The organism is Noviherbaspirillum sp. L7-7A (genome assembly GCF_019052805.1).
Lineage (GTDB): Bacteria > Pseudomonadota > Gammaproteobacteria > Burkholderiales > Burkholderiaceae_D > Noviherbaspirillum_A.
Genome location: NZ_JAHQRJ010000002.1, coordinates 283,655 through 710,079, shown reverse-complemented (window position 1 = coordinate 710,079; position 426,425 = coordinate 283,655). Strand labels below are relative to the sequence as shown.

Sequence of the window (426,425 nt, the reverse complement as noted above, 5' to 3'; positions counted from 1 at the left end):
CTGCTGATGGACGAGCCGTTCGGCGCGCTCGATGCCCAAACCCGCGAAGTGATGCATGACCTGATCCTGCATGTGCACCGGATCGAGAAGACCACTATCGTCTTCGTGACCCACGATGTCGAGGAAGCGATCTACCTCGGCCAGCGGGTGGTGCTGATGGCGCCGCGCCCCGGCCGCATCGATACCATTTACGACGTGCCGCTGCCGACGCGGCGCGAGCAGGACATGAAGCATGCGCCGGAATTTTTGGGGATGAAGAAGCAGATCCTGGCGCGCATCCGCGACACCTCCGGCATGGCCACCGACGGCGACCTGCTGGAGCGTCTAAATCTGCAAGCTGCAGCCTGAACAACGAGGGAGACCCATCCTATGCAAACCACTTTCTCCACCCTGCCGGCACTGGCCCGCGCGGCCGTGCCGGCGCATTCCACGCCCTACTCGCCCGAGCTGCTGCTATGGGAAGAAATCATGCCGGGCGGCGCCCACTGGTCGGGGCTGGTCCGACGCGGCAACACCTTGCGCATCACCGACCTGCATGGCGGCGCTAACCTGTCGGCGCTGTTCTACAACTTCGAGGAACGCAGCGAGCGCTACAACATGCCCGATACCCTGAAGGCGCAGCATACCGCGATGCTGACCCGCGGCCATGTGCTCTATTCCGACATGGGCCGGGTGCTGTGCGCGATTGCCGACGATACCTGTGGCTGGCATGACACGGTCTGCGGCATGTCCGACGCGGCCCTGGTGGAACGGTGCTTTGGCGTGGCGCGTTACCAGGAGCACCGCAACGCGATGTTCCGCAATGGCGAGGACGGCTGCCTGATTGAACTGGGCAAATGGGGCATGGGCAAGCGCGACCTGGTGGCCAATGCCAACTTCTTTTCCAAGGTGGTGGCGGATGCCGATGGCGCGCTGCGCTTCGACACGGCGCACCGCCGCGAAGGCCAGTACATCGACCTGCGCTTCGAGATGAATGTGCTGGTAGTGCTGTCGGCCTGCCAGCATCCGCTGGACCCGGCGACCCGCTACGACCCCAAGCCGGTGCGGCTGTCCTGCTGGCGCTCCGGCACAGCCGGCCAGGACGATGCCTGTCGCAATGCCTGCCCGGAGAACCAGCGTGGGTACATCAACACGGAGCGGTACTTTTTGTAGGGTGCAATACCCGAAGGGCACTGCACCGTGGACCGTAGCACGGCAGGTAAAGCGGGCCAGGCCACGAGCGACGATCGAAGGCGCCAGGCCTGAACAACGATGAACGAAGGGAAAACAAGCATGCAAGCCACACTGACTGAAAGCACCCTGGACCCGGCACTGGCCGCGGCCGACATGATCCACCCGGCCGGCGAACCCTGGCTGATGGAACTCAAGGCCGGCCAGGTGCTGCGCATCGTCGACCTCGAAGGCAACCAGGCGGTCGACACCATCTTCTACAGCGCGGCAGATCCATCCGAGCGCTACAGTCTTACCCGTACCATCGCGGCAGGGGGCAGGCTGTACCTCGGCGCCGGCTCGACGCTGATGTCCTCCGCCGGCCGGTCCATGCTGACCATCACCGCTGACACCTGCGGCCGCCACGACACCCTGGGCGGCGCCTGCGCCTCCGAGAGCAATACGGTGCGCTACGCCATCGAGAAGCGCTTCATGCACAGTTGCCGCGACAATTACCTGCTGGCGCTGGGCCATGACGAGCGCGGCCTGGACAAGCGCGACGTGGTCTCCAACATCAACTTTTTCATGAACGTGCCGGTGACGCCGGAAGGCCGCCTGACCTTCGAGGACGGCATTTCCGCGCCCGGCAAGTATGTCGAGATGCGCGCCGAGATGGACCTGCTGGTGCTGGTGTCCAACTGCCCGCAGCTCAACAATCCGTGCAACGGCTACAACCCGACCGCGGTGCGCTATCTAATCTGGAACCCGCTGCCAGCCTGAACCCAAGCCCCCGCCGGCACCGGCGCGCGGGACGACCCGCGACGCCCCGTAACACCGCGGGACGACCCGCAACGATACACAGAGTCCACCATGCCAGCCAAAGTCCTGATCGCCAACCGCGGCGCCATTGCCTGCCGCATCATCCGCACCTTGAAGCGCATGGAGGTCGGCGCGGTCGCCGTCTATTCCGATGCCGACGCCGATGCCCTGCATGTGACCCAGGCCGATGAAGCCATCGCCATCGGCCCGGCGCCGGCCGCACAGAGCTACCTGCAAGCCACACGGCTGATCGACGCCGCCCTCGCCACCGGCGCCACCGCCATCCATCCGGGCTACGGCTTCCTGTCCGAGAATGCTGCCTTCGCCGAAGCCTGCGAGGCGGCCGGCATTGCCTTTCTCGGGCCGACGCCGCAGCAGATGCGGGTATTCGGACTCAAGCACACCGCGCGGGCATTGGCCGAGCAGAGCGGCCTGCCGCTGCTGCCTGGCACGGGCCTGCTGGCCAGCCTTGAGGAAGCGACGGGTGCGGCAGCGCGCATTGGCTATCCGGTGATGCTGAAGAGCAGCGCCGGCGGCGGTGGCATCGGCATGCAGATGTGCCGCTCGCAGGAAGAACTGGCACAGGCTTTCGAGTCGGTGCGGCGCATGGCCCAGGCCAATTTTTCGGATGCCGGCGTGTTCCTGGAACGCTATATCGAAGCGGCGCGCCATATTGAGGTGCAGGTCTTTGGCGACGGCCGCGGCCATGTGATCGCCCTGGGCGAACGCGACTGCTCGCTGCAGCGAAGAAACCAGAAAGTGCTGGAGGAAACACCGGCGCCGAATCTGCCCGATGCGGTAAGGCAGGAACTGCATGCGATGGCGGTGAAGCTGGCTTCGGCGGTGAGCTACCGCAGCGCCGGCACCGTGGAATTCGTGATGGATGCCCGCACCCATGAGTTCTTCTTTTTGGAAGTCAATACCCGGCTGCAAGTCGAGCATGGCGTGACCGAGGCCGTCACCGGCATCGACCTGGTGGAATGGATGGTCCGCCTGGCCGACGGCACGCTGCCGCCGCTGTCGGATATTGTGGTTCGGCCGCAGGGCTGCGCGGTGCAGGCCAGGCTGTATGCGGAAGACCCGGCCAAGCAGTTCCGGCCCGCCACTGGCCTGCTGACTGAAGTCGTGTTCCCCAACGATGTGCGGGTCGACACCTGGGTCGAGCGCGGCACCGAGGTCACGCCGCATTACGACCCGATGCTGGCCAAGGTGATCGTTGCAGCGCCCACCCGCGATGCCGCGCTGGCCGGGCTAGGCCGGGCGCTGGCGGCAAGTCGCCTGGGTGGTATCGAAAGCAACCTGGCCTATCTCGAGGCGCTGACCCGTTACCAGCCTTTCGTGGAGGCCAGCCACACCACCCGCAGCCTGGGCGACTTCATGCCGGCTGTGCGCACCATCGACGTGCTGGAAGGCGGCGTGCAGACCACGGTGCAGGACTGGCCGGGCCGGCTCGGCTACTGGGACGTGGGCATGCCGCCCTCCGGGCCAATGGATGCGCTGTCGTTCCGCATTGCCAACCGGCTGGTGGGCAATGCCGAAGGCAGCGCCGGGCTGGAAATCACCGTCGCCGGGCCAACCCTGGCCTTCAACTGCGACACCGAGATCGCGCTGACCGGCGCGCCGGTGGAAGCGCTGCTAGACAACGAGCCCGTGCCGATGTGGCAGCCGCTGGCCATCCGCAGCGGCCAGACGCTGCGCGTTCGCCGCATCAGCGGCCACGGCTGCCGGGTCTACCTGGCGCTGGCCGGCGGCCTGGATGTGCCGGACTACCTCGGCAGCAAGTCCACCTTCACGCTGGGCCAGCTCGGCGGCCATGGTGGCCGGGTGCTGCGCGGCGGCGACGTGCTGCACCTGGGCCAGCCGCAGGCGCTGCCGTGCATGGCGCCGGCGCAGGCGCAGGCACTGGCGCCGCGCCCGGCGGCGCACTGGGACATCGCAGTGCTGTACGGCCCGCACGGCGCGCCCGATTTCTTTACCGACGACGACATCGCCATGTTCTTCGGCACCGACTGGCAGGTGCACTACAACTCCAGCCGCACCGGCGTGCGCCTGATCGGCCCCAAGCCGCAATGGGCGCGGTCGGACGGCGGCGAGGCCGGCCTGCATCCGTCCAACATCCATGACAATGCCTATGCGATCGGCACCGTCGATTTCACCGGCGACATGCCGGTGATCCTGGGGCCGGACGGCCCCAGCCTGGGCGGCTTCGTCTGCCCGGCTACCATCGTCCAGGCCGAGCTGTGGAAGATGGGCCAGCTCTCGCCCGGCGACACGGTGCGCTTTCACCGCATTGCCCATGCCGAGGCGGACCGCATGCTACGCGAGCAGAATGCGGCCATCTCTGGCGAGCCCCTGGCCATGCCGTTCTGCGCCGATTGCACCGTGGACGACGACGCGGTGCTGCACCGCCTGCCGGCGAAGGGCGAGCAGCCGGACGTGGTGTACCGGCGCTCCGGCGACCATTACGTGCTGGTGGAATACGGCCCGCTGGTGCTGGACCTGAACCTGCGCTTCCGGGTGCATGCGCTAATGACCCATCTGCAAGCGCTGCGCGAGGCCGGCGCGCTGCCGGGCATCATCGACCTCACGCCCGGCATCCGCTCGCTGCAGGTCCATTACGACAGCAGCCGGCTGGCGCTGTCGGGCCTGATGGATGCGCTGCTGAAGGCCGAAGCCGCGCTGCCCGACGTGGAGGACATCGAGGTGCCGACCCGCACTGTCTGGCTGCCGCTCTCATGGGACGATGCGGCGACCCGGCTGGCAATCGAGAAATACATGCAGTCGGTGCGCGCGGATGCGCCCTGGTGCCCAAGCAATATCGAGTTCATCCGCCGCATAAACGGCCTGGCCGGCATCGAGGCCGTCAAGCGCATCGTGTTCGATGCCAGCTATCTGGTGCTGGGCCTGGGCGACGTCTACCTGGGCGCGCCGGTGGCCACGCCCATCGACCCGCGCCACCGACTCGTCACCACCAAGTACAACCCGGCCCGCACCTGGACACCGGAAAACGCGGTCGGCATCGGCGGCGCTTACATGTGCGTGTACGGCATGGAAGGCCCCGGCGGCTACCAGTTCGTCGGCCGCACCATCCAGATGTGGAACCGCTGGCGGCAGAGCGCCGACTTTACCGACGGCAAGCCGTGGCTGCTGCGCTTCTTCGACCAGATCCGCTTCTATCCGATGGAAGCCCACGCGCTGCTGCAATACCGCAAGGACTTTCTGGCGGGACGGGTATCGCTGAAGATCGAGGAAGGCCGCTTCCGGCTAGCCGACTACCAGCGTTTCCTGGCCGACCATACCACCTCCATCGCCGCCTTCAAGGAAACCCAGCAGGCCGCGTTCGATGCCGAGCGAGAGCGCTGGGCACAAGCTGGGCTGTCGGTCGCGGAGGACAGCGCCGGGCCCGCCGCTGTACCACAGGAAGAGATCCCGGCCGAGTGCGACGCGGTGACCTCGCAGGTGGCAGGCAGCATCTGGAAGGTGCAGGTGAAGACCGGCGACCGGGTGCGCGCCGGCGACACCCTGGTGATCGTGGAATCGATGAAGATGGAAATGCAGATCGCCGCGCCGCGCGACGGGGAGATCGTGCGCATCGCCGTGGCCGAGGGCCAGGGCGTGATGGCAGGCCAGACCCTGGCCGTGCTGCGCTGAAAGCAGCTATCACCTGAGACATACCGACAACAAGCAACGAGGAATGACGATGAGCCTGAACCTGGAAATGAATGCGCTGCGCCAGCGCTACCTGGAACGCAGCCTGAGCCCGCTGGACATGGTGAGGCAGCTTGACGCGATGCTGTCCAAGGAAGAAGCGGCCGGCGGCCACAACATCTGGATACGGCGCCTGACGCTTGCGGAGATGCAGGCGTATGCGCAGCCGCTGCAGGCGCGCGATGCTGCCAGCCTGCCGCTGTACGGCATTCCCTTCGTCATCAAGGACAACATCGACCTGGCCGGCGTGCCGACCACGGCCGGCTGCCCGGCCTTTGCCTATACGCCGGAAAGGCATGCGGCCGTGGTGGCGCACCTGATCGAGGCCGGCGCCATTCCGGTCGGCAAGGCTAACCTCGACCAGTTCGCCACCGGTCTGGTCGGCGCCCGCTCGCCCCATGGCGCCTGCCGCAACAGCTTCAACCCGGACTATGTGTCGGGCGGCTCGTCCTCTGGCTCGGCGGTATCGGTGGCGCTGGGCCTGGCCAGCTTTTCGCTGGGCACCGACACCGCCGGCTCGGGCAGGGTGCCGGCCGCGTTCAACAACCTCGTTGGCGTCAAGCCCACGCTGGGCACGCTGTCCGGCAGCGGCTTGGTGCCGGCCTGCCGCACGCTAGACACGATCTCGATTTTCGCGCTGACAGCCGACAATGCGGCCCAGGTGCTGGCGGTAGCGCAGGGTCATGACGCCGCCGATCCGTATTCGCGGGCACCGCAGCCGCATGGCTTCGACTTCGGCAGCGCCGCCGCCTTCCGCTTTGGCGTGCCGCGTGCCGACCAGCTCGCCTTCTTCGGCAACGAGGAAGGCCTACCGCTGTTTCGCGCCGCGGTGGCGAGGCTCGAAGCCTTGGGCGGCACCGCTGTCGAGTTCGACTTCGCGCCCTTTCTGGAAACCGCGCGCCTGCTGTATGAAGGCCCGTGGGTGGCCGAGCGCTACCAGGCAATCCGCGGCTTCTTCGATGCCCATGCCGATGCGCTGCATCCGGTCACCCGCGAGATCACCGGCAATGCCGCGAAGTACAGCGCAGCCGATGCCTTCGCCGCGCTGTATCGCCTGAAGGCACTGCAGGGCACAGCGGGTGCGGCGTGGCGCGAGATGGACTGCTTCGTCACGCCCACCGCCGGCACCCATTACCGCATCGACGACGTCGAGGCCGACCCGATCCGGCTCAATTCCAATCTCGGCTATTACACCAACTTCATGAACCTGCTGGACCTTTCTGCGGTGGCAGTGCCGGCGGGTTTCCACGCCAATTGCCTGCCATTCGGCATCACACTGGTCGCGCCGGCCTTCCAGGACACGCCGCTGCTCAGGCTCGCAGCCCGCTTCCATGCAGGCGAGGGCCTGACCATGGGCGCCACTGGCCAGCCACTGCCGCCGCCGGCAGCAATGCCAGCCTTTCCTTCCGGCCGGGTACGGGTTGCGGTCTGTGGCGCCCATCTGTCCGGCCTGCCGCTGAACTGGCAACTCACGCAGCGCGGCGCAAGGCTGGTGGGTGAAGTCAGCAGCGCGCCCGATTACAAGCTCTATGCGCTGCCCGGCGGCCCGCCGTTGCGGCCAGGCATGGTGCGGGTCGGCCCCGACGCGGGCGGCGCGGCCATTGCGATGGAAATCTGGGAAATGCCTGCGACCGCCTTTGGCAGCTTCGTGGCCGGCATCCCGGCACCGCTGGGCATCGGCAGCGTGACGCTGGCCGATGGCGGCAGCGTGCAGGGCTTTGTCTGCGAGGGATATGCGGCAGAAGGTGCGCAGGACATTACTGGCTTCGGCGGCTGGCGGGCTTACGTGGCGGCGACGCAATGAAGGCAGCGCCGGCATGACGGGCTTCAAACAATGGCCCGGCATCCTTTGTATCCAGTGAATCTTTTCGGGTCAATAATGATCCCAGTGGAGACATCCACAGCAGAGGAAGCGCATATGACCAATCGCAACCCAGGGACCATTGACCCGAAGGACATGGCTGACCCCAAGGACCTTTCCCGGAACGACAGCGACCAGCCCGCGCAAGCCGACCGGACCGAACAGCCCGATACCGATGAAGGCGCGCCGGCACGGGTCAGTACCGCCATTTCCTCCGGCAAGCCGCTGGACGACGTCGGCGGCGCAGGCCTCGGGCAAGCCCCCGGCGCCGGCGACCATGGCGGCGCCAGCGCGGCGCAGAGCCAGGAAAAGACGGCTGCCGACCCGCAGGACCAGCGCGACAAGTCCTGATCAAAACGGGGCGCAGCATGGCGGGGTTAGGGCCCGCCAGCTAGCCTGCCCCCTGCCTCAGTCATACGACGCGATCGCAGCGCGGGAGGTCCCTTGTCCTTCTGTCCTGCAGCCATCCGCGGAACGGACCGCCTTGATCGCAACGGCGGCAGCCTGGCTTTGTGACAACGCCTTCACTGCCCCGTTTCTCATTCCTTCATTCCTGCAATCTTGCGATTGCTCAAGGAAGCGCCCGGCTTGGGCGTTAACTTAACCCTTACGTTTGCCGCATTGAAGCGCCACATTGAAACGCTTCAGACCGGCATGCGATGCCACACCGGCCCACTCCCCCATTTGCACGCAGGGCATCACCATGGTCAAGAAGAATGAACCCGCAAAGCGCATCCTCGACGCCCGCCGCGACACCCTGGATTTCCGCGACCAGATGTTTGTTCCGACGCTGATCGAGGTTCCGGTCAGGATAGCTGTCGAAGACTACCTGCACTACAAGGTGCCCGTGCTCGACCAGGGCAGCGAAGGCGCCTGCACTGGCTTTGGCTTGGCCACGGTGGCCAATTACCTGCTACGTCGGCGCAGGGTGGTGCCGGAAGCCGTGCGGGCGAGTCCGCGGATGTTCTACGAACTGGCCAGGCGCTATGACGAATGGCCCGGCGAAAGCTATTCCGGTTCAAGCGCGCGCGGCGCCATGAAGGGTTGGCACAAGCATGGCATCTGCACCGAAGAAGAATGGAAATACAAGCTCGGGCCGGAAGAGCCGCAGGGCCTGAACGCGGCCCGGGCCAGCGACGCCAACCTGAGGCCACTGGGCGCCTACTTCCGCGTCAATCACAAGGACCTGATCGCGATGCACACCGCGATCGCCGAAGTCGGCGTTCTGTATGCGACGGCGACCGTGCATGCCGGCTGGGATGCGGTGAAAAAGGATGGCGTCATCGGCTATTCAAACCAAGTCACCGGCGGCCATGCCTTTGCCATCGTCGCCTATGACGATTATGGTTTCTGGATACAGAATTCCTGGGGCAAGCGTTGGGGCCGTGGCGGCCTGGGGCGCATCAGCTACGACGACTGGCTGGAAAACGCGACCGATGTCTGGGTAGCGCGCCTTGGCGCGCCGATCAGGCTGCTGCGGGAGCAGTCGGTCGCCACCAGCCATTCCGAGGCCGCGGCCAAGTCCAATACCTATTCCTATGTCGAACTACGGCCGCATATCGTCAGCATCGAGAATGACGGCAGGCTCAAGGCCGGCGGCAATTACGGCTCGACGCCGGCCGAGATCGCGCAGATCTTCCAGTCGGACTTTCCGCGCCTGATGCAGATACCCGACAGCGGCAAGCCGCCCAGACCGCTGCGCCTTTTGCTGTATGCCCACGGCGGACTGACCGATGAGGAATCGGCGGTGCAGCGAGTGGCGGAATACCGGCCCGACCTGCTGGCAGCGGGCGTGTATCCGCTGGCCTTCATCTGGAACAGCGACTACTGGACCACCATCACCAACATCCTGCAGGATGCGATCCGGCGCCGCCGCCCGGAAGGCTTTCTGGACTCTGCCAAAGACTTCATGCTGGACCGCCTGGACGATGCGCTCGAGCCGATTGCCCGCAAGCTGACTGGCAAGGCCGCATGGGACGAGATGAAGGAAAACGCCGAGCTGGCCAGCGCCCCCGATGGCGGCGCGCGCCTGATCGCCCAGCATGTGGCCGAGCTGAAGCGGGCCTACCCGGCGCTGGAGATCCATGTGGTTGGCCACAGCGCGGGCGCGATCTTCCATGCGCCGCTGATGCAGCTGTTGACCACCAAGGGCACGATCGCCAGCGGACCCTTGCAGGGCGACACCGGCTTTGGGCTGACGGTATCCTCGTGCACCCTGTGGGCGCCGGCCTGCACCATCGAGCTGTTCAAGGCGACCTATCTGCCCGCCATCCAGCACGGCAGGCTGGAGCGCTTCACGTGTTTCGTGCTGTCGGACGAGGCCGAGCAGGACGACAACTGCGCCCGCATTTACAACAAGTCCCTGCTCTACCTGGTGTCCAATGCCTTCGAGGACAAGCCGCGCATTCCGGGCTTTCGCGATGGCGTGCCGCTCTTGGGACTGCAGAAGTCAATCGCGCACGACAGCGAGACGGAGGCGCTGTTCAAGGGCACGAATGCCGAGCTGATCATTGCGCCCAATGACGAGGCCGAAGGCGATCCGGACGCATCCGGCGCCCGCCACCATGGCGACTTCGACGACGACCGGCGCACCGTGATGGCAACCTTCACCCGGATCGCGCCGCAGGCGGCGGGCCGGGCGGCCGAGGGAAAAATGAAATTCCATGCCTCAAGACGGTTCCTCAGCGAAAGGCGGGCCAATATCGACCGCCAGACTAGGCCGCTGCGCATGAACTGAAAAAGCTGCTTGCTTCGGGTAATCGCCCGCAACGATGCGTTCCGACAAGCCGGCTGCGGTTTTCCCACGCCGCGTCGGCACTTTCATGCGCCTCCCCAGTCACAACGGGATCGACAGGCAACGCCATGGAGCATCAGATGAACGACTTTGTATTGCGCATGTATGACACCCTTCCCCATGCCGAACTTGCACGTGACGCCCTGCTGGCCGCCGGTTACAGCGCCGACCAGGTGCAGCTCGAAGCCATGAACAGCGAGGCCGGACCGGTGCAGGGCAACTTCACCGTCGGCGACCGCAGTGACCGCTCCGACCACTCGGGCATTGGCGATAGTGGCGACTATGGCGAGAGCTTTCGCACCGTGCGGCAGGGCGCGATCATCAAGCTGATGGTGGCAGTCGAGAATGAAGCCAGGCATGCGCAGGCGATGGACATCCTGGATCGGGTTGACGCCTCGGCTAGCTGAACCGGAGGATATTCGGGCAGGCTGGGTTTATGGTGGGGCCGCATTGCGTGGGACGCTGGGGGGTGTCCCTGGGCCGTGTTTTCGATAGCGCAGGCGAGGGTACGGTGGCAGTTGCAGTTCGCGCAGCGACAGTTGCCGCTGCTTTTGAAGTCGCGTTGCCGTTGCAGTGAAATCCCGTTGAGCGCGCCGTGTCAGCGGTACCCGGAGCGGGAAAGGTGCGGCGTCTGTTTGAGCGCAGCGTAGCGAGTTTAGCCGCGACCCGCTCTGGGTACCGCTGACACGGGAACCCCACGCAGCGGGGCGCGAACATCGGGGCCGCCTTTTTTGGTTACTTTTTGGCGGAGCAAAAAAGTAACCCGGCCGCCGGGACGGACTCCCGGCCTGCCTCCACGGCAGTGCAACCGCCTTGCGTCACCCGGCAAGGCACGGGCAGCACTTTCGTCGTTGCAGTTGATGTTGGTCGTTACGATGCGAACTGCAAACTTCAAAGCAACTGCTGCTTCGCAGTGACGTCTTTACGCCGGGTGAAACAACGCCACTGCACTGTCGTCATGACCAGGCCGGGTGTTCGCCCCGGCAGGCACCTACTTCTTTTGCTTCGCTAAAAGAAGTAGGCAAGAAAAGGCGATCCGGTGATCTCGCCCCGCTGCGCGGGTCCCCGTGCCGTCGGCGCCTGAAGCGGAGCGCGGCTAAACTCGCTACGCTGCGCTTCGCTCAGACAGACGCCGCACCTTATCCGCTTCAGCCATCGCCGTCATGGCGCCCCCAACGGGGATTTCACGGCCACGTCAAAAGCAACGGCAACGGCAACTGTCGCTACGCGGGCTCCGAATGCAACCACAACCGCTTTCGTAGGGTGCAATACTCGAAGGGCAATGCACCGCGTTCGCAAACCGGGATGGTCTCATCGGTCGACTTCCGTGGCTCACCATCGGTGGAATGCCCCTTCGGGGATTCCACTCTACGACAAACGCCGCACCTTATCCGCTTCGGGCATTGCATCACCGGTGCTATACGATGAATCTTTGCGGTCCCGCGCCTCAATCAACGGCCCGTCGCAATGCACCTCCAGGGTATTGCGCTGTGCGAAAGCAGAAAACCGGATTTCCCCAAACCGACAAAGCTGCTTTGTGCTTTGTGCTTTGTGCTTTGTGCTTGGCACATTGCGTGAAAGCCTTGCGCCACGCACGCCGCTAGCGAAACTCCGGCAACCGGTTTTCCAGGTTGGCCCTGACCGCCTCTACCTGATTCGGGCTGCCGATCAGCTTCTGCTGCTCGACCGACTCGGCCAACAGCACCGCGGCCGGGTCATGCGTGGGCAGGCTGAGCAGGCGCTTAGCGGCGCGGATTGCGTCCGGGCTCTGGCGGGCAATCATGCGGGCCAACGCCAGCGCTTCCTCGCGCGGATCAGGGCTGAGCTGGGTCGCAAAGCCCATCTGCAGCGCTTCCTGGCCGGTGAACTGGCGGCCGGTATAGGTCAGTTCGCGCACAACGTCAGGCCGCGCCAGTTCGCGCATGAGCACGATCCCAGCCATGTCCGGCACCAAGCCCCACTTGATTTCCATCACCGACATCTTCGCATCGGGCGCGACGATGCGGATGTCCGCGCCCAGCGCCAGCTGCAGGCCGCCGCCGAAGGCCGCGCCATGCACCGCTGCGATCACCGGCACCGGCACGTCGCGCCATACGGTGGCAATCCGCTGCGGTGCATTCGAGATGCCGTGCGTGCGGGTGGTCAGCGGCTGGTCCAGCACGCCGCCTGCCTGGCTGTCCCCCATGCGCTGGAAGGACTGCATGTCCAGGCCGGCGCAAAAGGCACGGCCTTCGCCGGCGATGACCACCGCGCGCAGCGATGCGTCGCCAGCCAGGGTCTCGCCTGCTTCAAGCAGGGCGGCAAACATGGCCGGGTCCAGCGCATTGAGCTTGGCCGGGCGGTTCAGGAGCAAGGTGGCAATGCCATCCTCGATGCTCAGCGTGATTCTGTCGTTCATGGGGTGTCGGCTCCGTCAAGCATTGTTATCGTTGTCCGGCCCGCCGCCGCGACTGACGGCGGGCGGCAGGCCCAATGCGCAGTGTAACCGCCGGCGGCGCGCTCAGAAACCCGACTCGCCCAGCAGCGCCGCCATTGCCTGCCTGGCGTAGTGACCCGCCGGCGCCTCGCCGCGGGTGCGCAGCGTGAGCCGGCCGCGCCAGGAATGCGCCGACAACCCCGCCAGCGTGGTACCGGCATCCTCGGACGCGACGTCCAGCAGCACCCGGTAGACAGCCCGCTCCGGCACCAGCTGGCCGGCCTTCTCGCGGGTCAGCACATGGCCGCCCAGGTGCGCGGCCAGCTCCGGGCGGGGCAGGGTGCGCGAGGCATCGCGGTCCACCGCGGCGACCTTCAGGTGCAGCACCGGCCCCTGTCCGGCATCGTTGACGAAGGTGGCGGCGTCGCCCGGCGCCACGCGCTGGATCTGGTCTTCGCCGACCCAGGTTTCCACCTGCCAGGCACTGCCCTCCTTCACCAGCAGCGCCAGCCTTTCCTTCTGCCCGACCCAGTCGCCCGGCCGCAGGTCGGGGTCGAGATAATGCAGCCGGCCGGCATACGGCGCGCGCGGCGCATAGTGCAGCAGCTCCAGGTCGATGCCGGCCAGTTCCGCCCGGGCAGTCGACAGCGCCTCCTCGTTCGACAGCAGCTGATTGCGGGTGTCGGCCGACAGGCCCGATGCCGCCGCCTGCCAGCGCAGCCGTTCCACACGCGACAGCAGCGCCTCGCGCTTCATCAGCAGGTCGGGCACATGCAGCTGCAGCAGCGCCGTGCCCTTGTCGATCAGCGCGCCCTGCGCATGCGGCAGGCCGTCAATGCGGGCCCCGGCGGGCGCAAACACCGGCCAGGACTCGGCCGGCCGCAGCATGGCCGAGGTGCCAATCCTGCCGGGCCAGGGCATGGCCGTTGCTGCCAGCAGGGCCAGCAGCACGGCGGCGCTGGCGCGGGCGCGGCGGCTGCGCCGGATCAGCGGCCAGCGCTTGCGCCAGGCGGACAGTTCGCGCTGGATCGGCCCGAGCACGAACCACAGCATTTCAACGATGAACAGCATGATGCCTATGACCTTTACGGAAAAATGGTAGACCAGCACCGCAATGCCCAGACACAGCACCAGGCGGTAGCACCAGGTCAGCCAGGCGAACGCGATCAGCCAACACTGGCGCGCCGCGCCGAACTGCTCGGGCGCGTCCTCGCCCAGGCCGAACAGCCATTCCCGCAGCTTCCAGCGCGCCAGCGCAAAGCTGCGCTCATGCAGGTTGGGCAGGTCCAGCCCGTCGGACAGGACGAAATAACCGTCGAAGCGCATGAAGGGGCTGGCATTGATGGCCAGGGTGGCAATCCAGGACGTGGTGGCCAGCACGAAGGCGGCGGAACGGGCGGCGCCGTCGGGCAGCAGGGTCCAGGCCAGGGTGGCCCAGGCCGCCACTATCAGTTCGGTGACAATGCCGGCGCAGGCCACATGCAGCCGCTGCATGCGGTCGGTCAGGCGCCAGGTCTCGTTGGTGTCGGTATAGGCCACCGGCCACATCACCAGGAAAGCCAGGCCCATGGTGGGCACCCGGCAGCCATAGCGCTTGGCGGTAAAGGCATGGCCCAGCTCGTGCAGCAGCTTGACCGCGAACAGCGCCGCGCCATAGGCCACCAGGCCGTCCCAGTTGAAGGTGTCGACCAGTGTAGTAGCAAACATGTCCCAGCGCCGGGCCACCTGTGCCAGGCCCAGCAGCAACGCGGCCAGCGTCATCAGCAGGAAGCCGGGCGTGTAGAACAGGCCGGCCACGCCCTGCCAGCGGCTCAGCCAGGCGTCCGGCCGCAGCAGCGGAATGCGGAAGAACAAGTAATGATGCAGCAGCCATTTCAGCGGCCCGCCGGTGGTCTGCGCCAGCCGGTCGGCCAGCTGGCGGGCGCTGCCGGCGCCGCCCGGCTGGGTCAGCAGGTTGTTGCCGAAGAAGCGCACCACCGCTTCCACGTCGGCGGCATCGAGCTGCAGCGTGGTAGAAGCGCTGATGTCGTCAGCAATCAGCGCCGCATCCTGCATGTACCAGCGCTGCAGCACCTCAAAGCTCGGCCAGTCGATGCGGAAGAACAGGTTGCGCGCCGGGTCGTGCAGGGTCCAGGTCGGCTGGCCGTCGGCCAGCGCCGGACCGGGCAATAGCGCCAGTTCCTCGCGCAGATCGGGAAGGTTCATGGATCAGAAGCCGATCGCCGCGCGCAGCGCCGCCAGCGGCCGGCGCAGTACCCAGAAGGCCAGCGGCACCCGCTCGCCGTGCAGCTTGGCCGTGCCCTTCATGCCGACCCGGTGCTGCGTCGGCGCGTCCAGCGCGGCGCGGATGCGGTAGGCATAGCTGCCGTCAGGGCGCTGCACCGCATCGTGCGCGAAGTAGCGCAGCTTCGCCGCCACCGGCGCCAGCGGGCTGGCGCTCAGGTACAAATCGACCCCGGCCTGCGCCGGCAGCGCGATCGCGTCGGCCAGCGGCAGCCAGGCTTCCACCTCGCTGTCGGCCGGCGCGGCAAGGCGCATGATGCGCTCGCCCACCGTGACCGGGCGGCCTATCCATTCGGAAGGGTCATCGAACATCACCACGCCATCGCGCGGCGCCAGCACCCGGGCCCGGCCGAGCTGCTCGCGCAAGAAGGCGACTTCGGCGCGCTTTTCCTCGATCTTGCCGGCCAGGGTGGCCAGCTGCTGGCGCGACTTGCTGTCCACCAGCGCCTGCTGCGAAGCCTGCCGGTATTCTGCATCGGCGGTGGCCAGCGCCTGGGCCGCGACGTCGGCACGGCTCTGGATTAGGGCTTCGTCGAAGCCAAACAGCGGCTGGTCCTTTTTCACCAGCTGGTTGGGCTGCACATGGAACACATCCACTACGCCATCCAGCGGCGCGCGTATCGTCACCGGATTAGCTGGCGTAAGTTCGCCCGGCGCCAGCACCGTCATCCGTACCGGGAACAGCAGCACGCCCGCAGCCAGCAGGCACCAGAGCAGCGCCGGCTGGCGCCACCAGGCGCGGCCGGCGCGCGGCGCATACAGCCCATGGACGCGTTTGCGCAGCGCGCTCAGGGAGCCAGCACGGGGCTGATGCAGCGCATGCAGCGCATGGGCCGCCACGTCGCCCCATTCGCGCAGCAGCGCATGTTCGGCCGTGGTCCAGGCGTCGTCGCGCGCCAGCAGCAGGCCGGCGTCCGCGGGCGCGTCGCTGGCCGCAGGCCCGGTGCGGCCCGGCAGGGGCAGCCACAGCGCGCGGGCAGGCCACCAGTCGGACCACTGCGCAGCCAGCGCCGGCGGCAGGTCGGCCGCGGTGAATGCCTGCGCATCGGCGTGGCCATTGGCGACCAGATGCCGGCAGACCTGCTCCACCCATTGCGCATAAGGCGCATTGGCCTCGATCTGTACGATGCCGGACAGCGCGCGCAGGCCGTGCGGCGCCAGCCACAGCGCGGCTTGGCGGTAAGGCAGCAGACTGCGGCTGTCGTTGACCAGCATGAATTCCAGCTCGCGCAGGCTTTGCGCAGCGCGCAGCCGGCGCGCCATGTCCAGCAGGCCCAGCAGGGCTTCATCGATTGCCGGCATGCCGATTTCGCGGTGTGACATCAGGCCTTGCTCCCCAGTCTGCCCATTTGCTGCCGCTGGCCCTGCGGCTCCTGGCCACGCACCAGCGCGGCAAACGGCGAGCTGCGCTTGCCAGCCAGGCGTAGCTGCTCGGACAGGCTGCTGCGCGCTGGCAGCTTGCCCTTGTCCTCGCCAATGAACAGGCGGAATACGGTGGCAGCTTCCCGGCCTTCACTGTCGCGGGCGATGACCTTGACTTCCATCTCGCCGGAGAAGTCCGGCGGCGGGTTGAGGCTGAAGCTGCCGGTGCGGGCGTCGAAGCGTATCCAGGCCGGCAGCGACTGGCCGTCGGTCAGCGTCGCGGCCAGCACCACGGTGGCTTCGGCGCGGGTATGCACGAAGGCATCGTAGGGCAGCGTGAAGGTGACGCTGCGGTTGCCTTCCACGAACTGGTCGGCCACGGAACGGTAAGTGGACAGCTGCGCCGCGTCGCCCTCCACCACCGCGATCTGGAAGCCGGCGCTGCTGGTGATGAGGTCGCCAACCGGCTCGCTGCGCAGCGCATCGGGCGCGCGGGCCGCTTCCGTCAGCACGAGGGTCGAGTTGAATGGCGCAGCCTGTTGCGGAGCGGGTGCTTGCGGCGCCGGCAATGGCGCCGGCGCGGCAGGCGCTGGCGCCACCGGCTGGGCGACTGCCTGCGGCCTGGCTTGGTCATCGTCGGCTTCGCCGGTGGTAGGCCGGCCATTGGTATTGGATTCGAGGTAGACCTCACGGCTGCTGCCATCGTCCCTCAGCGTGGCGGTGCCGACGCCGGCCTCGCCATTGCGGTTTGTCGCAATCAGGCGGAACGACTCGCTGCCCTCGAACAGGCTGTCATTGACGATCGCCACGCGCACCAGCAATGTGTTGCCGCCCTGCGCAATGGCCACCAGGCTGCCCGGCGTGTAATCGCGCCAGGTGACGCCGTCGAGATACTGCAGTGCCGTGCCGGTGTCGATGCCGACAGCGGCTGTGCCGGATTCCAGCGCCAGGGCGAGCTTCTGCCCGGCCGCGCCGGTCACGGTGAACGCCGCAAAGGGCGAGGCTTCGCTGATGGCCAGGTTTGAGACGGTAAGCAGGCGGTCATCGTCAAACCCGCCTTCCTCCGGGGTGGTGTCGGTATCGCCGAAGACGATATTGCTTGCGCCGTCGTCACGGATGGTCCCGGTGCCGCCGGTGGAGGCGTTGCCGCTGCTGCTGGTGGCCAGCAGGTGGAAGGTCTCCGGACCTTCATGAACGCTGTCCTGCCTGACAGCCAGACGCACCAGCAGGCTGCTGCCCGTCATGGTGACGCTGCCGATGTAGTCGGCCCAGGTGGAACCATTGAAGTACTGCAGCGCCGTGCCGGTATCGGTGCCTGGCGTGGCAAAGCCCGTTCCGCTGCCGGTTGCCTGCAAGGACAGGTTCAGCACCTGACCTGCAGTGCCGCTGACAGTAAACACCGCATAAGGCGAGGCTTCGCTGACTGTCACATCGGAAACCGCCAGGGCCCGGTCGTCATCGGCGATACCGGTTTGCGGCGTCGTGTCGGTTTCGTTAAAGACCGTGCTGCTGCCGCCGCCATCGCGTATCGCGCCCGTGCCACCGCTGGAGGCTTTGCCGCTGCTGTTGCTTGCCATCAGGCGGAAGGTTTCAGATCCCTCATAGACGCTGTCCTGCGTGACAGCGACCCGCACCAGCAGGCTGTTGCCCGACATGGTGACGCTGCCGCTGTCGTCGGCCCAAGTGGAGCCGGTCCAGTACTGCAGTGCCGTACCGGTATCCGTGCCGATCGTCGCGAAGCCAGTGCCGCTGCCGGTCGCCTGCAAGGCCAGGTTCAGCACTTGTCCAGCCGTGCCGCTGACGGTAAACACCGCATAGGGCGATGCTTCGCTGACGGTGATATCGGAAATGGCCAGCGTGCGGTCGTCGTCGGCGATACCGCTTTTCGGCGTGGTATCGGTCTCGTTGAAGACCATGCTGCTGCCACCGTCATCGCGTATGGTGCCAGTACCGCCGAATGACACCACGCCGCTGGTATTCGTCGCCAGCAGGCGGAAGGTCTCGGCGCCTTCATACACGCCGTCCTGCTGGATGGCAGTGCGTACCAGCAGGCTGCTGCCCGACATCGTCACGCTGCTGCCATAACTCACCCAGGCGTTGCCGTTGAAATATTGCAGGGTCGAACCGGTATCGGTGCCCGGCGTGGCAAAGCCGGCGCCGGTGCCATTTGCCTGCAGTGACAGCGCCAGGGTTTGACCGGGCGTACCGCTGACGGTGAAAACGATATAAGGCGAGGCTTCGCTGACCGTCACCTCCGAAACAAGCAGCAAGCGGTCATCATCCACCGCACCAGTCTGCGGCGTGGTGTCGGTTTTGTTGAAAACGATATTGCTTGCACCGTCATCACGGATGGTGCCGGTGCCGCCAGTGGACGTCTTGCCGCTGCTATTGGTGGCGAGCAGGCGGAACGTCTCCGGACCCTCGTAGACACTGTCTTGGGTGATAGCGACCCGCACCAGCAGGCTTGTGCCTGTCATGGTGACGTTGCCACTGTAGCTGGCCCATGCGCTGCCATTGAAGTATTGCAGCGCAGTGCCGGTGTCGGTACCAAGCGTGGCGAAACCCGTGCCGCCGCCCGTTGTCTGCAATGCCAGGTTCAGCACCTGCCCCGGTGTGCCGTTGACGGTGAACATCGCATAGGACGAGGCTTCGCTAACCGTCACATCGGAAATCGCCAGCGCCCGGTCGTCGTCGGACGAGCCGGTTTGCGGCGTAGTGTCGGTTTCGTTAAATACGGTAATGCTGCCGCCATCGTCGCGGATCAAGCCTGCGCCGCCGGTGGAAGTCTTGCTGCTGCTGTTGGTGGCGAGCAAACGGAAGGATTCCGCGCCTTCATAAACGCTGTCCTGCGTCACAGCGACACGCACCAGCAGGCTGGTGCCCGACATGGTCACGCTGCCGCTGTAGCCGGCCCAGGCCGAACCATCAAAATACTGGATCACTGTGCCGGTGTCAGTCCCAAGCGTGACAAAGCCCGTACCGCTGCCGGTTGCCTGCAAAGCCAGGTCCAGCACCTGGCCAGGCGTGCCGCTGACGGTAAATACCGCATAAGGCGAGGCTTCGCTGACCGTCACATCGGCAATTGCCAATGCGCGGTCGTCGTCCAACGTACCGGTTTGCGGCGTGGTGTCGGTCTCGTTGAAGACAATATTGCTGCCACCGTCATCACGGATGGTACCGGTGCCGCCGGTGGAAGTCTTGCCGCTGCCGTTGCTTGCCAGCAGGCGGAAAGTCTCGGGACCTTCATAGATGCTGTCCTGCGTCACGGCCACCCGCACCAGAAGGCTGCTGCCCGACATGGTCACGCTGCCGCTGTAGTCAGCCCAGGCCGAGCCGGTCCAGTACTGCAGCGCCGCGCCGGTATCCGCGCCCAGCGTGGCGAAGCCATTGCCGTTGCCGCTTGCCTGCAAGGACAGGTTCAGCACCTGACCCGCCGTGCCGCTGACGGTGAACACCGCATAGGGCGATGCTTCGCTGACCGTCACATCGGAGATAGCGAGTGCGCGGTCATCATCGGCCAAGCCGATTTGCGGCGTGGTGTCACTGGGACCAAAGACCGTCGTGCTGCCGCCATCGTCACGTATCGTGCCGGTGCCGCCAGTGGTGATCTTGCCGCTGCTGTTGGTGGCTACTAGGCGGAAGGTCTCCGGTCCTTCATAGACGCTGTCCTGGTTGATCGCCACCCGCACCATCAGGCTGCCGCCTGTCATGGTCGCACTGCTGCTGTAGCTGGCCCAGCCCAAACCGGTCCAGTACTGCAGCGCCGTGCCGGTATCCGTGCCCGGCGTGGCGAAACCTGTGCCGCTGCCCGTTGCCTGCAGTGCCAGATTCAGCACCTGGTCCGGCGTGCCGCTGACGGTGAACAGCGCATAAGGCGAGGCTTCGCTGACTGTCACATCCGATATCGCGAGCGAGCGGTCATCATCCAGGCCGGTCGCGATCAGCTGCGGCACGCCGCCGGTAACACCATTACCGAAGCGCAGCCCGCTGCCATCATCGGCAATGATGCCTGTGCCTTCCACCACCGCGCTGCCGTTGGCGGAAGAGAACGTTGCCTGCAGGCGGAAGTCTTCTTCGAATTCGTAGGTCGCATCCTGCTCGGCCACGATGTCGACGCGCACCAGCAGGTGGCCGTCCGCGCTGATTTCCGGCAATACATCGCTGTTGTAATCAACCCAGGCAGCGCCGTTCCAGACCTGCAGCGTCTGGCCCTGCGCGATGCTGGCGCTGCCATCGACGACATGGAGGCTGACGAACTGACCCGCAGTACCGCTGACGGTGAAGACAGCATGGTCGGAGGCTTCATTGACCCGCACGCCCTGCACCGAAAGCACCCGGTCGTCGTCGAGCGCAGCCGGAAAGCCGGTGCCGCTGGTATCGGCCACGCCGGTGGTGTTATCGCTAAGATAAATGCTGCCGGTGCCATTGTCGTAGATCGCCGCTTCACCGCGCGCGAGGAGCCCGCCGGTATTGGCAGCCGACAGGTTGAAGGTTTCGCGGCCTTCATACACGCTGTCCTGGATGATGGCCACGCGCACTAGCATCTCCGCGCCCGGCATGGCGACCGGCCCGCTGTAGTCCAGCCAGCTCGTGCCGTCGTAGTACTGCAGGCTGGTGCCATGGTCGCTATTGGAGGCATTGCCATTGGCCAGCGACAGGGTCACGATCTGGCCGCTTGCGCCGCCAACCCGGAATATCGCATACGGCGAGGCTTCATTGATATCGCCATTGCTGACTGTCAGCGGTCTGTCGTCGTCGCCGATGGCCTGCACGTCGATGGCGCCGGTGGCGCTGTCGTGATAGACATTGCCGATGCCGTCATCAACGATGGTGGCGGTGCCGGTGACGCCAACGGCCGCAGCATTGCTGGCCGTCAGCGTGAAGGTTTCCGCGCCTTCATAGGTCGGGTCGTTCAGGATCGCAGCTCGCACCAGCAGCGTGGATGCCCCGACGCTGCCGGGAATGATAACCGCGGCGCCCGTATAGGCAGCCCAGGCCGAACCGTTGTAATACTCTAGGTTGGCCGAAAAGTCGCTGCCGCCGGTGGCGCTGCCATTGGCAATGGCAAGCCGCACCAGCTGTCCGGCCTGGCCGCCCACGGTGAACACCGCATACGGCGAGCCCTCGTTGACCAGCAGGTTATTGACCGTCAGTGCCCGGTTGTCCGGCTGCACCGTGATCGAGGTGAAGTCGGTGTCCGACAGGCCCAGGCTGTCCTGGGTCACCAACTTCAGGGTGTCCTGCCCGCTGTGGTTCGCCGCCGGCTGGTAGCGCAGCGTGGCCAGCGTGGCATTGATGTCGTTTTCGCTGCCCGACAGCACCAGCGGGCTGGCCGCGGTGCCGCTGCCGCCTGCCACGGCGCTGCCGCTGAGAACCACCGACAAGCTGCCCTGCCCCACGCTCAGGCTGACGGTATTGCTGGCAGCGAGGTTGCCGTCGACATCATGTACCGACAGGCCGCTGATCTGCGCCTGCTCGTAGTCGTATTGGACATGGCTGGCGGGCACGGTGTTAAGCGGCGCGTCGTTGGCGCCGTTGATGGTGATGGCCAGCACCGCGACATCGCTCGCGCTACCGTCGCTGACGGTGTAGTTGAATTGCTCAACCAGCGTGGCGCCGGCGGCCAGCCCATTGACCGTGGCGTTGTTGTTGTCGACCGCATAGCAGTAGCTGCCGGCGGCCTGAACCGTCAGGGTGCCGTAGCTTCCCTGCAATGCGCTCCCGACGGTGCCGGCCGTGCCGCTGCCCTCGACGCCGCCCAGCCGCACGGCGGTGATCGTGCGGCTTGACGCGATGTTGTCGACGTCCGTGTCATTGGCCAGCACATTGCCTGCCGCATCGTAGCCTGGCGTGACATTCGTGGTGCCGCCAGCCTCGGCTGCGCTGGCCACATCATCCACCGCTACCGGCGCATCGTTGCTGCCGTTGACCGTGATCTTGAGTGTGCTGACATCGGTTCCGGAACTGTTCGAGGCGCGGTAGAAGAAAAGGTCGGTCAGCGTAGCGCCGGTGTTCAGGGCCTGCACTGCGGCATTGCTGTTGTTCACCGTATAAATATAGCTGCCATCGGCGCCCAGCTTCAGGCTGCCGTAGTTGCCGGTGATCGTCAGGCCATTGGCCGACGTGGTGCCGCCAGTGACGCTGGCCGAGCCTGGATTGAGCTCCGACCAGGCGGTGCTGACCACCAGGTTGGTGCCGAGATCGTCGGTCAGCACATTGCCCGCCGGATTGACCGCGCCCGATGCATTGCTCACGCCGCCCGCTTCGGTGGCGGTGTCGGTATTGGACCGGGCATCCGGTTCGCTGTCGTTGCTGGTGCCTTCGATGCGTACCGTCAGTACCGCTGGGCTGGTCAGCCCGGCGGTGTCGCGCATCTGGTAGGTGAAGGTCTCGTCGAAGGTCTGGCCGGCCGACAGGTCGTTGTTGGTGATGGTGTAGGTGTAGACGCCGTTGGCGGTAATATTCAGTGTACCGCGCTGGCCCTGAATAGACGAACCCGGCAGCGCAACGAAGCGCAGCGCGGTACTGGCTGACAGGGTGACCGGTGCGCTCAGGGTCACGACGCTGGTGGTGTGGTTGACTGCAGTTACGGTGGGGTCGGTGGCATTGCCAGTGCCGGTGACAGTCATGCCGATCAGCACGGTGCCGTACGTGTTGGAAAGCTGCACGGTGCTGCTGGAACCGGAAACAATGGCAGTCGTGACGGCAAGGCCATTGCTGACAACGTTACCGCTATTGCCGGCGCTTTGTGAGAACTGCAACGTCTCACCGTTGGTAATGGTGTTGCTGGTATCGAGGATGATGGTGCCGCCCGAGCCGCCGCCGCTGTCAGGCGTAATGGTGGATACCTTGCCTATTGATCCCGTTGTCGTACCGCCCCGGAACACGTCGTTGCCAGTTTCGATGCCTGTGATGCTGGCCACTCTGAACGTGGTGGAAGTAACGCTGCCGCCGCCGGTGCTCACGCCAGTGGCGGTCGCAAAGATCTGCGTCAGCGTGGCGGCGTCGCCGGCATCGACATCGGTATCGTTGCCAAGCACATTGCCGGTAGCATTGGAGCCGGGATAGGCCAAGGTGGCGCCGGCTTCCTTGGCGGTGCCGAGATCATTCACTGCTACCGGCGCGTCATTGGCGCCGGTAATGGTGACCGCCAGCGTCGACGACGATGTCAGGCCGGCCGTGTCCTTCATCACGTAGGTGAAGGTGTCGGTCAGGGTATCGCTGGAAAGGCGCAGCGCCTGAACGGCGGCATTGCTGTTGTTGACCGCATAGCTGTAGGCGCCGGTGCTGCTGATGGTCAGTGTGCCGTAATGGCCGGCGAGCACGGTATTGGTCGCGACGCTGGTCAATGGGGTGGCGGCGCTGCTGGCCGACACAACGCTCTTGCTGTCGCCGGTGTCGGGGTCGGTGTCGTTGGTCAGCACATTGCCGGTCGGGTCGACGCCCGCGGTGCCGTTGGCGCTGCCGCCCGCCTCGCGAGCAGTGGCCGTATCGCTCACCGCCACCGGCGCTTCGTTGACGTTGGCAATGGCAAAGGTAATCGTATTGGCAACCGGGTCCAGATTGCTGCTGCCGTTGGCGATGCCGCCATTGTCCCTGACCTGGAAGGTGAAGCTGGCGCTGGCGGCCTGGTTGGCCAACGGGCGGAAGCTCAGCTTGCCGATGTCGGCCACCGCGACGAAATAGCCGTTGCTGACCTGTAATGCGGTGATGGCCACGTCATTGAACAGCAGCGTGCCTTGCGTGGGCAGCGAACTGATCTTCACGGCCTCCAGCGCATTGGCCGGCGTGTCGTTGCGGTCGGTGAAGCCGAAGTCGGCGGCGCTGAACACATAGGCGGTGTCTTCGCGGGTGCTGATAGTCCCGTCAGTGCCGTCCGGCGCGTAGTTGACGCCAACGATGCCGACCGACAGGCTGGCGCGGGCGCTGGCCGTGCCATCGGTGACGGTATAGGTCACCAGCGGCACCGCGCCGGCATAGTTGGCCACCGGCGTAAAGCTGTAGCTGCCGTTGCTGGCCACGGTCAGGCTGCCGATACTGGCCAGCGTGACCGTGCTGGAGCCGCCCAGTGCCAGCGTGTAGGTCTGGTTCGATACCGAAAACTGCGCAACCCGCAGGGTGTCGCCATTGGCATCGCTGTCATTGGTCAGCAGGTTGCCGCTAACGCTGCCGTCTTCCAGCACGCTGGCGCTGTCGTTGGCTGCCACTGGCGCACTGTTGGGCGGGATGAAGCTGTTCAACGCAGTGTCGACCGGGTCGCTGCTGGTGCCATAGCTGGTGCTGCCGGCAAACTTCGATGGCGTAACCGCCAGCAGGTAGGCCGAGTCGCCGACGCCATTGATCAGGCCGTCGGCGCCGGGCGCGTAGAAATAAAAGCCGTCAATCGTGCTGCCGGTCTTGAACAGGCGGCTCACCACGCCATAGATCTGCTGCCGGTTGCCCGACTGGTCCTGGTAGGACAGGTAACCGGTGACGTTGTTGCCCTGGAAGTAAAGGTCGGACGGGTTGGACGAGGTGAAGCGGTAGTTGCTGCCATTGAAGGGCGAGGCGTACAGTGCCAGGTTCTGCGCTTCCTCGCTCCAGGACGAGGGCACACCCTGGTACACCACCGAGAAGGTGATTGCGGCCTGTTCCACTTCCACCGTGCGGCCGTCGATCTGCAGCGTGTCGTGGTCGTCCTCGGCGGCGATGCGGGCAGCCTGGTCGGCATCGGGCGTGGCGCCCAGCGCGCGCTGGGCAAAGGCTTCGCCCTCGTCGCCGGCGGTGTCGACGTCGCCATTGAGCGAGGCATCGATACGATGGCCGTATTCTTCCAGCAGCGCGCGGGTCAGCGCTTCTGGCGCGGCAACCTGCCTGGCCCAGTCGCCATTGAGGTAGATCACCGGCTGGCCATCCGGGCCATGGGCGGCGAAGGCGGCCATCGCGCCCTGCATCTCGGCATGGCTGCGCAGTTCCACCTGCACCGGCGCGGCGCCGTTTTGAATCGAAGCAAGGAAGCTGTCGGCCGCCTGCAGCCATTCCGCCGACGGCTGGCCCTGGCTGCCATGGAACAGCTCGAACAGCTGGGCGCGGGCGTCGGGCTGCTGCAGGAAGCTGGCAATCAGGCGCTCGGCGTCAGCCTGCGCCTGGGCCAGGGCAGGCGGCGCTTCCTGCGCGGTGCTTACCACATGCATCAGTTCCGGTGCCGGCGCCGGCGGCGCGGCTGGCGCGGCCGGAACGACAGTGGCTGTGGCCATGGTGTCAGTCTGATGGCTGTCGGCCACTGCCACATCATGGCTTGCGGCCGCGTCGGCAGTGGCTACGGTCTGGGTGGCATACGCCAGTGCGGCGCCGTCGAACATGAAGCGCTGCTCCAGCGCCATTGGGCTGGGGCCGCGGCGCACCAGCTTTTTACCGTTGATGGCGGAAGCGCCGTTTGCCAGGTGTTGTTCTTTTGAGGGTGTCTTCGCGTTCTTCATGGTGTCTTTCTGGCGCTTCGTTCATGCCTGCCTGGAGGCGGGTCGTGGTCTTTTCCCTACGCGCCGGACGGCCGGTGCGCCGCGGCGACAAGGTTCAGGGCTGGCGTACCTGCACACGGCCGCTCATGCCGGCCATCAGGTCGAGGAAGCGGCCGTCGATGGCGGCGGCCACCTTCACCGACTGGCTGACCGGGTCGACCCGGGCGCCGATGCGGATGAATTTGGCCGGATAGGTCTTGCCGGTTTCATCGATCTGCACCTGGAAGGCGCTGCCTACCCGCAGCCAGCCCAGCCAGCGCGACGGCACCAGGAATTCCAGTTCCAGCACGCTGTCGTCGATGATGTCGAGCAGCGGCTGGCCGGCCTGCACGAACTGCTGCTCGCGTACTTTCTGTTCGGCCACGCGGCCGGCGAAGGGCGCGGCCACGCTGCACTTGGCCATTACCGCCTGGTTGGCGCCAATCTCGGCGCGCGCCTTGTTCACCGCCGAACGCGACAGGTCCAGGTCGAGCTGTCCGACCGAATTGAGCTCGGCCAGGCGCTGGTTGGACTTGAGCGTCTGCGCCGCGCCGTCCAGTTCGGCTTGGGCCTTCTGCAACTGGGCATGCTGCAGCGAGCAGTCAAAGCTGACCAGCAGCTGGCCGGCCTTGAAGGCACTGCCCTCGGCCAGCGGAATGCGGTTGATCTTGGCGCCGATCTCGGCCGCCACCGTGGTATAGCGGCGCGGCATGAGTTGCGCCCGGATCTCCTGGCGCTCGATGGCGGGCGCGGTGGCAGCGAGCGCGTATGCGGCAGGCGCCGTGGCCACGCGCAGCGGCGCGGCATTCTCGGCCTGCGCCAGGCTGTGGCAAGTGCAGAGGACCAGCATGGTTGCGAAGGAAGTCGACAGGCGTTTCATGAGGCTGCTTTCACTGGGCTTTCGGGTTGGGGGCGCCGGCGGCGCGGATCATCTGCAGCGGATCGTTACTGCGGCCAACCTGCTCGGTCAGCTGGGCCAGCGACAGTTCGCTGGTGCTGCCGATGGTGGGCTCCAGGCCCAGGCTGGCCAGCAGCTGGCTTTCGATCTTCTGCACCTGGGCCAGCGCCTGGTAGCGGCGCAGCAGGCCAAGGATGGCGGCGGTATCGTTGCTGACCCGCTCCAGCTTGCTCTGTGCCTGGGCGCTCTCGCGGTTGCGGCTCAGCGCGGCGATCTTCTGGTCGGTGCCGTAGATGGCGTCGGCCCGTTCGAACTGGTTGCGGGCATTGATCAGCTGCAGCCGGCCCAGGTGGACCTGGGTCAGCACGCTTAGCTGGGTTGCCATGCGGCGCTGGTCGGCCAGCGCCACGCCGGCTTCGGCCAGCCGGATCTGCGCGGGGCCGGTGAACAGGTTCATCAGGTTGGCCGTCAGTTGCAGGCCAGCCTCGTTCCACTGGCGGTGCACCAGGTATTTATCGGAGTCGTATTTCAGGTTATAGCCGAACGAGACATTCGGGAACAGCCGCACCATGGTGCGGCGGGTTTCCTCGCGGGCGATGCGGGCGTTGTAGTGCTGCTCGCGCAGGTCGGGATTCTCGGCCAGCGCCACTTCCTCCATGTCCTGTACCGGCAGCTTGAGCAGTTCGGCGCCGGCGCCGTCCATCTTCATTTCAGCGACCTCGATGCGGCTGCCGAAGGGCGCGTTGATCAGCGCGGCCAGTTCCACCTGGGCCGAGGTCAGCTCCTGGCTGACCGCTTCCAGCAGGCGCAAATTTTCCAGCAGCTGGCGCTGGTAGCGCAGAGTGTCCATCGGATTGCGCACCCGCTCCTCCTCGGCCCGGCGTGCATCGGCGAGCGCTTCCTCGGCGGCGGCAATGGTCTTTTCCACATCGGCCTGCAGCTTCTGGGCGCTGGCGGCGCGCCAGAACGCGGTGCGCACATCCTGCATCAGCAGGTGCATTGCGCGGCGGCGCTTCTCGGACGCGATCAGGAAGCGGTCAGCCTGCTGACGCGCGCCGTAGTAGCCCATGCCAAAGTCAAGCAAATTCCAGGTCAGGCCGAGGTCGCCCACCACGCGGTTGCGTTCCTGCGATATGAACTGCGACGGCGACAGGTCGCCGGTGGCCGCATTGCGCGACAGGCTGATGCGGTCGGTGTCGCGGGTAACATAGCCGGCCTGCGCCACGAGCTTCGGCAGCATGTCGTACTGGCTCACATCGAACTGGTTCAGCGCCAGCGCCTCTTCCATCATTCGGGAACGCCGGTCCAGGTTGTACTTCAGCGCCCGCGCGATCGCATTTTCCAGCGTCAGCGGCCCGCTGATCGGCTCGACATCCTTGCGCATCGCCTGGCGGTCGGCCTGGTTCACCGGGAGCGTGTCAGCCGCCCCGAGCGGCGCCGGCCGCAGGCCGGAACAGGCCGACAACGCGGCGGCGGCGGAGAGTATGGCCAGCGGCCTTGCGAGACGGGCGAATGAAAAGGCCGCCGACGGCGTCGAAGTGATTAACTGTTTGTTCACAATGGGAGGGGAGTAAGAAGGCGAAGGATTTCAGAAAATTGACGCGACAATTTGATTTCTTTTTTGAAATGCACAATGCAGATCGACATGCCGCAGCGTTGCCAAAGGAGGAAATTATGCCAAATGTATTTCCCAGTATCAATTTTTCTTTAAGGAAAAATCAAATCCCGGTTCAGTAAAACATCGGGCAATGACGCAAAATCTAGGAAAAATTGCCTTTTGGATCATTGACTTGCGCATTGGGCCGAATTCACGCAATCAATTAGCGTCATATTCGCAGGCGTCGGCGCGAGGAGGAATGGAAAACAGAGGGGTGAATCGTGGCTTTTCCCGCGTTTTAGTCTGAGCAGAGTAATGAATTTTTTTCTGCGCAGGCAGTTCGTGTTTTTTTTGATAAGGCGGGCTCGCATCAGGGCCGGCCTTCGTCTGTTTATGCTGCTCAGTGCGACGTTACCGAAAGTAGCGGCCGTAGCCTGGGTGAGCGCAGCGCAACCCGGGCTTGCATCAGTTGTAGAAGAGACGCTTCCAAGCTTTCCCTGGCCCATTCTCAACCCCAGCCTTTTTCGCACCGCTAGTACAGCGGCTGGCTTCAGCAATGGATGGCCCGGGTTGCGCTGCGCATCACCCAGGCTACGAACTACCTCGCTGCTGCTTGCGCCGTCCGCTCCTGGCCGCGCAGCCCGGCGATCCGGAAGAGCATCACCCCCTCCCGCTCCCCAAGCGGCTCCAGCTGCACCTCCCGGCGGATATCCTCCAGCGTATGCAGATAATCCCGCCCCTTCTCCCTGAACCAGACCAGGAACGCCGGTCTGCCCGGATTGCGCGCAATCTCTGCGTGAAAGGCCGGCATTGTGCTGGAGACCACGGTCGATGAATATCGACCCAGCATCGGTGAATACTGCACGTAGTCCACCCTCGCCTCCACCCAGGCCACTTCCGGCCGGTTCGAATACACCAGCGCGTCCGGCGGCAACGCATAGTCCTTGAATGCCTGGATCTCGCCGATGTGATAGCTCTGGTAGGTCGTCGCATGCCTGACCGTAGCCACCACTGTGCGGGTAGCCGGGATGGAAAGCGCCGCCAGAAAGGCCAAAGCCAGCGCCCGCTTCAGGTAAAGCGCCCGCGCACCCAGCAGCGCATGTGCAATAAACGCGCCCTGTATTACCAGCAGCGGTGTGTTCACGCCCAGGAAACGGTCGACGCAGCAGGTATTGGAGCGCTCGGCCACCACCATGATGAAGACGGTATAGACCAGCACGAACAGCGCCAGCACGATGGAGGAAACCAGCAGGGGCCGGTCAGTCCGGCGGCGCAGCCAGACCAGCAGCGGTGCCGCGACCACCGCCAGCAGGATCACGCCACCGGCCGCCTCGTTCAATGCCTGCAGGCGGCTGGGCAGCACCGTCTCGCCGATCGCAGACAGCGATTGCGCGATGATCTCGCGAGGGCCGAAGATGGACGGCAGGCGCTCGCCGGTCAGCGTGCCGGAAATCCGCAGGTTGCGCTCCAACCAGATCGCGGTCGGCACGGTGGCGATCAGGCCATAGACGAAGGCGGCTGGAATGCGGCGCAGGAAACCGACATCCCGGCGCAGAAACATCAGGCCGAAGGTACCGACGATGACGGCGATGCCGCCCGCATAGCGCTGCTGGGTTGCCGCGCCGGCCAGCACCGCGGCCAGGATCACATGGCTCCAGGTCGGCGCGGCCAGGCAGCGTGTCAGCGCATACAAGGCGGCTACCACCAGCGCCACGAACAGCGGCTCCGACCAGAGCATGCTGGCGTAATACAGCAGCATCGGTGACAGCGCGATCCACAGCGCGGCGAGGAGCGCCAGCACGGTCGAGCGCGTGACCGACGCGATCCACAGCGCGGCCAGCAGCGTGGTGCCGCCCCACAGCAGCGCATTGAGCAGGCGGGCGGCGCCAAGCGTGGAAAAGCCCATCTGCTGGAAGAGTGACAGCAGGGCGGGAAACAGTGGCGGCCAGGACGTCATCCGCTCGCCGGTGTAGCCGACGAAGCCGCGTCCCAGCTCGAGATTGCGAGCAGCGGCCAGGTAATCGACCGAGTCTGGCGAAATCGCCAGTCCCAGCGGCTGGGTGGCGTACAGCGCAAGGAAAACCGGAAGCAGCGCCAGGACCAGGAATCCGGGATGCCGCCGTCGGGATGGATGTTGATGCTGGATATGCATGCCGCAGTACTCCGTTGCTGATAAAACAACTTCAAGCGAACAGCGATTAGAGCATGCTCATCGCGACGCATCCTGCGTCCGATCAAGGCCGGCCGCCACGCTGCGGCAGGCCAGACGACCGTTTCCGGTCAACAGGCTGGCCGGCGAAATCCGGATAATGAACGACTTCTGTACCGTCCGGACGCCTTGAAAGCCATTGCATGTTGCCTGTCGTTCTCCATCGACGCCCGCGGCCCGCGCGGCTTGCGCCACAACGGCGGGCCGGATGATCAATACCTTCCGCTCGCTGGCCGGCTACAACTACCGGGTATGGACCGCCGGCGCGCTGGTGTCCAATGTCGGCACCTGGATGCAGCGCACCGCCCAGGACTGGCTGGTGCTGACTGAACTGACCGATAACAGCGCCACTGCGGTGGGCATCGTGATGTCGCTGCAGTTCGGGCCGTCGCTGCTGCTGTTGCCCCTGACCGGCTATGTGGCCGACCGCTACGACCGCCGCAAGGTATTGCTGGCTACCCAGTGCGCAATGGCCCTGCTGGCGCTTGGCCTGGGCCTGCTGACGCTGTCGGGCGTGGCGCAGCTGTGGCAGGTCTACCTGTTCGCCTTCCTGCTCGGCTGCGTCAGCGCCTTCGATGCGCCGGCGCGCCAGACCTTCGTCTCCGAGCTGGTGGGCGAGCAGCACCTGACCAATGCAGTCGCGCTCAACTCCACCTCCTTCAACGCCGCCCGCATGATAGGCCCGGCGGTGGCCGGCCTGCTGATCGCGTCTGTGGGCACCGGCTGGGTATTCCTGATCAATGCACTGTCCTATATCGCGGTGCTGGGTTCGCTGGCCATGCTGCGGGTGGCCGAGCTGCACCGGCGCGGCCGGGCGCCGCGCGCGGAAGGCGGGCTGCTGGCGGGCCTGCGCTATGTGTGGGACCGGCCCGACCTGAAGACCGTGCTGTTCATGCTGTTCCTGCTGGGGACCTTCGGCCTAAATTTCCCAATCTTCATCTCGACCATGGCGGTCGGCGCCTACCATGCCGGCGCCGGCCATTACGGCGTGCTCAGTTCGGCGATGGCAGTGGGATCAGTGGCCGGCGCGCTGTTTACCGCGTCGCGCGCCCAGCCGCATATTGCGCGGCTGGTCAATTCCTCGGCGCTGTTCGGCCTGGGCTGCGCGCTGGCCGCGCTGATGCCAAGCTACCAGACCTTCGGCGCGATGCTGGTGCTAGTGGGGATTTCTGCACAGACCTTCACCACCTCGACCAACAGCGTGGTGCAGCTGTCGACCGAGCCGGCCATGCGTGGCCGGGTGATGGCGATTTTGCTGGCGATCCTGATGGGTGCCACACCGCTGGGCGCGCCGGCGGTGGGCTGGGTGGCCGACACCTTCGGACCGCGCTGGGCGCTGGGCGTGGGTGCGGCATCCGGCATTGCTTCGGCCATCGTCGGCCTGCTGTACCGGCGCCGGGCACGTGCGGCCAGGGCGGCCGCGCAGTGAATGGCGGGCCCTGGCAGGGCCCGCCGCAGTGAAGGCAGCGCGGTGCTACTCGTCGCTGCCCCTGAAGCGTCGCAGGCCCTTGAACAGCAGCGGCGCCAGCAGGGCCACCACCGCAATGGCTAGCAGGCTGGCCGACACCGGGTGCTTGAAGAACACCAGGTAGTCGCCCAGGCTGACCTGCAGCGCCCGGCGGAACTGGCTTTCTGCCATCGGCCCGAGGATCAGCCCAACAATCATCGGCGCCACCGGATAGTCCCAGCAGCGCATCAGGTAGCCGGCCACGCCGAACACCACCAGCATCGTCAGTTCCACCACCGAGGGATTGGCGGCAAGCGTGCCCATCGCGGCAAACACCAGGATGCCGGCATACAACCAGGCCTGCGGAATGGCCAGCAGCTTGACCCACAGGCCTACCAGCGGCAGGTTCAGCACCAAGAGCATCAGGTTGCCCACCAGGAAGCTGGCGATCAGGCCCCAGACCATCTCGGGGTTGGTGGTGAAGAGCAGCGGTCCGGGCACCAGGCCGTACTGCTGGAAGCCGGCCAGCATCATGGCAGCGGTGGCCGATGTCGGCAGGCCCAGCGCCAGCAGCGGTACCAGGGTGCCGGTGGCCGACGCATTGTTGGCCGCTTCCGGGCCGGCCACGCCTTCGATGGCGCCGCGGCCGAACTGCTCCGGGTTTTTGGTCAGCCTGCGCTCAAGGGTATAGGACAAGAGCGTCGGCACTTCGGCGCCGCCGGCGGGCAGCGCGCCGATCGGAAAGCCCAGCGCCGTGCCGCGCAGCCAGGCTTTCCAGGAAGCATTCCAGTCTGCCTTCGTCATCCACAGCGAACCGCTGACCGGTTCCACCCGCTCAGTCACGTTCTTGAAGCGGGAAGCGACATACAACGCCTCGCCCATCGCAAATAAACCAACTGCCAACGTGGTGATCGAAATGCCGTCCATCAGCGCCGGCACGCCAAAGGCCAGGCGCGCCTGGCCGGTCAGCTTGTCGATACCAATCAGGCCCAGGAACAGGCCCAGCGCCAGGCTTGTCAGGCCGCGCAGCACCGAGCTGCCGAAGGTGGCTGACACGGTGACAAATGCCACCACCATCAGCGCGAAATAGTCCCACGGGCCGAATTGCACGGCCAGGTCGACGATGGTGGGCGCCAGAAGCGCCAGCAGGAAAGTGGCAATGGTGCCGGCGACGAAGGAGCCGATGGCCGCGGTGGCCAGCGCCGGGCCGGCGCGACCGGACAGCGCCATCTTGTAGCCTTCGATCGCAGTAGCGATCGAGGCCGCCTCGCCCGGCGTGTTGATCAGGATGGCGGTGGTGGAGCTGCCATACATGCCGCCAAAGTAAATGCCGGCGAACATGATGATCGAGCCGGTCGGGTCGAGCTTGAAGGTCACCGGTAGCAGCAGCGCCACCGTCAGCGACGGGCTGATGCCGGGCAGGATGCCGACCAGGGTGCCGAGCAAGACGCCAATGCCGGCGAAGAGCAGGTTGCCCGGCTGCAGCGCAATCCAGATGCCGTCGGCCAGGAGTGAAAGCGATTCCATGTTATCTCCCTTATCCCAGCAGCCGCTCTAGCGGGCCCATCGGCAGCGACAGCCCGAGCGCCTTGGTGAAGAACAGGTACACCACCGTGCTCAGCACCAGGCCATAGACCGGCCCGAGCGACCTGAGCGAGCGGCCGAAGCCGCAGGCGGTGAAGGCGAACAGGATGGCGGACGAGATGATGAAACCGGCGCCAAACGACAGCGTGACGATCTGCAGCACCAGCCCGGCGAACACCCACGCGAGCGAGCCCGGATTGACCTTGTCTTCCGGGTCCTGCGCCTGACGCAGTCCGGCCAGGCGCAGCGCCTGCACCAGATGCGCCACGCCCAGGCCGGCCAGCAGCAGTGCGATCAGCTTCATCGCCGCCGACGGACCGACATTCGGCCCCATGCCGGACGCCACGCCAAAGGAATCGAACAGGGTCAGCCCGGCCAGGCCGAGTAGGATCACGCCGACCACCAGGGGTGCCCGTCCGGCGGGCACTGAACCATCCTTGCCGGTGGTCATTTCACCAGGCCGATCGAGGTTAGGATGTCCTTCACGCGGGCCTGGTCGGCCTTCATGAAGGTGGCGAACTGGTCAGCCGGCAGATAGGCATCGTCCCAGCCGCGCGCCTTCAGGATCTTGGCCCACTCGGGCGACTTCGCGGTCTTCTCGACCGCGGCCGACAGCGCATTGCGCTGCTCGGGCGTGATGCCGGGCGCCGCTACGATGCCGCGCCAGTTGACCAGTTCCACATCCAGGCCCTGCTCCTTGAGCGTGGGCACTTCCACGCCGGGAATGCGCTTGCCGGAGGCAATGGCCAGCGCGCGCAGCTTGCCCGACTTGATCATGCTTTCGAATTCGCCGTAGCCGGACACGCCGGCGGCCACACGTCCGCCCAGCATCTCGGCCAGCGCCTCGCCGCCGCCCGAGAACGGCACATAGTTGAGCTTGCTGGCGTCGCCGCCGGCGGCCTTGGCCACCAGGCCGGCCAGGATATGGTCGGCGCCGCCGGCCGAACCGCCGGCCCAGACCACCTTGGAGGTGTCGGCCTTGATGGCCGCGGCCAGGTCCTTGATGCTCTTGTGCGGCGAATTCGCCGGCACCACCACCACCAGCGGGTCGGCGGTCAGGCGTGCGATTGGGGAGACGCTATCCAGGCTCACCGGCGACTTGTTGGTCAGCACCGCGCCCAACATGGTGATGCCCATCACCATCATCTGGTTGCCGTCGCCCTTGGCGCCGTTGGCGAACTGTGCCAGGCCCACGGTGCCGCCGGCGCCGGGCACATTGACCACCTGCACGCTCTTGGCGGCGCCGGCCGCGACCATGGCCTGCTGCAACGAGCGCGAGGCGCCATCCCAGCCGCCGCCCGGTGCGGCCGGCGCGATGATTTTCAGTTCCATCGGCGCCTGCGCCATCACCGGCGCGGCGGCGGCGAACGCGGCGGCGATTGCCACGGCGCGACCGGCACGGGCAAACATGTTATTGGCCTTATACATGCAACATCTCCTCTTGAAAGCACCGTGTTTTTTGCGGTGCGGATTTCTGGTTATGAACAGTCCGGGCACGGGGCGCGGACCGACAGCATTGCCTGCTGGGCTGCCCTGCATCTAGGACAAACGAAGGCAATCAGCATAGCGTATGGCTGGCTTGCCAGCCGTTAAAGGAACGTGATCCACTAAAACACTAGTGGCACCCTGTTTTATTTTTGCAACATCTCTCCGTCAGCACCGGCCGGCGCCACCGACGCGCCCTGTATACCATGCCGCTGCAGCGACGCCGCCACGAAGCCGCTGGCCTTCCTCTGCTCGACGAAGGCGCGCAGGAATTCCGCCGCCTCGGCGCCGCGGCTCTTGGGCAGGCCCATGGCTTGGCGGATCACCATGAAGCACTGGTCCAGCAGCCGCAGGCCGCTGGCTTTTTCGGCATCGGCCTGCAACTGCTGTTTAACGCCAGCGGCGACTTCGGCGCCCTCGCGCAGGAAGGTCTCGACCACGGTCGGCGAAGTAGGCGCGCGCAGGATCTGCGCATGGGCCAGGGTGCGGCTCAGGTACAGGTCATAGGCGCTGCCCTTGCCGACCACCACCCGGTGGCCGGCGCGGTCGACTTCCGCGTTGGTGCGCAGCGGGGAATCGTCCTTTACCAGGTAATAGCCCTCGATCAGCACATAGGGCGCGGTGAACGCGATCTCGGCACCGCGCAGCGGGTCGATGGCGAAGAAGCCGATGTCGGCTTCTTCCGCGGCCACCGCCTGCACTGACTTGCCGGCGGCGTCGAACACCACCAACTCCAGTTCCACGCCCAGGGTGGTGGCCAGCTCCCTGGCCAGGTCGACCGAGACGCCGCCGGGCTGGCCGCTGACATCGGTATTGGCGAGGATGGGATTGCCCAGGTTGATTGAGGCGCGCAGCTTGCCGGTGGGCGTGAAGGCGGCGAGGATGGCGGGAGTCAGGTGCATAGACAATGGCCTCTTGGTCGAAAGTTCAGGGTTGAAGGATGTTCTCGATGCGCGACAGCGACTGCATCGTATGGTCCAGGTGCTCGCGCAGGAAGGCCGCCGCCTCGGCATTGCGCTGCTGTTCCAGCAGGTCCAGCAGATGCAAGTGCTGGCGGCAATGCTCGGTATAGCGGTCGCGCTGGCGCATCGAGCGGTAGGAGAGCAGCCGGCGCACCCGGTTGACGCGCCGGATGGCATCGATGAAGAAGGCATTGCCGGAGGCTTCGACCAGGCTTTCATGAAAGCGCACGCCGCGGTCGTGCAGTGCGTCGGCGCTGGCCGTCATGATGCCGCCGTCGAGCAGCTGGTGCTCGGTGGCGCGGCATTGCGCCAGCACCGCGGCGTCCAGGCAGTAGCCGGGTTCCAGCAACGCGGCCGGTTCCAGGGCCTGCCGCAGCCGGTAAGACTGCAGCAGGCTGTCGGGCGTGGTCAGCATCGAGGAAAACGTCCAGCCATAGCCGGGCTTGCGTTCCGCCCAGCCTTCGCTGGCGATGCGGCCCAGCACCGCATTGAGCTGGACGGCGGTCAGGCCGTAGCGCTTGCGCATCATCTGCTCGGAAAATTCCTGCGGCAACGCGCCCTTGAGCAGGTCGTCGGCAATCTGGAAGTAGCTGCTGGTGACGACATCCGCTTCATCCAGGCCGAGCTTGCCGACCACCTCGGCCAGCACTTCCTCGGTCAGGGACCGGGCAAGGAAATAGCCGCGGTTGCGCTCCCGCGTCAGCACGCCCTGCTCGGCCAGCGCGGCCAGCGACGCATTGACCGGCTGGCGCGATACCCGCAGCCGGTCGGCCAACATCTGGGCCGGCAGATGGGTGCCCACCGTCCAGGCATGCTGCCGGGCCAGTTCGACGATCTGGCGCGAGATGGCGGCTTCGGCGCTCATGCGCAGAAAACCTTGGTCAGTTGCACCGGCGTCATGGCCTGGCCCCGGCGGCGATCGCCTGCCGCAGGATGGTAGGGATCACGCCGCCATTTTCCAGCAGCGCGCATTCCAGCCGGGTCTCGATGGCGGCCTGCGCCCCGAACGCCTGCACGCTGCCGTCGGCGCGGTGCAGTTTTACCGGGACCGTGCAGCGCGGCTGTAGCGTACCGGCCCGGGCATCGATTTCCAACCGGTCGCCGGGTTGCAGCTGCAGCGCGTCGGGATGCATGCCGGCCGGCAGCCGCAGCGGCAGGATGCCCATGCCGATCAGGTTGGAACGGTGGATGCGCTCGAAGCTCAGCGCCAGCACCGAGCGCACGCCGAGCAGGCGCTGGCCCTTGGCCGCCCAGTCGCGGGAAGAGCCGGTGCCGTAACGCTCGCCGGCCAGCAGCACCACCGCGTCGCCGGCATCGCGGTAACGCTGCGCCACCTCGAAAATCGGTGCGACCGCGCCGCTGGGCACATGCAGCGTATGGCCGACCGGTGCGGCCGGACATAGCAGGTTGCGCAGGCTCCTGCTGTAGAAGGCTGCGCGCAGCATCACTTCCCAGTTGCCGCGGCGCGAGGCGAACACATTGAGGTCGTCGCGGTCGTCGCCGCGCGCCACCAGGAAGTCGGCGATGAAGCTGTCCTTCGGAATCGCGCTGGCCGGCGAGATATGGTCGGTGGTCACGTCGTCGCCCAGCACCAGCAGCGGATAAGCGAGGTAATGGCCGAGCTGGCTGCCCTCGCTGGCCGCCGCGAACGGCGGACGGCGCAGCGCGGTGGAGCCGGCGTCCCAGGCAAATTGCGGCGAGCGCGGCGCTTCCAGGCCATGCCAGACCGGGTTCAGGCTGGCGTAGGCAAAGGCGCGTCGGAAGTCCTGCGGTGCCACCCCACGGCGCACATGCAGATCGATCTCCTCTGGCTTGGGCCACAGGTCGCGCAGATACACCGCCCTGCCGTCGGGCGTAACCTGCAGCGGTTCGCGGCTCAGGTCGATATCGGCGCGGCCGGCCAGCGCGAAGGCAATCACCAGCGGCGGCGACATCAGAAAGCCCAGTTCGAGATCGGGATGGATGCGGCCCGGGAAATTGCGGTTGCCCGACAGGACGGCCACCGGCCTGATCTGCCGCTGCGACAGAGCTTGCTGCACCGGCCCGGTCAGCGGGCCGGAATTGCCGATGCAAGTGGTGCAGCCATAGCCGACGATGTCAAAGCCCACCGCAGCCAAGTCGTCCAGCACGCTGGCCCGCGCCAGATAGTCAGCGGCGGCCGGCGAGCCGGGGCCGAGCGAGGTCTTGACCCATGCCGGCGTGCGCAGGCCCAAGGCGCGCGCATGCCGCGCCAGCAGGCCGGCGGCGATCAGCAGGCCGGGGTCGGAGGTGTTGGTGCAGCTGGTAATGGCTGCAATCGCCACCGGATAGGCCGGCAGGTCGTGGCCGCCGGCGGGCGCTTCCCCGCTGGCGGCCAGCGCACGGCCGGTGTCGGCATAGGCCAGCAGGTCCTGCGGGCGGCGCGGGCCGGCCACGTGCATGCCGACCGCACCGAGGTCAATCTCCAGCACCCGGGTATAACGCGGCGCGGCAGCCGGGTCGAACCAGAGGCCGTTGCGGCGGGCATAGGCCTCGACGAGCGCCACGCTGCCGGCTTCGCGGCCGGTGGCGCGCAGGTAGTCCAGGGTGTGACCGTCGATCGGGAAGTAAGCGGTGCTGGCGCCGTATTCCGGCGTCATGTTGGCCACCACGCTGCGGGCGCCGGCATCCAGCGTAGCGACGCCGGACCCGAAGAATTCGACGAATTCGCCGGACACGTTAATCCCGCGCAGCCGCTGCGTCACCGTCAGGGCGAGATCGGTGGCAAGCACGCCGGCCTGCAGCCGCCCGCTCAGACGCACGCCAATCACATCAGGAATGCGCAGCATGGTCGGCATGCCGAACATCACCGTCTGCGCCTCCAGGCCGCCGACGCCCCAGCCCAGCACGCCAATGCCGTTGATCATCGGCGTATGGCTGTCGGTGCCGATCAGGGTATCGGGCACCAGCCATTGCCGGCCATCGCGCTGCTGCACCGCGACCACGGTGGCAAGCTGCTCCAGGTTGATCGTGTGCATGATGCCGGTGCCGGGCGGATGGATGCGCACGCCCTGCATCACCGTCGAGGCCCATTTCAGGAAACGGTAGCGCTCGCCGTTGCGGCGCATTTCCAGCTGCAGGTTACGTTCGGCTGCATCACGCTGCGCAAAGAATTCCACCGCCAGCGAATGGTCGACCGAGATATCCACCGGCAGGCCGGGATTGAGCCGGGACGGGTCGCCACCGGCCTCGGCCAACGCGTCGCGCATGGCAGCGATATCGACCAGGGCCGGCGTGCTGGTGGTGTCGTGCATCAGCAGGCGCGACGGCTGAAAGGCAATCTCGGCCTCGCTGCTGCCGGTGTCCAGCCAGGCGAACATTGCCTGCACGGCGTTTTCCCGCTCAGTGCCGTCGGTATGGCGCACCAAGTTCTCCAGCAGGATCCGCAGCACGACCGGCAGGCTGGCATAGCGCTCGCCAAACAATACCGGCAGGTCCGCCATCAGATAGGAGGCGCCGTCGTGGCTGAGAGTGGCGGGCGGGAATGAGCTCAATTTTTCCATGCCACATTTTTGCATAAGTACGCATAAAAATGCAATCCAATCCGACCGATACTGCTAGATTATTCGCGAATATGGAATTCTGAATTGTCGGTAACGCTGTTTATTGCAACCAGAGGGATAAGTACACTGTGTCCATCGATGAACGCACCAGCCGGTGCGGTTCACCGAAGCAGGACCCGACGGGCAGACTTGACTCCTGAATGCCTTGACCGCCGTGCCCGCTTCCTCAACCTTCATTTGGAGAACACCATGAACGTCAAGAACCTTATCACCGCCGTTGCCGTCTTCGCCGCCGCCGGTTCGGCCTTTGCCCAGCAGACCGAATTCGTTGCCCCGGACGCCGGCTTCCAGTCCCGCGCCACCCGCGCCGAAGTGCGCCAGGACCTAGCCCAGGCCGCCTCGGAAGGCGCGATTGCCCAGCGCCAGCATGACGGCCAGGACACGGTCTACGCTTCCAGCAGCCGCAGCCGCCAGGACGTGCGCGCCGAAGCTATCCGTGCCGCGTCCATCCGCCATTACGGCGATGTGAACGACACCTACTTCGGCGGCTAAGCAGTATCGACTTCGAAGCAGCACCCGGCTGCGCCCTGCAGGGCGGCCGGCCTAGAACAGCAAAAGCCGGCGCATGCCGGCTTTTGCTTGATAAAGTCACGCGACGGTCCTTCGACTTTTTGCTGGCTTCCTTATCTTCAAGCACGGCAAGCTCCTGAAGACCTGGCGCTTCAAGGAGGAGCTAGAACTCTGTCATTCGCGTCATTGGAAGCGCCGCATCGCGGCCCTGCTGTTGTTTTGCCGCCCAGCCTCGCTTATGACCGGTCCGCCAATCCCCGGACTCCCCAGAGGCCCCTGGCAGGCTCTAACCGCCGTTTTCATCCGCCGCACCAGGTGAGTCGGGGTCGCGCAGACGGTTCAGGACATTCATTCTGGCGTGCAGGATCTGCCACACTTCAATGTAATCTTCCCACTCCACATAGAAGACCAGATCGGCATAGCGGCCCAGCTTTCGGTGGCGCAGACCAGGCAGGTCAAGCACCCTGGCGTAGCGGACGTGCCGCTGCTAGGATAGGCGCCAACGGACTTGCTCAGCCTACTTAGCGCGGCAACCATGCCGGAAGCAGTTCTTTCCTCGCCCTTGTCTACCAGGCGGTCCAATTCGCCTTCAAAAAACGCTGGGCGGCAATGCGCAGGAAGACCGGCTTCAAGCGCGGCGGGCCAGACGTTCGCGGATACGTTCCTGCAGGTGGTTGGCATAAGTGTCCGTGATGTCGCTGCCTGTCGGTGAAGCAGCACCTTCGAGCAATATGGCCCGCAACTGCGTCCTGGCCTGGTCCCTGCGGATAAGCTCGCGCAAGTATTCACTGCTACCGGTGTAATGATGATTTGCCACCTGGGCCTCGATGAAGTCTTTCAAATCGTCGGGCAGGGATATGTTCATTGTCGCCATGGTTGTGTTCGCTTACAGGGTCGGGGCATGCTACGTGCAAATAAGATGAATGGTAGGGTTTGCCATTTCTCAAACCATGAAAGGTTGCCCGTACCGACAAACGGCCAGGCTTGCATCATTGCCATGTCAGCCGCGATTTCATACAGTCAACCAACATCAGTTCCTTCGCCTCCCGGGATTTGCCAGGCTTGGTAGGCGAGATCGTCACGCCTGCGCTGATGCATCGGTCAGCACCTGTCAGGCAATGGCACTGGCGTCGTTGCCAATATTGCACTCTTCCAAACCTGCAGTGGCAGCTTGGCTAAACCCGGTTGCAGAGCCAATCACGCATTTGCCGCAGACCCGCTTTCCTCTCCCTCGAAAATTGCCTGGCAAGGAAGAATAGCCGAAGGGTGGTTTGCCCTTCAGCAGACACACCGGGCAGTCCGGCTCATCCGCGCGCAATCACCAGCAGGCCCGCCACGATGAGCCCCGCGCCCAGCAGTTTGGCCAGCGTGACGGTCTCATGCAGCACCCAGAACGACAGCAGCAGCGCGATCACCACGCTGCCCTTGTCGATCAGGGCCACGGTGGAGACGTCGCCCAGCTTGATTGCCTTGTAATAGAAGATCCAGGAACCGGCCGTGGTCACCGCCGACACCGCAAGCCAGAATACGTTTCTGGCGTTGAGCGACTGCAGCTCAGTGGCAGGCACGACGGCGCCGGCAAACAAGAGCACGAACACGAAGACAAAGCAGGTACGCACCGCCAGGCCCAGGTCGCCGGAGATGCCCGACAGCCCAAGCTTGGCGATCACGGACGTGAAGCCGGCGAAGGCCATCGAGATGAATGCATAGATGAGCCATCGATCCATTTGCTGTTTTCCTTCCGGTTGGGATTGGCGTTGAACATCCGGCGCAGCGCATTGCACTGTCGCCGCCGAACGCAGGCTAGTAAGTCAGTCCGAGCGAAAAGCGATTCTGGCTCACGCTGCCGAAGTTTGCATAAGGATCATGGGCAATCCGGACGAAGTAATGCCGGTGGGTATAGGTGATGGTCAGCCCATGGCCACGCACCAGCATGCCATCGTCCGCCAGGCCGCGCTTGTAGGTGCCGTCCAGTGAAAGCCGGTCAGTATCGGTCAGGTTCAGATGGGCATAGAGATGGGTGACGCGCTGCCCGGTGCCCAGCCGGTCGTCGCGGATCTGGTAAAGGGCCAGGTCGGTGTGAGGCAGGATGCCGGTGCCGGCGCCCAGCGTGCCGGCATCATTTGGATCGAAATTGAGGTTGTAGTAATTGTGCAGATTGGTACGGCCCAGTCCGGCGATCAGGTAGAACGGATCGCCAAGCTGCAGTGTGGCCGAGCCGCCGACAAAGCCGCCGCTGGCCGCCTGGGCCGACCACACCACATGGCCGTGCTGGAAATACTGGGTGTATTCATAGCCGGAGCGGAGCTGTCGCTGGCCTTCGCGAGCCAAGTACTGGCCCGCCCACAGCGAATGCGAGCCGCTATTGGCGCGCAGGTTCAGGTCCCAGGCATAGTTGCCGTCGGCGGACTGATACCAGGAGGGCGTGAACTTGATGGCCAGATCGTTGCCGTCGGCGCACCAGGCCGGCGTCGCAATGCAGGGCGACAGGCAGGCAGCAAGGCACAGGCTGGCCATGCGGGAAATGAGTGGTGCGGCATTCATCGATGTGGCAAAGAAAAAAGCGGCATCTTAGCCTGTATCGCCGCAGCCGGCCGAAACGCCCTGCTAGCGATCGGCCCTACTATTATTCACCGCAGTGATATTGAATATTGGAAATAGAAATTTCCGGCTTGGTTCCCTCGCCGGTATAGTTACACCTGTCTCCTCCACCCTCCCAAAGGATGGATTTACCCGCTCCTCGTGAGCGGGTTTTTTTTGCCTGCCGCATCCGCATTCCTTGTCCTGGCCAGGTGGACAAACGACGCCATTGGCTAGAATGACGGCTCCTCAAACAATTCAGGAGACGACGTGCGCATCAAGATTCTTCCCGCCCTGCTGGCAATAGCCCTGTCAGCTGCCGTTCATGCCGGCGTCCATGCTGCCGAAGCGAATCAGCCGCTACTGCAGGCAGCCCGACAGGCCGAGCCGGCAGTGATCGGGAGCCTGAAGGACATGGTCATGATCGAATCCGGCAGCAGCGACGCGGCCGGGCTGGCCAAAATGGCTGACTATACCGAAGCCAGGTTAAAGGCGCTGGGCGCGGCCACCGAGCGGCGGCGCGGCAGCACTGGGCCGGGCAGCATCGTCATCGGCACCTTCAGCGGCAGCGGCAGCAAGCGCCTGATGCTAATGGCGCACATGGATACGGTGTACCCGGCCGGCACGTTGGCGACTCAGCCGTACAAGGTGGAAGGCCGTCGCATCTATGGCCCCGGCATCGCCGACGACAAGGGCGGCATCGCCGTCATCCTGCATGCGCTGCAGCTCCTGAAGGACGCCGGCTGGCGCGACTACGGCAAGCTCACCGTGCTGTTCAATGCTGACGAAGAGATCGGCTCCATCGGCTCGGGCGAACTGATTGCCGCGCTGGGCGCGGAGCATGACTATGTGTTGTCGGCCGAGCCGACGCAGGTCGGCAAGGAAGGCATCCTGCTCGGTGCTTCCGGCACCGGCACCGTCACGCTGCAGGTGCAGGGCCGCTCCTCGCATGCGGGCGCGGCGCCGGAGGAGGGGCGCAATGCCCTGATCGAGCTGTCGCACCAACTGGTGCAGACGCGCGACGTGGCAAAGTCGGTGCCGGGCACCCAACTCAACTGGACCATGTCGCAGGCGGGCAAGGTGCGCAATCAGATTCCGGAATCGGCGATGGCCACCGGCGACATGCGGCTGACAGTGCCGGACGGCTTCGAGAAGCTGGAAGCGGCGCTGAAGGACAAGGTGCAGAACCGGCTGGTGCCGGACACCCAGACCACCGTCAGCATCGAGCGCGGCCGGCCGCCCTTCGTTGCCAGCGCTACCGCGCGCGAGGTGGCGAAGAAGGCGCAGGACATTTATGCCGAAATGGACCGCAAGCTGGTCCTGACCGACATGACCGGTGGCGCCACCGATGCCGGCTTCGCTTCCCGGTCGGGCAAGGCGGTGGTGCTGGAAAGCTTCGGCCTGGCCGGCGCCGGCTACCATGCGCGCGATGAATACATCGACGCCGACACCATCGTGCCGCGGCTGTACATGATGGCGCGCATGCTGCAGGAAGTCGGCCGCGGGCAATAAGCGGCTGGAGTACCTGCACGCCGGCTGGCTTCAGTCAGCGTGCAGGCTCCAGATCGCATGCATGTCCAGGAGCAGCCTGGCCTGCGCTTCCAGCGCATCGATCTGCGCCTGCTCAGCGGCCGACAGCGCTTCCAGCGCCTGCCGCCTTGCCAACAGGGTGTCCGACAGCGGCGACTCGCCCAGTTCATAGGCACGCGCCACCAGCGTGGCATTGCTGGCGGACTGACGGCCGATGTCGGCCAGCTGGCGCCACAGCGCCTGCGTGCCATTGGCGCGCAAGGCGGCGGCCAGCGCGTCGGCTTCCACCTTCAGCCGCACCGCGCGGGCATTCTCCAGCGCGACATCGGCCCGGCCCAGGCTGGCCAGTACCTGTTCCCGGCGCGCCTGTCCCGGAATCGGAATCGATACCGTGACCGAGAACAGCCGCTCCTGATGGTCGCGCTCCTGCGCATAACGCAGCCCCAGCGTCGGGTCCGGCGTGCGTTCCAGCGCGGCCCGCTCGGCGCTGACCCGGCCAAGCGCGGCCTCCGCATCGGCCAGCTCGATTTCATGGTTGTCTTCCAGGATCTTCTGCCGCCACAGGACCACGTCGCCGGGCGGCGGCACCGGCTCCGGCAGGCTGCCCGACAGTGCCGGCTGCAGCCCCGCATAGCTCACCGCCAGGCCAGCGGCCAACAGGTCGCGCCGCTGCGCCGCCTGCAGAAAGGCCGCCTCGACGCGGTGGCGCTCGGTATCGGCCAGCATCATTTCCATGCGCGGCGCGTCGCCCGCCGCCACCCTTCTGCGCACGATGTCGGCCTGCTGGCCCAGCAGCGCCGCCTGCTGCTGCAGCCGCTGCGCCGCCTGCGCCTCGCGCACCCATTCGAACCAGCGCCGCAGCAGGGTGCGTGCGGCCTCATGCCAGGCGTCGGCCAGCCGCGCTTCGGAGATCGACACGCCCTGGCGGCCCAGCTCGGCATCCTTGTCGGCCTTGCCCATCCAGCGCAGCGGCCGTTCCAGCGCCACCTCGTTCTCGCGATAACGCGGCCCGCTGGCTTCATTGCGCCGCTGGGCGCTGGCCCTGACCGACCATTCATAGGACCCTGCCGTAAGCCGGCGGCTGTTGGCCTGTTCCACCACGATGCCGGCCTGCGCGGCCGTCACCTGCGGCTGGCGTTCCAGCAGCCGCGTCACCAGGTCCGGCGGCGGCAACAGCGGCGGATAGGCCGCGCCAGCTAAGCCGTCGGCCAGCGCCGGCATGGCGGAACAGAGCGCAATGCAGAACAAAACCGTTTTCATCCTGACCTTCCATAAGCGGTGAGCGGCACGGTCCACCAGGACAGGGCGGGCGTCGGAAACTGATGCCGCACGCTGGCAAGCAGCACATCGACCTGCTGTGCCTGCATCGGCATGGTGACCAGCGCCATGCGGGCCCGGCCGCGCACCTTTTCCATTGCGGTGACGAGGTGTGCGCCCTTCCCCATGCCATCCTGATGCGACACCATCAGACTGTCGGCCCATTCCGGATGCGCGGCCAGGTGCTCCAGCAGCGCATCCTCGATGCTGGCCGGGACCACCAGCGTGAGCAGGCAATCGCAGGGCGCCGTCATGCTATCCTCCCGCGTCCGAAGCGCCTGAACAATAGCGGCAGCAGCACCAGGGTGAGCAGCGTTGAACTGAGCAGCCCGCCTATCACCACGATGGCCAGCGGCCGCTGGATTTCCGAGCCGGGACCGGTGGCCAGCAGCAGCGGAATCAGGCCAAAGCCGGTAATGCTGGCGGTCATCAGCACCGGCCGCAGCCGGCGCCGGGCGCCCTCGGTGATGACCGCCACCGTGTCCATGCCGCGCGCGGCGAGCTGGTTGAAATAGCTGATCATCACCAGGCCGTTGAGCACCGCGATGCCCATCAGCGCGATGAAGCCGACTGAGGCCGGCACCGACAGGTATTCGCCGGTCACGGCCAGCGCAATCACGCCGCCGATCATGGCAAACGGAATGTTGACGAACACCAGGGCGGCCTGTCGCAGCGAGCCGAAAGTGGTAAACAGCAGCAGGAAGATCAGCGCCAGCGCCACCGGCACGACCACCATCAGCCGGCCGGCGGCGCGCTGCTGGTTCTCGAACTGGCCTCCCCAGCTAACCCGGTAGCCGGTCGGCAGCTGTACCTGGCGCGCCACCGCCGCCTGCGCCTCGGTCACGAAGCCGACCAAGTCGCGCCCCTGCACATTGGCCCGCACCACCACCATGCGCGCACCGTTCTCGCGCTCCACTCGCACCGGTCCGTCCACCGTCTTCAGACGCGCCAGGTAGGGCAGCGGCACCGCCTGGCCGCCGGCCAGCGGCAGCCGCAAATTCTGGAACAGCTCGGGTGACATGCGCAGCGCCTGCTCACCGCGCACCATCAGCGGCAGCCGGCGCCCTTCCTCGACCACGATGCCGGCCTGGCGCCCTTCCACCAGCGCCCGCAAGTCGTTCTGCATCTGGTCCACGGTCAGGCCGAAACGGCCGGCCGCCATGCGGTCGATGTCCACCTGCAGGTACTGCAGGCCGGTGTTGCTGACCGTGAGCACGTCCTGGCTGCCGGGGATCGCTTCGAGCAGCGTCACCACCTGCGCCGCCAGCCGGTTCAGCTGCGCCAGGTCGGCGCCATAGATCTTCACCGCCAGGTCGCCGCGCACGCCCGACAGCATTTCCGAGGTGCGCATCTCGATCGGCTGGGTGAAGCTGAAATTGATGCCGGCAAAGCCTGCCACGGCTTCCCGCAGCTGCTCCAGCAGCACTTCCTTGTCGGGGCTGCGCCACTGGCTGCGCGGCTTGAGCACGAGGAAGGTGTCGGTCTCGTTCAGGCCCATCGGGTCCAGGCCCAGCTCGTCGGCGCCGGCTCTAGCGACGATGCTGCTGACCTCGGGCACGGTGGCCAGCACCTGGCGCTGCACCGCAAGGTCGATCTCGGCCGTCGCCGCCAGGTTGATCGACGGCGCTTTCTCCACCTGCATGATGATGTCGCCCTCGTCCAGGGTCGGCATGAAGGACTTGCCGAGCAGGCCGAACAGCAGCGCCGCGCCGGCCAGGCCGGCCAGCGCCAGGCCATAGACCAGGCGCTCGCAGCCCAGCGCCCATGCCAGTACCGGCGCATAGGCCTGTTCCAGCCAGCGCACCAGCCGCGGCTGGGCATGGCTGCCGTCGCGCAGGAAAAACGAGCTCAGTACCGGGATCACCGTCAGCGACAGCAGCAGCGAGGCCGACAGCGCGAACACGATGGTCAGCGCTACCGGCGCAAACAGCTTGCCTTCCAGGCCCTGCAGCGTCATCAGCGGCAGGAACACCATCATGATCACCAGCATGCCGGCTGCCACCGGCGCGGCCACCTCGCGGGCGGCGCGGTAGACCAGGTGCAGCCGCTCGCGCGGCGCGCCATTCGCCGGTTCCGCCATGTGCGCCTCAATGTTTTCCACCACCACCACCGCCGCGTCGACCAGCATGCCGATCGCAATGGCCAGCCCGCCCAGCGACATCAGGTTGGCCGAGAGTCTGAAATAATGCATCAGCACGAAGGTGGCCAGCGCCGACAGCGGCAGGATGGTGGCCACCACCAATGCCGCCCGCAGATTGCCCAGAAAGAGGAACAGCAGCACCATCACCAGCACCACCGCTTCGGCCAGCGCCTTGGCCACCGTATTGACCGCCCGGTCGACCAGTGCACCGCGGTCATAGAAGGGCCGGATGGTCGCGCCGGCCGGCAGGTTCCTCTCGATCTCGGCGATCTTGTTACGCACCTGCGCCACCACCTCGCGCGCGTTGGCGCCGCGCAGGCCCAGCACCAGGCCTTCCACCGCTTCCTGCTTGCCGTCGATGGTGACGACGCCGTAGCGGGTCAGGCTGCCCACGCGGACGGTCGCCACATCGGCCACCCGCACCGGCACGCCGCCGCGCTCGGCAATGGCCAGCGCCTTCACGTCCTCCGGCGTGCGTATGCTGCCTTCGGCCCGCACCACCAGCGCTTCCTCATGTTCCGACAGGCGGCCGGCGCCGTCGTTGCGGTTGTTCGACTCCAGCGTGGCCTGCAGCTGCGCCAGCGACAGGCCGCGCGCGGCCAGCGCGGCGATGTCGGGTACCACCTCGAAGCTCTTGACCATGCCGCCCAGCGCATTCATGTCGGCCACGCCGGGAATGGCGCGCAACTGCGGCCGCACCACCCAGTCGAGCAGGGTGCGCTTCTGCTCCAGCGACAGGTCGCCTTCGATGGTGAACATGAACATCTCGCCCAGCGGCGTGGTGATTGGCGCCAGGCCGCCGGCGGCGCCGGGCGGCAGGTCGCGCATTGCATTGCCCAGCCGCTCGGCCACCTGCTGGCGTGCCCAGTAGATGTCGGCGCTGTCCTCGAAGTCGAGCGTGATGTCGGCAATGGCGTACTTGGACTGCGAGCGCAGTAGCCGCTGGCCCGGTATGCCCAGCAGTTCCTGCTCGATCGGCGCGGTGATGCGGGTTTCCACTTCCTCCGGCGTCATGCCGGGCGCCTTCATGATGATCTTGACCTGGGTGGAGGAGACATCCGGATAGGCATCGATCGGCAGCACCCGCAGCGCCATCACGCCGGCGCCGACCAGCATCACGGTCAGCACCATCACCAGCAGACGCTGCGACAAGGCCAGGGCAAGCAGGCGGTCCAGCATCACTTCCCCTCGCCCTGGCCGCCCAGCCCCATCCACATGCCCTTCAGGGCCACCATGCCCTGCACCGCGACCTCGCTGCCGGGCTTGAGCCCGGCGCGCACCAAGCTGCGCTCGTCGCCGCGCGAGAGCACCATGACCCGAACCGGCCGCACGCCGTCGGCTTCGCGCAGCATCAGGTAGTCGCCGGCATCCAGGCGCAGCAGCGCCGCGCTGGGCACGGCCAGGCCGCCGCGCACGCCGCGGGTGCGCACGACGGCATCGATGTACTGGTTGGGCCGCAGGCATTGCGCGGCCTGCGGCAGTTCGGCGCGCACCAGCACTGCCTGGCTGGCCGCATTCATCTGCGGACTGAGGGCGCTGATCTTGCCGGGGCGCGGGCAGCCTTCAACCTCGACTGCGTCGCCCGGGCGGATGCGGTCGGCCTGGCCCCGCGTGGCCTGCAGTTCCAGCGCCAGCTCGCCGGCCCGGGCCAGCCTTGCCAGCGGCGCGCCGGCCTCGACCTGCTGGCCAGGCATCGCCAGCAATTCCAGCACGATGCCGGCCTGCCGGGCCGCCACCGGCATGGTGGCCGACAGCGCCTGCTTCGATGCCAGCGCCCGCAGTCCGGCCTCGTTCATGCCGGCTAGGCGCAGCAGCTGCGCCCGCTCCTGCGCCGCCACCCGCGCCTGCACCTGGGCATTGCGGGCATCCTGCAGCCGGCTCAGCGCAATGATGCCTTCGCGGTGCAGCGTCTCGTCGCGCGCCAGCTTGTCGGCGGCCAGACGCTCCTGGGTGGCCAGCTGCACGTATTCACGCTGCCATTCCAGGAACTGCGGGCTGAACAGCCGCGCCAGGACGGCGCCGGCGGCGACGGCCTGCATCGGCGCCGCCGCCACCTCCTGCACCACGCCGGCGGCCGGCGCGCTGACCACTTCCAGCGCCTGCACCGGAAACACCACACTGCCGGCCAGGCGCATCGCCTCGCCGTCGGCGCCGGCTTCTTCGACGCGGCCATAGGCAATGCCGGCGGCGCTGGCCTGCGCGGGGCTGAGCTTGATCAGCGGCGCATCCTGTGCCGGCGCGGCCGCGGTGAAGAGGCAAAGACAGAGCAGGGCCAGCGTTAGGCGTGGGGTCATGGGTAACAGCGGCGGAAAAGGCGTTGATGGTCGGGTCGGGTGGATCGCGCTAACGCGGCAGGTGTGTCTTGCCAGGTTCCGGCCGTAGCCGGGGCCAGCGTCGCGCGGTCAGGCGCACTTGACTGGATGCGCCGACAAGGGCCGTGTTCCACGGCGCCAGTGCGGCATTGTATTCGCGAATGATGACCCCCATCAATGCCAGCTCCTGACCCGGCCGGCACACTGTGAGCTTGATCAATTATTTATAGCGAATTCATCGTGTACAACGCTTCACAAAAAGACAGGTATTCCCGCTACACCCGGATCAGGCGGTCCCATACGCTGATGCGGGCAGGCATGATCGGCGCCCTGCTGGTGCCGGTGCTGCTCTACTTCACGGCAGGCTAGGCGCGGGGAACAACGGCGCCGGGATGCAGTCAGCCCGTGTTCATGCATGGCCAAGAGGCGCCAACAGGAGCAATCGATGCGACCGTCACTTAAACCCCTTTCTCAACAGGTCATGGTCATTACCGGCGCCAGCAGCGGCATCGGCCTGGCCACCGCCCGCGCCGCGGCCCGCCGTGGCGCCCGGCTGGTGCTGGTGTCGCGCGACGCCTCGGCCCTGGAGACCCTGACCGAGGAGTTCAGGCAGCAGGGGCATGACGCGATAGCTGTTGCCGCCGATGTCGGCTTGGAAGCCGAGGTCCAGCATGTGGCCGACCGCGCGCTGGCCCATTTCGGCCAGTTCGATACCTGGGTCAACAATGCCGGCGTTTCCCTGTTCGGCCTGCTCGACCAGCCGACGATGGAAGAGAACCGGCGGCTGTTCGACACCAACTTCTGGGGCGTAGTGCATGGCGCGCTCACCGCCAGGAAGCATCTGCGCGAGCACGGCGGCGCCATCGTCACCGTGGGCAGCATGCTGTCGGACCTAAGCGTGCCGCTGCAGGGGATGTACTGCGCATCCAAGCATGCGGTCAAGGGATTTATTAATGCGTTACGCATGGAAAGCCAGCATGCGGGCGAGCCAGTTTCCTTCACCCTGATCAAGCCGGCATCAGTCAACAGCATGCTGGCCCTGCATGCCCGCAACTACTTGGCCATGAAGCCCGACCTGCCGCCCCCGGTGTATGCGCCGCGGGTGGTGGCCGACGCGATCCTGCATGCGGCGCAGCATCCGGTGCGCGACATCTTCGCGGGAGAACCGGCGGTGGCTGGCTCGTCGCTAGCCCAGCTCGCGCCCGGCATTGCCGACATGGTGACCCGCAACCTTGCAGTCGGTCTGCAGCAACGCAATGAGAAGGACCTGCGCGAGCACAGCGGTAACCTGTTTGCCTCCGCCCGCGATGGCAGCCTGCAGGAAAGCGAGCCGCGCAGCGGGCCGACCTTCCGGCACAGCCCTTACACCGAGGTCGTCACCCACTGGACCGGCCCGCTGGACCTGCTGCGCATGCTCACGGGCAGGTAGGCCGGAACGGCTGCGGCGCTGGTCCTCGGGCCGCGACCGCCATGGGTCTGCGGCCGGTGCAAGCCTGCGCTGACTGGCACGTCAACATGGCGCAACAAAGCCGGTCGCTGCGCTCTACGCACCTGCCAAAGCGGCTGTTTGTCCCCCTCCTGACGAGATATCAAGCCGTCACCACAAATTTTCAAAACTTAACCGCGGTCAAGGATAGTGAAAAGTCGTTCTTCCACAATCGTCTCACCTACCGCACAGACAGATCCTTGGAGCCCGGTCGTTGCCAGGCCAAGGGTCTTGAAGAAAGGTAATCAAAATCTATAAGAAAGATGGTCGTTCACGGCGCAGTCAAAAGGCCGGGACGAGCAAGCAAACATCAACACGATTAACGGAGACAAAAATGCTTGAGGCAACATCCTTTCGAGGCGCGGGCTCGCTGCGCTGGTTTGACACCTTTGACTTCGCAGTCGCCGCATCCGGCGTGATGGGGAGCGCAAAATGAGCCAAGCTACCCTGAACGCGCAACGCCCGCTCCCCGCCACTTCCGACAAGACCCGCTGGATACAGCTCATCGTCGGCGTGGTCTGCATGATTGCCACCGCCAACATCCAGTACGCATGGACCCTGTTCGTTCCGGAGATCCAGGACAAGTTCGGCTGGGCGCGTGCCGAGATCCAGATCGCCTTTACCCTGTTCGTGCTGGTGCAGACCTGGCTGGCGCCAATTGAAGGTCACTTCATCGACAAGTTCGGCCCCCGCGTGATGGTTGCCTTCGGCGCCGTGATGATAGGCTGTGCCTGGATCGTCAATTCCCAAGCCACCAGCCTGCTGGGCTTTTATGTCGGCGCTGCCTTGGGCGGCATCGGCGTCGGCTCGATCTACTCCACCTGCATCAACAATGCGCTGAAGTGGTTCCCGGACCGCCGCGGCCTGGCCGTGGGCCTGACCGCCGGTGGTTACGGCGCCGGCTCTGCCGCCACTATCCTGCCGATCGCAGCCATGATCGAGTCCTCGGGCTTCCAGCACACCTTCCTGTTCTTCGGCATCCTGCAGGGCTCGCTGGCCTTCATCGCCGCCTGGTTCCTGCGCTCGCCGAGCAAAAGCGAAGTCAAGGCTTCGTCCAAGCTGACCCAGGCTACCCGCGACTACACTCTGAAGGAAGCGCTGTCGACCAAGCTGTTCTGGCTGATGTTCGTGATGTTCATCCTGGTCGTCACCGGCGGCATGATGGCCGTGGCCCAGCTGGGCGTGATCGCCAAGGACCTGGGCGTCAAGGAATTCCAGGTCGACCTGCACTTCTTCGTGATGGCCGCGCTGCCGCTGGCCCTGATGCTGGACCGCATCATGAATGGCGTATCCCGTCCGCTGTTTGGCTGGATCTCGGATAACATCGGCCGCGAAAAGACCATGGTGATCGCGTTCACTCTCGAAGGCCTCGGCATCATCGCGCTGGGCTACTTCGGCAGCAACCCATGGGCCTTCCTGATCCTGTCCGGCGTGGTGTTCCTGGCCTGGGGCGAAGTCTACTCGCTGTTCTCGGCCCTGGCCGGCGACGCCTTCGGCACCAAGCACATAGGCAAAATCTACGGCGTGCTCTACACCGCCAAGGGTATCGGCGCGCTGTTCGTCCCGTTGGGTAACCTGATGATGGAAGCCACCGGCACCTGGTCCACCGTGCTCTACACCGTGGCGCTGATGGACCTGACAGCCGCCTTCTTGGCTATCATGATGCTGCGCCCGGTCCTGGCCAAGCATGTCAGCTTCTCCAAGAGCCTGATGATGCGGGAGAACGCTGCGGCGGCCGCCACCTGATGTTCGATACGCCCTGACCGCGGTCAGGTTGCAGGAAAAGCGGGCTTCCTCGGAAGCCCGCTTTTTTTATTGCATCTTTTCAGCTAGTTCCCACGTCGGCTTATAACGCTTTTACATCAATGATGCGAAAAGTCTTTTTGAACGCGCTGGACGCCGTTTCCATCAGTATGGCAGTGCCATATTCCCTCAGGAACACCCACTTGCGCCGGCTTTGAAGTACGTTGTTCATAATATTCGTGCATTCCAGCTCGATTGCCATACCGACGAGCTTGGCATGCAACGCGCTTGCCTGCATGGTCTTCGTCGCCTTGCACATGCTCCGAACGGGAATAAAGTTAACGGTTTGCGCTTCGGTGCCGCTTCTATACTCGATCACCGCTTCCCTGCTGCCTGACAGCGGCAGCGGATCGAAACGACTGATGTCGTCGACCCCGGACATCATCCTGGTTGTGTGGCTGCGCAATGGCACATGCTGCCATCTGAGATCAAGGAACCCGAGGTAGGTCAGGCTATAGGTCAGCAAATAGGGAATCCCGTTGTTCGACTCCTCCTCCATTTTCTGAACAAGGCCCTGGCCCGCATTCATGGACGTGATTTCCGAAGTCCAGCTTTCCTTCTTCCCGTCGCTGCCTTCCGCGGTTGTTTCCCCACGACGACGAGCTTCGCCGCAGCAGGCTCTGACGGTGGAACGGGAAGCTTTCTCGCAAGCGAGGGCGAAAGACGCTGAGAAGAAAAATGCTTAGCCTGGTATGGGAACTTGTCGACGGTAACATCTTCCACATTATTCACGCTGGCGCAACCGGAAAACATGGCGAGCGCCGAGAACGCCAGGACAAGCCCCGGCAACCCGCGATTTCTTCTTCATTGCTTCTCCTTTGTAGAACGCGAACAGGCGTCCGGCTTCCCCAGCGCATTCTGCGACTGAAACGCTCTGCAACTTCGTGTCGGCAGCCCATGGCCCTGAAGGAAGGTGTTCGACGTTTTCGAAAGGGAGCTGCGACGTGGTGAAACTACGAACCCCGGCAAGGAACCGCACCTGATGTGCCGGCGCGCCAGGGCTTCACTCGTGCTCAGTTGGAAGTATAAGTTGCATCGAAAACCGGAAATTCACTCTGAGGATCTTCAGGACACAATAGAAGGCAACAAAACGAATGAAAAGAAATGAAATCTGGCCCCGGCAACGACGAGCCTGATGCATACATAGCGCAGGACGTCGAGTCGAGTCGAGTCGGTACCTATCCGTTGCCGATCCCTGCTTGGGACTGGTAGCGGGCTGTGTGAGCTACCTTCCCCCGATCACGACAAATCCCGTCATGAACAGCAAGGCCAACGCCAGCGCCAGCGAGACGCCTTTCCAGAACAGCACCGGATTTCGCTCCACCAGCGGCGTATGGCCGCGGTGCAGGTAGGCCTTGTTGGGATGATGCAGGTCATACAGGAATTCGGACAATTCCTGATAGCGCTTCTGCGAATCCGGCTGCAGCGCGCGGCGCAGCGTCTCGTCGATCCAGGCGGGTATATCGCGCTGGTCGTCCAGCACCGAGCGGTATTGCAGTTTGCGCTGGGCTGCGCGGGTAGTCGCCTTGGCGACCTGCGCGCCATAGGGCAGCCGCCCGGTCAGCAGCTGATAGGCAATCACCCCGAGCGAGTACAGGTCAGAGCGCGGCGTGCCGCGTTCACCAAGGAAGTATTCGGGCGCGGCATATTGCGCCGTGCCTGGCATCTCGGCGCGTTCCAGCCGCATTGCGGTTTCGGTGAGGCCGGCAACCCGGGTCGAGCCGAAGTCGATGATCTTTACCGTACCGGAGGCGTCGATCATGATGTTTTCCGGGCGCAGGTCCTGGTGCAGCATCTCCAGGCGGTGAAAGGCCAGCAGGCCGCGCGCGATCTGCCCGACCAGGCCGCGCACCGTGGCCAGGTCAGGTCGGGGATTGTCACGCATCCACTGCGCCAGCGTCTGTCCTTCGATGAACTCGGTGGCCACATACAGGTAGTTGCGCTTTCTGGTCTGGGCGCCCGCCTTGAGCACGTGAGCATTATTGATCCGGCGCGCGATCCACTCCTCCATTAGCAGGCTTTCCAGATAGGCCGGGTCGCCCTGCCGATCGACCGATGGCGTCTTCAGGATCTGCAGTTCGCCGGTTTCCTTGTCCTGCGCCAGATAGATATGGCTGCGGCTGCTGGCGCGCACCTCGCGCAGGATGGTATAGCCATCGAAGTCCATGCGGGCGGCCAGCACCGGCGCCGGCGCCAGGCCGGAGAGCTTGCGCAGCGTCTCGCCGGCATCCGGTGCCGGCAGCGCATCGATGCGCACCAGTTGCACGGTCAGGTTGTCGGCACTGCCACGGCGCAGCGCTTCGGCGACAATCAGCCGCGCCGCGTGGTCGAGGTCGTCGCCATGGCTGTCGACCGCGGCGAACACAAACTCAGCGTCGACATGCTCATACACGCCATCGGTGGCCAGCATGAACAGGTCGCCCGTTTCGAGTTGCAGCTGGTGGAAGTCGATGTCGACCTGCTGGTTCATCCCCAGCGCCCGGCTCAGGTAGCTGGTCTCGCGCGACACCCACAGTCGGTGGTCGCAGGTGAGCTGCTCTAGCCGGCGCTCGCGCAGCTGGTAGATGCGCGAGTCGCCCACATGGAACAGGTAGGCGGTGGCGGACTTGACCACCAAGGCCGACAGGGTACAGACATAGCCACGGTCAGGGTCATAGCGATGCTGGCCCTGCCGGCTCTGGGCATGCAGCCAGGAGTTGGTCGCCACCAGCACCTTCTCGACCGAAGTCTTCACCGACCAGGCTTCCGAGGTACAGTAATAATCTTCCAGCACGCTGGTCACCGCGGCCTGGCTAGCGATCTGGCTGACATCGCTGCTGCTGATGCCATCGGCCAGCGCAACCGCAATGCCCTTGGTAGCAAGCAGTGGCTCCTTGGGCATCTGCGCGCCGTGAAAGTCCTGGTTGATCTCCTTGCGTCCGCGGTCGGAATGCTGGCCGATGGAGGCTTGTAATTGTGTTGTCATGAATATTTGGGCGGAAGAGGGGCAGTAGCGGGTGCTGTTGCAATTCGTAGGGTGCAATACCCCGAAGGGGCATTGCACCATTGGCCGATCGAGGAAGTCGGCCGGCAATGCCATCCCAGTTTGCAACCGTGGTGCAATGCCCTTCGGGTATTGCACCCTACAAAAGCGGCTGAAGTTACCTCTCATGCTGCAGTTGCCGTTTTCTTTGAAGTGCGCGGGGCGACATTTGCCGTTGCCGTTGCCGTTGCCGTTGCCGTTGCCGTTGCTTTTGAAGTGGCCGTTGCCGTTAAGTCCCGTTGAGCGCGCCGTGGCGGCGATGCCTGAAGCGGATAAGGTGCGGCGTCTGTTTGAGCGAAGCGCAGCGCAGCGAGCTTAGCCGCGCCCTGCTCCGGTTACCGCTGACACGGGCACCCCGCGCAGCGGGGCGCGATCACCGGGTCGCCTTTTTTACTTTTTTTTCGAAGCTAAAAAGTGAGCCGGCCGCCGGGACGGACTCCCAGCTTGTCTCCACGGCAGTGCAATCGCCTTGCGTTACCCGGCAAGGCACGGGCAGACTGTCGTCGTTGCTGTTGACTTCCGTAAGTAAGCTATAAACGTCAAAAGCAACTGCTGCTTCGCAGTGACGTCCTTACGCCTGATAAAACAACCCCACTGCACTGTCGTCATGACCAGGCCGGGTGTTTCCCCGGCAGGCGACCCGGTGATCGCGCCGCGCTGTCGCAGGGTCCCCGTGACGGCGCTCAACGGAACTTGAACTGCAACTTCAAAAGCAACGGCAACGGCAACGGCAACGGCAACTGCAACGACATCGGCAACTGACACCGTCCGTCCAGGCCTCCCCCCAATATCGTGGCCCCTGCTTGAAAAGTCCCAGCCCCAAAGCAGGGACCCCAATCAACGAAACCACTCGATGCTCAGTTGAACGTCCGCTTGGGCGCAGTCTTGATATGCGTGGCATACAAGGTCAGACCAGTGAAGGCTAGGCCGCCGACTAGGTTGCCCAGCACGGTCGGGATCTCGTTCCAGATCAAATAATCCATCAGCGAGAAATTCCCACCCATCAGCAGGCCCGACGGAAACAGGAACATGTTGACCACCGAGTGCTCAAATGCCATGCCAAAGAACAGCATGATGGGCATCCACATTGCGATCACCTTGCCGCCAACGGTGGTGGAGATCATTGCCCCAACCACGCCAGTCGATACCATCCAGTTGCACAGCATGCCGCGCACGAACAGCGTCAACATGCCGGCTGCGCCATACTTGGCATAGCCCAGGGTGCGCGACTCGCCGATCACGCCGATCGCATGTCCCACCTTGCTCGGCTCGGTCGAAAAGCCGTTGGTGAAGACGATGGCCATCAGCACAGCTACCGTGACAGCGCCAAGGAAATTGCCGATGAAGACGATGCCCCAGTTCTTCAACACGCCGCCGATGGTCACGCCGGGTCGCTTGTCTATCAGAGCAAGCGGGGTCAGTACGAACACGCCGGTCAGCAGGTCAAAGCCCAGCAGGTAAAGCATGCAGAAGCCAACCGGGAACAGGATGGCGCCGATGATGGGATAGCCGGTCTGCACCGACACGGTAACGGCAAACACCGCGGCCAGCGCAAGGATTGCGCCGGCCATGTAGGCGCGGATCAGCGCGTCGCGGGTGGCCATGAAGATTTTCGATTCGCCGGCATCGACCATTTTGGTCACGAATTCCGAGGGCGCCAGGTAAGCCATGATGATTCCTTAAAAGACTGCAGCAGGTACAGGATGTTGATAAAACAGGTCAGGTCGGTTCTTGTGTTACAGCGCCACATGCACCACGCGGTCTTCCACCCGCACCGCATAGGCATTGACCGAGTTCTCGGGCGCCTCCAGGCATTCGCCGCTCTGCAGGTCGAAGTGATGCTTGTAGATCGGCGAGGCAACCACGATGCGCTCGCCCAGGCTGCCGATCAGGCCGCGCGACAGCACGCTGGCTTGCGCGTTGGGGTCGTAGTTGTCGATGGCGAACAGCTGGCCGGTTTCGCCGGTCACATGGAACACGGCCACATGGCGGTCGTTGACCAAGGCGCAGATGCCGGTGTTGGGCGCGATGTCGTCCAGCGTGCAGACGGGGCTCCAGCGCAATGCGTGAGGTTGGGTGGACATGCTTGCTCCTTATGCGGCTTGAATAATTGGAATGACAACCTTGCGCTCGTCAGGCCGGGCCGGGCGGATCTGGCCGCGCTCCTCGACGAACACCACGTTCGGGTCGCGCTGGTCGCTGTTGACGAACTGGCGGAAGCGCTTGCGGGTCTCGGGGTCGGTAACGGCGTTCTTCCACTCGCACTCATAGGTGTCGACGATGTGCTGCATGTCGGCTTCCAGTTCGGCGGCAATGTGCAGCTTGTCCCTGATGACCACGTCCTTTAGGTAGTCCAGCCCGCCTTCGAGGTTGTCGCGCCAGACGCTGGTACGCTGCAGGCGGTCCGCGGTGCGGATGTAAAACATCAGGAAACGGTCGATGTATTTCACCAGGTCAGCCTTCGACAGGTCGGAGGCGATCAGTTCGGCATGGCGCGGCTTCATGCCGCCGTTGCCGCAGACATACAGGTTCCAGCCCTTGTCGGTGGCGATAATGCCGACGTCCTTGCCCTGCGCCTCCGCGCATTCGCGGGTGCAGCCGGAGACACCGAACTTGACCTTGTGCGGCGCCCGCAGGCCCTTGTAGCGGTTCTCCAGTTCGATCGCCAGACCAACGCTGTCGTCGACGCCATAGCGGCACCAGGTCGAGCCGACGCAGGACTTCACGGTGCGCAGCGACTTGCCGTAGGCATGGCCAGACTCGAAGCCCGCGGCAATCAGCTCTTCCCAGATCGCCGGCAGCTGGTCCAGCCGCGCGCCGAACATGTCGACCCGCTGGCCGCCGGTGATCTTGGTATACAGGCCGTATTTCTTGGCAACCTGGCCAACCGCGATCAGGCCGTCTGGCGTGACTTCGCCGCCCGGCATGCGCGGCACCACGGAATAGGTGCCGTCCTTCTGGATATTGCCGAGGAAGTAGTCGTTCGAGTCCTGCAGGCCGGCATGCTCCTTCTTCAGCACGAAGTCGTTCCAGCAGGAAGCCAGGATATTGGCCGCCACCGGCTTGCAGATGTCGCAGCCCAGGCCCTTGCCATGGCTGGCCAGGAGCGCATCGAACGTCCTGATCCTGCCGACCCGCACCAGGTGGTACAGCTCCTGGCGCGAATAGGAAAAGTGCTCGCACAGGTGGTTGTTGACGGCCAGGCCCTGCTTCTTCATCTCGGCCTTCATCACTTGGGTGACCAGCGGCACGCAGCCGCCGCAGGCGGTGCCGGCCCTGGTGCAGGATTTCAGCTCGCCGATGCTGGTGGCGCCGGCGGCAACCGCTGCGCACAAATCGCCCTTGGAGACGTTGTTGCAGGAGCAGATCTGGGCGCTGTCGGGCAGCGCGTCCACGCCCAGGCCAGGCCTGGCCTTGCCATCGCCTTGCGGAAGGATCAGGAACTCGGGGTCTTCAGGCAATTCAATCCGGTTTAGCGCCATCTGCAGCAGCGTGCCGTATTCGGCGGCGTCGCCGACCAGCACCGCGCCCAGCAAATGCTTGCCGCATTCCGACACCACGATCTTCTTGTAGACCTGCTTGCGTTCATCGGTGAACTGGTAGGCGCGGCTGCCGGGGGTATTGCCCATGGCGTCGCCAATGCTGGCCACGTCCACGCCCATCAGCTTCAGCTTGGTGCTCATGTCAGCGCCGGCGAACTCGGCGGCTTCGCCGGCAAGCTGCCTGGCGGCAATGCGGGCCATCTCGTAGCCGGGCGCCACCAAGCCGAAGACCTGGCCGTTCCACAAGGCGCATTCGCCGATGGCATAGATGTCGGGGTCGGAAGTGCGGCAGCGGTTGTTGATCACGATGCCGCCGCGCGGGCCGACCTCCAAGCCACACTGGCGCGCTAGTTCATCGCGTGGACGGATGCCGGCGGAGAACACGATCATGTCAGTCTCCAGGTGGCTGCCATCGGCGAACACCATGCGGTGGGTGGCGCTCTCGCCATCGATGATTTCCAGCGTGTTCTTCTGCGTATGCACCGCAACGCCCAGTTCCTCGATGCGCTTCCTCAGCACACGGCCGCCGAGGTCATCGACCTGCACCGCCATCAGGCGCGGCGCAAATTCCACCACATGGGTCTGCAGCTGCATGTCGCGCAGCGCTTTGGCGCATTCCAGGCCCAGCAGGCCGCCGCCGATCACCACGCCGCTTTTGGCGCGGCTGCCGCATTCCAGCATCGCTTCCAGGTCTTCGATGGTGCGGTACACGAAGCAGTCGCTACGCTCCTTGCCCGGCACCGGCGGCACGAAAGGGTAGGAGCCGGTGGCGATGATGAGCTTGTCATAGTCCAGCACCTCGCCGCTGGCGACGGTGACGGTGCGCGCGGCGCGGTCGATTGCGGTAGCGCGGGTGTTCAGGTTCAGCAGCAGGTTGTCGCGGTCGAAGAAGCCTGGCGACACCAGCGACAGTTCGTCGGCCGATTTGCCGGCAAAGAATTCGGACAGATGCACACGGTCATAGGCCGCCCGCGGCTCCTCGCACAGCACCGTGACTTCGGCATGGCCGATGCCCGATGCATCCAGGCTCTCGAGAAACTTGTGACCCACCATGCCGTGGCCGATAACGACGATTTTCATAGGTTTTCCTTATGGTCTGGAATGAGGAGATCAACTCGGCGTCATGCCTGGTACGCCGGTGCGGGCTTGGGTCGAAACCGGAAAGAGGAGAATGGCCGTCAGGCCGTCGGGCATAGCGCAGAGCTGGACTGCCTGCGCCATGAAGAGCGTTGCGCCACGGGCGCTCACGCGATCGATTAACTTGAACATTACACACCCGAACCATTAACGCGCGTCGATTGGCAGCATGGGCTGCTGGCGACGACACGGGACACCATTGTCCAAAGAACCCGCCGTTGGGTTCACGCATTCGTAAAGCAAGACTGCTTTGGCCTTGTTTAGCAAGCGGTGTGCCAGCAGGTTTAAGCAAGCTTTGGCCAGGTAGGCTGGGTGAAATGCATTAAAACGGGGGGATGAACATTGATTTGCGGCACCGGGGCGGTGCGGGCGCACTGACGCGGTGCGCTCACCGACCGGAAGATTAGATGACGCCAGTGCCGACAGGTCGGCTTGGGCAAAGGCTGTGGGAAAACCAGTCTATCTGGTGGCACGCGATGGGATCGCCAGCGGCCCTGCGCTATTGCATCTGTGCTCGGCGTTTGAACCCGTGGCAACGCTAGAAGCAAGACAAAATCGGGCCAGCTATCAGGCGATGCGGAATCCGGCATGCCGCTGCCTGGCAAAGCGACAAAAGTTACGCACAAATTCCGTGAACAAGGCTGTGGATATCTTTACCCAGAACATCTCAAGCCATTGATTTTCATTATGATTTTTATACTGCTGAAAATCTGTCAGGCATGCCTGTCCACAGGTTCCTCCAGCGCGCCGTCCACAGGAATCGCACTGGGCTCATGCACAGGAAGTCCACAAGTCTGGCCGGCATCGCTTCCGGCGCTGGGGTCCGGCGCCGGCAGGATGAGGCGCGTCAGCAGCAGAATCACCAATGCGGCAATCCAGAGCGACCACAGCGTATGCGTCAAGAAATGGGCGCCACGCATCTGCTGCACCCAACCCAGCGCCAGACCAGGCAGCAGCCCCAACAAGAAAACTCCCAGTGCCCGCAACGGTCTTGCGGGTAGCCAGAAGGCGCAGACCGAGGCCAGCCACAGCGCGCTTGAGGCATGGCCGGCCGGAAAGCAGCGTCCGGCGGAAACGCCCGCCGGCAAGGCATCGAAAACCCGCAGATAGGGCGCGAAGCCGCCGTAGCGGGTGAGGTTCCACGGGCAATGGTGAATGGAAAGATATTTGGTGATGGTGATAGCCACCGGAATGGCGACCGAGGACAGCGCCACCAGCCACATTGCGCGTCTGGTTTCATTGGACAACAGCGTATAGCCAAGTAGCCGGTCAGCCAGCAGCGCCAGGGGCGATACCATGCCTACTGCGACCATCAGCGCCTTGGCCATGTGATGCATCACAAATTCGAAGAACCAGTCGTCGCGCCCCGGGAATGCGGCGGCAGCAGCGTCGTAGTAATGGTCGGCCAGCATCAGGTCGAGCTCGGTGTAGCGGCCGATATAGACCAGAACCACGGCAAAGCACAGCAGCAGCGCCAGACAAGCCAGGAAACGGCGTTGGCTCATGTCAGTCTCCCGCGCGGTTACGGCAGGCGCCGGACAAGTCGAGCGACTTGTCATAGACCGAAGTGGTGACCGACATCAGGCCGATCAGCGAGTGAAACAGGTTGTCATGGCTGGCGGGCTGTTGCGCCCGCTTTTCCAGGCAGGACGTGTCGACGCCGGCGGTGGCCGCGAAACCGGGCGTCATCCACATTACCAGCGGTACTTCGGTCTGCTCCCGCGGTGCGATCGAATAAGGCAGCCCATGCAGATAGATACCGTTTTCGCCCAGCGACTCGCCGTGGTCGGACAGGTAAATCAAGGCGGCGTCATGGCTGGTCTGGTCGCGCAGCCGCTGTATCGCCTGACTGAGGAAATGATCGGTGTACAGCACCGCATTGTCGTAACTGTTAACGATCTGCTCGCGGCTGCATTTACCGAGCTCCGCCTGGTCGCAGGTCGGCTCAAAGCGCCTAAAGGCAGCCGGATAACGTTGGGAATACGCCGGCCCGTGGTTGCCGAGTTGGTGCAGCACCAGCACCAGGTCGCGCGGATGGTCCTTCAGCAGGCGTTCCAGGTCATTGAGCAGTACTTCATCGTAGCAATGCTGGCCGTCGCAGAATTTCGCGCCCGGCACCTCTTCCGGCCGCTGCACCTCCAGGCCATCGCACACGCCCTTGCAGCCGGACTGGTTGTCGCGCCAGATGGTCTTGACGCCCGCGTGCTCCAGCACATGGAGCACCGACTGGTGGCTGCGTATTGCCTTTTCGTCATAGTTGTGGCGACCGTACGGCGAGAACATGCAGGGCACCGACACCTCGGTATTGGTGCCGCAGGATCTCACCTGCGCAAAGTTGATCACGCCGGCGGCGGCCAGCTCCGGCGTGGTCTGGCGGGCATAGCCGTTCAGGCCCCAGTTGGCCGCCCGTACCGTCTCGCCCACCACCAGCACCAGCAGCCGCGGCCTGGCGCCCGGCGCTGCCGCCGCTTGCACCGCATCCTGGCCCACGGGAACGCGGGCCAGCTTGGCTTCATGGCCTTCGGTCGCCGCTATTCGGACCGATGACACCAGCAGGCTGGCCGGCGTGATCAGGTAGCGCAATTCCTTCTGGTTGCGCAGGAGCGCCGATAAATCCTGAAACGACAGCAGGGTGCTGGCGCCGGCGACCAGGAGCATGGCCAGCAGGAACAATCCGCGCGAGACCAGTGCCTGGCGCAGCGGACGGCGACGCACCTTCACGCGCAGCAGCAGCAGCGCCGGCGCCAGTCCGAACACGGCCAGCGCCAACAGCATGCCGGGCGACAGCAGTTCGCGCGCTTCCCGCACATCCGTGTGGAAGATGTTGCGCATCATGCTCACGTCGAAATAGACCGTGTAGCGCTTCATATAGAAAGCCGCCAGCGCGGTGACAACAAGCAGTACGGCCAGCGCCGGCTTGACGGTGCGGCGCGTCAGTAATAGGCCGAGCAGGAAGCTGTGCAGCGCGGTCAGCAGCAGGCCCAGCGCCGCCGCCAGCAGCCAGTTGCGTGCCTGGCCCCAGTCGCGGCCTTCGGACCAGGCCAGCCAGAGCCGGTGATTGGAAAACAGCGTGAAAAAGAGGCTGGCGAGCAGAATGCACCATTCGCTGCTGAGCAACGTCCGGCGGGCGTCGGGAGAGCGAGGTGAGGGAGCGTCAGCCGGCACGGACCGGGAAGGCGCAAGGCGCCGTAGGAATGAGAGTTTGAACACCGTTGATCTGCAGCAAGAAGAAAGGCCGCAGCATAGAGGAAGCGCTGTTAAGGCAGCGTTAAGCCAGCGGCGCCTGTCCGGCTGACAATCCAATCCGACCGGCTGGTCCGGCGCCGGATCTGCGCTTGATCAGCCGTTCTGCGCCGGCGGTGGCAACGTCAGCACGAAGCGGCTGCCGCCTTGCACCGAGCGCTCGAAGCGGATTTTCCATCCCAAATGGTCGGCCACCCGCTTTACGATCGACAGTCCCATGCCGCTTCCATGAGACGATTCCGCGCCGCCATGCACAAAGCGCTCGAACAGCCTGGCCACTACCTGCTCAGGCAAGCCGGGGCCGGTGTCGCTGATGACGATGGACCCAGGCTGCAATTGCACCAGCACCTCTCCACGCTCGGTATGCTGGCAGGCATTGCGCACCAGATTGCCGATGGCGATCGCCACCAGTTCAGGACGCGCCTTCACCCTGACATGGGCCTGCTCCTCGAAACGGCAGGCCACAGGCTTGCCTCCCAGCAATGGTTGATAGCGTTCAATTTCCTGGCGGATCAGCGGCCCAAGCGTGATCGCTGGCATGGCCAGTTTTTCCGGCGCCCGTGACAGCCACAGCAGCGCGCTGACCCGTTCGGCCGTGTCGCGGGCCACCCGCTGCAGGCGACGTGCGATCTCCTGCTGCTTCGGACGGTCGTCGAGCTGTACTTCGAGCAACTCGGCCGCGCCCAGCATGATGGTCAGCGGCGTGCGCAGTTCATGGCTGACATCGCCGGTAAACAGGCGTTCCCGCTCCAGGAAACGCTGCAACTCGTCGGTGCGCCGCGTCAGTGCCCGCGCCAGCACGCCGATCTCGTCTGTCGCCGCCAGTGAGGATAGCGGCGCCGGCTGGCCGTTGCCAACCGCCTCGGCCAGCGTCGTGAGCGGGGTTACCATGCGCCGCGCAGTGCCGTAGCCCAGCACCACCGCCAGCAGAATGCTGGAAATGAAACCGATCGAGAGCGCGGAATAGATGATAAATTCGGTATGTTCGAATTCATCCAGCTCCTGCACCACCGCGAAGTGGTCGCCACCCACGACCTTGATCAACGCCTGCACCGGCTGCTTATTGATCGTCAACTCATGCAGGCCGCGCGGCTTGCCGAGCAACTCCTTTGGGATATCCTCGTTGACGTAGAAGCGCATGTCCGGCGGCGGCTCCACCCGCTCGTGCCGCAACTGGCGGCCGATCAGGGTATCGGCAATCCGGTCCATCCTGCCGCCGATGACCTGCGACTCGATCACCTCTACCGCCACGTAGGAGGCCAACAGATAAAAGCCCGCCAGCACGATCGCCAGCAATATGAAGGCCCGGGCAATCCGGTGCTTGAGCGTGTAGTCAGGCTTCATCGCGACCCACCAGTCGGTAACCCGCGCCGGGCCGCGTCAGCAGCATCGGCCGCTCGAATGGCTTGTCCAGCGCCTGCCGCAAGGCATGGATGTGGGTGCGCAGCGCATCGCTCTCAGGCGGATGGTCGCCCCAGACCTCACGCTCCAGTGCTTCGCGGCTCAACAGTTTGGGCGCATGCCGCAGCAGCGCCAGGAGGATCTTGTAGCCGGTCGGCGTCAGCGCCAGCGGCTTGCCGGAGCGGGTTGCCTGGCCAGTGCCGGTGTCGAGTTCCAGATCGTCGAAGCGCAATACATATTGCACCAGTTCGTTGCGCGCCCGGCGCAGCAGCGCCTTGAGGCGCGCATCCAGCTCGCGCAACGAATAGGGCTTGACCAGGTAATCGTCGGCGCCGGCCTGGAAACCGGCCAGCTTGTCCTGTTCCGTGTCGCGCGCGGTCAGCATCAGCACCGGGGTGGCGACCCGGTATTGCTCGCGCAGACGACGGCACAGCTCCAGTCCGTCCATGCCAGGCATGGTCAGATCGAGGATAACGGCGTCATAGCTATTGCGCGCCGCGCTCTGCAGGCCGGCGTCGCCAGTGCGTGCAGTGTCAAGCGTGTGCCCGAGAGGCTCAAAATAGGCAAACAGGTTGGCAACGATATCCGGATTGTCCTCGACGATCAGTAGATTCATGCGGCGCTTTCCCTGCCTGGCCAGCGTTGCGGTCTCGTCGGTGCGATTAATGTTGCTGCCCCTGTGGGCGTCTCTGTTACTGTCCAGATCGATTCCTGCATTTCCCTTTGTCCTACAACATCATGTCCGTTTGCCTGATTGACCCTGGCCAGTACCACGCCGATAGTGCGGCATATGTGTACTTACAAGGAGACAGCCATGTCGGACCTGAACAATTCCAATCCCACCCCGCCGCCCGAGTCCCAGGCCAAGCTGGACAAGGCAGCTGAGGAAAGCAAGAAGCTCGACTCGCCGCAGCGCACCAATGATTCCACGATCGATCCGGAGAAACCGGTTGACGATATCCTGAAGGGCTTCCACGGCGGCTGAACCAGGGCGATAGCACCGGTGGCCGACCACCGGCCGCATAGCGTAGCGTATTGCCCCGCATGGCGCCACCCGCCCGGGCGGCGGACGAGGCGACGGCGTCACTCCTGCCTGGCCACTCAATGCCGGGGCGTGATCGCCTGCGGCTCTCCCAGCGCGATATCGAGCATCATCTCGCCTGCCAGCGCGCCGAGCTCGGCTTTAAGTGCGTCCAGGGTCAGGCCCGCCGGCAACAGCAGGTGGGCGCCGACCTTGAATGTCTGCTTGCCCGATATGCCGCTGCGCAGCAGTTCCGTATGCATGCTCTCGATGCTCACGCCACGTTCGGCAAGAATGCGCGTGAGCGAGCTGACGATGCCTATCCTGTCGTCACCGACCAGTTCCAGCTCCACGCCGCGCAGCCCGGTGGCCAGTGTCGCGGCGTCGCTCCTGGCAATGACGACCTGCAGGCCGCTTGCGGCCAGTGCCCGCAATGCCTCGGCCAGCGCGTCGGCGCGTTCACGCGGCACTTCGAGATGCACCGTGCCGGCAAACTCGCCGCCGAAGCGGGTCATGCGGCTGGCTGCCCAGTTGGCTTCGAAGCGCTGCGCGCGGTCTGCTAGCAGGCTGACAATACCGTGGCGGTCCGGCCCGGTGATGGAAACGATTAAAGACGTGATGGCCGGCGAAGCTTCCTCGGTCAGTACCACCGACTTGCGCAGCATGGGCGCCCTGGTGGCGAAGCGGGTATCCTGGGGCTCGGCCGCTATGCTACCGGTCAGGCGGGCCTGCTGCACTACCCTGCTCAGCAGCGCCAGGCCCATTGGCGCCAGGCTGCGTTCCCATAGCTCGCGCGCGGTTTCCCCCTTTTCGACAAAGCACCAGTCCTGCGCCGCAATCGCGCCGGCATCCCAGCCGTCGGCTAGGTGGTAGATTGAGCCGCCTGCAATCGGATCCCCTTCCAGGATGGTCCACTCCACGGCGGCAATGCCGCGGTGGCGCGGCAACAGCGACGGATGGTAGCCGATGCCGCCCAGACGGGAACGGGCCAGCGCATCGTCGCTGACGCGAGCATGGGTGTGAGCAGCGATGATCAGGTCAGTGCCTTCTGCGATTGCATGGCCGGGCACGATCTTCGGATTTTCCAGCACATGCACCTCCAGTCCGGCAGCCCGCGCCGCGAGCGCCAGCCTGTCGTCGGCGGCCGGTGCGACCACGCTGGTAAAGGTAATGCCTTCGTCCTTGCGCAGCGCCTCGAATACCGAGGCGCCGAAGAACCGCGATCCAACCAAAGCGCATTTCATTGTCTGAGTCCTCTCCCGATGGCTGCGCGGCCAGGGCCGCCGCCGCGCCCGCAGCGTCATTTATACAATGCATCGCAAAGCGCAATGACGATCCCATCAAGGAATCGCACCGAGGCCGGCGCCGTATCAGCGCTATGCCGGCTTTTCCTTTTCCATCTGATCGCGCATGCTGCCGAAGGGATCGTCGATCACATAGCGCCAGGAACCATCGGGCTGCCTGCGCAGCACCTCCAGCGTGTGCAACGTGCTCTTGACCAGCCGCCCATCGGGCCGGGTGCCTTCCAGCGTGGCCTTCATGCGGGTAGTGGCGATGCTGCCGTCGCCGCTGACCGTCGTGACGATGCGCTCGATATGGAAGGCGGGCTTGAGCGCGATCAGCGCGGCATTGCTGGCCCGAATCGCCTCATGCCCGATCACCGCCTCGCCGGATTTCGCAAACAGCGCCGCGCCGGGTTCATACAGCGCCACGCTGGCGTCGATGTCGCCCGCCTGCAGTGCGGCAAGCAGCATGCGGTCGCAGTCTTCCGGTTCTCGCGCCGTCGGCTGGTGGCCGGCGTCGCTGGCCTTGTTTTCGCTCATGGGTATCTCCGTTCTAGCAATCGCAATGGCGGTTTGACTGCGGCTTTTGCCTATAATTTCCGGCGGCGCGGTTGAAGAGAGACAAATGACGGCAATGACAGGAATCGAAGCAAGGGAGGGCGAACAGAATGCGGCGCAACGACTGACGCTGGAGTCGGCTGGCAGCACCGTTGCCTATGTCGAATACTATCTGTTCGGCCGGGTAGTCATCGTGACCCATACCGAAGTCGACCCCGCCTATGAAGGCAAAGGCAATGGATCGGAAATGGCGCGCCAGGCGCTGGCCCATTTCCGCAGGCAGCAATGGCATGTCGTCCCGGTATGCGGATTCTTTGCCGAGCAGATCCGGCGCCAGCCTGAATACCTGGATCTGGTCACGCCGCACTCTAGGTGCATCTTCGACTTGTAAACAACACCGGCAAGGCCTGTGAAGCATGGCGCTGGCATTCAGGACGCAGCGTGCCGCCTGGCACCGCATTGGCCTGCCGGGCCATTGCTGCAAACGCCTCGTCAGATAGCGCTACCTGCCCTGCTGCTGCAACTGGATGGCGACGGGGCATGGCGATGTTCACATAAGTTCTCACCACTGCACAGCGAGCCGCAAGATGCTCAGGCTGAAATATTCAGTCGACTGTCTGCCTGATAAAGCGCATGCAGCGCATGCAGAGCCTGACGATGAAACTGCGACACCCGTCCCGGGCTGACTTCCATCATCTGCGCGATTTCACAAAGTTCAATATCGCAGAGATAGTGATAGCGCAGCACGTTTGAAGGCCCGTGACGCGTACGTTTCCGGGCGGGCGCTACCTGATGGAATTCATTGGCCAGGAGCGGGTTGTCGACAGTGCGGTACCTCTTCAACAAGGCGACGTACTGCGCGGTCGGGTGGTGGCGCTCGGAGAACAGGTCGTTCTCGAAAAAATGATTGCCGGGGTCGTAAAGTCCGTTGCAACAGGAAACGGCTGAGGCAACCGTGCCGGCTTGGCGCACGCGGGCAAATGACCCCGAAGCATTGCGGCTTTATTATCAGCATGCAGATGCCATGGACCCGGCGCCATGGCGCTCTCTTGCAGAATTTTCCAGCACTCATGGCGCGCTGCAAACCATTCTTAGCGCACTCATGGCGCATCACATCGGCCCCCGAGAACATCCGGCTGCAATACAGGCGCTGGCCAACGCCTTGACGGGGCGCCGTTGCTAGACCGTGGTTAGCAAACGCTCATGGCAGGCGTGGCATTTGCCTGTGGCGGCTTCGCCTCTTTTGGCGCAGCGTGTCGATACTGTACTGATGCTTCACTGCTGGCTCAGGCCGTGGAACATGAACTTGTTGCTAACAAGGAGACGCTACTTGGCGAGCCAGCCAGCGATGCGACGCAGGATCAGAACGACGGATCTGGTCGACGGCCTGCGTCGTGGTAGGCGGCGCTACCCAAACATTTGCTGAACGTCCAACCTTCGGGCGCAATGACACAGAGAATGATGAGCATTCCGCTGTGTATCGACGGGAGGCTGGTTGAATTCAAGATGGCACTTTTCGACGAATCCGACCAGGCGGAATTGGAGCCTGAGCTGAAACAGCGCACGTTTCGAATTGCTCTCGACCTCGACAGCCTGGGTGAGATCGATCTGACTGCGCGGGTGGTTAATCGCCATATCAACATTGATCTGTTGGCGGCATCGGCTGGGGTTGTTGAAACTTTGGCAGCCGTCATGGTCTGCTCGGAGGAGCCTAGACAGCATTGGGCTGGGTGGTGGAGAGCGTGCGCTACGGCATTGCGCCTGGTTCTGGCGATGATCCGGTAGTGCGCAGTGCCATGGAACGCGTGGTGGCAGGTGGCAACTTCAGGCTGGTGGCCTAAGATGTCGAATCCTTCCTTGCCGCGCGTGGTTGGCCTGTCTTATGAGGAATCAACCGAGCAGTTATCCACAGTGGTGTTAAAGGCGGTGGGGCCAGCGACTGAGGCTCTGCTATCTGAGACGCTGCATGCCGGCGGTCCACGCCTCGTGCGGGATGCAGCCTTGCTGGCGCAATTGTACCGGGTGCCAGTGGACGCCGCAATTGATCCTGCCCTGTTTCTGTTGGTCGCGGTGCTGCTATCCCATGTTCTGGCTATGAATGAGCAGATTCGGCTTGCTGCCGGCCAAGCCAGCCCGTGGCCGGACTGAAGCAAGGTTACACCGCAGTGTGCTTGCCTGATCACGGAGTCCTAGGATTGGCACCAGCCCTGGCAAGTATCTATTCGCAGCGGCTTATACAAGGCAGATGCAAACCTGAGCCGCAGACATGTGGGCCGTTCCTACAAGTTTGGTTAAATGGCAAAAACGACAATGCATGCCCCGCCTGGCGACGTACAATTGCGAGGCGCACCGCTGATAACAGGCCGACGATACGGCCAAGGCGGCCTGGCGCTTACAACCATTACGGAGACAATCATGAAACTTGCCAAATTTGCTGGCGCAGGACTGACCGCGCTGCTCATGAGCTTTAATGCCCATGCTGCCTATCCCGAGAAACAGGTCCAGTACATCATTCCGTTCACTGCGGGTGGTGAGTCCGATTACGTGGCGCGGCTGCAATCTGAGGTATTTAGAAGCAAGTACAAGCAGTCCATGGTCGTGGTGAATCGCCCCGGCGCAGGCGGCGGCCTGGTGTGGGCACAACTCAACAGCCTGCCGGCTGACGGTTATACGATTGCCGGCGTGAACCTGCCACATATCGTGCTGCAGCCGCTGGAGGGTTCAGTTAGTTATAAAACTGAGGACATCACACCGGTCTACTTCTACCATTTCACGCCGGACGCCATCGTGGTGCCGGCTACCAGCCCGATCAAATCTTATGAGGATCTGATCAAGGCAGCCAAGGACAAGCCGGGCATGGTGAGCTTCGCGGGCTCGGGCAGCATGTCGGCCAACCACATGGCACATGAACGGCTCAACAAGCTGGCCGGCATCAAGACCACCTATGTGCCGTTCAAGGGTACCGGCGACCTGATCGCCTCGGTGATGGGCGGCCATGTGAACGCGGCGATGACCTATTTGCCTATGGCTGTGCAGCAGAAAGGCAATATGCGGCTGCTTGCGGTAGCGTCGGAAAAGCGCCATCCGGCTTTCCCCGATGTGCCGACCTTCAAGGAACTGGGTTTGAACTGGGTGGACGGCGCTTACCGGGGCATTGCCGTGCCCAAGGGCACGCCGCGCGAAGTGCAGCAACAGGTGTCGAACATGATGGGCGAGCTCAACCGTGACCCCGAAAGCCGCAAGAAACTGGTGGACGGCGGCTATGACCTGGTTGACGTTGGCCTGGAAGAGATGCCCGACTTCCTCGCCAAGCGCAGCAAGCAGTATATGGAAGATGCGAAGAATGCGGGTTTGCTCAAGTAGCAGGCAATGCAACACATCACGGCACCAGCAATGAAGGCGCCACTTCCTCCTTCCTGACCATGCATGCTGCCTTTCGTAGCAACCATAGGAGATCCTGTCCCCTGATCTCTTGATCTCCTCACCACGACGGCCGGCGAACCCCGGCCGTTGTCGCGCGATGAACCTGCCAATGACAACGCAGAGAGCCGCAGGCCTGCCATCCCGCGTCTGCCCTACATCGGCGCGATGCACCTGACCTAGCGCCGGCCATCCTGCCGCTGACTGTGGCACGGGCAGCGCTATTTATTTCGACTGCCCTCATTCACAAGCGCTTTCCCGCCATTCCGAACCCACATTGGACAGTTGCGTAATGTCGGGTTGCCCGATACCCGATTTGGCATGATGCCTGCCAGCGTTTTACGCAGTGCGGCAGCGGTGCAATGGCTAAAGAACGAACAATTTCATGCTTTGCGCTACTGAGTCTACTCGGTTCGCAACGCCGGACCTTCACCGGGGAATAAAACTGGCTTGCTACATGGCCCGTGGACTGAAGGCGCCTTGGGCCGGCGCGATGTTTTCGGTATGCCTTATCCTGGCCTTTGGCCTGGTGTTCAACGCGGTGCAGGCCAATTCCATTGCCAAATCGATGGAAGGCGCTTTCGGCTTTTCACGCCTATGGGTGGGCATCGGCTTGGCGCTGGCCACCGGCTTCGTGATCTTTGGCAGCATCCGCCAGGTGGCGCGGGTCTCGTAGGTATCGTAGGTGGTGGTGCCCTTCATGGCACTGGCCTATCTGCTGGTGACGCTGTACGTGATCATCGTCAACATCACGGAAGTGCCCCGCGTGTTTGACCTGATCATCGGCAGCGCCTTTGGGCTGGATGCCGCTGCCGGCGGCGTGGCGGGCGCCATGCTCAACGGCGTCAAGCGTGGCCTGTTTTCCAACGAGGCCGGCATGGGCACGGCGCCCAACATCGCCGCGGTTGCCACGCCAGACTCGCATCATCCTTCCTCGCAGGGCCTGATGCAGGCGCTGGGCGTGTTCATCGACACGATGATGATCTGCAGCGCCACTGCCTTCCTGATCCTGCTCTCGGGCACGCTGGCGCCCGGCTCGGGCCTGACCGGCACGCCGCTGACCCAAGCGGCAATGCGCATGCATATCGGCGCCGCCGGCGAGGATTTCGTCGCGGTCGCGATTTTTTCTTTGCCTTTACTTCCATCATCGGCAATTACAGCTATGCCGAAAATGCGATGACCTTCCTCCGTGCCGGCGGCCGCGTCGGCATTACGCTGTTGCGGTTCGGCGTGCTGGCCATGGTCGTATGGGGTGCGCTGAAAGCGTGACCACGGCGTTCAACGCGGCCGCTGCGTCGATGGGCCTGACGGCAACGGTCAACATGATTGCCATTGTGCTGCTGTCGGGAACCGTGGCCAAGCTGACCCGCAACTATCAACGGCAGCGTAAGGCAGGCATGAAGCCGGTATTCGACATGGCCCATTTCCCCGAACTGGCGGGCAAGGTGGATGCCAGCATCTGGTTGGGCCGTGCCGAGCCCAGAGTTCAAGGACCGGCGGCGGTAAAGGCGGTGATGCCAAACCGCGCCCTTCTCCTCGTGCCTTGGAGCCGACTGTCCTTCTACCGCCCGGCCTCTTAGCTGCCCGCCTTGACGATCACGGCCGACACGGCATGCTCGTGGTTGAACACGGCGCGGGCCGTGTCACCGGGCCGGACTGAATGAATGCCGGTGCTGGCCCCGGTCGACACCCAGTCGCCTTCCTTCAGGCTGCGTCCGCGCGTGGCCAGATGCCGGGCCAGGAACAGCACCGCTGCCAGCGGGCCGCCCGGCACCTTGGCGGCGCCGCCCTCGCCGACCTTGATGCCATTGATCTCGGTGACGGCCGTTGCGGATGACGGCTCTGTGAGCACAGTCACAGGCAGGCGTGGGCCGAGCACCAGCCCGCTGTTGTTGCCGAAATCGCTGATCACCGCGCCCGGCCCCAGTGCGCTCAAGCTGGCCAGCGGACTGGCGGCGATCTCGAATGCGGCGTACACGCCTTCCACATAAGGCAGCAGGCTGGCCGGATCGGCGTCAGCCGGCAGCGGCGGCACGGCCTTTCCTATCCGGACCGCGAACTCCGCCTCCACCGCCGCATAACCGTTCTCGATCACCGGCACCTGGGCAGCGGTTCCTCCGCCCTGACGGACGCTGCGCGAGAACACCGGTCCGGCAAGGCGCTCGGCGGGGTATTTCTCGCGGAAGGCTGGCTGCACCGCGGCCACCTTCCATCCGGCGACCTGGTCATCCCAGGCCCCGACCGCGATTTCCTGGATCGCATAGGCACTCTCCAGGCTGGTCGGCGGTTCGCCGGCGGGATAGACGTCAAGCGCGGTGGCTGCCTGCCTGGCCTGGCGGAAAGCGGCGGCTATCTGTTCTGGTGTCATGTTCATCCTGTAGGCTTACTGAATTTCGCGCAGGCGATTTTCCTGGCGACGGGTGAGCAGTTCAATGTCTGCGATGTCCTGGGCGGATAATTTCGGCCCGGGCTTGCGCACCGCCGACGAGGCGATCACGCCGCGCTGCGCCAGGATGTGCTTGCGAACAGCTAACCCGACGCCAGTCTGCTGCTCATAGCGCGCCAGCGGCAGGTAGGCATCAAAAATGTCATGCGCCCGCTCGACATCGCCGGCGGTGTGGGCGCGGCAAACCTCCACCATCATTTCCGGGTAGGCAAAGCCGGTCATGGCGCCATCCGCGCCGCGGCTCAGCTCTTCCGGCAGGAACAGGCCGCCGCCATTGCCGGCCAGGATGGACAGGCGACGCACATCGCCGCGGTCGCTGGCGGCGCGGATGGCGCTCAGCTTGGCCAGGCCTGGACTGTCCTCATGCTTGAGCATCACGCAGCTTGGCGAATTCCGCATGATGCGCAACACCACCGGCGTGGCCATCTGCACGCCAGTCGAAACCGGATGATCCTGCAATACCCAGGGCACCTGGTCGCCCAGGGTTTCGGTCACCATGTCGAAGTAGGCAATGATCTGGTCATCGGTACGCAGGGTCGAAGCTGGCGCTACCATCACGCCGGCCGCCCCCATGTCCATCACGCTTTTTGCCAGCTCGCCCATGGGCGCAAAGCCGGGCGCCGATGCGCCAACGATGACCGGCACGCGGCCGCGGACCCGGTCCAGCACCCTTCTGGCGAATACCCGTGACTCCTCGGCGGTCAGCTTGGTGGCTTCGCCCATGATGCCGAGTATGGTCAAGCCGTCGACGCCGCTGTCCAGACAGAAGTCGACCATGCGGTCGGTGCTGTCGAGGTCGAGCGTGCCGTTATCTGAGAACGGTGTGACGGTAATCAGATAGACGCCCTTGGCGGATTCATTAAACACGGGCATGGCTGCTCCTTCGTTATTTCGTCATTGTGTCGTTGATAGGGACAGGCTTATTTGGCGAACACCTGGCTGATGTCGCCAAACGCCTTGAATTCCAACGCATTGCCCGACGGGTCCAGAAAGAACATGGTGGCCTGCTCGCCAGTCTGGCCCTTAAAGCGGATATGCGGCTCGATGATGAAGCGTATGCCGGCAGCCTTCAATCGGTCGGCCAGCGACTGCCACTGGTCCATGGACAGGATGGCGCCGAAATGGCGCACCGGTACGTCGTCGCCATCGACCGCATTGCGCGCGCTGGCGCCGGTTTCCTCAGGCGCCAGGTGCGCTACCACCTGGTGGCCATAGAAGTTGAAGTCGATCCAGGCGTCCGAGCTGCGGCCTTCCGGACAGCCCAGCAGCTCGCCGTAAAAGCCGCGCGCCGCGGCGAGGTCGTGTACGGGGAAGGCAAGATGAAACAGCGGTGTAGCTTGCATGATGATCCTTTATGGTTGGCGGGTTGGCTCGCAGAGCGTTCCGAAGTGAAGACGATTATATAAAGGCAGCGCGGGAAACAGAAATGAGTCTTGCCAAGGCTGAGCATGCGTTATTCTCATGCTCGTCCCCACCATGCCGATGAGTGCCCCATGCTGCGTTACCTGCGCACTTTCCTGATTGCCGCTGAAACTGCCTCCTTCTCGGCCGCCGGCGAGCGTCTTGGCCTGACCCAGTCCGCCGTCAGCCTGCAGATGCGCAAGCTGGAGGAAGACCTTGGCTGCAAGCTGTTCGAACGCACCGGCAAGTCGGTGAAGCTGGGGCCGGAAGGGCGCCGCATCATGGCCGACGCGGCCCGCATGCTGGCACTCTACGAAGGCATGCGCGGACAGCCGGGCGGGATTGCCGAGCCGACGCGGCTGGAGGTCGGCGCCATATCGACCGCACAGGCCACGCTGCTGCCGAAGGCGCTGCAGCAGTTTCGCAGGCATCATCCGGCAGTCCATATCAATATCGTTCCCGGCATGTCGGTGCAGCTGTTGTCACAGGTGGATACGCAAGAGCTCGACCTGGCGGTGATGATCCGTCCACGGTTGGGCATACCGGCCGACCTGAAATGGCTGACGGTGATGCGCGAGCGCTACATCGGCATTGCGCCGCCTGGCGTGTCGGGCGACCTAAAAACCCTGCCGGCACGCCTGCCTTTCATCCGTTACAACCGCCATTCCCATGGCGGCCAGCTGGTGGACCAGTTCCTGAGAGCGCACCGGATCTGGGTCACGGAAGGCATGGAGCTAGACGAGCCGGCGGTCATCCTGCAGATGGTGCGTGAAGGCCTGGGCTGGGCAGTGGTGCCGGGCGACCTGATCCAGGCAAGCAGCGATGGCAGCGTCAGCCACTTCCCCTTGCCGGGTCGTGCGCTGCTGCGCGAGGTCGGCGTGCTGGTACGGCGTTCGACGCTGCAGCGGCCGGCGATTGCGATGCTGGTGTCCTGCCTGCGCGAACGCGCCGAACAGCTGTCTGCCTAGCCGGGCACTTCCGTTGCCGACAAGGTTCTGGTGACTGGCGTACTGGGCAGGTAGGGAGAGCGCGTGGTTGCGGCATCCACCATCGTGCGGAAAGCCGATGGCGCCGCTGGCGAACCATCGCAAACGGATTCAATGTGGCGCACGCGGCCCAGTGGCAGCGAGTAGCGCAGCTGGACCCGGTTGTCGCTGTACTCGGCACCCCGGACTTGCAGGAAGCCCAGGCGGAATGCGCCCTTCTCGTAAGCCAGATCGGTCTTGCTCAAGCCGTGGCCGCCGGTATAGCGGCCGTGCAGCCGGCTGCAGTCATTGAAGGTATGGGAATAATCCAGGCTGCCCGACGCCTGCCTGTCTCGTGCATATGCTGTCAGCGGATTGTCATAGACCGTGCTTTGCGCCTGGTAGCTCAGCTCCACCCGGGTGCGAAGCATGGGCCGGGCGGCCACTCTCAGCATGGCGCCGGCCAGCGTGCCCATTTCCAGCCCGTCCGACGTGGTGCTGCGGCGATCCGCGCCGGCCGTGCGTGAAACGAAGACCGCCATGCCGGCTTCGGGCAGCATCCTGCTCTTGCCCCATTGCTTTCGGAAACTGGACAAGTAACTGGTCTGGAGCACGGTCCTGGCATCGCCGTTCTGGGCATAGGCGGCGTCGGCGGCGCGCAGCTGCGACACCGACAGCAGGATGCGTGCATCGGGACGCGTCGCATAAACCGCGTTGAGCACTAGCTCGGATGCCTTGCTGCGCATGGTATAGGCGCCGCCCATGGCGAGGTTGTTCGATACCAGCCAGCCCTTTTCCAGGGAAAGCGAAGGCAGATCATCACGGTAGTTATCCAGCCGCATGCCCACCATGCCGTCGGCAGCGCCGTCGCGCAGGGCAATGCTTTCGGGCGCCACGTAGAGCGCATCGGCCTGCGCGGCGCGCGCCTCGCCAGGCAGCGAGGGAAGTTCGGCCGCCAGGCCTTCACCGCCCATGATCAGCCTGTCCTGGCCGGCATGGGACTTCGCGGGCACAGTCAGCAGAACGATGGCGTACCATGCGAGCCTGGCGATGCGCCAGGGCAGCATCGTGCTGGCGGCTTCACGGGCTGGCAGGAAAAGGATGTGGCGGAGTGGATTCGGCATTGTGATTATTCTGGCCTGGCCGAAGGCTTGTTTGTTGGATGTAGAACAATTTAGATTGCCTGCGTGCCAGAAAGTTCACGCAGGCAATTCGCTCGTCGAAATGACAAATCTCCAGTAACACCCTGTGATGCAACAGTTTCAGGTCAACTCCTGACGTCGAAGCGAACTGGCAGGCCGGATATGTTTCTCGATTAGGGCCAGCATCGCCTGCGCCGCCAGCGACAAGGCCTGGTCGCGCCGCTTCACGATCAGGATGGGCCGCATCGGATCGCCCGCCTCCAGCGGAATCGCCACCAGTCCCATCTGCCTGAACTGGAACAGGGTCAGCTCCGGCACTAGGCTAATACCCAGCCCCTGTTCAACTAGGCCTGCCACGGTGGCCAGGTGCTCGACCTCGAATCCCGCATGCGCGGTATCGACGCCGCGCAGCAGCAGGTTGACATGCTGGCGCACGCTGGACGACTTGGCCAGGTGGATGATGGGATGCCCGGCAAGATCGGCCACCCTGACCTTGCGCTTTTTCGCCAGCGCATGGTCGGCCCGACAGACCAGGTAGAAGGGGTCGCTGCACAGCATGCTGGTCTCGAATTCGGCAAAGCTGGCGCCGGGCGCGGTCAGCACCAGGTCCACCCTGCCCTGCCGCAGCAGGGCCAGGCATTGATCGGACAAAGTGTCCTGCAGGGTGACCGTGACGCCCGGGTAAAGCGCCCTGTACTGCGCAATCACGGCAGGCAGTCCCTTGGCGGCCAGTGATGGCAGCGCGGCGATGGAGACCCGTCCGCGACGGCGCGCCACATACTCGGCCATGTCATCGAAAGCGGCATCGATTTCCTGGATTAGGTTGCGCGCCACCTGGGCGAACAGCTCGCCTTCCGGCGTCAGCGTTACCTTGCGCGTGCTGCGCTCGAACAGTTTGGCGCCAACCGCCGCTTCAAGCTTTTGGATCATCACGCTGAATGCCGATTGCGAGGTATGGCAACGCTCGGCCGCACGCGTGAAATGCTTCAGTTCATCCAGCGCGATGAATGCCTGCAGCAGGCGGGTGGAAATAGTGGCGTTCATGGATTGATATCGAAATACGATGAATTGATCGTATCTTTCCATTTTACTGAATCAGGCATAGACGCCACAATCGACGCCATGTTTAATACAGTCGCCGGCAGATTCGCTGGCGCGGTTCGGGAGCGAGATGAAACGCATCAGGATAGGCGGCGGTGCCGGTTACTCGGGAGACCGCATCGAGCCCGCCGTTGAACTGGCGGAGAAGGGCGACATCGACTACTTGGTCTTTGAATGCCTTGCAGAACGCACGATCGCGCTGGCGCAACGCGCCAGACTGGCTGATCCGGAAGCTGGCTACGATCCGCTGCTGGAAGAGCGCATGCGGGCCGTGCTTCCGCTGTGCGCTGCCAAAGGCATACGCATCATCACCAATATGGGCGCGGCCAATCCGCTGGCGGGCGCCGCGCGCATTCGCGAGATTGCCCGGTCGTTGAATTTGCCGGGCATCCGGGTCGCGGCGGTGCTGGGTGACGACGTCACCAACGTCCTGCGCCGCGGCAGTTACCTGGATGATGGCGGCCTGCCGCTGGATCGGCTGGGAGAGCGGCTGCTGTCTGCCAATGCCTACCTGGGCGCGCAGCCGCTGGTGGATGCGCTGGCACAAGGCGCCGACATCGTCATCACCGGCCGCGCCGCCGACCCGGCGCTGGTGTTGGCGCCGCTGGTTCATGAATTTGGCTGGGCCATGGACGACTGGCAGCGGCTGGGTCAAGGCACGCTGGTCGGGCATCTGCTGGAATGCGCGGGCCAGATCACCGGCGGCTATTTCGCTGACCCCGGCTACAAGGATGTGCCCGGACTGGCGCGCCTGGGCTTTCCAATCGGCGAAGTCGACGAGGATGGAAATGTCGTCATCAGCAAGGTGGCAGGCAGCGGCGGCCGCGTCAGCGCGGCAACCTGCAAGGAACAGATGCTGTACGAGATCCATGACCCGGCCGCCTATCTGACGCCGGATGTGGTTGCCGATTTTTCTAACGTGAGCATGGAAGAGATTGGCATCGACCAGGTAAGGATCAGCGGCGCGACCGGCCGTCCCCGCCCGCCGACGCTGAAGGTATCGGTCGGCTATGTCGACAGCTATATCGGCGAAGGGCAGATGTCATATGCCGGCCCGGGCGCGCTGGCACGGGCAAAGCTGGCGCTGGCCATCGTCGAGGAACGCCTGAAGCTGACCGGCGTGCAGGCCAGCGAAACGCGCTATGAGTTGCTGGGTGTGAATGCCATGCATGGTGACCAGCCCGGCGTGACGCCGGCCGAGCCGTATGAAGTGCGCATCCGGGTTGCCGGCCGCACTGACTGCATGCGGGAGGCAGTGCGCATCGCCAATGAAGTGGAAAGCCTGTACACCTGCGGTCCGGCAGCGGGCGGCGGCGCAACCAAGTCGGCACGCGACGTGGTCGCGGTACTGTCTACCCTGCTGCCACGCGAGGCCGTGGCCGCGACCGTTCATATGGAGGAAAGCTGAGATGCTGCTGCGCGAGATTGCCCATGCACGGGCTGGGGACAAGGGCAATATTTCCAATATCTCGGTGATTGCCTACGACCCGGCGGATTATCCACTGTTGGAGTGCTGGCTCACTGCCGACCGGGTGCGACAGCATCTGCGTGCCCTGGTCCATGGCGAAGTGCAACGCTACACCCTGCCCGGCCTGGGTGCGATGAACTTTGTTCTGCAGGATGCGCTGGCCGGCGGCGTCACCCGCTCACTGGCCCTGGACGCCCATGGCAAGACCCTGAGTTCAGCGCTGCTCACGCTAGAGATTCCGGAAGCGGGAAGACGCGTCCACCCCAATCCGGCAGACACTGCCAAATAAGGTTGCCCGTCCAGGCTACCACCCTTACACAAAGAGGAGACAAGACATGACCATCACCACCCTTCAGCGCTTCATCCTGTCCGCCAGTTGCCTGCTAACAGCGGTCGGCGCCCATGCACAGGGCACGTTTCCGGAGAAGCCGATCCGCTTCGTCGTTCCCTTTGCCGCCGGTACCGCGACCGATCAGCTCGCACGCGCAATCGGCCAGGCCGTCAGCGTCGAAACCAAACAGCAAGTCATCGTTGACAACAAGCCAGGCGCCAACGGATTTATCGGCGCCACCGAGGCGGCGCGCGCAGCGCCGGACGGCTATACCGTGTTCATCACAACCAACACCACGCATGCCGCGGCTGAGCACCTGTTTAAGAAACTGCCGTATGACCCAGTCAAGGATTTTGCCCCGATCACGGCACTCGGCAAAGGTGGACAGATGATGGTGGTCAACACGGATTTTCCGGCGACCAGCGTGAAGGAGTTCATCGCCATGGCGAAAAAGAGCCCGGGCAAGATCACCTTCGGTAGCGGCAGCTCGTCGAGCCGGATCGCGGGCGAACTGTTCCAGCAACTGGCGGGCGTGGAACTGCTGCATGTGCCTTACAAGAGCAATACCTTCGCCGTGACTGACCTGCTGGGCGGCCAGATCCAGATGATGATCACCGACACCGCGACCGGCATGCCGCATATCCGAAGCGGCAAGCTGCGGCCGTTGGGTTATTCCGCTAAAACCAGGTCGCCTCTGGCACCGGAAATTCCCACCATCGAGGAAGCGGGCGTAAAAGGTTATGACATCGGGTATTGGTTCGCTGCTTATGCGCCGGCCAGAACACCGCAGCCGGTTGTCACCAAGCTGAATGAATTGTTGTCGCGTGCTGCAAAGAGCCCGGCCGCGGGCAGCGCGTTTTATGCCTCGAGCGGTACGGAGGTCTTTGTCACGACTCCCGATGAACTTGCGAAATTCCAGACTGCGGAGTCGCAGAAATGGGGCGAGATCATACGCAAGGCCGGCATTGAGAAGGAATGAACGGCATTGATTGTTGGGGTGTTTCGCCATGGCTGCAGGTTTACGGCCATGAAGGATAGAGATGTAGCGCCACCGCTTGGCGCCTGAAAATGGGCCTGAAACACAGCACCCCGCTAGCGTGGCAGTCGCTTGTGCTGATCGGAATGTCAGACTGGTAGGCTTGTAGAAACGGCGATTCTGGCCTTTCTGGCTGGCGGATTACATGGAGGACGGCAGCATGCCAGATGGAAGGTCTGCGTCAGGACAATATAAAAATCATTGCTGAGGCAGCCTTGCAGCCGTCCAAGGTCATGGGGCCGGATGTCCAAATTACGGTTGGCTCACCATTGGGCATGTGAAGCGCTTAACCGCGCACAGCTCTGGCAGCCTTTGCGTAATCCTGCCATCTGCCGGAGCCTGAGCCGTCAGTCACGCATGAAACCTCGAAGAGCTTTAAAAAGCGTCGCCACTACCTGACCGGCCAGGGAAAAGCAGAGGCGAGAGGATCCTAATTCAATTTGTAAAATTTCCACGTTAGCGGCCCTGAATCTTCATCCGCAGGTATCGCCGTGATGGCACTTCCACAAAACGATATAGCAAGGCTGCCACAGCGATTATTCCTGCAATAAGCACGCTGGCAAGAAAAGCTTCATCTACTGGGGAGCGCGGCACTATCCACTGGTAAATCTGTATCAGCGGCCAGTGAGACAGGTAAAGTGAAAATGAGATGTTTCCTAACCATAGGGCTAGTGGATTGCCGAAAATTGCTTGAGCGACTGGCCCTTCCTTGCACAGTGAGTAGACCAGCAGACCCAGCCCGAATACTGCGCCCCAGTGCAGATCAAGGCTGTATGCACAGCATATTGTGATAATTAAGCCAACCATCGTGGTCGCCGTGCCCGGCGCAAGACTCTTTTTTGCTGCCTTGCAAAAAATGCAACCAGCAGTAAATTCGCAGCCCATCCGCAAGATGCCGAACTTGCCTGCTTGCCCCATATCTTTAGCGCCGAGCATGATTGTCGCAAGAACCAGGAAAGCGAGGAGAGAAAACGCCAGAGGCATTTCCCACCCGTCGCGAACCTGCTTATCGATTGCCAGTACGATGAAGGGAAATGCCAGGTAGCCCAGCCATTCTGCACTGAGCGACCATGAAGGTACGTTCCACATGGAAGACGTGGAAAACCCCCAGTTGTTGATCATCAGCAACGTAGAAAGAAAATTAAAGGACGAAAAGCCGCCCTGACGGTAAGTATGAATAAATCCGGGAAGGATCAAGATGATGAAGGCGAACGCGAGCAGGCAAAACAGATGCAGCGGGTAGACTCTGGCCAATCGCAGTCGAAGGAATTGCAGATGTGCCTTGACGCTGTATTGAACGAAATCTGACGAATGAACATGGTAGAGCACTGCGCCGCTCAGGATGAAAAACAGGTCCACGCCAAGAAATCCGGTCACGACGAAAGGTGCTGACTCATGAAGCCCAAACAAGCCTTTGAAGCTCTGGCTCAGGTGAAACAAAACGACCCAGACAGAGGCGAAGCCGCGAACGCCGGTAAAGGCAGGGATAATTCTTGAAATTTTGAGTTCTCCTATTTGTAGGGAGCAGGGGAAGCTGATGGGCAAAAACCTTCCTGTCGTTATTCGATGCGAAGGTTTAGGAGCTGACGCGCATGCAATGGAATGCGCCGTCAGTCATGAAGGCAGCATTATTGTCTTGGTGTGCGATTCGTTCGGTGATCGTAATCACCTCAAGTCCCGTTTATAAGAATCCGCCATACCCATCCTCCTCCATGCAATATGGAAAATTTCTGCTTCTTGGGAATACGCCGTTTTCGGCGGATTAAGATTCGCAGTCCTGAACAGTTTTCGTGCTGTTCATGGTTGCATCAATTTCCTGGATAGACGTTATCAATATAGCGATTTATCATGCATAATTTCGTGCAAACAAACATTCCAGCTCGGGAAATAACTGCCGAGCTGGAATGTTTGCTTTTATTTTCAATATCTTAGGAGTTGCAATGCCTGCTGGGTGGAGCAGCCGCGGCAGTGTGCTGATACGTTTGACGCGTCAGCACTTTGCCTTCTATCGCGGCTATTTGGATGGCCTGGATTTGCGCTTGCTGGCTGCGCGCTATCCGGGCGGTGAACCGGTTCTGTCGCATAGGGCCCTTGCCGGCTCGTCTGGGAAAGCGCTGCTCGGCTGGATTACGGAACAACTCGTGATTGAGGCAGAACGCTGTGGCCAGCGGTCATCAGCACGCCTGCTACGTCTGAGGCCTTTCCAGCCAGCATCGCGAGGTGATCACGGCACGCTACCGACACTTGCCGAATTCCAGGAAGAGCGCGATCCGTATCACATGTATTCTGAAGGTGAGCTGCTTGAGTTGTTCGAGTCGGAATACCCCGGCCGTGCCGGCAAGGGTGACCGGCTTGCGCAGCGCAATCTTCGGTTAAGACGCCGACAGGAAGCGCTACTGCAACGCATCGAAAGTCACGCTAGATTAGAGCCCGGTCTGGATGATCCGGTATCGGCATGGATTGATTCCCGACTGGCAAACTATCTGATCAAAGCGCACATCACGACTTTAGGCGAGTTGCATGTGGCGATCGAAGCGCACGGCTTCCACTGGTATCGCAAGGTACCTAGAATAGGCGTCAAGGCGGCACGCCATATAACCAGTTGGCTGCTTCTTCCCACCACGCGGGAAGCGTTAGGGATAACGCTTTCTGTGCGCGGTACGACCCCACCCCGCCAGATACAAGGCGGACAAATGGAATGCTTGGTAAAGGGACTGGATATCCTGCCATTGGAACGGCTGGCCCTACCGCTTTCCCTGAATGGTTTGACAGGCACCAATCGCAGCACTAAGGCAACGATCCCCGCGACGAATGACATTGAAGCTGTTGAAGCCTGGTTGCTGAAAATGAAGCCGGGTAGCCATACTGCACGGGCCTGCAGGAAAGAAGCTGAGCGGTTCCTGCTGTGGTGCGTCCTGGAAGCCAAAAAACCGCTCAGCTCGGCTCATGCGCCTGAGTTGCAGTCGTATCTGCATTTTCTAAACCAGTTAGGCAGACAGTCGCCGCAAGCATGGATGCAGGGACGCCAGCTAGCGCAGGAAAGCTGGCTTGGGCCACGCGGCATAGACCGACAGTCGGTCCGGTGGCGTCCGTTCGAAGGTCCGCTGTCGGCGTCATCGCAGCGGACGGCGATATCGTTGTTAAAGAGTCTGATGCGATTTTTGCACAGCGTGGGTTATTTGCGGACCGACCCGTTTGCGGAATTAAGGATGTCGGGGGAAAGAACTTCAGATCAGGTTGCGGGGAAACGTCGGCGCAAGCCGGTGCTGCAGGACGAATGGACAGCAGCATGGACCTATCTGCACAACCAGCCGGTATCAGCGTCGTTATATCGGGTGAAGGTTATTCTTTTATTGTTGAAGGAAACTGGCTGCAGGCTGCAGCGACTGGCTGCGATGCGGCGAGATAGTATCATTTGGGATGGAAAACACTGGTGCTTGACACTGAATCTTGGTGACGCAATGAGTGAAAAGATTTTGGTCAGCCATGAACTGCGGGACGCGCTGCTCATGAATTATCAGCATCACGGCCTCCCGGAACTGAACAGCGTCCCATTATCTACGCCGCTGGTAACGGCGATAACAAAAGATGCCGGATCGGGCCTTAGGGTGAATGGTTTGTCGGGCTCGAGAATATACAGAATTGTCAAAGACTATTTTGACACGGTGGCCGACCATATCGGTGCAAGCAATATCGAGCTTGCTTCCCGTCTTCGGCAAGTCTCAGCGGACTCCTTCTCGCGTACCGGCTGATTTCGCTTGGCTAAATCTTGTTGGGATGAAAGGTTTCAGAATTTTCCCCGCGGACAACGCTGTACGCGTGGAACAATGGAACGCATACGGAAGCGCACGGTGGATTGAGCAGCCTTGGGTAACCGTCAGCGCAAAAGGATTTATGAGGCCGGGGGAAGCAAGAATGTGTCTCGTGGTAGCCTTCGTACAAATATTCCCCGGGGAATATTGAATGGAGTGTTGTCCCTAGCTTCCCTTGGCGGCTAAAGAATTACGGTCTTACGTGCGTGCAATCCGAAAATTCATACAACGGTGCCGACAATTCAAGTGACATTACTCCCCGGATTCTGCGCCAAGATGTCGGAAGCTCAAGAGCCGAAGGAAAAATTTTAACGATAAATTAGCAGATTGAAAGCCGCCGACGCAGCCAACCCTAGACAAATTATGAGTCTGTTTGGCGAGCGTTTTAGGAGATATGATCTAAAGCTGTTCCACTGTTAGCAAGTATTCTTGGGTGACCGCTAGGCGGGTAAAAAAAACAAAACGGGTTGTAAAGGACTCGGTCGGGTTTTTGTATAGCTGAAAAGTGAATCTGCAGTACGCTTCTTCATACTGGCTTTCCAACAATCTGGCGTTGAAGTTAGGTCGAAAGTGGTTTGTGCCCTGATTACCACCAGGTTTTTTCAAGCATATTCAAGGTGTCAGATTGACTAGGACCTGATCTTCAGTAGACGCTGCGCTTCCGTTAGGTGCAACTGTTCGTGCAAACTCGGTAGCCAGGTGTGGAGTCGGCTGCAAGCTGAAGGCACGTGAGCCGAGATCGTTTGTTTGCCTGTATCGTGAAAACTAACGGGCATCACCATTTCAGGTAAGACTATTCCCCGGGGAATAAACGCATATTTCGGCCTGGCCCTGTCGTGCATACCGTATTCATTGCAGAAGTTAGCTCATAAAAATTAATAGTTGAATTGCTGCATTACATTTAGTATAAGAGATGCTTACTAATTACTGGGATGGTCATGCCGGCTAAAATTATCATCATCACGAATCAAAAGGGCGGCGCAGGCAAAACCAATGCAGCTGTTCACCTTGCCGGTACAGCAGTGCGCAGGCATTTCAAGACTTTGCTGATCGATGCCGACAAACAGGGCACAGCGACAAAGTGGGTCGCCCAGGCCGAGGAGGGTCAACAGCACAAAATTCGCGTAATGGGCCTAGCGATGGCTGAAGCCAAGATTGCCCAGGAAGTGAAGCAGTATGTCGACGATTACGACCTGATCATCGTTGACTGTCCGCCTTCGGTGGATTCGCCGATTCCGCAGGTGATGCTGATGATTGCGGATCTTGCCATTGTTCCGATTGTTCCCAAACCTGGAGACCTCTGGGCATCGACCGACCTTCTTGAACTGGCTGAACGTGCAAGCACAATGAATCCTGACCTGAAGGTACGCCTGCTCGGGTCAAATGTGATCGCTAACCTTGCCATGTCCAAGCATTCGCTGAGTAGCATGGCAACGATGCGCGATAATGCGCCGCTTTTCCAAACCCGCCTTCATCAACGTACGGCGTATGTGGAAGCCATGCTGACGGGCGATTCAGTGCATTATTTTGGTAGCAGTGCCAAAGCGGCCATAAAAGAAATAGAAGCTTTATTTGACGAAGTAATGCTGGGGCTGAACTTGCAAGCGCCGAAGGCAAGGAGCAAAAAATGAGTAAGAGAAAGGGGCTGTACGATCGGTTAAACACCAGTGTCGCCGATCAAAGTAACCAGGCCCGAGACAAATTCGACAATGCTGATCTGGTCGTGGCCATGAGCCGACTCAAGCAACAAAGGCCGGAGCAGACGGCGATGGACGCGTCACAAGTGACTGCCGTCGAACACGCACTGCCAAGTAGAGCGACTTCCTCCGAGACAGACACTGCGCCGTCCGATAGCTATGTAGTGCGCGCAATACCCATTGCAAACGTAAAGGACCATCCACGCAATGCGCGTCAGGTGTACGATCCGGCGCGCATTGATGAGATGGCAACAAGCATCGCGCGGGATGGTCAACGTGTGCCTGCGGTCGTCATGCCTGATCCCGCGGAACCAGGCAGCTATCTGTTGATAGAAGGTCGCTACCGAAAGCGGGCACTGCAAAGCCTAGGGCGTTCCTCGTTGCTGGCCTCCATCGTCGAGCCGTTGTCGGACCTTGAAGCTTATCGGCTGTCGCTCTTGCTTAATGAGGAACGGAACGACCAGACCATATTGGACAATGCGTTGTCTTGGAGAACCATGCTTGACGACGGTACTTATCGTAGTCAGGACCATATCGCCGAGCATCTGAACATTAAGCAAGGCACGGTGTCGAAAACCCTTGCATTGCTTGACCTGCCTGCTGGCGTGCTCAACATTATTAAGACCCGGCCGGCCAGTTTCGGTATCCGTATTGCGCAGGAACTGCGCCAGCTGTCAAAACTGGTCGACGAGGCAGCGCTTGAATCCGTGGCGGAGCAGGTCATCGACGAGAAGTTATCCGTCAGGGACCTCGAGCGCCTGCGCGATCGCAAAACGCAGGAGCCGCTTACCCGCGAGCGGTCGCGCGCCTATCCGCTGCAATGGGGAAACGTCCGGCTGGGTTCCATTCGCGAATTTGAAGACGGCCGGCTTAAGATTGACCTCTCCAACGCCCCGGAAAACCTCAGGGCAGACATCATTAGCGCGGTCAAGAAAACTTTGGCCGAAACACCGGCATCCCAACCGGGCTTGGCATCGGCACTACAAGTAGAGGGGACGGAAGAGGACAAGAAAAGTACTTCGTCCTGAAGCCTGGTGAAGGTGACAGCCAGACGCTGCCAACGTAATTTGAAAGAACAATCGGCGCTGATGCGAATGATCGCTACGCCACGGCGGAGCGCAGACGCTGTGTCGCGAATGCCTCAGCCATCCAGTTCAGCGAAATCCAGCACTGCAGCATCTGTCACTTCTCCCCAAGTGCGAGTCGCAAGCCAGTCAGCAAATGCAGCGCTGACCATAGGAGAATTCAGACCCTTTTTCAGGTGGGGCTTGATGCTGCGATCGACTTGGACGGAAAACTCGTTGAACAGGCTGGTCTGTTCTTGCGCGGACAGTTCGCCGTAATAGCGCAGTGCTTCCTGATTGCGCGCTGCGATGAACCGTTCGCGATATCCCTTTCTGGGCTTGGACGCAGGTTTGTTTTTGCTTAACGGCTGCGCAACAGGGGCCACGGTGGCAAAACCCTTTTGCAATGCGGTTCGGAAATATCCAGCCGGTGCATCGACATTCGGCCCTTTCTTGATGCGCTTCTCGACAAAATCAATGGTAGCCAGCAGCAATTTTTCTTCGTAGTTGGAATAGTATTCCTTCGCGTCGGCCTCGCTGACCCCCAGACGTAGCATGCGTTCGATTACGGATGAATCGATGACGATAGCGGCACCTGGTTCCAGCAGTGAGGCCTGCGCCTTTAACTGCACCCGGAACTGTATTTCCTCCACCTTGCGGCCTCGCTTGGTTTCGATCAGTTCGACGTCGATGTCGGTCACGCTGTTAATCTCGGACAGTGCCTTCACGATCATGTCGCGCTTGAAGTACTTGTATTCGGGAAGCACTACGTCCTTGATCGAATTTCCTGACAGGACGTGATACCACTCCTGCCAGCTGTCGCGGTTGGTCAGGTGGGAAGGGCTGGTTGCATAGCGGCGGCACACTTCATACAAGGCAAGGCTGTGCGCACTGCGCAATACAGCCTGATAGTAGAGACTGAGCTTGGTATAGGTATCGGGTTTGAGCACCTTTTCCTTCACCTGAGGCGGAAAAGCAAAGCCGATGAACACGGTGCCACCCTTGTTGCGCAATCCCGAGGTATTGAAGATGGTCAGACCTGCCAGCAGGCGCTCGCTTGCCCACATCTTGTCGGAAGTCGCTTCCACCTTGATGTTCTGCAGCGCCTCTGCATGCTCCTTGAAAAACTCATAGTCTCGGCTGGTGTACTCCGTGTTGGCACAGAGATCAGCCATGCGTATCCAGTAGTATTCCTCGAAACCCGGGACATCGGCCGGCGCATCGACACCGGTCTTGCCAACTTCCTGGGCGCGGAAGATAAAGGCGTTATAAATACGACGCGACAGCAGCGAGAACTTGCCTTCCACAACACGGAAACCGATCGCGTCGTTGGCTTTCCTGAATTCGGATGCAAGCAACTCCGGTTGCTCGGGGCTCAATACGGCAAGCGCAGTCGAGTTCGGTGCCTTTTTAGGCTTTTTGGATGTGGCCATACGGATGCTGGACAGAACGCGGAGATTGCCATCATGCCTATAAGGTGAAAGTTGGGCAAATATTTTTTCACCGGTGAACGGACTTCGTTGTGCAATCACCATAAGCCCGAAAAATACGGCTTCACAAACTCTCTCACCCAAAAACAAAGCGCTTCACTTGTCCACTCACCTGTGTTCACAGAGCCACTCACCATAGTTCGCTGCTCTTCACTTCGGCTCTCACGAGAGTTCACAGCAATGCTCACCGATGTTCACAGCAATACTCACCATAATCGCAGGAGAGCCTTATCTGGCAAGGGCTTGCGGGTATCCTTAAGGTAGTTAAGGTTTACAAGGGTTTACTGCTAATAACTCTCAATGTGATGGATTTGGCTTGTTCACCTCCACGTCTAGGCACACCAATCATTCTTTTATTAGCGAATCCGCCTGTTTCAATGCCGTACAGGCGCTGCTCGATGCAGATTGAACAATCGCTTTCCAAAATTACTGCACTGGTCAGAGAAAAATGGTTTCCAGGAAAAGATATTTTCATTGAACGAAGCGACCGACCTCAAAAACAGGGGAAGGCGTTCACATAACTTCTCACCTTTATTTGATATGGCTATCAAGAAGCAGCTGCCGGAGCACGCTCGTGCGATATCTTCACAAAACTTCTCACCTGAACGCCACATGGCAGTCAAACTGTTCTACCGCTACCTGTGGTTTGGATCCAGCAGGCAATGGTGCCCCACAGTCAAGTGCTATGTTCACAAAAACACTCACCGTTGCGCGGTAACGATGATCAGGTTCACAACATATCTCACCTCACAGTCCATCTGATCGTTGCGTTTTCACATGATTTTCACTTCACACAAGTTCTCACCTTTTTAAAAATACAGTAAAAATTCACCCAAGGCTTTGTTTCTATTAAATATTTTTTCTTGGCGAATACTGAGGGCGCTAGCGCACTTCACAGATTTGCTCACCTTTGAAATCCTGCCTTTCATGCCTCGTTCATTTTCTAAGACTTCACAAAATTTCTCACCATAGGAACGTTTGAAGGCAGAAGACTGCGGGTATCGGGGGAATTCAAGCCTGCAGGTTCACAAAGTTACTCACCTTTCGCAGTCTATGAGGAGGTCAGGTATGGCGAATGCTGAGCTTCTTCACAAAATTTCTCACCTTTGATGGCAGGAAGCGTCCTGAGATGAATAAAGAACACAAAACTTCTCACCTTTGGATAGACAGAAGGACGCATTAGCTGGATGAGACATGGCCAAATGCCATCTCAGCAGCTAGTCCTTCACAAAAACACTCACCTTTAAGGATATGCTGGAGAAAAGCCCGCCCGGGAGAAGCAGAGTGGCGGTCACGTCGTCTCCTGAGAGACTAACATCGTTCAAGTTCACAGAATTACTCACCTTGACAATCCGTGCGCCGTCGCTGAAGGCTCATCAATGGCCGGCGGCGTCTGCCACGCCGCCACGTTCCCACTCCGCAGCCCATATCGCTTCATCGATACTGTCTGCCAGCAAAAATGCCAGGTCATCGGGGAGCAGACAAGCAAAGTAAGTGGACGACATCAGTGAAAACCGCAGAAGAAGGCCTTGGGCTGCTGGCACCGCTTCGACAAGAATGCCGGTGTTTTCCTCGTGCAGTATCGTGCGGAACGTGACGGGAACAGGCAACTCGTTCTGCCGCCGGTAGAAAAGACCATAAGCATCCTTAGCCGGCAGGGTTTTCAAGAACTTGTCGCCATAATTCAGCTGGTGGGAGGCGCGTCTTTTCGCCAGGAAGGTTTGGTATTGATCCGCATGCCTTGCCGCCAGACCTGCGCAAGCATCGCGCACCTTCCAGACCGATGACGGTTCCAGTTGGAGAAAAAAGGTCGACTCGCCGGATGCATCTTTCAGCAGCAAATGCAACGTCAGGCCAATGCCAGGCTGGCCGCGCGACTGCTGTATCACAGCGAACTGATAGGCGACTACGGCAGGCAGATCGGTAGCAGTCATGGGCTTGCCAATGAAGGAGAGGGCTCGATGATCGATGCGGAAGCGAGATGAATCCTGCAAACCGCGCCGGGAACGCTTAATATAAACCGCCTATTCGCATCTGTTTTACTACCTCATAAACAAAAAATGGAGCTGGAGACATGGCAACACTGAACGTCAACGGGACAATGCGTGAATTCGAAGCCGAACCCGACACGCCTCTGTTATGGGTGCTGCGTGAGCAGCTTGGCCTGACCGGCACCAAATATGGCTGTGGCGTCGCCCAGTGCGGCGCCTGCACCGTGCATATTGATGGTGAGCCCGTGCGGACCTGCGTGCGGCCGGTATCCACCGTGACTGCCGAGCAAAAGATCGTAACCATCGAGGGCTTGTCCGGCAACGGCTCCCATCCGCTGCAAAAAGCCTGGGTTGCGCTCGACGTACCGCAATGCGGTTTCTGTCAGAGCGGCATGATCATGGCAGCCGCAGCATTGCTGAAGGAAAAGCCTCAACCTACCGACGCCGACATCAATCAATCCATCACCAACATCTGCCGCTGCGGCACTTATAACCGGGTGCGTGCGGCCATCAAGGCGGCAGGGCAGGGCGGCAGTACGCGACAGGCGGGCCTGGCAATCCAGCATGCCGACGGGAGCACGACATGAGCCGCTCTGACACGCATGGCAGCGAAGTGAATGTATCTAGGCGCCGCTTCCTCGGCACCACCGCAGCAGCGTTCGGCGGCCTCATGGTGGGTTTTCATATTCCTTACGCCAATGCTGCAGATGGGGGAGCGACGGCGGCTGCAGCGCCCGAAGTCAATGCCTGGGTAGTCATCAAGCCTGACGACACGGTGGTGATCCGGATCGCGCGGTCGGAGATGGGACAGGGCTCGCTGACCGGGCTGGCGCAACTGGTGGCCGAAGAACTGGATTGCGATTGGGCCAAGGTAACAACCGAATATCCGACACCAGGGCAAAACCTGGCGCGCAACCGCGCTTGGGGCAATTTCTCCACCGGCGGCAGCCGAGGCATCCGCGAATCCCATGACTATGTACGCAAGGGCGGCGCCACGGCGCGCATGATGCTGGTACAGGCAGCGGCCGATGAATGGAAGGTGCCCGTGTCGGAATGCCGGGCGGCAGCCAGCGTCATCACTCACCAGCCATCCGGACGCCAGACCACGTATGGCAAGGTGGCGTCGGCCGCGGCCAGCCTGACGCCGCCGGAATCGGTGCAACTCAAGGACCCGAAAAACTGGAAAATCGCGGGCAAGCGCTTAGCGCGCCTCGACACGGTAGACAAGACCACTGGCGCCCAGGTCTATGGCATGGACCTGAAGCTGCCGGGCATGCTCAATGCCGCCATCCGCGATTGCCCGGTGTTTGGCGGAAAAGTGAAAGCCTTCAATGCGGCCGAGGTCCAGAACCGTCCCGGCGTCAAGAAGGTGATACAGGTCGGCGACAGCGCCGTGGCAGTGGTAGCCGATACCTGGTGGCGGGCAAAGAGTGCGCTGGAGGCGCTGAAAGTCGAATGGGATTACGGGCCGAATGCGAAGGTATCCAGCGCCAGCATCGCCGAGACGCTCAAGGCCGGGCTGGACGCCAAGGAAGCGGCCGTGGGAAACAGCAATGGCGACGCCGGCGCGGCGCTGGCAACCGCCAGGCGGAAGGTGGAGGCGGTGTACTCCTACCCTTACCAGAACCACGCTACGATGGAAACCATGAATGCGACGGCACGCTGGACGCCGGAGCGCTGCGAGGTCTGGACGCCCACCCAGAATGGCGAGGCAGCACTCGCGGCGGCGGCCGAGGCAGCCGAGTTGCCGCCGTCGAAATGCGAGGTCTACAAGCTGCATTTGGGCGGCGGTTTCGGCCGTCGCGGCGCGGTCCATGACTGGGTGCGGCAAGCAGTGGCGATCGCACGGGAGATGCCGGGTACACCAATCAAGCTGATCTGGTCGCGCGAGGAAGACATGCTGCACGGTCGCTATCATCCGATTACCCAGTGCAAGCTGGCGGCCGGCCTGGACGACAAGGGCAACATCACTGCGCTGCAGATGCGCATTTCCGGGCAGTCCATCATTGCGGGGGTATTCCCTCAGAACATCAAGGACGGCAAGGACCCGGTCGTGTTCCAGGGCCTGAACCCGCCCGGTCCGGAAGCCTCGATAGGCTATAGCTTCCCTAATCTGCTGATAGACCATGCGATGCGCAATCCACCGGTACCGCCCGGTTTTTGGCGTGGCGTGAACCTCAACCAGAACGCGATCTATCTCGAGTGCTTCCTGGATGAAGTCGCCCATGCGACCGGGCAGGATCCGCTGGCGCTGCGCCGCAAGCTCATGGCCGATCATCCCAAGCACCTGGCAGTGCTGAACGCAGCAGCCGAGCGCGCCGGCTGGGACAAGCCCTTGCCCAAGGGGGTGTATCGCGGCGTGGCGCAGACCATGGGGTTCGGCAGCTATGTGGCAGCGGTGGCCGAAGTCTCGGTCAGCGACGAGGGTGCGCTGAAGATCCATCGCATCGTCGCCGCGACCGACCCCGGCCATGCGCTCAATCCGCAGCAGATCGAAGCCCAAGTGGAGGGCTCCTTCGTCTATGGCCTGTCGGCCGCGCTGTATGGCGAATGCACTGTCAAGGAAGGTCGCATGGAGCAGGAGAACTTCAACACCTACCAGGTAATGCGCATGGATGAGATGCCGGCGGTGGAAACCGTCATCGTGCCATCCGGCGGCTTCTGGGGCGGGGTTGGCGAGCCGACCATTGCCGTGGCGGCGCCGGCGGTGCTCAATGCGATCTTCGCTGCCACTGGCAAGCGCATACGGGATTTGCCGCTGAAGAACCACAGCCTGAAAAGGGCTTGACCGGAGGCAGCAATGCGTCGCGTGCCGGGGGGGATGGCAGGATGGGCTTTACTGTGGGCATTGCCCTGGCCTGGCCTAGCGCAGGGGTTGCAGGTGCCGCAGCAGGAAGCCAGACTGGTGCCTTACCGGGTGGAAGGCGATGGCATACCGCAGCCGCTTGCAACGGCGGCGGGAGATGCCGCCCGCGGCCGGGCCATCGTCGCCAACCGTCAGGTCGGCCTGTGCTTGCTGTGCCACGCCGGGCCGCTGCCGGAGGAGCGCTTCCAGGGCAACCTGGCGCCCGACCTGGCCGGCAGCGGCACCCGCTGGAGCGAAGCGCAACTGCGGCTGCGCATCGTCGACGCCGGCCGCATCAATCCGGACACCATCATGCCGGCTTACTATCGGATCGACGGCTTGAACAATGTCGCCCCGGCGGTGCGCGGCAAGCCGATACTGGATGCACAGCAGGTCGAGGATGTGGTGGCCTATCTGCGCACCCTGAAAGAAAAGGAAGGCAACTGATGTTTGCGAAACCCGGCCCCAACCCGAAACGGCGCCGCCTGCTGGCCGGCGGCGCTGCGTTGGGCGCGACGATCCTGGTGCGGCCTGCCGCCGCCGCGCCCGACGAACTGGCGGCAGCGGTACAGGCCTGGACCGGCGGCGTCAAGCCCACGCCGGGCCGGGTCAAGTTTGACATTGCTAGCCTGGTCGACAACGGCAATGCGGTGCCTGTCACGGTCAGCGTCGACAGCGCCATGACGGCGGCAGACCATGTGGCCGCCATTGCCATCTTCAATGAACGCAATCCGCAGCGCGACGTCGCCCGGTTCACGCTCGGTGCGCGCGCCGGCCGCGCAAAAGTGTCGACCAGGATACGCCTGGCCACTTCGCAAAAGCTGAGCGCGGTGGCAAAGTTGTCCGATGGCAGTTACTGGTCGGATACGGTAGACGTGGTAGTCACGCTGGCCGCCTGCATCGAAGGAGAGAGCTAGCCATGGCCCGCACATTGATCAAGCTCCCGGCCTCGGCCAAGCGCGGCGAGGTGATCGAGATCCGTACCCTGATCAGCCATCCCATGGAGACCGGCTACCGGCCCGGCGCGGATGGCCAGGTTTTGCCGCGCAATATTATCCGCCGCTTCACCTGCCGCTATAACGGCGAGATCGTATTCAGCGCTGAACTGTTCCCGGCGATCGCCGCCAACCCCAACCTGATCTTCCATACGGTGGCTACCGAAAGCGGCAAGCTGACCTTTATCTGGGAAGGGGACAACAACTTCAGCCAGACAGAATCGGTTGAGCTCACGGTCACTGGCTGAAAGCGCCATGCGGATTGTCCTCTTCATGCTGTGCGCCGTGCTGAGTCTGACGGCGGCGGCGCAACGGAAGTCGGGCATGGCATTCATGGGACCGTCAACCCAGGCCATGCAGCGCGACGACAGTCAGAATCCGGCCATGCTGTGGGTGAAGGAAGGCGAGATCGCCTGGCGCCGCAGCGATGAGGGCAACGGCAAGTCCTGTGCCTCCTGCCACGGCGATGCGGAAGGCGCGATGCGCGGCGTGGCAGCCCGCTATCCGGCATTCGATGCCCAGGCAGGACGCCCGATCAACCTGGCACAGCGCATCAACCGGTGCCGCGTGCGGCATCAGTCTGCTTCGGTACTGCCGGCCGAGAGCGAGGCGCTGCTGAGCCTGGAAAGCTATATCGCGCTGCAGTCGCGCGGCATGGCGGCTTCGCTGCCGGACGATGCGCGCCTGCAGCCATTCGTCGAACGTGGCCAGGCGCGCTGGCAGCAGCGCATGGGCCAGCTCAATCTGTCCTGCGCCCAGTGCCACGACCAGCACTGGGGACAGCGCCTGGGCAGCAGCATCATTCCGCAGGCGCACGCGACCGGCTACCCGATCTACCGGCTTGAATGGCAGGCCATGGGATCGCTGCAGCGGCGTCTGCGCAACTGCCTCAATGGCGTGCGGGCGGCGCCGTATCCGGCAGGTTCGCTGGAACTGGTAGAACTGGAACTCTACCTGGCACAGCGAGCCAGGGGAATGGAGATGGAAGCGCCGGCGGTGCGGCCATAGGACCTGCACACCAGGTGCCGGCTTTGGAAGTACAGTGCCTCACGGAAGGACAGGAATGACATCAACCCTTATTGCAAACGCACGCCTTGCGATCATGCTTGCCGTGTTCGCAGCGCAGTGCCCGGCCACGGCGCAGGCCGAGACGAAGTTAACCGAGGATGCCGGCCGAAGGCTCTATGCCAGCTGCGCCGGCTGCCACGGCACCGGAGGAAGGACGGCGCCCGGCAGCAGCCTGCCGCCGTTGGCAGGGCAGAGCCGGGATGCACTGGTGGCCAGCATGAAGGCCTTCCAGGATGGCAGCCGGCCCTCCACCATCATGCAGCAACTGGCCAAGGGTTATAGCAGCGAGCAGATCGACCTGATTGCGGGCTATCTGGCACAACTGAAAAAATAGGGGAGCCAACAGCATGAAACGTCGTCAGTTTCTTCAGGCGCTGGGCATGGGCGCGGCGCTCGGGGCTGTTGCCAGCCGCGCCAGCGGCGCCGGTCAAACGCGTCCCAGAGTGGTGGTAGTCGGCGCCGGTTACGGCGGCGCCACTGCTGCCCGTTATCTGTCCCTGTGGAGCGCCGGCAGCATCGATATCACCCTGGTCGAGCCCAATCCGGCCTTCATCTCCTGCCCGCTGTCCAACCTGGTGCTGGGCGGATCGCGCCGTCTGGAAGACCTGACCATCAGCTACGGCGAGCTGGCCAGCCGCAGCGGCATCACCATGGTGCGCGAGCTTGCCACCGGCATCGATCCGGACAAGCGCACGGTCACGCTGGGCAATGGCAAGGCCTTGCGCTATGACCGGCTGATCCTGTCGCCAGGCATCGACTTCCTGTATGACCGGCTGCCCGGCATGCGCCAGCCCGGCGCCCGCGAGCGCATCCTGCATGCCTGGAAGGCGGGGGAGCAGACGCTTGGGCTGCGTCGCCAGCTGGAAGCGATGGAAGACGGCGAAACTTTCCTGATCTCGATTCCGCAGGCGCCTTACCGCTGTCCGCCTGGTCCCTATGAGCGCGCCTGCCAAGTGGCGCACTACTTCAAGCAGGTCAAGCCGAAATCGCGCGTCATCCTGCTTGATGGCAACGAGGACGTGGTATCGAAGGGCGCGCTGTTCAAGAAGGTATGGGCCGAACGCTATCCGGGCATGGTCGATTACCGGCCCAGCTTCAACACGGTGGATGTGAACGCCAAGACGCGGACGGTGGTGTCCGAACTGGGGGAGGAAGTCAGTGGCGCGGTGATCAATCTACTGCCGCCCCAGGCTGCCGGCAGCATCGCTGCGGGCGCCGGCCTGGCCAATGCCAACCGGCGCTGGTGCGAAGTCGATTTCCTGAGCTTCGAATCCACTCAGGCTCGCCATATCCATGTGCTGGGCGATGCGATCCAGGTCGCGCCGCTGATGCCAAAGTCAGCCCATATGGCCAACCAGCATGCCAAGGTCTGCGCGGCAGCCATCATCGAACTGCTTGCCGACCGTCCGCCGCCGGCGCATCCGCTTCTGACCAATACCTGCTATAGCTTCGTCTCCGACCAGGACGTGATCCATGTGGCATCGGTCCACAGCTATGACGAAGCGAAAAAGACCCTGATCGCCGTGCCCGGCAGCGGCGGGCTTTCGGCGGCGCCCAATGCGCTGGAGGGTCGCTATGCGATGGACTGGGCCCGCAATATCTGGGCCGACACGTTGCTGTAGTCAGAGCGCTCCGGACGCAAAAACGGCGGCTTCAAGCCGCCGTTTTCTGGTCAGACAGCGTCGTCTAGCGGTTTCTGCTGCCGCTCTTCACGGCGCTATCCTTCATGTCGCCGGCAGCCTTTTGCACTTTGCCCTCGGCCTGTTTCGCCATGCCCTTGGCCTGCTGCTTGTTGCTGCCCATGGCCTCGCCTGCCTTGCGCTGTACCTTGCCGGCGGCGTCCTTGACTGCGCCCTTTACCTGGTCCTTGTTCATGGCGATCTCCTTTATATTGAGGTGTCAAACCGCGCATGCGGCTTGTGTCTGGAGAATAGACCCAAAGCAGCATTTCACAAGGTAGGACAAGTGCTGATGATGAGGTAGGACTATATCGGCAGTTGCGTCGCTCCTGTCCGCTATGGCTTTGCAAGGTCGCTCCGCTGGCCAGTGCGTCGATTCCTACAAGCCTTTCTCCTGCCGTCCTATAGGTAGTCTGACCAAATGGCTCTACGATAAGCCGGACATCAACAAGCAGGAGGAACAGGCAATGACCAACCGCGTCGGAAACAAGAATGTCGCCCAGCTGCGCGGCAAGCAGGAACGCAAGGAAATGAAGGAAGCCAATCGCGCCCGCGAGGCGGTCAAGCGCGCGGAGGCCCGCGCCAAATACCGCAACGCGGTGAAGGGCCAGCCGCAGACAGCAAGCGCCTGACTCGGCTGCTACCTCACATCCTGAAAGCCCCGGCCAGCAGGCCGAGGCTTTTTCATGCGGTCTTCAGTGCGTCGCCTGCCACCGGCAACTTGCGCAAGCGCTTGCCGGTCGCGGCGAAAATCGCGTTGGCCAGGGCTGGCGCAGTGGCCGAGGTGCCCGGCTCGCCGATGCCGCCCGGCGCATCGCTGCTCTGAGCAATAAACACTTCGATGCGCGGCGCCTCGTTGATGCGCATCATCCGGTAGTCATGGAAGTTGGACTGCTGCACCCGGCCCTTGTCGAAAGTGATCTCGTTCCATAGCGCCGCCGTCAGGCCGAAGACCACGCCGCTCTCGATTTGCGCGACCACGGTGTCGGGGTTGACCACCTGTCCGCAATCAACCGCGCACACCACTCGGTGCACCCGCACCTCGCCATCGGCGCCGACCGAGACTTCAGCCACCTGCGCCATGTAGCTGCCGAAGGCGAACTGGGTCGACAGGCCGCGGCCGACGCGACGCCCGGCAATGGGCGCCAGCGGCTGGTCCCATCCGGCTTTTTCAGCGGCCAGGTTCAGCACCGCCCGCATCCTGGGCGACTTGTCCAGCAGATCGCGCCGGTAGACCAGCGGATCTTGCTTGGCCGCGGCCGCCAGTTCATCGATGAAGCTTTCCACCACGAAGATATTGTGGGTCGGACCGACGCCGCGCCAGAATGCGGTCGGCACCGGCGGCTCGTGCCGCACATAGTCGACCATCACATTCGGAATCGCGTAGGGCATGTCCTTAGCGCCTTCCACCGCATCCGGATCGACGCCATTCTTCACTGCCGGCGGCGCAAAGCGCGACATGATGGACGAGCCGGTAATCCGGTGCGACCAGGACAGCGGCTTGCCCTTCTCGTCCAGCGTGGCGGCCAGGCGATCGTAGTAGTAGGGCCGGTACATGTCATGCTGCACGTCTTCCTCGCGGGTCCAGACAAACTTGACCGGCTGCTTCAGCTGCTTGGCAAACGCCACCGCCTGCACAATGAAGTCCACTTCAAGCCGGCGTCCGAAACCGCCGCCCAGGAAATGATTGTGGACTTTCACCTTCTCCGGCGGCAGGCCGGCGATCTTGGCGGCCGCGCCCTGCGCGAAGGTCGGCACCTGGGTGCCGACGTAGAGGTCGCAGCCGTCTTCCCGCAGATCGACCGTGCAGTTCATCGGCTCCATAGTGGCATGGGCGAGGAAAGGCATCTCATAGACCGCTTCCAGTACCTGCCCGCCCTTGGGCGCTTCCTTGCCAACGTCGCCGTCCTTGCGGGCCACCGCCGCGCCCTTGCCGCTCTCAGCGGCCGCCTTCATGTCGGCCACGATGGAAGCGGTGGTCATGTCGGCATGCGCGCCGTCCGACCATTTGGGCTTGAGCGCGGCTAGGCCCTGCTTGGCGGCCCACATATGCTCGCCCACCACCGCTACCGCATTGTCGATCTTGAGCACCTGGCGCACGCCCTTGACCGCCATTGCGGCGGCTTCGTCGACCGACTGCAGCGCGCCGCCCGGCACCGGCGAGGCCGCCACCGTGGCCACCAGCATGTTGGGTAGCCGCGCGTCGATGCCGAACTTGGCTTGGCCATTGACCTTGTCGCCCGAATCGAGCCGCTGGTGCTTCTTGCCGATCAGGGTGAAGTCGGCCGGCTTCTTCAGCACAATGGCCTTGGGCGCCGGCAGCTTCGCCGCCGCATCGACCAGTTCGCCGTAATGCATGGTGCGGCCGCTGGCGCCATGGGTCACCATGCCGTTCTTCGCAGTGCAGCCCGCAGCATCGACCTTCCAGGCCTGCGCCGCCGCCTCCACCAGCATCAGCCGCGCCGCCGCGCCGGCCTGGCGCAGGGGCTCCCAGGATGCGCGTACCGAGGTCGAGCCGCCAGTGACCTGGCCGCCCAGCAGCGGGTCGCTGTAAAGGTTGTTGTCAGCCGGCGCCTGTTCCAGCTTGACCTTGAAAAGATCGACTTCCAGCTCCTCGGCCAGCAGCATCGGCATGGCGGTATAAGTACCCTGGCCCATTTCCACCTTGTGCACGATGAGCGTGACCAGACCTTCACGGTCGATGCGGATGAAGGCGTTGTGCGCCAGTCCCGGCGCATCGCCCGAGGTCTTGGTGGCGGCATTGCCCACCGCGGCTTCGGCCGGCACTTCGTTGCGCTGCTCGCGCCCGCACGCGCCCAGGCCGAAGCCGATCAGCAGGCCGCCGCCAGCGGCGGCGCCAACCCGCAGGAAACGGCGGCGCCCTGGCGATTGTGGGGTGGCGGAAAAAATGTCGTCGTTCATGACCGTGGCTCCTTGGTCGGCTGGCCGGCAGCCAGCTTGATGGCGGTACGGATGCGGCCATAGGTGCCGCAGCGGCAGATATTGCCCGCCATCGCGGTATCGATGTCGGCATCGGTGGGCGCTGGCTTGGCGCGCAGCAGCGCGGTGGCCGACATCACCTGCCCGGACTGGCAGTAGCCGCACTGGACCACATCGATTTCCCGCCAGGCGGCCTGTACCTTCTGGCCTACCGGGTCCTGTGCCATGGCTTCGATGGTGACCACTTTCTTGCCGGCCACCGCCGACAGCGGCGTGACGCAGGAACGCACCGCCTCGCCGTCGAGGTGGACCGTGCAGGCGCCGCACTGGGCGATGCCGCAGCCGAATTTGGTGCCGGTCAGGCCGGCGACGTCCCGTATTGCCCAGAGCAGCGGCATGTCATCGGGAAGGTCGAGCGTCGTGCTCTGACCGTTTAGGGTGAAGGTAGGCATGGCATTCCTTTGTGTCTGGCCGTGAAAAACAGGTGTTGACAATTTTCGCTCTAGCCCGCAGTCGGCCTTTGTTCGTGTGCAAGGGAATAGTCAAAAACACAGGCGGGGCAGGGTAATTCAGTTTCCGGGATGGCGTGCCTGGACAACGATCGCACCAACAAAATAATTACACTTGGAAATAAGAGCGGAAAGCAGTTACCATGACGCAACAATTATGCGTTTCTTTTGGCAATCACGGCCGCCCCGCAAAGCAAGAGGCGATGACTGACGGCTGCCTCATAGGAACAGCGCCTCCTGGCAAGGCGCCGTTCCCCAGCATTTCGGCTTCGATATGGAAAACAACTTGCAGCATTCTGCCGGCGGCAGCGTCATTCTCTGGGAACTAGATGATGGCGACCGCTTCATCTTCTTCGACCATGGCGGCGCCTGGCAACTGCCCGACGGCAGCGATACCACGCTCGCCGGCTGGGATGCCGCCATGCATCCCGACGACGCCGCACAGGTTGTGCAGCTGCGCCGGCAAGCCCGGCAGGCAAACCAGCGTTTCGAGCTGGAATACCGGGTGACAGGCAGGGATGGCCAGTACCGCTATGTCCGCGAGACAGCCGTGCCGCGTCTGCGGTCCGGGCAGCCGGTTGGCTATGCGGGCGCATTCAGCGATATTACCGAGCAGGTGCGGTCGCGCGCCCGGCTGGCTTGGGGCGAGGCCGAGCACCGCCTGCTGACGCAACATGTGCGCGACCTGATCGCCTACAGCGATGCCGACAACATCTACCAGTATGTGTCTCCGTCGCACCAGGAGATACTGGGCTACCGTCCGGAGGACATGGTAGGCACTAATGTATTTGACTATCTGCATCCGGCTGACCTGGCGGCCATGCATGCTGCCCGCAGCAGCGATGCCGCCGACGACCGCTCCGCCATGTACAACATGCGGGTCAGGCACAAGGCGGGTCACTGGGTCTGGCTCGGCATTAACAGCCGTACGCTGCGCGATCCGGACAGCCGGCACAGCACCGGCTTCGTGGCTGTCGGCCGCGATATCACTGCCCAGATGGAAGCCCAGCGCGAACTGGCCAGGCGCGAGCAGCAGTTCCGCAGCCTGACATCCCTGTCCTCGGACTGGTACTGGGAAACCGATGCCGAAGGCCGCTTCCGTTTCCTATCCGATGGCATCCAGTCCCGCCTGGGGCTCGAGCCACGCCAACTGCTGGGCACTAGTCTCGAAGACTGCGCGCTCGATACCAGCGAGCCGGGTTTCCTGGCTTGCCAGAGCAGTGTCGCCGCGCGCCGGCCGTTCCGGGATGCGGTCTATTCCGTTGGCCTGGAAGGCTATCCTGGCGTAGTGCGCTATATCCGGATTTCTGGCGAGCCCATCTTCGAGGACGGTGTGTTCCACGGTTATCGCGGCGCCACCCGCGACGTGACCAGAGAAGTGCGCAATGCCAAGGCGCTGGAGCACATGGCCACGCATGATTCCCTGACTGGCCTGTGCAACCGGGCGCTGCTGGAAACCCGGCTCAGGCAGCGTGCCCAGGACCGGCGCGCCAATGGCATGCATGCCATCCTCTTCATCGACCTCGACCGCTTCAAGCAGGTCAACGACACACTGGGCCACAAGGCCGGCGACCTGCTGCTGGCCGAAATCGCCCGCCGCCTGAGGCACTGCGTGCGGCCCGATGACACGGTGGCGCGCCTGGGCGGCGATGAGTTCGTGATCCTGGCCGACTGCGGGCAGGATATCGCCGCGGCGTCGGCCATTGCCGGCAAGCTGCTTGTCGCACTGAACGCGCCGTTCGTGCTTGGCAGCCACAGCATCAGGCCGAGCGCATCGATCGGCATCAGCATCTGCCCGCAGGATGGCGTCCATCCGGAACGCCTGCTGCAGGACGCCGACTGCGCGCTGTACCGCGCCAAGCAGGATGGCCGCGAGTGCTTTCGCTTCTACCATCCCGACATGCGCAACCCGGCGCAGTCGGGCATGCACGCCGTTCATTAGCGCCTGCCCGGGCTAGCAGCCAAGCTGCCGCTTGCATCCGCCCTTTTTCCTGATATCTTGCACGGACCGGGCAAGCCATGCCGGCGCTCTCAACATGCAAAGGAACCTTGGGATGCGACTCTTGCGCCGGCATGGCCCTCTGCTACTGTGGACGCCGCTTCAGCGCCGCGTCGAAGCCATTGCCAGTGACTATTTCGCCGCCCCAGACGGCGCTGGCATCGACTTCAGCACGCCAGCCGGCGAACCCGCGCTGACCGCGCCCGATTCCGTTTCCTGGCAGGTCTTCAAGAACCCGCTGGCACTGTTTGTCGGCGGCGTGACCGCGGTGCTGCTAGAACTGGCCGAGCCGAGGGTGCGCACCGGCGTCTGGCATGCCACCAGCTTTAGGACCGATCCGGCCAGGCGGCTGCGCAGTACCGGACTGGCCGCCATGGTCACGGTCTATGGTCCGCGCAGCAAGGCGGAGGGAATGATCGCCGCCATCAATCGACGCCATGCAACTATCCACGGCGTCACGCCGGGCGGCATGGCCTTCCGGGCTGACGAGCAGCAGCTGCTTGACTGGGTACATGCCACCGCCAGCTTTGGTTTTCTGGAGGCATTCCACGCCTATGTCAGGCCGCTCGACGCGGCGCAGCGCGACAGTTTCTATGGCGAAGGACGCGCATCGGCACTGTTGTACGGCGCCCTTGGCGCGCCAGCCAGCCAGGGCCAGTTCGAGCAGACGATGCAGTCGATGTGCGGCATCCTCGAACCTTCCCCCGTCGTTTTCGAGTTTCTCGGCATCATGCGCAATGCGCCCCTGCTGCCCGGCCCGCTGCGCATGGCCCAGGGCCTGCTGATCCGGGCTGCGGTGGCACTGCTGCCTGCCTGGGTCCGTGAACGGCTCGGTCTGGATAGCCACTGGGGCCTGCGGCCCTGGGAACGCATGCTGCTGCTGCGTGCCGGCGCCGATGCCGACCGGCTGGTGCTGCGCACTTGCCCGCCGGTGCGCGCCTGCCGGCGCATGGGCCTGCCCGATGACTATCTTTACCGCCAGGCTGGTTCCGCTAGGCGGGCTTGATGTACCACAGGAAACCGCTGGCCGACCATGCTAGACTTTCTCGTCCGTCACCCATCACGAGGCAATGCAATGGTCACCATGCGAATATCGCCGACTGAAGTCCAGGCAGGCGACATCATCTATGTTTTTGCCGACACGGCCGATGCTACCGAATTCGAGGAATGCGTCGCTACCGTCGGTGTGAAGTATTGCGAGCTTGAAGTGCCAGCGGCTGACAAGCGTTATGCGCCAGCCGAAGACAAGCTGCCAGATTCCCCCATCTCCCTCTCCTCCCACTAAGGTCGTTCCGGCCTGTGGCCCGTACAGGGCGACAGGCTGCGCGTCTTCGCAACTCGCCACTTTCCTTCAGTGGGTAATTCTATCCATCAGCAACGCCGGCGAGGCTTACTGGCAGGCGTTCAGGCACGAATGTGTACAGCAGCGCCTCGATATGTAAGCAATGTTACAGACGAGCTTATTGCGGCCTTACACAATGCAACCTTCCTAAACGCATACGAGCCTGAACATGAGTTTTGCTGCGTCTGCGGGCCGCCGTCGCTGGATCCTAGAATCCATTGCTGTCTATGTCGACGATCATGCCGTTGCCCTTCAGGTTGCCGAAGCGGTGAAGCGTGATGCTGACCAAGCCGCGCGCATGGGCGTCTTCCAGCTGGAAAACGGCGACAGGGTAGCCTGGGTCCGGTTCGAGGACAGAAAGGACGGCCCGCTCAACCATCATGACGGCGGGGCCTCATGACCCTGACGACCACATTGCCGCGTCCATGCGGCGAGATGGAGGATTGCCCCGCGCTGGAAGACCGCATCCTGGCGCTGCGCGACAATGGCATGACCTTCAAGGCAGTGGGCGAGGCGCTTGGCCTGACGCCATCGCGCACCCGCAACCTCTATCTGCGTGCCCACGGCCGCCGGGCCGGCAGGAAACCCGCATGGACCGATGGCCTGAACCAGAGGCTGGCCAATTGCCTGCGCTGGCTGGAATTCAACAGCCGCGAGGAAGTCGCACAGGCGCTGCAAAGCGGCCATCTGCGCAGGCTGGCTGCATGCGAGCGCAGCCTCAATGCCGCCGCGCTGTCGGAACTGGAACAATGGCTATCCAGCGAGCAATGCGAACATCCTGACCCGGCGGCCTGAACGCAGCCGGCATGCCGCTAGCGCCGGCAGTGATGCGCCATGAGCCTGTCCAGCCCGGCTACAATAGGCCGGCATTGCCGCATAAAAACCATCAATGGAGACAGCAGCATGACATCACTGCAAGGACAGGTAGCATGGGTTACCGGCGCCGCTTCGGGCATCGGGTTGGCGGGCGCGCTGGCGCTGGCGCAGGCGGGCGCGACGGTCATCATGTCGGGCCGGCGCCGCGAGGCGCTGCAGACGCAGGCCGACGCAATCAGCGCCGCCGGCGGCCGCGCGGAAGTGGAAGTGCTCGACGTTAGCGACGCTGATGCGGTTGGCAGGGTTGCCGAGGCCATTCTGGCCCGCCATGGCCAGGTCGATATCCTGGTCAACAGTGCCGGCCTGAATGTGCCCGGTCGTTTCTGGAGCAACCAGACCACGGCCGGCTGGAACGAAGTCATCCGCGTCAATCTCGACGGCAGCTATTACTGCATTGCTGCGGTGCTGCCATCCATGCGTGCCAGGAAGTCCGGGCTAGTGATCAACATCTCTTCCTGGTCCGGCAGATACGATACCTACATGACCGGGCCGGCCTACAATGCCGCCAAGCATGGCGTGGTCGCCATGACGGCGCATCTGAACCAGGAAGAATGCGTCAATGGCATCCGCGCCTGCGCGGTCTGCCCGGCCGAAGTAGCCACGCCCATCATGGACAAGCGTCCGGTGCCGCCTTCGGCCGAGGACCGGGCCAAGATGCTCCAGCCCGACGACCTCGGCCGCACCATCCGCTTCATCGCCGAGATGCCGGCCCATGCCTGCATCAACGAGATCGTGATCAGTCCGACCTGGAACCGGATCGTGCTGGGCGCTTCCGATCTCAAGCGCGTGTAAAGACTGCCGGCCTTACTGCCTGGCCGGCGCATGCCGCGTGAGTTCGGCGCGCAGCTCGCGCAGCTTGGCCTTGACCACCGCTTCATTGTCACGGCCCATGCGCAGCATGATCTTGTGACCGGCCGAGGCATTTTCCAGGGCCGGGTCGGCATATTTGTAAAGGATGTGCGGCTGCGTCAGCCTCATCGGGCCTTCCGGCTCCGGCGCCGCCAGCATGTGGTCAATCACCGCAACCACGCGGTCGTTGAAGTAACCCTTCGGATAGCCGAGTTCCTCATAGGCTTTCTGGAACAGCGGGTAAAAGCCGGCATAGATGCGCGCCACTTGGGCAGCGTTGGTGCGCCGCGCCAGTTCGACGTAAGGCAGGTAGCGTGCCGAATTGGATGGCGCGATCGTCATGCCGTCGGCGCTTTTCTTCACCAAAAAGGCGCCGCGCACCGGCTTGGTCGGCAGCAGCCGCGTAGCGACCGTCTCACGCGGCAGGTTGTCTACCGTGACCACGATATGCCGGATGATGCTGTCCAGGCCGAACAACTGCTGCACCGACTGACGCCCAAAATACTCGACCAGCGCATCGTTCACCGCCTTGTCGCTCTTGTCCAGTGGCGGCAAGGGTTGCGGCACGGCTTCGGTTTCGGGCGGCACCGGATACCGGATGGCAGGCTCGGCCGGCGGCGCCGGCGCTTCGGCCACCACGGCGGGCGCGCGGGCCGTATCGTCCGGGCTGCGCTGCGTCCTGGTGAGATAGAAAAAGCCGGCCACGGTCGCCACGCCGACCACGGCGGCGATGCCGCTGGTGAGATTCCATTTCATTTGCTTCCCCTGACTGATTGCGGCATGCGGGCCGCTCCTATTCGATGCGGCGCCGGAAAGCTTGGTTCCGCAAACGGATGAGATTCAGGCCTGCCTTGCGGCAAGCAGAGGCCTGTTCCCCAGCTAGAGCGCATATGTTCTGACCTGCGTCATTAAAGATTAGAAACGCGCAGGCTTGTGGGAAAGTCAAAGCAGTACTCAGGCAGAGGAGTACGGCGATGGTCTGGCATATAGGACAAGCCTACGGGCAAGATTTGCGTGACCGGGTATTGAATGCCAAAGGCAGCATTCAGGAAGTAGCAGCGCGCTTTGGCGTGAGTAAGTCGTATGTCGCCAGAGCCCGTTCGCGTCGACGCCGCCACGGCGAAGATACCCCTGGGATGCAATGCAACCATGTGCCGCTCAAACTCAGTGGCCTGGAACAAGCCTTGGCCAATCAGGTGGCCGCTGTGAACGATTGGACTCTGCAGCAATTACGCGAATGGGTTCATGCCGAACATGGCATCCAAGTCGGGGTGAGCACCATGTGGAAGACCTTGGCACGGCTTGGCCTGAGTCTGAAAAAAAGTCACTCCATGCCAGTGAGCAAGCGCGCCCGGACGTAGCGCAGGCAAGAGCGGCATGGCAGGCCAGCCAGCCTGACATGCCAGTGGGCCGTTTGGTCTTTCTTGACGAGACCTGGGCCAGTACGAACATGACGCCGACCCGCGGTCGCTCGCCGATTGGCAAGCGCTGTCTGGGGCGGGCACCGTACGGGCACTGGAAAACCACGACGTTTGTGTGCGCCTTGCGCACCACAGGCTTGGTTGCACCGCTGGTACTGGATGGCCCGATCAATGGCCCGGCCTTCCGGGCGTGGGTAGAACAGATGCTGGTTCCCGAACTGCAGCCCGGCGATATTGTGGTGCTGGACAATCTGGGCTCGCACAAGGTCACAGGTATTGCCGAAGCGGTGCAGGCTGCCGGCGCCCAGTTGCGTTACTTGCCGCCTTATACCAATCCCATGTCATTTGTTCCTAAGTTCGGACGTCAAGCGGGCCCAGGTACGCGTGCACAATGAGCGAATGGCGCCGGGGATTTGCGTGAATTTGTTCCAGGCCTCACAGCAGGCGTCGACGATGTCCTCATAGCTGTCATAGCACCGATTTGCCAGGCTACGCTCACGCAGTTGTTGCCAGACTTGTTCAGCAGGATTCAACTCGGGTGAGCCGGCCGGCAGCGGCAACAGCGTGATATTGGCCAGCTGCGGCAGCTTCGGCGTGGTATGCCATCCCGCCTGATCCAGTATCAGCAAGGCATGCCGCCCCGGTGGAACAGCCTGGCTAATTTCCTGCAAGTGAAGCGCCATGGTCTTGGTATTGGCAAATGGGAGCACCAGACCCACAGCCGCATCGCGCTGCGCGCACACGGCGCCAAAGAGATAAGCCGATTCCGATTGCTGCTGCCGCACGACCCGCGGCCGGGTGCCCCGACGTGCCCAGATCCGGGTCTGGGTGCCGCGCTGGCCAATGCGCATTTCGTCCTGAAACCAGACATCGACTTGCTCCAGCTTGACCTCAGGGGGTAGAACGGCCTGTACCTCTTGGGATAGATTTTTTTTTTGAATTCTGCTTGCCTGGCAGCATTGGCGTTCGGGCTGACCGAGCGGGCCGATATCCAGGCCATATCGAGCCGCTTGAGTAATTCGTAGACGCCGTTGAGGGTATAGTCCACGCCAAACTGCTGCACCAGCAGCTGCCGGACATCTTCTCCGCGCACGCGGCCGCCACCACGACGATGCTGCAACTGCTCGACCGCCTGGCGAAAGGCTTCTTCCTGTGACACGGGAAGCCGCTGCGTACTCCAGTAATGCGGGATACCGGCCACGCGGTCGAGCCCTTCATCGATAAACCATTTTAACCAGCGTGTGACGGCACGTGGTGTCACACGCAAAGCCAACGCCGTCTCAGTTGGGGTCTTGCCGTCTTTAATATGTGCCAGGGCAATGTAGCGCAATCGCCGCCGTCCACTCGGCTCCTGGTGTGCCAACAGATCGAAATTGTATTTCTGCAGTTGCAGCAACGTTTCTGGAGCCAACATGTCGCCCTCCGCCCGAGAATATCGTCCTCCTCAGACACCTACCTCAGCTCACCGTTCTTTAACCTTGGGATTGGTATTACAGCCCTGATTACAACCCGATCGAGCAGGTCTTTGCCAAGCTCAAAACGCTGCTCAGGAAGGCAGCCAGGCGCACTGTCGACACACTGTGGGCAACTATCGGCAATTTACTTGATCGATTCCCTCGTGAAGAATGCGAGCGCTATATCCACCATGCGGGCTACGGCCAGTCAGAATGAAAACGCTCTAGCGGTAGTTTGTTGAAAGGAGTGGACTGATGGTCTAGGCTGGTGGCAGGAGGTATGCTGCCATGACTGCCCGCCGTCCTTGCCCGCCAGCACCCGGTCCACTCGAAGATTACGCAACGCACTTCGATCCCTTGTTTCATTCGCTGGCGCAACGTCATCACTTTCGCACTTATCTTGCTGGTCTGCTGGCACCGCGCGACCGGCCCAAGACGCTCACGGCATTAGCCGGTGCCGAGCCGCTCGTCGAGGCGCAGACAGCGCCCGTACAGCAACTGCAGTTCTTCCTCTCCGAGTCCTGTTGGGATGCCGACCTCATCACGATGCGGACATTGCAGTTGCTGGGGGACGATCCGCTTACAGCAAGTGATGCTGATGGGGTTCTTGTCATTGATGACACTGGCGACCGTAAGGATGGCTATGCCACCGACCATGTAGCACGTCAGTACCTGGGTTCGGTTGGCAAGGTCGATAACGGCATCGTCGCGGTCACGACCTTATGGGCCAATGAGCAGCGGTATTATCCTCTGCATGTCGCCCCGTACACCCCGGAAAGCCGACTGGAAGACGGCAAGAAAGATCCTGCCTTCCGTAGCAAGCCACAAATTGCCCTGGCTTTGGTGGAGCGGGCATTGGCTGCTGGCATTGCCTTCAAGGCCATTGTGGCCGACTGCTTTTACGGCGACCATCGCGAACTCGTGGCAACGTTGCGGCAACGCCGCCTGCCCTTTGTGCTGTCACACCGCGGCACAGTAGGACGTGGTTGGGCACCTGCCGATGTTGCCCACTCCTTCGACGAAGCGATCGAGGAACTGCATTCACGCGACTGGCACAAGGTGACGCGCCACTTCCGGGACGGCCATGTCGAACAATGGTGGGCTGCGGAACTGACCTTCCTGGGGTATGGCCCTGGCAAGCCGGTGCGCGCCATTTGCGCCACTACCGACCGCAGCACGTTACCGGAGCCGTCGACCTGGTACCTGACGACCAACCTGCCGCTCAAGGCGGCTCCTTTGGCAGAAGTGGTGCGGTTGTACGGCCTGCGGCACTGGGTTGAGCAAGGCTACAAGCAAATGAAGGATCAGCTTGGCTGGGCAGACTTCATGGTGCGCAGTGACCGGGCGATTCGCCGCCACTGGGTGCTAGTGTGCTGTGCCTTTGCTTTTTGCTGGTGGCAGGAAGCGCAGCAAGCGCGACTGCACAATCCGGACACTTCCCCGGTGCGGAAAAAAAAGCCAAGCCGTCCGTCTGCCAATGCGATGTCGCTGGCCCCGCCTGCTGCGTTCGGTACGGGCATGGTTGACACCGCTGCACTGGCTCACGCGCTGCTGGCATGCCTGCTTCGCCAAGCCCCCGCCTGCCGAACTGGCTGCTTTGGTGAAATTCCTTATTGGGAACGACGGAATCAACCTTCATCTCCGTCTTTAACAAACTACCGCTAGCCTGCGCCGAACAGGCCTCGTTCATCGAGGATGGCATAGGCCAGTTCGGGATGGCTTTCCAGGCAGCGGCGGATTGCCGCCGGAATGGCCTGCCGGGTCTTGCGGCACAGGCCGGGACGCTCCGTCAGCTGGATCTGAAAGCCGCGTGCTGAGCGCACTTCATTCGGACCCGGCTCGATGCGCACGTCCAGGCCCAGCAACTGATCCATGCGGTGCACGATGCGCTTCAGGTCATGATAGGTGGAGACGGCTTCGATCCGCGCCAACAGCCGTTTTTCCTCTTCCTTGGTGAGCTGCAGTATGCGCTTGTCGGCATGGGGGTCGTCCAGCAGCCGATCGCGGTCGCACTGGCAGGCGCCGGGAGGGCAGGGATTGCGTATCGGGAAAACAGGCGCTTCTGACATGCTTCTCATATCCGTGGCAGCTCACCGAGCAGGCGAGTATCCACGGGCCGCCAGGCGCTGTCAAACCATCCCTGATCCTAGCGCGTGCTGCGCTGCTCCCACCACTCCGGTTGCGCCGATAGCACCTGGCCGGACTGCTGCAGCCGGTTCGCCAGTTCTAGCGCGGCCAGTCCGGGCGGCGACGACAGCACCAGCACATTGCCGCCGATAGGCAAGCGGCGCACTTCGGACAGCCGGTTTTCCCGGAGCCAGTCATCAACCTGCTGCCCGCTCCACGATGGGTCGAGCCGCACGATCACATTACCGGGCAAGGCGCGCATGGCGCTGCCCTGGCTGTCGCGAAACACCGGCGACGCCGCACCGCCCGCCGCCGCCCGGGTCGCCGCCTGGTCCTGCTGACGCCAGATGCGAACACCATTGCCGCGCATGAGTGGTTCGCCGCCGGCTTCCGCCCGGTCGCCGAATTCCGCCACCACCGTGCTGTCGAGTTGCAGCTGACGTGGCTTGCCGCCGTCATACCAGACATAGTTCCCAGGGGCGGCCTTGACCTGGGCGCAGGCCTGGGTCGCGAAAGCGGCCAGGGCCAGGATCGTCACATATCGTGAAAGCTTCATCATTGCTTTTCCTGTCTCGTCTTTTCTTGGCTACGCGTTGAGCCACGCTCAATGGCCATACACCGTCAGTTGCCAGCTGTCGACATTGCCGAGATCATCCACCGCGCCGTCCTTCACGCTGATCTTCCATACGCCGTCCGCGGCTTCATCGAGCAGGTGGGCAATGCCAAAGCGCCAGCCGTCATAGGGCACGCAGCGGCCGTCGCAGAGATGGGTATCGGCCAGCACCAGCTCAGTGCCGGATGGCGAGGTCAGCACGATGCGCAGGTCGCCTGAATAGGGATGGCTGGCGGCATTGAAGACCAGGTCCACCCACTCGATTTTTGCGATGTTGCTGCCGGCGACTGTCAGCGTGCTTGATACGCCGGTTGGCGCGTTGTCGGGTATCGGCAGGTTCACCGCCTGGGACGGCGAACGGTAAACCTTTTGCGGCGGCAGATTGACCCAGCCGCGGGCCGCATCCACCGCCGCCTTGGCATCGACAGCGCCGAAGCCATAGACTTCGCTGATGCGGCGGCCTGCGCCATTGGTCTTCCAGGACGCATCGGCCGCATCGGTCTGGCGCGCGCTCCGGGCAAGCGCCGCGCGCGCATCGCGCCAGCCCAGCGCCGGGTTAGCCTGCAGCATAAGCGCCATCACCCCGGACACCGAGGGCACCGCCGCCGACGTGCCATTCATGCAGCGGGTGTAGTCGGCGTCGCCGAGCTCGGGAGTGCCCGCGCCAGTGTTGTATCCCTTTGCGCCGGACAGGTCGGTGGTAATAATGGCTAGGCTGTTGGCGCACTGCTCGCCGCCCGGCGCGCTGACCCAGACATTGGCCCCTGGTTCAGAGTAGGAAGCCCGATGCCCCTGCGCAGTGAGCGCGCCGACTGCGATCACGCCGCGGTAGCTGGCATAGCCGTCATAGGTCGAGCGCTCATTGAAACCGCTGGTATAGCCATTGCCGGCGGCCCACACGTAAATCGTGCCCAGGCCATTGCGGCCGCTGGCCAGCCCGAATTCGATCGCATCGCGCCATAGCGAGTTGGCATCGCTGAGGTGGCCATTGCCATCCGCCGGACCCCAGCTGTTGTTGGAAACGGCCACATCCTTCGCTTGAAAGGCCATCGCATCCGCCTCGTTGCTGTTGGTGCTGGCCTGCAACAGCGCATAGCCCGTCAGCGTGGCGCGTGGCGCCACCCCGCGCCCGCCCAGCCCATTGTTGTCGCGCGCGGCGACGATGCCGGCCACCGCCGTCCCATGCGCATTCTCGCGATCGGTTTGCGCTGGCGTCGGGTCGCCATTGGCCGGCGCCCTGTTCAGCGAATACACCCGGCCGGCAAGCGAGGTGGAGACATTCCGCTGGAGGTCGCGGTGCGCAATCTCCATGCCGCGGTCGACCACCGCGATGGCAATGCCTTCACCCTGGCAGGTGCCGTTGTCGTTGCAGCCATTCCATACCGGTTCGACGTTCAGATCCTGGCCAGCCGTGGCCGCCGGCCCCGCGTCGGCCGCCTGGCCGGTATTTTTCAGGTGCCACTGGTTGGCATACAGGGGATCGGGCAGGGCAGGCTGGTTGCCGGAAGTGGTATCGGCGTCGGAAGCCGGCCCGGCGGCTGCTGGGGCAACAGGTGTTGAGCCCTGTGCCGACGCGTTATCGGAACCGCCACCACCGCCGCAAGCAGCCAGCAGAGTCAGCGCGAGCGCCGGGATGATCCATGAAGAATTTCCTGCCATATCCGCATCCGAAATCAGGCGAGCCGCGCCCAGAAAAAGTTGGACTGACAACGCGGCGAAAGTTCAGTACGGTCCAGGTAGTTTCGACATTGCATGACCGGGCCGGGTCGTCATGGCCGACGCCGCCGGGCAGGGCAAGCGGATTGACAAGCACGGCCGCTTGCCTTTAAGGTCGGCGGCCTGAAGCATTCACACCAAGGGAGACAGGACATGGAACAGCGTGCGAAAGCGGTGATCTGCCGTGAAATCAATCAACCGGTGACGGTGGAGGAAATCATTGTCGAGCCACCACGCCACGGCGAGGTGATGATCAAGCTGGCTGCCTGCGGCGTCTGCCACAGCGACCTGTCGGCCACCAACGGCACCATCCCGTTTCCGCCGCCAGTGGTACTGGGACATGAAGGCGCCGGTCGCATCGTCGCAGTAGGCGAAGGCGTAGCCGATTACAAGGTTGGCGACCATGTGGTCAGTTCCTTCGTCAGCATGTGCGGCAAATGTCGCTACTGCCAGACCGGCCGGCCGCAGCTATGCGACCAAGCCGCGAAGGCGGCCATCAGCCTGCCCGACGGCACCAGCCGCACTCGTGACTTGGCGGGCAACCGCCTGCATGTCTTTTCTGGCTGCGGCGTAATGGCCGAATACGCAACCCTGCACATTGATAACGTGGTCAAGGTGGATCAGCAGATGCCGCTCGATAAGGCAGCCCTGATCGGTTGCGGCGTCATGACAGGTTATGGCGCTGCCGTCAACACCGCGCGAGTGGATGCGGGGTCGGTCACGGTCATCTTTGGCTGTGGTGGCGTGGGCCTGAATGCGATCCAGGGATGCGCCATCGCTGGTGCCCGGATGATCGTCGCAGTCGACACCTCCGATGCCAAGCTGGAAGCCGCCCGGCAATTCGGCGCAACCCATGTCGTCAACAGCGCTGGCCAGGAGAACGTGGTCAAGTCCATCCTGAAGCTGACCGAAGGCGGCGCCGACTATGCCTTCGAATGCGTCGGCCTGGGCGAGATCGCAGCCCAGGCTTACGGTGTTCTACGCAAGGGCGGCACCGCGGTGGTGGTTGGCGTGGCCGGACAGAAGGACATCACCTCGATTCGCACCGCCACCTTGACCTTTGGCGAAAAGACCCTGACCGGCAGCTACTTCGGCTCGGCCCGTCCACGCGAGGACTTCCCGCGCCTGATCGGCCTTTACCGCAACCACAGGCTCAAGCTCGATGAGCTCATCAGCCGCACCTACACGATAGACGAGGCGCCGCAGGCCTTCGCCGACATGCAGGCCGGCCGCAATGCCGCGCGCGGCGTCATCGTATTCGAATGACGCCTGGCGGCAGCATGGCGCCTACTTTGCCATAGCGCAGGCGTAGACGCGCACTGAGCTGGGCCATCTTTTCGAGGCGTCCGGATGGCATTCCCATCCGGACTGGAATGCCTGTTGCAGGATGCAGGCCAAGGCAATGCGAGTCGCCTGCCACCAGCGGGTTAGCTATTAGCTACAGCGACGCTGCAGCGCGCGCGGCCTGCTCGTACAGTCCCGACAGCACGCGCAGAAAGCGCGCCAGTTCGCTCAGTTCAAACCCCTCGGTACCACTTCCGGTAAGCCCGGAAACCAGTACCTGTCCGCGGATCTCGTGATAACGCTGGCACAGCGCCTGGCCCTGCTCATTCGTCGAATAAAGCACTTCCTTGCCGCGCTTCTCCGTCCTGACCAGTCCGAGGCCCTGCAGTTTTTTAAGGGAATAGTTGACGACATGGGTGTCTTCGATATTCAGGATGAAGGCAATGTCGGCCAGCTTTTTTTCCCGTGCCCGATGGTTGATGTGGTGCAGCACCAGCACATCGGTAATGGTCAAATCGGACACGCCAGCCGCCGTCATGCAGCGTACGGCCCAGCGATTGAATGCATTGCTGGCAATGATCATGCCGAATTCGAACTCGCTTAATTCGGCGTTACGGCCGGAAGCAAGAGGCGCGGAGGAGACGATCGGTGTTTTAGCGGACGGCGCCAGTTGCGCCGGCGCCCTGTCGCCTGCCCTCGGACTGTGACTTGCAGCGGTTTTTTCCTTGGCCATGATCCCTGACTCCTGTTTGTTCTACACCATGTTGTTGAGCAAGCCCGACTGAATACGCCCGCTGTCTGCCGGCATTGAGGCTAGTTCACACATGTCTGTTACCGCGATTCGGCCAATCCCGTCGCCGAAATGCCTTGGCAGCAATGCCATCCCGTGAGACAGCCTGCTCATCAGGAAGGCATTTATCCCTTCGCACCAGTCGGAGCCAAAGCCTTCAGTAGGACTCGGCAGTGACAGGTGAGAAGTTCTGTGAACCTCATCATCCGAGTACCGACGCAATTATCCCGTCCAATATCAAACCAACAGATCAAATCTTAACAAAAAAGTTTTATTGATAAAGTATCTAAAAAATCATGCACGTTTTATGTCGGAAAAATACCGCGGCAGAAAAAATCCAGACAACATTTTGAAACGCACCGACGTCCCGGGTGTATGGCGCGCTGGGCGTCATGGCGTCGTCGCCAGGGTAGAAATGCACCCTGAAGATGTGTTCGTCATTGAAACGCCCGGCAGCGGCGGATTCGGAAAAGCCAACTAGCCAGCCTGCGCTTGTGCTCGCATACACTAATAGATGCAGGTGAGCATGAGCTGCTCGACGGCAAACTGCTTTATGTACGACAATGAGTGGTCGAGTAGATATCGATACCGGCTCGATGGTTTTAATGTACTGATGTGTTTCGAAGCAAATTAAGAATACCCACACCGGAGACATGACATGATTTATCTCGCTTTGAAATCCAGGGCTGCTTTCGTCGCAACGGCCATACTGCTGTCAGCCTGTTCTGCGCTGCAAGGCACAGGCGGTGGCATCGTTGAAAAGACCAGCGCTCCATTGACCGGCGCACAAGAAGTGCCTCCAGTTTCGACTGCCGCGTCGGGACGAAGCACAATTACCGTGGGAGCAGACCGGACCGTGAGCGGTTCCGTTATTGTGACGGGTATGGAAGGCACGGCCGCGCATATTCATCAGGGCGCTGCGGGGAGCAATGGCCCCGTAATCATTCCGCTGACCAAAACATCGGTGACCACCTTCACAGTACCCGCTGGCTCACGACTGAACGATACGCAGTATGCTGCCTATATGAACGGCGGCCTCTATGTCAACGTTCATAGTGCCGCCCATCCTGGTGGTGAAGTGCGCATGCAAATGAAGCCGTGACCTGTACGCGCCCGCCAGGCTAGCGTAGCGATACGCGCTTAGCGGGCAGCTTTTTCCAGATTCGGGCCGCTCGGTCGGCTCTGTGACGGCAAGTTATTGCAATAATCCGACTGCTCGTCTACCCCTGCAGGTAACCGCTCGCGCTGCGTGGCAATCTGCTTTCCGTACCGTTCTGCTGCTGTCAGTGCATCAGTACGTGTCTCGAATTTTTCGCCTACTGCATAACTTTTATCGCGGACGAAAGCATTGCCATCGCCTACTTTATGCAAAAAGTGCACAATTCCTTCAAAGGAATGAGGAGCCGCTTTTCTGGCTTCGCAATAAAAGAACTGACCGCCTTCCTCGAGCAGCATCTTGATTATCATGGTCCACTCCCTTGTTTTGGGAAACCATCCTAGCACCAAAGAAATTGCCATAAAAGCAATTGTGCAATTTGTTTGACAACGAGCAATGTTACGAAACGTCGAGTTTGCCAAGACCATGGTCTTAAATTGGCATTGGGCGCCAATTGAGAAGGTTGCGGTAGATGATTTAGTTAAAGGGCCCATATGACGACACCTCTCAAAAGAAAATCTGCGCTGTAGGAAAAAATTTTAGCGCCACCCCTTGCATTCCAAAACCGGGCTTTGCTATAGTTCGCCTCCCGCTGCAGAACAGCGCGGCGGGGGCAGGAAAAGGCAACATGCTGGTCCGGTTTTTTGAAGCGAAGCGAAAAAAACTGTTGACGCCAAACAGCAAATGCCACATAATCTCGCCTCTCTGCTGCTGACGAACACAACGCTTCGCAGCAGCCGGCAAGTCCCACGGGGCGGCCGGCAGCAGACCGAATTGCCCGGTTCTTTAACAACCAACAACCGATAAGTGTGGGCACTTGATGAAGTGCGCCGGCGGCAACGCCGGATGCTCAAATTATTAAGCAAGTGCTCACAACAAAGAAGTAGAACGATTCGCAAGAATCGGTCTGTCAGTATTTTGAGTGAGCGACGGTTCTTCGGAACCTGCCAGCAATGGCACAAAACAGAGATTGAACTGAAGAGTTTGATCCTGGCTCAGATTGAACGCTGGCGGCATGCCTTACACATGCAAGTCGAACGGCAGCACGGACTTCGGTCTGGTGGCGAGTGGCGAACGGGTGAGTAACATATCGGAACGTGCCCTGGAGTGGGGGATAACTAGTCGAAAGACTAGCTAATACCGCATACGATCTACGGATGAAAGTGGGGGATCGCAAGACCTCATGCTCGTGGAGCGGCCGATATCTGATTAGCTAGTTGGTAGGGTAAAAGCCTACCAAGGCATCGATCAGTAGCTGGTCTGAGAGGACGACCAGCCACACTGGGACTGAGACACGGCCCAGACTCCTACGGGAGGCAGCAGTGGGGAATTTTGGACAATGGGGGCAACCCTGATCCAGCAATGCCGCGTGAGTGAAGAAGGCCTTCGGGTTGTAAAGCTCTTTTGTCAGGGAAGAAACGGTTCTGGCTAATACCCGGGGCTAATGACGGTACCTGAAGAATAAGCACCGGCTAACTACGTGCCAGCAGCCGCGGTAATACGTAGGGTGCAAGCGTTAATCGGAATTACTGGGCGTAAAGCGTGCGCAGGCGGTTGTGCAAGACAGATGTGAAATCCCCGGGCTCAACCTGGGAATTGCATTTGTGACTGCACGGCTAGAGTGTGTCAGAGGGGGGTAGAATTCCACGTGTAGCAGTGAAATGCGTAGAGATGTGGAGGAATACCGATGGCGAAGGCAGCCCCCTGGGATAACACTGACGCTCATGCACGAAAGCGTGGGGAGCAAACAGGATTAGATACCCTGGTAGTCCACGCCCTAAACGATGTCAACTAGTTGTCGGGTCTTAATTGACTTGGTAACGCAGCTAACGCGTGAAGTTGACCGCCTGGGGAGTACGGTCGCAAGATTAAAACTCAAAGGAATTGACGGGGACCCGCACAAGCGGTGGATGATGTGGATTAATTCGATGCAACGCGAAAAACCTTACCTACCCTTGACATGGCAGGAATCCCTGAGAGATCAGGGAGTGCTCGAAAGAGAACCTGCACACAGGTGCTGCATGGCTGTCGTCAGCTCGTGTCGTGAGATGTTGGGTTAAGTCCCGCAACGAGCGCAACCCTTGTCATTAGTTGCTACGAAAGGGCACTCTAATGAGACTGCCGGTGACAAACCGGAGGAAGGTGGGGATGACGTCAAGTCCTCATGGCCCTTATGGGTAGGGCTTCACACGTCATACAATGGTACATACAGAGGGCCGCCAACCCGCGAGGGGGAGCTAATCCCAGAAAGTGTATCGTAGTCCGGATTGGAGTCTGCAACTCGACTCCATGAAGTTGGAATCGCTAGTAATCGCGGATCAGCATGTCGCGGTGAATACGTTCCCGGGTCTTGTACACACCGCCCGTCACACCATGGGAGCGGGTTTTACCAGAAGTAGGTAGCTTAACCGCAAGGAGGGCGCTTACCACGGTAGGATTCGTGACTGGGGTGAAGTCGTAACAAGGTAGCCGTATCGGAAGGTGCGGCTGGATCACCTCCTTTCTAGAGATATGCACATAGTTGGGTGTCCACACTTATCGGTTGTTCGGCAAAACGAGAACAGTCAAAACACAGTCAAGGTCATGAAGTGATCGGTACACAAGGCGCTGCAGCAGGGGCGTCGCATCGTGTGCGGGGTCTGTAGCTCAGCTGGTTAGAGCACCGTGTTGATAACGCGGGGGTCGTTGGTTCGAGCCCAACCAGACCCACCAGTTGGCAGCAGCGCTGAAGTCATAGCGAGAAGTTGGCAAGTCCCTGGGGGTTTAGCTCAGCTGGGAGAGCACCTGCTTTGCAAGCAGGGGGTCGTCGGTTCGATCCCGTCAACCTCCACCATTATCCTGATCACACTGTGGCAAGGTACAAACGTAAGTCAGCAACAGCGTTGCGGGACTTAGGTTTGATCATTGCAATCAACAAGGCTGTATTCGTTCTTTAACAAAGTGGAAGAAGTAGTAAAGATCAATGTAATTCGCAATGCGAAGACAGTGAGCAGTCATGTTCATTGTAAGCAGCATTGCCGGGTTGTGATTGTATCGAAACAAACATGCATCAAATGAAACACAGCGCTTGCCTGTGACGTCTTTGGAGGTGACTCCAGAGGTCAACGTTATAGGGACAAGTGACTAAGTGCACATGGTGGATGCCTTGGCGATTACAGGCGATGAAGGACGCAGTAGCTTGCGATAAGCTGCGGGGAGCTGGCAAACAAGCTTTGATCCGCAGATGTCCGAATGGGGAAACCCGGCCCGCAAGGGTCATCACTCACTGAATACATAGGTGTGTGAAGCGAACGCGGCGAACTGAAACATCTAAGTAGCTGCAGGAAAAGAAATCAACCGAGATTCCCAAAGTAGTGGCGAGCGAAATGGGACCAGCCAGCAAGATTTAGCAGTCGTGATAGTGGAATGCTCTGGAAAGTGCAGCCGTAGCGGGTGATAGCCCCGTACGCGAAATCATGATTGTGGAACCAGGCTTGCGACAAGTAGGGCGGGACACGTGAAATCCTGTCTGAACATGGGGGGACCATCCTCCAAGGCTAAATACTCGTAATCGACCGATAGTGAACCAGTACCGTGAGGGAAAGGCGAAAAGAACCCCGGAAGGGGAGTGAAATAGATCCTGAAACCGTGTGCATACAAACAGTCGGAGCCCCTTCGTGGGGTGACGGCGTACCTTTTGTATAATGGGTCAGCGACTTACATTCAGTGGCAAGGTTAACCGCATAGGGAAGCCGTAGAGAAATCGAGTCCGAACAGGGCGACAGTCGCTGGGTGTAGACCCGAAACCAAGTGATCTACTCATGGCCAGGATGAAGGTGCCGTAACAGGTACTGGAGGTCCGAACCCACTAATGTTGAAAAATTAGGGGATGAGCTGTGGGTAGGGGTGAAAGGCTAAACAAACTTGGAAATAGCTGGTTCTCTCCGAAAACTATTTAGGTAGTGCCTCAAGTATCACCATCGGGGGTAGAGCACTGTTATGGCTAGGGGGTCATCGCGACTTACCAACCCATTGCAAACTCCGAATACCGATGAGTGCGAGCTTGGGAGACAGACGTCGGGTGCTAACGTCCGGCGTCAAGAGGGAAACAACCCAGACCGCCAGCTAAGGTCCCAAAGATTGGCTAAGTGGAAAACGAAGTGGGAAGGCTAAAACAGTCAGGAGGTTGGCTTAGAAGCAGCCACCCTTTAAAGAAAGCGTAATAGCTCACTGATCGAGTCGTCCTGCGCGGAAGATGTAACGGGGCTAAGCCAGTCACCGAAGCTGCGGATATGACGTAATTCATTACGTCATATGGTAGGAGAGCGTTCTGTAAGCCTGCGAAGGTGTCTTGTAAAGGATGCTGGAGGTATCAGAAGTGCGAATGCTGACATGAGTAGCGATAATGGGGGTGAAAAGCCCCCACGCCGTAAGCCCAAGGTTTCCTGTTCAACGTTCATCGGAGCAGGGTGAGTCGGCCCCTAAGGCGAGGCAGAGATGCGTAGCTGATGGGAAGCAGGTTAATATTCCTGCACCGTCGTGTGATGCGATGGGGGGACGGATCGCGAATGGTTGTCCGGGTGTTGGATGTCCCGGTTCTTGACTTGTAGAAGGCCCTTAGGCAAATCCGGGGGCGTAATTCAAGGGGTCGAGACCAGCGGCTTTAAGCTGCGAAGCAATCGGAAGTGGTTCCAAGAAAAGCCTCTAAGCTTCAGTCACACGAGACCGTACCGCAAACCGACACAGGTGGGCGAGATGAGTATTCTAAGGCGCTTGAGAGAACTCGGGAGAAGGAACTCGGCAAATTGGTACCGTAACTTCGGGATAAGGTACGCCCTGGTAGCTTGACTGGCCTGCGCCAGAAGGGTGACGGGGTTGCAATAAACTGGTGGCTGCGACTGTTTAATAAAAACACAGCACTCTGCAAACACGAAAGTGGACGTATAGGGTGTGACGCCTGCCCGGTGCTGGAAGATTAAATGATGGGGTGCAAGCTCTTGATTGAAGTCCCAGTAAACGGCGGCCGTAACTATAACGGTCCTAAGGTAGCGAAATTCCTTGTCGGGTAAGTTCCGACCTGCACGAATGGCGTAACGATGGCCACACTGTCTCCTCCCGAGACTCAGCGAAGTTGAAATGTTTGTGATGATGCAATCTACCCGCGGCTAGACGGAAAGACCCCATGAACCTTTACTGTAGCTTTGCATTGGACTTTGAACCAATCTGTGTAGGATAGGTGGGAGGCGATGAAACCGTGGCGCCAGCTGCGGTGGAGCCAACCTTGAAATACCACCCTGGTTTGTTTGAGGTTCTAACCTTGGTCCGTTATCCGGATCGGGGACAGTGCATGGTAGGCAGTTTGACTGGGGCGGTCTCCTCCCAAAGTGTAACGGAGGAGTTCGAAGGTACGCTAGGTACGGTCGGACATCGTGCTCATAGTGCAATGGCATAAGCGTGCTTAACTGCGAGACTGACAAGTCGAGCAGGTACGAAAGTAGGACATAGTGATCCGGTGGTTCTGTATGGAAGGGCCATCGCTCAACGGATAAAAGGTACTCTGGGGATAACAGGCTGATTCCTCCCAAGAGTTCATATCGACGGGGGAGTTTGGCACCTCGATGTCGGCTCATCACATCCTGGGGCTGTAGCCGGTCCCAAGGGTATGGCTGTTCGCCATTTAAAGTGGTACGTGAGCTGGGTTTAAAACGTCGTGAGACAGTTTGGTCCCTATCTGCCGTGGGCGTTGGAAGTTTGAAGGGGGCTGCTCCTAGTACGAGAGGACCGGAGTGGACGAACCTCTGGTGTACCGGTTGTCACGCCAGTGGCATTGCCGGGTAGCTAAGTTCGGAAGAGATAACCGCTGAAAGCATCTAAGCGGGAAACTCGCCTTGAGATGAGACTTCCCGGGAGCTTGACTCCCCTGAAGGGTCGTTCGAGACCAGGACGTTGATAGGCTGGGTGTGGAAGCGCAGTAATGCGTTAAGCTAACCAGTACTAATTGCCCGTGCGGCTTGTCCCTATAACCTTGATGGTGCATAGCGGCGCTGTGTGGTGCGTGACGTTCCGATACTCACAACCTGCAAGACAAGACATTGATCGTTGCATCGTTTGCCTGCGTGGTGCAGGAGCGATGCGGCTGCTTCTTCCCTTTGGGTTGGATGTGGCGCATGCCAGGCGAGGAGCCGGCAGCGCGACAGACAACCGACAAGTCATGCCTGATGACCATAGCGAGTTGGTACCACCCCTTCCCATCCCGAACAGGACCGTGAAACGACTTTGCGCCGATGATAGTGCTGCAACCAGTGTGAAAGTAGGTCATCGTCAGGCTGTTATTAGAAAACCCCCGGCGCCAGCAGGCATCGGGGGTTTTTGCTTTGGGGCGAGGGTATTTATAGCCGTTCAAATGACAGGCTGATTACTCCCTTCCTTTCGTACATGCCGTCGAGTGCGAGGTCCATCTTACCCGTTTCAGGCAAAAGCCATCGACACGGTATTGGTGGCCATCTAACGTCTCTGCTTGCAACATCCTTACAACCGCTAGTGGTCGTCGCTCAACAGCAGATTCCGCTGACTCGACTATGCCAGCTCCGATTTCGAAAGGGCGTCTGACTCTTTGCGATTCCCGAATCGGGTGTGCTTATGCGTCTGTAGGTAACCGCACGCAGGCACTTAGGCAAGGCAGCTGGCAAGATGCGATCCGGGCAGGCTTTTAGTTGATAATGGGACCACCATTCAAGACCTCTCTAAGAGCAAGCACCCGTTTCAATGCACCCGGCAGTCCTAGGGCATCCATCAGATGCATCCGCAAGGTTTTTGCATTCGAGCCCTTCAGGCTGCCATTATTGTGCGCCAGAATCATAGCGATGAAATGCGGCGTCAGATGCACTCCGGCGTTCCGGAGCCGCCCAATTCCTCGTTTACCTTTAGCGGCCCGATGTCCTGTATGAGCGTCATGAAGTTGCTGCCGGTGTCGATGGCGAATCCATAGTTAAATAAAGCCAGTCGCGCGACCTGCACCATGTCGCACAACAGATCATAGTGTGTCCTGAACACTGCATACGGTACGAGCATCAGTACAGGGGAAGGCGTTACTAGCCAAGTCGACCGGTCCCCCAGCGCTTTTGCCACCGCTTTCGATGCAAGGTCTCCGGTTGCGCCGGTCTTGTTCTCCCCGATGACATGCTGTTGAGGTGCTTTCCGAGTTACGTTACCAAGCGAGGGCAATACTGGTCGGCACAACGAACTTGGCCGAGGACAACATAGGTGGAAATAAGAAAGAGTTTTCGCACCTGAACAGGTAGCCATAGCCCATACATGCCCGGAGAATATCGGCCTCATTGTGTCGGCGGCAGCCGGGAAAAATCTGGTGCTGATGCATTTCATTCTGGTCGGACTTCCGGGCCCGAGAGACAAGAACCATCTGAGAAGCGTGGATCAGCAATCTAGCAGCAAGGTAACCATAAGCCACAACCGCTTGAAATCCCTTTGCGATAGGGCCAGAATCCGGTTTCCCGCCAGTACAAGACTCATAAAGGCGAACAATACCGGATCTGTCGCAGTCCAAGCACGCGTGGCACGATCCGGCACCGAATTTGCGGCACCCTGTTTGCTGTGACCTGCGCAGAACCGCTGTCTGGATGCCTTTTGTAGGAAATGGACCGTACACCGATAAAACCGCCGGTTTCCGTAAAAGCCGGGCAGCCGGAAAAGGCAGACAGGATCGCCCGCTTTGTCGTAACGATCATGACCTTTCTGGCTGCGCTGGGTCTGGCTGCGCTTTTATTCTTACCGCTTTACTTCGCGAAGTGACAACCTTAGCCAGCAGGAGCGAGCATGAGATTGCAAGCCGAGAGAGCAACCACGATACTGCATAAAGCACCGGACGAGCCGTTTATTCCAGAAGGTATTCCTATACCCGGGCCACGCCCGAATCGTTCGGATCATCCACCTGTCAGCGAACCGGACCTTCCGCCGCCGGCTCCAGCGAAAGAGCCGCCAGCGCCGGTGCGTCGAAATGACCTGCAACGATTGGATGAATACCGCCGGTAGGATCCTCGGTGAACCCACCGGCGGGCATGCACTATGTGGTAAAGCGACAATGCACTCAAGCTGCGTTAACAAAGCCTTGGTTGATGCTCGTGTTTCAGTGCTGCTGACGGTAAGACCGCGAAATCGCCCTGTCTGGAATTGCGGATAACCACCTCATCCATTCACGTGATGGATAGCCGGTATCCACAATGAAAATGGCGTCATTGCAGCCGGCACCCCTATATTCCCGGTAGAAGATGAAACGCGGAGCCAGTCTGGTCCAGTTCGTCAAAGACAAAGGAAAGGGTGGGCGCGATGGTAGCGCGACTGAAGCAAGTGCCGTCGTTGTGCCATAGACGTGTCTCGCCGGAAACAGTAATAGCAGGTAAAAAATGAAAACGCCAAAAGTATTACCATGGCTGGCCCGTAAAGCCGGCTTGACAGACGAGGATGTTGAAACGCTATGGAGCAGCGCGCTGCGCCATGCAAGCCTTAAGCAACCGCAACTGACCCCAAATCAGCGTATGGCGGTGGCAATGCAGGCATTGCTAGCCAGGCTGGGCCGTGAAAAAAACCTGGGCAGCACCACACAGTCTTGCGCACATATTGCCGCCAATGACGCCGGCCGCTTTGCTGCCACGCCTGCACTGGTGCGGGCCTAAATTGTAAGGCCCGCATCAAATGCCCTGACCGTCAAGCGCCGCTGTCCTGTTGGCGCGGCGCTATTCCAAGCAGTGCCTGGTTTCTGATCAATTGGAGGGCGGCACTGCGCGTTTGATCGAATCGTCCAGCTTCTCCTTGTCGGCGGCAGGTGTTCCCTCTCCCTGCAACGCATTCTTCATTGCCTCGTTCGTGCCCATGTCGCCATAGCCTTCCGTGCTTTGATGCGGCAGGTTGCCTGCATGGCGGACAGCATCGGACTGCTGATCGAGGTTGACCTCTTCCGCGACATTGAAACGGCCATCGGCATTATTCCGGTCCATCTCTTTCGACAATGCATTTTCCGACAAACTGCCTGACCCGGCTGGGCCTGCCGCAGCGCCGCTTTCGCCGCCGGTGACTTGGCCGCCATGCACTTCGCCGCGCCAGGCGCCGGTTTCATGGCCCTGGCCTTCCATCATCTGTTTCAGGCGCTGCAGGTCTTCCTGCACCTGTTTCGCCATCGCATGATCACCTTCGGTGCCGGAATGTGCGCCATCGGCTTCCAAGGTGAAGGTTACGCGGGCGCCGTTCTCGCCCAGTGCTTCGACATCGACCCGGCCGGTGTTGATCGGTCCGTCCAGGTTGCGCCATGCGATGCACTGGTCAGGCTGCTGCTCGATGATTTCGGAATTCCAATCACGCTTTTGCTGGCCTACACGGGTGGTCCAGCGCACATGGGTGTCGTCGACTTGCTGCGCTGATTCGACCTCCTGCATGAAGCGGGGATAGTCCTCGAACTGGGTCAGCTGGTTATAGGCGACGCGCGCCGGCACGCTGATATCAACCGATTGCTGGATTCTTGCCATCTCAACTCTCCTTGTCCAGGTTGGCAGCCGGGCAAATTGCCCGAGCCCCGGCTGGCTGTGGCTATGAGAGAGAGGGCGCGGTGACTAGTTGCGTTTCAAAGGCCTTGATATTGTTTTGAACAATCTGCGTTGACCAGATGCATGCTTTTTCCAGCGTCCAGTCGCCACGGAAACAGGCGGCCAGGAATCTCGGGGCCCTTAATAAAAGATCAGGTAACCCAGACCCTTGCGCCTGGCTTCGGCCAGCATCGGGCGCAGCCTGGCCGGGATCTCGGGCAGGGCGCGATTGAGGTCGAGCACGAACCCTGCAATACGCCTATCCCCTGCGGTGTGCCGCGTCAGGCCGCTGTTGGTGCATACCCAGTCCCATTCCCTGCAACCGTCTGCCTGGCCGCGCGGGCCTACCAGTTCAGATAGCGGGAAAGAGCCGGTCTTGTGGATTTCGGCCGCGGGGAAGAAGCCGCCATTAATTGCGTCTTCGCCGAGGTCATGTTCCGGATCGATATCCAGCAAGTCCTCGACAATTTCCACCTGATCCGGCTCCAGGTCGTAGACGACCTGCGATAGCACGGGCTTGATGCTGCTTGAACGGAGAAACTGGCGCAGCGCGTGCAATGTCGTGTCTTCGTCAAGGAAGGGATTGCCATTGATCTCGATGCCGGCCTTGAGCAGCAGGTCCAGCATGGCAGGCACTCGTTGCAGCAATGGCTGAACTGCCTGGAAATGGGTGAGGACTTGTTGTACTTCCAGCGCATGCAAGCCGTTGTCGAGCCGGGCCTGGGCAATGCAGGCCTGCATGAACTTAAGAACAAGATTGATCTGGCCTTGCAAGCCACCGGGATCATCTATTGCCGACTGTGTGGCCGCCGGCTGGATGCAACTCTGCAGCAGCAGACTTTCAAGGGAATTCGGAGACGCGCTCATATCCTGCTTTTCACTTCCGGAACCGTTCTTCATTTCACTGTTTCGACTTCAGGATTTTACTTTTCCACGGACGTCCTATCATGCGCTTCTTTGGCAGATCTAGCCATAACGGCAGCAGAAATTTTTTGTTCGCCGATGCATATTCGCAGCATGCGGCAAAGCCACACGGTGATAAGTGATTGGTGGCTTCCCTTAATGGGTATCAAGGAATAACGGCTGCCACGCGATACATTGCATTTGACGAATTTATTTTGAAGGCGGCAAGAGATTGATGGCTTTCGTATTTACGGCGTTCCCAGAGCGCTTACCAATGCATCATTCTGCTTCACCCGGGGCGCTTTCCTGCTTTCGCCTGTCCCTTGCTGTTGCGCTTGTCTGGCTGGCGGCATGTTCTGCCCATGCCCAGGAGCCTGTGTCGCTCGAGCCGGACCTACGCTGGCGGCCGAGCAACCTACAGCAAGACTGCGCGCGCCGCACGGCTGCCTGTGTGGCGGTGGACGGCACCGGAAGCCGGAGCGGGCCTCCGGAAATTGACAGCGAGCAACTGCGACGACGCAATCTCGCATTAATCGTTGCAAGCAGCCTGTCAGTTGGCTTGTATGGATGGAAGAAATGGTGGGGCAATGGCTTCAGCAGCCACTTCAATTCCCGAAACGAGCACTGGTTCGGCCGGCAAACCTATGCCGGAGGTGCCGACAAGCTGGGCCATTTCTTCATGAACTATGCTGGCACGCGGCTGATGACCAAGGCATTTAACTGGGTTGGGAATGATCCCGCCACGTCGCTCGATATGGCGGCATGGCTGACACTGGGCATTTTCACGGGGGTCGAGGTGCTGGATGGCTATGCGAAGAAATGGCACTTCAGCAAGGAGGATGCGTTGATCAATGCAGCAGGCGTGGCCGCCGGCGTGCTGATGGAGTCACGGCCCGGGCTGGACAAGCTCATCGACCTACGGATTCTGTACCAGCCCTCTAGGGAGAATGGCCGTCGGTTCGAGCCCTTTGGCGATTATTCAGGTCAGACCTATCTGCTGGTTGCCAAGGCAAGCGGCGTGGAGGCGCTGCGTCATCACCCGGTTCTGCGCTATGTCGAAGTGGCGGTAGGCTATCGGGCGCGCGGCTATTCCGACGTTGGCGGCCGTCTGGTAGAGGTCGGCACACGCAGCCTGTACGCCGGTGTTTCCCTGAACTTGTCGGAACTGCTTGGGCAGACCGTTTTCCGCCAGCAGCACGGTACGGCGCAGGCAGTAGCCGATACCGTGCTGGAGTATGTCCAGGTACCCGGCACTGCCGTGCTTGGCCGTATCGGCCTGGATGACTAAGCGAAAATGGCGTTGCAGGTTTAACGCTTGCCCGTTTCCGCAATGCCAGGAGAGCTGCCTGAAGGGCTGTTGCGCGCAGCCAGTTTTGGTTCCGCCTTTAGCAGCGCGGCGGTGTCGCCGACGATCCGGGCAGCTTCATCGAGCCACACGTCCTTGGCTTCCTTCTGCGCCTTTTCGTCCGCCAGTTCTTCGCTGAGGCTGCGTTCGCCAGCCTGCAGACCCGCATCCTGCGGGACGATCTTTCTGGCAGCGGCCTGGCGGGCGGTCTTGCCGCCCTTGGACGCGGCTTCGGCGTCCTTGCCCTCCTCGCGCTGCTTCAGGCGCGCCTCGCGCACTTCACGTTCGCGGCGGCGCTCCGCTTCATTCAGGGAAAGCTGGCGCTTGCCGCGCTGCTCCTGCACTTCGCGCAGGTCTTCCAGCAGGTACTGGAAGTCCTTGTCCTTGGCAATCCGGTTGGCGTGACGGCTTTCCAGCACCGGCAGCAGCCGCGACAGGTCGCCCAAAGGTGTGTAGCCAGCCGGCTTGATCTGGGTCCACGGTAGTGCGTTGTCGTAGCTGGACTCGCCGAACTGCTCAGTGTCGGAGACGGTGGGGAACTTGATGTCCGGCACCACGCCGCGCAGCTGAGTAGTGCCGCCATTGATACGGAAGAACTGGGCGATCGTCATTTTCAGTTCGCCGAACTGCGGCTTTTCATTGCGCGCCATCTGGTCGAGATTGATCACGGTCTGCACCGTGCCCTTGCCGAAGCTGGGTTCCCCGATTACCACGCCGCGTCCGTAGTCCTGGATCGCAGCGGCGAAGATCTCCGAGGCCGACGCCGAGCCACGGTTGATCAGCACGCCCATGGTGCCGTTCCAGACCGCGCGCGGCGCCTTGGCGCTGTCGACCTTGATGTCGCCGCGCGAATTGCGCTCCTGCAGCACAGGGCCGACGCCGGTGAAGATGCTGGTCAGCTCGATGGCTTCATCGAGCGAGCCGCCGCCATTGTTGCGCAGGTCGATCAGCACGCTGTCTATCTTGTCCTTCTTCAGTTCGTCGAGCAGGCGGGCAACGTCGCGCGCAGCGCTCTTGAATTCCTTGTCGCCACGTCGGCGGGCTTCGATGTCCTGGTAAAACATCGGCAGGGTGATCACGCCGACTTGGCGCGTGGCCGTTCCTTCCTTGACCTGGATCACCGACTTCTTCGCGGCCTGGCGCTCCAGGCTGATCTTGTTGCGTGTCAGGGCAATGCGACGGGTCTTGGCATCGGGGCCGGCGTCCGCTGGCAGCACATCGAGCCGTACGGTGGTGTCCTTGGCGCCGCGGATCAGGCCAACCACGTCGTTGACGCGCCAGCCAACGATGTCTGTCATTGCGCCATCGGCGCCTTGCCCAACGGCTACGATGCGGTCGCCCACCTTGAGCTTGCTCGACAGCGCTGCCGGGCCGCCAGGGACAAGGTCGCGGATGGTGGTGTATTCCTCCCGCTCCTGCAGCACCGCGCCAATGCCGACCAGCGACAGGCTCATGGCGATGTCAAAGTCGGCCGATGCCGTCGGGCTCATATAGTCGGTATGCGGCTCGATGGAGGTGGCATACGAATCCATGAAGACCTGAAACACGTCTTCGGCCTTGTATTTTTCCACGCGCGCGATATTGCTTGCATAGCGCTTATCGAGCGTGGAACGGATGAACTTGTCATCTTTGCCGGCCAGTTTCAGGCGCAGCCAGTCACCTTTGACCCGCTTGCGCCACAGGTCGCGCATTTCTTCCTGGCTCGCGGGCCATGGTTCCTTGTCGCGCTGGTACTGGTAGACCTCGTTCTGGGAGAAATCGAAATCCTGCTTCAGCAGTTCACGGGCGTAGCCAAGCCGCTCGCTCACGCGTTGCTGGTAGAGATTGAAGATATCAAATGGTACCTTCAGGTCTTCCTGAAAGATCGCATCGTCCAGCCGTGAGCGCAACGAGGCAAACTGCGCCAGGTCGGTCTGCAGGAAGAACAGATGCTCCGGATCCAGCATCTTCAGGTAGCGATCGAAGATCTTCTGGGACATCGCATCATCCAGCGGTACTGCCCGGTAGTGATGGCGGGTGAGAATCTGCGCGGAAAGATTGGCCGCCTGCGCCTGTTGCTGTGCCGGCGCCAATGGCGCGGCTTGTGCCGCCACGGTGAGACCGGCCAGCAGTGTAATGAGCAGTTGCTTCTTCATGCGTTTCCCCAAAATGAATGCCTCAAGTATAACGACCTATGCGCGGGCGTACCTGACTGCGCTATTAATTGCTTTGCTGAATTGATTTCGGGAAAAAGCGTGGAGGCAGGAAAGCAGGTCTGCTTCCGGTTCAACGTCCACCTGCTATTCCAGATGGCACGGGTTAGCCGGCACAAATGAGCCCTGGCCGAATCGCAGGGCGGTGCATTTGTGCTGGCAGGCCGCGACGTCAAGCCGGGCCCAGTCTTGCGTCAGACGCGGAACTGTTCCTTGTCTTTGCCGGACAGCCAGTTCGGCATTCTGCCGCGTCCGCTCCAGGTGTCGCCAGTTTCGCTATTGCGGAATTGAACAACGCTGGACTTTTTCGAACCGCTCTTTTTCGAAGACTGGAGATCCGCTACCGTAATGCCATATTCCGACATCATTTCCTTGATGCGCTGAATCGCTGCGCCCAATTCGCTTTCACGCTGTGCAGCTGCCTGTTTTTGCAGGTCTTCGATCTTCGCTTGTATTTCTTTATAAGTGGCCATATAGATCCCTGTAATTGGTTAAGCACTGCCGTATATTGATGGCGACCGAAGCGTATATTAATTAACTGATTATTTCAACTGTGAAAACGGCAGGTTTGATATTAATCACCTTTAAAGTCGAATTGAAAGTCAGTCAAAAAGACTTTTTACACTTCGATCACTAACTCTTTAAAAAGTTGCTAATAAATCATTGGTTGCTGAGCCGTTGTCAGTAACGCTTTTAAAAGCCAATGGTCTTGAAAGCTGGGATTACTCTCATTTCAATGGAACGATGCGCTGGCGCTTATGGAGCAAGCAAGGCACTTACGACCGGGTGTATCGGATTTCCTTTGCATCAGACCGCCATGCAACGTGCAGGCACTGCCGCGATTTCCGTTCTTGATTTAAGGCCTTGAAATCCAGGTGTTTAAACGAACGAAAATTGTTATAGAAAAAGGATCAATTTTCTCGCTGAACGTCTTTAGACGAGAATGGTCGTATTCTGAAGACTGGCTTGGCAGAATGTCGAAGAGTATTCAACTGACTGCTTGATTCCTGAAGTTCTCTTTTCAATCTGCCATTCGGAACAATTCTTGATCCATCAAAGGATGCAAAATGGAAAGCATAAACCCGCACACCGGGCTGAAAATCAGATCTTTTGAAACGCAGAGCGATCAAGTTAGTGACCAGTTGTTGCAGCGGGCTGCTGACACATTCCTCAATTGGCGTAAATCTTCTTTTGCTGACCGCGCCAAGTTGGTGCGCAGTGCGGCTGCGCTTTTGCGTGAAAGAAAAAATACGCTGGCTGAATTGATGGCGCAGGAAATGGGCAAGGTATTACGGGACGGCGTCGCCGAAGTGGAGAAATGTGCTGATTGCTGTGATTTTTATGCCGAAAATGCCTATCGCTTTCTACAAAAGCAAGTAGTGGAAAGCGATGCAGAGGAAAGTTACGTTGCTTACGATCCGCTAGGCGTGGTGCTGGCAGTAATGCCCTGGAATTTTCCATTCTGGCAAGTGTTCCGGTTTGCCGCGCCTGCCTTAATGGCAGGCAATGTGGGTGTCCTCAAACATGCATCCAATGTATCGGGCTGCGCGCTGGCCATTCAGGATATTTTCAGGGACGCCGGTTTTCCCGAGCATGCATTCACCGTGCTGCTCGTTGAGAGCGCGCGGGTGGAGCGGTTGATACGCCATTCGCTAATCAGCGCGGTGACTCTGACGGGAAGTACGCCAGCCGGCAGATCGGTGGCCGGCATCGCCGGGTCAGAATTGAAAAAAACCGTGTTGGAACTTGGCGGCAGCGACGCCTACCTGGTTTTGGAAGACGCCGACCTCGACATGGCGGTGGAAACCTGCGTGAAGAGCCGCCTGATCAATGCGGGCCAAAGCTGCATCGCCGCAAAACGCTTCATTGTCGTCAAGCCGTTGTTTCGGCAATTCGAGCAGCGCTATCTGGAAAAATTTCAGGCGATCCGCTTTGGCGACCCGATGGATGCGGCCACCGATATCGGGCCGATGGCGCGAGCCGATCTGCGCGATCAGGTGCATGAGCAGGTCATGCAGAGCGTACAGCAGGGCGCCCGGCTGTTGACCGGTGGCGTGGTGCCGGAGGGGTCCGGCGCCTATTATCCACCTACGGTGCTGTCGGATGTGCGACCGGGCATGACTGCCTTCGATGACGAAATCTTCGGGCCGGTGGCGGCTTTGATTGAAGCAGAGGACGAGCAGCATGCGGTCGCTCTGGCAAACCAGTCGGTGTTTGGCCTCGGCGCAGCGGTCTTCACAGCCGACAAGGCGCGTGCCGACCGGATTGCGCGTGAGCTGCAGGCAGGGAGCGTGTTTGTGAATGCGCTGGTCAAATCCGACCCGCGCCTGCCGTTTGGCGGCGTCAAGCAGTCGGGTTACGGACGCGAGCTGTCCTGGTTCGGCATCCAGGAATTCGTCAACATCAAGACGGTCTACCATGCCGGCACCATGCCGAAACCGGGGCCGGATCAGGGCGCCGGCGGGGCAGGTGCGCAGGACTGACCATTGCGAGGGGCCGCGTTGGTCCCGGCATGCGGCGGGCCGGGCGAGCGGCTTAATCATGACCATATCAAGGAGGTTTTATGCAAACATTTTCCAGCACGGGCACGCGGCTGCTAGCCGTTGCCGTCATCGCTTTGTCGATTACTGCATGCAATAAGGGCGATGCCAATTCCAGCGCTTCGGGCGGACCGGGCAACAGCACCGGCACCGCCACTGGTTCGACATCCGGCGGCTCGACGTCGGCGACGGTGGGCGCGGACAACGGCAGCGGCAAGCTGGGCGGCACGACCAGCGCCGGTTCGGGCGGCACATCGGGTTCCGGTTCCGGCACGGCGCGCTGAACGATGGCATGCCGGCATGATCGCGCATGCCGGCAGCAGGCGTGCGCAGTGAATGGGTCACACGTTACGCGCTAGTCCTCGTCCCATTCATTGACGCGCTGCAGTCCACGCAAGATGGCAGCCTCTTCGGCTGCCGATACGGCGCAAGCCGACAGCATGAAGGCAGCCTTCTGTATCAGCCGGCTGTCCTTTTCAATGATGAACGAGACTTGCCAGCGGCCCTGGGAGGGACGGGCACTGCCTGACACGGTATAGCCCTTGAATGACACGGTCTGTGGCATGGCAACCCCGCTAAAGAACCCTTCGACCGGTTGGATGCAGCATTGTTCCCAGTCGACGCGTTTGCCAAGCAGTCCGGTCTATTCGGCCGCTGCGTCCGCTTTAGGCTTGCGGGCACGGGTTGAGCGGCTGCTGCGTTTCTTTGCCGGCGTCGGCTGCTGCGCGTCTCCAGCCGCACTGCTTTCTTCCTGAACTTGCGGCGTGTCCAGTCGCGGCATGGCATCAATCGCCGTGTCCGGCTTGGCCTGGGCGCCTGACTTGGTGCGACGGCCGCCGCGGCGCTGCCCGTTGCTGCCATCGTTTCCGGCAGCATCGGCAACATCGGCAGGTGCGCCTGGTAAAGCGCTGTTCGCAGCTGCCAGTACAGCTTCCGGGGCGGCAGGCTTGACTTCGCCTGCTTTTCTGGCGCGTGCAGGCATCCGGCTGTTGCGCATGGCGCGGCGCTGTGCGTTGCTAACCGGCAAATCGATGCCTGAAGCCAATGCAGGCTCTGGCGTGGCCGGAAGCGCCGGCGAGTCGATGGCATCGGCGACCGCGGCTGGCTCTGGAATGGTCTCTGGTTCAGCAGCTGCTGCTGGCATGGCATCCGTCGAATCCGCCTGGCCTGCACCTTGCCGGCCACGCGCGGACTTGCGGGCGCCGCGCCGACGTCCCTGTTCCCTGCCTGCCTCGTCAGGGGCAGCAAATGCGGACTGCGCCTCGGCTGTTTCCGTTGCCGTGTCGTGCTGCGTGCCTTCTGGCGACTGGTCGTCAGGCAGCTGTGCTGCCTGCGGTTCCAGTTGCGCACCAGGCTCATACCAGGCTGGCGCCGGCGCTGCGGCTTCCGCCGGTTCCTCGCGCTGGGAACGAGGGCGCTGATCACGGTCATTGCGGCGCCCACGGCCCGGGGCTTCCGGCTTCTCGGCGCTTGTTGCCTCGACCGCGGCTACGGGAATCAGGTTCGCGGCCTCGGCCAGGGCGCGGCTGCTGCGGTAGACATAGGAACCCGACTTGTCATCGCGGCCGATCTCCAGCATGCCGCGCGACTGCAACTCTTCCAGAAGATTGCCAAAGGTGCGAAAGCCGAAGTACACCTCGTTGAAGTCGGGCTTCCTGCGCTTGATTGCCTGCTTCAGCGCGGATGCCCAGATCTTGCCATTGTCGCCGCGCTCGGCCATCAGGGCCTCGAAGGTTTCCGAGGCCAGGTCGACTGCGCGGTTCTTGCGCACTTCCAGACTTTCCTTGGGCTTGTGCTCGTCTTCCACCGGCGCCGGACGGCGTCCGGCGGCCGGAGACTGGCGGGTTTCGCGGCTGGCGGCGGCGCGCCGACTTTCACGCACCAGGTCGTCAATGAAGATGAACTCGTCGCAGTTGGCCACCAGCAGGTCGGAGGTGGAATCCTTGACGCCAACGCCGATCACGTATTTCGCGTTCTCGCGCAGCTTGGAAACCAGGGGCGAGAAGTCGGAGTCGCCGCTGATGATGACGAAGGTGTTCACATGCGACTTGGTGTAGCAGAGGTCGAGCGCATCGACCACCAGGCGGATGTCGGCCGAGTTCTTGCCGGACATGCGCACATGGGGTATCTCGATCAGTTCGAAGGATGCCTCATGCATCTGCGGCTTGAATTCCTTGTAGCGGTCCCAGTCGCAATAGGCTTTTTTAACCACGATGCTGCCCTTGAGCAGCAGCCGTTCCAGCACCGGCCGGATGTTGAATTTGTCGTATTTCGCATCGCGCACGCCGAGCGCGACGTTTTCGAAGTCGCAGTACAGGGCCATGCTGATGTTGTCATTGGGTGCAGCCATAAATCGTGTTCTCCGATGAGGATGCTGCACGAGGCAGCGTGCCGGACAGGCGCCATGCGGTGTTTGCCGCTTGCTGGCGCTGGCTGGTGAATTCTGGACAGGTGGCGGGCCATGTGGTGGCGCTACCGTGCTGGCCGGCGCCTGGTTAGAGCAAACCTGCTCAAGGCATGCCGGATGGTACGCCCGCGCCATTATAGAGATCAATCGCTTTCGCACCAGAGGTGTGGCGGTGCGATAAGGAAAGGAACAAGCGGCGTGCGCCTTCGCTGCCCGTGAAATCCGTGGCAGCAAGCGCGTTCGGCTCTGCTCAGCCTGACTCAGCGCCGGGTCGCGGCTGGCTGGGTCGGTCCCGCCAGCCACGCTTCATACTGGCGCCGGCGGGTGCTGCCTTCAAAGCCGTTCATGCGGCTGAGCCTGCCGACCGGCACGCCGGCAGCCAGCAGCGCCTTCTGCACGGCAAGCGCCTCGTTGCGGTCTTCATCATGGAAGTAGCGCAGGTCGGCAACGCTCGGTCCCTTGCTCGTAACCTTTACTTCCATTAGCCGTATTCCCTGCGCGCCAAGGGCGCGACGCTGTGCCTGCACCTTGTCGCGCTCGCGGGCGTCCCGCACGTGGACGTATACCACGGCAGGCGTAGACGCCGACGCAGCTGCTGGTGTGGAGGCGCTGGCGGTGTTCCCGGATGCTGCCGCGCTGGCCGGCTTATCCGAAGCAGAGGGCGTCGCTGACGGGGGCACCGGGTCCGGCGGCTTCGAAGCCGTCGACGTTGCAGGAAGGTCTGGCTGTCTTGCCACGGCAAGCTTCTCATCTGCTGCCGGCGCGGGCTGTGCCTGCAATGTGGAGGATGGCGCTGCTGCCTGCGTTGCCGCCGGCGTTGGGCCAGTGCTGCGGCTGTCGGATGCTGGCAGCCCGTGCCATGCCAGCATGCTGGCACCAGTTACCAGCAGCAGCCCCAGCGCCAACGGCCATGCGCGGCGACGGGGTGGAACGGTCGAACGCATGTCAGGCATGTCAAGCATGTCATGCCCGGACATCGCGCTGGCGGCGGGGGTATGCCCGGAAGTCGCCTGCATCGCGCCCTTGTCCTGCGTACTTTCTTCCTGCTGGCTGGCGCCACGTTGCGGCACTGGCGCCTCCTGCCATGCCGGATGCGGCGCTTGCGGAATTTCCGCAACGGCAGGCAAGGCAGCATGAACAGGCGGGGGCGGATCGGCGATCGCATCGTCAGCGGCTGGCTGCGGCGTCACCGTGTCCGCAAAGGCGACATGTGGGTCGATGCCATGCACGTCGCCATGGGTTGGGTCCGGCCGGTGTTGACGCATGGGCTCCGTGCCGTCCCCGGCCTGTTCAGGCGGCAGTTTCGCGGTAAGCCGCTCCAGCAGCATGCCGAACGAGCGGTCGCGGCTCGCGCTGACAGTCGATGCGGTTGCGGCAGCGCCCTGTGCCGGCAGTTCGTGGCGGCGCATCCTTCCGGCTTCAGCGCCGGGCACTGGATGGCTGGGAGCGGGAATGCGCAGGCAGCCGTCGCCTATGCCCGGCATGCGGTGCTCGAGACGGGTCAGCAGAAATTCCGCGGATTCATCCATCACCAGCAACAGATGCAAATCGAGTTCGCGGTCGTCCGCCAGCGCGACCAGCGCCTGCTCGAAGGCCTGGTACTGCGGATCATGCGTTGGCCGGGCAAGCAGGCGCTCCATGCGGTTCAGGATCAGCAGGAAGGAACGGCGACGGCGCGCCTGGGCCTGGTGGAACAGCTGCTGCAATGCCAGCGCTTCATTGCCGGCATCGGGCAAGCTGACCGGCACGTCATCGACCGCTGCCTGCGCTGCCGCCGCCAGCAGTGCCGCCAGCGGCTCGTCTTCCCAGTCCTCGAACAGCAGACAGGTTTCGGCATGCCCGGTCAGCCTGGCCGCTTCCAGCAGCTCCAGTCCGGCATCGGTGCCCGACTCCAGCGCCACGGTGAGACGCGAGATGCGCGCCATCGCCAAAACGCCCGCCAGGAATTCCCCGTGCTGGGATGCCATTGCGTCGGCGTCGTCGCCGAACGTGCCGCTCTTCGTCATAAATACTGTCCAGCCTGGTGATCCGGCGGGAGCGCCGGTTTTGTCGGAATGTCATCATTTGAGCAGTGACATTATGCTATGCATCAACTCGGCTGCAACAGTCCCGGCTGTGACGGAAATCAACAAGGCTTTTGGTTGGTCATGCCAGCGGCCTCATCGATATCAGGCGCGTGGCGTACGCGCCTTGGGTTTCTTGGGCTTCTTCGGTTTTTTGACCACGCGCCCGCCGGCGCCGGTGGCGGGCACGCGGTGATCGGGCACGAAGCCAGGCTCCTCGATGCGCTGCAGCGGCGACTTAATCAGCGCTTCAATCGCCGCCAGCTGCTGCACTTCGTCGGCCGCCACCAGCGAGCAGGCATCGCCGCGGGCGCCGGCGCGGCCGGTGCGGCCGATACGGTGGATGTAATCCTCGGCGACAATGGGCAGGTCGAAGTTGACCACCTGCGGCAGGTCGTCGATATCCAGGCCGCGGGCGGCGACATCGGTGGCGGCCAGCACCCGCACCTCGGCGCTCTTGAAGCGCTCCAGCGCGCGCAGCCGGGCCGGCTGCGGCCGGTCGCCGTGAATTGCGTCGGCGGCAATGCCGTGCGCCGACAGCGCAGTGGCCAACTCGTCGGCGCCTTTCTTGGTTTTGACGAATACCAGCACCTGCTTCCAGCGCTTTGTCTTCATCAGGTGCAGGAACAGCTCGGTCTTGCGCTTCTTGTCGACAGGCACCATCCACTGCTTCACGCCCTTGGCCGCGGTATTGCGCGGCGTCGCCTCGACTGACACCGGCTTGTGCAACAGCCTGCCGGCCATCTCGCGGATCGCGTCAGAGAAAGTGGCGGAAAACAGCAGGGTCTGGCGCTGTTTCGGCAGGGCGGCAAACACGGCGTCGAGCTCACGGGCAAAGCCGAGGTCGAGCATGCGGTCGGCTTCGTCCAGCACTAGGGTTTCCAGCTGGCTGAACTTGACCGCATTCTGGCGGTGCAGGTCGAGCAGGCGGCCGGGCGTGGCCACCAGCACATCCGCGCCGCGGCGCAGCTTCATCATTTGCGGATTGATGCTGACGCCGCCATAGGCAATCGCCATGCGCAGCGGCAGGTTCTGGCCATAGGCAATGAAGCTGTCATGGACCTGGACAGCGAGCTCGCGGGTGGGCACCAGCACCAGCGCGCGCACCGAATTGGCCGCTACCTGCGGACCTTGCATGGTCAGCCGCTGCAGCAGCGGCAGCGCAAAGCCGGCCGTCTTGCCGGTGCCGGTCTGGGCGGCAGCCATCAGGTCGCGCCCTGCTAGGATTGCCGGGATGGCTTGCGACTGCACCGGCGTGGGTTGGCGATATTCCAGCGTATCCAGGGCGCGCAGCAGGGGGTCGATCAGACCGAGGGAAGAAAAGCTCATAAGCGGCTGCGCAAAAAGACGCCATTATCGGCGATGTGGCCGCAATCGGTGTCACTTGCCGCGTGCGGCCATGGCGCGGTGCGCGGCCCTCAGCTGCGCAAGCGGGTAGTGGGTGCCGCGCCAAGTCACGCCGTCGCGCAGCAGGGTCAACAGGCAGGCGCGCCACCAGATGGCCAGCTCGATGGCCGGCACCCGCGGCGCAAACAGCAGGCAGCGCAGCGGCCATTTGCGGGCACGCAGCAAGTCCAGGTACAGCGCCAGCCCGACGGTCACGGTAGCCAGGCTGAGCCACCAGGCAGGGCCGCTGGTGGTCAGCAGCGCCAGCCATGGCCAGACCCGGGTAATGAGCACCAGCACAGTGACGCCGGCCAGCATGCTGAGCCGGTAGTCAAAGCCGGCGAACACATTCTTTTCCAGGCCGCGCATCAGTTCCGGCGTGCTGCGGTACCACTCGATGAATACCATGTCCTCGCCCGACAACACATGCTGCACATGGCCGGCGCCCTTGAGTAGGCGACCCAGTTCCATGTCGTCCAGCACCGCCAGCGGTATCGCGCCATGGCCGCCGACGGTTTCATAGGCCGTACGCCGCACCAGGTTGAAGCCGCCAATGCCGATATGGTGGCGCGCCGAGCTGGCGGTTTTCCAGGGGCGGAAGCGGCCCATGAAGGCGGCGGCGAAGCTGATCACCATCAGCCGCAACAGCAGCGGCCGGGCCACTAGGTCGAAGAACAGCGTCAGGTGGTCGACCCGCCTGGCTTCGCACCAGGCGACCGCGCGCGCCACCGCGCTCGGCGCAAACACCGCGTCGGCATCGGTAAAGAGCAGGTAGTCGCCGCTGGCCGCGGCCGCGCCCTTCGAAAGCGCATGGTTCTTCCCCAGCCAGCCGGGCGGCAATTCGCGCAGGTGGAGAGCTCGCAGGCGCGGCTGGCGGGCCGCCAGCCTGTCGATGATCTCGCCGGTGGCGTCGGTGGAGCGGTCGTCGATGACGATCAGTTCCAGGTCGGGGTAGTCGATGGCCAGCAGCGAGCGCAGCGCCGGCTCGATGGTGCCGGCTTCATTCAGTGCTGACACGATCAGCGAGACCCGCGGCTGGTGGGCGCCGGCCGGCACGGCGACATCCTTCAGGTGGGTGATGCGGCGCCAGCCCAGCGCAACGTCGACGGACACCGCACTGACTGCGATGAATGCGGCCAGCGACAGCCAGAATGCCAGATCCATGCCTTTCGAGCGCTGCGCCGCCGCAATGGCTGGCGCCAGGCAGGCATTCTAGGGCGTGATCATCTAGTGGATCTGGCCGGCCGGCCCACCAGATCGAATTTGTTAAAGGATTAAAGGGTGAAAGGATTAAAGCACCAAGCTGCCGATGGCACGCTGCATATCCAGCGCCGGCCGGTTCGGGCGCGTCGGCTTGCCATCCTTGGCCTGACCGCGCTGCTCCGGCTGGCGTCCGACCGGCACTGCGACATTGGCATCCCATAGCTGGTCGGCCATCGTACGCACGACGCGTGCCTGCCTCGATACATCCCTGGCATTCGGCGCGCCATAGGCCTTGCAGCGCAAGGCTTCAGCTTCCAGCAACGTGGCCAGCGTGCAAAGTTGTTCGGCGATAAGCTTGCTGCTGATGCTGTTCATGGTTTTCCTCCTCAAGATGCTGCGTGGACTGCATGGCGGTGATACATGCCGGGCTTGCTCATGCCTCACGCTGGTGCGCTTTTCCGCCATAGCAGCCATGCGATCCGAAACAGGCTTGCGCTTGCAATTACCGTGCCTTGGTCGAATTGGGATGCACTAGTATTGATCCGCATATCGCTTGCTGTCGTCACTCCAGTTAGCCCCGGATGCCTGTCGCACTTGCTGTCGCAGATCAAATTGTGGAGAGGATCGAGCGTAGCTTGTTGCCGGCACACCTCACGGCGCGAGCGGGTTACCGAAATCATGGAAATGGCGTACGTGGCGTCGCCATGCGCCAACGCCGGCATGGGTTACTGAGTGCCCGTCCCAAGCTCCCTTTTATGGCATGCATTGACCAGGTCGAGCTGGCGGTTCAGCAACCAGTGGAACGCTTTTTCATTGTCGGAGAGTGCTCTGTCATGCCGCATTTGCTCAAACACTTCCCCGCTGCGGTAACACTTGTCCAATACCTGCGCCAACGCCCGCTCCCGCGTAGCGGTGTCGGATTGCTTGTGCTGGGTGCTTACTCCGGAGCCGGAGCCGGCATAAGTACGATGTGGCATGGAAGGGTTCAACCGGCCGAGGGTGGGCCTATCAGCGACAGTCTGCGCTGATCGCCTGATTGGGCTCAGACATGAACGAGGCTGCCGTGGCAGCGTGATGGGGCGGTGTGGCGATATCGAGGACGCCGACCTTCATTGAATGGGTCGCGCACGCGCCGCGCGCATCGGCTTTCCCATTAAGCAGAAATTGCGCACGCACAATGCATCAGGCAGCGCCCTTAATCAAGCAGGGCGCTGCGAGGCTGCAGGCAAGTAAAACGCCGCGAAACGCGGCGGAATCAGAGGTTTTTGATCGTCACCAGCTTGGACAGGCCAAGGAAATTCACATTCCTGACCGACTGCACTTCCCAGTCGTGGCGCAAGATCTGCTCCTTGTAGCAGAAGTCAGAACGGAAGCCGATGCGGTCGGCCAGCGAGCGCACCGCGCGTTCGAGCAGCCACCAGAAGCGGCTACCACTGAAGTGGTTCAGGATCAAGATGGTGCCCCCCTTGCGGCAGACCCGGCGGATCTCGGCCACCAGCTTGTCCGGGTTGGGCGTAACGGACAGCACATAGGGCAGGGCCACGCAGTCGAAATAGCCGTCGGGGAAGTCCATGCTTTCCGCATTCATCAGGCTCAACTGGATGTTGTGCTCGGCCAGCTGCTCGGCCCGGTAGCGGGCGATGTCGAGCATGTCGCTGGAGACATCGATGCCGACGATCTCGCTGCTGGCGGGATATTGCGCCAGCGTGAGGCCGGTGCCGACGCCGACTTCGAGGAGCGAGGCCGGACGTATGGCACAGGCCGCTTCGGCCAGCGCCCGCCGGCCCGGATCAAAGATCGCGCCGAACATGCGGTCGTAAAGTGGAGCGTAAAAACGGTAGGTATTGACGACGTTATCGACGGAGACTTGTTTCATACAGTTGGCCCAGGATTGTCAAATCGTAATCTGATCGCGTGCAAATTCAGAAAGTTCGCCGAATTTCGTATAGCCTTGCAAATTTCGCACTTGGGATGAAGAAGTTTGCAGATCCCGAGTCGCTTACAACGCCACTTCGTCCGTTTTGGCCGGTTTTTCAGTAGCCACCATGGCGTCCACCCGGCCGCCGCGCAGCCACCAGAACAGTACCGCCATCATGAAGGGCCCGACGAACAGGCCCAATACGCCCATCGTGGACACGCCACCCAGCAGTCCGAACAGCACCGCCAGGAAAGGCAGTTCGACGCGTCGGCCGATCAGCTTGGGCCGGACGAACTTGTCGACCAGGAACAGTTCGAACGCGCCCCAGCAGAACAGGCCCAGCGCCGCGCCGGCATGGCCCTGGCCCAGCAGCAGCAAGGACACCAGGGAGAACGACAGCGGCGCACCACCCGGTATCAGCGCCATATAGCCGGTAATCACCGCCAGCAGCACCGGCGCCGGCGCACCGGCGATGGCGTAGGCGAAACCCAGGACCACGCCTTCCAGCAGCGCCACCGAGCACAGGCCGAGCGCGGTGCCGCGCACCGACAGCGGGAACAGCCGACGCAGTACTGGATAGTAGGCAGGCGCGATGCGCATGCCGGCGCGGTCGACATAGCTAACCACGGTGTGTCCCTGCACATAGATCACGAACAGCGTCAGCATGGCTAGGAACAGGTACAGCGCATTGGCCAGGATGGTGGGCCCAAGCGTACTAATCGTGCTGGTCACATGCGGAATCAGGTCGCCGGCGGTGGTGCGGATCAGGGTCGCCAGACCGCCCGGCACCGCCAGGTGTTCCTGCCACCAAGTCAGCACTGGCTTGGCAACCACCGGCAGCTTGGCCAGCCAGGGCGGCGCCGGCACGCCGGTCTGGTTCAGTTGTCCAAGCAGCCGCTCGACGGTCGACACCTCGTTGCCGAGTGCATTGAACAGGAAGATCGACGGTCCGCTGAAACTGAGCACCAGTACCGACAGCAGCGTGGCCGCGCTGCCCAGCGGCGACCAGCCGCGGCGCAGCAGTTTTTCATGCAGCGGCCAGGTGATCACGGCCAGCAGAAAAGCCCAGGCCAGCGCGCCCAGGAAGTGCCTCAGCAGAAGCGCCAGCGAGACGATGAACAGAACGGGGATAAAAGCGGATAGAGGGGGCATGACGCAATGGTCGGAGAAAGAATGCGCGCCGTCAATCTCGCGCCTGACGGCGGGGCGCGGGCGGCACCTGCCGGCTGCCACCCGCTGGTTGGTAGTTACTCGATCGAGATCAGTTCGACATCGAAGTTCAGCGTGCTGTTGGGTGGGATGATGCCGGGGATGCCGGCTGCGCCGTAGGCCGTGCCGGCCGGGCAGACCAGCTTGGCCTTTTCACCCACATGCAGCTTCTGCACCGCCTGGGTCCAGCAGGGAATCACGCGGGAGAGCGGAAACCGGGCCGGCTCGCCGCGTTTGTAGGAACTGTCGAACTCGGTGCCATTTTCCAGCGTGCCGCGATAGTGCACCTTGACCTGGTCGCTGGCCTTGGGCTGGGCGCCGCTGGTCTTGTTCTGCTTCTGGATGGTGACGCCGGATGGCAGGGTTTCGGTATCGTTGGCGGCGAAGGCCATCGGAACAATCAGGGCGCTGGAGAGCAGGATGGCGAAAAGTCGCATGGCATGGTTCTGGGCAAGGGAAGGTGGCGCGTAGTATAGCCTTTCCGATGGTGGTCCAAGGCATTTTCAGCTTGCATGCAGGCCGAATTGCCGGCCTGTTCTCCGCGACTGCGTCGCCAGCGCCGCTTATTGCCCGGAACCGGTATTGCCCAGCAGGTCGCGCAGATGGCGGGTAAGGGTGGCCAGGCTGACCGGCTTGTTGAGCAGCAGTAGCGGGTCCAGATCAAGCTGCTGCATGCTGACATAGCCTGAGACCATGATGGCGGGCAGGTCCGGCCGGCGCCGCCGCAGGTCGGCCACCAAGTCGCGGCCGTTCATGCCCGGCATGGCAAAGTCGGTGATGACGGCGTCGGCCGGGTCGCGCTCATACAGCGCCAGCGCCTGCCAGCCGTCATTGGCTACGGTGATGCGGTAGCCGCTGGCTTCCAGGTAGGCACCGATGATATCGGCCAGCGCCGTTTCATCATCGACTACCAGCACATGCGGCGCGCGCTCAACCCTCATGGCGGAAGTCCGGAGTAGCCGGCGGCTGGCCGGGATGTCGCTTGGCCAGCGCCGCGCGCACCCGTTCGGCGAGTTCGCTGCGCCGGTAGGGCTTGGTCAGGATGTCCTTGCCGAAGGCGCCCGACCCCCGGCGCACCAGTTCATCCATGAAGCCGGTGGTCAGCAGCACCGGCAACTCGGGCTGGTTCTGGCGCACCCGCTCGGCTAGTACCAGGCCATTCATGCCGCCCGGCATGATCAGGTCGGTAAACAGCAGGTCCACCTTTCCATGGCGCTCCAGCAGCACCAGAGCTTCCTCGCCGCTGTGCGCCGCCAGCACCCGGTAGCCCAGGCTGCGCAGGTAGTTGGCGGCAACCTGGCGCACGTCCTCGCTGTCTTCGGCCAGCAGAATGGTCTGTGTTGCCGCCGGCACGCCATTCGAAGTTTCCAGGTCTTTCTCGGCCCTTTCGGGCTCGCTCCTGGCCGCATCGCGGTCGGACGCCAGCGGAAAGATCATGCGCACCGTGGTGCCTTCGCCCGGCTTGCTATCGATCTCCAGCCTGCCCTGCGACTGCTGGACGAAGCCATGTACCATGGCCAGCCCGAGGCCAGTGCCCATCCCCTTGGTGGTGAAGAACGGTTCGGTCGCGCGCTGCAGCACCTCGGCTGGCATGCCTTCGCCTTCGTCGATCACGCACAGCACCACATACGGCCCGGGCGGTAGATGGTGCGCCGCGCCCCGGTTGCCCTCGGTGATGATGGCGGTGGCAATCGTGACCCGGCCGCCGTCGGGCAGCGCGTCGCGCGCATTGATCAGCACATTTAACAGCGCCATCTCCATGTGGGTCGGATCCAGCGTGCAGAACGGCAGGCCGGGCTTGAGGTCGAGCCGCAGGTCAATGCTTTCGCCCAGCGTGCGCACCAGCATCTCGCTGAATTCCACCACCAACGCATTGAGGCTGATGCGCTTCGGGTCTAGCCGCTGCTTGCGGGCGAAGGTCAGCAGTTGCTGGGTCAGCTTGCCGCCCTTGGCGGCCGCCATTTCGGCCTGCTCGATCGCCGTGCGCAGGGAGCGGTTGTCGCCGCAATGCAGGGCCGCCACCTCCAGGTTTCCAGTGATGACCTGCAGCAGGTTGTTGAAGTCATGCGCCAGGCCGGCGGTGAGCTGGCCGATGGCTTCCATCTTTTGCGCCTGGCGGAAGGACTGTTCGGACACCCAGCGCCGGGTGATATCCATTTGCGAGGCAAAGAAATACAGGATCTTGCCGTCCTTGTCGAAGATGGGTCCGAGAAACAGCGCATTCCAGAACGGCTTGCCATCCGCCTTGTAATTAAGCAGGTCGACCGCGACAGCGCGCTGTTCGGCAACAGCTTCACGCACTTCCCGCACCGTGTCGCGGTCCGTCTCCGGACCCTGCAAGAGGCGGCAGTTGCGGCCGAGCACAGCTTCTTCCTCGTAGCCCGTCATGTCGAGGAAGGCGCGGTTGACGAAGACGATGGGATTGTCGTCCTGGTTGGGGTCGGTCACCACCATGGGCATGCGGGTCATTTCCACGGCAGCGAAAAACACGCTGCTGCGGTCGTTCAGGCCGGGCTCGGTGATGTAGCTGGCTTGCCAGTAGCGGATGCCGGGCCGGCCCAGCGGACTGTAGCTATTGCCTTCGACCTCACCGTCGGCCGGCACCCCGGCGCTCTGGCCGCCGCCTTGTTCGTCGATCGGCTTGCCGCCGTCGTTCTTTCCGCTTCCAGTAACCATCTAGTGCTTTGAGAATGTTTGCCAAGCTTGTACGCCAATTTCGCCTGGCACGTCTTGCCTCGACGCAAACCCTGGGGCAACAGCGCACCATTTATTTACATAGTGCAATTCTGCTATCCCCAGCCGCATGCGTCTCATCAATCACCATTGCTGCAGCGCCGTCCGGATACGCTACGGTTGAATCCACGCAAGCGCTGCCGGTGTCCAGCCACTATCCTCGAAGGAACCCTCTATCGGAGGGCGCGTCATTCAGGAAATAATTTGGACGATACGGAAAACACAACGGCCAGGCCGCAGGGGCGATGGCGGCGCATTGCCAGCCCGTTCCGGGCGCTGATCCAGCCCGATCTGGGCTGGGGCGGCCGCAGCGTGGCCGCAGGCAAGGCGCTGGCATTGCTGGCCATGGCCGGCGCGCTGCTGCTGTTCCTCTATACGCTGCTGCTGATTCCGTTTACGCCCAGCATGACCGACCTGCGCAAGACCCGCAACGAGCAGCCCAGCACGCTGATCTCAGTCGATGGCCAGCTGCTGGCGACTTACAAGCGCTTCAACCGGGAATGGGTGCCGCTCTCGCGCATTGCGCCCAGCGTGCCGAAGGCGCTGATCGCCACCGAGGACCATCGTTTCTACGAGCATCACGGCATCGACTTCTACCGCACCGCCGGCGCGCTGGTGCGTACCCTGGGCGGCAGCGTTCAGGGCGGCTCCACCATCACCCAGCAGCTAGCACGCAACCTCTATCCCGAGGAAATCGGCCGCAAGCGCTCGATTACCAGAAAACTCAAGGAAACCATCACGGCGTTGAAGCTAGAGCACACCTTCACCAAGCAGGAGATCCTGGAAAACTATCTCAACACCGTGCCGTTTCTCTACAACGCCTTTGGCATCGAAATGGCCGCGCGGACCTACTTCGACAAGCCGGCCGCCAAGCTGAGCGTGCTTGAAAGCGCCACTCTGATCGGCATGCTGAAGGGAAACAGCTATTACAACCCGGTGCAGAACAAGGCGCGGGCCACGGCCCGGCGCAATGTGGTCCTGTCGCAGATGGTCAGGCGCGGCGTGCTGAGCCAGGCCAGCTTCGATGCACTGAAGGGCCGGACGATCCAGCTCGACTTCGAGCGCCAGCTGGAAGCGCGCGGCGCGGCGCCGCATTTCGCTGAGCATATCCGCAAATGGCTGGTCGACTGGGCCGACCGCAATGACTACAACATCTATTCCGACGGCCTGAAGGTCTACACCACCATCGATTCCCGCCTGCAGGCGGCCGCCAACCAGTCGGTGAAGCGCCAGATGGATGCGCTGCAGGCGGTGGCCGATGTGGAATGGGCCAGCAGCAGCGAGCGGCTGCTATCTAAAAGCACCGGCGCCTATGTCAGCGCCCAGCAGCAGGCGCCGCCGTTCGAGTATTTCTGGCGCAGCAAGACTGCGCTGGTGGATGCCTTTATCCGCGAGTCCGGCCCCTATCGCAATGCGGTGGCGGCCGGCACCGAGCCGGCGGCGGCGCTGGCCGCGCTTAGGCAGGATGGCGAGTTCATGGCCCGACTGCGCGCCGAGAAAACCCGGCTGCAGGCAGGACTGGTGGCCATCGATCCCACCACCGGCGATGTCAAGGCCTGGGTCGGCAGCACCAGTTTCGATGCCGACCAGTACGACCATGTGGCACGCGCGCAGCGCCAGCCCGGGTCCACCTTCAAGCCATTCGTGTATGGCGCGGCGCTGGAGCAGGGCATGGAACCGGACCGCCAGTTCATCGACCAGGTGCGCGAGATCCGGATGAACGACGGCACGGTCTGGCGTCCGGAAGACGAATCGGCGCCAAGCGGACGCCCGGTCAGCATGCGCGACGGCCTGATCTATTCGAAGAACACGGTGACGGCGCAGGTGATGGAGGCGGTTGGCCCGGCCCGGGCCGCCGACTTCGCGCGCCGTGCCGGCGTGCGCCAGAGCCAGTTGAAGGAAGTGCCGTCGTTGGCCCTGGGCACCAGCCCGGTCACCCTGCTGGAAATGACATCGGCCTACGGCACGATCGCCAGCGGCGGGCAATACCGGGCGCCGATGATGGTGACCCGGGTCGAGGACAGCTCTGGCCGGGTGCTGGTGGAGTTTTCCGGTCGCGCCAAAAAGGTGTGGTCGCGCGACGTCTCGGAAGAGTTGGTCGAGATGCTGCGCGGCGTGGTCGACCGCGGCACCGGGCAGGGCGTGCGCAGGCAGTTTGGCATCCAGCTCGATGTTGCCGGCAAGACAGGCACCACCCAGGACAACACCGACGGCTGGTTCATCCTGATGCATCCGCGTCTGGTGACCGGCTCCTGGGTCGGCTTCAACGATGCCCGCATCACCATGCGCAGTAGTTACTGGGGGCAGGGCGCCCATAACGCGCTGTTGCTGTCCAGCGATTTCCTGCGGCAGGCCGCCAGCCGTCGCATGATCGACGCCAGCGCCCAATTTCCGAAAGCGCGCGATGCCTGGCCAGGCGCGGAAATCTGGGGGCCGCTGGTCGACTGGCTGCGTGACTTGCTGGGCGCGGCGACGCCACCGCAGCCACCCAGGCCGGTGCCGCCCAGGGAGGAGCATGCCGACCTGTCATGGCTGGGCCGGTTGCAGGAAACCATAAGTAACGTGCGAGACACCATCCGGGCAGTGGAAAGCCACTGGCAGCGCATGCAAAAAATGGTGGACGACTTTTTTGGACTATTTCAATGAAGAAATCATTTTAATTTCCATGCAGTAAGAATTTGATTGATCAACGTAAATTTAAATTTCTTAGAAACAATAAAAACCACAATTTCAGCAAAAAAATTGCTCTGCAATATTTTCGCCAATAACAGTCTTTTCTTCCGACAACGCAATCTCCTTCCTACATTCCTTGTGGCATCTACGGCATCCACGTTTTATTGTTGAGTAAATTTCTTCGTGTCAATTCGGGGTTTCCGCCAGGCTATGAACTATCCAAACTTTCCGAAGGTCAGTGTGGACTGTTTTAACCGCTGGTACTGACGCTAACCCTTGTGAAGAAAGATGCACTCATCCATGACCAGATTTCCACTGATCTCGCCACGCCCGCTGTTTTCCCTCGCCGCCTTGTGCGCCCTGTCCGTGTCGGCTGGCGCCTCTGCCGCCACGCTGTCAGTGGGGCCGGGCAAGACCTTTTCTTCGCCCTGCAAGGCAATTGCAGTCGCCGCCGCCGGCGACACCATCGAAATTGAAGGCTCGGCCAACTATGACGGCGACGTATGCGTGATCTACGCCAGCAACCTGACGATACGCGGCGTCAACGGCCGCCCGAAGATCAATGCCGCCGGCCAGAACGCCGTCGGCAAGGGCACCTGGGTGCTCTACGGCAACGACACCACCATTGACAATGTCGAGATGTACGGCGCCGCAGTGCCTGACCAGAACGGCGCGGCGATCCGCCTCGACGCGCGCGGCCTTACGCTCAAGAACAGCTATCTGCACGATAACGAGAACGGCATCCTGACCAACAACGACGCCGCTTCCGACGTGGTGATCGAGGACACTGAATTCGCCTTCAATGGCCGTGGCACCGGTTACACCCACAATCTCTACATCGGCAACATCAACAGCCTGGTCTTCCGCGGCAGCTATTCGCATGATGCCAATGTCGGCCACAACCTAAAGTCACGGGCCCGCACCAACACCATCGTCTACAGCCGCTTCTCGGCATCGACCAACCAGCCCAGCTACGAGATCGACCTGCCCAACGCCGGCAATGCCTACGTGATTGGCAACGTGCTGCAGCAGCCCAGCGCCAACCAGGCCGCCACCATGCTGGCCTATGGCATGGAGGGCGCCAGCAATCCCGGCCGTGAACTCTACGTGGTCAACAACACCTTCCTCAATGACGACAGCGTGCGCGGTACCTTCGTGATGATCAGCGACCAGGTCGGCACACCCGCGCTGCTGCAGAACAACATCTTCTCCGGCACCGGCAATGCCACCAACCAGGCCAGCGCGATCGACCGCAACAACTATCGTTCGCTGTCGCCATCTTTCATCAACCGTGCCGCATTCGACCTGATTCCGGCACTGGGCGCAGCCATGATCGATGCCGGCGCGGCGGTCGGCTCGTCGTCTGGCGGTTTGTCGCTGTCGCCCACCCTGCAATACCGCTTTCCAGTCGGCACTGCACCCCGGCCCGCCAACGGCATCATCGATATCGGCGCCTATGAAGCGGGCGGCACGCTGCAGACTCTCGTGGCCGGCACGGTCTCGGCCGTGACCACTGCGGTCACTACGGCCGCTACCAGCGTCGCCACCGGCAGCGAGCCCAACTGGGCCCAGTGCGCCAGCGAGAACGGCAGCTGCAGCTTCAGCGGCACCCGCCAGGTACGCTACGGCGCCAATGGCATCTATGCCTACCGCTCCTCGACCGATGGCATTGCCTGCGACAACACCACCTTCGGCGATCCGCTGTATGGCGTAGTGAAGGCCTGCTCCTTCGCGCAGTAAGCCACGACCGGCCCGGCCCAATGCATGCGGCCGGGCCGGCGGTTGTCAGGCCCTCAGCTCGTCAATTCGGCCGGCCCGGCGCCGGCAGTCGCGACAGGTACGCCTCGAACTCGGCCAGCGACAGCGGCTTGGCCAGGAAATAGCCCTGTGCCTCGTCGCAGGCCGCCTTGCGCAGGAACTGCAGGGTTTCGCTGGTCTCCACGCCCTCGGCCACGACCGACAGCTTCAGCGCATGGGCCATGTCGACGAAGGCCTTGATGAAATCGAAGTTCTGGTCGTCCTCGTCCTGCTGATGCACGAAGGAGCGGTCCAGCTTTAGTACATCCAGTTGGAAGCGGCGCAGATAGGCCAGGCCGGAATAGCCAGTGCCGAAGTCGTCCACCGCAATGCGCACGCCCAGTCCCTTCAATTCCTTCAGCAACCGCGCCGTATGCTCGATGTTCTCGATCAGCGCGCTTTCTGTCAGCTCCAATTCCAGCAACGCCGGCTCCAGCCCGGCTAGCTGCAGCGCCGCCGCGACCTGGTCGACGATGGCCCGGCATTTGAGCTGGCGCGCTGACATGTTCACCGACACGCACAGCGCACGGCCGAATTTGTCCATCAGCCGCCGGCTCTGCAGGCAGGCCTCTTGCAGCACCCACTGGCCGATGCCTTCGATCAGTCCGGTTTCCTCGGCAATCGGTATGAACTGCATCGGCGACACCAGACCGAGTTCCGGATGGTTCCAGCGGATCAGCGCTTCCATGCCGACGATGGACATGGACCGCAGGTCGATGCGCGGCTGGTAGTGCAGCTCGAATTCCTGGCGTGCCAGCGCATGGCGCAGCGACAGTTCCAGCGTCATGCGGGTGCGCGCCTCCACGGTCATTTCCGCCTCGAAGAAACGGTAGCCGTTGCGGCCTGCCGCCTTGGCGCGGTACATCGCGGTGTCGGCGCTCTGGAACAGCAGCTCCTTGGTGCGCGCATGGTCGGGGAACATGCTGATGCCGATCGAGGCGCCGATGATCACTTCCTGGTGGCCGATATCAATCGGCGCGGCCAGCGTGGCCAACAGTTTTTCGGCAATGGCAGCCGCGGCCGGCGCGCCGGTGGAGCAGTAGGCGGCGACCACGAATTCATCGCCGCCCAGCCGGGCGATGACATCGCTGGGCCGCAGCGCGCGTGCCAGGCGACCGGCCACTTCCCGCAGCAGCACGTCGCCCGGCTCGTGGCCGAAGGAGTCATTGACTTCCTTGAAGCGGTCGAGGTCGATGAACATCACCGCCACCGGCATGTTGCGCGGGCCGGCTTCCAGCATCTGCTGCACCCGGTCGTTGAGCAGGCTGCGGTTAGGTAGGCCGGTCAAGGTGTCGTGGGTAGCCAGCCGTTCCAGCCGGCTCTCGGCTTCCTTGCGCGCCGTGATGTCGGTCAGAAGGCCCGTCATCGAAAGGGCCCGGCCTTCGGCGTCGCGCCGGATGCTGCCGTTGAACAGCACATAGACATGGCTGCCGTTGCGGTGCCGGATCACGGCTTCGGCGCCGTGGGTCGATGTCGGCCCGCCAGGCGCAAAGGCCACGCCCTCCCAGGGGCAGTAGACAAACAGCATGTCGAGCGTGCGGCCCATCAGTTCTTCCCGCGCATAGCCGGCGATCAGGCACAGCGCCGGGTTGACATCGGTGATCCTGGCTTCGCCGTCGGCGACCAGATAGCCAGCCGGCGTCATTTCCAGCACTTCGCGGAAGCGCTGCTCGCTGGCGCTGATCTTCTTCTGGGCCTCGACCCGCTCGGTCACGTCGCGCGCGATCGCCTGCAAGTATTCATTGCCGTCTTCCTCAAAGCGCGACACATGGATCTCGGCCGGGAAGGTGGTGCCGCCGGCATGGCTGACCGTGCTCTGCACCAGCCGGGTCTGGCCGGCCCGCAGCCGGTCCCAGAAGGCCGGCTCGGCATCGAAGCGCGGCGCCACGTCGCCCACCGTCAGGCGCAGCAGTGCGTCGCGGTCCAGGCCCAGCGCTTCGCAGGCGCGCTTGTTGGCATCGTGGATGCGCAGCCTGTCGTCAGCGATGATGATGCTGTCGCCGGCCTGGTCGAACAGGTTGCGGAACCGCTTCTCGCTCTTGCGCAACGCATTCTCCGCCACACGCTTGTCGGTGATGTCATGGAAATAGACCGAGATGCCATCCTCGTTCGGATAGATCCGCACCTCGACCCAGGCACACCTGGGTTCCCAGTAGGCTTCGAAGAAGGCGCTCTGGCGCAGCTCCATTGCATTGCGGTAATGCGGCAGCGAAGGCCAGGCCTGCATGGACGGCACCAGCTCAGCCAGCGGCCTGCCGATCGCCTTGGCCGGCTCGACGGCGGCGAAGGCGCATGCCTTGCGGTTGGCGTAGGTGACGCGCCAGTCGCGGTCGAGCGCGAAGAAGGCGTCGCCTATGCTTTCCAGCATCGCGTCGACCCGTTCCTTAGACTTGCGCAATTCATCCTGCGCCCGGTAGCGCTCGGTGACGTCGCGCGCAGTCGCATACATCACTTGCTTGTGCTCGGACCAGCGCATGCCAAGCGACAGGTAGATGATGCGGCCATCCTTGCGGCGAAACCGGGTTTCCAGATCTCTGGCGGTGTTCTGGCTGCTGCGAAGGCTGGCATCGACCGATTCCATCCGGGCCACTTCATCGTGGTCGAGCAATTCCAGGTAGGAGCGGCCGATCAGTTCCTGCGGCGCATAGCCCAGGATGTCATGGGCCGCCGCGTTCAGGCGCAGGAAGCGGCCGTCGCGGTCCAGCAGGGCAATGATGTCGAGCGAGTTTTCCACCAAGGCCTTGTTTTCCTCAGCCAGCTGGGCCAGCTTCTCCGCAATCTCCACTTCCTTGCTGATATCACGCGAGACCGCAATCGAGCCGATGTTTTTCCTGGCCGCCGCTTGCACCATCAGCTTCACGTTGGTGCCCATCCACACCATGTGGCCGTTCTTGTGGCGCACGCGGAATTCGATCAGTCGGCTGTCGCCGTCGCTGTCGGCCTGGCGCGCAATCTCCTGCCTGATCACGTCAATGTCGTCGGGATGCACCTGATGATAGATGCTGACCTTGCCGACCAGCTCCGCCGGCGCATAGCCCAGCACCCGCTCGAATGACGGCGAGGCGTAGCGATAGACCCCGGTGTGGGCTTCATGATGGCTGATCAGGTCCTGGCTGTTTTCCGTCAGCAGGCGATGGCTGGCTTCGCTCTTTGCCAGCTGTTCCAGCGCCGTGTACTGCTCGGTGACGTCGATCAGGGCGCCGGCATAGCCGAGGAAGTCGCCATTGTCAGCAAAGCGCGGCGCGCCCGAGCCGGTCACCCAGCGCACTGAACCATCAGGCGAGGCCACCCGGTAATCCGCCTGGCATTCCTTGTGCGCCGCCTTCGCATGGCTGAAAATCTGCCGCACGCGCGCCTGGTCGTCGGGATGGATGAAGCGCACATACATGTCGACCGATAGCACATTGCCCAGCTCGAACAGATGGGCAATGCTGCGGCTCAGGTAGACGATCACATCGTTGCTGTCGGTCATCCACACCAGCGTCTTGACCTGATTCGCGTGCTGGTCACCGGTGCTGGTGCCAGCGTGGGTGGGCACACTGCTGGGAATAGTTTTCATGCTGCAATCACGGCCAGGCCACCTCAACAGGTTAGGTAATCGAATCGCGCCGTGAGCATCACGTTAAGGCAGCACCTTGGAACAGCAGGTTAACGATGAAGACCCGATCGGCATCACAAGGATTCTTTGGAGAAACATTGTATCAAGGCGTTCTGGATTTCGGTTAACTGATCACGCCAACGGCGCGACGCATCCCGCAGGGCTGATGCACTGTGTTGACGGTACAACGCCGGCCAAATCATGGGATGGCGCTTTTTCAAGACCGGATACCGAACCTTGGCGCGAAGCTGTGGACTAAGCTGAACCGATGCTGCCAGTTCACCTTTTGCGCGCGTAGCCCTGCGCCGAACGAAGCCTGCCGCTCCAACCTGTCCTTTGAAGGAAGTGCCGTGGAACGTAACCCGCAATTATTACAAGCCGCATTCCTCGAGAACCTGCGCGACCAGCGCACCCCGGTATTTATCTTTCTGGTCAATGGCATCAAGCTGCATGGGACCATCGAGTCATTCGACAATTATGTACTGGCGGTGCATGGCGATGTGACGCAGATCGTGTTCAAGCATGCGATCTCGACGGTGATGCCGGCCAGCGCAGGTGTTCCGGGCGGCCTGTCAGGCTCTAGCGCCGGAGCGGGGGCACGTGCCCGCACGCCGCGTGGCGGATCGGGCGCGTTGCGCTGAACCCGCATGATGCGGTCAGCGCCGGTTCTCGACCCACTCAGCTTTCAGCCGGCAGCAATGCCAGATGGATCAGGTAGGCGCGCTTGCCGTACCAGGCTGCGGTGCAGCGCTCGCTACCGTTGGCAGCGCGGGTAATGTTGACCTCCAGCCGGTCCGGCATGCCGGGCGGCAGGTAACGGGCCACCCGGTTGACATCCGCATGGCGCGGCGCCGAGGGTGGCAGCACCAGTTCGCAGGCTGGCAGGCCCTGGGTGAGCGAAGAAGGAAACAGCGGCGCTTTTGGCAGCATGCCTGGCATGGCGATCCTGTTGGTGAGTCGTGATTTCGGTTTGGCATCGAGCCGCGGCCTTCGTTCCTCTGCCATCCAAACTTCGGGCGCAGCAGGACCGGAAAGCTGGGTTGTTGAGAAATTTCAAGAGCAGGCGTGGAAATCCCGGGGCGGCGCACACTGATCCGCTATGTTGGTCCGGTCTGCCGTCGGGCGCCATCATAAGGACTGTAGCGATGCATACCCCGTATCTCAATCGTGATGAATTCGAGCGCAAGGCCGGCATGCTGGCTGATGCCTTGCAACTGCAGGCCGGCGAGGCTCAGCAGCTATTGGCGCAGATTTCCGGTTATGGCAATGCGGCCGTCATCGACTTCGGCCACAGGGACCGCTCATTGTGTTCATCGCGGGAAGAACTGGTTGCGCGCCTGCAGGCAAGCCGGCCTGAGGTCGAAGGCGCTCAGGCTGCCGGGATCATCGACAGGCTGGACCTGGCAGTGCGCGACGGCGACATTGAGCATGTTCCCGCGTCTCCCGGCGTGGTGCCGAATATGGGCGGCTGACTGACATTGGAGCCAAAATGCATCTGAGCCAAACCCTACGCCCATAAAAAAAGCCCGCTAACCGGGTCGGTGCAGGCTTTGAGCATCACTGCGTCGCAATGACGCTGGTGATGGGAATTACACTGGCTGGATGTTCGAAGCTTGCTTGCCTTTTGGGCCTTGGGTGACTTCGAAGCTTACTTTCTGGCCTTCTTGCAGGGATTTGAAGCCCGATGCATTGATTGCGGAGAAATGCGCGAACAAATCCTCGCCGCCTGCGTCCGGGGTGATGAAACCAAAGCCCTTTGCGTCGTTAAACCACTTCACAGTACCTGTTGCCATAATTGCGTCCACATTCCAAAGATATAAAATACGAAAATGCCGGTCTAGATCGCCCTGCACATTCTGCTTTACCGAAATCCCAAAAGCTTGGTCAATTCGATACGCAGCATAATGGCACATTCAATGTAAATGGCAAATCACCAATTTGCATGTTTTTATAGGTATAGCGCAAATATCGGGTCTTTTCTTTCGCTCAGGAACCAAATTCACCGGAATTGGGCAGAAAAGCACCAATGTTGCGCGTAAGCAACCTCGTTTAAATTTCCTGGGTGCATGAAATGGATGTTCAAATCATTTCCAATGGCTGCTTCGAACGCGGCGGCGCAAAGGCCCGGTCCAGCGCGGCAAGATCCCCATCATCGAGGCTGATATTAAAAGCCGCATGGTTCTGCGCCACATGCGCGGCCGTCGATGCCTTGGGAATGGCGATCATCCCCGGCTGGCGCAGCACCCAGGCCAATGCAACGGCAGCCGGCGTGGCCTGGTGGCGGCTAGCGATATCACCCAGCACCGGATCGCGCAGCAGCCGTCCCTGCTCGATTGGGGAATAGGCCATCAGCGGCACGCCAGCGGCCGCGCACTGCGGCAGCAAGTCGAACTCGATGCCGCGCCGTGTCAGGTTGTAAAGCACCTGATTGGCCGCCACGGCGCTGCCGCCGGCAAGCGCACTCAGTTCGTCCATGTCATCCCCATCGAAATTGCTCACGCCCCAGTGGCGTATCTTTCCGGCCCGCTGCAGGTCGGCGAATCCGGCCAGAGTGTCTTCCAGCGGCACGCCGCCACGCCAGTGCAGTAGGTAGAGATCGATGTGATCGGTCGCTAGCCGCTTCAGGCTGGCTTCGCATGCCGTCGCGGTGCCGCGCCGGGTGGCATGATGCGGCAGCACCTTGCTGACGATGAATGCCTGGTCGCGCCGGCCCGCAATGGCTGCGCCGACCAGGCGTTCGGCGGCGCCGTCGCCATACATCTCGGCCGTATCGATGAGCCTCATGCCAAGGTCCATGCCAGCGCGCAGCGCCGCCAACTCGGCTGCGCGACGTGCAGGCAGATCGCCCATGTACCAGGTGCCCTGCCCCAGCGCCGGCACCGCTTCGCCCGAAGGCAGGATGGTCATGCGCATTGCGTCCTCTGTGTGCCTGATGAAGAGGACGACAGCTTACCGCAGCATGTGCAATCCGGCAGCGGCTCAGTAGCGGTAAGGATTGCCCGGCGCCCGGTCATAACGGTTGGGTATGCCGTCGCCATCGCGGTCGCGATAGTAGCCGCGGCCCGGCGAGCCATAGTAACCATGATTCGGATGGCGGTAATAACCCGGGCCGACCGGATCGTAAGGCGCCACCACGCAGCCGGACAACAGGATGCTAGCGGCGGCGAGCGGCAGGATCAGCTTGCGCATCGGATTCTCCGTTGATTGATGAAGCCGGGATCAATAGCGGCGCGGATTGTTGGGGCGCGCGTCAAAGCGGTTGGGCACGCCGTCGCCGTCGCGGTCGCGCTGTGCGCGGGCCGGAAGCACGCGTTGCGAATAGCGATAGTCATGACGGTATGCATGCCGCACCGGCGCCACATGATGCGGCTGCACGTGGCGGTGAGCGCGGTAGTGGCCGTGGGCATCCCGTACGGTGTGGGCCATTGCGACGGGTGCTGAGAGCAGCATGGTTGCGCCGGCGAGGATGCCTGCAATGAACATGACTGGGTTTTTCATATGCACCTCCATGTGGAAACGCCTTTATTACACCGCGGGAAGGGCACTGGAGCTAGCGTGGAGGCGTAAGCGGCGTTACCAGATGTGTCAGCGGCATCATGGCCCTGCCGCAAGCTTGACGCGGCGCAAGCAGTGTCAAGAGGCCAAATTGCCAGGCGCCGGGCCCATGTTTCGCATCAATCCGGCGGACAGGCCCGGCCCATAGAATCGGAAACCAGACCATCTGGCGGCCGCCGTGCCGCCTGGCTTTTCCACGATCAAGATAAGGGCGACATGTGAAGAAAATTGCTGTGATTGGAGCGGGCTTCTCCGGTGCCGTGATTGCGCATGAGGCGGCCAAGGCAGGCTACCAACTGGAAGTGTTCGACGCCCGGCCGCATGTGGCGGGCAATTGCCACACCGAGCGCGATGCAGAGACTAATGTGATGGTGCATGCCTACGGGCCGCATATTTTCCATACCAGCAATGAAAAGGTATGGAATTACATCCGCCAGTTTGACGAATTCATGCCCTTCGTCAACCGCGTGAAAACCATCACCGGCGGGCGCGTGTTTACCCTGCCCATCAACCTGCTGACGATCAACCAGTTCTTTGGCAAGACCTTCAACCCGCGCGAGGCGGAAGCCTTCCTAGCCTCGATCGGCGACCAGAGCATTAAGGATCCGCAGACCTTCGAGGAGCAGGCGCTGCGCTTCGTCGGCCGCGAACTGTACGAAGCCTTCTTCAAGGGCTACACCACCAAGCAGTGGGGCATGCATCCTTCGGAACTGCCGGCCAGCATATTGCGCCGCCTGCCGGTGCGCTTCAACTATGACGACAACTACTATGCCAGCACCTTTCAGGGCATGCCCAGGAATGGCTATACCGCCATCGTCGAGAAGATGCTGGACCATCCGAACATCACGCTGCATCTCAACACCAAGCTCGGCCGCAGCGACGCCGCCGGCTATGACCATGTGTTCTACAGCGGGCCGATCGATGCCTGGTTCAACTACAGCGAGGGCCGCTTAGGCTACCGCACGCTGGACTTCGCCGCTGAGCGGCACGAAGGCGACTATCAGGGCAATCCGGTGATCAACTACGGTGACGTGGACGTGCCTTATACCCGGATCTCGGAGCACAAGCATTTCTCGCCATGGGAAAGCCATGAGAAGACGCTGATCTTCAAGGAGTACAGCCGCTACTGCGAGGAAAACGACACGCCTTACTATCCGATCCGCCTTGCCAAGGAAAAGTCGCAGCTGCGGCAGTACATCGAGAAGGCGCGGCAGGAACGCAATATCACCTTCGTCGGCCGGCTGGGCACCTACCGCTACTTAGACATGCACGTCACCATCGCCGAGGCGCTCGATGTGGCCGAGCGCTTCCTCGCCACCGCGCCGAGCGGCGAGGCGATGCCGGCCTTCATGGTAGACCCGCTGGGATAGATGTAAGGGTCGAGGTCAGGCCTGGCGTGCCTGACGGCGCTGGCGCCGCTCCTGCAATTCATCGCAGTCATGGATGGCGGCTTCACGGCGCTCGACCGGAAATGCCATCACACCGTCGGCCATTATGGCCGACCAGGCCGGAGGCTCGTCATGCCGGATCGCGCGTCGCTTGCTGGGATCAAGTGGGAGGACTATGCACTTGTTCATCATGCTTCCTGGAAGAAGGTTCGGTCGCAGTATAGGTGCGCCGCACTTGCGCAGGTGTGACAGTTTGTATCGCAGGCCGCAGGTCTTGTGGTGACTGTGGCCTGGATGCCGCATTCGATGCGCTTTTAATGACTGAATGTCAAAGAATGGCTGCTTGTCCCGGCATGGCCTGAGCCGGCTGGTTTTGTTGGTCCGGCTGCTGGCACAGCTGCCGTGAATTGGCGTCGGTGCGAAACAAGATGGGTTCGGCCCTGATTTCCCGCTTTTCCGGATGGGCAGCTTGGAAGATGATCGCGTCCACCCGGTCCCGCTGCGGCGACTTGGCGCAGACCGGGTCGGTCGCGCTGGCTTCCCCGGCCAGCATGTAGGCCTGGCAGCGGCAGCCGCCGAAATCCTTTTCCTTTTCCGGACAGCTGCGGCATGGCTCCTGCATCCAGCTGTCCCCGCGAAACAGGTTGAAGGCCGGGCTGTCTTCCCAGATCCAGCGCAGGCTGGCGTCCTTCACGCTGGGTAGGGCCAGGCCCGGCAGGCTGCGCGCATTGTGGCAGGGCAGGGCTGCGCCGTCGGGCGCCACAGCGAGGAACACCGCGCCCCAGCCATTCATGCAGGCCTTGGGCCGGTCCTCGTAATAATCGGGCACGACGAACAGCAGCTTGCAGCGATTGCCGATACGGGCACGGTAATCGTTGACCACCTGCTCGGCCTGGCGCACCTGTTCCAGCGTGGGCATGAGCTGCTGCTGGTTCTTCATCGCCCAGCCGTAGTACTGGGTATTGGCCAGCTCCAGGTACTCGGCATCCAGTTCGAGCGCCATGTCGATGATCTTGTCCACATGCGGCAGGTTATGCCGGTGCAGCACGCAGTTCATTACCATCGGGTAATCGTATTTCTTGATCAGCGCAGCCACCCGCTTCTTCAGGTCGAAGGTCTTGGTGCTGGACAGGAAATCGTTGAGTTCGCGGGTGGAATCCTGGAAGGACAGTTGGATATGGTCTAGCCCTGCTTCCTTCAGCGCCGCGATCCGGGTCTCGGTCAGGCCGACGCCGGAGGTGATCAGGTTGGTGTAGAAGCCGAGCCGGTGCGCCTCGGCCACCAGCAGTTCCAGGTCGTCGCGCACCAGCGGCTCGCCACCGGAAAAGCCCAGTTGCACTGCGCCCATCTCGCGCGCTTCGCGCATTACCCTGAACCAGGCTTCGGTATCGAGCTCGTCGCGCACGGCCGCATAATCCACCGGGTTGTAGCAGAAGGCGCAGTGCAGCGGGCAGCGGTAGGTCAGCTCGGCGAGCAGCCAGTAGGGCGGGGACGGCGGGGCGGCGGTCATCGTATCCAGTCCTTTTCCTGCGCATGCGACAGCATGCCCAGCACGTCGTCGCGCAGGCCGGTGGCGTTGAAGGCCGCTTCCAGCTGCGCGATGATCTCATCGACGGTGGCGCTGCCATCGCAGCGCTTCAGGATCTCGGCGGCGCTCTGGTTCAGGCGCACCATGCCTTCCGGGTAGAGCAGCACATGGGCCTGCTGCGCGGGCTCGTACTGCATCCGGAAGCGGCGGTTCAGCAGCGGCTTTTCAGGCAGGGCATTCATTCGGTATAGGCTTTCTCGATGGCGTCCAGCATGGTCCACAGGATGTCGAGCTTGAACTGGAGGATCTCCAGCGCGCGCTGCTGCTGGGCGCGGGTGGTGAAGTGCGCCAGCGTGACCGCCAGGCCATGGTCCACGTCGCGCTGGGCCAGCGGAATGCGGCTGCGAAAGTAATGCAGGCCTGACGCAGCAATCCAGGGATAGTGGTCGGGCCAGGTCGCCAGCCTGTCCTTGTGGATCTGCGGCGCGAACATCTCCGTAAGCGACGAGCAGACTGCTTCCTGCCACGGCGCGCGGCGGGCGAAGTTCAGGTAGGCGTCGCAGGCGAAACGCACGCCGGGCAGCACATGCTGCAGCGACCACAGTTCCTCGCGCGGTATGCCGACCGCGATGCCGAGCTGGGTCCAGGCTTCCAGGCCGCCGGCCGCACCGCCTTCATAGTTGCCATGGCCGTCATGGTCGAGGATACGGGTGACCCACAGCCTGCGGGTTTCGCGGTCGTCGCAGTTGGACAGGATGGCAGCATCCTTCTGCGGGATGATCCACTGGTAGTAGAAGCGGTTGGCCACCCAGCCGCGGATCTGCGCCGGTGAGCAGCCGCCGCTGTTCATGCGGATGTTGAACGGGTGGTGGATATGGTAGTTGCGGTCCTTGTTGCGCAGCCGGGATTCAAACTCGGCGCGGTCCCACGGCAGGCCGTGGTCGGTGGCGGCGGTGGTGGCATACATCACAGGTCGATCTCCATGCCATCATGCGCAACCTCGATGCCATGCCGCGCCAGCACGGCGCGCTCGGCGCTGTCCTCGCGCAGGATGGGGTTGCTGTTGTTGATATGGATGAGTATCTTGCGCGCCGCCGACATGCTGTCGAGCGTGGTAATCATGCCGCCCGGCCCGTCCTGCGGCAGGTGGCCCATGTCGGCCGCGGTCTTGGCCGACAGGCCGAGGCGGATCATTTCATCGGCGCTCCAGAAGGTGCCGTCCACCAGCAGCACGTCGGCGGCTTGCATCGCCTGCGTGACCGCGGGCGACAGCGCGCCCAGGCCCGGCGCATAAAAAGCCGAGCGGCCGTTGCGGGTGTTAGTGATGGTCACGCCGATGTTGTCGCCCGGATGCGGGTCGTTGCGGTGTGGCGAATAGGGTGGCGCCTTGCTGTCCAGGGTCAGCGCGGAGAAGCGGGTATGGGCCAGCGGGGCGATGGAAAAGGCATGGTCGCCGGGCGCGATCTCGCGCCAGTCCAGCTGGCAGTAATGGGCCAGCGCGCTGGCGATGTTCAGGCCATCCTTCAGGTCGGCCATCACCTGGGCGGTAGCATACAGCGGCAATGGCGTGCCGCGTTCGCGCAGCATCAGCAAGCCGGTCACATGGTCGATCTGGGCATCCATCAGCAGCACCGCGGCGATGCCGCTGTCGCGCACGGCGCGCGCCGGCTGCAGTGCGGGCGTGGCCTTGATCTGGGCCAAGAGGTCGGGCGAGGCGTTGATTAGGACCCAGTCCTGTTCGTCTTCGGTAACCGCAATCGACGACTGGGTGCGCGGCCGGGCATCGATGGTGCCGCGGCGCACGCCGTCGCAGTTGGCGCAATTGCAGTTCCATTGTGGAAAACCGCCGCCGGCAGCGGAGCCGAGCACACGTAGTTTCATCATGGTCCCCGGCAGCCGTACTGCGTTTAACGATTGGCGATATACATCGTGATTTCAAATCCCCAGCGCATGTCGCTTGCTTGCGGTTTTTCCCAGGTCATGATGATCTCCTTCAAGGTTGGATGGATATCCGGGCCGGTACCGAACCCGGATATCCCATTGTGCGACCTGCTCCGGGCAGAATGGCAGCGGCAAATCCATGAATGCGCGCTCATGATTTTCATGATTTTGGGCTGCAGATTCTGCTGAGCGCGCCGGGGTGGTTAGAATCGGGGGATAAGAACAGGAGACAAGGCTGCATCATGACCCCGGCTTTCGATGAAGGCCAGCTCGCCACCGGCGATGGACATCGCCTATGGTATGCGCAATACGGCAATCCCCAGGGCCTGCCGTTGTTCTGGCTGCATGGTGGCCCGGGCAGCGGCACCAGCCCGCGCCATGCCGCGGTGGTCGATCTGGCGTGTTACCGGCTGGTGCTGGCGGACCAGCGCGGCTGTGGCCGCAGCCAGCCTGCCGGCGCGCTGGAGGACAACCACACCGACCTTCTGGTGGACGATATCGAGCGGCTGCGCCGGCACCTTGGCGTGGAGCGCATGCTGCTGGGCGGCGGCTCCTGGGGCGCCACGCTGGCGCTGGCTTATGCGGCGCGGCATGGGGACAGCCTGCGCGGCCTGGTGCTGCGCGCGCCCTTCCTGGCCACGCCGGCCGAGATCGGCGCTTTCTTCGATACGCCGCAGTGCTGGCAGCAGTTTGCCCCGGTCGCGCCAGTGTCGGCACTCGCATCGGGGCGGCTGCTGCCCTGGCTGGCCGGGCAGCTTGCGTCGGCCGATGCGCACGCCTGCAGGCGCATTGCCGGCGCCTGGCGCCGCCACGAGCAGGCGCTGGAAGGTATAACAGGCGACCTAACAGCGCCGCCGGAGGAGTCCCTGGTGCAGCGTTACCGAATACAGGCGCACTATCTGCGGTACGGCTGTTTCCTGAACCCGGACGTGCTGCTCGATGCGCTAGGCGCTTTGCCCGCCATGCCGGTGGCGATCCTGCATGGCGAAGCCGACCGGGTTTGCCCGCCGGCCAATGCGCAGCGCCTGCAACGCTGCCTGCCGGACAGCCGGCTGCACAGGGTGGCTGGGGCGGGCCATGATCCGTTTCACCCGGCGATGGCGGCGGCGCTGCGCCAGGCGCTGGATGGCTTTGCCGCGCAGGGCAGCTTCGACGGCTGGGGAGCGCGCCATGGTTAAGCCGCGCCGCGCATTGAGCCTGCTGCTGAAGATCAACCTGCTGCTGGGCAGCCTGGCCTTCGCCGCGCTGGCCATCTTCAGCGCCCAGGAAATCCAGACCACCCGCAGCAGCATCCGCGAGGAGATCGAAGCGTCCAACCGCATCGCCACCCAGCTGCTGGCGCGCATCACCGCTATCTATTCCCGCCAGGGGCCGGTGGCGCTGGCCGAGGTGCTGCGCCAGACCGGCAGGGTCAGGGCCAACGAGATCCGGCTCTACGACCATGCCGGCGAGCTGCTGTACGAATCGCCGCCCGCGTCGTACAAGGCCGGCCGCTATGCGCCGGAGTGGTATGCGGCGCTGGTCACGCCGGCGATGAAGGCCACCGTCATCCGCGTCAATGCCGGCACCTTGGTGGTAGTGCCCAATCCCACCCGCGCGGTGCTCGATGGCTGGGATGACCTGGTCAGCTTCATGGTGATACAGAGCGTCGCATTGCTCATGGCCTATCTGCTGCTGTCATGGATGCTGATGCGCTGGCTCGCGCCGTTCGAGCAGATCCGGCGCGCGCTGCTGCAGATCGGCAGCGGCCGGCACGATGTCAGGCTGCCGGCGCTGCCGGGGCGCGAGCCCGGCGAGATGGGCATGGCCTTCAACCGCATGGCGCAGGCGGTGCAGGACGACATCGCCTCGCGCCAGCAGATCGCGCAGGCCGAGGCGCGGCTGGCGGCGCAGCGCGAATTCACCCAGGCGCTGCACCGGCGCATCGAGGACGAGCGGCGCGCCATCGCGCGCGAGCTGCATGACGAAATGGGACAGTCCCTGACGGCGATGCGCAGCATCTCGGCGGCGCTGGCGCAGAACCCCGAGCTGCGCGGCAAGCCCGCCGGCGAGGCGGCACGGTTGCTGTTTGAGACCGCCGGCGCCAGCTTCGATGCGATGCACAGGCTGATACCGCGGCTGCGCCCGATCCAGCTGGAAGAGATCGGCCTGGGCGATGCGGTGCGCGACCTGGTGGCATCGCTGCAGCAGGCCCATCCGGGGCTGCGCATCACGCTGGAGATGGATCTGGCGCAGCATGACGCCGTGCATGTGGACGCCGAGACCTGCGCCTATCGCATCCTGCAGGAAGCGCTGACCAATGTGGTGCGGCATGCGCAGGCCAGCGCCGCCTGGGTCGCGCTGAGCATCCGTGATGGCGCGCTGCGCCTGTGCATTGCGGACAATGGCCACGGCGCAGACGAGCCGCTTTCGAGGAACGGCCACTATGGCGTGCGCGGCATGCGCGAACGCGCCGAGGCGCTCGGCGGCAGGCTGGCCATCGGGCCGGCGGAACAGGGCGGGCTGCAGGTGTCGGCCTGGATCCCGCTACAGGAGGAAACCGTATGAAAAAACCGATCCGGGTGATGCTGGTAGACGACCACATGGTGGTGCGCATTGGTTTTCGGATGCTGCTCGACGCCACGCCGGATATCCGGGTGGTGGCCGAGGCCGACTCGGCCGAGTCGGCCTACCAGCAGTTCGAAGCCGGCAGCCCCGATGTGATCCTGATGGACATCGGCCTGGGCGGCGCTACCGGCGTCGAGGCCACTCGGCGCATCATCGCGCGCGACCCGGCGGCAAGGGTGCTGGGCCTGTCGTCCCATGAAGACCCGAGCTATGTGCGCTTCATGCTCAAGGCCGGCGCGCTGGGCTATGTGTCCAAGCGCAGCGCGCCGGAGGAGCTGATGCAGGCGGTGCGCACCGTGGCCGCCGGCGGCCGCTTCCTCGACACCCATGTGTCCCAGCGCATGGCGATGCAGGCCTTCGACGGCGGCCAGAATCCGGTGGAAGTGCTGTCGGAACGGGAGTTCGCGGTCTTCATCGAGCTGGCGCGCGGCATGAGCGTCAACCAAGTGGCTGAGCTGCTCAATATCTCGCCGCGTACTGCCGGCACCCATCTGTACAACATCAAGCAAAAGCTGGCCGTGGCCAACCAGACTGAGCTGGCGCTGATCGCGATGCGGCATGGCATGATTGCGCCTTAATGGCCGTCTGAGGCGGGCATCAGCTTGGTTTCCATTCGGTATCACCATCACTGCAGGGGAGAAACGCCATGGGTCTGCTCGACGGCATGCTGGGCAATGCGTCCAAGATGGACGCCGCGAAAATTCAGGAAGAGTTCAGCCAGGTACTGGCCGAAGGCGAGCAGGTGGAGCATGCCTATCAGCTCATCCGCGATTACTTCGTCTTTACCAACAAGCGCCTGGTGCTGGTGGACAAGCAGGGCGTGACCGGCAGCAAGGTGGAATACCATTCGGTGCCCTACAAGAGCATCACCCATTTCAGCATCGAGACCGGCGGTCATTTCGCCCTTGACGCCGAACTCAAGATCTGGATTTCCGGCAGCCCGGCGCCACTGCAGAAGCAGTTCAACAAGCGTCTAAGCATCTATGAGGTGCAGAGCGTGCTGGCGAGCTATGTGCTGAAGTAGCTTGCGCGCGCGCATGGCGCGCCGCATCCGCATGGCGGCGGTGCAACCAAAGGCGGGCAGGGCTGGTCTAGCTTCGATTCGACAACCAGCCGCCCGGGTACATGCCGCCTTCCGCCACGATCTCCTCCGCCGGTGACGCCGTCGCCGGCATCGACACGCCCGCGCAGCAGGAACTGAGCCTGCGCGCCGTGCTGACCGGCGTCCTGCTGGGCGTGGTGCTGACGCCGTCGAATGTATATGCAGGCCTGAAGATAGGCTGGGCATTCAACATGTCCATCATTGCGCTGCTGATCGGCTTCGGCTTCTGGCAGGGCCTGGCGGCGCGCAGCCGGCTGGCTGCCGGCTGGACGCTGCATGAGAGCAATATCAACCAGACGGTCGCCTCAGCGGCCGCTTCCATCATTTCCGGCGGCCTGGTGGCGCCGATCCCGGCCTACACCTTGCTCACCGGCAATGCGCTGGATGCACTGCCGATGATGGCCTGGGTATTCTCGGTCAGCTTCCTGGGCATCTGGATTGCGTGGTACCTGCGGCCTTCGCTGATGGACGACCCGGGCATGACTTTCCCTGAAGGCATGGCTACCCTGGAGACCCTGCGCCATGCCTACAGCCATGGGGCAGAAGCGATGCGGCGGCTGCTGGCCTTGGCTGCCGCCGCGCTGGCCTCGGCGCTGGTGAAATGGGTGGATACCTTTCATCAGCCCCTGCCGCGCTGGTCGCCGAACATGCAATGGGAACGGCTGACCTTCACCATCGACCCGTCGATGCTGCTGCTAGGCTTCGGCGCCATCATCGGCATCCGGGTCGGGCTGTCGCTGCTGCTGGGCGCCCTGCTGGCCTGGGGCGGCATTGCGCCCTGGCTGCTGTCCCACGGCCTGGTCAGCCTGCGGGCCGCCGCCACCGGGCCGCAATTCGCGTTACTGGTGGAGTGGCTGCTGTGGCCAGGCGCCAGCCTGATGGTGACGGCTACCCTGGCCTCGCTGGCGCTACGCCTGTGGCGGCAGCGGGCGGTGCTGCTGTCGGGCAGCAGGCGCGGCGCGCGCCGGCCGGCCACCTTGCCAGCGCTGGCCCTGGTACTGGCCGCGGCACTGGTGGTGGGGCTGCAGGCCAGCCTGTTCGACATCGCGCTGCCGGTGGCGCTGATAACGGTGCCGCTGGCGCTGTTTCTGGCAGCGGTGGCGGCCAGGGTGGTGGGCGCCACCGGCATTGCGCCGATCGGCGCCATCGGCCAGCTGTCGCAACTGAGCTTCGGCGTGCTGGCGCCCGGCCAGATGGCAGTCAATTTGATGAGCGCCAATACCGCCGGCGGCGCCGCCGGCCAATGCACCGACCTGATGAATGACTTCAAGGTCGGGCGCGCGATCGGCGCCACGCCATGGAAGCAGGTAGCCGCGCAGGTCATCGGCATCGTCGTGGGCAGCATCGTCGGCGTGCTGGTGTATAAGGCCCTGATCCCCGATCCGAAGGCGATGCTGCTCACCGAGCAGTGGCCGGCGCCGGCGGTGGCGACCTGGAAGGCGGTGGCGCAGACCCTGGGTGCGGGCCTGTCGGCCCTGTCGGACAGCGTGCGCTGGGCCATTCTTGCCGGCTGCCTGGCCGGGCTGGTGCTGGGGCTTCTGGATGTAGCGTTGCCAGCGCGCAGCGCGCGCTTCCTGCCCAGTGCGGCGGCGCTGGGACTGGCCTTCGTGCTGCCGGCCTCGGTGTCGCTGATGATGTCGCTGGGCGCGGTGCTGACCTGGCTGGCCGGCCTGCGCTGGCCGCGGCTGACCCAGGACTATGCAATCACCGTGGCGGCCGGTCTGATCGCCGGGGAAAGCATCACCGGCGTCGGCGCCTCGCTGTGGCAGCTGACGCATGCGCCGTAGTCAACTGGAGCGCCCTTACCTCGGCCTGGCCAGCGACATCGCCTGGTCGGGGCTGCCTTCCAGGTAGTCATGTCCCTGGTTGCTCAGCCGCCAGACGCCGGCCTCGATTTCCTGCACCAGTCCCTTGTCGAGCAGCAGGTGCAGATGATGGCGCGCTATCGCCGCCTCCACATTCAGTCGCTGCGCGATGCCGCTGGCGGTCATTTGCGGATCGGGAGATTGCAGCAGCTGGCCCAGGATCGCTTCCATCAGCATCAGGTCTCGCCTCATGGCTTCCTCCGTATAAAAAGCGGCCATCATAGCGGAGCGGGCGGTTCCGCCGCCAGCGGCGCCATGATGCGTATATCTCCAGCGGCGGCATGATGCGTATATCTCCAGCGGCGGCATGGCGTCCGTCTCCGCCGGCGACGCGGGCCTCTATAATGCCGCTCTCCCCAATTGCTTACCCATTCCGATGCAAGCCCTACAGATCTATGCCGGCCCGATGGCGCTGCGCCACCTGCGGGAACATGGCCTGCGTCCGGTCGACGTGGCCATGGTGCCGGGCGCGGCTGGCGGTCCGAAAGGGCTGGTGCTCAATCCGCTGGACCGCTTCCTGTTCGGCGACTGGCTCAACCGCGCTGGCCATGTCGTGCACCTGGCCGGCGCCTCGATCGGCGCCTGGCGCCTGGCCAGCGCCTGCCTGCCGGATGCGGATGCGGCGCTGGCCGAGATGGCCCATCACTACATCCATGAAACCTATGACGATGGTTCCGGCCGCAATCCCACGCCGGACCATGTCAGCCGGGTGTTCGACGCCCGCCTGGCGGCGCATTTCGGCGGCCGCGAGCAGCAGGTGCTGTCGCATCCACGTTATCGGCTGCATGTGTTCACCAGCCGTGGCGTGCATCCCCTGCTGTCACGCGAGCAGCGCATGCGTACCGCGCTCGGCTATGCCGGCGCCTTTGCGGCCAACCTGCTCTCGCGGCGCGCGATGGCGCGCTGGCTGGAACGGGTGGTGTTCTCGGACTGCCGCGATCCGCTGCCATTGCCGGCGCAGGACTACCGCACGCACCGGGTCTGCCTGGACCAGCGCAACCTCAGGGCCGCGATCCTGGCCAGCTGCTCGATCCCGTTCTGGCTGCGGGCAGTGGCCGACATACCCGGCGCGCCGACAGGCGCTTACTGGGATGGCGGCATCACCGACTACCACCTGCACCTGGAATACGCCACGCTGGCCGCCGGCCGGGTTGCCGGCGATGGCCAGCCCGCGCTGGTGCTGTATCCGCATTTCCAGCCGACGGTGGTGCCGGGGTGGCTGGACAAGGGCCTGCGCCGCCGGCACCGGGCCACGCCGGCGTTGTCGAATGTGGTGCTGCTGGCGCCGAACCCGGAATGGATACGCACCCTGCCCAACGGCAAGCTGCCCGACCGCCGTGACTTCAAGCATTACGGCCGCGACCATGCCGGCCGTGCCGCCGCCTGGACCCGCGCCGTAGCGGAGAGCGCCAGGCTGGCCGAGGAGTTCGCGGGCCTGACCGAGCAGCGCGATGGCATCGCGGCGCGTCCGCTTGTATAGCCAGGCTATGTTGACGCGCTGGCTTTGCGTTGGCGCATGGGATCGCCAGATCAGCGCAGTTTATTGCTTGCCCGCACGGCTTTTGCCGAACTTAGGCGCTTGCAAACATGTCTTATTGTCATGAAACGCATGCTCAAAATTACCGGCGGAGTACTGGCGGCGCTGGTCGCCATTATCGTCATCGCCCTAGTCGTGCTGTCGACCGTGAATCTCAATCGCGCCAAGCCTTGGCTGGAGGAAAAGGTCAGCACCGCCACCGGACGCAGCTTTGCGATGAATGGCGACCTGTCGCTGAGCTGGGAGCGACCGGGCCAGGAAAAGGGCTGGCGGCGGCTGGTACCGTGGCCACACCTGCGCGCCAAGGACATCATGCTGGGCAACCCCGACTGGGCAAAGACCGGCCCCGAGATGGCGCGCATTGCGCAGATCGATTTCAGCATCAACCCATTTAAGCTGCTGACCAAAACGGTGAGCGTGAACTCACTGATCATGACCGAGCCGCGGCTGGTGCTGGAACAGGATGCCAAGGGTCGCAAGAACTGGGATTTCCCCAAGAGCGAAAGCAAGTCCAACTGGTCGTTCGAGATACAGAGCGTGGCCATGACGCAGGGCACGCTGCGCTATGTGGACGAGGCCAAGCGTGCCGACCTGACAGCGCGGGTCGATACCGAGCCCGACAACAGCATGCGCTGGCAGGTTAAGGGCACCTTCAATGACGAGCAACTGTCGGGCAAGGCCCATAGCGGCGCGCTGCTGTCGCTGCAGCAGAAGGGCGTGGCCTATCCGATCGAGGCCGAGCTGAAGGTGGGCGAGACCACCATCACCGCCAACGGCACGCTGACCGATCCGGCCCAGCCCAGCGCGCTGGACGTGAAGCTCAACATCATGGGCGCCAGCATGGCCGACCTGTTCCCGCTGGGTGGCGTGCTGTTGCCGAGGACGCCCAAGTTTTCCACCGAAGGCCGGGTGGTCGGCACCCTGGGCCGCGACAACCTGCGCCTGAAGTACGAGAACTTCAAGGGCCGGGTCGGCTCCAGCGACATCGGCGGCACGCTGGAATATGACCAGACCTCGGGCCAGCCGACGTTGCGCGGCGAGGTTCTGTCACAGCGCCTGGTATGGAAGGATTTGGGCGCGGTGGTTGGCGCCGGCGACGAGCCCAAGAAGCAGAAGTCCGGCGAAGTGCGGCAGCCGCCGAACAAGGTTCTGCCGGTAGCGCCGTTCAAGACCGACCGCTGGAGCAAGATGAATGCAGACGTGAAGTTCAGCGGCAAGGAAATCATCCATTCCGACAAGCTGCCGATCGATAATTTGAACACCCATATCAAGCTCGACAAGGGCGTGCTGCAGCTGTCGCCGCTGAACTTTGGCGTGGCCGGCGGACGCCTGACCACCGAGCTAAAGATCGACGGCAGCGCCGATCCGGCCAAGGCCAACATGAACGTCGCCGCGCGCGGCATCAAGCTCAAGCAGCTGTTTCCCAAGGTGGAGTCGATGCGGGCCAGCCTGGGCCAGATCAATGGCGACGCCAAATTGAGCGCGAGCGGCAATTCCTTCGCCGCGCTGGCCGGCCATGCCAATGGCGAAGTGAAGGCAGTGATCAATGAAGGCACCGTCAGCGAGTTCATCATGGAAGCGATTGGCCTCAATGCCGGTCGGGTGGTGGTCACCAAGCTCTTCGGCGACCGCCAGGTCAAGCTTAACTGCATGGCCACCGACCTTAATATCAAGGATGGCGTGATGACGCCGCAGATCTTTCTCCTCGACACCGAGGACGCCACCGTGCAGGTGGAAGGCAATGTGAACCTGGCCAAGGAAACCCTGGACCTGGACATCCTGCCGCGCAGCAAGGGCCTGCGGCTGCTGTCACTGCGTTCGCCCCTGTATGTCGAAGGCACCTTCAAGGATCCGGACGTGGGCGTGAACAAGACCGCCATTGCGCTGCGCGCCGGTGCCGCGGTTGCGCTGGGCACAGTGGCGGCGCCGCTGGCTGGCCTGCTGGCGCTGACTCATACCGGTCCGGAGCAGGACAGCCCCTGCGCCAGCCTGGTGGCTGAGGCGCGCAAGGCGCCAGTGGCGCCGCCGGCTGGCAAGAGCGCCAAGAGTTCAGGCAACCATGAAAAGGCGGTGCCCTGAGCCGCATGCTGCCGCGAAGCCGGCATCGCCCCGTTTCTCCAGGGAAATCCGATTTGATTTATTGAAGGGCCCGACCCTTCTGGCCCCCAGCCGGTCCGACCAGTCCGTAGCCTGGGTGAAGCGCAGCGCAGCCTGGGCCATCCATCCCTGAAGCCAACCGCTGTGCCAGCGATCCGAAAAGGGCAGGGCTTGAAAATGGCACAGGGGCGCCCGGAATGCGTCTCTTGCACAACGGGTGCAGTCCCGGGTTGCGCTGCGCTTCACCCAGGCTACGTTTGCTGGTGGCCGACACGAGCGCGAAGAGTTCAAGCCACGAGAAGGCTGTTCCCTGATCTAGGCGGGTTTCGGCCGGGAAAGCCGGTTTGATGCATGCCAAATCCCTGCCCGTTTCCGGCTGGCCGATCCAGCCCGGTCTGCGAGCATGGCTGCCCCTGCCACAGGCAGGCCCGCAATCATGACCGGAAAGGAAAATCATGGCAGACATCGATGGCAGCAAGCGCCGCTTCTTTAGGCATCTGTGCTGCGGCGGCGCCGCATTGGGCGCGGCCCTGGCCGGCAACGTCCAGGCGGCGACCGGCAAGAAAACCGACCTGACCCCGGCACAGGCGCTGGCCCTGCTCAAGGAAGGTAATGAGAAATTCGTCACCGACAGCCCACTGCGCGCGGCACAGGGGCGCGAGCGTCGCTTGGAGATTGCCCGCGGGCAGACACCGATGGCGGTGCTGGTAAGCTGCTCGGACTCGCGGGTGCCGCCCGAGCTCTTGTTCGGTCGCGGCCTGGGCGAGCTCTTCATCGTGCGCAATGCCGGCAACACCGTCGACACGCTAGCCCAGGGTAGCATCGAATATGCGGTGGCGGAGCTGGGCGTGCCATTGATCGTGGTGCTGGGCCATGAACGCTGCGGCGCGGTGGATGCGGCGGTATCGATCGTGGAAAAGAATACCTCCTTTCCCGGCAGCATCGGGCAAATGGTGGAACCCATCGTGCCGGCCGTGCTCAGGGCCCGTGCCGCGCTGGCCGGCAAGGAACCCTATACCCATGAGGCCCTGCTGGATGCGTCGGTAAGGCAGAACGTGATGCGCATCGTCGAGCGCCTGCGCAAGTCCGAAGCCCTGCTGTTGGAGCCGCTGCGGACCAGGCGGCTGATGGTGGTGGGGGCCCGTTATGACCTGGACGATGGGACTGTAGATTTCTTCGATACCTGAAGATGACCGGGTAGCGGGCCTGACCTGGGTTGATCGTGCTGGAACGGTCCTGCCTACGGCGGGCAAGTAGGATGGAATACCTCGAAGGGGCATTCCACCATTCGTCGATCAGGGAAATAGGCTGACGAAAATATCCGAGTATGCGGCCAATAGCGCAATGCCCTTCGGGTATTGCACCCTACAAATGCACTGCAACAACGACTGACCCTCCGCGCTTTCCCTCCCTACGACGATGTCTCCTGGCGCTGCATGTGCAGCGCCACCAGTTCCTGCAGCGCCTTCACGGTGGAGGCATGGTCGCCGGTGTGCAGGATGCCATGTCCGCCGCGTGCCTCCCATTGCTCGATATTGGCCGGCGTGTCGTCGATCAGCACTTTGCCGGGGCCGCTGAATTCCTGCTTGAGCTTCTTTGGCACCACATGCACAGCGAATTCGGAACCGAAGATGCGCGCCACCCATTCCCGCTTCTGTTCCTGGAACACCCGCGACGACGGCGCGCCGGTGAGGAAGATCGGCTCCATTTCGCGCGTGGCTTCCCACAGCAGCATGCAGCCTTCGATCAGCTCCAGTTCGGCGAAGAAGCGCTTGTCGCAGTTGACCGCCTTCCATAAATTGTTGCGGCTGAGTTCGCCCGGATGCTTGCCGGTCAGGCGCATCACGCGCGCATCAAAGTCGGCGAAAACGCCGTCGAGATCGAGAAAGACCTGGATCGGCGGAGGCTTTTTCGTATCCATGCGGATGCCTTTCATGTAAGAAAGAATGTGGCCGTCACGTTCAATGCCATCTTGGCAGAAGGCGCTCCGCGTGTTTTGCTTGCGCGCCAAGAGGATGCTGTCAGCTGCCGGATTTGCATTTCCGGGCAGAATTGTGCTTGCGCCAAAACAGGTATCGGCCTGCGTAACGGCAGGATTTTTATACTGCCTGCCTTACACTTCTTGCATCAGAACGCAAGCAAGCGTGATGCCGCGACGCCAGACCCGGACCTACCAAGGCGTTGCGGCGACAGAAAGATTCGAGCTCGATGAACCATTCCGCCGACATTGCCGCCATCCAGGCAATTAGCGCCCTTCCCACCATCCTTGAGCTGGTCAGCGACCTGACCACGCTGCGCTTCGTCTGCGTGGCCCGCGTCACCGAGACCTCCTGGACTGCCTGCGCGGTGCTGGACAAGCTGGGCTTCGGCATGCGTCCAGGCGACGAGCTCGATATCGCCACTACCCTGTGCCGCGAAGTGCGCAACGAAGGCCATGCTGTGGTCATCGACCAGGTCAGCAAGGACACCCACTATTGTAACCACCCGACGCCGCAGATATATGCGTTCGAGAGTTATTTCTCGATGCCGCTCCACACCAGCACGGGCGACTACTTTGGCACGCTATGCGGACTGGACAAGGTGCCGGCGCGCCTGTCCGAGCCCCGCACCCTGCGCGCGCTGGAATTGCTGGCGCAGATGATTTCCCGCCAGTTGCAGACTGAGCAGACGCTCGAGCAAAGCCTGCGCACCCTGCGTACCGAGATCAGCAATACCGCCCACCTGCGCAGCATGCTGCAGCAGTTGCGCAGCGCCGAGCAGCGGCAGTCATTCCAGCTCGACATTGCCGAATTGTTGCGCCAGCAGCCCAGCCCGGACCGCATCTATGCCCATAGCAGCGAGATCGCCGGGCGTTACCTGGGCGTGTCCCAGGTGCTCTACGCCGAACTCGATCTGGCACAGCAGACCGTGCTGTGCCGCCATGGCTACAACGCTGGTGCCATGCCGGAACTGGGCGGCCGGCACGGCGTTGCACAGTTCCCGGCAGCGATGCTGGCGGCGCTGCAGGAAGGGCGCAGCTGGGCCTGTGCCGACCTGGCGCGCCAGGCCCCGGCCGGCTGGCCCGAGCTGGCGGCCGCGGTGGCGATACCGCTAGGGCGCCATGGCGGCTTGACCTGCTTCCTGCTGGCATGCCACCACCAGCCGCGCGACTGGGGCGACGACGAGATGCAACTGCTGGAAGACATGGTCGAGCGGGTCTGGAACGTGATCGAGCGCCTGCGCACGCAGGAGGCGCTGCGTCAGGCCGACCGCCGCAAGGATGAGTTCCTGGCGATGTTGGCGCACGAGCTGCGCAATCCGCTGGCGCCGATCAGTACCGCCGCCCAGCTGCTCAAGCTGGGCCGGCAGAGCGAGGAGCGCATTAGCCGCACCAGCGACGTGATTACCCGCCAGGTCAGCCACATGACCAGCCTGATCAACGACCTGCTGGATGTGTCGCGGGTCACGCGTGGCCTGATCGTGCTGGAGCGGCAGCGTGTGCCGCTGCAGCAGGTGATGGCCGATGCGGTGGAGCAGGTGCGGCCCCTGATCGAGTCGCGCCGGCACAATCTGTCGATGCAGGCGCCGACCGAGGAAGTGCTGGTGCTGGGTGACGCCAAGCGGCTGGTGCAGGTGCTGGCCAACCTACTGTCGAATTCCGCCAAATACACGCCAGAGGGCGGACATCTGACGCTATGGTTGGAAGCCGACGGTCAGGAAGCGCGCCTGCATGTGAGCGACAACGGCATCGGCATCAGTGCCGAATTGCTGCCGCATGTGTTCGACCTGTTTTCGCAGGCCGAGCGGCCGTCCGACCGGTCGCAAGGCGGCCTCGGCCTGGGCCTGCCGCTGGTCAAGAGCCTGGTCGAGCTGCACGCGGGCAGCGTACGGGCTATGAGCCGGGGGCAGGACTGCGGCAGCGAATTCGTCGCCACGCTGCCCCGGCTGGGTGTGTTCGACCCCACGCCGTCGGGCCGGGATGGCAGTCCCGATGCCCATGCCGCGCCGGCTGCACTGAAGGTGATGGTGGTGGATGACAACGTTGACGCCGCACAGATGCTTGCCATGTACCTGGAAAACGAAGGCCATGAAGTCAGTGTCCACCATGATCCGCACGAGGCCCTGGCGCAGGCCGAGCGGGGGCCGGTGGATGCCTTCCTGCTCGATATCGGCTTGCCGGGCATCGATGGCAATGAACTGGCCAGCCGGCTGCGCGCGCTTCCGCAGGCGCGCGGTGCAATGTTGGTAGCCATCACCGGCTATGGCCAGCGCTTCGACCGGCTGCGTTCAATGCAGGCGGGATTCGATCATTACCTAGTGAAGCCGGCCGATCCGGTAGCGCTCGCGGCGCTGCTGGCGCATGCCGACCAAAGGCAGAGGAAATAAGCAAACACAGGGCTGCGGCCTAAAGCCACCGCCGACAGCGGGCAGCGACCTGTTACTGCTTTCATGTCAAACACGTTCCGCGCGGGATGCCAGTGCAAAGCGACAGATTGCATCAAAAGGTGACCCAGGCCAGCCTGCTGGACAAGCTGGGCTTCCTGCGCCGCAATCCCGCCATCTTCATGGCTTGGCTGCTGTTTTCGATGGCGGTCGCGCTGATCGGTTGGGGCGTGCTGCTGGCCAACCTGAAGGAAGCGCAGCAGGCGGTGGAGCAGCGCGCGCTGCGCGAAGTCAATGCGCTGGCCCGCACCCATGCCGACCGGCTGGCTCGCAGCCTCGACTCAATCGACCAGGTCACCCGGCATGTCAGGCTTGAGTGGCAACTTTCGGGCGGCCGGCTGCGCTTGGAGCAGCTCGCCAGAGACGGCATGTTCCCGCCACCGGCACTGTACTACGTCACCCTCGTCGACGCCGGCGGTACCGCCTTTACCACCACGCTGCCCGGTAGCGTACTGACCTATCTCGGCGATCGCCCTTATTTCATTCGCCAGAGGGAGGCCGGCACGGACCAGCTAGTCATCGATCCGCCTATTTTCGGCAGGATGTCGCAACGCAATGTGGTTCATGTTTCGCGCCGGCTGGTGGATGAGCGTAACCAGTTCGCGGGCATCGTGATGGTTTCCGTTAGTACCGACTTCTTTACTGCCAACTATGACGCCACTATCCTCGGCCCGCAGGGGCTGCTGGCGATGGTCAGCGCCAATCCGCCGATGGAGCTGGTGCGCATCGGCGACAACGTGCTGCCGCCGGAGATGCCGGCCTTTTCTTCTCACCCTTCGCTGAACCCGGCCAGCGGCAGCGGCCACTATGGCGCCGGGGTGTTCGAGGATAGGCGGGCCCGTTATCTGGGCTGGCATCCGGTGCGCGGCTACGACATCACGGCGCTGGTCGGGCTGGACGAGGCCGATACCCTGGCGCAGTTCCATGCCGGCCGTCATTCCGCAATCTGGTATGCGGCCTGGGCCAGCGCCGCGCTGGCCGTGCTGACTGGGCTGGCCATCGCGCTCAGCGCTGAATTGGCCTGGCGCAAGCACCGTCTGGGCATGGCGCAGGCCACCTACCGGCTCGCTACCGAGGAGGGCAGCGAGGGCTTCTATATCGTCCAGCCGGTGCTCGACCGCAATGGTGCCATCCTGGATTTCGTGGTGCTGGACTGCAATCAGCAGGGCGCAGAATTCTTCAATGTCCGGCCGTCGGAACTAATCGGCAAGACCGTCTCCGGCTTTCGCGGCAACCTCGATACCGCCATGTTCATGGACTACCTGATGCAGGCCACGCAGGAAGGCGTGTATGAAAACGAGATCGACGTGCCGGGCAATACCGCGCTGCGCTTGCGCTGGGCGCACATCAAGATCATTCGTTCCGGCGACAACCTGGCGGTGCGGCTGCGCGACATCAGCGAGGCCAAGGCCCATGTGGCGGAACTGAAGCGGCGCGGCAACGAGGATGTGCTGACCGGCCTGCCCAACCGCCACTGGATCCAGTCCTTCCTGCCGCAGGCCCTGCAGCATGCCAATGACAACGACTCCCATCTGGCGCTGCTGTTCATCGACCTAGATGGCTTCAAGAAGGTCAACGATACCGCCGGCCACGCCGCCGGCGACGAGCTGCTCAAGCATGCCGCGCACCGCCTGCAGGAAGCGGTGCGGCCGCATGACACGGTGGTGCGCTTTGGCGGCGATGAATTCGTGGTCATCATCGAGAACATCGAGCACCGCATCGACGCCGCCCATGTGGCCGACCGGGTGCAGCAGGCCTTCCGCCAGTCCTTCCGGCTGAGCCAGGGCGTGCATTCGGTCGGCACCTCGATCGGCATCGCGCTGTTTCCCACCGATGGCCAGGATGCTTCCACCCTGCTGGAAAAGGCCGACATCGCCATGTATTCGGTCAAGACCCATGGCAAGGCGGGTTACCAGTTCTACGAAGCCAAGTTCTACAACGCGCTGCGCGAGCGGCTCGACCGCGAGGCCGAGCTGCGGCGTGCCATCGCCGGCCAGGAGTTCGAAATGGTGTATCAGCCGCGGGTCGACATCGTCAGCGGCATGACGCTGAGCCTGGAAGCGCTGGTGCGCTGGCGGCATCCGACGCGCGGCCTGCTGGAACCGGCCGAATTTATTGGCCTGGCCGAGGAAACCGGCATGATCGTGGCGCTGGGCGAGATGGTGATCAACATGGTGTGCGAGCAAATTGCTCACTGGTCCGCCCATGGCGGCGCGCTGGTACCGGTGTCGGTAAATGTCTCGGCGCAGCAGTTCAGCAATGCCGATGTCGACAGCCTGGTCACGGCGGCGCTGCTGCGCCACCAGGTGCCGCCGCATCTGCTGGAACTGGAGATCACGGAGTCATCGGTGATGGGCCAGGATTCGGCGGTGTCGCGCACCCTGATGATGCTGCAGAAGCAGGGCGTGAAGATCCTGGTGGATGACTTTGGCACCGGCTATTCCTCACTGTCGCAGCTGCACCAGCTGGACTTCGATGTGCTCAAGGTGGACCAAACCTTCACCGCCAGCATGGAACAGTCGGCCGAGGGCAAGGTGTTCTTCACGGCGATCGTCACGATGGCGCATGCGCTGGGCATGCGGGTGGTGGCCGAGGGCGTGGAAAATGCCGTGCAGGTCGCGATGCTGCGCTCGCTGCATTGCGACGAGGTACAGGGCTATTACATCTCCCGGCCGCTGCCGCCCGGCGATGTGCAGCCGGTGCTGCCGCCTTGCTCCTTTCCGGCAGCTCTTTAAGCCGCCACGTCTGACCAGCGCGCATGTTTCTTGCTCGCTCCATGCCGGCCTGCAAGTCGCAATCGATACCGATTTTTCCGGTGGCGTTTGCTATGCTTTGGCCGCACCAAAAAAAATAAACATGGAGAGACATCGAATGACGCATGCCGCTGTTCCCTTCCGGCGCACCGCGCTCCTGGCCGCACTGGCCGGCACCCTAGCCGATCCCGCGATTATCCATGCCCAGGAAAACCCGGCCGAGGCGCTGGAGCTGCCCACCGTCGAAGTCGTGGGCACTTCGATGCTGCCCGGCCTCGGCACGGCGATACAAAATGTGCCAGCCAATGTTCAAATTCTGAACAGTCGCACGATAGAACAGCAGCGCCAGCTGACCCTGACCGACCATCTGGAGCAGAACGCCGGCAGCGTGACGGTGAACGCGGCACAGGGCAATCCCTACCAGCCTGACGTCAGTTTCCGCGGCTTCACCGCCTCGCCGCTGCTGGGCGTGCCGCAAGGCCTGTCGGTATTCCAGGATGGCGTGCGCATCAACGAGCCGTTCGGCGACACCGTCAACTGGGACCTGCTGCCGCAGTCGGCCATTGCCAACATGCAGCTCATACCCGGCTCCAACCCGGCGTTCGGCCTGAATACCTTGGGCGGCGCGCTGGCGGTCTATACCAAGAGCGGCAGCGCCTATCCGGGCGGCGCGGTGCAGTTGTCCACCGGCTCCTTCGGCCGCCGCGCGGTAGAGTTCGAGCAGGGCGGCAAGAGCGGCAACCTTGATTACTTCGTGACCGGCAATATCGCCCGCGACCATGGCTGGGCCGAGCACAATGGCAGCCGCGTGCAGCAGTTCTTCGGCAAGGTCGGCTACCAGACTAGCGACACCGACCTTGACGTCAGCCTGACCGCCGCCGACAACCGGCTGGAAGGCACCCAGACACTGCCGCGGTCCTTTTCCGAGAATATCCGGCAGGCCTATACCTACCCAGACCGCAACGACAACAAGCTGATGTTCCTGACCGCCAAGGGCAGCCGCTTCCTGAACGACGATGTGCTGCTGGGCGGGAACCTGTATTACCGCAACTACCGCAATCGCAATATCTCCAGCAATGTGAATGACGATTTCGGACAGGTGGAGAATGGCGCGATCGACGCCAGCCAGGCCCATAACGACCGCGCCGCCATCCGCCAGCACAGCTATGGCGCCGGCCTGCAGCTGACCGTGTCCGGCCAGCTGGCCGGCATGAAGAACCAGTTCGTCGCCGGCGGCACGGTGGACATCGGCCGCGCCCGATACACTCAGGAAGATCAACCTGCAGTATTCACCTCCAGCCGCGGCACCATCGGCACCGGCGACTTCGAACTCGACACCGACGCCAAAACCCGCAACCGCTATTACGGCCTGTTCGTCTCCGATGTGCTGGCCTTCAGTGAGCGCTGGGCGATGACGCTGTCCGGCCGCTACAACATGGCGCGGGTCAGCATCAGCGACCAGACCGGCGAGGCGCCCGAGCTCAATGGCAGCCATCGCTTCTCCCGCTTCAATCCGGCGGTCGGCCTGAATTTCAATCCGACGCCACAGGCCACCGCCTATGTGAGCTACAACGAAGGCATGCGGGCGCCGACCCCGATCGAACTGACCTGCGCCGACCCGCAGGCACCATGCAAGCTGCCCAACAGCTTCCTGGCCGATCCGCCGCTGAAGAAGGTGGTGGCGAGGACGCTGGAACTAGGCGCGCGCGGCAAGCAGGGCGAAAGCGTGTCGTGGAGCGCGGCGCTCTATCACACCGTGCTGGACGACGACATCCAGTTCATCGCCAGCGGCGGCGTAACTACCAATGCCGGCTATTTCCAGAATGTTGGCCAGACCCGGCGCCAGGGGCTGGAACTGGGCGTCAATGGCAAATGGGGCGAGCTGTCGGCGAGCGCGCGCTACGGCTTTACCGACGCAACCTATCGCACTGGCTTCGCCGAAACCAGCCCGGCCAATACCAGCGCCGACGCGAACGGCGCGATCGCGATTCGCAGCGGCGACCGCGTTCCCGGCATACCGCGCCACAGCCTGAAGCTGCGCATGGGCTATGCGCTCACGCCGCAGTGGGATGTCGGCGCCAACCTGCTGGTTGCCGGCAGCATGTATGCCCGTGGCGACGAGAACAACAGCGATGCCCGCGGCAAGGTGCCCGGCTACACCGTGGTCAATCTCGACACCCGCTACATGCTTACCAAAGGCTGGGAAGTCTTTGCCCGCATCAATAACCTGTTCGACCGGGAATACGCCAACCTCGGCGTGCTGGGCCTGAATGCCTTCACCGGCCCCGGCCGCACCTTCGACGGCGCCAACCCGGTGGGCGAGCAGTTCCGCGGCTACGGCGCGCCGCGCGGCATTTGGGTGGGCATGCGCTACTCATGGCTGTAGGAAGTCAGAGCCAGCGCTGGCCGGACCGGCGCAGTGTCAAATAACAACACAAATAACCGTCGGGCTTGGATGCATTAAAAATACAACATTAAAATTCGCAGACGCTATTCGCAGGGGACCCATGTGAACAATCAGGATGATCCATCGTTGTCCAGTTCTAGTCTGGAGAGCTTGCGCGAGCGAGTGCGCAGGCAGGGCGAGCGCGTCAGCGACCTGCGGCGCGCCGCCGACAGCATGCAGCAAGCGCCGGCGCGCCACTTGAAGGCTTTGCCGCCGCAGCGCGTCCCGGCGTCCGACGAGCCGGCGCCGCGGTAAGTCCGCGGACCGGCTTCCCTTTCTGATGTCTCCATCCTTCACCTTCTCCCAGCCCAGCGCATGCCCGTTGTGAGCCTCTATGCCGCGCTGCTGGCCATGCTCTATGCCGCCTTGAGCGTGCGCAGCCTGCGCCTGCGCCGCTGGCTGCGCATCGCCATCGGCGACAGCGGCGACGAGCGCATGCTCAGAGGGCGATGCGGGCCCATGCCAACTCCGCCAAATACGTGCCGCTGACGCTGCTGCTGATTTACCTGATCGAGATCGCGCCGGCCCACGTCATGCTGGTCCATGCGCTGAGCCTAGCGCTGCTGCTCGGCCGGGCGCTGCATGCCGGGGGCGTCAGCCGCAGCCCGGAAGACTTCCGCTTCCGCGTTGCCAGCATGTCTCTGACGCTGGCATCCCTGCTTTCAGCCTCCCTTTACCTGCTGCTGGCGCATGTGTCCGCAGCGCTCGCCCCGCTTGCCGGCCGCGACTGAACCGGCCGCTGCGCCAGGCGCCGGGCGCCTGTTTGAACGAGATCAACAAGCCTACACGCTGCCCTGCGGCTGCGGCGGGTTTCATGCGACTGTTGGGTTCAGGACATTTCCCTTCCTTCCCACCAGGCTGTTTCCCGCAGGCATGAACCCTTTTCATCTTTTTCTGTTGATCGCCACGCTGTTTGTGATGGAGTTCGCGGTCGCGCTGGTCCACAAGCATGTGATGCATGGCTTCGGCTGGGGCTGGCACCGCTCGCATCATGAAGCGCCCAAGGGCGCCGGTTGGGAAAAAAACGACCTGTATGCCATCGTGTTCGCCGCCGCCACCATCCTGCTGTTCATGGTCGGCGCCAGCCGGCCGTGGCTGTGGTGGATTGCGCTGGGCATCACGATCTACGGCATGCTGTACGGCATCCTGCATGATGTGATCATCCACCGGCGCTTGCCGCTTGCCTGGCGGCCAAGAAGCGGCTATCTGCAGCGCCTGGCCACTGCCCACCATCTGCACCATGCCGTACGCACCCGCGAGAACGGCGTCTCCTTCGGTTTTCTGTATGCCCCGCCGGTCGACGCGATACGCCGGCAGCTGCGCGGCGGCGATCGCCAGCCATGAACCCCTCCAGGCAGGGCCGCATCGGCATGGCGCTGGCCACGGCCATCATCGCCGCATGGAGCGCGCTGCATCTGTCCGCGGTCTTCCTGTTTGACTGGAGCGCGCCGTGGGCGCCGGCGCTGGCGGCCCCGATACTGCTACTCCTGACCTGGCTGTCGGTGGGCATGTACATCGTGGCGCATGACGCCATGCATGGCTCGCTGTGGCCGTCGCGGCGCGCCAGCGGCGACATGGTGGGCCGGCTGGCGCTCTTGCTATATGCCGGCTTTTCCTTCGGCCGCATCAAGCTCAAGCACGAGCTGCACCACCGCAACCCGGGCAGCGCGCAGGACCCAGACTTCGCTGTTGCCCATGCTAACCAGCCACTGAGCTGGTACCTGCAATTCCTGACCACCTATTTCGGCTGGCGCGAACTGGCGATCATGTCGCTGCGGGTGTCGGCCTATATGCTGCTGGGCGCAAGCGTGTGGAACATCCTGCTGTTCTTCGCCGTGCCGGGCATCGTGTCCTCCCTGCAGCTGTTCTATTTCGGCACCTTCCTGCCGCACCGCCATGTTGACGACCGCAGCGATGCCCAGTTCGCCGACCACCACCGCGCGCGCAGCAATGAGTTTGGCTACCTGCTGTCGCTGCTGACCTGCTTTCACTTCGGCTATCACCACGAGCATCACTTGCAGCCGGGCACGCCGTGGTGGCGCCTGCCGGGAGCGCGGTCGCGATGAGCAGCCTGCCGTCCCGCCACATCGTGTTCGCCACCTCCGGCTCGCTGGGCGACCTGCATCCCTTTCTAGCGCTGGGCGGCGAGCTGCGGCGGCGCGGGCACCGGGTCACGGTCGCCACCAATGCCGCCCATGAAGCCCATGTGGTGCGGGCCGGCTTGGCGTTTCGCCACATGCGGCCCGACCCCGACAACACGCCGGCCTTCCACCGCCGCTACATGCATCCGCGAAGCGGCGGCGAATTCGTCTATCGCCATTACCTGGGGCCGGCGATACGTCACAGCTATACCGACCTAGCCGAAGCCAGCCGCGGCGCCGACCTGCTCGTAAGCCAGTCGCTGATGGCGCTGGCCGCGCCGCTCGTGGCGGCTAGTACCGGCGTGCCCTGGGTGTCGGCGGTGCTGCAGCCGATGTCCTTCTTCTCGCTGCACGAGCGACCCAATTACCTGCCGTTCGCGCTGCTGTCCTGGCTGTGCGGGCGCTCGCCCGAGCTGCATGGCAAGGTGTTTGGCTACGTCAGGCAGCATACCGAGCGCTGGCTCGACCCCGTGCTGGCGCTGCGCGCCGAACTGGGCATCGCCTCGCGTGAGCATCCATTGTACGAGGGCCAGCATTCCGACCGCCGGGTGCTGGCGATGTTCTCGCCGCTCCTGGGCGCGCCGCAGCCCGACTGGCCGGCCTCGACCGTACAGACCGGCACCGCGCTCTACTTGGACGAGGCGCCGGCGCTGCCGGATGCGCTGCGGCGCTTCCTGGCGCGGGACGATGCACCGCTGGCGGTCTTCACCCTCGGCTCCGCGGCCAGCAACGACGCCGGTGACTTCTATGCCGATGGCCTGGCGGCTGCTTCGGCGCTCGGCATGCGGGCATTGCTGGTCACGGGCGGGCTGTCAGCCGCGTCCAGCCTGCCGGCGCCGCTGCCTGAAGACGCGCTGCGCATCGGCTATGCGCCATTCGAGGCGGTGTTTCCGCATGCCGCCGTGATCGTGCATTCCGGCGGCGCGGCCACCTCGTTCAAGGCGCTGCGCGCCGGCAAGCCGCAGCTCATCGTGCCACATGCGCACGACCAGATGGACAATGCGCTGCGGCTGCGTGCATTAGGCGCGGCGCTGGTGCTGCCGAAACGGCGCGCCGGCCGCCATGCGCTGCGCGCCGCGCTGGCGCGTATTCTCGCTGACGGGCGCATGCGTCAGGCAGCGGCCCGGCTTGCCGGTCCGAGCCGGGCCGAGGATGGCGTGCAGGCCGGCTGCCGCGCTATCGAGGAGGCGCTCGACCATGGCTGACGCGCCGGTTGACGTACTGCTGGTCGGCGGCGGCCTAGCCAACGGCCTGATCGCCTGGCGCCTGCGCCAGGCGCGGCCCGAACTGCGCATCTTGCTGGTGGAACGTGGCGCAACCCTGGGCGGCAACCATACCTGGTCCTACTACCACCCCGACCTGACGCCGGCGCAGCATGCCTGGCTGGCGCCGCTGGTGGTGCGTTGCTGGCCCGGCTATGAAGTGCGCTTCCCCGAGCATCGCCGCCGGCTGTCCACGCCCTGCTACAGCATCAGCGCCAGCCGCTTCCATCAGGTGCTGATGGAGGCGCTGGACGGCGTCGTGCGGCTCGATGCCATGGTGGACGAGGTCGGCGCCACCGGCGCCCGCATCAACGGCGCATGGCAGGAGGCCGGCCTGGTGATCGACGGCCGCGGCCATGCCGCCTCGCCGCACATGCACTATGCATGGCAGAAGTTCGTCGGCCGCGAAGTGCTGCTGCGCCAGCCGCATGGCCAAGCGCTGCCCATCATCATGGACGCCACCGTGCCGCAGGACGACGGCTACCGCTTCGTCTACACGCTGCCCTTCGACGAACGCCGCATCCTGGTCGAGGACACCTACTACAGCGGCGCGCCCGGACTGGACGAGGCCGAGCTGCGGCGCCGCATCGACGACTACATCGCCGCCCGCGGCTGGCAAGTGGAGCGGGTGGAGCGCGAGGAAAGCGGCGTGCTCCCGATTGCGCTGTCGGGCGACATCGAGCGCTTCTGGCGCGACAAGCCGTCCGATCTGGCCTGCAGCGGCCTGCGTGCTGGGCTGTTCCATGCCACCACCGGCTATTCGCTGCCGTTTGCGGTGCGGCTGGCCGAGGAGGTCGCCGCATTGCCGGCCCTGTCGGAAACGCACGACTGCATCCGCGACAGGTCCATTGCGCAGTGGCGCGGCCAACTTTTCATGCGCCTGTTGAACCGCATGCTGTTTTTCGCCAGCGCGCCGGCGCAGCGCTACCGCCTGCTGCAGCGCTTCTATGGACTGCCGCAGGCGCGCATCGAACGGTTTTATGCGGCCCGGCTGAACTGGGCCGACAAGCTGCGCATCCTATCAGGCAAGCCACCGGTGCCACTGGGCGCGGCGTTCATGGCCATGGCCAACATCGAAAGGGGAACATCATCAAAGCCATCGTGATCGGTAGCGGATTCGGCGGGCTTGCGCTCGCCATCCGACTGCAGTCGGCCGGCATACCGACACTCGTGCTGGAACAGCGCGACAAGCCGGGCGGCCGCGCCTATGTGTACGAGGACCAGGGCTTCACCTTCGACGCGGGGCCGACGGTGATCACCGACCCGACCGCGCTGGAAGAACTGTTCGCGCTGTCGGGCCGGCGGCTCGACGACTATGTCAAGCTGCTGCCGGTCAGCCCCTTCTACCGGCTGTGCTGGGAGGACGGCTACTCCTTCAATTATGTCAATGACCAGGAGGCACTGGACCGCCAGATCGGCGCCAAGTCGCCGGGCGATGTGGCAGGCTATCGCCGTTTTCTCGACTATTCGAAAGCGGTGCTGGAAGAAGGCTATGTCAAGCTCGGCCATGTGCCGTTTCCGGATTTCCGCAGCATGGTGAAGGTGGCGCCGCAGCTGATCAAACTGGAGAGCTATCGCAGCGTCTATGGCATCGTCTCGCGCTTCATCAAGGACCCGCATCTGCGCCAGGCCTTCAGCTTCCATTCGCTGCTGGTAGGCGGCAATCCCTTCGAGACCTCATCGATCTATGCGCTGATCCATGCGTTGGAACGGCAGTGGGGCGTGTTCTTCCCGCAGGGCGGCACCGGAGCGCTGATCCGCGGCATGATCAAGCTCTTTACCGACCTTGGCGGTGAGATCAGGATGAATGCCGCCGTTGATGAAATCCTGGTCGAACAGGGCAGGGTGGCCGCGGTGCGGCTGCGCTCGGGCGAGCGCTTGCCCTGCCTCCTTGCCGCCAGCAATGCCGACGTGGTGCATACCTACGAGAAGCTGCTGCGCCAGCATCCGCCGGCGCGGCGCAAGGCGGCTAGCCTGAAGAAGAAGCGCTTCTCGATGTCGCTGTTCGTGATCTATTTCGGCCTGAGGGGCACGCGGCCCGGCCTGGAGCACCATACCGTGCTGTTCGGCCCGCGCTACCGCGAGCTGCTCAAGGACATCTTCCATGGCGCCGCGCTGGCGGAGGATTTCTCGCTCTATCTGCATGCGCCCACCGTGACCGACCCGTCGCTTGCACCGCCTGGCGACAGCGCCTATTACGTGTTGGCCCCGGTGCCGCACCTGGGCAATGCCGACATCGACTGGGAAACCGAAGGCCCGCGCTACCGCGACCGCATCCTCGACTACCTGGAGCGCCACTATATACCGGACCTGAAACGCGACCTCGTTACCTCGCGCATCTTCACGCCATGCGACTTCCGCGATGAACTGAATGCCCATGTCGGCTCGGCATTTTCGCTGGAGCCGGTGCTGTGGCAGAGCGCCTATTTCCGCACCCACAACAAGGACCAGCAGATACCCGGCCTGTATTTCGTCGGCGCCGGCACCCACCCCGGCGCCGGCATACCCGGTGTGGTTGGTTCGGCCAAGGCCACCGCGCGCATCATCCTGGACGAGCAAACCGTCAGGAGCGCGGCCTGATGGAGCGCACAATGGAAGACATCTCCGCCTACAGCCAGCAAAGCATCCGGCAGGGCTCGAAGAGCTTTGCCAAGGCTGCAATGCTGTTCGACCGCGACACCCGCGACAGCGTGATGATGCTGTATGCCTGGTGCCGCCACTGCGACGATGTGATCGACGGCCAGACCCTGGGCCACCATGCCCAGGAGCTGAGCCGCCCGGAAAAGGAAGCGCGGCTGCAAGCCCTGCAGCGCGAGACGGCGCGGGTATGCGACGGCCATTCCAGCGAGATCCCTGCCTTTGCGGCGCTGGGCCGCGTGGTGCGCCGGCATGACCTGCCCCGGCGCCAGCTGTTCGAGCTGCTGGAAGGCTTTGCGATGGATGCGCGGGAACAGCGCTTTCAAACGCTGGACGACACGCTGCTATATTGCTATCACGTGGCGGGCGTGGTCGGTGTGATGATGGCCCGCATCATGGGCGTGCGCGATGCGCAGGTGATGCACCGGGCGGCCGACCTCGGCATCGCCTTTCAGCTTACCAACATCGCCCGCGATGTGCGGGACGACTTGCGCATCGGCCGCTGCTATCTGCCGGAAGACTGGCTGGCGCGGCAAGCGGTGGCGCCAGCGCAGGCAGCGCTGCCGCATCACCTGCCTGCCCTGCATGGGCTGGCATGCGAACTGGTGGAACTGGCCGAGCAATATTACGCTTCCGCCCGCATCGGCATGGCGCAACTGCCATGGCGCTGCGCCTGGGCCATTGCCAGCGCGCTGCTGATCTATCGCGACATCGGCTTACGGGTCCGTGCGGAAGGGACGGCGGTGTGGGAGCAGCGTGCAAGCGTGTCGGGCAGGCGCAAACTGGTGCGGCTGTTCCAAGGCGGATTCGTGGCTGCTCATGCGATGGCGCGGCGGCCCGTGCAGCCACCACGCAACGGGCTCTGGACTCACCCTGACCTGTGAAACGGCACTATGCGCGGCTGAAGAAGGCGTCTGCGAAGCCGTGCAGCATGTCAGCGTTGCGCTCGCCTGCAATCGCATCGTTGGCCGCATCCAGGTAATCCTGCAGGCGGCGCTGTGCGCCGGACACGCCGATATGCGCCACCATGTTGGTACCTGGGCTATCCATGTCCTTGAGGTCATCGAGCAGTTGGAAGGCCAGGCCGATGTTGTTGGTGAAGCGCATCACTTTGTCTTCCTGCGCCGGACTGGCCCTGGCGATCAGGCAGCCGGCACGCGCCGCGGCGAGGAACAGCACACCGGTCTTCAGGTGATGAATGTTGGTGATGGCCGAGGGCGTGGTCATGCCGGCCACGCCATGCAGGTCGATGTACTGGCCCAGCGACAGGCCATGTGGGCCCACGGTGTCGCACAGCATTTGCACCAGCTTTAGCCGCAGATCCGGCTCCAGGCTCTGGTGGGAAGCGATGGTGCAGCAGCTTTGCGTAAGCAGCGAGACTGCCGCGAGGATGGTTAGGCTTTCGCCATACCTGACGTGGGTAGCCACGCGGTTGCGGCGCTCGCGGTCATTGTCCATGCAGGGCAGGTCATCCAGGATCAGCGATGCTGAATGGATCATCTCCAGCGCGCAGGCCACATGCATCGCCGCCGCCGGCCGCACGCCGAAATAACTGGCTACTGCCAACGTGAGCAGGGGCCGGATGCGCTTGCCCTGTGCCAGCACGCTGTAGCGCATGGCCTCGGCAACGGGTGATGTCTGTGAAGAAGCGAGTAGGGTATCGAGATGCTGATCGACCAGGCGCCGGGTATCGGCAATCCAGTTCTGGTCTATTGCAGTGTGTGGATGGGCAACTAGCAATTTTTCCTCGGCGCTTGATGGTCGATCGGTTGGTGCCTGCCGGGAAACGTTCTGTTGTAATGCAGCGCAAAAGCCGTGCGACATCCGTCATTGCGGACGCTGTCGTTTGAGGCTTTGCTGTCGGACCGGCATGAAACTGGCTCAAAAATAATAACGCCAAGCGTCATGCCTTGCTGTGCTTAAACGCTGACTTTGGTCATCAAATGCGCTTGCATTCGATTTGAACAAACTTTTAAGGCGCAAGTCGATATCCCCAAGTCAGCCGAAAGCCTTTCGTGGCGAGCATCTCGTGACGACAGGAAAGAATTGCCACGCCTGCCGCGATTGCGCAGTGGCACGCCACACCAGGGTCAGCCAGTCTTAGCGGCCCACGCCTCGTAACGCTTGCGATTTTCCTCATTCGGCGGATACAGGCCTGGCAGCGCAGCGCCGGCATTGACCTCTTCCATGATCCACGCTTCCAGCCTTTCCTGTTCAACCGATGCCGCGATCACATCGTCGAGCAGCGCGGCCGGAATCAGCACCGCGCCATCGCCATCGACCACCACCACATCGTTGGGAAACACCGCAACGCCGCCGCAGCCAATCGGTTCCTGCCAGCCAACGAAGGTCAGCCCCGCCACGGATGGCGGCGCAGCCGCGCCCTGGCACCAGATCGGCAGGTCGGTACCGAGCACGCCGGCCACGTCGCGCACCACGCCATCGGTCACCAGCGCGGTCACGCCGCGCTTCTGCATCCGCGCGCAAAGGATGTCGCCGAAGATGCCAGCATCGGTTACACCCATGGCGCTGACAACCGTGATGCAGCCTTCAGGCATGGCTTCGATCGCGGCCCGGGTGGAGATCGGCGCGCCCCATGAGGCCGGCGTGGCGAGGTCTTCGCGCGCCGGCACGAAGCGCAGCGTAAAGGCCCGGCCCACCAGCCGTGGCTGGCTGGGCCGAAGCGGCATCGCGCCGCGCAGCCATACATTGCGCAAGCCTTTCTTGAGCAGCACCGTGGTCAGCGTGGCGGTTGTCACGCCCGACAGGAGTCGAATGATTTCAGGGTCCAGCGGAATTGGATCAACACCCATGGCATGCCTTCTACTGTAAAAAGTTGAGGGAGGATGCGCCGCCGTCCGGCAGGACGAAGGCGCCCTGCGAGTGTGACCCCGACCGAGGCGCACGGTCAAGCGCCTGACGTTTATGCCATGCGGGACTGCATGTGCCGCGCCAGCCCGAAGCGCAACTTAATCGATTCCTGCCGGTCTTTCTAGTACAGCACCTATGAAGGGTAGCGACATGACCAGCCATCCGGGTATCTTCCCCACTTTTTTCCTGTCGGGCTTTGAATGCTCGACCTTTCTCTGGAAGGACCGGCGTCGTCGCAACCTAGTCGCCGAAACCGGGCATGACAGCCATGCGATGGAGGACTATCGCATCCTGCACGACCTTGGCATCGCCGTGGCGCGTGAAGGCATACCCTGGCCGCTGGTGGACAGCCAAGGCAGGCTGGACTTTTCCGGCCTCGATGTGCTGATCAATGCGATGAATGCCAACAAGATGATACCCATCTGGGACCTCTGCCATTACGGCTATCCGAACGATCTCGACCCGTTCGGGCCGGCATTCACCGAGCGCTTTGCCGCCTACTGTCGGGCCGCTGCGCAATATGTGGTGCCGCGCGTGCGCGGGCCGCACTTCTTCACGCCGATCAACGAAATCACCTTCTTCTCCTTCTGCGGCGGCGAGTGGGGATGGGTCGCACCCTACCGCAACAGCCGCGAGGACCGCATGCGCCTGCGCGTGGCATTGTGCCGGGCCGCGATCGCGGGCGCCAAGGCCCTACGCGAAGTCGACCCCGAGGCGCGAATGGTGCACATGGACCCGCTGGTGCATGTGGTCGCGCCACGCGACCGACCCGACCAGATCGAGGCGGCGCGCCATGAAACCAGTATCGATACCTTCCTCGCCTGGGACATGCTGTGCGGCCACGCGCATCCCGAACTTGGCGGCTCGCCGGAGATCCTCGACATCGTCGGCGTCAACAATTATTCCTTTGGCCAGATGGAATACCGCGAGCACGGTCCGCATGCCGCGCTCGCACCTGATGATGACCGCATCGTGCCGCTGTGCGAGATGCTGGACTCGGTATGGCAGCGCTACCGGCGGCCCATGATCATCGGCGAAACCAGCGGCATGGGCACCGGCCGCGCCGACTGGCTATGCGATGTGATGGAGGAGTCGCTGGCGGCGGTAGAGCGCGGCATGGACCTTCAGGCCATCTGCCTGTTTCCCGCGGTCGACATGCCGGACTGGCATACGGGAGAATGGCTGCACAACGGCCTATGCGACCTGGTCGAGCAGGACGGCGACCTGCGTCGCGTGCCGGACCCAGGCTATGTCGCCGAGCTGCGCCGCTGGCAAAAGGAACTGAACAGGGTCACCGCACTGGACGAAGACCCGTTCAGCGATCCGGTGGAACTGCAGGATGTGGTGGATGCCGCACATAGGCTTCATAAGCAGCCGGACCGGGACTGGTGTCGGGAGTAAGGAGCGGCCTGTGCTCCTTGCGATCGTGATTCGCACGGCCGGTTAAAACGGGGTGCGGTTCAGCAAGGCGAGAGCCCTGTGCCAAGTGGTGAGTCAGCTCAGCCGACAGCATGCGCTCGGCCAGCATCTTCTTGGGCTGGCCTACCAGCCCCGATTCGCCAAGGATGGATTCGGCATCTTTGTTCTGCACAGTGGCCAGTAATTGGTCAATCAGTTCGATTGGGAACGGCGGTGGTGCTTTCTGTTTTTTTGCTTTTTAGTAGTCATTGCGTCGGTCATGGAACATCCCTTTCGGCATTATTTCATGACCTCGCTTACACAAAAATTCTGAAAGGCTCGGCGAGGCCAGTAAACCCAGCCGCGCCGGCTCTGCGCTCAGGCCGCCGGCGCGGCGTTCTTGATGTAGTCGCATACGGCGCGGGTCACGTCCGCCGTGTTGGCCTTGCCGCCCAGATCGGGCGTATGCAGCTTGCTGGCAGTGACCGCCTCGACTGCCCGCATCAGGGTTTGCGCAGCGGCGGTTTCGCCCAGGTGCTCCAGCATCATGGAAGCGGTCCAGAACGTTGCGATCGGATTGGCCACGCCCTTGCCGGTGATGTCGAAAGCCGAGCCGTGGATGGGCTCGAACATCGACGGGAACTGGCGTTCCGGGTTCAGGTTGGCGGTAGGTGCGATGCCCAGGCTGCCGGACAGCGCGGCCGCCAGATCGGACAGGATGTCGGCATGCAGGTTGGTGGCGACCAGCACGTCCAGCGACTTAGGCTTTAATACCATGCGCGTGGTGACCGCATCCACCAGCTCCCGGTCAGTCCTGACATCGGGATAATCCTTGGCGACTTCGTAGAAGATTTCATCCCACATCACCATGCCAAAGCGCTGCGCATTGGACTTGGTCACTAGGGTCAGGTGCTTGGCCGGGCGCTTGCGCGCGAGTTCGAATGCGAAACGATGGATGCGCTCCACGCCGGCGCGGGTAAATACCGCGACTTCCGTGCCGACTTCAATTGGCAGGCCGCGATGGGCACGGCCGCCATTGCCTGAATACTCACCTTCCGAGTTCTCGCGGATGATCACCCAGTCGATGTCCTCGCCATTGGTCAGCGGGCTGGTTACACCGGGCAGCACGCGCGCCGGCCGCACATTGGCGTACTGGTCGAAGCCCTGCGCGATCGGCAGGCGCAGGCCCCACAGAGAAACATGGTCCGGGACCTGCTGACTGCCGACGGCGCCAAAGAAGATGGCGTCAAACTGTTTCAGCCTTTCCAGGCCGCCTTCCGGGATGTAGTGCCCGTGTTCCAGGTAATAGGCCGAACTCCAGGGGAAGTGCTCGACCTCGAGCCGGAATCCGCCGTCCTTGTCGGCCAGTGCCGTTAAAACTTCCAGGCCGGCCGCAATGACTTCTGGGCCGATGCCGTCGGCGCCGATAGCCGCGATTTTGTGTGTGCGCATGTTGTCTCCAGTTGATTTTGCATTGACAGGGAGTCGCCGCGCCTTGTAATGCCATTCAGGCAAGCTCGGCCGCGCGCTCGTTCGCAGCGCAAATTGTAGGCCTTGTCGGCCGCAATGCACGGACGTGAATTCACATTGCCTTGTCGTTAAAGTTAATAATGGCTGCGAACTGGTGCGGCTGGTATTACGCAAGTTCCGGTTCCTTGAAGCTTACTGCCAAGGCAGGCCACACGGTATTGAAGTGAGGATTGGCTTTTTCGTGCGACAGGGAGCGGGGTAGGCAGCCGTCACCTGAGATTGTCGTTCGCCGGCTTTCGGCTCTCCAAGGTATAAGTCTTTGTTTTTGCAATACAAAAGTTTCCAATCATAAACTACTACGTCAAATTTATGTCCGATAATCGATTCACCTAAGTTACACTTCCCGCGCCTGCCTGCTTAACAGTGCGTATTCATGATAGCTACGCCCCAGATTCTGTCGCTCCAGCAAAAAATTGGTCTTCTTCGCGGTCATGCTCCTTCCCTGGCTCCCTGGCCAGCCGCCTGCGCGCTGCTAATCGCGGGGCTGTGGTTTTGGGCGGCCTCGACCATCCATTACGAGCAGCGCGACCTGCACGACCGCGCCTTTGCTAACACGTCGGCACAGGCGCGCACCTATGCCGACCAGATCGAACGCAGCATCGGCCAGCTCGACTACATCATGCAGAGCCTTCTCTTTTACCGGCAGAAGAACGGCGGGGCGCTGCGTCTGGAAGAGCAGGTCGATGCCGGCCTGGTGCCGGCGGCGGCGCGCATTTCCATCAGCGTATTCGACCAGAACGGCATGCTGCTGACCTCGACGCTGGCGGAGCCGAAAAGCCGCCAGGGCGTGGCCAGTCGTGGCTATTTCCAGGCGCATGCCGCCAGCCCCAGCAAGGCGCTGGCGATTTCCAATCCCATGAAGAGCATCGTCTCCGAGCGCAATGTGATGATCCTGTCGCGCCGCATCGAGGATGCCGACGGCGGCTTTGCCGGCGTGCTGGCGATTGCGGTCGACCCGGAGTTCTTGGTGTCCTTTGTGGACGATACCAAGCTGGGCCAGGATGATTTCGTCTCGATCCGCAATACCGATGGCAGCTTCGTCGCCGCCAAATCCCGCAACGGATTCCGGGTGAACGATCCGATCTTCCGCAATACCTCGCCCGTGACCGAACCGACTGGCGCCACCGTGCGCGATACCGCCCGTTACAAGGATGGCAAGGCGCGCATCGTTGCCTGGCATACGGTGAAAGGCTATCCGCTGGTGTCGATCGTGGGCGTGTTCGAAGGTGCGCTGCAGGAAGCCTATCTGCCACGCTACCGCGAGATACAGCTCATTGCCGGCATCGGCAGCCTCGTGCTGGTGCTGATCGCCGCCGGCTGTATGCGTCATACGGCGCTGCGGGTGTGGCGCGCGCACCATCTGCGGGAGGTGCATGAGTCTTACCGCATCGCGACCGAGAATGCGAGGGAGGGCTTCTACATGCTGCGCCCGCTGTACGGCCCGAGCCGGGAGATTGTCGATTTCCTGATCGAAGACTGCAACGAGCGCGGCGCGATGTACCGCGGCATGGCGCGCGAGGCCCTGATCGGCAAGACCCTGTCGGCCATGCTGCCCACCCTGTTCGAAAGCCATATGCTGGCGGCCTGCCGCCAGGCGATGGCGGACGGCCTGTATGAGGATGAAATACAGCTGCCGCAGCGTGAAAACAAGTTCATCCAGTGGCTGCAGCGGCGCCTGGTGCGCACCAGCGCCGGCCTGGCGGTGACGCTGCGCGACATCACCGAAACCCGTCTGCATCAGGAAGCGCTGGAGCAGATAGCCAATGCCGATGCGCTGACTTCCCTGCCCAACCGCCACTGGCTGACCAGCTACCTGCCCGCCGCCATGGAACAGGCCCGTGAGGCGGGCCGCATGCTGGCCGTCATGTTCGTCGATCTGGACGATTTCAAGAACATCAATGACACCCTGGGCCATGCGGCTGGCGATGAATTGCTCAAGGCGGCGGCGCTGCGCCTGAACGCGGTGATACGCCCGGAAGACAGGGTGGCGCGGCTCGGCGGCGACGAGTTCACCATCATCGTGCAGGCGGCCCAGACCCGGGAGGAGGTGGCGGCGGTAGCCCAGCGGGTGATCGATACGCTGTGGCAGCCTTTCGTGCTGAGCGGTGCGAAGCGGCAGCATCTGGTGCATGCCTCAGTCGGCGTAAGCCTGTTCCCGGAAGACGGGGCCGATGGCGAGACCCTGTTGAAGCATGCCGACATCGCGATGTATGCCGCCAAGGGCGCAAGGAAGGGCAGCTACCGCTTCTTCGAGCCCGAGCTCGAACGGCGCCTGGTCACCCGCCTGAACCGGGAAGCCGAGCTGAAGCTGGCGATCCAGAATGGCGAACTGCTGCTGCACTATCAGCCCAGGGTGCGCAGCGACAGCGGCGAGATCACCAGCATGGAAGCGCTGGTGCGCTGGAACCACCCGGTGCAGGGCCTGATAGCGCCGAATGAATTCATTCCGCTGGCGGAAAAGACTGGCCTGATCGTGCCGCTCGGGATGGAGGTGGCGCGCATGGCCTGCGCCCAGCTAGCCCGCTGGAAGCGGCAGGGACTGCCGCTAGTGCCGGTTTCCATCAATGTCTCGGCCCAGCAGCTTGATGCCGGCGACCTGGGCGACATGCTTGCCGGCGCGCTGCAGGCAAACCGCCTCGACGCCCGCCTTCTGCAGGTGGAAATCACCGAGTCGGCTACCGTAGCGGAAGATGGCGCGGCCATGCAGCAGCTGGCGGCGATCCAGCAAGCGGGGATCCGGCTGTATGTGGATGACTTCGGCACTGGCTACTCCTGCCTGGCCCAATTAAAGCGGCTGGACATGGACGGCCTGAAAATCGACCGCGCCTTTACGTCCCAGCTCAACAACAGCGACAACGATGCCGCCCTGTTCAAGGCGATTGTGTCAATGGCCCATGCGCTGCAGATGCGAGTGGTGGCGGAAGGCGTGGAAACGGCCGCACAGCTAGCAGCGGTGCAGGCCCTGGCCTGCGAGGAGGTGCAGGGTTATTTTGTTTCCCGGCCGTTGCCGGCGGACGCGGTAGCGAAACTGATGCAGCAACGCTTCCTGTTCCCGGCGGAAAGCCCATTGGAAAGTTGAACGACGCGGGTGCTTTGCAGTGCCCTTCTTTTATGTGACTATTGGTGCTTATGTTCGTTTAAAGAACATTCTGGACGGTACCTATGAAGTCGGCCTGGCTCAGGCCTGCCTCTTGCCCGATCCTAACGACGCATTCAATAACGGAGACTCCCAGCATGACTACCCGAAGCGGATTATTGCGCACCTGCCGCCGCCTGGCCGGACAAGGCATCATGACAGCCGGCTTGGCCCTGCTGCTCGCAACGCAGCCTGCAGCAATCGCAGGCACCAGGAAACCCGCTTCTACAGCAAGCTACAGTTACTTCGCAACCGGCAATCCGGATGCCGCGGTGAGCGCGCCTTCCACGCTGAATGCACCTTCCTTCGTGCTGATGGGCGGCGGACCGGATGTGGACGAGGCATTCCGGTGGATGATAGACCGGGCGGGCATCACGCCGAAAACCGGTGGCCGCTTCGTGGTGATCCGCGCCACCGGCACCGAGGCCTATAACCCGTACATTTATTACAGCAACGATGCTTCCTCAACCTCGTCGCCGCCGGCAGAGTTGTGGGTTGGGGGTGCCGCGCTCGGACTGAGCTCGGTGGAAACCCTGGTCATTCCCAGCATCGAGGCGGCCAATGACGAGACGGTCAATGCCATCGTCGGCCGCGCCAATGCGGTCTTCATCGCCGGTGGCGACCAGGCCGACTACATCCGCTACTGGAAAGGCACCAGGCTCGATGGCACGCTAAAGAGCCTGATGGCGAAAAACATACCCCTGGGCGGCACCAGCGCCGGCCTCGCGGTGCTAGGCCAGTTCGACTATGCCGCGCTGAATGGGACGGTGACGTCGAAGCAGGCGTTATCCAATCCTTACAACAAATACATGACGCTGGACCCGGCACCGCCGGCACCGACCGGCGGCTTCATCGCACCGCCGGCGCTGGCCAATTTGATCACCGATTCCCATCTCGATAGCCGCGACCGCATGGGCCGGCTGTTTGCCTTCGTGGCGCGTCTGGTCCGGCCGGATGGCAGCACCGGCTGCAGCGGCGGCATCCTCCCAGCTGGCGGCGGGACGGGCACTGCGCGCGGCATCGGTATCGCTGTGGAGACGGCGCTGCTGGTGCAGGGCGATCGCGCAGGTGTCACAGCGCGGCGGGTGACCAATCCGTCCACCAGCACCGAGAGCGCAGTGTATTTCGTGCGGCCGCTGAATCCGCCCACCGCCTGCCTTGACGGCAAGCCGCTGACCATGACGACGGTGGAGGTGCAGAAGCTAACTGACTCCGGGACGGTGTTCAATCTGGGGGAGTGGAGTGGGCTCAAGCCGCGGACCTTTGATGCGGTGTCGGGAGAGCTGACTGCGTCGCCTTACTGAGCCAGGCGCCGGCAGACAGACGCGAGCCTGCGATGCCGTGCAGGCTCGCGCATTCAGCGTATTGCTGAAACCTGCCGCGGCATTGCTGTCTTTTCCACCACTTTGCACAGGCGACGCGCTTTCGCAGCCGGGCGCACCCTCCTGGCGCTGACCAGCTTTTCCGAGCGCGGGCTGCATGACGATAGTCTGCCAGGAACTCAGAGGCCCCCCGCGCAGCGCAGCACCGTTCCGGTGATGTAGGAAGCCTCATCCGACAGCAGCCATATCACCGGCGCGGCAATCTCTTCCGGCGTGGCTAGCCTGCCCATCGGGATCTTCGGCGCAACCCGCCGCGGCCGGTCGGGCTCGCCCGCGGCGGCGTGGATGCCGGTCAGGGTCGAGCCGGGCGCCACTGCGCAGACCCGGATGCCGTCCGCCGCGACCTCGCGCGCCAGACCCAGCGTGAAGGTCTCGACCGCGCTCTTGCTGGCGGCGTAATGCACGTACTCATTCGGGCTGGCGGTAACGGCCGCGATCGACGACAGATTGACAATCACGCCGCGCGTGCCCGCGTCGCGGAAGCGCTTCAGGGCGGCGCGGCTGCAATGCATGGTGCCCAGCACATTGGTGCGGAACACCTGCTCGATCGATGCCGGATCGGCCTCGGTGAAGCGGCCTAGGCGGCCGGTGATGCCGGCATTATTGACCAGCCCGAACAGGGGGCCGAGCCGGGCCTGTGCAATGTCGAACATGCGCTCGACATCAGCCTGCATGCCGACATCGCCCTGCGCCAGGCAGGTCGTGCCGCCGCCTGCAGCAATCTCGTCGGCAAGCTGGCGCGCCGCCGCTTCATCATGCAGGTAATTGATCGCCACCGCGTAGCCCCGCTGCGCGGCCAGGCGGCAGACAGCGGCGCCAATGCCGCGGCCGCCGCCGGTGACCAGCACCGCGCGCGGCATGGTCCCGGGCGTGACCGATGGCCTTGGCTGATTCGTCGCCGGCCCGTTCAATGCGTCGGCGCGTCGGGCGCGATCGGGTGATTGGCCATCAGCTCCAGCGCCCGGCACAGCGCCGAATGGTCGAGCCGGCCCATGCCGTTTGCAGCGCAGGTGTTGAACAGCTCCTGCGCGGTAGCGGTGTTGGGCAGCGCCACGCCCAGCGCCCGCGCGCCCTGCAGCGCCAGGTTTAGGTCCTTCTGGTGCAGGTCGATCCTGAAGCCGGGATTGAAGGTGCGCTTGACCATGCGCTCGCCATGCACTTCCAGGATGCGCGAGGAAGCAAAGCCGCCCATCAGCGCCTGGCGCACCTTGGCCGGGTCGGCGCCGGCCTTGGAGGCGAACAGCAGCGCCTCGCTGACCGCCTCGATGGTCAGCGCCACGATGATCTGGTTGGCGACCTTGGTGGTCTGGCCGGCGCCGTTGTCGCCGACCAGCGTGATGTTCTTGCCCATCAGCTCGAACAATGGACGTACCTGCTCGAAGGCAGCGTCCGGGCCGCCGACCATGATGGTCAGCGAAGCGGCCTTGGCGCCAACCTCGCCGCCTGATACGGGCGCGTCGAGATAGGCGCAGCCAAGGGCATTGATGCGCTCGGCGAAAACCTTTGTTTCCATCGGCGAGATCGAGCTCATGTCGACCACCACCTTGCCGGCCGACAGCCCGGCTGCCACCCCATGCTCGTCGAACAGCACCTTCTGCACGTCCGGCGTGTCGGGCAACATCAGGAAGATGATGTCGGCCCGTTGCGCCACCTCGGCGGCCGATGCGCAATAGCGTGCCTTGCCGTCCAATGGATCGGGTTCGCGCCGGGTGCGGGTATGCACGAACAGCTGGTGTCCGCCGTTCTGCAGGTTCAGCGCCATGGGCGCGCCCATCACGCCGAGTCCGATGAGTCCGATGCCAGCCATGTGTTCTCCTCTTGAAGTTTTTGGTGTGTACGCAGCAGTGTAATGGCTACGACCGGGGCAACAAAGCCTCTACTGCGAAGCGCAGACAGGCCAGCTCTTGATCCGACGCATTGCCGGGATGATTGACCGCGTCGTTAATTCCCATGTTTGCCATTTATCAGAGCCGCAGACGACGGCCTGCCGGAGCATTTTCAAGTAGCGCCGCATCTGGCGGCCAGGTTCCGGGAAAGATATTCATGAAAGCGTTGCTCATGCTGTTGGTCGCATCCGTTCTGTCGCTGGGCACTGCCCGGGCGGCACTTATCGAAGTCGCTACGCCGCTAGGGCCGGACAGCGCGGTGTTGGACACCAGCTCCGGTCTGGAATGGCTGAAGCTGTCGTACGCGCGCGATGTCTCTGTCAACCAGGTCCGTGCCGCCATGACGCCGGGTGAAATGTTGGAAGGGTTCCGCTATTCCACGCAGGACGAATTCAGCTGCGGCTTGCTGAAGCCGCAGACCGGATTCGGCTGCGGCAATTTTTCGGCCTCTACCGACGAGGCGCAGGTCCGGGCTTTCCTCAACCTGTTCGTCACCGGCTTTACGGAATGGTCGCTGTATTCCGTGTTTTCGCCAGAGCAGAGCAGGCAATTCGGCTGGATTGACGATTATGCCGCGACCTTTGGCGTGCGCTTCTACTATTACCCCGAAGACCGGTTTCCCGTCGAATACGATAGCCAGCTGTTTGGCGTGCCGCTCGACAGCCCTCAGACGCACTGGCTAGTGCGCGAGGCACGGGACGGCCGTGACGTCAATGACGTGCCAGAGCCACCAATGCCGGCGCTGCTGGGCGCCGGCTTGCTCGGCTGGCTAGGCCTGATGCTGAGACGCCGCGTCCGCGCCCGCTGATCCCGTTGGTCCGGTCAGTCAGGCGTTCACAGCCTGCGGCCTGGCGCTGCCGCCGACCGGTGCAATGGCCAGGTTCAGACGATGGCGCGCGGCTTGGTACTCGTCGGCGAAACGGGCTACCAGCTCGGCTGCCGGCACCACGCGCTTGATCGCGCCCACGCCCTGGCCTGCGCCCCAGATGTCGCGCCAGGCCTTGGCCTTGCTGCCGCCGCCGGAGCCGAAGTTCATCTTCGACGGGTCGGATTGCGGCAATGCCTCCGGGTCCAGACCGGCATTGACGATGCTCTGGCGCAGGTAGTTGCCGTGCACGCCGGTAAACAGGTTGGAATAGACGATGTCGGCGGCGCTGCTGTCGACGATCATCTGCTTGTAGCGCTCGTCGGCATTGGCTTCGGCCGTGGCGATGAAGGCCGAACCGATATAGGCCACGTCGGCGCCCGCGGCCTGCGCGGCGAGGATGGCGTTGCCGCTGGCAATGGCGCCCGACAGCGCCAGCGGGCCGTCGAACCATTCGCGGATTTCGTGCAGCAGCGCAAACGGCGAGAGCCGGCCGGCATGGCCGCCGGCGCCGGAAGCCACCGCGATCAGGCCGTCGGCACCCTTGTCGATCGCCTTCTTCGCAAAGGCGTTGTCGATCACGTCATGCAGCACGATGCCGCCATAGGAATGCACCGAGCGGTTCACGTCCTCGCGGGCGCCGAGGGAAGTGATGGTGATGGGCACCTTGTGCTTCGCGCACAGATCGAGGTCGCGCTCCAGCCTGTCGTTGGACTTGTGGACGATCTGGTTGACTGCGAACGGCGCCGCCGGCCGGTCCGGGTGGCGGGCATTGTGCTCGGCCAGCTCGGTGGTGATGCGGTCCAGCCATTCATTCAGCGCCGGCTCGGGTCGCGCATTCAGGGCGGGAAAGGAGCCAACCACGCCGGCCTTGCACTGGGCGATCACGAGGTCCGGGTTGGAAATGATGAACAGCGGCGAGCAGATCATGGGCAGCGAGAGGCGGCCTTCGAGGATGGGTGGCAGTGACATGGTGGCTCCAGATCGGTAAAAGTATGGGGTAGTAAGAGTGGCCGGCTGGCTTCAGCCGGGAACACTGTGGTTGCTGTTGCCTTTGAGCATGCCGGTGGCCGACGCCAACTGCGCGCCCATCTTCGCCGCCAGCGCCTGCAGGCCGCTCATAGGGCGCACCATGACCTCGAATTCCTCGATCAAGCCCTGGTCATCGAAGCGCAGCATGTCGATGCCCTTCAACGCCTTGCCACCGATCTCGGCGCTAAATTCCAGCACGATGCTGCGGCCGTCCTCGCTGACAAAGCTGCGGTGATAGCGAAAATTCTCGAATACGGTATTGACGGTCTTGAGCACCAGCTGGATCGCAGCCTTGCCGAGATAGGGCGTGTGCGCCACCGGCGAGCGGAACACGATGTGCTCCGATAGCAGCGGGTCGAGCTCTTCCATCGCATTGCGTTCCAGTATGTGATGCCAGGTGGCCAGCGTGCGCTGCGCGGCATCGGACAGTTCATTGGCTTTCATTCGGTCTCCTTGGGTTTTTCGCAGCTGTTCCCGCGGCCTGCGTGGGATGCCGCTGCATCAATACGCAACTGGTTGCATAAAGCATAGCAAAGCAGAATCGGCTATGCAACTGGTTGCATAAAGTTTCGCAGCTTCCGGTGGGCAGCCGTTAAAATAACGGCCATGTCGATCCAACATGCCCTGCTGACCTCGCTGCTTGAAAAGCCGTCCACCGGCTACGACCTGGCGCGCCGCTTCGACAAGTCCATGGGCTATTTCTGGCATGCCAGCCATCAGCAGATCTACCGGGAACTGGGCCGCATGGCCGATGCCGGCTGGATCATGGCAACCGACGACAATGACGCCGGCAAGCGCCGCCGCCGGCTGTACCAGGTGCTGGAGGCGGGGCGGCAGGAACTGGCGCGCTGGGTGGCCAACCCCGAAACCGAAAGCAATGCCAACCGGGCCCTGCTGATCAAGATGCGGGCCGAGGCTGTGATCGGGCCGCATGGCCTAGACCGGGAACTGCGCCGCATGATCGCCGAGCATCAGGCCAAGCTCGACACCTATCTTGAAATTGAGCAGCGCGACTTCGCGGCGGCATCCCTGTCCAGGCCGCAGAGACTGCGGCATGCGGTGCTGCGCGCTGGCATCGTGGCCGAACGAAGCTGGCTGCAATGGGCCGGCGAGGTGTTGACACTGCTGGAATCGGCCGAGGCCGGTGCCGCCGGCTGATTAGCTCAGCGGCAGCGGATTCTTGCTTAGCGCCACCGTCACGATATAGGCGAAGGTCGCCAGCGCCGCGAGGAAGGCGGCAGCCCGGATGCCCTTGCTGCGTCCGCGCTTGAGCGCCACCGAACCCAGGACGATATAGAGCAGCAGGGCGCCAACCTTGACGGTGAGCCATAGCTGCGCCAGCGGATACTGCGCGCTCCACATCACCAGCGTCACCGCGCTGGCCAGCAGCACGGTGTCGATCAGGTGCGGCAGGGTGCGCACCCAGCGCTGGCCCAGCCGCGGCGAATCCTGCAGCATCCACAGGCCGCGCAAGAGGAAGAATGCGCCGCTCAGTGCGGCGCAGCTCATGTGCAGGTGTTTTAGCAAAAGGTAATTCATCTTGGAAAAGGGATTGCGTTGACTGTGCTGGGGCTCATCGGTTAGCTAGCTGCCTTTGATCTAGGTAGACATGCATGCCTGTCGGGAACAGGGTCGGGTCAAGTAATATAACCGCAGTCTCTCCGCGACTCTTCCTGACCAGGCCAGACAGTGCCCATCCATTACGCAAGAAGGCTTACCGCACCCCACCGCACCAGACAGGCAAACTGGCACCTGGGCATTGCCCTGGCCTTCGTTGCCGGCGCCACCAATGCCGGCGGCTTTCTCGCGGTGCACCAGTACACCTCGCACATGACGGGCATCGTGTCGGCCATGGCCGACAACCTGATGCTGAGTAGTTATGGACCGGTGCTAGCCGGCGCCGGCGCGCTGCTGTCCTTCCTGTTCGGCGCCGCATTCACCGCGATCCTGGTGAACTATGCGCGCCGGCGCGGCCTGTACAGCGAGTACGCGCTGCCGCTGCTAGTCGAGGCATTGCTGCTGCTGGGCTTTGGTTTGCTGGGCGCGCGGCTGTCGACGATAGAGGGGCTGTTTGTGCCGGCCACGGTGATGCTGCTGTGCTTCATCATGGGCTTGCAGAATGCGCTCATCACCAAGATTTCCAAGGCCGAAATACGCACTACCCACCTGACCGGCACCATCACTGACATCGGCGTCGAACTCGGCAAACTGTTCTACTGGAACATGCATGAGCGGCCTGACCGGCCCAGGGTGCTGGCCGACCGCAGCCGCCTGAAGCGGCTGAGCCTGCTGCTGCTAGCCTTCTTTGTTGGCGGCATCAGCGGCGCACTCGGCTTCAAGCATACCGGCTATCTGTCCACCGTGCCGCTAGCACTGATCCTGACGGGACTGGCACTGGTGCCGATGCTGGACGATGTGGGCGCCGTGCTGCGCCGGCTGCGCAAGCGTGGGGCTTAGAGCACTTCGGTATCGGTCGCTCGCACCAGGATCACATCCTGGCTGAACTGCCGTTCCAAGCGGGCACGATAGGCTTGCCACCAGTCACGGTCCAGCGTATCGGCCAGCACTTCATACAGGTAGACATCGTCGCGGCAGACCTCGCCGTCGGGGTCCTGCCATGCGCCCACTGCGGGGGAGCGCACGAAGGCGGTGACGCCGCCGAACCGATCGGTCAGTTCACTGCGCGCTTGGTCAAAATAGGACTTGGCAAAGGCCTTGCCGTGCTGGTCGTAGACTGGCAGGAAGAGTTGTATCAGTTTCATGGTCAGCGCCGCTGCCGGCCGGCCCGCCCGCGTTGACGGGCGAGCCGGCCGGCGAACGGTCTTACACGTTCATGATGGAGATGGAGCGGGTGTTGAGATACGCTTCCAGCGCTTCCGGTCCGCCTTCGGAGCCGTAGCCGGAATCCTTGATGCCGCCGAACGGCATTTCAGGCCAGGGCGCGGCCGGCTGGTTGATCCACAGCATGCCCACTTCCAGGCGCTGCGACAGCAGGTGCGCATTCTTCAGCGAGCTGGTGAAGGCGTAACCGGCCAAGCCAAAGGGCAGGCGGTTAGCTTCGGCGATTGCTTCTTCCATCGTGTTGAAGGGACGGATCGCGGCCATCGGGCCGAACGGCTCCTCGTTGAACACCTTGGCGTCCAGCGGCACGTCGTTCAGGATGGTCGGCGCATAGAAATTGCCGACCTCGCCGATGCGCTCGCCGCCGGCCACGATGGAGGCGCCGCGCTCGACGGCGTCGCGGGCAAAGTCGGCCATGGCGGTCAGGCGGCGGCTGTTGGCCAGCGGACCCATTTGCACGCCCTCGCTATTGCCTTCGCCCACTTTCAAGCCTTGCGCATACTTGGCCAGCGCCGCGGCGAAATCATTGCGCAGGCTTTCATGCACCAGGAAGCGGGTCGGCGAGATGCAGACCTGGCCGGCATTGCGGAACTTGGCGCCGCCGGCGGCCTTCACCGCAAGGGTCACGTCGGCATCTTCGGCCACGATCACCGGCGCATGGCCGCCCAGCTCCATCGTTACCCGCTTCATGTGCTTGCCAGCCAGCGCGGCCAGCTGCTTGCCGACCGGGGTCGAGCCGGTGAAGGTGATCTTGCGGATGATAGGATGGGCGATCAGGTATTCCGAGATTTCCGCCGGATTGCCGAACACGAGGCCCACCACGCCCGGCGGCAGGCCGGCGTCGATGAAGGCCTGCACCAGCGCTGCCGGCGCTGCCGGCGTTTCTTCCGGCGCTTTCACGATGATCGAGCAGCCGGTGGCCAGCGCCACGGCGATCTTGCGCACTGCCTGGTTGATCGGGAAGTTCCACGGCGTGAAGGCCGCGACCGGGCCCACCGGGTCCTTCAGCACCATCTGGCGCACCGCCAGGTTGCGCGACTGCACAATGCGTCCGTAGACGCGCAGGCCTTCCTCGGCTGCCCATTCAATGATGTCGGCCGAGGCCATGGCCTCGACCTTGGCTTCTGCCAGCGGCTTGCCCTGTTCCTGGGTCAAAATTTTGGCGATCTCGCCGGCACGCTCACGCATCAGCGCGGCGGCACGGCGCATGGTCTTGGAGCGCTCGGCGGCCGACACGTCGCGCCAGGCTTCAAATCCTTTTTGCGCGGCTTCCAGTGCGCGGTCCAAGTCGGCGATGCCGGCATGGGCAACGCGGCCGATCTCGCTGCCGGTGGCCGGATTGACGACGGCAAGCGTGCGGCCGTCCGCCGCATCCTGCCACTGGCCGCCGATCATGAGCTGGGTATTGGGATAGGTCATGGTGTCTCTTTCCTCTTGGTTCGCTGTAGGTTTTTTATAAATCCGGGAACGCAGATTATAGGCATGCGCGCCAATATGCGTCGGACTCCAAAAAGAAATTCGCACGCCTGCTCAAAAAATCAGCAAAAGTTACGCACACAAACCGTGAACAAGCCTGTGGATATCTATATGTTCAATTTCCCAAGCAATTGATTTGATGAAGAAAATTTGTTGTGCTCAAAAACCTGCTGCGCAACCGTCCACAGATCTTTCCAGCGTACAATCCACAGCAAGTCCCTTCGACCCATGCACAGGTCGTCCACAGGTTTTGCCTTTGCCGCCACTTGGATGGCGGTTTGGAGGCGCCCGGCATGGCCCTGATCAGCGCCATCCGGCCGGCGCCGGACCGGAAATCTTAAGCTTCCGGCTCATGGTCGTCGGCGATGGCGCGCGTCCAGTTGGCCGTGTCCTCCGGCGTCATGTTGCCCACCGGCTGAACCCTGGCGTCCTGCAGGCCCTGCAGGTGGATGTCGTTCAGATATTGTTCACGCGACAGCAAGGTGCCGAGGCACAGGTCGGTATGCGGCGGCGGCGCGTGGGTTTCATAGCTCAGGCGGCGGATCAGCTCATCCATTACGCCCACCGGCACCAGGTCGCGATTGGCCGGATAGGCGAAGCCGAACAGGATCAAGTGCGACAGCAGCACCCGCCAGTGTTCGCCGAAGCGCCGCAGCAGCCGGGGCCAGTCAATGCGGGCGCTGCAGGCATAGATCAGGTGGGCGATGTCGGCGCCGTCGAAGCGCTCCTTTTCCATGATGAAGGCCTTGGACCAGATCATTTCCTCGATCGGCGAAATCCGCGCCGGCAGGCCCAGCACTTGCGCATCGGCGGCGAATTCGAACCAGGCATCGTCGACATGGGCCACTGCATTGCCGGAACTGAAGATCAGGTCGATGTAGTTGTCATCTAGATGGATCTTGCCAAGCCAGTGCGGGAAGGTGAGTTCGCAGCGGTATCCCGCCGCCTGGAACACCTCGCTGACCCGCTCGAAGTCGCCGCGCCGGATGAACAGGTCAAGGTCCTTGGTCGGCCGGTTGATGCCGGTGTAGCGGTTGAAGGCATAGGTGCCGCCGACCAGGTATGGCACGGATGCTGCATTGAGCCGGAGCAGGACATCGCGGTAGAACGCGGCGACGGCAGCGTCTTGCGCTTCCGTCACGTCGGTGGCCGGAATCGGGTCGGTAAGGTTCATAGCGGTCCTGGCGTGATGGCGTGGCATTGAAAGTCAGCAAAACTTATGCCACGCAATACGGTCAGTCATGCATGAATGGCGTTAATTAATCAACAATCAGGAAACAATCAGCAAGGAGGATGTCGTGGTTTCAAAGGACAAGATCCGTTTCGCCGCAGTGGGCGACCTGCATTGCACCAAGAACTCGGCGGGCAGCCTGCGCGAATTCTTTTCCCAAGCCAGCGAAGCGGCCGACGCGCTGCTGCTGTGTGGCGACCTGACCGATTATGGCCTGCCCGAGGAAACCCATGTACTGGCCGAGGAGCTTGCCCATACCCGCATCCCGGTGGTGGCCGTGCTGGGCAACCATGACTATGAATCGGGCGACCCGGACCAGGTCAGGCGCATCCTGACCGAAGCCGGCGTGCGGGTGCTCGATGGCGAAGCTTGCGAGATCCATGGCGTGGGCATTGCCGGGGCGAAGGGATTCGCCGGCGGCTTCGGCCGCAGCGCGCTCGGGCCATGGGGCGAAGCGTCGATCAAGGCCTTTGTCAACGAGGCGCTGCAGGAGGTGATGAAGCTGGAAACGGCGCTAGCCAAGCTGCGCACCCGGCACCGGATCGCGATGCTGCATTACTCGCCCATCGTCGGCACTGTGCAGGGCGAGCCGCCGGAGATCTATCCCTTCCTCGGCACCAGCCGGCTGGAAGATCCGCTGATTCATTACCCGGTCGATTATGTGGTGCATGGCCATGCGCACCGCGGCACGCCGGAGGGACGCACTGTCAACAACATTCCGGTGTACAACGTGGCCCGGCCGCTGCTGCACCGTTCCTACCCCGGCCAGCCCGCATTCCGGGTGCTGGAAGTGCCGGCAGAGGACTTGCTGCCTGTGTAAAAAATGGCGGAGAGATGCAATATTTTCAGTGTGGAAGCGTCTGCCTGCAGGCCTGCTCATCCGACGGCAAACCGCCCTGATCCGCCATGATGCCCATCTCCACGGGCGCATTGCTGCCATGTACCGCCAACTGAATAGTGCTGATGACAGGCTCGGGAGGCAATACCGAAAACGTCACTGCGATGGCAATCGGCTTCCAGGCGTTTCCCGATGCCGGATAGGTATCCAGGACAAGCGCGGCTCGGGCCGGCGCCGACGGCAGCACAAGAATCATCATCACGGCAAGCAGTGCCGTCATTAGCCTGGTCGACATCGTGGAAACTCCTCTTGTCACTCTTGTCACCCGGTCTGCGCTTGCAGCCCAGCCTGCAACTTACGTCGCGTCCCTGCTGCCGGATTGCGATCGCACAAGGACCGGTTTGACCTAGCCGGGCTGGAACGGGCCGAGCTGGTCTGGTCGCGCTGGCGCTGCTTAATGGGAATGGGCTGGGGGAAGCGGACGTGTTAGCCAGCGATGTGCGGGCCGGGCTGCGCAACTTGTGAAGAGGCCGAACGGGAAAACGCAAACAGCCGGCTGCGCGCCGGCTGCCTGTGCTGGCATTGCATGCGCTTACGCCGCCTTCGCCAGACGGCGCAGCTTCGCCGAATCAGAGTGCGGCGGCGATCGCCTTGCCAACCTCGGTGGTATTGCTGCTGCCGCCCAGATCCGGCGTGGTCGGGCCCTGCACCAGCACGGTCTCGATGGCGCGCACCATGGCGTCATGCGCCGCGGTGTACGTGGCATCGCCATTGCCGAGGAAGTCCAGCATCATCGCGCCGGACCAGATCATGCCGATCGGGTTGGCGATGTTCTGGCCATAGATGTCCGGCGCGGAGCCATGCACCGGCTCGAACAGCGAGGGGAAGTTGCGCTCCGGGTTGAGGTTGGCCGAGGGCGCGATGCCGATGGTGCCGGTGCATGCCGGGCCGAGGTCGGACAGGATGTCGCCGAACAGGTTGGATGCCACCACCACGTCGAAGCGCTCCGGCGATAGCACGAAGCGGGCGCACAGGATGTCGATGTGGTACCGGTCATGCCGCACGTCCAGGAACTGCGTGCCCATTGCGTCGACCCGCTCATCCCAGTACGGCATGCTGATCGAAATGCCATTGGACTTGGTGGCCGCGGTGAGGTGCTTCTTCGGACGCTTCTGGGCCAGTTCGAAGGCGTACTTCAGGATGCGGTCGGTGCCCTTGCGCGAGAAGACCGACTCCTGCACCACGAATTCACGGTCGGTGCCTTCGAACATCCGGCCGCCCACCGAGGAATACTCGCCTTCGGTGTTTTCGCGCACCACGTAGAAGTCGATGTCGCCCGGCTTGCGGTTGGCCAGCGGGCAGGGCACGCCGGGCATCAGGCGCACCGGGCGCAGATTCACATACTGGTCGAAGTCGCGGCGGAACTTAATCAGCGAACCCCACAGCGAGATATGGTCCGGCACCTTGCTGGGCATGCCGGCCGCGCCGAAATAGATCGCGTCGAAGCCCTGCAGCTGCTCGCGCCAGTCGTCCGGCATCATCTTTCCGTGCTGCAGGTAATAGTCGCAGTTGGCCCATTCCATCGTCGTGAATTCAAGGCCGATATTGAATTTGGCGGCGGCGGCCTGCAGTACCCGCAAGCCTTCCGGCATCACTTCATTGCCAATGCCGTCACCGGCGATCACTGCGATTTTATGCGTCTTCATGTCTGGACCTTCACGAGAGGAGAAATGATGGAAGCGGATCATACTCAATACGCAGCGTTTTATAATTGGCCGATTGGTAATCTGAAAGAACACGGAGCGTGAACAATGCAGTTGGATTTCAAGCTGGGCAAGCCGCTCCTCGAAGATCTCAACCTGTTCTGCGCCGTGGTCAGGCGCCAAGGCTTTGCCGCTGCGGCGCTGGAACTGGGCGTCTCCAATGCCCTGGTCAGTAAGCGCATTGCCATCCTGGAAGCCACGCTGCAGGTGCGCCTCCTGCACAGGACCACGCGCCGGGTGTCACTGACCGAGCATGGCAGCGTGGTGCATCAGTGGGCGCAGCGCATCCTGGAGGACGTCAGCCAGCTGGAGGAAGCGGTGTCGGCCAAGGGCAGCGCGCCGCATGGCGTGCTGCGGCTGTGCACCAGTTCCGGCTTCGGGCGCAACTGGATTGCGCCGGCCATGTCGCTGCTGGCCCGGCAGTATCCGGACTTGGTGATACAGCTCGAACTGCTGGACCGGCCGGTCGACCTGATCGCCGAAGGATTCCATCTGGATATCCGCATCGGCCAGGTGCTGGAAACCCACCTGATTGCAAGAAGCATTGCCGCCAATGCGCGGGTACTGTGCGCTTCGCCGGCCTACCTGGAAAGCCACGGCATGCCGCAGCGCCTCGAGGAACTCACCGCCCACAAGTGCATCGCCATCCGCGAGCGTGATCAGGACTTCGGGCGCTGGAAGCTGGACGGGCCGGATGGCCCCGAGACCGTGAAGGTGGGCGGCCCGCTGTCAACCAATAACGGCGAGCTGGTGCACCAATGGGCCATCGATGGTCACGGCATCATTCTGCGCTCGATGTGGGATGTGGGGCAGAGCATCGCTGATGGCAGGCTGGTGCGGGTGCTGCCGCAGTACAGCCAGGAAGCCAATGTCTGGGCGATCCACCCGACCCGCCTGAGCCTGTCCGCGAATGTGCGGGTATGCGTGCAGTTCCTGGAGGAGTGGCTGGCCAGGTCGCGCGGATCGTGGACCTGAGTGCACACTGCCGAAGGATCTTTAGCCGCCTGCATCCTTGTCCGGCGCCCTGAAAAGATCTTCCAGCGCCTGGTTGGTCGCCTTCGGCCGCACCGTGCCGCGGCGGCCAGTGAATTCTTCCTCGATATTGTCGCGGTAATAGCTCCAGGCCGCACCGGAGGTGGAGAGCTTGCGCCAGACCTCGGTGCCGACGCCGGAATAATCGATTGCGCTGCCGTCGTCGAATTCCACCCGCAGCATGCGCTCGCGCGGGTCGTAGCCAATGGCGCGCAGCTTGCCGGCGTTGATCTTCTTCATTTCCATGATGCATGCCTTTCTTGCCTAACTCGTATCTGACGGCCAGGACCGGAATTCTTGCACAAACCATGGCATTGCATGGTGCGGTGCATCCTGGAAAGGGCATGTCGCCTTGGCAGGGCCTGCGCCACTTTCCCTCTTCATCCATTGATCACGCTTAAGGCCATGCCGCAGTTCTTTGACCTTGCAGCGAAAGGCATGTGAGGATCGTGTCCCAAGAAGGATATTCACTACAAGGAGCACACGATGTCGGACTACAACGAGCGCAGTTCAGAAGACGCGGACAAGGACCAGGACCAGTTGCGCATCAATATCCAGGATGAATCCGCGCTGCGGGAATGGTCGAAGAAGCTCGATGCCACACCGGAAGAGCTCAAGGATGCGGTGACGGCCGTGGGCGATCTGGCAAGCGATGTCGAAATGCACCTGAAGGGCAGTCGCAGCAGCAGCAACAGCGAGCGGGTCCACAACGCGCTGTAGGTCAGCTTCCTCTCAGCCGGGCGCGCGCGCCAGCCAGGTTGGCGCATGGCTGCCCAGCGGCATGGCCGGCAGGTCCCAGCGTACCGGCGTGTCCGACATCCTGGCCGCATGGGCGATGGTGGTGAGCATGCCGAAGCCGGACGCATGCTGCTCGGTGAGGCCGGCAATATCGCCGAAACTGGGCATGGCCGTCTGCAGGCCGCCCTCGACGCGTCCCAGCTGGCGCAGCCAGTGGCCGGTCTGCGCCAGCGACAGCCGCACATGCCAGCTTCCGCCTTCCCGGCTGCGCCGCATTAGCGCGGCCATCACCGCATAGGCCATCAGGTAGCCGGTGGCGCGGTCCAGCGCCTGCGCAGGCAGCGGTGCGGGCGCGCTGCCACCGCCGGCCTGCGCCTCGGCATGGTTGAAACCGCTGGCAGTCTGCACCAGCGAATCGAAGCCGCGCCGCGCCGCCCATGGCCCGGCTTGGCCGTAGGCGCAGAGGCTGACGTAAACCAGGCCCGGCCGCTTCTGCGCTGCGGCTGCCGCATCCAGGCCCAGCGCTTCCAGGCCGCCCGGCCGGTAACCCTGCACCAGCACGTCGGCTTGGCGCAGAAGCGCATCGAATGCCTGCTGGCCGGGCACGCCACGCAGGTCCAGCGCGCAGGCGCGCTTGCCCAGGCCGGTTTCCATCACCAGCGGCTCGATCGACGGCAGGTGCGACGCGGTGACCAGCAGCACATCGGCACCGTGTCCGGCCAGGGTGCGGCCGCAGACGGGGCCGGCGATCACCCTGGTCAAATCCAGCACCCGCACGCCCGACAGCGGCCGCGCCGCAGTCGGCAGCGGCTGCGGCGGCGCATCGCCGATGCATTCGATCGACAGCAGCGGCAGATCAGCCACTTCCTGCCCTTGCGGATGGGCATCCCATTCGTCAAAGCTACGCATGGCCGTCACCACCATGCCGGCCGCGGCGGCCGCGTCCTCGAAATCGAAGGCGTTCCAGGACTGCAGCGCGCGGCTGACCGCATCGGTGTCGTGGCCGCAACTGAGGATGCGCAGCACGCCGTCACGGTGATGCGGGAAATTGGCATGGATGCGCACCCAGCGGCCGTCGCCGCACTGGAAGGTGCGGGTTAGCTTGTCGCGGAATTCCGGCGCCGGTGCGCCATCGACACGGAGATACTGCTCAGCGCGGAATTCAATAGCCGCATGGCGCATGTCCACATCGACCTGCTGCGCCAGTCCGGCGCGCTGCCGGTGCAGCTCGGCTGCCGCCAGCGCGGAAACTGCAATGCTGACCTGGGCCGCGGTGCCGACGGCAAACGAGGATGGCAGCGCCGGCTCCTTTCCGGACAGCCGCACCTGAGACAGGGCGCTCTCCTCCTGGCCGGACAGCTGCCACAACGCGGCCAGCGTGCTGGCAGCATCGGCGGGTGCTTGCTGGTCATGATCGTTCATGGCTTCTCCTCGGGCGTGTAGCGTGGGCTGCAATAGAATAGGCCAAACCTTGCGTGGCTGTCATTGGCGCTGGCGCGGGTGACAGCCTGCTGACAGCTTGGACGCGCAGAATGCAGGGCGTGCATGCCGGCCGGCGCGGCCGGGGCTGAATGATGCTATGGAGAGATTGGGAAGATGAGGCTGCTGCTGGCGGAAGACGAGCCGGAACTGGCGAACTGGTTGTGCCGCGCGCTCAAGCAGAACGGCTATATCGTCGACTGGGTCGATGATGGCCGCCTGGTGGAGGGGAGCGTCGGCCGCGTCAGCTACGACGCGCTGATCCTGGACCTGGGCCTGCCCGGCATGGACGGCCACCGGGTGCTAGCTCGGCTGCGCGAGATCGATGCGCGGCTGCCGGTGCTGATTCTAACGGCGCGCGACTCGCTGCTGGAGCGAGTCAGCACGCTCAAGAAGGGCGCCGACGATTTCATGGCCAAGCCCTTCTCCATCGATGAGCTCGAAGCCAGGCTTACCGCGCTGATCCGGCGCGCCCGCGGCAGCGAACATCCGCGCCTGAGCTGCGGGCCGCTGGCCTATGACGCGGTGACCCGTCAGTTCACGCTGGACGACAAGCCGCTGTCGCTGTCCAAGCGCGAGCATGCGCTGCTGCATGCGCTGATCCGCTGCAGTGGCCAGCCGCTGCCGAAGAAGGACATCTACGACAAGGTGTTCGAGGACGAGGTCGATGCAATGCCGGAAGCGGTGGAAGTGCTGGTCTACCGGGTCCGCAAGAAGCTCGAAGGCAGTCCGCTGCACATCGTCACCCTGCGCGGCCTGGGCTACCTGCTCGAACTCGCCTGATGTGGAAAACACCTATTTTCCGCTGGAGCATCAAGCGCACGGTGCTCACCCTGCTGCTGCCAACCCTGACCCTGATCACCGCACTGGAACTGGTGACGGCCAACCGCACCGCCACGGACGCCGCCAATTCTGCCTATGACCGCTCGCTCTTGGGCGCGCTCAAGGCGCTCGACGCCAATATCACCACGCCAGGGGGCGGCCTAGCGGTGGAAACGCCTTACACACTGTTCGAGTTCTTCGAGCTGACTGCTTCCGGCCAGGTCTTCTTCCGCGTCGCCAGCGAAGACGGCCTGGTGGAGATCGGCAGCGCCGACCTGCCGCCGCCGCCGCGGCCGCTGCAGACCGGCAAGCCGCAGTTCTATGACGCTGTCTATTTCGGCCAGAAGGTGCGGGTCGGCGCTTATGCGCGGGAACTGAAGCAGCCGGCCGGCGTGACCGGGCATGTTTCCCACCGGGTCGTGATCCAGGTCGCCGAAACCCTGGGCTCGCGCCAGGAATTCATCCGGCTGCTGCTGATCGCCGCCGTGCGGCGCGACCTGCTGCTGCTGGTGGTGGCGGGCGCCATGCTGGCCCTAGTGCTGTTCATGACGCTGCGGCCCCTGACGGCATTGCGCAATGCCGTCAGCGCCCGCTCCGACCATGACATGACGCCGATCGACACCCGCTCGGTGCCGGCCGACGTGCGGCCGCTGGTGGATGCGATCAACCTGCACATGGCGCGCAACCGTGAATTCATGGAAGGACAGCGCCGCTTCGTCGACGACGCATCCCATCAGCTGCGCACCCCGCTGGCCACGCTGCGCACCCAGCTCGACTATGCGCTGCGCGAATCCGATCCGCGCAATGTCAGCGACGCGCTGGATGCGGTGTCGCGCCAGCTGGATGACGCTACGCACCGCACCAACCAGATGCTGGCGCTGGCCAAGGCCGATGCGGCCGAACTCGAAATGGCGCAGGTCGATCTGGCGCAGCTGGCCGAACAGGCCGCGCGCGACGTGGTGCTGGCCGCGCGCGAAAAGCGCATCGACCTGGCCTACAGCGAGCCGGAGCAGCAGATCCTGCTGCGTGGCCATGCCGGCCTGTTGCGCGAGGCGCTGCTGAACCTGCTGCACAATGCCATCCGCTACGCGCCCGAGCGCGGCCATGTGTCCCTGAGCCTGAGCTGCCGCGATGACAGGGCCGTGTTCTCGGTGATGGATGACGGACCCGGCGTGCCGCCAGAACAGTTGCCGCAGCTCGGCGGGCGTTTTTTCCGCGCCAGCAATAGCGCTTCGGGCGGCTCCGGCCTGGGCCTGGCTATCGCGCGCGCCGTGGCCGAGCGCCATGGCGGCGAGCTGGCGCTGTCCAACCTGATCGACGGCGCTGGCTTCTGCGCCAGCCTGACACTCCCTTTCGACATTTCAACAAACTGACAGCCGACTGACAGCTTCGGTTGTTAGAGTTCGCATCAATGCGGCGCATGCCGCTGGAGCGCCCGACAAAATGTCCCTGGCGCCGTTGCGCCGGCTTGCCGTACTGCCCGTACTGTCTGCGCCGGCACGCCTGGCCAGGGATCGCTACGCTCATTTTGTCAGGCACCCCTATTCAAAAAGCGGGCTGGCGCCCTGTCAGCCGCCATCATAACCGTTACTGGAGACAATCATGAAAAAGATCTTCTGCGTCTTTACGCTCGCCGCTGCTACTGCCACTAGCGGCGCTTTCGCCGGCCCGCTCGACAAGACCGAATGCATTGCGGCGGCCAAGCCAGGCGGCGGCTTCGACCTCACCTGCAAGCTGGCCCAGACCGCGCTTTTCGACGCCCATGTGATCAAGGATCCGATGCGGGTGACCTATATGCCCGGCGGCATCGGCGCCGTGGCCTACAACGCCATCGTCGCGCAGCGTCCGGCCGAATCCAACACCATCGTCGCCTTCTCGGGCGGCTCGCTGCTCAACATCGCGCAGGGCAAGTTCGGCCGCTACAGCGAGAACGACGTGCGCTGGCTGGCTGTCATCGGCGCCGACTATGGCGCGGTGGTGGTGCGCAAGGATTCCCCGTACAAGACCATGGCCGACCTGGCCGCCGCGCTGAAGACCGACGCTACCAAGGTGGTGCTGGGCGCGGGCGGCACGGTGGGCAGCCAGGACTGGATGAAGGCCGCGCTGACCGCCAAGGCCGCCGGCGTGAATCACAAGAGCATGCGCTTCGTGGCATTCGAGGGCGGCGGCGAAGCGATCGCGGCCCTGCAGGGCGGCCATATCAGCGCCTATTTCGGCGATGCCGGCGAAGCCTCGTCGCAGTTGAAGGCCGGCGCCAACATCCGCGTGCTGGCGGTGATGTCGGACAAGCGCCTGCCGGGCGCGCTGGCCGACGTGCCGACCGCAAAAGAGCAGGGCTATGACATCGACTGGGCCATCGTGCGCGGCTTCTACATGGGACCCAAAGTCAGCGACGCCGACTTCAACACCTGGTCGGAAGCCTTTGCCAAGGTCACCAAGACAAAGGAATTTTCCAAGCTGCTCGACGAGCGCGGCCTGTACCCGATGACCCTGACCGGCCCGGAACTCAACAGCTACATCAAGACGTCCACCGAAAAGTACCGCAAGCTGGCTGCTGATTTCGGCCTGATGGGACAACCGAAATGACCAGCGATCGCGTACTCGGCATCCTCGCCGTGGTGATGGGCGCCGGCATGGCCGCCATGTCCTGGGGCTATGTGGCCCAGGTTGAATACGAGCCGGTCGGCCCGCGCGCCTTTCCGCTGCTGCTGGCCGGGCTGATCTCGCTGTGCGGCCTGTGGCTGGTGTTCAAGCCGTCGCACCGGGCGCATTTCGGCAGTGCAATGCAGATGCGCAGCGTTGCGCTGTGCGGCCTATTCGTTGTGCTGTATGCGGTGCTGTTCCAGGTGCTCGGCTTCGTGATCGCTACCGCGCTGATGTCGATTCCGGTGGGCCGCATCTTCGGCGGCAGCTGGAAGCAGTCGGTGCTGACCGGCATCGGCATGGGCCTGGTGCTATTTGTGCTGTTTGACACGCTGCTCGACGTGGTGCTGCCGGCCGGGATTCTCAAGCCGCTCCTTACCGCGATTGGACTCTGATCATGGATACCCTTTCCTTTCTTACTTCCGGCTTCGCGGTCGCGCTGCAGCCGATGAATCTGCTGATGGCGGCTATCGGCGCCTTCATCGGCACCGTGGTCGGCCTGCTACCAGGCCTCGGCCCGATCAATGGCGTGGCGATCCTGATGCCGCTGGCGTTTGCCCTGAAGCTGCCGCCGGAGACCGCGCTGATCCTGCTGGCAGCCGTGTATATCGGCTGTGAATATGGCGGACGCATCTCCTCCATCCTGCTCAACGTGCCGGGCGATGCCGCGGCCATCATGACGGCGATGGATGGCTATCCGATGGCCAGGAAGGGCATGGGCGGCGTGGCGCTGTCGATCTCGGCCTGGAGCTCCTTCGTCGGCTCCATGATTGCCACCGTCGGCATCGTGATGATGACGCCGCTCTTGTCGCGCTGGGCGCTGGCATTCGGCCCGGCCGAATACTTCGCGCTGATGGTATTCGCCTTCGCCTGCCTGACCGGCCTGCTGGGCGATCAGCCAGTCAAAGCGCTACTGGCCACGCTGATCGGCCTGGCGCTGGCCACTGTGGGCGTGGATGCCAACTCCGGCGTCTACCGCTTTACCTTTGACTCCATTAACCTGTCGGACGGCATCCAGTTCATCGTGGTCGTCATCGGCCTGTTCTCAATCAGCGAACTGCTGCTGATGCTGGAGGAAGCAGTGCATGGCCAGGCGGTAATACCGGAAACCGGCCGCACCCTGTTCAACCGCCGCGAAGTGGCGGAGACCTGGTGGGGTACGGTGCGTTCGTCGCTGGTGGGCTTCGTGGTCGGCATCCTGCCGGGCGCCGGCGCCACGGTGGCTAGCGCCATCACCTACTCGATGGAAAAGCGCATCGCCGGCGCCAGCGGCACCTTCGGCGAAGGCGACATCCGCGGCGTTGCCGCACCGGAAGCGGCCAACAACGCCTCGGCCAATGCCTCCTTCATTCCGATGCTGACGCTGGGCGTGCCCGGCTCCGGCACCACCGCCGTGATGATGGGCGCGCTGACGCTGTACAACATCACGCCAGGCCCGGCGCTGTTCCAGCAGCAGCCGACACTGGTGTGGGGCCTGATCGCGTCCATGTTCATAGGCAACGTGATCCTGCTGGTGATGAACATCCCGATGGTGGGCGTGTTCACCCGCATGCTGAAGGTGCCGAACTGGGCGCTGGTGCCGGGCATCCTGGCGGTGTCGGCGGTCGGGGTGTATGCGGTGCATGCAACCACCTTCGACCTGATCCTGATGTCAGTGCTGGGCCTGGTGGGCTATGCGCTGCGCAAGTGCGAGATGCCGATGGCGCCGCTGATCCTCGGCTTTGTGCTGGGCGAGATGATGGAGCAAAACCTGCGCCGCGCGCTGTCCATCACCAACGGCGAACTCGGCATCCTGTGGGAAAGCCCGATCTCGATTGGCCTGTGGGTCTGCGCTGCCGCGATGGTGATCGTGCCGCTGGCATTCCGCAAGCTCAGGAAGCCGGCTGCGGACATCGCGCCGGCCGGCGTGGTGGTGGAGCAGGCCTGATTCCCTGACTGACGGAGCCACGTTTGATGGCTAGGGAAGCCCGTTGCGCTGGAAGGTGCAACGGGCTTTTGCTTCTGGACGGGCTGGCGCCGGGAGACGTGGAAGGGGACAATCGCAGTTGCCCCTGCTTCTGCTTCTCCCGTTGCAGTTCACTCTGCTGAGCGCGCGTGTCAGCGGCGCGGAGCTGTACAGACCGGGAACATCGTGGACAGGTGTACGCGGACATGGTGAACACTCTTGAGCATCATGCAGAATTGTTCAAGGAAACATTAGCATGCCTTAGCCACCGGGCGACGCCATGTTCCGGTCTCCACACCCCACGAAATCCTGCCAAAACCTCTACCTCGACAGTGCCTTGCCGCAGCCGCCATCAGGGCGCGTTCAGATAGGCGTTTTCCAGCCGCAGGTACAGCTGCTCAACATTCTTCCTGTGCATGCTGTCATACAGCGCCCAGTGGCTGTAGGCCGGCAGCGGCGCGGCCGCAGTGGCCCCGCCCAGGCTCACCCGCTGCAGGAAGGCGGCCTGCACCACGGGTGTGATCCCTGTCAGATAGCCTGACAGCTCGGGCAGCCTGGCGCTATCGAACACCGGGCCCGCGCCCGGCACGATGCGCGCCGGCGCAATGCGGCCGAGGCTGCGCAGCGCCGCCTGCCACTGTCCGAGGTCGGCATCCTTGGTGTCCGGAATCCTGTCCATCGTCACCATGCCGCCGCCGAACAGGATGCCGCTCTCGCGATCCATTACGGCAAGCGCGCCCGGCGCGGAAGTGGGGCCGTAATACAGCAGGTCCAGCGTGCGGCCGCCTGCCGAAATCGTTATCGGGCCGTCGATGAGCTGGCTGGGCCGGGTAACGACGGTGCCCTCCATCTCTTCCGCGCCCAGCGCCTGCACCAGTTGCTTCAGGCAGCGCTGGCAACGCGCCGCAATAAAGGCATCGGTGTCGCGGTGTGCCAGCACCGACACGCCCATCTCGCGCAGGATGCCGTTGCCAAACACATGGGCCGGATTCTGGTGGGTATTGATGGCCAGCACCACCGGCAGCGGCGTGATGCGGCGTATCTGCGCCAGCAGTGCGCGCAGATAGCGGGCGCTGGTGCCGGTGTCGATCAGCACCACGCCACTGTCGCCAACCAGGATGCCGATATTGCCGACCACGCCATGATTGGACGGCGCCGCGTCCTCCGGCGCCGCAATGACGGCGTACACCCCTGGCGCAAGCTGTTCCGGTTCCGGAACAGCCGCGGCGCGAGCAACAGCGCACAGCGCAATGCTGGCGAAGGCGGCGCAGAGAAGTGGCAGCAATCTTGCTAGAGCAAGGTTCATCACGTAGCGGGCTCGCTGTTGTGAAGCGCCGGCGTGGCACATATCGAAAGGGAGACCCAATGAAAAGGACATACACCCTAGCCTGCGCAGCGCTTTGCGCAGCAATCCTTGTGCCCGGCATTGCCGCGGCCAATGACTTTCCAACCACGGCGCGCATGGAATACGTGCTGGAATGCATGAAGGACCATGGCGGCAAATACGAATACCTCTACAAATGCTCCTGCGCCGTGGACAGGATCGCCGACAAGCTGAAATATGACGATTACCTGGAAGCATCAACCGCCTTGCGCCATCAGTCCATGGCCGGCGAACGCGGCAGCGAGTTCCGCGACCCACCGAAGGTGCGCGAGATCGCCAGGCGCTACAAGACCATCCAGCAGCAGGCTGGCGACGCCTGCCTGATGAAGTGAAGCACATCATGCGCTTATCACGGCGTCGCCATCTGCTCGGGCTGATGGCCTCCCTCCTGCTGCCGCCCCTCGCCGCCAGGGCAGCCGATGCGCCGTTAAAGAGCATCGTGATGCTGGACTTCGAACTGATCGACCCCACCCTGGACCGCGCTTCCGACGAGGCCCAGCGCGAACGCCTGAAGAAAATTTCCGGCCTGCTGCGACAGCAGTTCATCGACAAGGGCTTTTACCGGGTGCTCGACACTGCGCCGCAGCAGGCCATGGTCGATGACATGAAGGCCCGTTTCAAGCTGTATGACTGCAATGGCTGCGACATCGACATCGGCCGCACCTTTCACGCCGACCGGGTGATGACGGCCTGGGTGCAGAAGGTCAGCAACCTGATCCTGAACATCAATATCCAGATCAACGACGTCGCCTCCGGCCAGCCGGTGCTCAACAAGTCGGTCGACATACGCGGCAACACCGACGCCAGCTGGGAACGCGGCATCCGCTACATTGTGCGCAGCATGGAGGAGAAGGGACAGGGCAACCGCTGAGGCGGCGCCTGCCTGTCCAGGCTTGTCTAGTTGGCCTTCACCACCAAGCTGGTCCGGTAAGAAAGATCCTGCGAATCCACCGCCTCCACGGTCAGCGTGCCCTCCGTGTGCGGCACGAAATAGAAGCGGAAATTCGGATTCTCACTGATGGAGATATCGGTTTCCGCGCTCAGGATGCGCTTGCCGTTGTAGGCCACGTCCAGATGCCTGACGAAATGCGGCGGCGTATAGAGCCGGGTCACCTGGTCCATTGCCAGCCCGGAAAAATTCGGGTGCCGGATCATGAGCTGCACCTGCTGCGGCTGGTCCAGCGTGCCGGACTGCTCCAGCGCCAGCTTCATCTTGCCGATGCCGGCGGCCGCTTCGGCCGGGTCCTTGCCCGCCGGCGCCGAGCAGCCGCCGGATGCCTTGACGTAGTTGCTGCTCATGTGCAGGCTGCCGTCATTCATTTCCACGATGACGCGCACATCGGTATATTCCTCGATCCTGACCCGTGTTTCGATGTCGGCCCGGCCCAGGTCCGGCGTCATGCTGAACACCGCCGCCACCGGCGCCGGGTTCTTGTCGATCACGAGATAGAGCTTGCTGATATAGCGCTCGGGGCTTTGCGGCACCCGGGTTTTGATGGTGATCGGCACTACCGCCGCATCCTGCGCCCGCGCCGGCGTTACCAGTTCCACCATCAGTGCGGCATCGGTGGCGATGGCACGGTTTTGGAACAGGCCCGGCCTGATCCTGCTCCAGTTGTCGGCGGCGACGGCCGGTTGCAGCATGGCCGCTGCCGCCAGGGCAATCAATGCGGCGGTGCAGGCCTGGCGCAGGCGGTGCGTCGGCCTGGCCGGCGTGGCATGGAGGTTTCGCATCAGTTTTCCCATTCGAGTTCGGTATAGGCGGTGGTGACATTGCGACGGTGGTAGGCATCGAACAGCAGCCAGCCGGAAGCGGGCGCATGCTCGGCCTGCGCTACGGTGTCGGCCAGGGTCTTGCTGGCCTTGATCGCGGCCCTGGTGTCATTCTGCAGCGCCTGCAGATAGCGTTCCTGCGGGTCGAGTGCGGCGGGCCAGTCGTCGGTCACGGGACCATGGCCCGGTATCGCAATGCGTACCGGCATCTGCCGCAAGTCGCGCATCACGGCCAGCCAGCCCTTGAGGCTGCCATCCAGCGACGGCACGCGCTCCTCGAACAGCAGGTCGCCCAGCCACAGCGTGCCGGTCTTGCGATCCAGCACGGTGAGATCGGCGTCAGTATGAGCGGTAGGCCAGGCACGCAGCAGCAGTTCGCGTCCGCCCAGATCGATCGTCATTTCCCCGGTCACCGACTGCCCGGGTAAGATCATTGCCGTACGCGCGGCCTGCTGCTCGCCAAGCTCGCGTGCCAACGCCTTGCGGTAATGCGGCCACCGGGCCTGCAGCGCCGCGCCCAAACGCTGATGCCCGACGAAGGCGGGCTTGTCAGTGGCGAAGGCGGCATTGCCGAATTCATGGTCCGGATGGGCATGGGTGTTGATCACGTGACACACCGGCAGGCGGGTGCGCTGCCGTATCGCCTGCCGCAGCCGGCTGCCCACTTCGGCGCTACCGCCGGTGTCGACCACGGCAACGCAATGTTCTCCGACGATGAAGCCGATGTTGGCGATGTCGCCGTGGTTGCCGCTGCTGGTTTCCTGATGCAGGCCCTGGTGGACGAAGATGCCGGGCGCCACTTCCCGCATCGACAAGGCCGTTCCCTCCGCGCTGGCAGGCACGGCCAGGCAGAGCGAGCAGGTCATCAGCAGGCAGGCAAGACTGCGCATGCCCATCGGCACTATCCTTTCCGAGGCTTGTGGCCACTGCCGCACGCGACGGCCTCGCAGGCGCTGCGTCGGGCGTGGACCCCGCACCGTGGGCTGCAAGCGCCATGCCAGTAAGGCTGCCATCGCGTGCCGCGCAGGCATACCGGCCGGCAGCGCATCCGCTACGAAATTGGAACATTGCCTGCCCGTCTTGTTCATTTAGAGGGACAACCGCTGCCGTTGCCGATGCAGCCGCCCAGCCTTATGCATCAGCAAAGCCGCGCTGATCACGCCTTGCCGGACTGGCATGCTAACTGCTACTCCAAGCCTGCCGGGATGGATGCGATCGTTAGCCAGGCCGGCGACAGTGATCGCAACGTTGATGCACAAGTTTGAATACAACAGGAGGCAGACATGGTTTCAGCTTTACGGTTAAGGCATTTGCTGTTGCTGGCGGGGGCGGTATCAGCCACGGGAAGCGCTGTTGGCGCTGAGGATCTGCAGCAGGCGGCAAAGAGTCCGAAGAACTGGGCAATGCAGGCGGGTAACAACGCCAACCATCGCTATAGTTCGCTCGCCCAAATCAACAAGGGCAATGTAAAGAACCTGCAGGTTGCATGGACATTTTCGACCGGTGTGCTGCGTGGCCATGAAGGCGGCCCGCTGGTGATTGGCGACACCATGTATGTGCACAGCCCCTTCCCCAACAAGGTCATGGCGATCAACCTGGAGGATCAGAGTATCCGGTGGAAATACGAGCCCAAGCAGGATGCGGCCGTGATCCCAGTAATGTGTTGCGACACGGTCAATCGCGGCGTGGCCTATGGCGACGGCAAGATCATCCTGCAGCAGGCCGATACCACCATGGTGGCGTTGGATGCCAAGACCGGCAAGGAAGTATGGAAGGTCAAGAATGGCGACGCGAAGATCGGCGAGACTAATACCAATGCGCCGCATATTTTCAAGGACAAGGTCATCACCGGCATCAGCGGCGGCGAATTCGGCGTGCGCGGCCGCCTGACCGCGTACGACCTCGCCACCGGCAAGGAAGTCTGGAAGGGCTACAGCGTCGGCCCCGACAATGAAATGCTGATCGACCCGGAAAAGACCATGACCTGGACCGACGGCAAGATGGCGCCGGTCGGCAAGGACTCTTCCATCAAGACCTGGAAGGGCGACCAATGGAAGATCGGCGGCGGCACCACCTGGGGCTGGTACAGCTATGACCCTGAAACCAACTTGGTCTATTACGGCACCGGCAATCCGAGCACCTGGAATCCGGCCCAGCGTCCGGGCGACAACAAGTGGTCCATGACCATCTTCGCGCGCGACCTCGACACCGGCATGGCCAAGTGGGTGTACCAGATGACGCCGCATGACGAATGGGACTATGACGGCGTCAATGAAATGATCCTGGCCGACATCAAGGTCAAGGGCAAGCCGCGCAAGGCGCTCGTGCACTTCGACCGCAACGGCTTTGCCTACACCATGGACAGGGTCAGCGGCGAACTGCTGGTGGCCGAGAAATTCGATCCGGTGGTCAACTGGGCCAGCCATGTCGACATGAAGACCGGCCGTCCGGTGGTGCAGGCAAAGTACAGCACCGCGCAGAATGGCCCCGACGTCAACACCAAGGGCGTCTGCCCGTCGGCCCTGGGCACCAAGGATCAGCAGCCCGCTTCCTACTCGCCCAAGACCGGCCTGTTCTATGTGCCGACCAACCATGTCTGCATGGACTATGAGCCGTTCCAGGTCGACTACACCGCAGGCCAGCCGTATGTGGGCGCCACCCTGTCGATGTATCCGGCCCCGAACAGCCATGGCGGCATGGGCAACTTCATTGCCTGGGATGCCGGCACCGGCAAGATTGTCTGGTCCAAGCCCGAGAAATTCTCGGTCTGGAGCGGCGCGCTGGCCACCGCCGGCGACGTGAACTTCTACGGCACGTTGGAAGGCTACATCAAGGCCGTGGACAACCAGGGCAAGGAACTGTGGAAGTTCAAGACGCCATCCGGCATCATCGGCAACGTCACCACCTGGGAATACAAGGGCAAGCAGTATATCGGCGTGCTCTCCGGCATCGGCGGCTGGGCTGGCATCGGCATGGCGGCAGGACTGGAGAAGGACAATGAAGGCCTGGGCGCAGTCGGTGGCTACCGCGAGCTGTCGAAGTACACCGAGCTGGGTGGCGTGCTGACCGTGTTCACCCTGCCGGGCAAGTCGTAAGGCATGACGCCGGCCGCATGCATGGGCCGGCGCTTTACAAAAAACGAGGGAAGGCCGGCGCGGTTCGTTGCCGGTCTTCCCCGACAAGGAGATATTGATGAGGTTGCGTGTTACAGCAGTCGCAGTAGTGATCGCGGGCCTAGCCGGCCTGCTTGCTTCTCAGGTCCAGGCGCAGGCCGACGGGGCCAAACCGGCTGATGGTGCAAAACTCTATACCGTGGTCGACGGCAACAAGGTCGACGCCAATACCCTGAAGGGCTGGCGCACCTGGCGCGCGATGGCATGCGAACGCTGCCATGGCGCCAACCAGGAAGGCATGGTCGGCCCGTCCCTGATCGACAGCCTGAAGGTGCTGTCGAAGGACCAGTTCAAGGACACCGTGCTGAATGGCCGCGTCGACAAGGGCATGCCCAACTTCGGCGGCTCCGAACAGGTCACGCAGAACATCGACAATCTCTATGCTTATCTGAAGGGCCGCTCGGACGGCGCGATCAAGCCGGGGCGGGTCGAGAGCATGGAGAAATGAGCCATGCAACGCGATGGCAATAGCAGGCTAGGTGCCATGCCGGCACGCGCGGCAGCAGGCTTGCTGTTTGCCCTGGCGCTGGGCAGTGCTGCGGCACAGGCGCCCGCACCTGCAGCGACAGGCAGTCCAGACGATCGTTACGACAGGGACAAGGTGCTGCGCGTCTGCCAAGACCCCAACAACCTGCCACTGTCGAACAGGGAAGGCCGTGGCTTCGAGAACCGGATTGCCGAACTGCTTGCCGGTAAGCTTGGCTGGAAGGTGGAGCATACCTGGTACCCGCAGCGTATGGGCTTTATACGCAATACCCTGCGTGCCAAGCTGCCCGATAGCGACCAGTACAAATGCGACCTCGTGACCGGCGTCTCCACTGATTTCGAAATGGGCCTGGCGACCAAGCCCTATTACCATTCCACCTATGCGCTGGCCTACGTCAAGGGTCGCGGCCTGGACGACGTATCCACCCCGGAAGACCTGGCCAGGTTACCGGCCGAGCGCAGGCAGAAGCTACGCATCGGCGCCTTCGCCAGGACGCCGGCCGTGGACTGGCTGCTCAACAACGGCTTGATCGACCAGATGGTGTCCTACCAGCACCAGACCGGCGACCCTGACCAGTATCCGGGCCAGGTGGTCGAACGCGACCTTGCCAGCGGCGCGCTGGATGCCGCCATCGCCTGGGGACCCATCGTCGGCTACTTCGCAAAGAAAGCCGAGGCTGCGCCGATTGCGGTGGTGCCCTTCATGCCGCCGGACAAGAACGGCGTGCGCTTCGACTTTAGCATCGCCATGGCAGTGCGGCATGGCGACAAGGCGCTGCGCGACCGCATCAATGGCATCATCGACAGCAGCCGGCCGGAGATCGAGGCCGTGTTGAAGGAATATGGCGTGCCGCTTTTGCCGCTCGAGCAGAAATAAGCCGCGTTGACAACGGCGCATAGCCGGGAACGATAGGGAGAACGGCCGATGAACATGAATGCCTGCTTCACTCTGCGGCCGCTGATGCGGCCAGCGCGGGCGGCCGTTGCCGCCTTCCTCGCCGTTGGTGCAATGGTGCTTGCAGCCGGCAGCGCCACGGCTCAGAACATCACCGCGGCAGAGAAGTTGCTGTTCCAGACCAGCCATTTGCAGAACGTCACCGCGCCCAGGGTGCTGCGCTACCGGTACGTCCGTCAGGATGCCGAAGGCGCCGGCTTCAGCGACGAGGTGCTGGTGGATGTCGCCGCCAGGAACAGCGACGGGAGCGCCAAGGTATCTTCCGAATTCCTGCATGGCGAACGCCAGCTGCCGATTGCGGCGGTGCAGGAAGCGCAGGGCAACCCGGCGCTGCTGGGCTTCCTTGAACGCGACATCGCTGAAATGAAGCGCCTGACCGGCGGCTCCACCAGTTATTTCCGCAAGCGCATCCGCATGGCACTGGCTGAAAATGCCCGCGTCGAGGACGTAACCGTGGAATACGACGGCCGCCAGGTGCGCGGCCAGAAGGTCGCCATCCAGCCCTACCTGAACGACCCGATGGCCGAGAAGATGCCGAAGTATCTGGGCAAGCAGTATGTGTTCATCTTGAGCGATGCGATACCGGGCTCAGTGTACCGCCTGAGCGCCACCGTGCCTGCGGCGGCTGCCGGAAAGGGCGGCGCGGGCACGGCATTGATCGAGGAAACGATGACCTTCAACGGCACCAAGAGCTAGGAGCCTGACGCCTATGCTGCCCGTGTCGCGCGTTTCTTCCTGACGAGGCATTGTGAAGATACTGGCCTATGACCATCAGACCGCGCATTACGGCGATGCGCATGGCCTGCTGTCGGCCGCCAGCTTTTCGGTCGACCGTGCGCTGCAGTCCCTGATCGGCGACCTGTGCCGCCTGCCACGGGTGGAAGTCACACTGCTGCGTGACGCCACGCTGCCGGCGCTGCACCTGCCGGCTGCCGCCAAGGTGATCTCATGCACCCCCGACCAGGCGGTGGCGGCGCTGGCGGCATGTCTGTCCCGGGCCGATGCGGTATGGCCGATCGCGCCCGAGTCGGCCGGGGCGCTGGGCCTGGCTTCGACCGACATCCTGCGCCATGACCGCATGCTGATCGGCTGCCGTCCCGACGCGGTTGCCATCTTCGCCAGCAAGCACCAGACGACACGCCGCCTGCGCGCAGCCGGGGTGCCGGTGGTCGATACCTTCCGGCTGGACGAGGCGCAGGCATCGACGCAGAGCGACGCTGGCGGCGGCTGGGTGGTCAAGCCGGATGACGGCGCCGGCTGCAGCGACACCCGCATTTTCCCGGACCGCGATGCTGCCCGTACCTGGATCGCGGAGCACGACCCCACGCGCTATGTGCTGCAGCCCTACATTCACGGCAAGCCGCGCAGCATCTCGATGGTGTGCGCGGACGGCCAGGCCTTGCTGATGAGCGTCAATGAACAGCGCATGGCGGTGTTTGACAACCAGCTGCATTATCTCGGCAGCACGGTCAGCGGTGTCGATGGCATGCAGCGCGAAGCCAGGGCACTGGCGGAACAGGTGATGGCCGCCGTGCCCGGCCTGTGGGGATATGTGGGCATCGACTTCATCATGAGCGCGGACGGCCCGGTCGTACTGGAGGTCAATCCGCGGGTGACGATTTCCCATGCCGGCATGCGTCAGTCAGTCGGACACAACCCGGCGCGGCTGGTGGTAGAGCTGTTGCGCGACGGCCAGTGCGCGCCGCTGGAAGCCAAGCGCGTACGTCCGGTCAGCATTGATGCGAATGCGTTTCCGGACCATACGCAGGCGATGCGATAAAGAGGCTTCTCGCGCGCTGGGGCTGGTTAGGACCATCCGGCGTTGGCACGGCAACCCTATCTTCCCTGTCCCGGCTGACCCGTGCTCACAACAGCCTCTCCCACTTCCATCCGGCAATTTTTTCTCTGCATCAACCTATCCCCGCCCTCCGTCACTAACATGGCCGCACACCACGCCAGCCATGTAGCGCAACCACCCGAACCTGCAAGGAGAGGCAAGCGATGCGAACGATGAAAGCAGCGGTCTTCATGGGCCCGGGCGCATCGTCCTGGAGGAAAAGCCCATACCCAGGCCCAGCGCAGGCGAGGCGCTGGTCCGGATCACCACCACGACCACTGCGGCACCGACGTGCACATCATGAAGGGCGAATATCCGGTGGCGCAGGGCCTCACGATAGGCCATGAACCGGTCGGCGTGATCGAAGCGCTCGATCCCGGCGTGACCGGCTATGCGGTCGAGCAGCGCGTGGTGGCCGGGGCCATCACTCCGCGCGGCCAGTGCCATACCTGCCTCGGCGGCCACCAGTGGCTGTGCGGCAGCAAGGCCATGGGCGGCTGGCGCTTTGGCAATACCATCGACGGCGCCCAGGCCGAATACCTGCTGGTGCCCAATGCCATGGCCAACCTGGACGTGATATCGGACGGCCTGACCGACGAGAAAGTGCTGATGTGCGCGGACATCATGAGCACCGGCTTTGGCGGCGCCGAAAGCGGCGGCATACGGATCGGCGATACCGTGCTGGTCTTTGCGCAGGGGCCGATCGGCCCCTGCGCCACCGCAGGCGCCAAGTTGAAGGGCGCCAGCCACATCATCGTGTTCGACGGCTTGCCGGCGCGGCCGGCAATGGCCAAGCGCCTCGGCGCCGATCTCGTGGTCGATTACACCAGGATCAACCCGGTCGACGAGATCATGCAGCTCACCAATGGCCAGGCAGCCGATGTGGCGATCGAGGCGCTGGGCACGCAGCAGACTTTCGAAAGCTGCTTGCGTGCTGAAGCCGGGCGGTACGCTCTCCAGCCTGGGTGTGTATTCCGGCAAGCTGTCGCTGCCGCTGGATGCCTTCGCTGCCGGACTGGGCGACCACAAGATCATCACCACGCTCTGCCCGGGCGACAAGGAACGCGTGCGCCGGTTGATGAACGTAGTTGCCTCCGGCCGCGCCGACCTGAAGTCCATGGTGACGCACCGCTTCAGGCTGGACCAGATCGAACAGGCTTACGACCTGTTTGCCAACCAGCACGACGGCGTGCTGAAGGTCGCGATCACGCCGTGACCGAAGCGCGCGGCAGCTACTTCGCTGCTGCCACCGGCAGGCCGGCCAGGTAGTCGGCCAGCACGTCGATATCGTCCGGCGTCAGTGCCTGGGCGGCGGAGGTCATCACGCCATCCATCTCGCCGCGGGTCGATGCCTTGAAGCTGGCAAGCTGGGCGCGCAGGTAGTCCTTGTGTTGCCCGGCCAGGCGCGGTATGTGCTGCTGGCCCATCAGGTTGGCTGCATGGCAGGCCACGCAATTGTTCTGCACCGACAGCTGCCTGCCTTTCTCGACATTGGCCAGCGCGGTCTTGTGCTGCGTGGCCGGCGCCGGCTGCGCCGCATAGTAGGCGGCCAGGTCATTCATGTCGGCATTGCTGAGCTTGGCCGCCATCGGCGACATGATCTCGTTCTGCCGCTTGCCTTCACGGAACTGGTACAGCGCCGAGACAATGAACTGCTTGGGCTGGCCCGACAGCGATGGGAAGGCGGGGTTGGTGGAATTGCCGTTCTCGCCATGGCAGGCGACGCAGGTCTGGGCCTTGGCCCGGCCCTCCTCGGCACCGGCCACGGCCTGGCCGGCATGGGCGGACAGCAGGAGCGCGGCGGCCCAGGCCGCCGCGCCCGCCCGCCTGGAAAACAGGGAGCGGGACATCGTCATTTCTTGTAGCTCACGCGGTAGATGATGCCGTTATAGTCGTCCGACACCAGCATCGAGCCGTCGGCCATCTGCAGCACGTCGGCTGGCCGGCCCCACATCGGCGGATCGGCCTTGTCGTCGGTCATGAAGCCTTCCAGGAAGGGCTCGGACTTGGCATTGCCCTTGCCGTCGACCGTCACGCGCACCACGTTATAGCCTTGCTTGACGGTGCGGTTCCACGAGCCGTGCTGGGCAATGAAGATGTTGTTGGTATAGCTGGCCGGGAACATCTTGCCGGTGTAGAAGCGCATGCCCAGCGGCGCCACGTGCGCACCGAGGTTGAGCTTGGGCTTGGTGAAATCGGCGCAGGAGCGGTTCTTGCCATACTGCGGATCAGGGAAATCGCCCTGGAAGCAATAGGGGAAGCCAAAATGCTCGCCCTGCTTAGTGACCACGTTGAGCTCGTCAGACGGCATGTCGTCGCTGATCCAGTCGCGCGCATGCTCGGTGAACCACAGCTGTTTGGTCTTCGGGTGGAAGGCCATGCCAACGCTGTTGCGCACGCCCTGCGCATAGTTTTCCAGCATGCCGGTCTTGGGATCGACCCGCATGATGACCGCTTCCATATAGGTCGGCATTGTGATGTTCTGCGGCGAGCCGATGTTGAAGTAGAGCTTGCCGTCCGGACCCATCGCCAGGTACTTCCAGAAGTGGCCCGGCTGCTTCTGCGGGTCGAGGTTGTCGACCACCACCACGGCCTGCGGCGGGCTGTCGAGCTGGCTTTCGATGTTGTCGTAGCGGGTGATGCGGTGACGCTCGGCCACATACAGCGTGCCCTTGTCGAACACGACGCCGTTCGGGCTGTTCAGGCCCTTGAACAGGGTCTTGACCTCGCGCTTGCCGTCCTTGTCGACGATGGCATAGACATTCGACAGGTTGCGGTTGCTGACGAACACCGTGCCCTTGTCGCCCAGCGCCAGCGAGCGCGCCTCGGGCACGCCTTCGGCCCAGACCTCGACCTTGAAGCCGGCCGGCACCTTGAGCTTGTCGATCGGCAGCTCGCTGGCGGCACGGCCAGTCATGTGCGGTGCGAACGGATGCAGCGGCGAGCTGGCCTGTCCTTCCGCCATGCCCTGCTTCCAGGCTGGTGCCGGAGCAGGCGCGGCAGTAGGTGCTGCAGGCGTCGCAGGCGCCGCGGGCGTAGCTGCCAGCTGCGCCATCGCAGCTGGTCCGAACGCAATGGCGGCGCAGAGCGCGCTCAGCTTCCATGCATGATTCATGCGGGTTCTCCTCTTCTTCTGGTTGTGCGCCCGATACCGGGCTGGTGGTTGAATACGTTGTCAATGCGCTGCCAAGCCGGCATGGCAGCCGGGCGCCGGCAGCACTGGATCGCAGCCTGCAGGGGCGTTGCAAGAAAGGGGGCGATAAGAATGTCTCCGTGCCTGTACTTTTAATTGTGCGGTCGATTATACGGAGAAGTACAGAGCCTTGCCCGCTGCGCCGCCTTGCCCCATGTTCATGCGCAAGGCGCGCTTCGAACCGGACCATGATTGCTGTAGACTCGCGCCACGAGTAACTGGAAAGCAGCAGAGGAAGCATGACGGAGAATGGCCCCGAGACCCGCGCCGCGCGCGACAGGCTGCTGTGGCAGGTGACGCAGGGCAGCGAACTCCCGGCGCTGGGCGCCTCGGTGTCGGAAGTGGTGCGCATGGCGTCGGCGCAGGATGACTCGGTGCGCGAGCTGGCTTCCTTCCTGCTCAACGACGTGGCCCTGACGCAGAAGATGCTGCGCCTTGCCAATACCGTCTCTTACCGGACCGCCGGCGGCACGCCGGTCACGACGATCTCCCGCGCGATCTTCCTGCTTGGCTTCGAGACCGTCAAGACCAGCGCGCTGGCAATGCTGCTGGTCGACGGCATGAAGGGCAAGAAAGGCCAGAGCGTGCGCAACGAGCTTTCGCTGGCGCTGTGCGCCAGCGTCTTCGGGCGCGCCATGGCGCGCCGCGCGCCGTTCAAGGATGCCGAGGAAGCGGCGGTTGCGGCATTGTTCAAGAACCTGGGCCGGGTGATGGTAGCCGCGCACGATCATCTGCTCTACGGCCGCATCGCCGAGCTGGCAGAAAGTGCTGGCCTGTCGCAGTCGCAGGCATCGGCCCGCATTCTCGGCTGCAGTTTCGACGACCTGACCGAGGCGGCGCTGCGTGCCTGGAACATGCCTGATTCCATCGCCCATGCCCTGGCACCACTGCCGGCTGGCATGCTAAAGCCGGCCAAAAGCCGCGCTGAATGGATGCAGCAGGTGGCGGCCTTCAGTGCCAGTATGGCGGCCCTGCTGCCGCGCATGACCGATCCAGGAAAGGATGCCGACAGCCGTGCCGTTCTGGCCCGTTATGGCGCGGCGATGAATCTGGATGCCCAGGGCATGGCCGACCTGGTTAAGGCGGTCGCGGCGGAAGCCCGGGCGCTCAGGCTCAATGCCGAGATCGCCTTCGACGAAGAGGTGGCTGCCGAGCCTGTTGCTGCCGAGCCTGCGCCGCAGCCCGTCGCCAAGGCCGACCCGCTGGCGGAATTCCTGCTTGCCGGCGACAGCGTCGCACCATCCGCCGAGCGCCATCCCAGCGGCAAGCCGGTGCAGGCGCGTGAGCTGTTGATGGCCGGTGCCCAGGCCATGACGGAAATGATCGCCAGCGGCGCGGGCAACATCAACGACCTGATGTTCCTGGCGCTGGAAACCCTGTACGCCAGCATGGGATTTCGCTACGCCACGGTGTGCCTGCGCGACGTGCAGACCGGGCTGTACAAGTCCCGCCTGGCGCTGGGGAGCGCCACGCCGAAGCTGCAGCGGCATTTCGCCTTCGCCGCCAGTGGCAACAAGGACCTGTTCTTCCTGGCCATGCAGAACAATGCCGACCTGCTTATTGCCGACGCATCGACGATGAAGATCGCGTCGCTGCTGCCGGTATGGCATCGCACCATGCTGCCGGAAGCGCGCAGCTTCATCATCCTGCCGCTGGTCGTCAAGGGCGCGCCGATAGGCTACTTCTACGCGGACCGCACCGTCACCGCGCCCGAAGGGATCACGCCGGAGGAGACCTCGCTGCTCAGGATGATCAAGTCCCAGGTGATCGCGCGCATGACCTCCCGGGCGCCGTGAGTTGGCACTGGTGCGCTGCTCTAAGGCGGCTGGACAAGTTTGTTGTCATGCTTGAACACCACTGCTGTCTTTTCAAGCAGGCCTTGGGTGTCATGGCAGAACCTTCCTCCGGCCCGGCCCGGATCACGCTGAACGCGCCCTAGCCAGGCTTCTTCTCGCGCGGAATGCGTCCCAGCAGATGAAACTCCGGATTGGGCATCATGCCTGAAAGGTTGGCCATCCGGTTCGACAAGGCAAAAAACGCAGCGATCGCGCCGATGTCCCAGACGTCCTCGTCGCTAAAGCCGTGCGCATGCAGCGCGGCAAAGTCGGCGTCTTCGATTGCATGGGAAGCATTCGACACCTTCAGCGCGAAATCCAGCATCGCGCGTTGCCGGGGCGTGATCGGCGCCTTGCGGTAGTTGGTTGCCAGATGGTCGGCCAAGAGCGGGCTCTTCTCGAAGATGCGCAGCAGCGCGCCGTGCGCCACCACGCAATACAGGCACTGGCTCTGGGCGCTGGTGGCGACCACGATCATTTCCTTCTCGCCCTTGGTCAGGCCGCCTTCGCGCAACATCAGCGCGTCGTGGTAGGCGAAGAAGGCGCGGTATTCCTCCGGCCGGCGTGCCAGCTTTAGGAACACATTGGGCACGAAGCCAGACTTCTGCTGCACCTCCAGGATCTGCGTCCGGATGTCCTCAGGCAGGTTGTCCAGCTCGGCCAGCGGATAGCGTTCGTCGGCGCCTTGGGTCGTCTGCATGTCGTCTCCTCCTTGTAGATTGGACATGCATCTTAACCGAGCCGCCGGACGCCATGGGCCGCAGGAAGCGTCAGGCGAATCTGGTGGCGCGGGCCCGGCCGGTCGCCAGCAGCGCCAGCAGGGTCAAGAGCGCCGCCACCGCAAGGTAATAGCCGACATAGGACAGGCCGTAGTGGCTCGCCAGCCAGGTCGCGATGTAGGGCGTCAGCGAGGCGCCGAGGATGCCGGCGAAATTGAAGGTCAGCGACGAGCCGGTGTAGCGCACTTCGGCCGGGAACAGCTCGGAGAGCAGGGTGCCCAGCGGGCCATAAGTCATGCCCATCAGCGCCATGCCGAGCGACATGAACAGCGTGACCCCGGCCATGCTTCCGGAGCCGAACAGCGGCGCCAGCACTAGCCCGAACACGATGATGGCGGCCGACACCAAGATCATCGCGGCGCGCCGGCCGTAGCGGTCGGCCAGCACCGCCGACACCGGTATGGTCAGCGCAAAGAACAGCACCGCGAACAGCTGCAACTGCAGGAACTGCGGGCGGCTGTAGCCCAGCGCGCTGGTGCCCCAGCTCAGCGCAAACACCGTCATCAGGTAAAACAGCACGAAGGTCGCCAGCGCCATCACCGTGCCCAGCACCAGCATCAGGCCATGCTCGCGGAACACCGTCACCACCGGCACCTTGACCCGCTCGTTCTTCTCCAGCACCTTCTGGAAGGCCGGCGTCTCGGTAATCTTCAGACGCACGAACAGGCCAACGCCCACTAGCAGCGCGCTGGCCAGAAAGGGAATGCGCCAGCCGAACTGGAAGAACTGCGCGTCGCTCAGCACTTCGGACAGCAGCAGGAAAATGCCGCCCGACAGGAAGAAGCCGATTGGCGCGCCCAATTGCGGGAACATCCCATACCAGGCGCGCTTGCCCGGCGGCGCATTTTCTGTCGCCAGCAGCACCGCGCCACCCCATTCGCCGCCCAGCCCGAGGCCCTGGCCGAAGCGGCACAAGGACAGCAGCATCGGCGCGGTCGCGCCGATGCTGGCATACGTGGGCAGCAGTCCGATCACGACAGTGGAGATGCCCATGGTCAGCAGCGCCGCCACCAGCGTGGCCTTGCGGCCGATGCGGTCGCCATAGTGGCCGAACACGGCCGAGCCCACAGGCCGGGCGAAGAAGGCGATGGCAAACGTGGCCAGCGATTGCAGCGTGGCGGCAGTAGCGTCGCCAGGCGGGAAGAACAGTTTGGGGAAGACTAGTACCGCCGCGGTGGCATAGATATAGAAGTCGAAGAATTCGATGGTGGTACCGATCAGGCTGGCAAACAACACCGTGCCACGGGAATTGGTGGGAGGTTGATTGCGCGACAGCGCGCTGCCGGAAGAATGACTCTGCATGGTGCTACTTCCTTGTTTCAATGTGGTTGGATGAATCCGCCGTGGCCTGGGCATCGGCACTTTCCCAGCCGCCGCCCAGCGCCAAGAACAGCGCTACCTGGTCGCTTGCCAGCTGGGCGTCGCTGGCCGTGAGTGCGCTTTCGGCCGAGGCCAGCGAGCGCTGGGCGTCCAGCGTGGTCAGGAAATCGGTGCGGCCATAACGGTACAGTTCGCTGGCCTGGCTTGCTGCCAGGGCGCTCTGCTCGCGCGCTGCCTTTAGGGCTGCGTTGCGGTCCAGCTCGCGTGCATAGACTGTCAGTGTCGTTTCGGCCTCGCGCAACGCATTGAGCACGGTGCCATCGAAGCGCGCCAGTGCCGCCTCGCTGGACGCCTCGGCCTGGGCGATGCGTCTGCGGGCGGCGCCATTGACCGGTAGCGACCAGGAAATCAGCGACCCCAGGCTCCAGCGCAAGGCATTGCCGGCGCCGAAGCCGGCCAGCGCGCCGGTGCTGCCGGCCGGCAGGCCCAGTGTGATGCCGGGATACAGGTCCGCGGTAGCGACGCCAATGCGCGCGCTGGCGGCCGCCAAGCCGCGTTCGGCCTGGCGGATGTCGGGCCGGCGCCGCAGCAGCGCCGCGCCATCGCCCACCGGCACCGGGAAAGCCAGGCGCGGCGGGGCTGCGCAGCGGCCAGCGCTTTCGGGCAGCTTGCCGGGCGTTTCACCCAGGAGCGCGGCCAGGCGCAACAGTGCCCCACGCTGTGCCGCCTGCAGGGGCGGCAGCGCCGCGCGCAGCTGCTCGGCCTGGGCCTGGGCGCGGCTGGCGTCGAGCGCGGTGCCGCGACCGGCGGCAATGCGCCTTGCGGTCAAGTCCAGGAAATCCTGCTGCAGGCCGAGTGAGCGCTGCGCTACGCCGATCTGGGCGGCGGAGGCGCAGACATCGACATAGGCCCGCACCGTGCCGGCAGCGACGTTGATCCGCGACAGGTCGTAGGCCGCGGCCGCAGCGCCGCTGTCGGCGTCGGCTGCCTCGATGGCGCGGGCAATCTTGCCGAACAGGTCGACCTGATAGGACACCGAGACGCCGGCGTCGTAGGAAGCGGCATCCGGCAGCGCATCGGGCAGCCCGCGCGCCGCGGCCGACGGCCGGCCGTAAGCCGGTGCGGCGCTGATGCCGAGCGCTGGCCGGCCGGCAGCGGCGACTTCCTGTTCCAGCGCGCGGGCGCGCCGCAGATTCGCGGCGGCCGCACGCAGATCGGCATTCGCGGCTAGCGCCTGTTCGACCAGGCGATCCAGCGCGGGGTCACGGTACAGCCGCCACCAGTGCGGCGGCAACGGTGCGGCGCTGTAAGGCGCCTCGGCGGCGCCGGCGAACGGCGCGGCGGCGGAGGGCTTGGCGATCGCAGCCTCGTCCGGCACCCGGTAGTCGGGCCCAACCGTGCCGCAGGCGGTAAGCAGGGACAGCAGGAATGCGGCAAAGGCTTGGCGTGGCAGTGAAGTACTCATTGCAGCGCCACCCGCTTGTCCTGGCGATGATGGACGTCCACCGTCACTGTCTGTCCCGATACGAACCGCACGCCTTCAGGCACCTGGTGCAGCGCAATGCGCACCGGAATACGCTGCGCCAGCCGCACCCAATTGAAGGTCGGGTTCACGTTCGGCAGCAGGTTGCCGGCGGTGTTGCGGTCGCGGTCGGCGATGCCCTGGGCGAAGCTGTCGACATGGCCGCTCAGCTGTTCTTTCGTGCCCATTAGCGACACGCTGACCGGGTCGCCCAGGCTGATGCCGGGCAGCTTGGTTTCCTCGAAATAGCCTTCCGCATAGAAGGAATTGCGGTCCACCAGCGCCAGCACCGGATGGCCGGCGCTGACATAGGCGCCGGCCTGCAGGTCCAGATTGGTAACGATGCCGTCGCTGCTGGCTGTCACCCGCGTGCGGTCGAGATTGAGCTGGGCGACGTCGCGCGCCACCAGCGCTTGGTCCAGCGCAGCGCGCAGCTGGTTGACCCTGGCCTGGCCCTGTTCGCGGTTTTCCTGCGACACCAGGTTGCCGAGCTGGCGATTGCGGCGCGCCTCGTTCTCGGCCTGGTCCAGCGCGGTGCGCTGCGCCTGCAGCGAAGCCTCGGCCTGGCGCAGCGCTAATTCGAAGCGGGCGCGGTCGATTTCGAACAGCGTCTCGCCCCTGGAGACCTGCTGGTTGTCATGCACCAGCATGCGCGTCACCTGGCCGGTGACGTCGGGCGCGACCTGGATCACGTTGGCCTTGATGCGGCCGTCGCGGGTCCAGGGCTGGACTTGGTAGCGTTGCCACAAGCCCGTGCCGGCCACCGCCGCCGCGCCGACAGCGACCAGGGTAAGCAGCACGCGGCCCATGCCTGAAATGGGAAATTGCATATTGACCTCGACTTCAAATCTTTAAAAAGCGGCACAGCATGCCCAGCACGACGATGAACATCGCCAGGTCGAACAGTGCGGGATGCCACACCAGCCGGTAAAAGCCGGCACGCGCCAGCAGCCAGGACAGGCCGCGCGACAGCAGCAGCGCCAGCAGCGCCATGAGCAGCAGGGATGGCATGTAGATGCCGTAAAGGCTGACTTCGCCTGTCATTGTTTCGCCTCCGTTGTCCGGTTGATCTGCGCCGGCGCGCCGGCCGGGTAGGTCGCGGCGTCGGGAAAGAGGCCGCGCCGTATGCCCACCAGCGCGGCCGCCGCGTCGATGCGGGCGGCGTGTGCGCTTGCGGATTCGGCACAGACACCGGCCAGCGCCGCGTCGAGTTGCCGCAGCAGCCCGGTGTCGGCGCGCTGCTGCAGGACATGGCCGGTGCGGAAATGGCTGGCCAAGTCCTGCAGCAGACGCGCCAGCGCCGGCTGCTGCAACTGCAGCTGAGGCGCCAGGCGCCGCAACTGCGCGACGTTCAGGCCAATGCGCAGGTCGCCGAAGGCATGCAGCGCGTCCAGGCTGGCGCCGTTTTCCTGGCCGCGTGCCGCTGCCATCGCCAGTCGCGGCGTGAGCATGCCGATCCGGTCCACCATGCGCACCGATACCGCTTCCACCGAAGGCACGCGGCGTTCGCCTGCCAGGCTGGCCAGTTCGCGCCAGCCGGCGCGCAAAAGCCGGCGCGCGGTCCAGTCGACACTGACCGAGCGCAGCAGGCGGGTAAACACCGCCGCGGCGGCGATGCCGGCCAGCTGCGCCAGCATGCTGTTGATGAAGGACACCAGGTCCAAGGTGCCGGTGTCCTGCATGCTGAGCATGCCGGCCACGCCGAACAGCATCGCCATCGCCGCGCCGGTGGTCGCCGGCCTCGCCACGTAAATGCCCAGCAGCAGGAAGCAGGGGGCCACTGCCAGCATCAGCATCTCGAAGCTGTGCACTGCCGGCATTACCAGCAGCAGGTACACCGCCGATATCGGAATCGATGCCAGCGTGTAGTTGAAGAACAACCGTATGCCCGGCACCGGGTCGTCCTGCGTGGCGAAGAAGCAGCAGAACACCGCCGCCATCATGGCCGCTGCCGATCCGGCCGGCCAGGCGGTCAGTATCCAGAAGGCGCAGCAGGCCAGGATGGCGATGACCGCGGCCGCCGCCGACAGCAGCGCCATGCCGGGATCACGATGCAGTACCCACGGCCGCGACCCGGCCACCCGTGGCCTGGCCGGCTGCCTGCCATGCAGGCTGTCGTCGAGCGCCGCGCGCAGGTCGGCGCTTTCGGTGCACAGCCGCAGCAGCGCATGCAGGCGGCAGGCCAGGTTGACCTGCAGCAAGTCGGCCCAATTGGATGCCGCCGTCAGCCCCGGACGCAGCGTGTCGATTTCTACATGCAGTTGCCCGGCCATGCCTCCGTTCGCGCTGGCGCCAGCTTCGTTCCAGACGACGATGCGTTGCAGAAGCGCCTGCCAGCGCGATGCCGCATCGGCGTCGGCGTTCGCCTTGCGCAGCGCCTGCAGCCTGTCCTCGATGCCGGCCAGCAGGGGCATCATCAGCGCCAGCCTGTCCTGCAGCGCGTTGATGGTATTGCCGGTCCAGCGCAGGTTCGATGTGTCGAACGGCAGATGGGTCGCCATCACGCGCAGTTCGGTGATGTCGCCGGCCAAGCTGCGCCGCTCGCCTGCATTGCTGCCTGCGCCGAGCCCATCGCGCAGCCAGCGCCGGGCATCGTCCAGCGCGCGGTCCAGACGCGCCAGCAGCGCCGGCGCCATGCTCTGCGGCAGCACCACGCTATGGATGAGGGTGGCGCAGACGATGCCCAGCGTGATTTCCTCGACCCGCGCCAGCGCCACGTCGAACACGGTGTCGGGCGCACCCACAGCCGGAAAGCCGATCAGCGCCGCGGTATAGCCGGCCAGCATAAAAACATAGGAACGCGGCGTGCGGTCGTGCAGCGAAATGTACAGGCAGACCCCGACCCACAGCGCCAGGGCCAGCGCCAGCAGTTCCGGCGCGTTTGACAGGCGCGGCACCAGCAGCACGGTCGCCATCGAGCCCAGGATGGTGCCGCTGACCCGGTACAGCGCCTTGGAACGCACCGCCCCGGACAGCGGATTGGACACCACGTAGGCGGTCAGCATGGCCCAGAACGGCCGCGGCAGGCTGATCGACATGGCAAGGTAGAGCGCCAGCATCGCGGCGGCAAAGGACTTGGCCGAGAACAGCAGCTCGGCGCGACTGGGCAACTTCACGACGCGCGCCGGCTCCCGGCGGCGTCTTCATAGGCGGATATGGCCGCTTCCAGGCGGCTCAGCACGCTGGCGCATGCAGCGATGTCATTGCGCGGTATGCCGTCGAACAGCGTGCGGCGAAATGGCACCAGCGCCTGTTCCAGCCGGGCGGCGCAGTCGCGGCCACGTTCGGTCAGGTGTAGGGTGCGGGCGCGGCGGTCGCTTTCATCCTCGCGCCGCTCGACCAGACCGGACACAATCAGTTGGTCGATCACCCGCACCAGCGAAGACGGCTCCAGCCCCAGCGCCTCGGCCAGCGCGCCGGGACGCACGCCGTCGCCCATCCTGCCGATCATCACCACCGGCCAGGCGGTTGCCTGCGACAGCCCGAAGCCGGAGGCAACTTGGTCGGCCACCGCCTTGTAGCTGCGCGACACCGCCGTTAGGGCCATCGTGAGGCGCATCAGTTCCTGGTCGAAGTTGTCCATTTCAGAATCTGTAATAAGAATTAGTTTGCATACGAAATGTTAGCATACAAAGTAAATCCCTGCAGGCGGGCCCGACACATTCCGGACACACTGGCGTGACAATTGGCGCGGAAAATGACCTCTTTGGCGCGCAGGGCGGACGCCGCCGCCCGATCGCCGTTGTCCGTTGTTAAAAGGAGGATGCAGCCATGACCAGACAATCAATGTCATCTAGCACGGGCGCGAACGAGGCGGCAAAGGACGCCGCAGCGCGTCCCGTGCCCGAACTGGTGGCGCGCCTGTATGCGGATGCGCCGCCAGCCGAGAAAAGCCGCCTGCTCGAGCCGCTGCTGCGGCCGCTCGGCCTGCTGTCGCTGTTTGCGCTGGCCGACGGCGCATTCGCCCGCATCTGGCTGCGCAACGGCGCAAGCGAATTGCGGGTCAGCCCAGACGACGCCCAGACCATATCGGCAGCGCATGTCGCCGAACTAGTGGGTTATCTGGAGCAGGCCAGTGTCGAGGCGCTGGATGGACTTTGCCAGGTGATCGGCGCTTCGCCCCTGCTGGCCGGGTCGGCGAGCGCAGTGCTGGTCGTGCTGGTGCTGCGACGCCTGCGCGCCCGGCATTTCGTCTGAGGTGCGCTGTGCGTTAAGGACTACGCCGGAGCCTTGCCTGACGACTCCCTCATGTGCGCTGCATGCAGTGCTGCAGCGCGAAGCGGCGCACCGTTTCCAGCGCCGGATTATGGCTGTCGGCCCGCCATGCCAGGTAGATCTCTGCACGGATCGCGCTGTCCCAGAGCGGCTTCAGGACGACGTCGGGGATCTGCAGATGCCCGGCCGAGGCCGGGACGATGGCCACGCCCAGGCTCTTGCGCACCATGGACAGGATGGTGTGGTTCTGTTCCAGGTATTGCGCATGCGGCGGGTCGATGCTGGCTGCCGTCAGGAGCGCCGTGATCAGGTTGTAAAAGTACTTTCCCTCGTCCGGCGAATGCATGATCAGCGGCTCGCTGCGCAAGTCGGCCGGCTCGATGCCTTCCTTGTTCGCCAGCGGATGCGCACGGTGCACCGCCAGTAACAGCGGCTCGGACAGCAGCAGCGCCTTGGAGAACGGCGATTGCGCGCTCAGGGGCCGCGTGAAACCCAGGTCGATCAGGTTGGAGGAGAGCGCCGCGGCCTGTTCCAGCGACACCATTTCCTTCAACACAATATCGATTTCCGGCAGCGCCGTGCGTGCGGCGGCGAGCAGGTCGGGGATGAGTTCATAGCCTGCCACCGCGGTAAAACCGAAGATCACCCGGCCGGCCTGGCCCTTGTCGATGCGGCGCGCCTCGGTGGCGGCCTGGTCTGCCTGCTTCAACAACTGGCGCGCATTCAGGTAGAAACTTCGCCCGGCAGTGGTCAGCGCGACCGAGCGGGTCGACCGTTCCAGCAGGCGCACGCCGACCGCATGTTCCAGCAGCTGGATCTGGCGGCTCAGAGGCGGTTGCGTCATGAACAGGCGCGCGGCGGCGCGGCCGAAATGCAGTTCCTCGGCAAGAGCAACGAAGCAGCGCAACTGGAAGAGTTCGAACATTTATACAGTTTCTGGATTAATCGATTCAGCATCTAGCTTAGACTAAACTTAATTCCCTTTCTACAATGCCTTCCATCCCGCTGCGGCCGGCATTACCGCTACAGCATCGGGCCGGCGCCCCGGGCGCCATCCAACCGCTGGCCAGCATGGCCAGTCACGAACACCAATCTGGAAGGATCGAGCATGAAGAATTGGAATGCCGCCGGTGTGTCATTGATTGCGATGGCCTGTCTCGGACCCGGCATGTCGGGCGCCAGCTGGGCGCAAGGCTTTCCGTCCCGGGCCATCACCATCGTCGTTGGCTCCAGTCCCGGCAGCACGACCGACGGCCTAGCCCGGGCCGTCGCGCAGGAAGTCACCGCGGCGACGAAGCAGGCCGTGATCGTAGAGAACAAGCCTGGCGGCAGTGGCGGCATCGCGGCGCAGTCGGTGGCCCGCGCTGCGCCCGACGGCCATACCGTGTTCATGACCACCAATACCACCCAAGCCGCCAATCCTTTCCTGTTCAGGAAGCTGAGCTATGACCCGGTAAAGGACTTCACGCCGGTTGGCGCGCTGGTCAAGGGTTATCTGCTGATGGTCACCCATCCGGGCGTGAAGGCAAAAACCGTGTCCGACTTCATCGCGCTGGCGAAGAAGGAGCCGGGCAAGCTGACTTTCGGATCGGGCAGTTCTTCCGCTCGTGTCGCCGGCGAACTGTTCCAGCAGATGACCGGCGTGCGCATGACCCATGTGCCCTACAAGGCCAACCCGAATGCGGTGCTGGACCTGGTCGGCGGCCAGATTGACATGATGATCGTCGACCTGACCACCAGCCTGCCGCAGGTGCGCTCCGGCCGTCTCAATGCGCTGGGCGTAACCAGCCTGCAGCGCTCGCCCCTGGTGCTCGACCTGCCGACCCTGAATGAAACCGGCCTGCCGAACTACCAGATCAGCTACTGGAATGCGCTGTACGCGCCGGCCAATACGCCCGAGCCGGTGGTGAGGACATTAAACCAGCTGATGCAGAAGGCCATGCAGTCGGAGGCGGTGAAGCGCTTCGTCTTCCAGAACGGCATGGAGGTGTTCACCTCGTCGCCGGAAGAACTGAAGCAGTTCCAGGCCGCCGAACTGGAACGCTGGGGCAAGATCATCCGGACGGCCGGCATCGAGGCGGAATGAATCGCTCGGTGCAGCGCTGAATCTTCACTACCCAGGCAACAAGCAAGGACAACAATGAAACCTGAAATTCTGCAGCTCAATCCGATCCTGGTCCCGTCGATCAACGACAGGTTCGACGCGCTCTACACGATGCGCCGCTACTTCGAGCAGGACGACAAGGAAGCCTATATCCGCGAAATCGGCCCGCGCATCCGCGGCGTGATTACCGGCGGCCATACCGGCATCAGCAGGGCACTGATGGCGCAACTGCCGGCGCTAGCGATAGTGGCGGTCAATGGTGTCGGCACCGATGCGGTCGATCTGTCCTATGCACGCGAACGGGGCATCCCGGTCACGGGCACCTTCGGCGCACTGACCGAGGACGTGGCCGACATGGCGCTGGGTCTAATGCTGGCGGTATGCCGCAACCTCTGCACGGTAGACCGCTTCGTGCGCGACGGCATGTGGGTGAAGCATCCGCAGCCCGGCGCGATCCCGCTGGCGCGGCGCTTCAGCGGCATGCGGGTCGGCATCGTCGGTATGGGCCGCGTCGGCCGCGCCGTAGCCGCCCGCGCCGCGGCGTTCGGCTGCGCGATCGCCTATACCGACCTGGCGTACATCGACAGCCTGCCGTGGCAATTCACCGGCAACTTGGAGCAGCTGGCGGAAGACAGCGACATGCTGGTGCTGTGCGCCGCCGCCGACAAGGCCGAGGGCATCGTGAACGCGAGGATATTGCAGGCGCTGGGCAGCGACGGCTACCTCGTCAACATCGCCCGCGGCAGGCTGGTCGATGAAACCGACCTGGTCCACGCACTGCAAACCGGCATGATCGCCGGGGCCGGCCTGGACGTGTTCGTCGATGAGCCGCATGTGCCGGCCGCGCTACTCAACATGGACCGGGTCGTGCTGCAGGCCCACCGCGCCAGCGCCACCGTCGAGAGCCGCACCGCAATGGGCGAGATGGTGCTGGACAGCCTGGCCGATGCGCTTGCCGGTCGGAGGCCGGAGAACAGCCTGACGACCTGAAAGCGCCCGGGAAAAGTCCATGGCATGTTCGCGTTGTTTTGCCCTCCTTGCTGCCTGGCCCTGACGCGCCGGCACGCCTGGCCTGACACGGCCACGCGCATCGTGTCAGACGCTCCAGGCACACCTGCGCCAGCCACCGTCCGAATGCAGGCATAATCCTCCAGACCCAGACCTGCGGGCGGTAGCCGTCATGCGCCCGCCCGCCTATAACAAGGAGGAGACATGACAGAAACATGGCGCCTGTCGGCAGCGGAGCTGGCTGATCGCATCAGGGCGAGGCAACTTTCGGCGCGGGAGGCGGCGCAGTCGGCGCTGGACCGGCTGGCCGCGGTGAACCCGGCCATCAATGCCGTTGTCGACTGCCGGCCGGAAGAAGTGCTGGCCCAGGCCGACGCAGTCGATGCAGCGCTTGCGCGCGGCGAAGATCCCGGCATCCTGGCCGGCGTTCCGGTCACGGTGAAGGTCAACATCGACCAAGCCGGCCATGCGACCACCAATGGCGTGACCCTCCAGCGCGACCTGATTGCCGCGAGCAACAGCCCGGTTGTAGACAATCTGCGCAAGGCGGGCGCCGTGATCCTCGGGCGGACCAATACGCCCGCATTCAGCTACCGCTGGTTCACCAGCAACCAGCTGCATGGCACCACCCGCAATCCACGCGACCCGCTACTCACGCCCGGCGGCTCGTCCGGCGGCGCAGCGGCAGCCGTGGCCAGCGGCATCGGACATCTGGCCCATGGCACCGACATCGCCGGTTCGATCCGCTACCCGGCCTACGCCTGCGGCGTGCACGGGCTGCGCCCGAGCCTGGGCCGCGTGCCTGCCTACAACGCCTCGCTGCCCGAACGCGCCATCGGCCCGCAACTGACAGCCGTGTCTGGTCCGATAGGACGCACCATCCGGGATCTGCGGCTCGGTCTCGCCGCCATGTCCGCGTTCGATGCGCGCGATCCATGGTGGGTGCCGGCGCCGCTGGAAGGCCCGGCCCTGCCCAGGGTGGCAGCGCTGTGCGTGCGGCCGGATGGCCTGCAGGTTGCGCCTGAGGTCGAGGCGGCATTGCAGGACGCCGCCCGGCGGCTGCGCGAGCGCGGCTGGCGCGTCGACGAGGTCGAGCAGTTGCCGCCCTTGAAGGAAGCGGCCGATCTGCAGATTACGTTGTGGATGGGCGACGGCTATGCGGCCATGGAGGCGGCCGCGATCCGGGAAAATGATCCCGGCGCGCTGGCGGCGCTGGCCGGCCACAAGGCCCGCGCCGCCGCGCTCGACTTGGCCGGCTTTTCCCAGACGCTGACGCGCCGGGCCACGCTGCTGCGGCTGTGGCAACAGTTCCTGTTGGACTACCCGCTGGTACTGCTGCCCGTTTCGGCGGAACTGCCTTTCCCGGACCAGCTGGATTTGCAGAGCGACGCCGCCTATAACCGCGTATGGGCGGCGCAGATGACGCAGATCGGCCTGCCATTGCTCGGGCTGCCTGCCTTGAGCGTCTGCACCGGCATGCATGGCACCGGGCCGCTCGGGGTGCAGCTGGTGGCGGCGCGCTATCGCGAGGACATCTGCCTTGCCGCCGGTGAGGCGATAGAGCAGGGCGGCGTCGCGCTGACGCCTGTCGACCCGGCCTGAGGTCGCCGGCAACGCCTGCTCGTGCTCAGTGAGCTGTATTGCCGCATGCTGGAGCCGGGCCTTCCTGACGTAGCGGGATGGTTTTTCCAACTGATGCGGTGGCACGTGCCCGTAGCTGGCCGCATCCGGCGTCAACGTCCTGGCCGGCGGAATCGCGTAGCTTGGTCAGTACGCCGCGCTGATGGAGCGCCCGCGCGATTTCCCGCGAGCGCTCCCAGCTGGGCCTGGCAAACGGCAGTCCCGGGACTGTGTTGTAGGGAATCATATTGAGTACGGCATATTTCCCCTTCAGCAGGGCAACGATGCCGTCGAGCTCATCCTGTCCGTCATTGACGCCCTCCATAAGCGTCCATTGATATTGAACCGGGTAGTGCGTGTGCCGGGCATAGTCTTCGCCCAGGGCGACCAGGTCGGCCGGGTCGATGCGCGGCGCTTTGGGCAGCAGCGTCGCCCGCAGGGCGGGCTTAGTGGTATGCAGGGAAAGCGCCAGCGCCGGCTTGACCGTGCTCATTAGAAGGCGCCCGAAGACGCGGACATCGCCCACGGTGGAAAATACCAGGTTCTTGTGCCCGATGTCACCTTCCGTGCCCAGGAGGTCGATTGCCTCCAGCACATTGTCCAGATTGTGCGCCGGTTCTCCCATCCCCATGAAGACGACTTTCCTTACCGCTCTGATCGAGCGCGCTAGAACCACTTGTGCCACGATTTCGCCGCTGGTTAGCTGCCGGATCAGGCCAGCGCGTCCGGTCATGCAAAACTGGCATGCAACGGCACAACCTACTTGGCTGGATACACATACACCGCCGCGCGGCAACAACACGGTTTCTACCATCTGGCCGTCACCCAAACTGACAAGCAGGCGGGCCGCCTCCCCATCGGCAGTATGGGTAGACACCAAGCGGGCGAGCGCAGCCAATTCAGCATCGATTTCCGGCAACGCGTCCCGTAAAGCCCTTGGAAAAAAGTCGGCGGGATGGCGCCGCCCCTGATGGTGTGGCCGGACTTGCACCCAGTCGCGAAGGACACGTTGCTCATGGAGGGGTAAAGCGCCAAGTTGTTTCAGGCGTTGACGGATTATTTCAATATTCATAACAATAATTCAGCCAAGGGGAACTATGATAGCTCATCACTACCAATGAAAAAGTCGCTCATTATCACCGGTGCGCCGCCGTGTGGAGCAAGTCGAGCGTCCGCGTCCAAATGTCACTGATTTTCAAGGCAGGCGTGCATACGCCGAGCGCATTGGCAAAATTAACATCAGCAAACGCACGGAAAGTCTGACTTAGCTGGGAGATCGGATTGCTGATAAGGCACCACACCGGCGCCATGAAAACCGGTTCTCATTAAAGGCAGAGAGCGGGGATAAACATTATTCCTCGGGGAATATTGGGAGTGGAGCCTAAGCCGACTGGTCTGGCAGGCACCGCAAGCCAGACTAGTCATTGGACGAGCGGGCGCACAAGTGGTGCCATCGATAGCCGTTTAGAAAAGCCAGTACCCGTCATCGGCAGCATTTCTGTTCCATGTACGCAACACGGCCGAGCACGGTCGGGGCATTGCCAGCTACTAAGACGAGACCCCTCGCAATGTCTGACAACGACTACTTTGCTGCGGTGACTGGCGACTAGTCGAAAAACGGCTAGATATTTCCACTGTGAAATATTTCAATTCTTTGTGAATCAATGTTTCCAAAAAAATATTGATGGATAGCCATATTTTCTCTAGGCATGTTGCTCCAAGTGAAATAATATATGTGCATACGGCAACCCGTCGGTTTGTCCGCCCTCTGCCAAACGAGAAATGAGGCCCATCATGACGCCAGCTTACCCAATGTCAGTAACAGCTTCGGAACAACAGCATTCGCGACTTGACATGAAATCAATGAAAGCCGAGGCGCTGCCTTTTACGATACGCGTAGTAAGCAATGCGAGTGATCTTGAAAAGGCAGTGCGGATTAGGCACGCAGCTTATATGCGTCATGTGCCTGCATTTGCGCAGGCATTAAAAATGCCGGAACGTTCTGATTCGGAATTGGGCGTCGTGGTATTGCTTGCCGAGTCAAAGTTCGACGGGTCGCCTATTGGCACTATGCGTATTCAGACCAATGAATTTAATCCTTTAACGCTGGAGCAGTCGGTGAATCTGCCGCATGCGTTGACGAGCCAGCGCTTGGCTGAGGCCACTCGTCTCGGCGTTACACAGGAACGCGTCGGCCGCATGGTGACAACCGCTTTGTTCAAGGCTTTCTTCCTTTATTGTCAAAAGCAGCGCGTCGACTGGATGGTGATTACTGCACGGTCGCCGGTTGACCGTCATTATGACCGCCTGATGTTCAAGGACGTGGACCCAGAAATGGGCTATATTCCATTTAAACATGTTGGAAATCTGCCGCATCGGGTCATGTCTTTTGAAGTGGGCGCGGCGCACGACCTGTGGTTGAGTGCTAAACATCCCCTCTTTAATTTCGTTTTCCGGACCTATCACGCCGACATTGATGTCAGTGCCACCACACTGTACGAATCGCGAATCCCGCAAAGAGCAACGACTGCAGATACTGCAATGATGATCGCTTGACCGCAAATTCTAGTTCTTTACTTCAATAGTCAATTAAGTTACCCTGTGGAAATATTGATGCGACTAAATAGTCGTGTTGCGTTTCTGTTACACAGGGAATAATAAAAAGATGACTATTTCTTCGATAACGGAGCCAGCACGTAAAGTCTTTGCGTGCCTGTGGCTGGAATCCCTGCTTTATCGCCTTTCTGCCTACGTGTTGCCTGCAGCGATAGCCTTGCTATCGCTGGTTGCACTGCTCTTCTGGGAGCCACACTACTCAACGGCGGGCGCCCAACAAGTAGCGTTTCGCGTCCTTGAACAAACGTCGGGGCAATTGTCTTTGCCTGAAGCGAGACAACTGGTCAGCCAGCAGGCTAGTCGCCAATACTTCGATACCCGCTTGTCCGAGCAGCCGTTCTGGCTCAGCTTTGAAGTTAAACCTAATGTCGATGGGATGCCGATTGCGATCGAATTCCCGTCCCGGCATAGCACTGCCATTAGCTGCTGGGATGCGCAGTCGCTGACGGAATTAGGAAACGCCAATCGTAGCGAAGTTGCCGGCGACATGGCGCTGGTAAGGGCGGGCTTTGTGTTGCAATTGGGAAAAATAGTCGCACCCCGGAAAGTGCTTTGCAAGCAAGAGTTTGTGGGTCCAGCTAGGCTGGAGGTGGCTGAATGGTCCACCTCGGAATTGCGTTATGCGGCACGTGCTTTCGAACGTTACTCCGGACTGCTGGACGGCGGATTACTTGTGCTAGCCATGTTCGTCGTTGTCACCGCTATCATTAACCGGGAAAGCACTTACCTTCTGTTCGCCGCATGGTTGTTGATGAATCTGCGCATGGCAGCATTGTCTTCTGGTTGGGATGCGCAATGGCTGGGGCACACCGTTCCGCTCGACTGGATGACGCGCGGACGTTCGGTAAGCTTGGCCTTGTATTACGTGTTAACTTTTACTCTGTTTCGCACATTGTTCCGCGACGAGTTGAACAAGCTGGGGCATTCGTATGTGCTTAAGGTTACCGAGTTGATGTGTGTGCCGTTGTTGATAGGCGGAGCCCTTCTGTCATACAAGACTTTCCTTCCGATGTTATGGGCCTTTACGGCTTTTGGTACTGTGGTCCTGGTGTTTTTCCTGACCCGCATTCTCGTCTTTCGCATCACGCCTGTCGCGATCTGGTACACCGCTTCGCTTTCCATTACGCTCATTTCCAGCCTTTATGAAGTGATATCAGCTGCCGCAGGGCTCAAGGGCCTGATTGGTACAGTAAATTTTGTTACAGCATCCTTGTCGTCGAGCCTTTTGGCTGCGCTAGCGATTGCAGCGCAGTTACGAATGAAGCATCAACAGTGGGTTGAGGCACAGACCGAATTGAGGGAAACATACAATGCCATGCCTATCGGCCTATTTACTCTCGACCTGACGGGAAAATTCGTTGCAGTCAATCCAGCATTGCGCAACATGCTAGGTGTACAAGAAATCAAGTTAGGCAATGATGAATGGTCCACTTATTTCGACAAGGGCGCGTGGTCAAGCCTTCACCGCATGGTTACCAACAGCCATAATGGCGACTTGGAAATCGGCTGCAATGGTAATTTTCCAGGAGAGCGCAAACGCTTCCTGGTGAAGGCAACGCTGGCGAGGGGCAAAATCGATGGCTCGTTGCAAGACATCACCGCCCGGGCAAAGGCCACAGAAGAATTGCAGTTCATGGCCAATAACGATCCTTTGACAAAGGTGCTGAATCGACGCGGCATCGATGCGTTGCTTGAAGTCACACTGCGTGAGAATACAAAGGCAGCGCCGACCATGCTTGCCTATCTCGATCTCGATCGATTTAAGTTGATCAATGATCTTTACGGTCACGCAGCAGGCGATGAAGTGTTGAAGCAAGTATGCGATCGCATCAACGCCATGCTAACGGGCGAGCAAAGAGTGGGCCGCGTCGGTGGGGACGAATTTGTAATTGTCTTTCCAAATACGCCAGTGGCCGTGGCGGTTTGGGTTTGCCGGGGGCTGGTGGATAGCTTGGGCACGGGGCCTTATCATTTGGGCGACAAGGCATTTCAGGTGCGCGGGTCTATTGGGTTAATCGAGGTCGATCCCGGCACAAAGATAAAGGATGCGGTCTCGACTGCTGATCGTGCCTGTCGCGAGGCAAAGGCTGGAAGCAATGGCTTAGTCGTGTATGAGAAGAATGCCAAAGCTTTCCGTGAGCGCGAAGCAGAATTGAGCTTGGTGGAAAAAATATCCAGTTCGGGAGCACCTGAAGGACTGTTTCTCGAAATGCAGCCCATCATGTCGCTCAAAAGTCCGCACGAGTCGCTTAACTTTGAGGTCCTGCTTCGCATGCGTGATCAGGACGGCAGCATCATTCCTGCCGGTCGCATCATTCCCGCAGCCGAAAGCAGCGGGAGGATAGGAATGATAGACCGCTGGGTACTGGCCACAACCCTAGAATGGGCCAGTGTCCACCATAAGGAATTGACCCGCACGCAGTTCATTTGCATGAATCTGAGCGGCGCGTCATTAAACGATGAGCGTTTTGTGCTGGACGCTTTTGACATGTTGGAGAAAAACAGGCATTCGGCTAGTCTTCTTTGTCTCGAAATTACGGAAAGCGTCGCTCTGCACGACCTGGAAAATACGCGGCGCTTCATTGACCGTGTGCGCAGCTATGGTGTGAAAATCGCGCTGGATGATTTCGGCGCTGGTTACACTTCCTTTTCCTATCTAAAGGACTTGCCGGCAGACGTGTTAAAGATTGATGGCAACTTCATCGTGAACATGAATGCGCATCCGGCGAATGTGGCCATCGTCGAAGCCATCGTCAACCTTGCTGGCAATCTTGGCATGAAAACCATCGCCGAATGGGCAGAAGATAATGCTACTGTGCAGACCTTAGTTGAAATCGGCGTTGACTATGTTCAAGGTTACGCCGTATCTCGCCCGCAGTCGTCCGCTAGTATTCTTGCCGCTGAGTCTTCAGCAGCCTTTATCCAAAACAGCGAGCTGAAAAGCTATGCGAAAACGCTTAGTATTCTGACTGAGACGCCAATTCCCCTTCCAGCAGGAATCACACTCATCTCCTCCGATGGGATGTTACTGTCGAAGTAAAGAAGAAACCATGCTAGATGGCGCCGTGTAGCGCCTTTTATGTTGTATTGCTTTCTCTACCAAGGTAGCTGATGCGATGCGTCTATGTATTTCATGGGCTGTGTAACCAGCGGAACAGTTAGCAAGCCTTGCACCGTGGTCTAGTGCAAAGTGATGCTGACAGCCTTGAACGTCTACTCATGCCAACAGTCTTGAGAATGGTATATTCCCATTTAATTGCTTATCATCATTAATGGCTTTGAAGTAACAAATTGTACGAACTTGAAGGAAAAATAGTTAAGGCCATCATTCCGCCCCGGTTTTTGTATACATGATCGAGCTTAGCAAATACCATGTTGCTTTCTCTGTCGACAAAAGTCTTCATAATGGCTTTTCTAAGTTTCCCATGGCAAACCGATCTCACTTGCTCCGCGACGCAATAGAAGATTTGATTGCCACCGGCGTGTTCCGCCCGGGAGATCATCTGGATGAAACGGAACTTGCCAAGCGTTTCGATGTGTCGCGCACGCCGATACGCGAGGCGCTCATTCAACTCGCATCCATGGGGCTGGTCGTGATACGGCCACGACGCGGTGCGATCGTGGCCAAAGCGGCTCCAGAGCAACTAGTTGAAATGTTTGATGTCATGGCCGAATTAGAGGCCATGTGCGGCAGACTTGCCGCACGCCGCATGTCTGCCACAGACCACGACACACTCAAATTAGCGCACGAAGCCTGCCGCCAAGCTTGTTTGGCAGGTGATGCCGACGCTTACTACTACAAAAATGAACAGTTTCACGACGTAATATATACCGGCAGCCATAACACTTTTCTGGCGGAGCAGGCCCGTGCGCTGCACCGAAGGCTGCGACCTTATCGTCGTCTGCAATTACGGGTGCGCAATCGGCTTCCCACCTCGTTTTCGGAACATGAGCAGGTCGTCAATGCAATTTTGGCCGGAGACGGCGACTTAACTGCTAATCTGCTTCGGCAGCACGTTCTGGTGCAAGGCCAGCGTTTCGCTGACTTGGTTGCTTCCTTGTCTCAACTAAGCACACGTGCTGCATGATTCTTCAGCGACATGGACATACTTGGACCTTAACGCCAGCGACGTGGCATCCGCTGAGGGACGGCACCCCGACCCATGCGCTTTTGGACCTGCTTCCATAAAAAGCTGGCTAACGCCAGCATGATCATTTTTCGCATGACTTTATCCGATGCAGTGAAATACGGAATAGTCATTTTTGCACCAAGTGACTTATGAAGGGGGCGCCCACGCGGCATCAGTGACGATTTGCGCAAAGGCTAGGCGTTGAATAGGGACATTAAACAATACGAGGCGAACATATGCGTTATTCAACGGACCTAAACAACGTCTTGATAACTCAACACGATACGACGGTACCGCACCATACTGTTGATGTCTAGCAAGCCCAGCCAGCGCGCCACCTCTTCTTCAGTTTTCCCTTTACGCAGTTGCCGTAGCGCGAAGGTGTGGCGCAGCTTAAACAGCCCGCCGGCGTCCTTGCCGATCTTCGCCGATTCGAGAACGTCCCGGCTGGCTTCGAAGCAGCGGGTATGTGACCACTGCGTGCCACTCATCGTTGATGGAAACACGTAATTTCCAGGAATAACTTGTTGAGCCCGTATGCGAAGCCAGAACGCGAGCTGGCGGCCCGCCCAGTCCGCCACTGGGGTTTCCCGCGCGGGCGAATTGCCATTGCCTTCAATCGCAAGTTTCCACGGTACGCCAGCACGCCGCCCGCCCGTTGTGATGACGCCATCCATTTTCAGGCTGCGAATATCGCCGGGCGCCAGACCAGCACCTAGCATCAATGCAACGGCGGTGCGGTCTCGCACCGTTTTCCAAGTCATTTTTTCCTTGCTGTCCGGCTGCGGCGCGCGGGTCAGATGTGCAATCAGTACCCTTGCCTGCATTTCGTCGAGATAATCGGGTGGCGGATCCTTGTCGGCGGCTTCCGCATATTTATATTCGGGGCGCTCACGTAATAGGGCTGCGGCCCGGTTCGCTTCTTCGCCATCAAGCTTTGCCTGAAACTGGGTGATGCGTTGAATCAGCACTAGATAACGGTTTGCATAACGGGGAGACAGATAGCTGCCATGCGTCGTCTGCCGTGGATGCTCTGGATCCGGCCCGCTACCGCGTATCGTTAAGAAGGTTTCGAGATCGGAGACAGTTACATCGGCCAAAAGAAGGCTGCGCTCGGCGCAAAATTTCGCAAATGCTTGCCACATCTCCCGATAAACGTTCATTGACTCCGCTGACAATGCACGTTCGCTCTTAGCACGAGACCGCGATGTCTGGCGATGCGCGAGCCAAGCTTCAAAGCTGTTGTTCAATGCTTCTTCGGTCTGCCCGGCATCAATGTCGAAGAGTGTTAGGTTTCTCGTCATTTACATCCTCCCTTGCATCCCAATCGAAAAGAAAGTTCACAAAACAATGCTACCATCGAATTAACGCCAGAGAAATTTGTGACCGTTTAACGTTCATTGGAGGAGCAGGCAGCCACGATTGGACGCAGGATGCTAAGCCATGTCTACGCGTGGTGAAAAAACTGTTTGCAGATGCATTTTGGCTTGCACAGTGCTCTTGAACTGGGGACGATGTTGATTACCAGAGCGTGCTGATACTGGCCATCCACGCATGCGCAAAAGGTAGCAAAACGCGCTACGCGGGCTTAATCACTTACCCCAAAGGCAGAGAAGAACCGGTCTTCAAGTACCTGGAATCGGCTCGCGCTAACTGGCCGTTGCAGGCGTAGCAACTTCAGTACGACCTGTATCTGTGCATCTTCAAGGGCAGGCCTTATTGTGATGGCACTTCAAACTTAGCCAATGTATTAAAAAAATTTACAACACCGAACTGCAATCTTAATTGTAGTGATATTACATATCGCGGTATTATCTGCGGCGCCTGGTTTGTGTCAGTTTTCAATGGAAAGTTATAAACCGATGCGGGTCATTACCGATCACCAGAATAATCGCAAAACTGCCTGGTCTTTTCTCAACGCAAATCAACTTAGGTCCCAATCATGACTATCGCTCTCATTCTCAAGAACGCTACTGGCTCGCTGTTCCCGGTCATTAACCCTAGACAAGGCAAGCCTGTCCTAGAAGGCTTCGTGGAATTCTCGCTCGACGACAAAAAGGACGGCGCAAAACTTCGTCTGGAGGTCTCCGCATGGCTGAAGAATAAGGACGGCAAAAATTTCTATTCTCTGAGCATCGGCGGCATCTCGGCTGCACTGTTCAAGGAAAAGGAATCGGCCAACGACAAGCTGCCGGCCTACGCAGGCACGTTCGGTTTCGAACGCGAACTCCGTCTGGCAGCTTGGAAGAAAACCGCTAATGGCTCCGGTAAGCCGTATCTGTCCTTGGCCATTTCGGAAAAGTCGAACACCGGCAGTACTACCATCAACGCTTCATCAGCTAGTGCGGCGCCCCAAAGCGCTCCGCCAGCACAGCAGCAGAAATCACCGGCCAGAACTGGCGTCGAAGCTCCTGACTTCGATTTCGTCTGACCGTTGTCTCAACTTAACCGACCCCGCGGACATCTTTCCGCGGGTTCTCTTTCAGCGCCAGCAGCAGTGTAAGAGCCACCTCACACCTCACCGTTTTTCCGCATTCATCGCAATTTTAATTCATAACCTCTATAGGTAATATGGACAGTATATTTATACGGTACAATAGTATTGTTGTGCATCACTATTAGTTTCAAATTGCTTCAGACCTCAATCGGATATAGGAAAGGCACCATGGGAAAAACAGCGCAGCAGGTTGACTTGGTTCGGAACGAGCCACGCTATTCCCATCTTGCGACACCGTCTCTTGCCTTGGTGCAGAAGCAATCTCCCGACTATTCCTCTAGCCATGCGCTTCTTCATCCGCAGCATTCCAATATCTCGTTCGCAGTTCGTCCAGACCGTTCCGTCTCCTATTTTGACCCTGTTACTAGCCTTCCAAACCGAAATCACATTTTCGGTGCTTTGGACGAAATGATCGTAAGCGGCGTTGACGATTGCGCCGTCCTGTTTGTTGATCTGGACAATTTCCGTCGCATAAATAACAGTTTTGGACATGAGAAAGGGGACAGCTTGCTTCTTGCAGCTGGGCGGCGGCTTCAACGATTTGTTACCGATCAAGAATGGATTGTCGGGCGTTTCGGCGGAGATGAATTTGTTGTCGTGGTTCATGGCAAAAGGGATCGCACTACACTGAACGCGCTGGCGGAGCAACTTGTTTTAGAGCTTGCTTACCCTCACCAGTTCGAAGGCCTGAGCGTTTCAGTCACCGCTAGTATTGGTATTGCCTGTTTTCCGGGTGATGCTACAGAAGCAGGCGAGCTTATCCAGTACGCTCACACTGCGATGTACGCGGCCAAGGGAATGGGTGGGCAGGGATACCGTCATTTCAGGCAAAACATGGCGGCACACGCCGCCGAGAGTTTGCTCATTGAAGGCAGACTGCGACAGGCCCTGGAAAGTAACGAGTTTTCGCTTGTCTTTCAGCCGATCGCGCGTGCCGGCTCAAACGAAATTCACATTGTCGAGGCATTGCTGCGCTGGACAAATAATCGGAATGAGATCGTCGACCCAGACCAGTTTATTCCAGTAGCAGAAGAATCCGGATTGATCAGGGATATTGGCCGCTGGGTTTTGCAAGAAGCATGTCAGCAAGCCAGCCAGTGGCGCCGGACGCGTGCTACTCCGATTGTGGTCAGCGTCAATGCATCGCCTTTGCAGCTTGCGAACCCCAAGTTCTGCGACGATGTCCAGGCAGCCATGGATGCGGCTGGCCTGCCACCTGATCTATTGGTTATCGAGATGACCGAGCGAATGATGGTAGAAGAGGATGCCATCACCAGCGCAAACATACGCCGTTTGACAGAGATGGGGGTCAGAGTCGCGCTGGATGACTTCGGCACTGGCTATTCTTCGCTGAGCTACCTCACCAGGTATCAGATTCAATCCATCAAGATCGACCGATCCTTCATTGGCAATATCGAATTCGACCTCCGAGCACGCGCACTGGTCCAGGCAATCATCGGTATCGGGAAAAGTTTGGACGTGCGCATGGTGGCTGAAGGCGTGGAATCGCAGGGCCAGGCAGCGGTGCTGGAGAGTCTGGGCTGCGACTACCTTCAGGGTTACCTAATCGGTCGCCCGGTAAGTGCCGAGGCGTTGTAAGACACCGATCAAACAACGCACCAAACAAAAAGGGCGGAAACCCCCACCCCTCATTACCGTTCAGGACGGTGACCTAGCCTTTAAATTTGGCCGCAGCAGCTTTCAAATCGGGCGCGGCGCGAAACTTGGCCGTTTTGGATGCCTTAATTTTTAGCTTTTCACCAGTTGCCGGGTTACGACCGGTACGAGCCGCGCGCTTGCCAACCGAAAAGGTGCCCAAGCCGGACACCGCGAATCGCCCTTCCTTGCGCAAACCGGTTTGGATGAATCCGATCAGTAGTTCCATTCCTTCTTTGGCCTGCGCTCGGGTCACGCCAGTTTGTTCAGCGATCGCTTCAATGACTTCAGTTTTCTTCACTCCGTTATCCTTTCTCGTCTCCGATAAACACAAGTGCCGCAACAAGAGTCTAGCGAGCCGGGCACTTGTTTACCTGCTATACGCCATGCTGCATGATCTCGATCTGTTTTTTCGCCAGCTTGAACACCAGGTCGGCGGTCAGGAATGGGTCATTCGCCAGCATCTGCTTCACAATCATCGTAGTGATCGGATATGCATCGCCTGCCGCGATCGCCACGCCACGGGCGCCGGTTCCCTTCCTCTGGACCGAAAGGTAGAGCTTGCCGGGCTGCGCTTCCAGCGTCATCCACTTTTCATTGTTTTGGCCATGGCCTTTGGCTTCGAACTTGCTGGTCCAGAGCATCAGGGTCGCGAGCATGAGCGGCAATTCTCTTTGCGAGAGCTGGATCGCTACCTTGTTTTTCCAGTTATAGGTGCGCTGGCCACTGGCCTCCGTGGCTTCAACGCGGATCGTGTGAATTCCGCGCTGCGTCGTATCTTCGGAAAAGCATGCCGCGAACTTGCCGCCGTAGACATGAAACGATTTGTAGCGCTCGCCATCCGGCCCCGAGCCTGATTCGCTCTCGTTTTCTGGCCAGGCAATTTCAGGCGAACCCGGATCAGCCGGGTGGGGTGCTTCTGCGCGCTGTTGTGCACGTTGCTGATCCACCTGACTTGCAGTATTCCCCACACCTTGTCGCGCCGGCGGCACGGACGACCATGATTGCGCCGTGGCAGCAGGCGCTGCCGGATTATTCACCAGACGTGTCTGCACGGGCGTAGCACTTCCCTTCGATGCGCTTTCCAAATAACGCGCCAGTGTCAGCCGCACATAGCGAGCCTCCTCGCAGTTGTCCTGCCCACTTTCGTCCCACGTCTTGAGCTTGGCGGAAAAATCCGGCCCTTCATACCGGCCGATGGAGATCAGCACGCCCATGCTTGGCACGATCAGGCCGCGGCGGGCAAGCCGTTCCTTTGTCGCCGGCGTCACGGCATACAGAATGCCTTTCAGATATTTCTTTGCCCGTTCATTATCAGCCTTAAACGCATCGATGGCCTGGACAATGACATCGCCCTCAATGTCAAAGATGTCGGACAGGGTGTGCGAATCCGGCACCGGCAAGGAAAGTGCGCGAATTGACTGCTGATAGGTTGTGGCATTGAAACTCATGCGTTCTCCACGCGGAAGTTGTGATATACAGTACAAATGATTATAATACTAATACGTGTGTTTATCAATTTGCGTTATCTCATCACCGTTATATTTTTGGGTTAATTTACGCCAGTAGTCGGGCGATGCTGCTACTGGATGACTAAGGACGACCGAGGAGCTATGATTTCCAAGGTATATTCTATTTCGATTGACGGTCGAAACTATTCTGCTGCCTGCCAGACTGAATTGCAGTATGCGGCTGCATGGGAGAAAGTGCTGTCGCACGCGTATGAAAACAGACTTGGCGTGAGATGCTGGTGCAGGGGACGAGGCCCGAAGCTCCTCGCGCCGAAGAAATATGCTACCCGGTTTGGATCGGCCCGGTATGGCCAATCAGGAGCGGAGCATGTTTCCGGCTGTGGCTATCATTCCTGGTCCCATGACCGGAGGGGTATGCAGGCATACGGCAAGGATGCGATCGAGGAGATGGAGAGCGGCGGCGTGCGCTTGAACAGGCCTGTCGGTCTGCCGTTATTCGAACCGTCGCTTCAATCCGGACGGGAACCTGCGTTACGGCCGGTTCCAACCGAAGTGCGGGATGCTGGCTTGTCACTGTACGGTCTCCTGCAGTTGGTATGGCATGTGGCGCAGATGAATGCGTGGCATCCCCGGATCGAAGGCACCCGTAAGCCGCGGCTGGTAGGTCATTTTCTGGACAAGGCCGTCGCGTAGATCCGTCTGGATCGCCATGGCCGGGAATGCCTTGGACCGCGTACGGCGGTGGCATGGAGCCGGACCAACCCGGGAAAGAACGAGGCGGCTGTCGAGGCCCGGTCGCGCATTCTGTTGATCTCACACCTTGCCCGGTGGAAGGAAGGCATGGACCTGTTCGAGGCGCTGCCGCTGGCAGACAGGCAACTGTTCTCCCAGATATGGATGTCGAAGCATGGCCAACCGTGGGAAAAGACGCAAGAGGATTTTCCTCATGCCCTTGAGGCATGGCGGCGCAGCGACTGCGTCATGGCCGTCGCGCTTGCGCATCCTTATCCCTTCAAGCAAATGGACGAGAAAAAAAGTTCTTCCTGGTCCTGCCAAGTTTTTAGCTTGGCCCTCATGCCTTCAACCGACGACTGGATTCCCTATGCTAACGACGCAGAGCGCACGCTGCCGGCCAAGTTGCGAGCAGAAGGGCGCTCGTTTACGAAGCCGCTGTCGTTCGACGCCGATCCCTCTGTGCTTTTTCCCAGCGTGATCCTGCATGATTGCGAAGAGACTGCGATTATGCCCATGGAAATCGTCAAAACGGCCAAACCGGTCCCGAATGGCTTTGCAGACTTCAGGCAGCGCTATTTTGCCAATGGGTTCGGCGTCGACAGCTGGTAGGTCTGGAATCTCAGAAGCTCGCCCCAGGAGATACCTGATTTCGCGCCGCGGCGAACGGAGAAATCCCTGCAGCAGGAACCGGCGTCTGCCGAGCCTTCACTCCCGATTGCTTCCGTCGCTCTAATCGCAGCTATACCGGTCGTGGCCGACCCCTATAGAGGCGACTTCATTTGACCGGTTTTCCGTAGCAAGGTCTATATCGATCTCTTTATTGACAGCGGCCCTGGACAAGAGGGCCTTTTCACAGGTTACCTCTTTGTACGTTGGTAATCGCAGATGATTGTCGTCGCCTGTTAGGCATCTCCCTGAGAAAGCAAACGGCTTAGGCCAAAACCCTTCCTCAGGAGGAAAGCATGAAATCGCAACAGAAACCTTTGAAAACTCGATCCATCCTGTTCATCACCAATCACAGTGGTCCTGACCGCTATATCAAGGCTGGGTTCGTCAATCCCGAACTCTATAACATCGAAGTCAAGAACCTTAAACCGAGGCCTCACCCCTCAATGCCAGGGTTCCTGGTACGTAACGGAAAAAATGAGTACCACGGCTACGTCGCTGTGCATGACCTTTACATGGTCTGGCCGAAAGGACGCGGACCGTGCGCAAGAATGACGGCACGGCGCGCGTAAGAAGGACATCATCGATGACAAACGCAAAGTACCCGCCCATCAGTGACGCTGAACGGGCGCGATTGCGTGCTGATGCACGCGATATTCCCGCAACGGCCAGACGCAGGAACACCACGCTGGACGCCTGGGATCTTCGCAGTGAACGGGCAGCTGCTGAAAAGCATTTCGTGCTGGGATGCTGGCTGTTTTATTACAGTCGGCGCATTTTCCTCACCGGTCCCGAAGGCCTTGCACTTCGTATTGACTGTGCCCGAAGGATTTTCGAAGCAGGGTTTGCCAACCCCGGCTATGCCTTTTTCATGGTTTTCAAGTTCGGGGAACGCGAGTTCGCAATGGGCGAAGCATGGATCGGTTTGTACGATGCCGACATGCAGGAGATCAAAGGCTACTTCCCGAACGACTCACGATCACCAGGCAGCCATCCTTATCCACCAAAACCCAGCCCTCTCTCCTGTCCGGAAAGAGGGTTTTTTCTTTGCAGGCCCTCTTCTGTTCCGATGTGGGCCATACCTGGTTACTACCTAATCCTGCACGCCAGGAATCCACTACCCAAGGAGAGTAAAGTGACTGTGCAAGACAATTTGAACCATCAGCAAGACCTCGATCTATTCTCTATCTTCACCGGGGAACGCATCGATCAGGCTCGCCCGGCCATTATAGAAGCCTCTAAGCATGCCCTCTACCAGCAACGAGCAATAATCATGGTGTCCAACGACGTCGTCGAAGATGCGCTGGACTCTGACGCAACGAGCAAGCGCATCATGCAAAAGGGCCTCACGCCGGCGGCGGGGGACATTGTGAGAATACGCCTCAACCTTAATCTGATAAAGAGTAAAGGTGTGCCGGTCCAGACCGTCCATGCGGTGAAGCGCTCAGATGGCTATAAGCGCAACCGAGGCTTGTACAACGGCGCGGCCATCGCGTACCAGAAGGACGTTACACTGGAAAACGCATACTTCAATGTGTCGCAGAAAGGACGAAAGGATGTGGCATTCGGTGCGATGAGCAAGTTCCCGCTGGCTTCGGTGGATAGGGCTTTCATGGATATCCCTCCGGATCTTTCGGGGGCTGGAAATCAGCTTTAATCCAAAACGTGTGCGGTTCTTTTGCGATAGTGAAAACCGCCCGATCCGGTTTGCAGAACAGGCTGCCATCTATGCAAATCGAATCTATGTTAGGGGCCGAATCGAGTACTACACAACGGAAACGGCGCCAGCCAAAGTTGGCTCCTCGCAATGCAGAATTGTGTTCTGAGGCTGCGACGTAAGCGTTAGACCAAACTTACCTCTTTTGCGAGGTGAGTTTTCTTTGGGGAATCAATCCGTACACTTTCCCCCGCAAACCTCAAGGTGTCAAAATAGCAAAATCTTGTCCTGTTAGGCTATGTCTGGAGTGAGGTTGGAATGTGCGTGAATTACCTGCCGGTATCGAGAAAGACGCTTGTGGAGACATTCCACGCCCCTGTCTCGACTGATGCTGCTTGGCCAGATGAGGCTTACCAGGACTATCTGGCGCCACTTATCAGACACGATGGGCAAGGAGGACGCGAGTCCCTTGTGGGCTCCTATGGCATGGTGCCAAAGCAGCATATGCCGTCAGGTGTTAAACGATTTTCGACAATGAACGCCCGTTCGGAAACCGTCGGCCAGCTGCGAAGCTATTCTGGAGCATGGAAGCGCTGCGATTTTTGTTTGGTGCCAATGGACGCGTTTTATGAGCCCAATTGGGAGACGGGAAAGCATATTCGCTACCGTATCGATATGGCCGACAAGTCGCCCTTTGCAGTAGCGGGTTTGTATCGCCAGTGGGAAGAAGCCGATGGTCAGCTATCCTTCTCCTTCACCCAGCTCACCGTGAATGCTGATGAACATCCTCTGATGAACAAGATGCATCGGATCGATGACGAAAAGCGGTCGCTGGTGATTGTTCCGCCTGAAGATTACGATGCCTGGCTTACTTGTCGGAATCCGGAAGAAGCACGCTCCTTTCTTCGGCTTTTTCCAGCCGAACTCATGGCGGCGAAACCGGAACCGAAGGCATCGAAGAGCAAGAAGGAAAGTGCTCGGCAAGCAGCGCCAAAGACAGGCGACTTGTTCTAAGTATAAATCGCTCAGTAATCGGCCTCATTTTCTACTTCGCCCAGCTGATGGATTGCCTGAAGGAGGGCAGAGTAGTCAGCGCGGCGAATGATTTCATCGAACGGGCCAGTCAGCCGGGATGGATTCTGCAGGAAGTACTTGAACTGGAAATTTTCGCACCAATCCAGGAAGGTCGGATGGTCGGGCTCTTCCCGGGAAGTGATAATGCTCTCCGCCGAGAGACCCGGCGCCAGCGACAGATCCATCAGCTGCAGGTTGCGCCGATAGGTAGCCCGGCCTTCCTCGCTTGCCAGATTCTTGTGCGCGACCAACCGCGGCTCGAATGCGCCAGCGTCGACCTTGGCGAAGAAATCGTCCACACTGCCGAAGTCGGCGAGGATTTTCGGCGCGGTTTTTTCACCAATTTTCGGGATGCCTTCAATGGAGTCGGAAGTGTCGCCCACCATGGCCTTGATTTGGACGAAGTCACGGGCCGTTTTCGCGCCCACGGCAGCTTCCATCTCTTCCGGCGTGCAAATGTGGGTGTCCGTCCGGTGATCGAGCCATGATGCACGCGGCTGGAGATTTTGCAACCAGTCATGGTCGCCCGTGAGGAATTTGACGGTATGACCGCTGGCGACAAGCTGTTTGCCCAACTGGTGACCAATGTCGTCTGCCTCTGCGTTCGGGTCGTGAAGCTGCATGAGTCCCAGCTTGGCCAGCATGATGCGCAGGTATGGCATTTGCTGATTCACCGACGCGCGGGCCGCAATCGATGCCTCGCCTTTCTTGCGGCCGCTCTTGTAGTCGGCATACAGGTCATAGCGCCATTTGGCATGGCCGTCCCACAGCAGGACCGGCACGAACGTCGGATTTTCCCTCACGCGTTTGGCAAGCGTGCGAATGGTGACGTAAATCGCCTGGACTTCATCGCCGTTCTGGGCGCGCATCGGCGCTGAAAAGTGGGATGCGTAGGCAATAGAATAGCAGTCAACGAGGAGGATATCCATCCTTGGGAGTCCTTATACGGGTGCCGAAATCGTCGGGTGACCTGTCTCGCCCGCCTGGTGGAGCCTAAACAAGCTATCCCTGAGCCGCAATTTTATGACTTCAAGCGCGCAAAGTAAATCTGTACGTATTATAAGAATTTGTTTTATAAGACTTTTTCAAGTTTTTTCCGCTTCTTACAAATCGATGTAACGCATTTCACTCCTATAAGAACCTCGCAAGTGTCTTTGACACTTCAACCAATTTTTCATATATCAGGAGATCGATATGCCGATTCAGATGATTGAAGCTTCCCAAGCTAAACAAAACCTCACAGTCGTCGGCTTCCGTCCGAACGGTGATTCCTTCAAGGGCACTGTTTGCGAAGCGACTCCGTTCGAAGCGAAGATGGGCCTCCTGGCTGATTTTCGCTACACGGAGGACGGCGGTGATCTCTCAATTTCTTGTGTTCTTGACACAAGTACCGGCAGACTGTTGGACCAGGTCGGTGTCTCTTCCGAAGAAGACCTTTTTACCGAGGTCGAGGCCGTTGATACTGTCCTGTTCCATGCCTCGCAGGGTGGGAGCCACGAGCGGATGAAGGCGTACCTCAGTTTTTTCGAGTATGTCCTGAGCGATTTGCCGGAAGTGTTTGAGGGGCTTGTTGGAGGTAGCAGGGTAGCAGGAGAGGATTTGGCCGTTCAGTATGAGGATCTGAGGGGCAGGACGTTTGAGTTTTTGCCTTCGCACGCATTGCTAGTGCTGGCTGAGAGGGCCTTGAAGTCGGACCGCAGTGGCGCATCCCTTCAGGTCAGGAAGATGGCCGAGCGGGCAGGGGTGGCGCTGGACCGCGCGATCGCTGTAGCGCTCGGCTGATGGCTGGTGGATTGAGGGGTTCCGACCGAGTCGGGCCCCTTTTTCTTTTTCCGTTTCGATGTGGCGCATTTCAGTACGACACCCCCTAACGGCGAAAACCCAAATGATGCAAAGCCCGAAAGTCTATGTCGGCACCGATGACAATGTTGTCGTCTGGCGCCTTCGCAAAAACAAGCAACTGGAATATCTGGCGGTCGTCCTCGATACCCAGCTGCTGTATGTCCGCAAGGATGGCGCTCCGACGCTTCTGACCGTATCTGTTGATGCATGTCCTGTACGAATTGTCACCGAACTGCTTGGCCAGGATGACCCGGCACAGGCCTTGAAGGAACTGATTGCCGGCGGCTCGTTCGACGACGTCAAGGATCTGGTTACCGATCCGTTCCTCACCCAATGGGAAAAGCTGGTGCAGCCGCAAGGCGAAGCGCAACTATTTTCTCCACCACCCGCAACCGTTACGATCTTGGAGTTTTGAGATGAATGCAGCAGATATTTCAACGTTGTTCGAAGAAGGCACTACCGAGAAGGCAACCATACAACCTTCTGCGGCATTGGCAGCCTGGCCGGGGATCAGCACTTTTCTGATGTCAGCTGATCCGAAACAGAGCATCAGCGCCAAGGACTTCATGAAAAGCAGTGCAGTTTCGGTGGCAACGGAGTTTGCCGCAGTCGGGCTGGGTTTCAACGATGATGACAAGAGCGCAAATGCATACCATCACTGCTGGACGGTGAGCATGAAGGCAGGAGGCGTTGTCTATTTCCTGTTTCACGACCATCCTATCCTGCGTGATGCCGTCAGCAAGATCGCCGATCCAGGTCCTGTAAGCCATTTCATAGGTACGGCTTACTTTGTGCCGCTGGAGCATGCCTTTTTTCTAAAGGCATTCGATGTCTATCTGCGAAACATGCTGGTGCTGCCTGGCCTGTCATCGTTCAATGAGATGCTGGTGAACATGTCCTGCATGGCGAAAGCCCTGCTGGAAAAACTGCCTGAAACCCAACGCGACTACTTTGTCGACAAGTTTAGGGCGTCGTTGACCAACGGTTTGCCAGCCACGGAGCCACTTCCGGCAGCATAATCCACCCATCTCACTGGCAAGCACCGCGATCCAGCAGAATTTTTCCGCCGAGTCGCGGTTTTTTTGGTTGGTTCCCAACTTCCCGACAGTGCCAAACGGCCGGTCAGGGTGTGATTTAATATCCGGTAGCATATGAGAGGGGATTGGATAGCGTGATGGGAGCAGTAGAGGTTGCAGGTTGAGTGATCAGATACAGGGCTTCTTGTTGACACGTCATTGGCGAGACACAGCCACAGGCACGGAAGTCGGCTTTTGGTTCGCGACCGATGACGGACCGTGCCATGTTCGCCTGGCGCCGCAACCGTCTGTGGCATTTATTCCGGTCGAGCAGCGCGAGAAAGCGGAGGATCTCTTGCGCGGCGAACGCGCAGTCGAGTTGCGCCCCCTCGCACTGAGCGATTTCAGCCGGCGCCCTATGGTGGGCATGTATTGCAGCCGGTACCAGAAGCTTTTAAAGCTGGACAAGCGGTTGCATCAGAACGGCATTGATGTCTATGAGGCCGATGTGCGTCCTCCGGAGCGTTACCTCATGGAACGCTTCATTACCGCCCCTGTAAAAATTTCTGGGCAGCCGGGTCCGGTCGCAGGGCAGTATATCGACAGTCATCTAAAGCCCGCGCCTGGATACCGTCCTCGCTTAAGAGCCGTGTCGCTGGATATTGAGACCAGCGCGCAAGGCGACCTGTATTCCATCGCTCTCGAAGGTTGTGGCCAGCGGCAGGTGTACATGCTTGGCCCTTTTAACGGCAGCGAGGACCAGCTCGATTTCACGCTGGAGTACTGCGACAGCCGCGCGGAGCTGCTTGAACAATTGTGTCGATGGATGGCGCAGCACGATCCGGACGTGATCATCGGCTGGAACGTGGTGCAGTTTGACTTTCGTGTCCTGCAACAGCAGGCGGACCTCCACCGTGTGCCATTGCGCCTCGGACGGGATGGAAGCTTGATTGAATGGCGCGAGCATGGCAACAAGGAGCATTTCTTTGCCACGGTAGCGGGACGCGTCATCATTGACGGCATCGAAGCGCTCAGATCCGCATCCTGGCACTTTGCCTCCTTCAGCCTGGAGCATGTCGCACAGACCCTGCTGGGCGAAGGCAAGGCCATCGACAATCCCTACGACCGCATGGCGGAAATCGAGAGACGCTTTGCCGAGGACAAGCCAGCGCTTGCGCGCTACAACCTCAAAGATTGCGAACTGGTGACTCGCATCTTTGCCAAAACTGACCTGATGAATTTTTTGCTTGAGCGCGCGAGTGTGACCGGGCTGGCCATCGACCGCAGCGGCGGCTCTGTGGCTGCGTTTGAGCATCTGTACATGCCGATGATGCACCGCCAGGGCTATGTTGCGCCTAACCTCGGCGATGTGCAGGGGGAAGGCAGCCCCGGCGGCTTTGTCATGGATTCCCGGCCTGGCCTGTACGACTCCGTGCTGGTGCTGGATTACAAGAGCCTTTACCCCTCAATCATTCGTACCTTTCTAATCGATCCGGTCGGTATGGTGGAAGGCCTCGCCAGTACCGATGAGAGTACGACCGTTGCGGGGTTTCGAGGCGCCCGGTTCTCGCGGGAGACGCACTGCCTGCCGGCGATCGTCAATCAGATCTGGCAGAGTCGTGAAGCGGCCAAGCGTGAGCGCAATCAACCGCTGTCGGCAGCCCTGAAAATCATTATGAATGCGTTTTACGGCGTCCTCGGGACACCTGGATGCCGCTTCTTCGATCCGCGCTTGACTTCCTCTATTACGATGCGCGGCCACGAGATCATGCACCGCACGCGGGAACTGATAGAGCAACAGGGCTACCAGGTCATCTATGGCGACACCGATTCCACCTTTGTATGGTTAAAAGTGGCGCACTCGGACGAACAGGCGGCTGACATCGGGCACAGGCTGGTTGACCATGTTAACGCCTGGTGGGAAAACCATCTGCAGCGGCAATTTGGTTTGAAGAGTGCTCTCGAGCTGGAGGTTGATGTGCATTACAGGCGCTTTCTGATGCCGACCATTCGCGGTTCTGAAGAAGGCAGCAAAAAACGCTACGCCGGGCTGATCTTCACTCCTGATGGAAAGGAAGAATTGGTCTTCAAGGGGCTGGAATCGGCCCGTACCGACTGGACACTACTGGCGCAGCAGTTTCAGCAAGAACTGTATCTGCGCATTTTCAAGGGTGAACCGTATCGCGACTTTGTACGGGATTATGTCGCCAAGACCTTTAAGGGCGAACATGATGCGCTGCTGGTCTACAGGAAGCGACTGCGCAGATCGCTGGAGGAATACCAGCATAACGTCCCGCCGCATGTTCGCGCGGCGCGCATCGCTGATGAGTACAACCGCTCACACGGGCGTCCTGAGCAATATCAGAATCGTGGGTGGATTAGGTATGTGATGACAACGGCGGGCCCGGAACCTCTGGAAGCCAAGCGCTCCCCGATCGACTACGAGCATTACTTGACGCGCCAGTTGCAACCGATAGCAGATGCCATATTGCCATTCCTGGGCGATTATTTTGTCCTACTCACCAGCCGCCAGCAGAACTTATTTTAGTGCAACATTTGCTTGGAATGGATTAGCAGGATGGCGTGTCTGCAGGCGATGCTCAGGCGGGTACAAAGCAATTCAAATCCAGTAAGTTTGTGCTATTTCGGACATTTTCCAATTCAATGTTGGCCATTTCTCCTGAGCCAGGTGAACGCAAAGCCTGGATTCATTAATCCTCAGGAGAATCGAAATGCATGCAGAAAAACTGTTTGAAAAAATGAAGGCGATCATCGAGCGTGCGGGCTACCCGCTGCTTAGCTCCTACAAGGTGGACTTCTATGTCCATGACCGGGAATACCTTCGCCAGAACGATGCGCCTGGTGTGAAGTTCATGTGGATCGTTCGGGAAAGCGGCACCTACCTTTGCCGGCTCAGCGTGGCGCCGCGGGTTAATGCAGAAGTGGACTATGCCATCGACATCCATGACGCAAATCGCCGCGAGGTCTATTTGCTAGATCGGGATGCCGGCACCGTGAAGCTGCTGGACGACACCGCTGCAAAGCGGCGTCTCAAGGAGTTCGACTACAAGGTGGGACGCTGCACTATCTCGCGCAAAGGTGAACGCATCGCAGTGGCGGATATTCGTCTTACCTCTTGGACGAACGGCAAGCCTCCTACCGGAACGGTGCATTGCCATACGGGTCAGATGCAGTTCCCGCTCGAAACGCTCTATGCCCTACGTTCACTTGCAGTGTACTTTGTCATTGAGGCGACGCACTCGCTATTCACGGCAACCGAAAAAATCTTTATCGAGGGCACCGACATCAACGAGCTGATCGCAGCGCATCCCCAGCCGGTTATCTACCCGGAAGTGCTAGCACGGGGCGCACTGCATCAGGGTTCCCTGGAGCTTCTCGCCGCGTAGACGTCCGCATCATCAACCAGGCATTGCCTGTCCCTAACCACCTGCCCGGATTCTTCCTCACGAAGATCCGGGCTTTTTACTGGCCAGAACTTATTCCTTACAAAAACGTGTTAATCGCACGAATACAAACGCGTGTTCTACATATCAAGTATGCAAAGACAACGCAAGGTCCTTTGCATTCTTCTCTCATTCATAACGCTTTTATGGAGTTTTCCATGGCACTCGTACTTACGGCTTGCTGCATCACCGGTTGGGTAATTTCGCGTCCTATCGTGAAGGCGCTTGGCGTCTAACCAGTCTTTGGTCGTTCTACGGCATTTGATCCACACTCCGAGTTCGCTTATGCGTCTCGGAGTTTTTCTCTTTCGGCCTGCAGATCGCCCTGAAGGCTCGCCAATCTGACGACGCAAGGCGTTGCCATGAATAGTCAAGCATGACCGCTATACGATCTAGTCAACCCTGATATGTATCTTCTTAGAAAGGTTGACAGTGCTCATATAATCGCCGGGTAATCGATTAACTGTCTATCGAGGTCTGACGTGAGCCGCTATATTCTTCTGCAATACAAGCATAGTCAGATACGCCACCAGAATGCAAATGTCCTGGGCACACTCAACGATCTGCCGCGCGCACAGGCGACAGCCCTATCGAGTTTGGATGAAATAAACGAGATAATTGATCTTGAGAACTGGCAGGTCGTCTGGAGTGCTATCAAAGGGCATACCCGCCTCGGGATGCCCCCACAACGACTGAAGAATCAGGCTGGACGCACTTGGTATGTTGCTTGTGGCGGCCTAGTACCCTTATTGCTGATATCGACACCGCTTGTCCAGAGATGCAATCCTAAAGCGGTAGGCGAATAAAGCCAATTTGTTTCGCACAATAAATCTATATTGTTGCATTTGCGAAACACAGCTTAGTGTTTCAGCAACCCCGTGTGCCATAATAAACCGGGCGCATGGCAGGCTTGGTTTACTGCGTGCTGGCCTTATCAGGCATTAATGCGGGCCATCCGTGCTTCAAGCGTCGAGACGATATGGTCATAGCGGGTCAGCGCCGTGGCGTCGGGCTTGTTCTCATTCTTCCGCCAGCGGTGGATCGTCATCGTGGTCACACCGATCAGGTTGGCGATCCCCGTATTTTCTGTCGTACCCAGGCGCTGTTCCCAGTCGGTCAGGATGTCGCTCATCGGCTTGTCAAACTTGTTGGAGCGTACCCCATTTGTGGTCTTGTGCTCTTCGAGCAGCTGGCGTGCCTTTGCCATGACTTCCTTCGATACGCTGGCAGTACGACCGTAAATGTAGGAGGAGAGGCGGGGCAGGCCGATGCCGAGCAGAACGGCATAGTCCTGATTGCGCACCCCCATTTCCTCGCCAATGGACACCAGTTCCTGTTGGTCCGTGGAAAGGACCGTGCGGGTCTGGCCCTTGCGGCGTCCCGGCGTGGCGCTTTTGTATGCATCTTTCAGATAGCGGCGATCAGGAATTTCCTGTTCCGGCTCGGTCGATGGGGGCACGAATGCCATGAAAGGGACTGCATCGATGTTAAATACTCCGGTATCACCCATGCTCATTTCTCCTGTTGCTACCTTGTTCATGTCAGTCATAAATCGTACGCGCTCGTCGTTTTGGTCAATGCATAAATCCAGGTCAAACTCTTCCGTTTCCACCAGGCCGACCTGGGTCAGTTCCTCGCCGCGGTCATGCATGGCTTCCACCGAATCGTGGTGGTAAGTCAGCGTGTTTTCATCCCGCAGCACTTCCCGGCTGACGTTGTCCGCGATCGCCCAGATGACGTAGTAGACAGCGCGGGAGGCGCGAATCTTCGGCAGCATCTTGGCGAAGAAGACGATCATCACGCGCTGGATGACTTCTTCAACGCGCCTGAGGTCGACTCCGTTCTCGAAAGCCCACTTGCGACAAATACCTCGCACACGCGGGTCATGAAAAAGCGCCAGTGCCAGTTTGTCTATAAAGGCCTTGTCATCCGTTGGATACTGCAGGTATTTCTCGATCATCTCCTCCAAAGGCGAGGCCTTGGTGGTCTGATCAATTGGCGGATCTTCTAGGATGACGGCTGACATGGTGAAAGGATAGGCTTGCCTGTTCTCAGATTCCCTGGAGTATATCTACTCGGATCAACATGTGCAAAGAAGAATACATACTGTATATATATTTATTGATTCATGCAGGGTAATAATTACTGCGGTGGATTCGCTTAGAGCCAGTGAAGTCTTTTTCCGAACAAAAAAACCGCGATGCCTTGCGGTCGCGGTCCGAGACAGGTGCCAGTGCCTGTTTATCCGTGTTACAAGTGATCGGGATTGATCGACAGAACGCCTAGCATGGCTATTTGATCTCTCAGAACGGTTGGCTCGACTGGTTTGATCAGCACGGGCACGCCACGGGCCTGGATCTCGCCGGCTTTTTCGGGGTGGATAGCTGCACTGATGACAATCCACATCGGATAAAAGCCTGGTACATTGTCCAGCAATTTCCTGAATGCGCGTTCGCCAGTTTCGCCCCGCAGGTTCCAGTCGGTAATAAGAATATCAATACGCTCGTTGCATTCTTTTAATAGCGGGACCATGCTGGCAGCGTCTTTGGTCGCAAAAACGTTGGCTCCTTCGCTCTGTAGGTAGTCAACGAGCGAATTTCTCAGATTGTCGTTGTCGTCAATCAGGGCGATCCACATACCGTTGATCGAAGGCAGGACGCCAGTCGTCTCAACCGTGTCCAGTTCCTCTCCTATATCAGCCTTTGGCAGCGTCAGCCGGAACCGTGTTCCCTTGCCAGGTATAGACTTGACCGTAATCGTTCCGCCGATCGAGTTGGCCAAGCCTTTGACGATGGACAGGCCAAGCCCAAAACCCTTTTGCGGCCCCGGATTGTCTCCGCGCTCAAACACTTCGAACATCGTCTGCTGAGCTGAGGGCGAGATGCCAGCTCCGGTATTCCAAGCTTCGATATGGACGAACTCTCCCGCCCGGCGAGCAACCAGCATCACATTGCCTTCATGCGGCGTATACCGGATGGCATTTTCCACTAGGTTGCGCAGAATTCGCTCCAGGTAAAAAGGGTCAGTCCTGACCAGCAGGTCGGTTGCGCGGTTCGACAGCGTCTGAAGTTTTGGCTTTGAAAGGTGCAGGGTCTGGTTGATGACCTTTTCAAACATTACCTGCAGGCTGACTGGCTTGAGTTCTGCCTTATGCAAGCCAGAATTGACTTTCTCCATGTGAAGGATGTCAGTGCAAAGCCGCTGCAGAGATGCCGCTGCCGTGCGCATGGAATTGAGAGGGCCACCAAAGCGCTCCATGTCCTCGATCCGCTTTTCAAAACTGCCTAGGCAGTTGAGCATCGTGTTGATCGGCTGGGCCAAGTCATGGCCTGCGCCAAGCAGAAACATCTTTTGCTGCTACGCCATCGCTTCCGTTGCCCGTGCCTTGGCCTCCGTTGCTATATCCTTTTCTCTGGCGGCTATGACTTCATCGATCCATTTGTTGTGTCGCTCCCGCATCTGGCTCAACGCCATCCGAATTCCCTTTGATACCGCGCATCCTGCTAATAGCGTGATTACAGCATAGACATTGAACACGGTGGCATGGCTGCCAGAGGCGTAGAAGAGCATGTTGGGGAGCCACGTCGGTGCCCAGAGCGCGAGAAATCCCCATGGCGACGCATAGGGACGGCATGCTGGTGAAGGTCAAGGTGACCAAGGCAAGAAGCAGGTAGTGCCGGCCGTCGTCAGTGACTACGTTAAAAAACAATAGTCCTGCTGCTCCCCATATCAAGCCAGAAACAATCGCAGCCGCAGCACGTTGGGGAATCGCCTTTCCGAAATTGACTTGCTGCCCCTTGATCAGGATGTTTTCACGGGAGGTAATAGGCATCGTTGTTGGGTCTATACCGACTCCTGCTGCAACTATGCGTTTGAACCTTGCGAAATACAGGTTGCGAACGACGATCAGCGAACAACTGGCAGTAAGCCATAGCTGGGATAGCACGGAAATGCAATGTGTCGCCGAATCCCTGACAGTGGCTTGGGTGACCCAGAAGATGAACAGAGTGCCGACCATTGCCGTGCAGTTGGAAAGGAGAACTTGTGGGAGGCCAACCAGAAGGTTGAAGTCAAGCCGCCGCAAGTAACGTGGTGAAAGAGTGCTGGTAATCATGGCATGTGATCGATGGAGACTTTCATCGTGTGCAGGCAGGACAGCACCATTCAGCGCAAACGCTCCCGAAGAACGGGCTAGACGCGTGCCGAGGCTGGAACAGTGCGAGGGGTGTAGCCACACTTGGCGGCCTGGACACTGAAGTCAGTACGGTTTTTCACGTTCAGAAAGCCATAAATCTCGCGCAGGTAGTTCTTGACCGTGCCTTCAGTAATGGCGAGGTGCCGCGCGATTTCCTTGTTCGACAAGGCGGAAATCGCCAGATCCATGACCGCACGCTGGCGCTCGGTCATCTTGAGGGCGCGGTCCAGAAATTGCGACGTGCATTTGTTGTCCCACGAAGGAAAGAATTCGCCGCCGGCGAGGATCGTTCTGATTGCTTGGGTCAGCACCTCGGGATTGTCGGTTTTAGATACGTAGCCTTTTGCGCCTAGCCCCTTGCAGGAGTTGACTGCGGCTTGTTCCATCAATCCTGAGAGCATCACCACCGGGATTCTGGGCCCAGGAAGGACCTGCATGTAGGTGAGCAATTCAGCGCCGCTTTCCGGCCCTAATCTCAAATCGCAGATCACTAACAAAACCTGCGTTCCTCTACCGCCAAACAGAATCTTTTTCGCATCGGTGAGATTGGTGCAAGTCAGATAATCGTAGCCCGGAATCTCATGCTCAAGCGTGCCCTTCAGCCCGGCCGCCAGCATCGGATGATCATCAGTAATCAGTATCTTCATCGCCTGTTTTGTCCATCTAAATATTGACTAAGGGTAAATAACTCATGAATTTTAGGTTAGTTACTTTCGACACATGCCGAAAGACACATTGTGGCATATGTTTCCAATGTGCAAAATATCGCTATTCGTTACCGAGCAACAAAACCCGGTGACTGCACACGAAACACACACTTTTTTTTGGGAAACATTATGGTCGTTGCAAATACTGCAGTAGAAATAGGTCTGGACATGCTTGGCTATGCTGACGTCTCCAAGGTCGGTGGCCAGGCAACCCCGTCGGCACGCAAACTCAAGCAAGCGCTGCTGTCGTATCCGGAAGGCCGTGCCGAAATCCTGCTGGCCAGCCTGTTTCTGGAAATGCAGAACGCCACTTCGCTCGACGACGTGCGCAAGGTCATCCCAAACTACGAGCACCTGGTCGATACGACGGCAGCTGCGATTTAAGGCTGCGCTGTCGGCCCTTGCGCGGCCAGTTCACCTTGGACGAAAAAAAGCCCACCCCGTAAAGGGTGGGCTTGGTGCTTCAGGGCCGGCTAGACTGACGTGACCGTCAGGTTGCCAGTGTCATCGACGATGACGTTAAAACAATGACCACGAAGCGCATCGAAGCGATGCACGCCGCCGTGTGACAAGACCATTTTTACTACGGTGCTGAGGTCCTTCGTGCGGTGCAGTGCGACAAGCGCCTGGAAGTGTTGATCGTCGATATCACGATCGTCTTCCCCGTATTGATCGTTTTCGCCGATGTAGGAGCTGGCCTGCATGACCGTATTCCAGCCACTGGCTTTGCCCGGTACGGCGACCTCGCCAAAAGCGCAAAAGACCGCTTCGTCATCCAACGTCACGACGTGCTGATTAAGCGTTAAGGTCAAACTGTCACAGAACCGCACCCGGGCATCGATATACCTGCCCTGGAACATCTGCATCGTGCCTTCGTCACCGTTGAGGGTAACGACGACTTTCTCAGCGCTTTCCTCCAGATCCACCCGATGCTGATCGGCCCAGTGCTCGGTAGGCAGGTTTGAGACAACCATCCAGCGTTTTTTATACGCCAGCATGTGCACTGGAATCGTTTCTTCGGTAGGCGAGCCCACACAAAGGACATGCTCTCCTGATTCCACCGACTCGCGGGTAATGCCAGACTCTACTTCCGTGCGGAAGAGACAATCCCTGTTCAGAACCGGCTCAGGGGCATACTCCAGCGCCGACTTTGGCAGGTAGGGAATATCTAACAGCATCTCGGACAGGCCAAGTTGCGGCAGCAGGTGCCAGTATTTCTCCGCAAAAGCTTCACCACCGATTTCCGCCTTGTGTGCCGCCAGGATTTTCTCCTGTTCGGTACGCACTGCATTCTGGATGCGTTTGACTGCCTCCTTTTCATCGATCAGTTGCGAGCGGTCCGGCATGCGCGCGTCAAACTGCGTTGCATCCAGGTGGACGACGTTGCGGTCCTCCCAGGAAAAGCCTGAATTGTAGATGGGCAGACCTTGCAAATAAACCTCGATCCCGCTACCCAACTGCGGTTTGCTGTCGTGATAGCCGCGAAGATGGATATGGCCAATGGCTGTCTCCACCGTCGCCAGTGAAGGCAGGGCATGCCGGCGGGCGAGTTGCAGGCCATCGAGCGTGACTTCGATGGGAAACCCCTTGGCGAACTTGGTCAGTGCATCGACCAGGTTCTTTTTTGGCAGCGTCATGCCTTGCAGCGTGATGCTGGTGCCACCAATGAAGTCTGAGGGCTCCTCCGCAATGCTGGCAAAGTTCAGGACGTCTTCGGTTTCAAAGGCGATCCGGCGTCCGCGCGACTCCACGGTGACATGCTTGCCACTGTGCAACGCACTGAAGAAGCCCTGCCCGAAGGCATGCTCCCTGGTCACCAGCTCCGCCTCCCATCCCGATTCGGAAAGGGTAAGCAGCTTCTGGAAGTCATCGATGCCCTTGCCGTTGTCGACTACCACCAGTGTCCCATCCTCCGAATACGAGAAATGAACGACGGTAGCGCCGGCGCGGCGGGCATTCTGCATCATCTCGGAAAGCACGTTGACAGAGTTGGTAAAGGAAAAGCGCATGTTGCGAACCAGATTTGGGACATTGACTTGCAGGAAAACAGCGTTCATTCAAATCTCCTAAGTAAAAAAGAAAGGGCAAAGGCACTTGCGGTGGCTTTGTGCAATGGAGATGAATGACAAGGAAACGGAAAGAAAAACGCCACCTCTCCCGAAAGAGTGGTGGCGTCGTACTACACAGTTAGAATGAACCCTTCATCAGCGGGTGCCGCGGCCGTGACGACCGGTTTGGCGGGAGCAGGTGAGGCGGGCGGTGTTGCTACCTTGGACGGCGCCAGTGCTGCGAGCGCCGCTGGTGCCTTTGCTTCTTTCAGCACCGAGACCTTGATGGACTCGGAACTGCCCTTACGGTAAAACTCCAGGTCAGCGTCAGCAACCGCGACGCCTTTGGCTTTGAGCAGGGCATCGTAATCCATTGCGCCCTTGCGGGTCACGCGGGCCACGGACACGCCGCTGCCTTCGCGTTTGGGCTGGTCGCCCAGCAGCATGCTCACCAGGATGGATCGTGCCTGCTTTTCCATTTCTTCGGCATGTTCCACGGCGTGAGTCGCCATGATCCATTCCGCCGCGGCCGCTGTCCACTCGTCCGTTGACCAAGTCCTGGCCATGACATGTTCCCAGAAGGCGGTAGTTTCCTCAATGATTCCCACGATACGGGTGTTATCCCGCACGACGTCGAGAAACACGCCGTTTTCCCCGTCAAATGAGTAGTAGTGAATGTTTGGCAGACCGGTAACCAGGAACTGCTGCTGGCATTGGTCGGCAAAGCATGCCGTAACTACGCCGTTCAGGGCAGACTGGTGCGGTTCCGCGCTAGGACACTTGATTTCGACAATCATGTTTTCATGGAAGGTCATGCCATCCAGTGACGCCCGAAGGTGAGGGATTTCGGTGTATTCCGCAGTCGTCGGTACGACCACATTGCCGGTCAGCTGCTAATAGGCGATCCGAGCTTTTGGCTCGAGTGCATATCCGCATAGCTGGGCAGGATTGGGTTTGGGTGGCGCCATAATCCCGGTCTTGAGCTTGAACAGGATGTACGGGGTCATGTAGTGCGACTTCCTCATGATGATCGGCGCCTCGGAGGCTCCGAGTCCTTTTTGCTGCCAGGCGAGCCATGCAGGGGAATCCTGAATCGATTCGGGCCCGATGATGATGCGCATTGCCATTACTGTTCTCCTATAGGTTGAATCCGCAGTGCAGCCAGACTCCGCGAAAGCCTGGTACTTGGGGAATGTCGAACGTCCATTCGTAAGCGCGCGTTGGCAGCGAAGAATGGCGGCGAGGAATGAGCGAGGGGATGCGGCAAAGAAAAACGCCCCATCCTTGAAGGGATAAGGCGCAGGTTGATTATTTGTCCAGAACGACAGTCACGGTACGTACCTGGGTTCCGACACTCTTGAACGAGCCGTCCGGGTTGTCTCACATGCGGCCGTGACTGGTGATCAGATGACGGAAAACCACCGACTTGGCGTTGTGGCGAAAAGTGACACTGGCAGCCATGATGGCCACCAGTCGACCGCCTTCCTTGAGCATCGACCATGCATGTAGCACATGATCGATGTCGGCCTGGCGGGCAAACAGCGGGTTCATCAGGATGCGATCCACCGGTCCTGCTGGTCGAAATGTCAGGAAGTCAGACTGGACTGGGGAAAACCCCAGACTCTTCAGGACGTCGACATTGCATGCCTGCAGTTACACAGTGAGGACATTTCTGTGCCGACGATTGCCGCAGCTTCGATAGCGATATTTCCTATCCCTGCATTTGGCTCAAGCACCGTCATTCCCGACTCCAGTTGCGCTTCCTGAACCAGTGCCCCGGCCAGCGCAGCCAGCGTTGGGAAAAATCCGAAGTTCTCGGATCGCTCGAGGCGGTTATAAGTCCCGGTCTCGATGACACTTTCGATCAGGTCAGTAGGATCTTGTCCGAAGACGTGGCCGGTGACTCTCCGGTTCCATTTGCCACCCAGCGCAGTCAGCACCGCATCGACAAGCCGGTAGTCAGCCGCATCCAGCTTACGAGGGAACCGGACGACGTTGCCATCGATGGAGGCTTCAGCGAAAAGTTCGATCAAAGACAGGTCGGCAGTTTGGTCGGCTGGCGCCGGCACCTCTGCTGGCGCTGCCTGCAACGGCTCGCACAAAATTTCGGCATACGACGTCGCGATTTCCTCCCAATTCACTTCGCCCTGCGACTAGCTCAGAATCCAGATTACATTTCCCCGGACGCCTTCGCTCTGCTCGCTATCCTCGCGGGCGCACTTAACCTAAATTTTGCAGATAAGCGCGTTGGGCAGACCTGCCGGTTTTCACCGACGAAGTTCCAGATCTGATGATAGACCGATGCTTCCTGCTGAAGGTACAGACAGGCCCAGTAGGTGGTTGAGTTGACGTATCCGTTATACGTATCGGGATGGAATTTCTTGACTGGCTGTGATGCCCACAATGCTTCGAGTTCCAGCTGACGTACCTCCATTTTTTCTTCTGAGAGGTTGAAAAAGGCCTTTTGTGATGGCGTGGCAAGAGAAATATGAAATACGCAGGAAGATAAGGATGCTGCGGGAGAGGCTTGAACAACATCCCGGTCCACTGATAGAACCGGGGGAGGGTAAGACTGTTGGGTCAGTAGTCTAGTGGCGGTTGCCTGGCTTCAGACCAGTAGGAGTTCCACTTCGCCGCGTAAATCGCCACGACATCAGGATTGTTCCAGATCGCCATGGCGTTTTCGGCGTTCCGGGTAGCCGCACTTGCCGAATAATTGAAGCTGCCAAGCTTCATGTGCCTGCTGTCCGCGAGAACGAACTTATGATGGAAGATCGCATACTTGTCGATGACCCGGACCGGAATCCCGGCACTCACCAGGGTACCGACCGCATGCTTGCCCTTGCACGCGCCACGCTCGCCGCAGCCTTCCGCGAAATTGTTCCGGTAGTCGACGATGACCGCCACTTCGACGCCCCGCTTGTGCGCAGCAAGCAGAGCGGAAACCACCGGCGCAGAAGTAAAGGAATAGGCGGCGACGCGAAGCGACTTGGTGGACAAATTAATCATCTTCAGGACGATTTCTTCGGCACCTTGTTTGGGAGAGAAACCCACTTCGATCTGCTGGCCGGTCGGTGCCGCAATCGGCCGACTGCCTGCGAAAGAACGGATGATTTCATCCGCGCGGGCCCGCGAGAAATCTTTCGCCCAAATGGGACCGGTCACAAATAGCGCTACAAGAATGCTAAGACGATATGCTTTTATTGGGACACTTTGAAGGAAGGCGAGGCCTAAGTAATAGGCGACCGAACAACGGAAGCGATGCAGGGAACTAAAGATGGATAACGTAAGCAGCCGTAAGAAATGGAAGCCTTCACTTACGGCTGCAAAAGGGTATTTCCTAGTCGAACATGGTTTCCAGTTCAAACAGTCCTTCGAGCTGCCCCGCCGTAAGTGTGTTTACATCCACAGGAGCGGTTTGGTCAGAGTTTGGAGTTGGAAGAGCCGAACCCGATGGTCCAGAGGTTTGGGCCGGCTCAACAGATACTAAAGTGGGCGCAGGCGCGGGTATTGGTCCGGGGGCTACCGGGTGAGTAGACAGTGATGAAGCTGCCGGCGACGAAATTGACGACACCAGCACCGTATTCTGCATGTGCGCCGGGTCGTTCCTTGATGGCTCTTGCGCTAGGTGAACTAGAGAGCGAGTTGGTTTCGTCGCTTTGTTGACCGGGCGGCGCGTCGGCAGGTTGCTGCCCATCGCCATCTTGTTCGGCCGGCGGCCATCGGGGCGTCCCCCTGGCCCAGCCAATGCGGCAAGCATGGCCTCGTCCTGAAGTCCTTCTGCCTGACGGTCTAGGAGCCATTGGTAGAACACGGCGCGGATCAATGGCGTTTCGTGCCCGTAGGGGAGAACGGAAAGCGCCTCCAACATTCCAGGGCAGTTTTCCTCCGAAATTTCAATAGTCACTCGCCGTTTTGTTTCAGAAGGATCGTATTGCCTCAGGAACTTAGCCATTGGCAGCTACCTTTTACTGGACCGTGATGGCTGCGGCACGCTTGAGTAACTGCCCTTTGCCAAACCGACAAAACCCTTCTGCCACCGCCATTCTTGCGTCGGGAAGCAACATGATGTGCGGCCATTGATTTGCCAGGCTTGCGTAAATGATTTTCGCACCACCGCCGGCGAGGAGAATGCCGTCAATCTTTGCCGCTTCCGCAAAAAGGAGGGCATTTGTCTTGGTCATGATCTTCGATACGACGAAATTGGCTGCATCAGCCACTTCTGCCGTTACGTCCTTGATACCAAAATGTTGAATTTCTTTGGTGCGGAGTGATTCTTCGCAGTCGACCGGAGATGCATCGATACCTTTGGTGCTAAGAATGCGTGCCAGCTGCTCGGCAGCCAGGAAGATGCCTTCAGAAGATTCCGACTTGCGATCGATATGAACGCCTTCCTTCATCAGCAGGAAGTCTGTGGTGAAGTGGCCGACATCAATGACAGCCCAGGATTTCTTCCTGCCTTTTGGATCCTTGAAGCGTTCATAGACCGGTACGCCATTCGGAGCCAGAAAGAAGGAAAGATAGGCGCCCATAGGCTGGGACAACGCTTTCACGTCTGCATTCGGCAGGGCCTTGCGCGTCAGTTCTTCCAGTCGATCACGTTGTTTGCCATAAAGTGCAGCCGGGGTGCCAACGACAATGTAAGGAGTATCGAGGCCGATCACACCCATATGCTGGAGCCGTTTGATCGCCGACAGGACCAGCGCCAGGTATTCGGGGGTTTCGGTCCAATCATTTGACAAGCCAACGGAGGTGGCGGCGCCACCCTGCAGGCGAGCAGTGTCGCCGGTGAAGTATTTAAGCCCTTCCACAACGACGGTCTCAAGCTCTGCTGCTTGGATGGAGTTCTCATCGCTTAGATCGATCGCCAGACAGACCAGGGATGAAAAGTTGAGGTGATACGCCTGACCATTTGAAAATGCTACCACCTTCACAGCGCTGCGGCCGACATCAAGGCCTACGATGGTTTGATCGTACATTGAGACTCCCTTAATAATATTGCCAATATATAAACTGCCTGCCTACTGAAATCTGAACTTCTAAGTTCACTGCTCACTAGCGCGGTGGCACAAGCAAGCATTCCAAGACACGACTTGATACAGCGAGTTATAAGATGAATTTCAACATGTACTTATATGTTGAACTGATACATTGATATCGAAGTTGAAGTTCATATTTCACTCGTTTTCGTCGATGTAAGAATACGATACGTAACAAAGATTGACAATTATGGTCGATATAAATGACAATGCGTTTGAATTACTGCTTATGTTCCACCACCCCCTGCAACTTTCCTTAAACATATTGTGTTCCAACACCCCCCCAACCTTGATGAAATAATGGCCTCCGTGCCGGCTTGCCGGGAAAGCGCCAATGTCCTGGCCGAGTTGGTCATTTTGATCGACTCCCAGTTGACCCAAATCGACTATGCGCTCAACCAACTGCAGCCCGGAAAGACCGGGAAACTCCGCATAAACTGGTGGAAGAAACGTGGGAAATTGGTACCGTCTGTGGCGAAATGGATTTACGTAAAGAAGATCATGAAGTGGCGTGCCGAGCGGATCAACCTTGATTCGCTGGTGCTCTCCGTAAGATCTTCAGTGGAATTCAAAGCTGATGCGCCGGTGGTAAAAGAATTGATGCGCCGGACCAAAATGCTGCTTCAACTTCGCGCCAGGGCGTTACAAATAATGCAGAATTTTCAACACGCGTCTGAGCTACTCAACAAAGCCAATGCGGATAAACTGACGCTGCTTCAGTCTGATCTGAATGGTCTAATCGAAGCCTTGAAGAACCGAACAGATAGTCGTGACTCCGAGCCCGAGCCTTCCTCTCCCGTCTTGCTCGAAATGGCCCCTGAAGACGATGACTGACTTCCCCTTAGTGCTTTCCTTCCTCTCTTCCCTTTCACGATCTCCCAGCCGGGTCTGATGCATGGACCTGGCAGTCATCCTGACCCGTATTAAAAGCCATGGCTGGCCCATCTCTGGAACTGACTGGCTCGACTCATGGCGGGCTTGGCAATCTGACCCGCGTTATAAGGTCCGGGACTATCCTGGCTCCTGCGGAGTTGGGCCTGCCTCATCCAATTGATCGGCTGGCGTGCACTCTTCTTTCTTTGCCCAGTGAGGTAGCCGTTGACATGCTGGCACCGGATGTCCCAGTGGAATAAGTGGATGGAAAAGAGAGAGGTCCGCTGGTCCAGGGGATGGCTATCCAGAGACGCCGGTCACCGGGCTTTTTTTTCCTTTTGGTCATCTTGGCTGCTTTGGCTTCTGCGCACGCGGGCGAACTGCCGGCGGGTGCTGATCTGGCTTCCCCGTCCAACCCCTGTGCCCGACTCCTGTGATGAGCGGCCGACCACCATCCGTCTTATTCCACGCTCCCGGTTCAACTTCGTTTCACCATCCGCTCAACTGCCTGACCCGTGTCATAAGGCCTTGTCCCTGGGGCGAGCCTGCTGCGGTGCCCGGCTCCGGGATGGTACTGCTTCTTTCTGCAGCGAGGACAGGCAATCGAAATGATGAAAGCGAGGACGGACCAGCCTCTTGTCCGTCGTTCCGCACCAGCTTTCCTTTTGATCGGTCAGTCGGTGCGACACTTGTCCATGCGCGCGGACAGGGCATTTCCTTTGTCACATGGCGTAAGACGGCTGGCGCTGCTGGCCCCCAGTCCTAACTGCGCCGCGGCCCATTCCTTTTCTTCTTTTCCTCTGACGGCCCCGGCTTCCCCACTTTCCCGTCTTACATACCGGACTGTCCCCGGCACCGTCCCCAGTTTGGGTCGGCCCCGATCAACAGCGTCCCTTCCATCATCGCTTACCAGGTTCAACTACGTCTCACCTGCGCTACCTGGCTGACCAGTGTCATAAAGGTCTGTCTCACGGCCTGCGCCGGAGTACACAGCCTTTTCCTCGATCGCTCATCAGGTTCAACTCCGTTTTACCTGCGCTGAGTGTCTGGCCCATGGCAAAAGGCCCGGTCTGGCTCCTGCTACCTTCAACGTGGACCATGCTCTTTTTTCCCCGGCGCAAGCAGGGCCTCGCTTGTCCCTGCTTCCTTTGTTCGGTATGCCTTTGAATCTATCCGGGCCATACCTGGCGTTCGTCCAACAACAATGGGGAGGGCAAAAGCCTGCTGGACCAGTCGGCGTCGTTCTTCTATGCGGATGACATCTACACCTTGGCTACCCACGTCGCCGCGGCGATCGGGACGGCACTTTTCAATACTACTCGCGCTGAAACGTCGTTCCTGCCCTTAGTTCCGCTATGAAATTAGGGGCATTTATTTTTCCGCATGCAGCTAAGTCTAGTCCTGTTTCCCGCTACTGGAAAAGCGTTGCTTTGCGCATAATCTCTGCGTCGTTTCCGTGTGGAGAGTATTCTGCCGGTCAATGAATGTCACAAGTAAGCGCGTCATGTAAGGAACATTTACTCATAAGCATGCACTTTTATGACTATAGCGCCACAAAATATTTCGTTTGGACAACAATTCGGACTGCTGCGAAGTCATGCTAAATCACTGGCGCCATGGCCGCTGGGCTGCACCGTGCTTGTGATCCTTTTATGGCTCTGGGTCGGTGCGACGCTCCATCGTGAGAAGAAGGAGGTCAGGCAACGGGCAGTGCTGTCGGCGTCGACACAGGCTCATACCTACTCCGAGCAGGTCGACCGCAATATCGGACAGCTCGATTACATCTTGCAAAGCTTGCAATTCCAGTGGCGGGAAGATAGTGGCAGGCTGAATCTGGAAAAACAGTTCAATCCTGACCTGGTGCCGAAGGTGGCAAAGATTTCTATTACGATTTTTGACCGGCTTGGGATGCCAGTGACGTCTACCAATCCGGCGATCAACGGGAAAAAGAGCGTGGCAAGTGCTGAACACTTCCAAGCGCATATACCCCCGTCCAGCAATGGCCTTTTGATCTCCGAGCCACTTCGGAGCACGCTCACTGGGCGGGAGGTGATGATCCTGTCGCGCAGGCTCACTGCATCGGACGGCTCCTTCGGTGGTGTGATAATGGTCGCCATTGAACCGGCCTTCATTGCTTCTTTTGTCGATGAAAGCAAACTCGGCGATGGCGACTTTGTTGCCATACGCCGGGCGGACGGTGCTTTTCTTGCGACCAAAACTAACCACGGCCTCCGGTCACACAGCCCAAACTACATAGGCACAAACGATAGCGCAAGCCCAAGTGGCGTGAAATTTGCCTCGGCAGACCAGTACCTGGACGGCAAACCCCGGATCGTCGCATGGCGCGTTTCAGGCAATTACCCAATCAAGGCGATTGTCGGTTTGTCAGAAGAGGCCTTGATGGCGGAGTACGAACCGAGGACACGCGAACTCCATCTCGTTGGGCTAATCGGTACCCTGTTCCTGATGTTTCTCGGCGTGGCGGGCATGCGCAGCTCTGCCATTCAAGCCTGGCGCGCGCAACACGCCCGAGAAATCCATGAGGCATATCGGTTGGCCACCGAGAACGCCCGTGAGGGCTTCTATATGTTGCGGCCGCTGTTTGGCCGGAACGATGAAATCGTTGATTTCCTGATTGAAGATTGCAATGAGCGCGGCGCAATGTACCGCGGATTGCCTCGGGAGGCCCTGATCGGCAAGACCATGTCTGCCACGATCCCTGTCATTTCCCAGACCTATATGATGGCGGCCTGCAAGAAAGCGATGCAAACAGGGTTCTTTGAAGATGAAATCCGTGTGCCGGAGCGTGGCTCACGGCCCGCCCAGTGGCTGCAAAAGCGCATCGTCCGGTCCAGCGCAGGCCTTGCCTTGACACTAAGGGATATTACAGAAATCAAGTCCCATCAGGATGCGCTGATGCGAATGGCGAATGCGGACTCCGTCACCACACTGCCAAACCGACATTGGCTGATGCAGCACTTGCCGGCCGCGGTCGATAACGCCAGGTCCATGCATAAGCAGCTTGCCGTGCTGTTCGTCGACCTGGATGACTTCAAAAACATCAACGACACGCTTGGCCACGCCATTGGTGACGAATTGCTCAAGGCAGCCGCCTTGCGTCTCAAAGCCGTAATCCGGCCAGAAGACAAGGTTGCGCGGCTGGGCGGCGATGAATTTACCATCATTGTCGAAGCTGCCCAGACCCGTGAAGAAGTAGTGGCCGTAGCCGACCGAGTTATTGAGACGCTTCGTACACCATTTGTACTGGGCGATTTGGAACGCCAGCATTTCATCCATGCGTCAATCGGGATCAGCCTGTTTCCGCAGGACGGGCCCGACGGCGACACGCTGCTCAAGTGTGCCGACATTGCCATGTATGTCGCCAAGAACAGTGGGAAGGGAACCTATCGCTTTTTCGAGCCGAGCCAGGAGCGCCGTTTGGTGATGCGGTTGAATCGCGAGGCGGAACTGAAGCAGGCGATTGCGCGTGGTGAACTCATTCTGCACTACCAGCCACGGGTGCAGGGCGATACAGGCGAGATCACCAGTATGGAAGCCCTCGTGCGGTGGGTCCACCCAACCTTGGGCCTGATACCTCCCAACCAGTTCATCCCGATGGCCGAGCGTACCGGACTGATTGTGCCGCTTGGCGCGGAAGTGGTCCGCATGGTGTGCGAACAGCTGGCGCTTTGGAAAACGCAGGACCTGCAGGTTGTACCGGTCTCCGTTAATGTGTCGGCGCAACAGGTCGACACCGACACCATCAGTGCCATGCTGGCCACCGCCCTGAAGGCGAGTTGCCTTGATCCCAGATTGCTCGAGGTTGAAGTCACGGAATCAGCCACTCTCACGAAGGATGGCGCGGCTGTCACCGAACTGGCAGCGATCCAGAAAACCGGAATCAAGCTGTATGTGGACGACTTTGGCACTGGCTATTCCTGCCTCGCACAGTTGAAGCGTTTGGATATGGATGGTTTGAAGATTGACCGCGCCTTTACAGCGCAGATGCTCAACAGCCCCGCGGATGCCGCTCTCTTTGAGGCGATCGTCTCGATGGCACATGCGCTGGAGATGCGTGTGGTGGCCGAGGGTGTGGAAACAGATGAACAGCTTGCCGCGCTCCAGGTTTTAGGCTGTGAAGAAGTGCAGGGCTACTATATCTCCATGCCGGTCCCGGCCGCAGAAGCGGGTCTCTTGCTGCGTAAACGGTTTCTTTTCCCGGCTGCCTGACGCCCTTCCGGCACATTCCACCAGGTTCCATTTTCATGTGGCTCATTTCCCGAACATAAAGACTCCCTCGTTCAGGACGTAAACACAAGGGCGGAAACTTAGCCCCTTCCATGGAAATCACACAATGAAACTCGTTTTATTAACTCTCTTTGCGGCGATGTACTACGGCGCATGGTGGCTCCTGCAGCATCATCAGGAAACATGGACCTTCCTCATCTTCATCCCCTGCACCTTCGTGTTGTGTTTCCTGTGCTGTGGGCTTTTTTTGCCAATGGTTCCAACCCAGAAACAGCAATAGTGCAAATGCCGTTTCGCTCGTCCGAGGAAAAGGCCTGTGACAATGTGCTCGCTCCCGCAGCCGACCTTGACGTGAGCGCGTCGGCGCACAAGGCGTTCCAGCCGTTTCCCGACTTGCCGGATGATGATGCCCTCTCGCCTGAATTGCGGGAAAGCGCAACACCTATAGAGGACGAAACCGCGGCCGAGCCGCATAAGGGACAAAAAGAGCTTTTCTAAATTCGTCCCGCCAACTACCACCGACCCCTAGTGCCATGCGCTAGGGGTTTTTTCTTGACTAGAACGTTTGCACCGGCTGTGCATGCATGTAACGCATTTTTCTCTTCTAACTATAATGCATGATTCCAAGAGGCAATGCTGCCGCCGGCGGGCGTTTTCCCCGGCTTTGTTTTGTTTTGCCGATGACTGTTTGGCTGCTGTGCGCGGCGATCGTGGCATGCGCAACGATTGGTGCTGTCAACGCACAACCGGCGCTCATCGCCAGCACAAAGGTGTGGAGTGAGCATTTCCTAAGAGAAGGTAAGGGAACACGTGAACCTGCCGATGGATTGCTATGCAACAGCCGGGACGGGAAAACTTTCTACGATTGCAGAAATGCATTACCCGATGAAAATCAAGCGCTTTTGCCTTTATCGCTCAGAACTGCGCTTCTCACCCCATTCTTTTCTTATTCTGGTTATTAATGTGAGGAGTACAGTTCTGTTGAAAGGGACGCAGCGTTCCTATGCTGTACAAGTTTTGCCCCTGTGAACCTACCTGACTACTGGAGAGGCATCTGCCATGAGCGATCAAGTAATTTACCTAAGCATGGTGGATATTGTAAAGCGCGTTATCCGAGTCCAGACCAATGCTGAGCGGCTGATGAAGCCGACCGTATCCGAGCAAGAGATGCTCGATATGCTGCTTGAGATTGAGACTAGTGCCGCTTGGCTGCGTGAAAAGTTCTCAACAATGCTCACGGAAGAAGAGCGTACTGCCTATGCCAATTTCCGGCGTGAGCATGGTTCGGATTAGCCATAAGCGGCTCTGACAAATTTAAGCTTCTCACGAATGATCAAGTTGGCATGAGGCATAGGTGCTTACTTAACAGAAGCAGTCCTACAGCGACTTAGGTAATGCTCTGACTAGACCTCAGTGCCTGAAGCATTATGATAAAAGCTTATGTACCTCCCGTGATTGGTATTGCCCGCTGTGAGTTATCCAGCGGGCTTTTTTTGCCTGATAAAAATCGATTCTTGTCCAGGCTACTAGTAAGCCACTTGGCATGAAAATCGACATTCATTTTGCAAATGTCCCTTGGTTCCCGATAGGAGCCAAAACCATCGTTCCCACAAGAATGCCGAAATCATTGCAAAATGATCTACTAGTACGGCCGCGCCAGGTCCATGGTCCAGTAGGTGCGGTAGGTCGATGTGCTGTTGGCCACGCAAGCGGCGCCGATATCGACCAGGTTGGCGTTCATGATGTTGGCGCAATGGCCGGGGCTGGCTAACCAGCCGTCCACTACGGACTGTACGCTGGTCTGCCCAGCTGCAATGTTTTCGCCGTAGCCGCGCCAGGCGTAACCGGCGCCGGTGATGCGCTGGCCGGCATTGCGGCCGTCCAAGCTAGTATGGGAAAAATAATTATTGGCTGCCATATCGGTGGAATGAGCGCCGGCGGCGTTAAACAGGTTGGTATTCCAGGTCAGCGCCGGCGCTGGGCCGTAATAGGTAGTGCCGCAGCTGCGTCCGGCGGCACGTGCCTGATTGACCCGGTTCAGCATTTCCTGTTGGAAGTTGGGCAGGTTGCAGGTCTGGCGGGCATCGAGTGTGTCGCCTGTGCTAGCCGTAGTCGTGGTCGTGGCCGCCGTCGTAGTGGGTAGGTATTTGCTAGCCAGCAAATGCGGCGGCAGGCCAGCGCCGGTGGAGGCGGTGGCGGTGGCGGTGGCGGTCAGGGCCAGCGATGCGCTGACGATCAGCAATGGCAGGGTGATCTTCTAAGAGAACTCCGGTAGTTATTGAGCAAAGGACAAGCATCGCCGTTAGGAAATAAATGCCCGGCGAATTGACTGATGCTCAACAGCAAAGTTCAGCGCCCTGCGTTGATGTGGTCGGGTAGGGCGATAGGCGGCAATATTGCGGCGACACAAGGCAGAAAACCATCATGAATGCGTTGGCGCGATCCAGGCAACTCTTTTGAAGCTTGAGGAGCGCCTGGCATGGTAATCGATATTCATTTTGAAAATGTCGCTTGGTTCCTACGGAAGTCAAAACCATCGGTCCCACAAAAATGCCGAGAGCATTGCAAAGTGACCCACTAGCATTAGTACCAGCACCAAATTTAATAAGCCCGCAGCGCTAATGCCTGCTGGGTTTCATTGACGAAATAGTCGAAAATTTACTGAGGTTGCAATGGCAACTGAGATTGATAAAAAGCAGTAACGTTGCATTAAAGCCAACATATATTGGTAGGGCTTGTGTGGAAGCGCACTTTTGCGCAGTGCGCGCGGGATTAGTCGGTGAGTGCCCGTTAGCTGCAAAACCCCGACAACCGGCGGCAGGGTTCCCAAGACAATACCTTCCCTGCGCGGCCGGCATTCTTATAAATCACAGAAATCCCCAACCAGCCAGATGTGCGGCAGACCACTTGGCGCATGTCATGTACCCGACATACCATTCGAGTACTATCGTCCCCATGTGGTTTCGGAGAGAGACAAAGTTTTCAGAAGGAAAGGCCACATCCACCGGAGCTGGCGGTCGGCATTAATACCAGCACCACATTCCTTGTCCCAGCCACCAGGCTCGTGGTTGTACTAGCAGCCTACTGGGACAACAGTCGAATTGTTTGATGCGATCGATATCTGATCTCGACCATATAGTAAGACTACAGGCGTATGACCATACACTAAATTGGAGTGGCCCCCGCTTCATGCCTCAATAGTATTCGTCACTACGGCATCAGGCTCTGGGGTCACACCATTGCGCAAAATCTCCTGTATCGCTCACCGCGGCTCACAAGGCTGCGGTTTTTTTCTGCCTAGCCATATCCCCTGTATGGCGGCTTCTTCGTCAGTGCCGTCACTTGTGGCGAGAAGCCGCAAAGATAATCCAAAGATGCATCCACCGGCGCGCTCGTTCTTTTTCTTCGGGAGAGCCTGCCGCTGCGACGCGACTGAATCGTTCGACTGCAATGGCGGCCCGCTGCGCAGCATAGGCCCTGCGCTCATCGATATTGCGTCTTGGGTTAGGGCTTGCCTTTGGCAGTCTACTGGTGTCCATCACGCTCTTCGTTTTAGATCGAGCCTTACTGCCGAGTTTGGCGGAAATCAGAAAAGAGGAAAAATTTGATGCTTCAAAAACCGAAGGTATAGGCGCACAAAAGCCCGCGCTTGGCGGGCTTCTTCTACAGGGCTGCCGAGCTACTTATGCAGGGTTGCTTCTGGCTGACTTGCGGCGCGATGCGGCGAAACCAAGCAGCCCCAACCCAAGCAGCGCAACCGTAGTTGGCTCAGGCACTTCTCCGTTGCCTCCACCACCAATTTCACCAGTCGTGTAATAAACGCTGATGTGGGAAATCTGATGGGCAGTGCTGTTGCCAGACAAGTCAAAAGGCGGCTTCGTGAACGGCGTGGAGTAAGCGCCCGAACCGGCCGGGATGGACAAGAGATAGGCAACAAGGTTAGTCTGCGCGCCGTCCTTAAACACAAACATAAGGTTGCTGTAAGTACCTAAGCCTGTGTAATTATAAGACGCGTTGTCACTGCCGAAGTTAAAGAGGCTAGAGGAATCGCTCGCACCGCTGAGCTCATACTTACCGTCAAACGACCAATTACTCATTCCAAAGAAGCTCTCCACATTGACCGTATAGGTTGATGCCGGTGGGCTCACGCTATCGTTTGCTTGGCCATCGAGCGGTTGCAATATAAGACAATCCTTGGTGCCAGTGAGCAAGCCACGCAAATCATAGTTTCCAGTTGCATTGGCTCCAAAACAAGATGCTGTGGCTGCCACCGCGGCCCCGTTCAGCACCATGGCGGCAGCGCATCCGATTACAGCCTTGGACAATACGGTTTTAAACATTGTTATCCCCCTTATAGGACAGCCCACGAAAAGCCTAACGTATTGCAATATAGGCAACATTTATGCCAATAAATGATTACCCTTAAAAAACAATTAGTTAAGGAAATATAATTTCAAAATTTCATGATGAATGTAAGAAATGCTGACAGACGGGGTTGCTCGCGATTGACCGTAGAGACGAAAAAAGCCCGCACTCGGCGGGCTTTGATGGGGCCGATGGACTGCTTATGCGCTCTTCCTTTTTGCTGCCTTGCGGCGGGATGCTGCAAAGCCGAGCAGACCGAGGCCCGGCAGCGCGGCTGTGGCGGGTTCGGCACTTGGGCCGCAGAGCCCGCTGCGTTGTCATAGTAAGTTCTAAAAGTTAGGTTGTAATTGCTCCAGCCACTTGTGCTGCCAGCATAGAGTGCATGCCGTTGCTGTAAGAGCCTAGTTGTCTCCAAGCTCGATCGGCTGGGCCGGGATGCGCATGACGTCGGCGGCACCATCAAGCTCCTGGCTTCCCGCAGTATCAAAGTCATTGTCCTGCAGCTGGGCGCGCTGGACCTGACTTCACCAGCGAGCAAGATGATGTTGACGACACTTGCCGCCGTCGCCGAGCTCGAGCGCGATCTCTTGGTGGAGCGGACACAAGTCGGATTGCAGCGGGCGAAGCAGCAAGGCAAAACGCTGGGCCGACCCGCAACCACTACGGCCGAGCAGCGTGCCGATATTCTGGCCAGGCATAAATCTGGCGCCTCAATCAGCGAGCTATCCCGGCTGCGTGGCGTGTCGCGTGCGACAGTAATGCGCATTGCATGGCCAGAAGGCGCATAATAAAACCAGTCGTCTGACGAGGGCGGCTATCCTGGAAGTTATCTTGGCCGCTGTGGCTTACTACCCGCAGCGGCTTTTCTTTTACTGTCGTCATCGAGATTGGTCTGGAGTGACAGCGTTAAGCGCTATTGGTGTACTTCAAAAACACGGTTTTTGACCACCATAACATTGCATTAGGCGCAATCGGACGCCTCAACAAACGACAGGAGGAAGCATGAATACGAGGATGCGGGGGAGGCAGAAGGCGGCCGCGTTGGCCGCACTGCTGTTGATGTCATGTTTAAATGCCAGCGCCGCCGGAGGGTCGATCGAGCGCGGACGTTACTTAGCAAAGATAGGCGGATGCAACGACTGCCATACCCCGGGCTATGGCCTTTCCGGCGGTCAGGTACCGGAAGCGCAATGGCTGGTGGGCGATCAGCTCGGCTGGAACGGGCCCTGGGGCACAACCTATCCGTCCAACCTTCGGCTATTCTTCCAGAAAGTGTCCGAGTCGGAGTGGCTGAAGATGGCTAGGGAAAGACAGTTGCGCCCACCGATGCCCTGGTTCGCACTGCGGGACATGAGCGATGAGGACCTGTCATCGCTGTACCGTTTCATTCGCACTCTAGGCCCGGCCGGCGAACTGGCGCCGGCCTATTTGCCGGCCGGCGTGGAGCCCAAAGGCCCGGCGATCCGGTTCCCTCAGCCGCCAAAATGATCGCGGCAGACATTCAACTCGGAGCATGGGGTGATGAAGCTAGTTTGTTAGCATGATCACCAGTGCCTCGACTGGGCAAGGGGAGTGATTGAACATCGAGGCACGTACAACCAAGGGCCTGGTTGGCTCCGGTCGCCGCTTCACACGATTATCGGATTTTGTTGATCTTTCCCTTCCTTTCGTGGGACCGGCAACAATACCCAGTATTGGACACGCGCTACTAAGCTGTCTCCCTCAACGTGACGTTCATAGCCATATAGCGTCATTAGGGGCTCCTGCATATCCGGCATCTTTATTGGGTGCGGGTTATATAAGGGCGGCACGATGTCGCGCGGCCCACCTTTGGCTTTCAGGTCTAGCAGGCGTGCCGCCAGTTGAATGACGAGAATCTGTTGTGATGCGCCCAGCTCTCAAAAACAAGATGCCCAGTGTAACGGGGAAGCGTCAAAAGCTCTTCCATCCCGAGTGCAACCCCGTTCTGATAAAGACACATGAGCCTGAAGAGCATGCCATTCAGACTACCGCAGGTAAGTTCCGCTGTATGGGTCACGCAGCAGTTTTAGTTGTATTACGCAACCCATTGCGTGCTTAGTACATCTCCGTGTTATGGCTAACATTTCCCACATTGCAAAGCTGAAGGGCACTTGCCCAAATCCAACTTGGTGCAATACTAGCCTTGATGCGGAAGTGCACAATGAATTTGCCTGCCTGACGAGGGTTGGCAATCTCTCGGAAGGCATCTTGGCCGCTGCGGGTCATTGCCTGCAGCAGCCTTTTCTGTGGTCGATCCATGACAGGATAATCCTACATGGATTGAGGCGTTTCACTGACTTTCCCTCGGCCCCCGATATCCCTAGTATGTGAACTGTCTCCTCCATCCCTCCCCTGGAATGGATTTAAGCCCGCTGCGATTATCCCAGCGGGCTTTCTTTTGCCCTTTTCATGCTGCACTGCATGTAGACAAGGTTGCGTTTTAAGTTCATTATCCGAGCACAAAAATCCATGCCTTGAGCTGGGATCGGAGAAGACAGGGAAACCCGCATCGGTAACGATCGCGGGTTTTTTCTTTGGACAACAAAAAATTGAGCAAAAAAAACCCGCTTACAAGGAGCGGGCTTAAATCCATCCGTTGCGGAATGGAGGAGACAAGGAGAACTATAAGCAGTTTCTCGCCATAAAGAAAATTACCTGTGCCCATACCTGTCATACGTTTTGTGAATGACAATTAAGGTCTAAAAGGAAATAGTTATGGGCAGCTATATATTATGTGATAGATCGACATACAGCATGACAGTTGCGAAGTCTGCCCGGAACTGCTTTCATGAGGGCGTTTCCAATTTCCGGTGACTCCTGCTTCTTGTTGCCGCTATGTCGGCACCAGGTATGTCTGGACAGTTAGCCGTCGAGTCACGCTTGCCTCCTCGGGGTTTCCCTCTTGGCCGTAGACCGTAGGGCCTGTAGCTTTTCTTTCCCAAAAACAGCGATAATGCGCCTGCGGTGTGCCAGCTCAGGCACTGAAATGGTTGACCAAGCACTCGACGGTGCCAAGGACCGGAATTAGCACCGGTTGCCGCCATTGCCTAGCTTGAACTGACGCATACTACTAACAAGGCACCACGACCTTGCCCAACGGGCCGCTTTATCTTGCTCGACTATAGATGTTGCCTAACTTAACCTCATAACCGCCAAGTTCATGCGACGTATCGCGTACGCCTTTCGCTGATAACCGTCACGCTGTGCCATTTTCATCTTGAATTTGGCTATTTCCTTCAGCTTAAGCTCGATCCTTCGCTCAAGGCTTCATAAAAAAAGCCCGTCGGCATAAAGTTGCATTAAAGTAATTTTTTAGTTGGAACCGCTTTTTATCAGAGTTGTCACACTCGCGTAACCCGCCACCTCTATGATCTTGCCATCCGTAACACATGCCACCGATAGGCGTGGGGGTGGAGAGGTAATCCGGGCGATCAGACCATTCCCGGTTTACCAACCAGATATACCCTTGTCAGGGTCCGCCATTTCCAGAGCGGTCTTAGCCACCTGGTTTCCTGAAGGGAAGCGACATGACACAACCTTCTTCTTTCTACAATGTAATTACCGGCATGACAGAAAACCGCATCAAAGAATTGATTCAGCATGCGGAAGACATAGATGCTCGAGAACTCCCTGTTGCTGAGACGAGTTCGTATTTTCGGGCTCATGCAGTTACCGTATATTTAGCTTGGTGTGATATTACAGATGGGTTTCGCAACGTTGAGGACATGGAGCGTCTGGAAGCACTTACGAATCAAGATACGCTAGCAGTAGGTCTGTCGGATTTCTGACGCACCTATGAATGCCATCTATGGGGTCATGGTCTCCACCTGGCGTATCACCTAAACTTGCGCGTAGTGAACTGCGGTGCCATCCTCGGCGTTGATTTGGTGAACGTGCAGCGTTATCGGTGCGCTCGTCGTACGCACCAGTTGAGGATCGAACAGCGGCGCCAGCAAATCGCGCGGAGAGGTCGGTATCGTCATGTCGAGCAGCCTAGCCTAGCGTACATTGCGGCCGAACATGCCGCCTTGTTGTTAATCCCCAATCATCAGATTGCTGGTATAGCAAGGCTCTTGCTCCAGATTTTCAGGAGTAAGCATCATTGCGGCTGGAACAATCATACGCATGAGATGGAGGCAAAGCGGGACCGAAAATGCAAAAATAAGAAGCATCTTATATGTAATGGCCTAGACTTCATCGAGCAATAACTGTCAGATCTAATCTAAATTTTAGCCCGTCAAATGATCTGGGTTCGGCTACAAGCAGTCCTTCAACAAACGAAAGTAGCCGTCCGCTTAACACAATATTGCACACCCTCACAGATTTGAGTTCGAAACGACAACATGTGTTCGACGAAGCGACCGTCTTTTTGCCAAGCATTGGTTTTTTTAAATTATAACTATAAATAGCAAGTGCTGACCCATATCTCGCGGCGCGTCGTAGCCACGAAATTGCTCGCTACCGCATTGGTACCGTCGAAGCTGCAATCAGGACGGGTGAAGGCATTCAGGCCGCTAGTCCGCAGCTATTATTCTGTCAATTAACTTTGAGAGACGACTGTAGTGGCCCATTTTGGGAAATAAAATCTTTTTCTTGGCATTGGGTGTAGGGAGTCGAGACATCTGCGAGTGCCCGGAGTAGGTCAGAAGCGCCAATTTTCATCAGGCTGCACTAATCTAAAATCCTGGGTTCTCCTACAGCGATTCCTTGGGCAAAGTCGATGCCGATACTGCGGAGCATTTCTAATATAGCCTCATCTTCGACGAATTCCGCCACTGTCTTTATGCCCATTACATGGCCTATTTCGTTAATGGATGCCACCATCGCCCGATCAACATTATCTCTGGAGAGCTGTTTGATAAAGCTGCCATCAATCTTCAGGTAATCCACAGGAAAATTTTTCAAATAGGAAAACGAAGACAGGCCCGTGCCAAAATCGTCCAAGGAAAAAAGACAACCCATTTTCTTAATTTCATTGACAAACTTTTTCGCTTTTGGAAAGTTGCGTATCGCAGCAGTCTCGGTAATTTCAAAGCAGATGCGCGTAGGATCAACTGCGTGGCGTTGAAGTTGTTTCGCAATAAACGGAACCAGATGATCATCGTTGAGCGATCCGCCCGATAGGTTGATTGACAAGCAGTGAGACAGTATCGGATCAGGCGTCTCGCAATCTGGTTGTCGCTTCCTATGCGGTTGGCTCATATAGCGAAAGCAAGTTTCGATGACCCACTTGTCTATTGCCGGCATAAGGTTGTAACGCTCGGCCGCGGGGATAAAGGCTCCAGGTGGAATGATTTCGTTGTCTTCTCCCAGCATTCGAATAAGTACCTCTGCATGCGCGCTAGTGCCGTCTTTGAGGCTCATGATTGGCTGGACACAGAGCTTAAAATTATTCTGCTGTAGTGCGTGGTTCAGCCGGGCGATCCACTGCATTTCCCGCTGCCGTTGCACCAGCCTGATATCGTTCGCTTCAAAGACATGTACGCGATCGCGGCCTTGTTCTTTTGCAAGGTAACACGCCTTGTCAGCACAGGCCATTACCTCGGTAACTGATAAGCTCTGTGCGGTCACAGCCGCGAGGCCAATGCTAATGCTTACTTCAAGACGCTCGTTATTCCAAAAAAAATGAAAGTCTTTGACTGCTTGGCGCAACTTGTCGGACAAATACTTTGCTGTCGCAAGTGAGCAGTTTCGCAGCAATACGGCTAACTCATCACCGCCGAGCCGAGCAAGCGTATCACTGCCGCGCATGAACGATTGCAACACCGAGGCTAGCTGCCTGAGCAATTCGTCACCAGCGCCATGGCCGCATAGGTCATTGACCACTTTAAACTGATCAAGGTCCAGGAAGAGAAGCGCATGGACTGCATCCGATACCTTCGCATTAGCGAGCGCCTCACCAAGCTGTACTTCGAACTCGCGCCTGTTGATCAGGCCAGTCAGCGTGTCATGGCTTGCTTGCCATGACAGCTCGTGTGTCAACTGACGTTCATGACTGACATCATGGAGTACCAGAACGGTGCCGAGAACGGTCCCGTCATGGGAATAAATCGGCGCCAAAGAGTCCGTGACGGCGATTTGCCTCCCATTGCGCGAAACCATGACGGTATCGGCGGGGATAGAAACGGCTCTTCCACTAGCTAAACACCGAGCAACAAGGTTTTCGACCGCCTTGCCATTTTCTTCGCTAGTTAAATGTAACACCTCTTCAACCGGCTTTCCGACTGCCGTTTCAGCCGGCCAGCCAACCATATCTTCTGCAGCCCGGTTCAGTTGAAGCACAAGGCCGAGGTTGTCAGTAGTGATGACGGCATCGGCGATCGAGTGTAGAGTCGTTTCGGCAAGATCCCTCTGTTCCGCTAAAGCAATTTCAGTATTCTTCTTGGAAGTAACGTCAGCGAGAATGCCGAGTGTGCGTTCGGGCTGCCCGTATGTATCCGCGTACACTTCGCCTTTTGCTTCGATCCAGTGTACTGACTGGTCCGGCCATGTAACGCGATATTCGATGTGATAACGTTTTTGCTGCTGTATGGCGTTCTGGAAGCTATGCCAAATTCTTCCTCTATCCTGCGGATGAATATAGCCAAGAAACTGATCAAATGATGACTCAAAAGGCTCTGCACTGAAACCGAGAAGGCTAGCGCCCTGACCGGACCAATAGACTTTGCCACTTTTAATTTCGGATTCCCATAGGGCCATTTTTGCAGCCTCAACTGCGAGGGAGAGATTTTCGTGAAGCCGTTTTTGTTCTGTAATATTCCAGACAATACCTAGCGTTCGAACTGCGGCCCCATTTTCGTCAGTCTGAACTTGCGCTTTGACGCATAACCAGTAAATCAGTGTATCGTCGCGTTTTATCCGAAACTCCAACTGGTATTCGGACATGACCCCAACCGCTGCCTGCTGGCTCTCGTGAACTGTTTTGCGATCTTCGGGATGCACCATTGCAATGAAATCGGCATATTTCTGTCGAAACAGACGTCCCTTTTTGCCGATAACTTCACTACCTGTGCCCGTCCACAGCACTTCGCCTTGAGTCACCTGTCCATTGACAATGGACGCCTCCCACACGGACATTTGTGCCGATGCGATTGCTTGTGCCGTGCGGGAGAATTTTCTTCTCGTTAAAGACATAGTGGATGTGCTGCAACGTACTAACTTTGGATGTCAATAGTCTGTCTTGTGTTGAAAGCGCTACTTCCTTTTAAGGTCGGTTTTGAACGCTAACAGACAGATGCCCTAAGCAGCTATCCATAGCGTTGATGACCGGCTAGTCAGAGCATCGTTGCTCGTTCAAGCTTAGACCAGCCAGCAGTTGATGTTCTTTAAACTTAAAACGTCGGACGTCATTCTGGTTGCGTGTTAATGAGGCTTTGCATATTTTGCGACGCCCGTCACATCAATAACAATGCAACGTTCATCGCCGACTATCCACGCATCATGACCAGGCGGCATGTAAAAAAAGTCGTTTGGCCCATATTCAAGCTGTGAGCCATCATCCATCTGCACCACCATCCTGCCTTGAAGGATCAACCCGGTATGGGCGGCTTTACAGGAGTCCGTCCCGGCAATCGGCTTTACGTGCTGACTCCATTTCCAACCCGGCTCGAATTCTCCCCGGCCAATAATGTGGTCTCCCAGTTCATAAATTTGCATTTTCCCCTTGCTGTCAACAAATGGCCTGGTTTCATCAGGCTGGGTAGCAGGCTTGCGGACCAAGCTGTGTCTTTCAAGTATGGCACTCATGATTTTCTCCTTGCTAGAAGAAATATGCTCGATTCCAAAAGTAAAGTGCAACCGCATGAAAAGCGAAGCCACTGACCTGATTGGCCAGATAGCTTGGACGGCTACCTAACCAGGATAGGATAAGCAGTCGTAAGGTCAAGCATGCTAGCCGGAAAGGGACAGCAAGAGCAGTTAACAACCTTTTGAGTAAAATAGCTGGTCAGCGAAGGGCGCGAGTTGGCCATGGATTTCCTTTGGCAGGTTAGTTTAGGAGGTCCGGTCTTGCGCTATGATGAGACCTTCACGAAATTCGGCTGACGAGCCGCAACGAGTCGAACTTTCGCCTCCCATCCAAAGCTATAGCTGACCATCCTGCGTTCGTTTATCGTCCCTTATACCAATCCCATCCCATGCCTGCGACATGGAGGAGACACGTTTCAACGTACTTAGGCTTGACGGCTGGCCGCGGGTGGTACCGGGGCACAGTCCCGGCATGCGCTGGTGCAACCGTCAAGCCAAAGTGCTCTTGGTTTCAGGGGGCTTTAAATTCTTCTTAGGTGCCTTGGGAAGCCACAGGCCCCATAAGTAGAGCCAGATGGCCAGCGCGCTCATTGCCGCCTCGCCTGGTCCGCGCGCTGAGGTTCGATAAGGTCTCAACCAAGTTCACAGCGGAGTTGCTTTGGATCGGGCGGCGGCTTGCGCTCTCGCTGTCGCCCTTCCATGGACTTTTTTACCTGCTGCTTGGTCGGTTGCTTTTGACTGATACTCATGGCGAGCTCCAGAAAGCAAAAAGCCCTGACGCTTGCACGTTCAGGGCTTATGGACTTCGTGACGATACCGAACCTTGTTGGATTCGACGCAGGGCTAAACCAACCGCAGGCGCCACTCCTGATACTTCTGCTCTTGTAACTGCTTCTCACACTGCCGTCGGGTCTCTGCTGGATCAGGAGGCAAATGCCGTTGAACTGCTCCCCTGGCTATCCAATCGCGAATCCATTCGTCTGACGGTTTGCTGAGCCGGTCCATGATGAACTCCACTCAAAACAGCAATGCAATGACTTCAATATCTGCTTGAGCCTCTTGTCTTGTTTGAGAAAGATCAGAATACAGATACAGCGCCACGCTTTGTGCACTTAAAACCACACGCCGGCTGATTGGCGAATGCGAATCCAAAAAGCCTCGGTTCACAAGGAACCGAGGTGAGTCGGTGACCGGCGCTAACCCGGTCTTATCACTATCGGCAAAGGGAGCAGGGATGGAGCACCCAGTGGTCGGTCCGGTAGCTTCAGCGCCTGAGCAAGCGCACCAGAATTCAAATATATTGAAGACACTTTAGGTTGGGTGGAATTATGGAGGCTGCTTACAGCTGTTACATACGGAAATAAATCCACAGGTAGAAAAAGCCCGCGGGTGCGGGCTTTCGACGTATTTCACAACGGTGTGCCGAAAGCATAGTGCCTTTTGGACACTTACGCCACCGATCCGATTTGTAAGGGTCGCGGATTTCTCAATAAGTTGTAGAAGCTAAAAGTTCATCTGAACGGGAGTGTGAGATTTAACCAAAATTTTTAGCCCGCGTGATCGTCTGGGTTCGGCCACTTTCAGTCACTCGACGGAACGAGTCGAATGGCAGGTATGCGGCGTACAGCGGCCATTTGCAGAACGGTAGTAAGCGTGTTTAATAATAATTAACAGCAAGCTTCAAGGACATGCTTTTTCCCACCCCTTTGGCATTAATGGAGGTGAGAACGCTCACCCGGTGTGTTCGCCGGTAAAGAGCAGCGGCCTCTCTTGCTATATTGACTGGGAGAAGCATTATTCTGTAGTTAGGTGAGATAATAGGATTTACCTATATTCATCGCGAAATGCATTGCGCCTAAATCCGACGATGTTAGCTGTTGACTACGAAGCTTCGCTGGTACTGAGTTCTATACTGGTATCAATCTTGGCGTCCTATACCGCGCTCAGACTTGCGGACCGGGTGACGCACTCGGCAGGAAATATTGCGCGCTGGTGGATTGCCGGTGGTGCGATTGCGATGGGGATTGGTATCTGGTCAATGCATTTCATCGGCATGCTGGCATTTCGTCTTCCGATCGCGGTGGGTTACGATCTGGGCCTGACGGTGTTCTCGCTGACGCTTCCTGTGCTGGTTTCCGGTTTGGCATTATGGCAAGCCAGCCAGCCAAAGCTGCCAGTTAAAGGGCTGGCTGCTGGAGCCGTGCTTATGGGTATCGGCATTGTCACTATGCACTATTCCGGTATGGCGGCGATGCGTATGCAGCCTGGAATTGAATACGATGCGTGGTTAGTCGTCGCATCTATTACCATTGCGATCTTGGCGTCAGGTGCCGCGTTATGGATTGCCTTTAAGTTACAGCGACGGATACAACATGCGCACATGCTGCGTGCAGTGGCGGCCGTGGTAATGGGGTTTGCCATAGTCGGCATGCACTACACCGGGATGGCAGCGGCGAGCTTTCCTTCAGGCAGCATCTGTATGGCGGCACGAGATGGCTTCAACCAGGATGGACTTGCCGTCTTGGTAATCATTGTTACCGGTGCCGTCTTGACTATTGCCCTCCTGACTTCGATATTTGACGCGCGGCTTGCATCAAGTGCGCAAGGCTTGGCAACTTCCCAGGCTATAGCGGAGGAAAGACAGGCACTGTTGAACGGTGAGCGGTCTGCCCGGCAACAGGCCGAGCGGATGAACGTGCTGAAAGACGAGTTTCTGGCGACACTTTCACACGAACTGCGTACCCCCTTGTCGGCCATTCTCGGCTGGTCCCAAATCTTGAGGGGAGCCACAAAGGATGAAGCAACGCTGATCAAAGGGCTTGATACCATTGAGCGCAATGCCCGTGCCCAGGCAAAGCTCATTGATGACTTGCTGGATATGAGTAAGATCATTTCCGGGAAAATCACCCTGGACGTGCAACAAGCCAACCCTGTAACGTTCATTGAGGCGGCAATGGACACCATTCGTCCCGCAGCCCTTGCAAAGCAGATACGGCTGGAAAAGCTCTTGGCTGTCGATGCCGGTCATATGTCCGGCGATCAGAATCGCCTCCAGCAAGTGATGTGGAACCTACTTTCCAATGCGGTCAAGTTCACCCCGAGGGAGGGTAGGATTCGGGTCCTTTTGGAGGCGTCCGATCATGAAATTCTCATTAAAGTAAATGATTCCGGCATCGGCATTGATCCGGTCTTTTTGCCGTACGTTTTCGACCGATTTCGCCAAGCAGATGCCTCGACTACACGTCGCTATGGTGGCTTGGGACTTGGCTTGGCCATTGTTAAGCAACTGGTAGAACTGCATGGTGGGTGGATACGCGCAGAGAGTGATGGCGAGAACACAGGCACGACCTTTGTGCTCGGCTTGCCTCGGCAAGGAAATGCGACTACCCGGCCGGCGGGTAGTCGTGAATACCGGGTACCAGAAAGCGAGCGGGCCGGCTTTAAGCCGGTTGACCTGTCAGGAATGACAGTGCTCGTTATTGACGATGAACCTGATGCGCTTGAAGTCGTTAGGCATCTTCTTGGGGAGTGCGGTGCGAGAACATTGACTGCGTCAAATGCGAAGGACGGCCTGTCAATAATCCAAAGGAAATTGCCGGATGTCATCGTAAGTGACATTGGCATGCCAAATATGGATGGTTTTGAACTACTTCGTTGTATACGTGCCCTTCTCGATAAGCGTGCCAGTACCGTACCGGCCATCGCTCTAACTGCTTTTGCACGAGGCGATGACCAAGCACGTGCGCTTCAGGCTGGATTTACTGCTTACTTGACTAAACCCATCGAGCCGTCTGAACTGGTGCAGAAAATCTTAGACGTTGCTAAGCGTGGCCAAATAGGGATTTCCCGAAGTAATAGTAGAGCCGCTAATTGAATTCATCACATTGCTGACCAACCCGTCAGTAGGACGATGATAGATTTTCGGCCTAGCGTCTTCATCGAGCGTGTCAGGTCGGCGCTAACTGGTTGCTACTGCCGGAGTTGGCTCCAAAGCAGACACCCAAAGGATAGGGCGGAATGGCTAATATGGGTCGTTCTGGGACGGTAGCCTCGGCAACTTTTGGCGAATAACCGACCATTTGTTGGACACGGAGAAAGCATGCAACACTGCAGCGCGCGATGGTTTCACGCCGTCTTCATACGAGACCACAAGGCCCGGCAAATCAAGCAGGAGTTGCACGCCGCGCACCCGTATCCGTCACACGACGATCTCGGCGCGATGAATCGCAAAGAGTTCGATGCACGGGGATACTCCATCAATGCCATTCTTGGAATGGGCGAGGACAACCCCCTGAAGCAGTACCACGACTGCGCCTCGATTGCCGGCTAGGAACTGGAGCCGGCCGCGGCCGATTGGATCTTCAGGCATGTAGCAGCCGCTCGTGTGTGGCCCATCGTGACTCTATGTCAGCCCAATACAGACGTTTCAAGAGACGTAAAACTTTTTGAAACATCGGCACGCCGTGCCGGTGTAACAGGACGAAATACTCGCTACACTCAATGCATGAGCAACACGAAAAAATCCTCAAAAGCGCCTCCGGAGCAGCTCGCCTTTAATTTTGAAGCGACGGACGAAATTGAACTCGCAGGCAGCGCGCTCGATGAAAAAGTGTCTGACTATCAACAAACTGTCATCGCTAGCGGGTTGAAATTGCAAGAAGCAGGGCGGCGCGGACTCCGCGCTGTCTTCTTCGGCATCGATGGAGTCTTGCATCCGACTGGCATCGCTTACGAAGATGAAGCCGGCGGCATCTACTGCGACCCGGAGGACCAGCGGTTCATTTGGGCTGCTGTTCTGGTCGAGCTGCTTGAGCCGCACCTGGACGTCGTTCTTGTATGTCATTCGACTTGGCGGCACCGACTCAGCCTCCGCAGCTTGCGCGCGATCCTCCCGTCCAAGCTGGCCGAGCGTCTAATTGGCGTAACGGATCCGTCTGTCGGCCGCGAGGAATCGATCCAGGCATACGTTGCCCAGCACGACATCGCCGTGGATGCTTACGTGATCATCGACGACGAGCGCAGTGCATTTCCCGCCGGCATGCCCCAGCTTGTGCATGTCAATAGCAGAACCGGCATCTCGACGCCTAAAGCCAAGCTGGCAATCGCGTCTGCGCTAGAGAAGCTGGGTGATTGGAAGAATGAGTAGCAAGCCGCCTTTTGTCGGACATGCTGGATCGGCGAGGCGTCAGTACGACTTTGCCTTCCATCTACCCCTTTCGGCCAGCAGCGGCCGTTCAAAGCATTCGTCCGAGCGTCTGCTTCGGGGTTGGCAGAAGACATCCACTGTAACTGTATCAGCACGCTTCAATATGGACACGAAATGCTATAAGAAAAAATCTAGCTTGGTTCACCAGTGCCTCTCCCACACTCCCATTGAAAGGAGTACATTGGTGAATAGCACTTGGTAGCCAGATCAATATGCGACAGCACATCCAGTTTTGTACTAGCGCAGATGGGACGCGTATTGCGTACGCGACGATGGGAAGCGGCCCCCCGCTGGTACGTGCTGCCAGTTGGATGACTCACCTCGAGCACGATGCAACCAATCCCATTACGGTTCCCTATTGGGAGGAGTTTGCCCGCGACCATACATTCATCCGTTATGACCTGCGCGGCCACGGCCTGTCGGAACGGAATGTCGAAGACATGTCCTTTGCTGCTTGGGTCAATGACTTGGAAGCAGTGGTCGACGCAGCCGGCCTTGACCGGTTTTCTTTGGTTGGCATGTCCGCAGGCGGTCCACTAGCTATTGCGTACACAGCCCATCATGCTAACCGCGTAGAAAAGCTGATGCTGCATGGCGCCTTTGTCAAAGGTATTCGGATTCACAATCTACGCCCTGAGCAGATCGAGCAAATCGATGCATTGAACCATATGGTAGAGGTCGGCTGGGGAACGAAGCATGCGGCATTCCGCCAGATATTCAGCGCTCTTTTGATTCCTTCTGGAAACTCTGACCAGTGGCAGTGGTGGAATGAGTTACAACGGCAATCCTCATCCGGTCGGGTTGCTGCATCAGCACTGCAAACCATGCAAGGGATTGATGTGCGCGATCTGGCCCCCCGCGTTACTTGTCCGACACTTGTGACTCATTCCACTGGTGACACTTCTGTTCCATTTGCCGAAGGACGACTGACAGCGAGCCTAATACCCCACGCCAAGTTGGTTGCATTTGAAGATCGAAATCACATCTTGATCAAAGGCGATCCATCCTGGACTGAGTTTGTAGAGGAGTTTCGAAAATTCTTTGGTACCGGCGCACCATCGCGTCCGTTGGCCGCCGCGCAACCTGCCTTCCCACAACTCAGCGCACGTGAAACAGAAGTGCTCGATCTTATTGCGCGAGGCATGGATAACGATCAAATTGCCGCGCGGCTGGAACTGAGTCCGAAAACAGTGCGCAACCACATTACCAGCATTTTTTCAAAGCTAGAGATTTACACCCGTTCGAAGGCGGTGGTTATTGCTCGAGAGGCGGGTTTAGGCCTAACACCGATACGCTGATAGGACTTGGATACTATAAAGCGCACTCCAAAGTCCCTTAAGTTAAGCGCCGGTAGGACTGGTGCCTCCTGACAGCTTCACACCGGCGGATGACAATGAATTCACCCCATCGCCGATGGGATCCGTTGCGGAGAATTCAAATGAACATCAATCTCGACCAGGCGCTTATTGAAGTCAATGCGAGCAAATTTCTGCGGATGGAGAATGCCGCCGGCACGACGCTTTCCTGCGTCTCTGGTAGTTTGTGGATTACCAGGGATAACTGCATAAAAGATTTCGAACTCCTCCCGGGGGATAGCTACGTTGCCAATGTACGGCAGGCCGTTACTGTGTGCGGCTTTGAACCCAGCGTTGTCCGTGTCTTTCAGCCACAGCGTAGCTGGCAGAATCAACCGTTTTTCGGGCAAGCGGCACTTCATCGCGTTAGGTCACTACTAACGCACGTGTTAGCCGGCCTACGCGCTATTAGCCGTTAGTAATCGTTTGCAAAAGATGTTGGCGCCATTTGTGCGCCCAATCCGCCGAGAACAGATAACTTGATACAGCAGGAGACTTCGATGGCAATCAATGAGCAGAAGCTCAATGACTTTATGGGGCGCTTTGTTGGTGACCTGGGCGCGGTCATGCATGCGGCGACGGTTGTCGTAGGTGATCAGCTCGGGCTTTATAAGGCGCTTGCCAACGGGCCATGTGATGCCGATGAGCTCGCACGCCGCACTAGTACCGATGCACGTTACCTCCGTGAGTGGTTATCAGCGCAGGCAGCGAGCGGTTATGTCGAATATGACGCCAGAACACATATGTTTGGCCTCAGCGAAGAACAGGCGTTTGCATTGGCGGAGGAAGGCAGCCCGGCATTCGTACCCGGCGCATTCCAGATTGCAGTCGCTCAATTCAAGGCAATTCCCAAGATAGTGCAGGCAATGCGTACAGGCTTGGGATTGGGATGGCATGAGCACGATGCCTCGCTTTTCCATGGCACTGAGCGCTTTTTCCGGCCCGGCTACGCGGCAAATCTGGTATCGACTTGGATTCCCGCACTAGACGGCGCCGAAGCCAAGTTAAAAGCGGGTGCTCTTGTCGCCGACGTCGGCTGCGGGCATGGTGCCTCGACGATCATCATGGCGCAGGCCTATCCGGCTTCAACGTTTGTAGGCTTCGACTACCATGCGCCGTCAGTTAAGCATGCACGAAGTGCAGCGGAGCAGGCGGGCGTTGCCAGTCGTGGAAGCTTCGAAGTCGCCCGGGCTCAGGACTTCCCGGGGAACAGTTACGACCTCGTCACCATGTTCGATTGTTTGCATGACATGGGTGATGCGGTCAGCGCGGCCGCTCATGTACGCGTCAGCTTGAACTCGGATGGTATCTGGTTAATTGTTGAACCGTTTGCCAATGACAGCTTGGAGGAAAATCTGAATCCAGTAGGGCGTATTTACTATTCGGCGTCGACGTTCATTTGTACACCAGCTCCCCGCGCGCAGGAAGTCGGCGCCTGCTTAGGTGCGCAGGCTGGCGAGGCACGTCTGAGGGATGTTGTCATGGAAGGTTGATTCAATCATTTTCGACGTGCTACGCAAACGCCGTTTAATCTTATGCTCGAAGCAAAACTCTGAATTTTTTAGCTAAATTGTAATATGCGCCGCTAATCATTACCGCCTCCAGTCGACACTTCGCAACGGCTCGGCTGCTTCATGGTGCCAAGCAGTCGTAAGCCTGTATCGGCTGAACGGCCGCTTCACGCCCTGAGGTAGTCCGTCAAGTGATTTAGGACGATGGAGTTAGTAGCATAAATAGAGACGATTGGCGTTGTCGCAGAGCGTCGAGGTACTGTGCTTCATCGTAAGGCGTTCTGGTTTGCCAGCATCGGTAGAGGATCCGGATCCACTTGAATGCCAAAGCGCGAACAGCTGCTTGGTAAGTGCTGCCCTTGGCACGTTGGTGGTAGTAATAAGCGCCTGCCCAAGCGGACTTATTGATGGTCTGGCCGGCCCATTCCACGAAGGTTTGTCGGAGAAACGTTGGGCACTGCCAGCGCCAATGCACCCAGCACTTCTTGCCACTGGGCTCGGTAACCGGTGCTACACCAGAGTACCGCTGGAGTTCACTGGCATTTGCAAACCGTTCGCGTTGCTCACCAAAGGCAACCAGCAGGCGAGGTGCCAAGGAGGGACCCGCTCTAGGCAACACACTGAACAGTGCATAGTCTGGGAGCGTTGGCGCGACCGAGGCGATTTCTTCATCAAACCGATCGATGGCTTGCAAGGTAATGCGCAATTGATCAATCAACACTCATGCCTGCAGGCGATAGGGCGTGACGACAGCTTTGTCCAAGGTCAGGGGCATGCCGACTTGATCGACGCAATACGCGCCTCAACAATTTTGGCACGCCGCGCATTATGCTCGTTGAAGAATGCCTTCAAGGTGCTCGTCCGGGCGCGCTTGACATCCATCAGGGTTGGCCAGCGGCTAATGAAGTCACAGAACAACGCGGTATCGCGTTGTTCGAACCACTCAAGCGCTTGCGGATAGTATTGCTTCAACGTATTGCATAGCCGGTTGGTAAATCGGGTCTTGTCGCCAATTAGTTCTCGCCGCTGCTCGACCAAGGTCAGCAGCGTGCGCATTGCCACACTTTGTGGCTTGAGAGGCCTAAACCGATCGGCATGCCGTAACAGCAATTCCAGCGCAAGCTCTGCATCGCTGAGATTGTCTTTGGCACGGCTGGGTTTAAAGGCTTCCCAATCTTCGCCAGGGTGAATGAGTTGATGGGAAAGAGCACAAAGAAATCATATTTCTGCAGAGCATAGACAATACGCCCTTTGGCCAGCTCAAGCGCAATGGCGATCGTACCGCCGAAACGACGATGCATCCCCAATGCCCATTCTTCGATGCGGTTGGTTTGATGTGGAAAGCAAGTGAATTCGCGCTGGTCAATGTTGGCTGCCTGCACACAGACATCATGCTTTGTGTCGGTTCAATCGATGCCGACGAAAGCAGAAAATGGGCTGCCAGAGTCAGACAGAGGGTTCATCAAACACCTCCTAAAATGATAGGTTGTCGGAACGGGGCGTGCGAGCTTGCGTTCTGCGAAGGCACTATAGTGAGCCGGTCGGACGGCGAACCCTGAGTATTCGTTTAAGAGCGCAAGCACACCCGCGGACTCGAAACTAAAGCGGCGAACATCGCGTGTTTGGGTCGATTTATTCGTAATCCGCGGGTGCATGTCCCGCTTTGACTGGAAATTGTCTGCCAGCCGTTCCCAGTATCACCGAAAGCGATACGGACTATCTATATCGGGTCGAGTCTAGTCCTCCAGCATTGGCGACAGCCGGCCAGAAGCTGAAGTTGGTGATCTATTAACGTCTGTCTACTGATAAATCAGCAGTGGCCCTTCAGTTTTGTTCGTTACGCTATATGTCAGAGTCAACTGTAAACATATCGCACCGCGACTGCTAAGTCAGCCCCGAGGTACGCCGAGTAAGCGCTCAAACTGTCCTCGTACCACGGCATAGCATTCGCAAGCCGATTCCTCCAGCTTGGCGCGATCCAGTATTTTCATATGGCCACGCGTGTACTGGATCATCCCTGCCTGTTGGAATAGCCCGGCCACCACGCTGACACTGGGCCGATGTACGCCCAGCATGGCGGCTAAGAACTCCTGCGTGATCAAGAATTCATCGCCCTGCACCCGGTCATGGGTGATGAGCAGCCAGCGCGCAAAACGGATATCGGTGCTATGCAGCCGGTTGCAGGCAACCGATTGGGACACTTGGGCTAGATAAGCCTGCCCGCTGCATTTGAGGAGCTTGTTTAGCGCTCGGGAGTCGGCAATCGCCGTCCGGAAATCATTTGCGCTGATCCGCAAGCTACTACCAGCGACTTGGCATACCACAGTCTCAATGGCAATCGTGGCATCCATCAACATTTCAACATTGGTAAAGCCTTCGTTGCCGACGGTGCCGACTTCCACACCGGACCCGTTTTCCATGTCCACCATGCAGGAGTAAGCACCAGAGCAAGGGAAATAAACATATTGGATTGGATCCCCCTGACGTACGAGGACGTCCTTCACGTTGTTTTCTACCAGATTAAACAGGAAAAGTAAGGGGCGGAATTGTTCGTCAGTGAGCTTTGCTAGCAGATGATTATGAAACTGCCGACCTTGGGCCAGAGTAATGGACATAATGTTTCCTTATTAACGGAGTTGCGTTAGGGAGGAAACGAAAAGCTGACGTTGAGATCAACAATGGGCTTCGACCTGAGATGAGGTCTTTGGAGAGGAGGCTCGTGGCCCAGGCTGTCCACTACACTCTCTGAAAAGGCGCAGGGGACGGGAGAAAAACAAGCCGCCGTCCTAGTGCTATTTATACGACAGTATTTTGTTACATTCGTTCAATGCAGTTTAAGTCGAAACTGCTACAAATCAGGCAGCCTTCCTAACCACGCTTTGTGCCCAGCAGCTTGTTGAAATGGGCGGCTACCACCGCATAACATTCGCACGCTGCTTCTTCTAATTTCTCGCGGTCGAGAATCGTCATGTGACCGCGCGTGTAGCGGATGATCCCAGCCTGTTGGAAGGAACCGGCTACTACACTGACAGACGGTCGATGCACACCCAGCATAACGGCGATGAACTCTTGGGTGATGTGAAACTCGTTGCTCCTGACGCGATCGTGGGTAAGCAGAATCCAGCGGGCAAAGCGTTCTTCAACATGATGCAACCGGTTGCACGCCACAGATTGCGACATTTGGCCAAGATACGCCTGCAGGCAAGTCATGGCGATCTCGCGCAGCGCCGCATTCTTCGTGATCAATTCCTTGAAGGTCGTCGTGCGCATGCGATAGCTGCTACCGGCGACTTGGCAGACAGTCGTATTGATCGCAACATCCGCCCCAACAACAATGTCGATCCCCGAAAAGCCTTCATTGCCAACCGTCGCTACTTCGACCGCGCCACCGTCTTGCATGATGGTGATAACGGATAAGGCGCAGGTGCACGGGAAGTAGACATAACGAATTGGCTGACCCCGCTCGCAGATCACATCCTTCAGTTTCAGGTTCACCAGCTCAAGATGAGGCTGTAGATTTTCGAAATCCTGTTGCGGCAGCAAAGAGAGAAACAAGCTGCCGCATGCGCGGGCAAGGGGAAAAGTGGTGGACATGGCGTCATCCTGGCGAAAGGGAGTGCGATTGCACTGACCGAGAGACCAGAAGCCTGATGAGGGGCCAAGGAGAATCAGGGGGCTTGGCAGAAACCTAAAAAGCAGCTTGGGGAGGGGCTAAGCGGACGCTCTTAGAAGACTACTGGCGACATCTTAGGGAAGGGACCCGCGAATGTCGGTACATTTGCCGACATATAGAACTCATCGTTGCGGAAGGCTAAACGTCCGCTTCCCGCTCGCAGGAAAGGCCGCTTTAGGTCGAACGGCGACATCCCCATATGAGGCCAACGGTAAATCAAGAGAAAGGCCACATCTAAGCAGCGACTCCCTCTCCTAAGAAAGCTATTCAGGCGCCAATACGCGTCGAAGTTCTGAAGCGCAGATCGCTACGGCTGCGTTTGCCTCGTCAATGACCTTGCCCATGGTGATGAATCCATGAATTTGCCGCTCGAAGCAGATATGTGTGGCTCTGTTTCCCGCCTCGCTCAAGCGCTGCGAGTAAGCAAGCCCTTCGTCACGCAACGGGTCATAGCCTGCAGTAAGAACGAGAGCAGGTGGGAGCTGCGTTAGGTCGTCTCGGAGCAGCGGCGATGCGCGCCAGTCGGTATCGTGCTCTGGATCGGATATGTAATGGTCATGAAAATAGGTGACTGTATCGCGCGTAAGCAAATAACCTTGACCATTTGTTTCGTGCGACGCGGCAGTGCGCCGGGCATCCGTGGCAGGGTATATAAGCAACTGGAATTGAATCGATAGATCACCCGCATCGCGGGCTGCTAGCGCCACTACCGCTGCGAGATTACCACCTGCGCTATCTCCCCCGACTGCTAGGCGAGACGCATCCAGTGCAAGCTGTTGCGCGTTACGTTGCACCCAGTACGTCGCAGCGATGCAGTCGTCCACTGCTGCAGGAAATGGATGCTCAGGTGCCATGCGATAGTCGACCGCCACTACGGCGCAGCCCGATGTGTTTGCGATTTCGCGGCATAGGGTGTCATGCGTATCAAGGTCACCAATTACCCAGCCGCCCCCATGGTAATAGATGAGTACTGGCAAGGCTGTAACAGCAGCGCTACCTAAAGGGCGATAAGAACGCAACGGAATGGCACCGTGCGGCCCATCAGCCTGTATATCAGTTACGCTTGCAACCTGCGGTGGCTCTGGCTGGGAGAAGAACCGCCGTTCACGGTAAGCATCGCGGGCAGTAGTAGGCAAAAGGGTATGGATGGGCGGAACGTTGGCACGCTCTATTAACTCCAGTAGTAACTTTGCTTGAGGATGAAGCATAGCTTTTCTCCTTGTCTTGTTACGATGTAATGTGCGGCGGAAATTTCACTGCTTCGGTCTATTCGTCAGTGCTTTTCGTGAGTGTACTTCGGGTCTGATCTAAACAGCTATACAGCCATTACGTTGCCGACAATTGATTGCCGCTTACTCATACTAGCTCGCGCAGGACAGGGCTCCACTCCAAACTTCCGAGTTCGGCCAAAAGCTGACCTTTCCACTGCCTTGGCGTAACCGTCAAACCGTTTGTCCCAGAATGCGCTCAAAGTGGTTTCGAATGATCCCGTAGCATTCACACGATGCCTCTTCCAAACCTTGTCGGTTGAGAATATGTATATGGCCCCGTTTATATTCGATAATGCCGGCGCGTTGCAATATGCTGGCAGCAATGCTGACGGAGGGACGATGCACACCGAGCATGGCAGCCAGATATTCCTGCGTGAGTAAGAACTGGTCCTGTCGCACTCGATCATGGCTTTGTAACAGCCACCGTGCCAACCGATGTTCCACCCCATGAAGAGCGTTACAAGCCGTCGATTGCGACACCATGCTTAAGTACGCTTGCACGTAGCGCAGGCAAAGATACCGCAACGGCGTTTCGCCTTTGGTCAATTGCCTGAACGCATCTGCCGGCATTCTCAAAGCTGTACTCGGAATTCGGCATATGATGGTTTCGATGGCAAATTCGCCGCCTAAAATGAGATCGACCGTCGAAAAGCCTTCATAGCCAACGGTGCCGGCTTCCACCTGCGTACCGTTTTACATTGTGGTGAGGAGACAGTGCCCACCAGTCAGAGGAAAGTAAGCATAGTGAATAGGTTCGTTGCGCTCTGACAAAATGAAATGTAGTGGCGTCTCGACAAATTCTAAATTCGTAAGCGCGGCTTAATAGTCCGAATCAGGCAGCTTCGAAAGGAGGAAGTTTGAGCAGTTGGCTGGTGACTGGGGAAGCATGCTCATCGTAGCTCCTAATAAATATTTAAAAAATCAATTTATATGAGCAATATGGATTTAATCGTGATGATTTGGTTTCAGTCTTTCGTCCTGTCAATTATCTGTTGTGTGTCTCTGATGCTATAGGCCATGGCTTCTTGCCCTTCAAAACTGATCTGATACTAAATGTTCTCTGCTTGCTAATGAAGAAACGCTGAGTTAGCTTGTCTAGTTGTTATCGTAGAGGAAAGCAACATGACTCTTGCAAGTGATCAGAACTTTAATCCAAGCAACCTTTCTGAACTTAGCCAGAGGATGCTGGAGCTTCGTGAGGCGGTGTTTACGGAATGGGAAAAGAGAGTGCGGGCAGGCGTCAAAGGTGCAGACGCGTTGTCACATCCTATCCTTGTCAACACACTTCCGACCATGTATGACAACCTTGCCGAAGCACTGACGCCCGATTACCCTAGAAATAGCGCTGGGGTTACCACGCCAGCCGTTGCACTAGAGCACGGTGGGGAACGTGCACGATTGACTTCTTATGAAGCCCCCGCCGTGATCTGCGAGTACCAGATTCTCAAGTCCACCCTTCTTGATGTCCTGAGGGCGCACCAAGTGCCAATAAGTGATGGTGAAATGCAAATCATTAGTTCTTCCATTGACAGTGCGATCAGGGAGGCAGTGACTGCATTTAGCCTTGCTCATGCCGCCTTTCGCGAACAGTTTGTTGCGACTCTGGCGCATGACTTGCGGAACCCACTGGCTACAGCTAGCACTGCAGCACAGTTAATCCCACGTATCAGGGACTTCGAAAAGATCGATATTTTTGCTCATAAAATCAGTGAGCACCTCAGTCGCATGGACCAAATGATCCAGCAGTTGCTGGATACCGTCGTTTTCCAGCACGGGGAACGTTTGTCTCTTCACCCATCCAACTTCGACGTCATGGACGTTGTGACAGAAGTCTGTGAACAAGCTTCTGAGGTCCATGGTCCGCGCTTTGAAGTAGCTGGGGTATCAATCAACGGTTGGTGGGGTCGGGACGCCATTAAGCGGACCATCGAGAATCTGATTAGCAATGCCGTCAAGTATGGGGGTCGTGATACGCCGATTCGGGTCAGTACCAGAGAATACGACGGGCGGCTGCTATTGTCTGTACATAACCAAGGTAGTCCAATTCCTCCGGACCAGGTAGAAAGCTTGTTTCAGGTTTTCCGAAGAGCAAAGGCCGCAAAAGAAGGCAATCAGAAAGGATGGGGTATTGGCTTGCCCTACGTGCGTAGCGTTGCAGAAAGCCATGGCGGCAGCATTGATGTGGACAGTGCAGAGGGGCGGGGCACCACAGTTTCCATCGATATACCGGTCGATGCGCGACCGTTCCAGAACGCGCCCACACTGGGATAACATGCTGTCGCAATTGCGATAATCAATGTACTCTCTCTGGAGTTAATATACGGAGGCAGCCATAATTTTTATGGCTTTTATGGACGTCCCGCTTGGGTCGAACTGCGCCATTGACGATATGTTGTGCGTTCGACAGGAAACATTACTGAGTCTGCTACGATTTCTTAATGATGAGTGACTTATTAGGCGACGACGAACGCTTGCGGCAGTGGCGCGAAGAATTGTTCCCCGGCGCAGTCGTATTGCGCCGCTTTGCGCTGGTCCAGGATAGAGCACTACTGGCGGCCTTGGACGGCGTCTTCACAGCATCCCCATTCCGCGACTCCTTTACGCCCGGCGGACTGAAGATGTCAGTGCGCATCACTGGCTGTGGCGAATACGGTGCCGGCGGGGAGGGAAATAATTACGCTTTCCGGAAAGACGATCCGCTCACTAAGAAACCATGGCCACCAATGCCACCCGTGATCCGCGAAATCGGTATTGCTGCCGCCAACGAAGTAGGGTTTCCGGACTTCCAACCGAACGCTTGCCATGTCAATCAGTATGCCGCTGGTGCCAAACTTGGCATGCACCAAGATCGCGGTGAAGAAGACCTCATGGCTCCTATCGTTTCTATTTCTCTGGGACTGCCATGCCTGTTCAAGATGGGCGGGTTTGAGCGTTCTAATAAAGCAATCGACGTTCCCTTGGAGCACGGCGATGTCGTGATTTGGGGTGGTCCGTCGCGGATGCGGTTTCATGGCGTGCTGCCTGTTAAGCCGGGATTCCATCCATTAACCGGCAAGTACCGAATTAATCTGACCATTAGAAAAGTTGTTTGATTATAAACCCAAAGGCATGAACGAGGCTTGTTGGTTTCCAGGATTTCGAGGAACTCACGCGGTCGTAAATGCACGCGCCGTACTATCGCTGGCGACAGAACTCTGATGATTGGCCGAGGGCTGAAGGCGCCGTCATTATCTTAGGTTTGCGTAGCCGGAAGAAGGCATTATGTGCAGCGAATGGGAATTGGTTGAGCAAGACTTGCCAGATTCAATCTCAACGCAGAGCTTTGCTAAAGGTTTGGGCTCGGCCAAAAGCGGACCTTCAAGGCGTGATTAACACAGTGGGACCTATAATGAGGTGATTGACATCTCGGGGCGTGGTTAGCGTTGATTTTGGCTCGGCCGGAGCAATTCAGTAGTTCCAACTTAAGACTTCCAGTATTGAAAGAACGACGCATGACAAATTGGTTAGTTGGTCAAGGGGAAGCAAGTGGCCGCCTGCGGGATTTCAACTGGTCTTCTACCCCTCTCGGTCCCTTGGAGTCCTGGCCGTCGAGTTTGCGCACTTGCGTTAACTTTATGCTTACTGCTCGCCAGCCGGTGTACATTGCGTGGGGCAAAGAGCTATGGTCCATGTATAACGACAGCTATTTGCCAATCGTAGGAAAAAAGCATCCTGCTGCAATGGGCCAGACCTTCCAGGCGCTGTGGTCGGAAATTTGGGAGGAGTACCGGCCATATGTAGAGGCAGTGATGGCTGGACAAGCACAGTATTGGGCCGACCAGCCCGTCAAGCTTGCAGGCCGTCCTAACCGGCCCATCGGCTGGTTCACCTTTTCATGGACGCCATTACGGGACGAACAAGGGGCGATTGCTGGCTTGATGTGCATAGGCAGTGAATCTACCGAGAAGGTTCTTGCCGAGCAGCAGCTAGTGGAATCGATGGACGAAGGTTACTGCATTATTGAGATTGTTCAAGATAAAGAATTCCGCCCGATTGATTACCGCTTCATCCGGACTAATCGGGCTTTTGTGGAGCAGACTGGGCTGCAGGGCGCAGAAGGCAAGCTCATTACCGAGCTGGTTCCAGACATCGAGCGCGATTGGATCGAAATAAATGGCAACGTCGCCATTACCGGGCAGCCCAGCCGATTTATCAATAAGTCCCTTTCGATGGGCAGATGGTTTGACTGCTATGCGTTTCCTATCGCCGGCACCACCAACCGAGTCGGCGGCCTTTTCCGAAACATCACCAAGCAGAAACGGTACGAAGAGGAGCTTCAAAAAAATGCAGCCCGACAGGCATTCTCTCTTCAACTGGAAGATGCACTACGCGATCTCCAGTCACCTGAAGAAATCATCCAAACCGCATGCCGGTTACTTGGACAAAAAATCAGCGCATCGCGTGTTGTTTATGGCGAAGTCGATGAATCACAGAAATTCGTCTACATGCGTTGCGACTGGACAGCTGTTGACGCAGCAAGTGTAGCAGGCGCAACAAAGGTCATGAATGATTTTGGTCCCGAGCTAATTGCTGATCTTTTGGCGGGCAAAGTCGTCGTCAATACAGACGTAAATTTAGATCATCGTACCGCTCAGTATGCTGATGCATATCGCCAGATTGGTGTACGTGCTGAATTGTTAATGCCATTTATCAGCTCATCCAAGCTTCGTTTGGTCTTGGCGTTTCACCGTTTTACACCACATCGTTGGAATAGCTATGAAATCGAACTCGGCAAGGATATGGCGCAGCGGACGTGGTCTGCCGTAGAAGCGACGATTGCCCGAGCACAATTGCGGACAGAGCGTGACCGTAGCCAAGCCGTCTTTGACACTATGACGGAAGGTTTCGGGATGTTAGGCCGCGATTGGACCGTACTGTATATGAACGCTGAGGGCCTACGGATCGGTGACCGGCCCGGACAGCAGATCGTCGGCCAAAACCATTGGGAGCTATGGCCTGAGGTCGTTGGGTCGGACTTGGAGAGCATGTACCGGCAAGTGATGCAGACACGGCAGCCCGAGACTTTGGAATACCAACACATCTATTCAGATGGAGAAGTTGGCTGGCTTGAAGTAAGGGCCTATCCGGGCGTAGCGGATGGACTGTCTATCTTTTTTCGGGATGTCACCAACCGTAAGGAAGCAGAGGAAAAGCTGCGGGATGCTGACCGGCGCAAGGATGAGTTCCTTGCCATGCTTGCTCATGAACTGAGGAACCCGCTCGCGCCGATTGGCGCAGCTGCACAGCTGCTGCAATTGGGAAAACTTGATGAAGAGCGGGTACAAAGAACCAGCGAAGTCATCGGGCGACAAGTTAGTCACATGACTGGGCTGATTGATGATCTACTCGATGTCTCGCGCGTGACTCGCGGTTTGATTGAACCGGATAAGGCGACACTGGATATTCATCATATCGTCAATGAAGCACTGGAGCAGGTCAATCCCCTGATCCGTAATCGCAGGCATGAGTTGGTCATCCGCCAAGCGCCACAAGCAGGCACGATATGCGGCGATAAAAAGCGTTTGGTGCAAGTCGTGGCCAACGTGCTCAACAATGCTGCCAAATACACCGCTGAGGGCGGCCATCTCACTTTATGCACCTTAGTACGAGAGTCGGATGTGTTGATTGAGGTCACCGACAATGGCATCGGCATGACGCTCGATATGACCAAACATGTATTTGATCTTTTTGCCCAAGCTGAGCGCACGTCAGACCGTTCGTCGGGTGGCTTGGGATTGGGACTGGCCTTGGTAAAAAGTTTGGTAGATTTGCACGGCGGCACCGTCAGCTGTAAAAGCAGCGGGTTGGGTAAAGGTAGCACCTTCTCGATTTGCCTACCCCTGTTTCATCCAAAAACGCATTCTGCCTCGTCTCAATCCGTAGAAAATGCATCGCAAGGCGCAGCGGCGGCTTCGCTGCGTATTTTGGTGGTGGACGACAACATTGATGCGGCAGAGATGCTCAAGATGCTGCTGGAGACGATGGGACACGAGGTGGTAGTGGAGCACGGGCCACACCGCGCGTTAGAGAGGGCAAAGCTCGATATGCCTCAAGTATGCCTGCTCGATATCGGGTTGCCAGAAATGGATGGGAACGAACTGGCCCGACGTCTGCGGGCGCAACCAGAGAATCGGGATGCAGTGCTCGTTGCCATCACAGGGTATGGACAGGAGAGCGACCGAGTCAATGCCTTGTCTTCTGGCTTTGACCACCACCTAGTCAAACCCGTTGATACCGCCAAGCTGCTCACTATCCTCTCGGCCATTAAAGCCTCATGAACGTCTGCTATGGGTCCAGGGTGTGTAAAAACGCGGACTTTGAGTAAACGAATTGCGCTGTGGCTTGTCACATCGATATCTCACAGTAGTGTCGAGGTGGCGAATGAAGCGCTTTATCCAAGGCAGTGATCGGGCACAAGGCATCTTGCTTCCTGCACAGTTGGACGACTATGTGACAGATGAGAACCCAGTGAGGGTGATCGACGTCTTTGTCGATGAGCTGGACTTGGCAACGTTGGGATTTAAAGGGGTTACGCCCGCAGATACTGGCCGTCCCGCATACCATCCTGCGGATCTGTTGAAGCTCTACATTTATGGCTACCTGAACCGCATTCAGTCTAGCCGCCGTCTCGAACGCGAAGCCCAGCGCAACATTGAGTTGATGTGGCTGACTAGCCGGCTGATGCCGGACTTCAAGACGATTGCCAACTTCCGCAAGGACAATGGCGTCGGCATCCGCAACGTCTGTCGGCAATTCGTGCTGCTGTGCCGGAATCTCGACCTGTTCACACAACAGCTCATTGCCATTGATGGCAGCAAGTTCAAGGCGGTCAACAATCGCGACCGGAACTTCACCAAGGCCAAGGTGCGGGCACGTCTGCAGCAGATCGAGGAGAGTATCGAGCGCTATCTCAGCATGCTGGAAACGTTCGATCGAACAGAGCCAGCAGAAGCGCCGGCAAAAACGGTCCGACTGCAAGATAAGATCACCCGGCTCAAAGAACAGATGCAAGCACTGAAGGAGGTTGAGGCACGCCTTCCAAATGCACCTGATGGGCAGATCTCCCTGACCGATCCCGATGCCCGCTCGATGGCCACCAGCGGCCGTGGCACGGGAATGGTGGGCTACAACGTGCAGACTGCAGTCGATACCACACATCATCTCATCGTCGCGCATGAAGTCACCAATATCGGCAATGATAGGAGCCAGTTGGCGAACATGTCTGAACAGGCACGAGAAGCGACGGGCATTGAGAAGTTGGCTGTCGTTGCAGACCGCGGGTATTTCAGCGGCGAAGAAGTGCTCGCCTGCGACCAGGCCGGCATCACCGCGTATGTTCCCAAGCCGCTCACGTCCGGCGCCAAGGCCGACGGCCGGTTCGGCAAGCAAGACTTTGTGTACATGCCCGACCGGGACGAGTACCGTTGCCCCGCTGGTCACTCAATGACGCGCCGCTTTGCAACGGTTGAGCATGGGCTTACCTTGCATGCCTATGCCACGCCGGAATGCAGGCGATGTCTGCTCAAGGCTCAGTGCACGACCGGTCCGGAACGTCGTATCAAACGATGGGAACATGAAGCGGTCATTGATGCGATGCAGGAACGGCTCAGCAAGGCGCCTGAGCAAATGCGTTCGCGACGGCAGACTGTGGAGCACCCCTTCGGCACTCTCAAATCATGGATGGGTGCCACGCATTTCCTGACAAAGACGCTTGATCGGGTCCGAACGGAAATGAGCCTGCATGTGCTTGCTTATAACTTCAAGCGGCTCTTGAGCATAATGGGAGCAGAGTTGGTGATGAAACTGGCTAGGGCCTGATAGGCCTTCTGGAATGACGTCCCTTCCATTCCCACAAAGCCAGTCAGATCCACAACCGCCCCTTGCCGCCAGCCCATCTATCTCTGTGCCTTTCGTTTTTACACGGCCTGGGTCGAAAACAGACGACCTCGATCCGCGAGCGCCGCAGTGGCGCGCCTGACCGAGGATGCTTACCCAAGCACCGATGTGCTGGAGGCTGTAGCAGTTTCCCCGAAGGATGTATTCGGTCCGTATGCAGACGCGCTTTTGAATTAATAGCCATTTGTTGAACAGGAGGAGCAATGACCATCGATGAAGCTGTTGAGAGTTTTCGGCAAAGCAAGGTAGTGGCTGGTCGAGCAGCACTCAATGCTGGCATGAGCAAAGTCGATTTTTGGGCGGAAGTGCAGAAGCGCGGAATTTCGCTGGTTGATTACGATCCTGCCGAAATAGGCGACGAACTAAAGCTATTGCGCGAGTGACCGAACCACCGTTTGTTGGACATGTTTGATCGGCGCAGCTTCGGTCGTTACTTTTTCACAGGCTGTTTCAGTCACCGCTGTTTCCCTGTGGACCTTCACGCTGGATCTTTGCAAGCGCAGCATCAACTCCGACCTTGGCTTTGAACACTGCCACCAGCTCTGCTATCCGCGGATCGTTTTCGCATTGTTCCACCAGGGTCTTGCCATGACGATCAGGCGCGTCCGCGCTCGCCCCGGCCTCGAGCAGGAGGGCGAGGCACTCCACTGTCCGTTCCGCTCTCCCACGCTCTTTCAAGTTATCTCGATTGGCAAAATGGATCGGCTGCTCGCCATTGTTGTCGAACGCATTGAACATCGCGCCATGTTTAAGCAATTTTTTGACGAGCACCGGTTGCGCGTTATACACCGCATCAAAAATTGGGGTCACGCCGCCATTGTCAGCGGCATTTACATCGGCACCGCGCTGAAGCAACAGATCGACAATCTCCGTGGAGCCTCCTGCTGAGGAAATCGAGTGCAGCGGCGAATATCCTTTGGCATCCTTCAGATTCACGTCGGCGCCGGCGTTTAAAAGCATACGTACGAAGTTGGTCTGTCGCGCGATAGTCGCCAGGTGCAGCGGTGCGCGGTTAGCGCTGTCGAGCACATTCGCGTCCGCACCCTTTTCCAAGAGATAAGCAGCGACCGCCTCGTGCGCATACAGTACCGCCAGATGCAAGGCCGTGCTTTGAAATTCTTCGCCCCGGAACCGGTCCGTGACGACCTTCGCGTTGATGTTGGCGTCATCAGTGATAGCTTGCTGTATCGCAGGCAGATCGCCGGCGTGTGCAGCGGCGACAAGGCGCTCATCAGGCGACTGTACTGCCTTGCTCATATCCTGGTTCGGCTGCTGCTTGCTCATGGCATCACTCCTTGTGGACCTGTCGCATGTACCATCCGCGATGGCTAGGATTGATCGAATCATCGAGGCGAAGTTCAGCCCTAGTAGTGCGGGAGGCTCCCGGGAAAGGCCATATCCCTTTTGCAGCCAACCTGCTTTTTTGACCGCTCTGACGCTTTGTGGAATGCGTATCACGAGAGTGAAATGGGACCGTTCAAATTGGTGCCCGCCAAGGTCCAGCGGCCGGGATCGGCCCGAAGCAGACGTTAACCAGTCGGCCTACTGCCTCGGAATTCCGGGATGCTCCGTCACAAGCTGCCAGTACCCAGGTGGATCAAGTATTTTTAGGGAATTGTATAAGGCGGCCAGTAAAGTTCCTGGGCTTGCCGGTCGCTTTTGGGTAAAGCGGCCGTCTCATGTCGCTGCGCGAAATGACGCAGCGGATGTCCTGCGGCTTTTAATTATCCCGTCAGCAGCAAGGTTATGCGTAGGCGAGGCAATGAGCCCCAACTACAATATTCTTACGTCTATTCCTATATAGACAGGCTTATGATGTCCCTGCGGCACCAGCCCGGTTCCGCGCAATTACAATATTAAGGAAGAAATGAGACAAACCACCCTGCCGATCCCGGTCGGCGCGCTAGCCGCTGTTCTGCTTACAGCCTGCGGCACTGCGCCCACTGCGTCCACCCCGGCGCCTGCCTCGGTGGCGACCGCAGTACCTGCCAAGTCCGCCAGCGCTGGCGGCAACGATTATTCCGACGGCGCTAACTGGCTCTGCCTACCGGGCAGCAGCGATGCCTGCAGTATCAATCTTGATGCCAGCCTGTTCAAGCCGGGCGGCGAGCCAGCCGGGCGCGAGACCTTTCGGGCCGCTATCGCGCCGGCGATCGACTGTTTCTATGTGTATCCGACCATTTCCAACGATCCCATGCCCAACAGCGACATGATCCCCGGCCCGGAAGAAAAGCGCACTGTGGAACACCAGTTGGCTCGATTCGGCTCGGAATGCAGGCTATTCGCACCGGTGTACCGTCAGGTCACTATCCGCGGTTTAACCAGCCACCTCACCGGACAACCGATGGCGATTGATACGCAGATGCCCTACTTGGACGTACTGGCGGCATGGAACCAGTACTTGCGCCTGTACAACAACGGTCGGGGCGTGGTGCTAATCGGCCATTCGCAGGGCGCGCGCGTGTTAAGCGACCTGCTGCGTCAAGAAATTGAAGGTAAGCCGGCTAGTGCGCAACTGGTGTCAGCGCTGCTGATCGGCACCAATATCGGCGTACCAAAAGGCCGAGACGTCGGCGGCACTTTCAGGCAGACGCCGCTGTGCCGTGCGCCCGGACAGACTGGCTGCGTAGTGTCATACGTCTCCTTCCGCGATAGCTCGCCGCCGCCCGCCAACAGCCTGTTCGGTCGACTGGCGGATGGCAACCAAGTCGCTTGTACGAACCCGGCGTCGCTCGCTGGCGGGCCTGGCGTGCTGCGCTCGTACCTACCAACCAAAACCAACCTGATCGGTCGCCCACACGACCATACAGGCTTCGCAATGCTCGCACGCAAGTCAGATGCGCCGTTCGCCAGTCCACAGGCGATTGCCCGTGCCGAATGCGTTCAAGCCAACAATGCCTCCTACCTAAGCGTGACTACTTCCCCGGCCTACACCGCTGTCGGCATCGACATTGCCAGCGACCTGTATTCTGGCGACCGAATCCGCCCAGAATGGGGCACACACTTGGTCGATATCGAGCTGGCGCAGGGTAGCCTGATCGGTGTCGTGCGCAGCCAGGCAGAAGCCTGGAGAGCACGCTCCAGGTAGGCGCGAAGCAATCCGAAAGAGTATAGACGGTGGCGGAGTTGGCAGACTATGGCGGCGATGCTGACTCTGTCGCTATCATTGAAGTATAAGCCGAACCCACTGACTGGCGAACGCGGCGACGCCCCAAAAGGCGCTTTTCAGGAATGGAAATCCGCTTTTGCCTTTTATGACTCGTGAATCGCCACCGTATCTGTAGATGTCTTTGGGTCACCCCATGCTTGCTGATGAGTGGCTCTTTTTTTGCAAACCTGCTACGTCCGTTTTGGGTCGAAAACTTGGCAGGCATGGCGGTTTTCGCCGAGTGGCCTCCCATGCATATATAGTGCACAGACCGCCGTACATAACGGCAGGGGCGGTCCGTATAAGTACCAATTAGACCGAAAGACCATGACAGCGCTTCTGCCTTTCTTGTTTTTGATTTGCACTATTGTGTTTGGCGTTCTATGGGGCGAGCGAACGTCAAAGCCTTTATGGCTTGCTGCGTTTATCCCTTCATTTTTAGCAACTACTGGTGTACTTGTTCCAATCCTACTCAACACACCACCGCAGCGGTGGACAGAGGCGTTAGGTATTATCGGTGGATTTATTCCAGCCATCTGGGTTCTTTATGGAGGCTTAGGATATTTCTCGGCAAAGCGTAACCGACGATCTTCAAACTAAGAAGCGGCTGGAGAGCGTGATGGACTTTGCCTGAGGCTCCGGCTCGCTAGTGCTCAAAGTCTGGTATGGGTCGACATTTGCCGTTCGCCGAACCGCCCGCACTGTCCGTTTGTGAAAGATGGCAGGTCACACTCGAAGCAGACCAAAGGACAAAGGAACACCAGTATCACAAAGCGGGCTGGTATCCCGAGGAGCCCGTGAATTCGATATAGGGCAGCTTTTCTTTTGTCCATGTCATAATTTTCCTATGTATCATGTACTCATACGGAACGGCACTGTACTTTCTCAACGCGGGCAGGATGTCGTGGTTCCTTGGTGGAGCTTTACGAAAACGGTCATTGCTGCCGCAGCACTACTTCAGGTGCAGAACAAGGCGCTGTCATTAGACGAACCGTACATGGAGGACCGTTTACTCTCCGGCAGCTGTTGAGGCACCAGGCAGGACTCCCGGATTACGGAGTCCTGCCTGCCTATCATGCCGCTGTTAACCGCGGCGACGCCCCGTGGAGTGAGGAAATAATGCTGGAACGCGTGGAAGCACAGCGGTTGCGTCACAAGCCAGGTAGCGCATGGTCCTACTCCAATATCGGGTATTGTTACGTACGTCACCTTATTGAGCGTAGTGCAGGCGAGGAATTCGGAATTGCGCTGCAGAGGCTGGTTCTTCATCCGCTGGGTCTTAAACAGGTACAGCTTGCCCGTACAAAATATGATCTCAATGGCGTCGAGATGGGCGAGGTAATAGCTTATGATCCACGCTGGGTGTACCACGGTTTGCTTGTCGGTCCCCTCGGTGATGCGACTCTCTTGTTGCATCGGCTGATGACGGAAAACCTGCTTCGCAAGGATTTATTGATAGCCATGCTCGATGGGGAAACCCTTGGCGGACCGATCGCTGGCCGGCCATGGTTATCTCCCGGATATGGATTAGGCGTCATGGCAGGAAAAGTCAACGGTGGCTTATCGGTGGCTGGACATACCGGCAGTGGACCCGGCAGCTGCATCGCCGTGTACCGTGATATTCGTTCAGGCACGCAATCATGTTGCGCGACATTTTCGGCCGGCTCTCATGTCGGCAGTATTGAAACCGAAGCCGTATGTCTACTCGCGTCAGTGGCACCTAATGGGTGATGCCTTCGTTATCAAAGAAAGGACGGACGGACCGTAGCCCACATTTTGCTGAGCAGCGCAATGTCCTTACGCTCTCGGGGCGGGTCCGCTGCTGAAAGCAGTAGTGGCAAAGTCAGTCGAAATACGGCGAAGACTCGCGCAGCGCAGAGGCAAGCCAGAGGATGTTCCTGGCAATAGTCGAGTGAGATTTCAGCTTTCCTCCATAGGATAATTATCCTGGTGTTGACATTTCGATATGCATTTTATGGACGAGGCACCGCTGCCGGTCGTGGTCATGGCTGTGGTGCCTCATACTCAATTAAACCGTTCTGCTGTTCGCTTCAGGTTCATTTCAGGCGCTAACGCACAGCCCGTGCCTTGACGGCCTCGGTGATGGTCCACAGATAAACGGGCTTGCCGCCGATGCGCACTGTCTTTTGCGGGGGCCATTCCTCGCCCATGTCCCAGATATAAGACACCACCCGTGTACCCGGCTTCAACTGCCGCCATAGTATTGGGCGCAGCTTGCGGTTGACCTGCGGCCATAGGAACAGTGTTACCACGCTCGCTTCTGAAAAATCACTGGTGTAGAGATCACCCACCCTGAATTGTACCTTGCCCTCCACACCTGCGGCCTTGGCATTGGCGTTGGCCTCATCGATCCGGCGCGGGTCGAGGTCGATGCCCACGCCCCTGGCGCCGTTGGCTTTTGCCGCGCTGATAACGATGCGGCCGTCGCCGCTGCCCAAGTCGTACAGCACGTCGTCGCCGGTGACCTCCGCCAACTTCAGCATGGTCTGCACCACGGCTTGCGGTGAAGGTTCGTAGGGAACATCCAGTCCCTGCGGGGGAACCAGCTGTGCCCAGGCTGGTGCGGCCAGCGTCAGCAGCAGCAGAAAACGCCATGCAGGATGAAGTGCCTGTCTCATCGTCAGCCTCGTGCGGTTGCAACAGTAATAGAGATCTTACCGGCCTGCGTCCCGAGCATCATGCCGAATAGAGCAGTCTCCACCGCGACATTGCGCAACTACTCGATTAGCTTTACGGCCGGCATGGCAGGATGCCCTGGCGACGGCGGAACGCGGTCAGCGTGCACACTGCGTGCGACCGTTCGATAGGGAGGGTCGAGATCATCTTGGTGCGGCGCTCGGCCGAAGTTTTTGCGTTCCAAAAGTTTGCAGCGGCCAACCTCAAACGGCTTGCCGTCCTTCATGATGTGGTAGCACGCTCGAGCCAGCTTGTGGGCGAGCGCTTTCGTGGCGACTGCCGTGTTCGTTTTTGCCTTCTTGCGCTTGTAGAACCGTCGTGCCTGATTGTTATAGCGCCGCGCAAAGTTGGCTGCTTCAATAAATGCCCAGGCCAGATACTTGTCGCCGTTCTTGGTGTTGCCTTCGCCTTTTTTCTTGCCATTGCTGGAGTGTTCGCTGTCCAAGCACCGGGCATACGACACGAAGTTGCCCACCTGCTTGAAACGGTCGATCGGGCCCGTCTCCAGCAGAATGACTGGCGCTAACATCTTGCCGATCCCTGGCACACTCCGGAGCAGTCGGTATTCTGCGCTGGATATGACTCGTTCCTGAATCCGTTTCTCAAGCATTTTGATTTGTTCGCTGATTGCCTTGACCACCGCAACGTTCGCTTTTAGCGCGTATTTGACATCCTCGGGTAGTGGCATTGCGTCAACGTCTTCAGCGTCCAGTGGCATAACTTGGTTGCTGCTGATGCGGCTGCCATACTCTCGCGCGGTGATGTTCTCTGCTGCCAGGATATGTTGGGTGCGGCTACGCACCAGTTGCATGCGCTTTTTCGCCAGATCGCGGGTCGCGCGCAGCTCTGGTGGCAAGATGGAGCCCGTCGGGAGAATGCCAAGGCGCAGCAGGTGAGCCAGGTAGCGAGCGTCCGCTTCGTCGCCGCTGTGTTTGAGCCCTTCGTATTTCTTGATGGCGGATGGATTAGCCAGCTTCACTTCGTAACCGGCGTCTATCAGCCCGTCGACGAGCCAGTGCCAGTTGTAGGTCGATTCCTCAACGACACCAGCCAAGTCATGTCGGTAGGCAGCGAGCAATTGCAATATCCCCGCCAAATCGTTTGGAACACGCTTCTCAAGCAAAACCTTATCGTGGTCATCGATGACCACGATAAGGCAATCATTGGTGTGCAGATTGATGCCGCAGTAGTTTATCTTGGCCTTCGCCGGTTAGTAAAGTAAGGCAGAGACTTACTCTACGCCAATGCCTCCTTGGCACTCGGTAGGCCGGCTAGATGATTTCCATTTTCGTCACATCAACAAAGGACCATGCGTAGCTTACCGGCCTTCGGCAAATATAGCTTCAGCTTCCGCAAAGGGTCGAAAGTGCCAGTTGCTGTCAGGCTGGATTTGGCCAGAAGCAGCCAGCTAGTAATACGCATCCACGCGTCCACCAGTTCCGCCGTTCTTATCACCGTTGAAAGTAAGGTCGCGAGAGCCTCTCCAAAAGCCACGACGTCTTGCGAAGTGATCTCAAACTTAACTTGACTTGAGTTGCCGTCCTGCGCGAAACAGCGCAGCGGGATTCCGCACCACAGCAGTGACTTTAAGTGTGCTAAACATTCCTCAAGTGTCCCAGTGCAAGAGATGGCTCGGAGGAGCAGGACGGTACTGGCCTCAATGTAAAGCCCATCCGGCAAGCGGTATTTTACCCGGGTATTATTGACTCATTAATTTCACCCGGGTAGAATTCCTGGCATGAACCAAGCCACATCACTTACTTACACCGCTTTCTTAGATGGGCATTTCCTCTCCACCGGTCCACTGCAGAAGGTAGCAGTAGCCATGCTGCGGGCGCATTCAGCGCAAACCGGGGGGCATCTGCTGGTCTTTAGCAACGTCAGCGGCCAGTCGGTCGACCTGGACCTGCGCGGCGGCGAGGAAGCAGTCGCTGCGCGCTACACCGTGGCTGCACCAACGCAAGCGCCCAAGGGCCGAGGTCGGCCTAAGCTCGGCGTCGTCGCGCGGGAAGTAACGCTGCTGCCGGAACATTGGGACTGGCTCGCGGCGCAACCAGGCGGCGCCTCCGTGGCCTTGCGCAAGCTCGTGCACGAAGCGCGGCGCAACGGCGGCAACCGGAACCGGACACGCCAGGCGCATGAGCGCGCATATCAGGCTATGTCGACGCTGGCCGGCAACCTTGCCGGCTTCGAGGAAGCATCGCGGGCGCTGTTCGCCGGCGACTACGAGCGGCTAGTGGCGCAGATGGCCACATGGCCGGAAGACGTGCAGGCCTATGTGCAGCAGCTTGCTGAAGTGCCAACCGCCTAAGCCGGACTCCTTCTCATCTTTAACCGGCGCGGCTTAGGGCTGCAGCGCTGCGGGCACATGCACGCCCGCGATCCACAGGAGCTTTCATGAACGAGCGGGAAACGACACCCTGCGCCGGACCGGCGCCGACGCTGCGCAAGCACTACCTTGCGCTGCTAACCCCCCTTATTCTGACGCACGCGCTCCAAAGCGCGGGCGGACTGCTCGATGGCTTCTGGCTCGGACGCCTGCTAGGCGTACGCGGCATCGCGACGGCCGCGTCATTCTTTCCCGTGTTCTTCTTGCTGCTGTCGCTGATCATCGGAATCGGCGCCGGCGCGACCATCCTTGCTGGGCAGGCATGGGGCGCGCGTGACACTGCACGGGTGCGGCGGGTGGGTACGACGGCCTTTGTGGCCGCTCTTGGCTTCGGGCTCGCGGTCGCGCTGGCCGGTGTGTGGACTGCGCCGTGGTTGATGCAAGCTCTCGGCACGCCGCCGGACATCTTGCCGGGTGCAACCCGCTATGCGCGTGCCATGTTGCTGGTGATGCCCTGCGTGTTCGTCGCTTGGGCGGGCCTGTCTCTGAGCCGCGGCACCGGCGACGCGCTCTCGCCAATGTGGTCCTTGCTGGCCGCTACGCTGGTGGGTGCGGTGTGCACACCGCTGCTCATTGCGGGCACGTCTTTGGGCGCGGCTAGCGTAGCGGTCTCAGCGCTCGTCGCCCAGCTGGCTGCGCTAACTGTATTGATTTGGCGCTGGCATCGAGACGGCCATCCGCTCGCCCCCGGTGCCGGATGGAGGGACTGGAAGCCGAGTGCGAAAATCGCCAAAAGCATGCTGCGCATTGGCCTGCCGGCCGCATTGCAGATGCTGGCGATGGCGCTTGCCGAGATGGTGCTGCTTGGCCTGGTGAACCGTCATGGGTCGAGCGCGACCGCTGCCTATGGCGCGGCGACGCAGATCTTAGGCTGGGTACAGTTTCCGGCGATGAGCCTGGGCATTGCCGCGGCGATCTTCAGCGCACATGCAGTTGGCGCGGGACGGCGCGAAAGGCTGTCGGCGATTGTGGGGCGGGTCTGCGCCTGAACGCCGTGGTCACCGTGCTGTTCGCTGTCGCTGCACACCTGCTCGCGCCGTTCGCGTTGTGCATATTCCTCAAACCCGGGCTCGTGCTGGAGCAGGCGGTCGCCGTCGTGCGCACCGTAGCCTGGAGCGTGGTGCTGCTTGGATGGAGCAACGTCCTGGTGAGCACGATGCGCGCAAGCGGCGCAGCGCTAGTGCCTGCGCTCTTAAGCATGGCTGCAATCATTGGCGTCGAACTGCCGGTTGCCGTGGCGCTGGAAGCACGCTTCGGCCTGACAGGCGTGTTCTGGGCATGTCCTACCGCGTTCCTGGCCATGCTGGTGATGCACGGCCTCTACTACCTTCACAAGGAGAAAAAAGATGGACTCTTCCGCCAACCAAGCCTCGCGCTCGGCGCGGCGGGCGGCCGCGCGCCAGGCGCGTGATACCTTCCCACCCATGGGCATCTACGTTATACGCGACCGCGCGAGCAGTCACCTGCTGCTCGGCGCAAGTCGCAACGTGCATGCAACGCTGAATCGTGCTCGCTTTGAACTGCGCATGGGCAAGCATGCAGACCCCCTGCTGCAGGCCGCGTGGAATCGCAGCGGCGCGGATGGACTTGCCTTCGAAGTGCTGGAACTCGTGAAGGAACGTGAGGATGCGGACTTCGACTACGGAGGCGAACTGAAAGCGCTGGAGCAGATCTACCGCGAACTGCAAGGGTTGACGCGATGAGCGAAAAAGCCATGCAAGCCTGCCTGGAGCGGCACCTAGAGCACGCGGCCCTGGTGTTCGTGCTCGACGACGCACTTGGCACCCATCACGGCCTATCGTGGGCCGACTTCGTGCTGCTGACGGTGCTGGATGCTGCCGGCGGCGCTGTGCCCATGAAGGAGCTGGCGTGCACCTTGTGTACGCCGGCCTCGCACTTGCTGCTGCGGCTGCTGCCATTAGAAAAAACCGGGCTGGTTGAGCGCGCTCCAGACTGCGACGGCAAGCGCCGAGCCACGCTGCGCTGGCAAGGCCGGCTATTGCTTCGCGAAGCGCGGGAAACGGCTACGAACGTCTGTGCCTCCTGATTTCACCTCGGCGCCCACGTATCGTGGAACGAGTCCGATCCGGGACATGCGGACCTGCGTGCCAACGACCGTCCAACGAATGTCAGCGTTAGGTCGATCTTTCGCGTTCCTCCCAGAGCCACAACTGACTATCCTTCGTTAGTTTCATTCCCTCAGATCGGCGAAGAACCTATGACGTTGTTGGAGGCGTTGGATGATGTTTCCGTTGTCCCGCCAATCAATGGGTCCTTTCCTCCTGGGGCAGAAAATGCCCACGCGTATCACGGCCTACGGCGAATCCGGATAGCTGCCTCCCGCAGGCGCATCGTCCGTTGCTTGGGGCACCAGCGCCGGTTCTTCTTTCTGGGAGTGCGGCACCAGCGCACGGTGTCACACGTTACAATACTGTTCGTATTCTGGGATGCGGACCTGGTCGTGTGGCGGGAGAAACCGGACTGCATCGTATTTTTGCTGGCAAAGCATGCGTGATCAGCACTGCCTCGAGCCCATACGGCAGCGCTGCCAGGGCGATAAACGTACTACTGGACGATTCCACAAAAAGAAATGCTGAGATATCTGCAGATCCACCCCCAGCAAGCACTATCCGATTTGGATAATACGACGCCATTCAAGGCGATCCTGATCATTGAAGAGACAGTGCCAGAAACCTGGTATTGGGAAGTATGCCGCTGGCTAGCCAAGACCACATGCCGCCATGCGGTGTTAGGGGGCAGGGATTGTACTGAGTGGGCCGAGTCGCTTGAAGACGCCAATATGGAGGCATTCGATTACGAAGCGATCCCGGACGACCGGCTGCTTGTTGCCACGGCAATGGAAGGGGAAGAACTCGATGAGGTGTTTTGGTTTGCCAAACACCGAGCCACACATCCGGCGCATGCATTGGTCGATACTGTGATTCTGCACGTATCCGGAAAACAGGAGAAGGAACGTTTTGAAAATGCGTATAAGGCAGTATAACCGGTCAAGTTGTATCGTTCGCCAAGCCATCGTCAGTGACTGCTTTGAAAAGGAAGAAGACTGAAAGCAATGGGATGGACTCCTCCTCCCCGAAAGGGCACCGTGGTGCCACACTGGAGTTTCTACACACCAGTCGTAGAAGAAGGAGTCCACCAGAAAGCTTATTCGCGTTAGGGTCGATTTGGCAAAGAATGTCTTTCAAGTCCACGGTGTTGATCGTACCGAGAAGCCTGTCTGGCGTAAGAAGCTGAGCCGTACTGACTGGGTGAAGGCACTGTTGGAGAGAATCGAACCGGGCTGTGAAATTGGCATGGAGGCCTGTGGAGGTGCTCATCACTGGGCGCGCCAGTTGCAGGCCCATGGCTATACCGTCAAGCTAGTTGCGCCACAGTTCGTCAAACCTTACGTCAAAAGCCATAAGAACGACGCCAATGACGCTGAAGCCATTTGTGAAGCGATGAGTCGGCCTAGTATGCGTTTCGTAGCGGTTAAAACGGTCGAGCAGCAAGATATCCAGGCTGTGCATCGTATCCGGGCTGAATTGACCAGCCAGCGCACCGCCAAAGGCAATCAAGTTCGCGGCTTATGCTTGGAATATGGACTAGCCGCTCCGCGAGAATTAATGCAGTTGCGAGCAGCTATCGCGTATTGGTTGGGGCAAGACGAATGGATTGAGCAGCCGGTTTCGCCGCTTGCTGACAGGTCTCTGGGAGGATCTTCTTGGGTTTGATAAACGGCTCCAGAAACTGGATGCCGAAATCGCACTCATTGCAGAAACGGATCCAGCCGCCAAGAGGCTGCAGCAACTTCGGGGAGTTGGCCCCATGATCGCCACGGCGATGGTGGCCACGGTCGGCAGCGGGACACAATTCGCCAACGGGAGGCAAATGGCAGCCGCACTGGGCTTGACACCGCGCCAGAACAGCTCCGCTGGCATGGAGCGCCTGCTTGGCATTAGCAAATGGGGCGATGCTTATCTACGCATGTTACTAATTCATGGCGCACGTTCGATGATCCGGTCTGCCGGGCCAAAGAAAGACCGGCTCAGCCAATGGGTCATGCGCCTCGCCAATATACGGTACAAGAATGTCGCAGCGGTTGCTCTGGCAAACAAGACTGCACGCATTGCCTGGGCAATGATTATGAAAGGTTCAGATTACCAGCCTAGCAGGGTGACAGCTTAGGCAGCAGAACAGAAGTGCTTAACAAGGAATAGTGTCCAACCACGATTGCAAGACAAGCCGTTGATGGCTAACAGGTCGAACCGGCGCTGGTAAAACCCGAAAATGTCTGTTGCATTAAAGTCCGAGAAAGCGATAGGGAACCGGCGCGCGAATAGCCCATTATGGTCGAGCACCACTACAGGTGCAGCAGTCAGAGACTGGATATACGTGAGCAATCGTACCTAACGCCAAAAAACGGATTGTTTGCAAACGAGGAGGGTCCATATACGGACATTTTATCGGTTGAAATCAAGGGAGCATGATAGTCAAAAGCAAACTCTGAACTCTTTTAAAACAAGCCATGGAATTATCTTGTACACGCTGTGGAAGAGTGTTTTTTAGCATCGTCCTAAGACAGGACTTTCTATATATGTTGTTTATTTGCATATAAATAGTGGAGCATTGCGGCCACCAACACTGATGTTTTAAAACTACATGGTGCCTCGTTTGTTACTGCCTAGGCTGCGATATAATTCCCATGAAAACTTTAGGGTTTTTAAAAGTGACGACTCAGCATTACCTAAGAGCAATGCATTGGCAAAAAACCTGTTATTGATCTGCTGGCGTCCATCAACACCATTTCTAGCGTCCAGCTTTCTCTTTTCTTATGCCTAACAAACATTTTTCCTGTAATCCACCCTCACCTGATGAACTAAACCAGATTGAGGATTGGAAGATACTGCATGAACTAAGTATTGCACTGTTGAAACCTTGTCCCCTCCGCTTTAAGTTGGAAAAAGTGCTACAAACTGTTGCGCAATTTCATTCCGCACCGCGCGGTATTGTCTCTGTTTATGACCCAAAAACAGAAACGCTGAAAATCACAGCCAGCTTGGGTATGAGTCAGGGCGCCCTTGATGCCATTGACGGAATGCCATTAGGTGTCGGAAGTTGTGGAAAGGCTTTTGTTGAAAAACACCGTGTCATTGTGGAGGATTTATTGGCCGACCAAGACTACGCGGAATTTCATGCACTCGCAAAGCTTGAGGGAATTGGCGCACTCTATTCCACGCCATTTTTTGATTCGAAGGGAAAGGCGTTCGGTACGCTCACTGTCTATTTTGATACGCCTCACTGCCCTACACAGAGGGAGAAGCGCCTGGCAGATATTTGCGCTGGAACCATAGCCCTTTTTTCCGATCGCGATCGGACTGAAACTATGTTGCGCCACGAGCGCGACCGCTGCAATCAGATTCTGTCTGGCATGGCTGAGGGCATATGTATTATCGATTTTGAGTTCCGGGTCTTGGAGATGAATGCGGCCGCCGTCAGAATTAACAAACGCTCCTTACATGAAATGGTGGGCCGAAGTCATTGGGATTTGTGGCCGGAGACAACAAATTCCGAAGTTGGGCACATGTATCGCAAAGCGATGAAGGAACGTGTGAGGGTTCAACTGGAAAATCGATGGGAAGACCCGAGCGGAAAGGTTGGCTGGTTTCAGCTTACCGCTGTACCGGTCGACGAAGGACTGGCGTTGTACTTAACTGATATTACCGAGCGTAAGACTAGTGAAGAAGCGCTCCGCGCAAGTGAACAGCGTTATCGCATTCTTAGTGAAACGGTTTCTGAAATTGTATGGCGAACGGATGGGGAAGGCACTCCTCTGGACAACCTGGCGTCGTGGAAAGTATTCATGGGCCAACCTGTGGAATCCGACATCCACTGGTGTGACGTTGTCCATCGAATGGATCAGCAAACTGCTTTACATTCCTGGCGTGAAACGGTTAAATCCGGCGAGCCAAATCAATTTAGCCTGCGCGTGAAGACCGTTTCAGGAACATTTCGTTACTTGTTGGTGCGTGCTGTACCGCTAAAGAACGGCGAAGGGAAAATCATTGAGTGGATCGGTTCTTGTGAAGACATCACCGATGCCAGAAGTCATGAAGAAAACCTTCGCACGATGAATGAGCGTAAGGATGAGTTCCTTGCAGTTTTAAGCCACGAACTGCGCAATCCACTATCCGCAACCCGCATGGCAGCACAATTACTGGAAACTCCATCGGTTACACCAGCAAAAGTCGCGCACTTGGCACAGGTCATTGGCAGGCAGGTCGGTCACATGTCACGTTTAGTTGAGGACTTGCTCGACGTTACAAGAGTTTCGCAAGGTCTTGTCGTGTTAAATAAGGTGCCTGTTGATTTACGTACCATTGTAGTTAATGCAGTCGAACAGGTGCGTCCGATGTTTGTAGCGAAGAATCACGTGCTGAATATCAACCTGCCAGAAGAGCCTTGTATACTAGAAGGCGATCGAATCAGGTTAGTGCAGGTAATAGCTAATCTATTAAGTAATGCAGCACGTTACACTCCGCTATCAGGGAGCATTGTTATAGGCATTACATCCAATTCAAGCATGTTGAAAGTGGTTATTATTGACAATGGCATTGGCCTCGATCCAGAAACTATCGTAGACCTTTTCGACTACTATGTACAAGCCCAGCGCTCTACTGACAGAAAGAATGGCGGCCTGGGGCTTGGTCTGGCATTGGTCAAGAGCCTTATTGAACTTCACGGCGGTAGCGTACACGCTTCGAGCGATGGAGTAGGACTCGGCAGTACCTTTTCTGTCGAATTGCCGAGATTAAGTCCAAGCGATAAAACTGCAGTTTGAAATTAGCGATCAGTTAAAGAGTCGGACCGGCTTCTACACTCCCGGAAGGAGTTCGCCAGAAGCAGTATTTCGGGAAAACGAAGCTGGAATGGATATGCTTTCTTACGTGTTATGTTGTACTTTCGCACCATTGTTTTCAAAGTACCAGGTTAACTTATAGTTTCTCCATTTTGTCACCTATCTGAGCTTGAGCACGCTAACGGCCGCTTCACGCCCTGAGATAGTCCGTCAAGTGATTTAGGACGATGGAGTTAGCAGCTGAAGTAGCCCCTGATTCCCCGGACCGTCGGTATTCCTTAAACTGACGACTAGGAATACTGCTATGGATATGCCTATGCCTTCGGGAAGAAATCAGCAAGTGGAAGTCATTACCGGGGTCCAGCGGCGCAGACGCTGGACCCCGGAACAGAAACTGGAATGGGTCAAGCGCAGCATGGAACCGGGTATGTCGGTGTCCCTGGTGGCTCGGGAAGCGGGTATCACCGCCAGCCAGCTGTTCCAGTGGCGCAAAGCCTATACAGAAGGATCGCTGGTTGCCGTGGGTGCCAATGAGCCCGTGGTGCCAGCGTCTGAACTGCAGGATGCAATGAAGCGCATTAAGCAACTGGAAGCGGCATTGGGACGCAAGACCCTGGGGAATGACATCCTCAAGGAAGCAGTGGACCTTGCCAAAGCAAAAAAGTGGATTGCGCGCTCGCCGCTGTTGCCCGGGGACGACCAATGAGACTGGTGTGTTCGACCCTCGGCGTGGCGCGCAGTCATCTCGTGGCACTACGCAAGCGTTCTAACGACTGGACTGACCGCCGCACGGCACGCAGCCGTGCCGATGACACCACCCTGTTGGAAGACGTTCGGCAAGTCATTCATGGACTCGGCACGTATGGCTATCGTCGGGTATGGGGCGTATTGCACCATCAGCATCCCAGACAGAACGGGCAGCCTCCTAACCACAAGAGGGTCTATCGCGTCATGCGTGACCATGGCCTGCTACTGTACCGTCACAGCCAGCGACCCATTTCTACCCGCCGGCATGACGGCAAGGTAGCGGTCGACACCAGCAATACACGATGGTGTTCGGATGGCTTTGAAATCGCTTGCAACAATGGCGAACGGGTGCGCGTTGCCTTTGCGCTGGATTGTTGCGACCGTGAGGTCATGAGCTGAGTGGCGACGACGAAAGGCATTGACGCTGGGCTGGTGGGCGACTTGATGATGCAGGCAGTGGAATATCGGTTTGGCCGTCACGCCATTGCGCCATCGGAAATCGAATGGCTATCGGACAATGGCAGTTGCTACACTGCTGCCGAGACCCGTTCATTTGCCAGTGCGTTGGAGTCTCAAGCTGGTGACCACACCGGTTTCCAGTCCGCAGAGCAACGGCATGGCCGAGAGCCTGGTCAAGACCATCAAGCGCGATTACGCTAGGCTGGCATTACGTCCGGATGCCAAAACGGTAATGCGGCAACTGGCAGATTGGTTTGAACATTACAATACAAAGCACCCGCACAGCGCACTAAAATACCTGCCGCCACGCATGTTTATAGAAAAGCGAGCCTTGATTAACTAACGCCGATGGTACGGGAATATAGGGACGAGACCAGTCTTCGACTACAGAAGCACGACAGTTAACTTCAAAAGGGGCCGCAGAGGCGGCCGCGACATTTTTAAACAGAGGCTTGCATGAAAATCACCTGGGTCGCGCCGTCGCAGAGCGTGTTTCGTGAGTTAAGGCGGCAGGTACATATCCCTTTGCGATAAAAAGCGGGCCACTATTGTTCTAGGGTACCGGCAGCATCACTCAGGCGTTGAGTAACGACGACTGGCTAGCTCATCTGCAATGCATCGACCTCCAAAGGCAATGCGTGCGATCAACGCATCTTCCATTATTCTTTTAGACCTTGAAGTAAAACGGGATGATGAAGGTCTTATAGACTCGAACATTTTCCGCGAGCGGTCCTTTACGATGACCAATGCCAACTGGTTCATGTTAATTGGCGTTTTGATGCTTGCTCGTGGCCTAGCCGCGACGACGATCACGCGCCTTCCGGTAACGTCGGCCATTTTTTATTTGACGGTCGGCCTCCTACTTGGGCCCACATTCCTTCATATCTTCGCATTTGATCCGCTAAAGCAATCAGCCATGCTTGAAGTGGCTACCGAGATTGCAGTGCTGATCTCATTGTTTTCTGCCGGCGTCAAAATGCCGGTACCGGTGACATTCAAGCGATGGGCGGCGCCAGTGCGCCTTGCTTGGGTCTCGATGACGATCACAGTAGCGTTGGTCGCTGCTTTCTGCTATTTCGTCTTTAGTCTCCCGCTAGGGGCTGGTATTTTGCTGGGCGGGATACTCGCGCCGACAGATCCGGTATTGGCAACTGATGTCCAGGTCCGGCGCGCCGGGGACAGCGACGAGCTGCGTTTTATGCTCACCTGCGAAGCTGGCATGAACGATGGCAGTGCGTTCCCATTTGTCATGCTGGGCCTTGGCATGCTTGGGTTGCACCAGATTGGTTCCTTTGGACAGACTTGGTTCCTAGTAGATGTGCTTTGGGCGACGGCTGGTGCCATCCTGATTGGCACGGCATGCGGTGCCGCGTTGGCCAAAGTTGGTTGGATGCTTCGGGGTGCTAAGCCAAAACACGACGTGCTTGATGACTTGGTCGGACTCGGTCTGATTGCTATTGCCTACGGCTTGTGCGTTTCATTGAAAACATGGGGTTTTCTTGGGGTCTTTTTCGCAGGAGTGGCGTTACGCCATACCGAACTGGTTCTTGCCGGAGCGCCGCGGGATAAAGCGGGGGTTCTCGAGTCAGACATGTCCAAGTCAGTGGCTGCGAAAGCTGACCCTGAGCATCAGGCACCACTGACCGTAAGTGCCGAGGCATTGGTTTTTAAAGAACATCTGGAGCGACTCTCTGAGCTCATGCTGGTTCTGCTCTTAGGCGGCATGATCTATCTAGGCGAGTGGAGCTGGCGCGCGGTAGGCCTGGCGGCATTCCTGTTCTTCGTTGCTCGGCCGCTAAGCGTTTTCATAGGGCTCACGGGCACCAAGACCACGTTCCGGCTGCGGGCCATCACAGGCTGGTTTGGCGTACGCGGTATCGGTTCTGTTTATTATCTAATGTACGCGATTCAACATGGGCTACCTGAGAACCTCGCGCGGGAAATGGCTTCGCTTACACTTACGGCCATTATGCTATCCGTATACCTACACGGGATGAGCACCAAGCCGCTCCTTGCACGTTTCTGGCGGGAATAACGGGCATACGTACATCTCGGGTAATCAGAGCTTAGTGATGCGCCAGTGCAGACATCGAAAAAACTGACTTGATGAGGCTAATTGAAACGCCTGGGAAGACAGAAGTGGGTCGCCTTTTGGCAGTCACTCTATTTTTGACAATGTCCGGTTCCGTATTTCAGACTGATGCTTTCCTGTTACATGCCCTAATCTGCTCAAGTAAAGGGGACGCATTTCGGGGGCTAAACCTGACCGCGTAAAGATTCACCCCATTTATAGCCAAAACAGTTAGTCGACGCCGTCTGGGTTTCATGTAGCAGGCCCAGGGAATTCGTTGTTTACCCAAATAAGTTCCTGCGAGCACCAGCATGCTTTAAAAGTTATGCCAACAATCCTTCAGAACAGGGAAGCTAGTGTTTTGACCATTAAGTACGAATGAATCTGATGCGATTCTTTGATAAATCTGAGTTTACTCGGCGACGACAAACGCTTGCGGGAGTGGCGCGAAGACTTGTCTCTGGGGGCAGTGGTCCATGAAGGCGACATGCCGATCACCAATACGTCAGCGCAGCTAAGAGCGTCTAACAAAATGAGTGTTTCAAAATGCGCCAGCAAATAAGGGCACAGCCCAAGTGAAGGAATGCTTCATGGATCGAGGGTAGTCGTTCGTAGCGTACACGCAGTCGCCGGAACTGATGCAACCAGGCGATAGTGCGTTCCACCACCCACCGGGTCTTGCCCAAGTTGCTGCCATGCGCAGTTCGGCGTTTGGCAATCTGGTGTCCGATGCCGCGTTGCTCCAATGCCAGTCGGTGTGCACGACTGTCGTAAGCACGATCAGCCTGAACGGATTTGGGCTTTTTCAGTGGCCGCCCGCGCTTTCCTCGGATCGGGTGGACGCCATCGACCAAAGGCAACAACTGCGTTACGTCATGCCGGTTAGCCTTGGTCAGAATGACATTGACCGGGATACCCTCCGCGTCGACGAGGAGGTGGTGCTTGCTGCCCGCCTTACGGCGATCGGTTGGGTTCGGTCCAGTTTTTTTCCGCCATGCACAGCACGTACGGACGAACTATCGGCAACGACACGGGAGAAATTGAGCTTATCGGCGCCACGCAGTTTATCCAGCAGCACACGGTGCAGCTTGCGCCATACGCCGGCCTTTTGCCAGGCACGCACCCGGCGCCAACAGGTCATGCCAGAGCCACACCCCATTTCCTGCGGGAGCATCTCCCACGGAATTCCCGACTGCAAAACAAACAGGATGCCCGTCAGCACGCGCCTATCATCTAGGGGCTTGCGGCCGGGATGCGTCTTGCGCCGTCGCCTGGCTGGAAGCAGTGGCTGCACTATTTCCCAAAGTTCATCATCAACCAGTTCGCGTACCATATTGCCTCGCCACGATAATTATCGACGAGTTGGTATGACAGTAAAAATCCCATTTTGTTAGAGGCTCTAAGCACTCCCCAAACCGGGTCGAGTGGTGGGTTCATGGCAGGCGTGGAAAATTTCTTCTCCAACCTCTTTGGCGGTTCGAACAGCGACGATGCTGGCCACTATACCGAGGCCGTGCGTCGCGGCGGTGCAGTGGTGACCGTCACTGTCGAGGATGAAACCAAAGTCGATGCGGCACGTTCTGCGCTGGCCAGCGTGGGCGCTGTCAATATCGAGGAGCACATGGCCGCGTGGCGCAACACTGGCTATACAGGATACCAGAAGAACTCTCCACCCTTTACGGCAGGTCAAGTCGCTGAAGAGCGTGCCCGGGTAATTCCGGTTATCCAAGAGGACTTGGAAGTTGGCAAGCGCCAAGTCGATATGGGTGCAGTCCGCATAGTGTCGCGATTGGTAGAGACGCCAGTATCTGAAAACGTTACCCTTCGCGAAGAGCACGCGACGATTGAACTGCGCCCCGTGGACCGCCCTGCAACCGAAGCCGATTTGAGTGCGGCGCAGTCCATCGAGGTTCGTGTGACAGCATAGAAGGCAGTCGTCAGCAAAACGGCGCATATAGGAGAGGAAGTGGTAGTTGGCAAGGAGGCAACGTCCCGCACGGAGCAAATTTCCGACACGGTACGCAGCACGGTGGTCGACGTGGATCAGACCTCAGGATCGCAGCGAAGCGGCTTGGATCTCGACCAAACCTCGGGCACGACCGGCAGGTCGACGGTTGATATGAACGTTCCGAAGCGGGGAAGCTGACCGGCAAGCCGGTGTCGCGGCGAGGCCGCTGATAGTCATGCGCCTCGTTGCATCGCGGAAGACTTACAACTTTTTTGTTTTTGCTGGCTGACGAATGCGCAACGGTCCGGCATTTGTCTTTCCAAACGTCCCATGGTGAGGCGCCTGTTTTTGGTGGTGGACAGGATCGGATGACGACGCAACAACGGCACCCTTTACCGGCTATCGGGTGCGTACCAAGTCGTTGCCCAGCAAGTGAACGTTGGCTGTCTTGGTCCAGGCCAACATCCAAAGGCGGGCCTTGCGTCGTTCTTCCTTGGTTTGCGCGGTCATCAGGTTATCGAACGCCAACTTCGCACGCGTAATCGCATAGAGGTGATTTTGCCTAGGATTGCGACCAGATGTTTTCATGAAAGAAAAAGGGAAAAGTCCGCTGAGCGCAATCTCAGCAAGCGCTGCAAATGCATTTGACCGGGCAACGACAATCGGCGCCCAGCCTACTGCCTTCCAGCTAGGCGAACCTTATCGCTGCGTATGCCGCTTTTTGCAGATCGACCAATGCGTAGACGGCGTCTCTATGCGGCGTCGGGATGTCGGTAAGGCGGCCGAGCTCCACCACCACTCCCATCACTGGCCTTGCCTGTCTAATGGCTGGTAGTGCATAGAGCCGGCGACAAGCACACCTTCCGCGTTCGGCACCTGGCTCTTACTGATGAGGTTTCAGTGCCAAACGGCCCATGTCGGCAAAGCCTGTGACCTTTTGGCGTCTGGGCTTAGGAGCCGATCTGCGCCTGGTGGAATTCGGCCCAATTGGTCGTTCGCCTGGTGCCGGTTTGCACCAGCGTATCGTAGCAGCGTGCTTTTGTGGTCTGGATTGCAGCAATCAGGAAGTCAGGATCGTACGCTTTCAACAAATGCGTCTGGTGCATAGTCATGTACGCGAGGATGCGCTCCCTTTCTTGGCTTTCCGCCAGCACGTTCTCGTAAACCGCCTCATCCCAATGCCATTTCAAACCGAGCTCATAGAAGGCAGCGTTATATGCATCGCGGTGAACATCGGCGGCGGTGTCTGCAGCGTGGTGGATCGCTTGAAGATTTGACATGGGAGACTCCTAAGAGATGTGGTGTAGAAGGGTCCGCTAACGTGTTTGCGTTTGGTGTAGAGCCATACTAGAAGCATCTATGGATAAATGATACTTAAATATTTTAATGGAATTCATTCGGGATCGTTTATACATAGGTAGGCGCTACTGCATGGCTTCGTCTAGCCAAGCCGGGAGAGATGATTTAAGCGTTCGGAACAGTCGAGCGCATTTTCACCAACGCCCTCATGCACAGATGGCAAACACTTGCGCCTAAGATGGCTGGAACAAACAATCCTGCTAGTGGAATCAGCAGCAGACCTGTCACCGCTATGCCAAGTAGCAGCATCGGAAGACGCATCGCCTGCACGATCGTGCGGCGTTCTTTAACCGTAGCAAGATCTTCCAAAGCGTCATTCACCAAGCTACGCACATTCAGATAACTGGCCAATAAGGAGAATAAAACTCCGCCCAGCACAGGAATAACCAGCAGCAGTAAGCCCCCAGCTAGAATGATCAACATCTTTAACGAAGAAAGGGCGTTGAGGCTAACACTCGCTTTAACGCCCAAAGACGGAAAGGAATAATGTTTCAGGCACTGCTCCTGCACGCGGCTCATGAGAAAAACCTCTAAATAGACGCGCATGCTGAGCATGATCAGCAATACAAGACTTGCGGTGATCAGCAAGACTTTCACTGCGTTTACCATTGGCATGGTGATCCGATGGAGTGCTCTCTCTGGCACGGAAACGGCGGTCGGTACTGACGTCGCGACGTCTCTTCCAGCGCCCCCACCGTCAGGCCAGACCAGCGAAAGCAGCCCATTCATTGCCCACTTCGCTGCGATGTCGGACCATGTCCATAGGTCGCTGCGCCAGACAATGAATACGCTTAGCCAGACTGCAAAGGCTACCAAACCTGCCATGATTGACATCAATGCCAGTCGGGGCCGCATGCCGTCGCGCAGACCCAATGCTAAGCTGACACCGACTTCTGCAACCGATGACGTCGGTCGGTGTATGGCGTTCAACAAGGCGTCCCGGGACGCAGGCGTTAGCACGGCTAGCTCCCTCGAGCTTTGCCTGCACATGAGGCGACTGGCGATTTTTGTGGAGATCTACGCTCGTAGGCCACTCAGGACTCGTCTTGGATGGGATAGCACAGGGAGCCTCGCCACGAGGCGCCGTAAGATTGTATAGGCAGACATTAGGATTTCGCCCTCTCGCTCCTTGACTGCCCTGTCTTGAGCTCAAGAAGACCCGGCCTTGCCTCCGGCGCACAGTGCCGGCCGTACCCTCGGGCTACATCCACAAAACTGATGTCCCAATTCTGAATGACTAGGGTTTGCACCTCCGTGCGGTACCTCACACTCAGGAGGATATGTTGTCCCGTTCCTGGGCATCCTCAGATAAACCTAGAAAATCGAAGATGTATGGATCTTTCAGGGTTGCATGGGCCAAGTCAGATTGTAAGGGCGGCAACCGTGTCGCAAAGTTGGTAGAAGCTGCTCCTTGGCGCTGCAGTAGGCGCGTTTCTATTTGCATCACCAAGACGTTACGAGACCAGCTATGTTCAATCGCTTTTCGGGCATACCAACGCCGCTCCATGACACTGTCAAGCTTATCGAGTAGAGCGATCTGGTGATACCAAGGCAGTTGTGCAAGCACCGCTTGCACAATTGCCTCGTCTGGCCAAGCTTGTGCAAAAGCGCGGATATACTTCAGATTACGTGGGGAAAAACCTTTCATCGCAGGAAAGGATGAGACTAAATCACGGGAGAGTTGGTCAATTACTTTTGCCCCCACCTTTGGTGCTGCTGGCGGTCCAAAATTTGCTGACCAATTTGCCAATAAAGCAATACGAGTTCTTGGTTGACGGTAAGCGACGCTCTTTGCTGAGCGGTAGCAATACGTTTCTTTACACTTGCTAACTAATCAACATATCCATTCAGAAGATCCAGATTAATATTAGGCATCTCAATGATTTCCCTAATAGCTTCAATTTACATTTTTCAAGTCCTAGCTGTCGTTAGGTTCGAAGTTGCATCAAGCATTTTAATGAGTATAAAGAAACAAAAGGGAGCCCCATCTTCCCTCATTTTGTTATGATTCTAGGATACAGCAGACTGCAGAAATAATTATGTGTGTATATAAGTTGCTGAAGCAGCTCGCACTGTGCTGCATCAGAATGGGGAAAACTAACGCTGGAAATGGTTCACAAAGCTCAAGTGAATCAGGCCCCACTTAAGACCGAGCGATTTCTGCCCAAACCAAAGGGGCCACCTCTCACTACACTGAACTGCATTGGCCAACACACACTAAAACCGGTGGCCAAAACTATGGGAAGCTTTTGCGAGAACGGACTAGACGAACGCTAGGTTGCCTTCAGCGGGCGTTTTGGGAGCTGTTTTAGAGAGACCTGAGACAGACCTGGAGATTATTGCTAGCCTGCCTCACGGTCGGCGGGCAGGGTGGGGTTGATGATGCGTGTTGCGCGTTCGTCATACTCATTAGGAGAAGCGCGACCGGCTTTCTTCGCGCGCAGTAAAGCCAGAATATCACCTGCTATTTCGAACGAATCGCTGGTAGACGTGCAAAAGAGGCCGAGGAGTAAAAAACCTAGATCCGCTGGATTTTGGTTGCCTGTTGCATCGAATCTGGCTCGTGCTGCTTCTATTTCGGCGACCATTTCGTCGCGTGCTTGAATTTCCGACAAAAACTCTGCGGTAAGCCCCTCACGGCTGCCGGCGGCCAGCGCGCGCCATAGCCTGCCAGGCGTGCCAGGCTCGTCGCTCAGGTCAACGCCTGCTTTTTTGAGAGCGGCCAGCAACGCCTGCGCATTCTGGTTGATATCTTTGGGATGGATTTTCTTGATCATTGCGGTCTTCTGTGTAGCCGCCGGACGAAACCCGACGCTCCAACAGTATACGCCTTAGGCCATGAAGCTCTAGGGGACGAAGCCCGAAAGAGGTAGCGGTGCTTGCGCAGCTGTCCGTTCCAGCGAACCGAATTCCGCGTCATTGATTGTAGGCGCATCACGACTCGACAATATGCTCGGATCGTTGCTTCGTGGGTCAAATCCAACGGACTCAATTGTGCAGCCTATGAAACCCACACCATGGGTTGGACAAAAGTGACGTTGATCTACCGCCAAATTAAGAACATGCATGCCGTGCAACTGCTGCTGGACCATACCAACTTGGACTGAAAGCACAGAAGTTTGAATACCATAAGCCTAAAGTTTGTATAAGTAGGGGGTTTTCGTCGATACGTCACGGCGAAAACCCCTCAAAATTCACAATAGGCTGATAGCGGACCTTTCCACGCTGCAATCAAGGACGTACGTCGCCCAGAAGCAGCCGGTGAGCGTGTAGTCTACAAAGCAGCCTTTCATTCCAAAGAGAGGATATGTCTAAGGTAAATGTGAAATATAGTTGCATAGCTAACCAATCTTTGATAATGTACATGCATGTTTGATCACTGCCTTTATTTCAACACTACTGCTCTGGCTCGCTTAGTCGAGCGAGAATGGACTAAAGCGTTCAAACCGCTCGGCCTTACGCCGTCACAAGCGTTTATGCTGCGAGTGGTGCTCGAAAAGCCTTCATTACTACAAAATGAACTGGCGAAGGAACTGACTATTTCTCGGCCAACTGCTACGCGAACATTGGACGGGTTGCAAAAATTGGGACTGGTGGAGCGCCGCACAACTGAATCGGACGGCAGGGAGTATGGAATTCATCCAACGGCATTGGCCCAAAAGATGAAAGATCGTCTCAATGCAGAAAGCGCAGCAATCACAAAACGTTTGAAAAAAGATCTGGGCGACACCCAATTTGACGAGATTGTCTCAAAAATGAGAAACATTCGCTCCTCGCTAGAATAAATTTTTTTGTCAATGTAGTTGCATAGCTAACTAAAAGGAGTATGAAATGCCCATCCTTAATGTAAAAGTAAGTGGAGCAAAATCCCCTGAACTGACAAGGCAAATATCTGAGCTTCTGCTTGATCTGACCACGCGTATCTTGAAAAAGAAGAGGGAGGTAACCGCTATCGCAATAGATTACATCGACCCGGATAACTGGATAGTCGGCGGCACATCGCTTAGCGAGCAGCAAAAGCACAGTTTTTACTTCGATATAAAGATTACGGACGAGACCAACACGAAGGACGAAAAGGCACTCTATATTAGAGAAGCTTTTGACGGTTTCGCCAGAATCCTTGGAAGCCTGCACGAGGAGAGCTACATCTACGTTCAGGACGTGCGGGCTGCTTCCTATGGCTTCGGCGGATATACCCAGGAGTATCGCTATCATCATTAGAATCCGCATGCAGCACAAAAGCCTAGCCATCCAAACGGTTGGATGGCCTATTCTGGGGTGTGACCTATATGCACTTAAGCAGGCGCCGGCATTTTGCATTCCGATGACAATAGCGCGTCCTTGTGCTGCAGGCATGTCTAGCAGCGTAGCTACGGACGATCGTGGCTGATCGCGTGAAGCACTTGAATTGAATAACCGCTTTTCGCATCCGGCTACTTCCGCTTAACGTCACGTGAAAGAACTGTAGGCGACGGACGCACGCCGTCCTGACCTGTGCAGGTCATTAAGAATTGCTGTGGGCATACCCTCAAGCCGGCTTGGCGATGAAGCCGAACTTGGTGAGGGCCTTGATCCAGCGAGGTGCGTTGCGTTTGACCGTCAGTGCTTCGTAGTCGGTGGCGCTGTCCCAGTAGTATTGGCCACGCTGGGGCATGAAGAACACGGTACGCAATAGCTTGTGTGCAAGGGCGATGATGGCGCGTTTATGCCCTCGCCGCAGGTACGAGGACTCGAACCTGGCTTTGAAAGCGCAGGTTGTTCGCCTGGCCGAGTGGGCAAATTCGCACAGCAGCCGGCGTACGTAGGGATTGCCCTTGCGCGCCCGGCCAGACTTGCGTTTGCCTGCCGACTCATTATTGCTCGGACATACGCCCGCCCACGAGGCCAGCCGGTCATGGCTGCCGATGGCCGCCATGTCGGTGCCGATTTCCATCAGCAGCAAGGCCGCACCAATGAGGTCGACGCCAACTTAGATGCAGCAACCGTAATTGGCCGGTTCGCTTCGCATGCCGACATCGCGTGCCCGAGGGCAAGGCCAGCCGGGGCTGCGCTGGGATCAAACATGGTCAGCCGCATTGAATGCGCAAAAAATTGTTCATAAGCGTTAAAGTTTTCCAAGATTAATAGAAAAGCGCCAGTGGCCTACTGCACTTTACCATCGGCGGTCGCATACACTGCGCCGTTGGTTAACTGCTATGAATTCAACAATGAAAATACCTTCCTGGGTGTAATTCTATGCTGCAACTGTATTTGAGGGTTAACGCTTGGCACCGGCCATCGTTGGCACAAGGCGGCCCCCATTTGAAGCAAGCCAGATAGGAACGGTATTACATCCCGAGTGCATCTTCAGCGCTGAAAATAATGGCTGATGCAGGAAGTCATTGCGCCTGTCTGGCTTCGCTGCGGCCAGCCGTTCTGTTTCAGCGCGTTGCCGTGATCACGCCGATAAGCGTCTAACCGGGTTGCCGATGGCTGTTGCGCCAGCTCGCTGGCGGCAGACCGAATTCGCGCTTGAATGCCCGGCTGAAAGCTGCTTCTGAGTCATATCCCACCGTGCCTGCCACTTCAGCCAGGGACCGGCTCCCATTGCGCAGCGCATGCGCGGCGGCGCGCAGGCGCCAGCGTGCCAGATATTGCATGGGCGGCTGGCCAAGCAGATCGCTGAAACGCTGCGCAAACGCCGAGCGGGACAATCCAACGTTGCCAGCCAGTTCATCGACAGTCCAGGCATGCGCCGGCTGCGCGTGCAGGCGCAACATCGCAGGCCCGACATAGCGGTCACGGAGCGCGGCCAGCCAGCCCTTCTCGCTGTCGGGCATGGAATCGATGCAACGCCGCACTGCGTGTACAAACAATAGTTCCGAAAGCTTGGACAGCATGGTTGCGCTGCCGGCCCGCGGCTCGGCGGCTTCAGCCGTTGCGAAATCCAGCGCCGGCGCCAGCCATGCCGATTCGACACCGCTGCCGATGTTGACCTTGAACAGCTTTGGCAGGGACAGTAAAAGGGGATTGCCCAGCACACCATCGCAGGTCAGGAAGCCGCAGATCATGCGGGTCGTCGTGCCGCCGCCACCATAATTGAAGCGCAATACCCGGCCTGGATGCATTTCGACATGCTGTGCAAGGAGTTGCTCGGATGGCGCCGGCTCCAGGTCCAGTGTGCTGCCCAGCAAATGCGCATCGCCTTGCGGCACCACCAGCACATCGCCCGCATTAAGCTCAACCGCCGATCCTTTTTCACCAGACAGGCATGTCACGCAGTGCCCTTCGGCGATCAGGTGATACGCGACAACCCGGTCCGAGCGTGGCAGGTAAGCGGCGCAGATTTCATCGCTCGCCTTGCTGAGTACGCACCATGGCGCCGTGAACTCTGCGGTCAGGAAGACCGCGCCGCTGAGCTCGACCACTTGCAAGACTTGCGATAGCGCATCCATGGGACTGATTTCATTCCGGCGTCCCGGACAAGAAAGCCGGACGCCCGATCATTCAATAAAGAGAGGCGGACAACGATACTGCAATTGTGCTCCTCTTTTGGCAAGGAAGGGAGCAATACCGGGAAATCATTATGCAAACCACCTGTCAGCGCGAAATGAATCGGTCGAACGTGTACGCAAGATTGACGGTAGCCATCGCTGCCCGCCGCCTGCCCTTGAAGATGCGCATGGCATTCAAGACCTTTGCAAAGCGTCTTGTCCCGATGATTGCAACGGCAAGCGTGGCAGCGGCGGGCCGGCCCTCTCCAACCTTAGCCTTTGCGCTTGCCCTAGCGCTTGAGCTTGGCGCCACTACCGTGCGCCTGCCCTTGATTAGCGCAGGCATCGCCGCTTTCGCGCGAGTCGTGGCGTTGGCAATTATAGCGCTCACTTTCTATATTGCCGCCGATAGCGGACACCAGTTTTCAGGCGCCGTCCGAAGCTTGGAGAAAACATATGGCGACGCCCAGAAGCTATGGGAAGTGGTGCAAAACCTGCGGCGGCCATTTGTTTACGGGGCATCCTGGCATGGGGCTCACAGACGTCTATACAGCCAGAATTCCAGCGTTTCCCTATTTCGCGGGTATCCATGTGCATTACACGGAGACCAAACTGCCGGTGAAAGACGGCTTGTCGAAAATGAAGGACCTGCCCGCTGAAATGGGCAGGTCCGGCATCACCATGGCGGAATAAGCCCGCCGCCATCCAAGCCGGTGTTCCGGCATTCCGTCAACGCGCCTGATCCGCTTGTCGCAGGCCCTGACACCAACCTCCATCTCTAAGGAGTACCACCATGTCTACAGTAACCCCCGTTCCCCAGGCTAACATCGATCTGTCCGCAGTCAAGACGCGTCAGCAGGCCGCCTGGTCCACCGGAAACTATGCGGTCGTCGGCACAACGTTGCAACTTGTCGGAGAATCCTTGTGCGAAGCGCTGGACCTGCGCGCCGGTTCGCGTGTGCTCGATGTCGCAGCCGGCAACGGTAATGCAACGCTGGCTGCGGCGCGCCGCTGGTGCGACGTCACTTCCACCGACTATGTGGCCTCGCTGCTTGAGTCGGGGCGGGCGCGAGCGCAAGCTGAAGGTCACGACATTCAGTTCCAGGTGGCCGACGCCGAAAACCTGCCATTCCCCGATGCCTCCTTCGATGTCGTGCTGTCTACATTCGGGGTGATGTTTACCCCGGACCAGCAGCGGGCCGCAGCCGAGCTGGCGCGGGTCTGCAGGCCGGGCGGCAAGATAGGTCTTGCCAACTGGACGCCAGAGAGTTTCATCGGTCAGCTGTTCAAGTTGATAGGCCGCTACATCCCGCCCGCGCCGGGCGTCAGATCGCCAGCGCTGTGGGGCACTAGGGCCGGGCTGGAAGAACTGTTCGGCGCGTCCGCCCAGGAAATACAGGCAACTAGTCGCTCGTATATGCTTCGTTACCGTTCGCCCCAGCATTGGCTCGACGTATTTCGCACTTACTATGGCCCGCTCAACAAGACCCTGGCCGCCCTGGATGATGAGAAGCGATCAACCTTTATTCAGGAAGTGTTCACGCTAATGAAGGAGGGCAACCGCTCCGGGGACGATACGCTGGTGCTCCCAAGTGAATACCTCGAGGTGGTGATTACCCGCAAGGCATGAGTTGCGCATGGCCCGTCGCCCCTTGGCCCTGCGGCAGGCGTTTCCTGTTCCGCCTGACAAGCCCAAACTGATGCAGAAGCGTAATGCAGCGCAGCCAGCGGCCCGGCGTCAGTTCCGAACGCTGCCGGTTTATCCAGGTGCCGGCGCCTGGATAAACCGGTGCATCGCGTCCTGCTGCTCATACGATGCCGAGATGAGCAGTGCCAGCCGCCAGGTCACGATCCTTCGCGTTCTTGCTGTTGAGTTTGATGGACAGCCGGAGGTTATTGAGCGAATCGGCATTTCGCAGCCCGTCCTCGTAGGAAATGCGATCAGTTTCGTACAAGTCGAAGAGTGCCTGATCGAAGGTTTGCATACCGATCTCACGCGACTTCTTCATGATCTCAACGGCCGCGCAACGCCCCTTCGTCTGTTTCAGCGGCACAAGGCGCTGAGAAATTGGAATATCAGGAGCGCCCTGAAATCAATTTTCGGGCAGGCTATGGACGTGTCTTCGGCGACGAGAACGTTGTGCGCTCGACTTTGTGCCAGCATTGCGTCAAAGCGATCTTGGGACTGTGGCTGGAAGTCATTGCCGACGATTCGCGCCACCGAGTAGCGGTTGGCCAGCCTGCGGGCGCTTATCAAGCGCATCAGATTTCTCTACCAGACGACGGCAAGAGGTAAGCAGCTTATGCGAAAAATCGGTTCTAAAAGAAATATTGGCATGATGGAAACCTTTTTCAGCGACTATTGTCTATTTTCGGATTTCAACAAAGTCACAAATAGGAGGTAGCCATGGACCGGCAGCACCCACAGACGTCCCAGACGAGCTACGACCCCAACCATCTGCTTGATATGATACTTGAACGGCTCAAACTAAAAAACGATGCAGCACTTTCCCGCGCGCTCGAAGTTGCGCCACCAGTCATCAGCAAAATCCGCCACCGCCGTCTCCCCGTAGGCGCGTCCATGCTAATTCGCATGCACGAAGTGACAGATCTTTCAGTGGCAGAATTGAGGGAAATGCTGGGTGATCGTCGCGGTAAGTACAGAATCAGTGCCGTGCAAGGAAAACCCAAGCAGGGCGCCTTGGCCGGGGATTAGGCTTTTACCCATCAGCCTTCTCTAGGCTTACCCGGGACAAGGCTGATGCGGTATTTCTGGCGCCTGTCGCGCATCAGGTCGCGCAGCTCGCGGATCGGCAGGTTTGATACCTCGTGCATGCGGATAAGCAGCGCAGCGCTCACCGGCAGGTGCCGATGACTAATTTTGCTTAGGATGGGAGGGACAACTTCGAGCAATCGCGCCAGAGCAGCGTCATTCTTCAGCCCTAGTTTTTCGATCAGTGCGTTTAGTAGATTGTCAGTATTGTATGAATGTGGTGCAGACGCGGACGTAGTTTCCATTGGGTAGCCAAGCATAACTGAGGCACCCCAATATTATCCTAATAGCAATAAAATTATTGGCTAATTAACATGCAAGGTCATTGCTTCGGCCTCATTGAGAGGCATCCCCCTCTAGGAAATGAATGCAGATCGGGAAAAGTTCAGTACATAGGAGATACGCATGGATCACAAAGTAAGCCCAAAAGATCGACCACTTGATCAGCATCTTGTTGACGCAGTTGAGAACGTAGAGAACACTGCGCCACAACCAAATATTGGCACAAGTGACACGGGTGCGGTTGAAGGTAATACTAGCGGCCAGAATCAGTCTGATAAACAAATGGATCACGAAATAGAGAAGCAAGATCAGCCAGAATGAAACAGAATGGGCACTATCCATCTCGGAGAGTGTCCATTGCTACGGATGATATGTATTGGTTCCAACTTGATATGACAGAACGTTGCAGATCAAGAATGTCGTTTTCGACCCATAGCCGAAATTCGCTTATTCATAGGTTAAAGAGTTGCGGAACCGCCCATAAATCTTTGCGATTTCATTTCCACTTTATTGGTAGCTACCTCGGACTAAATGCCTTGCGCTGTCTCGATGAAGTGCAGAGGACGTAGGGCGCAGCTGATACTCAGGACTTGCCCTTGATGCTGGAAGCGACGCACCTGTTACTAGTACAACCTGCCTTTACATACACGGTCTGTTCGCTAGATTCATCTTTTGAAGCGTCCGCTATGCAGTTCTTTCCTGTCGTTAGGAGCGCAGGCTCGAACTTCTGATAAGGGTCGATTTTTCCGTTCGCCAGGCCCCTGCGATTGTCTGCTTTTGAAAACCAAGATGTTCAGACTGATAGCGGACATTTTCTCCATGTCAATGAAGAGCATCGTCCACTGCACTGGACACTTCGGAAATTTTAAAACACATGTTCTTACCTGGACAATAGTCATCCAGCATGGTAAACCTAGAACAACGTCTGTTCTATTCCAGAGGTTAACCCAATTTTTCTCAATTTTCACGACGGGTCATAAAATGACCAACATATTGCGTCGTTTGTTCACCCCAAAATCGTCGCGCTTTGTTTCGAAGGCTTGGCATCGTCATTAAGTAAATATGCCGATTTATTGCAGTCTGGTCAGTTAAAGCGCCCCCTTGTTTCAAGAAAGCGTGCCAAAGGCATGACTTTTTCGGCTGTGAGTGACACCGCTCGTCTTCATGACCGGTTTGACGAATTCTCGTTAGGATTGTTTGTTTTGCCGCTTTGAAGGTGTCTCTACAACATCGAGTTTGGCTTCTACGACTCCAGAACGGAACATTCCTAAACGCTGTGCCGCAGCGTAGGTAACATCACCGACTAATTCAGGCGAGCTTGGACCCCGATCATTGACGCGGACAACAACGCTTTTCTTATTCTTTAAATTTGTCACTCGGACTTTCGTTCCGAAAGGCAGGGTTTTGTGCGCCATGGTTAGTGCGCGAGCGCTAAAGCGTTCTCCACTAGCGGTTATTCGACCGTTAAATTTGCTGCCATACCACGCGACTTTTCCGGAAGAGACGTGTGTACTGCTGCTATGAGCCGTGTTGGCATGCCCGGTAGATTGCGCAGTCGCCTCATTGATTAAAGAAAACAATGCAGTAGCCGCACACACTGAAAGGAAAGAGCGAATCATATTGTCTCCAGTTGATTGTTCACGCAAAACTTTTATCGTGAATTGCTTGGTTGTTTCAGTGAGTCACGTATCTCACGGAGTAGCAGTACCTCCTCTGGTATGGATGGTTTTACAGCCGGCATCTCCCTATCCTTACGTAGCGAAAGCGATCTAGCCTTGTTAATCATACGTACCATTAAAAAAATGATGAATGCCAGAATAATAAAATTAATCAAAACCGTCAAAAAATTACCATAAGCCAATACGGCGCCGGCCTTTTTTGCATCTGCCAACGGTAACTGCATGCTTTGGCCATTCAATGGTAGATAGTAATTGGAAAAATCTACACCACCAAAAATCTTCCCTACAATCGGCATCATAACGTCTTGCACTAAAGACTCGACGATTTTGCCAAACGCTGCACCGATAATAACGGCAACTGCCAAATCGACAACATTGCCTTTGATAGCAAAGGCTTTGAACTCTTGCAGGACGCTCATAACATGTTTTCTTTATTTGATTGGACGCTTTTCATACATAAAATATTTTCAATGGGAAATATTTTGCAACTTGCGCGGTTAAAAAGTTTTTTTGAGATTATTCAAGCACTTCAAATACACTAAATCACCCCATGGTTCTGCTAGCTACAAACCGATGCGTTGTACGAACTGGCAGCATTCTTACCCTCAGCATAACGTCGTCAATGATAAGCAGCACCTATTTCAATCAAGGCTTTGCTTCAATCGAAGGTGCTTGCCAGTTCAGCCCCATTTTTTGACCTTCGGAATTCTTCAGGGCCGACTACTATTTCGTGCGCTTCCGCCGTATAACGGACCCTAATTCATTTATGTTATGACCGAACTAACATTTCAATTATCGCAAAAGTTGAAAAGTATAGGAGACTATTGAATCTAAGCATTCGAACACAAAACATGGCCTTAGCCTCAGTCCGAAGCTGTTCGACTGCTAAGCTGTTCGACCGGTCGCGCCGTCCGATAGAGCCGTCTTCAATAGACTGGTTTTTTTAAACAATCCGCGAAGGAATCGCTAGTTCAGGCGGCGCGGCTCGGCACCCACGCACCCGGTATTGCAAAGGGGTAGTTAGGACTGTTTCGGGATAGTATTTTCACGGCAATGACTTTGCGGTGTTACCGGGCGCTGTTAAAGCGCTTCGCCTCTTGTTAAACCTGGTTTTTTCGGATCACATCAATAACGAAACCGTCTCGGTATTGGATAACTGCGACTATCCTCTCAGCTTCGTGACGGTGAAGTACGGGCGGGGTATCGGAGACTGTTTCTAGGAAGCGTCAGCAGCTGCCTTCGGGCAGGCCGACGCGCTTCGGCTGCCGGGCGTGCGTGCTATCCTCTTTGACGATGCCTCGACCGGAGACCAGAAGGCCATCTGTCTTTAAAGAGATCGTCCGGCGTACCGGTGGCGTATGCCTGAATTTCTATGGCAGCAGGCTTGGTAATCCGCGCGAAATTCTGGAGGCGGTGGCCGTGCTGGCATATGGCGGGATAAAGCTACTGGAATAAAAGAAGGGAGAATTGCCGGGTGCGCGTCGCCTGTTACCTTTCCTCACCTGAACGCCTAGAAAGGCAAAGATGATGAATATTCTGTATCATTAATTTCCTATAAGATATTATTTGCTTTTTTCATCAGCACCTCACCGTCTCAGTGGAAGCACCACTTACCACTACGCCCAACACCTATAACCTCGACAATCTGCTTGACGCGCTTCTTGAAAGGCTCGAACTGAAAAATGACGCAGCGCTGGCCCGTTTGCTGGAAGTTGCGCCGCGTCTGTTGCGCAAGATTCGGCATTGACGCTTGCCGGTCGGCTCGGCCCTGCTCATCCGCATGCATGAGGTATCAGGCTTGTCGATCCGTGAATTACGCAACCTGATGGGCGACCGGCGTCAGAAGTACCGGATCAGCCTGGTCCAAGGCAAGCCCAAAGAAGCCTAACAATCGTTTGGGTTCAGCAAGGCCGGCGAGGTTTTAATTCTTTGGCCTTCCTTGCACGTCGCTGATCCGGAATTTCTGCCTGCGGTCACCCAATAACTCGCGCAGCTGCTTGACGGACAAGTCCGCGACTTCATGCATGCGGATGAGCAAGGACGCACCGACTGGCAAGCGACGGTGCCGTACCTTGCTGATGACGGGCGGAGCAACTTCGAGAGCCCTGGACAAGGCAGCATCATTTTTCAGTTCGAGCCTCTTGATAAGCGCGTCGAGTAACCTGTCCGGGTTGTATTCCGCCTGCGCCATAATCGATTCGTTCTGGTCCATGATCGCTTTCGTATTAAAATGTCATTATTGTTACATGTTAAACAATTTTCCTCCTCGAAAGTTGTTGAAGCGCAAACGATTGCGTATCGGGCTGTTCTCCTCTCATCCCTCCTGTCATTCCGTTCTTGGTGATCGGCGCCCTCGCGCCCGACCCCGCCTATCAACGCGTTAGCCCGTAACTCTTATTCGTGCCCGGTTATCACTGCGTCTAGTGCATTCCCATGACCTAGGAAAAACCGGTATCAGCCTGCAACCTCTTTGTTCATTAGCGACTACTGATCGAAAACGTGCAGCGCGCGCAGAGGTCGCCGACCGAGGAAGCGGTCGCAGCTGCCCGCGTGTTGCAAAGCTGTGCCAGTGACCACGACGAGGCGGCAAAGCGTCTTGGCTGGTCTCATGCGACCCTGGTCAAGCGTCTGGTGCTGACCAACTGTTCAGAAGCCGTTCGCACCGCGGTCAACGGACGCAAGATCCAGTTGGGCCATGCCGAGCTGCTCGCGGCGACCGAAAAGGCTGTTCGGGACAAGGCGCTGGGGCGTGCTGCCGGACGGCTCGCGACATCCTCGGGCTGTGGATCGAGAACACGGAGGGGGCGAAATTCTGGATGAAAGTGTTCACTGACCTCAATACGCACGGCCTGGGCGACATCCTGATCGCTGTCACCGACGGACTCAAGGGCATGCCTGAAGCGCTGGCAGCGGTGTACCCGGCCACGACGCTACAGACCTGCATCGTGCACCTGATCTGCAACAGCCTGGACTACGCCAGCTGGAAGGACCGTAAGGTGCTGGCCGCGGCGATCAAGCCTATCTATGCAGCAGCGAGCGCAGCAGCAGCGAGCGCAGAGGCGGCAGCGGCAGAACTGGACGCCTTCGAGGACGGCCCCTGGGGCAAAAAATTCCCGACCGTGGTGGCCAGCTGGCGACGGGCCTGGACCCACGTGATCCCGTTCTTTGCCTTCCCGCCCGAGGTGCGCCGCGTGATCTACACCACCAACGCCATCGAGAGCGTCAATGCCAGGCTACGCAAGATCCTCAAGACGCGCGGACACTTCCCGACTGACGACGCTGCCACCAAGTTGATGTAGCCGGCGCTGCGCAATATCACCGCTGAATGGGGCGCGCTGCGAATAACTGGAAGACCGCGATGAATCAATTTGCGATTCTGTTTGACGATCGATTCACCCGAATGATCGGCTAGAATGCAAGCCGACTTTACCGCTGCGCCGCACGCTTGTACCCTGCGCGTAGGGTGGTGAGCAGCGCCATGAAAAGTCTACGAAGCCCCGCACTAACCCACCATAACGACATTTGCACGGCCGCCATGTGTTGTCGCCGGTGCCGGTGATATTAGGCACTTGCAGTGAATGTGCTCGGCAAAAAAAGCCCGCTTCATGTGAGCGGGCAGTTCCCCACGCGGGGAGGCTGGGGAAAAGACTGACTGAATCTGCTTTATACCTATTCGCCCCCTTTAGTTCTGCCAGACAGGGGCGCATCTGGCTGTAGGACGTCATAGAGTCAGGCCAGCGCATTATCACGACCCGGCGCATTTGCTGCTGGCCTGATCATGCGTGCAATCGCTTGATCAGACTGGCCCTCGTCCAGGAACCGCCGCGCGCAGTCGGTATGCCGCCAGCACGGCGCACCGGTTGGCGTATGTCATGAGTTCGACATGCAGTTCGGCTACTATCCGCCCCATGTGGCTTCGAAGAGAGACAAAGCTTTCAACAAAATAGGCCGCATCCACCGGAGCTGGCGGTCGGCAGCAATACCAGCACCACATTCCTCGACTGGATCCGATTCGCAGGATGTTCATTCCCAAGCCCAACGGCAAGCTAAGGCCGCTGGACATCTCGACTGTACGGATCGGGTCTGCATGACAGCAGCAATGCTGGTGCTCGAACCGATCTTCAAAACCGCCCTTCCAACAAAGCAGTACGCGCACCGGACGGGCCGCAATGCCCAACAGGCAGCGCAAGAGGTGCAGGAACGGATTCGCCGGGGACAAACGGAGGTGGTCGACGCTGTTCTTGCTGATTACGTCGGCAACATTTCACATTCAGAACTGATGCGCGCGCTGGCACGACGCATCGTCGACCGGCAATTGCTGCATCTGATCCGGATGGGCTGGAATGCGCTATTAAGGAAACCGACGGGCAAGGAGTCAGGACACCAAGGACTGTCACCCAGCGGCGCTGGCGAAGCTGCAGCCATGCTGGGACCGCGGGCGGGGCCGACGGCGCCGGTGCAGCGGCCGGCACAGGTAGCGGCAGCAGCGGCAAGTAGGGAGACATTCCCGCTGGCTAAGCCTAGCCGCGATGGCACGACAAGCGTTATGGCACTGCTTGCCTTGCAGCTTCTTCCGCACTTCCTACCGGTTTCTACGCTTTCTTCCGACTCGCTTTGGCGAGCAGCTTGCCACCACGCAGGCCGGCCTTGCGCATCAGACGCTCCACCGTGCAGCGGGCAACATTGGTTTCTTCACGCCGCAGCTGCCGCCACACTTTGTCGGCGCTGTAGACCTGCAGATTCGCCTGCCAAACACGTTCGATGTCGAAGCTTAGCGCGTCGTCGCGTCCTGCATCACCTTGCAGATCGGCTCGACACCGTAGGCATGGCGATACCGGTCAATGAAAGCCCTCACGGCTTGAAGGGGTGGTCGAGCTCCACCTGGGCGAAAACGCGCTCGCCAAGCGCAGGATCTCGTTTGCTGCGCAGCTCACGCACTTCTCGTTCGAGTGCCTTGACGCGCTCCTCTTCGGCAGTAGTCGGTCCGGGCCGCTGACCAGTATCACGCTTTTGCTGGCAGACCCAGCGGCGCAGCGTCTCCGGCGTGCAGCCAATCTTGGCAGCGATCGGCATGACCGCCGCCCATTGCGACTCGTACTGACTACCCGCTTCGCCAATCACACGCACGGCACGTTCGATGGCCTCGGGGAAATATTAAGGTTGCTTCTTCATAGCTCCATTCTCTCAAACGAGGGAGCCTATACAAACCCGGGGCGATTCAGCTACAGACGCCATATGCCTTCATGGCGTTGTCACTATCAGCTTTATGTTGAACAAGTTCGCTCCTTTAAACTGATTCGGAATGCTATCGAGAGTGCCCGTTCCTGTTGCGCCTGCATAGGCGCCGGTTCCTGACAAGATCTTGTATTCTCCATGCACCGGCTGATTTGGTTTAAAGTCCCCGGTAAAGCGGGCCGTTATCGTGGAGCCATCGTCAAAGGTATAGGTGCTATATCCATACATTGAACCAACTCCCTTGTTGAGATCCGAAACGGTGACGAATTCCTTGACCGCGATTCGACCATCCTTAAATATACCAACGCCGAAAGCTTTTGATTCTGTAATCATTTGACCCGGCACATTAGGCGCTTCTAGCGCTGTCGGTTCGTATAGTTTTACTACCAACTTGAATTCCAATGTCTTTTCTGCTGCCGACACTGATGGGCTAAAGGGAAAATATCCTGCAATAACTACTGCCAGGACCGCCAACTTGTTTTTGTATCGCATGATTTTCTCCACTAAAACAGTTAGTTGCTCTAAACCGTTTGACTTCAGTTTAGGCTGCGATAGCGAGAAAGCGGCTTGTAGTAGTGGTGCGTTGATGTATATCAGAAGGCGAAAACTGGATTAGTTAAGGAGAAACGGCATTCTTTAGCTCCCACACTTTCATCATGCGCCGTTGATCGTCAGTAAGGTCAGAATGTGCGATCGCGAGAAGGTCGAAAACCTCCTGCTGGTCGCTGTTTCTGGGCATTCAATCATCCAGTTGCACAAGCGCTGGCGATTTACTGTTATCGATGCCGCAATTTCAAGCTCGAAACGCATTTTGTATGACCGAGAAGGTTGGGGCAGCGCTATACAACCAAACTTTAAGCACATGCACCTGATGGGGACGCCACCTGTCGAAGCTGTTCCTGCATCGCCAGTACTTTGTTAGCGTAGGAGTATGTCGTATCCTGCTTTGCTCCGTTGTACGCTTGTAGTGCCTTTTTGGGCGAACCGTATTGCTTTTCATAAGTCTTGTAAATGCGGATGCCTGCAGCAACATTTAGCGGAATGTGCTCGGTCAGGACTTTCTCAACTAGTTTTCGACTCTTTAAACGAATTCCAAGATCCTCAAGCACGTTCTTATGAATAGGCGCGTAGACCTGCATTAAGCCTGTGGCGCCATATCCGCTTCTCGCCTTGTGATTGAAACTGGACTCACTGGCAATGATGCCAAGGGCAAGATATGGATCCATATCGTTTTTCTTACTCAGGGAGATTGTGGTCGTGACAATCTCTCTTGCCGTCGAGGCTGAGACTTTGTATCGCGTCTCGACGTGGGACGCGAGCCTATGTCCGGTCTGCGCATCAAGATTGGGGGAAGCACTAGCAATTTTGCCCGTTTCCTTCTCGCAGATTGCCGTGGGGCCAGATTTCTCTTTCTCGATTTCGCTTTTCGCCGGTGCGGTCTGCACCGCGTTTTTCTCCACTGTTGCCTGCGACGGTGATTTGCTTCGCTGGTACTGTGTTTGCGAATCATTTGCCTGCAATCTGTCGGCTGCTAAATGTGAGATTTGTGTGCCGATAATGAACAGTCCAAGCGATCCTGTAAAAAAAGGAATCAGATTATTTCTATTAATAATTTTCGACGAAATTTTATGGATGGCTTTGCTGGGTGGGAATTTTTTGTTTCGCATTGTTAATACCCTTTAAATCGTTAGGACGTAACAGGTCCTTGGATAAACCAATATTCTTTAAAATCGTTTTCGCACCCCGTTCGGGCACGAAGCATTAATCTGCAACCTAAATAATTGCTTCAATGCACAGCTAGAACCTTCGTATGCTAGCTTGTGCCTAGTTGCCTAGGGAAAACAGATAGCTTTCCGAGCCAATTAAAAACTTGATTTTTTCATCAACTGCCAATGCCAAGGTTTAGATTTTAACGGGTCCAGCGATAGGCGCAATGAATTATAGCTAATCAAGGAATAGCGTTTACCATAGTAAATAATCGTAATTGCTTTGCAACTAGTTCATTGATAACCGGCATTAGTCCTGTTGGAAATTTTATGTGCGCAATGATTAGGCAGTAGGGCCGTCATAAACCAAACTTCTATTTTAGTTTGCGAGAATTGTTACGAAATTTGTATGTGGGATTTATCAAAATAAGCTAATGAGTGCGGTTTATCGTATTCGAATGGAACGATACCTAATCTGGGAATCGAATTAGAATTGAAGACCGGAGCTATAGCTAGGAAACTCCGAAATGCAAGAATCGTCGTACTCCTCAGTCTGCTGGCCCCCATAGTGGCATGTCCGCAAGACATACAGCAAAAGCCCTCCCGCTACCCAATGGAGGTTGCCTGAGTGGATGTGGGACGTTCCGCGCACCCAGCACCTATTGCCGGTCGACGAGGCGAAGGGCATTAAAAACGAGATTGAGGAGAGCAGTTAAAACCGGAAGCACCGCTAGGCTACGCATTGGCAGTGATCGTCATTCTTTTTTCTGTGAATGTTCGTCGTCGATCAGGCATGTCACGCATTTTCAGCTCGCCGTTCAGCACCGCTGCCCGAACCTGCACAAGAAGGTGTGCCCCCTTATTCGTCCAACGCATCTGCCGCTTTTTCGCGCAACGCAAACTGACAACTTCATTGACCGCCGATTCAGCGATGCTGCTACTGATCGGCATGCCGCGCCGATAACGGCATCCATAGTTGACCAGGTATTGCGCATTAGATTCGAGGTACCAATATGTCCTCCGCAATTCCACCATAACGCCCTGCAAGCCGCGTCCTCCGGGGCGAGACCAATCATGTCATGGAGGTTTTCAGTGTCTTCACCTCTTCGGAACCCCTGCCGTACCACGTCAGCTATTTCGCGGATGCGATTTCGTCTTGCACTGAGCGACCGCTCGGTGCTGTCAGATCAGGAAACTTCTGCACCGATTGCTCGATTGCGCGAAATTTCATCGCGATATGAAACCAATCCCGAATCCGAGTCAACGGCCTTTTGGATCCGTCGACCGCTTTTTCGAATTCGCCTGCGCCGTCGGAGACGATGTTTATCTTTGGTCCTGCGCAGCGCCTTGCTCCGAGAGAAAGTGGTCAAGGCGTGTCGCGGCCGAGGTGACTTCCCGGTTGACATAGCCATACACTTTGCAGCTGCCATCATTGCGGACCGGCCGGCGATGATGTTCACGTGCCGCCCAGTGGACGGAAGCTTTTTTGACGGGAAATACTGCGCCAATTTGGCTTCGTCCTGTTCCTGTTGTGAGGAGCGGTGGCGTAACCATGCAGAATCCACTGCCAGGGCGACAATCTTGAGCTTGCCATTTACAGGCGGATCGACGCGTTCACCGTAAGTGGCCCTTTCGGTAGAGTTGTCCAGTTCTTGTCCGACCGTCTATATGCAGTTCCTAAGGCCGGAGATAGAGATAGCCTGATCGACCGGCAAAGTTTCTTTCAAGAGCGCGGTAGCGACCGCATACGGTAGGTGCGCTGCCCACTTGACCTAAAGGTATTCCAATTCAGGACTGGGGCGTCCGGGTAACGCGGCTGCAAGCAGGCTAAATGACTTGCTGCGTGTGTCTTGACCGCACTTGCAGACACGCAGCTGGGGGCTGTCGATGGTCATCTTGCCAAAAACCGTTCGATATTGGATGGTATGTTTGGCCTTAATCGACAAGGCTGCACCGCAGTGGGGGCAGTGTTTGGACGCGGCCACGAAACCGTTTGCTTGCACGTTGACCAAAGCGCGCTGCGCTTCGTGCACAAGTTGTTTGCTTTCAGCTAAGGTCAATCCCAACTGCGTCAGTTCACCATCGGCGCTTCAAATTCAGCCAATCAGACCGGTACACTACCACCAGCATTGTCTTCAAAGCGTGCCTCGATGACCATCCGCATAACTGTCTCTATTTATTGTTATTAAAACAATAATGTATTGCCAAATTAGACCGAACGGTTGCCTCCGGTTTTAACTGCTCTCTCCTACGTCTAGGCCTTGGTTCACCGGCACGACCACGGTGCCAACACATCCGACGCCGAAATACAACGTCGGCAATGAATGACGGCAAAAAAGTTGATTCATTGCAATTTAATGGATAGCATGGATTCAGAAACACACGACAGTAATGTTGCATCATCCATACCAAGTGTAATAAAAGTAAACAGTGGGAGTCGGGGATGGAGACCAGTATTTGCTCGAGCAGGACAGTAGAAAACGCGCAAAGTCCTCTGCAGATTTGCATAGCCGAAGGCGACTGGGTCGCATACAAGCGCTGGATAACAAAAGAAGACGTTGAAAGCAGTATTGCCTTCAAGAGTTATAAAACGGAGACGGCGTATTTTCGCGCCTGTGCACTTGCCTATCTTGGCCGCCGTGCGCAACTTCATGGCGGTGTATGTAGCCGGACGCAGCCACGTGTTTTGACGTCAGCCTTTATCGCAAGCCTTGAAGGCGCGAATCGGAGCGAGCGCTTTCGCCGTTATCCCTGGCTGGAAACCCTGCTAAGCCTTCTAGCACAAATTGACCGCGTACACGAAGACGTCGCTTTCACTGGAAATGTTATTTCCCTCGTGCCGGTATCAAAACCACTCTAAACTGAGCCTGGCTATGTGTTTTACTCGACTAAACGTTTTCATAGGTCGTCAGAGGTTTCTTCGGGTACCGTGTAACGCATAAATGGCGCGGTATCCGGGCGCTTGGTAACAATAGCGCGCTCAATAGACGGCGTACATCTTGTACGGCTGTTGATTCCGGGTCAGCAGAATTTTCGGGATATGCGACGAATACATTCTTCCCCGCAATCTATTGAGCGGTTTTCCCGTGCTACGAAGATAGGACAGGTTGGCCTCAAGAATAGTTAGGTCCGGCGCTGACAGAAGCAGGTACGGATACGGGAGGCGTTAAGTAGCGCTTGGAAATCGGGTTCACTCTGGCATAAACCAATTGGGACAGACGCTTACCAGTTTATTAATTTCACTGGTAGGCAAGGCAGCTTGGGAAAAGTTGTGCCCCTAATCCCACCATCCGATAGGCAACGCCACATCATCTGCATTACGGAGAATAACGCTTTTTGAAGTAGTGGCGTCCATAAGTGCTATTTTACAGCGTTATTCCTGAAGTCGGCCTATATTCAGAGCGACTCCGCAGACGGGTCGAAGGACTGTTGCCGCCGGTCGGACTAGTGGTCCTCCACCTTTTCATGGCCAGTTTTCCGCATCAAGGCATTTGATTCGACAACGATTTTGCTGTCGTGATGACTTTTTCAATGTAATGATCGGCGTAACGGTGTGCTGGCATCGTTAGGGTAAGTGCTCCCGCAAGTTGATGATCTTGCCGAAACACCGGTGCGGAAATGCCGGCTACCTCCGCCAGCCGATCGCCTCTGGTCGCGCAAAATCCCTGCTCGACGATTTGTCGATATATTTCCGCTTCTTCGCTTGGCGCCTTTTTCAGCAATTCCCCGTCGAAAGCCACCAGTACACGCCCCCCTGCACCGCGATAAAGAGGAAGCACTTCGCCGGCACGCACATGGTCCCGTATTGGATGCGGCGAGTCGACCCGGTACAAGCACAAACGTGAATCGCCCTGACGGACATGGTAGGCCGCACTTTCGCCAGTTTGCCTGACAAGTTCCTGCAGCGCTGGCAGCACGATACTTTCTAGCGAAAACGAAGCTGCATAGATGCTATACAAGCGCGCTATTTCACTACCTAAGGCATACCTGCCGTCAGGCATCTTCTGAATCAGCCGCGCGTGCTCAAGTGAAGCGATCGCGCGCAGCACCGTGCTTTTGTATAGCTGGGTGCGTTCGGCCAGTTCACCTAACGCCAGCGCGCGATCGCCAGAGCGAAATGCCGCCAAAAGGGAGATCGCCTTGTCCACGGCAGCGGCACCACCAGGCGCGGCATTCACATCTGCTACCGATTCAGTCTGGGCTTTGCGCGGCATCGGAATTCATCTCCTTAAAAAAAACTTGACATGCATGGGAAGCACTTGCAAACTATTTCGAATGTTAGAACATCATTCTAACAGACAGAACAAAGCGTTGCAAACGGTCCAGCCTTGATTCCAAAAACATCTAGCTTGAAGAACCGTACAGCAACCCCTTTGAGCCAGCGCGGAGGTTTGCCGTGCCAAGTAATTTGAGGAGTCCAACGATGAGTTTTGATCCAAAAGCAGGACCTGATGTCTTGATCAGCGAAGTCGGCCCGCGCGACGGGCTGCAGTCCGTCAAAGCAACCATGCCGACCGAGCACAAGAAGCGCTGGATCAGCGCCTTGCATGACGCAGGCATTCGTGAGATCGAGGTGGCCTCGTTTGTGCCGGCGAAACTGTTGCCGCAGATGGCGGACGCGGAAGAAGTCGTCCGGCATGCACTGACATTGCCCGGCCTGACCGTGATGGCGCTGGTGCCCAATCTGCGCGGTGCCGAGGCGGCGCTAGCGGCAGGCGTGCACAAGGTCACCATCCCGGTATCAGCCAGCGAGGCCCATTCGCTGGCAAATGTGCGTAAGACGCGGGAACAGATGATCGATACGGTGCGCGAGATCGTCGCGCTGCGAAATCGCACTGCGCCCGGCGTAAAGATTGAAGCCGGTATTTCCACCGCGTTCGGCTGCACGATACAAGGCTTGGTCGCCGAGGACGATGTGATCCGGATGGCAGCCTGGTGTGCGGCGGCCGGGGTCGACGACTGCGGCCTGTCGGACACGACCGGCTATGCCAATCCGGCGCAGGTGCGGCGCCTGTTTCGCCGCATGCGCTCGGAAATCGGCGAAAAGGCTGGCGCGGCGCACATGCACAATACCCGCGGCCTTGGCCTGGCGAACTGCCTGGCCGCCTTTGAAGAAGGCGTGCGCGTCTTCGATTCCTCGCTGGGCGGGCTGGGCGGCTGTCCGTATGCGCCAGGCGCGTCAGGCAACGTGGTGACCGAGGACCTGGTGTTCATGTTCGAAGCCATGGGCGTGCGCACCGGGATCGATATCGACCGCCTGATCGCGGCACGGGAGCCGCTCAAGGCCGGCCTGCCGGGCGAGCCGTTATATGGCATGACGCCGGAAGCCGGTCTGCCGAAAGGTTTTCAACAAGGAGTGTCGCATGTCAGCTAAACATCTTCCCTACAAGGGTGTACGCGTCGTTGAGTTCACGCACATGGTGATGGGGCCGACCTGCGGTATGGTGCTGGCCGATCTGGGTGCGGAAGTCATCAAGGTCGAGCCGATCGGCGGTGACAACACCCGCAAGCTGCTCGGCTCCGGCGCTGGCTTCTTCCCGATGTTCAACCGTAACAAGAAGAGCATCGCTGTCGACTTGCAAACGCCGGAAGGCAGAGAGCTGGTCTTGAGGCTGATCGATACGGCCGATATCGTCAGCGAAAACTTCAAGCCCGGCACCATGAAGAAGCTGGGGCTGGACTATGCCAGCCTGTCCGCCCGCAATGAACGGCTGATCTATGTCAGCCACAAGGGCTTCCTGCCCGGCCCCTATGACCATCGCACGGCGCTTGATGAGGTCGTGCAGATGATGGGCGGCCTAGCGTACATGACCGGGCGACCTGGCGATCCGCTGCGTGCCGGTACCAGCGTCAACGACATCATGGGCGGCATATTCGGTGCCCTCGGCGCGATGGCTGCATTGGCAGAGCGCGCCCAGACCGGCCGGGGGCAGGAAGTACAAAGCGCACTTTATGAAAACAATGTGTTCTTGGTCGCGCAGCACATGATGCAGTATGCGGTGACAGGCAAGCCGGCCGCACCTATGCCCAGTCGCATTTCCGCGTGGGCGGTGTATGACGTGTTCAACGTCAAGGACAACGAGCAGATCTTCCTGGCAGTGGTGAGCGACACGCAGTGGGCCATCTTCTGCGATGCATTTGGCCTGTCTGACCTGAAAGCCGACCTGCGCCTGATCACCAATAATGACAGAGTGTCTGCCCGCGATTGGATGATGCCCTTGCTGCGTGCCGAGATGGCGCGCTACAGCGTCGCCGAGCTATCGGCAGTGTTTGAAAAACACGGCTTGCCTTTTGCTCCGATTACCCGGCCACACGACCTGCTTGACGATCCGCATTTAATGCAAACCGGCGGGCTGGCACCCATGAGGCTTCCCGACGGACGCGAAACCTTGACTGCATTGCTGCCTTTGACACTTGGCGGCGAGAGGCCCGGCATTCGACTCAATCCCCCAAAGCTCGGCGAACACAGCACCGAAATACTAAGTGAGCTGGGCTACGACGAGGGCGCGATCCGCGCCATGCAGACGCAACAAATCGTTCGATAAATTACGTAGGAGACATCAGATGCAATCCCCCCGCAGCAAAAATTTGTTTGTCGTTCTCGCCACGGCGATGACGCTCTCCACCGGCGCAAGTTTTGCGCAAAACGGTAACTGGCCGAATCAGCCAATACGTTTCATCGTTCCCTATACCCCGGGAGGCGGCACGGATACGGTGACGCGCCATATCGCGGAAAAAATGTCTGGCAATACCAAATGGACCTTCCTGGTGGATAACAAGCCTGGCGCCAACGGCAACATCGGCATGGACGCAGTGGCGAAGTCCAAGCCGGACGGCTACACCATCGGCATGGGGCAAACCGCAAATCTGGCCATCAATTCCACCCTGATTCCCAAGATGCCATTCAACGCATCCAAGGATCTCGTTCCGGTTGCACTAGTGGCCGAGCTTCCGACAGTCATGGTAGTGCGAGCCGACTCTCCCTGGAAATCGGTGGGCGATGCAGTAAAAGCCGCAAAAGCCAAACCGGGCGAGGTCAAGCAGGCTCTTGCCGGAAATGGCACGGTAGGTCATCTAGCAGGCGAAATGCTGAGCCGCCAAGCCGGGATCCAGGTGCTCAATATTCCCTATAAAGGTGCCGCGCCAGCCATCACCGATCTCATTGGCGGGCAGACCGATTACATGTTTGCCACACCCCAATCGGTAGCTGGAATGATCAAGGGTGGCAAGTTGCGCGCGATCGCCGTCACTTCGCAAAAGCGTTTGTCCTTCCTCCCCAATGTGCCGACAGTCGCTGAATCCGGCTACAAGGACTTCGTAGCGATGGATTGGAAGGCAATTGTTGCTCCAGCTGGAACGCCTCCGGAGATTGTGCAACGCCTGAACGCAGAAGTCGGAAAGGCGCTTGCGCAGCCGGCGTTGGTCGCCACGCTGGAAGCTGAAGGCAGCACCCCTATGACCGGTTCCCCGGAACAAGCGGCCAAGTTCATTAAAGCTGAACAGGAAAAATGGGGCAGCCTGATCCGGGAAGCCGGCATTAAGCCAGACTAAAAGTTCATCAATCAAAGGAGACCAGCATGATTGCCAAACTATCCGGCTGCGCGTTTGCTGTGGCCTGCGTACTTCCAATTGCCGCTGTGGCACAAGCCACCTGGCCCGAGAGACCGGTTCGCATCGTCGTACCCTATGCACCCGGTGGAACGACCGACTACGCAGCACGTCAGATTGCTGCCAAACTCTCGGAGCAAACCAAGCAAACGTTTTTTGTCGAGAACAAGCCTGGCGCCAGCGGTACGATCGGGACGAACTTCGTTGCCAAGGCAGCCCCGGATGGCTACACGCTTCTGGCCAATGACACGACGTACACAATGCTGCCATCGTTGTTCGCCAAACTTCCATGGAACTATGACAATGACATCGTTCCGGTGACGACCATTGCACAAACTCCAGTGATTCTGATCGTGAGTGCAAGTTCCCCCTACAAAAATCTGGGTGAATTGATTAGTTATGCACAGAAGAACCCGGACAAGCTGAACTTTGGGTCTGGCGGATCTGGCAGCTCCACCCATCTCGCTGCAGAAGTATTTAAAAAGGAAGCCAAGGCACCTGTCGTTCATGTTCCCTATAAAGGCGCTGGCGAGGCGATGCTTGGCCTGATTTCCAATCAAGTGGATCTCCTGGTCACCGCAAGCCCTACCGCCGTGCCGCAAATAAAAGGCGGAAAAGTGCGCGCATTGGCAGTCACTGGGGAGCGTCGATTGCCTTCCTTGCCAGACGTTCCGACGTTCAAGGAAGCGGGCTTGCCGAGTTATGCCGTCAATAACTGGTTTGGCTTGGCGGCACCCAAGGGCACATCGAAAGAGGTCATCATCAAGTTGCATGCGCTGGTCAACAAGGCGCTGGAAGACAAAGGCTTACGCGATCAATTTGCCCAGCAAGGCGCTCAGCCAGGAGGAATTCCTCCCGAACAGTTTTCCGAACTGATTCGGCGCGACGCCGCGCTGTGGCGGGCTGCAGCCAAAGACGCGAAAGTCCAACCAGAATGAGTCAACTGAAAGAAGCGTAGAGATGTGGAATCTTTCCTTTTCGCCGCCGCAGGTCATAGACGCCAAGGTGTTGACCAGCATGCCTGCTGCGTTGCGCAAACCGGTAATGAGCGAATGGGCCCATGCCAACAAGCCCGGGCAAATCGTTGATTGCTTCCTGGAGGGCCCTTCCTTCGATCGTTCAGGAAATTTATACCTCACCGATATTCCCCATGGGCGTATCTTCCGGGTCTCGCCTGACCTGAAGTGGGCGTGCGTCGCGCAGTACGAGGGGTGGCCGAACGGTTTGGCGATACACGCAGACGGTTCAGTCTGGATCGCTGATTACCGCCGCGGATTGCTCAGGCTCCAGGTCGAAACCGGTGACCTATCTACGCTTTTGGGACACCGTAACAGTGAATCCTTCAAGGGTCTAAACGATTTAACCTTTGATGCGGCGGGCGCCTGCTACTTTACTGACCAGGGGCAGACCGGTATGCAAGACCCGACGGGTCGGGTCTATCGCTTGCGTCATGGACAATCGGATCTGCAATCACTTGAGTGCCTCATTTCCAATGCGCCGAGTCCGAACGGGCTTGCCCTCAGCCAGGATGGCAAAGTGCTTTTTCTGGCCGTCACCCGGGCCAACCAGATTTGGCGCGCGCCGCTTCCCTCCGCAGGAAGCGTGTCAAAAGTAGGGGTATTCCAAAGCTTTTTTGGCATCAGTGGGCCAGATGGGATGGCGGTCGACCGCGACGGTGGACTGGTGGTAGCCCATGCAAGCCTTGGGGGAGCATTTGTTATCAATGCAAGAGGTGAGATAACGCATTTCGTGCGCAGTCCCGCAGGACACACCATTACCAACGTGGCTTTTCGACCAGGCACGTCCACATTGGTGCTGACCGATTCTTCCTCGGGTAGCGTGCTTCAGGCAGCGTTGCCAACGGCCGGAATGGATCTGTACTCACACAGCTGATGAGTTGCGTTCGGCTTGCCGGATCAATCAGGCAAGCGCAATGCTTTCAAGTGGCACGCCGTATGTAACAGGCATTTACCGATTCCGCAATTATTTGCCGCGTCATATAACAGCAGGAGACTTTGCAACATGTTAATTAGGAACCAGAAGGACTTCTGGTCGGGGGTGATGTTTGCCGCCTTCGGCCTTTTCTTCGCCGGGTTTGGTACCCGTTACACCTTCGGCTCGGCCGCCCGCATGGGCCCCGGCTACTTTCCCACCGTACTCGGCGTCATCCTCATCGTCATGGGCGTCGGCATTGCCCTCATGGCACTCTCGCCCAAGGCCGAGGCGCACAAGGTCGACCGCTTTTCCTGGTCCACCATCATTCTCATCCTCGGCTCGGTCGTGCTCTTTGGCCTGTTCCTGCCGCGCCTGGGCCTGGTCATTTCCCTCATCACCGTGGTGCTGGTGTCGAGCTATGCCAGCCATGAATTCGGCTGGCGCGCCGCCCTGATCAACACCGTCGTGCTGGTGGCGCTGTGCCTGTTCGTCTTCGTCTATGCCCTGAGTCTGCAGTTTCCGCTGTGGCCCACCTTCCTCGGCACCTAAGGAGCACACATGGAAACCCTGCTTGCCAACCTCTCCACCGGCTTCGGCGCGGTGCTGGCCACCGAGCCGTTCTCGGTCTTCGGCCTGACCATGAGCCTGCCGATGAACCTGGCCTACTGCTTCATCGGCGCCCTGATCGGCACCCTGATCGGCGTGCTGCCGGGCCTGGGCCCGATCGCCACCATCGCCATGCTGCTGCCGGCAACCTATGCGCTGCCCCCGCTGGGCGGCCTGATCATGCTGGCCGGCATTTACTATGGCGCCCAGTACGGCGGCTCCACCACCGCCATCCTGGTCAACCTGCCCGGCGAAACCTCGTCGGTGGTGACCTGTATCGACGGCTACCAGATGGCCCGGCGCGGCCGTGCCGGCGTGGCGCTGTCCACCGCTGCCATCGGCTCGTTCTTTGCCGGCTGCGTCGGCACGCTGCTGCTGGCTGCCTTCGCGGTGCCGCTGGCCGAAGTGGCCTTCAAGTTCGGCCCGGCCGAGTACTTCTCGCTGATGGTGCTGGGCATGATCGGCGCAGTGGTGCTGGCCTCCGGCTCGCTGGTCAAGGCCATTGCCATGATTGTGCTGGGCCTGCTGGGCGGCGTGATCGGCACGGATGTCAACACTGGCGTATCGCGCTATGCGTTTGACATCCCCGAGCTGTCCGACGGCGTGAGCTTTGCCGCGGTGGCCATGGGCGTGTTCGGCTTTGCCGAGGTGATGACCAACCTCGAGCAGAAGGAAAAGCGCGAAGTCTTCACCAGCAAGATCACCACGCTGTTCCCGTCGAAAGACGACTTCAAGCGCATGGTGGCGCCCATCCTGCGCGGCACCGCGCTGGGCTCGATGCTGGGCATCCTGCCCGGCGGCGGTGCGGCCTTGGCCTCGTTTGGCGCCTACACGATGGAAAAGAAGATCAGCAGGAACAGCGCCGAGTTCGGCAAGGGCGCCATCGAAGGCCTGGCCGGGCCCGAGTCGGCCAACAATGCCGCGGCGCAGACCTCGTTCATTCCGCTCCTGACGCTGGGCATTCCGCCCAATGCGGTCATGGCGCTGATGGTGGGCGCGATGACGATCCACAACATCCAGCCGGGCCCGCAGGTCATGACCAGCAACCCGACGCTGTTCTGGGGCCTGATCGTGTCGATGTGGCTGGGCAATGCGATGCTGGTGATTTTGAACCTGCCGCTGATTGGCATCTGGATCAAGCTCCTGACGGTCCCGTACCGCTACCTGTACCCGGCGATCCTGGTGTTCTGCTGCATTGGCGTCTACACGGTCAACAACAGCGTGTTCGACGTGTTCATGACGGCAGGCTTTGGCGTTTTGGGCTATGTGTTCATCAAGCTCGGTTGCGAAGGCGCGCCGCTGCTGCTGGGCTTTGTGCTGGGGCCGATGATGGAAGAGAACTTCCGTCGTTCGCTGCTATTGTCGCGAGGCGACTTCAGCGTGTTCTTTACGCGGCCGATCTCGCTGGGCCTGCTGCTGGCGGCTGCGGCGCTGGTGGTGATCGTGGCGCTGCCGTCGATCAAGTCCAAGCGCGAGGAAGCGTTCCAGGAAGAGGCTGCGTGAGAAGGGTAAGCGATATTGATTGCATGGCGATCATTCAAATGTCGCCATCCTGAATTCCTCATGCTGACTGGCTTCTTGGTACTCAATAGGAGCCAGTCATATCGTTGAAGCGAATGACAGCAACGAGTCGAAAGTGTTAGTTGCACTTCGGGCTAGCGTCAGCGAAAAAAGACATTGATAATGCGGGTGGGGTAATTCGCGCTCGGCCACAGTGCGAGTAGGGCGGCGATGCCTGCATGCATAGTCGTCGTTAGGAGCGTACCGGCAGCGAATCCTCGCCATTGCCGCGCTGTGGTTAATGCCCTTGCCGCTCTCCTACATTGTGGCAATCATTGGCACCACAACTCGATCGTTGATTCGCTTTCTGGGCCGGAAGTCTGCGCGGCGCTATCGTGCGACGATGCGATACACATTGCCTTCCACCGTGAGCAGGTAAAGTTCGTGTTGCGCATCTTCACCAAAAGAAAGTATGGCGCCGCTGGCGAGTCTGCCGAAGTCCATGCCCGCTGCCGTAGTGCCGTTTGCGTAACGAAGCCCCTTGATCCAGCCCGCGCACAGGTCGGAGTACAGGTAGACACCTTGCAAGCCTGGGATCGCGGCACCGCGGTAGACGAATCCGCCAACGATGGCGCAAGCGCCGCCATCACGCCCATATTCCAATGCAGGTAACGTCAAGCCACGGCTGTCACAAGCGTCGCCGGTGAAACAAACTTCGCCTTCCATGACATTCCAGCCGTAATTCAGGCCGCCTTGCTCAGTTGGTGCAATATCAATTTCTTCTCGCTTGTTCTGCCCAACGTCAGCGATATACAGCAGGCTGGTGCTCGCATCAAAAGCATAGCGCCATGGATTGCGCAAGCCATACGCCCAAATCTCCGCGCGCTTCCCGGGCTGGTTGAGGAACGGGTTGGTCGCGGGAATGGCATACAGCGTACCAGCGCTTGTGGCCGAAACATCAATACGCAATAACTTACCGAGAAGCACCCCAGTGTTCTGCGCATTAGCAAAGGGATCACCTTGGCTGCCACCATCTCCGGTACCTACATACAGGTATCCATCGGGCCCGAACCGCAGGAGGCCGCCATTATGATTTGAGAACTGTGGATGCGGTATAGAAAGAATTCGCAAAGCCGAGAGGGAGTCGGCCTGTGCTGGGTTTGCTGAAACGCGGTAGCGGTCAATAGCGATGTCGCCGTTCAGGTCCGTGTAGTACACATAGAAAAAGCCATTTTCAGCATAGGCTGGGTCAAATGCCATTGACAGCAGGCCGCGTTCGCCGTCGGTTGTCGTGCGGCCGCGGATATCGAGGAAAGGCATAGGCAGCAGCCCGCCGTCCTGAACAATCCGTATGCTTCCGCCGCGCTCTACGATAAAAAGCCGCGTATCGCCATCGGGTGCGGTCAGGAACACCGGACTGGACAATCCGCTCGCGACCGCTTTTGCCGCCAACGCCGGCGCCGCGTCTGCCGACGGCGGGATAAAAGCCGTCGCCGGCTGTCCTGCTGGCTCACTGCTCAAGCCGGCGCTGCCTGTGGCAGGACTGGTGCCATCACCGCCTGATCCGCCGCATCCGGCGAGCATGCCGGCCAGGCAAACCGGCAACTTGAATATATGCTTGATCCACGGTTTCATCGCAAGCTCAGGATGACCAAGAAAGAGTCGCCACATTGCTATGATCGCCACATCTGCTACCCGGTTCATTCGATTAGCCCCGTAGCGATACAAACTTAACTGTATTTAGCGAGTAGCCTGCTGGGCGGCGTTCGGCCAGAAGCGGACATGTCTTTACCTTATCGTAAAGCCTCCATCGATTGCAATGACCTGACCAGTCATAAAGCCCGCCCCTGGACTACATAGCCAAAGCACCGTAGAAGCGATTTCTTCCGAGCGCCCAAGACGCGCTACCGGAATTTCGGCAATTACTGCCTTCATAGTGTCAGGTTCGTCAGCCAGCGCCTGCTGGACCATTGGCGTGTCGATGGCGCCAGGACAGATTGCATTGATCCGTATACCCACGGCAGCGTACTCAAGTGCCGCACACTTGGTCAGACCAATCACCCCATGCTTAGACGCCGTATAGGCACCCAGGCCGGCGGTACCCACAAGGCCAGCCTGCGACGAGGTATTAACTATTGCTCCGCTTCCCTGGATGCGCATGTGACGAAGCGCGTGCTTCGCGCAGTTCCACACACCGCGCAGGTTGGTCGCTATGATGCGATCGAAGTGGGCGCCACTAGCATCGGCAGTCTCTGCGACGGGCACTTGGATCCCGGCATTGTTGAAAGCTACATCAAGCCGACCAAATGTGGCGACGGTTTTCTCGACCATGGAAGCGACCTCCCGCTCGTCAGCCACGTCGCAGCCAATTGCCATTGCTTTGTGCCCTGCCGCCACCAGTGCTTGTGCCGCAGCACTGACCGCAGCTTCGTCGATGTCGGCAAGTATTACTGCGGCACCAGCCTGAGCGAATGCCGTTGCTGTTACCAAGCCGATGCCTGACCCTGCTCCGGTAACCAGCGCAACTTTGTTTTCGAATGAAAGGTGCATGTCTTCTCCTGAGACGAAGTTTGGTGATAAGAGCCGCACTTTACTTCGCCACAGGCTATTGGATTAGATGCTAAGATCGACATAGGCTTATACGAAATATCTATTAATGCCACATGTTGATTTCAACCATTTGCAAGCTTTCATCGTCGTCGCCCGCGAACGTAGCTTCACGCGCGCTGCCGCCCAGCTCGGCGTTGCGCAACCGTCGCTAAGCCATACAATCAAAAGCTTGGAGTCGCGCTTGGGCGTACGCCTGCTAACGCGTACGACGCGTGGCGTGTCGCCGACGGAGGCAGGCGAACGTCTATTGGCAAGCCTGGCACCACATTACGAAGGAATCGCAGCCGGGCTGGCTGAGCTCGATAGCAATCGGGACAAACCTGCTGGTACGATCAGGATCACTGCCTCTGACTATGGGGCAAGCAGCTTTCTATGGCCCAAGTTGTCGGAATTAATGACGAAGTACCCCAACATCAATATCGAAATCGACATCAACAACCGAATGGTTGACATCTTGGCCGAGCGCTTTGACGCAGGCCTACGCTTCGGCGATCAGGTAGCGCAGGACATGATCGCGGTACGCATCACAGCTGACCTGCGCATGGCAGTCGTCGCGACGCCGAGCTACTTCGAAACGCATGGGCGCCCGGAGAGGCCGCAGGACCTAGTGGCACACAACTGCATCAATCTGCGGCTGGCGACCCACGGCGGGTTATATGCTTGGGAATTCAAAAAGGATAGCGGTATGCTGGAGGTACAGGTGCGGGGGCAATTCACTGGCAACACGACGCCGCAAATGCTGGAGGGCGCGCTGGCCGGCATTGGCATTGCGTATGTGCCCGTGACACTCGCGCAGCAGCACATCGAGAGCGGTCGACTGGTACCTGTGCTGGAAGACTGGTCGCCGACCTTCCCCGGCTACTACTTGTATTATCCGAGCCGGCGTCAACCCTCACGGGCCTTCGAGCTTGTGGTGGATGCGCTTCGGCACCGATCCGTATAAGCGCTAGTCGCCACTTTGGCAATGGTTGTTGACTACGCGAGGTCTGTTTTGGGTCGTTGAGCGTCCGTTTGCCTGACCACAATGGGAGTCCTTTCATTGAAGGAGACTCTCATGAAATCTCATACTGAAATTTCCAAGACGTCGGTTCCCTGGAACAAAGGCAGGCTCGTTGGTCAGAAAGCTCCGTTGAAACTCAAAGAGATTTGGGCCACCCGAATAAGACTCTAGCTTGCCGAAAAAGCCCGTGATCTGGCGCTGTTCAACCTCGCCATTGATAGCAAGTTGCGTGGCTGTGACTTGGTAAGCCTGCGCGTTGAGGTGTACTGTCAATAATGGACACTCTCGTGTCAGGCGGCCTGCAGATGTGAGGTAGCCTGACTTCTGGGGACACTCCCGTTTGATAAACTGAATCAATGGGAGAAAGCATGACGAGAACAGATTTGAGGACCTATACGCCCGAGTTTCGCGCGGAAACGGTCAAGCTGGTATTGGAACAGGGACTATCACTGGAAGTGGCGGCGCAGCGGCTGTCGGTGCTGAAAGGGACGCTGGCAAACTGGGTCACGGCCGCCAAGCGGGGATCAACAGCATCAACCTCAGCCCCTAGCAGTCGTAACGTCGCTGACTCGGAAGCGGAGAACGCCAGGTTGCGCCGTGAGCTCGCGGTGGATCGCATGGAGAAGGAAGTCTTAAAAAAAGGCACCGCTGCGTACTTTGCTCGGGAGTCGCTGCCCGGTACGCGCAATTGAAGACAATGCGGCTCGACTACCCGATTGCATTGCTGTGCCGTGTGTTTGACGTCTCGCGCAGCGGCTTCTATGCCTGGATTGCCCGCAAGCCGTCACAACGCCAGCAAGCTGGCGAACAACTGAAGGTGGCCATCAAGGCAGTACACCGGCAGAGCCGTGAAACCTACGGCATACGCCGGATACAGCCAGAGCTGGCGGCACAAGGGTTCCCGGCTGGGCGGGTTGTATTGGACGGCGACGACAGAAATTGGGCTTGCGCTGCAAGCAGAAACGCAAGTTCACAGCTATGACCAATTCCCCGCATAACCTGTCGGTGGCGCCCAATCTGCTGGCCCAGATATTTATGCCGACCCGCCCAAATCAAATGTGGCTGACCGATATCACTTATCTGCCCACTCGAGAAGGCTGGCTTTACCTGGCTGGCGTGAAAGATGTCTTCACATGTGAAATCGTCGGCTATGCGATGGACGAGCGCATGACGCAGGAGTTGACGGCCAGGGCGTTCTGGCAAGCTGTGCGCAACAAGCGACCACCAGCGCTAGTGATCCATCATTCGGACAGGGGAAGTCAATATTGTGCGCATGCCTATTGTAAGTTGCTGGACCAGTTTGGCATGCAAGCATCCATGTCGCGCAAAGGAAATTGCTTCGATAACGCACCGATGGAAAGCTTCTGGGGCAGCCTGAAAAATGAACTGACACATCACCAGCATTATGAAACGCGTGCCCATGCCAAGGCAGCGGTCCAGGAATACATCGAGATTTTTTACAACCGCCAGCGGCGCCATTCACGCCTTGGCTACCTGTCCCCTGCAGTGTTTGCTGAAACCTTCAAACATCTGCAGGACGCATGACACGAGAGTGTCCACTATTGACAGTACACCTCATAAAGGTCCGCTCCATTGGGAGCGGACCAAGACATCAGGATGAAAATGCTAGGCAGCTTTACGCCGGCGAGCAGCAGAAAGGCTTGCCATACCCAAGCCCAGCAAAGCTAAGGTTCCAGGAAGCGGTACTTGGCCGGTTGGCGGAGGATTGCCGCCAGGCGGCGGATCGATTGGCGGAGGATTTGTTATCGAGCCACCGAACCCATCTAGGTAGGCGTAGCCGAGATGCCCGGTCGGTAGGCAATCGGCAGCAAGCAACGCGAGAGTGAAGTCATGGCCGAGAAGGGATGAATCGATGACCAGGTTTTCGATCTGCCATTGCGAAGTATAGAAGTAGTCACCAAGGGCGGAGAAGCGACTGTCCACTCCACCCCCTTCGGCGCCAGCATCATAGGTGCGACTGATCACATCCCGTCCGGTGGTGTCATCGCGCAGCACGATGCGGAAGAAAGCTGAGTCAGCTGGATCATGGCCGCCATTCTCGAGCACCGCCTTCCAAGCAAAAATAATGGTTGAGTCGGTATAGCCGGTCACCTTTTGGCTGATCGCCGAAGCGTAGCCGCCAGACGATGTGTCCTCAATCCGGTAGGCGTTGTTGCCCGCATAGACAGTGCTTCCAAAGGAAGCGCCAATGGTCGGATCGACAGTTCCGGCGGAAACAACGCCTGACCGGGTTGCAGGGCCATCATATAGCGAACCGCCGGGGAGAACGCTCGACGGTGTGAGTGCTGCATTGTCGACACCGCCGCGGTAGCCCTCGCCGGTAGACCAGCCCGCAGTAGTGCCAGTTTCGAAGCCACCATTGACGAAGGTGGCTGCTGCTGCCGGAACTGAGGCGAATACGGCAAAAGCCCCGGCGCAAATACACTTAACGCAGTTCATATGTGCCTTTCTTCTTAATTGTTAAACACAAACCCTTTTTTGCTGCGGTGCCATTTCAGCAAAAAATGTACCAAACAGTTGACGAATTCGTAACTATTTGATTTGAAATAAACAATTTAATAAGTATTAACGTTTGGTAACTATCGGTAACAATTGGTGTAAAATTTTTCGACACATGGTTACTTTTTGGGAACGAATTGGTAAGGCCAACAAGGCGGGCAGCAACAATTTAAAGATGAGCAGTACCTCAATTAGGGAATGGAATAATTTCGCACGCACCAAAGAGGTTTTATTGGAATGGGCGCATACCGCTCCACGCCGCTCGGAAAATGCCGCGCCAACACCACCCAGCTATTGGTGCATGACCTGAAAGCCCTGTGGCGGATGTTGGGCATAGAGCGCTGGCTGGTGACAGGCGGCTCCTCGGGTGCGCTGCTGGCCCTGGCCTATGGCCAAGCTTATCCGGATGCCTGCCTGGGCTTCGTGCTGAGCAGCATCCTGCTCGACAGCCTGGGGGAAATCGACTGGTTCCTACATGGCATGCGCCTGTTCTATCCGCAGGCGCATAAACATTTCACCACATGGATACCGGAAGAAAAGCGCGGCGATCTCCTTGCCGCCTATGAAAAGCGGCTTTTCGCCGACGCGCCGGCGGTGCGCATGGAAATTGCGCGGCGCTGGTACCGCTACAGCGAGGACTGTGCGCTGCTTGCGCATGATCCGCAAGCCGTCCAGCAAGCCCTGAAGCAAAACAGCGTGGTCTACAGCACCGTTCGGCTGCGTGCGCATTACTTCAGGCACCGCATGTTCCTGGAGCCCGGCCAGCTGATCAATAATATGGAGCGCATCGCCCATCTGCCGGCCGCTATAGTGCAGAGCGGCCATGACGTGATCACGCCGCCGCAGGCGGCTTACCGACTGCACCGTGCCTGGCCCGGTTCGGTGCTGCACATCGTGCCGGACGCCGGCCATGCGCCATCCGAGCCCCGCATCCAGGTCCAGCTGATGCAGGCGCTGGAAAAGTTCAGGAAGGAAGGAAATTTCAGCTGACCCTTGGCCTGCCGAAAACAAGTTCGGAGTTTTGGCCGGCGTGGTGGTCCATTTTCCTGGCAGGCGCGGCCGCGAGAAGATTCTGCCGGTACATACCCGCAAGGTGCCACTGACCGCGGATGGCGTGTTGCAGGAACTAGCACCGTCGACTCATGACCGTAGCAAACTTTGGGCAGTCAGTGTAACGGGGACCTGCTTGCAAGGTTATCTTGCCCGGATTTCCCCGTCAGTCTCCTGCGATAATGCGCATAACCTTGCATCCTACTGTGCCCGTTGGTTACTCTTTACTCAGCACCTAGTACAGAGTGATCAATTCGCGCTCACACCAGGCTTCTTGTCGGAAATGCTTGTTGTCCATTGGCTGAGTGTGAGCCTGTTCGCCAATGCCTTCCAGCGTGCAGAACTGATTGCTCACAGAAGGGCATGCAGATTTGGAGTGGCAGGAGTTGAAAGAAATGTCTCGTGAAGACTACTTCAAGAAACGCGGCCGATTTAGGAAGCTGCTGGGTATCTAGAGCATCGATAATATCTGTGTATATTCGGAGTGGCTGTTTGCGGTGACAAAGCCGACGTTTTCTAAGCCAGCCTGACTGGAAGCTTAGGGTCGGGTACAGTCCTTCAGTGCCGGCAGCAGCGGGCTACGAGCGGATACATTCGACGTTAAGCAGCCGAAATTGCTTCTGCTGCCTGTTGAATGTGGATTGGAATGTTCGATGAAGTGCTCGCTAAGAGTCGATAGACTGACTACGTAGCGTGAGTCTATATTTTGCCAGGAAAATTATCAGGGAAGTCAAAGCGCGTAAAATTGCGAAATAACGTAACCATCAAGCTTCCGCGGCATAGCCTGCGGTCGTGACCAAACGACATGCAGACAGCAAAAAATCCTAGCTCGGAAACGGAACGTCTGCAGCAAACCACCCGTGACCTCGTTGCTATTTCGACTTTGCAGGCCTTCTGGGGTAGCCTTTCTCCTGAGGAAGTGATCAAGAACCTATCTCAGGTGTTCCTGGACATACTTAATCTGGACTCAGTTTATATCCGCCTTGCCAGTCACGAGCGGCGCGAGTCAATTGAAGCCATTTCCAGCAATCAACGCGACGTTGCCGACCTTGTTTCGCCGAGCACCAGAGCGGAGCTGGATCGGTTCCTGGCGCAGCGAGATGTCAACCAGGATATGGCTCTGCCGGACTTGTTTGGCGATGGACAATTGTGCGTGCATCCTACCCGATTCGGCATTGCCGAGGACAATGGCGTGGTCATTGCCGCGTCCCATCGCGCTGACTTTCCATCTGAGCATGACCGGCTGCTGTTGAGCTTCGGTGCAAATCAAGCTGCTGCGGTCATACAGCGCTGGCGCACCGAGCAGGCTTTGATGATGAGCGAGAAGCGTTTCCTAGAGATAGCTGACGCAGGGCCGGCCATGCTTTGGGTAACCGAACCGGACGGCTTTTGCTCATTTTTATCCCGGAGTTGGCACGAGTTTACCGGGCAACGCAAGGATGAAGGGTTCGGTTATGGATGGACACTTGCCATCCATCCGGAAGACCGCGAAACCGCAAAGGCAGCCTTCATCGATGCCAATGTAAGGAAGAAAGAATACGAGGATGAATTCCGGCTCTTGCATGCGGACGGAAGCTATCGTTGGGTAATTGACGCCGGCCGCCCGCGATTTTCCATTTCAGGTGAATTCCTGGGCTTTGTCGGCAACGTACTAGATATTACTCATCGCAAGCAGGCAGAAGAGGCGCTGCATAACGCCCAAGCGTTGATGTCAACCGTCTTCGAAATTCTCCCGGTCGGGGTTGGCGTATTCAGTCCAGACGGCAGCACCATACTCTCCAACCAGCAGATGCAGCATTATCTGCCAACCAATATCCTCCCTTCCCAGGATGGCGAACGCCATGCTCGCTGGAACGCCCATGACACTGATGGCCGTCTGCTTTCGCGCGAAGAATTTCCTGGAGCCCGGGCACTGCGCGGGGAACGAGTGGTGCCGGGAATCGAGGCACTGTACACTCAGGACGACGGCACGAAAATGTGGACTCAAGTCGCAGCCGTGCCGATCAGGAATGACAGAAAGCAGATTACTGGCCAAGTCGCCGTCGTCACGAACATTGATGCATCCAAGCGCATCGAGGAAGCCTTGCGCCTGTCAGAAGAAAAATACCGTACGCTCTTTAGCAAGATGGACGAGGGATTCGGCATTGTCGAAGTCATCCTGAATAACGAAGGCGAGCCAGCGGATTTCCGTTATCTTGAAACAAACCCGGTATTCGAACAGCAGACCGGCCTGAACGAAGTCATTGGCAAAACCATCCGTCAAATGGTGCCGAACGTGGAGGCATTGTGGATCGATGCCTTTGGCAGGATTGCGCTAACTGGGCAGGCAGAGCGTTTCGCGGATCATTCTTCTGCTTTGGGCAGATGGTTCGACGTGAATGCCTTTCCCATCGGAAAGCCGGAAGACCGCCATGTGGCATTTGTTTTCAGGGATATCACGGAGAGCAAATTGATTGAGCAGGAACTGCGTGAAGCAGATCGCCGCAAGGACGAATTCCTGGCCATGCTTGCGCATGAATTACGCAACCCGCTTGCGCCCATCAGCGCTGGTTCCGAGCTTTTGCAGATGGTCAGGCTGGATGGGAGCCAAGTCAGGCAAACCAGCGAAATCATCGGTCGGCAGGTCAGGCACATGAACAACTTGATTGATGATTTGCTGGACGTGTCACGGGTCAAGCGAGGACTGGTTGAGTTAGACAATACTACGCTGGACATGCGCCATGTCATTGCCGAAGCGGTAGAACAGACGGGTCCAATCATTCAGCTAAAACGCCATCAATTGGCTTTGCATCTTCCGCCAGATGAGATGATGGTTCTAGGCGACGGCAAGCGACTGGTGCAAATCGTGACCAATATTCTGAACAACGCCGCGAAATATACGCCGGAAGGTGGGAATATTGCCTTGCACGCTGAAGTGCTAAATGACGATGTGCTGCTCAATGTAAAGGATAACGGTGTCGGCATGTCGCCCGAGCTGCTAAGTCGGGTCTTTGATCTGTTTACACAGGCTGAACGCAGTTCCGATCGTTCCACAGGCGGATTGGGACTGGGTCTGGCTTTAGTGAAAAGTCTGGTGGAACTGCATGGGGGCTCGGTCAAGGCGAACAGCGACGGCGCCGACAAAGGCAGCCTGTTCACTATACGTTTGCCGCGACTGCGACGGCCGGTCGAGCAACCCGACACGACCCAGTCCGACGGCGCTCTCCAAATCTCAAGCAGCTCGCTGAAGATCCTAGTGGTGGATGACAATGCGGACGCGGCGACCTTGTTGAGCATGCTGCTAGAGGCATCTGGTCACCAGGTGTTGGTTGAGAACGGCGCAAGAAGTGCCTTGGAGCGTGCAAGCATCGAACGGCCCGATGTTTGCGTGTTGGACATCGGACTCCCTGACATGAACGGTAATGAATTGGCGCAGCATCTGCGCGCCATGCCGGAAGCTGCCGAAACACTCCTGATCGCCTTAACCGGCTATGGTCAGGAAGAGGACAAAAAAGCTACCCTTGCCGCGGGCTTCGATTACCACCTAGTGAAGCCGGTAGACTTTAAAACGCTTTTTTCAATCCTTGTGGATGCATCGTCTCGATAGCGAGCATTTGTGGCTCACGGGTTACTATGGCCCGAGCCAGTGTAAAAAAAGCGGCGTGATCAATAATTTGTGCCTTCACTGGCTTGGTTTCTCCTACGGTAGCTGGACTACTAACCGCTTCCGGCCAAAAGCCGTCGTTCAACAAGGCTGAACGAACGTCTGCTTCGCGATTCGAAGCAGACTACGCAACGCATTCCCGATGAGGGTTGTTTTGGCCGGAAATCAGTTACGGCATCTAGATTGTTTCCGTCTCACTGGAATTTGTGAGCATAACCCCATGACCGCTTACAGCCGCTGTGTGTGCAAGTGTTGCGCCGATACTCCCGACACTGATGTTCAGGATCTTCATAAATGCTCCTATTGGTTTGTCGAGCGCGGCTCAGTCACGCGAGGGCCAAGCGGAAGAGTTGTTGGTGTTGTGGTTGGCGCAGATACTTAGTCGGCGCTGAAATATAGCGAACGCCCAGCACGGATGCGGTCTTGGCTGAGATAGGTCAGTGTTAGATTTGCAGGAACAGCCACTATAACTGGCCTTTTCCTTGCAAATTTGGCGGAGGTTTCCATGCGCAGGAAACGCCGTATTTTCCAGCACAGCAACACGCAGGGGTACCCGCTGCGGGAGCATATCGACCTGCACCATCCTCTCGTGGAATTGGCCGACATGATCGACTGGGCCGCCATTGACCGCGTCGCGACCGAGCCGTTTCAGCCCGGGCCGGGGCGCCCAATCCTGCGGCCACGGCTTGTCGCCGGCCTCCTGTACCTGCAGCATGCATTCAATCTCTCCGATGAACAGGTCGTCGCCGGCTGGCTGGAGAACCCATATTGGCAGGTGTTCACCGGCGAGACACATTTGCAGACTGAGCCACCCATCGACCCGTCAAGCCTGTCGCGCTGGCGCAATCGTTTAGGCGAAGTCGGCATGGAGGAATTGCTGGCGCAAAGCATCGAAGCAGCCAAACGCGCCAATGTGATCAAGCCGTCGAGTATGCAGCGAGTGATTGTCGATACGACAGTCATGGAGAAGGCAATTGCCTATCCAACCGATTCGGCATTGCTGGAACGCAGTCGTGAACACTTGGTAAAGGCAGCACGCCAGTGCAGCCTGCGTCTTCGTCAGAATTACAACCGTGAAGCGCCCCGCCTGGTGCAGCAGATTAGCCGCTATGCCCATGCCAAACAGTTCCGGCGCATGCGTGCAGCCTTGCGTACCCTACACTCACGAGTGGGACGAGTTCACCGCGATATCGCACGTCAGCTGGACCAGGTGTGCCTGCCGCAGCGCAAGGCACTCGATGACCTGCTGTCGCGGACTGGCCGCATCCTGACGCAACTGCGCAAAGACAAGAACAAGTTGTATGCGCTACATGCGCCTGAAGTGGAATGCATTGCCAAGGGCAAGGCCCGAACACCGTATGAATTTGGCGTAAAGGTGTCAATCGTCACTACGTTGAAAGAAGGTCTGGTGGTCGGCGCGCGTTCCATGCCAGGCAATCCCTACGATGGCCATACGCTCCACGAGGCGCTGGAGCAGGCCGAAATCCTCTCCGAGGTCAAACCGCTGATGGCATTCGTCGACCGCGGCTATCGCGGTATCGAGGTCGACGGGGTGCAGATCTGGAAGTCAGGCCAGCGACACGGTGTCACGCGAGGCCTCAAGGCGATGATCAAGCGCCGCAGCGCTATTGAACCCATCATCGGCCATATGAAGAACGACGGTAAGCTGGGGCGTAATTGGCTTAAAGGGGCATTGGGCGATGCCATGCATGCAGTGCTTTGCGGCGCTGGACATAACATCCGGCTCATCATTAACAAGCTTAAATCCTGTCGGCCGATGACTCCGGCTTATTGAAAAGTAGAATTGTTCAGCATCGACTACTTACCCGAGCATGCCTGCTTCATTGCCGATGCTTAAGTCTGCGATGAAGGCTTCCTGCGCACCAAGGTTCCATTTTTCTGTTCAATGACTTTTAAAATTGTCGTGAAATCTTGGTCACCCCAGCCTGCTTCGAAAGCTGAGTGCCAGACCTGCCGCGCCTGTTCGATCACAGGCATCTCGACATTCAAAGCGCCTGCATCGCGCAAGCCCAACGTGACATCTTTGTCACAAGTCGACAGAGCAGCACCAAAGTCAAAAGTCCCGTCCACACCCCTGCGCAATATTTCGCAACCACCAAAGCTTTGCCCCGAGCCAGCTTTGAGAACCTGCAGCATCATATCCCCATCCAGGCCTGCCTTGGCGCCCATCGACAGTCCTTCACAAGCAACAATCATGTTGGCAGCCAAGATCAAATTATTGACGACCTTCATCACTTGTGCCATGCCTGGCTCTTCACCAAGCGTGTAAATCTTCTCACCGATTGTGGCTAAAAGTGGCCACACGGTCTTCAACACTGCTGCCTCGCCCGCCACCATAATCGTAAGCTTACCTGCGCGGGCAACTGGCGGTCCACCGGTCACCGGCGCATCAATGGTATGAATTGCCTGCGATTTGAGACTGGCAGCGATCTGTTCGATCGTCGCCTTCCCAATAGTAGACATCTCCACATATACCTTGATGGTGGAACCATGTATCACCCCCTGAGGCCCTGATGCCACGGAAAGCGATGTCTCCGGGTTGGGCAAACAGGCAAACACGATAGCCGCTGCATCTGCCACGGACTTGGGAGAGTCATGGGCAACAGCCCCCGTGGCGACAAATCGCTCCATCGCAGGACGCACGGGGTCGTGGATATGCAAGCGAAAATCCTTGCCAAGAAGTCGTTCGGCCATCGCGCCACCCATCTGGCCGAGCCCCAAAAAGCCGACATGCATAGGTTCTTTCATAGATGCTCCACACTGGTTTTTAAACAGAATGCTTTCACGATTTTTATTCCGCCATCGACGAGCGTGTCTCTCTACCGCAAGCCTGGGCGCTTTGATGTGTAAATCAAAGTTAAACCCATGACTCACAAACATTCAGATGCTGCCACCGTGAATGTGTTGTCACTTAAACATTATAAGACCATGCATTACGAACGGCGTGTCACGGTACAGCATTGTCCAAATGGCATTCACGCCGGCGGTAGCGGAGTCCAAAATTTAACACAAAGATATTAGACTAATGCTTCTGATGTGTTATAAATCGTATGTGACATGTTACATAAACCAAGAACGCACATTAGGAGACTTTCATGACAAAAGGAATACTTGCCGCTAAGCACGCCACAAGCGCCGTTATAGCCGCACTTTTTAGTATCGCGAATGCGCACGCGGCGGATCCAGACACCTTCTATATCGGCGGTGTAGTGTCGCTGTCAGGAACGTACGGCATGTTTGGAGATGACATGCGCAAGGGCGTCGAAATTGCCATCGAACAACGCGGTAGCAAGGTCCTGGGAAAACCGATCAAGGTGAGCTGGGAAGATGACGAGACGAAACCCCAGCCAGCTGTTCAGAAAACGACGCGTTTAATTGCCGATGGCGCGCAGATGATTTTTGGCGCAGTCAGTTCCTCTTCGACATTGGCAATTATGAACATCGCCAAGCAACGCAAAGTCCCGCACTTGGTCACGATCTCGGCCGACGATAAGATTACTGTGCCTGGAGCCTCTCGCTACACCTTTCGCACGTCAAATACCCTTGGCATGGAACAGCGAATGGCGCTGAACTACACCAAGGACCAAAAACTAAAGCGGGTCTATGGCGTGATTGCCGACTATCAGGCCACGCGCGATAGCTGGGAGTGGTATCGCAAGGAGGCGGAAAAAGCCGGTGTTCAAATTGTTGGCGCTGACTTTCCTCCATTGGGGAATCGCGACTTTTCCACCATCGTCGACAAGGTCGCTAAATCGGACGCTGACAGCGTAGTCCTGTTCCAAACCGGATCTGACGCGGTCACGCTAGTCAAGCAGGCTGGTCAAGTGAATCTCGCCAAGACAAAGAAAATCTTCGGACCCGTGATTGCCGATGAAACGATGGCTGCAGCTGTGGGTCCCGCCTCTATTGGCGTCAATTCCGGCGTTCGCTACCACTACACCATCGACAATCCGGCCAATAAGAAATTTGTCGATGCGTACCGAAAAAAATACAACGAGTTCCCATCGATGGCCGCAGGTGAAGCCTACGACGGCATGGCATGGTGGCTGGATGTCGTCGAAAAAACTGGCACCTGGGACAAGGAAAAATGGGTAGATGCAATGGCCAGTAGCGTGCGTGAGAACTCTGTCGAAGGCCGCAAGGAGATGCGTGCATGCGATCACCAAGCATTGCAGGACGGTCTGTGGGGCGAAGTGGTGCCCGGCCGCGATCCGAACCCAGCGCTCATGATGAAGATTGTGAAGGTGTACCCACCCAATCAGATCTTCGAACCTTGCCACAACTGAGGGTGCTGCCACAAACAAGCTGACGATCCCTGCCGGCAAAGTTGTTGTCGGCAGGTCGACAGTGGCGGCATCACTGGCTTACGCATATTTGCGCTCCTGCATTTTTGTAAGGCTTTCTATGTCTATGATCATTATCGGGCTTAGCCTTGGCATGCTCCTTTTCCTGCTTGCCTCAGGCCTAACGCTTATTTTCGGCATGCTTGGCGTCATCAACTTTGCCCACGGTGCCTTGTACATGCTCGGCGCCTATGTTGCCTTCGACATCAGCCGCCGCACAGGCTCTTTTACACTGGGACTGGTAGTGGCCACCCTAGTCACGGCGGCGACTGGATTCGCCATGGAGCGACTAGCGCTGCGTCCACTTTATGCGCGACCGCACTTCTACCAATTGATTCTGACATTTGGCTTCATCCTCGTCATTACCGAAGCCGTCAAATTCACTTGGGGATTGGGTTACAAGGAAACGCCGATGCCCGATGCACTCGCAGGAACGATAGTGCTTTTTGGCAGCACCATCCCGGTCTATCGGCTTTTTGTCATCATCTTTGGCGCAGTTGTTTCCATCGCGCTGTTCCTGGCTCTTGAGCGCAGCACCTTCGGTATGAAAGTGCGCGCCGCCAGCAGCGACGCCGAGATGGTACAGATCTTAGGGCTGCGTGCGGCAAGCATTCGCAACGCCGTGTTCGGGCTTGGCGCAGGACTGGCTGGACTCGCCGGCGCAATCGCCGCGCCGCTGTTTCCGATTGAGCTTGGCATGGCCACTACTGTAATCATCGACTGCTTCATCGTGGTTATCCTGGGTGGTCTTGGCAACATCCGCGGCGTGGTCGCCGCAGCGATCCTGATCGGCATGGTGCGAGCGGTTGGTTATACGTTCGCGCCGAGCTGGGTCGATGTGCTGACGTTTTCGCTGCTGATCGCGACCTTAATGACCCGCCCCCAAGGGTTGTTTTCCCGTCCTGTGAGGTCAGCATGAGCGCCCGCCGTTTTGACTTAGCCATTGCCGTTCTGATCGGTGCGACTGTCATCGCACTACCATTTGCGACGCAGAATGACTTTTTCCTGAACCTTGCGCTGCTTGTGATGATCTGGTCAATCTTCGCGCTCGGCTTCGATCTCGTGTTCGGTTCCATCGGCATGGTGTCGTTCGGCCATGCCAGTTTCCTGGGAATGGGAGGCTATATCGTTGCCATCTTTACCCAGCGCTACGGCTGGTCCTTCGAGGCCAGTACAATGGCCGCCATGGCTGCAGCCTCGCTACTGGCGTGGATCTTCAGCTTCTTCGCGCTGCGCGTATCTGGCATCTTTTTCTCACTCGTAACGCTTGCGCTGTCGCAGCTGCTCTACATCCTTGCCGATAGCAAGTTGCGAGAATTGACGGGTGGTGCCGATGGCATCGCTGGTGTCACCCGGCCGCAATTGTTTGGTGTCGATTTTTTCACAACCCAGGCGTTTTACTGGTATGTCGTCGTGCTGTTCACAATTGTGGTGGCCTGTGTGGCGATGTTAAGGGCCTCGCCATTCGGCCGGGTCATGCAAGGCGTTGCGCAGAACGAGATCCGCACTGAGCAGCTCGGCTACGATGTTCACGGTATTAAGCAAATTACCTTCCTCGTGTCAGGCGGCATCAGCGGCCTGGCCAGCGCGCTGCTAGCTTCGCTGCTTATGTTCGTCAATCCGCAGATGCTGCATTGGACCACCTCTGGCGACGTCATCATCATGACACTGCTGGGCGGCGCCGGGACACTGTGGGGGCCTGTGGGCGGTGTGATCCTGTTTGAGCTCCTCAAGGAGTGGCTGAGCGGACAGACACAATACTGGTATGGGGTACTTGGCGTGGTATTCATTCTGGCTACCATCTATTTTCCAAAAGGCTTCTTAGGCGAGGCTCGCCGCCTCGCTACTCGTGCGCAACGGAGAAAGCCATGACACAAATTGCACTCGAATGCCGTGACGTTACGGTCAGCTTTGGCGCGCTCAAGGCGATCGACGGGTTCAGCCACCAGTTCGAAGCAGGCCGGAACTATGGCCTAATCGGCCCTAATGGCGCCGGAAAGACCACGTTGCTAAATGTATTGGCGGGGCGGCTTTTCCAAAACAAGGGGATCGTCCTTTGCAATGGTGCTGATATATCCGCCATGCCAGCATACAAGCGTGCACGCGCCGGCATCGGACGCAGCTTCCAGATCACCAAGACCTATCCCGAAATGACGGTTGCGGAGAATCTGCGTATTGCTGCTCAAATCAAGCGTTCCCGGTTCCTGCCGTTCTGGGTTGCGACGCGCTACGACAGGCAACTGCAGCACGACATCGATGCGATGCTTGAACTTACCGGTCTAGTCGCGTACCGCGACGAGATAGCGGGAACGATCTCGTACGGTCTGCAACGGGCGCTGGAGTTGGGCGTCACGCTACTGCCTCAGCCTACCATCCTGCTTCTCGACGAGCCGCTTGCCGGTATTGGCCACCATGAAATTGATAGAGCCACACAGCTGATTCGTTCCGCAGCCGAGGGGCGGACTGTGCTGCTGATCGAGCACAACATGGATGCGGTCATGTCCCTGTCGGACGAAATCGTTGTAATGAGCAACGGCCGCAAGATTGCCTGCGGTGTGCCGCAAGTAATCCGGGCCGACCAGACCGTGCGTTCCGTTTATCTTGGCGAGGAGGCCCCAGCATGATGGTTCTCGACGGAGCTTCTGTGCACTACGGGCTGGCACGCGTACTCAGTGACGTCAGCATCGAGGCATCAGAAAATGAAATTATTGCCATCGTCGGCAGGAACGGCGCTGGCAAGTCAACCACGCTGAAGGCGATGATGGGCCTGCTGCCCTTATCTAAAGGAAAGCGTCTCTTCCAGCAGCGGGATATCACAAGGCTGTCGGTCGAGCAAATCAGCCGCCTCGGCGTGGGTTTCGTTCCCGACACCCGCAGAATCTTTCCCAACCTGACCGTGCATGAAAACTTGCGCATGGGCACTCTCGCCTACAAGCCGGGTTACTGGACTATTCAGCGCGTCTTGGAAATCTTCCCGCGGCTGGGAGAGCGCATTGGCTTCGGTGGCGATCAGTTGTCCGGCGGCGAGCAACAGATGTTATCGATCGCTAGGGCGCTATTGGGTAATCCAACAATATTACTCCTGGATGAACCGACGGAGGGCTTGGCGCCCAAGATCGTCGACGAGCTGATCGAGATTTTCTTGCAAGTGCATCGCTTGGGAACAGGACTTGTACTGGTGGAACAGAACCTAAAGGTGCCGATGCGCCTGGCGAACCGTCAGTATGTACTCGACCATGGCGCTGTGGCCTGGTCAGGGACGTCAAAGGAACTCGACGCCCAGCGCGAACATGTTGAATCGATCATTACGACAGGAGTATCCAATGAAAATTGAAAAAACTTATATCGTTGGCGTGGGCATGACGCCGTTTGCCAAACAACTAGAGCGCAGCGTGAAAGACCTCGTCCGCGAGGCTGTATCCGCGGCACTGAGGGATGCTGGCTGCGACAGCAGCGCCCTGCAGGCTGCCTATTTCGCGACTGCTGGACAGGGGGCAATGGAAGGGCAGTTTATGGTTTCTGGCCAGATTGCGCTGGGGGCAATGGGCATTACGGGGATACCTGTCACCAATGTCGAGAACGCATGCGCCAGCTCCAGCACCGCGCTTAACGCTGCTAGGCTGCATGTTGCTTCCGGTGCAGCGGATATCTGCCTTGCAGTGGGTGTCGACAAGCTGTTCTCAAACGACAAGGAGCGCAGTTTTGCCGTATTCGACGGCGGTTGGGACGTGCATACCGCTGAGCAGCAGCTACGCTACCTGATGTCGTTGTCGAGCGACATTCCCCTACCAGCGGGCTATGTCGAGCCTGGCAAACGTAGCGTATTCATGGATATTTACGCGAGTTTGGCTCGCCTGCACATGAAAACCTATGGCACGACCGAGCGCCAGATAGCTGCCGTAGCCGCCAAAAACCATGTCCACTCCACGCGCAATCCGTTGGCGCAATTTCAGTACCCGCTGACAATCGACGAAGTGCTCTCGGCGCGGGCCGTATCCTGGCCGCTGACGCTCCCGATGTGTGCTCCAATCAGCGACGGCGCGGCGGCGGCCATTGTCTGCAACGAAGATGGGCTACAACGGTTACAGCGCGGCCGCGCGGTTGAAATATTGGCTAGTGTGATGCGCAGCGCAACTGACCGCCGCGCCGACCAGTACGACCGCCATCTGTGCTACCTCGCTGCCAATGAAGCGTACGAGATCGCCGGCGTGGGCCCAGACGATATGTCGTTAGCCGAAGTACACGACGCCACGGCATTCGCCGAGATTCAGCAAACCGAAGCACTCAGCTTCTGCGTATTTGGAGAAGGTGGAATGATGGCCGAGACCGGCGCCACCACGCTGGGCGGGCAGATCCCAATCAACGTGTCCGGTGGACTGCTGTCGCGCGGCCACCCGGTCGGTGCTACCGGCCTGGCGCAGATCTTCGAAATGGTTACGCAACTGCGCCGCGAGGCAGGACCACGCCAAGTGGAAAATGCGCGTTTCGCCATCGCCGAGAATGGCGGGGGCTTTTCTGGTGTCGAGGAAGCGACCACCTGCATCACGATTCTCGGGCGCTCCTAGTTGCACTTCGCCACGCCGATCAACCCTACCCTGATCATTAGATTGCCAGCCATGAACCTCAGCCAATTATTTCAGCGCAGCGTCCAGATGTACCCAGATTGCACCGCAATTGCTTGCGGTGACCAGATCCGCCGCACCTACCGAGAACTCGACCAACGCGTTGGTGCACTCGCGCATTGGTTCAGACAAGATCTTGGGCTGCAACCAGGCGACCGGCTGTTGCTTGTAATGAAGAACTGTCCAGAATACATCGAAAGCTTGCTGGCAGCCTGGCGGGCGGAGTTGTGCGTAGTGCCAGTCAACAGCAAACTACACCCTAACGAAATTGCGGCGATGGCTCAAGATGCAGGCACCCGCAAGTGCCTTTCGCAGGGATCGCTTGCCGCTGCCTTGCGTGAACACCCAACGATAAAGGCTCAGCTCGATGTCATCGACGCTGGGGAAGACGCTTATCTCAATGCGCTAGGGTCACCACAATTGTCGGTTGGCCGCACACATGACGAGAATGCTGTGGCGTGGTTGTTCTTTACAAGCGGCACCACAGGCCGCTCAAAAGGCGTCATGATCACGCATGCCAACTTGGTAAATGTGGCACTTAACTTCTTTTCCGACGTGCAGTCGGTGAGCCAGGGCGATGCGCTTATCCATGTGGCACCAGTATCACACGGCTCAGGCATCTATAGCATTCCCTATTGGATCAAAGGTGGCACACAAGTGTTGCCTGAGTCGGGCGGCTTCGACGAGGCTGAACTGTTCAGGCTGCTGGATACCCATCAACGTGCAAGTCTGTTTGCAGCGCCGACGATGGTCCAGCGCATGGTGCGTTATGCCAATGAGAACAATGTCCGCCCCTCTGGCCTGCGCGCCCTGCTAGTGGGCGGTGCGCCGTTCTACATGGAAGACATCAAGACGGCTGTACAGAGCTTCGGTCCAAGAATTGCTCAGGTTTACGGCCAGGGTGAAAGCCCGATGACGATTTCCCGCATTAGCGCAGATCAAATTGGTGCTGCGGTGAATGCAGGTGACAGTCAGCTGCTCGGCTCTGTCGGCTTTCCGATGACCTCAGTGCAGGTATCAATTGTGGATAACGACGGTTGTCCGGTTGCAGCTGGAGAGCTTGGCGAAGTGATGGTGCGTGGCCCGGTCGTGATGGCTGGATACTGGAATAACCCTCAGGCAACGGCTAGCACGGTCATCGACGGTGCATTGCGAACCGGCGATGTCGGTTTAATCGACGAGCGCGGCCTGCTGCATTTGCGTGACCGTTCCAAGGACGTGATCATTAGCGGCGGCACTAATATCTATCCACGCGAGGTGGAGGAAGTCCTGCTGACGCATCCGGGAGTTGCCGAGGTATCCGTGGTGGGTGCGCCGGATCCGGAGTGGGGAGAGTCGGTAGTAGCATTCATCGTACGACAGCCAGGTACCGTTGTCGAAGATGCCGACTTAAATGCGCACTGCTTGAATGCAATCGCGCGCTTTAAACGTCCAAAACGGTATATTTACGTCTTTGACTTGCCTAAGAACGGCATAGGCAAGGTGTTGAAAAGAGAATTGCAAAAACAAATTGGAAAATCTACATGAAAACAGTAACCGGCCTTTTTAATCGTGAGGCCGTTAGCCAGACCGAGAAGGCATTCGTCGTTCTGGAAGAGCTTATCGTTACAGGAGAACTGCCACCTGGAAGTCAATGGTCGGAGATCGCATTAAGTGAGCGTATCGGGCTCGGGCGATCGCCAACGCGCGCCGCTCTCCAGAAACTGGCGTTCCAACACTTGGTCAATATTGCACCTCGGGAAGGAATCTTTATCTCCGAAATCGATTACCCAGGGCAAATTAAAGTTATTCAGGCGCGCCGTGAAATCGAAAAATTGATTATGGCTGAAGCAGCACGGTCCGCAACTGAACAAGAGCGCGAAGACATGCGCAACGTTATCAAGCAGTTGGAGGCGTTGAAAGCAGACCCTAATCCGCGCGGATACTTGCGTACCAATTTCGATTGGACCAAGTTGCTTTGTGAAGCTTGCCGCAACAGTTATGCCGCTGAATTCTATGCGATGCTTGCAGGCCTCGCGCGCCGCTTCTGGTTCTTTCACCAAGAGCACTACACGAATCTGCCTGTGATCTGTGAACTCCACATCCGACAGTTGCAGGCGGTCGTGGACGGTGCGGTAAATGAAGCCATCGAAGCTGCCGCCGCCCGTAACGATTACGCAGAGAATTTCGCTCGCACCACATTGATGGATATGATTAATTTATCGGCCGTGACCGTCAGGGTCAGCTCCCAGCGGCGCTTGAGTTGAGGCTTTCACGCCGATTAGTGATCTGTTCGAACTACATTCTGTAGCTAGTTTTTGAACTGGATTGAACAAAATTTGGGCGTCACTAAGCGCAGTGTAAAAAGGCAAGCACTGCTGAAAGTGGCAGGCTAAACAAAGCACTCCCTTGAGCCCCCAGCCCTTCCACGATGTTGTTAGAATTTTTGAAGGCAAAAACATGAGCTATGTCGCCCCCCTGAAGGACATGCTGTTCGTGGTCAATGAACTGGCCAACCTGCCGGCCGTCCAGTCCCTGCCCGACTGCGAGGATGCCACGCCCGAAACCGTGGAAGCGGTGCTGGAGGAGAATGCGAAGTTCTGCGGCGAGGTCGTGGCGCCGCTGAACGTGGCCGGCGACCGCGATCCCAGCGCCTGGAAGAATGGCGACGTCGTCACCACGCCCGGCTTCAAGGAGGCTTTCCATGCCTTTGGCCAAGCCGGCTGGCAGGGCGTGCAGCATCCGGTCGAATTCGGCGGACAGGGCCTGCCTAAGCTGGTGGCCACGCCCTGCATCGAGATGCTGAACTCGGCCAACCTGTCGTTCGCGCTGTGCCCCTTGCTGACCGACGGCGCGATCGAGGCGCTGCTCACCGCCGGCAGCGACGAGCAGAAGAATACCTACCTGGCCAACCTGATCTCGGGCAAGTGGACCGGTACCATGAACCTGACCGAGCCGCAGGCCGGCTCCGACCTGGCCCTGGTGCGCACCCGCGCAGTGCCGCAGGGCGACGGCACCTACAAGATTTCCGGCACCAAGATCTACATCACCTACGGCGAGCATGACATGGCCGAGAACATCATCCACCTGGTGCTGGCGCGCACGCCGGACGCGCCGGAAGGGGTGAAGGGCATTTCCCTGTTCGTGGTGCCGAAGTTCCTGGTCAATGCCGACGGCAGCCTGGGCGCGCGCAACGACGTGCATTGCGTGTCGATCGAGCACAAGCTGGGCATCAAGGCCAGCCCGACGGCCGTGCTGCAGTTCGGCGACCATGGCGGCGCGATCGGCACCCTGGTTGGCGAAGAGAACCGCGGCCTGGAATACATGTTCATCATGATGAACGCGGCCCGTTTTGCGGTCGGCATGCAGGGCGTGGCGGTGGCCGAGACGGCTTACCAGAAGGCGGTGGCTTATGCCCGCGACCGGGTGCAGTCGCGTGACCTGGCCGGTTCGGCCGGCCCGGTGGCGATCATTCACCATCCTGACGTGCGGCGCATGCTGATGGCGATGCGCGCCCAGACCGAAGGCGCCCGCGCGCTGTCCTATGTCACGGCCGCCGCCTATGACGCGGCCCATCATCATGCCGATGCCGCAACACGCAGCGAGAACCAGGCCTTCTATGAATTCATGGTGCCCATCGTCAAGGGCTGGTCGACCGAGATGTCGATCGACGTCGCCTCGACCGGCGTGCAGGTGCATGGCGGCATGGGCTTCATCGAGGAAACCGGCGCGGCGCAGTTCTACCGCGACGCCCGCATCCTGACCATTTATGAAGGCACTACCGCGATCCAGGCCAACGACCTGGTCGGCCGCAAGACCGTGCGCGACGGCGGCGCCACCGCCCGCGCCATCCTGGCGCAGGTGCGGCGCACCGAGGCCGAACTGGAATCGGCCGGCGGCGGCGACCTGGCGGCGATCCGCAACCAGCTGGCCGCCGGCTCACGGGCGCTGGAAGAGGTGGTGGAGTACATTGTGGGCAACATGAAGTCCGACATCAAGGGAGTGTTCGCGGGCAGCGTGCCCTACCTGAAGATGGCTGGCATCGTGCTGTGCGGCTGGCAGATGGCGCGCGCGGCGTTGATTGCGCAGAAGAAGCTGGATGCGGGCGAGGGCGATGCGCGCTTCTACCAGGCCAAGATCGCCACGGCGCGCTTCTTTGCCGATTATCTGCTGTCGCAGGCCTCGTCCTGCCGCGCTGCCATCGTCGGCGGCAGCGTTGGCGTAATGGCGCTGGCAGAAGACCAGTTCTAATTCGGCACCGCTTCGTCGCTATGCTCCGCGACGAATGATATAGCGCATACCTATGACGAGCTACTCAGGCGACAGTAATAAGAAAGGTGGACTTTTGCTAGATGTATGGAACTAGCCGTCTTGATGGCATAGCGGCGGGCGAAGAAGCTGGTAGTCAGGGTACAGCAAGTGGATTGCTTGACATGCACACATATGAATTAAGAACGGCCGGTTTCCAATGTGGAGCAGACATTGGAAAGATACGATCGAAGGGCGCCAATGGGTCGAACTGCGACATTCGTTGTTCGCTATAGCCTGTCGGTTAAAGTAGCAACTGCTTGGCAAGAATAATCCATGCCGTCCGTCGCACGGCATCATACGCATCAGCTTGAATGGGTGCATAGGCTTGCCATCACCGGCAATTGATTGCCGCCGGGTTAGCTTCCAAGGTGCGTGGCAAGTGGGTTAGCTTTTCGCTGCTGCATCCAGTTATGACCCAGATGTCATGACGGACTGTACCCTATACAACCTTGCTAGGCGGGTCTGTACGCAGCGATCACAATCTCCCTAAAGGCATCCCCACTCCACAATCCAGAAAGCTTAAAGCCTGCCAACCGTCAGCAACTGAGCCCAGTCGACTTTTTTATCTATATTTATGAAAAGAAGAGAGTAAAGCCGGTTGACAGGGCAATTAGTTGAGACTTTAGCGCTCCCACAGTTAGGCGAGCTTCTTTTTTAAGGGCACGTCTCTAGGCAAATTTGCTTTCGCCTACGCCATTTAGCGCGATGTAAAAATATCGCCACCGGGAAACATAAGGTGGCGATCAGGCAATGCGTGCTCTTTGGAGGATGAAGAGCAAACGCTACTAGCCGCGTGAGCGACGGCGAGCTGTTATGAGACCAACCAGAGCGATCCCGAAAAGAGCCACGCCAGTGGGTTCAGGAACGGCTGAAACGCGCACATTATCCAAGCCTTCTGTTGAAATAAAACCTCCGAAATAGGCGGTCTGAATAGACGCTGACGTGAAACTTTCGTTATCCGTGCCAACGACGCCAAAAAACCCGCTCGATAATGTATTAAATACTGTCTCGGTGAGGCCGTTTATAGTTACAGAATAGCTGTCGGTATAGTCAGTGTCGAACCAGTCGAAACCAAACGCCGTTACGGCGTTGTCAAACGTGAACAAGGTGGTCGGTCCCACATATCCATCACCGCTGTCGCCCCAACCGTAGAAGTTTTGACCTGCAAAGTTCGACGGGATAGCGGTATCGTCACCCCAAGACAATGACCCGGTCGAAATACCTGAGTTATCGCCGTTAGCAACAGTTGAAAGGCTAAATCCTTTGAACGAACCAGCATAGTTAGCCGTGCTGAAACCGACCGTGGCGGATGAAAATGTCTCAACAGTAGTTAGACCAGCAGCAGCTTGGAAAGCTGCTAGGTCAGTATAGGTGGTCAAGGTTGCATGGGCCGGGATTGTAGTTGCAGCGCAGGCCAATGCTGCGATTGCCGTGAAGGTTTTGAGTGTTTTCATAAATACTCCCTGGGAAAATTGTCGTTTTTAATAAGCCACTGGACTGGGCTAACCGGTAGTAGGCATAAAATGTGCCACCGGAAATATATTGTTTTTATTCAATGACTTGATTTTTTGAAACTAAATTCTTAGGTGAAACTGTCAAGTTTTTCGACAACTTCATTTCTTGTCATGCGGTTTCGAACAGGGACTTTTTCGAGTTATATGTTGTGATGTGTTCCTAGCACGCTTGCGCATCTGTGGGTGCCTGCTATCAGTAACTTACGACTCACGAGTTGCGGCAGCAGTCGGCCATTTCCAGCCATTGCGTAGCGGCCTACGCCGCTTGATAGCAGACATTCGCTGTTATATCGACAATTGACGTAACGCATCGGCGCGGAGTGAACAATCGCTGAGCGAACGGCTAGTATTTCCTCCATGAAACCAACACCCGGTCCTTCAACGGCTCGGGTCACGCTGTTCGTATATGCAGTGTCTGTCTAATTAGGGCTATGTCGAATCACTCTTTTCAAAACAAAAACTTGGCCGCAAAATGCTTCTGTGCGTATCACCCAGAGTCTTCCAATGACCCCTATCATTACCGCCTTTGAGCAATCTCCGGATCACGGCACGGGACAGGCACGTGACATGCGCGTTCGCTGGGCACTTGAGGAAATGAATCAGCCATACGACGTCCGTCTTGTATCGTTCAGTGAAATGAAAGAACCTGCGCATCTCGCTCTTCATCCGTTTGGTCAGATTCCGACTTACGAAAAAGGCGATCTCACCCTGTTCGAATCAGGGGCGATCGTGTTCCATATTGCGGAGCGCCATGGTGGCCTCCTGCCAGACGATGCGAATGCCAGGTGGCGCGCGATCACATGGATGTTCGCCGCGCTCAACACGGTGGAGCCGCCGCTTGTAGATCGCGAAGTTGCCATGCTACAGGAGCGTGATAAGCCTTGGTATGAACAACGCCAGCCTGTCGTCGAGGATCGCGCCCGCAAACGGCTTGATGAACTTTCCCGTCGACTTGGCGATGCCGACTGGCTCGATGGCACCTTCACCGCAGGCGACCTTTTGATGGTGGGGGTGCTATTCAGGTCGAAAGATTCCGGAATCTTGGAAGAATATCCAAATCTCTCCGCCTATGTCGCGCGCGGCGAAGCACGCCCTGCCTTTATGCGTGCTTTTGCTGCTCAATTGACTGTCTTCACTACTGTTCAACCAAGCAAGTAAACGGCACAAGCATGGCGGCTCCGCTGAACACCTGAAGCCTCAGCCTTCAATCAATCGGATATGCCCCGGGAGAAAGGATGTCGGTTATCTCAAACGTTGAGCGTCCGCTTTCTGGAGGGCCTACAGGCAGCAAAGGGTCGGGTCCACCCCTCCGGCATTAGCGGCAGCCGGCCAGAAGCGGCCAGTGGCTGCGTCGGCACACTGGAAAGACGGCCTCGCTCCCGCTTTCAGGTCGTAGCGTCTCGATATACTGCCTCTACTGCAATCATGAATACTGTGCATTTCCGTACAGCCACACAGTCAACATTTCAATTCCGCTTTCGGTTAGGGCCACCATCTGCTCCTGCTGGGCAGACAGTGAGCGTTCTATCGTCACGATGTTCCAACCATTTGCCAGGTGCTTGGTAAGTGGCTTCCCTGCATTGAACATCGGCGCGACGGTGAGGATAATGCCCGGTTTAAGAATTAGCCCGGCGCCTGGATGGACAAAGTACAGCACTTGGAGTTCATCGTGATAAACCTTCCCGATCCCACGGCCACAGAATTCGCGAACGACACAGAATCCCTTACGCTGTGAGATGGTCTGGATGACGCATCTGATGTCACCTAATGTCGCGCCAGGATGCGCGGCGAGAGGTGCCGGAGCGCAGTGCCTCATAAGTACTATTGACCAAGCGGCTAGCGAGGATTCCTGGCTCTCCGATAAAGTAATTGCGCTTCTTGTGATTTATGATTTTACTGCTGCGCGCAAAAACTCAACAAATGCACGCACTCTCGCCGAAAGGTGACGATTTTGAGGATAGAGGATCGAAAACGGGCGAGAGCGTCCCCCGTATTTTTGAAGGACCTCTACAAGGTCGCCACGCCTTAACGCATCGGCCACTGCAAAGCGGTAGGTCTGATAAAGCCCACCGCCCGCGTTAACCCACGCAACAGCCCCTAGCGCATCGTTAAGCACGCGCATCCGGCTCGTTATTGGCTTCTCGACTGCATTACCTCGTTCGTCAGTGAACAGCCACTGTAGTGGGCGCCCAGTATTCGGCGATATATATTGAATACAATCGTGTCTATCCAGGTCGTCGATGGTGCGTGGCTCCCTTTTTTTCGCCAAGTATGTTGGGGTACCAAATACGCCCAAAATTGCGTCCTCAAGCTTGAATGCGACAAGACGCGAATCTTGTTGGATGCCTAATCGAATTGCAAGGTCAAAGCCTTCTTCTACAAAGTCAATAATTTTGTCTGAGATACTGATTTCAATGTCGATCTGCGGGTAAAGCTCGGCGAACTTAGGCATTAACGGCAACAAGCGAAACGTTCCGTAAGCAGCACTGACGCTGATGCGTAGCGGACCACTTGGGACGGTCTGCGCGCCGGTGATAGCACGCTCAGCTTCGGCGATTTGCTCAAGGGCTAACTGGCATTCTTTCCAATACAGTTCGCCTTCATTTGTGAGCTTGACAGCACGGGTTGTCCTCAAAAAAAGACGAACACCAAGACGCTGTTCGAGCCGACTGATCGACCGACTCACTGCGGCTGGTGTTAGGCCAAGTACCTCAGCTGCACTTGTGAAATTGCCTGTCTCCGCAGCTTTACAAAATTGTTCAATGCTGCCGAGTTGAAGAGCGTTCACAGCTGCCATATTCATTACCTTGTGTAATAGATGAATTGATTATCACCCGGTTTATCTACCGAATACAAGGTATTAAAGTACGTTCACTGCTTCAGCAAGAAGGCACCGAGGCCAAGGTACTTAAGCAGTACAAAGTTTGGCCATATCTCGACTTACTTTAAGGAACCCAAAAAATGACTAGCAAACTGAACGTTTTCACCTCGCCATCGGCTTTCCCCAATCCGCAGCGCCTGCGCCTGTTCATGCATGAAAAGGGAATCGCTGATCAGTTCCAGGAAACAATTTATGACATGACGCCGGTTGGCGAACAGCGTGGTTGGCGTCACCTGAAAATGAATGCTTGGGGCGAAACACCGACTCTCGAACTCGCTGACGGTAGCTTCATCTCCGAGACTGCTGCAGTTGTCCGTTATTTAGATCAGTCTTACCCCGGCCGCAAGATCATGGGTGACACGCCCCTAGAACAGGGCCTGGACAATATGTGGGATAACCGCATCTGGGTTCACATCCTGTATCGCATCGTCACGGCCTTCCACGTTCTGCATACGGGCCTTGGCTTCAAGCTCGAACTGACCAAGAACGAAGCCTGGGGAGAGCACTGCCGCAAAGAAGCGTTGGCCCATGCCGCACTGGTCAACAAACACCTCTCGGACGGGCGCCAATGGCTGCTGGGCGGTGATGAACCTACCTTCGCCGATATCACCCTGGCCACGGCGATCGCGTTCTCGAAGTTCCCAGTAAATGCGACGCCGCTTGACGAGCGCTTCGAATTCTTGGACGCCTACTGGCAGCGTTGGCAACAGCGTCCTAGCTTCCAAGCTGCGTATGCAGACCGAAGCAGTGGCATCCCTGAGCTGGACAACAAGGCATGATCTAAACTAGAAATCGCGCGCTGTCTAGAAATCGGATGTCGCGCGATTGAAAAGATCCGCTTGAGGTGGATAGGTACCGGTCATATTTTGCTTCGACAGTCTGAATCATTTATTTAAAAGATAAGGCAATCTTTGAGCAATCAGATTCGACCCGGCGTAAGCGCAGCGGAAATAGCTTTTCGTGTGGTTGCTGTTTAAGGCTTTAGCAACCTTGGCTAAGTTGCCCATCTACACTCTCAACCCGGAATAGAAAAACGGCTTATCGACGAGCTGTTTCCCACAGTTAGTACAAAAGTTGTTCCCAGCATGCAGCCCTCGTCGACAGGCCAGACGCCGGCGCAATCGGGCAACTATCTGCCAAATCACTGTTTCTTCCTAAACGCGGTTTCGCCTAACTCGTTGATTCAATGGGAGCTGATTCATAATACTTGCTCAAGGAAACCTAGGTGCCGGAAATGAACTCCAGAAGAAGAAAAAGGGTGTGCAATTGACCGCGTCATCCCACAAAAGCAGCCTGACCGCCCTGACACTGGCCGCCATCGGCATCGTGTACGGCGATATCGGCACAAGCCCTCTGTACACCATGAAAGAAGTGTTCGCGAAGGAGCATAGCCTTGCCTTGAACGAGCCGAACATCATTGGTGTTGTCTCCCTCATTCTATGGGGTTTGATAGTCATCATCTCATTGAAATACGTGACCCTCGTTCTGCGGGCGGACAACCGGGGTGAGGGCGGCATCATGGCATTGACAGCGCTCGCGCTGTCCTCAGTCACGCAGAAGTCTCGGTGGTACTACCCGGTCATGCTGCTCGGCATGATAGGCGCTGGCCTGTTCTTTGGTGACGGCGTCATTACCCCCGCAATTTCGGTTCTCTCCGCAATCGAAGGTTTGGAAGTCGCGACGCCAGCCATGAAGCCGTATGTGATTCCGATTACTTTGACCGTTCTTGTTGCCTTGTACATGGCGCAGAGCCACGGTACGGCTGGCATCGGCAAGTATTTCGGCCCCATTGTTCTGGTCTGGTTCATCACCCTAGCCATCACGGGCGTCATCAATATTGTTGCGAACCCTTCGATACTCGCGGCGTTCAACCCACTCCATGCCTTTAGCTTTCTTGCCCACAACGGTTGGTATGCTTTTCTCGCGCTTGGCGCCGTTGTGCTCGCGTTCACGGGTGCCGAAGCGCTGTATGCGGATATGGGCCACTTCGGTAGGAAATCAGTCCGCCTTGCCTGGTTCTCGATTGTGTTTCCTGCGCTTAGCCTGAATTACCTGGGCCAGGGAGCACTCCTGCTGTCGCATCCGGATGCCGTGTCGAACCCGTTCTTCCAGCAACTGGGGCCTTGGAGCGTCTATCCTCTGGTTGTGCTGTCGACGATGGCGACCGTCATTGCGTCTCAGGCCACCATTTCGGGCGCTTTCTCTGTAACCCAGCAAGCTATCGCGCTCGGTTTCCTGCCCCGCATGCGCATTCTGCATACCTCGGAGCGCGAAATGGGCCAAATCTATATTCCCTTCGTGAACTGGTGCCAGCTCATCGCCGTAGTCTTGGCCGTTGTCGGATTTGGGTCGTCGTCCAACTTAGCATCCGCATACGGTATTGCCGCAACGGCCACCATGCTCTGCACAACGTTCCTGACATTTTTCGTCATTCGTTTTGGTTGGAAATATCCAATTATTCTTTGCTTTTTTGCAACCGGTTTCTTTTTTATTATCGACATTGCCTTGTTCTCATCTACGAGCCTGAAAATCATCCACGGAGGTTGGTTTCCCCTCGCACTCAGTGCGGTGATGGTCGGCATTATGCTGACCTGGAAAACAGGCAGAGAGCTGGTGTCTCAGACAATGCAAAAGAACCTGATCCCATTGAACGAGTTTTTGCAATCCCTCTTTATCAGCCCGCCATTCCGCGTCGAGGGCACCGCTGTGTACTTCCGTGCGGAAGGCGACGGTATGCCGCATGCGATGCTTCACAACCTCATGCACAACAAAGTGTTGCATGAAAGAATTGTCTTTATGACCGTTTACTCAAAGGATATTCCCCGAGTCATGGCTGAGGACCGGGTCAAGGTAGAACCGCTTGGCGATGACTGCTACCAAGTGACGGTCTATTACGGCTTCAAGGACGAGCGCAACATCCCGGCAGCCTTGACTCAGTGCAAGGCCGCGGGGTTAGAAGTTGACCCGATGACAACCTCATTCTTTGTCCCTCGCACAACGGTTATTGCTACGGTAGGTGCCGGAATGGCTCTCTGGAGAGAAGCTCTGTACATCGGCATGGCACGCAATGCACGGGACGCAGCAGACTACTTCAAAATCCCGACCAACCGAGTTATCGAACTCGGAGCCCAGGTAGAAATTTGAATGAACGCGGATGAGCGTGCCGGGCACCGGAATACTATAGCCAGCCGACACGCTTGAGCCGCCGGTGAAGGAAGACGCAACCGACGACGATACCAGCCATGACAAGTGGATAGCTCCCTCGCCATTCCAATTCAGGCATGTGCCGAAAGTTCATGCCGTACCAGCTGAAGACCATCGTCGGCACTGCCAGGATGGCGCCCCAGCCAGCCAGGCGCTTGACCACCTCGTTCTGTCGAATGGTGACTTGGGCCAGCGCGACCTGCATGGCGGCATTAATCATTTCCCGCATCCGGTCAGCAGTCTGAGTCACCCGGGCCACATGGTCCAGGATGTCCCGGTAATAGATGCGATTCTCCTTTGGGATGATGTCGCTATGGAACCGCAGTAACTGTGTGCAGATGTCAATCAAAGGGACGGCGGCCGCCTGTAACGTTAGCAGTTCGTTCTTCAGCTCGTAGAAATCCTGGAGGTTGTCAGACTGGGATTCCTTATCAAACAGCACCTGCTCGAACGTCCGAAACCGGTCCTGTAGGTTGTCCATGCATGGCTGGTAGTGGTCAACGATGAAATCGATGATGGAATAAAGCACGTACCCAGGACCACTTGCTAGGCGGTCGGGCCTGCTTTCGGTGCGCTCCCTTACCTTCGCGTAACCCATCGAGGGACCGTGACGCACCGTAATGACAAACCGCGGGCCTACGAAAACATGGGTCTCGCCGAACTGGATCTCGTCATCGACCAGCATTGCTGTATGGAGTACAACAAACAGCGTCTCGCCGTACTCTTCCAGCTTGGGCCGCTGGTGGGCTTTCTGGGCGTCTTCCACGGCCAGCTCATGCAGGCCAAACTCTTCCTGAATCTTTCGCATCAAGGATTGGTCTGGTTCGAGCAGGCCGACCCACACAAACGTATCTTCTTCCGTGAGAACATCGCTGATGGCGTCCACCGCTAAGTCGTCCAGCTTCCGTCCTTTTCTGTAAACAGAACAATTGACAATGCCGCTCTCGGTATCCATCTCAAGCCTCCATTTCAGCGCCGTAGCAGTCGGTGTATCGGCAATGAACTACGGTACGTCATTTGAGATTCGTATGTTATGCCGTAGCGCAACTAAGAATGGAATCGGCAAGAAATCGACATTTTGTTATCAACGTGATATCTTTTTATAGTCGAGTTGCGGGAGCTAACATGACCCCAGTAACCAATGTCACCTGTTTAGCAAGCAAGACTTCACTCGGTGAGTTGTTTCGCCGCCTTCCCTTTTTCGATGAAGAGCTGCCTGCGCTGAATACCTCAGTTCAGCAGGCCGTTGGCATGTCTCTGAAGGAGACTTTGGCCGGCCTTCAATCCGAAGACTTGGAAACTGTTGCAACTGTGCTTCGAAATGTCGTTGGCCAGATAGACACGCTGCTCCTTGAGCGCCAACTAGCTGAGTGCGGCTTTGATGCTGTGCGGGCTGTTTCCTATAACGCGAGATGTCCCAGCCTCTTGGCGCCGGCGGACGTCCCAGTGCTGTCTCATTGTGGTACGGCAACTTAGGGCAGGGAGTTGAAGCGACGTGCCGGCTAAGGACTGTTGAACATCCAAGGCGGCAGCACTTAGCTGACTGTTATGACTTTGCGCATGCCGAAGATAGGATTGCATCGAACCTCGCCTCGCTCACTTGCTCGAATCCTGTACTGATGAAGCGGTCGTTTCATCCATTTGAAACGGGGATTCAATATGCAAACCGCCTTCCTGAAACTTCTATTGCTTTCTTCTGCGCTTGCCCTTGTTGTCCCTTGGTCTTATGCGAAGCGCTTAGATAGTGACACGTGTGGTTGCTGTCAATGCCAAGTGCAGCTGCAGGAGGTGGTCAAGCAGCCTGCCTATTCACCGTCCGTAACGGTAATGCATCTCAGCAGCCCAAGGGTAGAACTGGATAACCAGATAGTAGCCGGATTGAGCTTGGGCTCTGTCCTGTCTGCAGGGAGCGCTCAGCAATCTGTCGACCAAGAAGGCCTAAGAGACGAGGCAGCAAAACGCGATGCAGCTAACGGAGATGTTGCAAAGCAAAACTCACGGAGCCAGCAGACCGTAAACAAGGATGCTCAGCCAGCGCGAAAAGTGGAAGGGAAATCGAACATAAAGTCTGCCGGCGGGGGTGGAAACGGCTCTACAGCGTCCGGTTCGGCGGACGGCCCGTCTCGGCGACCTCCTGCACAAGAAAATTGGTGAACAACGGCTTACGCGCGCCAAGTCTTGTTCGCCCTCACCAGTTCATGCACTCTAAAACATGACAAACCAATTTAGAAGGAATGTTGAATGTACCTGATGCCCCTGTCGTTTTTACTGGCTATAGTTGCTGGCCTTATTTCAATAGCCTTTTTAGTAGGCGGTATCTATATCGTTTGGGCGTGGTATATCGGTGAGTTGACTGCCTTGAGTTGGCTGGTTTCCGGAATCGTAATGCTGCTGTGGTCGGCGTTCGGTCGCTCACTCGTACTGATGTTCTATCCGCGGGGTAACGACGAGCCTCGTGTTCACCGCAGTGAGCATACCGAAAAGATAGAAGGGGCTGACGGTAGTATCCTGCACATTGAATTTGAAGGCCCAGTCGACGGACCGGCTATTATCTTGACGCACGGCTGGGCGCTGGACAGCACGGCTTGGTATTACATACGCAGGGAGCTGTCTAAACGATATCGCCTTATTCTATGGGACTTGCCAGGGTTGGGGAAGTCAACTCAGCCCTCTGATGGTCGCTATTCTGTGGCGCGGCTTGCCGAAGATTTACGTCTTGTCATCGAGAAAACAGGTGATAAGCCGGTGACCCTTGTTGGTCATAGCATTGGCGGCTTCATGATGCTTACCCTTTTCCGTCTGCACCCTAATCTGTTCAAGCAGAAAGTGAACGGGATGGTATTTATGGACACCACGCATACTTGGCCTCTAAATACAGTAATGGCGGGCGGCCTGCTCCGCGTACTGCGTTGGCCAGTCATCGAGCCGTTGCTGGTTCTCACAATCGTGCTGTGGCCGCTAGTATGGCTGATGGACCTGCAAAGCTATTTCAACGGCAACAGCCATATTATCAACCGTATTACCTCGCTTAGCCACGCTGTCACACGTGGGCAGCTCGATTTTGCTGCCACATTCAATCTTAAGGATAAGCCATCGGTATTGGCAAAAGGACTCCGTGCCGTACTTCGTTGGGATGAGACGGACACACCAAGGAAAATTTTCGTTCCAACAGCTGTAATCGCCGGCGATGCAGATCGGCTAACAAAACCGGAGGCAGGCAAAGAGATGGCCGCCCTGATTCCCAATGCCGATTTTTTTATGGTCGTTCCGGCGGGCCATAACGGAATTCTTGAAGAAGGCAAACAATACAGCGACGCAATTGCGCAGTTGGTAGAAAAAGTATCATCTACTTCTTCTAGCAAGGTGCGCTCCTTCGTTCCAAAGTAAGCGCATGTGGATAGGGCACCGGGAGGGCCTTGACTGTGTGTCCGACGCCCTGTCCCTATTCAGGGTTTGCTTACCGCTCTGAAAATCCTGGCCGTATTTAGCAAGACAGCAAGCTAAGCAAAACGGCTATCGTTAGCGCGTGGCGCTTGTCGTATTGCGCGTAACAGTATGGTCGTTATGCTTGCGACGCAGGCCTAACAGGCCTGCAAGGCCAAGCAAACCAATCCAGCCATAATCGCGGTCTTTTTCACGGGACGTATCAGAGACGGTTTGCGTGCTCGTGGCACCCGTATTGGTTCCAGTGGTACCGCCAGTGCTAGTGTCAGTGCCAGCGCCAGTGGTTGACTGCGCCAGGACTGGCATTGTGCAAGCCAAGCTCAAGGAAACGGCGGCAAAAGTACGACTAATAGGAAAGGATACAAATTTCATAGTGCCTCCAATTAATTTAAAATTAATGAAAAATAAACAACGAGGCAGCCCATCTTACGGACATGATTTTAAAAAACCACCCCGCGGACCACTGAAGGGCGTGTAGGAGAACCCCTGCAGAGCGTAAAAAGTTTTCGCATTCGCGTGTTGCTTAGTAAGAAAAATCTACGCCCTTACTGAGCGTTTAGGCAAACGCTTCGCTGCTTTGTAATTTGTGGCGTGACACTGGATAAGGCTGATGTAATAACCGTTGGACGCGCCTTCAGTGGCAGTCGCGTGATTGCAATTAGATTAGGACCTAGCTGGTATGCGACCAGTAGCCACTACAGCAGGACAGCTGCAGGTGGGATCCTGATCATCCATTCTCGCTCGCACGTTCCGCGCAGCATTGAAGTGCGCCTGAAGAACGTCCCCGTTGGACGGTAAAACTTGTCGCCATCGCGCTTGCCTTACAGCAAACCGGTGAACGAGTCTATTGGCGACGTATAGGCGGTATTGACGACGACATGCGTCGCTTCACGCTGCGTACCTACTTCGTCAAGCGCCTGCGCCAACACTCCTTTGGCCCATGCACTCATGCGGCAGTTGTATTGCCGCCATTGGTTCTTGCTCCTGATTGGAGAGGTTAAATCTTCCGATCCAACCACAGCAGCCTTGTCGACGATGCTGTGGGCAGCTTGGTACGCGATCGTGCGCAAATGCTGCTGCGCTCGCTCACGCCGGTTCCCCAGCTTGATCCACCCAAGGTTATTCGCCCGGATGCAGTCTGCTTTGGCGATCCGGCCTGCGGCCCGGTACGCCACGCCTTCTCCAGCGCATGCAGGCGGTTACGGGCCTGCCGGTCTTAGCGACCTTATCGCTGTAAGCCGTTATGACCGTGCCAAACTTTTCTTAGTACGAATTCCCAATCGTAGTATCCGCGCTGGGGTGGGGTGCCGACGCGGCGCGGCCACTGGTGAAATTGCTCATGGACCAAGGTCGGCAGCGCATCTTCCACGGGCTGGGTGGCGAAGTACTCCCGGTTCAGGGCAATCTCATCACTCTTCGTGTCCTCCCGGCTCACGAACCGCTCGAAGCTGAAGTAGCCGATCAAGCACGACTTTCTTTGCAGCGTGAAGAGACATCCTGACAGGGTGCCTCCAAACAGACGTTCGTTAAAAAAGTCGTAGGCATGCGACAACTCGTCGTAGTCCTGTTTGGTCAGCAGGTTCTTCATGCTGATAAGGATGGTGGATTGTGCAATCCAAAAGGTAATGACGTATTTTAATCATACATGTAACGTATCGGCATTCGTTTTGTATATTTATACTGTATTTATCTTGACTAACATAACAGGTAATTTTAAGATGCTGCACGGAAACTCTTCTAATGCACCTCTATGTCTCCAGTCGGCGGCAGCACCTTCACCCTCTCAGGAATACGCACCATGAAAAAAACTTTGCTCGCGTTGGCGCTGGCCGTCACCTCACTGACCTCACTGGCTGCCCAGCCGGCCATGGACCCGGAAACCGCGATCGTGCTCAACAAGCTCAAGCAAAGCTATCCGGCGACCACCTTCGGCAACATCGAGAAGTCGGCCCTGCCGGGCGTCTATGAAGTCACGATGGGCAAGAACATCGCCTATACCGACAAGGAAGGCCGCTATTTTCTGTTCGGTAGCGTCTATGACATGCAGACCCGTCAGGACCTGACCGCGCCCAAGCGTGAAGCGCTCAACAAGATCGATGTGACCAAGCTGCCGCTAGCGGACGCCTTCATGAGCAAGCGCGGCAGCGGTGCCCGCACCATCTACGTCTTCACCGATCCGGACTGCCCCTACTGCAAGAAGCTAGAGCCGGAACTGGCCAAGCTTGACAACGTCACGATCTACACCTTCATGTTCCCGATCGACTCGCTGCACCCGGATGCGCGCAACAAGGCCGAATCCGTGTGGTGTAACAAAGACAGGCAGGGCGCCTGGAATAACCTGATGCTCAATGGTCAGGTTCCGGAGTCGAAGAAATGCGCCAATCCGGTGGAGCGCAATATCGCGCTGGCCGAGAAGCTCAACATTCGGGGCACCCCGTTCCTGATGAGCGCAGACGGCCGCTCCCTGCCCGGTGCAGCGCCTGCTGAGAAAATTATCGCATGGCTGGAAGGCAGCCAGTAATGCGTCCAATGCGGGCAACCTTGCTGATCGCGGCCGCCGCGGCGGCGATCCTCTCTCCGGTTGCTCGCGCAGAGCAGCTGGGCACCTACGGCAATACCTGGGAGATCACCGAGCCGGATGCGGTCGAATCCATCAAAAGCCGCCTGACGAAGATGGACAAGGGCGGCAAGATGAAGGCGTTCTGGGAAGACTACCGGGACAAGCAACTTGATGGCGTGAACAATCCGCAGCCACTCCCCGGCATTTCCAAGGTCAGGGAAGCAAAGACCTGGACGTTCGATCCGACGTACACCTTCACCGAAACCGCCAAGGACAACCTCGGCAATGTGCTGGTCCCCGCTGGTACGAAGATCAATCCCCTCGACTACACCCAACTGTCCAAGGCCATCGTGTTCATCGATGGCCGCGACGAGGCGCAAGTGGCCTATGCCAAACAGCGCACCGACGCCAATCCGAAAGACAAGGTCGTGCTGGTGGGCGGCTCGTACGTGAAGTTCACCCGGGAATGGAAGCGCCCGGTGTATTTTGATCAGCGCGGCATCCTGGTGAAACATTTCAACATCCAGCGCGTGCCGGCTGTCCTGTCGCAACGGGGCAAGCAGCTGGTCATCGAGGAATTGGCATTATGAAAAAACGATTGGCAGCATGGCTGCTGGCTGCCTGCGCGGTCCTGCCTAGCGTCTCCCGCGCGGACGACCTTTGTACAGGCAAATTCCCAAACCTGATCACCGAAGTCTGCTGGTCCTGCGTCTTTCCGATCAAAATGTTCGGCAACGTGACCTTGCTGAGCGGCGGGCAGGAAGATTATCAGTCCGGCCCAAGCCAGGCGGTGTGCACCTGTACCAATGGCGGCCTGCCCAAGGTAGGCGTGCCGACCTCGTTTTGGGAAATGGACATGATGACCGATGTCACCTCGACGCCGGGATGCTTCCCGATGCTGGGCGGTGCGCGAATCAATATTGGGGTCAATTCCGACGCTTTCGGCACGGACCAGAAGCACCGGCGCCACGCTTCGGCTTCCGGCAAATCCTCCTTCCGCCAGGTCAACCTGTACCTCAATCCCGCTATGTATGTGCTGGGCGCGGTGCTGGATGACGCCTGCCTGGACAATCGTGGCATGGACGTACCGTGGGTATCGTTTGCCGACCCGACGCACAACGATGACGAACTCGCCGGCATCCTGACCCCCTATGCCTTCCCGTTCGGCAGTTTACTGGCCATTGGTGCCAACACGGCCGATGCGGTGGCGGCGACCGCAGGGTTTCCGATTCAGGAGATCTTTTGGGCGGCCGGCGCATACGGCCAGATGTATCCGCTGACGGGGAACAACAACAGCCATGTCAGCAACGAGCAGTCGGCACGGCTGCAGACGGCGCGTGTTCTGGCTAAGCTGCATGCGGCCGGCACCCAGTGGTCCGCCGCCGGCGAGAGGGCGATGTGCGGCTATTACCCGCAGATCATCATGGACAAGCGCCAGTACAAGTTCCAGCGCCTGGCCCCGATCCCGCAGACCAAGAAAATCAACGGCCGCTGCTGCGATCCGATTGGTCGCTCAACCATCCTGGCCGAGTCCGGCACGCAGGCTCCCTTACCCAACATGAGAGATTTTTCCTATGCGATTTTTCGCAAGCGCGACTGCTGCAGCGGTGTTACTCCTGGCCCTTGAACTGACAGGACTTTCTGCCGGCGCGAATGCACAGGGGCTGCCCTCGGATGCAGAGATTAAGGCGCAGATGGCTAAGCAGCGAGCCAACACCATGGAAGCCTTGAAGTCGAGTCCGGGGCAGGGCGCTCAGGCTGGCAACTTCAAGACCGATGTGCCGAAGGTGTCGCCGGCGCCGCAACGCACGCAAGATCTGGATGCGCTGGTGATGCAATACCAGACGGGGAAACCGGTCGACCTGCCCAAAAGCAGTCATGACCTGATCGTGTTCGTGTCGTTCTCGATGCCGCCAGATATCCTGAAGGAACTGGCACGACAGGCCAGGGAGACTGGCGCTGTGCTGGTGCTGCGCGGTTTCAAGGACGAATCGCTGGCCGCGACCAAGCAGGCAGCGCTCATCATGAACCAGGCCGGCGCGGAATGGGATATTCACCCCGACCTGTTCAAGTCGTTCAAGGTAACAAAGGTACCAACGTTTGCGCTGGCCGCGGCGGATGCCAGTTCGGTGTTGGAAGATGGTTGCGCACCCGAGACAACCTACGCGACTATTTCCGGGAACATTTCCATTCAGGTTGCGCTGGACACGATCCGCCGGCGGGCCAGCAAACCGATTGCGATGCTGGCCGAAGCTCGGTTAGAGCGCATCCGGCTGTCGGGCCGTCCCGGTTCTGTCGTGCGGTAAGCCACAACCCTACCGGGAATGAAACAGAGCATCTACATCGATCTGCTGTGCTGCAATGCAATATTGCATTTTGTTTATTTTTTTGAACGCCTCGTGGAGCATGAGGCAATAGTTCATTCATCGCCTGCAGAATGCACCAGACTTGCCTTCTCTACTAGCGGGTTTCGACCTGAAATGGCTGTTAACCATATTTTTACAACCAGCAGCGTGCAGATATCAATGCAAGAAGATTGCGCGCCGATATGACATTTTCTGTCTGTAGTTAATGTGGGGCTTGCTGACTAAGTATTTTCTTGGGTTTTTCTTTGTTAAACGTTTTCGCCTCCGGCTGATCAATCGATTCTAGATTTTCAGTTGCGGCTTTATACAATATTTCTTTGGTCATGGTTCTATTCCAATATCCAGTATGAGCGGATAGTGGATTCCATATCTTTTCTTCGTCCTGGAAATTTCTAACACGTCGCTGCGCATTCGTGCAGTTTGGGTCGTCATAATATTCGAGTGATCCAGCTACGATGTCACCATGGTTAAAAATGTTAATCCACCAGCCAGGACGAAAAGCGTAACTTTGCACCATAGGTTGTACAGCGTTCGCCATTGCCTCGCGCACCACAGCATTTTTTAGATGTTGCCTGAACAAAAAAGCAGTTTTATCCAACGGTGACCCTAAAGTGATCAATGCCTCAGTACGAGCTAATGCGGACATGCTGTCGGATAAAATTTGGTCATTTCGCACGATAGTGTTGAGTGTGTCATAAGCCAAAACCGATCCTAGTGAGTGACCTACTATTACCACTTTCCGGTACGCTAATTCGATCTCCATTGCACCAGGCTTAGCCGGATCATTCACTGCATTATTATTGAACTGCGGCAAATTGACACTTGTATAGATGGTCTTGGCTATTTGATAGCCGATATCTTTAATTTCTTCGCGTATCCGCCAAAACCGGTTGACTTCATTTCCGCTGACATAGATCGCGACATCTCCGATATATTGAAGAACAAAATTACGGAATTTTCTTAATAAAAACCATGCGATACCAATAAGGGCGACTGTTATGAAATTGAATCTCAAAGCGGAAAAGTCAAAACTTTTTGGTTCGTGTATGGTACTGACGAGATAGGTAAATATCGTTGTGGATGCCGCTAAGAAAAGAAGCGGTGCAAGCACGAGTAACAGCAAGGCAATTAGCAAAAAAGTGTTTCGCTCAACAGGAAGCCATTTCAGGTCGCCGAATATCCACCGGTCGAAGCGCCCGTTGATGCTCGCTTTTAGTCCTATCCACCCAGAGCGCAGCAAGAATGCGGCAGTTTGCCAATACGTAATTCCGCCTTCTGTGACTGGTGCCCAGTAAGCCTCATACAAGTGCAGGACTTGCCGCGTTTGGCCAGAAGCTGACTTAAGCGTGATCTCAACGCGCGAAATAAGATTTTCTTTTGCGTCGACCTTGAGCATGCGTCCGACGATATCGGCGTGCCCCCCTTGCTCGGTATTGGCATCGCAAATTGCCTTAGCAACGCAGTCAAGCGTCTCGAAAGGCACCTGCTGTCCCATGCCATGACAGATGAGAAACGCAATCGGCCCATTTTCTGGCACGATGGGCTTGCCCATCTCGGGCTGATACTGCGGCATGTAGATTGGTGAGCCAATTTCAAGCTTCCAAGATCGCATCGCATTTCCCTTTGCACATGACAAGAAAGAACTGATCATCAGATCGCTAGAGAGTCGTAGGTATAAAATTCTGAAACATCTAGCATGTCCGCTGGTGTGGAACTCGGCGCCAACAAGGAGAGCAATTCATCATTGATACGATGTCCGCTCAGGCTCGCTGGTGCAGATTGCGGTGGAAGATAGACCCGTCCATGGCCTTGAGGCGAGGGTTGCATCCAGCTCTCCCAAATCCGGTCCACGTTACAATGATTCAAATAAAAGACCGGATCGTTTGGGGAGGTCGACGGCAACATGTCTCCACCAACGAAGACATGTACCCGGTTATGCAACCCTGGCGCTGGAATTTGAGGACGGTTTTGCCAGCCTTCCAGTAAGTTACGGAATCCGCTCGACGCCGTATTCCATGGCGCAGCATCAAATACGGATTCATTGATGGTGAGTTGTGTATGGACTTTGGTGGGCAAGCGGTTGGTGGCAGTCTGGCCCTGCATCACGCTCCCCAATGTTCGGCGCATGCCACGACTGACTTGCGTTAGCGTGCCATTAGCATTGGCGACAACACGTATCCGCCAACTCGTCCCGTCGTTCGCATTGTAAGCAAAGGGGCCGGTTGTTATCGGTGTGCCGGTTCCGCCCATACAGTTGGCACGCCAGATCGCCGCCGTCCTTTGCCGGGCGGGGGCCAAGTTTCCATCAGCTGCCCAATCCCAGTAGGGCAAGCCAAAATCAAGGTCATTTCCAAGCACCCGTTGAATATTCATTTCCATTTGCAACAACATGAAGCGGTGCCAAGGCAAAAAAACCGGACCGCGATGTGCGGCATTGCGATCACTCTGGTTCGCTGGTGTAAACGTCATCATTGCGACATGGTGCCAAATGACAAACAGATCGTAGGTGCTGATCGGCGTTGTTGGGCCGGCTATGTTCAAATCGGAAGTCGTCGTTCCCGGAAATTCATTTTTCAGCAACTTGACACCCCTGATAAATTTATCTCGGGCCGTAGCATTTATTAAAATGTTCGCTCGAATTCCCATGACAGTCCCTTATTTCCCATTACCATTGACGTCGTGTTTTTTGGGTTTTGATGATCCATCCCGTTTGGGCTGCTCACTGCTTTTGGCCGGCATGTGCCCGTGATGGTGTTCCGGGCTCGAATGGTCGTTTTCGAAATCGTCGGGAAAAACATCGACAAGTTGCTTGACCAAATCAATCGCGGAGGCAAAGCTCAAGTTAGGAATAGGGTGATAATGAACTTGGCCATCATTGGTAACGGCAAGATGTCCACTAATCGGTTCTCCGTCAACTTCGATTTGATACGTTGTTTTGATGACGATACGGTGACCGTTGTATTCAGCCTCTCGAACCGACTCTGAAGCGTGGTGCCCGTGGCTTCCAGGACTTTTCTGGTTTTCAAACAGTTCACTTTGTTTTTTGATGTACGAATTGATGGTCGTTTCGGTTGGACGGGTAATCGGCTTTTTGTTAGTCACGGTATAGCCCCTTTCATCGGAGAACGTGCCCACTCATTGCCATGGCATCCACACGCCGAGTCCGATATCGGCGCGTATCTGCATAACAGAAAAAGGTGATCGAGACCTTTCGCTCCGGCAGAAAAGCGTAGTTGCACCCTGTCGCGTCGCTCATTCTTTGCAATTGGTTCGATCATTGTCTTGACGGTGCCGAAATGGAAATTGGGCCACGCCTCGTTAGCGATGCACTCCACACGGATGCCGGCGTCGCATTCGAAATCGCCATGATGGAACTCTACGGTTTCACACGCTTGTCCCCGATGTTCGGGACATGGGCATCCCTTCTGCGCAAAACATTCGCAGCCGCATCCGGAGTGGTCGACCGCATGTCTGCCGATCAGGATTGCCATTCCGCCGATGATGTCCCGACCATCCGGGATGAAAGGGAACATGCGTCGTTGAAAGCATAGATCGGTGCGGCTATCCATGCCGTCAAGCTCCGTGCAATCCCTGAAATCGCACCACCGCCTTTTGGCAGAGAGATCTGCGGAGCTTCGAACTGCGAAGGCGCGCGCGAAGCGGCTTCACTCGACTCGCTTTCAATGCCGTTCTCGCCCATGGGATCGTCGCCTTTTCTTGACGTCTTCATTCACGCATCGCCGCTGCCCTCATTAAAACTGAGGCTGCCCGGCCTATTTTGTTAAATGTCAAACGATCTGTATCTCAAACCTAACATTGATTGAGCCGCTCATCGTCTTGTGAGAATCGGTGGTGATGGGAATTAGTACCTCATTTCGAATGCTTTGTTGATGCTGCGTGTTTCTTTCTGGAACTCGACTTCTGCTTACTTGCCTTGTCAGGTGAGGGCGTATGCAGGCCTGGCGGATGTGCATTGGAATAAATTGGAGCACCGTGTCATTGCACAGGAACGTAAAATGAAGAGACGGAAGTAGCTTTGCTGCCTTGTAGCCTGAAAATGGAAAAACACCGGCATCGCATGAGCGAATGCCGGGGCAGGGGAGTGAAGGATCAGACAGAATGTGCTTCCTGATCGGTTAGACGGTTGCGGATGGAAAGCCATTCGCGTGCGTCCATTGTTTCGCTCCAGTTGGAGACCGCCTTGCCATTGATCCAGTGGCGAAAAGCCACGCGATAGAGGTTCGGTTTAATTGAAGGAACCGCGGTGTACTCGTATTCGTTAAAGCCGTGAAAATCAATATTAATGACGGAGACGGTTTGCACGGTGAGTAGCCAGTAATAGAAATTGCAGATTATCCGGACAGCGAAGACCAGCCGAAGGCGTGCGGCGAAGCAGGATTGTTGAAAGGTCGATGAGAACATGTACATCTCCTGGAAGGTGCCGAATTGGCGTTGTCGATACCAGGAGATGCGAAACAAGAATTGAGAAATGGAAAGGTGAGCCTTTACGGGAACCGGGATATTTTAGCGTGGGCCTTACTCCCATTCGCCCAGGCTTGGCACTAGGGCAATGCTATAGGCGTCGAGCAGTTCGGCAACTTCCGGCGCCTCAGAGAGATGCACCGATGCGCCACGGCGATCCATCCGGACCCGATCGAAAATCGCCACGGCCGGGCGATTAGTGAACCGTGACGCGTAGTAGATGCCATCAAATTGTGACGGATGCTGATAAAGCGCGTCACTCCAGCGGTTGGGAACGTCGTATTGACCGGTGCTGCATATCTGCATGTCTGCCCCGATGGCAAACAGATCCTTCGTGAGATCCGCCAGCTTCAGTACAGGCTGGGTCGCACAGCCGAGCCGCGAATACATCCGCTCCTCGATCTCGCGTTCTTCGATCATTAATGAGCCTTGTAGCTTGGTCCGAATAACGGTTTCGGCAAGACAGGTGATCAGTTCCGGCGCCGCGTAGAGGACGCCAAAGGCGCCTGTTGCCGAGTCCCAGCGAAAGCGCGTTGTCGACGTCATTGTGCGGTTGTAGAAAATCGGGCTGTGAATCTTGCGATGAATCCGGAACAGGTCTACGGCGGCCAGATTGAATTGCTTTTCCGGTATGCGGCGGTTATCAAGGTCTGCAGGCGGTAAGGGGACTTGGTAGACGTCGTCATTCGCCATCAAGCCGCCCCCTGGTCGCGCGGCAGGCTATCATTGACAGCAGCGATGATCGTGTCGAGCGGCTGGGTTGAATCGAGCAGATAGTCTGCCGGCCGCATGCCTCCTAACGACTCGTTCGGGCGCAGCATGAAATGATGGACGACCCAGCTGCTTGTCTTGCGTGCAAAGAAGGGAGCCAGTGCCATCGCCAGTCGCTCTGGATCGACGTCAAACTGCCAACCGGGATAGCGGAACCCGCGTGATTTTCCTGGCGGCAGCAATGCGTAGACCCTGCCGTCCTGCCGGCGCTGATTGAGTACGCGGTCCGAACAGCCGGCGACAAGACTTGCATCCTCAAGGGTGAGGTTTTCGGGTTTCTTGTATTCCGTGGCGATGAACTGCTGACCACGGGCGCGCGCGTTGGCAAACGGAGAGGGCGGTGCAATGTCTTGCGCACCAGGCGCATCCTGGATCTCGACGTCACCGGTGCCAGGCCGCGCCAGCTGTTCGAGTTGCGCAACCAACGGACGAAACCGCGGATCGGTTTTGCTGATCATTCGCGCCAGTGGCAGGCTCTTGCTGGCCTCGGCCGTTATTTCAGAGTGCAGCGATAACAGCTTGGCGACATGGCCGGAAAAGCGGGCATGGTCGACGGGTGATTGCCACATTGGGCTTTCGGCACTGGCGCGCACCCGGGTCGATGCGCGATGCGCTGTTGTATGGACTTTCACGTGTTTGGTAGCCATGACGCCAGTGTAGTTCATGACTTTCATGACCGCAAGGACCAACAATCCCGTCCCCAATATCAACCGAAAAATGCAACAATCAATCCAGCCGTAGCGCTCAACTAAGAGCGGCTCCGACCACCTCCCGAGCCGTTCCACCGGCCGGTCCCGCCTCACTTTTTTCGTTTTATTTTCTTCTCTTTCTTTTTCTCTTGGCGCAAGCGCCACACCCCGTGACCTATGCCGTTAACCAGCTGTCGGTCGTCCCTGGATCGGCCGCGGCGGCGCCCTGATTTCTTTTTTCCCTTTTGGTCGGTCGTCTCAAGCCTGTCCATGAGACGGGAATGTCGGCTCCGCTTACCTGCTAGCGCTTTTCTCTGATTGCGCATTTGCGGTTTATCTGGTGGCCACGGTTTGTTGAATCCCTTTTTTCCTTTTTTCTTTTTGTATCCTTTCGGGTGCGGCGGTTTCGGGGAAGAGGCGCGCAAGGGAGGTTTTACGGACCGTTGACATATCGAGTTCTTTTCATAGGGTAGGGCGGTCGATCCAGCGGGGTTGGGGTTTGGTTACGGTGCTGGATAGATTATTGCGTTCTTGTCTCCTCTGCCCTGATTACTGTATGCTTGACCAGGTATTGTTTTTTCGATACGGTTGGAATCCTTCTCCCTCCCCTCCTGGGTCGCGGGATCAATCAACCGTCAAGTGCAGAAGAAATAAATGCAGGGCGGCTACGCCGCCCAGCTTGTAGAGGAGTCCTCAGATGGATATGAAAACGCTCGGTTTATACGATCACCCCGATGGCTGGCGACGCGAGCCGGTCGAGGCCTTTGCTGAGTTCGTCAAGTCCGAGGAGTACCTCGACCACGGCCGCCGGCCAGCGGCCACCGACGTCAATAAGAAAAAGCGCCCCTTGCGGGACTCCACCCGCAAGAACCTGGTCCATATGTTCGGCAAGTTCGTCAAATGGATGGCCGGCGAGAAGGTCAACCTCTTTACCGTGACGCCCGACCACATCCTGCGTTTTCTGGATGCCCAGATCACCGGCCGCGGCAAGGGCGACAAAGATATGGTTAGCACCATCCGCGCCCGTCATGTGCGCCTGCTCGAGCGCGTCTACCGGCATCTGGAAATTCTCCCCAACCCTGCCTCGATCGCCGCACACGGCATGTACCGTAACCGCGAAACGGGCGCCGCCGGCGTGGACAAGCCGACCATTGCGCTGACGCGCGAGCAGGAAGCTGCTTTCCTCAAGGCGCTGCCAGGCGAGCCGGGTGACCCCTGCCACAACTGGAAGCGCCGGCGCGACCGCGCCATGCTGGCCCTGGCCATCGGCGCTGGTCTGAAGGTCTCCGAGATCCGCGGCCTCTATGTCGAAAACATTGGGCCGGAGCTCACCGACGGCTCCATGACAATTACGGTCAACCCGGCTGCCTCGCACGGCACCAGCCTGCCGCATGACACTATCCTGCGAAAAGAGTATGTCGGGTATCTGCAGCCCTGGCTCAAGGAGCGGGCTGGCCTCGACGTGCCGGGCAAGTTCCTTTTTCCTGCCGGGTTGCGAAAGAATGAGCGGCTCGACCAGGCCACGCTCTACCGTCAGATCAAGGCGACCTTCGACCGGGCCGACATGACCTCCGTGGATCATCAGGGCGGCCGCACCCTGCGCAATACCTTTGCCGTGCGCGAGCTGGCGCTGGGAACGACCGTCGAGAAACTCTATGACCTGATGGGCCACCGCGACATCAAGACGACCGAGACGTTTATCGGCCTGGTACAGAAGTACCGGCCCGCTGGCTAAACCGGCCCGAATCCCGGCATAACCGATCCCGCCCTAAACGGGATTGAGCCAACCCGCAGCTGCAAGCTGCGTCACTGAGGAGCAGGCGTGGCATGGGACCATACGAGAAAAAGTTGAATGAGTTGGTGGCCCTCACCAATTTCCTGGACGGTACCAGCGGCAGCCGCGCGCTGAAAGCCATTATCAAGGATCTTTCGGGCCATGGTCCGATCTCAGAACTGATCTATACCCTGGACCGGCAGAATTTCGATAGGGTGATTGAACTCTTGGTGGAATTTCGCGACAGAGGACGAAACGAGTCATTTAGCGAACTGCATGAACAAGCCGCCCAGCGTCTGAAATAGACGCCTCGGCCAGACAAAGCAGAGAAAGAGCGAGGGCTTGGTCGGCCTAGAATTCCAGTGTGTCGAGTGTGTTCTGCTGCGCCTGCGCCGCATCGATGGCGGCAAAGTGCGCCCGTTGCAGGCGCTCGATCTCGGCGGCAATCAGTGCCCCGGCCACCACCAGCTGACGCATCCGTGTAGTCTCCACCAGAATCCCGCTCGGCCATTCGGCAGGCGAGAGTGTCAGGGCTTCTACTGCCTGCTTTCTGTTCCTGACTTCCGTGCTGCCGAGCGCAAAACAGGCTGCTGCCGCAGCCAGTTCGCCGGCGGCATGTTCATCGTCATGTATCGCGTCATATCCCATGGCAACCAATGCCTGGCGCTCCGCGGCGATCATCTGAAGTGCCGGCTTGCTGGTTGTACGGTGCACCGCACTGATGCGCTTTGTGCTCTTCGGCTTTCAACATACTTTTCACTCTGATGGCTTGACCTACTCAAGAGGAAGCGTGACCTTTACCATCTACCTTGGGACAACACGAATCCGCCATTAAAGAAACTGCAAATACATATTGGCCGCAAGAGTGGCATCAATGGACTTTTGCTTGCGCTCCTCAAAATACGCTTTTCTGGCATCGCGGTTTTCGGCAACCGTTAACACCGCGTTTGGCTCGCCCAGTTCCTGCAGCATCGCCATTGCAAGGTCACGATAGGCATCCCTCTCAGCGCTGTTGGACATTTCCCATATACCAAGGCCAACGCAAGCGCCTTCCTTTGCAGTTCCAACTCTCAAACGGGGATATTCATGGAAATCACACAAGTACTGAGCAACATGGTTTTGGTCGACATCATCATTGGCGGCTCCACCGGCGAACGCACCCTGGAAGCAGATGATTTCGTTCGTGAAGTCGGCAAAATGCTCCCGCCCAGCACGTTTTCGTGGGTATCAAAAGCGCGTACGGATGCCAAACGCATCATCCTGCGTGTTGGCGCTACCCGGCGTGTCGACAACCGTGTGCGTGGCTACTTTGTTCCTCTGGACCGCGCACAAGCGGTTTCGGATGAATTGAGGATGCTGCGTGATAGCTTTCAAACGCAAAAGGCAGAGTTCCTGCAGGAGCTGCCCAACCTAGGGCGTGTCATCAATTGAACTCTCGGAAATTTGCCCAGTCATTAGCACGTTGAAGTAATGGTTGGGGCGCGTAGCGCTGAGAAGTGATGAGAAGACGTTATGGATTAAGGGATGACCAGTGGGAGCGGCTCAAGGAATGGCTGCCTGGTCGGGAAGGACATGTGGGCCGCACGGCCAAGGACAATCGCCTGTTTGTCGAGGCGGTGCTATATCGCTACCGGGCAGGCATTCCCTGGCGCGATCTGCCGGAGCGGTTTGGGGATTTCCGGGTCATCCATACCCGGCACACTCGCTGGAGCAAAAGCGGCGTCTGGCAACGCATATTCGAGGCGCTAGCGGCCGATGCCGACAATGAATACGCCATGATCGATTCGACCATCGTGCGTGCGCATCAACACAGCGCAGGCGCGAAAAAAGGGGGGCCGAAGTCCAGGCAATCGGGCGCAGCCGTGGCGGGCTGAGCACGAAAATCCACGCCACCGTCGATGCGCTGGGCAATCCCACCGGATTTCATCTGACGCCGGGGCAGGCGCATGATTTGGACGGTGCAGATGCGTTATTGCCCGGCACGCCAGCGGCCACGGTCATTGCCGACAAAGCGTACGATGCCCAGGAGCGGGTCATTGATCGGTTGCTCGACGCTGGCAAAAACGTCGTGATTCCGCCCAAGCGCTGCCGCAAGCAGCCGCGCGACTACGACAAGCACCTGTACCGGGCACGGCATCTGATTGAGCAATTCTTCAACAAGCTCAAGCAATATCGCAGCATTGCTACCCGCTACGACAAAACCGCCCGCAACTTCCTTGGCGCTATCCATCTCGCTGCCGCTGTTGTCTGGCTCAATTGATGACACGCCCTAGTTGAGGAATGGGCGGCCAACCCGCAAAACGCTGTCGAGATCAAACCGGGCCTGACCCGTGCCGATCTGATTCGCAACCACGCACCAAAGGCATCGGACCTAGACAAGCTGCTGCGCTTTGCCATGTCGGCCACGCAGATCCAGTCCTCCCAGTTTTTTGGCGAAGATGATGCGCTGCATACCGAGGTTAACGGCTTGCCTGGTCAGGCAGCGCTGGAAATCGCGGAAGACGTCAGGAAGTCGTGGAAAGGGGCGGCCGGCGGTAAAACCACCTCGCGCGTGCTCGGTCTTGTTCGCCGGATTCGTCAGAAGGCAGATTCGATGGGCATCCTGTCACCCAAGTTCGAGCATCTGCGCGAAGCGTGTGACCGGGTTCTGCGAATGCCACAGACCGGCGCCATCGAAGGGTTGGAGTTCAAGCAGATCAGTGCGCTGCTTGAATACTGCTCGCGACCGGAAAACATCCTGGCAGAGCAATCCATGCGCTTCGATCCACTCGATGTCGAAATGGCTGTTGAACCACCAGCGCAGCAGGCAATGGCAGAAATGGAGCCAGAAACGTCAGCGCCGGCGGAGAGTATTCTGTCCGTGCCGGCGCCCGTGAGCCAGCGACTCGAACAGCATTTCGCTTTCGAGTTTTAACCATAAGCACAAACGCCACCATCTTTTGAATGGTGGCGTTTTTTTTGCTGGTGTCAGACGCGAGCGCTTTTGTCTTATGCCGTGCTTGGCTTTTTGTCTTCCATTCCCAGCTTCTTCGCCAGTGCTGGATGCTCCATTTGCAGCTTGCTCATAAAGGATCGGCCCGCTTCGCGCTCGAACAGCAGGGCAATCAGAATTTTGGTATTTACCGGCAGCTGTGCCCACTCCTCTTTCGACGGCGTCAGCGAGACCCAGTTCGGATCAGCTTGCATGGCTTGGAGCACCATTTCGAGCTCATCTTCCAACGAGCGCTTGGCATAAAAGTCGGTCGGCTCGAAATAGTCGGCCAGAATCATTACCTGCACCGTTGGAATGCCAAGGAATTCGCCGACGCGTTCCAGCTTTTCCTTGCCCGCCGACTTGATCTTGCGGTGGCCATTGCACATGGAATTCCAGTAGATCGTCGTCACGCCCATCAGGTCAGCGATGTAGCGGTCCGGCAAATTCTTCTCGATCAGCGTCCGCTTGATGAGAGTGATCAGGCGCTTTCCTTCTACTTTGCGCTCCCCGTCTTGAATCTCGCTGTCTTCGCTGCTGACATCCATGGCGTCACCAATGAGCGATGCCTGGACTTCCGGCTCGGGGGCGCGTGGAGGCCGGCCGACCTTGCCGGTCTTCCTGGCGACAGGGTTTGGTGATGCCACCACGGCTTTTGCAGTTACTTTTCTTGGCATAGTGTTCTTTCGGTTCAATACGGTCGCTGGCATTGTCGATTCCCGATTCTACAAGCCATCGATACTGACTGAATCAGGAACGATCAATACACTTAGTATTCTACCGCATGTTGTAATCGATACTGCGTTTCTACAACAGTTACCTGAACTGGTTGCCCATCCCCCCTTCGCATAAGCGCAGCACCTTCTTTTCAATAAGAAAAAAAGAAATCGCTTCAATGTATGTTGGTATTACAAAGACGCGTTGTGTATAATTATTTACGTAGAGCAACATCCTGCATCTGGTGTCCGCTTCGCAGTGGGCTGCTTGTCTCATTACCGGCCCCGTTTGGGGGTTTCATTGACTTAAATATAGGAGTTCCCGTGCTTCCAATGGACGCCAAGCGCAATGCCGATTCGTATTCCTACCCGAACGGCATGCTTAATTCAGGATGGATCGTGGGCGTGCTGCGCCTGCCAGGCGAGGGCAAATGCTTCATTCAGCAAACCGCCAGTGAAAACCACATGCTCCCGGTCGAGTTCGACCCCCATCAGGCGCCGCTGCCGCGCGACCTGAAAGAGTGGAATCTGGTCATGGCTTACTGCCACTTCATCGGCGCCCGCGAGAACGACGTGCGTATCGTGCGGGCCAAGAGTATTCGCTTCGAGTCACCCAATCTCATGCACATGGACAAGCGTTTCGCTGAAGATGTCATGCGCAAGTGGTCTGTCAAAGTGCATGCTGCGGCCAAGGATTCCGGTCTGCCGGCTGCCATCGAGGCGGTCGCCAAAGTTTCCGGTGACGTTCCGGCAAAGGAAGAGCGCATGAACAGCGTCGACTGGCGCGTGCTGAAACTCAACAAGAATGCGACCAACACCGTCCAGCTGGCCGGCTTCGTGCAGGCCAAGTCGCTCGAGCGCAATCGCGTCAATGCCGAAGGCAAACCAATGAACGACCGGCTGGTGGTGCTGCTGCGCCAGACCGAAGATCCCGACAAGAGCATCCCGATCCGCTGGTACGGCCGCAACCTGGAGCCGCTAGCCAACACGCTCACCCGCGGCCTGCCCATCAAGGTCCAAGGTGAATATCGTCTCGATGTAAAAGCGCTCGGCGCACCTGATCCAGAGTCTGGCATTGCACCGGTGTCCAAGCTGCCCTACATTGAAGCAAAGGATTTCCCCGGTCCCGTAACGCCGGATTCGGGCCTGATCAAGATCGCCCCTTTCTGGGTCGCCGAAATGCTGCAAATCGGCACCCGCAAGGCGCCGCGCCGCGAAACGCCTGCAGAAGTGGCGGTCCCGAACGGTATCGATTCGGCAGCAATCGTGGCCGAGCTTCTCAACGGCCCTGGGGCGAAAGGTTGATGCCATGGCAGACGTTTGTGATGAAGCCGATACCGCCAATGAAGCTTTCATCGACCGGGGCGTGAAAGCGGCACAGGCCAGCCTCGCGGTCCGCCACTTGGCGCCGACCGGCGTCTGCCACAACAGCCGCTGCGAAGCCGACGTCGAGGGCGGGAAGCTGTTCTGCGACAAACAGTGCGCTGATGAACATGGACGTGCGCAACGCCAGCGGGCCAATGCCGGTACGCGGAACTAGGGATACCGAAGCCACGGCGATGAAGCCAAAACCATGCGAATGGCTTGGCTTGTTTTTATGCAATTGAAGAGGTGCTGGGACCATGAGTAAGATGCTGATCGTGGCGGAAAAGCCATCCGTAGCGAAGGATATTGCCGCCGCACTTGGCGGCTTTACCAAGGTGCAGAACTGGCTGGAGAGCGATACGGCGATCGTCTCCTGCGCAGTGGGCCACTTGGTCGAACTGTTTGCGCCAGAGGCGGCAACGACAGGGCGCGACTTGTCTTCCCTACCCACCATCCCCACCCGATTCGCCATGAAGGTGCTGAAGCCGAGCAAGGCCCAATACCGGGTATGCCGACGGCTACAGGACCACCATGGAAGACAAGGACGGCAAGCCCGTTGCCAAACAAGCTAAACCAACCACCGTGCCGCAAGCAGCAGGAGCCTTTCTATGAACGCCAGAAACCCCATCGTCAAAGCGACCTTCATCGTGTTTTTGTCGATATGGATCCCCATGAATCTCTACACCCTGTGCACGGACCCGGTCTTTTTCTGGGAAAACATTCCGAACATGATCCACGGGGCTTTCGTCACTGTGGTGGGTTGCATCATGGGGGTGGTCATTACGGCCGGGCTGATTCTCCTTGAGCGGTCGCTTGCGCAAATGCGACTACAAGGCGGCAGCTTCAATGGCGTGACGTCCTCGATCGGACCGGTACCCATTCTGGCGCCGCCGGCCAAGCGTGCAAAGGCTAAGGAATGCCTCCCCATTGAAAGCGAGCGGGTGAAACAGTGGATTGAGGCGAACAAGGTCGCCCATCCGGAATATGTCACCCTGTTCATGGCAATCTGGCAAACCCTGTCGGCGCACAAGACCCACCCGGCAAGCCATCGAAAGGGTGGCCATGGCGGGAGAACGCTTGCCCAGCACTGCATGGCCGTGGCGGATACGGCGCTTGAACTCGCGCCGCGTTGGTCCTATGAGGGCGTCTACATCAGGCGCCCGGGAAAGTCGCCCAAGCTGATCATTGCCAAGCGCAACGCAAATTACGTGTTCGATCCGCTTGACCCGATCATTCCGGTTCTGGCGCTGGCGCATGACTTGGGCAAGATCGAAGCCTACAAACTGCAGGCGGACGGCACTGTGCTGACCAGCGAGTCAGGCGTCCAGCAGGACGATCCGGGCGTCAAGCATGATGCGCTCGGCGCTCGCATGCTGGCCCGTATCTCCGAATTTTGGGAGCTTTCGTCAAGAGACACTGAGGCCCTCACTACTGTCATTGCGCACTACCACCATCCGAGCGACTTTCCGGTCGACAAGAATGGGCTTTCTAGGGACGACCGCATGACGGCGTTGTTGGAATTTTTGATTTTGGCCGACAAGACAACGGGGCAGCGGGAAAGCGGTATCAGTGCTGCCACGGCGAATGAAGACACCATCTCCGAAACCGAAGCGGACGAGATCTATACGGCATTTGTATCCTGCGTTACCGAAAAAGGACGCATCAACGGGTCCGGGGACAGGGAAACCGACAGAACTTTTAAGATTGGGCAAAAACATGCCAATCTGGTCTATCTACGCGATGGGCAATTGCTTGCCGCGATTTGCCGAAAGCTGGGTGTATCGATTGAAATAGGGAGGGGTCGATTCATCCTGCTGAAGCGCATCCTGCATATTCTTGAAGAAAAGGGCCTTTTATATTCGACCCACAATGGGGTCAACTTCAAGCAATATTTGCCTCTATTTCTCGTCCGTTTCTACCATAGTGAAAGCACGACTGTCATTGCAGACTGGCATCAGACGATCGTTATAACTCCCACTGCCAAGCATACCGAACTGCTTACGCTGGTTGATATGCCTGCGCTGGCTACCGTCGCCAAAGTAGAGGCACCATATTTCTCTCACCTAAACAACGTGCCTAATCCCTTGATATTGTTGGAGATGGTGCGTAAGGCATTTGGTGACGAGGTGGTCTCGGTGTTGGATAAGGGAATATTTGGCGCTGGATTGCACCAAACCGCTGGCCAGCAAGCGCAATGCCTTGAGCCTTCCTTAGGGATTGCGTCGTCCGTGCTTTTTGTCTCTTCGTTAGAGTCGGTAGATGCTAGTCAGTCAAACAAAGGCGCTTTGCAATCATCACGCCAGTCTGGCCTGAACCCCTCTAGCACTGTTTCCACCGTGCTGCCCCAAGCAGTCCCGTCAAAGCATCCACAGGTCATTGCTCTGCCTGCTGTCGAGCAGCCAGCATCCAGTAATCAGAATATAGACTGGAAAAATCTTGATGAAGATGTGAAAAAGAACGGATTTGATACAGCGGCGGTCGCTGAGAGTAAGGCACTAAATCAGTTATCCCCTGCGGCGCTTGAAGACCTGCCGTCAGTAGACGCCAGCTGCGACGATAGTGATCCCCTAGTATCCGACACATCTAGCGAAATTACGCCTGAGGATCTTGATCTGGTGGCTA

Annotated in this window: 364 protein-coding genes, 2 tRNA genes, 3 rRNA genes, 22 pseudogenes and 1 other annotated feature (1 of these 392 cut by a window edge); of the genes and pseudogenes, 210 read left to right on the top strand and 181 right to left on the bottom strand. The window is 59.5% G+C overall.

Annotated features, from left to right (window positions below):
• The 8 genes and pseudogenes from KTQ42_RS21495 to KTQ42_RS21460 all read left to right on the top strand — a co-directional run.
• A pseudogene (locus KTQ42_RS21495) lies at positions 1–348 on the top strand (ABC transporter ATP-binding protein); the annotation flags it as partial.
• A 21-nt stretch (positions 349–369) separates the two neighbouring features.
• Positions 370–1,152, top strand: coding sequence for an urea amidolyase associated protein UAAP1 (locus KTQ42_RS21490; protein WP_217347623.1), 783 nt, complete (start codon positions 370–372; stop codon positions 1,150–1,152).
• A gap of 120 nt (positions 1,153–1,272) precedes the next feature.
• Complete coding sequence (locus KTQ42_RS21485; RefSeq protein WP_217347622.1) at positions 1,273–1,929, top strand: urea amidolyase associated protein UAAP2; 657 nt, start codon at positions 1,273–1,275, stop codon at positions 1,927–1,929.
• Positions 1,930–2,019: 90 nt separating this feature from the next.
• Positions 2,020–5,619: an urea carboxylase gene (gene uca, locus KTQ42_RS21480; RefSeq protein ID WP_217347621.1), complete on the top strand. Its 3,600-nt coding sequence runs from the start codon at positions 2,020–2,022 to the stop codon at positions 5,617–5,619.
• 43 nt (positions 5,620–5,662) lie between these two features.
• Positions 5,663–7,480, top strand: a complete 1,818-nt coding sequence (gene atzF, locus KTQ42_RS21475) for an allophanate hydrolase (protein ID WP_217347620.1) — start codon at positions 5,663–5,665, stop codon at positions 7,478–7,480.
• 114 nt (positions 7,481–7,594) lie between these two features.
• The gene (locus tag KTQ42_RS21470) at positions 7,595–7,888 is read left to right on the top strand and encodes a hypothetical protein (RefSeq protein WP_217347619.1); all 294 of its coding nucleotides are present in this window, start codon (positions 7,595–7,597) and stop codon (positions 7,886–7,888) included.
• Positions 7,889–8,240: 352 nt separating this feature from the next.
• Positions 8,241–10,274, top strand: a complete 2,034-nt coding sequence (locus KTQ42_RS21465; protein ID WP_217347618.1) for a C1 family peptidase — start codon at positions 8,241–8,243, stop codon at positions 10,272–10,274.
• A gap of 137 nt (positions 10,275–10,411) precedes the next feature.
• A complete protein-coding gene (locus KTQ42_RS21460) occupies positions 10,412–10,738 on the top strand; it encodes a hypothetical protein (RefSeq protein WP_217347617.1) in 327 nt (108 codons plus the stop codon).
• Between the two features lie 1,193 nt (positions 10,739–11,931).
• Here KTQ42_RS21460 and KTQ42_RS21455 read toward each other — a convergent pair.
• The 7 genes from KTQ42_RS21455 to KTQ42_RS21425 all read right to left on the bottom strand — a co-directional run bounded on the left by KTQ42_RS21455 (position 11,932) and on the right by KTQ42_RS21425 (position 30,515).
• Positions 11,932–12,729, bottom strand: coding sequence for a crotonase/enoyl-CoA hydratase family protein (locus KTQ42_RS21455; protein WP_217347616.1), 798 nt, complete (start codon positions 12,727–12,729; stop codon positions 11,932–11,934).
• Positions 12,730–12,831: 102 nt separating this feature from the next.
• Positions 12,832–14,952, bottom strand: coding sequence for an HlyD family efflux transporter periplasmic adaptor subunit (locus tag KTQ42_RS21450; protein ID WP_217347615.1), 2,121 nt, complete (start codon positions 14,950–14,952; stop codon positions 12,832–12,834).
• Between the two features lie 3 nt (positions 14,953–14,955).
• Positions 14,956–16,353, bottom strand: coding sequence for an HlyD family efflux transporter periplasmic adaptor subunit (locus KTQ42_RS21445; RefSeq protein WP_249223031.1), 1,398 nt, complete (start codon positions 16,351–16,353; stop codon positions 14,956–14,958).
• A complete protein-coding gene (locus tag KTQ42_RS21440) occupies positions 16,353–25,850 on the bottom strand; it encodes a VCBS domain-containing protein (protein ID WP_217347614.1) in 9,498 nt (3,165 codons plus the stop codon). The genes KTQ42_RS21445 and KTQ42_RS21440 overlap by 1 nt, the downstream gene beginning before the upstream one ends.
• Positions 25,851–25,944: 94 nt before the next feature.
• Positions 25,945–26,748 (bottom strand): efflux RND transporter periplasmic adaptor subunit, encoded by an 804-nt coding sequence (locus KTQ42_RS21435; RefSeq protein WP_249223030.1) that lies wholly within the window; start codon positions 26,746–26,748, stop codon positions 25,945–25,947.
• A gap of 10 nt (positions 26,749–26,758) precedes the next feature.
• A complete protein-coding gene (locus KTQ42_RS21430) occupies positions 26,759–28,324 on the bottom strand; it encodes a TolC family protein (RefSeq protein WP_349292179.1) in 1,566 nt (521 codons plus the stop codon).
• A 637-nt stretch (positions 28,325–28,961) separates the two neighbouring features.
• A complete protein-coding gene (locus tag KTQ42_RS21425; protein ID WP_217347613.1) occupies positions 28,962–30,515 on the bottom strand; it encodes a glycosyltransferase family 39 protein in 1,554 nt (517 codons plus the stop codon).
• Between the two features lie 265 nt (positions 30,516–30,780).
• Between KTQ42_RS21425 and KTQ42_RS21420 the strand changes: the two genes are divergently transcribed.
• Entirely contained in the window at positions 30,781–32,001 is a 1,221-nt protein-coding gene (locus KTQ42_RS21420) for an MFS transporter (RefSeq protein WP_217347612.1), read from the top strand.
• Positions 32,002–32,046: 45 nt separating this feature from the next.
• Here the strand turns inward: KTQ42_RS21420 and KTQ42_RS21415 are convergent, their stop codons facing one another.
• The 6 genes from KTQ42_RS21415 to acnA form a co-directional block, all read right to left on the bottom strand.
• Positions 32,047–33,546 carry a tripartite tricarboxylate transporter permease gene (locus tag KTQ42_RS21415; protein WP_217347611.1) on the bottom strand — a complete coding sequence of 500 codons (1,500 nt, stop codon included), beginning with the start codon at positions 33,544–33,546 and terminating at the stop codon, positions 32,047–32,049.
• A 10-nt stretch (positions 33,547–33,556) separates the two neighbouring features.
• Positions 33,557–34,054, bottom strand: a complete 498-nt coding sequence (locus KTQ42_RS21410) for a tripartite tricarboxylate transporter TctB family protein (RefSeq protein ID WP_217347610.1) — start codon at positions 34,052–34,054, stop codon at positions 33,557–33,559.
• Positions 34,051–35,031 (bottom strand): tripartite tricarboxylate transporter substrate binding protein, encoded by a 981-nt coding sequence (locus tag KTQ42_RS21405; RefSeq protein WP_217347609.1) that lies wholly within the window; start codon positions 35,029–35,031, stop codon positions 34,051–34,053. Before KTQ42_RS21405 ends, KTQ42_RS21410 begins: the two co-directional genes overlap by 4 nt.
• A gap of 203 nt (positions 35,032–35,234) precedes the next feature.
• Entirely contained in the window at positions 35,235–35,990 is a 756-nt protein-coding gene (locus tag KTQ42_RS21400; RefSeq protein ID WP_217347608.1) for an ABC transporter substrate-binding protein, read from the bottom strand.
• 25 nt (positions 35,991–36,015) lie between these two features.
• On the bottom strand, positions 36,016–36,915 hold the full coding sequence (locus KTQ42_RS21395; protein WP_217347607.1) for a GntR family transcriptional regulator: 900 nt from the start codon (positions 36,913–36,915) through the stop codon (positions 36,016–36,018).
• Positions 36,916–36,946: 31 nt separating this feature from the next.
• Positions 36,947–39,571: an aconitate hydratase AcnA gene (acnA, locus tag KTQ42_RS21390; protein ID WP_217347606.1), complete on the bottom strand. Its 2,625-nt coding sequence runs from the start codon at positions 39,569–39,571 to the stop codon at positions 36,947–36,949.
• Positions 39,572–39,820: 249 nt separating this feature from the next.
• On the opposite strand from acnA, the gene KTQ42_RS21385 reads away from it, so the two are divergent.
• Positions 39,821–40,123 (top strand): DUF4148 domain-containing protein, encoded by a 303-nt coding sequence (locus KTQ42_RS21385; RefSeq protein ID WP_217347605.1) that lies wholly within the window; start codon positions 39,821–39,823, stop codon positions 40,121–40,123.
• A gap of 304 nt (positions 40,124–40,427) precedes the next feature.
• Here the strand turns inward: KTQ42_RS21385 and KTQ42_RS21380 are convergent, their stop codons facing one another.
• The 4 genes from KTQ42_RS21380 to KTQ42_RS21365 form a co-directional block, all read right to left on the bottom strand.
• Entirely contained in the window at positions 40,428–40,604 is a 177-nt protein-coding gene (locus KTQ42_RS21380) for a hypothetical protein (protein ID WP_217347604.1), read from the bottom strand.
• Between the two features lie 165 nt (positions 40,605–40,769).
• Positions 40,770–41,006: a type II toxin-antitoxin system ParD family antitoxin gene (locus KTQ42_RS21375; RefSeq protein ID WP_217347603.1), complete on the bottom strand. Its 237-nt coding sequence runs from the start codon at positions 41,004–41,006 to the stop codon at positions 40,770–40,772.
• Between the two features lie 439 nt (positions 41,007–41,445).
• Positions 41,446–41,868: an EamA family transporter gene (locus KTQ42_RS21370; RefSeq protein ID WP_217347602.1), complete on the bottom strand. Its 423-nt coding sequence runs from the start codon at positions 41,866–41,868 to the stop codon at positions 41,446–41,448.
• A 76-nt stretch (positions 41,869–41,944) separates the two neighbouring features.
• A complete protein-coding gene (locus KTQ42_RS21365; RefSeq protein ID WP_217347601.1) occupies positions 41,945–42,685 on the bottom strand; it encodes a hypothetical protein in 741 nt (246 codons plus the stop codon).
• Between the two features lie 312 nt (positions 42,686–42,997).
• Between KTQ42_RS21365 and KTQ42_RS21360 the strand changes: the two genes are divergently transcribed.
• Positions 42,998–44,233 (top strand): M20/M25/M40 family metallo-hydrolase, encoded by a 1,236-nt coding sequence (locus KTQ42_RS21360; protein ID WP_349292183.1) that lies wholly within the window; start codon positions 42,998–43,000, stop codon positions 44,231–44,233.
• A 30-nt stretch (positions 44,234–44,263) separates the two neighbouring features.
• On the opposite strand, the gene KTQ42_RS21355 is transcribed toward KTQ42_RS21360, so the two are convergent.
• Genes KTQ42_RS21355 through KTQ42_RS21340 form a run of 4 tightly spaced genes read right to left on the bottom strand, consistent with a single transcriptional unit; the run spans position 44,264 to position 50,002 of the window.
• Entirely contained in the window at positions 44,264–45,511 is a 1,248-nt protein-coding gene (locus KTQ42_RS21355) for a TolC family protein (protein ID WP_217347600.1), read from the bottom strand.
• Positions 45,508–45,822, bottom strand: coding sequence for a DUF3240 family protein (locus KTQ42_RS21350; RefSeq protein WP_217347599.1), 315 nt, complete (start codon positions 45,820–45,822; stop codon positions 45,508–45,510). The genes KTQ42_RS21355 and KTQ42_RS21350 overlap by 4 nt, the downstream gene beginning before the upstream one ends.
• On the bottom strand, positions 45,819–48,887 hold the full coding sequence (locus KTQ42_RS21345) for a CusA/CzcA family heavy metal efflux RND transporter (RefSeq protein WP_217347598.1): 3,069 nt from the start codon (positions 48,885–48,887) through the stop codon (positions 45,819–45,821). Before KTQ42_RS21345 ends, KTQ42_RS21350 begins: the two co-directional genes overlap by 4 nt.
• A complete protein-coding gene (locus tag KTQ42_RS21340; protein WP_217347597.1) occupies positions 48,887–50,002 on the bottom strand; it encodes an efflux RND transporter periplasmic adaptor subunit in 1,116 nt (371 codons plus the stop codon). Before KTQ42_RS21340 ends, KTQ42_RS21345 begins: the two co-directional genes overlap by 1 nt.
• A gap of 258 nt (positions 50,003–50,260) precedes the next feature.
• Here KTQ42_RS21340 and KTQ42_RS24300 point away from each other — a divergent pair, with 258 nt between their 5' ends.
• The 3 genes from KTQ42_RS24300 to oxlT all read left to right on the top strand — a co-directional run bounded on the left by KTQ42_RS24300 (position 50,261) and on the right by oxlT (position 53,252).
• The gene (locus tag KTQ42_RS24300) at positions 50,261–50,389 is read left to right on the top strand and encodes a hypothetical protein (protein WP_283093314.1); all 129 of its coding nucleotides are present in this window, start codon (positions 50,261–50,263) and stop codon (positions 50,387–50,389) included.
• 76 nt (positions 50,390–50,465) lie between these two features.
• Entirely contained in the window at positions 50,466–51,449 is a 984-nt protein-coding gene (locus KTQ42_RS21335) for an SDR family oxidoreductase (RefSeq protein WP_217347596.1), read from the top strand.
• Between the two features lie 489 nt (positions 51,450–51,938).
• Positions 51,939–53,252 (top strand): oxalate/formate MFS antiporter, encoded by a 1,314-nt coding sequence (oxlT, locus tag KTQ42_RS21330; protein WP_217347595.1) that lies wholly within the window; start codon positions 51,939–51,941, stop codon positions 53,250–53,252.
• Positions 53,253–53,352: 100 nt separating this feature from the next.
• Here the strand turns inward: oxlT and KTQ42_RS21325 are convergent, their stop codons facing one another.
• From KTQ42_RS21325 to KTQ42_RS21285, 9 genes are all read right to left on the bottom strand, one after another.
• Positions 53,353–53,838, bottom strand: coding sequence for a hypothetical protein (locus KTQ42_RS21325; protein ID WP_217347594.1), 486 nt, complete (start codon positions 53,836–53,838; stop codon positions 53,353–53,355).
• Positions 53,839–54,534: 696 nt separating this feature from the next.
• Complete coding sequence (locus KTQ42_RS21320) at positions 54,535–56,274, bottom strand: bifunctional protein-serine/threonine kinase/phosphatase (RefSeq protein ID WP_217347593.1); 1,740 nt, start codon at positions 56,272–56,274, stop codon at positions 54,535–54,537.
• Between the two features lie 914 nt (positions 56,275–57,188).
• Positions 57,189–58,001, bottom strand: a complete 813-nt coding sequence (locus KTQ42_RS21315; RefSeq protein WP_217347592.1) for a formate/nitrite transporter family protein — start codon at positions 57,999–58,001, stop codon at positions 57,189–57,191.
• A 66-nt stretch (positions 58,002–58,067) separates the two neighbouring features.
• Positions 58,068–58,415 carry a nitrite reductase small subunit NirD gene (gene nirD / locus KTQ42_RS21310; RefSeq protein ID WP_217347591.1) on the bottom strand — a complete coding sequence of 116 codons (348 nt, stop codon included), beginning with the start codon at positions 58,413–58,415 and terminating at the stop codon, positions 58,068–58,070.
• A 9-nt stretch (positions 58,416–58,424) separates the two neighbouring features.
• Positions 58,425–60,953: a nitrite reductase large subunit NirB gene (nirB, locus tag KTQ42_RS21305; protein WP_217347590.1), complete on the bottom strand. Its 2,529-nt coding sequence runs from the start codon at positions 60,951–60,953 to the stop codon at positions 58,425–58,427.
• A gap of 770 nt (positions 60,954–61,723) precedes the next feature.
• Positions 61,724–62,515: a phosphatase PAP2 family protein gene (locus KTQ42_RS21300; protein WP_217347589.1), complete on the bottom strand. Its 792-nt coding sequence runs from the start codon at positions 62,513–62,515 to the stop codon at positions 61,724–61,726.
• A 1-nt stretch (position 62,516) separates the two neighbouring features.
• Positions 62,517–64,127 (bottom strand): phosphoethanolamine--lipid A transferase, encoded by a 1,611-nt coding sequence (locus KTQ42_RS21295; protein ID WP_249223028.1) that lies wholly within the window; start codon positions 64,125–64,127, stop codon positions 62,517–62,519.
• Between the two features lie 222 nt (positions 64,128–64,349).
• Complete coding sequence (locus KTQ42_RS21290; RefSeq protein WP_217347588.1) at positions 64,350–65,597, bottom strand: HAMP domain-containing sensor histidine kinase; 1,248 nt, start codon at positions 65,595–65,597, stop codon at positions 64,350–64,352.
• Positions 65,587–66,270 carry a response regulator transcription factor gene (locus KTQ42_RS21285; RefSeq protein ID WP_217347587.1) on the bottom strand — a complete coding sequence of 228 codons (684 nt, stop codon included), beginning with the start codon at positions 66,268–66,270 and terminating at the stop codon, positions 65,587–65,589. The genes KTQ42_RS21290 and KTQ42_RS21285 overlap by 11 nt, the downstream gene beginning before the upstream one ends.
• Positions 66,271–66,468: 198 nt before the next feature.
• Between KTQ42_RS21285 and KTQ42_RS21280 the strand changes: the two genes are divergently transcribed.
• Positions 66,469–66,639 carry a hypothetical protein gene (locus tag KTQ42_RS21280; RefSeq protein WP_194712543.1) on the top strand — a complete coding sequence of 57 codons (171 nt, stop codon included), beginning with the start codon at positions 66,469–66,471 and terminating at the stop codon, positions 66,637–66,639.
• A 116-nt stretch (positions 66,640–66,755) separates the two neighbouring features.
• Here KTQ42_RS21280 and KTQ42_RS21275 read toward each other — a convergent pair whose 3' ends face one another.
• Both KTQ42_RS21275 and KTQ42_RS21270 read right to left on the bottom strand, forming a co-directional pair.
• Entirely contained in the window at positions 66,756–67,919 is a 1,164-nt protein-coding gene (locus KTQ42_RS21275; RefSeq protein ID WP_217347586.1) for a formyltransferase family protein, read from the bottom strand.
• Positions 67,920–68,051: 132 nt separating this feature from the next.
• Entirely contained in the window at positions 68,052–68,498 is a 447-nt protein-coding gene (locus KTQ42_RS21270) for a nuclear transport factor 2 family protein (RefSeq protein WP_217347585.1), read from the bottom strand.
• Positions 68,499–68,583: 85 nt separating this feature from the next.
• On the opposite strand from KTQ42_RS21270, the gene KTQ42_RS21265 reads away from it, so the two are divergent.
• A complete protein-coding gene (locus KTQ42_RS21265; RefSeq protein WP_217347584.1) occupies positions 68,584–68,907 on the top strand; it encodes a GNAT family N-acetyltransferase in 324 nt (107 codons plus the stop codon).
• Positions 68,908–69,107: 200 nt separating this feature from the next.
• On the opposite strand, the gene KTQ42_RS24295 is transcribed toward KTQ42_RS21265, so the two are convergent.
• On the bottom strand, positions 69,108–69,488 hold the full coding sequence (locus KTQ42_RS24295) for a sigma factor-like helix-turn-helix DNA-binding protein (protein WP_217347583.1): 381 nt from the start codon (positions 69,486–69,488) through the stop codon (positions 69,108–69,110).
• Between the two features lie 486 nt (positions 69,489–69,974).
• Between KTQ42_RS24295 and KTQ42_RS21255 the strand changes: the two genes are divergently transcribed.
• The 6 genes and pseudogenes from KTQ42_RS21255 (at position 69,975) to KTQ42_RS24280 (ending at position 73,516) form a co-directional block, all read left to right on the top strand.
• Positions 69,975–70,301: a flagellar hook-length control protein FliK gene (locus KTQ42_RS21255; RefSeq protein ID WP_217347582.1), complete on the top strand. Its 327-nt coding sequence runs from the start codon at positions 69,975–69,977 to the stop codon at positions 70,299–70,301.
• A 57-nt stretch (positions 70,302–70,358) separates the two neighbouring features.
• Complete coding sequence (locus KTQ42_RS21250; protein ID WP_217347581.1) at positions 70,359–70,664, top strand: hypothetical protein; 306 nt, start codon at positions 70,359–70,361, stop codon at positions 70,662–70,664.
• A gap of 267 nt (positions 70,665–70,931) precedes the next feature.
• Complete coding sequence (locus KTQ42_RS21245) at positions 70,932–71,879, top strand: tripartite tricarboxylate transporter substrate binding protein (protein ID WP_217347580.1); 948 nt, start codon at positions 70,932–70,934, stop codon at positions 71,877–71,879.
• Positions 71,880–72,321: 442 nt separating this feature from the next.
• A pseudogene (locus KTQ42_RS24290) lies at positions 72,322–73,116 on the top strand (alanine:cation symporter family protein).
• Positions 73,113–73,205 (top strand): hypothetical protein, encoded by a 93-nt coding sequence (locus KTQ42_RS24285; protein WP_283093313.1) that lies wholly within the window; start codon positions 73,113–73,115, stop codon positions 73,203–73,205. Before KTQ42_RS24290 ends, KTQ42_RS24285 begins: the two are co-directional and overlap by 4 nt.
• The gene (locus KTQ42_RS24280; RefSeq protein WP_217347577.1) at positions 73,202–73,516 is read left to right on the top strand and encodes an alanine:cation symporter family protein; all 315 of its coding nucleotides are present in this window, start codon (positions 73,202–73,204) and stop codon (positions 73,514–73,516) included. Before KTQ42_RS24285 ends, KTQ42_RS24280 begins: the two co-directional genes overlap by 4 nt.
• Here KTQ42_RS24280 and KTQ42_RS21225 read toward each other — a convergent pair.
• Genes KTQ42_RS21225 through KTQ42_RS21215 form a run of 3 tightly spaced genes read right to left on the bottom strand, consistent with a single transcriptional unit; the run spans position 73,513 to position 75,725 of the window.
• Positions 73,513–74,304 carry a fumarylacetoacetate hydrolase family protein gene (locus KTQ42_RS21225; RefSeq protein WP_217347576.1) on the bottom strand — a complete coding sequence of 264 codons (792 nt, stop codon included), beginning with the start codon at positions 74,302–74,304 and terminating at the stop codon, positions 73,513–73,515. The genes KTQ42_RS24280 and KTQ42_RS21225 overlap by 4 nt on opposite strands.
• Before the next feature lie 15 nt (positions 74,305–74,319).
• Positions 74,320–75,255, bottom strand: coding sequence for a dihydrodipicolinate synthase family protein (locus tag KTQ42_RS21220; RefSeq protein WP_217347575.1), 936 nt, complete (start codon positions 75,253–75,255; stop codon positions 74,320–74,322).
• Between the two features lie 47 nt (positions 75,256–75,302).
• On the bottom strand, positions 75,303–75,725 hold the full coding sequence (locus tag KTQ42_RS21215) for a VOC family protein (RefSeq protein WP_217347574.1): 423 nt from the start codon (positions 75,723–75,725) through the stop codon (positions 75,303–75,305).
• Positions 75,726–75,875: 150 nt separating this feature from the next.
• Between KTQ42_RS21215 and KTQ42_RS21210 the strand changes: the two genes are divergently transcribed.
• Entirely contained in the window at positions 75,876–76,751 is an 876-nt protein-coding gene (locus KTQ42_RS21210; RefSeq protein ID WP_217347573.1) for a LysR family transcriptional regulator, read from the top strand.
• Here the strand turns inward: KTQ42_RS21210 and KTQ42_RS21205 are convergent.
• Positions 76,748–77,872, bottom strand: a complete 1,125-nt coding sequence (locus tag KTQ42_RS21205) for a hypothetical protein (protein ID WP_217347572.1) — start codon at positions 77,870–77,872, stop codon at positions 76,748–76,750. The two genes, KTQ42_RS21210 and KTQ42_RS21205, sit on opposite strands and share 4 nt — an antisense overlap.
• 138 nt (positions 77,873–78,010) lie before the next feature.
• Entirely contained in the window at positions 78,011–78,934 is a 924-nt protein-coding gene (locus KTQ42_RS21200) for a LysR family transcriptional regulator (RefSeq protein ID WP_217347571.1), read from the bottom strand.
• Between the two features lie 127 nt (positions 78,935–79,061).
• Here KTQ42_RS21200 and KTQ42_RS21195 point away from each other — a divergent pair, with 127 nt between their 5' ends.
• The 3 genes from KTQ42_RS21195 to KTQ42_RS21185 are packed head-to-tail and all read left to right on the top strand — an operon-like array spanning position 79,062 to position 81,769.
• On the top strand, positions 79,062–80,399 hold the full coding sequence (locus KTQ42_RS21195; RefSeq protein ID WP_217347570.1) for an acyclic terpene utilization AtuA family protein: 1,338 nt from the start codon (positions 79,062–79,064) through the stop codon (positions 80,397–80,399).
• 1 nt (position 80,400) lies between these two features.
• Positions 80,401–80,748, top strand: coding sequence for a hypothetical protein (locus KTQ42_RS21190; RefSeq protein WP_217347569.1), 348 nt, complete (start codon positions 80,401–80,403; stop codon positions 80,746–80,748).
• A 46-nt stretch (positions 80,749–80,794) separates the two neighbouring features.
• Positions 80,795–81,769 carry a tripartite tricarboxylate transporter substrate binding protein gene (locus tag KTQ42_RS21185; RefSeq protein ID WP_217347568.1) on the top strand — a complete coding sequence of 325 codons (975 nt, stop codon included), beginning with the start codon at positions 80,795–80,797 and terminating at the stop codon, positions 81,767–81,769.
• A gap of 513 nt (positions 81,770–82,282) precedes the next feature.
• On the opposite strand, the gene KTQ42_RS21180 is transcribed toward KTQ42_RS21185, so the two are convergent.
• Positions 82,283–83,371, bottom strand: coding sequence for an acyltransferase (locus tag KTQ42_RS21180; RefSeq protein ID WP_217347567.1), 1,089 nt, complete (start codon positions 83,369–83,371; stop codon positions 82,283–82,285).
• A gap of 359 nt (positions 83,372–83,730) precedes the next feature.
• Between KTQ42_RS21180 and KTQ42_RS21175 the strand changes: the two genes are divergently transcribed.
• From KTQ42_RS21175 to KTQ42_RS21165, 3 genes are all read left to right on the top strand, one after another.
• Complete coding sequence (locus KTQ42_RS21175) at positions 83,731–85,578, top strand: phage integrase family protein (protein WP_217347566.1); 1,848 nt, start codon at positions 83,731–83,733, stop codon at positions 85,576–85,578.
• 998 nt (positions 85,579–86,576) lie between these two features.
• Positions 86,577–87,269, top strand: a complete 693-nt coding sequence (locus tag KTQ42_RS21170; RefSeq protein WP_217347565.1) for an AAA family ATPase — start codon at positions 86,577–86,579, stop codon at positions 87,267–87,269.
• Positions 87,266–88,363 (top strand): ParB/RepB/Spo0J family partition protein, encoded by a 1,098-nt coding sequence (locus KTQ42_RS21165; protein WP_217347564.1) that lies wholly within the window; start codon positions 87,266–87,268, stop codon positions 88,361–88,363. Before KTQ42_RS21170 ends, KTQ42_RS21165 begins: the two co-directional genes overlap by 4 nt.
• 113 nt (positions 88,364–88,476) lie before the next feature.
• Here KTQ42_RS21165 and KTQ42_RS21160 read toward each other — a convergent pair whose 3' ends face one another.
• Both KTQ42_RS21160 and KTQ42_RS21155 read right to left on the bottom strand, forming a co-directional pair.
• On the bottom strand, positions 88,477–89,934 hold the full coding sequence (locus KTQ42_RS21160; protein ID WP_217347563.1) for a replication initiation protein: 1,458 nt from the start codon (positions 89,932–89,934) through the stop codon (positions 88,477–88,479).
• A 1,331-nt stretch (positions 89,935–91,265) separates the two neighbouring features.
• Positions 91,266–91,823, bottom strand: coding sequence for a hypothetical protein (locus KTQ42_RS21155; protein ID WP_217347562.1), 558 nt, complete (start codon positions 91,821–91,823; stop codon positions 91,266–91,268).
• 140 nt (positions 91,824–91,963) lie between these two features.
• Here KTQ42_RS21155 and KTQ42_RS21150 point away from each other — a divergent pair, with 140 nt between their 5' ends.
• From KTQ42_RS21150 to KTQ42_RS21115, 8 genes are read left to right on the top strand one after another with little or no spacing between them, the layout of a single operon-like run.
• Complete coding sequence (locus KTQ42_RS21150) at positions 91,964–92,467, top strand: (2Fe-2S)-binding protein (RefSeq protein WP_217347561.1); 504 nt, start codon at positions 91,964–91,966, stop codon at positions 92,465–92,467.
• Positions 92,464–94,668 (top strand): molybdopterin cofactor-binding domain-containing protein, encoded by a 2,205-nt coding sequence (locus tag KTQ42_RS21145; protein WP_217347560.1) that lies wholly within the window; start codon positions 92,464–92,466, stop codon positions 94,666–94,668. The genes KTQ42_RS21150 and KTQ42_RS21145 overlap by 4 nt, the downstream gene beginning before the upstream one ends.
• Positions 94,669–94,680: 12 nt before the next feature.
• Complete coding sequence (gene soxX / locus KTQ42_RS21140) at positions 94,681–95,172, top strand: sulfur oxidation c-type cytochrome SoxX (protein WP_217347559.1); 492 nt, start codon at positions 94,681–94,683, stop codon at positions 95,170–95,172.
• Complete coding sequence (locus KTQ42_RS21135) at positions 95,172–95,642, top strand: SoxY-related AACIE arm protein (protein ID WP_217347558.1); 471 nt, start codon at positions 95,172–95,174, stop codon at positions 95,640–95,642. Before soxX ends, KTQ42_RS21135 begins: the two co-directional genes overlap by 1 nt.
• Before the next feature lie 2 nt (positions 95,643–95,644).
• Positions 95,645–95,968 carry a thiosulfate oxidation carrier complex protein SoxZ gene (soxZ, locus tag KTQ42_RS21130; protein WP_217347557.1) on the top strand — a complete coding sequence of 108 codons (324 nt, stop codon included), beginning with the start codon at positions 95,645–95,647 and terminating at the stop codon, positions 95,966–95,968.
• A gap of 7 nt (positions 95,969–95,975) precedes the next feature.
• Positions 95,976–96,728: a sulfur oxidation c-type cytochrome SoxA gene (soxA, locus tag KTQ42_RS21125; protein WP_217347556.1), complete on the top strand. Its 753-nt coding sequence runs from the start codon at positions 95,976–95,978 to the stop codon at positions 96,726–96,728.
• 55 nt (positions 96,729–96,783) lie between these two features.
• Positions 96,784–97,122 carry a c-type cytochrome gene (locus KTQ42_RS21120; RefSeq protein WP_249223027.1) on the top strand — a complete coding sequence of 113 codons (339 nt, stop codon included), beginning with the start codon at positions 96,784–96,786 and terminating at the stop codon, positions 97,120–97,122.
• Between the two features lie 13 nt (positions 97,123–97,135).
• The gene (locus KTQ42_RS21115; RefSeq protein ID WP_217347555.1) at positions 97,136–98,410 is read left to right on the top strand and encodes an NAD(P)/FAD-dependent oxidoreductase; all 1,275 of its coding nucleotides are present in this window, start codon (positions 97,136–97,138) and stop codon (positions 98,408–98,410) included.
• Between the two features lie 64 nt (positions 98,411–98,474).
• On the opposite strand, the gene KTQ42_RS21110 is transcribed toward KTQ42_RS21115, so the two are convergent.
• The gene (locus KTQ42_RS21110) at positions 98,475–98,663 is read right to left on the bottom strand and encodes a CsbD family protein (RefSeq protein WP_217347554.1); all 189 of its coding nucleotides are present in this window, start codon (positions 98,661–98,663) and stop codon (positions 98,475–98,477) included.
• 271 nt (positions 98,664–98,934) lie between these two features.
• Here KTQ42_RS21110 and KTQ42_RS21105 point away from each other — a divergent pair, with 271 nt between their 5' ends.
• The gene (locus tag KTQ42_RS21105; protein WP_217347553.1) at positions 98,935–99,099 is read left to right on the top strand and encodes a hypothetical protein; all 165 of its coding nucleotides are present in this window, start codon (positions 98,935–98,937) and stop codon (positions 99,097–99,099) included.
• A gap of 52 nt (positions 99,100–99,151) precedes the next feature.
• On the opposite strand, the gene KTQ42_RS21100 is transcribed toward KTQ42_RS21105, so the two are convergent.
• Both KTQ42_RS21100 and KTQ42_RS21095 read right to left on the bottom strand, forming a co-directional pair.
• Positions 99,152–101,389 carry a xanthine dehydrogenase family protein molybdopterin-binding subunit gene (locus KTQ42_RS21100; RefSeq protein WP_217347552.1) on the bottom strand — a complete coding sequence of 746 codons (2,238 nt, stop codon included), beginning with the start codon at positions 101,387–101,389 and terminating at the stop codon, positions 99,152–99,154.
• Entirely contained in the window at positions 101,386–101,859 is a 474-nt protein-coding gene (locus KTQ42_RS21095; protein ID WP_217347551.1) for a (2Fe-2S)-binding protein, read from the bottom strand. Before KTQ42_RS21095 ends, KTQ42_RS21100 begins: the two co-directional genes overlap by 4 nt.
• Positions 101,860–102,202: 343 nt before the next feature.
• Here KTQ42_RS21095 and KTQ42_RS21090 point away from each other — a divergent pair, with 343 nt between their 5' ends.
• From KTQ42_RS21090 to KTQ42_RS21065, 6 genes are all read left to right on the top strand, one after another.
• Positions 102,203–103,858 (top strand): sensor domain-containing diguanylate cyclase, encoded by a 1,656-nt coding sequence (locus KTQ42_RS21090; protein ID WP_217347550.1) that lies wholly within the window; start codon positions 102,203–102,205, stop codon positions 103,856–103,858.
• Positions 103,859–103,970: 112 nt separating this feature from the next.
• Entirely contained in the window at positions 103,971–104,921 is a 951-nt protein-coding gene (locus KTQ42_RS21085) for an oxygenase MpaB family protein (RefSeq protein WP_217347549.1), read from the top strand.
• Between the two features lie 69 nt (positions 104,922–104,990).
• A complete protein-coding gene (locus KTQ42_RS21080) occupies positions 104,991–105,200 on the top strand; it encodes a hypothetical protein (RefSeq protein ID WP_217347548.1) in 210 nt (69 codons plus the stop codon).
• A gap of 226 nt (positions 105,201–105,426) precedes the next feature.
• Positions 105,427–105,657 (top strand): hypothetical protein, encoded by a 231-nt coding sequence (locus KTQ42_RS21075; protein WP_217347547.1) that lies wholly within the window; start codon positions 105,427–105,429, stop codon positions 105,655–105,657.
• Positions 105,654–106,052 carry a hypothetical protein gene (locus KTQ42_RS21070; protein WP_217347546.1) on the top strand — a complete coding sequence of 133 codons (399 nt, stop codon included), beginning with the start codon at positions 105,654–105,656 and terminating at the stop codon, positions 106,050–106,052. The genes KTQ42_RS21075 and KTQ42_RS21070 overlap by 4 nt, the downstream gene beginning before the upstream one ends.
• A 108-nt stretch (positions 106,053–106,160) precedes the next feature.
• Positions 106,161–106,925, top strand: a complete 765-nt coding sequence (locus KTQ42_RS21065; RefSeq protein WP_217347545.1) for an SDR family oxidoreductase — start codon at positions 106,161–106,163, stop codon at positions 106,923–106,925.
• Between the two features lie 12 nt (positions 106,926–106,937).
• On the opposite strand, the gene KTQ42_RS21060 is transcribed toward KTQ42_RS21065, so the two are convergent.
• A complete protein-coding gene (locus KTQ42_RS21060; protein WP_217347544.1) occupies positions 106,938–107,738 on the bottom strand; it encodes a DUF3014 domain-containing protein in 801 nt (266 codons plus the stop codon).
• A gap of 218 nt (positions 107,739–107,956) precedes the next feature.
• Here KTQ42_RS21060 and KTQ42_RS21055 point away from each other — a divergent pair, with 218 nt between their 5' ends.
• Positions 107,957–108,343 carry a winged helix-turn-helix domain-containing protein gene (locus KTQ42_RS21055; protein WP_217347543.1) on the top strand — a complete coding sequence of 129 codons (387 nt, stop codon included), beginning with the start codon at positions 107,957–107,959 and terminating at the stop codon, positions 108,341–108,343.
• A 38-nt stretch (positions 108,344–108,381) separates the two neighbouring features.
• Positions 108,382–108,798 carry a transposase gene (locus KTQ42_RS21050; RefSeq protein ID WP_217347542.1) on the top strand — a complete coding sequence of 139 codons (417 nt, stop codon included), beginning with the start codon at positions 108,382–108,384 and terminating at the stop codon, positions 108,796–108,798.
• Between the two features lie 227 nt (positions 108,799–109,025).
• On the opposite strand, the gene KTQ42_RS21045 is transcribed toward KTQ42_RS21050, so the two are convergent.
• A complete protein-coding gene (locus KTQ42_RS21045; RefSeq protein WP_249223026.1) occupies positions 109,026–109,817 on the bottom strand; it encodes a winged helix-turn-helix domain-containing protein in 792 nt (263 codons plus the stop codon).
• A 77-nt stretch (positions 109,818–109,894) separates the two neighbouring features.
• On the opposite strand from KTQ42_RS21045, the pseudogene KTQ42_RS24095 reads away from it, so the two are divergent.
• Positions 109,895–110,074, top strand: a pseudogene (locus KTQ42_RS24095) (IS630 family transposase); the annotation flags it as partial.
• Between the two features lie 71 nt (positions 110,075–110,145).
• On the top strand, positions 110,146–111,522 hold the full coding sequence (locus KTQ42_RS21035) for an IS701 family transposase (protein WP_217345193.1): 1,377 nt from the start codon (positions 110,146–110,148) through the stop codon (positions 111,520–111,522).
• On the opposite strand, the gene KTQ42_RS21030 is transcribed toward KTQ42_RS21035, so the two are convergent.
• The 3 genes from KTQ42_RS21030 to KTQ42_RS21020 all read right to left on the bottom strand — a co-directional run bounded on the left by KTQ42_RS21030 (position 111,519) and on the right by KTQ42_RS21020 (position 114,256).
• The gene (locus KTQ42_RS21030; RefSeq protein ID WP_217347541.1) at positions 111,519–111,926 is read right to left on the bottom strand and encodes a hypothetical protein; all 408 of its coding nucleotides are present in this window, start codon (positions 111,924–111,926) and stop codon (positions 111,519–111,521) included. The two genes, KTQ42_RS21035 and KTQ42_RS21030, sit on opposite strands and share 4 nt — an antisense overlap.
• A gap of 77 nt (positions 111,927–112,003) precedes the next feature.
• Complete coding sequence (locus tag KTQ42_RS21025; protein WP_217347540.1) at positions 112,004–112,543, bottom strand: hypothetical protein; 540 nt, start codon at positions 112,541–112,543, stop codon at positions 112,004–112,006.
• A 45-nt stretch (positions 112,544–112,588) separates the two neighbouring features.
• On the bottom strand, positions 112,589–114,256 hold the full coding sequence (locus KTQ42_RS21020) for a S8 family serine peptidase (protein WP_217347539.1): 1,668 nt from the start codon (positions 114,254–114,256) through the stop codon (positions 112,589–112,591).
• A 210-nt stretch (positions 114,257–114,466) separates the two neighbouring features.
• Here KTQ42_RS21020 and KTQ42_RS21015 point away from each other — a divergent pair, with 210 nt between their 5' ends.
• Complete coding sequence (locus KTQ42_RS21015; protein ID WP_217347538.1) at positions 114,467–115,579, top strand: Zn-dependent alcohol dehydrogenase; 1,113 nt, start codon at positions 114,467–114,469, stop codon at positions 115,577–115,579.
• A gap of 172 nt (positions 115,580–115,751) precedes the next feature.
• On the opposite strand, the gene KTQ42_RS21010 is transcribed toward KTQ42_RS21015, so the two are convergent.
• Positions 115,752–116,330 (bottom strand): winged helix DNA-binding protein, encoded by a 579-nt coding sequence (locus KTQ42_RS21010; protein ID WP_217347537.1) that lies wholly within the window; start codon positions 116,328–116,330, stop codon positions 115,752–115,754.
• 364 nt (positions 116,331–116,694) lie between these two features.
• On the opposite strand from KTQ42_RS21010, the gene KTQ42_RS21005 reads away from it, so the two are divergent.
• Positions 116,695–116,868 carry a hydantoinase B/oxoprolinase family protein gene (locus KTQ42_RS21005; RefSeq protein ID WP_217347536.1) on the top strand — a complete coding sequence of 58 codons (174 nt, stop codon included), beginning with the start codon at positions 116,695–116,697 and terminating at the stop codon, positions 116,866–116,868.
• A gap of 177 nt (positions 116,869–117,045) precedes the next feature.
• Positions 117,046–117,489 carry a CHRD domain-containing protein gene (locus KTQ42_RS21000; RefSeq protein WP_217347535.1) on the top strand — a complete coding sequence of 148 codons (444 nt, stop codon included), beginning with the start codon at positions 117,046–117,048 and terminating at the stop codon, positions 117,487–117,489.
• A gap of 38 nt (positions 117,490–117,527) precedes the next feature.
• Here the strand turns inward: KTQ42_RS21000 and KTQ42_RS20995 are convergent, their stop codons facing one another.
• Positions 117,528–117,854: a hypothetical protein gene (locus KTQ42_RS20995; protein WP_217347534.1), complete on the bottom strand. Its 327-nt coding sequence runs from the start codon at positions 117,852–117,854 to the stop codon at positions 117,528–117,530.
• A gap of 661 nt (positions 117,855–118,515) precedes the next feature.
• Here KTQ42_RS20995 and KTQ42_RS20990 point away from each other — a divergent pair.
• From KTQ42_RS20990 to rrf, 5 genes are all read left to right on the top strand, one after another.
• Positions 118,516–120,046, top strand: a 16S ribosomal RNA gene (locus KTQ42_RS20990).
• A 132-nt stretch (positions 120,047–120,178) separates the two neighbouring features.
• A tRNA-Ile gene (locus KTQ42_RS20985) sits at positions 120,179–120,255 on the top strand.
• 45 nt (positions 120,256–120,300) lie between these two features.
• Positions 120,301–120,376, top strand: a tRNA-Ala gene (locus KTQ42_RS20980).
• Positions 120,377–120,656: 280 nt separating this feature from the next.
• A 23S ribosomal RNA gene (locus KTQ42_RS20975) occupies positions 120,657–123,541 on the top strand.
• 195 nt (positions 123,542–123,736) lie between these two features.
• Positions 123,737–123,849: ribosomal RNA gene (gene rrf, locus KTQ42_RS20970) — 5S ribosomal RNA — on the top strand.
• Together the 16S, 23S and 5S rRNA genes with 2 tRNA genes alongside form the textbook arrangement of a ribosomal RNA operon.
• Before the next feature lie 382 nt (positions 123,850–124,231).
• Here rrf and KTQ42_RS20965 read toward each other — a convergent pair.
• Positions 124,232–124,408, bottom strand: a complete 177-nt coding sequence (locus KTQ42_RS20965) for a hypothetical protein (RefSeq protein WP_217347533.1) — start codon at positions 124,406–124,408, stop codon at positions 124,232–124,234.
• 767 nt (positions 124,409–125,175) lie between these two features.
• Between KTQ42_RS20965 and KTQ42_RS20955 the strand changes: the two genes are divergently transcribed.
• Both KTQ42_RS20955 and KTQ42_RS20950 read left to right on the top strand, forming a co-directional pair.
• Positions 125,176–125,331: a hypothetical protein gene (locus tag KTQ42_RS20955; RefSeq protein WP_217347531.1), complete on the top strand. Its 156-nt coding sequence runs from the start codon at positions 125,176–125,178 to the stop codon at positions 125,329–125,331.
• A gap of 611 nt (positions 125,332–125,942) precedes the next feature.
• Positions 125,943–126,212, top strand: a complete 270-nt coding sequence (locus KTQ42_RS20950; RefSeq protein WP_217347530.1) for a hypothetical protein — start codon at positions 125,943–125,945, stop codon at positions 126,210–126,212.
• An 87-nt stretch (positions 126,213–126,299) separates the two neighbouring features.
• Here the strand turns inward: KTQ42_RS20950 and KTQ42_RS20945 are convergent, their stop codons facing one another.
• Positions 126,300–127,058 carry an SRPBCC family protein gene (locus tag KTQ42_RS20945; protein ID WP_217347529.1) on the bottom strand — a complete coding sequence of 253 codons (759 nt, stop codon included), beginning with the start codon at positions 127,056–127,058 and terminating at the stop codon, positions 126,300–126,302.
• Positions 127,059–127,256: 198 nt separating this feature from the next.
• Positions 127,257–127,742 (bottom strand): hypothetical protein, encoded by a 486-nt coding sequence (locus KTQ42_RS20940; protein ID WP_217347528.1) that lies wholly within the window; start codon positions 127,740–127,742, stop codon positions 127,257–127,259.
• A gap of 12 nt (positions 127,743–127,754) precedes the next feature.
• On the opposite strand from KTQ42_RS20940, the gene KTQ42_RS20935 reads away from it, so the two are divergent.
• Positions 127,755–128,195, top strand: a complete 441-nt coding sequence (locus KTQ42_RS20935; protein ID WP_217347527.1) for a hypothetical protein — start codon at positions 127,755–127,757, stop codon at positions 128,193–128,195.
• A gap of 58 nt (positions 128,196–128,253) precedes the next feature.
• A complete protein-coding gene (locus KTQ42_RS20930; protein ID WP_217347526.1) occupies positions 128,254–129,306 on the top strand; it encodes a DUF2279 domain-containing protein in 1,053 nt (350 codons plus the stop codon).
• Between the two features lie 20 nt (positions 129,307–129,326).
• Here the strand turns inward: KTQ42_RS20930 and KTQ42_RS20925 are convergent, their stop codons facing one another.
• Together KTQ42_RS20925 and KTQ42_RS20920 are read right to left on the bottom strand one after the other, a co-directional pair.
• On the bottom strand, positions 129,327–131,498 hold the full coding sequence (locus tag KTQ42_RS20925) for a carboxy terminal-processing peptidase (RefSeq protein WP_217347525.1): 2,172 nt from the start codon (positions 131,496–131,498) through the stop codon (positions 129,327–129,329).
• Between the two features lie 251 nt (positions 131,499–131,749).
• On the bottom strand, positions 131,750–132,028 hold the full coding sequence (locus KTQ42_RS20920) for an H-NS histone family protein (protein ID WP_217347524.1): 279 nt from the start codon (positions 132,026–132,028) through the stop codon (positions 131,750–131,752).
• A gap of 594 nt (positions 132,029–132,622) precedes the next feature.
• On the opposite strand from KTQ42_RS20920, the gene KTQ42_RS20915 reads away from it, so the two are divergent.
• Together KTQ42_RS20915 and KTQ42_RS20910 are read left to right on the top strand one after the other, a co-directional pair.
• The gene (locus tag KTQ42_RS20915; protein WP_217347523.1) at positions 132,623–134,038 is read left to right on the top strand and encodes an NAD-dependent succinate-semialdehyde dehydrogenase; all 1,416 of its coding nucleotides are present in this window, start codon (positions 132,623–132,625) and stop codon (positions 134,036–134,038) included.
• A gap of 80 nt (positions 134,039–134,118) precedes the next feature.
• Positions 134,119–134,379, top strand: coding sequence for a hypothetical protein (locus KTQ42_RS20910; RefSeq protein ID WP_217347522.1), 261 nt, complete (start codon positions 134,119–134,121; stop codon positions 134,377–134,379).
• A gap of 71 nt (positions 134,380–134,450) precedes the next feature.
• On the opposite strand, the gene KTQ42_RS20905 is transcribed toward KTQ42_RS20910, so the two are convergent.
• From KTQ42_RS20905 to KTQ42_RS20850, 12 genes are all read right to left on the bottom strand, one after another.
• Complete coding sequence (locus KTQ42_RS20905) at positions 134,451–134,660, bottom strand: hypothetical protein (protein WP_217347521.1); 210 nt, start codon at positions 134,658–134,660, stop codon at positions 134,451–134,453.
• Positions 134,661–134,738: 78 nt separating this feature from the next.
• Entirely contained in the window at positions 134,739–136,445 is a 1,707-nt protein-coding gene (locus KTQ42_RS20900) for an NYN domain-containing protein (RefSeq protein WP_217347520.1), read from the bottom strand.
• A 317-nt stretch (positions 136,446–136,762) separates the two neighbouring features.
• Positions 136,763–138,508 carry a hypothetical protein gene (locus KTQ42_RS20895; protein WP_217347519.1) on the bottom strand — a complete coding sequence of 582 codons (1,746 nt, stop codon included), beginning with the start codon at positions 138,506–138,508 and terminating at the stop codon, positions 136,763–136,765.
• 162 nt (positions 138,509–138,670) lie between these two features.
• Entirely contained in the window at positions 138,671–139,894 is a 1,224-nt protein-coding gene (locus tag KTQ42_RS20890) for a DEAD/DEAH box helicase (RefSeq protein WP_217347518.1), read from the bottom strand.
• A gap of 51 nt (positions 139,895–139,945) precedes the next feature.
• Entirely contained in the window at positions 139,946–141,115 is a 1,170-nt protein-coding gene (locus KTQ42_RS20885; protein ID WP_217347517.1) for a glycosyltransferase, read from the bottom strand.
• A gap of 126 nt (positions 141,116–141,241) precedes the next feature.
• On the bottom strand, positions 141,242–141,529 hold the full coding sequence (locus KTQ42_RS20880; protein WP_217347516.1) for a hypothetical protein: 288 nt from the start codon (positions 141,527–141,529) through the stop codon (positions 141,242–141,244).
• Positions 141,530–141,879: 350 nt separating this feature from the next.
• The gene (locus KTQ42_RS20875) at positions 141,880–142,131 is read right to left on the bottom strand and encodes a hypothetical protein (RefSeq protein WP_217347515.1); all 252 of its coding nucleotides are present in this window, start codon (positions 142,129–142,131) and stop codon (positions 141,880–141,882) included.
• A gap of 278 nt (positions 142,132–142,409) precedes the next feature.
• Entirely contained in the window at positions 142,410–143,030 is a 621-nt protein-coding gene (locus tag KTQ42_RS20870) for a methyltransferase domain-containing protein (protein WP_217347514.1), read from the bottom strand.
• Between the two features lie 123 nt (positions 143,031–143,153).
• Positions 143,154–144,224 (bottom strand): AI-2E family transporter, encoded by a 1,071-nt coding sequence (locus tag KTQ42_RS20865; RefSeq protein WP_249223025.1) that lies wholly within the window; start codon positions 144,222–144,224, stop codon positions 143,154–143,156.
• A 95-nt stretch (positions 144,225–144,319) separates the two neighbouring features.
• Complete coding sequence (locus tag KTQ42_RS20860) at positions 144,320–144,718, bottom strand: FKBP-type peptidyl-prolyl cis-trans isomerase (protein WP_217347513.1); 399 nt, start codon at positions 144,716–144,718, stop codon at positions 144,320–144,322.
• Between the two features lie 126 nt (positions 144,719–144,844).
• Positions 144,845–145,222, bottom strand: a complete 378-nt coding sequence (locus KTQ42_RS20855; protein WP_217347512.1) for a response regulator — start codon at positions 145,220–145,222, stop codon at positions 144,845–144,847.
• Positions 145,212–146,957 carry a histidine kinase famiy protein gene (locus KTQ42_RS20850; protein WP_217347511.1) on the bottom strand — a complete coding sequence of 582 codons (1,746 nt, stop codon included), beginning with the start codon at positions 146,955–146,957 and terminating at the stop codon, positions 145,212–145,214. The genes KTQ42_RS20855 and KTQ42_RS20850 overlap by 11 nt, the downstream gene beginning before the upstream one ends.
• A gap of 402 nt (positions 146,958–147,359) precedes the next feature.
• Here KTQ42_RS20850 and KTQ42_RS20845 point away from each other — a divergent pair, with 402 nt between their 5' ends.
• Positions 147,360–149,660 carry a transglycosylase domain-containing protein gene (locus KTQ42_RS20845; RefSeq protein ID WP_217347664.1) on the top strand — a complete coding sequence of 767 codons (2,301 nt, stop codon included), beginning with the start codon at positions 147,360–147,362 and terminating at the stop codon, positions 149,658–149,660.
• 327 nt (positions 149,661–149,987) lie between these two features.
• Entirely contained in the window at positions 149,988–151,427 is a 1,440-nt protein-coding gene (locus KTQ42_RS20840) for a hypothetical protein (protein ID WP_217347510.1), read from the top strand.
• A 61-nt stretch (positions 151,428–151,488) separates the two neighbouring features.
• On the opposite strand, the gene KTQ42_RS20835 is transcribed toward KTQ42_RS20840, so the two are convergent.
• Complete coding sequence (locus KTQ42_RS20835) at positions 151,489–155,043, bottom strand: PAS domain S-box protein (protein WP_217347509.1); 3,555 nt, start codon at positions 155,041–155,043, stop codon at positions 151,489–151,491.
• Between the two features lie 389 nt (positions 155,044–155,432).
• Between KTQ42_RS20835 and hfq the strand changes: the two genes are divergently transcribed.
• A complete protein-coding gene (hfq, locus tag KTQ42_RS20830; RefSeq protein ID WP_349292178.1) occupies positions 155,433–155,723 on the top strand; it encodes an RNA chaperone Hfq in 291 nt (96 codons plus the stop codon).
• Positions 155,724–155,760: 37 nt separating this feature from the next.
• Here the strand turns inward: hfq and KTQ42_RS20825 are convergent, their stop codons facing one another.
• Complete coding sequence (locus tag KTQ42_RS20825; protein WP_217347507.1) at positions 155,761–156,021, bottom strand: hypothetical protein; 261 nt, start codon at positions 156,019–156,021, stop codon at positions 155,761–155,763.
• Between the two features lie 206 nt (positions 156,022–156,227).
• Between KTQ42_RS20825 and KTQ42_RS20820 the strand changes: the two genes are divergently transcribed.
• Positions 156,228–156,554: a hypothetical protein gene (locus KTQ42_RS20820; protein WP_217347506.1), complete on the top strand. Its 327-nt coding sequence runs from the start codon at positions 156,228–156,230 to the stop codon at positions 156,552–156,554.
• Between the two features lie 117 nt (positions 156,555–156,671).
• Here KTQ42_RS20820 and KTQ42_RS20815 read toward each other — a convergent pair whose 3' ends face one another.
• The 4 genes from KTQ42_RS20815 to KTQ42_RS20800 all read right to left on the bottom strand — a co-directional run bounded on the left by KTQ42_RS20815 (position 156,672) and on the right by KTQ42_RS20800 (position 158,580).
• Entirely contained in the window at positions 156,672–156,875 is a 204-nt protein-coding gene (locus KTQ42_RS20815) for a cold-shock protein (protein WP_194711815.1), read from the bottom strand.
• Positions 156,876–157,161: 286 nt separating this feature from the next.
• Positions 157,162–157,995, bottom strand: a complete 834-nt coding sequence (locus KTQ42_RS20810; protein ID WP_217347505.1) for an aldo/keto reductase — start codon at positions 157,993–157,995, stop codon at positions 157,162–157,164.
• A gap of 66 nt (positions 157,996–158,061) precedes the next feature.
• Complete coding sequence (locus KTQ42_RS20805; protein ID WP_217347504.1) at positions 158,062–158,271, bottom strand: hypothetical protein; 210 nt, start codon at positions 158,269–158,271, stop codon at positions 158,062–158,064.
• 30 nt (positions 158,272–158,301) lie between these two features.
• Complete coding sequence (locus tag KTQ42_RS20800; protein ID WP_217347503.1) at positions 158,302–158,580, bottom strand: hypothetical protein; 279 nt, start codon at positions 158,578–158,580, stop codon at positions 158,302–158,304.
• A gap of 275 nt (positions 158,581–158,855) precedes the next feature.
• Between KTQ42_RS20800 and glf the strand changes: the two genes are divergently transcribed.
• Positions 158,856–160,007: a UDP-galactopyranose mutase gene (gene glf, locus KTQ42_RS20795; protein WP_217347502.1), complete on the top strand. Its 1,152-nt coding sequence runs from the start codon at positions 158,856–158,858 to the stop codon at positions 160,005–160,007.
• Positions 160,008–160,022: 15 nt separating this feature from the next.
• On the opposite strand, the gene KTQ42_RS20790 is transcribed toward glf, so the two are convergent.
• From KTQ42_RS20790 to pqqA, 6 genes are all read right to left on the bottom strand, one after another.
• On the bottom strand, positions 160,023–160,217 hold the full coding sequence (locus tag KTQ42_RS20790) for a hypothetical protein (protein ID WP_217347501.1): 195 nt from the start codon (positions 160,215–160,217) through the stop codon (positions 160,023–160,025).
• 136 nt (positions 160,218–160,353) lie between these two features.
• Positions 160,354–161,535 (bottom strand): pyrroloquinoline quinone biosynthesis protein PqqE, encoded by a 1,182-nt coding sequence (gene pqqE, locus KTQ42_RS20785; RefSeq protein ID WP_217347500.1) that lies wholly within the window; start codon positions 161,533–161,535, stop codon positions 160,354–160,356.
• A complete protein-coding gene (gene pqqD / locus KTQ42_RS20780) occupies positions 161,532–161,795 on the bottom strand; it encodes a pyrroloquinoline quinone biosynthesis peptide chaperone PqqD (RefSeq protein ID WP_217347499.1) in 264 nt (87 codons plus the stop codon). Before pqqD ends, pqqE begins: the two co-directional genes overlap by 4 nt.
• Positions 161,792–162,520, bottom strand: coding sequence for a pyrroloquinoline-quinone synthase PqqC (gene pqqC, locus KTQ42_RS20775; protein WP_217347498.1), 729 nt, complete (start codon positions 162,518–162,520; stop codon positions 161,792–161,794). Before pqqC ends, pqqD begins: the two co-directional genes overlap by 4 nt.
• A complete protein-coding gene (gene pqqB, locus KTQ42_RS20770) occupies positions 162,520–163,434 on the bottom strand; it encodes a pyrroloquinoline quinone biosynthesis protein PqqB (RefSeq protein WP_217347663.1) in 915 nt (304 codons plus the stop codon). Before pqqB ends, pqqC begins: the two co-directional genes overlap by 1 nt.
• Before the next feature lie 26 nt (positions 163,435–163,460).
• Positions 163,461–163,658: a pyrroloquinoline quinone precursor peptide PqqA gene (gene pqqA / locus KTQ42_RS24090; protein ID WP_249223024.1), complete on the bottom strand. Its 198-nt coding sequence runs from the start codon at positions 163,656–163,658 to the stop codon at positions 163,461–163,463.
• 78 nt (positions 163,659–163,736) lie between these two features.
• Between pqqA and KTQ42_RS20760 the strand changes: the two genes are divergently transcribed.
• The 5 genes from KTQ42_RS20760 (at position 163,737) to KTQ42_RS20740 (ending at position 168,990) form a co-directional block, all read left to right on the top strand.
• Positions 163,737–164,672: an alpha/beta fold hydrolase gene (locus KTQ42_RS20760; protein ID WP_217347497.1), complete on the top strand. Its 936-nt coding sequence runs from the start codon at positions 163,737–163,739 to the stop codon at positions 164,670–164,672.
• On the top strand, positions 164,665–166,041 hold the full coding sequence (locus KTQ42_RS20755; RefSeq protein ID WP_217347496.1) for a sensor histidine kinase: 1,377 nt from the start codon (positions 164,665–164,667) through the stop codon (positions 166,039–166,041). The genes KTQ42_RS20760 and KTQ42_RS20755 overlap by 8 nt, the downstream gene beginning before the upstream one ends.
• The gene (locus tag KTQ42_RS20750) at positions 166,038–166,679 is read left to right on the top strand and encodes a response regulator transcription factor (protein WP_217347495.1); all 642 of its coding nucleotides are present in this window, start codon (positions 166,038–166,040) and stop codon (positions 166,677–166,679) included. The genes KTQ42_RS20755 and KTQ42_RS20750 overlap by 4 nt, the downstream gene beginning before the upstream one ends.
• Before the next feature lie 68 nt (positions 166,680–166,747).
• The gene (locus KTQ42_RS20745) at positions 166,748–167,125 is read left to right on the top strand and encodes a PH domain-containing protein (RefSeq protein WP_217347494.1); all 378 of its coding nucleotides are present in this window, start codon (positions 166,748–166,750) and stop codon (positions 167,123–167,125) included.
• Between the two features lie 101 nt (positions 167,126–167,226).
• Positions 167,227–168,990 (top strand): OPT family oligopeptide transporter, encoded by a 1,764-nt coding sequence (locus tag KTQ42_RS20740; protein ID WP_217347493.1) that lies wholly within the window; start codon positions 167,227–167,229, stop codon positions 168,988–168,990.
• A 15-nt stretch (positions 168,991–169,005) separates the two neighbouring features.
• Here KTQ42_RS20740 and KTQ42_RS20735 read toward each other — a convergent pair whose 3' ends face one another.
• Complete coding sequence (locus tag KTQ42_RS20735; protein ID WP_217347492.1) at positions 169,006–169,260, bottom strand: winged helix-turn-helix domain-containing protein; 255 nt, start codon at positions 169,258–169,260, stop codon at positions 169,006–169,008.
• Positions 169,261–169,444: 184 nt separating this feature from the next.
• Here KTQ42_RS20735 and KTQ42_RS20730 point away from each other — a divergent pair, with 184 nt between their 5' ends.
• From KTQ42_RS20730 to KTQ42_RS20720, 3 genes are all read left to right on the top strand, one after another.
• Positions 169,445–170,548: a patatin-like phospholipase family protein gene (locus tag KTQ42_RS20730; protein ID WP_217347491.1), complete on the top strand. Its 1,104-nt coding sequence runs from the start codon at positions 169,445–169,447 to the stop codon at positions 170,546–170,548.
• A gap of 129 nt (positions 170,549–170,677) precedes the next feature.
• Positions 170,678–172,684: an AsmA family protein gene (locus tag KTQ42_RS20725; RefSeq protein WP_249223023.1), complete on the top strand. Its 2,007-nt coding sequence runs from the start codon at positions 170,678–170,680 to the stop codon at positions 172,682–172,684.
• 473 nt (positions 172,685–173,157) lie between these two features.
• Positions 173,158–173,889: a carbonic anhydrase gene (locus KTQ42_RS20720; protein ID WP_217347490.1), complete on the top strand. Its 732-nt coding sequence runs from the start codon at positions 173,158–173,160 to the stop codon at positions 173,887–173,889.
• A gap of 224 nt (positions 173,890–174,113) precedes the next feature.
• Here the strand turns inward: KTQ42_RS20720 and KTQ42_RS20715 are convergent, their stop codons facing one another.
• The gene (locus tag KTQ42_RS20715; RefSeq protein ID WP_217347489.1) at positions 174,114–174,623 is read right to left on the bottom strand and encodes a hypothetical protein; all 510 of its coding nucleotides are present in this window, start codon (positions 174,621–174,623) and stop codon (positions 174,114–174,116) included.
• A gap of 287 nt (positions 174,624–174,910) precedes the next feature.
• On the opposite strand from KTQ42_RS20715, the gene KTQ42_RS20710 reads away from it, so the two are divergent.
• From KTQ42_RS20710 to KTQ42_RS20655, 11 genes are all read left to right on the top strand, one after another.
• Positions 174,911–177,067, top strand: a complete 2,157-nt coding sequence (locus KTQ42_RS20710) for an ATP-binding protein (RefSeq protein ID WP_217347488.1) — start codon at positions 174,911–174,913, stop codon at positions 177,065–177,067.
• Between the two features lie 107 nt (positions 177,068–177,174).
• Positions 177,175–179,859 carry an EAL domain-containing protein gene (locus KTQ42_RS20705; protein WP_217347487.1) on the top strand — a complete coding sequence of 895 codons (2,685 nt, stop codon included), beginning with the start codon at positions 177,175–177,177 and terminating at the stop codon, positions 179,857–179,859.
• Positions 179,860–179,980: 121 nt separating this feature from the next.
• On the top strand, positions 179,981–182,263 hold the full coding sequence (locus tag KTQ42_RS20700; RefSeq protein WP_217347486.1) for a TonB-dependent receptor: 2,283 nt from the start codon (positions 179,981–179,983) through the stop codon (positions 182,261–182,263).
• A 147-nt stretch (positions 182,264–182,410) separates the two neighbouring features.
• Entirely contained in the window at positions 182,411–182,578 is a 168-nt protein-coding gene (locus tag KTQ42_RS20695) for a hypothetical protein (protein WP_217347485.1), read from the top strand.
• A 140-nt stretch (positions 182,579–182,718) separates the two neighbouring features.
• Entirely contained in the window at positions 182,719–183,054 is a 336-nt protein-coding gene (locus KTQ42_RS20685; protein WP_349292182.1) for an MAPEG family protein, read from the top strand.
• Between the two features lie 142 nt (positions 183,055–183,196).
• On the top strand, positions 183,197–183,667 hold the full coding sequence (locus KTQ42_RS20680) for a sterol desaturase family protein (protein WP_217347483.1): 471 nt from the start codon (positions 183,197–183,199) through the stop codon (positions 183,665–183,667).
• Positions 183,664–184,389, top strand: a complete 726-nt coding sequence (locus KTQ42_RS20675; RefSeq protein ID WP_217347482.1) for a fatty acid desaturase — start codon at positions 183,664–183,666, stop codon at positions 184,387–184,389. Before KTQ42_RS20680 ends, KTQ42_RS20675 begins: the two co-directional genes overlap by 4 nt.
• Complete coding sequence (locus KTQ42_RS20670) at positions 184,386–185,669, top strand: glycosyltransferase (protein ID WP_217347481.1); 1,284 nt, start codon at positions 184,386–184,388, stop codon at positions 185,667–185,669. The genes KTQ42_RS20675 and KTQ42_RS20670 overlap by 4 nt, the downstream gene beginning before the upstream one ends.
• Positions 185,662–186,831 carry a lycopene beta-cyclase CrtY gene (gene crtY, locus KTQ42_RS20665; protein WP_217347480.1) on the top strand — a complete coding sequence of 390 codons (1,170 nt, stop codon included), beginning with the start codon at positions 185,662–185,664 and terminating at the stop codon, positions 186,829–186,831. Before KTQ42_RS20670 ends, crtY begins: the two co-directional genes overlap by 8 nt.
• Positions 186,828–188,306 carry a phytoene desaturase gene (locus KTQ42_RS20660; protein ID WP_349292177.1) on the top strand — a complete coding sequence of 493 codons (1,479 nt, stop codon included), beginning with the start codon at positions 186,828–186,830 and terminating at the stop codon, positions 188,304–188,306. Before crtY ends, KTQ42_RS20660 begins: the two co-directional genes overlap by 4 nt.
• Positions 188,307–188,317: 11 nt before the next feature.
• A complete protein-coding gene (locus KTQ42_RS20655; RefSeq protein ID WP_217347479.1) occupies positions 188,318–189,247 on the top strand; it encodes a phytoene/squalene synthase family protein in 930 nt (309 codons plus the stop codon).
• Positions 189,248–189,254: 7 nt separating this feature from the next.
• On the opposite strand, the gene KTQ42_RS20650 is transcribed toward KTQ42_RS20655, so the two are convergent.
• Complete coding sequence (locus tag KTQ42_RS20650; protein WP_217347478.1) at positions 189,255–190,103, bottom strand: polyprenyl synthetase family protein; 849 nt, start codon at positions 190,101–190,103, stop codon at positions 189,255–189,257.
• Positions 190,104–190,453: 350 nt separating this feature from the next.
• Positions 190,454–191,176 carry a ribonuclease activity regulator RraA gene (locus tag KTQ42_RS20645; protein ID WP_217347477.1) on the bottom strand — a complete coding sequence of 241 codons (723 nt, stop codon included), beginning with the start codon at positions 191,174–191,176 and terminating at the stop codon, positions 190,454–190,456.
• 208 nt (positions 191,177–191,384) lie between these two features.
• On the opposite strand from KTQ42_RS20645, the gene KTQ42_RS20640 reads away from it, so the two are divergent.
• Positions 191,385–192,635 carry a family 1 glycosylhydrolase gene (locus KTQ42_RS20640; protein ID WP_249223022.1) on the top strand — a complete coding sequence of 417 codons (1,251 nt, stop codon included), beginning with the start codon at positions 191,385–191,387 and terminating at the stop codon, positions 192,633–192,635.
• Between the two features lie 79 nt (positions 192,636–192,714).
• On the opposite strand, the pseudogene KTQ42_RS24085 reads toward KTQ42_RS20640, so the two are convergent.
• Together KTQ42_RS24085 and KTQ42_RS20635 are read right to left on the bottom strand one after the other, a co-directional pair.
• A pseudogene (locus KTQ42_RS24085) lies at positions 192,715–192,914 on the bottom strand (IS256 family transposase); the annotation flags it as partial.
• A gap of 96 nt (positions 192,915–193,010) precedes the next feature.
• Complete coding sequence (locus KTQ42_RS20635) at positions 193,011–194,084, bottom strand: tartrate dehydrogenase (protein WP_217347475.1); 1,074 nt, start codon at positions 194,082–194,084, stop codon at positions 193,011–193,013.
• A gap of 451 nt (positions 194,085–194,535) precedes the next feature.
• Between KTQ42_RS20635 and KTQ42_RS20630 the strand changes: the two genes are divergently transcribed.
• Both KTQ42_RS20630 and KTQ42_RS20625 read left to right on the top strand, forming a co-directional pair.
• Positions 194,536–197,241: an EAL domain-containing protein gene (locus KTQ42_RS20630; protein WP_217347474.1), complete on the top strand. Its 2,706-nt coding sequence runs from the start codon at positions 194,536–194,538 to the stop codon at positions 197,239–197,241.
• 155 nt (positions 197,242–197,396) lie between these two features.
• Positions 197,397–198,602 carry a cyanophycinase gene (locus KTQ42_RS20625; protein WP_217347473.1) on the top strand — a complete coding sequence of 402 codons (1,206 nt, stop codon included), beginning with the start codon at positions 197,397–197,399 and terminating at the stop codon, positions 198,600–198,602.
• Between the two features lie 197 nt (positions 198,603–198,799).
• Here KTQ42_RS20625 and KTQ42_RS20620 read toward each other — a convergent pair whose 3' ends face one another.
• Together KTQ42_RS20620 and glxR are read right to left on the bottom strand one after the other, a co-directional pair.
• Positions 198,800–199,540 (bottom strand): SDR family oxidoreductase, encoded by a 741-nt coding sequence (locus KTQ42_RS20620; RefSeq protein ID WP_217347472.1) that lies wholly within the window; start codon positions 199,538–199,540, stop codon positions 198,800–198,802.
• Positions 199,541–199,587: 47 nt separating this feature from the next.
• A complete protein-coding gene (glxR, locus tag KTQ42_RS20615) occupies positions 199,588–200,487 on the bottom strand; it encodes a 2-hydroxy-3-oxopropionate reductase (protein ID WP_217347471.1) in 900 nt (299 codons plus the stop codon).
• A 236-nt stretch (positions 200,488–200,723) separates the two neighbouring features.
• On the opposite strand from glxR, the gene KTQ42_RS20610 reads away from it, so the two are divergent.
• A complete protein-coding gene (locus KTQ42_RS20610) occupies positions 200,724–201,374 on the top strand; it encodes a PEP-CTERM sorting domain-containing protein (RefSeq protein WP_217347470.1) in 651 nt (216 codons plus the stop codon).
• Positions 201,375–201,392: 18 nt separating this feature from the next.
• Here the strand turns inward: KTQ42_RS20610 and KTQ42_RS20605 are convergent, their stop codons facing one another.
• Positions 201,393–202,403 (bottom strand): nitronate monooxygenase family protein, encoded by a 1,011-nt coding sequence (locus KTQ42_RS20605; protein ID WP_217347469.1) that lies wholly within the window; start codon positions 202,401–202,403, stop codon positions 201,393–201,395.
• Positions 202,404–202,454: 51 nt separating this feature from the next.
• On the bottom strand, positions 202,455–202,907 hold the full coding sequence (locus KTQ42_RS20600; RefSeq protein ID WP_217347468.1) for a nuclear transport factor 2 family protein: 453 nt from the start codon (positions 202,905–202,907) through the stop codon (positions 202,455–202,457).
• Between the two features lie 162 nt (positions 202,908–203,069).
• Between KTQ42_RS20600 and KTQ42_RS20595 the strand changes: the two genes are divergently transcribed.
• Positions 203,070–203,621 carry a PadR family transcriptional regulator gene (locus KTQ42_RS20595; protein WP_217347467.1) on the top strand — a complete coding sequence of 184 codons (552 nt, stop codon included), beginning with the start codon at positions 203,070–203,072 and terminating at the stop codon, positions 203,619–203,621.
• Here the strand turns inward: KTQ42_RS20595 and KTQ42_RS20590 are convergent, their stop codons facing one another.
• Positions 203,622–203,990, bottom strand: a complete 369-nt coding sequence (locus KTQ42_RS20590; RefSeq protein ID WP_349292176.1) for a SirB2 family protein — start codon at positions 203,988–203,990, stop codon at positions 203,622–203,624.
• A 162-nt stretch (positions 203,991–204,152) separates the two neighbouring features.
• Here KTQ42_RS20590 and KTQ42_RS20585 point away from each other — a divergent pair, with 162 nt between their 5' ends.
• Complete coding sequence (locus KTQ42_RS20585; RefSeq protein ID WP_217347465.1) at positions 204,153–204,920, top strand: YoaK family protein; 768 nt, start codon at positions 204,153–204,155, stop codon at positions 204,918–204,920.
• On the opposite strand, the gene KTQ42_RS20580 is transcribed toward KTQ42_RS20585, so the two are convergent.
• The 3 genes from KTQ42_RS20580 to KTQ42_RS20570 form a co-directional block, all read right to left on the bottom strand.
• Positions 204,917–205,225, bottom strand: coding sequence for a hypothetical protein (locus KTQ42_RS20580; RefSeq protein ID WP_217347464.1), 309 nt, complete (start codon positions 205,223–205,225; stop codon positions 204,917–204,919). The two genes, KTQ42_RS20585 and KTQ42_RS20580, sit on opposite strands and share 4 nt — an antisense overlap.
• A 61-nt stretch (positions 205,226–205,286) precedes the next feature.
• Positions 205,287–206,723, bottom strand: coding sequence for an NAD-dependent succinate-semialdehyde dehydrogenase (locus KTQ42_RS20575; RefSeq protein ID WP_217347463.1), 1,437 nt, complete (start codon positions 206,721–206,723; stop codon positions 205,287–205,289).
• Between the two features lie 394 nt (positions 206,724–207,117).
• Entirely contained in the window at positions 207,118–207,954 is an 837-nt protein-coding gene (locus KTQ42_RS20570; protein ID WP_217347462.1) for a nucleotidyltransferase family protein, read from the bottom strand.
• A gap of 124 nt (positions 207,955–208,078) precedes the next feature.
• Between KTQ42_RS20570 and KTQ42_RS20565 the strand changes: the two genes are divergently transcribed.
• On the top strand, positions 208,079–208,831 hold the full coding sequence (locus KTQ42_RS20565) for a metallophosphoesterase (RefSeq protein ID WP_217347461.1): 753 nt from the start codon (positions 208,079–208,081) through the stop codon (positions 208,829–208,831).
• Positions 208,832–208,856: 25 nt separating this feature from the next.
• Here KTQ42_RS20565 and KTQ42_RS20560 read toward each other — a convergent pair whose 3' ends face one another.
• Complete coding sequence (locus KTQ42_RS20560) at positions 208,857–209,144, bottom strand: hypothetical protein (protein WP_217347460.1); 288 nt, start codon at positions 209,142–209,144, stop codon at positions 208,857–208,859.
• A 334-nt stretch (positions 209,145–209,478) separates the two neighbouring features.
• Positions 209,479–210,555 (bottom strand): tartrate dehydrogenase, encoded by a 1,077-nt coding sequence (locus KTQ42_RS20555; protein WP_217347459.1) that lies wholly within the window; start codon positions 210,553–210,555, stop codon positions 209,479–209,481.
• Between the two features lie 105 nt (positions 210,556–210,660).
• On the opposite strand from KTQ42_RS20555, the gene KTQ42_RS20550 reads away from it, so the two are divergent.
• A complete protein-coding gene (locus KTQ42_RS20550) occupies positions 210,661–211,587 on the top strand; it encodes a LysR family transcriptional regulator (RefSeq protein ID WP_217347458.1) in 927 nt (308 codons plus the stop codon).
• 21 nt (positions 211,588–211,608) lie between these two features.
• Here the strand turns inward: KTQ42_RS20550 and KTQ42_RS20545 are convergent, their stop codons facing one another.
• Positions 211,609–211,890 (bottom strand): KTSC domain-containing protein, encoded by a 282-nt coding sequence (locus tag KTQ42_RS20545; RefSeq protein ID WP_217347457.1) that lies wholly within the window; start codon positions 211,888–211,890, stop codon positions 211,609–211,611.
• A 240-nt stretch (positions 211,891–212,130) separates the two neighbouring features.
• Between KTQ42_RS20545 and KTQ42_RS20540 the strand changes: the two genes are divergently transcribed.
• Positions 212,131–212,364, top strand: coding sequence for a DUF3606 domain-containing protein (locus KTQ42_RS20540; protein ID WP_217347456.1), 234 nt, complete (start codon positions 212,131–212,133; stop codon positions 212,362–212,364).
• A 12-nt stretch (positions 212,365–212,376) separates the two neighbouring features.
• Here KTQ42_RS20540 and KTQ42_RS20535 read toward each other — a convergent pair whose 3' ends face one another.
• Entirely contained in the window at positions 212,377–213,804 is a 1,428-nt protein-coding gene (locus KTQ42_RS20535; protein ID WP_217347455.1) for a CoA transferase, read from the bottom strand.
• A gap of 174 nt (positions 213,805–213,978) precedes the next feature.
• Here KTQ42_RS20535 and KTQ42_RS20530 point away from each other — a divergent pair, with 174 nt between their 5' ends.
• The 5 genes from KTQ42_RS20530 to KTQ42_RS20510 all read left to right on the top strand — a co-directional run bounded on the left by KTQ42_RS20530 (position 213,979) and on the right by KTQ42_RS20510 (position 219,253).
• Positions 213,979–214,644 carry a response regulator gene (locus KTQ42_RS20530; protein ID WP_217347454.1) on the top strand — a complete coding sequence of 222 codons (666 nt, stop codon included), beginning with the start codon at positions 213,979–213,981 and terminating at the stop codon, positions 214,642–214,644.
• Entirely contained in the window at positions 214,644–216,056 is a 1,413-nt protein-coding gene (locus KTQ42_RS20525; RefSeq protein WP_217347453.1) for a sensor histidine kinase, read from the top strand. The genes KTQ42_RS20530 and KTQ42_RS20525 overlap by 1 nt, the downstream gene beginning before the upstream one ends.
• 229 nt (positions 216,057–216,285) lie before the next feature.
• Positions 216,286–217,269, top strand: a complete 984-nt coding sequence (locus KTQ42_RS20520; protein ID WP_217347452.1) for a tripartite tricarboxylate transporter substrate binding protein — start codon at positions 216,286–216,288, stop codon at positions 217,267–217,269.
• Positions 217,266–217,721: a tripartite tricarboxylate transporter TctB family protein gene (locus KTQ42_RS20515; protein ID WP_217347451.1), complete on the top strand. Its 456-nt coding sequence runs from the start codon at positions 217,266–217,268 to the stop codon at positions 217,719–217,721. The genes KTQ42_RS20520 and KTQ42_RS20515 overlap by 4 nt, the downstream gene beginning before the upstream one ends.
• A gap of 2 nt (positions 217,722–217,723) precedes the next feature.
• Positions 217,724–219,253: a tripartite tricarboxylate transporter permease gene (locus KTQ42_RS20510; RefSeq protein ID WP_217347450.1), complete on the top strand. Its 1,530-nt coding sequence runs from the start codon at positions 217,724–217,726 to the stop codon at positions 219,251–219,253.
• A gap of 370 nt (positions 219,254–219,623) precedes the next feature.
• On the opposite strand, the gene KTQ42_RS20505 is transcribed toward KTQ42_RS20510, so the two are convergent.
• Positions 219,624–220,577, bottom strand: coding sequence for an MBL fold metallo-hydrolase (locus KTQ42_RS20505; protein ID WP_217347449.1), 954 nt, complete (start codon positions 220,575–220,577; stop codon positions 219,624–219,626).
• A gap of 59 nt (positions 220,578–220,636) precedes the next feature.
• On the opposite strand from KTQ42_RS20505, the gene KTQ42_RS20500 reads away from it, so the two are divergent.
• Positions 220,637–220,987, top strand: a complete 351-nt coding sequence (locus KTQ42_RS20500; protein WP_249223021.1) for a hypothetical protein — start codon at positions 220,637–220,639, stop codon at positions 220,985–220,987.
• A gap of 8 nt (positions 220,988–220,995) precedes the next feature.
• Complete coding sequence (locus KTQ42_RS20495; RefSeq protein ID WP_217347448.1) at positions 220,996–221,526, top strand: DUF3280 domain-containing protein; 531 nt, start codon at positions 220,996–220,998, stop codon at positions 221,524–221,526.
• A 26-nt stretch (positions 221,527–221,552) separates the two neighbouring features.
• Here the strand turns inward: KTQ42_RS20495 and KTQ42_RS20490 are convergent, their stop codons facing one another.
• A complete protein-coding gene (locus KTQ42_RS20490) occupies positions 221,553–222,389 on the bottom strand; it encodes a quinoprotein dehydrogenase-associated SoxYZ-like carrier (RefSeq protein ID WP_217347447.1) in 837 nt (278 codons plus the stop codon).
• Positions 222,389–223,324 carry a quinoprotein relay system zinc metallohydrolase 2 gene (locus KTQ42_RS20485; RefSeq protein WP_217347446.1) on the bottom strand — a complete coding sequence of 312 codons (936 nt, stop codon included), beginning with the start codon at positions 223,322–223,324 and terminating at the stop codon, positions 222,389–222,391. The genes KTQ42_RS20490 and KTQ42_RS20485 overlap by 1 nt, the downstream gene beginning before the upstream one ends.
• A gap of 387 nt (positions 223,325–223,711) precedes the next feature.
• Here KTQ42_RS20485 and thdT point away from each other — a divergent pair, with 387 nt between their 5' ends.
• The 6 genes and pseudogenes from thdT (at position 223,712) to KTQ42_RS20455 (ending at position 230,095) form a co-directional block, all read left to right on the top strand.
• Positions 223,712–225,523, top strand: a complete 1,812-nt coding sequence (gene thdT, locus KTQ42_RS20480) for a thiol dehydrotransferase (RefSeq protein ID WP_217347445.1) — start codon at positions 223,712–223,714, stop codon at positions 225,521–225,523.
• 97 nt (positions 225,524–225,620) lie between these two features.
• Positions 225,621–226,049: a cytochrome c gene (locus tag KTQ42_RS20475; protein ID WP_217347444.1), complete on the top strand. Its 429-nt coding sequence runs from the start codon at positions 225,621–225,623 to the stop codon at positions 226,047–226,049.
• Between the two features lie 36 nt (positions 226,050–226,085).
• Complete coding sequence (locus tag KTQ42_RS20470; protein ID WP_217347443.1) at positions 226,086–226,964, top strand: quinoprotein dehydrogenase-associated putative ABC transporter substrate-binding protein; 879 nt, start codon at positions 226,086–226,088, stop codon at positions 226,962–226,964.
• Between the two features lie 48 nt (positions 226,965–227,012).
• Entirely contained in the window at positions 227,013–227,738 is a 726-nt protein-coding gene (locus KTQ42_RS20465) for a hypothetical protein (RefSeq protein WP_217347442.1), read from the top strand.
• 52 nt (positions 227,739–227,790) lie between these two features.
• A complete protein-coding gene (locus tag KTQ42_RS20460; RefSeq protein WP_217347441.1) occupies positions 227,791–228,822 on the top strand; it encodes an ATP-grasp domain-containing protein in 1,032 nt (343 codons plus the stop codon).
• Between the two features lie 221 nt (positions 228,823–229,043).
• Positions 229,044–230,095, top strand: a pseudogene (locus KTQ42_RS20455) (alcohol dehydrogenase catalytic domain-containing protein).
• A gap of 16 nt (positions 230,096–230,111) precedes the next feature.
• Here the strand turns inward: KTQ42_RS20455 and KTQ42_RS20450 are convergent.
• Together KTQ42_RS20450 and KTQ42_RS20445 are read right to left on the bottom strand one after the other, a co-directional pair.
• The gene (locus tag KTQ42_RS20450; RefSeq protein WP_217347440.1) at positions 230,112–230,729 is read right to left on the bottom strand and encodes a c-type cytochrome; all 618 of its coding nucleotides are present in this window, start codon (positions 230,727–230,729) and stop codon (positions 230,112–230,114) included.
• A gap of 2 nt (positions 230,730–230,731) precedes the next feature.
• Positions 230,732–231,994, bottom strand: coding sequence for a PQQ-dependent sugar dehydrogenase (locus KTQ42_RS20445; protein ID WP_217347439.1), 1,263 nt, complete (start codon positions 231,992–231,994; stop codon positions 230,732–230,734).
• A 317-nt stretch (positions 231,995–232,311) separates the two neighbouring features.
• On the opposite strand from KTQ42_RS20445, the gene KTQ42_RS20440 reads away from it, so the two are divergent.
• Positions 232,312–233,868, top strand: coding sequence for an HDOD domain-containing protein (locus KTQ42_RS20440; protein WP_217347438.1), 1,557 nt, complete (start codon positions 232,312–232,314; stop codon positions 233,866–233,868).
• Positions 233,869–234,007: 139 nt separating this feature from the next.
• On the opposite strand, the gene KTQ42_RS20435 is transcribed toward KTQ42_RS20440, so the two are convergent.
• The 7 genes from KTQ42_RS20435 to KTQ42_RS20405 all read right to left on the bottom strand — a co-directional run bounded on the left by KTQ42_RS20435 (position 234,008) and on the right by KTQ42_RS20405 (position 241,111).
• Positions 234,008–234,607, bottom strand: a complete 600-nt coding sequence (locus KTQ42_RS20435) for a peroxidase-related enzyme (RefSeq protein ID WP_217347437.1) — start codon at positions 234,605–234,607, stop codon at positions 234,008–234,010.
• 70 nt (positions 234,608–234,677) lie between these two features.
• Positions 234,678–235,988: an MFS transporter gene (locus KTQ42_RS20430; protein ID WP_217347436.1), complete on the bottom strand. Its 1,311-nt coding sequence runs from the start codon at positions 235,986–235,988 to the stop codon at positions 234,678–234,680.
• Positions 235,989–235,992: 4 nt separating this feature from the next.
• Positions 235,993–237,471: a TolC family protein gene (locus tag KTQ42_RS20425; RefSeq protein ID WP_217347435.1), complete on the bottom strand. Its 1,479-nt coding sequence runs from the start codon at positions 237,469–237,471 to the stop codon at positions 235,993–235,995.
• Positions 237,468–238,358 (bottom strand): HlyD family secretion protein, encoded by an 891-nt coding sequence (locus KTQ42_RS20420; RefSeq protein WP_249223020.1) that lies wholly within the window; start codon positions 238,356–238,358, stop codon positions 237,468–237,470. Before KTQ42_RS20420 ends, KTQ42_RS20425 begins: the two co-directional genes overlap by 4 nt.
• Before the next feature lie 13 nt (positions 238,359–238,371).
• A complete protein-coding gene (locus tag KTQ42_RS20415) occupies positions 238,372–238,572 on the bottom strand; it encodes a DUF1656 domain-containing protein (RefSeq protein ID WP_217347434.1) in 201 nt (66 codons plus the stop codon).
• Positions 238,569–240,644: an FUSC family protein gene (locus KTQ42_RS20410; RefSeq protein ID WP_217347433.1), complete on the bottom strand. Its 2,076-nt coding sequence runs from the start codon at positions 240,642–240,644 to the stop codon at positions 238,569–238,571. The genes KTQ42_RS20415 and KTQ42_RS20410 overlap by 4 nt, the downstream gene beginning before the upstream one ends.
• On the bottom strand, positions 240,641–241,111 hold the full coding sequence (locus tag KTQ42_RS20405; protein WP_217347432.1) for a MarR family transcriptional regulator: 471 nt from the start codon (positions 241,109–241,111) through the stop codon (positions 240,641–240,643). Before KTQ42_RS20405 ends, KTQ42_RS20410 begins: the two co-directional genes overlap by 4 nt.
• 188 nt (positions 241,112–241,299) lie before the next feature.
• On the opposite strand from KTQ42_RS20405, the gene KTQ42_RS20400 reads away from it, so the two are divergent.
• The gene (locus KTQ42_RS20400) at positions 241,300–241,725 is read left to right on the top strand and encodes a hypothetical protein (protein ID WP_217347431.1); all 426 of its coding nucleotides are present in this window, start codon (positions 241,300–241,302) and stop codon (positions 241,723–241,725) included.
• Positions 241,726–241,774: 49 nt separating this feature from the next.
• On the opposite strand, the gene KTQ42_RS20395 is transcribed toward KTQ42_RS20400, so the two are convergent.
• Positions 241,775–242,668, bottom strand: coding sequence for a LysR family transcriptional regulator (locus KTQ42_RS20395; protein WP_217347430.1), 894 nt, complete (start codon positions 242,666–242,668; stop codon positions 241,775–241,777).
• A gap of 183 nt (positions 242,669–242,851) precedes the next feature.
• On the opposite strand from KTQ42_RS20395, the gene KTQ42_RS20390 reads away from it, so the two are divergent.
• The 3 genes from KTQ42_RS20390 (at position 242,852) to KTQ42_RS20380 (ending at position 246,457) form a co-directional block, all read left to right on the top strand.
• Positions 242,852–243,829, top strand: a complete 978-nt coding sequence (locus KTQ42_RS20390) for a tripartite tricarboxylate transporter substrate binding protein (RefSeq protein ID WP_217347429.1) — start codon at positions 242,852–242,854, stop codon at positions 243,827–243,829.
• Positions 243,830–243,883: 54 nt separating this feature from the next.
• Positions 243,884–244,837, top strand: a complete 954-nt coding sequence (locus tag KTQ42_RS20385; RefSeq protein WP_217347428.1) for a 2-hydroxyacid dehydrogenase — start codon at positions 243,884–243,886, stop codon at positions 244,835–244,837.
• A 222-nt stretch (positions 244,838–245,059) separates the two neighbouring features.
• A complete protein-coding gene (locus KTQ42_RS20380; RefSeq protein ID WP_217347427.1) occupies positions 245,060–246,457 on the top strand; it encodes an amidase family protein in 1,398 nt (465 codons plus the stop codon).
• 25 nt (positions 246,458–246,482) lie between these two features.
• Here KTQ42_RS20380 and KTQ42_RS20375 read toward each other — a convergent pair whose 3' ends face one another.
• Entirely contained in the window at positions 246,483–247,547 is a 1,065-nt protein-coding gene (locus tag KTQ42_RS20375; protein ID WP_217347426.1) for an RNA methyltransferase, read from the bottom strand.
• Between the two features lie 722 nt (positions 247,548–248,269).
• Here KTQ42_RS20375 and KTQ42_RS20370 point away from each other — a divergent pair.
• The 3 genes from KTQ42_RS20370 (at position 248,270) to KTQ42_RS20360 (ending at position 253,179) form a co-directional block, all read left to right on the top strand.
• The gene (locus KTQ42_RS20370) at positions 248,270–249,031 is read left to right on the top strand and encodes a hypothetical protein (protein WP_217347425.1); all 762 of its coding nucleotides are present in this window, start codon (positions 248,270–248,272) and stop codon (positions 249,029–249,031) included.
• Between the two features lie 109 nt (positions 249,032–249,140).
• Positions 249,141–252,131, top strand: coding sequence for an EAL domain-containing protein (locus tag KTQ42_RS20365; protein WP_217347424.1), 2,991 nt, complete (start codon positions 249,141–249,143; stop codon positions 252,129–252,131).
• A 385-nt stretch (positions 252,132–252,516) separates the two neighbouring features.
• A complete protein-coding gene (locus tag KTQ42_RS20360; RefSeq protein ID WP_217347656.1) occupies positions 252,517–253,179 on the top strand; it encodes a GntR family transcriptional regulator in 663 nt (220 codons plus the stop codon).
• 296 nt (positions 253,180–253,475) lie between these two features.
• Here KTQ42_RS20360 and KTQ42_RS20355 read toward each other — a convergent pair whose 3' ends face one another.
• Positions 253,476–254,525, bottom strand: coding sequence for a site-specific integrase (locus tag KTQ42_RS20355; protein ID WP_217347423.1), 1,050 nt, complete (start codon positions 254,523–254,525; stop codon positions 253,476–253,478).
• Positions 254,526–255,163: 638 nt separating this feature from the next.
• On the opposite strand from KTQ42_RS20355, the gene KTQ42_RS20350 reads away from it, so the two are divergent.
• Both KTQ42_RS20350 and KTQ42_RS20345 read left to right on the top strand, forming a co-directional pair.
• A complete protein-coding gene (locus tag KTQ42_RS20350) occupies positions 255,164–255,652 on the top strand; it encodes a hypothetical protein (protein WP_217347422.1) in 489 nt (162 codons plus the stop codon).
• Between the two features lie 234 nt (positions 255,653–255,886).
• Positions 255,887–257,317, top strand: a complete 1,431-nt coding sequence (locus KTQ42_RS20345) for a bifunctional diguanylate cyclase/phosphodiesterase (RefSeq protein ID WP_217347421.1) — start codon at positions 255,887–255,889, stop codon at positions 257,315–257,317.
• Between the two features lie 73 nt (positions 257,318–257,390).
• Here KTQ42_RS20345 and KTQ42_RS20340 read toward each other — a convergent pair whose 3' ends face one another.
• Complete coding sequence (locus KTQ42_RS20340) at positions 257,391–257,675, bottom strand: HU family DNA-binding protein (protein ID WP_217347420.1); 285 nt, start codon at positions 257,673–257,675, stop codon at positions 257,391–257,393.
• A gap of 76 nt (positions 257,676–257,751) precedes the next feature.
• On the bottom strand, positions 257,752–258,825 hold the full coding sequence (locus KTQ42_RS20335; RefSeq protein ID WP_217347419.1) for a hypothetical protein: 1,074 nt from the start codon (positions 258,823–258,825) through the stop codon (positions 257,752–257,754).
• A gap of 138 nt (positions 258,826–258,963) precedes the next feature.
• Here KTQ42_RS20335 and KTQ42_RS24080 point away from each other — a divergent pair.
• The 4 genes and pseudogenes from KTQ42_RS24080 to KTQ42_RS20310 all read left to right on the top strand — a co-directional run bounded on the left by KTQ42_RS24080 (position 258,964) and on the right by KTQ42_RS20310 (position 262,918).
• Positions 258,964–260,190, top strand: a pseudogene (locus tag KTQ42_RS24080) (DUF1173 family protein).
• Between the two features lie 353 nt (positions 260,191–260,543).
• A complete protein-coding gene (locus tag KTQ42_RS20320) occupies positions 260,544–260,819 on the top strand; it encodes a hypothetical protein (RefSeq protein ID WP_217347416.1) in 276 nt (91 codons plus the stop codon).
• A 14-nt stretch (positions 260,820–260,833) separates the two neighbouring features.
• A complete protein-coding gene (locus KTQ42_RS20315; protein WP_217347415.1) occupies positions 260,834–261,904 on the top strand; it encodes a hypothetical protein in 1,071 nt (356 codons plus the stop codon).
• A 318-nt stretch (positions 261,905–262,222) separates the two neighbouring features.
• A complete protein-coding gene (locus KTQ42_RS20310) occupies positions 262,223–262,918 on the top strand; it encodes an SOS response-associated peptidase family protein (RefSeq protein ID WP_217347414.1) in 696 nt (231 codons plus the stop codon).
• 11 nt (positions 262,919–262,929) lie between these two features.
• Here KTQ42_RS20310 and KTQ42_RS20305 read toward each other — a convergent pair whose 3' ends face one another.
• The gene (locus tag KTQ42_RS20305; protein WP_217347413.1) at positions 262,930–263,907 is read right to left on the bottom strand and encodes a 5'-3' exonuclease H3TH domain-containing protein; all 978 of its coding nucleotides are present in this window, start codon (positions 263,905–263,907) and stop codon (positions 262,930–262,932) included.
• Between the two features lie 265 nt (positions 263,908–264,172).
• Here KTQ42_RS20305 and KTQ42_RS20300 point away from each other — a divergent pair, with 265 nt between their 5' ends.
• From KTQ42_RS20300 to KTQ42_RS20280, 5 genes are all read left to right on the top strand, one after another.
• Positions 264,173–264,760, top strand: a complete 588-nt coding sequence (locus KTQ42_RS20300; RefSeq protein WP_217347412.1) for a hypothetical protein — start codon at positions 264,173–264,175, stop codon at positions 264,758–264,760.
• A 103-nt stretch (positions 264,761–264,863) separates the two neighbouring features.
• Positions 264,864–265,235: a hypothetical protein gene (locus KTQ42_RS20295; protein WP_217347411.1), complete on the top strand. Its 372-nt coding sequence runs from the start codon at positions 264,864–264,866 to the stop codon at positions 265,233–265,235.
• A gap of 1 nt (position 265,236) precedes the next feature.
• The gene (locus KTQ42_RS20290; RefSeq protein WP_217347410.1) at positions 265,237–265,839 is read left to right on the top strand and encodes a hypothetical protein; all 603 of its coding nucleotides are present in this window, start codon (positions 265,237–265,239) and stop codon (positions 265,837–265,839) included.
• A gap of 178 nt (positions 265,840–266,017) precedes the next feature.
• Positions 266,018–268,384 carry a DNA polymerase II gene (locus KTQ42_RS20285; RefSeq protein WP_217347409.1) on the top strand — a complete coding sequence of 789 codons (2,367 nt, stop codon included), beginning with the start codon at positions 266,018–266,020 and terminating at the stop codon, positions 268,382–268,384.
• A gap of 184 nt (positions 268,385–268,568) precedes the next feature.
• Positions 268,569–269,243, top strand: a complete 675-nt coding sequence (locus tag KTQ42_RS20280; protein ID WP_217347408.1) for a hypothetical protein — start codon at positions 268,569–268,571, stop codon at positions 269,241–269,243.
• Between the two features lie 991 nt (positions 269,244–270,234).
• Here KTQ42_RS20280 and KTQ42_RS24075 read toward each other — a convergent pair.
• The 4 genes from KTQ42_RS24075 to KTQ42_RS20260 all read right to left on the bottom strand — a co-directional run bounded on the left by KTQ42_RS24075 (position 270,235) and on the right by KTQ42_RS20260 (position 274,142).
• Positions 270,235–271,326: a hypothetical protein gene (locus tag KTQ42_RS24075; RefSeq protein ID WP_249223018.1), complete on the bottom strand. Its 1,092-nt coding sequence runs from the start codon at positions 271,324–271,326 to the stop codon at positions 270,235–270,237.
• 224 nt (positions 271,327–271,550) lie between these two features.
• Complete coding sequence (locus KTQ42_RS20270; RefSeq protein ID WP_217347407.1) at positions 271,551–272,648, bottom strand: ATP-binding protein; 1,098 nt, start codon at positions 272,646–272,648, stop codon at positions 271,551–271,553.
• Positions 272,649–272,727: 79 nt separating this feature from the next.
• The gene (locus KTQ42_RS20265; RefSeq protein WP_217347406.1) at positions 272,728–273,414 is read right to left on the bottom strand and encodes a hypothetical protein; all 687 of its coding nucleotides are present in this window, start codon (positions 273,412–273,414) and stop codon (positions 272,728–272,730) included.
• Between the two features lie 77 nt (positions 273,415–273,491).
• On the bottom strand, positions 273,492–274,142 hold the full coding sequence (locus tag KTQ42_RS20260; RefSeq protein ID WP_217347405.1) for a response regulator transcription factor: 651 nt from the start codon (positions 274,140–274,142) through the stop codon (positions 273,492–273,494).
• 228 nt (positions 274,143–274,370) lie between these two features.
• On the opposite strand from KTQ42_RS20260, the gene KTQ42_RS20255 reads away from it, so the two are divergent.
• Complete coding sequence (locus tag KTQ42_RS20255) at positions 274,371–274,586, top strand: hypothetical protein (RefSeq protein ID WP_217347404.1); 216 nt, start codon at positions 274,371–274,373, stop codon at positions 274,584–274,586.
• 89 nt (positions 274,587–274,675) lie between these two features.
• On the opposite strand, the gene KTQ42_RS20250 is transcribed toward KTQ42_RS20255, so the two are convergent.
• From KTQ42_RS20250 to KTQ42_RS20210, 9 genes are all read right to left on the bottom strand, one after another.
• Positions 274,676–276,259, bottom strand: coding sequence for an ATP-binding protein (locus KTQ42_RS20250; protein ID WP_217347403.1), 1,584 nt, complete (start codon positions 276,257–276,259; stop codon positions 274,676–274,678).
• Between the two features lie 122 nt (positions 276,260–276,381).
• A complete protein-coding gene (locus KTQ42_RS20245; protein WP_217347402.1) occupies positions 276,382–277,065 on the bottom strand; it encodes a hypothetical protein in 684 nt (227 codons plus the stop codon).
• A gap of 78 nt (positions 277,066–277,143) precedes the next feature.
• The gene (locus tag KTQ42_RS20240; RefSeq protein ID WP_217347401.1) at positions 277,144–277,377 is read right to left on the bottom strand and encodes a hypothetical protein; all 234 of its coding nucleotides are present in this window, start codon (positions 277,375–277,377) and stop codon (positions 277,144–277,146) included.
• A 253-nt stretch (positions 277,378–277,630) separates the two neighbouring features.
• Positions 277,631–277,816: a hypothetical protein gene (locus tag KTQ42_RS20235; protein WP_217347400.1), complete on the bottom strand. Its 186-nt coding sequence runs from the start codon at positions 277,814–277,816 to the stop codon at positions 277,631–277,633.
• 59 nt (positions 277,817–277,875) lie between these two features.
• Entirely contained in the window at positions 277,876–278,391 is a 516-nt protein-coding gene (locus KTQ42_RS20230) for a hypothetical protein (protein ID WP_217347399.1), read from the bottom strand.
• A 29-nt stretch (positions 278,392–278,420) separates the two neighbouring features.
• Entirely contained in the window at positions 278,421–278,798 is a 378-nt protein-coding gene (locus KTQ42_RS20225; protein WP_217347398.1) for a hypothetical protein, read from the bottom strand.
• Between the two features lie 32 nt (positions 278,799–278,830).
• A complete protein-coding gene (locus KTQ42_RS20220) occupies positions 278,831–279,415 on the bottom strand; it encodes a phospholipase D family protein (RefSeq protein ID WP_217347397.1) in 585 nt (194 codons plus the stop codon).
• 175 nt (positions 279,416–279,590) lie between these two features.
• Positions 279,591–280,205 carry a hypothetical protein gene (locus KTQ42_RS20215; RefSeq protein WP_217347396.1) on the bottom strand — a complete coding sequence of 205 codons (615 nt, stop codon included), beginning with the start codon at positions 280,203–280,205 and terminating at the stop codon, positions 279,591–279,593.
• A 13-nt stretch (positions 280,206–280,218) separates the two neighbouring features.
• A complete protein-coding gene (locus KTQ42_RS20210; RefSeq protein ID WP_217347395.1) occupies positions 280,219–281,229 on the bottom strand; it encodes a ParM/StbA family protein in 1,011 nt (336 codons plus the stop codon).
• A 360-nt stretch (positions 281,230–281,589) separates the two neighbouring features.
• On the opposite strand from KTQ42_RS20210, the gene KTQ42_RS20205 reads away from it, so the two are divergent.
• The 5 genes from KTQ42_RS20205 (at position 281,590) to KTQ42_RS20185 (ending at position 287,703) form a co-directional block, all read left to right on the top strand.
• Positions 281,590–282,123: a hypothetical protein gene (locus KTQ42_RS20205; protein WP_217347394.1), complete on the top strand. Its 534-nt coding sequence runs from the start codon at positions 281,590–281,592 to the stop codon at positions 282,121–282,123.
• A 1,578-nt stretch (positions 282,124–283,701) separates the two neighbouring features.
• The gene (locus KTQ42_RS20200; RefSeq protein ID WP_217347393.1) at positions 283,702–286,392 is read left to right on the top strand and encodes an EAL domain-containing protein; all 2,691 of its coding nucleotides are present in this window, start codon (positions 283,702–283,704) and stop codon (positions 286,390–286,392) included.
• Between the two features lie 201 nt (positions 286,393–286,593).
• Positions 286,594–286,908, top strand: a complete 315-nt coding sequence (locus KTQ42_RS20195; RefSeq protein ID WP_217347392.1) for a hypothetical protein — start codon at positions 286,594–286,596, stop codon at positions 286,906–286,908.
• Between the two features lie 119 nt (positions 286,909–287,027).
• On the top strand, positions 287,028–287,372 hold the full coding sequence (locus tag KTQ42_RS20190; RefSeq protein WP_217347391.1) for a hypothetical protein: 345 nt from the start codon (positions 287,028–287,030) through the stop codon (positions 287,370–287,372).
• A 97-nt stretch (positions 287,373–287,469) separates the two neighbouring features.
• The gene (locus KTQ42_RS20185) at positions 287,470–287,703 is read left to right on the top strand and encodes a hypothetical protein (RefSeq protein ID WP_217347390.1); all 234 of its coding nucleotides are present in this window, start codon (positions 287,470–287,472) and stop codon (positions 287,701–287,703) included.
• Between the two features lie 349 nt (positions 287,704–288,052).
• Here KTQ42_RS20185 and KTQ42_RS20180 read toward each other — a convergent pair whose 3' ends face one another.
• Together KTQ42_RS20180 and KTQ42_RS20175 are read right to left on the bottom strand one after the other, a co-directional pair.
• Positions 288,053–288,652 carry a CAP domain-containing protein gene (locus KTQ42_RS20180; protein ID WP_249223017.1) on the bottom strand — a complete coding sequence of 200 codons (600 nt, stop codon included), beginning with the start codon at positions 288,650–288,652 and terminating at the stop codon, positions 288,053–288,055.
• Positions 288,653–290,093: 1,441 nt separating this feature from the next.
• Positions 290,094–290,750: a PEP-CTERM sorting domain-containing protein gene (locus tag KTQ42_RS20175; protein ID WP_249223016.1), complete on the bottom strand. Its 657-nt coding sequence runs from the start codon at positions 290,748–290,750 to the stop codon at positions 290,094–290,096.
• Between the two features lie 435 nt (positions 290,751–291,185).
• Here KTQ42_RS20175 and KTQ42_RS20165 point away from each other — a divergent pair.
• The 3 genes and pseudogenes from KTQ42_RS20165 to KTQ42_RS20155 all read left to right on the top strand — a co-directional run.
• Positions 291,186–291,563, top strand: a pseudogene (locus KTQ42_RS20165) (recombinase family protein); the annotation flags it as partial.
• A gap of 214 nt (positions 291,564–291,777) precedes the next feature.
• Positions 291,778–292,263 carry a cytochrome C gene (locus KTQ42_RS20160; protein WP_217347388.1) on the top strand — a complete coding sequence of 162 codons (486 nt, stop codon included), beginning with the start codon at positions 291,778–291,780 and terminating at the stop codon, positions 292,261–292,263.
• Between the two features lie 2,060 nt (positions 292,264–294,323).
• Positions 294,324–294,584: a hypothetical protein gene (locus KTQ42_RS20155; RefSeq protein ID WP_217347387.1), complete on the top strand. Its 261-nt coding sequence runs from the start codon at positions 294,324–294,326 to the stop codon at positions 294,582–294,584.
• 51 nt (positions 294,585–294,635) lie between these two features.
• Here KTQ42_RS20155 and KTQ42_RS20150 read toward each other — a convergent pair whose 3' ends face one another.
• From KTQ42_RS20150 to KTQ42_RS20140, 3 genes are all read right to left on the bottom strand, one after another.
• Positions 294,636–294,779 (bottom strand): hypothetical protein, encoded by a 144-nt coding sequence (locus KTQ42_RS20150; protein ID WP_217347386.1) that lies wholly within the window; start codon positions 294,777–294,779, stop codon positions 294,636–294,638.
• Positions 294,780–295,467: 688 nt separating this feature from the next.
• On the bottom strand, positions 295,468–297,930 hold the full coding sequence (locus KTQ42_RS20145) for an EAL domain-containing protein (protein ID WP_217347385.1): 2,463 nt from the start codon (positions 297,928–297,930) through the stop codon (positions 295,468–295,470).
• 228 nt (positions 297,931–298,158) lie between these two features.
• Positions 298,159–298,542, bottom strand: a complete 384-nt coding sequence (locus tag KTQ42_RS20140; protein ID WP_217347384.1) for a cupin domain-containing protein — start codon at positions 298,540–298,542, stop codon at positions 298,159–298,161.
• Between the two features lie 1,924 nt (positions 298,543–300,466).
• Between KTQ42_RS20140 and KTQ42_RS20135 the strand changes: the two genes are divergently transcribed.
• The 4 genes from KTQ42_RS20135 (at position 300,467) to KTQ42_RS20120 (ending at position 305,046) form a co-directional block, all read left to right on the top strand.
• Positions 300,467–302,416, top strand: a complete 1,950-nt coding sequence (locus tag KTQ42_RS20135) for an MHYT domain-containing protein (protein ID WP_249223015.1) — start codon at positions 300,467–300,469, stop codon at positions 302,414–302,416.
• Between the two features lie 225 nt (positions 302,417–302,641).
• On the top strand, positions 302,642–302,872 hold the full coding sequence (locus tag KTQ42_RS20130; RefSeq protein WP_217347382.1) for a hypothetical protein: 231 nt from the start codon (positions 302,642–302,644) through the stop codon (positions 302,870–302,872).
• Positions 302,873–303,046: 174 nt separating this feature from the next.
• The gene (locus KTQ42_RS20125) at positions 303,047–303,688 is read left to right on the top strand and encodes an HAD domain-containing protein (protein WP_217347381.1); all 642 of its coding nucleotides are present in this window, start codon (positions 303,047–303,049) and stop codon (positions 303,686–303,688) included.
• Between the two features lie 371 nt (positions 303,689–304,059).
• Complete coding sequence (locus tag KTQ42_RS20120; RefSeq protein ID WP_249223014.1) at positions 304,060–305,046, top strand: alpha/beta fold hydrolase; 987 nt, start codon at positions 304,060–304,062, stop codon at positions 305,044–305,046.
• Between the two features lie 101 nt (positions 305,047–305,147).
• On the opposite strand, the gene KTQ42_RS24070 is transcribed toward KTQ42_RS20120, so the two are convergent.
• Positions 305,148–305,453: a hypothetical protein gene (locus KTQ42_RS24070; protein WP_249223013.1), complete on the bottom strand. Its 306-nt coding sequence runs from the start codon at positions 305,451–305,453 to the stop codon at positions 305,148–305,150.
• A gap of 150 nt (positions 305,454–305,603) precedes the next feature.
• On the opposite strand from KTQ42_RS24070, the gene KTQ42_RS20110 reads away from it, so the two are divergent.
• Entirely contained in the window at positions 305,604–306,596 is a 993-nt protein-coding gene (locus KTQ42_RS20110; protein WP_217347378.1) for a class I SAM-dependent methyltransferase, read from the top strand.
• A 214-nt stretch (positions 306,597–306,810) separates the two neighbouring features.
• On the opposite strand, the pseudogene KTQ42_RS20105 reads toward KTQ42_RS20110, so the two are convergent.
• The 5 genes and pseudogenes from KTQ42_RS20105 to KTQ42_RS24380 all read right to left on the bottom strand — a co-directional run bounded on the left by KTQ42_RS20105 (position 306,811) and on the right by KTQ42_RS24380 (position 312,239).
• A pseudogene (locus KTQ42_RS20105) lies at positions 306,811–307,996 on the bottom strand (transposase).
• A 507-nt stretch (positions 307,997–308,503) separates the two neighbouring features.
• On the bottom strand, positions 308,504–309,229 hold the full coding sequence (locus KTQ42_RS20100) for a Crp/Fnr family transcriptional regulator (RefSeq protein WP_217347377.1): 726 nt from the start codon (positions 309,227–309,229) through the stop codon (positions 308,504–308,506).
• A 253-nt stretch (positions 309,230–309,482) separates the two neighbouring features.
• Entirely contained in the window at positions 309,483–310,208 is a 726-nt protein-coding gene (locus KTQ42_RS20095; protein WP_217347376.1) for a Crp/Fnr family transcriptional regulator, read from the bottom strand.
• A 342-nt stretch (positions 310,209–310,550) separates the two neighbouring features.
• Positions 310,551–311,495 (bottom strand): alpha/beta hydrolase, encoded by a 945-nt coding sequence (locus KTQ42_RS20090; RefSeq protein WP_217347375.1) that lies wholly within the window; start codon positions 311,493–311,495, stop codon positions 310,551–310,553.
• Between the two features lie 234 nt (positions 311,496–311,729).
• Positions 311,730–312,239 (bottom strand): Crp/Fnr family transcriptional regulator, encoded by a 510-nt coding sequence (locus KTQ42_RS24380; RefSeq protein WP_217347374.1) that lies wholly within the window; start codon positions 312,237–312,239, stop codon positions 311,730–311,732.
• Positions 312,240–312,680: 441 nt separating this feature from the next.
• Here KTQ42_RS24380 and KTQ42_RS20080 point away from each other — a divergent pair, with 441 nt between their 5' ends.
• The 5 genes from KTQ42_RS20080 to KTQ42_RS20060 all read left to right on the top strand — a co-directional run bounded on the left by KTQ42_RS20080 (position 312,681) and on the right by KTQ42_RS20060 (position 319,876).
• Entirely contained in the window at positions 312,681–313,829 is a 1,149-nt protein-coding gene (locus KTQ42_RS20080; protein ID WP_249223012.1) for a HAMP domain-containing sensor histidine kinase, read from the top strand.
• 167 nt (positions 313,830–313,996) lie between these two features.
• Positions 313,997–314,650 carry a DNA oxidative demethylase AlkB gene (alkB, locus tag KTQ42_RS20075; RefSeq protein ID WP_217347373.1) on the top strand — a complete coding sequence of 218 codons (654 nt, stop codon included), beginning with the start codon at positions 313,997–313,999 and terminating at the stop codon, positions 314,648–314,650.
• Positions 314,651–315,226: 576 nt separating this feature from the next.
• Complete coding sequence (locus tag KTQ42_RS20070) at positions 315,227–317,875, top strand: PAS domain-containing protein (protein ID WP_217347372.1); 2,649 nt, start codon at positions 315,227–315,229, stop codon at positions 317,873–317,875.
• 103 nt (positions 317,876–317,978) lie between these two features.
• Positions 317,979–319,415 carry an IS1182 family transposase gene (locus KTQ42_RS20065; protein WP_217347371.1) on the top strand — a complete coding sequence of 479 codons (1,437 nt, stop codon included), beginning with the start codon at positions 317,979–317,981 and terminating at the stop codon, positions 319,413–319,415.
• A 281-nt stretch (positions 319,416–319,696) separates the two neighbouring features.
• Positions 319,697–319,876, top strand: a complete 180-nt coding sequence (locus tag KTQ42_RS20060; protein WP_217347370.1) for a UPF0175 family protein — start codon at positions 319,697–319,699, stop codon at positions 319,874–319,876.
• A 67-nt stretch (positions 319,877–319,943) separates the two neighbouring features.
• On the opposite strand, the gene KTQ42_RS20055 is transcribed toward KTQ42_RS20060, so the two are convergent.
• A complete protein-coding gene (locus KTQ42_RS20055; RefSeq protein WP_217347369.1) occupies positions 319,944–320,777 on the bottom strand; it encodes an ankyrin repeat domain-containing protein in 834 nt (277 codons plus the stop codon).
• Positions 320,778–321,360: 583 nt separating this feature from the next.
• On the opposite strand from KTQ42_RS20055, the gene KTQ42_RS20050 reads away from it, so the two are divergent.
• The 3 genes from KTQ42_RS20050 (at position 321,361) to KTQ42_RS20040 (ending at position 324,372) form a co-directional block, all read left to right on the top strand.
• Complete coding sequence (locus KTQ42_RS20050; protein WP_217347368.1) at positions 321,361–322,581, top strand: DUF3089 domain-containing protein; 1,221 nt, start codon at positions 321,361–321,363, stop codon at positions 322,579–322,581.
• 387 nt (positions 322,582–322,968) lie between these two features.
• Entirely contained in the window at positions 322,969–323,241 is a 273-nt protein-coding gene (locus KTQ42_RS20045; protein ID WP_217347367.1) for a hypothetical protein, read from the top strand.
• A 315-nt stretch (positions 323,242–323,556) separates the two neighbouring features.
• On the top strand, positions 323,557–324,372 hold the full coding sequence (locus KTQ42_RS20040; protein WP_349292175.1) for a serine hydrolase domain-containing protein: 816 nt from the start codon (positions 323,557–323,559) through the stop codon (positions 324,370–324,372).
• Between the two features lie 338 nt (positions 324,373–324,710).
• Here KTQ42_RS20040 and KTQ42_RS20035 read toward each other — a convergent pair whose 3' ends face one another.
• Both KTQ42_RS20035 and KTQ42_RS20030 read right to left on the bottom strand, forming a co-directional pair.
• Positions 324,711–325,280, bottom strand: a complete 570-nt coding sequence (locus KTQ42_RS20035) for a class I SAM-dependent methyltransferase (protein WP_217347365.1) — start codon at positions 325,278–325,280, stop codon at positions 324,711–324,713.
• A gap of 98 nt (positions 325,281–325,378) precedes the next feature.
• Positions 325,379–326,518 (bottom strand): IS110 family transposase, encoded by a 1,140-nt coding sequence (locus KTQ42_RS20030; RefSeq protein ID WP_349292181.1) that lies wholly within the window; start codon positions 326,516–326,518, stop codon positions 325,379–325,381.
• A gap of 558 nt (positions 326,519–327,076) precedes the next feature.
• Between KTQ42_RS20030 and KTQ42_RS20025 the strand changes: the two genes are divergently transcribed.
• The 10 genes and pseudogenes from KTQ42_RS20025 to KTQ42_RS19980 all read left to right on the top strand — a co-directional run bounded on the left by KTQ42_RS20025 (position 327,077) and on the right by KTQ42_RS19980 (position 337,827).
• Positions 327,077–327,649: a DUF2239 family protein gene (locus tag KTQ42_RS20025; protein ID WP_217347364.1), complete on the top strand. Its 573-nt coding sequence runs from the start codon at positions 327,077–327,079 to the stop codon at positions 327,647–327,649.
• An 86-nt stretch (positions 327,650–327,735) separates the two neighbouring features.
• A complete protein-coding gene (locus tag KTQ42_RS20020; protein WP_217347363.1) occupies positions 327,736–328,716 on the top strand; it encodes an MATE family efflux transporter in 981 nt (326 codons plus the stop codon).
• 5 nt (positions 328,717–328,721) lie between these two features.
• Complete coding sequence (locus KTQ42_RS20015) at positions 328,722–329,138, top strand: hypothetical protein (protein WP_217347362.1); 417 nt, start codon at positions 328,722–328,724, stop codon at positions 329,136–329,138.
• Positions 329,074–329,430: a GIY-YIG nuclease family protein gene (locus KTQ42_RS20010; RefSeq protein WP_217347361.1), complete on the top strand. Its 357-nt coding sequence runs from the start codon at positions 329,074–329,076 to the stop codon at positions 329,428–329,430. The genes KTQ42_RS20015 and KTQ42_RS20010 overlap by 65 nt, the downstream gene beginning before the upstream one ends.
• On the top strand, positions 329,427–329,774 hold the full coding sequence (locus KTQ42_RS20005; protein WP_217347360.1) for a hypothetical protein: 348 nt from the start codon (positions 329,427–329,429) through the stop codon (positions 329,772–329,774). Before KTQ42_RS20010 ends, KTQ42_RS20005 begins: the two co-directional genes overlap by 4 nt.
• Positions 329,775–330,317: 543 nt before the next feature.
• Complete coding sequence (locus tag KTQ42_RS20000; protein WP_217347359.1) at positions 330,318–330,731, top strand: hypothetical protein; 414 nt, start codon at positions 330,318–330,320, stop codon at positions 330,729–330,731.
• Positions 330,732–330,894: 163 nt separating this feature from the next.
• Positions 330,895–331,915 (top strand): annotated as a pseudogene (locus KTQ42_RS19995) (IS110 family transposase).
• Positions 331,916–332,561: 646 nt separating this feature from the next.
• A complete protein-coding gene (locus tag KTQ42_RS19990) occupies positions 332,562–334,568 on the top strand; it encodes a PAS domain-containing protein (RefSeq protein WP_217347358.1) in 2,007 nt (668 codons plus the stop codon).
• 322 nt (positions 334,569–334,890) lie between these two features.
• A pseudogene (locus KTQ42_RS19985) lies at positions 334,891–336,135 on the top strand (IS3 family transposase).
• 291 nt (positions 336,136–336,426) lie between these two features.
• The gene (locus KTQ42_RS19980; protein ID WP_249223011.1) at positions 336,427–337,827 is read left to right on the top strand and encodes a cation:proton antiporter; all 1,401 of its coding nucleotides are present in this window, start codon (positions 336,427–336,429) and stop codon (positions 337,825–337,827) included.
• Between the two features lie 560 nt (positions 337,828–338,387).
• Here KTQ42_RS19980 and KTQ42_RS19975 read toward each other — a convergent pair.
• Positions 338,388–339,196, bottom strand: a protein-coding gene (locus tag KTQ42_RS19975; RefSeq protein ID WP_217347357.1) for an IS5 family transposase whose coding sequence is annotated in 2 segments (ribosomal slippage) — positions 338,388–338,851 and positions 338,851–339,196 — 810 coding nt in all. Because the reading frame shifts where the segments join, the coding sequence is not laid out codon by codon here.
• Between the two features lie 102 nt (positions 339,197–339,298).
• Between KTQ42_RS19975 and KTQ42_RS24060 the strand changes: the two are divergent.
• Positions 339,299–340,009 (top strand): annotated as a pseudogene (locus tag KTQ42_RS24060) (YsnF/AvaK domain-containing protein).
• A 752-nt stretch (positions 340,010–340,761) separates the two neighbouring features.
• Here the strand turns inward: KTQ42_RS24060 and KTQ42_RS19960 are convergent.
• From KTQ42_RS19960 to KTQ42_RS19945, 4 genes and pseudogenes are all read right to left on the bottom strand, one after another.
• Positions 340,762–341,091 carry a hypothetical protein gene (locus KTQ42_RS19960; protein WP_217347354.1) on the bottom strand — a complete coding sequence of 110 codons (330 nt, stop codon included), beginning with the start codon at positions 341,089–341,091 and terminating at the stop codon, positions 340,762–340,764.
• 184 nt (positions 341,092–341,275) lie between these two features.
• Positions 341,276–342,100, bottom strand: coding sequence for an EI24 domain-containing protein (locus tag KTQ42_RS19955; RefSeq protein WP_217347353.1), 825 nt, complete (start codon positions 342,098–342,100; stop codon positions 341,276–341,278).
• A 340-nt stretch (positions 342,101–342,440) separates the two neighbouring features.
• A pseudogene (locus KTQ42_RS19950) lies at positions 342,441–342,979 on the bottom strand (DUF1016 N-terminal domain-containing protein).
• 533 nt (positions 342,980–343,512) lie between these two features.
• Complete coding sequence (locus tag KTQ42_RS19945; RefSeq protein WP_217347352.1) at positions 343,513–343,947, bottom strand: hypothetical protein; 435 nt, start codon at positions 343,945–343,947, stop codon at positions 343,513–343,515.
• 156 nt (positions 343,948–344,103) lie between these two features.
• On the opposite strand from KTQ42_RS19945, the pseudogene KTQ42_RS24055 reads away from it, so the two are divergent.
• The 3 genes and pseudogenes from KTQ42_RS24055 to KTQ42_RS19935 form a co-directional block, all read left to right on the top strand.
• A pseudogene (locus KTQ42_RS24055) lies at positions 344,104–344,277 on the top strand (integrase); the annotation flags it as partial.
• Positions 344,278–344,538: 261 nt separating this feature from the next.
• A complete protein-coding gene (locus KTQ42_RS19940; RefSeq protein ID WP_217347351.1) occupies positions 344,539–344,955 on the top strand; it encodes a MarR family transcriptional regulator in 417 nt (138 codons plus the stop codon).
• A gap of 46 nt (positions 344,956–345,001) precedes the next feature.
• On the top strand, positions 345,002–345,391 hold the full coding sequence (locus tag KTQ42_RS19935; protein WP_217347350.1) for a 4-oxalocrotonate tautomerase family protein: 390 nt from the start codon (positions 345,002–345,004) through the stop codon (positions 345,389–345,391).
• 307 nt (positions 345,392–345,698) lie between these two features.
• Here the strand turns inward: KTQ42_RS19935 and KTQ42_RS19930 are convergent.
• Positions 345,699–346,136, bottom strand: a pseudogene (locus KTQ42_RS19930) (transposase); the annotation flags it as partial.
• Between the two features lie 487 nt (positions 346,137–346,623).
• Positions 346,624–347,604, bottom strand: coding sequence for an AraC family transcriptional regulator (locus KTQ42_RS19925; RefSeq protein WP_217347348.1), 981 nt, complete (start codon positions 347,602–347,604; stop codon positions 346,624–346,626).
• Between the two features lie 495 nt (positions 347,605–348,099).
• Between KTQ42_RS19925 and KTQ42_RS19920 the strand changes: the two genes are divergently transcribed.
• The gene (locus KTQ42_RS19920; protein WP_217347347.1) at positions 348,100–348,336 is read left to right on the top strand and encodes a hypothetical protein; all 237 of its coding nucleotides are present in this window, start codon (positions 348,100–348,102) and stop codon (positions 348,334–348,336) included.
• 100 nt (positions 348,337–348,436) lie between these two features.
• Entirely contained in the window at positions 348,437–349,273 is an 837-nt protein-coding gene (locus KTQ42_RS19915; protein WP_217347346.1) for a class I SAM-dependent methyltransferase, read from the top strand.
• Between the two features lie 178 nt (positions 349,274–349,451).
• Here the strand turns inward: KTQ42_RS19915 and KTQ42_RS19910 are convergent.
• Positions 349,452–349,712 (bottom strand): annotated as a pseudogene (locus KTQ42_RS19910) (type IV pili twitching motility protein PilT); the annotation flags it as partial.
• Here KTQ42_RS19910 and KTQ42_RS19905 point away from each other — a divergent pair.
• Positions 349,712–349,939, top strand: a complete 228-nt coding sequence (locus KTQ42_RS19905) for a hypothetical protein (RefSeq protein WP_217347345.1) — start codon at positions 349,712–349,714, stop codon at positions 349,937–349,939. The pseudogene KTQ42_RS19910 and the gene KTQ42_RS19905 overlap by 1 nt on opposite strands.
• Positions 349,940–350,050: 111 nt before the next feature.
• Positions 350,051–350,359: a hypothetical protein gene (locus KTQ42_RS19900; protein ID WP_217347344.1), complete on the top strand. Its 309-nt coding sequence runs from the start codon at positions 350,051–350,053 to the stop codon at positions 350,357–350,359.
• 11 nt (positions 350,360–350,370) lie between these two features.
• On the opposite strand, the gene KTQ42_RS19895 is transcribed toward KTQ42_RS19900, so the two are convergent.
• Positions 350,371–350,661 (bottom strand): hypothetical protein, encoded by a 291-nt coding sequence (locus tag KTQ42_RS19895; protein WP_217347343.1) that lies wholly within the window; start codon positions 350,659–350,661, stop codon positions 350,371–350,373.
• Positions 350,662–350,821: 160 nt separating this feature from the next.
• Here KTQ42_RS19895 and KTQ42_RS19890 point away from each other — a divergent pair, with 160 nt between their 5' ends.
• Positions 350,822–351,019 carry a hypothetical protein gene (locus tag KTQ42_RS19890; RefSeq protein ID WP_217347342.1) on the top strand — a complete coding sequence of 66 codons (198 nt, stop codon included), beginning with the start codon at positions 350,822–350,824 and terminating at the stop codon, positions 351,017–351,019.
• Between the two features lie 866 nt (positions 351,020–351,885).
• Here the strand turns inward: KTQ42_RS19890 and KTQ42_RS19885 are convergent.
• The gene (locus KTQ42_RS19885) at positions 351,886–352,317 is read right to left on the bottom strand and encodes a septal ring lytic transglycosylase RlpA family protein (protein WP_217347341.1); all 432 of its coding nucleotides are present in this window, start codon (positions 352,315–352,317) and stop codon (positions 351,886–351,888) included.
• 32 nt (positions 352,318–352,349) lie between these two features.
• Positions 352,350–352,796, bottom strand: a complete 447-nt coding sequence (gene mscL / locus KTQ42_RS19880) for a large conductance mechanosensitive channel protein MscL (RefSeq protein WP_217347340.1) — start codon at positions 352,794–352,796, stop codon at positions 352,350–352,352.
• A 1,178-nt stretch (positions 352,797–353,974) separates the two neighbouring features.
• Between mscL and KTQ42_RS24050 the strand changes: the two are divergent.
• Positions 353,975–354,265, top strand: a pseudogene (locus KTQ42_RS24050) (hypothetical protein).
• A 33-nt stretch (positions 354,266–354,298) separates the two neighbouring features.
• On the opposite strand, the gene KTQ42_RS19875 reads toward KTQ42_RS24050, so the two are convergent.
• Entirely contained in the window at positions 354,299–354,589 is a 291-nt protein-coding gene (locus KTQ42_RS19875) for a hypothetical protein (RefSeq protein ID WP_217347339.1), read from the bottom strand.
• 534 nt (positions 354,590–355,123) lie between these two features.
• On the opposite strand from KTQ42_RS19875, the pseudogene KTQ42_RS19870 reads away from it, so the two are divergent.
• Positions 355,124–355,789, top strand: a pseudogene (locus KTQ42_RS19870) (IS256 family transposase); the annotation flags it as partial.
• Positions 355,790–357,008: 1,219 nt separating this feature from the next.
• Here KTQ42_RS19870 and KTQ42_RS19865 read toward each other — a convergent pair.
• The 4 genes and pseudogenes from KTQ42_RS19865 to KTQ42_RS19850 form a co-directional block, all read right to left on the bottom strand.
• Positions 357,009–357,516 (bottom strand): annotated as a pseudogene (locus KTQ42_RS19865) (IS3 family transposase); the annotation flags it as partial.
• Positions 357,158–357,273: a sequence feature (AL1L pseudoknot), on the bottom strand. Its footprint overlaps the pseudogene before it by 116 nt.
• A 102-nt stretch (positions 357,517–357,618) precedes the next feature.
• A complete protein-coding gene (locus KTQ42_RS19860) occupies positions 357,619–358,104 on the bottom strand; it encodes a hypothetical protein (RefSeq protein ID WP_217347338.1) in 486 nt (161 codons plus the stop codon).
• A 362-nt stretch (positions 358,105–358,466) separates the two neighbouring features.
• On the bottom strand, positions 358,467–359,279 hold the full coding sequence (locus tag KTQ42_RS19855) for a transglycosylase SLT domain-containing protein (RefSeq protein WP_217347337.1): 813 nt from the start codon (positions 359,277–359,279) through the stop codon (positions 358,467–358,469).
• Positions 359,280–360,053: 774 nt separating this feature from the next.
• Positions 360,054–360,326 (bottom strand): annotated as a pseudogene (locus KTQ42_RS19850) (ISKra4 family transposase); the annotation flags it as partial.
• A gap of 1,435 nt (positions 360,327–361,761) precedes the next feature.
• Between KTQ42_RS19850 and KTQ42_RS19845 the strand changes: the two are divergent.
• A complete protein-coding gene (locus tag KTQ42_RS19845) occupies positions 361,762–362,178 on the top strand; it encodes a hypothetical protein (RefSeq protein ID WP_217347335.1) in 417 nt (138 codons plus the stop codon).
• Positions 362,179–362,800: 622 nt separating this feature from the next.
• On the opposite strand, the gene KTQ42_RS19840 is transcribed toward KTQ42_RS19845, so the two are convergent.
• On the bottom strand, positions 362,801–363,532 hold the full coding sequence (locus tag KTQ42_RS19840) for an IclR family transcriptional regulator (protein WP_217347334.1): 732 nt from the start codon (positions 363,530–363,532) through the stop codon (positions 362,801–362,803).
• A gap of 209 nt (positions 363,533–363,741) precedes the next feature.
• Here KTQ42_RS19840 and KTQ42_RS19835 point away from each other — a divergent pair, with 209 nt between their 5' ends.
• The 7 genes from KTQ42_RS19835 (at position 363,742) to KTQ42_RS19805 (ending at position 370,970) form a co-directional block, all read left to right on the top strand.
• Complete coding sequence (locus tag KTQ42_RS19835; protein ID WP_217347333.1) at positions 363,742–364,692, top strand: hydroxymethylglutaryl-CoA lyase; 951 nt, start codon at positions 363,742–363,744, stop codon at positions 364,690–364,692.
• Positions 364,682–365,863, top strand: a complete 1,182-nt coding sequence (locus tag KTQ42_RS19830; protein WP_217347332.1) for a CaiB/BaiF CoA-transferase family protein — start codon at positions 364,682–364,684, stop codon at positions 365,861–365,863. The genes KTQ42_RS19835 and KTQ42_RS19830 overlap by 11 nt, the downstream gene beginning before the upstream one ends.
• 67 nt (positions 365,864–365,930) lie before the next feature.
• A complete protein-coding gene (locus tag KTQ42_RS19825; RefSeq protein ID WP_249223037.1) occupies positions 365,931–366,869 on the top strand; it encodes a tripartite tricarboxylate transporter substrate binding protein in 939 nt (312 codons plus the stop codon).
• 26 nt (positions 366,870–366,895) lie between these two features.
• Complete coding sequence (locus KTQ42_RS19820) at positions 366,896–367,864, top strand: tripartite tricarboxylate transporter substrate binding protein (RefSeq protein WP_217347330.1); 969 nt, start codon at positions 366,896–366,898, stop codon at positions 367,862–367,864.
• A gap of 22 nt (positions 367,865–367,886) precedes the next feature.
• On the top strand, positions 367,887–368,819 hold the full coding sequence (locus KTQ42_RS19815) for an SMP-30/gluconolactonase/LRE family protein (protein WP_217347329.1): 933 nt from the start codon (positions 367,887–367,889) through the stop codon (positions 368,817–368,819).
• A gap of 129 nt (positions 368,820–368,948) precedes the next feature.
• Positions 368,949–369,410, top strand: a complete 462-nt coding sequence (locus KTQ42_RS19810) for a tripartite tricarboxylate transporter TctB family protein (RefSeq protein WP_217347328.1) — start codon at positions 368,949–368,951, stop codon at positions 369,408–369,410.
• 9 nt (positions 369,411–369,419) lie between these two features.
• Positions 369,420–370,970: a tripartite tricarboxylate transporter permease gene (locus KTQ42_RS19805; protein ID WP_217347327.1), complete on the top strand. Its 1,551-nt coding sequence runs from the start codon at positions 369,420–369,422 to the stop codon at positions 370,968–370,970.
• Between the two features lie 387 nt (positions 370,971–371,357).
• Here KTQ42_RS19805 and KTQ42_RS19800 read toward each other — a convergent pair whose 3' ends face one another.
• Both KTQ42_RS19800 and KTQ42_RS19795 read right to left on the bottom strand, forming a co-directional pair.
• Positions 371,358–372,671 carry a PQQ-dependent sugar dehydrogenase gene (locus KTQ42_RS19800; protein ID WP_217347326.1) on the bottom strand — a complete coding sequence of 438 codons (1,314 nt, stop codon included), beginning with the start codon at positions 372,669–372,671 and terminating at the stop codon, positions 371,358–371,360.
• An 84-nt stretch (positions 372,672–372,755) separates the two neighbouring features.
• A complete protein-coding gene (locus tag KTQ42_RS19795; RefSeq protein ID WP_217347325.1) occupies positions 372,756–373,517 on the bottom strand; it encodes a glucose 1-dehydrogenase in 762 nt (253 codons plus the stop codon).
• Positions 373,518–373,623: 106 nt separating this feature from the next.
• Here KTQ42_RS19795 and KTQ42_RS19790 point away from each other — a divergent pair, with 106 nt between their 5' ends.
• From KTQ42_RS19790 to KTQ42_RS19785, 3 genes and pseudogenes are all read left to right on the top strand, one after another.
• Positions 373,624–374,520: a LysR family transcriptional regulator gene (locus tag KTQ42_RS19790; RefSeq protein WP_217347324.1), complete on the top strand. Its 897-nt coding sequence runs from the start codon at positions 373,624–373,626 to the stop codon at positions 374,518–374,520.
• Between the two features lie 111 nt (positions 374,521–374,631).
• Positions 374,632–374,835 (top strand): annotated as a pseudogene (locus KTQ42_RS24045) (integrase); the annotation flags it as partial.
• A 110-nt stretch (positions 374,836–374,945) separates the two neighbouring features.
• Positions 374,946–376,122 (top strand): annotated as a pseudogene (locus KTQ42_RS19785) (IS3 family transposase).
• Between the two features lie 81 nt (positions 376,123–376,203).
• Here the strand turns inward: KTQ42_RS19785 and KTQ42_RS19780 are convergent.
• Positions 376,204–377,037: a PEP-CTERM sorting domain-containing protein gene (locus KTQ42_RS19780; RefSeq protein ID WP_217347323.1), complete on the bottom strand. Its 834-nt coding sequence runs from the start codon at positions 377,035–377,037 to the stop codon at positions 376,204–376,206.
• 297 nt (positions 377,038–377,334) lie between these two features.
• On the opposite strand from KTQ42_RS19780, the gene KTQ42_RS19775 reads away from it, so the two are divergent.
• From KTQ42_RS19775 to KTQ42_RS19765, 3 genes are all read left to right on the top strand, one after another.
• Positions 377,335–378,087, top strand: coding sequence for an alpha/beta fold hydrolase (locus KTQ42_RS19775; RefSeq protein ID WP_217347322.1), 753 nt, complete (start codon positions 377,335–377,337; stop codon positions 378,085–378,087).
• 865 nt (positions 378,088–378,952) lie between these two features.
• A complete protein-coding gene (locus tag KTQ42_RS19770; RefSeq protein WP_217347321.1) occupies positions 378,953–381,733 on the top strand; it encodes a PAS domain S-box protein in 2,781 nt (926 codons plus the stop codon).
• 562 nt (positions 381,734–382,295) lie between these two features.
• Entirely contained in the window at positions 382,296–383,585 is a 1,290-nt protein-coding gene (locus KTQ42_RS19765; protein ID WP_217343681.1) for an IS5 family transposase, read from the top strand.
• Positions 383,586–383,644: 59 nt separating this feature from the next.
• On the opposite strand, the gene KTQ42_RS19760 is transcribed toward KTQ42_RS19765, so the two are convergent.
• Positions 383,645–384,691, bottom strand: a complete 1,047-nt coding sequence (locus KTQ42_RS19760) for an NAD(P)-dependent oxidoreductase (RefSeq protein WP_349292174.1) — start codon at positions 384,689–384,691, stop codon at positions 383,645–383,647.
• 215 nt (positions 384,692–384,906) lie between these two features.
• Between KTQ42_RS19760 and KTQ42_RS19755 the strand changes: the two genes are divergently transcribed.
• From KTQ42_RS19755 to KTQ42_RS19715, 9 genes are all read left to right on the top strand, one after another.
• Positions 384,907–386,097, top strand: a complete 1,191-nt coding sequence (locus KTQ42_RS19755) for an ABC transporter substrate-binding protein (protein WP_217347319.1) — start codon at positions 384,907–384,909, stop codon at positions 386,095–386,097.
• A 118-nt stretch (positions 386,098–386,215) separates the two neighbouring features.
• Positions 386,216–387,073 (top strand): branched-chain amino acid ABC transporter permease, encoded by an 858-nt coding sequence (locus KTQ42_RS19750; RefSeq protein WP_217347318.1) that lies wholly within the window; start codon positions 386,216–386,218, stop codon positions 387,071–387,073.
• Positions 387,070–388,026: a branched-chain amino acid ABC transporter permease gene (locus KTQ42_RS19745; protein ID WP_217347317.1), complete on the top strand. Its 957-nt coding sequence runs from the start codon at positions 387,070–387,072 to the stop codon at positions 388,024–388,026. Before KTQ42_RS19750 ends, KTQ42_RS19745 begins: the two co-directional genes overlap by 4 nt.
• Positions 388,023–388,778 carry an ABC transporter ATP-binding protein gene (locus KTQ42_RS19740; protein ID WP_217347316.1) on the top strand — a complete coding sequence of 252 codons (756 nt, stop codon included), beginning with the start codon at positions 388,023–388,025 and terminating at the stop codon, positions 388,776–388,778. The genes KTQ42_RS19745 and KTQ42_RS19740 overlap by 4 nt, the downstream gene beginning before the upstream one ends.
• On the top strand, positions 388,775–389,488 hold the full coding sequence (locus KTQ42_RS19735) for an ABC transporter ATP-binding protein (RefSeq protein WP_217347315.1): 714 nt from the start codon (positions 388,775–388,777) through the stop codon (positions 389,486–389,488). The genes KTQ42_RS19740 and KTQ42_RS19735 overlap by 4 nt, the downstream gene beginning before the upstream one ends.
• Positions 389,478–390,719 carry a thiolase family protein gene (locus KTQ42_RS19730; protein WP_249223010.1) on the top strand — a complete coding sequence of 414 codons (1,242 nt, stop codon included), beginning with the start codon at positions 389,478–389,480 and terminating at the stop codon, positions 390,717–390,719. The genes KTQ42_RS19735 and KTQ42_RS19730 overlap by 11 nt, the downstream gene beginning before the upstream one ends.
• A gap of 51 nt (positions 390,720–390,770) precedes the next feature.
• The gene (locus KTQ42_RS19725; protein WP_217347314.1) at positions 390,771–392,303 is read left to right on the top strand and encodes an AMP-binding protein; all 1,533 of its coding nucleotides are present in this window, start codon (positions 390,771–390,773) and stop codon (positions 392,301–392,303) included.
• Positions 392,300–393,022, top strand: coding sequence for a GntR family transcriptional regulator (locus KTQ42_RS19720; RefSeq protein ID WP_217347313.1), 723 nt, complete (start codon positions 392,300–392,302; stop codon positions 393,020–393,022). The genes KTQ42_RS19725 and KTQ42_RS19720 overlap by 4 nt, the downstream gene beginning before the upstream one ends.
• A gap of 193 nt (positions 393,023–393,215) precedes the next feature.
• Positions 393,216–395,006: an acyl-CoA dehydrogenase gene (locus KTQ42_RS19715; protein WP_217347312.1), complete on the top strand. Its 1,791-nt coding sequence runs from the start codon at positions 393,216–393,218 to the stop codon at positions 395,004–395,006.
• Positions 395,007–395,851: 845 nt separating this feature from the next.
• On the opposite strand, the gene KTQ42_RS19710 is transcribed toward KTQ42_RS19715, so the two are convergent.
• Entirely contained in the window at positions 395,852–396,520 is a 669-nt protein-coding gene (locus tag KTQ42_RS19710; RefSeq protein ID WP_217347311.1) for a PEP-CTERM sorting domain-containing protein, read from the bottom strand.
• A 564-nt stretch (positions 396,521–397,084) separates the two neighbouring features.
• Here KTQ42_RS19710 and KTQ42_RS19705 point away from each other — a divergent pair.
• Positions 397,085–397,738 carry a glutathione S-transferase family protein gene (locus KTQ42_RS19705; protein WP_217347310.1) on the top strand — a complete coding sequence of 218 codons (654 nt, stop codon included), beginning with the start codon at positions 397,085–397,087 and terminating at the stop codon, positions 397,736–397,738.
• A gap of 265 nt (positions 397,739–398,003) precedes the next feature.
• Here the strand turns inward: KTQ42_RS19705 and KTQ42_RS19700 are convergent, their stop codons facing one another.
• Positions 398,004–398,450 (bottom strand): M24 family metallopeptidase, encoded by a 447-nt coding sequence (locus KTQ42_RS19700; RefSeq protein ID WP_349292180.1) that lies wholly within the window; start codon positions 398,448–398,450, stop codon positions 398,004–398,006.
• 15 nt (positions 398,451–398,465) lie between these two features.
• Positions 398,466–399,377, bottom strand: a complete 912-nt coding sequence (locus KTQ42_RS19695) for a LysR family transcriptional regulator (RefSeq protein WP_217347308.1) — start codon at positions 399,375–399,377, stop codon at positions 398,466–398,468.
• A 164-nt stretch (positions 399,378–399,541) separates the two neighbouring features.
• Between KTQ42_RS19695 and KTQ42_RS19690 the strand changes: the two genes are divergently transcribed.
• Both KTQ42_RS19690 and KTQ42_RS19685 read left to right on the top strand, forming a co-directional pair.
• A complete protein-coding gene (locus KTQ42_RS19690) occupies positions 399,542–400,240 on the top strand; it encodes a glutathione S-transferase C-terminal domain-containing protein (protein WP_217347307.1) in 699 nt (232 codons plus the stop codon).
• A 487-nt stretch (positions 400,241–400,727) separates the two neighbouring features.
• Positions 400,728–402,605: a potassium transporter Kup gene (locus KTQ42_RS19685; RefSeq protein ID WP_217347648.1), complete on the top strand. Its 1,878-nt coding sequence runs from the start codon at positions 400,728–400,730 to the stop codon at positions 402,603–402,605.
• Between the two features lie 34 nt (positions 402,606–402,639).
• On the opposite strand, the gene corA is transcribed toward KTQ42_RS19685, so the two are convergent.
• Positions 402,640–403,620: a magnesium/cobalt transporter CorA gene (gene corA / locus KTQ42_RS19680; protein WP_217347306.1), complete on the bottom strand. Its 981-nt coding sequence runs from the start codon at positions 403,618–403,620 to the stop codon at positions 402,640–402,642.
• A 170-nt stretch (positions 403,621–403,790) separates the two neighbouring features.
• On the opposite strand from corA, the gene KTQ42_RS19675 reads away from it, so the two are divergent.
• Positions 403,791–404,141: a hypothetical protein gene (locus tag KTQ42_RS19675; RefSeq protein WP_217347305.1), complete on the top strand. Its 351-nt coding sequence runs from the start codon at positions 403,791–403,793 to the stop codon at positions 404,139–404,141.
• A 765-nt stretch (positions 404,142–404,906) separates the two neighbouring features.
• A complete protein-coding gene (locus tag KTQ42_RS19670; protein WP_217347304.1) occupies positions 404,907–406,052 on the top strand; it encodes an alpha/beta hydrolase in 1,146 nt (381 codons plus the stop codon).
• Positions 406,053–406,930: 878 nt separating this feature from the next.
• Here KTQ42_RS19670 and KTQ42_RS24040 read toward each other — a convergent pair.
• Both KTQ42_RS24040 and KTQ42_RS19655 read right to left on the bottom strand, forming a co-directional pair.
• Entirely contained in the window at positions 406,931–407,284 is a 354-nt protein-coding gene (locus KTQ42_RS24040; protein WP_249223009.1) for a hypothetical protein, read from the bottom strand.
• A gap of 50 nt (positions 407,285–407,334) precedes the next feature.
• Positions 407,335–407,697: a zinc metalloproteinase Mpr protein gene (locus KTQ42_RS19655; protein WP_217347673.1), complete on the bottom strand. Its 363-nt coding sequence runs from the start codon at positions 407,695–407,697 to the stop codon at positions 407,335–407,337.
• A gap of 210 nt (positions 407,698–407,907) precedes the next feature.
• Here KTQ42_RS19655 and KTQ42_RS19650 point away from each other — a divergent pair, with 210 nt between their 5' ends.
• The 4 genes from KTQ42_RS19650 to trbC are packed head-to-tail and all read left to right on the top strand — an operon-like array spanning position 407,908 to position 410,975.
• Positions 407,908–408,630, top strand: a complete 723-nt coding sequence (locus tag KTQ42_RS19650) for a DsbC family protein (protein WP_217347302.1) — start codon at positions 407,908–407,910, stop codon at positions 408,628–408,630.
• A gap of 20 nt (positions 408,631–408,650) precedes the next feature.
• Positions 408,651–409,259, top strand: coding sequence for a type-F conjugative transfer system protein TraW (gene traW, locus KTQ42_RS19645; protein ID WP_249223008.1), 609 nt, complete (start codon positions 408,651–408,653; stop codon positions 409,257–409,259).
• Between the two features lie 8 nt (positions 409,260–409,267).
• Entirely contained in the window at positions 409,268–410,296 is a 1,029-nt protein-coding gene (locus KTQ42_RS19640; protein WP_249223007.1) for a TraU family protein, read from the top strand.
• Entirely contained in the window at positions 410,244–410,975 is a 732-nt protein-coding gene (gene trbC, locus KTQ42_RS19635; RefSeq protein ID WP_249223006.1) for a type-F conjugative transfer system pilin assembly protein TrbC, read from the top strand. Before KTQ42_RS19640 ends, trbC begins: the two co-directional genes overlap by 53 nt.
• Before the next feature lie 262 nt (positions 410,976–411,237).
• Here the strand turns inward: trbC and KTQ42_RS19630 are convergent, their stop codons facing one another.
• From KTQ42_RS19630 to KTQ42_RS19600, 7 genes are all read right to left on the bottom strand, one after another.
• Entirely contained in the window at positions 411,238–412,686 is a 1,449-nt protein-coding gene (locus KTQ42_RS19630; RefSeq protein ID WP_217347299.1) for a lipase family protein, read from the bottom strand.
• A complete protein-coding gene (locus KTQ42_RS19625) occupies positions 412,686–413,615 on the bottom strand; it encodes a tyrosinase family protein (protein WP_217347298.1) in 930 nt (309 codons plus the stop codon). The genes KTQ42_RS19630 and KTQ42_RS19625 overlap by 1 nt, the downstream gene beginning before the upstream one ends.
• Before the next feature lie 75 nt (positions 413,616–413,690).
• Entirely contained in the window at positions 413,691–414,137 is a 447-nt protein-coding gene (locus KTQ42_RS19620; protein WP_217347297.1) for a hypothetical protein, read from the bottom strand.
• 376 nt (positions 414,138–414,513) lie between these two features.
• The gene (locus KTQ42_RS19615; protein WP_217347296.1) at positions 414,514–414,765 is read right to left on the bottom strand and encodes a hypothetical protein; all 252 of its coding nucleotides are present in this window, start codon (positions 414,763–414,765) and stop codon (positions 414,514–414,516) included.
• 380 nt (positions 414,766–415,145) lie between these two features.
• Positions 415,146–415,457 (bottom strand): hypothetical protein, encoded by a 312-nt coding sequence (locus KTQ42_RS19610; protein ID WP_217347295.1) that lies wholly within the window; start codon positions 415,455–415,457, stop codon positions 415,146–415,148.
• A gap of 114 nt (positions 415,458–415,571) precedes the next feature.
• Positions 415,572–416,210 carry an RES family NAD+ phosphorylase gene (locus KTQ42_RS19605; RefSeq protein WP_217347294.1) on the bottom strand — a complete coding sequence of 213 codons (639 nt, stop codon included), beginning with the start codon at positions 416,208–416,210 and terminating at the stop codon, positions 415,572–415,574.
• On the bottom strand, positions 416,210–416,953 hold the full coding sequence (locus KTQ42_RS19600; RefSeq protein WP_217347293.1) for a hypothetical protein: 744 nt from the start codon (positions 416,951–416,953) through the stop codon (positions 416,210–416,212). Before KTQ42_RS19600 ends, KTQ42_RS19605 begins: the two co-directional genes overlap by 1 nt.
• A gap of 721 nt (positions 416,954–417,674) precedes the next feature.
• Between KTQ42_RS19600 and KTQ42_RS19595 the strand changes: the two genes are divergently transcribed.
• Positions 417,675–418,712 carry a site-specific integrase gene (locus tag KTQ42_RS19595; RefSeq protein WP_217347292.1) on the top strand — a complete coding sequence of 346 codons (1,038 nt, stop codon included), beginning with the start codon at positions 417,675–417,677 and terminating at the stop codon, positions 418,710–418,712.
• 92 nt (positions 418,713–418,804) lie between these two features.
• Positions 418,805–419,056 carry a hypothetical protein gene (locus KTQ42_RS19590; RefSeq protein ID WP_217347291.1) on the top strand — a complete coding sequence of 84 codons (252 nt, stop codon included), beginning with the start codon at positions 418,805–418,807 and terminating at the stop codon, positions 419,054–419,056.
• A 46-nt stretch (positions 419,057–419,102) separates the two neighbouring features.
• Here the strand turns inward: KTQ42_RS19590 and KTQ42_RS19585 are convergent, their stop codons facing one another.
• Positions 419,103–419,432 carry a hypothetical protein gene (locus tag KTQ42_RS19585; protein ID WP_217347290.1) on the bottom strand — a complete coding sequence of 110 codons (330 nt, stop codon included), beginning with the start codon at positions 419,430–419,432 and terminating at the stop codon, positions 419,103–419,105.
• Positions 419,433–419,582: 150 nt separating this feature from the next.
• Positions 419,583–419,771 carry a hypothetical protein gene (locus tag KTQ42_RS19580; RefSeq protein WP_217347289.1) on the bottom strand — a complete coding sequence of 63 codons (189 nt, stop codon included), beginning with the start codon at positions 419,769–419,771 and terminating at the stop codon, positions 419,583–419,585.
• Between the two features lie 66 nt (positions 419,772–419,837).
• On the opposite strand from KTQ42_RS19580, the gene KTQ42_RS19575 reads away from it, so the two are divergent.
• The 3 genes and pseudogenes from KTQ42_RS19575 to KTQ42_RS19565 all read left to right on the top strand — a co-directional run.
• Positions 419,838–420,182, top strand: coding sequence for a DUF3150 domain-containing protein (locus tag KTQ42_RS19575; RefSeq protein WP_217347288.1), 345 nt, complete (start codon positions 419,838–419,840; stop codon positions 420,180–420,182).
• Positions 420,183–420,250: 68 nt separating this feature from the next.
• A protein-coding gene (locus KTQ42_RS19570; protein ID WP_217344550.1) for an IS5 family transposase occupies positions 420,251–421,011 on the top strand; the annotation gives its coding sequence in 2 pieces (ribosomal slippage) (positions 420,251–420,575 and positions 420,575–421,011; 762 coding nt in all).
• Between the two features lie 21 nt (positions 421,012–421,032).
• A pseudogene (locus KTQ42_RS19565) lies at positions 421,033–421,665 on the top strand (DUF3150 domain-containing protein); the annotation flags it as partial.
• 74 nt (positions 421,666–421,739) lie between these two features.
• On the opposite strand, the gene KTQ42_RS19560 reads toward KTQ42_RS19565, so the two are convergent.
• Entirely contained in the window at positions 421,740–422,432 is a 693-nt protein-coding gene (locus KTQ42_RS19560) for an XRE family transcriptional regulator (RefSeq protein ID WP_249223005.1), read from the bottom strand.
• A gap of 339 nt (positions 422,433–422,771) precedes the next feature.
• On the opposite strand from KTQ42_RS19560, the gene KTQ42_RS19555 reads away from it, so the two are divergent.
• On the top strand, positions 422,772–423,743 hold the full coding sequence (locus KTQ42_RS19555; protein WP_217347286.1) for a hypothetical protein: 972 nt from the start codon (positions 422,772–422,774) through the stop codon (positions 423,741–423,743).
• On the opposite strand, the gene KTQ42_RS19550 is transcribed toward KTQ42_RS19555, so the two are convergent.
• Positions 423,718–424,062, bottom strand: coding sequence for a hypothetical protein (locus KTQ42_RS19550; RefSeq protein ID WP_217347285.1), 345 nt, complete (start codon positions 424,060–424,062; stop codon positions 423,718–423,720). The two genes, KTQ42_RS19555 and KTQ42_RS19550, sit on opposite strands and share 26 nt — an antisense overlap.
• Here KTQ42_RS19550 and KTQ42_RS19545 point away from each other — a divergent pair.
• Together KTQ42_RS19545 and KTQ42_RS19540 are read left to right on the top strand one after the other, a co-directional pair.
• Complete coding sequence (locus tag KTQ42_RS19545; RefSeq protein ID WP_217347284.1) at positions 424,061–424,375, top strand: hypothetical protein; 315 nt, start codon at positions 424,061–424,063, stop codon at positions 424,373–424,375. The genes KTQ42_RS19550 and KTQ42_RS19545 overlap by 2 nt on opposite strands.
• Positions 424,376–424,411: 36 nt before the next feature.
• Positions 424,412–426,425, top strand: partial view of an HD domain-containing protein gene (locus KTQ42_RS19540; protein ID WP_217347283.1) — the 5' portion only. Its footprint extends 683 nt past the window's final position; only the first 2,014 of its 2,697 coding nucleotides appear in the window; the start codon lies at positions 424,412–424,414; the stop codon falls past the right edge of the window.

Bases quoted from the DNA above. Each gene is read 5' to 3' on its own strand.
- KTQ42_RS21490 (WP_217347623.1), top strand. From the start codon at position 370: ATGCAAACCACTTTCTCCACCCTGCCGGCACTGGCCCGCGCGGCCGTG.
- KTQ42_RS21485 (WP_217347622.1), top strand. From the start codon at position 1,273: ATGCAAGCCACACTGACTGAAAGCACCCTGGACCCGGCACTGGCCGCG.
- uca (WP_217347621.1), top strand. From the start codon at position 2,020: ATGCCAGCCAAAGTCCTGATCGCCAACCGCGGCGCCATTGCCTGCCGC.
- atzF (WP_217347620.1), top strand. From the start codon at position 5,663: ATGACGATGAGCCTGAACCTGGAAATGAATGCGCTGCGCCAGCGCTAC.
- KTQ42_RS21470 (WP_217347619.1), top strand. From the start codon at position 7,595: ATGACCAATCGCAACCCAGGGACCATTGACCCGAAGGACATGGCTGAC.
- KTQ42_RS21465 (WP_217347618.1), top strand. From the start codon at position 8,241: ATGGTCAAGAAGAATGAACCCGCAAAGCGCATCCTCGACGCCCGCCGC.
- KTQ42_RS21460 (WP_217347617.1), top strand. From the start codon at position 10,412: ATGAACGACTTTGTATTGCGCATGTATGACACCCTTCCCCATGCCGAA.
- KTQ42_RS21455 (WP_217347616.1), bottom strand. From the start codon at position 12,729: ATGAACGACAGAATCACGCTGAGCATCGAGGATGGCATTGCCACCTTG.
- KTQ42_RS21450 (WP_217347615.1), bottom strand. From the start codon at position 14,952: ATGAACCTTCCCGATCTGCGCGAGGAACTGGCGCTATTGCCCGGTCCG.
- KTQ42_RS21445 (WP_249223031.1), bottom strand. From the start codon at position 16,353: ATGTCACACCGCGAAATCGGCATGCCGGCAATCGATGAAGCCCTGCTG.
- KTQ42_RS21440 (WP_217347614.1), bottom strand. From the start codon at position 25,850: ATGAAGAACGCGAAGACACCCTCAAAAGAACAACACCTGGCAAACGGC.
- KTQ42_RS21435 (WP_249223030.1), bottom strand. From the start codon at position 26,748: ATGAAACGCCTGTCGACTTCCTTCGCAACCATGCTGGTCCTCTGCACT.
- KTQ42_RS21425 (WP_217347613.1), bottom strand. From the start codon at position 30,515: ATGCATATCCAGCATCAACATCCATCCCGACGGCGGCATCCCGGATTC.
- KTQ42_RS21420 (WP_217347612.1), top strand. From the start codon at position 30,781: ATGATCAATACCTTCCGCTCGCTGGCCGGCTACAACTACCGGGTATGG.
- KTQ42_RS21415 (WP_217347611.1), bottom strand. From the start codon at position 33,546: ATGGAATCGCTTTCACTCCTGGCCGACGGCATCTGGATTGCGCTGCAG.
- KTQ42_RS21410 (WP_217347610.1), bottom strand. From the start codon at position 34,054: ATGACCACCGGCAAGGATGGTTCAGTGCCCGCCGGACGGGCACCCCTG.
- KTQ42_RS21405 (WP_217347609.1), bottom strand. From the start codon at position 35,031: ATGTATAAGGCCAATAACATGTTTGCCCGTGCCGGTCGCGCCGTGGCA.
- KTQ42_RS21400 (WP_217347608.1), bottom strand. From the start codon at position 35,990: ATGCACCTGACTCCCGCCATCCTCGCCGCCTTCACGCCCACCGGCAAG.
- KTQ42_RS21395 (WP_217347607.1), bottom strand. From the start codon at position 36,915: ATGAGCGCCGAAGCCGCCATCTCGCGCCAGATCGTCGAACTGGCCCGG.
- acnA (WP_217347606.1), bottom strand. From the start codon at position 39,571: ATGGAAAAATTGAGCTCATTCCCGCCCGCCACTCTCAGCCACGACGGC.
- KTQ42_RS21385 (WP_217347605.1), top strand. From the start codon at position 39,821: ATGAACGTCAAGAACCTTATCACCGCCGTTGCCGTCTTCGCCGCCGCC.
- KTQ42_RS21375 (WP_217347603.1), bottom strand. From the start codon at position 41,006: ATGAACATATCCCTGCCCGACGATTTGAAAGACTTCATCGAGGCCCAG.
- KTQ42_RS21370 (WP_217347602.1), bottom strand. From the start codon at position 41,868: ATGGATCGATGGCTCATCTATGCATTCATCTCGATGGCCTTCGCCGGC.
- KTQ42_RS21365 (WP_217347601.1), bottom strand. From the start codon at position 42,685: ATGAATGCCGCACCACTCATTTCCCGCATGGCCAGCCTGTGCCTTGCT.
- KTQ42_RS21355 (WP_217347600.1), bottom strand. From the start codon at position 45,511: ATGAAAACGGTTTTGTTCTGCATTGCGCTCTGTTCCGCCATGCCGGCG.
- KTQ42_RS21350 (WP_217347599.1), bottom strand. From the start codon at position 45,822: ATGACGGCGCCCTGCGATTGCCTGCTCACGCTGGTGGTCCCGGCCAGC.
- KTQ42_RS21345 (WP_217347598.1), bottom strand. From the start codon at position 48,887: ATGCTGGACCGCCTGCTTGCCCTGGCCTTGTCGCAGCGTCTGCTGGTG.
- KTQ42_RS21340 (WP_217347597.1), bottom strand. From the start codon at position 50,002: ATGACCCCACGCCTAACGCTGGCCCTGCTCTGTCTTTGCCTCTTCACC.
- KTQ42_RS21335 (WP_217347596.1), top strand. From the start codon at position 50,466: ATGCGACCGTCACTTAAACCCCTTTCTCAACAGGTCATGGTCATTACC.
- oxlT (WP_217347595.1), top strand. From the start codon at position 51,939: ATGAGCCAAGCTACCCTGAACGCGCAACGCCCGCTCCCCGCCACTTCC.
- KTQ42_RS21325 (WP_217347594.1), bottom strand. From the start codon at position 53,838: ATGAATGCGGGCCAGGGCCTTGTTCAGAAAATGGAGGAGGAGTCGAAC.
- KTQ42_RS21320 (WP_217347593.1), bottom strand. From the start codon at position 56,274: ATGACAACACAATTACAAGCCTCCATCGGCCAGCATTCCGACCGCGGA.
- KTQ42_RS21315 (WP_217347592.1), bottom strand. From the start codon at position 58,001: ATGGCTTACCTGGCGCCCTCGGAATTCGTGACCAAAATGGTCGATGCC.
- nirD (WP_217347591.1), bottom strand. From the start codon at position 58,415: ATGTCCACCCAACCTCACGCATTGCGCTGGAGCCCCGTCTGCACGCTG.
- nirB (WP_217347590.1), bottom strand. From the start codon at position 60,953: ATGAAAATCGTCGTTATCGGCCACGGCATGGTGGGTCACAAGTTTCTC.
- KTQ42_RS21300 (WP_217347589.1), bottom strand. From the start codon at position 62,515: ATGAGCCAACGCCGTTTCCTGGCTTGTCTGGCGCTGCTGCTGTGCTTT.
- KTQ42_RS21290 (WP_217347588.1), bottom strand. From the start codon at position 65,597: ATGAAGCCTGACTACACGCTCAAGCACCGGATTGCCCGGGCCTTCATA.
- KTQ42_RS21285 (WP_217347587.1), bottom strand. From the start codon at position 66,270: ATGAATCTACTGATCGTCGAGGACAATCCGGATATCGTTGCCAACCTG.
- KTQ42_RS21280 (WP_194712543.1), top strand. From the start codon at position 66,469: ATGTCGGACCTGAACAATTCCAATCCCACCCCGCCGCCCGAGTCCCAG.
- KTQ42_RS21275 (WP_217347586.1), bottom strand. From the start codon at position 67,919: ATGAAATGCGCTTTGGTTGGATCGCGGTTCTTCGGCGCCTCGGTATTC.
- KTQ42_RS21270 (WP_217347585.1), bottom strand. From the start codon at position 68,498: ATGAGCGAAAACAAGGCCAGCGACGCCGGCCACCAGCCGACGGCGCGA.
- KTQ42_RS21265 (WP_217347584.1), top strand. From the start codon at position 68,584: ATGACGGCAATGACAGGAATCGAAGCAAGGGAGGGCGAACAGAATGCG.
- KTQ42_RS21255 (WP_217347582.1), top strand. From the start codon at position 69,975: ATGATGAGCATTCCGCTGTGTATCGACGGGAGGCTGGTTGAATTCAAG.
- KTQ42_RS21250 (WP_217347581.1), top strand. From the start codon at position 70,359: ATGTCGAATCCTTCCTTGCCGCGCGTGGTTGGCCTGTCTTATGAGGAA.
- KTQ42_RS21245 (WP_217347580.1), top strand. From the start codon at position 70,932: ATGAAACTTGCCAAATTTGCTGGCGCAGGACTGACCGCGCTGCTCATG.
- KTQ42_RS24285 (WP_283093313.1), top strand. From the start codon at position 73,113: ATGACCTTCCTCCGTGCCGGCGGCCGCGTCGGCATTACGCTGTTGCGG.
- KTQ42_RS21225 (WP_217347576.1), bottom strand. From the start codon at position 74,304: ATGACACCAGAACAGATAGCCGCCGCTTTCCGCCAGGCCAGGCAGGCA.
- KTQ42_RS21220 (WP_217347575.1), bottom strand. From the start codon at position 75,255: ATGCCCGTGTTTAATGAATCCGCCAAGGGCGTCTATCTGATTACCGTC.
- KTQ42_RS21215 (WP_217347574.1), bottom strand. From the start codon at position 75,725: ATGCAAGCTACACCGCTGTTTCATCTTGCCTTCCCCGTACACGACCTC.
- KTQ42_RS21210 (WP_217347573.1), top strand. From the start codon at position 75,876: ATGCTGCGTTACCTGCGCACTTTCCTGATTGCCGCTGAAACTGCCTCC.
- KTQ42_RS21205 (WP_217347572.1), bottom strand. From the start codon at position 77,872: ATGCCGAATCCACTCCGCCACATCCTTTTCCTGCCAGCCCGTGAAGCC.
- KTQ42_RS21200 (WP_217347571.1), bottom strand. From the start codon at position 78,934: ATGAACGCCACTATTTCCACCCGCCTGCTGCAGGCATTCATCGCGCTG.
- KTQ42_RS21195 (WP_217347570.1), top strand. From the start codon at position 79,062: ATGAAACGCATCAGGATAGGCGGCGGTGCCGGTTACTCGGGAGACCGC.
- KTQ42_RS21190 (WP_217347569.1), top strand. From the start codon at position 80,401: ATGCTGCTGCGCGAGATTGCCCATGCACGGGCTGGGGACAAGGGCAAT.
- KTQ42_RS21185 (WP_217347568.1), top strand. From the start codon at position 80,795: ATGACCATCACCACCCTTCAGCGCTTCATCCTGTCCGCCAGTTGCCTG.
- KTQ42_RS21175 (WP_217347566.1), top strand. From the start codon at position 83,731: ATGTTTGCTTTTATTTTCAATATCTTAGGAGTTGCAATGCCTGCTGGG.
- KTQ42_RS21170 (WP_217347565.1), top strand. From the start codon at position 86,577: ATGCCGGCTAAAATTATCATCATCACGAATCAAAAGGGCGGCGCAGGC.
- KTQ42_RS21165 (WP_217347564.1), top strand. From the start codon at position 87,266: ATGAGTAAGAGAAAGGGGCTGTACGATCGGTTAAACACCAGTGTCGCC.
- KTQ42_RS21160 (WP_217347563.1), bottom strand. From the start codon at position 89,934: ATGGTGATTGCACAACGAAGTCCGTTCACCGGTGAAAAAATATTTGCC.
- KTQ42_RS21155 (WP_217347562.1), bottom strand. From the start codon at position 91,823: ATGACTGCTACCGATCTGCCTGCCGTAGTCGCCTATCAGTTCGCTGTG.
- KTQ42_RS21150 (WP_217347561.1), top strand. From the start codon at position 91,964: ATGGCAACACTGAACGTCAACGGGACAATGCGTGAATTCGAAGCCGAA.
- KTQ42_RS21145 (WP_217347560.1), top strand. From the start codon at position 92,464: ATGAGCCGCTCTGACACGCATGGCAGCGAAGTGAATGTATCTAGGCGC.
- soxX (WP_217347559.1), top strand. From the start codon at position 94,681: ATGCGTCGCGTGCCGGGGGGGATGGCAGGATGGGCTTTACTGTGGGCA.
- KTQ42_RS21135 (WP_217347558.1), top strand. From the start codon at position 95,172: ATGTTTGCGAAACCCGGCCCCAACCCGAAACGGCGCCGCCTGCTGGCC.
- soxZ (WP_217347557.1), top strand. From the start codon at position 95,645: ATGGCCCGCACATTGATCAAGCTCCCGGCCTCGGCCAAGCGCGGCGAG.
- soxA (WP_217347556.1), top strand. From the start codon at position 95,976: ATGCGGATTGTCCTCTTCATGCTGTGCGCCGTGCTGAGTCTGACGGCG.
- KTQ42_RS21120 (WP_249223027.1), top strand. From the start codon at position 96,784: ATGACATCAACCCTTATTGCAAACGCACGCCTTGCGATCATGCTTGCC.
- KTQ42_RS21115 (WP_217347555.1), top strand. From the start codon at position 97,136: ATGAAACGTCGTCAGTTTCTTCAGGCGCTGGGCATGGGCGCGGCGCTC.
- KTQ42_RS21110 (WP_217347554.1), bottom strand. From the start codon at position 98,663: ATGAACAAGGACCAGGTAAAGGGCGCAGTCAAGGACGCCGCCGGCAAG.
- KTQ42_RS21105 (WP_217347553.1), top strand. From the start codon at position 98,935: ATGACCAACCGCGTCGGAAACAAGAATGTCGCCCAGCTGCGCGGCAAG.
- KTQ42_RS21100 (WP_217347552.1), bottom strand. From the start codon at position 101,389: ATGAACGACGACATTTTTTCCGCCACCCCACAATCGCCAGGGCGCCGC.
- KTQ42_RS21095 (WP_217347551.1), bottom strand. From the start codon at position 101,859: ATGCCTACCTTCACCCTAAACGGTCAGAGCACGACGCTCGACCTTCCC.
- KTQ42_RS21085 (WP_217347549.1), top strand. From the start codon at position 103,971: ATGCGACTCTTGCGCCGGCATGGCCCTCTGCTACTGTGGACGCCGCTT.
- KTQ42_RS21080 (WP_217347548.1), top strand. From the start codon at position 104,991: ATGGTCACCATGCGAATATCGCCGACTGAAGTCCAGGCAGGCGACATC.
- KTQ42_RS21075 (WP_217347547.1), top strand. From the start codon at position 105,427: ATGAGTTTTGCTGCGTCTGCGGGCCGCCGTCGCTGGATCCTAGAATCC.
- KTQ42_RS21070 (WP_217347546.1), top strand. From the start codon at position 105,654: ATGACCCTGACGACCACATTGCCGCGTCCATGCGGCGAGATGGAGGAT.
- KTQ42_RS21065 (WP_217347545.1), top strand. From the start codon at position 106,161: ATGACATCACTGCAAGGACAGGTAGCATGGGTTACCGGCGCCGCTTCG.
- KTQ42_RS21060 (WP_217347544.1), bottom strand. From the start codon at position 107,738: ATGAAATGGAATCTCACCAGCGGCATCGCCGCCGTGGTCGGCGTGGCG.
- KTQ42_RS21055 (WP_217347543.1), top strand. From the start codon at position 107,957: ATGGTCTGGCATATAGGACAAGCCTACGGGCAAGATTTGCGTGACCGG.
- KTQ42_RS21050 (WP_217347542.1), top strand. From the start codon at position 108,382: ATGCCAGTGGGCCGTTTGGTCTTTCTTGACGAGACCTGGGCCAGTACG.
- KTQ42_RS21045 (WP_249223026.1), bottom strand. From the start codon at position 109,817: ATGTTGGCTCCAGAAACGTTGCTGCAACTGCAGAAATACAATTTCGAT.
- KTQ42_RS21035 (WP_217345193.1), top strand. From the start codon at position 110,146: ATGACTGCCCGCCGTCCTTGCCCGCCAGCACCCGGTCCACTCGAAGAT.
- KTQ42_RS21030 (WP_217347541.1), bottom strand. From the start codon at position 111,926: ATGTCAGAAGCGCCTGTTTTCCCGATACGCAATCCCTGCCCTCCCGGC.
- KTQ42_RS21025 (WP_217347540.1), bottom strand. From the start codon at position 112,543: ATGATGAAGCTTTCACGATATGTGACGATCCTGGCCCTGGCCGCTTTC.
- KTQ42_RS21020 (WP_217347539.1), bottom strand. From the start codon at position 114,256: ATGGCAGGAAATTCTTCATGGATCATCCCGGCGCTCGCGCTGACTCTG.
- KTQ42_RS21015 (WP_217347538.1), top strand. From the start codon at position 114,467: ATGGAACAGCGTGCGAAAGCGGTGATCTGCCGTGAAATCAATCAACCG.
- KTQ42_RS21010 (WP_217347537.1), bottom strand. From the start codon at position 116,330: ATGGCCAAGGAAAAAACCGCTGCAAGTCACAGTCCGAGGGCAGGCGAC.
- KTQ42_RS21005 (WP_217347536.1), top strand. From the start codon at position 116,695: ATGTCGGAAAAATACCGCGGCAGAAAAAATCCAGACAACATTTTGAAA.
- KTQ42_RS21000 (WP_217347535.1), top strand. From the start codon at position 117,046: ATGATTTATCTCGCTTTGAAATCCAGGGCTGCTTTCGTCGCAACGGCC.
- KTQ42_RS20995 (WP_217347534.1), bottom strand. From the start codon at position 117,854: ATGATAATCAAGATGCTGCTCGAGGAAGGCGGTCAGTTCTTTTATTGC.
- KTQ42_RS20955 (WP_217347531.1), top strand. From the start codon at position 125,176: ATGGACCGTACACCGATAAAACCGCCGGTTTCCGTAAAAGCCGGGCAG.
- KTQ42_RS20950 (WP_217347530.1), top strand. From the start codon at position 125,943: ATGAAAACGCCAAAAGTATTACCATGGCTGGCCCGTAAAGCCGGCTTG.
- KTQ42_RS20945 (WP_217347529.1), bottom strand. From the start codon at position 127,058: ATGGCAAGAATCCAGCAATCGGTTGATATCAGCGTGCCGGCGCGCGTC.
- KTQ42_RS20940 (WP_217347528.1), bottom strand. From the start codon at position 127,742: ATGCTGGACCTGCTGCTCAAGGCCGGCATCGAGATCAATGGCAATCCC.
- KTQ42_RS20930 (WP_217347526.1), top strand. From the start codon at position 128,254: ATGGCTTTCGTATTTACGGCGTTCCCAGAGCGCTTACCAATGCATCAT.
- KTQ42_RS20925 (WP_217347525.1), bottom strand. From the start codon at position 131,498: ATGAAGAAGCAACTGCTCATTACACTGCTGGCCGGTCTCACCGTGGCG.
- KTQ42_RS20920 (WP_217347524.1), bottom strand. From the start codon at position 132,028: ATGGCCACTTATAAAGAAATACAAGCGAAGATCGAAGACCTGCAAAAA.
- KTQ42_RS20915 (WP_217347523.1), top strand. From the start codon at position 132,623: ATGGAAAGCATAAACCCGCACACCGGGCTGAAAATCAGATCTTTTGAA.
- KTQ42_RS20910 (WP_217347522.1), top strand. From the start codon at position 134,119: ATGCAAACATTTTCCAGCACGGGCACGCGGCTGCTAGCCGTTGCCGTC.
- KTQ42_RS20905 (WP_217347521.1), bottom strand. From the start codon at position 134,660: ATGCCACAGACCGTGTCATTCAAGGGCTATACCGTGTCAGGCAGTGCC.
- KTQ42_RS20900 (WP_217347520.1), bottom strand. From the start codon at position 136,445: ATGGCTGCACCCAATGACAACATCAGCATGGCCCTGTACTGCGACTTC.
- KTQ42_RS20895 (WP_217347519.1), bottom strand. From the start codon at position 138,508: ATGACGAAGAGCGGCACGTTCGGCGACGACGCCGACGCAATGGCATCC.
- KTQ42_RS20890 (WP_217347518.1), bottom strand. From the start codon at position 139,894: ATGAGCTTTTCTTCCCTCGGTCTGATCGACCCCCTGCTGCGCGCCCTG.
- KTQ42_RS20885 (WP_217347517.1), bottom strand. From the start codon at position 141,115: ATGGATCTGGCATTCTGGCTGTCGCTGGCCGCATTCATCGCAGTCAGT.
- KTQ42_RS20880 (WP_217347516.1), bottom strand. From the start codon at position 141,529: ATGAACAGCATCAGCAGCAAGCTTATCGCCGAACAACTTTGCACGCTG.
- KTQ42_RS20875 (WP_217347515.1), bottom strand. From the start codon at position 142,131: ATGCCACATCGTACTTATGCCGGCTCCGGCTCCGGAGTAAGCACCCAG.
- KTQ42_RS20870 (WP_217347514.1), bottom strand. From the start codon at position 143,030: ATGAAACAAGTCTCCGTCGATAACGTCGTCAATACCTACCGTTTTTAC.
- KTQ42_RS20865 (WP_249223025.1), bottom strand. From the start codon at position 144,224: ATGCCCCCTCTATCCGCTTTTATCCCCGTTCTGTTCATCGTCTCGCTG.
- KTQ42_RS20860 (WP_217347513.1), bottom strand. From the start codon at position 144,718: ATGCGACTTTTCGCCATCCTGCTCTCCAGCGCCCTGATTGTTCCGATG.
- KTQ42_RS20855 (WP_217347512.1), bottom strand. From the start codon at position 145,222: ATGAGGGTTGAGCGCGCGCCGCATGTGCTGGTAGTCGATGATGAAACG.
- KTQ42_RS20850 (WP_217347511.1), bottom strand. From the start codon at position 146,957: ATGGTTACTGGAAGCGGAAAGAACGACGGCGGCAAGCCGATCGACGAA.
- KTQ42_RS20845 (WP_217347664.1), top strand. From the start codon at position 147,360: ATGGCCGGCGCGCTGCTGCTGTTCCTCTATACGCTGCTGCTGATTCCG.
- KTQ42_RS20840 (WP_217347510.1), top strand. From the start codon at position 149,988: ATGACCAGATTTCCACTGATCTCGCCACGCCCGCTGTTTTCCCTCGCC.
- KTQ42_RS20835 (WP_217347509.1), bottom strand. From the start codon at position 155,043: ATGAAAACTATTCCCAGCAGTGTGCCCACCCACGCTGGCACCAGCACC.
- KTQ42_RS20825 (WP_217347507.1), bottom strand. From the start codon at position 156,021: ATGCCAGGCATGCTGCCAAAAGCGCCGCTGTTTCCTTCTTCGCTCACC.
- KTQ42_RS20820 (WP_217347506.1), top strand. From the start codon at position 156,228: ATGCATACCCCGTATCTCAATCGTGATGAATTCGAGCGCAAGGCCGGC.
- KTQ42_RS20815 (WP_194711815.1), bottom strand. From the start codon at position 156,875: ATGGCAACAGGTACTGTGAAGTGGTTTAACGACGCAAAGGGCTTTGGT.
- KTQ42_RS20810 (WP_217347505.1), bottom strand. From the start codon at position 157,995: ATGCGCATGACCATCCTGCCTTCGGGCGAAGCGGTGCCGGCGCTGGGG.
- KTQ42_RS20805 (WP_217347504.1), bottom strand. From the start codon at position 158,271: ATGCGCAAGCTGATCCTGCCGCTCGCCGCCGCTAGCATCCTGTTGTCC.
- KTQ42_RS20800 (WP_217347503.1), bottom strand. From the start codon at position 158,580: ATGAAAAACCCAGTCATGTTCATTGCAGGCATCCTCGCCGGCGCAACC.
- KTQ42_RS20790 (WP_217347501.1), bottom strand. From the start codon at position 160,217: ATGATGAACAAGTGCATAGTCCTCCCACTTGATCCCAGCAAGCGACGC.
- pqqE (WP_217347500.1), bottom strand. From the start codon at position 161,535: ATGACCGCCGCCCCGCCGTCCCCGCCCTACTGGCTGCTCGCCGAGCTG.
- pqqD (WP_217347499.1), bottom strand. From the start codon at position 161,795: ATGAATGCCCTGCCTGAAAAGCCGCTGCTGAACCGCCGCTTCCGGATG.
- pqqC (WP_217347498.1), bottom strand. From the start codon at position 162,520: ATGTATGCCACCACCGCCGCCACCGACCACGGCCTGCCGTGGGACCGC.
- pqqB (WP_217347663.1), bottom strand. From the start codon at position 163,434: ATGAAACTACGTGTGCTCGGCTCCGCTGCCGGCGGCGGTTTTCCACAA.
- pqqA (WP_249223024.1), bottom strand. From the start codon at position 163,658: ATGAAAATCATGAGCGCGCATTCATGGATTTGCCGCTGCCATTCTGCC.
- KTQ42_RS20760 (WP_217347497.1), top strand. From the start codon at position 163,737: ATGACCCCGGCTTTCGATGAAGGCCAGCTCGCCACCGGCGATGGACAT.
- KTQ42_RS20755 (WP_217347496.1), top strand. From the start codon at position 164,665: ATGGTTAAGCCGCGCCGCGCATTGAGCCTGCTGCTGAAGATCAACCTG.
- KTQ42_RS20750 (WP_217347495.1), top strand. From the start codon at position 166,038: ATGAAAAAACCGATCCGGGTGATGCTGGTAGACGACCACATGGTGGTG.
- KTQ42_RS20745 (WP_217347494.1), top strand. From the start codon at position 166,748: ATGGGTCTGCTCGACGGCATGCTGGGCAATGCGTCCAAGATGGACGCC.
- KTQ42_RS20740 (WP_217347493.1), top strand. From the start codon at position 167,227: ATGCCGCCTTCCGCCACGATCTCCTCCGCCGGTGACGCCGTCGCCGGC.
- KTQ42_RS20735 (WP_217347492.1), bottom strand. From the start codon at position 169,260: ATGAGGCGAGACCTGATGCTGATGGAAGCGATCCTGGGCCAGCTGCTG.
- KTQ42_RS20730 (WP_217347491.1), top strand. From the start codon at position 169,445: ATGCAAGCCCTACAGATCTATGCCGGCCCGATGGCGCTGCGCCACCTG.
- KTQ42_RS20725 (WP_249223023.1), top strand. From the start codon at position 170,678: ATGCTCAAAATTACCGGCGGAGTACTGGCGGCGCTGGTCGCCATTATC.
- KTQ42_RS20720 (WP_217347490.1), top strand. From the start codon at position 173,158: ATGGCAGACATCGATGGCAGCAAGCGCCGCTTCTTTAGGCATCTGTGC.
- KTQ42_RS20715 (WP_217347489.1), bottom strand. From the start codon at position 174,623: ATGGATACGAAAAAGCCTCCGCCGATCCAGGTCTTTCTCGATCTCGAC.
- KTQ42_RS20710 (WP_217347488.1), top strand. From the start codon at position 174,911: ATGAACCATTCCGCCGACATTGCCGCCATCCAGGCAATTAGCGCCCTT.
- KTQ42_RS20700 (WP_217347486.1), top strand. From the start codon at position 179,981: ATGGAGAGACATCGAATGACGCATGCCGCTGTTCCCTTCCGGCGCACC.
- KTQ42_RS20680 (WP_217347483.1), top strand. From the start codon at position 183,197: ATGAACCCTTTTCATCTTTTTCTGTTGATCGCCACGCTGTTTGTGATG.
- KTQ42_RS20675 (WP_217347482.1), top strand. From the start codon at position 183,664: ATGAACCCCTCCAGGCAGGGCCGCATCGGCATGGCGCTGGCCACGGCC.
- KTQ42_RS20670 (WP_217347481.1), top strand. From the start codon at position 184,386: ATGAGCAGCCTGCCGTCCCGCCACATCGTGTTCGCCACCTCCGGCTCG.
- crtY (WP_217347480.1), top strand. From the start codon at position 185,662: ATGGCTGACGCGCCGGTTGACGTACTGCTGGTCGGCGGCGGCCTAGCC.
- KTQ42_RS20655 (WP_217347479.1), top strand. From the start codon at position 188,318: ATGGAAGACATCTCCGCCTACAGCCAGCAAAGCATCCGGCAGGGCTCG.
- KTQ42_RS20645 (WP_217347477.1), bottom strand. From the start codon at position 191,176: ATGGGTGTTGATCCAATTCCGCTGGACCCTGAAATCATTCGACTCCTG.
- KTQ42_RS20640 (WP_249223022.1), top strand. From the start codon at position 191,385: ATGACCAGCCATCCGGGTATCTTCCCCACTTTTTTCCTGTCGGGCTTT.
- KTQ42_RS20635 (WP_217347475.1), bottom strand. From the start codon at position 194,084: ATGCGCACACACAAAATCGCGGCTATCGGCGCCGACGGCATCGGCCCA.
- KTQ42_RS20630 (WP_217347474.1), top strand. From the start codon at position 194,536: ATGATAGCTACGCCCCAGATTCTGTCGCTCCAGCAAAAAATTGGTCTT.
- KTQ42_RS20625 (WP_217347473.1), top strand. From the start codon at position 197,397: ATGACTACCCGAAGCGGATTATTGCGCACCTGCCGCCGCCTGGCCGGA.
- KTQ42_RS20620 (WP_217347472.1), bottom strand. From the start codon at position 199,540: ATGCCGCGCGCGGTGCTGGTCACCGGCGGCGGCCGCGGCATTGGCGCC.
- glxR (WP_217347471.1), bottom strand. From the start codon at position 200,487: ATGGCTGGCATCGGACTCATCGGACTCGGCGTGATGGGCGCGCCCATG.
- KTQ42_RS20610 (WP_217347470.1), top strand. From the start codon at position 200,724: ATGAAAGCGTTGCTCATGCTGTTGGTCGCATCCGTTCTGTCGCTGGGC.
- KTQ42_RS20605 (WP_217347469.1), bottom strand. From the start codon at position 202,403: ATGTCACTGCCACCCATCCTCGAAGGCCGCCTCTCGCTGCCCATGATC.
- KTQ42_RS20600 (WP_217347468.1), bottom strand. From the start codon at position 202,907: ATGAAAGCCAATGAACTGTCCGATGCCGCGCAGCGCACGCTGGCCACC.
- KTQ42_RS20595 (WP_217347467.1), top strand. From the start codon at position 203,070: ATGTCGATCCAACATGCCCTGCTGACCTCGCTGCTTGAAAAGCCGTCC.
- KTQ42_RS20580 (WP_217347464.1), bottom strand. From the start codon at position 205,225: ATGAAACTGATACAACTCTTCCTGCCAGTCTACGACCAGCACGGCAAG.
- KTQ42_RS20575 (WP_217347463.1), bottom strand. From the start codon at position 206,723: ATGACCTATCCCAATACCCAGCTCATGATCGGCGGCCAGTGGCAGGAT.
- KTQ42_RS20570 (WP_217347462.1), bottom strand. From the start codon at position 207,954: ATGAACCTTACCGACCCGATTCCGGCCACCGACGTGACGGAAGCGCAA.
- KTQ42_RS20560 (WP_217347460.1), bottom strand. From the start codon at position 209,144: ATGTCGACCAGGCTAATGACGGCACTGCTTGCCGTGATGATGATTCTT.
- KTQ42_RS20555 (WP_217347459.1), bottom strand. From the start codon at position 210,555: ATGAAGACGCATAAAATCGCAGTGATCGCCGGTGACGGCATTGGCAAT.
- KTQ42_RS20550 (WP_217347458.1), top strand. From the start codon at position 210,661: ATGCAGTTGGATTTCAAGCTGGGCAAGCCGCTCCTCGAAGATCTCAAC.
- KTQ42_RS20545 (WP_217347457.1), bottom strand. From the start codon at position 211,890: ATGGAAATGAAGAAGATCAACGCCGGCAAGCTGCGCGCCATTGGCTAC.
- KTQ42_RS20540 (WP_217347456.1), top strand. From the start codon at position 212,131: ATGTCGGACTACAACGAGCGCAGTTCAGAAGACGCGGACAAGGACCAG.
- KTQ42_RS20535 (WP_217347455.1), bottom strand. From the start codon at position 213,804: ATGAACGATCATGACCAGCAAGCACCCGCCGATGCTGCCAGCACGCTG.
- KTQ42_RS20530 (WP_217347454.1), top strand. From the start codon at position 213,979: ATGAGGCTGCTGCTGGCGGAAGACGAGCCGGAACTGGCGAACTGGTTG.
- KTQ42_RS20525 (WP_217347453.1), top strand. From the start codon at position 214,644: ATGTGGAAAACACCTATTTTCCGCTGGAGCATCAAGCGCACGGTGCTC.
- KTQ42_RS20520 (WP_217347452.1), top strand. From the start codon at position 216,286: ATGAAAAAGATCTTCTGCGTCTTTACGCTCGCCGCTGCTACTGCCACT.
- KTQ42_RS20515 (WP_217347451.1), top strand. From the start codon at position 217,266: ATGACCAGCGATCGCGTACTCGGCATCCTCGCCGTGGTGATGGGCGCC.
- KTQ42_RS20510 (WP_217347450.1), top strand. From the start codon at position 217,724: ATGGATACCCTTTCCTTTCTTACTTCCGGCTTCGCGGTCGCGCTGCAG.
- KTQ42_RS20505 (WP_217347449.1), bottom strand. From the start codon at position 220,577: ATGAACCTTGCTCTAGCAAGATTGCTGCCACTTCTCTGCGCCGCCTTC.
- KTQ42_RS20500 (WP_249223021.1), top strand. From the start codon at position 220,637: ATGAAAAGGACATACACCCTAGCCTGCGCAGCGCTTTGCGCAGCAATC.
- KTQ42_RS20495 (WP_217347448.1), top strand. From the start codon at position 220,996: ATGCGCTTATCACGGCGTCGCCATCTGCTCGGGCTGATGGCCTCCCTC.
- KTQ42_RS20490 (WP_217347447.1), bottom strand. From the start codon at position 222,389: ATGCGAAACCTCCATGCCACGCCGGCCAGGCCGACGCACCGCCTGCGC.
- KTQ42_RS20485 (WP_217347446.1), bottom strand. From the start codon at position 223,324: ATGGGCATGCGCAGTCTTGCCTGCCTGCTGATGACCTGCTCGCTCTGC.
- thdT (WP_217347445.1), top strand. From the start codon at position 223,712: ATGGTTTCAGCTTTACGGTTAAGGCATTTGCTGTTGCTGGCGGGGGCG.
- KTQ42_RS20475 (WP_217347444.1), top strand. From the start codon at position 225,621: ATGAGGTTGCGTGTTACAGCAGTCGCAGTAGTGATCGCGGGCCTAGCC.
- KTQ42_RS20470 (WP_217347443.1), top strand. From the start codon at position 226,086: ATGCCGGCACGCGCGGCAGCAGGCTTGCTGTTTGCCCTGGCGCTGGGC.
- KTQ42_RS20465 (WP_217347442.1), top strand. From the start codon at position 227,013: ATGAACATGAATGCCTGCTTCACTCTGCGGCCGCTGATGCGGCCAGCG.
- KTQ42_RS20450 (WP_217347440.1), bottom strand. From the start codon at position 230,729: ATGTCCCGCTCCCTGTTTTCCAGGCGGGCGGGCGCGGCGGCCTGGGCC.
- KTQ42_RS20445 (WP_217347439.1), bottom strand. From the start codon at position 231,994: ATGAATCATGCATGGAAGCTGAGCGCGCTCTGCGCCGCCATTGCGTTC.
- KTQ42_RS20440 (WP_217347438.1), top strand. From the start codon at position 232,312: ATGACGGAGAATGGCCCCGAGACCCGCGCCGCGCGCGACAGGCTGCTG.
- KTQ42_RS20435 (WP_217347437.1), bottom strand. From the start codon at position 234,607: ATGCAGACGACCCAAGGCGCCGACGAACGCTATCCGCTGGCCGAGCTG.
- KTQ42_RS20430 (WP_217347436.1), bottom strand. From the start codon at position 235,988: ATGCAGAGTCATTCTTCCGGCAGCGCGCTGTCGCGCAATCAACCTCCC.
- KTQ42_RS20425 (WP_217347435.1), bottom strand. From the start codon at position 237,471: ATGAGTACTTCACTGCCACGCCAAGCCTTTGCCGCATTCCTGCTGTCC.
- KTQ42_RS20420 (WP_249223020.1), bottom strand. From the start codon at position 238,358: ATGCAATTTCCCATTTCAGGCATGGGCCGCGTGCTGCTTACCCTGGTC.
- KTQ42_RS20415 (WP_217347434.1), bottom strand. From the start codon at position 238,572: ATGACAGGCGAAGTCAGCCTTTACGGCATCTACATGCCATCCCTGCTG.
- KTQ42_RS20405 (WP_217347432.1), bottom strand. From the start codon at position 241,111: ATGGACAACTTCGACCAGGAACTGATGCGCCTCACGATGGCCCTAACG.
- KTQ42_RS20400 (WP_217347431.1), top strand. From the start codon at position 241,300: ATGACCAGACAATCAATGTCATCTAGCACGGGCGCGAACGAGGCGGCA.
- KTQ42_RS20395 (WP_217347430.1), bottom strand. From the start codon at position 242,668: ATGTTCGAACTCTTCCAGTTGCGCTGCTTCGTTGCTCTTGCCGAGGAA.
- KTQ42_RS20390 (WP_217347429.1), top strand. From the start codon at position 242,852: ATGAAGAATTGGAATGCCGCCGGTGTGTCATTGATTGCGATGGCCTGT.
- KTQ42_RS20385 (WP_217347428.1), top strand. From the start codon at position 243,884: ATGAAACCTGAAATTCTGCAGCTCAATCCGATCCTGGTCCCGTCGATC.
- KTQ42_RS20380 (WP_217347427.1), top strand. From the start codon at position 245,060: ATGACAGAAACATGGCGCCTGTCGGCAGCGGAGCTGGCTGATCGCATC.
- KTQ42_RS20375 (WP_217347426.1), bottom strand. From the start codon at position 247,547: ATGAATATTGAAATAATCCGTCAACGCCTGAAACAACTTGGCGCTTTA.
- KTQ42_RS20370 (WP_217347425.1), top strand. From the start codon at position 248,270: ATGACGCCAGCTTACCCAATGTCAGTAACAGCTTCGGAACAACAGCAT.
- KTQ42_RS20365 (WP_217347424.1), top strand. From the start codon at position 249,141: ATGACTATTTCTTCGATAACGGAGCCAGCACGTAAAGTCTTTGCGTGC.
- KTQ42_RS20360 (WP_217347656.1), top strand. From the start codon at position 252,517: ATGGCAAACCGATCTCACTTGCTCCGCGACGCAATAGAAGATTTGATT.
- KTQ42_RS20355 (WP_217347423.1), bottom strand. From the start codon at position 254,525: ATGACGAGAAACCTAACACTCTTCGACATTGATGCCGGGCAGACCGAA.
- KTQ42_RS20350 (WP_217347422.1), top strand. From the start codon at position 255,164: ATGACTATCGCTCTCATTCTCAAGAACGCTACTGGCTCGCTGTTCCCG.
- KTQ42_RS20345 (WP_217347421.1), top strand. From the start codon at position 255,887: ATGGGAAAAACAGCGCAGCAGGTTGACTTGGTTCGGAACGAGCCACGC.
- KTQ42_RS20335 (WP_217347419.1), bottom strand. From the start codon at position 258,825: ATGAGTTTCAATGCCACAACCTATCAGCAGTCAATTCGCGCACTTTCC.
- KTQ42_RS20320 (WP_217347416.1), top strand. From the start codon at position 260,544: ATGAAATCGCAACAGAAACCTTTGAAAACTCGATCCATCCTGTTCATC.
- KTQ42_RS20315 (WP_217347415.1), top strand. From the start codon at position 260,834: ATGACAAACGCAAAGTACCCGCCCATCAGTGACGCTGAACGGGCGCGA.
- KTQ42_RS20310 (WP_217347414.1), top strand. From the start codon at position 262,223: ATGTGCGTGAATTACCTGCCGGTATCGAGAAAGACGCTTGTGGAGACA.
- KTQ42_RS20305 (WP_217347413.1), bottom strand. From the start codon at position 263,907: ATGGATATCCTCCTCGTTGACTGCTATTCTATTGCCTACGCATCCCAC.
- KTQ42_RS20300 (WP_217347412.1), top strand. From the start codon at position 264,173: ATGCCGATTCAGATGATTGAAGCTTCCCAAGCTAAACAAAACCTCACA.
- KTQ42_RS20295 (WP_217347411.1), top strand. From the start codon at position 264,864: ATGATGCAAAGCCCGAAAGTCTATGTCGGCACCGATGACAATGTTGTC.
- KTQ42_RS20290 (WP_217347410.1), top strand. From the start codon at position 265,237: ATGAATGCAGCAGATATTTCAACGTTGTTCGAAGAAGGCACTACCGAG.
- KTQ42_RS20280 (WP_217347408.1), top strand. From the start codon at position 268,569: ATGCATGCAGAAAAACTGTTTGAAAAAATGAAGGCGATCATCGAGCGT.
- KTQ42_RS24075 (WP_249223018.1), bottom strand. From the start codon at position 271,326: ATGTCAGCCGTCATCCTAGAAGATCCGCCAATTGATCAGACCACCAAG.
- KTQ42_RS20270 (WP_217347407.1), bottom strand. From the start codon at position 272,648: ATGTTTCTGCTTGGCGCAGGCCATGACTTGGCCCAGCCGATCAACACG.
- KTQ42_RS20265 (WP_217347406.1), bottom strand. From the start codon at position 273,414: ATGATTACCAGCACTCTTTCACCACGTTACTTGCGGCGGCTTGACTTC.
- KTQ42_RS20260 (WP_217347405.1), bottom strand. From the start codon at position 274,142: ATGAAGATACTGATTACTGATGATCATCCGATGCTGGCGGCCGGGCTG.
- KTQ42_RS20255 (WP_217347404.1), top strand. From the start codon at position 274,371: ATGCTTGGCTATGCTGACGTCTCCAAGGTCGGTGGCCAGGCAACCCCG.
- KTQ42_RS20250 (WP_217347403.1), bottom strand. From the start codon at position 276,259: ATGAACGCTGTTTTCCTGCAAGTCAATGTCCCAAATCTGGTTCGCAAC.
- KTQ42_RS20245 (WP_217347402.1), bottom strand. From the start codon at position 277,065: ATGACCTTCCATGAAAACATGATTGTCGAAATCAAGTGTCCTAGCGCG.
- KTQ42_RS20240 (WP_217347401.1), bottom strand. From the start codon at position 277,377: ATGGCAATGCGCATCATCATCGGGCCCGAATCGATTCAGGATTCCCCT.
- KTQ42_RS20215 (WP_217347396.1), bottom strand. From the start codon at position 280,205: ATGGCTAAGTTCCTGAGGCAATACGATCCTTCTGAAACAAAACGGCGA.
- KTQ42_RS20210 (WP_217347395.1), bottom strand. From the start codon at position 281,229: ATGTACGATCAAACCATCGTAGGCCTTGATGTCGGCCGCAGCGCTGTG.
- KTQ42_RS20205 (WP_217347394.1), top strand. From the start codon at position 281,590: ATGGCCTCCGTGCCGGCTTGCCGGGAAAGCGCCAATGTCCTGGCCGAG.
- KTQ42_RS20200 (WP_217347393.1), top strand. From the start codon at position 283,702: ATGACTATAGCGCCACAAAATATTTCGTTTGGACAACAATTCGGACTG.
- KTQ42_RS20195 (WP_217347392.1), top strand. From the start codon at position 286,594: ATGGACCTTCCTCATCTTCATCCCCTGCACCTTCGTGTTGTGTTTCCT.
- KTQ42_RS20190 (WP_217347391.1), top strand. From the start codon at position 287,028: ATGATTCCAAGAGGCAATGCTGCCGCCGGCGGGCGTTTTCCCCGGCTT.
- KTQ42_RS20185 (WP_217347390.1), top strand. From the start codon at position 287,470: ATGAGCGATCAAGTAATTTACCTAAGCATGGTGGATATTGTAAAGCGC.
- KTQ42_RS20175 (WP_249223016.1), bottom strand. From the start codon at position 290,750: ATGTTTAAAACCGTATTGTCCAAGGCTGTAATCGGATGCGCTGCCGCC.
- KTQ42_RS20160 (WP_217347388.1), top strand. From the start codon at position 291,778: ATGAATACGAGGATGCGGGGGAGGCAGAAGGCGGCCGCGTTGGCCGCA.
- KTQ42_RS20155 (WP_217347387.1), top strand. From the start codon at position 294,324: ATGACACAACCTTCTTCTTTCTACAATGTAATTACCGGCATGACAGAA.
- KTQ42_RS20150 (WP_217347386.1), bottom strand. From the start codon at position 294,779: ATGACGATACCGACCTCTCCGCGCGATTTGCTGGCGCCGCTGTTCGAT.
- KTQ42_RS20145 (WP_217347385.1), bottom strand. From the start codon at position 297,930: ATGTCTTTAACGAGAAGAAAATTCTCCCGCACGGCACAAGCAATCGCA.
- KTQ42_RS20140 (WP_217347384.1), bottom strand. From the start codon at position 298,542: ATGAGTGCCATACTTGAAAGACACAGCTTGGTCCGCAAGCCTGCTACC.
- KTQ42_RS20130 (WP_217347382.1), top strand. From the start codon at position 302,642: ATGCAACACTGCAGCGCGCGATGGTTTCACGCCGTCTTCATACGAGAC.
- KTQ42_RS20125 (WP_217347381.1), top strand. From the start codon at position 303,047: ATGAGCAACACGAAAAAATCCTCAAAAGCGCCTCCGGAGCAGCTCGCC.
- KTQ42_RS20120 (WP_249223014.1), top strand. From the start codon at position 304,060: ATGACTCACCTCGAGCACGATGCAACCAATCCCATTACGGTTCCCTAT.
- KTQ42_RS20110 (WP_217347378.1), top strand. From the start codon at position 305,604: ATGGCAATCAATGAGCAGAAGCTCAATGACTTTATGGGGCGCTTTGTT.
- KTQ42_RS20100 (WP_217347377.1), bottom strand. From the start codon at position 309,229: ATGTCCATTACTCTGGCCCAAGGTCGGCAGTTTCATAATCATCTGCTA.
- KTQ42_RS20095 (WP_217347376.1), bottom strand. From the start codon at position 310,208: ATGTCCACCACTTTTCCCCTTGCCCGCGCATGCGGCAGCTTGTTTCTC.
- KTQ42_RS20090 (WP_217347375.1), bottom strand. From the start codon at position 311,495: ATGCTTCATCCTCAAGCAAAGTTACTACTGGAGTTAATAGAGCGTGCC.
- KTQ42_RS20080 (WP_249223012.1), top strand. From the start codon at position 312,681: ATGACTCTTGCAAGTGATCAGAACTTTAATCCAAGCAACCTTTCTGAA.
- alkB (WP_217347373.1), top strand. From the start codon at position 313,997: ATGATGAGTGACTTATTAGGCGACGACGAACGCTTGCGGCAGTGGCGC.
- KTQ42_RS20070 (WP_217347372.1), top strand. From the start codon at position 315,227: ATGTATAACGACAGCTATTTGCCAATCGTAGGAAAAAAGCATCCTGCT.
- KTQ42_RS20065 (WP_217347371.1), top strand. From the start codon at position 317,979: ATGAAGCGCTTTATCCAAGGCAGTGATCGGGCACAAGGCATCTTGCTT.
- KTQ42_RS20060 (WP_217347370.1), top strand. From the start codon at position 319,697: ATGACCATCGATGAAGCTGTTGAGAGTTTTCGGCAAAGCAAGGTAGTG.
- KTQ42_RS20055 (WP_217347369.1), bottom strand. From the start codon at position 320,777: ATGAGCAAGCAGCAGCCGAACCAGGATATGAGCAAGGCAGTACAGTCG.
- KTQ42_RS20050 (WP_217347368.1), top strand. From the start codon at position 321,361: ATGAGACAAACCACCCTGCCGATCCCGGTCGGCGCGCTAGCCGCTGTT.
- KTQ42_RS20045 (WP_217347367.1), top strand. From the start codon at position 322,969: ATGACAGCGCTTCTGCCTTTCTTGTTTTTGATTTGCACTATTGTGTTT.
- KTQ42_RS20035 (WP_217347365.1), bottom strand. From the start codon at position 325,280: ATGAGACAGGCACTTCATCCTGCATGGCGTTTTCTGCTGCTGCTGACG.
- KTQ42_RS20025 (WP_217347364.1), top strand. From the start codon at position 327,077: ATGAACCAAGCCACATCACTTACTTACACCGCTTTCTTAGATGGGCAT.
- KTQ42_RS20020 (WP_217347363.1), top strand. From the start codon at position 327,736: ATGAACGAGCGGGAAACGACACCCTGCGCCGGACCGGCGCCGACGCTG.
- KTQ42_RS20010 (WP_217347361.1), top strand. From the start codon at position 329,074: ATGGACTCTTCCGCCAACCAAGCCTCGCGCTCGGCGCGGCGGGCGGCC.
- KTQ42_RS20005 (WP_217347360.1), top strand. From the start codon at position 329,427: ATGAGCGAAAAAGCCATGCAAGCCTGCCTGGAGCGGCACCTAGAGCAC.
- KTQ42_RS20000 (WP_217347359.1), top strand. From the start codon at position 330,318: ATGCTGAGATATCTGCAGATCCACCCCCAGCAAGCACTATCCGATTTG.
- KTQ42_RS19990 (WP_217347358.1), top strand. From the start codon at position 332,562: ATGCCTAACAAACATTTTTCCTGTAATCCACCCTCACCTGATGAACTA.
- KTQ42_RS19980 (WP_249223011.1), top strand. From the start codon at position 336,427: ATGCGTGCGATCAACGCATCTTCCATTATTCTTTTAGACCTTGAAGTA.
- KTQ42_RS19960 (WP_217347354.1), bottom strand. From the start codon at position 341,091: ATGTCAAATCTTCAAGCGATCCACCACGCTGCAGACACCGCCGCCGAT.
- KTQ42_RS19945 (WP_217347352.1), bottom strand. From the start codon at position 343,947: ATGATCAAGAAAATCCATCCCAAAGATATCAACCAGAATGCGCAGGCG.
- KTQ42_RS19940 (WP_217347351.1), top strand. From the start codon at position 344,539: ATGTTTGATCACTGCCTTTATTTCAACACTACTGCTCTGGCTCGCTTA.
- KTQ42_RS19935 (WP_217347350.1), top strand. From the start codon at position 345,002: ATGCCCATCCTTAATGTAAAAGTAAGTGGAGCAAAATCCCCTGAACTG.
- KTQ42_RS19925 (WP_217347348.1), bottom strand. From the start codon at position 347,604: ATGGATGCGCTATCGCAAGTCTTGCAAGTGGTCGAGCTCAGCGGCGCG.
- KTQ42_RS19920 (WP_217347347.1), top strand. From the start codon at position 348,100: ATGGCGACGCCCAGAAGCTATGGGAAGTGGTGCAAAACCTGCGGCGGC.
- KTQ42_RS19915 (WP_217347346.1), top strand. From the start codon at position 348,437: ATGTCTACAGTAACCCCCGTTCCCCAGGCTAACATCGATCTGTCCGCA.
- KTQ42_RS19900 (WP_217347344.1), top strand. From the start codon at position 350,051: ATGGACCGGCAGCACCCACAGACGTCCCAGACGAGCTACGACCCCAAC.
- KTQ42_RS19895 (WP_217347343.1), bottom strand. From the start codon at position 350,661: ATGGAAACTACGTCCGCGTCTGCACCACATTCATACAATACTGACAAT.
- KTQ42_RS19890 (WP_217347342.1), top strand. From the start codon at position 350,822: ATGGATCACAAAGTAAGCCCAAAAGATCGACCACTTGATCAGCATCTT.
- KTQ42_RS19885 (WP_217347341.1), bottom strand. From the start codon at position 352,317: ATGATTCGCTCTTTCCTTTCAGTGTGTGCGGCTACTGCATTGTTTTCT.
- mscL (WP_217347340.1), bottom strand. From the start codon at position 352,796: ATGAGCGTCCTGCAAGAGTTCAAAGCCTTTGCTATCAAAGGCAATGTT.
- KTQ42_RS19875 (WP_217347339.1), bottom strand. From the start codon at position 354,589: ATGGACCAGAACGAATCGATTATGGCGCAGGCGGAATACAACCCGGAC.
- KTQ42_RS19860 (WP_217347338.1), bottom strand. From the start codon at position 358,104: ATGCGATACAAAAACAAGTTGGCGGTCCTGGCAGTAGTTATTGCAGGA.
- KTQ42_RS19855 (WP_217347337.1), bottom strand. From the start codon at position 359,279: ATGCGAAACAAAAAATTCCCACCCAGCAAAGCCATCCATAAAATTTCG.
- KTQ42_RS19845 (WP_217347335.1), top strand. From the start codon at position 361,762: ATGGAGACCAGTATTTGCTCGAGCAGGACAGTAGAAAACGCGCAAAGT.
- KTQ42_RS19840 (WP_217347334.1), bottom strand. From the start codon at position 363,532: ATGCCGCGCAAAGCCCAGACTGAATCGGTAGCAGATGTGAATGCCGCG.
- KTQ42_RS19835 (WP_217347333.1), top strand. From the start codon at position 363,742: ATGAGTTTTGATCCAAAAGCAGGACCTGATGTCTTGATCAGCGAAGTC.
- KTQ42_RS19830 (WP_217347332.1), top strand. From the start codon at position 364,682: ATGTCAGCTAAACATCTTCCCTACAAGGGTGTACGCGTCGTTGAGTTC.
- KTQ42_RS19825 (WP_249223037.1), top strand. From the start codon at position 365,931: ATGACGCTCTCCACCGGCGCAAGTTTTGCGCAAAACGGTAACTGGCCG.
- KTQ42_RS19820 (WP_217347330.1), top strand. From the start codon at position 366,896: ATGATTGCCAAACTATCCGGCTGCGCGTTTGCTGTGGCCTGCGTACTT.
- KTQ42_RS19815 (WP_217347329.1), top strand. From the start codon at position 367,887: ATGTGGAATCTTTCCTTTTCGCCGCCGCAGGTCATAGACGCCAAGGTG.
- KTQ42_RS19810 (WP_217347328.1), top strand. From the start codon at position 368,949: ATGTTAATTAGGAACCAGAAGGACTTCTGGTCGGGGGTGATGTTTGCC.
- KTQ42_RS19805 (WP_217347327.1), top strand. From the start codon at position 369,420: ATGGAAACCCTGCTTGCCAACCTCTCCACCGGCTTCGGCGCGGTGCTG.
- KTQ42_RS19800 (WP_217347326.1), bottom strand. From the start codon at position 372,671: ATGAACCGGGTAGCAGATGTGGCGATCATAGCAATGTGGCGACTCTTT.
- KTQ42_RS19795 (WP_217347325.1), bottom strand. From the start codon at position 373,517: ATGCACCTTTCATTCGAAAACAAAGTTGCGCTGGTTACCGGAGCAGGG.
- KTQ42_RS19790 (WP_217347324.1), top strand. From the start codon at position 373,624: ATGCCACATGTTGATTTCAACCATTTGCAAGCTTTCATCGTCGTCGCC.
- KTQ42_RS19780 (WP_217347323.1), bottom strand. From the start codon at position 377,037: ATGAACTGCGTTAAGTGTATTTGCGCCGGGGCTTTTGCCGTATTCGCC.
- KTQ42_RS19775 (WP_217347322.1), top strand. From the start codon at position 377,335: ATGGGCGCATACCGCTCCACGCCGCTCGGAAAATGCCGCGCCAACACC.
- KTQ42_RS19770 (WP_217347321.1), top strand. From the start codon at position 378,953: ATGCAGACAGCAAAAAATCCTAGCTCGGAAACGGAACGTCTGCAGCAA.
- KTQ42_RS19765 (WP_217343681.1), top strand. From the start codon at position 382,296: ATGCGCAGGAAACGCCGTATTTTCCAGCACAGCAACACGCAGGGGTAC.
- KTQ42_RS19760 (WP_349292174.1), bottom strand. From the start codon at position 384,691: ATGTTTGTGAGTCATGGGTTTAACTTTGATTTACACATCAAAGCGCCC.
- KTQ42_RS19755 (WP_217347319.1), top strand. From the start codon at position 384,907: ATGACAAAAGGAATACTTGCCGCTAAGCACGCCACAAGCGCCGTTATA.
- KTQ42_RS19750 (WP_217347318.1), top strand. From the start codon at position 386,216: ATGTCTATGATCATTATCGGGCTTAGCCTTGGCATGCTCCTTTTCCTG.
- KTQ42_RS19745 (WP_217347317.1), top strand. From the start codon at position 387,070: ATGAGCGCCCGCCGTTTTGACTTAGCCATTGCCGTTCTGATCGGTGCG.
- KTQ42_RS19740 (WP_217347316.1), top strand. From the start codon at position 388,023: ATGACACAAATTGCACTCGAATGCCGTGACGTTACGGTCAGCTTTGGC.
- KTQ42_RS19735 (WP_217347315.1), top strand. From the start codon at position 388,775: ATGATGGTTCTCGACGGAGCTTCTGTGCACTACGGGCTGGCACGCGTA.
- KTQ42_RS19730 (WP_249223010.1), top strand. From the start codon at position 389,478: ATGAAAATTGAAAAAACTTATATCGTTGGCGTGGGCATGACGCCGTTT.
- KTQ42_RS19725 (WP_217347314.1), top strand. From the start codon at position 390,771: ATGAACCTCAGCCAATTATTTCAGCGCAGCGTCCAGATGTACCCAGAT.
- KTQ42_RS19720 (WP_217347313.1), top strand. From the start codon at position 392,300: ATGAAAACAGTAACCGGCCTTTTTAATCGTGAGGCCGTTAGCCAGACC.
- KTQ42_RS19715 (WP_217347312.1), top strand. From the start codon at position 393,216: ATGAGCTATGTCGCCCCCCTGAAGGACATGCTGTTCGTGGTCAATGAA.
- KTQ42_RS19710 (WP_217347311.1), bottom strand. From the start codon at position 396,520: ATGAAAACACTCAAAACCTTCACGGCAATCGCAGCATTGGCCTGCGCT.
- KTQ42_RS19705 (WP_217347310.1), top strand. From the start codon at position 397,085: ATGACCCCTATCATTACCGCCTTTGAGCAATCTCCGGATCACGGCACG.
- KTQ42_RS19695 (WP_217347308.1), bottom strand. From the start codon at position 399,377: ATGGCAGCTGTGAACGCTCTTCAACTCGGCAGCATTGAACAATTTTGT.
- KTQ42_RS19690 (WP_217347307.1), top strand. From the start codon at position 399,542: ATGACTAGCAAACTGAACGTTTTCACCTCGCCATCGGCTTTCCCCAAT.
- corA (WP_217347306.1), bottom strand. From the start codon at position 403,620: ATGGATACCGAGAGCGGCATTGTCAATTGTTCTGTTTACAGAAAAGGA.
- KTQ42_RS19675 (WP_217347305.1), top strand. From the start codon at position 403,791: ATGACCCCAGTAACCAATGTCACCTGTTTAGCAAGCAAGACTTCACTC.
- KTQ42_RS19670 (WP_217347304.1), top strand. From the start codon at position 404,907: ATGTACCTGATGCCCCTGTCGTTTTTACTGGCTATAGTTGCTGGCCTT.
- KTQ42_RS19655 (WP_217347673.1), bottom strand. From the start codon at position 407,697: ATGAAGAACCTGCTGACCAAACAGGACTACGACGAGTTGTCGCATGCC.
- KTQ42_RS19650 (WP_217347302.1), top strand. From the start codon at position 407,908: ATGAAAAAAACTTTGCTCGCGTTGGCGCTGGCCGTCACCTCACTGACC.
- trbC (WP_249223006.1), top strand. From the start codon at position 410,244: ATGCGATTTTTCGCAAGCGCGACTGCTGCAGCGGTGTTACTCCTGGCC.
- KTQ42_RS19630 (WP_217347299.1), bottom strand. From the start codon at position 412,686: ATGATCAGTTCTTTCTTGTCATGTGCAAAGGGAAATGCGATGCGATCT.
- KTQ42_RS19615 (WP_217347296.1), bottom strand. From the start codon at position 414,765: ATGAAGACGTCAAGAAAAGGCGACGATCCCATGGGCGAGAACGGCATT.
- KTQ42_RS19610 (WP_217347295.1), bottom strand. From the start codon at position 415,457: ATGTTCTCATCGACCTTTCAACAATCCTGCTTCGCCGCACGCCTTCGG.
- KTQ42_RS19605 (WP_217347294.1), bottom strand. From the start codon at position 416,210: ATGGCGAATGACGACGTCTACCAAGTCCCCTTACCGCCTGCAGACCTT.
- KTQ42_RS19600 (WP_217347293.1), bottom strand. From the start codon at position 416,953: ATGAACTACACTGGCGTCATGGCTACCAAACACGTGAAAGTCCATACA.
- KTQ42_RS19595 (WP_217347292.1), top strand. From the start codon at position 417,675: ATGGATATGAAAACGCTCGGTTTATACGATCACCCCGATGGCTGGCGA.
- KTQ42_RS19590 (WP_217347291.1), top strand. From the start codon at position 418,805: ATGGGACCATACGAGAAAAAGTTGAATGAGTTGGTGGCCCTCACCAAT.
- KTQ42_RS19585 (WP_217347290.1), bottom strand. From the start codon at position 419,432: ATGATCGCCGCGGAGCGCCAGGCATTGGTTGCCATGGGATATGACGCG.
- KTQ42_RS19580 (WP_217347289.1), bottom strand. From the start codon at position 419,771: ATGTCCAACAGCGCTGAGAGGGATGCCTATCGTGACCTTGCAATGGCG.
- KTQ42_RS19575 (WP_217347288.1), top strand. From the start codon at position 419,838: ATGGAAATCACACAAGTACTGAGCAACATGGTTTTGGTCGACATCATC.
- KTQ42_RS19560 (WP_249223005.1), bottom strand. From the start codon at position 422,432: ATGCCAGCGACCGTATTGAACCGAAAGAACACTATGCCAAGAAAAGTA.
- KTQ42_RS19555 (WP_217347286.1), top strand. From the start codon at position 422,772: ATGGACGCCAAGCGCAATGCCGATTCGTATTCCTACCCGAACGGCATG.
- KTQ42_RS19545 (WP_217347284.1), top strand. From the start codon at position 424,061: ATGAGTAAGATGCTGATCGTGGCGGAAAAGCCATCCGTAGCGAAGGAT.
- KTQ42_RS19550 (WP_217347285.1), bottom strand. From the start codon at position 424,062: ATGGTCCCAGCACCTCTTCAATTGCATAAAAACAAGCCAAGCCATTCG.